Annotated in this window: 409 protein-coding genes, 38 tRNA genes, 3 rRNA genes, 111 pseudogenes, 3 riboswitches and 2 other annotated features (2 of these 566 only partly in view); of the genes and pseudogenes, 168 read left to right on the top strand and 393 right to left on the bottom strand. The window is 45.2% G+C overall.

Annotation, left to right across the window (positions count from 1 at the left end; genetic code table 11):
* The 19 genes and pseudogenes from ACYF68_RS07480 to brnQ all read left to right on the top strand — a co-directional run.
* On the top strand, positions 1-230 hold the 3' end of the coding sequence (locus ACYF68_RS07480; RefSeq protein WP_461046130.1) for a PTS sugar transporter subunit IIA. Its footprint begins 271 nt before the window's first position; 230 of the gene's 501 nt are visible here — the last part of the coding sequence; its start codon lies beyond the left edge, outside the window; the stop codon is at positions 228-230.
* Positions 230-451, top strand: coding sequence for a YozE family protein (locus ACYF68_RS07475; RefSeq protein ID WP_461046128.1), 222 nt, complete (start codon positions 230-232; stop codon positions 449-451). Before ACYF68_RS07480 ends, ACYF68_RS07475 begins: the two co-directional genes overlap by 1 nt.
* A gap of 30 nt (positions 452-481) precedes the next feature.
* A complete protein-coding gene (gene deoD, locus ACYF68_RS07470; RefSeq protein WP_461046127.1) occupies positions 482-1,201 on the top strand; it encodes a purine-nucleoside phosphorylase in 720 nt (239 codons plus the stop codon).
* Between the two features lie 238 nt (positions 1,202-1,439).
* Complete coding sequence (locus tag ACYF68_RS07465) at positions 1,440-1,700, top strand: hypothetical protein (RefSeq protein WP_461046125.1); 261 nt, start codon at positions 1,440-1,442, stop codon at positions 1,698-1,700.
* Between the two features lie 64 nt (positions 1,701-1,764).
* Positions 1,765-2,211, top strand: a complete 447-nt coding sequence (locus tag ACYF68_RS07460; RefSeq protein ID WP_461046123.1) for a S41 family peptidase — start codon at positions 1,765-1,767, stop codon at positions 2,209-2,211.
* Entirely contained in the window at positions 2,135-2,899 is a 765-nt protein-coding gene (locus tag ACYF68_RS07455; RefSeq protein ID WP_461046121.1) for a S41 family peptidase, read from the top strand. The genes ACYF68_RS07460 and ACYF68_RS07455 overlap by 77 nt, the downstream gene beginning before the upstream one ends.
* Before the next feature lie 99 nt (positions 2,900-2,998).
* On the top strand, positions 2,999-3,145 hold the full coding sequence (locus ACYF68_RS07450; protein ID WP_461047650.1) for a hypothetical protein: 147 nt from the start codon (positions 2,999-3,001) through the stop codon (positions 3,143-3,145).
* A pseudogene (locus ACYF68_RS07445) lies at positions 3,079-3,371 on the top strand (glycosyltransferase); the annotation flags it as partial. The gene ACYF68_RS07450 and the pseudogene ACYF68_RS07445, both read left to right, overlap by 67 nt.
* A 198-nt stretch (positions 3,372-3,569) precedes the next feature.
* Positions 3,570-4,016: a glycosyltransferase gene (locus tag ACYF68_RS07440; protein ID WP_461047529.1), complete on the top strand. Its 447-nt coding sequence runs from the start codon at positions 3,570-3,572 to the stop codon at positions 4,014-4,016.
* A gap of 57 nt (positions 4,017-4,073) precedes the next feature.
* Positions 4,074-4,700, top strand: a complete 627-nt coding sequence (locus ACYF68_RS07435; RefSeq protein ID WP_461046119.1) for a phosphatase PAP2 family protein — start codon at positions 4,074-4,076, stop codon at positions 4,698-4,700.
* Positions 4,701-4,884: 184 nt separating this feature from the next.
* Positions 4,885-5,559, top strand: coding sequence for a response regulator transcription factor (locus ACYF68_RS07430; RefSeq protein WP_461046117.1), 675 nt, complete (start codon positions 4,885-4,887; stop codon positions 5,557-5,559).
* Complete coding sequence (locus ACYF68_RS07425) at positions 5,556-6,893, top strand: HAMP domain-containing sensor histidine kinase (protein ID WP_461046115.1); 1,338 nt, start codon at positions 5,556-5,558, stop codon at positions 6,891-6,893. The genes ACYF68_RS07430 and ACYF68_RS07425 overlap by 4 nt, the downstream gene beginning before the upstream one ends.
* A gap of 138 nt (positions 6,894-7,031) precedes the next feature.
* Positions 7,032-9,803: pseudogene (locus tag ACYF68_RS07420) on the top strand (2-oxoglutarate dehydrogenase E1 component).
* 14 nt (positions 9,804-9,817) lie between these two features.
* Positions 9,818-10,316: pseudogene (locus tag ACYF68_RS07415) on the top strand (biotin/lipoyl-containing protein); the annotation flags it as partial.
* Positions 10,292-11,097, top strand: a pseudogene (sucB, locus tag ACYF68_RS07410) (dihydrolipoyllysine-residue succinyltransferase). The pseudogenes ACYF68_RS07415 and sucB, both read left to right, overlap by 25 nt.
* A gap of 85 nt (positions 11,098-11,182) precedes the next feature.
* Positions 11,183-11,389: a DUF6501 family protein gene (locus tag ACYF68_RS07405; protein WP_344703057.1), complete on the top strand. Its 207-nt coding sequence runs from the start codon at positions 11,183-11,185 to the stop codon at positions 11,387-11,389.
* A pseudogene (locus ACYF68_RS07400) lies at positions 11,386-12,179 on the top strand (ATP-binding protein). Before ACYF68_RS07405 ends, ACYF68_RS07400 begins: the two are co-directional and overlap by 4 nt.
* 56 nt (positions 12,180-12,235) lie before the next feature.
* On the top strand, positions 12,236-13,927 hold the full coding sequence (locus tag ACYF68_RS07395) for a vWA domain-containing protein (RefSeq protein ID WP_461046112.1): 1,692 nt from the start codon (positions 12,236-12,238) through the stop codon (positions 13,925-13,927).
* Between the two features lie 108 nt (positions 13,928-14,035).
* A complete protein-coding gene (gene brnQ / locus ACYF68_RS07390; RefSeq protein WP_380569455.1) occupies positions 14,036-15,349 on the top strand; it encodes a branched-chain amino acid transport system II carrier protein in 1,314 nt (437 codons plus the stop codon).
* A 52-nt stretch (positions 15,350-15,401) separates the two neighbouring features.
* On the opposite strand, the gene ACYF68_RS07385 is transcribed toward brnQ, so the two are convergent.
* The 3 genes from ACYF68_RS07385 to ACYF68_RS07375 all read right to left on the bottom strand — a co-directional run bounded on the left by ACYF68_RS07385 (position 15,402) and on the right by ACYF68_RS07375 (position 17,581).
* A complete protein-coding gene (locus ACYF68_RS07385) occupies positions 15,402-16,586 on the bottom strand; it encodes a toxic anion resistance protein (protein ID WP_461047527.1) in 1,185 nt (394 codons plus the stop codon).
* Positions 16,570-17,112 (bottom strand): 5-bromo-4-chloroindolyl phosphate hydrolysis family protein, encoded by a 543-nt coding sequence (locus ACYF68_RS07380; RefSeq protein ID WP_461046109.1) that lies wholly within the window; start codon positions 17,110-17,112, stop codon positions 16,570-16,572. The genes ACYF68_RS07385 and ACYF68_RS07380 overlap by 17 nt, the downstream gene beginning before the upstream one ends.
* A gap of 211 nt (positions 17,113-17,323) precedes the next feature.
* Positions 17,324-17,581 (bottom strand): acylphosphatase, encoded by a 258-nt coding sequence (locus ACYF68_RS07375; protein WP_461046108.1) that lies wholly within the window; start codon positions 17,579-17,581, stop codon positions 17,324-17,326.
* A 117-nt stretch (positions 17,582-17,698) separates the two neighbouring features.
* Between ACYF68_RS07375 and ACYF68_RS07370 the strand changes: the two genes are divergently transcribed.
* Positions 17,699-17,989, top strand: coding sequence for a DUF1033 family protein (locus tag ACYF68_RS07370; protein ID WP_461046106.1), 291 nt, complete (start codon positions 17,699-17,701; stop codon positions 17,987-17,989).
* 136 nt (positions 17,990-18,125) lie between these two features.
* Positions 18,126-18,326 (top strand): cold-shock protein, encoded by a 201-nt coding sequence (locus ACYF68_RS07365; protein WP_020008284.1) that lies wholly within the window; start codon positions 18,126-18,128, stop codon positions 18,324-18,326.
* 81 nt (positions 18,327-18,407) lie between these two features.
* Here ACYF68_RS07365 and lysA read toward each other — a convergent pair.
* From lysA to ACYF68_RS07320, 9 genes and pseudogenes are all read right to left on the bottom strand, one after another.
* Positions 18,408-19,669, bottom strand: a pseudogene (gene lysA / locus ACYF68_RS07360) (diaminopimelate decarboxylase).
* Positions 19,647-20,735: an alanine racemase gene (locus ACYF68_RS07355; RefSeq protein ID WP_461046103.1), complete on the bottom strand. Its 1,089-nt coding sequence runs from the start codon at positions 20,733-20,735 to the stop codon at positions 19,647-19,649. Before ACYF68_RS07355 ends, lysA begins: the two are co-directional and overlap by 23 nt.
* Before the next feature lie 12 nt (positions 20,736-20,747).
* A pseudogene (locus tag ACYF68_RS07350) lies at positions 20,748-21,883 on the bottom strand (M20 metallopeptidase family protein).
* Positions 21,876-22,591, bottom strand: a pseudogene (gene dapD / locus ACYF68_RS07345) (2,3,4,5-tetrahydropyridine-2,6-dicarboxylate N-acetyltransferase). Before dapD ends, ACYF68_RS07350 begins: the two co-directional pseudogenes overlap by 8 nt.
* 1 nt (position 22,592) lies before the next feature.
* Positions 22,593-23,320: pseudogene (dapB, locus tag ACYF68_RS07340) on the bottom strand (4-hydroxy-tetrahydrodipicolinate reductase).
* Positions 23,317-24,212: pseudogene (dapA, locus tag ACYF68_RS07335) on the bottom strand (4-hydroxy-tetrahydrodipicolinate synthase). Before dapA ends, dapB begins: the two co-directional pseudogenes overlap by 4 nt.
* A gap of 1 nt (position 24,213) precedes the next feature.
* Positions 24,214-25,199: pseudogene (locus tag ACYF68_RS07330) on the bottom strand (aspartate-semialdehyde dehydrogenase).
* Positions 25,200-25,215: 16 nt separating this feature from the next.
* Positions 25,216-26,418: an aspartate kinase gene (locus ACYF68_RS07325; protein WP_461046101.1), complete on the bottom strand. Its 1,203-nt coding sequence runs from the start codon at positions 26,416-26,418 to the stop codon at positions 25,216-25,218.
* 79 nt (positions 26,419-26,497) lie between these two features.
* A riboswitch (Lysine riboswitch) is annotated at positions 26,498-26,674 on the bottom strand.
* Positions 26,675-26,755: 81 nt separating this feature from the next.
* Positions 26,756-28,358: pseudogene (locus tag ACYF68_RS07320) on the bottom strand (ABC-F family ATP-binding cassette domain-containing protein).
* A gap of 84 nt (positions 28,359-28,442) precedes the next feature.
* On the opposite strand from ACYF68_RS07320, the gene ACYF68_RS07315 reads away from it, so the two are divergent.
* Together ACYF68_RS07315 and ACYF68_RS07310 are read left to right on the top strand one after the other, a co-directional pair.
* Complete coding sequence (locus tag ACYF68_RS07315) at positions 28,443-29,171, top strand: NAD-dependent protein deacylase (RefSeq protein WP_461046099.1); 729 nt, start codon at positions 28,443-28,445, stop codon at positions 29,169-29,171.
* A gap of 12 nt (positions 29,172-29,183) precedes the next feature.
* Positions 29,184-30,056 carry a CvfB family protein gene (locus tag ACYF68_RS07310; RefSeq protein ID WP_461046096.1) on the top strand — a complete coding sequence of 291 codons (873 nt, stop codon included), beginning with the start codon at positions 29,184-29,186 and terminating at the stop codon, positions 30,054-30,056.
* Positions 30,057-30,088: 32 nt separating this feature from the next.
* On the opposite strand, the gene pepF is transcribed toward ACYF68_RS07310, so the two are convergent.
* Entirely contained in the window at positions 30,089-31,894 is a 1,806-nt protein-coding gene (pepF, locus tag ACYF68_RS07305; protein WP_461046095.1) for an oligoendopeptidase F, read from the bottom strand.
* Between the two features lie 223 nt (positions 31,895-32,117).
* Between pepF and ACYF68_RS07300 the strand changes: the two genes are divergently transcribed.
* Positions 32,118-32,366: a hypothetical protein gene (locus ACYF68_RS07300; RefSeq protein WP_461046093.1), complete on the top strand. Its 249-nt coding sequence runs from the start codon at positions 32,118-32,120 to the stop codon at positions 32,364-32,366.
* A 457-nt stretch (positions 32,367-32,823) separates the two neighbouring features.
* Here ACYF68_RS07300 and ACYF68_RS07295 read toward each other — a convergent pair whose 3' ends face one another.
* Positions 32,824-33,390, bottom strand: coding sequence for a recombinase family protein (locus ACYF68_RS07295; RefSeq protein ID WP_461046091.1), 567 nt, complete (start codon positions 33,388-33,390; stop codon positions 32,824-32,826).
* A 252-nt stretch (positions 33,391-33,642) separates the two neighbouring features.
* On the opposite strand from ACYF68_RS07295, the gene ACYF68_RS07290 reads away from it, so the two are divergent.
* Positions 33,643-34,710: a solute:sodium symporter family transporter gene (locus ACYF68_RS07290; RefSeq protein WP_461046090.1), complete on the top strand. Its 1,068-nt coding sequence runs from the start codon at positions 33,643-33,645 to the stop codon at positions 34,708-34,710.
* Positions 34,595-35,278, top strand: coding sequence for a sodium:solute symporter family transporter (locus ACYF68_RS07285; RefSeq protein WP_461047525.1), 684 nt, complete (start codon positions 34,595-34,597; stop codon positions 35,276-35,278). Before ACYF68_RS07290 ends, ACYF68_RS07285 begins: the two co-directional genes overlap by 116 nt.
* Before the next feature lie 129 nt (positions 35,279-35,407).
* Here the strand turns inward: ACYF68_RS07285 and ACYF68_RS07280 are convergent.
* From ACYF68_RS07280 to ACYF68_RS07265, 4 genes and pseudogenes are all read right to left on the bottom strand, one after another.
* Positions 35,408-36,609 (bottom strand): annotated as a pseudogene (locus ACYF68_RS07280) (peptidoglycan bridge formation glycyltransferase FemA/FemB family protein).
* A 63-nt stretch (positions 36,610-36,672) separates the two neighbouring features.
* The gene (locus ACYF68_RS07275; protein ID WP_461046088.1) at positions 36,673-37,947 is read right to left on the bottom strand and encodes an aminoacyltransferase; all 1,275 of its coding nucleotides are present in this window, start codon (positions 37,945-37,947) and stop codon (positions 36,673-36,675) included.
* Positions 37,948-37,954: 7 nt separating this feature from the next.
* A complete protein-coding gene (locus ACYF68_RS07270; RefSeq protein WP_461046086.1) occupies positions 37,955-39,214 on the bottom strand; it encodes an aminoacyltransferase in 1,260 nt (419 codons plus the stop codon).
* Positions 39,215-39,412: 198 nt separating this feature from the next.
* Positions 39,413-40,671 (bottom strand): annotated as a pseudogene (locus tag ACYF68_RS07265) (Y-family DNA polymerase).
* 133 nt (positions 40,672-40,804) lie between these two features.
* Here ACYF68_RS07265 and ACYF68_RS07260 point away from each other — a divergent pair.
* On the top strand, positions 40,805-41,683 hold the full coding sequence (locus ACYF68_RS07260; RefSeq protein ID WP_461046084.1) for a cation diffusion facilitator family transporter: 879 nt from the start codon (positions 40,805-40,807) through the stop codon (positions 41,681-41,683).
* Positions 41,684-41,859: 176 nt separating this feature from the next.
* On the opposite strand, the gene ACYF68_RS07255 is transcribed toward ACYF68_RS07260, so the two are convergent.
* Positions 41,860-42,852, bottom strand: a complete 993-nt coding sequence (locus tag ACYF68_RS07255) for an LCP family protein (RefSeq protein WP_461046082.1) — start codon at positions 42,850-42,852, stop codon at positions 41,860-41,862.
* Positions 42,853-42,999: 147 nt separating this feature from the next.
* Between ACYF68_RS07255 and ACYF68_RS07250 the strand changes: the two genes are divergently transcribed.
* Positions 43,000-43,956 carry a DUF1002 domain-containing protein gene (locus ACYF68_RS07250; RefSeq protein ID WP_461046081.1) on the top strand — a complete coding sequence of 319 codons (957 nt, stop codon included), beginning with the start codon at positions 43,000-43,002 and terminating at the stop codon, positions 43,954-43,956.
* 27 nt (positions 43,957-43,983) lie between these two features.
* Here ACYF68_RS07250 and ACYF68_RS07245 read toward each other — a convergent pair whose 3' ends face one another.
* The 4 genes and pseudogenes from ACYF68_RS07245 to parE all read right to left on the bottom strand — a co-directional run bounded on the left by ACYF68_RS07245 (position 43,984) and on the right by parE (position 49,906).
* On the bottom strand, positions 43,984-45,456 hold the full coding sequence (locus ACYF68_RS07245; protein WP_461046079.1) for an alanine/glycine:cation symporter family protein: 1,473 nt from the start codon (positions 45,454-45,456) through the stop codon (positions 43,984-43,986).
* 71 nt (positions 45,457-45,527) lie between these two features.
* Positions 45,528-46,262, bottom strand: a complete 735-nt coding sequence (locus tag ACYF68_RS07240; RefSeq protein ID WP_461047524.1) for a DNA gyrase C-terminal beta-propeller domain-containing protein — start codon at positions 46,260-46,262, stop codon at positions 45,528-45,530.
* Between the two features lie 330 nt (positions 46,263-46,592).
* Positions 46,593-47,792 (bottom strand): annotated as a pseudogene (locus ACYF68_RS07235) (DNA gyrase subunit A); the annotation flags it as partial.
* A gap of 144 nt (positions 47,793-47,936) precedes the next feature.
* A pseudogene (gene parE, locus ACYF68_RS07230) lies at positions 47,937-49,906 on the bottom strand (DNA topoisomerase IV subunit B).
* 214 nt (positions 49,907-50,120) lie between these two features.
* Between parE and plsY the strand changes: the two are divergent.
* A complete protein-coding gene (gene plsY, locus ACYF68_RS07225) occupies positions 50,121-50,705 on the top strand; it encodes a glycerol-3-phosphate 1-O-acyltransferase PlsY (RefSeq protein WP_461046078.1) in 585 nt (194 codons plus the stop codon).
* Between the two features lie 14 nt (positions 50,706-50,719).
* Positions 50,720-50,938, top strand: coding sequence for a hypothetical protein (locus ACYF68_RS07220; protein WP_461046077.1), 219 nt, complete (start codon positions 50,720-50,722; stop codon positions 50,936-50,938).
* Positions 50,939-51,042: 104 nt separating this feature from the next.
* Here ACYF68_RS07220 and acnA read toward each other — a convergent pair whose 3' ends face one another.
* Together acnA and ACYF68_RS07210 are read right to left on the bottom strand one after the other, a co-directional pair.
* Complete coding sequence (gene acnA / locus ACYF68_RS07215) at positions 51,043-53,748, bottom strand: aconitate hydratase AcnA (protein WP_461046076.1); 2,706 nt, start codon at positions 53,746-53,748, stop codon at positions 51,043-51,045.
* 173 nt (positions 53,749-53,921) lie between these two features.
* Positions 53,922-55,500 (bottom strand): annotated as a pseudogene (locus tag ACYF68_RS07210) (glycine betaine uptake BCCT transporter).
* 221 nt (positions 55,501-55,721) lie between these two features.
* On the opposite strand from ACYF68_RS07210, the gene mscL reads away from it, so the two are divergent.
* Positions 55,722-56,090 carry a large conductance mechanosensitive channel protein MscL gene (gene mscL, locus ACYF68_RS07205; RefSeq protein ID WP_461046074.1) on the top strand — a complete coding sequence of 123 codons (369 nt, stop codon included), beginning with the start codon at positions 55,722-55,724 and terminating at the stop codon, positions 56,088-56,090.
* Positions 56,091-56,126: 36 nt separating this feature from the next.
* Here the strand turns inward: mscL and ACYF68_RS07200 are convergent, their stop codons facing one another.
* Positions 56,127-57,542 (bottom strand): YfcC family protein, encoded by a 1,416-nt coding sequence (locus tag ACYF68_RS07200; protein ID WP_461046072.1) that lies wholly within the window; start codon positions 57,540-57,542, stop codon positions 56,127-56,129.
* Positions 57,543-57,699: 157 nt separating this feature from the next.
* Here ACYF68_RS07200 and ACYF68_RS07195 point away from each other — a divergent pair.
* Both ACYF68_RS07195 and ACYF68_RS07190 read left to right on the top strand, forming a co-directional pair.
* Positions 57,700-58,745: pseudogene (locus ACYF68_RS07195) on the top strand (YfcC family protein); the annotation flags it as partial.
* Between the two features lie 91 nt (positions 58,746-58,836).
* Entirely contained in the window at positions 58,837-59,079 is a 243-nt protein-coding gene (locus ACYF68_RS07190) for a hypothetical protein (RefSeq protein ID WP_461046070.1), read from the top strand.
* A 16-nt stretch (positions 59,080-59,095) separates the two neighbouring features.
* Here the strand turns inward: ACYF68_RS07190 and ACYF68_RS07185 are convergent, their stop codons facing one another.
* The 33 genes and pseudogenes from ACYF68_RS07185 to zapA form a co-directional block, all read right to left on the bottom strand.
* Complete coding sequence (locus tag ACYF68_RS07185) at positions 59,096-60,373, bottom strand: bifunctional folylpolyglutamate synthase/dihydrofolate synthase (protein WP_461046068.1); 1,278 nt, start codon at positions 60,371-60,373, stop codon at positions 59,096-59,098.
* Between the two features lie 3 nt (positions 60,374-60,376).
* Positions 60,377-63,002: pseudogene (locus ACYF68_RS07180) on the bottom strand (valine--tRNA ligase).
* Between the two features lie 40 nt (positions 63,003-63,042).
* Positions 63,043-63,246, bottom strand: a binding site (T-box leader).
* Positions 63,247-63,292: 46 nt separating this feature from the next.
* Positions 63,293-64,351 carry an AbrB family transcriptional regulator gene (locus tag ACYF68_RS07175; RefSeq protein WP_461046066.1) on the bottom strand — a complete coding sequence of 353 codons (1,059 nt, stop codon included), beginning with the start codon at positions 64,349-64,351 and terminating at the stop codon, positions 63,293-63,295.
* A gap of 83 nt (positions 64,352-64,434) precedes the next feature.
* Complete coding sequence (locus ACYF68_RS07170; RefSeq protein ID WP_461046064.1) at positions 64,435-64,839, bottom strand: hypothetical protein; 405 nt, start codon at positions 64,837-64,839, stop codon at positions 64,435-64,437.
* Between the two features lie 64 nt (positions 64,840-64,903).
* A pseudogene (hemL, locus tag ACYF68_RS07165) lies at positions 64,904-66,195 on the bottom strand (glutamate-1-semialdehyde 2,1-aminomutase).
* A pseudogene (gene hemB / locus ACYF68_RS07160) lies at positions 66,192-67,171 on the bottom strand (porphobilinogen synthase). Before hemB ends, hemL begins: the two co-directional pseudogenes overlap by 4 nt.
* A complete protein-coding gene (locus tag ACYF68_RS07155) occupies positions 67,161-67,874 on the bottom strand; it encodes a uroporphyrinogen-III synthase (protein WP_461046062.1) in 714 nt (237 codons plus the stop codon). Before ACYF68_RS07155 ends, hemB begins: the two are co-directional and overlap by 11 nt.
* Positions 67,861-68,783, bottom strand: a pseudogene (gene hemC, locus ACYF68_RS07150) (hydroxymethylbilane synthase). The gene ACYF68_RS07155 and the pseudogene hemC overlap by 14 nt, the downstream one beginning before the upstream one ends.
* A 12-nt stretch (positions 68,784-68,795) precedes the next feature.
* A complete protein-coding gene (gene ccsA, locus ACYF68_RS07145) occupies positions 68,796-69,620 on the bottom strand; it encodes a cytochrome c biogenesis protein CcsA (RefSeq protein ID WP_461046060.1) in 825 nt (274 codons plus the stop codon).
* Positions 69,621-69,631: 11 nt separating this feature from the next.
* Entirely contained in the window at positions 69,632-70,981 is a 1,350-nt protein-coding gene (gene hemA, locus ACYF68_RS07140) for a glutamyl-tRNA reductase (RefSeq protein WP_461046058.1), read from the bottom strand.
* A 135-nt stretch (positions 70,982-71,116) separates the two neighbouring features.
* Entirely contained in the window at positions 71,117-71,704 is a 588-nt protein-coding gene (gene yihA / locus ACYF68_RS07135) for a ribosome biogenesis GTP-binding protein YihA/YsxC (protein ID WP_461046057.1), read from the bottom strand.
* 56 nt (positions 71,705-71,760) lie between these two features.
* Positions 71,761-73,017 carry an ATP-dependent Clp protease ATP-binding subunit ClpX gene (gene clpX / locus ACYF68_RS07130; RefSeq protein ID WP_461046055.1) on the bottom strand — a complete coding sequence of 419 codons (1,257 nt, stop codon included), beginning with the start codon at positions 73,015-73,017 and terminating at the stop codon, positions 71,761-71,763.
* Positions 73,018-73,153: 136 nt separating this feature from the next.
* A pseudogene (gene tig, locus ACYF68_RS07125) lies at positions 73,154-74,436 on the bottom strand (trigger factor).
* Positions 74,437-74,520: 84 nt separating this feature from the next.
* The gene (locus ACYF68_RS07120; RefSeq protein ID WP_461046053.1) at positions 74,521-74,781 is read right to left on the bottom strand and encodes a hypothetical protein; all 261 of its coding nucleotides are present in this window, start codon (positions 74,779-74,781) and stop codon (positions 74,521-74,523) included.
* Complete coding sequence (locus ACYF68_RS07115) at positions 74,742-75,479, bottom strand: hypothetical protein (protein ID WP_461046051.1); 738 nt, start codon at positions 75,477-75,479, stop codon at positions 74,742-74,744. Before ACYF68_RS07115 ends, ACYF68_RS07120 begins: the two co-directional genes overlap by 40 nt.
* Positions 75,469-76,082: pseudogene (locus ACYF68_RS07110) on the bottom strand (NUDIX domain-containing protein). Before ACYF68_RS07110 ends, ACYF68_RS07115 begins: the two are co-directional and overlap by 11 nt.
* A 93-nt stretch (positions 76,083-76,175) precedes the next feature.
* Positions 76,176-76,249, bottom strand: a tRNA-Arg gene (locus ACYF68_RS07105).
* A 43-nt stretch (positions 76,250-76,292) separates the two neighbouring features.
* A tRNA-Arg gene (locus tag ACYF68_RS07100) sits at positions 76,293-76,365 on the bottom strand.
* Between the two features lie 83 nt (positions 76,366-76,448).
* Positions 76,449-77,003, bottom strand: coding sequence for a GNAT family N-acetyltransferase (locus ACYF68_RS07095; RefSeq protein ID WP_461046049.1), 555 nt, complete (start codon positions 77,001-77,003; stop codon positions 76,449-76,451).
* Positions 77,000-77,395 (bottom strand): thiol-disulfide oxidoreductase DCC family protein, encoded by a 396-nt coding sequence (locus ACYF68_RS07090; RefSeq protein ID WP_461046047.1) that lies wholly within the window; start codon positions 77,393-77,395, stop codon positions 77,000-77,002. The genes ACYF68_RS07095 and ACYF68_RS07090 overlap by 4 nt, the downstream gene beginning before the upstream one ends.
* 85 nt (positions 77,396-77,480) lie before the next feature.
* A complete protein-coding gene (locus ACYF68_RS07085) occupies positions 77,481-77,768 on the bottom strand; it encodes a metallophosphoesterase family protein (protein WP_461047523.1) in 288 nt (95 codons plus the stop codon).
* Between the two features lie 194 nt (positions 77,769-77,962).
* Positions 77,963-78,571 carry an XTP/dITP diphosphatase gene (locus ACYF68_RS07080; protein WP_461046045.1) on the bottom strand — a complete coding sequence of 203 codons (609 nt, stop codon included), beginning with the start codon at positions 78,569-78,571 and terminating at the stop codon, positions 77,963-77,965.
* Positions 78,568-79,379: pseudogene (gene racE / locus ACYF68_RS07075) on the bottom strand (glutamate racemase). The gene ACYF68_RS07080 and the pseudogene racE overlap by 4 nt, the downstream one beginning before the upstream one ends.
* Complete coding sequence (locus ACYF68_RS07070) at positions 79,372-79,815, bottom strand: MarR family winged helix-turn-helix transcriptional regulator (protein WP_380569401.1); 444 nt, start codon at positions 79,813-79,815, stop codon at positions 79,372-79,374. Before ACYF68_RS07070 ends, racE begins: the two are co-directional and overlap by 8 nt.
* Positions 79,816-79,903: 88 nt before the next feature.
* On the bottom strand, positions 79,904-80,668 hold the full coding sequence (gene sdhB, locus ACYF68_RS07065; RefSeq protein WP_380569400.1) for a succinate dehydrogenase iron-sulfur subunit: 765 nt from the start codon (positions 80,666-80,668) through the stop codon (positions 79,904-79,906).
* Between the two features lie 18 nt (positions 80,669-80,686).
* Positions 80,687-82,437, bottom strand: a pseudogene (gene sdhA, locus ACYF68_RS07060) (succinate dehydrogenase flavoprotein subunit).
* A 16-nt stretch (positions 82,438-82,453) separates the two neighbouring features.
* Positions 82,454-83,080 (bottom strand): succinate dehydrogenase cytochrome b558 subunit, encoded by a 627-nt coding sequence (locus ACYF68_RS07055; RefSeq protein ID WP_461046042.1) that lies wholly within the window; start codon positions 83,078-83,080, stop codon positions 82,454-82,456.
* A 128-nt stretch (positions 83,081-83,208) separates the two neighbouring features.
* A pseudogene (gene uvrC, locus ACYF68_RS07050) lies at positions 83,209-84,977 on the bottom strand (excinuclease ABC subunit UvrC).
* Between the two features lie 59 nt (positions 84,978-85,036).
* A complete protein-coding gene (gene trxA, locus ACYF68_RS07045; RefSeq protein ID WP_344702731.1) occupies positions 85,037-85,351 on the bottom strand; it encodes a thioredoxin in 315 nt (104 codons plus the stop codon).
* Positions 85,352-85,530: 179 nt separating this feature from the next.
* On the bottom strand, positions 85,531-87,861 hold the full coding sequence (locus ACYF68_RS07040) for an endonuclease MutS2 (RefSeq protein WP_461046040.1): 2,331 nt from the start codon (positions 87,859-87,861) through the stop codon (positions 85,531-85,533).
* 1 nt (position 87,862) lies between these two features.
* Positions 87,863-89,566 carry a DNA polymerase/3'-5' exonuclease PolX gene (gene polX / locus ACYF68_RS07035; RefSeq protein ID WP_461046038.1) on the bottom strand — a complete coding sequence of 568 codons (1,704 nt, stop codon included), beginning with the start codon at positions 89,564-89,566 and terminating at the stop codon, positions 87,863-87,865.
* A 28-nt stretch (positions 89,567-89,594) separates the two neighbouring features.
* Positions 89,595-90,128 carry a CvpA family protein gene (locus ACYF68_RS07030; RefSeq protein ID WP_461046036.1) on the bottom strand — a complete coding sequence of 178 codons (534 nt, stop codon included), beginning with the start codon at positions 90,126-90,128 and terminating at the stop codon, positions 89,595-89,597.
* Positions 90,129-90,132: 4 nt separating this feature from the next.
* Positions 90,133-90,390, bottom strand: coding sequence for a cell division protein ZapA (zapA, locus tag ACYF68_RS07025; protein WP_344702723.1), 258 nt, complete (start codon positions 90,388-90,390; stop codon positions 90,133-90,135).
* A 118-nt stretch (positions 90,391-90,508) separates the two neighbouring features.
* Between zapA and ACYF68_RS07020 the strand changes: the two genes are divergently transcribed.
* Together ACYF68_RS07020 and ACYF68_RS07015 are read left to right on the top strand one after the other, a co-directional pair.
* Positions 90,509-90,928 (top strand): hypothetical protein, encoded by a 420-nt coding sequence (locus ACYF68_RS07020; protein ID WP_461046033.1) that lies wholly within the window; start codon positions 90,509-90,511, stop codon positions 90,926-90,928.
* Complete coding sequence (locus tag ACYF68_RS07015; RefSeq protein WP_461046031.1) at positions 90,925-91,194, top strand: ribonuclease H family protein; 270 nt, start codon at positions 90,925-90,927, stop codon at positions 91,192-91,194. The genes ACYF68_RS07020 and ACYF68_RS07015 overlap by 4 nt, the downstream gene beginning before the upstream one ends.
* A gap of 78 nt (positions 91,195-91,272) precedes the next feature.
* Here ACYF68_RS07015 and pheT read toward each other — a convergent pair.
* From pheT to ACYF68_RS06995, 4 genes and pseudogenes are all read right to left on the bottom strand, one after another.
* Positions 91,273-93,676, bottom strand: a pseudogene (gene pheT / locus ACYF68_RS07010) (phenylalanine--tRNA ligase subunit beta).
* Positions 93,663-94,732: pseudogene (gene pheS, locus ACYF68_RS07005) on the bottom strand (phenylalanine--tRNA ligase subunit alpha). The pseudogenes pheT and pheS overlap by 14 nt, the downstream one beginning before the upstream one ends.
* A gap of 278 nt (positions 94,733-95,010) precedes the next feature.
* A complete protein-coding gene (locus tag ACYF68_RS07000; RefSeq protein ID WP_461046030.1) occupies positions 95,011-95,757 on the bottom strand; it encodes a TrmH family RNA methyltransferase in 747 nt (248 codons plus the stop codon).
* Positions 95,751-96,823: pseudogene (locus tag ACYF68_RS06995) on the bottom strand (M42 family metallopeptidase). The gene ACYF68_RS07000 and the pseudogene ACYF68_RS06995 overlap by 7 nt, the downstream one beginning before the upstream one ends.
* A 155-nt stretch (positions 96,824-96,978) precedes the next feature.
* On the opposite strand from ACYF68_RS06995, the gene ACYF68_RS06990 reads away from it, so the two are divergent.
* Complete coding sequence (locus tag ACYF68_RS06990) at positions 96,979-97,254, top strand: hypothetical protein (protein WP_461046028.1); 276 nt, start codon at positions 96,979-96,981, stop codon at positions 97,252-97,254.
* Between the two features lie 51 nt (positions 97,255-97,305).
* Here the strand turns inward: ACYF68_RS06990 and rplT are convergent, their stop codons facing one another.
* The 31 genes and pseudogenes from rplT to ACYF68_RS06835 form a co-directional block, all read right to left on the bottom strand.
* Entirely contained in the window at positions 97,306-97,665 is a 360-nt protein-coding gene (rplT, locus tag ACYF68_RS06985) for a 50S ribosomal protein L20 (protein ID WP_461046026.1), read from the bottom strand.
* 25 nt (positions 97,666-97,690) lie between these two features.
* Positions 97,691-97,891, bottom strand: a complete 201-nt coding sequence (gene rpmI, locus ACYF68_RS06980; protein ID WP_344702704.1) for a 50S ribosomal protein L35 — start codon at positions 97,889-97,891, stop codon at positions 97,691-97,693.
* 19 nt (positions 97,892-97,910) lie between these two features.
* A complete protein-coding gene (gene infC, locus ACYF68_RS06975) occupies positions 97,911-98,441 on the bottom strand; it encodes a translation initiation factor IF-3 (protein ID WP_461046023.1) in 531 nt (176 codons plus the stop codon).
* A gap of 16 nt (positions 98,442-98,457) precedes the next feature.
* Positions 98,458-98,613, bottom strand: a sequence feature (ribosomal protein L20 leader region).
* A 50-nt stretch (positions 98,614-98,663) separates the two neighbouring features.
* Positions 98,664-100,590, bottom strand: a pseudogene (gene thrS / locus ACYF68_RS06970) (threonine--tRNA ligase).
* Between the two features lie 305 nt (positions 100,591-100,895).
* Positions 100,896-101,387, bottom strand: coding sequence for an ATP-binding protein (locus tag ACYF68_RS06965; protein ID WP_461047521.1), 492 nt, complete (start codon positions 101,385-101,387; stop codon positions 100,896-100,898).
* Entirely contained in the window at positions 101,366-101,824 is a 459-nt protein-coding gene (locus tag ACYF68_RS06960; protein ID WP_461046021.1) for a hypothetical protein, read from the bottom strand. Before ACYF68_RS06960 ends, ACYF68_RS06965 begins: the two co-directional genes overlap by 22 nt.
* A gap of 5 nt (positions 101,825-101,829) precedes the next feature.
* Positions 101,830-103,035: a replication initiation and membrane attachment family protein gene (locus ACYF68_RS06955; RefSeq protein ID WP_461046019.1), complete on the bottom strand. Its 1,206-nt coding sequence runs from the start codon at positions 103,033-103,035 to the stop codon at positions 101,830-101,832.
* Between the two features lie 111 nt (positions 103,036-103,146).
* Entirely contained in the window at positions 103,147-103,620 is a 474-nt protein-coding gene (gene nrdR, locus ACYF68_RS06950) for a transcriptional regulator NrdR (RefSeq protein ID WP_461046017.1), read from the bottom strand.
* Positions 103,621-103,707: 87 nt separating this feature from the next.
* Positions 103,708-104,711, bottom strand: a pseudogene (locus ACYF68_RS06945) (glyceraldehyde-3-phosphate dehydrogenase).
* A 92-nt stretch (positions 104,712-104,803) separates the two neighbouring features.
* Positions 104,804-105,387, bottom strand: a pseudogene (gene coaE, locus ACYF68_RS06940) (dephospho-CoA kinase).
* Positions 105,388-105,391: 4 nt separating this feature from the next.
* On the bottom strand, positions 105,392-106,261 hold the full coding sequence (gene mutM, locus ACYF68_RS06935) for a bifunctional DNA-formamidopyrimidine glycosylase/DNA-(apurinic or apyrimidinic site) lyase (RefSeq protein ID WP_461046015.1): 870 nt from the start codon (positions 106,259-106,261) through the stop codon (positions 105,392-105,394).
* Between the two features lie 8 nt (positions 106,262-106,269).
* Positions 106,270-108,869, bottom strand: a pseudogene (gene polA, locus ACYF68_RS06930) (DNA polymerase I).
* Between the two features lie 113 nt (positions 108,870-108,982).
* Positions 108,983-110,559, bottom strand: a pseudogene (locus tag ACYF68_RS06925) (AbgT family transporter).
* Positions 110,560-110,650: 91 nt separating this feature from the next.
* On the bottom strand, positions 110,651-111,583 hold the full coding sequence (gene mdh / locus ACYF68_RS06920) for a malate dehydrogenase (RefSeq protein WP_461046013.1): 933 nt from the start codon (positions 111,581-111,583) through the stop codon (positions 110,651-110,653).
* A 28-nt stretch (positions 111,584-111,611) separates the two neighbouring features.
* Entirely contained in the window at positions 111,612-112,877 is a 1,266-nt protein-coding gene (icd, locus tag ACYF68_RS06915) for an NADP-dependent isocitrate dehydrogenase (RefSeq protein WP_461046011.1), read from the bottom strand.
* Positions 112,878-112,917: 40 nt separating this feature from the next.
* Positions 112,918-114,033, bottom strand: a complete 1,116-nt coding sequence (locus ACYF68_RS06910; RefSeq protein WP_461046009.1) for a citrate synthase — start codon at positions 114,031-114,033, stop codon at positions 112,918-112,920.
* Between the two features lie 233 nt (positions 114,034-114,266).
* Positions 114,267-115,813, bottom strand: a pseudogene (locus ACYF68_RS06905) (solute symporter family protein).
* Between the two features lie 97 nt (positions 115,814-115,910).
* Entirely contained in the window at positions 115,911-116,120 is a 210-nt protein-coding gene (locus ACYF68_RS06900) for a DUF485 domain-containing protein (RefSeq protein ID WP_461046007.1), read from the bottom strand.
* 187 nt (positions 116,121-116,307) lie between these two features.
* Positions 116,308-117,054 (bottom strand): hypothetical protein, encoded by a 747-nt coding sequence (locus ACYF68_RS06895; protein WP_461046005.1) that lies wholly within the window; start codon positions 117,052-117,054, stop codon positions 116,308-116,310.
* 85 nt (positions 117,055-117,139) lie between these two features.
* Positions 117,140-118,899: pseudogene (gene pyk / locus ACYF68_RS06890) on the bottom strand (pyruvate kinase).
* A gap of 13 nt (positions 118,900-118,912) precedes the next feature.
* Positions 118,913-119,871, bottom strand: a pseudogene (pfkA, locus tag ACYF68_RS06885) (6-phosphofructokinase).
* Between the two features lie 116 nt (positions 119,872-119,987).
* Positions 119,988-120,943, bottom strand: a pseudogene (locus ACYF68_RS06880) (acetyl-CoA carboxylase carboxyltransferase subunit alpha).
* Positions 120,944-121,795, bottom strand: coding sequence for an acetyl-CoA carboxylase, carboxyltransferase subunit beta (gene accD, locus ACYF68_RS06875; RefSeq protein WP_461046003.1), 852 nt, complete (start codon positions 121,793-121,795; stop codon positions 120,944-120,946). It lies immediately after the preceding pseudogene.
* Positions 121,796-121,817: 22 nt separating this feature from the next.
* Positions 121,818-122,234: a FadR/GntR family transcriptional regulator gene (locus ACYF68_RS06870; protein WP_380569368.1), complete on the bottom strand. Its 417-nt coding sequence runs from the start codon at positions 122,232-122,234 to the stop codon at positions 121,818-121,820.
* A 9-nt stretch (positions 122,235-122,243) separates the two neighbouring features.
* Positions 122,244-123,466 (bottom strand): annotated as a pseudogene (gene ystJ / locus ACYF68_RS06865) (NADP-dependent malic enzyme).
* Between the two features lie 76 nt (positions 123,467-123,542).
* Positions 123,543-124,685: a helix-hairpin-helix domain-containing protein gene (locus ACYF68_RS06860; protein WP_461046001.1), complete on the bottom strand. Its 1,143-nt coding sequence runs from the start codon at positions 124,683-124,685 to the stop codon at positions 123,543-123,545.
* Positions 124,661-125,392 (bottom strand): annotated as a pseudogene (locus tag ACYF68_RS06855) (DNA polymerase III subunit alpha); the annotation flags it as partial. The gene ACYF68_RS06860 and the pseudogene ACYF68_RS06855, both read right to left, overlap by 25 nt.
* Positions 125,275-125,940, bottom strand: a complete 666-nt coding sequence (locus tag ACYF68_RS06850) for a hypothetical protein (protein WP_461045999.1) — start codon at positions 125,938-125,940, stop codon at positions 125,275-125,277. The gene ACYF68_RS06850 and the pseudogene ACYF68_RS06855, both read right to left, overlap by 118 nt.
* A pseudogene (locus tag ACYF68_RS06845) lies at positions 125,898-126,536 on the bottom strand (PHP domain-containing protein); the annotation flags it as partial. The pseudogene ACYF68_RS06845 and the gene ACYF68_RS06850, both read right to left, overlap by 43 nt.
* A 158-nt stretch (positions 126,537-126,694) precedes the next feature.
* Positions 126,695-126,757: a hypothetical protein gene (locus ACYF68_RS06840; RefSeq protein ID WP_461047519.1), complete on the bottom strand. Its 63-nt coding sequence runs from the start codon at positions 126,755-126,757 to the stop codon at positions 126,695-126,697.
* A complete protein-coding gene (locus tag ACYF68_RS06835) occupies positions 126,748-127,656 on the bottom strand; it encodes a DHH family phosphoesterase (protein ID WP_461045997.1) in 909 nt (302 codons plus the stop codon). Before ACYF68_RS06835 ends, ACYF68_RS06840 begins: the two co-directional genes overlap by 10 nt.
* 75 nt (positions 127,657-127,731) lie before the next feature.
* On the opposite strand from ACYF68_RS06835, the gene ACYF68_RS06830 reads away from it, so the two are divergent.
* Positions 127,732-128,121 carry a YtpI family protein gene (locus ACYF68_RS06830; protein ID WP_461045995.1) on the top strand — a complete coding sequence of 130 codons (390 nt, stop codon included), beginning with the start codon at positions 127,732-127,734 and terminating at the stop codon, positions 128,119-128,121.
* Here ACYF68_RS06830 and ACYF68_RS06825 read toward each other — a convergent pair.
* Both ACYF68_RS06825 and ACYF68_RS06820 read right to left on the bottom strand, forming a co-directional pair.
* Positions 128,106-129,371 carry a DRTGG domain-containing protein gene (locus ACYF68_RS06825; RefSeq protein WP_461045994.1) on the bottom strand — a complete coding sequence of 422 codons (1,266 nt, stop codon included), beginning with the start codon at positions 129,369-129,371 and terminating at the stop codon, positions 128,106-128,108. The two genes, ACYF68_RS06830 and ACYF68_RS06825, sit on opposite strands and share 16 nt — an antisense overlap.
* 72 nt (positions 129,372-129,443) lie before the next feature.
* Positions 129,444-130,133 carry a metal-dependent hydrolase gene (locus tag ACYF68_RS06820; protein WP_461045993.1) on the bottom strand — a complete coding sequence of 230 codons (690 nt, stop codon included), beginning with the start codon at positions 130,131-130,133 and terminating at the stop codon, positions 129,444-129,446.
* A gap of 99 nt (positions 130,134-130,232) precedes the next feature.
* Here ACYF68_RS06820 and ACYF68_RS06815 point away from each other — a divergent pair, with 99 nt between their 5' ends.
* Positions 130,233-130,811, top strand: a complete 579-nt coding sequence (locus ACYF68_RS06815; RefSeq protein WP_461045991.1) for a hypothetical protein — start codon at positions 130,233-130,235, stop codon at positions 130,809-130,811.
* 91 nt (positions 130,812-130,902) lie between these two features.
* Here ACYF68_RS06815 and ald read toward each other — a convergent pair whose 3' ends face one another.
* Positions 130,903-132,015, bottom strand: coding sequence for an alanine dehydrogenase (gene ald / locus ACYF68_RS06810; protein ID WP_461045990.1), 1,113 nt, complete (start codon positions 132,013-132,015; stop codon positions 130,903-130,905).
* A 167-nt stretch (positions 132,016-132,182) separates the two neighbouring features.
* Between ald and ACYF68_RS06805 the strand changes: the two genes are divergently transcribed.
* Complete coding sequence (locus ACYF68_RS06805) at positions 132,183-132,680, top strand: universal stress protein (protein ID WP_344702639.1); 498 nt, start codon at positions 132,183-132,185, stop codon at positions 132,678-132,680.
* Positions 132,681-132,732: 52 nt separating this feature from the next.
* On the opposite strand, the gene ACYF68_RS06800 is transcribed toward ACYF68_RS06805, so the two are convergent.
* From ACYF68_RS06800 to sppA, 5 genes are read right to left on the bottom strand one after another with little or no spacing between them, the layout of a single operon-like run.
* Entirely contained in the window at positions 132,733-133,923 is a 1,191-nt protein-coding gene (locus ACYF68_RS06800) for an acetate kinase (protein WP_461045988.1), read from the bottom strand.
* Positions 133,924-133,940: 17 nt separating this feature from the next.
* The gene (locus ACYF68_RS06795) at positions 133,941-134,837 is read right to left on the bottom strand and encodes a class I SAM-dependent methyltransferase (RefSeq protein WP_461045986.1); all 897 of its coding nucleotides are present in this window, start codon (positions 134,835-134,837) and stop codon (positions 133,941-133,943) included.
* Positions 134,838-134,895: 58 nt separating this feature from the next.
* Positions 134,896-135,393, bottom strand: coding sequence for a thiol peroxidase (gene tpx, locus ACYF68_RS06790; RefSeq protein WP_461045984.1), 498 nt, complete (start codon positions 135,391-135,393; stop codon positions 134,896-134,898).
* A 36-nt stretch (positions 135,394-135,429) separates the two neighbouring features.
* Positions 135,430-135,960, bottom strand: coding sequence for an RDD family protein (locus tag ACYF68_RS06785; protein WP_461045982.1), 531 nt, complete (start codon positions 135,958-135,960; stop codon positions 135,430-135,432).
* Between the two features lie 11 nt (positions 135,961-135,971).
* Positions 135,972-136,970, bottom strand: a complete 999-nt coding sequence (gene sppA / locus ACYF68_RS06780) for a signal peptide peptidase SppA (RefSeq protein ID WP_461045980.1) — start codon at positions 136,968-136,970, stop codon at positions 135,972-135,974.
* Positions 136,971-137,053: 83 nt separating this feature from the next.
* On the opposite strand from sppA, the gene ACYF68_RS06775 reads away from it, so the two are divergent.
* Entirely contained in the window at positions 137,054-137,854 is an 801-nt protein-coding gene (locus ACYF68_RS06775; RefSeq protein WP_461045978.1) for an NAD kinase, read from the top strand.
* Positions 137,855-137,875: 21 nt separating this feature from the next.
* Here ACYF68_RS06775 and ACYF68_RS06770 read toward each other — a convergent pair whose 3' ends face one another.
* The 4 genes and pseudogenes from ACYF68_RS06770 to ACYF68_RS06755 form a co-directional block, all read right to left on the bottom strand.
* Complete coding sequence (locus ACYF68_RS06770; protein ID WP_461045976.1) at positions 137,876-138,643, bottom strand: TSUP family transporter; 768 nt, start codon at positions 138,641-138,643, stop codon at positions 137,876-137,878.
* Between the two features lie 5 nt (positions 138,644-138,648).
* Positions 138,649-139,844 (bottom strand): annotated as a pseudogene (gene thiI, locus ACYF68_RS06765) (tRNA uracil 4-sulfurtransferase ThiI).
* Positions 139,841-140,919, bottom strand: a pseudogene (locus ACYF68_RS06760) (cysteine desulfurase family protein). Before ACYF68_RS06760 ends, thiI begins: the two co-directional pseudogenes overlap by 4 nt.
* 105 nt (positions 140,920-141,024) lie before the next feature.
* Positions 141,025-142,719, bottom strand: coding sequence for a septation ring formation regulator EzrA (locus tag ACYF68_RS06755; protein WP_461045974.1), 1,695 nt, complete (start codon positions 142,717-142,719; stop codon positions 141,025-141,027).
* 150 nt (positions 142,720-142,869) lie between these two features.
* Between ACYF68_RS06755 and ACYF68_RS06750 the strand changes: the two genes are divergently transcribed.
* From ACYF68_RS06750 to ACYF68_RS06740, 3 genes and pseudogenes are all read left to right on the top strand, one after another.
* The gene (locus ACYF68_RS06750; protein WP_461047517.1) at positions 142,870-143,295 is read left to right on the top strand and encodes a GAF domain-containing protein; all 426 of its coding nucleotides are present in this window, start codon (positions 142,870-142,872) and stop codon (positions 143,293-143,295) included.
* A 226-nt stretch (positions 143,296-143,521) separates the two neighbouring features.
* Positions 143,522-144,123 (top strand): annotated as a pseudogene (gene rpsD, locus ACYF68_RS06745) (30S ribosomal protein S4).
* A 198-nt stretch (positions 144,124-144,321) separates the two neighbouring features.
* Positions 144,322-144,978, top strand: a complete 657-nt coding sequence (locus tag ACYF68_RS06740; RefSeq protein ID WP_461045972.1) for a potassium channel family protein — start codon at positions 144,322-144,324, stop codon at positions 144,976-144,978.
* Between the two features lie 116 nt (positions 144,979-145,094).
* Here ACYF68_RS06740 and ACYF68_RS06735 read toward each other — a convergent pair whose 3' ends face one another.
* On the bottom strand, positions 145,095-145,658 hold the full coding sequence (locus ACYF68_RS06735) for a GNAT family N-acetyltransferase (protein WP_461045970.1): 564 nt from the start codon (positions 145,656-145,658) through the stop codon (positions 145,095-145,097).
* A gap of 91 nt (positions 145,659-145,749) precedes the next feature.
* On the opposite strand from ACYF68_RS06735, the gene ACYF68_RS06730 reads away from it, so the two are divergent.
* Complete coding sequence (locus tag ACYF68_RS06730; RefSeq protein ID WP_344702612.1) at positions 145,750-145,959, top strand: hypothetical protein; 210 nt, start codon at positions 145,750-145,752, stop codon at positions 145,957-145,959.
* Positions 145,960-145,973: 14 nt separating this feature from the next.
* On the opposite strand, the gene ACYF68_RS06725 is transcribed toward ACYF68_RS06730, so the two are convergent.
* From ACYF68_RS06725 to ACYF68_RS06705, 5 genes are read right to left on the bottom strand one after another with little or no spacing between them, the layout of a single operon-like run.
* On the bottom strand, positions 145,974-146,429 hold the full coding sequence (locus ACYF68_RS06725) for an alpha/beta hydrolase (RefSeq protein WP_461045968.1): 456 nt from the start codon (positions 146,427-146,429) through the stop codon (positions 145,974-145,976).
* Positions 146,426-146,893 carry an alpha/beta hydrolase gene (locus ACYF68_RS06720; protein WP_461045966.1) on the bottom strand — a complete coding sequence of 156 codons (468 nt, stop codon included), beginning with the start codon at positions 146,891-146,893 and terminating at the stop codon, positions 146,426-146,428. The genes ACYF68_RS06725 and ACYF68_RS06720 overlap by 4 nt, the downstream gene beginning before the upstream one ends.
* A 15-nt stretch (positions 146,894-146,908) precedes the next feature.
* A complete protein-coding gene (locus tag ACYF68_RS06715; protein ID WP_461045964.1) occupies positions 146,909-147,403 on the bottom strand; it encodes a GNAT family N-acetyltransferase in 495 nt (164 codons plus the stop codon).
* Positions 147,404-147,411: 8 nt separating this feature from the next.
* Positions 147,412-147,783 (bottom strand): metallophosphoesterase family protein, encoded by a 372-nt coding sequence (locus ACYF68_RS06710; RefSeq protein WP_461047516.1) that lies wholly within the window; start codon positions 147,781-147,783, stop codon positions 147,412-147,414.
* Between the two features lie 14 nt (positions 147,784-147,797).
* Complete coding sequence (locus ACYF68_RS06705) at positions 147,798-148,124, bottom strand: metallophosphoesterase family protein (protein ID WP_461045962.1); 327 nt, start codon at positions 148,122-148,124, stop codon at positions 147,798-147,800.
* A gap of 113 nt (positions 148,125-148,237) precedes the next feature.
* Here ACYF68_RS06705 and ACYF68_RS06700 point away from each other — a divergent pair, with 113 nt between their 5' ends.
* The 3 genes from ACYF68_RS06700 (at position 148,238) to ACYF68_RS06690 (ending at position 150,484) form a co-directional block, all read left to right on the top strand.
* A complete protein-coding gene (locus ACYF68_RS06700) occupies positions 148,238-148,819 on the top strand; it encodes a histidine phosphatase family protein (RefSeq protein WP_461045960.1) in 582 nt (193 codons plus the stop codon).
* A gap of 62 nt (positions 148,820-148,881) precedes the next feature.
* Positions 148,882-149,931 (top strand): C45 family autoproteolytic acyltransferase/hydolase, encoded by a 1,050-nt coding sequence (locus ACYF68_RS06695; RefSeq protein ID WP_461045958.1) that lies wholly within the window; start codon positions 148,882-148,884, stop codon positions 149,929-149,931.
* Positions 149,932-149,947: 16 nt separating this feature from the next.
* Entirely contained in the window at positions 149,948-150,484 is a 537-nt protein-coding gene (locus ACYF68_RS06690; RefSeq protein WP_461045956.1) for a DUF421 domain-containing protein, read from the top strand.
* 12 nt (positions 150,485-150,496) lie between these two features.
* Here ACYF68_RS06690 and ACYF68_RS06685 read toward each other — a convergent pair whose 3' ends face one another.
* From ACYF68_RS06685 to ACYF68_RS06670, 4 genes are all read right to left on the bottom strand, one after another.
* Positions 150,497-151,057, bottom strand: a complete 561-nt coding sequence (locus ACYF68_RS06685; RefSeq protein WP_461045954.1) for a DUF418 domain-containing protein — start codon at positions 151,055-151,057, stop codon at positions 150,497-150,499.
* Positions 151,058-151,307: 250 nt separating this feature from the next.
* Positions 151,308-151,685, bottom strand: a complete 378-nt coding sequence (locus ACYF68_RS06680; protein ID WP_461045952.1) for a DUF418 domain-containing protein — start codon at positions 151,683-151,685, stop codon at positions 151,308-151,310.
* An 88-nt stretch (positions 151,686-151,773) separates the two neighbouring features.
* Positions 151,774-152,100, bottom strand: a complete 327-nt coding sequence (locus tag ACYF68_RS06675; protein ID WP_461045950.1) for a hypothetical protein — start codon at positions 152,098-152,100, stop codon at positions 151,774-151,776.
* Between the two features lie 24 nt (positions 152,101-152,124).
* Entirely contained in the window at positions 152,125-153,267 is a 1,143-nt protein-coding gene (locus tag ACYF68_RS06670) for an MFS transporter (protein WP_461045948.1), read from the bottom strand.
* A gap of 95 nt (positions 153,268-153,362) precedes the next feature.
* Here ACYF68_RS06670 and ACYF68_RS06665 point away from each other — a divergent pair, with 95 nt between their 5' ends.
* On the top strand, positions 153,363-153,848 hold the full coding sequence (locus tag ACYF68_RS06665) for a hypothetical protein (protein WP_461045946.1): 486 nt from the start codon (positions 153,363-153,365) through the stop codon (positions 153,846-153,848).
* A 10-nt stretch (positions 153,849-153,858) separates the two neighbouring features.
* On the opposite strand, the pseudogene ACYF68_RS06660 reads toward ACYF68_RS06665, so the two are convergent.
* Both ACYF68_RS06660 and ACYF68_RS06655 read right to left on the bottom strand, forming a co-directional pair.
* Positions 153,859-154,670: pseudogene (locus ACYF68_RS06660) on the bottom strand (dipeptidase).
* A complete protein-coding gene (locus ACYF68_RS06655; protein WP_461045945.1) occupies positions 154,667-154,813 on the bottom strand; it encodes a hypothetical protein in 147 nt (48 codons plus the stop codon). Before ACYF68_RS06655 ends, ACYF68_RS06660 begins: the two are co-directional and overlap by 4 nt.
* Positions 154,814-154,986: 173 nt before the next feature.
* Here ACYF68_RS06655 and ACYF68_RS06650 point away from each other — a divergent pair.
* A pseudogene (locus ACYF68_RS06650) lies at positions 154,987-156,313 on the top strand (YjiH family protein).
* A gap of 46 nt (positions 156,314-156,359) precedes the next feature.
* Here the strand turns inward: ACYF68_RS06650 and ACYF68_RS06645 are convergent.
* From ACYF68_RS06645 to tyrS, 3 genes are all read right to left on the bottom strand, one after another.
* Positions 156,360-157,214, bottom strand: coding sequence for a TPM domain-containing protein (locus ACYF68_RS06645; RefSeq protein ID WP_461045943.1), 855 nt, complete (start codon positions 157,212-157,214; stop codon positions 156,360-156,362).
* Positions 157,214-157,798 (bottom strand): LemA family protein, encoded by a 585-nt coding sequence (locus ACYF68_RS06640; RefSeq protein WP_461045941.1) that lies wholly within the window; start codon positions 157,796-157,798, stop codon positions 157,214-157,216. The genes ACYF68_RS06645 and ACYF68_RS06640 overlap by 1 nt, the downstream gene beginning before the upstream one ends.
* Positions 157,799-157,916: 118 nt before the next feature.
* On the bottom strand, positions 157,917-159,176 hold the full coding sequence (tyrS, locus tag ACYF68_RS06635) for a tyrosine--tRNA ligase (RefSeq protein ID WP_461045940.1): 1,260 nt from the start codon (positions 159,174-159,176) through the stop codon (positions 157,917-157,919).
* A gap of 370 nt (positions 159,177-159,546) precedes the next feature.
* On the opposite strand from tyrS, the gene ACYF68_RS06630 reads away from it, so the two are divergent.
* A complete protein-coding gene (locus tag ACYF68_RS06630; protein ID WP_461045938.1) occupies positions 159,547-162,072 on the top strand; it encodes a transglycosylase domain-containing protein in 2,526 nt (841 codons plus the stop codon).
* Positions 162,073-162,280: 208 nt separating this feature from the next.
* On the opposite strand, the pseudogene ACYF68_RS06625 reads toward ACYF68_RS06630, so the two are convergent.
* Both ACYF68_RS06625 and acsA read right to left on the bottom strand, forming a co-directional pair.
* A pseudogene (locus ACYF68_RS06625) lies at positions 162,281-163,945 on the bottom strand (formate--tetrahydrofolate ligase).
* A gap of 115 nt (positions 163,946-164,060) precedes the next feature.
* Positions 164,061-165,771 (bottom strand): annotated as a pseudogene (acsA, locus tag ACYF68_RS06620) (acetate--CoA ligase).
* 105 nt (positions 165,772-165,876) lie between these two features.
* On the opposite strand from acsA, the gene ACYF68_RS06615 reads away from it, so the two are divergent.
* The 3 genes and pseudogenes from ACYF68_RS06615 to ACYF68_RS06605 all read left to right on the top strand — a co-directional run bounded on the left by ACYF68_RS06615 (position 165,877) and on the right by ACYF68_RS06605 (position 168,307).
* Positions 165,877-166,509, top strand: coding sequence for a GNAT family N-acetyltransferase (locus tag ACYF68_RS06615; RefSeq protein WP_461045936.1), 633 nt, complete (start codon positions 165,877-165,879; stop codon positions 166,507-166,509).
* 10 nt (positions 166,510-166,519) lie between these two features.
* A complete protein-coding gene (locus ACYF68_RS06610) occupies positions 166,520-167,161 on the top strand; it encodes a CBS and ACT domain-containing protein (protein ID WP_461045935.1) in 642 nt (213 codons plus the stop codon).
* Positions 167,158-168,307, top strand: a pseudogene (locus ACYF68_RS06605) (acetoin utilization protein AcuC). The gene ACYF68_RS06610 and the pseudogene ACYF68_RS06605 overlap by 4 nt, the downstream one beginning before the upstream one ends.
* 200 nt (positions 168,308-168,507) lie before the next feature.
* On the opposite strand, the gene ccpA reads toward ACYF68_RS06605, so the two are convergent.
* The 11 genes and pseudogenes from ccpA to ACYF68_RS06550 form a co-directional block, all read right to left on the bottom strand.
* Positions 168,508-169,497 carry a catabolite control protein A gene (ccpA, locus tag ACYF68_RS06600; protein WP_461045933.1) on the bottom strand — a complete coding sequence of 330 codons (990 nt, stop codon included), beginning with the start codon at positions 169,495-169,497 and terminating at the stop codon, positions 168,508-168,510.
* 72 nt (positions 169,498-169,569) lie between these two features.
* Positions 169,570-170,366, bottom strand: a pseudogene (locus ACYF68_RS06595) (bifunctional 3-deoxy-7-phosphoheptulonate synthase/chorismate mutase); the annotation flags it as partial.
* Complete coding sequence (locus ACYF68_RS06590; protein WP_461045931.1) at positions 170,282-170,566, bottom strand: hypothetical protein; 285 nt, start codon at positions 170,564-170,566, stop codon at positions 170,282-170,284. The pseudogene ACYF68_RS06595 and the gene ACYF68_RS06590, both read right to left, overlap by 85 nt.
* A gap of 69 nt (positions 170,567-170,635) precedes the next feature.
* The gene (locus tag ACYF68_RS06585) at positions 170,636-171,115 is read right to left on the bottom strand and encodes a YtxH domain-containing protein (protein ID WP_461045929.1); all 480 of its coding nucleotides are present in this window, start codon (positions 171,113-171,115) and stop codon (positions 170,636-170,638) included.
* Between the two features lie 14 nt (positions 171,116-171,129).
* Complete coding sequence (locus ACYF68_RS06580; protein ID WP_344702563.1) at positions 171,130-171,693, bottom strand: DUF948 domain-containing protein; 564 nt, start codon at positions 171,691-171,693, stop codon at positions 171,130-171,132.
* 86 nt (positions 171,694-171,779) lie between these two features.
* Positions 171,780-173,077 (bottom strand): annotated as a pseudogene (murC, locus tag ACYF68_RS06575) (UDP-N-acetylmuramate--L-alanine ligase).
* Positions 173,078-173,105: 28 nt separating this feature from the next.
* A complete protein-coding gene (locus ACYF68_RS06570; protein ID WP_461045926.1) occupies positions 173,106-174,824 on the bottom strand; it encodes a DNA translocase FtsK in 1,719 nt (572 codons plus the stop codon).
* Positions 174,825-174,835: 11 nt separating this feature from the next.
* The gene (gene ytpR, locus ACYF68_RS06565; RefSeq protein WP_461045924.1) at positions 174,836-175,426 is read right to left on the bottom strand and encodes a YtpR family tRNA-binding protein; all 591 of its coding nucleotides are present in this window, start codon (positions 175,424-175,426) and stop codon (positions 174,836-174,838) included.
* Positions 175,423-176,235: a DUF1444 domain-containing protein gene (locus tag ACYF68_RS06560; protein WP_461045922.1), complete on the bottom strand. Its 813-nt coding sequence runs from the start codon at positions 176,233-176,235 to the stop codon at positions 175,423-175,425. Before ACYF68_RS06560 ends, ytpR begins: the two co-directional genes overlap by 4 nt.
* A gap of 28 nt (positions 176,236-176,263) precedes the next feature.
* Positions 176,264-177,252: pseudogene (locus tag ACYF68_RS06555) on the bottom strand (PTS transporter subunit IIC).
* Positions 177,252-178,334, bottom strand: a complete 1,083-nt coding sequence (locus ACYF68_RS06550) for a M42 family metallopeptidase (protein WP_461045920.1) — start codon at positions 178,332-178,334, stop codon at positions 177,252-177,254. The pseudogene ACYF68_RS06555 and the gene ACYF68_RS06550 overlap by 1 nt, the downstream one beginning before the upstream one ends.
* A gap of 69 nt (positions 178,335-178,403) precedes the next feature.
* Between ACYF68_RS06550 and ACYF68_RS06545 the strand changes: the two genes are divergently transcribed.
* Positions 178,404-178,703: a hypothetical protein gene (locus ACYF68_RS06545; protein ID WP_461045918.1), complete on the top strand. Its 300-nt coding sequence runs from the start codon at positions 178,404-178,406 to the stop codon at positions 178,701-178,703.
* 99 nt (positions 178,704-178,802) lie between these two features.
* Here ACYF68_RS06545 and trmB read toward each other — a convergent pair.
* The 7 genes and pseudogenes from trmB to ACYF68_RS06510 all read right to left on the bottom strand — a co-directional run bounded on the left by trmB (position 178,803) and on the right by ACYF68_RS06510 (position 185,986).
* Positions 178,803-179,434: pseudogene (gene trmB / locus ACYF68_RS06540) on the bottom strand (tRNA (guanosine(46)-N7)-methyltransferase TrmB).
* A 40-nt stretch (positions 179,435-179,474) separates the two neighbouring features.
* Positions 179,475-180,266, bottom strand: a complete 792-nt coding sequence (locus ACYF68_RS06535) for a phosphotransferase (RefSeq protein WP_461045916.1) — start codon at positions 180,264-180,266, stop codon at positions 179,475-179,477.
* Between the two features lie 221 nt (positions 180,267-180,487).
* Positions 180,488-181,336, bottom strand: coding sequence for a D-amino-acid transaminase (dat, locus tag ACYF68_RS06530; protein ID WP_461045914.1), 849 nt, complete (start codon positions 181,334-181,336; stop codon positions 180,488-180,490).
* A pseudogene (gene pepV / locus ACYF68_RS06525) lies at positions 181,326-182,746 on the bottom strand (dipeptidase PepV). Before pepV ends, dat begins: the two are co-directional and overlap by 11 nt.
* A gap of 107 nt (positions 182,747-182,853) precedes the next feature.
* Entirely contained in the window at positions 182,854-183,591 is a 738-nt protein-coding gene (locus tag ACYF68_RS06520) for a hypothetical protein (protein ID WP_461045912.1), read from the bottom strand.
* Positions 183,592-183,659: 68 nt separating this feature from the next.
* Positions 183,660-184,352: a pseudouridine synthase gene (locus tag ACYF68_RS06515; protein WP_461045910.1), complete on the bottom strand. Its 693-nt coding sequence runs from the start codon at positions 184,350-184,352 to the stop codon at positions 183,660-183,662.
* A gap of 92 nt (positions 184,353-184,444) precedes the next feature.
* On the bottom strand, positions 184,445-185,986 hold the full coding sequence (locus ACYF68_RS06510; RefSeq protein WP_461045908.1) for a putative polysaccharide biosynthesis protein: 1,542 nt from the start codon (positions 185,984-185,986) through the stop codon (positions 184,445-184,447).
* 96 nt (positions 185,987-186,082) lie between these two features.
* On the opposite strand from ACYF68_RS06510, the gene ACYF68_RS06505 reads away from it, so the two are divergent.
* Entirely contained in the window at positions 186,083-187,315 is a 1,233-nt protein-coding gene (locus ACYF68_RS06505; RefSeq protein WP_461047514.1) for a BaiN/RdsA family NAD(P)/FAD-dependent oxidoreductase, read from the top strand.
* 36 nt (positions 187,316-187,351) lie between these two features.
* Here ACYF68_RS06505 and leuS read toward each other — a convergent pair.
* From leuS to ACYF68_RS06485, 4 genes and pseudogenes are all read right to left on the bottom strand, one after another.
* Positions 187,352-189,762, bottom strand: a pseudogene (leuS, locus tag ACYF68_RS06500) (leucine--tRNA ligase).
* Positions 189,763-190,073: 311 nt separating this feature from the next.
* Positions 190,074-190,502, bottom strand: a complete 429-nt coding sequence (locus ACYF68_RS06495) for a methylated-DNA--[protein]-cysteine S-methyltransferase (RefSeq protein ID WP_461045906.1) — start codon at positions 190,500-190,502, stop codon at positions 190,074-190,076.
* A 5-nt stretch (positions 190,503-190,507) separates the two neighbouring features.
* The gene (locus ACYF68_RS06490; protein ID WP_461045904.1) at positions 190,508-192,052 is read right to left on the bottom strand and encodes a hypothetical protein; all 1,545 of its coding nucleotides are present in this window, start codon (positions 192,050-192,052) and stop codon (positions 190,508-190,510) included.
* Positions 192,049-192,777: an ABC transporter ATP-binding protein gene (locus ACYF68_RS06485; protein ID WP_461045902.1), complete on the bottom strand. Its 729-nt coding sequence runs from the start codon at positions 192,775-192,777 to the stop codon at positions 192,049-192,051. The genes ACYF68_RS06490 and ACYF68_RS06485 overlap by 4 nt, the downstream gene beginning before the upstream one ends.
* Before the next feature lie 160 nt (positions 192,778-192,937).
* Here ACYF68_RS06485 and mnmL point away from each other — a divergent pair, with 160 nt between their 5' ends.
* The 3 genes from mnmL to ACYF68_RS06470 all read left to right on the top strand — a co-directional run bounded on the left by mnmL (position 192,938) and on the right by ACYF68_RS06470 (position 195,150).
* Positions 192,938-193,894: a tRNA modification radical SAM protein MnmL/YtqA gene (gene mnmL / locus ACYF68_RS06480; RefSeq protein ID WP_461045900.1), complete on the top strand. Its 957-nt coding sequence runs from the start codon at positions 192,938-192,940 to the stop codon at positions 193,892-193,894.
* On the top strand, positions 193,887-194,450 hold the full coding sequence (mnmM, locus tag ACYF68_RS06475; protein ID WP_461045898.1) for a tRNA 5-(aminomethyl)-2-thiouridylate-methyltransferase MnmM: 564 nt from the start codon (positions 193,887-193,889) through the stop codon (positions 194,448-194,450). The genes mnmL and mnmM overlap by 8 nt, the downstream gene beginning before the upstream one ends.
* A gap of 259 nt (positions 194,451-194,709) precedes the next feature.
* A complete protein-coding gene (locus ACYF68_RS06470) occupies positions 194,710-195,150 on the top strand; it encodes a cysteine hydrolase family protein (RefSeq protein WP_461045896.1) in 441 nt (146 codons plus the stop codon).
* Between the two features lie 185 nt (positions 195,151-195,335).
* Here the strand turns inward: ACYF68_RS06470 and ACYF68_RS06465 are convergent, their stop codons facing one another.
* The 4 genes from ACYF68_RS06465 to ACYF68_RS06450 all read right to left on the bottom strand — a co-directional run bounded on the left by ACYF68_RS06465 (position 195,336) and on the right by ACYF68_RS06450 (position 197,588).
* Positions 195,336-196,388 carry a cytochrome P450 gene (locus ACYF68_RS06465; RefSeq protein ID WP_461045894.1) on the bottom strand — a complete coding sequence of 351 codons (1,053 nt, stop codon included), beginning with the start codon at positions 196,386-196,388 and terminating at the stop codon, positions 195,336-195,338.
* Complete coding sequence (locus ACYF68_RS06460) at positions 196,370-196,594, bottom strand: hypothetical protein (RefSeq protein WP_461045892.1); 225 nt, start codon at positions 196,592-196,594, stop codon at positions 196,370-196,372. Before ACYF68_RS06460 ends, ACYF68_RS06465 begins: the two co-directional genes overlap by 19 nt.
* Positions 196,595-196,788: 194 nt before the next feature.
* Positions 196,789-197,088, bottom strand: a complete 300-nt coding sequence (locus ACYF68_RS06455; protein ID WP_461045890.1) for a hypothetical protein — start codon at positions 197,086-197,088, stop codon at positions 196,789-196,791.
* The gene (locus tag ACYF68_RS06450) at positions 197,073-197,588 is read right to left on the bottom strand and encodes an alpha/beta hydrolase (protein ID WP_461045888.1); all 516 of its coding nucleotides are present in this window, start codon (positions 197,586-197,588) and stop codon (positions 197,073-197,075) included. Before ACYF68_RS06450 ends, ACYF68_RS06455 begins: the two co-directional genes overlap by 16 nt.
* An 80-nt stretch (positions 197,589-197,668) precedes the next feature.
* Between ACYF68_RS06450 and ACYF68_RS06445 the strand changes: the two genes are divergently transcribed.
* The gene (locus ACYF68_RS06445) at positions 197,669-198,169 is read left to right on the top strand and encodes a gamma carbonic anhydrase (RefSeq protein ID WP_461045886.1); all 501 of its coding nucleotides are present in this window, start codon (positions 197,669-197,671) and stop codon (positions 198,167-198,169) included.
* A gap of 68 nt (positions 198,170-198,237) precedes the next feature.
* Positions 198,238-199,137 carry a proline dehydrogenase family protein gene (locus tag ACYF68_RS06440; protein WP_461045885.1) on the top strand — a complete coding sequence of 300 codons (900 nt, stop codon included), beginning with the start codon at positions 198,238-198,240 and terminating at the stop codon, positions 199,135-199,137.
* 133 nt (positions 199,138-199,270) lie between these two features.
* On the opposite strand, the gene ACYF68_RS06435 is transcribed toward ACYF68_RS06440, so the two are convergent.
* The 3 genes from ACYF68_RS06435 to ACYF68_RS06425 are packed head-to-tail and all read right to left on the bottom strand — an operon-like array spanning position 199,271 to position 200,687.
* Positions 199,271-199,654, bottom strand: coding sequence for a hypothetical protein (locus ACYF68_RS06435; RefSeq protein ID WP_461045883.1), 384 nt, complete (start codon positions 199,652-199,654; stop codon positions 199,271-199,273).
* Positions 199,624-200,433, bottom strand: coding sequence for an FAD/NAD(P)-binding protein (locus ACYF68_RS06430; protein ID WP_461045881.1), 810 nt, complete (start codon positions 200,431-200,433; stop codon positions 199,624-199,626). The genes ACYF68_RS06435 and ACYF68_RS06430 overlap by 31 nt, the downstream gene beginning before the upstream one ends.
* Positions 200,349-200,687 (bottom strand): FAD/NAD(P)-binding protein, encoded by a 339-nt coding sequence (locus ACYF68_RS06425; RefSeq protein WP_461045879.1) that lies wholly within the window; start codon positions 200,685-200,687, stop codon positions 200,349-200,351. The genes ACYF68_RS06430 and ACYF68_RS06425 overlap by 85 nt, the downstream gene beginning before the upstream one ends.
* 117 nt (positions 200,688-200,804) lie before the next feature.
* Between ACYF68_RS06425 and ACYF68_RS06420 the strand changes: the two genes are divergently transcribed.
* Genes ACYF68_RS06420 through ACYF68_RS06410 form a run of 3 tightly spaced genes read left to right on the top strand, consistent with a single transcriptional unit; the run spans position 200,805 to position 201,498 of the window.
* Positions 200,805-200,975 carry a hypothetical protein gene (locus ACYF68_RS06420; RefSeq protein ID WP_461045877.1) on the top strand — a complete coding sequence of 57 codons (171 nt, stop codon included), beginning with the start codon at positions 200,805-200,807 and terminating at the stop codon, positions 200,973-200,975.
* Positions 200,957-201,142 (top strand): fluoride efflux transporter FluC, encoded by a 186-nt coding sequence (locus tag ACYF68_RS06415; RefSeq protein ID WP_461045875.1) that lies wholly within the window; start codon positions 200,957-200,959, stop codon positions 201,140-201,142. The genes ACYF68_RS06420 and ACYF68_RS06415 overlap by 19 nt, the downstream gene beginning before the upstream one ends.
* Positions 201,139-201,498: a fluoride efflux transporter FluC gene (locus tag ACYF68_RS06410; protein ID WP_461045873.1), complete on the top strand. Its 360-nt coding sequence runs from the start codon at positions 201,139-201,141 to the stop codon at positions 201,496-201,498. The genes ACYF68_RS06415 and ACYF68_RS06410 overlap by 4 nt, the downstream gene beginning before the upstream one ends.
* Positions 201,499-201,531: 33 nt before the next feature.
* Here ACYF68_RS06410 and ACYF68_RS06405 read toward each other — a convergent pair whose 3' ends face one another.
* From ACYF68_RS06405 to ACYF68_RS06340, 14 genes are all read right to left on the bottom strand, one after another.
* Positions 201,532-202,911 (bottom strand): NAD-dependent succinate-semialdehyde dehydrogenase, encoded by a 1,380-nt coding sequence (locus ACYF68_RS06405; RefSeq protein ID WP_461045871.1) that lies wholly within the window; start codon positions 202,909-202,911, stop codon positions 201,532-201,534.
* A gap of 82 nt (positions 202,912-202,993) precedes the next feature.
* The gene (locus tag ACYF68_RS06400) at positions 202,994-203,902 is read right to left on the bottom strand and encodes a nuclease-related domain-containing protein (RefSeq protein ID WP_461045868.1); all 909 of its coding nucleotides are present in this window, start codon (positions 203,900-203,902) and stop codon (positions 202,994-202,996) included.
* Between the two features lie 189 nt (positions 203,903-204,091).
* Entirely contained in the window at positions 204,092-205,285 is a 1,194-nt protein-coding gene (gene metK / locus ACYF68_RS06395) for a methionine adenosyltransferase (RefSeq protein WP_461045866.1), read from the bottom strand.
* Positions 205,286-205,384: 99 nt separating this feature from the next.
* Positions 205,385-205,488, bottom strand: a riboswitch (SAM riboswitch).
* A gap of 195 nt (positions 205,489-205,683) precedes the next feature.
* Complete coding sequence (locus tag ACYF68_RS06390; protein ID WP_461045864.1) at positions 205,684-206,565, bottom strand: hypothetical protein; 882 nt, start codon at positions 206,563-206,565, stop codon at positions 205,684-205,686.
* 153 nt (positions 206,566-206,718) lie between these two features.
* Positions 206,719-207,309, bottom strand: a complete 591-nt coding sequence (locus ACYF68_RS06385; RefSeq protein WP_461045862.1) for an SH3 domain-containing protein — start codon at positions 207,307-207,309, stop codon at positions 206,719-206,721.
* An 83-nt stretch (positions 207,310-207,392) separates the two neighbouring features.
* On the bottom strand, positions 207,393-208,685 hold the full coding sequence (locus tag ACYF68_RS06380) for a hypothetical protein (protein ID WP_461045860.1): 1,293 nt from the start codon (positions 208,683-208,685) through the stop codon (positions 207,393-207,395).
* Between the two features lie 683 nt (positions 208,686-209,368).
* Entirely contained in the window at positions 209,369-209,545 is a 177-nt protein-coding gene (locus tag ACYF68_RS06375; RefSeq protein WP_461045858.1) for a hypothetical protein, read from the bottom strand.
* 121 nt (positions 209,546-209,666) lie between these two features.
* Positions 209,667-209,930, bottom strand: coding sequence for a hypothetical protein (locus ACYF68_RS06370; RefSeq protein ID WP_461045856.1), 264 nt, complete (start codon positions 209,928-209,930; stop codon positions 209,667-209,669).
* Between the two features lie 1,043 nt (positions 209,931-210,973).
* Positions 210,974-211,210, bottom strand: coding sequence for a hypothetical protein (locus tag ACYF68_RS06365; protein ID WP_461045854.1), 237 nt, complete (start codon positions 211,208-211,210; stop codon positions 210,974-210,976).
* A gap of 215 nt (positions 211,211-211,425) precedes the next feature.
* Complete coding sequence (locus tag ACYF68_RS06360; RefSeq protein WP_461045852.1) at positions 211,426-212,139, bottom strand: bZIP transcription factor; 714 nt, start codon at positions 212,137-212,139, stop codon at positions 211,426-211,428.
* Positions 212,139-212,345 carry a helix-turn-helix domain-containing protein gene (locus ACYF68_RS06355; RefSeq protein ID WP_461045850.1) on the bottom strand — a complete coding sequence of 69 codons (207 nt, stop codon included), beginning with the start codon at positions 212,343-212,345 and terminating at the stop codon, positions 212,139-212,141. The genes ACYF68_RS06360 and ACYF68_RS06355 overlap by 1 nt, the downstream gene beginning before the upstream one ends.
* Complete coding sequence (locus ACYF68_RS06350; protein ID WP_461045848.1) at positions 212,342-212,566, bottom strand: hypothetical protein; 225 nt, start codon at positions 212,564-212,566, stop codon at positions 212,342-212,344. The genes ACYF68_RS06355 and ACYF68_RS06350 overlap by 4 nt, the downstream gene beginning before the upstream one ends.
* A gap of 240 nt (positions 212,567-212,806) precedes the next feature.
* The gene (locus tag ACYF68_RS06345) at positions 212,807-213,604 is read right to left on the bottom strand and encodes a helix-turn-helix domain-containing protein (RefSeq protein WP_461045846.1); all 798 of its coding nucleotides are present in this window, start codon (positions 213,602-213,604) and stop codon (positions 212,807-212,809) included.
* Between the two features lie 125 nt (positions 213,605-213,729).
* A complete protein-coding gene (locus tag ACYF68_RS06340; protein ID WP_461045844.1) occupies positions 213,730-214,641 on the bottom strand; it encodes a tyrosine-type recombinase/integrase in 912 nt (303 codons plus the stop codon).
* Positions 214,642-214,978: 337 nt separating this feature from the next.
* Between ACYF68_RS06340 and pckA the strand changes: the two genes are divergently transcribed.
* Positions 214,979-216,559 carry a phosphoenolpyruvate carboxykinase (ATP) gene (gene pckA, locus ACYF68_RS06335; RefSeq protein ID WP_461045842.1) on the top strand — a complete coding sequence of 527 codons (1,581 nt, stop codon included), beginning with the start codon at positions 214,979-214,981 and terminating at the stop codon, positions 216,557-216,559.
* Positions 216,560-216,631: 72 nt separating this feature from the next.
* Here pckA and ACYF68_RS06330 read toward each other — a convergent pair whose 3' ends face one another.
* On the bottom strand, positions 216,632-217,090 hold the full coding sequence (locus tag ACYF68_RS06330; protein ID WP_461045840.1) for an NUDIX domain-containing protein: 459 nt from the start codon (positions 217,088-217,090) through the stop codon (positions 216,632-216,634).
* Between the two features lie 94 nt (positions 217,091-217,184).
* On the opposite strand from ACYF68_RS06330, the gene yidD reads away from it, so the two are divergent.
* A complete protein-coding gene (gene yidD / locus ACYF68_RS06325; RefSeq protein WP_461045838.1) occupies positions 217,185-217,424 on the top strand; it encodes a membrane protein insertion efficiency factor YidD in 240 nt (79 codons plus the stop codon).
* Between the two features lie 44 nt (positions 217,425-217,468).
* Here the strand turns inward: yidD and menE are convergent, their stop codons facing one another.
* The 5 genes from menE to ACYF68_RS06300 are packed head-to-tail and all read right to left on the bottom strand — an operon-like array spanning position 217,469 to position 223,557.
* On the bottom strand, positions 217,469-218,872 hold the full coding sequence (gene menE, locus ACYF68_RS06320) for an o-succinylbenzoate--CoA ligase (RefSeq protein WP_461045837.1): 1,404 nt from the start codon (positions 218,870-218,872) through the stop codon (positions 217,469-217,471).
* A 52-nt stretch (positions 218,873-218,924) separates the two neighbouring features.
* Entirely contained in the window at positions 218,925-219,746 is an 822-nt protein-coding gene (gene menB / locus ACYF68_RS06315; RefSeq protein WP_461045835.1) for a 1,4-dihydroxy-2-naphthoyl-CoA synthase, read from the bottom strand.
* The gene (gene menH / locus ACYF68_RS06310) at positions 219,709-220,533 is read right to left on the bottom strand and encodes a 2-succinyl-6-hydroxy-2,4-cyclohexadiene-1-carboxylate synthase (RefSeq protein ID WP_461045833.1); all 825 of its coding nucleotides are present in this window, start codon (positions 220,531-220,533) and stop codon (positions 219,709-219,711) included. Before menH ends, menB begins: the two co-directional genes overlap by 38 nt.
* Positions 220,523-222,193, bottom strand: coding sequence for a 2-succinyl-5-enolpyruvyl-6-hydroxy-3-cyclohexene-1-carboxylic-acid synthase (gene menD / locus ACYF68_RS06305; protein WP_461047512.1), 1,671 nt, complete (start codon positions 222,191-222,193; stop codon positions 220,523-220,525). The genes menH and menD overlap by 11 nt, the downstream gene beginning before the upstream one ends.
* On the bottom strand, positions 222,193-223,557 hold the full coding sequence (locus ACYF68_RS06300) for an isochorismate synthase (RefSeq protein WP_461045831.1): 1,365 nt from the start codon (positions 223,555-223,557) through the stop codon (positions 222,193-222,195). Before ACYF68_RS06300 ends, menD begins: the two co-directional genes overlap by 1 nt.
* Positions 223,558-223,677: 120 nt before the next feature.
* Between ACYF68_RS06300 and ACYF68_RS06295 the strand changes: the two genes are divergently transcribed.
* The 9 genes from ACYF68_RS06295 to ACYF68_RS06255 all read left to right on the top strand — a co-directional run bounded on the left by ACYF68_RS06295 (position 223,678) and on the right by ACYF68_RS06255 (position 228,399).
* Entirely contained in the window at positions 223,678-224,595 is a 918-nt protein-coding gene (locus tag ACYF68_RS06295) for a 1,4-dihydroxy-2-naphthoate polyprenyltransferase (RefSeq protein WP_461045829.1), read from the top strand.
* A gap of 102 nt (positions 224,596-224,697) precedes the next feature.
* A complete protein-coding gene (locus ACYF68_RS06290; RefSeq protein ID WP_344703118.1) occupies positions 224,698-225,015 on the top strand; it encodes a helix-turn-helix domain-containing protein in 318 nt (105 codons plus the stop codon).
* Positions 225,012-225,677 carry an IS3 family transposase gene (locus ACYF68_RS06285; protein ID WP_461047465.1) on the top strand — a complete coding sequence of 222 codons (666 nt, stop codon included), beginning with the start codon at positions 225,012-225,014 and terminating at the stop codon, positions 225,675-225,677. Before ACYF68_RS06290 ends, ACYF68_RS06285 begins: the two co-directional genes overlap by 4 nt.
* Before the next feature lie 7 nt (positions 225,678-225,684).
* Positions 225,685-225,858 carry an IS3 family transposase gene (locus ACYF68_RS06280; RefSeq protein WP_461047445.1) on the top strand — a complete coding sequence of 58 codons (174 nt, stop codon included), beginning with the start codon at positions 225,685-225,687 and terminating at the stop codon, positions 225,856-225,858.
* Positions 225,859-226,084: 226 nt separating this feature from the next.
* On the top strand, positions 226,085-226,300 hold the full coding sequence (locus ACYF68_RS06275) for a hypothetical protein (RefSeq protein ID WP_461045827.1): 216 nt from the start codon (positions 226,085-226,087) through the stop codon (positions 226,298-226,300).
* Between the two features lie 172 nt (positions 226,301-226,472).
* Complete coding sequence (locus ACYF68_RS06270; protein ID WP_461045825.1) at positions 226,473-226,718, top strand: hypothetical protein; 246 nt, start codon at positions 226,473-226,475, stop codon at positions 226,716-226,718.
* A gap of 101 nt (positions 226,719-226,819) precedes the next feature.
* Positions 226,820-227,605 (top strand): class I SAM-dependent methyltransferase, encoded by a 786-nt coding sequence (locus tag ACYF68_RS06265; RefSeq protein ID WP_461045823.1) that lies wholly within the window; start codon positions 226,820-226,822, stop codon positions 227,603-227,605.
* A gap of 82 nt (positions 227,606-227,687) precedes the next feature.
* Positions 227,688-228,011, top strand: coding sequence for a four-helix bundle copper-binding protein (locus tag ACYF68_RS06260; protein WP_461045821.1), 324 nt, complete (start codon positions 227,688-227,690; stop codon positions 228,009-228,011).
* On the top strand, positions 227,944-228,399 hold the full coding sequence (locus ACYF68_RS06255) for a hypothetical protein (protein WP_461045819.1): 456 nt from the start codon (positions 227,944-227,946) through the stop codon (positions 228,397-228,399). Before ACYF68_RS06260 ends, ACYF68_RS06255 begins: the two co-directional genes overlap by 68 nt.
* Before the next feature lie 59 nt (positions 228,400-228,458).
* Here ACYF68_RS06255 and ACYF68_RS06250 read toward each other — a convergent pair.
* The 5 genes and pseudogenes from ACYF68_RS06250 to fadX all read right to left on the bottom strand — a co-directional run bounded on the left by ACYF68_RS06250 (position 228,459) and on the right by fadX (position 236,340).
* Positions 228,459-229,642: pseudogene (locus ACYF68_RS06250) on the bottom strand (thiolase family protein).
* Between the two features lie 31 nt (positions 229,643-229,673).
* Positions 229,674-231,932, bottom strand: a complete 2,259-nt coding sequence (gene fadB, locus ACYF68_RS06245) for a 3-hydroxyacyl-CoA dehydrogenase/crotonase FadB (RefSeq protein ID WP_461045817.1) — start codon at positions 231,930-231,932, stop codon at positions 229,674-229,676.
* Positions 231,933-231,984: 52 nt separating this feature from the next.
* Positions 231,985-233,188, bottom strand: a pseudogene (gene fadE / locus ACYF68_RS06240) (acyl-CoA dehydrogenase FadE).
* Between the two features lie 52 nt (positions 233,189-233,240).
* Positions 233,241-234,754: pseudogene (fadD, locus tag ACYF68_RS06235) on the bottom strand (long-chain-fatty-acid--CoA ligase FadD).
* A gap of 35 nt (positions 234,755-234,789) precedes the next feature.
* Complete coding sequence (gene fadX / locus ACYF68_RS06230) at positions 234,790-236,340, bottom strand: fatty acid degradation protein FadX (protein ID WP_461045815.1); 1,551 nt, start codon at positions 236,338-236,340, stop codon at positions 234,790-234,792.
* A gap of 458 nt (positions 236,341-236,798) precedes the next feature.
* On the opposite strand from fadX, the gene ACYF68_RS06225 reads away from it, so the two are divergent.
* On the top strand, positions 236,799-237,920 hold the full coding sequence (locus ACYF68_RS06225; protein WP_461045813.1) for an amidohydrolase: 1,122 nt from the start codon (positions 236,799-236,801) through the stop codon (positions 237,918-237,920).
* Between the two features lie 210 nt (positions 237,921-238,130).
* Here ACYF68_RS06225 and ACYF68_RS06220 read toward each other — a convergent pair whose 3' ends face one another.
* The 7 genes from ACYF68_RS06220 to ACYF68_RS06190 all read right to left on the bottom strand — a co-directional run bounded on the left by ACYF68_RS06220 (position 238,131) and on the right by ACYF68_RS06190 (position 241,563).
* Positions 238,131-238,253 carry a hypothetical protein gene (locus ACYF68_RS06220; protein WP_461045811.1) on the bottom strand — a complete coding sequence of 41 codons (123 nt, stop codon included), beginning with the start codon at positions 238,251-238,253 and terminating at the stop codon, positions 238,131-238,133.
* Positions 238,250-239,041, bottom strand: a complete 792-nt coding sequence (locus tag ACYF68_RS06215) for an N-acetylmuramoyl-L-alanine amidase family protein (RefSeq protein ID WP_461045809.1) — start codon at positions 239,039-239,041, stop codon at positions 238,250-238,252. The genes ACYF68_RS06220 and ACYF68_RS06215 overlap by 4 nt, the downstream gene beginning before the upstream one ends.
* 46 nt (positions 239,042-239,087) lie before the next feature.
* Entirely contained in the window at positions 239,088-239,372 is a 285-nt protein-coding gene (locus tag ACYF68_RS06210) for a holin (protein WP_461045808.1), read from the bottom strand.
* Positions 239,373-239,387: 15 nt separating this feature from the next.
* A complete protein-coding gene (locus tag ACYF68_RS06205; protein ID WP_461045806.1) occupies positions 239,388-239,645 on the bottom strand; it encodes a hypothetical protein in 258 nt (85 codons plus the stop codon).
* Positions 239,646-240,029: 384 nt separating this feature from the next.
* On the bottom strand, positions 240,030-240,122 hold the full coding sequence (locus ACYF68_RS06200) for a sigma factor-like helix-turn-helix DNA-binding protein (RefSeq protein ID WP_461045804.1): 93 nt from the start codon (positions 240,120-240,122) through the stop codon (positions 240,030-240,032).
* Between the two features lie 11 nt (positions 240,123-240,133).
* On the bottom strand, positions 240,134-240,448 hold the full coding sequence (locus tag ACYF68_RS06195; RefSeq protein ID WP_461045802.1) for a hypothetical protein: 315 nt from the start codon (positions 240,446-240,448) through the stop codon (positions 240,134-240,136).
* Between the two features lie 185 nt (positions 240,449-240,633).
* On the bottom strand, positions 240,634-241,563 hold the full coding sequence (locus ACYF68_RS06190) for a DnaD domain-containing protein (RefSeq protein ID WP_461045800.1): 930 nt from the start codon (positions 241,561-241,563) through the stop codon (positions 240,634-240,636).
* Between the two features lie 358 nt (positions 241,564-241,921).
* Between ACYF68_RS06190 and ACYF68_RS06185 the strand changes: the two genes are divergently transcribed.
* Both ACYF68_RS06185 and ACYF68_RS06180 read left to right on the top strand, forming a co-directional pair.
* Positions 241,922-242,272, top strand: coding sequence for a helix-turn-helix domain-containing protein (locus tag ACYF68_RS06185; RefSeq protein ID WP_461045798.1), 351 nt, complete (start codon positions 241,922-241,924; stop codon positions 242,270-242,272).
* A gap of 182 nt (positions 242,273-242,454) precedes the next feature.
* Positions 242,455-242,901 (top strand): ImmA/IrrE family metallo-endopeptidase, encoded by a 447-nt coding sequence (locus tag ACYF68_RS06180; protein WP_461045796.1) that lies wholly within the window; start codon positions 242,455-242,457, stop codon positions 242,899-242,901.
* 40 nt (positions 242,902-242,941) lie between these two features.
* Here ACYF68_RS06180 and ACYF68_RS06175 read toward each other — a convergent pair whose 3' ends face one another.
* Complete coding sequence (locus tag ACYF68_RS06175) at positions 242,942-243,547, bottom strand: DedA family protein (RefSeq protein WP_461045794.1); 606 nt, start codon at positions 243,545-243,547, stop codon at positions 242,942-242,944.
* A 153-nt stretch (positions 243,548-243,700) separates the two neighbouring features.
* Between ACYF68_RS06175 and ACYF68_RS06170 the strand changes: the two genes are divergently transcribed.
* Positions 243,701-243,940: a hypothetical protein gene (locus tag ACYF68_RS06170; protein WP_344702378.1), complete on the top strand. Its 240-nt coding sequence runs from the start codon at positions 243,701-243,703 to the stop codon at positions 243,938-243,940.
* 229 nt (positions 243,941-244,169) lie between these two features.
* Here the strand turns inward: ACYF68_RS06170 and ACYF68_RS06165 are convergent.
* From ACYF68_RS06165 to ACYF68_RS06130, 8 genes are all read right to left on the bottom strand, one after another.
* A tRNA-Ser gene (locus tag ACYF68_RS06165) sits at positions 244,170-244,257 on the bottom strand.
* A gap of 36 nt (positions 244,258-244,293) precedes the next feature.
* Positions 244,294-244,365, bottom strand: a tRNA-Glu gene (locus ACYF68_RS06160).
* Position 244,366: 1 nt separating this feature from the next.
* Positions 244,367-244,441, bottom strand: a tRNA-Asn gene (locus ACYF68_RS06155).
* A gap of 6 nt (positions 244,442-244,447) precedes the next feature.
* Positions 244,448-244,521, bottom strand: a tRNA-Gly gene (locus ACYF68_RS06150).
* 9 nt (positions 244,522-244,530) lie between these two features.
* A tRNA-His gene (locus ACYF68_RS06145) sits at positions 244,531-244,606 on the bottom strand.
* 13 nt (positions 244,607-244,619) lie between these two features.
* Positions 244,620-244,692 (bottom strand) — tRNA-Phe (locus ACYF68_RS06140).
* Between the two features lie 32 nt (positions 244,693-244,724).
* Positions 244,725-244,800, bottom strand: a tRNA-Asp gene (locus tag ACYF68_RS06135).
* A 23-nt stretch (positions 244,801-244,823) separates the two neighbouring features.
* A tRNA-Met gene (locus ACYF68_RS06130) sits at positions 244,824-244,897 on the bottom strand.
* Between the two features lie 477 nt (positions 244,898-245,374).
* Between ACYF68_RS06130 and ACYF68_RS06125 the strand changes: the two genes are divergently transcribed.
* Positions 245,375-246,853 (top strand): purine-cytosine permease family protein, encoded by a 1,479-nt coding sequence (locus ACYF68_RS06125; RefSeq protein WP_461045792.1) that lies wholly within the window; start codon positions 245,375-245,377, stop codon positions 246,851-246,853.
* A 143-nt stretch (positions 246,854-246,996) separates the two neighbouring features.
* Positions 246,997-247,488, top strand: a complete 492-nt coding sequence (locus tag ACYF68_RS06120; protein WP_461045790.1) for a hypothetical protein — start codon at positions 246,997-246,999, stop codon at positions 247,486-247,488.
* Between the two features lie 146 nt (positions 247,489-247,634).
* Here the strand turns inward: ACYF68_RS06120 and ACYF68_RS06115 are convergent.
* A protein-coding gene (locus tag ACYF68_RS06115; protein WP_461045788.1) for an IS3 family transposase occupies positions 247,635-248,980 on the bottom strand; the annotation gives its coding sequence in 2 pieces (ribosomal slippage) (positions 247,635-248,527 and positions 248,527-248,980; 1,347 coding nt in all).
* 334 nt (positions 248,981-249,314) lie between these two features.
* Here ACYF68_RS06115 and ACYF68_RS06110 point away from each other — a divergent pair.
* Positions 249,315-250,120, top strand: a pseudogene (locus tag ACYF68_RS06110) (IS3 family transposase); the annotation flags it as partial.
* 261 nt (positions 250,121-250,381) lie between these two features.
* On the opposite strand, the gene ACYF68_RS06105 reads toward ACYF68_RS06110, so the two are convergent.
* Both ACYF68_RS06105 and ACYF68_RS06100 read right to left on the bottom strand, forming a co-directional pair.
* Positions 250,382-250,930, bottom strand: coding sequence for a hypothetical protein (locus tag ACYF68_RS06105; protein WP_461045786.1), 549 nt, complete (start codon positions 250,928-250,930; stop codon positions 250,382-250,384).
* Positions 250,924-251,862, bottom strand: coding sequence for a Kiwa anti-phage protein KwaB-like domain-containing protein (locus ACYF68_RS06100; RefSeq protein WP_461045784.1), 939 nt, complete (start codon positions 251,860-251,862; stop codon positions 250,924-250,926). The genes ACYF68_RS06105 and ACYF68_RS06100 overlap by 7 nt, the downstream gene beginning before the upstream one ends.
* Before the next feature lie 315 nt (positions 251,863-252,177).
* On the opposite strand from ACYF68_RS06100, the pseudogene ACYF68_RS06095 reads away from it, so the two are divergent.
* Positions 252,178-253,278: pseudogene (locus ACYF68_RS06095) on the top strand (IS3 family transposase).
* Positions 253,279-253,350: 72 nt separating this feature from the next.
* Positions 253,351-254,306 (top strand): annotated as a pseudogene (locus ACYF68_RS06090) (IS30 family transposase).
* A 204-nt stretch (positions 254,307-254,510) separates the two neighbouring features.
* Here ACYF68_RS06090 and ACYF68_RS06085 read toward each other — a convergent pair.
* The 6 genes from ACYF68_RS06085 to ACYF68_RS06060 all read right to left on the bottom strand — a co-directional run bounded on the left by ACYF68_RS06085 (position 254,511) and on the right by ACYF68_RS06060 (position 257,167).
* Entirely contained in the window at positions 254,511-254,768 is a 258-nt protein-coding gene (locus ACYF68_RS06085) for a hypothetical protein (protein ID WP_461045782.1), read from the bottom strand.
* 399 nt (positions 254,769-255,167) lie between these two features.
* Entirely contained in the window at positions 255,168-255,353 is a 186-nt protein-coding gene (locus ACYF68_RS06080; RefSeq protein WP_461045780.1) for a hypothetical protein, read from the bottom strand.
* A gap of 58 nt (positions 255,354-255,411) precedes the next feature.
* Entirely contained in the window at positions 255,412-255,774 is a 363-nt protein-coding gene (locus ACYF68_RS06075) for a RusA family crossover junction endodeoxyribonuclease (RefSeq protein WP_461047511.1), read from the bottom strand.
* A 55-nt stretch (positions 255,775-255,829) separates the two neighbouring features.
* Positions 255,830-256,111, bottom strand: coding sequence for a hypothetical protein (locus tag ACYF68_RS06070; RefSeq protein ID WP_461045778.1), 282 nt, complete (start codon positions 256,109-256,111; stop codon positions 255,830-255,832).
* Between the two features lie 132 nt (positions 256,112-256,243).
* The gene (locus tag ACYF68_RS06065; protein ID WP_461045776.1) at positions 256,244-256,390 is read right to left on the bottom strand and encodes a hypothetical protein; all 147 of its coding nucleotides are present in this window, start codon (positions 256,388-256,390) and stop codon (positions 256,244-256,246) included.
* On the bottom strand, positions 256,391-257,167 hold the full coding sequence (locus tag ACYF68_RS06060) for a BRO family protein (protein WP_461045774.1): 777 nt from the start codon (positions 257,165-257,167) through the stop codon (positions 256,391-256,393).
* Between the two features lie 54 nt (positions 257,168-257,221).
* Between ACYF68_RS06060 and ACYF68_RS06055 the strand changes: the two genes are divergently transcribed.
* Together ACYF68_RS06055 and ACYF68_RS06050 are read left to right on the top strand one after the other, a co-directional pair.
* Complete coding sequence (locus ACYF68_RS06055) at positions 257,222-257,452, top strand: hypothetical protein (protein ID WP_461045772.1); 231 nt, start codon at positions 257,222-257,224, stop codon at positions 257,450-257,452.
* A gap of 69 nt (positions 257,453-257,521) precedes the next feature.
* A complete protein-coding gene (locus ACYF68_RS06050; protein ID WP_461045770.1) occupies positions 257,522-257,728 on the top strand; it encodes a KTSC domain-containing protein in 207 nt (68 codons plus the stop codon).
* Between the two features lie 160 nt (positions 257,729-257,888).
* On the opposite strand, the gene ACYF68_RS06045 is transcribed toward ACYF68_RS06050, so the two are convergent.
* A complete protein-coding gene (locus ACYF68_RS06045) occupies positions 257,889-258,110 on the bottom strand; it encodes a helix-turn-helix transcriptional regulator (RefSeq protein WP_461045769.1) in 222 nt (73 codons plus the stop codon).
* A gap of 160 nt (positions 258,111-258,270) precedes the next feature.
* Here ACYF68_RS06045 and ACYF68_RS06040 point away from each other — a divergent pair, with 160 nt between their 5' ends.
* The 4 genes from ACYF68_RS06040 to ACYF68_RS06025 all read left to right on the top strand — a co-directional run bounded on the left by ACYF68_RS06040 (position 258,271) and on the right by ACYF68_RS06025 (position 261,234).
* Complete coding sequence (locus ACYF68_RS06040) at positions 258,271-258,498, top strand: helix-turn-helix domain-containing protein (protein WP_461045767.1); 228 nt, start codon at positions 258,271-258,273, stop codon at positions 258,496-258,498.
* Between the two features lie 116 nt (positions 258,499-258,614).
* On the top strand, positions 258,615-259,622 hold the full coding sequence (locus tag ACYF68_RS06035) for an SAP domain-containing protein (protein WP_461045766.1): 1,008 nt from the start codon (positions 258,615-258,617) through the stop codon (positions 259,620-259,622).
* 538 nt (positions 259,623-260,160) lie between these two features.
* Positions 260,161-260,367, top strand: a complete 207-nt coding sequence (locus ACYF68_RS06030) for a hypothetical protein (RefSeq protein WP_461045764.1) — start codon at positions 260,161-260,163, stop codon at positions 260,365-260,367.
* Positions 260,368-260,592: 225 nt separating this feature from the next.
* Positions 260,593-261,234, top strand: a complete 642-nt coding sequence (locus tag ACYF68_RS06025) for a site-specific integrase (RefSeq protein WP_461045762.1) — start codon at positions 260,593-260,595, stop codon at positions 261,232-261,234.
* A 71-nt stretch (positions 261,235-261,305) separates the two neighbouring features.
* On the opposite strand, the gene ACYF68_RS06020 is transcribed toward ACYF68_RS06025, so the two are convergent.
* The 3 genes from ACYF68_RS06020 to ACYF68_RS06010 form a co-directional block, all read right to left on the bottom strand.
* A tRNA-Ser gene (locus ACYF68_RS06020) sits at positions 261,306-261,394 on the bottom strand.
* Position 261,395: 1 nt separating this feature from the next.
* Positions 261,396-261,470, bottom strand: a tRNA-Asn gene (locus ACYF68_RS06015).
* Positions 261,471-261,555: 85 nt separating this feature from the next.
* Complete coding sequence (locus ACYF68_RS06010; protein ID WP_461045760.1) at positions 261,556-262,152, bottom strand: competence protein ComK; 597 nt, start codon at positions 262,150-262,152, stop codon at positions 261,556-261,558.
* A 203-nt stretch (positions 262,153-262,355) separates the two neighbouring features.
* On the opposite strand from ACYF68_RS06010, the gene ACYF68_RS06005 reads away from it, so the two are divergent.
* Positions 262,356-262,574, top strand: coding sequence for an IDEAL domain-containing protein (locus ACYF68_RS06005; protein ID WP_461045758.1), 219 nt, complete (start codon positions 262,356-262,358; stop codon positions 262,572-262,574).
* A gap of 75 nt (positions 262,575-262,649) precedes the next feature.
* Here the strand turns inward: ACYF68_RS06005 and ACYF68_RS06000 are convergent, their stop codons facing one another.
* The 4 genes and pseudogenes from ACYF68_RS06000 to hemE form a co-directional block, all read right to left on the bottom strand.
* Positions 262,650-263,630, bottom strand: a complete 981-nt coding sequence (locus ACYF68_RS06000) for a lipoate--protein ligase (protein ID WP_461045755.1) — start codon at positions 263,628-263,630, stop codon at positions 262,650-262,652.
* Between the two features lie 69 nt (positions 263,631-263,699).
* A pseudogene (gene hemY / locus ACYF68_RS05995) lies at positions 263,700-265,078 on the bottom strand (protoporphyrinogen oxidase).
* A 12-nt stretch (positions 265,079-265,090) separates the two neighbouring features.
* A complete protein-coding gene (gene hemH, locus ACYF68_RS05990) occupies positions 265,091-266,011 on the bottom strand; it encodes a ferrochelatase (protein ID WP_461045754.1) in 921 nt (306 codons plus the stop codon).
* Between the two features lie 5 nt (positions 266,012-266,016).
* On the bottom strand, positions 266,017-267,081 hold the full coding sequence (hemE, locus tag ACYF68_RS05985) for a uroporphyrinogen decarboxylase (RefSeq protein ID WP_461047509.1): 1,065 nt from the start codon (positions 267,079-267,081) through the stop codon (positions 266,017-266,019).
* 128 nt (positions 267,082-267,209) lie between these two features.
* On the opposite strand from hemE, the gene ACYF68_RS05980 reads away from it, so the two are divergent.
* Complete coding sequence (locus ACYF68_RS05980) at positions 267,210-267,737, top strand: hypothetical protein (protein WP_461045752.1); 528 nt, start codon at positions 267,210-267,212, stop codon at positions 267,735-267,737.
* A gap of 13 nt (positions 267,738-267,750) precedes the next feature.
* On the opposite strand, the pseudogene ACYF68_RS05975 reads toward ACYF68_RS05980, so the two are convergent.
* Positions 267,751-268,932 (bottom strand): annotated as a pseudogene (locus tag ACYF68_RS05975) (ABC transporter permease); the annotation flags it as partial.
* Positions 268,933-268,968: 36 nt separating this feature from the next.
* Positions 268,969-269,685, bottom strand: a pseudogene (locus tag ACYF68_RS05970) (ABC transporter ATP-binding protein); the annotation flags it as partial.
* Between the two features lie 85 nt (positions 269,686-269,770).
* On the opposite strand from ACYF68_RS05970, the pseudogene ACYF68_RS05965 reads away from it, so the two are divergent.
* The 3 genes and pseudogenes from ACYF68_RS05965 (at position 269,771) to ACYF68_RS05955 (ending at position 271,703) form a co-directional block, all read left to right on the top strand.
* A pseudogene (locus ACYF68_RS05965) lies at positions 269,771-270,245 on the top strand (HIT family protein).
* A gap of 6 nt (positions 270,246-270,251) precedes the next feature.
* Complete coding sequence (locus ACYF68_RS05960; RefSeq protein ID WP_461045751.1) at positions 270,252-270,611, top strand: YtxH domain-containing protein; 360 nt, start codon at positions 270,252-270,254, stop codon at positions 270,609-270,611.
* A gap of 96 nt (positions 270,612-270,707) precedes the next feature.
* Complete coding sequence (locus tag ACYF68_RS05955) at positions 270,708-271,703, top strand: peptidylprolyl isomerase (protein WP_461045749.1); 996 nt, start codon at positions 270,708-270,710, stop codon at positions 271,701-271,703.
* Between the two features lie 34 nt (positions 271,704-271,737).
* On the opposite strand, the pseudogene yhaM reads toward ACYF68_RS05955, so the two are convergent.
* The 10 genes and pseudogenes from yhaM to ACYF68_RS05905 form a co-directional block, all read right to left on the bottom strand.
* Positions 271,738-272,678: pseudogene (yhaM, locus tag ACYF68_RS05950) on the bottom strand (3'-5' exoribonuclease YhaM).
* 11 nt (positions 272,679-272,689) lie between these two features.
* Positions 272,690-272,983, bottom strand: a complete 294-nt coding sequence (locus ACYF68_RS05945) for an ATP-binding protein (RefSeq protein ID WP_461045747.1) — start codon at positions 272,981-272,983, stop codon at positions 272,690-272,692.
* A 41-nt stretch (positions 272,984-273,024) separates the two neighbouring features.
* Positions 273,025-275,616: an ATP-binding protein gene (locus ACYF68_RS05940; RefSeq protein ID WP_461045745.1), complete on the bottom strand. Its 2,592-nt coding sequence runs from the start codon at positions 275,614-275,616 to the stop codon at positions 273,025-273,027.
* A 7-nt stretch (positions 275,617-275,623) separates the two neighbouring features.
* Positions 275,624-276,808, bottom strand: a complete 1,185-nt coding sequence (locus ACYF68_RS05935; RefSeq protein ID WP_461045744.1) for a metallophosphoesterase family protein — start codon at positions 276,806-276,808, stop codon at positions 275,624-275,626.
* A gap of 86 nt (positions 276,809-276,894) precedes the next feature.
* A pseudogene (locus tag ACYF68_RS05930) lies at positions 276,895-277,252 on the bottom strand (YlbF/YmcA family competence regulator).
* Positions 277,253-277,306: 54 nt separating this feature from the next.
* Positions 277,307-278,355: pseudogene (locus ACYF68_RS05925) on the bottom strand (DUF445 family protein).
* A gap of 140 nt (positions 278,356-278,495) precedes the next feature.
* Complete coding sequence (xdrA, locus tag ACYF68_RS05920) at positions 278,496-278,951, bottom strand: XRE family transcriptional regulator XdrA (protein ID WP_344702208.1); 456 nt, start codon at positions 278,949-278,951, stop codon at positions 278,496-278,498.
* A gap of 157 nt (positions 278,952-279,108) precedes the next feature.
* Positions 279,109-280,400: pseudogene (locus ACYF68_RS05915) on the bottom strand (dicarboxylate/amino acid:cation symporter).
* Positions 280,401-280,492: 92 nt separating this feature from the next.
* On the bottom strand, positions 280,493-281,122 hold the full coding sequence (locus ACYF68_RS05910) for a response regulator (RefSeq protein WP_461045741.1): 630 nt from the start codon (positions 281,120-281,122) through the stop codon (positions 280,493-280,495).
* Between the two features lie 13 nt (positions 281,123-281,135).
* Positions 281,136-282,233: a GAF domain-containing sensor histidine kinase gene (locus ACYF68_RS05905; RefSeq protein ID WP_461045739.1), complete on the bottom strand. Its 1,098-nt coding sequence runs from the start codon at positions 282,231-282,233 to the stop codon at positions 281,136-281,138.
* 119 nt (positions 282,234-282,352) lie between these two features.
* Here ACYF68_RS05905 and ACYF68_RS05900 point away from each other — a divergent pair, with 119 nt between their 5' ends.
* Genes ACYF68_RS05900 through ACYF68_RS05890 form a run of 3 tightly spaced genes read left to right on the top strand, consistent with a single transcriptional unit; the run spans position 282,353 to position 284,109 of the window.
* Complete coding sequence (locus tag ACYF68_RS05900; protein WP_461045737.1) at positions 282,353-282,760, top strand: disulfide oxidoreductase; 408 nt, start codon at positions 282,353-282,355, stop codon at positions 282,758-282,760.
* Between the two features lie 15 nt (positions 282,761-282,775).
* Positions 282,776-283,285, top strand: coding sequence for a thioredoxin family protein (locus ACYF68_RS05895; protein ID WP_461045735.1), 510 nt, complete (start codon positions 282,776-282,778; stop codon positions 283,283-283,285).
* Positions 283,282-284,109 (top strand): RluA family pseudouridine synthase, encoded by an 828-nt coding sequence (locus ACYF68_RS05890; RefSeq protein ID WP_461045734.1) that lies wholly within the window; start codon positions 283,282-283,284, stop codon positions 284,107-284,109. The genes ACYF68_RS05895 and ACYF68_RS05890 overlap by 4 nt, the downstream gene beginning before the upstream one ends.
* Positions 284,110-284,166: 57 nt before the next feature.
* Here the strand turns inward: ACYF68_RS05890 and ACYF68_RS05885 are convergent.
* The 40 genes and pseudogenes from ACYF68_RS05885 to ACYF68_RS05690 all read right to left on the bottom strand — a co-directional run bounded on the left by ACYF68_RS05885 (position 284,167) and on the right by ACYF68_RS05690 (position 303,552).
* Positions 284,167-286,286, bottom strand: a pseudogene (locus ACYF68_RS05885) (RNA degradosome polyphosphate kinase).
* A gap of 37 nt (positions 286,287-286,323) precedes the next feature.
* A pseudogene (ppx, locus tag ACYF68_RS05880) lies at positions 286,324-287,852 on the bottom strand (exopolyphosphatase).
* Positions 287,853-287,862: 10 nt separating this feature from the next.
* Entirely contained in the window at positions 287,863-289,251 is a 1,389-nt protein-coding gene (gene fumC / locus ACYF68_RS05875; protein WP_461045732.1) for a class II fumarate hydratase, read from the bottom strand.
* A 67-nt stretch (positions 289,252-289,318) separates the two neighbouring features.
* Positions 289,319-289,513, bottom strand: coding sequence for an SAS053 family DNA gyrase inhibitor (locus ACYF68_RS05870; protein ID WP_461045730.1), 195 nt, complete (start codon positions 289,511-289,513; stop codon positions 289,319-289,321).
* Between the two features lie 8 nt (positions 289,514-289,521).
* On the bottom strand, positions 289,522-290,115 hold the full coding sequence (locus ACYF68_RS05865) for a 6-phosphogluconolactonase (RefSeq protein ID WP_461045728.1): 594 nt from the start codon (positions 290,113-290,115) through the stop codon (positions 289,522-289,524).
* A 307-nt stretch (positions 290,116-290,422) separates the two neighbouring features.
* Positions 290,423-291,159, bottom strand: a pseudogene (nfsA, locus tag ACYF68_RS05860) (oxygen-insensitive NADPH nitroreductase).
* Positions 291,160-291,169: 10 nt separating this feature from the next.
* Entirely contained in the window at positions 291,170-291,640 is a 471-nt protein-coding gene (gene trmL, locus ACYF68_RS05855; RefSeq protein WP_461045726.1) for a tRNA (uridine(34)/cytosine(34)/5-carboxymethylaminomethyluridine(34)-2'-O)-methyltransferase TrmL, read from the bottom strand.
* A gap of 9 nt (positions 291,641-291,649) precedes the next feature.
* On the bottom strand, positions 291,650-292,780 hold the full coding sequence (gene queG, locus ACYF68_RS05850) for a tRNA epoxyqueuosine(34) reductase QueG (RefSeq protein ID WP_461045724.1): 1,131 nt from the start codon (positions 292,778-292,780) through the stop codon (positions 291,650-291,652).
* 84 nt (positions 292,781-292,864) lie between these two features.
* The gene (locus ACYF68_RS05845) at positions 292,865-294,121 is read right to left on the bottom strand and encodes a D-serine ammonia-lyase (RefSeq protein ID WP_461045722.1); all 1,257 of its coding nucleotides are present in this window, start codon (positions 294,119-294,121) and stop codon (positions 292,865-292,867) included.
* A gap of 82 nt (positions 294,122-294,203) precedes the next feature.
* Positions 294,204-294,857, bottom strand: coding sequence for an HD domain-containing protein (locus ACYF68_RS05840; protein ID WP_461045720.1), 654 nt, complete (start codon positions 294,855-294,857; stop codon positions 294,204-294,206).
* A 119-nt stretch (positions 294,858-294,976) separates the two neighbouring features.
* Positions 294,977-295,132, bottom strand: a complete 156-nt coding sequence (locus tag ACYF68_RS05835; protein ID WP_461045719.1) for a YceI family protein — start codon at positions 295,130-295,132, stop codon at positions 294,977-294,979.
* The gene (locus ACYF68_RS05830) at positions 295,069-295,506 is read right to left on the bottom strand and encodes a YceI family protein (RefSeq protein WP_461045717.1); all 438 of its coding nucleotides are present in this window, start codon (positions 295,504-295,506) and stop codon (positions 295,069-295,071) included. The genes ACYF68_RS05835 and ACYF68_RS05830 overlap by 64 nt, the downstream gene beginning before the upstream one ends.
* A gap of 571 nt (positions 295,507-296,077) precedes the next feature.
* Positions 296,078-296,162: transfer RNA gene (locus tag ACYF68_RS05825), tRNA-Leu, on the bottom strand.
* A 15-nt stretch (positions 296,163-296,177) separates the two neighbouring features.
* A tRNA-OTHER gene (locus ACYF68_RS05820) sits at positions 296,178-296,252 on the bottom strand.
* A 58-nt stretch (positions 296,253-296,310) separates the two neighbouring features.
* Positions 296,311-296,385: transfer RNA gene (locus ACYF68_RS05815), tRNA-OTHER, on the bottom strand.
* 11 nt (positions 296,386-296,396) lie between these two features.
* Positions 296,397-296,470 (bottom strand) — tRNA-Cys (locus ACYF68_RS05810).
* Between the two features lie 6 nt (positions 296,471-296,476).
* Positions 296,477-296,548: transfer RNA gene (locus tag ACYF68_RS05805), tRNA-Gln, on the bottom strand.
* A gap of 4 nt (positions 296,549-296,552) precedes the next feature.
* Positions 296,553-296,628: transfer RNA gene (locus tag ACYF68_RS05800), tRNA-His, on the bottom strand.
* Positions 296,629-296,630: 2 nt separating this feature from the next.
* Positions 296,631-296,704: transfer RNA gene (locus tag ACYF68_RS05795), tRNA-Trp, on the bottom strand.
* A 7-nt stretch (positions 296,705-296,711) separates the two neighbouring features.
* A tRNA-Tyr gene (locus ACYF68_RS05790) sits at positions 296,712-296,791 on the bottom strand.
* Positions 296,792-296,807: 16 nt separating this feature from the next.
* Positions 296,808-296,883 (bottom strand) — tRNA-Thr (locus ACYF68_RS05785).
* Positions 296,884-296,899: 16 nt separating this feature from the next.
* Positions 296,900-296,975 (bottom strand) — tRNA-Phe (locus ACYF68_RS05780).
* A gap of 14 nt (positions 296,976-296,989) precedes the next feature.
* Positions 296,990-297,065: transfer RNA gene (locus ACYF68_RS05775), tRNA-Asp, on the bottom strand.
* Positions 297,066-297,075: 10 nt separating this feature from the next.
* Positions 297,076-297,149: transfer RNA gene (locus ACYF68_RS05770), tRNA-Met, on the bottom strand.
* An 18-nt stretch (positions 297,150-297,167) separates the two neighbouring features.
* Positions 297,168-297,260, bottom strand: a tRNA-Ser gene (locus tag ACYF68_RS05765).
* Positions 297,261-297,284: 24 nt separating this feature from the next.
* Positions 297,285-297,361: transfer RNA gene (locus ACYF68_RS05760), tRNA-Ile, on the bottom strand.
* A 4-nt stretch (positions 297,362-297,365) separates the two neighbouring features.
* Positions 297,366-297,439 (bottom strand) — tRNA-Met (locus ACYF68_RS05755).
* A gap of 112 nt (positions 297,440-297,551) precedes the next feature.
* Positions 297,552-297,633: transfer RNA gene (locus tag ACYF68_RS05750), tRNA-Leu, on the bottom strand.
* Positions 297,634-297,645: 12 nt separating this feature from the next.
* Positions 297,646-297,719: transfer RNA gene (locus ACYF68_RS05745), tRNA-Pro, on the bottom strand.
* 11 nt (positions 297,720-297,730) lie between these two features.
* Positions 297,731-297,804, bottom strand: a tRNA-Arg gene (locus ACYF68_RS05740).
* A gap of 15 nt (positions 297,805-297,819) precedes the next feature.
* Positions 297,820-297,908 (bottom strand) — tRNA-Leu (locus tag ACYF68_RS05735).
* Positions 297,909-297,919: 11 nt separating this feature from the next.
* A tRNA-Gly gene (locus tag ACYF68_RS05730) sits at positions 297,920-297,994 on the bottom strand.
* A 6-nt stretch (positions 297,995-298,000) separates the two neighbouring features.
* Positions 298,001-298,082: transfer RNA gene (locus ACYF68_RS05725), tRNA-Leu, on the bottom strand.
* Positions 298,083-298,088: 6 nt separating this feature from the next.
* Positions 298,089-298,161: transfer RNA gene (locus ACYF68_RS05720), tRNA-Lys, on the bottom strand.
* A gap of 16 nt (positions 298,162-298,177) precedes the next feature.
* Positions 298,178-298,253: transfer RNA gene (locus tag ACYF68_RS05715), tRNA-Thr, on the bottom strand.
* Between the two features lie 9 nt (positions 298,254-298,262).
* A tRNA-Val gene (locus ACYF68_RS05710) sits at positions 298,263-298,338 on the bottom strand.
* Positions 298,339-298,372: 34 nt separating this feature from the next.
* Positions 298,373-298,487 (bottom strand): 5S ribosomal RNA (gene rrf, locus ACYF68_RS05705).
* An 88-nt stretch (positions 298,488-298,575) separates the two neighbouring features.
* Positions 298,576-301,450, bottom strand: a 23S ribosomal RNA gene (locus ACYF68_RS05700).
* A gap of 343 nt (positions 301,451-301,793) precedes the next feature.
* Positions 301,794-301,870 (bottom strand) — tRNA-Ile (locus ACYF68_RS05695).
* A 133-nt stretch (positions 301,871-302,003) separates the two neighbouring features.
* Positions 302,004-303,552 (bottom strand): 16S ribosomal RNA (locus tag ACYF68_RS05690).
* The 16S, 23S and 5S rRNA genes sit together here with 25 tRNA genes alongside, the layout of an rRNA operon.
* A 412-nt stretch (positions 303,553-303,964) precedes the next feature.
* Here ACYF68_RS05690 and ACYF68_RS05685 point away from each other — a divergent pair.
* The gene (locus tag ACYF68_RS05685; protein ID WP_461045715.1) at positions 303,965-304,372 is read left to right on the top strand and encodes a DUF2614 family zinc ribbon-containing protein; all 408 of its coding nucleotides are present in this window, start codon (positions 303,965-303,967) and stop codon (positions 304,370-304,372) included.
* 25 nt (positions 304,373-304,397) lie between these two features.
* On the opposite strand, the gene perR is transcribed toward ACYF68_RS05685, so the two are convergent.
* The 4 genes from perR to bcp all read right to left on the bottom strand — a co-directional run bounded on the left by perR (position 304,398) and on the right by bcp (position 306,314).
* On the bottom strand, positions 304,398-304,838 hold the full coding sequence (perR, locus tag ACYF68_RS05680; protein ID WP_461045714.1) for a peroxide-responsive transcriptional repressor PerR: 441 nt from the start codon (positions 304,836-304,838) through the stop codon (positions 304,398-304,400).
* An 82-nt stretch (positions 304,839-304,920) separates the two neighbouring features.
* On the bottom strand, positions 304,921-305,493 hold the full coding sequence (locus tag ACYF68_RS05675) for an NAD(P)-dependent oxidoreductase (RefSeq protein WP_461045712.1): 573 nt from the start codon (positions 305,491-305,493) through the stop codon (positions 304,921-304,923).
* Positions 305,385-305,864, bottom strand: coding sequence for a Rossmann-fold NAD(P)-binding domain-containing protein (locus tag ACYF68_RS05670; protein ID WP_461045710.1), 480 nt, complete (start codon positions 305,862-305,864; stop codon positions 305,385-305,387). Before ACYF68_RS05670 ends, ACYF68_RS05675 begins: the two co-directional genes overlap by 109 nt.
* Positions 305,865-306,314, bottom strand: coding sequence for a thioredoxin-dependent thiol peroxidase (gene bcp / locus ACYF68_RS05665; RefSeq protein WP_461045708.1), 450 nt, complete (start codon positions 306,312-306,314; stop codon positions 305,865-305,867).
* A 139-nt stretch (positions 306,315-306,453) separates the two neighbouring features.
* Between bcp and ACYF68_RS05660 the strand changes: the two genes are divergently transcribed.
* Positions 306,454-307,746, top strand: a complete 1,293-nt coding sequence (locus tag ACYF68_RS05660; RefSeq protein WP_461045706.1) for a glutamate-1-semialdehyde 2,1-aminomutase — start codon at positions 306,454-306,456, stop codon at positions 307,744-307,746.
* 11 nt (positions 307,747-307,757) lie between these two features.
* Positions 307,758-308,885, top strand: a complete 1,128-nt coding sequence (locus ACYF68_RS05655; RefSeq protein ID WP_461045705.1) for an FUSC family protein — start codon at positions 307,758-307,760, stop codon at positions 308,883-308,885.
* On the opposite strand, the gene ACYF68_RS05650 is transcribed toward ACYF68_RS05655, so the two are convergent.
* The 5 genes and pseudogenes from ACYF68_RS05650 to mutY all read right to left on the bottom strand — a co-directional run bounded on the left by ACYF68_RS05650 (position 308,812) and on the right by mutY (position 312,951).
* Entirely contained in the window at positions 308,812-309,150 is a 339-nt protein-coding gene (locus tag ACYF68_RS05650; protein WP_461045703.1) for a DNA-3-methyladenine glycosylase, read from the bottom strand. The two genes, ACYF68_RS05655 and ACYF68_RS05650, sit on opposite strands and share 74 nt — an antisense overlap.
* Positions 309,151-309,202: 52 nt before the next feature.
* Positions 309,203-309,508 (bottom strand): DNA-3-methyladenine glycosylase, encoded by a 306-nt coding sequence (locus ACYF68_RS05645; protein WP_461045701.1) that lies wholly within the window; start codon positions 309,506-309,508, stop codon positions 309,203-309,205.
* 15 nt (positions 309,509-309,523) lie between these two features.
* Positions 309,524-311,258: pseudogene (locus ACYF68_RS05640) on the bottom strand (ABC transporter ATP-binding protein).
* 56 nt (positions 311,259-311,314) lie between these two features.
* Positions 311,315-311,860, bottom strand: coding sequence for a nucleoside tri-diphosphate phosphatase (gene ntdP, locus ACYF68_RS05635; protein ID WP_380572172.1), 546 nt, complete (start codon positions 311,858-311,860; stop codon positions 311,315-311,317).
* Positions 311,861-311,922: 62 nt separating this feature from the next.
* Positions 311,923-312,951, bottom strand: a complete 1,029-nt coding sequence (gene mutY, locus ACYF68_RS05630) for an A/G-specific adenine glycosylase (RefSeq protein ID WP_461045698.1) — start codon at positions 312,949-312,951, stop codon at positions 311,923-311,925.
* A gap of 49 nt (positions 312,952-313,000) precedes the next feature.
* Here mutY and ACYF68_RS05625 point away from each other — a divergent pair, with 49 nt between their 5' ends.
* Positions 313,001-314,008, top strand: coding sequence for a metal-dependent hydrolase (locus tag ACYF68_RS05625; RefSeq protein ID WP_461045696.1), 1,008 nt, complete (start codon positions 313,001-313,003; stop codon positions 314,006-314,008).
* On the opposite strand, the gene ACYF68_RS05620 is transcribed toward ACYF68_RS05625, so the two are convergent.
* The 9 genes from ACYF68_RS05620 to ACYF68_RS05580 form a co-directional block, all read right to left on the bottom strand.
* Positions 314,002-314,760: a hypothetical protein gene (locus ACYF68_RS05620; RefSeq protein ID WP_461045694.1), complete on the bottom strand. Its 759-nt coding sequence runs from the start codon at positions 314,758-314,760 to the stop codon at positions 314,002-314,004. The two genes, ACYF68_RS05625 and ACYF68_RS05620, sit on opposite strands and share 7 nt — an antisense overlap.
* A 10-nt stretch (positions 314,761-314,770) precedes the next feature.
* Complete coding sequence (locus tag ACYF68_RS05615) at positions 314,771-315,016, bottom strand: hypothetical protein (protein WP_461045692.1); 246 nt, start codon at positions 315,014-315,016, stop codon at positions 314,771-314,773.
* Positions 315,017-315,024: 8 nt separating this feature from the next.
* Positions 315,025-316,260 carry a hypothetical protein gene (locus tag ACYF68_RS05610; RefSeq protein ID WP_461045690.1) on the bottom strand — a complete coding sequence of 412 codons (1,236 nt, stop codon included), beginning with the start codon at positions 316,258-316,260 and terminating at the stop codon, positions 315,025-315,027.
* Positions 316,261-316,264: 4 nt separating this feature from the next.
* Positions 316,265-316,585, bottom strand: coding sequence for a YfhH family protein (locus ACYF68_RS05605; RefSeq protein ID WP_380572190.1), 321 nt, complete (start codon positions 316,583-316,585; stop codon positions 316,265-316,267).
* On the bottom strand, positions 316,554-317,348 hold the full coding sequence (locus ACYF68_RS05600; protein WP_461045688.1) for a RecX family transcriptional regulator: 795 nt from the start codon (positions 317,346-317,348) through the stop codon (positions 316,554-316,556). The genes ACYF68_RS05605 and ACYF68_RS05600 overlap by 32 nt, the downstream gene beginning before the upstream one ends.
* Positions 317,349-317,358: 10 nt before the next feature.
* Entirely contained in the window at positions 317,359-317,868 is a 510-nt protein-coding gene (locus ACYF68_RS05595) for an acyl-CoA thioesterase (protein ID WP_461045686.1), read from the bottom strand.
* A 98-nt stretch (positions 317,869-317,966) separates the two neighbouring features.
* A complete protein-coding gene (locus tag ACYF68_RS05590) occupies positions 317,967-318,122 on the bottom strand; it encodes a hypothetical protein (protein WP_461045684.1) in 156 nt (51 codons plus the stop codon).
* A gap of 71 nt (positions 318,123-318,193) precedes the next feature.
* Positions 318,194-319,426: an aminopeptidase gene (locus ACYF68_RS05585; RefSeq protein WP_461045683.1), complete on the bottom strand. Its 1,233-nt coding sequence runs from the start codon at positions 319,424-319,426 to the stop codon at positions 318,194-318,196.
* 13 nt (positions 319,427-319,439) lie between these two features.
* Complete coding sequence (locus ACYF68_RS05580) at positions 319,440-319,637, bottom strand: DUF1128 family protein (protein WP_344700667.1); 198 nt, start codon at positions 319,635-319,637, stop codon at positions 319,440-319,442.
* A 153-nt stretch (positions 319,638-319,790) separates the two neighbouring features.
* Between ACYF68_RS05580 and ACYF68_RS05575 the strand changes: the two genes are divergently transcribed.
* The 5 genes and pseudogenes from ACYF68_RS05575 (at position 319,791) to ACYF68_RS05555 (ending at position 323,239) form a co-directional block, all read left to right on the top strand.
* Positions 319,791-320,111: a YtxH domain-containing protein gene (locus ACYF68_RS05575; protein WP_461045680.1), complete on the top strand. Its 321-nt coding sequence runs from the start codon at positions 319,791-319,793 to the stop codon at positions 320,109-320,111.
* A gap of 57 nt (positions 320,112-320,168) precedes the next feature.
* Positions 320,169-320,468, top strand: coding sequence for a hypothetical protein (locus ACYF68_RS05570; protein WP_461045679.1), 300 nt, complete (start codon positions 320,169-320,171; stop codon positions 320,466-320,468).
* Positions 320,447-321,211 (top strand): YihY/virulence factor BrkB family protein, encoded by a 765-nt coding sequence (locus ACYF68_RS05565; protein WP_461045677.1) that lies wholly within the window; start codon positions 320,447-320,449, stop codon positions 321,209-321,211. The genes ACYF68_RS05570 and ACYF68_RS05565 overlap by 22 nt, the downstream gene beginning before the upstream one ends.
* Positions 321,195-321,754: pseudogene (locus ACYF68_RS05560) on the top strand (beta-class carbonic anhydrase). Before ACYF68_RS05565 ends, ACYF68_RS05560 begins: the two are co-directional and overlap by 17 nt.
* Positions 321,755-321,828: 74 nt before the next feature.
* Positions 321,829-323,239, top strand: a pseudogene (locus tag ACYF68_RS05555) (IS3 family transposase).
* Positions 323,240-323,343: 104 nt separating this feature from the next.
* Here ACYF68_RS05555 and map read toward each other — a convergent pair.
* The gene (gene map / locus ACYF68_RS05550; RefSeq protein WP_461045676.1) at positions 323,344-324,099 is read right to left on the bottom strand and encodes a type I methionyl aminopeptidase; all 756 of its coding nucleotides are present in this window, start codon (positions 324,097-324,099) and stop codon (positions 323,344-323,346) included.
* A 233-nt stretch (positions 324,100-324,332) separates the two neighbouring features.
* Between map and ACYF68_RS05545 the strand changes: the two genes are divergently transcribed.
* The gene (locus ACYF68_RS05545) at positions 324,333-325,226 is read left to right on the top strand and encodes an FUSC family protein (RefSeq protein WP_461045674.1); all 894 of its coding nucleotides are present in this window, start codon (positions 324,333-324,335) and stop codon (positions 325,224-325,226) included.
* Here ACYF68_RS05545 and dinB read toward each other — a convergent pair.
* Both dinB and ACYF68_RS05535 read right to left on the bottom strand, forming a co-directional pair.
* Positions 325,223-326,286, bottom strand: a pseudogene (gene dinB, locus ACYF68_RS05540) (DNA polymerase IV). The gene ACYF68_RS05545 and the pseudogene dinB overlap by 4 nt on opposite strands.
* Before the next feature lie 23 nt (positions 326,287-326,309).
* Positions 326,310-326,915, bottom strand: a complete 606-nt coding sequence (locus tag ACYF68_RS05535) for a DUF3267 domain-containing protein (protein WP_461045673.1) — start codon at positions 326,913-326,915, stop codon at positions 326,310-326,312.
* Between the two features lie 45 nt (positions 326,916-326,960).
* Between ACYF68_RS05535 and ACYF68_RS05530 the strand changes: the two are divergent.
* The 3 genes and pseudogenes from ACYF68_RS05530 to ACYF68_RS05520 all read left to right on the top strand — a co-directional run.
* A pseudogene (locus tag ACYF68_RS05530) lies at positions 326,961-327,512 on the top strand (NAD(P)/FAD-dependent oxidoreductase); the annotation flags it as partial.
* Between the two features lie 32 nt (positions 327,513-327,544).
* Positions 327,545-328,042, top strand: a complete 498-nt coding sequence (locus ACYF68_RS05525) for an NAD(P)/FAD-dependent oxidoreductase (protein WP_461047507.1) — start codon at positions 327,545-327,547, stop codon at positions 328,040-328,042.
* A 63-nt stretch (positions 328,043-328,105) separates the two neighbouring features.
* Entirely contained in the window at positions 328,106-329,482 is a 1,377-nt protein-coding gene (locus ACYF68_RS05520) for a hypothetical protein (RefSeq protein ID WP_461045671.1), read from the top strand.
* 90 nt (positions 329,483-329,572) lie between these two features.
* On the opposite strand, the gene ACYF68_RS05515 is transcribed toward ACYF68_RS05520, so the two are convergent.
* The 3 genes and pseudogenes from ACYF68_RS05515 to ACYF68_RS05505 form a co-directional block, all read right to left on the bottom strand.
* On the bottom strand, positions 329,573-329,890 hold the full coding sequence (locus tag ACYF68_RS05515; protein WP_461045669.1) for a hypothetical protein: 318 nt from the start codon (positions 329,888-329,890) through the stop codon (positions 329,573-329,575).
* Positions 329,891-330,041: 151 nt separating this feature from the next.
* Positions 330,042-330,466, bottom strand: a pseudogene (locus tag ACYF68_RS05510) (Ohr family peroxiredoxin).
* 75 nt (positions 330,467-330,541) lie between these two features.
* Positions 330,542-331,546: a thermonuclease family protein gene (locus tag ACYF68_RS05505; protein WP_461045667.1), complete on the bottom strand. Its 1,005-nt coding sequence runs from the start codon at positions 331,544-331,546 to the stop codon at positions 330,542-330,544.
* Between the two features lie 144 nt (positions 331,547-331,690).
* On the opposite strand from ACYF68_RS05505, the gene ACYF68_RS05500 reads away from it, so the two are divergent.
* Positions 331,691-331,762, top strand: a tRNA-Val gene (locus ACYF68_RS05500).
* 81 nt (positions 331,763-331,843) lie between these two features.
* On the opposite strand, the gene ACYF68_RS05495 is transcribed toward ACYF68_RS05500, so the two are convergent.
* The 3 genes and pseudogenes from ACYF68_RS05495 to ACYF68_RS05485 all read right to left on the bottom strand — a co-directional run bounded on the left by ACYF68_RS05495 (position 331,844) and on the right by ACYF68_RS05485 (position 334,327).
* Positions 331,844-332,371, bottom strand: a complete 528-nt coding sequence (locus ACYF68_RS05495; protein WP_461045665.1) for a hypothetical protein — start codon at positions 332,369-332,371, stop codon at positions 331,844-331,846.
* A 45-nt stretch (positions 332,372-332,416) separates the two neighbouring features.
* Positions 332,417-333,759 (bottom strand): annotated as a pseudogene (gene rlmD / locus ACYF68_RS05490) (23S rRNA (uracil(1939)-C(5))-methyltransferase RlmD).
* A 118-nt stretch (positions 333,760-333,877) separates the two neighbouring features.
* A complete protein-coding gene (locus tag ACYF68_RS05485; RefSeq protein ID WP_461045663.1) occupies positions 333,878-334,327 on the bottom strand; it encodes a hypothetical protein in 450 nt (149 codons plus the stop codon).
* A 151-nt stretch (positions 334,328-334,478) separates the two neighbouring features.
* On the opposite strand from ACYF68_RS05485, the gene ACYF68_RS05480 reads away from it, so the two are divergent.
* A complete protein-coding gene (locus ACYF68_RS05480; protein WP_461045662.1) occupies positions 334,479-335,378 on the top strand; it encodes a protein-ADP-ribose hydrolase in 900 nt (299 codons plus the stop codon).
* A gap of 123 nt (positions 335,379-335,501) precedes the next feature.
* Here the strand turns inward: ACYF68_RS05480 and ACYF68_RS05475 are convergent.
* From ACYF68_RS05475 to ACYF68_RS05440, 8 genes and pseudogenes are all read right to left on the bottom strand, one after another.
* Positions 335,502-336,416, bottom strand: a pseudogene (locus ACYF68_RS05475) (IS3 family transposase); the annotation flags it as partial.
* Between the two features lie 38 nt (positions 336,417-336,454).
* Positions 336,455-337,060: a helix-turn-helix domain-containing protein gene (locus ACYF68_RS05470; protein ID WP_461045660.1), complete on the bottom strand. Its 606-nt coding sequence runs from the start codon at positions 337,058-337,060 to the stop codon at positions 336,455-336,457.
* A gap of 83 nt (positions 337,061-337,143) precedes the next feature.
* Positions 337,144-338,060 (bottom strand): annotated as a pseudogene (gene cysK, locus ACYF68_RS05465) (cysteine synthase A).
* A 187-nt stretch (positions 338,061-338,247) separates the two neighbouring features.
* Positions 338,248-339,230 (bottom strand): annotated as a pseudogene (locus ACYF68_RS05460) (tRNA dihydrouridine synthase).
* A gap of 47 nt (positions 339,231-339,277) precedes the next feature.
* Entirely contained in the window at positions 339,278-340,123 is an 846-nt protein-coding gene (locus ACYF68_RS05455; protein WP_344700648.1) for an MBL fold metallo-hydrolase, read from the bottom strand.
* Positions 340,124-340,203: 80 nt separating this feature from the next.
* A complete protein-coding gene (gene rlmD / locus ACYF68_RS05450; protein WP_461045658.1) occupies positions 340,204-341,559 on the bottom strand; it encodes a 23S rRNA (uracil(1939)-C(5))-methyltransferase RlmD in 1,356 nt (451 codons plus the stop codon).
* On the bottom strand, positions 341,537-341,737 hold the full coding sequence (locus ACYF68_RS05445; protein WP_461045656.1) for a hypothetical protein: 201 nt from the start codon (positions 341,735-341,737) through the stop codon (positions 341,537-341,539). Before ACYF68_RS05445 ends, rlmD (ACYF68_RS05450) begins: the two co-directional genes overlap by 23 nt.
* A gap of 77 nt (positions 341,738-341,814) precedes the next feature.
* Positions 341,815-343,347 carry a metallophosphoesterase gene (locus ACYF68_RS05440; RefSeq protein WP_461045654.1) on the bottom strand — a complete coding sequence of 511 codons (1,533 nt, stop codon included), beginning with the start codon at positions 343,345-343,347 and terminating at the stop codon, positions 341,815-341,817.
* A 126-nt stretch (positions 343,348-343,473) separates the two neighbouring features.
* Here ACYF68_RS05440 and ACYF68_RS05435 point away from each other — a divergent pair.
* Positions 343,474-344,267 (top strand): annotated as a pseudogene (locus ACYF68_RS05435) (glucose 1-dehydrogenase).
* Here ACYF68_RS05435 and ACYF68_RS05430 read toward each other — a convergent pair.
* The 8 genes and pseudogenes from ACYF68_RS05430 to gatC all read right to left on the bottom strand — a co-directional run bounded on the left by ACYF68_RS05430 (position 344,231) and on the right by gatC (position 349,994).
* Complete coding sequence (locus ACYF68_RS05430; protein ID WP_461045653.1) at positions 344,231-344,527, bottom strand: hypothetical protein; 297 nt, start codon at positions 344,525-344,527, stop codon at positions 344,231-344,233. The pseudogene ACYF68_RS05435 and the gene ACYF68_RS05430 overlap by 37 nt on opposite strands.
* Positions 344,524-344,925 (bottom strand): hypothetical protein, encoded by a 402-nt coding sequence (locus ACYF68_RS05425; RefSeq protein ID WP_461045652.1) that lies wholly within the window; start codon positions 344,923-344,925, stop codon positions 344,524-344,526. Before ACYF68_RS05425 ends, ACYF68_RS05430 begins: the two co-directional genes overlap by 4 nt.
* Positions 344,926-345,020: 95 nt before the next feature.
* Positions 345,021-345,936, bottom strand: a pseudogene (locus ACYF68_RS05420) (diacylglycerol kinase).
* Entirely contained in the window at positions 345,933-346,100 is a 168-nt protein-coding gene (locus ACYF68_RS05415; protein WP_461045650.1) for a hypothetical protein, read from the bottom strand. The pseudogene ACYF68_RS05420 and the gene ACYF68_RS05415 overlap by 4 nt, the downstream one beginning before the upstream one ends.
* Positions 346,093-346,596: a GrpB family protein gene (locus ACYF68_RS05410; protein ID WP_461045648.1), complete on the bottom strand. Its 504-nt coding sequence runs from the start codon at positions 346,594-346,596 to the stop codon at positions 346,093-346,095. Before ACYF68_RS05410 ends, ACYF68_RS05415 begins: the two co-directional genes overlap by 8 nt.
* 195 nt (positions 346,597-346,791) lie before the next feature.
* Positions 346,792-348,222 carry an Asp-tRNA(Asn)/Glu-tRNA(Gln) amidotransferase subunit GatB gene (gene gatB / locus ACYF68_RS05405; protein ID WP_461045645.1) on the bottom strand — a complete coding sequence of 477 codons (1,431 nt, stop codon included), beginning with the start codon at positions 348,220-348,222 and terminating at the stop codon, positions 346,792-346,794.
* Positions 348,222-349,692: pseudogene (gene gatA, locus ACYF68_RS05400) on the bottom strand (Asp-tRNA(Asn)/Glu-tRNA(Gln) amidotransferase subunit GatA). Before gatA ends, gatB begins: the two are co-directional and overlap by 1 nt.
* 11 nt (positions 349,693-349,703) lie before the next feature.
* Complete coding sequence (gene gatC, locus ACYF68_RS05395; protein WP_344700638.1) at positions 349,704-349,994, bottom strand: Asp-tRNA(Asn)/Glu-tRNA(Gln) amidotransferase subunit GatC; 291 nt, start codon at positions 349,992-349,994, stop codon at positions 349,704-349,706.
* A 296-nt stretch (positions 349,995-350,290) separates the two neighbouring features.
* Between gatC and putP the strand changes: the two are divergent.
* A pseudogene (gene putP / locus ACYF68_RS05390) lies at positions 350,291-351,849 on the top strand (sodium/proline symporter PutP).
* Positions 351,850-351,899: 50 nt separating this feature from the next.
* Here putP and ACYF68_RS05385 read toward each other — a convergent pair.
* The 12 genes and pseudogenes from ACYF68_RS05385 to ACYF68_RS05330 form a co-directional block, all read right to left on the bottom strand.
* Positions 351,900-352,238, bottom strand: coding sequence for a CamS family sex pheromone protein (locus tag ACYF68_RS05385; RefSeq protein ID WP_461045643.1), 339 nt, complete (start codon positions 352,236-352,238; stop codon positions 351,900-351,902).
* Positions 352,239-352,267: 29 nt separating this feature from the next.
* On the bottom strand, positions 352,268-352,657 hold the full coding sequence (locus tag ACYF68_RS05380; RefSeq protein ID WP_461045641.1) for a CamS family sex pheromone protein: 390 nt from the start codon (positions 352,655-352,657) through the stop codon (positions 352,268-352,270).
* A 2-nt stretch (positions 352,658-352,659) separates the two neighbouring features.
* Entirely contained in the window at positions 352,660-353,100 is a 441-nt protein-coding gene (locus ACYF68_RS05375) for a CamS family sex pheromone protein (protein WP_461045640.1), read from the bottom strand.
* Positions 353,097-355,071 (bottom strand): annotated as a pseudogene (ligA, locus tag ACYF68_RS05370) (NAD-dependent DNA ligase LigA). Before ligA ends, ACYF68_RS05375 begins: the two are co-directional and overlap by 4 nt.
* An 8-nt stretch (positions 355,072-355,079) precedes the next feature.
* Complete coding sequence (gene pcrA / locus ACYF68_RS05365) at positions 355,080-357,248, bottom strand: DNA helicase PcrA (RefSeq protein ID WP_461045639.1); 2,169 nt, start codon at positions 357,246-357,248, stop codon at positions 355,080-355,082.
* Between the two features lie 9 nt (positions 357,249-357,257).
* Entirely contained in the window at positions 357,258-357,932 is a 675-nt protein-coding gene (pcrB, locus tag ACYF68_RS05360) for a heptaprenylglyceryl phosphate synthase (protein ID WP_344700633.1), read from the bottom strand.
* Positions 357,933-358,049: 117 nt separating this feature from the next.
* Positions 358,050-358,736 (bottom strand): M15 family metallopeptidase, encoded by a 687-nt coding sequence (locus ACYF68_RS05355; RefSeq protein WP_380570515.1) that lies wholly within the window; start codon positions 358,734-358,736, stop codon positions 358,050-358,052.
* Between the two features lie 62 nt (positions 358,737-358,798).
* Positions 358,799-360,093: pseudogene (gene purB / locus ACYF68_RS05350) on the bottom strand (adenylosuccinate lyase).
* Positions 360,094-360,214: 121 nt separating this feature from the next.
* A complete protein-coding gene (locus ACYF68_RS05345; protein WP_380570517.1) occupies positions 360,215-360,400 on the bottom strand; it encodes an NETI motif-containing protein in 186 nt (61 codons plus the stop codon).
* The gene (locus tag ACYF68_RS05340) at positions 360,378-361,022 is read right to left on the bottom strand and encodes a DUF2179 domain-containing protein (protein WP_380570518.1); all 645 of its coding nucleotides are present in this window, start codon (positions 361,020-361,022) and stop codon (positions 360,378-360,380) included. Before ACYF68_RS05340 ends, ACYF68_RS05345 begins: the two co-directional genes overlap by 23 nt.
* Before the next feature lie 28 nt (positions 361,023-361,050).
* Complete coding sequence (gene nadE / locus ACYF68_RS05335; protein ID WP_461047505.1) at positions 361,051-361,893, bottom strand: ammonia-dependent NAD(+) synthetase; 843 nt, start codon at positions 361,891-361,893, stop codon at positions 361,051-361,053.
* A gap of 7 nt (positions 361,894-361,900) precedes the next feature.
* A pseudogene (locus ACYF68_RS05330) lies at positions 361,901-363,348 on the bottom strand (nicotinate phosphoribosyltransferase).
* 93 nt (positions 363,349-363,441) lie between these two features.
* On the opposite strand from ACYF68_RS05330, the gene ACYF68_RS05325 reads away from it, so the two are divergent.
* The 4 genes and pseudogenes from ACYF68_RS05325 to ACYF68_RS05310 all read left to right on the top strand — a co-directional run bounded on the left by ACYF68_RS05325 (position 363,442) and on the right by ACYF68_RS05310 (position 366,473).
* Positions 363,442-364,623, top strand: a complete 1,182-nt coding sequence (locus ACYF68_RS05325) for an MFS transporter (RefSeq protein ID WP_461045638.1) — start codon at positions 363,442-363,444, stop codon at positions 364,621-364,623.
* Between the two features lie 40 nt (positions 364,624-364,663).
* Positions 364,664-365,215, top strand: a complete 552-nt coding sequence (locus ACYF68_RS05320; RefSeq protein WP_461045637.1) for a cysteine hydrolase family protein — start codon at positions 364,664-364,666, stop codon at positions 365,213-365,215.
* 63 nt (positions 365,216-365,278) lie between these two features.
* A pseudogene (locus tag ACYF68_RS05315) lies at positions 365,279-366,200 on the top strand (manganese-dependent inorganic pyrophosphatase).
* Between the two features lie 12 nt (positions 366,201-366,212).
* On the top strand, positions 366,213-366,473 hold the full coding sequence (locus ACYF68_RS05310; RefSeq protein ID WP_461045636.1) for a GNAT family N-acetyltransferase: 261 nt from the start codon (positions 366,213-366,215) through the stop codon (positions 366,471-366,473).
* A gap of 133 nt (positions 366,474-366,606) precedes the next feature.
* Here ACYF68_RS05310 and ACYF68_RS05305 read toward each other — a convergent pair whose 3' ends face one another.
* The gene (locus ACYF68_RS05305; protein ID WP_461045635.1) at positions 366,607-366,894 is read right to left on the bottom strand and encodes an alpha-amylase; all 288 of its coding nucleotides are present in this window, start codon (positions 366,892-366,894) and stop codon (positions 366,607-366,609) included.
* Positions 366,895-367,914: a lactonase family protein gene (locus ACYF68_RS05300; protein ID WP_461045634.1), complete on the bottom strand. Its 1,020-nt coding sequence runs from the start codon at positions 367,912-367,914 to the stop codon at positions 366,895-366,897.
* Between the two features lie 139 nt (positions 367,915-368,053).
* Here ACYF68_RS05300 and ACYF68_RS05295 point away from each other — a divergent pair, with 139 nt between their 5' ends.
* Positions 368,054-368,380 (top strand): YolD-like family protein, encoded by a 327-nt coding sequence (locus ACYF68_RS05295; RefSeq protein WP_461045633.1) that lies wholly within the window; start codon positions 368,054-368,056, stop codon positions 368,378-368,380.
* An 85-nt stretch (positions 368,381-368,465) separates the two neighbouring features.
* Here ACYF68_RS05295 and ACYF68_RS05290 read toward each other — a convergent pair whose 3' ends face one another.
* Entirely contained in the window at positions 368,466-369,338 is an 873-nt protein-coding gene (locus ACYF68_RS05290) for a bifunctional 5,10-methylenetetrahydrofolate dehydrogenase/5,10-methenyltetrahydrofolate cyclohydrolase (RefSeq protein ID WP_461045632.1), read from the bottom strand.
* 115 nt (positions 369,339-369,453) lie between these two features.
* On the bottom strand, positions 369,454-369,603 hold the full coding sequence (gene rpmG, locus ACYF68_RS05285) for a 50S ribosomal protein L33 (RefSeq protein ID WP_344700620.1): 150 nt from the start codon (positions 369,601-369,603) through the stop codon (positions 369,454-369,456).
* A gap of 341 nt (positions 369,604-369,944) precedes the next feature.
* Between rpmG and ACYF68_RS05280 the strand changes: the two genes are divergently transcribed.
* Both ACYF68_RS05280 and ACYF68_RS05275 read left to right on the top strand, forming a co-directional pair.
* On the top strand, positions 369,945-370,067 hold the full coding sequence (locus ACYF68_RS05280) for a hypothetical protein (protein WP_461045631.1): 123 nt from the start codon (positions 369,945-369,947) through the stop codon (positions 370,065-370,067).
* A gap of 38 nt (positions 370,068-370,105) precedes the next feature.
* Positions 370,106-370,864, top strand: a complete 759-nt coding sequence (locus ACYF68_RS05275) for a metal ABC transporter solute-binding protein, Zn/Mn family (protein ID WP_461045630.1) — start codon at positions 370,106-370,108, stop codon at positions 370,862-370,864.
* 41 nt (positions 370,865-370,905) lie between these two features.
* Here ACYF68_RS05275 and ACYF68_RS05270 read toward each other — a convergent pair whose 3' ends face one another.
* Both ACYF68_RS05270 and ACYF68_RS05265 read right to left on the bottom strand, forming a co-directional pair.
* Positions 370,906-371,082 carry a hypothetical protein gene (locus tag ACYF68_RS05270; RefSeq protein WP_461045629.1) on the bottom strand — a complete coding sequence of 59 codons (177 nt, stop codon included), beginning with the start codon at positions 371,080-371,082 and terminating at the stop codon, positions 370,906-370,908.
* 99 nt (positions 371,083-371,181) lie between these two features.
* Positions 371,182-371,609, bottom strand: a pseudogene (locus ACYF68_RS05265) (secondary thiamine-phosphate synthase enzyme YjbQ).
* 68 nt (positions 371,610-371,677) lie between these two features.
* Here ACYF68_RS05265 and ACYF68_RS05260 point away from each other — a divergent pair.
* Positions 371,678-372,094 (top strand): DUF2188 domain-containing protein, encoded by a 417-nt coding sequence (locus tag ACYF68_RS05260; RefSeq protein WP_461045628.1) that lies wholly within the window; start codon positions 371,678-371,680, stop codon positions 372,092-372,094.
* 32 nt (positions 372,095-372,126) lie between these two features.
* On the opposite strand, the gene ACYF68_RS05255 is transcribed toward ACYF68_RS05260, so the two are convergent.
* The 5 genes from ACYF68_RS05255 to ACYF68_RS05235 all read right to left on the bottom strand — a co-directional run bounded on the left by ACYF68_RS05255 (position 372,127) and on the right by ACYF68_RS05235 (position 374,088).
* The gene (locus ACYF68_RS05255; RefSeq protein ID WP_461047504.1) at positions 372,127-372,390 is read right to left on the bottom strand and encodes an NAD/NADP octopine/nopaline dehydrogenase family protein; all 264 of its coding nucleotides are present in this window, start codon (positions 372,388-372,390) and stop codon (positions 372,127-372,129) included.
* Positions 372,387-372,539 (bottom strand): NAD/NADP octopine/nopaline dehydrogenase family protein, encoded by a 153-nt coding sequence (locus ACYF68_RS05250; protein WP_461045627.1) that lies wholly within the window; start codon positions 372,537-372,539, stop codon positions 372,387-372,389. Before ACYF68_RS05250 ends, ACYF68_RS05255 begins: the two co-directional genes overlap by 4 nt.
* Positions 372,540-372,577: 38 nt before the next feature.
* A complete protein-coding gene (locus ACYF68_RS05245) occupies positions 372,578-373,189 on the bottom strand; it encodes a 2-dehydropantoate 2-reductase N-terminal domain-containing protein (protein ID WP_461045626.1) in 612 nt (203 codons plus the stop codon).
* A 95-nt stretch (positions 373,190-373,284) separates the two neighbouring features.
* Entirely contained in the window at positions 373,285-373,686 is a 402-nt protein-coding gene (locus tag ACYF68_RS05240; protein ID WP_461045625.1) for a (deoxy)nucleoside triphosphate pyrophosphohydrolase, read from the bottom strand.
* A gap of 222 nt (positions 373,687-373,908) precedes the next feature.
* Entirely contained in the window at positions 373,909-374,088 is a 180-nt protein-coding gene (locus ACYF68_RS05235; protein ID WP_344700614.1) for a hypothetical protein, read from the bottom strand.
* A gap of 108 nt (positions 374,089-374,196) precedes the next feature.
* Here ACYF68_RS05235 and ACYF68_RS05230 point away from each other — a divergent pair, with 108 nt between their 5' ends.
* Both ACYF68_RS05230 and ACYF68_RS05225 read left to right on the top strand, forming a co-directional pair.
* Entirely contained in the window at positions 374,197-374,361 is a 165-nt protein-coding gene (locus tag ACYF68_RS05230; protein WP_461045624.1) for a helix-turn-helix domain-containing protein, read from the top strand.
* 2 nt (positions 374,362-374,363) lie between these two features.
* Complete coding sequence (locus tag ACYF68_RS05225; protein ID WP_461045623.1) at positions 374,364-375,077, top strand: helix-turn-helix domain-containing protein; 714 nt, start codon at positions 374,364-374,366, stop codon at positions 375,075-375,077.
* Positions 375,078-375,110: 33 nt separating this feature from the next.
* On the opposite strand, the gene ACYF68_RS05220 is transcribed toward ACYF68_RS05225, so the two are convergent.
* The 4 genes and pseudogenes from ACYF68_RS05220 to ACYF68_RS05205 all read right to left on the bottom strand — a co-directional run bounded on the left by ACYF68_RS05220 (position 375,111) and on the right by ACYF68_RS05205 (position 377,589).
* Positions 375,111-375,659 carry a dehydroquinate synthase/iron-containing alcohol dehydrogenase family protein gene (locus ACYF68_RS05220; RefSeq protein WP_461047501.1) on the bottom strand — a complete coding sequence of 183 codons (549 nt, stop codon included), beginning with the start codon at positions 375,657-375,659 and terminating at the stop codon, positions 375,111-375,113.
* Positions 375,613-376,224: an iron-containing alcohol dehydrogenase gene (locus ACYF68_RS05215; RefSeq protein ID WP_461045622.1), complete on the bottom strand. Its 612-nt coding sequence runs from the start codon at positions 376,222-376,224 to the stop codon at positions 375,613-375,615. Before ACYF68_RS05215 ends, ACYF68_RS05220 begins: the two co-directional genes overlap by 47 nt.
* A 91-nt stretch (positions 376,225-376,315) precedes the next feature.
* Positions 376,316-377,041, bottom strand: a complete 726-nt coding sequence (locus ACYF68_RS05210; RefSeq protein ID WP_461045621.1) for a PTS transporter subunit EIIC — start codon at positions 377,039-377,041, stop codon at positions 376,316-376,318.
* Positions 377,038-377,589 (bottom strand): annotated as a pseudogene (locus tag ACYF68_RS05205) (PTS transporter subunit EIIC). The gene ACYF68_RS05210 and the pseudogene ACYF68_RS05205 overlap by 4 nt, the downstream one beginning before the upstream one ends.
* A 95-nt stretch (positions 377,590-377,684) precedes the next feature.
* Here ACYF68_RS05205 and nagA point away from each other — a divergent pair.
* Positions 377,685-378,821 carry an N-acetylglucosamine-6-phosphate deacetylase gene (nagA, locus tag ACYF68_RS05200; protein WP_461045620.1) on the top strand — a complete coding sequence of 379 codons (1,137 nt, stop codon included), beginning with the start codon at positions 377,685-377,687 and terminating at the stop codon, positions 378,819-378,821.
* A 173-nt stretch (positions 378,822-378,994) separates the two neighbouring features.
* Here nagA and ACYF68_RS05195 read toward each other — a convergent pair.
* A pseudogene (locus ACYF68_RS05195) lies at positions 378,995-380,667 on the bottom strand (BCCT family transporter).
* Between the two features lie 268 nt (positions 380,668-380,935).
* Here ACYF68_RS05195 and exaC point away from each other — a divergent pair.
* Both exaC and ACYF68_RS05185 read left to right on the top strand, forming a co-directional pair.
* A complete protein-coding gene (exaC, locus tag ACYF68_RS05190) occupies positions 380,936-382,456 on the top strand; it encodes an acetaldehyde dehydrogenase ExaC (protein ID WP_461045619.1) in 1,521 nt (506 codons plus the stop codon).
* Positions 382,457-382,807, top strand: coding sequence for a DUF779 domain-containing protein (locus tag ACYF68_RS05185; protein WP_461045618.1), 351 nt, complete (start codon positions 382,457-382,459; stop codon positions 382,805-382,807). It begins immediately after the preceding gene.
* Positions 382,808-382,885: 78 nt separating this feature from the next.
* Here the strand turns inward: ACYF68_RS05185 and ACYF68_RS05180 are convergent, their stop codons facing one another.
* A complete protein-coding gene (locus ACYF68_RS05180; RefSeq protein WP_461045617.1) occupies positions 382,886-383,191 on the bottom strand; it encodes a thiamine-binding protein in 306 nt (101 codons plus the stop codon).
* Between the two features lie 97 nt (positions 383,192-383,288).
* On the opposite strand from ACYF68_RS05180, the gene ACYF68_RS05175 reads away from it, so the two are divergent.
* Entirely contained in the window at positions 383,289-383,462 is a 174-nt protein-coding gene (locus ACYF68_RS05175; RefSeq protein ID WP_461045616.1) for a hypothetical protein, read from the top strand.
* A 31-nt stretch (positions 383,463-383,493) separates the two neighbouring features.
* Here ACYF68_RS05175 and ACYF68_RS05170 read toward each other — a convergent pair whose 3' ends face one another.
* The 10 genes and pseudogenes from ACYF68_RS05170 to ACYF68_RS05125 all read right to left on the bottom strand — a co-directional run bounded on the left by ACYF68_RS05170 (position 383,494) and on the right by ACYF68_RS05125 (position 389,002).
* The gene (locus ACYF68_RS05170) at positions 383,494-384,366 is read right to left on the bottom strand and encodes a DNA-3-methyladenine glycosylase family protein (RefSeq protein ID WP_461045615.1); all 873 of its coding nucleotides are present in this window, start codon (positions 384,364-384,366) and stop codon (positions 383,494-383,496) included.
* The gene (locus tag ACYF68_RS05165) at positions 384,363-384,869 is read right to left on the bottom strand and encodes a peptidoglycan DD-metalloendopeptidase family protein (protein WP_461045614.1); all 507 of its coding nucleotides are present in this window, start codon (positions 384,867-384,869) and stop codon (positions 384,363-384,365) included. Before ACYF68_RS05165 ends, ACYF68_RS05170 begins: the two co-directional genes overlap by 4 nt.
* Complete coding sequence (locus ACYF68_RS05160; RefSeq protein ID WP_461045613.1) at positions 384,845-385,003, bottom strand: hypothetical protein; 159 nt, start codon at positions 385,001-385,003, stop codon at positions 384,845-384,847. The genes ACYF68_RS05165 and ACYF68_RS05160 overlap by 25 nt, the downstream gene beginning before the upstream one ends.
* 65 nt (positions 385,004-385,068) lie before the next feature.
* Positions 385,069-385,230, bottom strand: a complete 162-nt coding sequence (locus ACYF68_RS05155; protein ID WP_461045612.1) for a hypothetical protein — start codon at positions 385,228-385,230, stop codon at positions 385,069-385,071.
* 28 nt (positions 385,231-385,258) lie between these two features.
* Complete coding sequence (locus ACYF68_RS05150; protein ID WP_461045611.1) at positions 385,259-386,017, bottom strand: ABC transporter substrate-binding protein; 759 nt, start codon at positions 386,015-386,017, stop codon at positions 385,259-385,261.
* Complete coding sequence (locus tag ACYF68_RS05145; protein ID WP_461045610.1) at positions 385,950-386,180, bottom strand: hypothetical protein; 231 nt, start codon at positions 386,178-386,180, stop codon at positions 385,950-385,952. The genes ACYF68_RS05150 and ACYF68_RS05145 overlap by 68 nt, the downstream gene beginning before the upstream one ends.
* A 94-nt stretch (positions 386,181-386,274) precedes the next feature.
* The gene (locus ACYF68_RS05140; RefSeq protein WP_461045609.1) at positions 386,275-386,676 is read right to left on the bottom strand and encodes a PH domain-containing protein; all 402 of its coding nucleotides are present in this window, start codon (positions 386,674-386,676) and stop codon (positions 386,275-386,277) included.
* A 25-nt stretch (positions 386,677-386,701) separates the two neighbouring features.
* The gene (locus ACYF68_RS05135; RefSeq protein ID WP_461047499.1) at positions 386,702-386,908 is read right to left on the bottom strand and encodes a VanZ family protein; all 207 of its coding nucleotides are present in this window, start codon (positions 386,906-386,908) and stop codon (positions 386,702-386,704) included.
* A complete protein-coding gene (locus tag ACYF68_RS05130; RefSeq protein WP_461045608.1) occupies positions 386,908-387,249 on the bottom strand; it encodes a VanZ family protein in 342 nt (113 codons plus the stop codon). The genes ACYF68_RS05135 and ACYF68_RS05130 overlap by 1 nt, the downstream gene beginning before the upstream one ends.
* Positions 387,250-387,264: 15 nt before the next feature.
* Positions 387,265-389,002: pseudogene (locus tag ACYF68_RS05125) on the bottom strand (ABC transporter ATP-binding protein).
* A gap of 105 nt (positions 389,003-389,107) precedes the next feature.
* On the opposite strand from ACYF68_RS05125, the gene ACYF68_RS05120 reads away from it, so the two are divergent.
* The 3 genes from ACYF68_RS05120 to ACYF68_RS05110 are packed head-to-tail and all read left to right on the top strand — an operon-like array spanning position 389,108 to position 391,232.
* Complete coding sequence (locus tag ACYF68_RS05120) at positions 389,108-390,004, top strand: ABC transporter ATP-binding protein (protein ID WP_461045607.1); 897 nt, start codon at positions 389,108-389,110, stop codon at positions 390,002-390,004.
* A complete protein-coding gene (locus ACYF68_RS05115; RefSeq protein ID WP_461045606.1) occupies positions 390,001-390,123 on the top strand; it encodes a hypothetical protein in 123 nt (40 codons plus the stop codon). Before ACYF68_RS05120 ends, ACYF68_RS05115 begins: the two co-directional genes overlap by 4 nt.
* A 26-nt stretch (positions 390,124-390,149) precedes the next feature.
* A complete protein-coding gene (locus ACYF68_RS05110; protein ID WP_461045605.1) occupies positions 390,150-391,232 on the top strand; it encodes an ABC transporter permease in 1,083 nt (360 codons plus the stop codon).
* 43 nt (positions 391,233-391,275) lie between these two features.
* Here ACYF68_RS05110 and ACYF68_RS05105 read toward each other — a convergent pair.
* The 4 genes and pseudogenes from ACYF68_RS05105 to ACYF68_RS05090 all read right to left on the bottom strand — a co-directional run bounded on the left by ACYF68_RS05105 (position 391,276) and on the right by ACYF68_RS05090 (position 395,018).
* Positions 391,276-392,821, bottom strand: a pseudogene (locus ACYF68_RS05105) (glutamate synthase-related protein).
* Between the two features lie 219 nt (positions 392,822-393,040).
* Positions 393,041-393,601, bottom strand: a complete 561-nt coding sequence (locus tag ACYF68_RS05100) for a peptide-methionine (S)-S-oxide reductase (protein WP_461045604.1) — start codon at positions 393,599-393,601, stop codon at positions 393,041-393,043.
* Positions 393,602-393,674: 73 nt separating this feature from the next.
* Positions 393,675-394,400, bottom strand: coding sequence for a glucosamine-6-phosphate deaminase (gene nagB / locus ACYF68_RS05095; RefSeq protein ID WP_461045603.1), 726 nt, complete (start codon positions 394,398-394,400; stop codon positions 393,675-393,677).
* A gap of 18 nt (positions 394,401-394,418) precedes the next feature.
* A complete protein-coding gene (locus ACYF68_RS05090) occupies positions 394,419-395,018 on the bottom strand; it encodes a pyroglutamyl-peptidase I (protein WP_461045602.1) in 600 nt (199 codons plus the stop codon).
* A gap of 178 nt (positions 395,019-395,196) precedes the next feature.
* Here ACYF68_RS05090 and ACYF68_RS05085 point away from each other — a divergent pair, with 178 nt between their 5' ends.
* From ACYF68_RS05085 to ACYF68_RS05055, 7 genes are all read left to right on the top strand, one after another.
* Positions 395,197-395,661, top strand: coding sequence for a DUF2243 domain-containing protein (locus ACYF68_RS05085; RefSeq protein WP_461045601.1), 465 nt, complete (start codon positions 395,197-395,199; stop codon positions 395,659-395,661).
* Between the two features lie 2 nt (positions 395,662-395,663).
* The gene (locus tag ACYF68_RS05080) at positions 395,664-396,440 is read left to right on the top strand and encodes a cytochrome c oxidase assembly protein (RefSeq protein WP_461047497.1); all 777 of its coding nucleotides are present in this window, start codon (positions 395,664-395,666) and stop codon (positions 396,438-396,440) included.
* 152 nt (positions 396,441-396,592) lie between these two features.
* A complete protein-coding gene (locus ACYF68_RS05075) occupies positions 396,593-397,093 on the top strand; it encodes an AAA family ATPase (RefSeq protein WP_461045600.1) in 501 nt (166 codons plus the stop codon).
* Entirely contained in the window at positions 397,093-397,551 is a 459-nt protein-coding gene (locus tag ACYF68_RS05070; protein ID WP_461045599.1) for an AAA family ATPase, read from the top strand. The genes ACYF68_RS05075 and ACYF68_RS05070 overlap by 1 nt, the downstream gene beginning before the upstream one ends.
* Complete coding sequence (locus ACYF68_RS05065; protein ID WP_461045598.1) at positions 397,541-398,758, top strand: DUF58 domain-containing protein; 1,218 nt, start codon at positions 397,541-397,543, stop codon at positions 398,756-398,758. The genes ACYF68_RS05070 and ACYF68_RS05065 overlap by 11 nt, the downstream gene beginning before the upstream one ends.
* Positions 398,739-399,938, top strand: a complete 1,200-nt coding sequence (locus ACYF68_RS05060) for a hypothetical protein (RefSeq protein WP_461045597.1) — start codon at positions 398,739-398,741, stop codon at positions 399,936-399,938. The genes ACYF68_RS05065 and ACYF68_RS05060 overlap by 20 nt, the downstream gene beginning before the upstream one ends.
* A gap of 155 nt (positions 399,939-400,093) precedes the next feature.
* Complete coding sequence (locus ACYF68_RS05055) at positions 400,094-400,708, top strand: superoxide dismutase family protein (protein WP_461045596.1); 615 nt, start codon at positions 400,094-400,096, stop codon at positions 400,706-400,708.
* A gap of 236 nt (positions 400,709-400,944) precedes the next feature.
* Here the strand turns inward: ACYF68_RS05055 and ACYF68_RS05050 are convergent.
* Positions 400,945-402,173: pseudogene (locus tag ACYF68_RS05050) on the bottom strand (IS110 family RNA-guided transposase).
* Positions 402,174-402,542: 369 nt separating this feature from the next.
* On the opposite strand from ACYF68_RS05050, the gene ACYF68_RS05045 reads away from it, so the two are divergent.
* The 5 genes from ACYF68_RS05045 to ACYF68_RS05025 all read left to right on the top strand — a co-directional run bounded on the left by ACYF68_RS05045 (position 402,543) and on the right by ACYF68_RS05025 (position 407,993).
* Positions 402,543-403,184 carry a YkyA family protein gene (locus tag ACYF68_RS05045; RefSeq protein ID WP_461045595.1) on the top strand — a complete coding sequence of 214 codons (642 nt, stop codon included), beginning with the start codon at positions 402,543-402,545 and terminating at the stop codon, positions 403,182-403,184.
* Positions 403,172-404,041 (top strand): polysaccharide deacetylase family protein, encoded by an 870-nt coding sequence (locus tag ACYF68_RS05040; protein WP_461045594.1) that lies wholly within the window; start codon positions 403,172-403,174, stop codon positions 404,039-404,041. Before ACYF68_RS05045 ends, ACYF68_RS05040 begins: the two co-directional genes overlap by 13 nt.
* Positions 404,031-405,209, top strand: coding sequence for a putative glycoside hydrolase (locus tag ACYF68_RS05035; RefSeq protein ID WP_461045593.1), 1,179 nt, complete (start codon positions 404,031-404,033; stop codon positions 405,207-405,209). The genes ACYF68_RS05040 and ACYF68_RS05035 overlap by 11 nt, the downstream gene beginning before the upstream one ends.
* Positions 405,210-406,035: 826 nt before the next feature.
* Positions 406,036-406,887, top strand: a complete 852-nt coding sequence (locus tag ACYF68_RS05030) for a DUF6414 family protein (RefSeq protein ID WP_461045592.1) — start codon at positions 406,036-406,038, stop codon at positions 406,885-406,887.
* Positions 406,887-407,993, top strand: coding sequence for an AAA family ATPase (locus ACYF68_RS05025; RefSeq protein ID WP_461045591.1), 1,107 nt, complete (start codon positions 406,887-406,889; stop codon positions 407,991-407,993). Before ACYF68_RS05030 ends, ACYF68_RS05025 begins: the two co-directional genes overlap by 1 nt.
* 782 nt (positions 407,994-408,775) lie before the next feature.
* On the opposite strand, the gene ACYF68_RS05020 is transcribed toward ACYF68_RS05025, so the two are convergent.
* The 3 genes from ACYF68_RS05020 to ACYF68_RS05010 form a co-directional block, all read right to left on the bottom strand.
* On the bottom strand, positions 408,776-409,345 hold the full coding sequence (locus tag ACYF68_RS05020; RefSeq protein ID WP_461045590.1) for a zf-HC2 domain-containing protein: 570 nt from the start codon (positions 409,343-409,345) through the stop codon (positions 408,776-408,778).
* Positions 409,342-409,827 (bottom strand): RNA polymerase sigma factor, encoded by a 486-nt coding sequence (locus tag ACYF68_RS05015; RefSeq protein WP_271396521.1) that lies wholly within the window; start codon positions 409,825-409,827, stop codon positions 409,342-409,344. Before ACYF68_RS05015 ends, ACYF68_RS05020 begins: the two co-directional genes overlap by 4 nt.
* A gap of 148 nt (positions 409,828-409,975) precedes the next feature.
* Positions 409,976-410,128 carry a hypothetical protein gene (locus tag ACYF68_RS05010; RefSeq protein ID WP_271396522.1) on the bottom strand — a complete coding sequence of 51 codons (153 nt, stop codon included), beginning with the start codon at positions 410,126-410,128 and terminating at the stop codon, positions 409,976-409,978.
* Positions 410,129-410,339: 211 nt separating this feature from the next.
* Here ACYF68_RS05010 and ACYF68_RS05005 point away from each other — a divergent pair, with 211 nt between their 5' ends.
* The 3 genes from ACYF68_RS05005 to ACYF68_RS04995 all read left to right on the top strand — a co-directional run bounded on the left by ACYF68_RS05005 (position 410,340) and on the right by ACYF68_RS04995 (position 412,632).
* The gene (locus tag ACYF68_RS05005) at positions 410,340-411,299 is read left to right on the top strand and encodes an IS30 family transposase (RefSeq protein WP_461045589.1); all 960 of its coding nucleotides are present in this window, start codon (positions 410,340-410,342) and stop codon (positions 411,297-411,299) included.
* A 43-nt stretch (positions 411,300-411,342) separates the two neighbouring features.
* Positions 411,343-411,840 (top strand): NUDIX hydrolase, encoded by a 498-nt coding sequence (locus ACYF68_RS05000; protein WP_461045588.1) that lies wholly within the window; start codon positions 411,343-411,345, stop codon positions 411,838-411,840.
* A 144-nt stretch (positions 411,841-411,984) separates the two neighbouring features.
* Positions 411,985-412,632, top strand: a complete 648-nt coding sequence (locus ACYF68_RS04995) for an HAD hydrolase-like protein (RefSeq protein WP_461045587.1) — start codon at positions 411,985-411,987, stop codon at positions 412,630-412,632.
* Between the two features lie 177 nt (positions 412,633-412,809).
* On the opposite strand, the gene ACYF68_RS04990 is transcribed toward ACYF68_RS04995, so the two are convergent.
* The 3 genes and pseudogenes from ACYF68_RS04990 to ACYF68_RS04980 form a co-directional block, all read right to left on the bottom strand.
* Positions 412,810-413,658, bottom strand: a complete 849-nt coding sequence (locus tag ACYF68_RS04990) for a trypsin-like peptidase domain-containing protein (RefSeq protein ID WP_461045586.1) — start codon at positions 413,656-413,658, stop codon at positions 412,810-412,812.
* A gap of 186 nt (positions 413,659-413,844) precedes the next feature.
* Positions 413,845-413,974: pseudogene (locus ACYF68_RS04985) on the bottom strand (AAA family ATPase); the annotation flags it as partial.
* 88 nt (positions 413,975-414,062) lie between these two features.
* Entirely contained in the window at positions 414,063-414,944 is an 882-nt protein-coding gene (locus tag ACYF68_RS04980; protein ID WP_411843039.1) for a LysR family transcriptional regulator, read from the bottom strand.
* Positions 414,945-415,055: 111 nt separating this feature from the next.
* On the opposite strand from ACYF68_RS04980, the gene aroA reads away from it, so the two are divergent.
* Positions 415,056-416,399 carry a 3-phosphoshikimate 1-carboxyvinyltransferase gene (aroA, locus tag ACYF68_RS04975; RefSeq protein ID WP_461045585.1) on the top strand — a complete coding sequence of 448 codons (1,344 nt, stop codon included), beginning with the start codon at positions 415,056-415,058 and terminating at the stop codon, positions 416,397-416,399.
* Between the two features lie 430 nt (positions 416,400-416,829).
* On the opposite strand, the pseudogene ACYF68_RS04970 reads toward aroA, so the two are convergent.
* Together ACYF68_RS04970 and ACYF68_RS04965 are read right to left on the bottom strand one after the other, a co-directional pair.
* A pseudogene (locus ACYF68_RS04970) lies at positions 416,830-417,210 on the bottom strand (GNAT family N-acetyltransferase).
* A 137-nt stretch (positions 417,211-417,347) separates the two neighbouring features.
* Positions 417,348-418,613: an amidohydrolase family protein gene (locus ACYF68_RS04965; protein ID WP_461045584.1), complete on the bottom strand. Its 1,266-nt coding sequence runs from the start codon at positions 418,611-418,613 to the stop codon at positions 417,348-417,350.
* Between the two features lie 753 nt (positions 418,614-419,366).
* Here ACYF68_RS04965 and ACYF68_RS04960 point away from each other — a divergent pair.
* Complete coding sequence (locus ACYF68_RS04960) at positions 419,367-420,239, top strand: GNAT family N-acetyltransferase (protein WP_461045583.1); 873 nt, start codon at positions 419,367-419,369, stop codon at positions 420,237-420,239.
* Between the two features lie 547 nt (positions 420,240-420,786).
* Here ACYF68_RS04960 and ACYF68_RS04955 read toward each other — a convergent pair.
* Both ACYF68_RS04955 and ACYF68_RS04950 read right to left on the bottom strand, forming a co-directional pair.
* On the bottom strand, positions 420,787-421,407 hold the full coding sequence (locus ACYF68_RS04955; protein WP_461045582.1) for a hypothetical protein: 621 nt from the start codon (positions 421,405-421,407) through the stop codon (positions 420,787-420,789).
* A gap of 73 nt (positions 421,408-421,480) precedes the next feature.
* Positions 421,481-421,624, bottom strand: coding sequence for a hypothetical protein (locus tag ACYF68_RS04950; RefSeq protein ID WP_461045581.1), 144 nt, complete (start codon positions 421,622-421,624; stop codon positions 421,481-421,483).
* Between the two features lie 146 nt (positions 421,625-421,770).
* Here ACYF68_RS04950 and ACYF68_RS04945 point away from each other — a divergent pair.
* The 3 genes and pseudogenes from ACYF68_RS04945 to ACYF68_RS04935 all read left to right on the top strand — a co-directional run.
* Positions 421,771-421,902, top strand: a pseudogene (locus tag ACYF68_RS04945) (GNAT family N-acetyltransferase); the annotation flags it as partial.
* Between the two features lie 122 nt (positions 421,903-422,024).
* A complete protein-coding gene (locus tag ACYF68_RS04940; protein ID WP_461045580.1) occupies positions 422,025-422,867 on the top strand; it encodes a DUF2268 domain-containing putative Zn-dependent protease in 843 nt (280 codons plus the stop codon).
* A gap of 99 nt (positions 422,868-422,966) precedes the next feature.
* Positions 422,967-423,926, top strand: coding sequence for an IS30 family transposase (locus tag ACYF68_RS04935; RefSeq protein ID WP_271402077.1), 960 nt, complete (start codon positions 422,967-422,969; stop codon positions 423,924-423,926).
* Positions 423,927-424,017: 91 nt separating this feature from the next.
* Here ACYF68_RS04935 and ACYF68_RS04930 read toward each other — a convergent pair whose 3' ends face one another.
* Together ACYF68_RS04930 and ACYF68_RS04925 are read right to left on the bottom strand one after the other, a co-directional pair.
* Entirely contained in the window at positions 424,018-424,215 is a 198-nt protein-coding gene (locus ACYF68_RS04930) for a helix-turn-helix transcriptional regulator (protein WP_461045579.1), read from the bottom strand.
* A 4-nt stretch (positions 424,216-424,219) separates the two neighbouring features.
* Positions 424,220-424,513 (bottom strand): hypothetical protein, encoded by a 294-nt coding sequence (locus ACYF68_RS04925; protein ID WP_434121083.1) that lies wholly within the window; start codon positions 424,511-424,513, stop codon positions 424,220-424,222.
* 298 nt (positions 424,514-424,811) lie between these two features.
* Between ACYF68_RS04925 and ACYF68_RS04920 the strand changes: the two genes are divergently transcribed.
* Positions 424,812-424,979 carry a hypothetical protein gene (locus ACYF68_RS04920; protein ID WP_461045578.1) on the top strand — a complete coding sequence of 56 codons (168 nt, stop codon included), beginning with the start codon at positions 424,812-424,814 and terminating at the stop codon, positions 424,977-424,979.
* 169 nt (positions 424,980-425,148) lie between these two features.
* Here ACYF68_RS04920 and ACYF68_RS04915 read toward each other — a convergent pair whose 3' ends face one another.
* The 4 genes from ACYF68_RS04915 to ACYF68_RS04900 all read right to left on the bottom strand — a co-directional run bounded on the left by ACYF68_RS04915 (position 425,149) and on the right by ACYF68_RS04900 (position 427,346).
* On the bottom strand, positions 425,149-425,655 hold the full coding sequence (locus ACYF68_RS04915; RefSeq protein ID WP_461045577.1) for a GNAT family N-acetyltransferase: 507 nt from the start codon (positions 425,653-425,655) through the stop codon (positions 425,149-425,151).
* A gap of 222 nt (positions 425,656-425,877) precedes the next feature.
* Entirely contained in the window at positions 425,878-426,261 is a 384-nt protein-coding gene (locus ACYF68_RS04910; RefSeq protein ID WP_461045576.1) for a hypothetical protein, read from the bottom strand.
* Between the two features lie 563 nt (positions 426,262-426,824).
* A complete protein-coding gene (locus ACYF68_RS04905) occupies positions 426,825-427,142 on the bottom strand; it encodes a GNAT family N-acetyltransferase (protein WP_461047495.1) in 318 nt (105 codons plus the stop codon).
* A 3-nt stretch (positions 427,143-427,145) separates the two neighbouring features.
* Entirely contained in the window at positions 427,146-427,346 is a 201-nt protein-coding gene (locus ACYF68_RS04900; RefSeq protein WP_461045575.1) for a hypothetical protein, read from the bottom strand.
* A gap of 87 nt (positions 427,347-427,433) precedes the next feature.
* On the opposite strand from ACYF68_RS04900, the gene ACYF68_RS04895 reads away from it, so the two are divergent.
* From ACYF68_RS04895 to ACYF68_RS04840, 12 genes and pseudogenes are all read left to right on the top strand, one after another.
* Positions 427,434-427,916, top strand: a complete 483-nt coding sequence (locus ACYF68_RS04895; RefSeq protein WP_461045574.1) for an NUDIX hydrolase — start codon at positions 427,434-427,436, stop codon at positions 427,914-427,916.
* The gene (locus tag ACYF68_RS04890) at positions 427,913-428,134 is read left to right on the top strand and encodes a hypothetical protein (RefSeq protein ID WP_461045573.1); all 222 of its coding nucleotides are present in this window, start codon (positions 427,913-427,915) and stop codon (positions 428,132-428,134) included. The genes ACYF68_RS04895 and ACYF68_RS04890 overlap by 4 nt, the downstream gene beginning before the upstream one ends.
* Complete coding sequence (locus ACYF68_RS04885; RefSeq protein ID WP_461045572.1) at positions 428,131-428,763, top strand: uridine kinase family protein; 633 nt, start codon at positions 428,131-428,133, stop codon at positions 428,761-428,763. Before ACYF68_RS04890 ends, ACYF68_RS04885 begins: the two co-directional genes overlap by 4 nt.
* A 189-nt stretch (positions 428,764-428,952) precedes the next feature.
* Positions 428,953-429,804: an alpha/beta fold hydrolase gene (locus ACYF68_RS04880; protein ID WP_461045571.1), complete on the top strand. Its 852-nt coding sequence runs from the start codon at positions 428,953-428,955 to the stop codon at positions 429,802-429,804.
* Position 429,805: 1 nt separating this feature from the next.
* Entirely contained in the window at positions 429,806-430,372 is a 567-nt protein-coding gene (locus tag ACYF68_RS04875) for a nucleotidyltransferase domain-containing protein (protein ID WP_461045570.1), read from the top strand.
* 181 nt (positions 430,373-430,553) lie between these two features.
* Positions 430,554-431,671 (top strand): IS3 family transposase gene (locus ACYF68_RS04870; protein WP_461045569.1). Its coding sequence is split into 2 segments (ribosomal slippage): positions 430,554-431,346 and positions 431,346-431,671, totalling 1,119 coding nucleotides; the frame shifts between segments, so codons are not numbered across the junction.
* A gap of 230 nt (positions 431,672-431,901) precedes the next feature.
* A pseudogene (locus tag ACYF68_RS04865) lies at positions 431,902-432,329 on the top strand (recombinase family protein); the annotation flags it as partial.
* 86 nt (positions 432,330-432,415) lie between these two features.
* On the top strand, positions 432,416-432,529 hold the full coding sequence (locus ACYF68_RS04860) for a type I toxin-antitoxin system Fst family toxin (RefSeq protein WP_461045568.1): 114 nt from the start codon (positions 432,416-432,418) through the stop codon (positions 432,527-432,529).
* Between the two features lie 385 nt (positions 432,530-432,914).
* Positions 432,915-433,016, top strand: a riboswitch (TPP riboswitch).
* 126 nt (positions 433,017-433,142) lie between these two features.
* Positions 433,143-434,140: pseudogene (locus ACYF68_RS04855) on the top strand (ABC transporter substrate-binding protein).
* Complete coding sequence (locus tag ACYF68_RS04850) at positions 434,141-434,920, top strand: ABC transporter permease (protein ID WP_344701668.1); 780 nt, start codon at positions 434,141-434,143, stop codon at positions 434,918-434,920.
* Positions 434,910-435,665, top strand: a complete 756-nt coding sequence (locus ACYF68_RS04845; RefSeq protein WP_344701669.1) for an ABC transporter ATP-binding protein — start codon at positions 434,910-434,912, stop codon at positions 435,663-435,665. Before ACYF68_RS04850 ends, ACYF68_RS04845 begins: the two co-directional genes overlap by 11 nt.
* Positions 435,662-436,753, top strand: coding sequence for an acyl-CoA dehydrogenase family protein (locus tag ACYF68_RS04840; RefSeq protein ID WP_344701670.1), 1,092 nt, complete (start codon positions 435,662-435,664; stop codon positions 436,751-436,753). The genes ACYF68_RS04845 and ACYF68_RS04840 overlap by 4 nt, the downstream gene beginning before the upstream one ends.
* 56 nt (positions 436,754-436,809) lie before the next feature.
* Here the strand turns inward: ACYF68_RS04840 and ACYF68_RS04835 are convergent, their stop codons facing one another.
* From ACYF68_RS04835 to pxpB, 13 genes and pseudogenes are all read right to left on the bottom strand, one after another.
* Entirely contained in the window at positions 436,810-436,974 is a 165-nt protein-coding gene (locus tag ACYF68_RS04835; protein WP_461045567.1) for a hypothetical protein, read from the bottom strand.
* Positions 436,975-437,099: 125 nt separating this feature from the next.
* Positions 437,100-437,692 (bottom strand): annotated as a pseudogene (locus tag ACYF68_RS04830) (alpha/beta hydrolase).
* A gap of 21 nt (positions 437,693-437,713) precedes the next feature.
* The gene (locus ACYF68_RS04825; protein ID WP_344701673.1) at positions 437,714-437,854 is read right to left on the bottom strand and encodes a hypothetical protein; all 141 of its coding nucleotides are present in this window, start codon (positions 437,852-437,854) and stop codon (positions 437,714-437,716) included.
* 20 nt (positions 437,855-437,874) lie between these two features.
* Positions 437,875-438,769, bottom strand: a pseudogene (locus ACYF68_RS04820) (ring-cleaving dioxygenase).
* Positions 438,770-438,794: 25 nt separating this feature from the next.
* Positions 438,795-439,749 (bottom strand): annotated as a pseudogene (locus ACYF68_RS04815) (ring-cleaving dioxygenase).
* Between the two features lie 88 nt (positions 439,750-439,837).
* Positions 439,838-440,278: a MarR family winged helix-turn-helix transcriptional regulator gene (locus ACYF68_RS04810; protein WP_344701678.1), complete on the bottom strand. Its 441-nt coding sequence runs from the start codon at positions 440,276-440,278 to the stop codon at positions 439,838-439,840.
* 160 nt (positions 440,279-440,438) lie between these two features.
* Positions 440,439-441,218 carry a putative hydro-lyase gene (locus tag ACYF68_RS04805; protein ID WP_461045566.1) on the bottom strand — a complete coding sequence of 260 codons (780 nt, stop codon included), beginning with the start codon at positions 441,216-441,218 and terminating at the stop codon, positions 440,439-440,441.
* A gap of 12 nt (positions 441,219-441,230) precedes the next feature.
* Positions 441,231-442,439 (bottom strand): annotated as a pseudogene (locus ACYF68_RS04800) (NRAMP family divalent metal transporter).
* A gap of 11 nt (positions 442,440-442,450) precedes the next feature.
* Positions 442,451-443,208: pseudogene (locus ACYF68_RS04795) on the bottom strand (LamB/YcsF family protein).
* 11 nt (positions 443,209-443,219) lie between these two features.
* Positions 443,220-444,624 (bottom strand): annotated as a pseudogene (accC, locus tag ACYF68_RS04790) (acetyl-CoA carboxylase biotin carboxylase subunit).
* Positions 444,566-444,979 (bottom strand): acetyl-CoA carboxylase biotin carboxyl carrier protein, encoded by a 414-nt coding sequence (locus tag ACYF68_RS04785; RefSeq protein WP_461045565.1) that lies wholly within the window; start codon positions 444,977-444,979, stop codon positions 444,566-444,568. The pseudogene accC and the gene ACYF68_RS04785 overlap by 59 nt, the downstream one beginning before the upstream one ends.
* Before the next feature lie 4 nt (positions 444,980-444,983).
* A pseudogene (locus ACYF68_RS04780) lies at positions 444,984-445,873 on the bottom strand (5-oxoprolinase subunit C family protein).
* 121 nt (positions 445,874-445,994) lie between these two features.
* A pseudogene (pxpB, locus tag ACYF68_RS04775) lies at positions 445,995-446,686 on the bottom strand (5-oxoprolinase subunit PxpB).
* Positions 446,687-446,788: 102 nt separating this feature from the next.
* On the opposite strand from pxpB, the gene ACYF68_RS04770 reads away from it, so the two are divergent.
* Both ACYF68_RS04770 and ACYF68_RS04765 read left to right on the top strand, forming a co-directional pair.
* Positions 446,789-448,054 (top strand): M20 family metallo-hydrolase, encoded by a 1,266-nt coding sequence (locus ACYF68_RS04770; RefSeq protein WP_461045564.1) that lies wholly within the window; start codon positions 446,789-446,791, stop codon positions 448,052-448,054.
* A gap of 71 nt (positions 448,055-448,125) precedes the next feature.
* Positions 448,126-450,390: an ATP-binding cassette domain-containing protein gene (locus ACYF68_RS04765; protein WP_461045563.1), complete on the top strand. Its 2,265-nt coding sequence runs from the start codon at positions 448,126-448,128 to the stop codon at positions 450,388-450,390.
* 59 nt (positions 450,391-450,449) lie between these two features.
* On the opposite strand, the gene ACYF68_RS04760 is transcribed toward ACYF68_RS04765, so the two are convergent.
* From ACYF68_RS04760 to ACYF68_RS04710, 11 genes are all read right to left on the bottom strand, one after another.
* The gene (locus ACYF68_RS04760; protein ID WP_461045562.1) at positions 450,450-451,709 is read right to left on the bottom strand and encodes a hypothetical protein; all 1,260 of its coding nucleotides are present in this window, start codon (positions 451,707-451,709) and stop codon (positions 450,450-450,452) included.
* A 66-nt stretch (positions 451,710-451,775) separates the two neighbouring features.
* On the bottom strand, positions 451,776-452,261 hold the full coding sequence (locus ACYF68_RS04755; protein WP_461045561.1) for a pyridoxal-phosphate dependent enzyme: 486 nt from the start codon (positions 452,259-452,261) through the stop codon (positions 451,776-451,778).
* Positions 452,237-452,875: a pyridoxal-phosphate dependent enzyme gene (locus ACYF68_RS04750; protein WP_461045560.1), complete on the bottom strand. Its 639-nt coding sequence runs from the start codon at positions 452,873-452,875 to the stop codon at positions 452,237-452,239. The genes ACYF68_RS04755 and ACYF68_RS04750 overlap by 25 nt, the downstream gene beginning before the upstream one ends.
* A gap of 116 nt (positions 452,876-452,991) precedes the next feature.
* The gene (locus ACYF68_RS04745) at positions 452,992-453,189 is read right to left on the bottom strand and encodes a hypothetical protein (RefSeq protein WP_461045559.1); all 198 of its coding nucleotides are present in this window, start codon (positions 453,187-453,189) and stop codon (positions 452,992-452,994) included.
* Positions 453,182-454,168: an alpha/beta hydrolase gene (locus ACYF68_RS04740; protein WP_461045558.1), complete on the bottom strand. Its 987-nt coding sequence runs from the start codon at positions 454,166-454,168 to the stop codon at positions 453,182-453,184. The genes ACYF68_RS04745 and ACYF68_RS04740 overlap by 8 nt, the downstream gene beginning before the upstream one ends.
* A 58-nt stretch (positions 454,169-454,226) precedes the next feature.
* Positions 454,227-454,859, bottom strand: coding sequence for a DUF6320 domain-containing protein (locus ACYF68_RS04735; RefSeq protein ID WP_461045557.1), 633 nt, complete (start codon positions 454,857-454,859; stop codon positions 454,227-454,229).
* Positions 454,813-455,022 carry a hypothetical protein gene (locus ACYF68_RS04730; protein WP_461045556.1) on the bottom strand — a complete coding sequence of 70 codons (210 nt, stop codon included), beginning with the start codon at positions 455,020-455,022 and terminating at the stop codon, positions 454,813-454,815. The genes ACYF68_RS04735 and ACYF68_RS04730 overlap by 47 nt, the downstream gene beginning before the upstream one ends.
* Positions 455,019-455,489 (bottom strand): hypothetical protein, encoded by a 471-nt coding sequence (locus tag ACYF68_RS04725; protein ID WP_461045555.1) that lies wholly within the window; start codon positions 455,487-455,489, stop codon positions 455,019-455,021. The genes ACYF68_RS04730 and ACYF68_RS04725 overlap by 4 nt, the downstream gene beginning before the upstream one ends.
* A complete protein-coding gene (locus tag ACYF68_RS04720) occupies positions 455,486-456,160 on the bottom strand; it encodes a hypothetical protein (protein WP_461045554.1) in 675 nt (224 codons plus the stop codon). Before ACYF68_RS04720 ends, ACYF68_RS04725 begins: the two co-directional genes overlap by 4 nt.
* A 36-nt stretch (positions 456,161-456,196) precedes the next feature.
* Positions 456,197-456,754 (bottom strand): methyltransferase domain-containing protein, encoded by a 558-nt coding sequence (locus ACYF68_RS04715; protein ID WP_461045553.1) that lies wholly within the window; start codon positions 456,752-456,754, stop codon positions 456,197-456,199.
* Between the two features lie 2 nt (positions 456,755-456,756).
* Complete coding sequence (locus ACYF68_RS04710; RefSeq protein ID WP_461045552.1) at positions 456,757-457,056, bottom strand: putative RNA methyltransferase; 300 nt, start codon at positions 457,054-457,056, stop codon at positions 456,757-456,759.
* A 200-nt stretch (positions 457,057-457,256) separates the two neighbouring features.
* Here ACYF68_RS04710 and ACYF68_RS04705 point away from each other — a divergent pair.
* Positions 457,257-458,602, top strand: a pseudogene (locus ACYF68_RS04705) (dihydrolipoyl dehydrogenase family protein).
* Positions 458,603-458,648: 46 nt separating this feature from the next.
* Here the strand turns inward: ACYF68_RS04705 and ACYF68_RS04700 are convergent.
* Positions 458,649-459,086 (bottom strand): SRPBCC family protein, encoded by a 438-nt coding sequence (locus ACYF68_RS04700; protein ID WP_461045551.1) that lies wholly within the window; start codon positions 459,084-459,086, stop codon positions 458,649-458,651.
* A gap of 145 nt (positions 459,087-459,231) precedes the next feature.
* Here ACYF68_RS04700 and ACYF68_RS04695 point away from each other — a divergent pair, with 145 nt between their 5' ends.
* Positions 459,232-460,080 (top strand): aldo/keto reductase, encoded by an 849-nt coding sequence (locus tag ACYF68_RS04695; protein ID WP_461045550.1) that lies wholly within the window; start codon positions 459,232-459,234, stop codon positions 460,078-460,080.
* An 86-nt stretch (positions 460,081-460,166) separates the two neighbouring features.
* Here the strand turns inward: ACYF68_RS04695 and ACYF68_RS04690 are convergent, their stop codons facing one another.
* The 3 genes in view from ACYF68_RS04690 to ACYF68_RS04680 are tightly spaced (at most 34 nt apart) and all read right to left on the bottom strand, a layout consistent with a single transcriptional unit that may run on beyond the window.
* A complete protein-coding gene (locus tag ACYF68_RS04690) occupies positions 460,167-460,547 on the bottom strand; it encodes a M24 family metallopeptidase (RefSeq protein ID WP_461045549.1) in 381 nt (126 codons plus the stop codon).
* Positions 460,528-461,250, bottom strand: a complete 723-nt coding sequence (locus tag ACYF68_RS04685) for a M24 family metallopeptidase (protein ID WP_461045548.1) — start codon at positions 461,248-461,250, stop codon at positions 460,528-460,530. The genes ACYF68_RS04690 and ACYF68_RS04685 overlap by 20 nt, the downstream gene beginning before the upstream one ends.
* A gap of 34 nt (positions 461,251-461,284) precedes the next feature.
* Positions 461,285-461,373 carry the 3' portion of a DUF3899 domain-containing protein gene (locus ACYF68_RS04680; protein ID WP_461045547.1) on the bottom strand. 292 nt of this gene lie beyond the right edge of the window, so only the last 89 of its 381 coding nucleotides appear in the window; the start codon falls outside the window, past its right edge; the stop codon is at positions 461,285-461,287.

The raw sequence follows: 461,373 nt of genomic DNA, 5'->3' as shown, positions 1-461,373 counted from the left end.
CCGTAGCGATGAAAGGTGAAGGCTTCACAGGACATGTTTCAGAAGGAGATTCCGTCGAAAAAGGAGATCCACTTGTCACTTTCGATATGGAACTGGTAAAATCAGAAGCGAACAGCACCATTTCTCCTGTCATCATCACGAATAGTGATATGCTGGATGAATTCAAGGTTGAGGATGTCACCAACTTAAACAGGGCCGACACTGTAGTTGTGACTGCTACCGTCAAGTAATGAAGAATCATTCATTCTACCAGTATATGAAAATAAGAAAAGGTGAAAACTCATCAATCGGAGGTTTAGCCGAACATATCTTAAAAGATCCCATGTTCCCGAAATATTCCACGGAATATTCTGAGGTTACGGAATACCTTGAGAACAATCCATATGAAGATATGCCACTTTCGCATTTTGATACTGCTTTTGACGATTACCTCAACTGGTTGCAGCATTAAAACAACTTAAGATAAAGGAGCAATAAAACAATGAGTATTCATATCAATGCCAAAAAAGGTGATATTGCCGACACTATACTACTGCCGGGAGATCCACTGCGTGCGAAATATATCGCCGAGAACTTCTTGGATGATGTCACTTGTTATAATGAAGTCCGTAACATGCTTGGATTTACAGGTTACTATAAAGGAAAACGCATTTCCGTCCAGGGGACTGGTATGGGAGTACCTTCGATCTCCATTTACATCCACGAACTTATGGATGAGTATGGCGTTAAAAACCTGATACGTGTCGGAACTTGCGGCGCTATTCAAAAAGATGTCAAAGTAAGGGATGTTATACTTGCCCAAAGTGCATCAGGTGATTCATATCAGAACCGTAAACTTTTCAAGAACATCGATTTTGCTCCAACATCCGATTTCGAATTGCTGCTCTCAAGTTATAATGAAGCACAGAAAAAGGGCATGAATGTTAAAGTCGGAAATATATTCACAGCTGATTCCTTTTATGATGAGAATGGCAATATTGAACAGTTGGCGGAATATGGAGTATTGGCGCTTGAAATGGAATCCACTGCATTGTTTACAATCAGTAAAAAGTTCAACGCCAGGGCGCTTTCAATTCTGACGGTTTCCGATCACGTATTAACGGGTGAAGCAACCTCAAGTGAAGAAAGACAAACTTCTTTCAACGAAATGATAGAGGTTGCCTTAGAAGCAAGCCTGCCGTTCATTGGAGAAGAAAAATAATTCCAAAAGAAAGGAAAGGTGTCGACACCTTTCCTTTTTACATATATTTGTTTAATTTTCATCTTTAAACTGATAAACTGTTACTTAATTATTCAAGTAGAAATTAGGTGTAGATTTTGAAAGAAGAGCATGACTCCAATAATTCCCGCAAAGTCGGGGCAAACATATAAATATCAATTTTTTCTGGTTCCTCATCATAATACTTACTTCCATCATACTTTCTGCAGTCATTACTGCGTTGAGCCTTGAAGCAGGCAATGAAAAGGCAGTGAATGTAGGTACTGATACCAGGAGCGAGTTTTCCAAACTCTATAGTGTCTACGACACCATCACCGACAACTACTACGAGGATGTTGACAGGAACGCACTGATAGAGTCATCAATACAGGGAATGGTTGAAGGTCTCGACGATCCCTACAGCGAGTACATGAATAACGAGGAAATCGCCTCGTTCGAGGAATCCGTCAGCGGAGACTTCGAAGGTATAGGGCAGAAGTGATGCAGGAAGGCAGTCGCATCATCATCACATCTCCAATGCGGGGTTCTCCGGCTGAAGAAGCCGGGTGGAGCCGGGCGATGAAATAATCGCAGTTGACGATGAGCCAGTAGAAGGTATGAATGTGCAAGAAGCAGTTCAACTTATCCGCGGGGAGAAAGGTACGGATGTCACCCTCACTCTTGCAAGAAATGAAGGGGACCCATTTGAGATTACGATCACCCGTGATACCATCCATATCGATAGTGTTACTTATGAAGAGGTAGACGGAGTCGGTCATATCAGCATAAACAGGTTCCAAAGAGGCACCAATGACGAATTCGAAGCTAAATTGAACGAAGCTGCAGAAGCTGATATTGAAGATCTGATCATCGATTTCAGATATAACCCAGGCGGTCTCCTGGATGAGGCAGTCGGCATGATCAACCAATTCGTCGATGAAGGGGAAACTGTACTTTACCTCGAAGAGAACGGGAGAACGAAAAGAAATTACAGCCCCTGGGCCTTCAAATGACAACACGGACGACTTTAATCTATATATACTGATTAATGAAGGTTCAGCGAGTGCTTCCGAAGTCTTCACCGGAGCGATGGACGATTTGACTGATGTCACAATTGCCGGTACAGAGTCATTCGGTAAAGGCATCGTTCAACAGACAATCGAATTCGGTGATGATTCCCTTCTCAAGTACACTGATACAAAATGGCTTACGCCAGAAGGCGATTGGATTCATGAAAAAGGCATCACACCGGATATCCGACTATTGAACCCTGATTATTATAGGGTCGAGATGCTTGGGCCTGATGAAGTCTTTACAGAAGGCATATCTGATGAATCTGTTCCTTCCATCAAGGTTGCGCTCGATACTCTCGGATATGCTGTGGATGATTTTGATGAATCCTACGATAAGAAGCTGACGAAAACAGTAATGAAGTTCCAGGCGGATAATGATCTCGACCAGACAGGCAACGTCACTGGCGAGACCGCCACTGCCATAATGAGTGAGCTGCGGACCTACATCAATGAAAACGATGCGCAACTCAATTATCTTGTGGATTATATCAACGGTGAGTTTACACGTTCTGAAATCGAAGAGTATGCAAAAGAACATGCGGAAATACTTGAAATTCAGAAACCAGAAGAAGATGATTCAGAAGAAAGTTCTGAAGAGTCCCCTGACGAAGAAGATACAGAAGAATAATCCAGAAGCCGTATGAACATAATGTTTATACGGCTTCTGATTGTACAGCAAGTTAAAATAGTTTAAAGTAATTACAATAGAACAGTTATGGAGGAAAGTATGGAACTTAAAAAAAGAAAAGTCGCCCTTACCGGAGGCGGGACTGTGGGACACGTCATGCTTAACAAACTGATGATCCCATGCCTGATAAACCGGGGATACAACCTATCTACATCGGATCGAAAAAAGGGATTGAGAAAGAAATAATCGGTGCGACATCGATCAAATACTATAACATCTCGAGTGGCAAGTTGAGACGCTATTTCTCAATGGAGAACCTTAAAGATGTAACGCGCGTTGCAAAGGGCATCGGCGATGCCAGAAAATCCTTAAGAAGGAGAAGGTGGAATTTGTATTTTCAAAGGGTGGGTTTGTCAGTGTACCTGTAGTGCTGGCCGCCAGATCACTCGGCATACCTGTATATATCCATGAGTCTGACATTACACCTGGCCTGGCAAATAAAATTGCCGTTAAATTTGCCACACAGATTTTCGTCACATTCAAAAAGACCCTAGACTACCTACCACAAAATAAAACTGAATACCTAGGCCCTGTAATACGTGACGAATTGGCACGTGGATATGATGAGATTGGATATGAACTTACAGGTTTCACTCCTGAAAAACCTGTAATGATAGTGATGGGAGGGTCACTTGGCGCGAAATCAATCAACAACTTCATCAGGAAGAATCTCGACGTGCTGACCAACGAATGGCAGATTATTCATCTGTGCGGCAGAGGAAACTATATCGAAGGGCTTGATAATCCGAATTATAAACAATTTGAATTCGTCAAAAAAGAATTGCCGCATCTTATGAAAATTTCCAAGATTGCAGTTGGCCGCAGTGGCTCCAATGCAATCTACGAGTTTTTGCTGAATGAAAAACCAATGATCCTCATCCCACTTCCCAAAGGCCAAAGCCGGGGAGATCAGGTTGAGAATGCAGATTATTTTAAAGAGAAGGGATATGCAGAAGTCATTGATGAAGAAGTACTCGGCATAGATACCTTCCAAGAAGCCGTGAACCGCATCCGAGATGATGAAGATGAGATACTTGCCAGAAATGAAGCAATTTGATGCAGGTTTCCGTCCAAAGGACCTGGTGGATATGCTGGTGGATAAGGAGGCGGATTAATGAGCCGCACAAAGAAATTCTCGCTTTTTATGGTATTTGTCTTGATCTTCGGTACCATTGCACTATTTCATGAATCACGAGTCGGCCGTTGGGTGGATAAAGAAGTGTACGAACTCATATATGCTTCTGAGAGCTTCATCACTACAGCATTGATGCTTGGCTTTACCCAAGTCGGGGAAGTCCTTTCAATGATTATATTATCAGTGATGATGATTACTATATTGATGCTCTATAGATTGAAGTATGCGACTTTGTTTCTGATCATATCCATGCTCTCCAGCAGCATACTTGTCCCGGTGCTGAAAAACTCCTTTGATAGGGAAAGGCCTTCGATGCTTCGACTGATAGAAATTACAGGATTCAGTTTCCCGAGTGGCCATGCAATGGGTTCGACCATTTTTTTTGGCTCGTTGATGGTTCTGGTGAAAAACAGTTCTCTGGAACACAAGACGTTACTTTATAGCCTTGGGGCGTTTTTTATATTAATGATTTCATCATCACGGGTATATTTAGGCGTACATTATCCAACTGATGTAATCGCTGGAATAGTCGGGGGAATTGCCGTAGTGACAGGTACAAGTTTTATTATGCATAAAAAGCTTGACAGAATGCGTCTACAACGATAAAATTTTAATTGAAAATGATTCTCAATGAGAATAAGCCCCCTTATTAATCTAATCATTTTCAAAAACTATATATCCTTTCTAAGTGGTATGGCTGAAAAACAGCCATACCACTTTTTATTGCTATCCTTTCTTAGAAATGAAGATTAGTGATATGATATGTAAAAAGAATGATAGGAAGATTAGGATGAAACAAATACTTGTAGTCGAGGATGAGCTTAACCTTGCCCGTTTTATAGAACTTGAGTTGACCCACGAAGGGTACGGGGTCACGTCAGCTTCAAATGGAGAAGATGGGTTGAGGAAAGCAATGGAAAATGATTATGACTGTATTCTCCTTGATCTCATGCTGCCCGGATTAAACGGTCTTGAAGTATGTAGAAGACTGAGAAAGGAAAAGGACACTCCCATCATCATCATCACCGCAAAAGGAGAGACGTACGATAAAGTCATAGGTCTTGATTATGGTGCCGATGACTATATTGTCAAACCTTTTGAAATCGAAGAACTTCTCGCAAGAATCAGAGTGATTATGAGACGCTCACCATCTCAAGTGAATGCAAGCGAGATACTTAGTACGAATGGGATAAAGATAAATTCCGACGCCCACCATGTCTCCGTTGACGGCAATTCAATCGAGTTGACGAAGACCGAATATGATCTTCTGTATCTACTGATGAAGAATGCCGGTATCGTGCTCCAAAGGGAGACGATTCTAGACCATGTATGGGGGTATGAAAGTGAAGTTGAAACGAATGTAGTGGATGTCTACATCAGATATTTGAGGAATAAATTGAAGCCCTACAATAAGCACAAGCTGATTGAAACTGTAAGGGGAGTAGGGTATGTGATCCGAACATGAATAAGAAATCGTTGAAGTATAAATGGCTGAGGCTATCCACCCTGATTATATCAGTAACCTATCTGATCTTCAGTTCGATGCTCATATATTTCACCAGTATATATTTGAAGGATCAGGAGTACCGTTCAGTCGATAGAAGTATTGAAGAATTGGAAAGCTTATATGAAACGCAACCGATCAACACCATAAGCCAGGATGAAGTGTATTCAAGCCTATATGACAGACAGAAGATGATACTCTATACCCAAGGTGGCGAGGAGGTCTTCAGCGCCACTACCGGTATACCGATGAAGCTTGATATTGATTTTGAAGCTGTTTCTGAACGGGAAATAAAGGAGTCTGAAATCGATCAGGAAGATTTTCTTATAGGCAGCACCAAAATTGATTCACAGTATTGGGATGGTTACATTTCAGTCATCCATCCCTTGAACTCATACAATTCAGTGATCCGCATGATGATGTTCATAGCAACAGTAGTTGGTTTCATGTCGATTCTCTTCACCTCCGTCATCAGCTACTTCTTTTCCAATAGGATGGTGCGCCCAATCAGGAAGATTGCGAACCAATTGAAACGGATCGAAGAGCAAGGCTTTTCTGAACGTCTGAAGATTACAACCAATTCAGAAGAAACGGACTATATGATCGATTCATTCAACCATCTGATGGATTCACTGGAACAATCCTATAATCAGCAGAAACAATTCGTCGAGGACGCCAGTCATGAACTACGGACTCCCCTCCAGATTATCCAGGGGCATCTGAAATTAATAAGCAGATGGGGAAAGCATAAGCCTGAAGTTCTGGATGAGTCATTGGGCATATCCATCGACGAACTGAGACGGATTAATAAATTGGTCGAAGAACTCTTGATCCTTACAAAGAACGAAGGTAAACCCGATATGAATATGGAGAAGGTGGATATTAACGAAGAGGTCAGAAGCCGTGTTGAATCTATGAGGAAACTCCATTCTAATTATACTTTCACACTTGACTTGGAAGAAGAACCGATCAAATATATGATCAACCCCTACCACCTCGAACAGATACTCGTCATATTTCTTGATAACGCCATAAAATATGATAAAGATAGATGTCACATAATGATTACTACAGAAATGAAAGAAGATCATTTTGACATAGTCATCATGGATTATGGCATTGGAATACCGGAAAAGGAAATCGAGGCCATATTCGATAGGTTCTATAGAGTGGATAAATCAAGGAGCAGAGAAATGGGAGGCAATGGACTCGGCCTTTCAATTGCAAAAAGCTTATTGAAAGCTATAGGGGAAATGTCTGGCTGGAAAGCGAAGAAGGACAGTTTACGAAGGTAACAATCCGTTTTTATATGAAAAAGTGACCTAAAGTAGCTTATTCTATGTTTTGCTCTTATTATTGGCTTTAAAACCTTATTCTATAGTGCTAAAATGGAGCTGTATAAGTTAAAAAGATTCTAAAGAGGGTGTGGCAAAATGCAGGAGAAAGAACTTGAGAATGCCCCGGTACGTTTCGGCGCTAACATGGGAATGCTTCTCGAGCTTCATGAAATGTATCAGGAAGACCCAAACAGTGTAAGCGAAGAAATGCGATTCCTGTTTGAAAATCTCAGCTCGGGTGGTGCTGTTGCCGATTCTTCGGGAACTGACCATAAGAAGGTGAAGAATCTACTTCACCTCATCGACAATATAAGGCTATTTGGACATTTGAAATCGGAAATCTACCCGTGTATGACCCTGATATAAAAAATGTGCCAAGTTTGGATTTCAAAGATTACGACCTCACTGAAGAAGATCTGAAAAATATGCCTGCTACTGTTGTCAGCGAGTATCTGAGCGATGACAACGATAATGCATATGAGGCATTAATGCAGCTTCATGACCTTTACACTGGACCGATTGCATACGAATACATGCATGTCAATGACACTGAGGAACGCCAGTGGTTCAAAGAGATGATTGCAGATCAGCGTAATTTTGAAATGTCAGATGATGAAAAGAAGCACCTCTTCAAAATGCTGGCTAAAGTAGAAGGCTTTGAAAAGTACATTCATAAAAACTTCGTTGGTGCGAAAAGGTTTTCTATTGAAGGTCTTGACTCCATTGTCCCTATGCTTGATCACTTGCTTACGCTTATGGCGGGACAGGGGATACCAAACCTTCAGATCGGTATGGCTCACCGTGGGCGTCTGAATGTACTGACGCACATTCTTGAAAAACCATATGAAATGATGATCAGTGAATTCATGCATACCGATCCTATGAAATTCCTTCCTGAAGATGGTTCCTGGAAATAACACAGGGCTGGATGCGCGATGTCAAATATCACCTTGGAGGCGCTAAAACGCGTTCTGATAAAGGTCTTGAGCAACGTATCACCCTCGCCAACAACCCAAGTCACCTTGAAGTCGCGGGCCCTGTAGTCCTCGGCAGAACAAGGGCACAACAAGAGACTGCGAACCTTGCTGGTCGTCCAGAACAGGATACCAACAAAGCAATTGCAGCCATCATACATGGAGATGCTGCCTTCCCGGGACAAGGAATTGTGTACGAATCACTTAACCTAGGTAAATTGAAGGGCTATTCAGTCGGTGGTTCCCTGCACATCATTGCAAATAATAGGATTGGCTTCACCACTGAAGAAACAGATGCAAGGTCAACTGTCTATGCTTCAGACCCTGCACTTGGTTTCGACCTGCCTGTGATACATGTCAATGCGGATAAGCCAGAACATGTCTTGCGTGCAATGGAAATCGCCCTGAGATATAGGCAGCAATTCGGTAAGGATATCGTCATAGATGTAATCGGCTACAGAAGATATGGTCATAATGAGATGGACGAACCTTCCGCTACAAACCCACTGCTCTACAAGGAAGTCAAGTCGCGTGAAACTCTTGAAGAACTTTATGGTGCCAGACTCGTTGATGAAGATATTCTTTCTGAAGACGAGAAGCAGGAAATTATCCAGAGTGTCTTTGATGAAATGAGAGCAGCGCATGATGCCATCGATAAGAATGATACAAATATAGATGGTGACCTTAAAGCTCCGGACTCGGTGATGGAAGGTCAAGATAGTAACTCCGAAGACAATATTTCAAGGGAGAGACTCCAAAAGATTAATGATGCGCTCTTGGATTATCCAGAAATTTCACCGTATTCAAAAAACTTTCCAAAGTCTTAGACCGTCGAAAAAAACCTTTCGAGGATGATAAAGAGCTCGTGGACTGGGCACATGCTGAAGCACTTGCTTTCGCTACAATCAATCAGGATGGCACCCCTATCCGTCTGACAGGACAGGACTCCGAAAGGGGCACATTCGCCCAAAGACATGCGGTACTCCATGATCCAGAAAGTGGTGAAGAACTTGTACCTCTTCACAACGTAGAAGATCTGAGTGCTTCATTCGATATACACAACTCACCATTATCCGAAGCTGCTGTAGTCGGATTTGATTATGGCTATAACATTGAACATAAAGATGTTATGACGATATGGGAAGCGCAATATGGCGACTTTTCAAATATGGCTCAAGTTTTATTTGATAATTTCCTATCGTCCGGGAATGCCAAATGGGGAGAAACTTCCGGCATGACCCTCTTCTTGCCACATGGACAAGAAGGTCAAGGGGCGGAGCATTCTTCAGCACGGCTTGAGCGTTACCTTCAGCTTGCGGCAGAAAATAATATGACGGTTGCAAACCTATCCAGTGCATCCAATTATTTCCATCTATTGCGTAAGCAAGCTCAATACATGGATACCGAAAAAATGAGACCTCTGGTTCTAATGACTCCAAAAAGCCTGCTTCGCAACGCAATAGTGAGTGAACCGGTTAGTGCATTCACTGAAGGTCAATTCAGGGAAGTAATCATCCCTTCCTATAAAAAGACAAAAGTCAAAAAAGTATTGATTGCAAGCGGAAAAATGGCAGTAGACCTTCTTGCTGAACAAAAGGATAATCCTGACGATGAAATCATCGTTGTAAGGCTGGAGCAGATTTATCCATTCCCATCCGAACAGCTGAAAGATCTATTGGATGATCTAAAAAATCTCGAAGAAGTGCGATTTGTTCAGGAAGAACCGAAAAATATGGGTGCATACCATTATGCGTTGCCACTATTGCTCGAGATCCTGCCTGAAAAAGTGGAATTGAACTACGTCGGAAGGTTAAGGCGTGCATCTCCTGCTGAGGGCGATGGAGAATCCTATAAACTGATACAACAAAAAATAATCGAAACTGCTTTTAAATAATAGGAGGTTGAAAAATGGCTGAAGTAAAAGTACCGGAACTAGCTGAATCCATAACAGAAGGAACGATTGCGACTTGGTTAAAACAAAAAGGCGACTATGTTGAAAAAGGTGAAAATATCCTTGAGTTGGAAACTGATAAAGTCAACGTAGAAGTGATCAGTGAAGAAGCTGGTACCCTTACTGAACTGAAAGCTGAAGAAGGGGATACGGTTGAGGTCGGACAAGTCATTGCCATAGTTGACGAAAGCGGTAAAGCGGACTCTTCTGATGAACAAGCTTCAGAGAGTTCCTCTGATAATGAAAATGCCCAACCAAAACAAAAGAAAGAAGAAGCGCCTGCCAAAGAGGAGACAAAATCCGAAGAACCAGCGACATCAGAATCTTCCTCTGATGATGAACATGTAGTCGCTACTCCTTCTGCCCGCAAAATGGCACGTGAAAAAGGCATCTCAATCAGTGATATCAATGCTGCCGATCCACGTGGGTTGGTGAGGAGTCAAGATGTCGAGAACCATGGCAATAAACCTGCCGAAGAAAAAGCACCAAAACAATCACAGCAGCCTAAATCACAAGACTCCGGCAAACCTGAAAAGCCGGTAGTAAGGGAGAAGCTCTCACGCAGAAGGCAGACTATTGCCAAGCGTCTGCTGGAAGTTTCCCAGAACACTGCCATGTTGACGACATTCAATGAGGTTGACATGACAAATCTGATGGAACTCAGAAAACGTAAAAAGAAGAGTTCCAGGAACGTCATGATGGTACCCGCCTTGGGTTCATGTCATTCTTCACCAAAGCTTCAGTAGCAGCACTAAGAAAATATCCAGCGGTAAATGCTGAAATTGATGGAGACGATCTCGTACTCAAACAGTTCTATGACATCGGTGTTGCAGTATCGACTGAAGAAGGTCTTGTAGTGCCTGTCGTACGGGACTGTGATCGTAAGACATTCGCTGAAATAGAGAGTGGCATCGCAGATATGGCGAAAAAAGCTCAAAATAAAAAGTTGGGTCTCGATGACATGACCGGCGGCTCGTTCACAATAACAAACGGTGGCGTCTTTGGATCACTGATGTCCACGCCTATCATCAATGGTACTCAGGCAGCCATTCTTGGAATGCATACCATCCAAAAGCGACCTGTTGCAATAGATGATGAAAATATGGAAAACCGCCCAATGATGTATATCGCACTAAGCTATGACCACCGTATAATTGATGGCAGAGAAGCAGTCGGTTTCCTGAAAACGATTAAAGATCTTGTAGAAAATCCTGAAGATCTACTTCTTGAAGGCTGATAATATATTTTGTGTCAGGCGTCCATGTGACGCCTGACTTTTTTATGTTAGAATCATATTAAATAAAATGACTGGAGAGATTGATATGTTACATGAAACATGGCACGAAAATGACCTAGGTACAGTAAAGGTAGTGCATACAGATGCCGAAAAGTATAAAGTTTCTGATATGTTGACTGTTGGTAAAACATATAAAATGGTGAACGAAACTGAAGAATATATATTCGTCATAGATAATTCCGGAAAAGTCGGCGGCTATTACAAGACATATTTCGAAAAAGTGGAATCATAATGGCTATTCGTTTTCTCCATAATGATGAAACCATATATGAAGATTCGAAAATAATAATGTCTCTGAATAAAAATCTCCTGCTCAAAGGGCCGACCGGGTCGGGAAGAGCAGACTTGCTGAAAATTTAGCTGAAGATATGAATAGTTCCATGTACAGCATCAATTGTTCAGTGGATGTAGATATAGAATCTTTGCTTGGTTTCAAGACAATCGAGTATATCGATGGCAAGCAGGAAGTCGTATTCGTGTCAGGGCCCGTCATACAGGCGATGAATGAAGGGGCAATTCTCTATATAGATGAGATAAATATGGCGAAACCGGAAGTTTTGCCTATATTGAATGCCGCTTTGGACTACCGCCGAACCATTACCAACCCTTTAACAGGTGAAACAACGACGGCAAAGGATGGATTTAATGTCATTGCCGCGATAAATGTCGGATATGTCGGAACAATGCCCATGAATGAAGCGCTACTCAACCGGTTCAACGTAATCGAACTCGGTTATGTCTCGAGAGAGGCACTGACTGAAGTTCTGAAAGCACAAAGCCTACAACAAGAGGAATCAGTCATTGACGCAATCACTCTTTTCCATACTGATCTCGTTACCATGACAGAACAGGGGCAGATTTCACAGGAAGCTTCCAGTGTCAGGAGTCTGATTGACCTCGCAGACTTGTCTACTAAAATACCTATAAATCGAGCGTGTCGCCGCACAATCATTGACAAGCTCGATAGTAACCAGGAGAAGAAGGCGATTTTAAATGCAGCTGAGTTACGCTTTGGAAGGTGAGGAATATCGCTTATTCATTTATTAAATTCAACGATGAAGTTATAGATTCAAAAATTATGATGGAGTTGACGGATTTGACGCGCCTTCTGCTCAAACAGGAAAAAACTACTGTGATGGTGCGTAAGTTCAGTTACTTCAATCCAGTTGACAATATCTTCAATCTCAGTTTCTTTTGGAAACATAGACAGGATATATCCGAATTGGAAGGATTCAGGTACGATATCCTGACACGTTATCCCTCCATTTTTATATTTGATTATGCTTTATACAGCAAAATGAAAGAGGAATCCAGGTTTACCCAACAGATCTTTCTTTCGCTGGAGTATAACCGTACTAGAAGATATGCACTACAAGAACGTCCATTAATAGTAGACATGATTGGTCCAGGTGACACTATCATGATGAGGGAGTATGAAAAACCTTCCAAAAGTGATGCCGAGAAGTTTTTAAAAGGATTTAATGTAGCCATTTTAAAATCGGAAGATTCATTTTATTTCATGGATGAATATTTTAATATCATCACCCATTCCACTGCCGAAAGTATAAAGCTCGCAATAGAGATGACAGATTATTTGTCCAGGTACATCTCAGTGTCTTCCAAATTTCAGATTCATGATATGCCGTTCAGTGAAATCGAGTCAGCCATCCGAAAAGATGATTTACGGAAGGATGCACAGAAACTAGAAAGCAAATCCAATGAAGACCAACAGGATGAGATGAGGCAGATAGATACTAAAACGGATAGGGATGCGGGGCAGGCTAACATGATTGGTGAGACGGGCGACAATGCATCCCACAAAAACGATCATGGAAAGCAAAATGATTATAATGATGATGTTGATGATTACCACGAAGGTTTCGGCACAAATACTGGTGATAACCACTTCATGGACTCCTATTCTGCCAACCACAATGCCGTCCTGAATATTGTGCAACCTAAAATAAATCTCACGAATTACACGGATTACAAATCATTATATGATATCTATCACTCTACAGCCCGGAAAATCATTCTAGAGATCATGCAGATTCTTGATTACAAGATAAATTCTATACAAGATAACCGATCTTCAGGTAGGCTCATGAAAAATCCGGTAGGGCCAATGATTACAGGTAGCCATAAAGTTTTTACAAAGAAAAATACTGAATCGAGAGAAATAGATGCTGCATTTACTCTTATCATCGATCAATCTTTCTCTATGATGGAGAATCTCGAAGGGTGCCGTAATGGGGCAATCATCATCAACAATGTGTTAAAGACGCTTGAAATCCCTCATCGTATCATTTCGCACCATGAAGATACATTTGAGGTCATGAAAAATCACTATCCCAACACCATCTATGAACATATGGATTTCGAGCGCTCCAAATATTACTATCCTGTTTCTTTATTAAATATTGAAGCTTCGGGTGATAATAGAGATGGTATGATCTTGAGGCATGAGATGGAGCTTTTAAATAGGCGTAATGAAAAGAATAAGTTCATCATTATGTTTTCAGATGGATTGCCAAGCGCAGAAGAATATAATCAGAGCGGTATAATTGACACTCATGAAGCTGTGCAGGAAGCAGCTAAAAATGGTATAGGAGTAATCAATATCTTCATAAACCAAGATAATGAAGAAAATACATTAGAAGCCATAAAAAATATATATGATACTAATGCTGTCATTGTTGACGATGCTGAAGATATCGTATATGTTCTGCCGCAACTTATGCAAAGACTGCTGACACAGATGTTATTGTAACAGTCTGTGTCTTATATCTGACAATTTAGAATTTTCATAGACTAAAACAGTTTTATACTGTAAACTAAAGTCTATCATTTATATCAAATTCAATTAGGGGGTCAATAAATGAAGTTTAAAAACAGTCTTATAGTTGGATTTATGTTGTTTGCCATGTTCTTTGGAGCAGGCAACCTTATTTTCCCGCCGGGTCTAGGTTTTCAAAGTGGGGATCTGTTCTGGCTGGCGATTATCGGGTTCGTCATCACTGGGGTAGGATTACCTCTGGTTGGGGTGATTGCAGGCTCAATCTCAAGAGGAGGGTACAGGGAGTCATTGAAAGTGGTTCATCCCGTATTCGCAGTCTTATTTATGGTCGCCATATATTTGGCCATTGGACCTTTCTTTGCCATTCCGAGAACTGCAACAACTGCATATGAAATGGCAGCCGTTCCATTTATCAACGGAGCTGGTGGGGTTAGTCTTCTTATCTTTTCAATCGTCTTTTTCATTATAGTATTCGCCCTCAGCTACAATCCGACAAGTATGGTCGATAATATTGGACGGTTTTTGACGCCGGTATTACTCCTTACCATCGTTGCCCTCATCATCAAGGCTATAATGATGTATACAGGTAATGCTCCGAATCCTTCTGCAGAAGAATTTAATGCCAGTGCACCATTTTCTGTCGGTTTTACGGAAGGCTATCTGACTATGGATGCCATAGCAGCAATAGCATTTTCAGTGATCGTTTTGAACGCCATCAGAGGGCTCGGTATCAACAGCCGAAAAGAATTATTGATAGAAACCGTAAAATCCGCTTCAATCGCAGCTCTGCTGCTCGGAATAATCTATATATCACTCGGTTGGATAGGCAATAGGGTGAATATTGGAGACGAGGTTATAGGTGATCAGAACTTGGGGACATTCATCCTTACGTTCACCGCCAGTGATACTTATGGTGGTTTTGGAGCTGTATTGTTAGGGGTTATTGTACTTGTTGCCTGTTTGACAACCGCAACAGGACTCATTGTTGCGGTCAGTGAATATTTCAACAGTATTTTGCCTAAAATCTCATATGAAACTTTTGTCATCGGTTTCACATTGTTGTCACTCCTGCTTGCCAACCAAGGATTGAATCAGGTAATACAGACAAGTGTACCTGTTCTTTACATCATCTATCCAGTCGCCATGGCTTCTGTTGCGTTGTTGTTCATAACATACTTTGTTCCGTCACCGAGACTCAGTTTCCAACTGCCGGTTTATCTAATAATCATAACCAGTGTGTTGGCTGTCATTCAACGTAATGGTTGGATGGATATCGGATGGATTGAAAGCATGCCGTTATTTGCAAGTTCATTCGAATGGATTCCAGTAATGATAATCGGCTATATCGTAGGCTATCTTATAGGTCTCAAGAAAGAACGCATATCTTATTCTTAATAAAAATTAAAGAATCGGCCGATATTAGTTATCTAATATCGGCCGATTCTTTTTAATAACGATGTTCATCTTTAAGTTCAAGTAGTCTCGATTTAAGCTCATCTTCCATATTGACGAGTTCTTTTTCTGCAGCCTGCCTCTTTTGGGAGCCTTCCTGTTGTATCCTCAGTGTCTCTTCTATAGTGCTGACAAGATTATCCTGGGTGGTTTTCAGCGTTTCAATATCCACTATACCGCGTTCATTTTCTCTGGCTGTCGTAATCGAGTTCTGCTTAAGCATCTCAGAGTTCTTTGTAAGCAAGTCATTAGTGGTGTTCGAAACAGCTTGTTGAGCCTGTGAGGCTGACTGTTGACGGAGTAGGGTCAACGCAATCGCCATTTGGTTTTTCCATAATGGTATGCTCGTTAATATTGAACTTTGTATCTTTTCCGCAAGCGTCTGGTTGATGTTCTGTATCATTCTGATTTGCGGTGCTGACTGCAACGTGATTTGACGCGACAGTTTCAGATCATAAATCCTTTTTTCGAGTCGATTGATATACTGCATCATGTCATTAACTTCCTGAACGTCCATCTGGTTATCAGAGTTATGTGCCTTGCTCTTTAATTCTGGCAAGGTTTTCTCATTCAGTTCTTCCTTCTTCAATTCTGCAGCCGCAATGTAGATGTTGATCGCATCAAAATAATCCTTATTTTGATTGTATAATTGATCTAAAGATTGGATATCCTTTATCAGCACTTCTTTGGCATGTTCAAGTTGGATGCTGATCCTGTCTACTTGTGAAGCGACGCTCTGGTGCTTCGATATCAGCTCATTCACAGATTTTTTCACTCGTTTGAACAGACGGTTGAATATATTCTTTTTCTTATCAGTCAGTTCATCTGGGTTTATTTCCTTGAGCTTTTTCATCAAGTTCTCCAGTGTATCCCCTATCGGACCGACATCCTTCGACTGGACTTCCGATAACATCTGATGGGAAAACTTTGAGAGGGCTTGTTGGGCGTTTGAACCGTACTGGATCAATCCATCATTATCCAGTGGTTCTATTTTATCTTTTATTTCTTCAATTTTCTTAAGGTCTTCTTCACTGAAGCGTTCCTTATACGTTGTGAGTTGATCCTGTTCCACCGATTCGATGTCTGTAGGTTCTGGCTGAGGCATAAGTTCTGTATTCTCATCCACAGATGAGAAAGGATCGGAGAGTAGGGATTCCTTCAAATTATTTTCTTCCTTCATCATGTTCACCTCTGTCTTGATATACTGGTTCTTTCTCTTCTTTTTTCAAGTTGATCTTTTGCTCTTCCATTTGGTTATCCAACTTTAGGGTGGTCGTCTTTCTTTTCCTGTTCAACTTAATGATGTCCTTTTCCACCTCGAGATTTTGATAGCCTGTGGCATTCATCGCTGATAGGTTAGACTGGATGGTGCGCTTTAGTTCAAAGAGGGAAATCCGGGTTTCATGAAGCTTGATTTTTTCATCTTTTGTCTTTCCAGGCATCTTATATAGAAACAAATACTGCTCAATAGTGTTAACGGCAGAATCCAAGTTTGAATGGAAGAATTGCTGGATGCTGAAGAAAAGTTTCGGATCATTTTCTACAGCTTGATAGATGGTACGCGAAAGCCTGTTTATATCGTATATCAATTTTGCGTCTTTTAATGTTCTTACATTCTTGTAGCTTTGCCTCAAGCGTTTCATCTTTTCCCTGGCTTCAGACAATTGCTTCTTAACATGTTGGTACTCACTTTTCGTAATACCCATCTTTTCCAGTTGTGACCGCATACTTCTCGTCTGGACTGGTAGGTAGGATGAAAAGAACGCCCAGCCGCAATCATCATATCGAATATAAGATGAATGTCAAAGGCGATCATCGAAAGCATACCGGCAATCAACGCAACTGGTATGGATACCATCGACGCAACCAAGTGGGAAATATTTTTATTCATAAAAGCAATACACCTTCAGTCGATAACTATTTTGTCGAGAAATTACTGTAGCTGGAGTCATATGGCATTTTCTTGATTGAATGATCATCAACTTGTGAAGCAGGGGAGGCACCTTTGATTATTTCATCAGTAAACTCATCAAGATCATCTTTTTTACCGGATGCATAGATTTCCACGTAATCTCTTACATTTGCTGCATATCCGGTTACGCCAAATCGATCGGCGATTCTTTTTGCAGAATACCTGAACCCGACTCCTTGGACTTTTCCAATAACAATAATCATTCTTGTCTCCATTTTATAACACCTCTTATTAATATATTATAAGTTTTTTAGCTTGATAATGCGAATTATACGCGTATATAATACATTTATTAAGGTTACCGAATTGGGGTTTTTAAAATGTACGAAGTTGTCATACTAAAGGCGGATTACGAAGGTTGGTGGCTTTTTGAAGGCTGGCAGGAAGAAATAGTGGACCGATATACGTATGATACAGAGGAAGAAATGGGAAATGGATATACAGATATTATTCTAGGTATGAAGAAGCGCTTCAACTCATATAAGATCGGCAAGTATGATATGTATGCCTTTTTCAATGGTTGTGAATTGGAATACTGTGAAGACTGCGATGAAGACCTTCAAATCTTCTATACTCCAATCATGATCAAGGATAATGAAGTAGTCAAATAGGATACTCAGAATATTCTTATGATACAAAAAATATATTAGCATATTGGTTTGCAAAATAAGTCAAAATAGAGTATAATCAATATATCAATAGTCATATGATATTTACTATTGAATATCGTTTTTGGAGGATTTATTAATGAAACAAGGTACAGTAAAATGGTTCAATGCAGAAAAAGGTTTTGGCTTCATCGAGATTGAAGGCGAGAATGACGTATTCGTACACTTCTCTGCAATCAACCAAGAAGGCTACAAATCACTTGAAGAAGGTCAATCAGTAGAATTCGAAGTAGTTGAAGGCGACCGCGGCCCACAAGCTGCTAACGTTATTAAACTATAATATAAATCAATTTATTTTAAATGGATTTGTATCATCTAAACCCCAAGGCTTTTGCCTTGGGGTTTTTAAATATTAATATATTCAAGTAACATCATTCTCTATCAATTGGGCGAGTGTCTGCCTTTTTATGATTTCACGCATTCCCTCATCCGAAATGAACACCACTGCCGGTTTTCTCATCTGATTATAATTGGAAGCCATTGAATAATGATAGGCTCCTGTAGATTTGACTACAAGCAAATCTCCACGCGTGATATTTTCAGGCAGAGCGATGTCTTTACTGATCACATCTCCTGATTCGCAGAGTTTCCCGACGATATGTGATCTTATTTCTTTTCCTTCCCTTTTTTTGACTGGAAGTACTGTATACTCAGCGCCATATAGTGCTGTACGCAGATGGTCACTCATCCCCCATCTATGGAAACATACCGGGAGACACCTGGTATTTCTTTGACCACACCTGTTTCGTATAGAGTGGCTCCCGCTTCTGCAACAATTGAACGCCCAGGTTCTATCATGATGTGGGGCAAGGGCATACTATACTGATGGCACAGGTTTTTCAATTTGGCGAGAATGGCTTCAAACGCTTCCTCAATCGGAAATCTGTCATCTTTTTCCGTGTACCGGATGCCGTATCCGCCCCCCATATTCAGTACCTCAATTTGAATGTCAGTTTCTTTCAACCATCTCAACACCATTTCCATGGCATCGATAAACGGCTGTATTTCAGTCAATTGGGAGCCAAGATGATAATGTAGACCTTTAAATTCAAGATTGCGGCTATGCTTGATCTCTTTTATAGCCTCTAAGGCAGAGCCATTGGAAATCGATAAGCCGAACTTGCTGTCTGCCTGCCCAGTCTGTATATATGAATGGGTGTCAACGTCAACCCCTGGATTTACCCTCAACAATACTTGGACTGGGTGCTGAGCAATATCATCTATAAGTGCCACCTCGTCAAGGGCATCCACCACAAATAGCCCGACTCCTGCTGAAAGTGCATACTCAATCTCTTCTTGAGTCTTGTTGTTGCCATGAAAGTGTATATCTTCCGCTGGCATTCCACCGGCAAGGGCTGTATAAAGTTCACCTGCCGAGACGACATCCATCTTCATGTTCTCTTCCCGCAGAAGACGCACCAACTGGATAGAAGTAAATGCTTTAGAAGCATATGAAATAGAATATCCAATTTCATCCTTCTGGAGGGCATCGTGATATCTTCGGCAATTCTCCCGTATCTTATCTTCATCATAAATAAATAAGGGGGTACCATATTTATCAGCAACCTCCGATAGAGGATGACCTTTGATCTGAAGCTCATTATCTACATACTCTAACATCATTTAAAATCACCTTTTTTAGAGAATTATAGTTCAGTGCACCGAGCTGTTCTGAATTGGCACCGACGCCTAAATTGGTATATTCATCTATCCTCATACCGTTGCTGTATAGGACCACCTCATCACCGACTTCAACAATATCATCCACTTCGACTATCATATGGCTCATCATCAATGCTTTTATCGGAAATCTCCTAGTGCCTATCATACAATCAAAGTCAGCGCGTTTCCTCAGAATTCCGTCGCCGTAGCCGATATCTACAATTGCGATATGTACATCATCCTTCGCCTCATAAACACCCCCATAACCACACTTCTGTCCTTTTGTAAGCCTCCTTATCTGAATGATTGGTGCTTTCAATGAAAGGCTCTGTACATAGTCATCAGCAGACAAAAGGGAGTAGGGGCGGGATCCATAGAGTGCAATGCCTAACCTGAGATGGGTGTGGCCTGTAAAAAGGCCGTCACGTGCATAGCTGGCACTATTTTGTGCATGAATATATTTGAAATTATGGCCGGTTGAACTGACTTCTGAAAGTACGTCCATCCATAATGAACGTTCCAGTTCATAATCATCCATTTCCATTTCATCTGCATAGCCGAAATGCGTCCAGATACCTTGGATGTCGATTCCTGGTTCCTGATCACTGAAATATGCATCCCGAATCACTTCTTTTATGTCTTCTGCATTTTCAAATCCTGAACGGTTGAATAGACCGGCATATTCTAGGTGGACCTTTACCCCTGACAACCTGTCCTTGTTATCATAATAATATTGCAGGGAGGGGAGCGTGATGTGGATATCTTTCTCCATAGCTACCTCAATTTCCTGCACGGGATTCATCAGGAACACCATTGCTTCTTCAGACAACTCCCTGATGGTAAGTGCTTCATCCATCGAGGTCGTCGCAAATGCCTTTATGCCCGCTTCAAGGAAAGATTCAACTGTAAATTGAAGACCGTGGTTATAAGCATTATTCTTAACGACCGCTATCACATCATTACCGCCTGTCGCTTGCCTGGCTGTCTTTATGAACTGTTTTTGATCTATCGTAACAACACCGCCCATATGGTCACCACCTTAAAGAGTATCGTTCAGAAGGGTCATATAATAATCTGCTACTGTCGTCAATATTTTTTCATCGAAGTCAAAAAGAGAAGTATGGAGACTATTTGTAAACCCTCTATCCTTGTTTCGACAGCCGAAGAACACAAAGTAGCAGGGTGCCAACGCTCTGTAGAAACTGAAATCTTCGCCAAACAAATATGGTTTTTCATTATCGACGACATTTAAATCCAATAGAGATAATGCGCCTTCGACTTGCGGGCGTAATTTGTTTGAATTGATGACTGGTGGATACCCTTCATTGAAAATTACTTCCACTTCTGCGCCAAAAAGATCGCGTGCAGAATTAGCCAATTTCTTCATGCGTAATTTAATATTTTCAAGATCTTCTGCTTCGTAGGTTCTTATCGTCCCTTCAAGATAGCCTGTTGAAGCCACAGTATTGATTGCTTCGCCTGCTTTCAGATTCCCGATATGGATGATGTTCCGATTGAGTCCATTCAGATGGAAATGCTGAAGTTGGGTGAGCTGGCTGGAGATGCTGAGGAGTGTTTCAATGGCCGATACACCCTCATGCTTTGCAGCGACATGGGCAGAAGAACCTTTTATATAAAAACGGAATTCAGTCGCACTGGCTGTGATTTCCTCATCCCGGACCACCACCGTCCCTTCGTCTTCCTCAGGCATCATATGAATCCCAAATATCGCCTCAACGTCTCCTGGGTGCCACACATCAAGCAATTGTCTGGCTCCTGCTCCAGTCTCCTCAGAAGGTTGGAAGATACAGATTACATTATGCTTCAAGCTGCCTTTATCCGATAAGGTTTTACAGCGTTCGATAAAAAGCATCATGGCAGCAGTGTGGCCGTCATGACCACACGCATGCATCCTCCCATCGTTCCTGCTGCGGTAATCAACATCATTCTCTTCCTGGATGGGGAGACCATCTATATCCGCCCTAAACGCGAATGTCCGATCCGAATTCCCCTTACATAGGCGACCACCCCTGTCTTAAGTGGCTGTTCGAACGTGATATCCAAGCTGTTCAAAAACGCAGTTATATATTCAGTCGTCCTGTGTTCTTCAAGGGATAGTTCCGGGAATTGATGGAGCTTACGCCTATATGACCTGACTGCTTCCAATTCAGTCATTGAGTTTCCTCAGAGCTGAGACGATTTCCCTTTTTGAACCCTCCACATCTTCTGCCTGTTTAATGACTTTAGCAGGCGTGCCGGCCACAACTGCACCTTCGGGAACATCATCAGTGACGATCGCACCGGCTGCCACGATCGCACCTTTCCCAACCCTGACACCTTCTAATATGACCGCGTTGGCACCAATCAGGACTTCATCCTCTATGACGACGGGCGATGCGCTCGGTGGTTCTATGACACCTGCAAGTACGGCGCCTGCGCCTACATGTACATTTCTGCCTGTGTAGGCACGGCCTCCCAGAGTAGCATTCATATCGATCATGGTGCCTTCACCCACAACGGCACCTATATTTATGGTGGCACCCATCATCACTACTGCACCATCTTCAATTACAGCATTTTCACGAATGAAGGCGCCAGGTTCGATACGTGCATTCGTTTCGGACAAGTCCTTCAAAGGAATGGCTGAATTCCTTCTATCCATCTCAATTTCAATGTCATTGATGCTGTCTGAATGCGTTTCCTCAAACACTTTCCAATCTGCAAGGTCAGTGAATATCGTTTTTGAGGCATCACTTCCGAACACTTTGAACGAATCGGGAATTCCACACCTTCGAAATGACCATTTACATATACTTTTACAGGTGTCGTTTTATGCGCATCGCTTATATATTGTATGATTTCCTCTGCTGAAAAATTCCTCATTTTATCTCTCCTCGAATAGGTTGTTATAGTCGTAGAATCCTTTTGGACGATGTACCAATTCTGCCGCTGCTTTTAGAGCCCCATTTGAAAATATTTCTTTGGACTGTGCCTGATGGGTGATTTCTATCACTTCATCATCTTTCGCAAAGATGACATCATGTGTGCCGACGATCGAACCACCACGGATGGCGCTCACGCCAATCTCATCACTGCTCCTTTTTTCGTTAGTGTTCGACCGGTCATATACGGGATAACTGCCACAACGATGGTCGAGGGCGGTATCGAGAAGTTTGACAAGCGTACCGCTTGGGGCATCTACTTTTTTATTGTGATGCCGCTCAACCATCTCCAGATCGAATTCCTCCAGCAGTCCGAGTGCCTTTTCCAGAAGGGTGTTCATGACATGGACTCCGTAGCTCATATTTGCACTGAAGAATATTGGTGCTTCACGGCTTTTATCTTTCAGTTTTGAAATGATTGCTTCCTTTTCTCCGGTAGTCGCCACCACAAGGGGAGTGGTCACTTCATTTTCCAGGAGGCGTAATATTAGAGCGGGGTGGGAAAAATCAATCGCCACGTCTGCTTGGGCGTCATCTATATTTTGAAAACTGGGGTAGGGGGAGTGGTTATCGCCATTTACTATGACCCGGCCACTTCATGCCCTTCTTCTTCTGCCAGACGTGCCGTAATTTTGTTCATGGTGCCGTAGCCGACCAGCAGTATCCTCATAGGACGATGCCCTCCTTATAGTTCTTCAACGTCCGTAATGCACGCTCCAGTGCTGCGCCTTCCAAAGGGACCAGGGGCAACCTGAATTCATTCAATCCAAAACCGAGAGCGCTTGTCATCGCCTTGATCGGCATCGGGTTGACATCCATCTGTGCTGCTTCGATTAAAGGCATCAGCTGTTGAAACTTCGCCTCAGAGTCCGGCTTGTGCTCTTTAATCGATTCGTATATATCCTGCATTTCACCCGGGATGACATTTCCTACCACTGAAATCAGACCTTTGCCGCCAATCGAACAAAATTGATGCATGTTGTCATCATTACCGCTGTAGAGACTAAAGTTTTCGTCCCAGTCAACTCGAGTAGCTGCTTTGTATATTCCAAGTTGCCGGTTGCGTCCTTCAGGGCGATGATGTTGGGATGCTTACTGAGTGCGTAAACCGTCTCTGCTTCAATGGTCATGGCAGTACGGGACGGCACATTGTAGAGGACCACCGGAAGGCGAGTAGAATCTGCTACCTTGATAAAATGTTGGTAGAGTCCCTTCTGATTCGTCTTATTGTAGTAGGGGGTGATCAACATGATACCGTCCGCCCCTGCGTTTTCTGCGAATTTGGACATTTCCACGGTGGATTGTGTCGCGTTTGTCCCTGTGCCTGCAATGACGGGGATTCTACCAGCCACCTTGGTCACTGCCGCTTCAATCAGCAGCTTGGCCTCTTTCATGGATAGGGTCGGGGATTCCCCCGTAGTACCGTTTACTATGATCGCTTGGGCGTTATTCTTGATCAAGTATTCTATATGATCGGAAAATGCCTCAAGATCTATCTCATCACTGCTGAATGGGGTTGTAATCGCAACTCCGACTCCTTCAAAAATCAAACGACTATCCATATCATCCACGCTCCATTTCCATCATCATTTTTAAAATCTGTACCGAGTTCTGCGCGGCTCCCTTTAGAAGGTTGTCTGCTGTACACCATATATGGAATGTATTATCCAACGATTCATCTTTACGTATCCTGCCGACGAACACTTGCGATTTGCCGGTGCTTGCCAGCGGAGTAGGGTACTGGTTGCTGCTCGGATCATCAATTATGCTGATGTAGGGCAATCCTTTGAACGCTTCCCTGATATCTTCGACAGTCGCCTGAGCCTCAAGTGTGACGTTAATCTGGACGCTGTGGCTGTTTGAAACAGGGACCCTCACACATGTAGCAGTTACAGGAAGTTCAGGCTGGCCTAATATCTTACGTGTTTCTGAAATCATCTTATGTTCTTCCTTTGTATAGCCATCTTCCATAAAGACGTCGATATGGGGAGGACATTATCATGGATCGGGTGGGGATAAGTGGTTGGGGACGCACCTTTTGCACCTTCTTCCAAATCACGCAGACCACCACTTCCGGAACCGGACACTGCCTGATAGGTGGTGTAGTCGACTCTGCTTAAACCGAACTTTTCCTTCAACGGGGCGAGCACAACCACGGACTGGATTGTGGAACAGTTCGGGTTTGCTATTATCCTGCGCTTCAGTTTAGGCGAATTGATTTCCGGCACTATAAGATCAACGTCCTCACACATCCGCCAATGGCTGGAGTTGTCTATTATGATGGCGCCATTCTCTTCAAACACTGGCGCATAATGCTCACTTGTCGTCCCTCCTGCACTCATAATGACATAATCAAATTTTTCATCCGCTGATTCCTCAGTCAATGCTTGGACTGTGTACAACTTATTATGGACTTCGATTTGTCTACCTGCGGAACGCGGAGAAGAGAACAACATGAGTTCTTCCGGTTCTATTTCATACCTCTCGAACATTTCAATCATCTTATCTCCAACGACGCCTGTCGCCCCCACAATTGCAACCTTAACCATCTAAAAACCTCCAAAATTATATATTGAATTTTTCGGCGAGCACTTCGACTGCCTGAGTCTCGTTCTTCTTGTCGATCACATAGGAAATGCTGATTTCCGAAGTGGTCGTCTGATAAAAAGGTATACCCGATTGATGCAATGCGATAAATGCCTTGGAAGCAACACCTGTCATATCCCGCATGCCCGAACCGATGATTGAAACTTTAGCCCGATCCGTTCTGACCTCCGTCACGATTTCCCCATGCATCTCTTCAATCGACTCAAGTATTTCATGAAGCTGGAGGGAATCAGTCCCCTTTACCGTAAATGAAAGTTGAAAGCCTCCACTGTTGATGACTTGCGATATCATATCGATATTGACTTCATGACTATCAAATTGATTGAACAGATCGAATATAAGCGTAGAGTCCTGCTGCGGCTCGTATAGGGTGACATGCATCATGCTGCTGTCTAGGGCGATGCCTGTCACCGCCTTACGTTCAATGATCTCTGTCTCCTGCATAATCCATGTTCCTTTCTTTTCTGATGATGTCTGCCCCAGATAGAGGGGGATGGAATGGTTTTTGGCAATCTCTATGCAGCGTGTTTCAAGAACGCCTGCACCAAGTGCACTCATCTCCATCATCTCATCGTAGTTGATTTCATAGATTCTGCCTGCTGCACTGTAGAGTCGGGGGTCTGTTGCATAGAGGCCCTCTACATCCGTATATATCTCACAAGGTATATTGCATCGTGCAGCCAAGGCGACTGCTGTAGTGTCCGAACCCCCGCGTCCCAGCGTTGTTATTTCTCCATCGCCGTTAATGCCTTGGAATCCTGCTATTACAACAACATCATATAATGCCAGGCTAGATTCTATGGCCTCCTGATCGATGCTCGCAATCCGGCTCTTCATATGGCCGCCAAACGTCTTTATTCCTGCCTGATAGCCAGTCATCGCTTTAGTGCGCACCCCTAGATTTTCAAGGATGATCGACAGGTAGGAGATGGTCTGCTGCTCGCCCGTCGTCAAAAGAAGCGCGACGTGATCTTCTTTTGGAGTAGAGGAGAGGGTGTTGATGTTTGTCAACAACTCATCCGTCGTGCTTCCCATGGCACTTACCACCACTATCAGTTTTTCTCCAGATTGTACCCTTTCCTGCAATTGTTCTGCTACGCTTCTGATCTTATCGAAACCACCAACTGATGAACCACCGAACTTCAAAACTTTAGCGTCCATATGTCCTCCTGTCACTGGGAGCACACACCAGAAATAATAAAAACAAGTCTGGCAGAATGCCAGACTTGTCTTATCCATATACAAGTGATGCACTCCATTATTAAAAAATAATGACAGACCCGTAGCTCTTAACCTCCGGATCCAATAGCAGACTGCTGCAACAGTATACTATTTCGGCATCGCACCCTTTCACCAGCTTAAAGTTCGCAGACTTCAACAAGTGGCTACTCATGATTGATGCGCCTCATCCAAACATATTTGATTTGTAGATATGATTATACATAGACAGCCCATATAAGTAAACTGTTTTTTTGTATTTTTTAAAATTATCTCTCAATTAAGATTTTATGAGACCTTTATCTTTCAAGTATTCCTCATAGCTTGATTCTTTGACGATTGCACCTTTGTCCTGCAGGTCAATCACTTTATTGGTGATGGTATTAATGAATTCGAAGTCATGTGAAGTAAATATAATAGAACCTTTGAAATCTTTCAATCCATCATTCACAGCTGTAATGCTTTCAAGATCCAAGTGGTTTGTCGGTTCGTCAAGAAGGACCACGTTGGCTTTCGATAACATCATCTTAGAGAGCATGGCACGAACTTTTTCTCCCCTGAAAGGACATCGGCTTTCTTCTTAGCTTCTTCACCACTGAAAAGCATACGGCCCAAAAATCCACGGAGGAAAGTTTCTGTCTGCTCCTCTGGAGGTGCATATTGACGCAACCAGTCCACCAAGTTTGTATTCACGCCTTCAAAATAAGCTGAATTGTCTTTTGGCATATAGCTTTGACTTGTTGTAACGCCCCATCTCACTTCTCCTTCATCAGGTGTGATTTCACCAGCCAATATGCGGAGGAAAGTAGTACGGGCAATTTCGGATGAACCGATTAAAACCGCTTTATCATAAGGGTCGAGCGTCAGGTTGACGTCATCCAACACCTTGACGCCATCGATGCTGTGGCTAAGCCCTTTAATGTAGAGGAGGTCATTGCCGATTTCACGTTCTGGTGTAAACTTGACGAATGGATATTTTCTTGATGATGGCTTGATGTCATCCAATTCGATTTTTTCCAAGGTCTTCTTACGGCTTGTCGCCTGCTTGGACTTGGAGGCGTTGGCACTGAAACGTGCAACGAAATCTTTCAATTCTTTGATTTTCTCTTCTTTTTCTTATTCTGGTCCTGTGCCATTTGCTGGGCGAGTTGACTGGACTGGTACCAGAAATTATAGTTGCCCACATAAAGCTCGATCTTACCAAAGTCAAGATCCGCAATATGGGTACATACATTATTAAGGAATCGACGGTCGTGGGAAACCACGATAACAGTATTATCGAAATTGATGAGGAACTCCTCAAGCCACTGGATCGCTTCTATATCGAGGCCGTTGGTCGGCTCATCGAGAAGTAGGACATCCGGGTCGCCGAACAGGCTTTGGGCCAGCAGGACCTTCACTTTCTGATTGTTTTCGAGCTCGGACATATTCTTATCGACCAAGTCAGATTTTATACCCAGTCCATGTAGCAGGCTTTCAGCATCAGCTTCAGCTGTCCATCCGCCCATCTCACCATATTCACCTTCAAGCTCAGCTGCACGTATGCCATCTTCATCAGAAAAGTCCGGTTTCATGTAGATTTCGTTCTTTTCATTCATTATCTCCCAAAGTTTCGAGTGTCCCATCATGACGACATCTAATACACGCTGATCTTCATAACCGAAATGGTCCTGTTTCAATACAGCGAGACGCTCGTCTTTCCCCAGGCTCACATGACCAGTCTGAGCTTCTATTTCTCCTGAGAGGATCTTCAGGAATGTTGATTTGCCGGCGCCATTCGCCCCAATGAGACCATAGCAATTTCCTGGTGTGAATTTTATATTTACGTCTTCGAATAGTTTGCGGTCACCAAACCTGAGACTTACGTCTGTTACCTGTAGCATAGGCATTCTCCTTTAGTATATTCTTAAGCGATGATACCACATTTATGGTACCATTGAAATATAATTCTAGGAGGATGAGTACCCATGGAGAACGATATACGCCGGTTTCAAAGCATTATCGATACCAGTCACGATATCGTCTTTTTTACTGGTGCTGGAGTTTCAGTTGAAAGTGGCATACCAGATTTCAGGAGTATGGGTGGATTGTTCGATGAAATCAGGCAGTCGGGGAATTCGCCTGAATATCTTTTAAGCCGCGACCATCTCGATGAAGAACCTGAGCGCTTTGTGCAGTTTTACAGGAAACGCCTGCTGACCAGCGATAAGCACCCAAACATTGTCCATCGCTTCATTGCGGAAATGGAGACTGCAGGGCGTTCCCTTGGGACTGTGACCCAGAATATTGATGGTCTCCATACCGAGGCCGGCAGCAATAATGTAGATGAATTGCATGGTTCGCTCAATCGTTTCTACTGCATTTCATGCAATCAGGATTATACTAAGGATGCCTTATTGCAAAATGATGTAATGACGTGTGAATGTGGCGGGATATTGCGGCCTGACATAGTATTATATGGAGAGATGCTGGACGAGCGTGTCCTGCAGTCTGCCCAAAACAAGATATCAAAAGCGGATACACTGATTGTGTTGGGGTCGTCACTGGTTGTGAACCCGGCAGCATATCTGCTCCATTACTTCAAAGGTCACCATCTTGTCATCATCAACAGAGAAGAGACGCCTTTCGATTTTATGGCCGACCTGGTCATCAATCAAGATATGACCACAATAATAAAAAATATAGAACACAAATGAAGGAGATCATTCATGAATCAGATATCAGGTACAGTGCAATTTTTGAAAATCATTAAGAGAGAAGGTTCCACATATCACCTTAAAGGAGAAGACGCAGTCTATATCAGAATGAATGCCTCCGCCTCGGCACGGGATTATGAGATAGGGGAAGAAATCAGCGCATTCATCTATCCGAATAGAAGTGGTGAACTGTTTGCTGCTCCTATAGTGCCAACCGCAACCGTTGATAAATACGGTTATGCAGAAGTGGTTGAAGTGACACGGGAGGGAGCGTTCGTCGATGTCGGGGCCCCGCGCGAAATTCTTGTGCCTTGGGTTGACCTCCCTAAAGTGAAGTCAGTCTGGCCTAAGGAAGGGGACCAGCTTTATCTGAAGTTGAGGGCTGAGAGCGACAACCAATTATTCGGACGTCTGATCACTGAACAGGAAGCCGCCGAGCGCTTCACGCCACTTGACCAGTCGGCATTCGCAGACTACAGGAATAAATGGATGGAAGGGCGTCCTTACCGTCTGCTTAGGATAGGATCGTTCCTTTTGACGAATGAAGGACACAAAGTCTTTATCCATGAGAGTGAACGTGAAGAAGAACCACGCCTGGGTGAGTTGAAGAAGTTCAGGGTGATCGGCATCAACGATAAAGGGGAATTGAACGGTTCTTTCATCCAGCAGGCATATAAGAAGATGGATGCAGACAGCGAAAAGATACTGGATTACATCGAGCGCAATGGCGGACGCATGCCGCTTAATGATAAGAGTGCACCTGAAGATATAAAAGAAGCTTTGAATATGTCAAAAGGCGCCTTCAAAAGAGCACTTGGCCGTTTGATGAAGGAAGGTAAAATCGTCCAGACTGAAAAAGAGACTGAAATGAAGGAAACCCGGTAATCATATGATTACCGGGTTTTCCTGCTCATTTTCTATCCTTCTATCTGGTCGGTCAACTGCTCCAACTCATCGACCAGTTCTCCTATATAATCGATGGTATCGCGGAGAGGCTGATCAGTCGTGATATCGACTCCTGCCATCTTGGCCAATTCGACAGGGGTCTTTGTACCACCCGCCTTCAGAACCTTCAACCAATCATCTACAGCAGGCTGTCCCTCATTGAGTACACGCTTGCTCATGGCAGTCGCAATCGTCAGACCAGCTGAATAGGTGTATGGATATAATCCCATATAATAGTGGGGTTGCCTCATCCATGTCAGTTCGGCACCTTCAGTGATGCTTACATCATCCCCCCAGAATTCTTCAATGACATTGCGCTTTAGGGTGTTGAGGTCACCTGCGGAAATATTCTCTTTGACATCAACTTTTTTGTAGACTTCACGCTGATAGGCAGCTTCAAGCAGATGCGTCACGCAGTTATGGTAATAGGTTCTGGATATAATTGAACTGATGACCCAGCGTTTGAACTTGGGATCTTCGGAGTTCTGCAGAAGATGATTCGCCATCAGCATTTCATTCATTGTGCTCGGCGCCTCCACAAAATACATCGAACTGCGCGCGTCGAAGATATTCTGCTCACGATTGGCATTATGGAAGTGTCCAGCGTGCCCCAGTTCATGGGCGAGTACAAACACCTCAGTCATGAGGGAAGTCCAGGATATAAGTATGAATGGATGGGAACCGTACGGACTGGCGCAGAAGGCACCTGTAGACTTCCCTTTGTTCTTGACAAAATCTATCCAGCGCTCATCATAGGCACGGTTCACCATGTTGAGGTAATCATCACCCATGACTTTGAGAGCATCATTGATATACTGCCTAGAATCTTCGACACTTATTTCAGGCTCTGATGCCGGGTCGAGTGAAACCTTCAAATCCTCATATTTCATTTCATCAAGCCCATGGACGCGCTTCAACAGTCTTGCATAGCGTCGCATATGAGGGGCAAGATCACTCATTATCATATCAATTTGACGATGGTAGAGGGATTGATCCACATCCTGCTCATGGAGCAGGTAATCTATAACAGAATCGAACCCTCTAAGATCAGATGTCGTTTTTTCCTGCTTTAGCTGCAAATCGTAAGTGCCGGCAGCAGTATGTTGGTATTTTGAGAGTGTATCACTGAATGCTCTGAATGCATTGCGTCTCACCTCGACATCTTCATGGCCTTCCAATTCTCCCTCGAAAGACAAGTAGGAGAGGGGATATTCCTTTCCGTTGGCACTGAAAGTACCGAAATCGATATCCAACAATTTAGTTTTAAGATATAAGCTGTAGGGCCCGTCGAAAACCGGTGAGTAGCTTGCAAGCGCTTTTTCGACTTTCGGATCCAATTGGTATGGTTTATTTTTGAGTAGTTCATCTATGAAGTGGAGGAATTGCGGTGCTTCTGACTTCACTACTTCAAGAAATGCTTCCTCTTTTTGAATCAGTTCACTTGTGAGGAAACTGGATTCGCTGTTGAAATATGTACTGATATTACTCGCCATACCATCCAATTTCTGTGCATTCTCGTCACCTTGGTCCGAAGAAAGCTTCAAGTTGGCATAATTGCCGATAGGGACGAGTGATTCGAGGATCGATTTATATTCTTGGATGGCTTCTATTGCTGCAGTAGGGTTGTGCAGGTTCCCTGAATACTTTTCGTTGAACTCTTTAATTTTGGGGCGAACTGCTTCAATTGCTTGAGCGAAAGCTGCATCATCAGTAAATAAGTCGCTCAAGTCCCACGTGTATTGCACATCAACATCTTTTCTTAATTTCATTTCTTCCATAGCTAAAAATCGCTCCTTTAATTTCGGAATCCGAAGTATTAATGACAGTATACACGAAGATTCTAAAAATTCAAATCATATGATATGCAAATATTTAAAAATAAAAAGGGTAATATAAATATAGCAATAACGAAAATGGGGTGAAATTATGATAGAAAACTTCAATTTTTATTTGATCACGATTCTTGCCGTCATTATTTTAACAATTTTAGTCGGATGGATATTGCATAATTATATCCTCATTCCTGTGTTTTCTTTTATATTGATGACGTTGGCGGCATTCGTGATTCCTAACTTTATAGAGAACACCGACTGGAAGCCGTTGTTCGGCTACGCAGTATTCTTAGGTGTTCTATCACTGATTGTAAGCATGCTCGTGTGGATGTACGTCAGAGGACGTAAACGAAAGAAAGAATTATCCAGCCCAAAAAATGATGTAGAGCCAACAGATACCAATACTCGGGATATGTAATATGACAGACGACAGGCATGTAAAAACTTCTTTGGGGAAATGATCCAAGGAAGTTTTTTATATTCTATAGGAACATCCGAAAATATGTATATACAAAAAATACAAGTTTGCAAATATAAGATAACTTAAATCAATATATTTAATTTTGGAATCATATGGCGACATAACGAGTTTGACTCACTCAAGTTCAGTATGAAACAGAATCCAGGAACCGTTCGACCCATATTGATTTATAGACAAGTGCTATACAATGTGACACAAGATAAAAGTAGGCGTGGTACTTAGTCACATACATAACTTCCTATAATATATATTATGTAAACTTTATTGTCCAATTGAGCCAGAACTTGTAAATTAGTACTTTCAGCACCAAAATAAAGCCTGATCCGTATATGGATCAGGCTTTATTCTTTATCCACTATATTAATGTTGCTACAATCTGCTTTTATTTATTATCCTATGATTCGTTCTGTTTTGATTCATTTACAACTTTATATACAGTCGCTCTAGATACACCAACCATTTCTGCGATTTGTTTCCCTGTGTATTTCTTTGCATCATACAATGACTGTATCATTGCTTTTTTATCGTCTGTAATGCCTGGTCTTCCGCCATTTCTGCCTCTTGCCCGGGCTGATTCAAGTCCTTTTTTGGTGCGTTCACTCAACAAACTCGCTTCCAGTTCCGCGAATGCCGACATCATTGTAAAGAACATCTTTCCCATCGGATCTTTGGTAGTCACATTCATATTGATGATTTCAAGGTCTATACCGCGTTTTTCTAAGGTCGTCGCCAATTCTATAAGCTGTTTTGTAGTTCGGCCTAATCGATCTAACTTGGTGATTACCATAGTATCACCTTCCCTCATATACTCTAAACACTGATCCAAAGCTGTTCTTTGGGCTTTCTTTCCGCTTACTTTTTCCGAGAACACTTTAATGCACCCTGCTTCTTCAAGCATATCGAGCTGGCTTTCCAGGTTCTGTCCCTTAGTACTTACTCTTGCATATCCTATTTTACTCATTTTTACATCTCTTCCTTTTAATGTATTTTTAACGGTATATATATAGTATAAGTATACTAAGATAAAAATACAAGTTAAAACACAACAAAAACACCTATTTTATTAACATTTGTTGGTTTAATGTTAATGTGTGTAAAACCCTCGTTAAATAGACACACAAATTTATGCAAAATTCATTTATTAACGGTTTAATCGATGTGCAATGGGAGTATATTAATAGGGATTCTAATAATTGCTTATGGAGCTGATAAAATGGTCTATACCATCGTTACTTGTTTTCTTTTCATGGCTTTCGTAGCTTTTTATTCCTATATGAAAACACGCAATACTGTAAGCGACAGTGCCGGGTATTTTCTTGCAGGACGCGGTCTGACAGGCGGGTTCATTGCCGGTTCCCTTGTGCTCACCAACCTTTCTGCAGAGCAGCTTATCGGGTTGAATGGACAGGCCTACAATTCGAACATGTCCAATATGGCATGGGAAGTGACGGCCGGCTTTGCTGTCATTATCCTCGCACTAATTCTTCTGCCGAGATACATAGGAGGTTCTTTTACCACTTTGCCTGAATTTATAGATAGCCGTTTCGACGAGGGCACACGGATGATGGTGACTTTGCTGTTCATGCTCGGCTATACTTTCGTCACTATCCCTTCTGTGCTCTATTCCGGATCCATTGCGGTACTGCAGCTTTTCGATGTGCCTGCCCTCCTCGGGCTCTCCCTCGAGCAGTCGATGTGGATTGTCATTTGGATCGTAGGTATAATCGGCGCTATATATGCTATATTCGGCGGGTTGAAGGCAGTAGCAATATCGGACACCCTGAATGGCATCGGCTTACTCATCATCGGCCTGCTTGTGCCTGTTATCGGATTCTACTCTCTAGGGGATGGAAATGTGCTGAGTGGCATGAAGGTGATTGCCACCAACAGCCCAGAAAAATTAAACGCCATCGGATCGCAGGAAGATTCCGTCCCCTTCGGCACGATATTCACCGGTATGATATTTGCCAATTTGTTTTATTGGGGTACCAATCAATATGTCATCCAACGGACCCTTGGGGCGAAGAACCTGGCTGAAGGACAGAAAGGGACTTTGTTTGCCGGTTTCCTCAAAATACTTGTCCCCTTCATGATGATGATACCAGGTATTATAGTCTATCATCTGTATGGAGATGGACTTAAGACCATGGACCTGGCCTACCTTAATTGCCGAGTTACTTCCCCCTGTATTAAGCGGTTTCTTTCTAGCTGTCCTGCTCGGTGCTGTTTTCTCAAGCTTCAACTCACTGTTGAACAGTGCAGCGACGATGTTCGTCTATGATCTTTACAAGGTCAAAATGAACAGAAATGCTTCAGATGCTGAGATGATAAAGGTCAGTAAATGGTTTGGCACCCTACTTGCCCTTGTTTCCTTCTTCATCGCCCCACTCCTGCTCCAGGCACCAGAAGGATTATGGAATATCATCCGTGAATTTACCGGATTTTTCAATATACCTGTAATTGCCATTATCCTCACTGGAATACTTTCTAGAAAAGTGCCTCCTATCGGGGCCAAGATTGCGATTATCGTCCACGTTGTGCTCTATTATATGCTGATATGGGGGCTGCCGATGTTTTTCGGGATCAGTTTCGACATCAGCTTCATCCATATACAGGGGATACTTTTCGTATTGGCTGTAGCAATCATGATGCTATTTACGTTGATAAGGCCACTTGATGAACCCCATCACTTCAAATCTGATCCGAAAGTGGATATGACACCATGGAAATTAGCCCTTCCGGTCACTTTCCTACTCGTTGGGGCCATTGTATTCTGTTATATCCTCTTTTCCCTGTCGGCCTTGCCTATGCTGACAGCATCGTTTCACCATGGTTCTGGCCATCTATAGGTGCCCTTATATTGTCTACGATTATATTGTGGTCTCTTGCCTATAGGAAATGGAATGACAAGTACGGGGAGATGCTGAAAAAATTGCAGACTGAAAAGAAACCATAGCAAGTCTGCTATGGTTTCTTCCTTATATTCTATTCAGTTTTTGCGCCAATTTGTATGCAGGCTTATTGAATACTTTCTCAAAAGTGCCTGGTAGCTCTTCTATGAAAGTATTGTAGCCTTTTTTGAACTTGAAGACACCGTAATCCTTGGACTGTTCTGTAAAATCGCCGGTCAATCCAAAGAAATTGAAGCGTTCCACTCCGATTTCCTTTGCCTTTTTGATCATCTGCCAAGTCGTGAAATTCGTACCCATGAACATGGAATGTTCCGGATAGCTGCCACTGAACAGATAAACCATTTCATGGTTGTTGTAATAATACATGGCTGCAGAAAGTTCTATGACTGTGCCATATTCTTCTTGCACGTTCTGAATCTTTTTTATCCGTTTCTCTTTGTTTCCGAGGAGGTCCTTCACTTCATTCATCCTCCCCTTCATCCTCTTTGTACCATTTCCGGAATCGATTTTTTCCTGCATCTCTTTATACTCTGCAGAAAGTTCATCAAGTTCGCTGTTCAATTGTTCTAGATAGTCTTCCAGATTGATATAGCTCAAAGTGAGATAAGTGCGCTCCTTTAAGGCATGAAGCAGATTTTTTATCTTTTCTCCGCTTACCGGGCCGAAACCGATGCGTTCCTCGGTGTCTTTATATATCTGAATGAATTTGTCGTATTCATCCTCTTCCAGATAATGCAATTTCAGCCCCATCTGCTCACTCGCACGCGTATTATAGCGTGTTTTTGAATCCATATCTTTAATAAGCTGCTCTTCATCCTTATTCAAATCAAGTATAGCCTGATGTCTGAGCAGTTCCTCTGTAACCAGCTGTTTGGTGAAACCATTATGCGAATACCCCTGATTGATGTAGATATCTATAATTTCATGATTGTTTTCAGGGCTTTCCACGATTTCTCCATCGTTGTCTCTCATCTGATAGATCATATAGGGGAATGGATGAGTTTTACAGCATGATGTTTTTTGACGTGATCATCGATTTCCTTCAGGAAGAACTGTAGCCTCTCATTCGAGAACGGCTGGATTAATGGGCCTGTATGTGAAGTGAATAGCCGATAGCGTTTCAGGACCGATGTGGCACTGAGCATGGAAACCCCGACTAGCGCATCATCTTCATAGAGGCCAAGCAGGTGCGTCTCCTGTGTCTTTGAAATGTAATCATAATAAAGCGGATCATGGAGGTAGTGGCAATGCCCCTCGTACTCTGCCATGAACGCTTTAAACGTTTCCTCTTGGATCTGTGATATCTGCACTGTTCAACCCTTCTTCACTATTCAGTTGCTTTTTGAGGCTGTCTTCTGTTCGATTTTACGTTTCACTTTATAGAGATTATAAGGCACTTTACTGATCACCTTGACGAAATCACCGACCAGTTCCTCTATTTCAGCGTTGAAGCCACGTTTGAAGCGATAGACGCCATAATCCTCCCCATCTTCAGAGAAGTCACCACTCACCCCGTAGAAGTTATATCTGTCGATGCCATTCTCCAGACAGTACTTCATCATTTCAAAATGCATCATGTAAGGTCCGACGAAATGAGCGAACTCGCTTGAACTCGCACCTGAGTTATAGACCATCTCATAAGGGGTTTCAAAGTAGATGCCAGCACCAAGATTCAGGACATTTCCTTCCTTTTCACGGATTTCCATGGCGCTTTTGCGATCTTCAGTCATCTTGTTGATCTGTTTATCATGTTCAGCAATCTTATTCAGAGTCTTATCATTCTTGTTGTCCTTCTGCATGAGCTGGTCCCGCTTCCGCTCATTGTCTGCAATCTGCTCTGAAAGGTTCTCTACGTATTCATCCAATTCTATATATGCAAGCGGGATAAGAACCTTATCCCCATAGGCTTTCTTGAAATTGGAGAAGTATTCCTTCGGGTTCGGGTGAGTGAAGAACCCCTGCCTCTCACTTGTATCCAAGTAGAGATCCATGAATATATCAATCTCATCGACGTCGAGGAAACGCACCTTCACACCAAATTTCTGTGCTTTCTTTATATTCCGCTTCCTCTGTGAATCGAAGGACTTAAAGAGACTCTTTTCATCATGACCCGACAGATCCAGTACACTCATCCACCGCGCCTGGGAGGTTTTAGAATAGCCGCGGGTGAACCCTTGATGCACATATCCTTCATCTTCCATCAATCTGATCAGTGCATCCTGGGCCGGATATTCCTCTTTAGGCACTACATCCTTATCATACTTTCTGTATATCCAATTCGGATCAAGCTTTACATACAGCCCGTCATTCTTCTTGAGATAGGCTGTCAGTTCTTGCAGATAGAACTTAACAAGATCGTGGTCATGGTAATCAAGCACAGGGCCACGGTTGGAATAATAGAAATACTTGCCGAGAACCGTTTTCTTCAAAGTGAAGAGACATGCCGCTATCACCGTACCACTTGCATCCTTAACGCCAAGCAGGCGTACCTTCTGCTGATCCATTTCCCTATTCTTTTTATTTTCTATCATCTGGAAAAAGGCCGATTCTTCTCCTTTTTCTATATAATCCTTATATTCCTTTTCAGTCAGTTCAACGAATTTCATCCGTTTGTTACCTCCCTATTCTTTCTCTTAATTTTACGAGTGACTGATACACCCTATACGCCGGCTTGTTGATCGGCTTGATGAAATCACCGATATATTCATAGACTGTGGCGTTGAATCCCTTTTTGAACTGGATGACGCCATAGTCTTCCGCTTCTTCTGAAAAGTCTCCACTGATGCCGTAGAAGTTATACAGTCCGATATCATGGTCCAGGGCATAGTTAATCATATGCCATTGGATCAGATAACTGCCTGCAAAATGCCTGAAATCATTATCGCTGCCTCCTGCAAGATAAACGACTTCATGCGGGGTAATGAAATAATAGGCACTCGCTATGGGGAGTTCATTGCCGTGGGTTTCACGCAATGTACGGCCTTCTTGCAACTTATCTTCTATATTTTCGAGCTGAGCCGTCAGATTCGTTATTTTCTTTTCCGCTTTACTGTTGGCCGGGTCTTTTTCGAGGTCACGGTTCGCTTTACTGATATTCTTCATCAATGCATCCCGATCCTTAGTGATCGATGCGACATATTCATCCAAATTGACATACACCAATGGGATCAGAACATTGTCTCCGAAGTGCTCCTTACGACTTATATAGTAGGAATCATCGCGGTCTATGAAGGATTTCATTTCAGATGTGTCCCTCATGAATTTCCTGAAGACGTCTATCTCGTCAAGCCCGAGATAACGCACATGAAGACCATGCTTCTGTGCCTTTTTTATATTCCGCTTCCGGAGGCTATCCATATCATTCAACACGGTTTTGCCGTCTTTGCCTCTAAGGTCAAGTACCGAATGCCATCTGATCTGGACGACCGGATCGAATCCGACGGAGAATCCTTCATGTGTAAAGCCCAGCGCTTTGAAGTAATCGAAGATATAGCGGTTCCTCCGGTCTTCGAGGATATCACCTTCGTGGCTCCGTTCTTTGATTACTTCGTAGGGATCTACCCTGACATGCATCACTTTCTTTGGCTTCAAGAAGTCATTCAGCCCTTCGAAAAATGTATTGAACACCTTTTTATCGGAATAGTCCATGACCGGTCCACGATTGGTATAGGCATATTTGAATACCTTCATCACAGGGGTCAGAGTGATCAGGCAGGCTGCTTTCACCGCTTCCCCGTCCTTCACGCCTATCAGGTAGGTTTCAACCCCCTGGTCTATTTTCAGACGATAATTATCCACCGTCTGTGTAAAATGACTGAAGTGTGTTCGTGTGAACTGTTCGAACTCCTCAGTGGTCAACTCTGTAAATTGCATAATGGCACTCCTGTCAACTAATTTTGTTACTCCGAATATATTATCAGATTCCAAACTTAATGCGAATTGAAACATCATAAATATATAGTCTCATCTATTATATCATCTGCGGACGGTACTGGCAGTAATTCTGCGAAGTTCATGACTGCACGGCTACAATTCGCTGCCATTTTCATCAGAAGGATTGGCGAAAGCCATTCACCTTTTATGGCCGGCTATCAACCCTTCCCTAAGCTTAAGCGTCGAAGGTGCTGTACAGCTTAGAGCCCTCATCACGCTGAGTTGCCCAAACCGGATCTTTAACGCATCAACCGTCTTGAGAAGATCCTGCCTCTTCAATTCCCCCGGGTCTTCGAATAGGGATAACTGTCTCACGTCCCCCGGTATCAGGTTTGTCAAAGAGATGCTTAAGGTCCGGTACATCGCATAGGCATCTGCCATATTGATGATGTGTGCCCATACACCCTGCATGATGATGTTCCCGTCATTCGTCCCCCGTCTAACGTGAACTGCTTTCGGTATAGCCGGCCATCTGCCGTCCCTAAAGAAAAATGGATGGTGCGCGCCAACCGTTTTGACAGACGCAAACGATGCGTCACTTCATCAATATGCTCAAGCATTACAACATAGACTTCATCAAGGTGATAGTTGCGCATCAGGATTTGGCTTTTTGCAATGGAGGGCGCATGGGCACTGTGCTTTTCACTGATGGTGCTGAAATCGATGCCATTGGCATGCAGATGCCAATCGACACCGATGATGCCAAAGTCCCGCTTCAAATATTCGGGTGGGTAGTGTGCCAGGTCACCCACTGAAAATATCCCGCGTTCATTCAAACGGGCCTCACTATTCTTGTTGATCCCCCACAGTGTTCTAAGTGGTTTGATATGCCACATTTTTTCAGGCACATCCTCGTAGCGCCATTCCGCTATACCGGAAGCCGCACGCTTCGCTTCGATATCCAGGGATAACTTACTGAGCAGCGGGTTCTCCCCGATGCCGACGGCACAATCAATACGTGTCTCCTGATAGATCTCTTTCCTGAGGCGTAGCGCCAGTTCCCAAGGGCTTTTTTCAAACAATCGGAAACTCTTTGTAACGTCCATGAAGTACTCATCCACTGAATATTGATGAAAATCTTCCGGCGCGACGTATTTCAGGGCGATTTCCGTTATTCTGGAAGAATAATCGAGATATGTCTTCATTGAGGGATTGATGATATAAATATCTTTACGGTTCGGGATTTCAAACAAGCGGCAGCCAGTCTTTATGCCCATCCTTTTGAGCGCCGGTGTTGCAGCCAGGACAACTGCCCCCGGGTTTTTCGTGTCTGCCACCACCGCAAGGCGTGTCGTGAATGGATCTAGACCTTTTTGTATGCAGGATACACTGGCAAAGAAACTTTTTTGATCCACACAGAAAATATGCCGTTTTGGACAGATATGGTAGTTATACATGTAACCCCCTCCAAATAGAACATATGTTCGCATACCCGTAAATTCATCATATCATAAAATAGGAAGTTCAAAACATGATTATTTACAGATTTGGGTATGATGTACTGTAAAGACCAGTGAGGAGGAAAATGATTTGAAAGATATCATTGCATTACTTAAGAAAGGAAGTGCAGCATCGCTGACTGCCTCTATCGTCAATTTTTTCATCGCAGCCATAAAGGGCGGTGCTTTCCTACTGACGGGAAATGTTGCCATGTTTGCTGAGATGATGCATTCCATTGGCGATGCACTTAACCAGTTTTTTGTTTATGTAGGCTCCGGATTATCGAAGAAAGCGCCGACCAAACGCTTCCCCTTCGGGTTTGGGCGCCTTGTGAATCTTGTTTTACTATTTGCCGTCATCATCGTCGGTATATTGGCATATGAGACAGTGCGTGAGGGGCTAAAGCACATTTTAGAACCGCTTCCGGCAGAAACCGACACAACAATGCTGCTCATTAACATCGGCGTGCTTGCTGTGGCGGCTATACTTGAGACATTCGTTCTATTTAAAGCCGGGAAGGAATTGCTCAAGCAGGCAGATCAGCCTTATGATGGCTTAAAGCCGCTCACGACAAGTTTTGTCCATATGGACCGTGCAAAACCTGCGACCAAATTGGTCTTCTTGGAAGATACGGTTGCAACAGGTGGGGCACTGCTCGCCATCCTGGCCATACTAATTGCACGCTTTACAGGCTTTTCCCAAGCAGAAGGCATCGCCTCGATCATAATCGGTATCGCCATGTTCTACATCGTCTACAAAATTTTCATGGAGAATGCCGCAGGGGCACTTGGTGAGCACGACCCGCGCATGGAACAGCGTGTTTCGGAGATTGTGTTGAGGCATGATGAAATCAGGGACATACGTAAGCTCTTCGTCATGAAGGAAGGGGATCTCCTCCACGTTGAAATTGTGGCGGAACTGGACCCGACCTCTCTGTTCAAGAAGCGAACGCCATCCGCGATGACATAGAAGAGATGATCCTGAAACAAAGGCATGTCGTTGATGTAAATACAGAATTTGAGGTCGATGACGGGCACCGGGCGTGGCCGCAGACCCAGAATGAATTGGATAAAAAACCTAAAAAATAATTATGGGCAAATAAGAAGGATGGCGCGCAGTACCGCGGCCATCCTTTTTTGTATCGTCTATTCGGTTGCAGCTTCCCCTCCAGCCGATTCTTCAGCGCCATTTCTCAAAAACTCATGCATATACTGGCTGTTGGCCCCAAAATCGAGATCGATCACATTGCCGGCGTGTGATGTGTCCATAAATTGGTAGGTGCCTTCTACAGGTATTGTAAGCGTGTCTATCTCCTTATCACTTCTTAGGAGGAAGGATGCCATCATCCGATACATTTCCCCATCAGTCATGCTCGTATTGACGTGCCCCATTCCCGTCCCGGCAATTTTAGGGAGCTTCAAAACGCCGCCGATTGTCAGCACCTCATCCTTTAGGGCGCTGATGACCTGCTGCTGGCGCCTTACGCGACCAAAGTCGCCTTCTTTATCCTGGCGGAACCTTGCATATTCAAGAAGCTCCTGTCCATTAAGACGCTGTTCACCCTTTTTCAGTTCAACATCGATCTTTTCGGACATATCCTTTTCGACGTCTACCATCACCCCATTTTTATTGACCACATCCACTACGGATTCAAATGCCTTATAGTCGACCACTGCATACTCTTCGACCTCGATGCCGAAGTTCTCTTTGATGGTGCGTCTGAGGAGTTCCACGCCGCCGAGCGAATAGACGGCGTTTATCTTATAGCTTTGAAACCCGGGGATATCCACATAGATGTCCCGCATCATAGACACGAGTTTCATATCCTTATTCATATAATCATATTGGGCGAGCATGATGACGTCCGTACGCTGTGCCCCGTCAACTTCACGATCTGCCCCTAGCAGCAGTATGGTCTTCTTGCCATCATTATTGTCATCACCATCGAATTCATGTGCCGCTTGTTCGACGCCATTGTCCTTGGCTATATCGAGCCCGGATTGATAGGAGAAGAAAATGTACAAAACGATGAATATGAGCGCTATAAATATAATTAAAGGAATCAGCGTACGCTTACGCAACCGTCTTTTTTTCACGCCTTCATCAGTACGTACAGAACGTCTATAGTCGTTATCCATGATACTTGGCTCCCGTCATTAATGTATTCAATCATTCTATCGCGTTTAAAAAGAGATTAAAAGAGAAAACCGTATTTGACCGGATATAATAAATTGTAGAAAGTAATGGGCATATAGTAGAATGTAAATAATTAGATGAGGAGGGTTATGATGATCCGGAATTGGTTTTTTATCGCACTGATGGCTCTGTTCCTGATGCCCACTGAAGTGCAGGCGGCCGAATGGCAGGAAGCCGTTACCGTCTATGGTGCCGCCCTTAAGGACGATCCCCAGCTGTTGAAGGATACTGAAGGGATACTCGGCACAAAGGAAGAGGACAAAATCACATTCGTCAACTCGGAGGATGTCGCCAAATACATCGGCAAGGATTATGACGATGCCGTGCTCAAATCAAGCATCCGCATCATTCAAAGGGAAGATGGATATGGACTGGACATCACCGTAGATGAAACGATGGGGAAGATTACGCAAATTACGGAAGAGACATATAAAAATGCCCTGCTCACATCGGGTATTACAGATGCGGAAGTCACCATAGGAGCCGCTCAAGATGTCACAGGCGAAAGTGCACTCTCAGGTATATATAAAGCGTTTGAAGCACAGGGGCAGGACATTGATACCGACCGCACCCGCAATTCCCAGGATGAGTTGGAAGCCATCGCAGATATTTCAAAAGAGAATGCGCAAAAAGAAGGATTTTCACAGGAACAGCTGAATAAGGCCATTACAGACATTAAAATTGAAATCATCAATCAGGGTGGGAACCTGACTGAAGCGGATATTCGCCGCGTAGTAGAGGAGCAGTTGAATGAGAACGGTCTGGATGGCATAGTGACGGGTGATCAAATCGACCGCCTCGTCAATATCCTGATACAGATACAGAACACGAATATATTTACGGATGAAGAAGCAGAACGCCTCAAGGACAGCGCGCAGAACCTGATCGATGAAATAAGATCAAGCGATGCATTCAAGCAAGCGGCTGATAAGGCCGAAGAAATCGGTCAGGACATCCAGGATTCTGACGCATGGAGCACCTTCAAACGGGCCGTCTCTGATTTCTTCAGCAGCATCATTTCCTTCTTCAAGACATTGTTCAATTAAAAACCAGACCTTTAGAAGGTCTGGTTTTTAATGTTCGGATCTATCCTGATTGCGGTACGCGTAACGGTTTTCACCCCACTCGTCCACATCGCTAAGATCCGCTTTGATGTTATTCGTCTGGAACACCGGATTTTTATCATCCCTCAGCTGCGTCTTGTAATCGGCTGCAACCTGCCAGGTTACATTGCTCAGGCCGAATACCGCAACAAGGTTGGTCACGGCCATCAACGCCATGAATAGGTCGGCCATCGACCATGCCGTTTCAAGGTCCATTATTGCTCCAATGAAAACCATGAGAACGACAAGGAGTTTAAAGGCAAACAACAGTACTTTGTTTTCCTTGATATAGTTGAGGTTGCTTTGACCATAGAAGTAATTGCCGAGTATTGAGCTATATGCAAACAGGAGGATGACAATCGCGATGAAGGTCGCACCGAAGGCTCCCATCTGCTCTCCCATCGCCGCCTGGGTCACTTGAATGCCCTGCTGCGCCTCTTCACCGTAACTCAAGTCCGTATACATCAATATGAGGATCGCGGTTGCTGTACAGACGATCATCGTATCGAAAAATACACCGAGCGACTGGATGAGGCCCTGTTTGACAGGGTGGCTGACGGCTGCTGATGCTGCTGCGTTCGGTGCTGAACCCATCCCTGCTTCATTCGAGAACAAACCTCTTTGGAACCCATTCAATATCGCGGCACCGATTGCACCGCTGAACACTTCCCGGATGCCGAAGGCATTCTGGAATATATCTGTAAGCATCGGGATGACCCGGTCATAGTTGATGATGAGTATCACGAATATCACCGCCAGATATATAAGTGCCATAATCGGCACGATATATCCCGTGACATTGGCAATCCACCGTGCTCCTCCAAATATGACGATGGCCGCAAGCGCTGCGATGACGAGGCCAATGATCCACCGGTCTATGTTGAAGGCCTCTTCATAGGCATGTGCAATGGTATTGGCCTGCAACCCATTGAAGACAAAGCCGAATGTAATCGTAATCAATACTGCAAAGAAGACTCCGAGCCACTTTTGATTGAGCCCTTTCTCCATGTAGTATGCTGGTCCACCGCGGAAGCCACCGTCTTTATCCTCGACTTTGTAGACTTGCGCCAAAGTCGATTCGAAGAATGCTGTCGCTGCCCCAAAAAATGCAATGACCCACATCCAGAAGACTGCGCCCGGCCCGCCGAGCACGATCGCCGTGGCCACACCGGCGATGTTGCCGGTACCGACACGAGACGCTGCACTGATCGCGAATGCCTGAAAAGGCGCGATACCTTTCCGCCCGTCCGGCAATGTTTCTGCCTTCTCGGTAAGTACATTGAACATTTCTTTGAACCATCTGAATTGCACGAACTTTGAACTGATCGAGAAATATAAACCTGCAAGAATCAATAGTCCTATGAGGAAATCTCCCCATAAGAGGTCATTACCAACTTCAATGACACTTTTGAACCAACCTGGTACTACACCTTCATTTTCCATAAAGCACCTCCCAATATAAGTGATGTTATATTATTCGGGTGGCTGCTTCAAGTCTAAATTTTTCACTCCATTCAAACATTTTTGAATTTCACCCGCTTCACTTCGCCGAATGTATCTTCATCGACAACGAACGATCCATTGGCGTAGCGTCCGCTGAGTCTGATTGACTTAGCATCCAAGCCGAAGCTGTCCTTTTCGGACTCTAGGATGATTTCCACATTATCTTCGATTAGTTCGGCCGCTATAATGCGGTGGGGCTTTGATTTTATTTCCTTCAATAATGCAGTGCCGACTTGGGCTCTGGCACCATTTTCGAATGCATCGAGACTGGTCCGTTTGACCGCTCCGCGCTGGGACACACTGATTATATAGCGCTCAGTTGTAATGAGTCCGGCAAACGCCAGCTTGTCATCTGGCTTAAGTTGAATCGCTCTGACGCCTTGTGCCTTCAATCCGACAGGATTCACTTCAGATATCGGATACTTCAGCGACATGCCTTTTTCAGTCAACAGCAGAATCTCCTCTGTGTCTTTAGTAGCCACCCTCACTGATGCCACTCGATCGTCCCCTTTTAGGCTGATGCCTGAAATTGGCCGTCTTATGCGGGAAGCTTCATAAAGCTCAAGACCGGTCCGTTTTATCTGACCATTCTGCGTTACTGTTATGATGTCCAAGCCGGCATGGAATGCCTCGAAGACGAAGGCGGCCACCGGAGATTCTTCAGCCGCGAGTTTGAAGCGGTTTGAAAGGTGTTGGCCATTGTCCTTCCACCGGATATCTGACAGTTCATGCACCGGGATGATCATATAATTGCCGAGATTCGTAAAGACGACAAGGTTTTCCAGTGTGTGGGCTTGCCTTGTATACAGGACTTCATCCGTTTCCTTCATACCGAGCTCTTCTGGCGCGCTCGCCTGATAACTTCTCAAGCTCGTGCGTTTCACGTATCCCTCGCGGGTCAACGACACCATCACCTCTTCTTTGGCGACGAGCACTTCTTTTTCCAGTTCAATCGCTTCGATTTCATCTTCAATGACGGTTTTTCGCGCGGTGCCATATTGTTTACGGATGTCCCTGAGTTCTTTTTTAATGACTTTCAAAAGCTTTTTTTCATCTGCGATGATTTCGCGCAGTTGGTTGATCGTATAATCAAGCTGGCTGTGTTCCGTCTCAAGCTGGACGATGTCTGTATTCGTCAGACGATACAGTTGGAGCATGACAATCGCTTCTGCCTGAGCATCGGTAAAGCCGAAGGATTCAACCAGGTTTTCCTTAGCGTTCCGTTTATTGTTCGATTCCCTGATGACGCGGATGACATCATCGAGAATGGACAATGCCCGCATCAGGCCTTCTATGATGTGAATTCTCTTTTCCGCTTCTCCAAGTTCATAGTTGGAACGGTTCAGAATGACTTCCTTCTGGTGCGCAATGTAGCTGTTTAGAATCTCTTTTAGGCCAAGCTGTTTCGGGGCACGGTCGCTGATGGCTACCATATTGAAATTATAGGAGACTTGCAGATCGGTCTTTTTGTAGAAATAATTTATGATCCCCTCGACGTTGGCTTCTTTCCTGACTTCAATGACAATCCGCAACCCTTCCCGGTCGGTCTCATCCCGCACTTCAAGGATACCATCCACTTTGCGGTCCGCCCGCACTTCATCCATCTTTTTGACAAGGTTTGCTTTATTCACTTCATATGGAAGCTCATCGATGATGATCTGCATGCGTCCGCTTCTTAACGTCTCAGTCCTGACTTTACTTCGGACGACGATTCTTCCCCGGCCTGTTTCATATGCCTTCTTCAATTCATTTCTGCCTTGGACGATGCCGCCTGTCGGAAAATCTTGGCCCCTTGACGATATCGATCAGTTCATCTATCGAGACAGTCGGCTTATCGATGACCTTCAATGTGGCATCTATGACTTCCTCCAAATTATGTGGGGGATGTCAGTCGCATAGCCCGTCGATATGCCGGTCGAGCCATTGACAAGAAGGTTTGGGAACTTCGAAGGCAGGACTGTAGGTTCCACTTCTGTGTCATCGAAGTTATTGATGAACTGCACTGTGTTTTTATTGATGTCCCGGAGCATTTCATTGGATATTTCAGAAAGCCTCGCTTCCGTATAACGCATCGCCGCAGGCGGGTCTCCATCAACACTTCCTTTGTTGCCGTGGATGTCGATTAGTTCTTCGCGCATCTTCCATTCCTGGGACAGCCGGATCATGGCTTCATAGACACTTGAATCACCGTGCGGATGGTAATTACCAATGACATTACCGACGGTTTTGGCACTTTTCCTGAATCCTTTCTCGGACGTATTCCCTTCCTTATACATGGCATAGAGTATACGCCGCTGAACCGGCTTCAGACCATCCCGCACATCCGGGATTGCACGGTCCTGTATGACGTATTTACTGTAGCGTCCAAAACGGTCTCCGATGATATCTTCAAGCTGGAGCTGTTGAACATGATCAGTCATTCAAATCACCACTTTCACCCAGTTTAGTGCCGTCTTTTTGAGGATGCTGTCTGCATCTTCCAGCGTGAAGCTGACATTCGATTCAATCCATTTACGCCGCAATTCAACGTTATCACCCATAAGTGTCGTGACACGCTTGAGGGAGAGTGCTTCGTCCTCGACGCCGACTTGTATCAATGTTCTTGTCTCAGGATTCATAGTCGTCTCCCAGAGCTGTTCAGGCATCATTTCACCAAGCCCCTTGTAGCGCTGGAGCTCAATGCCTTTGCCCATGTCTTTTTGGGCCTCCAACAACTCATCCTCGGTCCACACGTAGCGGACGTCTTCTTTTTTCTTCGTCTTTTTCTTCAATTGGAAAAGCGGAGGCATCGCGATATAGATTTTGCCAGCATCAAACAGCGGTCGCATATAGTTGAAGAAGAATGTCAACAGCAACACTTGTATGTGTGCCCCGTCTGTATCTGCGTCCGTCATGATGATGATTTTATCGTAGTTTGTATCCTCCACTTTGAACTCGGTACCGACACCGGCTCCGATGGTATGGATGATTGTATTTATTTCTTCATTCTTGAATATATCCTCAAACTTCGCCCGTTCCGTATTGATGACCTTGCCGCGGAGCGGGAGGATTGCCTGGAACCTTCGATCTCTGCCCTGTTTGGCGGATCCACCGGCAGAGTCCCCTCCACCAGATACAACTCATTCTTTTTGGCGTTGCGGCTCTGTGCCGGTGTCAGTTTACCTGACAGCAAGGTGTCCCGCTTACGTTTCTTACCGTTACGTGCCTCTTCACGGGCTTTTCTCGCAGTTTCACGTACATTGCGTGCCTTCACGGCTTTTTTGACAAGCTGTGTGCTGAGCGTACCGTTTTCTTCAAAATAATAAGGCAGGTGTTCGCTTATCAATGACTCCATCACATTTCTCGCTTCACTTGTCCCGAGCTTACTTTTTGTCTGGCCCTCGAATTGGAGCAGGTGCTCAGGGATTTTGATGGAGATGATGGCAGTGAGCCCCTCTCTGATATCGTTTCCTTCGAGATTTTTATCTTTATCCTTCAACTCATTGATTTTTCGGGCATATTCATTGAATGCCCGCGTAAAACCGGTTTTGAAGCCAATCTCATGTGTACCTCCGTCCTTCGTGCGGACATTGTTGACGAATGAGATGAGCGTTTCTGCGTACTGGTCATTATACTGGAAGCTCACCTCAGCCAAAATGCCATCGTACTCTCCTGAAAATACGACAACATCACCTATGGAATCCTTGCCTTCATTAAGGAATTCAATGAACGCTTTCAAGCCGTCTTCATATTTGAAGACTTCTTCAATCGGTTCATCGGGCCGCTTGTCTGCAATTGTAATTTCAAGGCCTTTTTCAAGGAAGGCCGACTCACGCATCCGCTCCATGATTGTTTCGAAGTGGAACGTGGTCCCACTCTGGAATATTTGACGGTCGGGTTTGAAAGTGACTTCAGTTCCGGTTTCCTTAGTGTTGCCTGTCACTTCCAGCGCACGATCGACTTTTCCGCCCTCTTTGAATGACATTTCGTGTACTTTGCCATCGCGGAATATCCTGATCTTCACCCACTCACTCAGCGCATTCACTACAGATGCTCCGACGCCGTGGAGGCCGCCTGAAGTTTTGTAGCCGCCGGATCCGAATTTCCCACCGGCATGGAGCACCGTGAAGATGACTTCCGGTGTGGGCTTGCCAGAAGCATGCATGCCTGTTGGCATACCCCTTCCATTATCACGTACTGTAATGCTCTCATCAGGATTTATTTTAATATTTATTGCGTCGCCATAGCCATTGATGATTTCATCTACTGCATTGTCGACCACTTCATAGACCAGGTGATGCAGGCCCCTGTAGTCGGTTGAGCCGACATACATGCCGGGGCGTTTTCTTACAGCATCCAGCCCTTCAAGTATTTGAATCGACTCATCTGTATAAGTATTTCGTTTCGTCAAATCAGATTTCCTCCCACAAACATACGTTCGTTATTTTTATCTCATGTTCTATTTTTATACAAAACTTAAATGATTGCAACCCTAATCGGTGTACGACAATCATTGTAACACTATATAGGTTTACATAATAATATTATAGTAAACTATATTTTATTATACCCATTTAAATTTTTATGGTAAACTGTTAGTACCTGATAACAAAAGGGGATTTTAGATGGAAATCAATATGATACTCCTGATCTTCAGCTATCTCATAGGAGCAATTCCTTTTAGTCTTTTAATCGGCAAATGGTTTTATAAAATAAACCTAAGGGAGCATGGCAGTGGAAATATTGGAACTACAAACACTTTCAGGATCTTGGGGAAGAAGGCAGGCATCGTCGTCCTTTTATTGGATATGTTCAAAGGCGCACTTCCTGTTTTGATTGCCATAATGATCGATACGGATATGCATGTCTTCATCCCTGGGCTTGCCGCAGCACTTGGCCATGTCTATTCCATCTTCCTGAAATTCAAAGGGGGTAAAGCTGTCGCGACAAGCGCAGGCGCAGTCTTGGCCTATAACCCCGTTTTATTCATCATCCTGCTCACTGTTTTTCTCACCACTCTAAAATTGAGTAAGTATGTATCTCTTTCAAGCATCATCAGTGCCATCGTCTTCTTTATCTTGTCTATCGTCTTTCGGGATTATCTTCTTATTGCCTTTTCATTCATCATCATGGTGGTCATTGTCGTTAGACATTCGTCAAACATCAAGCGTATAATGGATGGTACAGAATCGAAGATTACATTCATGTAGCAGGAGGTGGCATCATGTTGGAAGTTACGGACCGTGCAGTTGATTGGATGAAAGATGAAATGGACCCTGATGAGGGTCAAGGTGTAAACGTTTATGTAAGGTACGGAGGCGACACGCAGTTGAAACAAGGCTTCTCGCCCGCGCTCACTGTCGATCAGATTCCTCCAACAGTAAAATATTCGAATACGAAGGGCTTAAAGTCTTCATCAAGGAAGCCGATTTCTGTATTTTGAAGACGCTGAACTCCAGATTGATTCCGAGGATGAAGAAGTCATATTCAACCTTAAATAAAAAGCATCCCATCTCTTCGAGATGGGATGCTTTTATATCTATAATCCTAGGCTTTCAGTTTATTCCTAAGTACGAGCTGTAGGATGCCGCCGTTGCGGTAATAGTCAACTTCAACATCTGAATCGAAGCGTGCTTTCACTTTGAACGCCACTTTCTCACCGGATTCTTTAGTTGCGGTGACATCAAGGACATCTCCAGGCATGACATTGTCATCTACTTGGATATCAAATGTCTCACTGCCGTCCAGTCCAAGGGCTTCTGCATCTTCACCATCAACAAATTGGAGTGGCAATACACCCATCATGACGAGGTTTGAACGGTGGATACGTTCATAGCTTGCTGCTATGACCGCTTCAACGCCGAGCAGATTCGTTCCTTTGGCAGCCCAGTCGCGGCTTGAGCCCATGCCGTAGTCGTCTCCGGCAATGACTACAAGACCAGTGTTATCTTCTTTGTATTTCATGGCTGCATCATAGATGCTCATCACTTCACCTGTTGGCCAATATGTTGTGAAGCCGCCTTCTTTACCTTGTCCGATCTGGTTGCGGATACGGATATTGGCGAATGTACCGCGCACCATCACTTCGTGGTTACCGCGTCGTGAACCGTAGGAGTTGAAGTCACGTGGTGAAACGCCTTGTTCAATCAACCATTTTCCGGCTGGCGTATCTTTACCGATTGCCCCTGCTGGTGAAATATGGTCTGTTGTGACTGAGTCTCCAAATTTACCAAGCACACGCAGTCCATTCAGTGACTTTATGCTGTCTGGCTCTGTCGAGAGATTCTGGAAGAATGAAGGGTTTTGGATGTAGGTGGAATCCGGATTGAAATCATAGAGCGGCTCGTCTGTTGTTTCAATGTTGTTCCAGATTTCGTTAGCATCAAATACTCTTTCATATTCTTTCCTGAAGAGATCAGGACTAACGTTGCTCATGACCGCATCCTTTACTTCCTGAGTGGATGGCCAGATGTCTTTCATGAAGACGTCGTTGCCTTCTTTATCTTTACCAAGCGGCTCATTGCGGAGGTCGATATCTACTGTACCCGCAAGGGCATAGGCTACGACCAACGGTGGTGAAGCAAGGTAGTTCGCTTTGACGAGCGGGTGTATACGCCCTTCGAAGTTACGGTTACCGGATAATACAGAACTTACAAGCAGATCGTTTTCTGTAATCGCTTCTGTGATTTCCGGAAGCAATGGTCCAGAGTTACCGATACATGTTGTACAGCCGTAACCGACAAGGTTGAACCCAAGTTGGTCGAGGTATTCCTGGAGGCCTGAGTCATCGAGATAGCCTGTAACGACTTTTGAACCAGGAGCCAATGATGTTTTTACGTATGAAGGGACTTCGAGTCCTTTTTCAACTGCTTTTTTGGCAACAAGACCAGCACCAAGCATTACGTATGGGTTGGAAGTGTTGGTACATGAAGTGATTGCGGCAATGACCAGATCACCTGTTTTAATGTCTACATTCCTGCCATCTTTGAAATTGATGGTCGCCTTCTTGTCGAATTCTCCTTCTTCCATACCATGACCGTGGTTGCCGCTTTCAGCGGTTACGGATTTCCTGTATGAACCTTTCATATCAGACAAGTTGATAAGGTCTTGAGGACGCTTTGGTCCGGCAAGCGCTGGTTCTACAGTAGAAAGGTCAAGTTCCACTTCTTCGGAATATACTGGATCATTCTCCGGATTGAAGAACATGTCATTTTCCTTGAGATACGCCCTTACAATCTCAATATGCTCTTCGCTGCGGCCTGTCAGCCTCATGTAGTCGAGTGTTTCTTCATCTACTGGGAAGAAACCACAAGTCGCACCATATTCAGGCGCCATGTTCGCAATTGTCGCACGGTCTGCAAGCGGCAGTGCAGGTACACCTTGACCGAAGAACTCAACGAACTTGCCGACTACGCCCTGCTCACGGAGCAGCTCAGTCACACGTAGCGCCAGATCCGTCGCAGTCGCCCCTTCTGGAAGCGCGTTCGTCAAACGGACTCCGACCACTTCAGGTACCGGGAAGTAGGATGGTTGTCCGAGCATTCCAGCTTCTGCCTCTATTCCGCCGACACCCCAACCGAGTACACCAAGACCGTTGATCATAGTGGTGTGGGAATCCGTACCGACTAGAGTATCCGGATATGTGATCATCTCTTCGCCATCTTCTTTTACATGGACGACATTCGCCAAGTATTCAAGGTTGACCTGGTGCACGATACCTGTGGCTGGTGGTACAGCTTTGTAGTTATCGAATGCTTTAGTTGCCCAGTGAAGGAACTCATAACGCTCCTGGTTCCTTTCGAACTCAAGCTCCATATTGAGTTCAAGTGCGTTTTCAGTGCCGTATGCATCAACTTGCACAGAGTGGTCGATGACGAGGTCGACAGGCACTTCTGGGTTGATCTTCTGGCCGTCGCCGCCGACATCATCCATTGCTTTTCTGAGAGATGCAAGGTCCACTACCGCAGGCACACCTGTAAAGTCCTGAAGGATGACGCGGGATGGTTTGAATGGCACTTCTTTGCCTTTGTTGCTGCCCTGATCCCATGTCGCCAATGATTTGATGTGGTCGTCTTTAATGACGCTGCCATCATATTGGCGCAGTACAGACTCAAGCAATACCCTTATTGAGTATGGCAATTTGTGAGTTTCTGACATGCCTTGTTCAGTCAAAGTCTTCAAGCTGTAGTAATTATAATCTTTGCCATCGACAGTGAATGACTTTTTTGCTGATTCACTAATGTTCTGACTCATGTTAATAGCCCCCTATTAATATTCCAGTCGTAAGACCGTTCATATCAATTGTATATCTTTACATAATGGTTGTAAACGCCAGCGCCATGTATTCATCAATAATCGTGATACAAAAAAATGACCTAGAGCAATAAGTAACACTTATCTCTCTAGGCCATAATCATAACAATATATTAATTTCTATTGTTGTTTTCTTGTTCTCTTTCGTACTCGCGCATCATTTTCTCATATTTGGTACCTTCATAATCTTCTTTGAAGTATAAGCTGAGCGCTTTTTGTTCTTTCGCCACATCTTTGTAGGTGGCTACCATCATCAATATCAGTATGATGGAGAACGGGAAGGCTGAAATGATCGCCGAGGCTTGAAGCGCACCGAGTCCGCCGCCCATCAGTAGGACGATGGCAATCAATACTTGTGCAAGCCCCCAAATTATTTTGACACGGTTCGGCGGAGTCAATGAACCATTGGTCGTCTGCATTCCCAGGACGAATGTAGCAGAGTCGGCTGAAGTGATGAAGAAAGTACCAATCAGCAGCACTGCTACAAGAGAAACGACCATGCCGAGTGGCATGTTATTGAACATTTCAAACAGCACCGATTCGGTTGCCAGTTCCGAGAAGCCTCCATTCATCCTGTCTGATTCAATTGCCGTTACCCCGAAGACACTGAACAGAAGAAGCTGAGGACAGCTGGTCCTACCATTACTGCCAATACGAATTCCCTGATTGTACGGCCTCTTGATACACGTGCAATGAATATTCCGACGAACGGGCTCCAGCTCATCCACCAGCCCCAGTAGTAGAGGGTCCAGTTGCCGAGCCAATCATTTTTTGCCTGATCCAACGGCGCAACGTCATAACTCATATTGATGAAATTACCGATCATGCCACCGAATGTATCAGTCCACATATTCAGTATAAGGACTGTCGGTCCTAAAACGAGTGTGAAGATCAGCAGAATGCCTCCAAGTATCATGTTGGCATTACTCAGGTACTGGATGCCTTTAGATAATCCGGACCATGCACTCCACATGAATAGTACAGTGATGATTGCAATGATGAGTATCTGTACATAGATATTATTCGGTATGCCGAATAAATAGGATAAGCCACCATTGATCTGCATTACTCCTAAACCAAGTGAAGTTGCGACACCTGCAATTGTTGCAAAAACTGCAAGCACATCAATGGCTGTACCGAGCGGCCCTTCGACACGTTTGCCGAGGATCGGTTTCAAGGTCCTTGAAATAAGTCCCGGCTCACCGCGTCTGAACTGGGTGAATGCCAAAGCAAGCCCCACTACTGCATAGATTGCCCAGGCATGGAAACCCCAGTGGAAGAAGGTTCGGCGTAACGATTCCTTCAATGCCATGTCTGTACCGGGTTCTGCTGTTGGAGGCGTGAAATAGTGGCTGATCGGTTCAGCCGCCCCCAGAATACAAGACCGATACCCATACCGGCACTAAACAGCATTGCAAACCACGACATCGTTCTGAATTCCGGTTTTTCTGTTGGTTTACCCAATCGGATTTGGCCCATCGGTGTAAATACAAAAATAAGGCAAAATACGATAAATATTGTCGTTAGTGATACATAGTACCAGCTGAAGTTACTTGTGATAAAACCTTGGATTGTACCCGTCACCGACTCAAAGCTATCGGAAAAGAATACTCCATACAATACGAGTACGGAAACGATAGCCAATGCAATCCAAAACACAGGGGTCAGATGGACTTTTTCCTTTTCTCTCATGTAATTCCTCCTCTGGATATTTCATCCGTGCTGATTACCTTCAGTAATACAGCCCACAAAACAATTACTCATATTACCATACACTATTGATTATAGCAAACTGCCCAATGCCCTGAATCATGCGCACCCTATAAAAAAACTCCTGAAAACATATTGCACTTTCTTGTCTGTATTGTAGTATTATCTATGGCCTTAAATAAATTGAATGGGAGAGAATCCACATGTGGCAAGAGTTTAAAGATTTCCTGCTCAGGGGCAATGTCCTCGATCTGGCTGTTGCAGTGGTGCTGGGGGCAGCGTTCGGTAAAATCGTCACAGCACTCGTCGAGAACATCATCATGCCCTCCATCGCGCTAATTTTCGGCAACACGGATTTTACCTCTGCCTGGGCATATAAAGGCATCACCTATGGTGTTTTCATCCAAGCCATCATCGACTTCATCATCATCGGCACAGCAATCTTCATCTTCGTTAAAGTGGTCAATAAACTAACCCGTAACCGCTTTGTGGAAGAAGCAGCTGAAGATGAACAGATTGTGCTTTTAAGGGAGATACGGGATGCCTTGAAGAGTGATTCAACGAAATTATAATTGTTGAAGGGGCTGATCATTTATGATCAGCCTTTTTTAGGATATTCCGATCATCGTAGCGACCACAAGTGCCAATGCGGCTATAAAGAGCCATAATGCAGTAATCTTCCAAACGAATTTCACCCATTTCAGATAAGGGATGCCGGATACTGCAAGCACACCCATCAATGAGGCAGAAGTTGGAATGATGGTGTTGGTTATTGCATCACCATATTGATATGCAAGAACCGCCACTTGCCTCGGAATCTCCTGCAGATCAGCAATAGGCGTCATGATCGGCATCGTAGTCATCGCTTGTCCGGAACCGGACGGTATGAAGAAGTTGATGATGACTTGAATGACCAGCATACCAAGGGCTGTGATGGATGGTGGAAGGAAATCCAGTACACTGCTCATGCCGTGGATGATCGTATCAATGATGACACCCGATTCCAGGACCACCACAATGGCGCGGGCAAACCCGACGATGATGGCGCCGTAGACAACCAACTTCATGCCATCTATGAATGCATCAAAAATATCATTTATCCTCATGCCACTCACGAGACCCGCCACAAGTCCTATGACAAAGAAGTTGGCAGAGAGTTCGGTCAGGAACCATCCATGCTGAAAAATCCCGTACACGTTGATGATGATACCGGCAGTAAAAGTCAGCAGTATGAAAATATGCCTCTTCTTCAGTTCTTCGAAATTCATCACATCTTCTGTGAAGTTGACCTGTCCCCTTTTGGATTCCTCATAGACTAGACTCTTTTCAGGATCCTTCTTCACTTTTTTTGCATAGTGCATGACATACAGGATGCCGGCACCAAGCACCAACAGATAGATGACTGTTCTGAACTGCCACCCGGAAAAGATGGTAAGCTCAGCAATCTCCTGGGCGATCCCTACAGTGAATGGATTCAGCATACCACCGATGAAGCCTGAAGCGGCACCTAGAGTCACTATCGCAGTCCCCACCATCGCATCATAACCTAGAGCTGTGGCAAGAACGATGCCTATCGGCACGAAGATGATTGCTTCTTCAGACATGCCAGTCGAAAAGCCCAGAACGGAAAAGACAAACATGATGACCGGAATCATCAATCGTTCATTCCCTTTAACTGCCACCATGACTTTCTGGATCGCAGCTTCTATGGCGCCGGTAGCACGGACAATACCAAAAGCACCCCCGACGAGAAATATATAGAAAATGATGCTCGCCCCATCGATGAGCCCTGTTGGAATCGCCTTGAAGAGTTCAAAGAAAGTGACAGGACTCTGTTCAACTCCTGCATAACTCCCCGGTACAACCTCAGTCCGCTCGCCAACTTCCACACGTTCGAATTCACCCGCCGGCACAACATAGCTGAGGACGGCTGCAATAATCACCACCGCAAATAAAATTGCATAAGTATGTGGGAACCTAAATCCTGGTGTCGGCGCTGATGGCTCGTTTCTGTCGTTGCTCATATAAATCTCCTCTCTCGATTTTATACATCTATTATACAGTTAATCGCAGCTTTTAAAAGATTAATTTGTAGGAATAATCCAAATAATTAATAAAATGGTTGTCATGGATTTTCCTTGCCGTATAATCATAGATGAATAAAATAGATGGGAGATAGTCATGAAATATATCAAAGTGCCCCATGCATTTGTACTTATATACTCCATTGTCATCCTAGCGATGGTCTTGAGCTATATTATCCCGGCCGGGGAATATGAACGTCATGAAAATGAAAACGGGACCCTTGTAGTCGATGGCGATTCTTTCCGTTTTACTGAACAGACACCGGTTGAATGGACTGAAATTTTCCGCGTGATTCCAGTTGGTATGATGGATGCGGGAAGCATCATTTTCCTGATTTTTCTAATAGGCGGTGCTTTCGGCATGATAAATGGGACTGGCGCGATAGAATCCGGTATCAGCAAAGTTGTCTCCTTGCTTGAAGATCGTGAAATAATACTCATCCCCCTCACCATGCTGATATTTTCTTTAGGGGGCGCCACTTTTGGTATGGCTGAATCGACACTAATCTTCATTCCGATGGGAATCCTACTTGCCCGCTCGCTCGGCATGGATGCGATGACGGGCATGGCGATAGTGGCTCTCGGAGCTGCCTCAGGATTTGCCGGGGGCTTTATGAACATCTTTACAGTCGGTGTGGCACAGGAGATTGCAGAACTCCCCTTATTCTCTGGTATGCTCTATAGGATTATCATACAGCTCATCTTTGTCGCGATTGCCTCATTCTTCGTCTACAGATACGGTAAACGTGTCCAGCACGATAAGACCAAAAGCTATGTCTATGCTCTAGAGCAATCAAATCGTCAGGAAGCATATTCGTTCAAAACATTTACAATGAGGCATGCTCTGGTGCTGGTCATCATCCTGGCTGGATTCGGTCTGATCATCTACGGAGTGGTAAAAGGATGGTCCACCGGAACCGACCTCGCAGCAATATTCCTTGCAATGGGGATACTATCCGGGCTCGTCGGGGCAATACCCCCAACATGATTGCAGAGGATTTCATTAAAGGGGCAAAAGAAGTGACCTTCGGCGCACTGATAGTCGGCCTTGCCCGGTGCATCCTGCTGATACTTGATGACGGGACCATCATCGATACAGTCATATATGCTGTAAGCTCTATATTGGACGGGCTGCCGGCTGCAATTGCTGCAGTTGGAATGTTTCTCACGCAATTCATACTCAATTTCTTTATACCTTCTGGCTTCTGGACAGGCCGCTACGACCATTCCGCTGATGGCACCGATTGGGGATATCGTAGGCATCTCCAGACAGTCGGTTGTCCTCGCTTTCCAGATGGGCGACGGACTTTCCAACTATTTGTTTCCAACGTCCGCGATTTTGATGGCCGGTTTAAGCATCGCGAACATCCCCTATGAGAAATGGCTGAGGTTCGTTTGGCCCATCATGGTCAGTTGGGTGGCGGCGAGTGCCCTGTTCATGGTCATCAGTCTATGGATTAATTACGGGCCTTTCTAAACAAAAACGGCGATAATCATTGATTATCGCCGTTTTTGTTTAATTTCTGCTTAACTTCGCTGATAAAGTACAAACTGCCGGTAACAAGCAGTACATCCCCATCAAATGTGTCCAGGAATGCTTCATAGTCATCAACCATGGCCCTTACCGGATGCCGGACTTTTTCGAATACCGTCTCTTTATCCAAGGCTTTTGGAAAATCGAATTCAGTGACGTTGAAGGAATCGGCAATCGATTCAAGTTTACCGATCATCGTATCGATCGGCTTACCTTCTATTGCAGAAAACAGGACAGTAATATCCCTGTTTGGATATTCCTTCGTCATAGTATTCACCAATGCATCGACGGCCTCATTGTTATGGGCACCATCCAAAATGATCAAAGGTTCGGTCGATACCACTTCTATCCTGCCTGGCCAAACTGTCTCTTCAATGCCTTGTATCATCAGATTGCAGTCGATATTGGCCTGCTTCCTTTCGTAGAGTTCAATGAGCGCTGCAATCGCAAGGGAGGCATTCTCCTTCTGGTGCCTGCCTGGCATGCTTAACTTTAGGTCCTGGAAGTCATATTGCCCGTACTGGAATTGGAATTCACCGTTTTCAGGAATAAGGATGATATCCTGGTTCAATTCGATTCCCTTTGAACCGTTCTCTTCAAGGATTTTATGGATATAATCCCTGGAAACATCATCTTTGACACTGAAGACTAAAGGGACCCCTGGCTTTATCACACCACTTTTATCTTTTGTGATATCAAGCAATGTGTCTCCCAGGATGGCGGTGTGATCAAGACCTATGCTTGTCAACACTGTCAGAATCGGATTGAATACGTTCGTCGAATCTTTTTTCGCGCCGAGTCCCGCTTCAACAAGTACATAATCGACTGGCTGAATGGTACCGAAATGGACGAACATCATCGTTGTGATGATTTCAAACTCAGTCGCAGTGCCAAGATCGGTTTCTCTTTCCAATTCCTCGCTTATAGGCTTCACTATTTCGATCAGTTCAACAAGCTGTTCATCGGTAATCGGATGGCCGTCGACTGATATGCGTTCATTGAATGTTTCGATGTAGGGGGAAGTGAAGGTCCCCACGGCGTACCCATTGCGGTTTAAAGCGTTCCGCATATAGGCCACAGTGGATCCTTTGCCGTTCGTTCCCACTATATGGATTCCATTGATGTTCCGTTCAGGATTATCAAGCTGTCCAAGCATCCATTCCATGCGTTTTACACCTGGTTTGATGCCGAACTTCATCCTATCATGGATCCAATTCAACCCTTCTTGGTATTCCATCACTTATCCCTTTCTTTTCAGGTTATTCAACCTTTCTTCTACCTCATCATACTGTGCCTGATAGTTCTGCTGTTTTTCCTTTTCTTTCTCGACGACTGCAGCGGGTGCATTTTGGACGAATTTCTCATTGCCAAGCTTACCTTCAACACGTTTCAGTTCGCCTTCCAGACGCTTCAACTCATTTGTAAGCCTCTCAATCTCCTCTTCCATATCAATCAATCCAGACAATGGGAGAATTACAGTGGCTCCATTGACCACATCTGTTTTGACATCATCATCTGCAGTAATATGGGATGAAATCTCCAATGTTTCCGGATTACAGAAACGCTCGATGTAATGGCGGTTAGATTCTATAATTTCAAGCCTCGATTCATCTTTCACTTCAATCAGGATGTCGATCGGCTTCGACAACGGAGTGTTTACATCATTCCGTGTATGACGGACGGATTTTATGATGTCAACCAATAGCGCCATGGCATTCTTCGATGTCGGGTTGCTCAGTGCAGGGATCGCCTCGGGCCAGTCGCTTACAACAATCGAACGATCATTGTCGATGGCTTGGTAGATTTCTTCTGTAACGAATGGCATGAATGGATGCAGCATTTTCAATACGCTGTCTAAAGTGTGCAGCAAGACGGAACGGGTCATCGCCTTTTCACTGTCTGACCCTTCAGACATTGGTACTTTCGCCATCTCAATATACCAGTCGCAGAATTCATCCCAGATGAAATTATAGAGGATACGTCCCACTTCCCCGAATTCGTATTGTTCAGAGAGACGCGTGACATCAGAAATCGTTTCATTCAAACGCGTAAGGATCCATTCATCTGCGAGTGATTTATCCCCTTCAAGATCTATATCCTGCATCTTGAAGTCCTCGCCAATGTTCATAAGTGCAAATCGTGACGCATTCCATATTTTATTGATGAAATTCCAGACGGACTCGACTTTTTCATCGGAATATCTGAGATCCTGCCCGGCGTCGATCCGGTGGAGAGGAAATAACGCAATGCATCGGCACCGTAATTTTCGATGACATCCATTGGGTCAACACCATTTCCAAGCGATTTGGACATCTTGCGGTTCTGTTCATCCCTTACAAGACCATGGAGGAGCACATCATCAAATGGCTTTTCCCCAGTGTGTTCCAGTGAAGAGAAAATCATGCGTGCTACCCAGAAGAATATAATGTCGTAACCTGTTACCAGTACGTTGGTCGGGAAGAATTTCTTCAGATCATCAGTTTCTTCCGGCCATCCCATCGTCGAAAACGGCCATAGGGCACTGGAGAACCATGTATCCAGGACGTCTTCGTCCTGTGTCCACTCCTCAATGTTTTCAGGAGGCGTCAAGCCGACGTAAATTTCTCCGGTATCATTATGATACCAGGCCGGAATCTGATGCCCCCACCACAGCTGCCTCGATATCACCCAGTCCCGGATGTCGCCCATCCATCGTCTGAACGTCGCATCGAACCGCTCCGGTACAAATTGTATGGCCTCATCGGTATCCTGGTTATCCAGGCTATTTTTTGCCAATGTGTCCATCTTTACGAACCATTGCGTCGACAAATACGGCTCTACAACTGCACCGCTTCTTTCGGAATGCCCCACAGAGTGCATATGCGGTTCCACTTTAATCAGATAACCTTCGGATTTGAGGTCTGACACCAGAGCTCTACGACATTCAAAACGATCCATGCCTTCGTATTTTCCGGCAAGTTCATTCATCGAGCCATCCTCATTCATTACATTGATGCGCTCAAGGTTATGTTTCTCCCCAAGAGTGAAATCATTTGGATCATGTGCAGGCGTCACTTTCATTACACCCGTACCAAACTCCATATCCACATAGGGGTCGCTTATAATCGGCAATTCACGACCGACAATCGGCAAAGTTACGGATTGGCCAATGTATTCTTTGTAACGCTCATCTTCTGGATGGACCACAATCGCCGTATCACCAAGCATCGTTTCTGGACGTGTTGTAGCAATTTCAGATGATTCCCGTCAGGCAGCGGGTAACGGACATGGTAGAAATTGCCTTCCACTTCCTTATGGATGACTTCGATATCACTGAGTGCTGTTTTAGTGGCCGGATCCCAGTTGATGATGTATTCTCCGCGATAGATGAGATTTTTATTGTACATATCCACAAACACTTTACGGACAGCTTTTGAAAGCCCCTCATCCATCGTAAAACGTTCTTTATCGTAATCAAGCCCGAGACCAAGCTTCTTCCACTGGCTCCGGATGAAATCTGCATATTCTTCCTTCCATCCCCAAGCATGCTCAAGGAATTTTTCCCTGCCAATCTCATGTCTTGAAATGCCCTGTTCACGTAGACGTGCATCGACCTTTGCCTGGGTTGCTATTCCGGCATGATCCATCCCAGGCAGATAAAGCACTTCATAACCTTGCATACGCTTCATACGTGTGATTATATCTTGCAGTGTAGTGTCCCAAGCATGCCCGAGATGCAGTTTGCCAGTAACATTCGGTGGCGGGATGACGATCGAAAATGGTGGTTTATCCGAATTTGCATCAGATTTAAAATATCCTGATTCCACCCATTTTTCATATTTTCCTTCTTCCACTTTTTGTGGATTATATTTCTTCGACATTTCCATATTATTCTCTCCTTAAGACATAATAAAAAGCTTCCATCCTGAATAGGACGGAAGCTCCGCGGTACCACCTAAATTCAACCTCTACGGCTGCACTTGAAATGATTAACGCTCATTACACGTCAGCACCTACTCGATTCAGAACTGATTGCAAGCAGACTACTTTCACAGCAAGTTTTGACATGTTTCCAGCACCACATGTTCTCTGGATTTCCCGCTTACCGCTACTCTTCTGCACTCTTTATATTTCATTAGTTTTATAGTATTCCAACGGTTCAGGACTGTCAAGTCCTTTAGCTGTCCTGGCTGTACCTGCTGCGTTTCAGCATCAAATTGATGAGGGGTGCAATGATGAGCAGAATGAAGAAGATGCGGAAGATATGATAGCTTGAAATCATTGCGATGTTAGCATTCATCTCAACAGCTACGATGATGATCTGGCCGATTCCACCCGGCGCAGCACTCAGGAAAAGATTTGTAAACTGATGCTCCGTAGTGATTATAAATAAAAACACCAGTATCATCGTTCCGAAGATGAGAAGAACATTTTGAATGATCATAGAAACGATCATCCGTGTGTTCAATTGATTGACCAACGTTGAAATTTGCATGCCAATCCTAAGGCCGAACAGAAGTTGAGCGGCATATAGGAATTCTATATCGACTGAAAAACTGTGGCCTGTCGTCAAATTCCACACCAATATTGCAATCATCGGCCCAATCATGACGGGTACAGGGAATTTCAACTTTCCCAGGATGTAGATCAGCAAGGGCGCAAAAACGATGATCCAGATCATTTCAGGGATGAACATTTCTGAGAGAGGCGCCGCCACATCATTTATACCGTCAGAACTACCGTGCGGTGCCAAACTTGCAATGAAGGGGACGATAATGACCACAAGGACTATTCTGGACATTTGCGTCAAAGTAACGAGCAGAAGGTCCGCTTTCTTCTCCTCCTCAGCCATGACGATCATCTGCGATAAGGCACCTGGAATTGTAGCAAGCACTGCCGTTTCGTAAGAGCACCCGGTCAATTTCATGAAGAACCGCGAAAGCACCAGGCTCAAAGCGACGATTAAAACAGAAAGCAATATGATATTCATGTAGTCATCGGCCATATCAATCAGTGTATCTTCCGTAAAAGTCGAGCCAATCTCAGCTCCTATGATTATCAGTCCGGCACTGCCCAACCATTTCGGATAGGCAAACTCTGCATTTACGAAGCGATGAAACACTATTGCAGCAATCATGGCACCAAAAAGCCAAGGCAATATCATGTCACTGAAGTGAAGTATAGAAGACACTGCTGCTGCCATTACAAAGAGCAGCACGAGGTAGAGATATTTCATCTGTCCCCTCCTTTATATCGATCAGAGACCTTTACAATAGGCGCAGACATAAGAAAACCCTGCCTCCCGGCAGGGTGCATAATTCAACTGGTCGCTGTCAATGCGCCTGGTGATGCAATTGTAGTGGCTGCCACGCCTTGGAATGACTGCACTACGTTGTTCATGGCCGCTTCTGAAGTAAGCTCTTGCTCTGAAGTCGCTTCAAAATGCACTGCTGCTACACCAGTTGCTGGCGTTTCCTGGATGATTGCAGCACTTTCTTCCTCTTCTTCTCCTTCTGAACCGCCACCGCTGAACTGATTCACAATCAATGGAATGATCAATAGGACGATGAGGATCGGGATAATCCACATAAGAGGGTTCTTTTTGTCTACCTTCTCCCTCTGGATCATTTCCCTGTTCTGACCTTCAATATAGACCAGATCTTCTTCTCTTTCACCCTTCATATTTGCATCCGTGTCAGAGATGAATTCATCATTTTTAACCACTTGTGATTCCCCCACATTATATAATTTACTCCATTATACACTTAATTGGTGCTTTGGTAAAAGCCTATTTGGTTGCCAATCGATCCAATGCTGTTGAGAAAGCATCGATCGTACGCTCAATATCTTCTGGCGTATGTTTAGTCGAGAGGAACATCCCTTCAAATTGGGAAGGTGGCAGATAGACCCCTTCTTTGAGAAGTTCCTGATAAAGTTCCCTAAACAGGTCGAGATCGCTGGTATTGGCGCTGTCGAAATCCACCACAGGCCCTTCTGTAAGGAAGAACCCAATCATGGACCCGGCGCGATTTACAGTTATAGGTAGATCATGTTTGCCGAAGACTTCCTTGAGTCCGGATTCGAGCATGTCGCCCAGTTTATTGAAATGCTCGTAACTCTCAGGCGTCAGTTGACGCAACGTTTCCAAACCTGCCGTCATAGCGAGCGGATTGCCTGAGAGCGTCCCTGCCTGATAGATGTTACCAACTGGTGCAATGTGTTCCATGATATCGCGGCGTCCACCATAGGCGCCCACCGGCAGCCCCCGCCGATCACTTTGCCGAGGCATGTGAGGTCCGGCTTGATGCCGTAATGACCCTGAGCGCTGTTATATCCGACACGAAAACCTGTCATCACTTCATCGAAGATAAGCAGTGTCCCATTCTCTTCTGTAAGCTCACGCACGAATTTCAAAAAGCCATCTTTTGGAGGCACTACCCCCATATTACCGGCTACCGGCTCCATAATGACAGCCGCAATGTCGTCACCGAACTTGTCAAAAGCCATCTTCAAGCTTTCTTCATCATTGTACGGCACCGTAACTGTATTCGCTGCGGTTCCTTCCGGCACGCCTGGGGAATCAGGCAAACCTAATGTAGCTACACCACTCCCTGCTTTGATCAGGAGAGAATCACTATGGCCGTGATAGCAACCTTCAAATTTAAGTATTTTGTTTCTGCCGGTATATCCCCGTGCCAGCCGGAGAGCAGCCAAAGTCGCTTCTGTACCTGATGACACCATGCGAAGCATTTCTACTGACGGCACCCTTTCTATGACCAGCTCGGCCAATTCGTTTTCAAGGCGGGTAGGTGCACCGAAGCTTGTGCCTTTTTGGGCTGCTGCTGTAAGTGCGTCGACGACCTTCCTATCGCTGTGGCCCAGGATAAGTGGTCCGAAACTTAAAACATAATCGATGTATTCGTTGCCGTCCACATCATATGTCCTGGCCCCTTCTGCCCGATCGATGAATAAAGGATCCATACCAACCGATTTGAATGCTCTCACTGGACTATTGACCCCTCCAGGCATGAGTTCCTTTGCAGTCTGATAAAGTTCTTGTGACTTTTTATACATTCCTATTCCATCCCTTCATCAAGCATTCTGCAAATATCTTTTGCAAAATAAGTAATTATCATATCTGCCCCGCGCGTTTCATGGAAATCATCTGTTCCATGATAACCGCTTCATCAAGAAGGCCCATATCAACTGCCGTGCGCGTCATTGCATATTCCCCACTCACATTATAGGCGACCACTGGCACATCGCTACGCTCACGTACATCCCTGATGATATCGAGGTAGGAAAGTGCAGGTTTGACAATCATCATATCGCAGCCTTCTTCGAGATCGCTTGACAGCTCACGATGGGCTTCAAGACGATTGGCAGGGTCCATCTGATATGTTCTTCGGTCACCGAATGATGGTGTGGAGTCTGCTGCGTCCCTGAACGGCCCATAAAATTTAGAAGCATATTTGATGCCATAGCTCATGATTGGAATATGGCTGAATCCATTGTCATCGAGCCCCTTACGGATTTCAGAAACAAATCCATCCATCATATTACTTGGAGCAATTATATCAGCACCTGCTCTAGCCTGAGACACTGCGGTCCTTACAAGAAGCGGTAATGTGCTGTCATTGTCGACGTCCTGAGTATTAGGGTCTATCAAACCACAATGGCCATGGTCGGTATACTCACAGAGGCAGGTATCAAGTATGACAAGAATTTCCGGGTGCAATCTTTTCGATATCCGGCATGCTTCCTGTACCACGCCATTATCGTCATAGGCACCATGGCCTTCAGCATCTTTCTCCTTCGGGATGCCAAAGAATATTACGGATTTTATCCCTGCTTTTTTGACAGCGTCAAGTTCTTCCTCAAGAAGGTTCAATGAAATCTGGAAAACACCTTTCATTGAAGGCACTTCTTCACGAACATCATCTTTTTCCACTACAAAAATAGGATAGATGAGATCCTCTTTCGTTATTTTCGTTTCGCGGACCATGTCACGCATGAATGCAGAACTTCTTAAACGCCGATGTCTATCAAAATTCATCCTTAGCTCTCCAATCGATTCTATTTTCTAGAAGGTTCATAATACTTTCCATTGTTGCTTTCTCAGGCTGCACTGGTTCTATACCAAATTCCATCAGTGCCGTTGCCGTAACGTGACCGATTGCAATGGCCAGTACGCCGTCCAGTTCAAAAGCAGAGAAATGCTTCTGAAACGCCCTGACACCTGACGGGCTTAAAAAAATGACAGCAAAAAGATCTTCTTTAAGGCGCGTCCTCATACCCTTGAGCGATTTGTCATTTTCCACTGGATGATAAAGGAAATGCCTGTCGACTTGGCAACCTGCTTTCAGGAGATGCTTATAGATCAACGGACGGGCATTTTTACTGACCGGGTACAGGAGACGTTCTCCTTTTTTTGCTTCAAATTCTGCCATGAACCCTTCTTGGGTATATTCAGTGGGCTCAAAATCAACATGATAGCCCCGCTCTTCCAGTGCTTCGCTTGTTTTTCTGCCGATTGTGGCAATTTTTTTCCAATCCACTCTGTCGATATAGGGCATGAAGAATTCGACTGCATTCGGGCTGGTTAAAAGGAGCCAGTCATATGTTTCCTCAAACACAGATTCATCCAGTGTGAAAGGTTCGACAGTAATAAGGGGCAGGTGGACAAGTTCCATCAGATCAGAATGGACTGTAGGTGTCCTGCTTTGGGTCGTGACAACGATGGGCTTATAGTGACTCATTGATCCGATCGATGATATCTTTGGCTCCCATGCGTTCCATCTCATCTGCGACGATATTTCCGAGCGTCTCCGGGTCTTCATGGGATTTTTTGACGATGTACTGTTCGCTGCCATCCTCAGGCATGATGAGGCCAGTCAAATAAAGTTCTCCATCCTCATATGAAGCATGGCCTCCGATAGGCACTTGGCAACTGCCATCCATTCTCCTCAAAAATGCCCGTTCTGCAGATGTGCAGATTGCATCTTCTTTTGAATGGACACTCTGTAGTATCTCAATCAATTCATGGTCGTCTGAGCGGCATTCGATACCCAATGCTCCTTGGGCAATCGCTGGAATGAACTCTTCTGGGTCGAAGTATTCAGCCACGATGTCATCTGACCACCCATGCGCTTCAACCCGGCTGCAGCCAGGATGATGGCATCATATTTGCCATCCTTCATCTTTTGGATACGGGTATCGATGTTGCCTCGTACCCAATCTACCTTGATGTCATCACGCATCGACAGCAGTTGTGCACCTCTTCTGAGACTGCTCGTCCCTACCACACTGCCACTCGGCAGATCCTTAAACAGTATATTATTGTTCGACAGGAAAGCATCACGCATATCTTCGCGTTTAGGGACGCATGCAATAGTGAATCCTTCAGGCATCACACTTGGCACATCCTTCAGGCTATGTATCGCCATATCGATTTCCCTGTTTATCATGGCATCTTCGATTTCTTTGACGAACAAGCCCTTCCCTCCTACTTTTGAAAGTTGGACATCAACTATCCTGTCGCCTTTTGTCACAATTTCTTTTATGTCAATTTCCATATCCGGGTAGTGTTTTTTCAGCTGTTCAATAAACTGTTTGGATTGTGTCATGGCAAGTCCGCTTCGTCTGGAGCCAACGGTAAATTTTCTCATGCTCTCTCTCCTTTAATAGTTCCAGAAATGAAAACTGGAAAGTTGTGTTATAAACAAATAATTCATCATACAGATAATAAATATTACGATATTCGCTACTGCAAACTTATAGATGTTGCGCGTCAAACTCAAATAGGAAAGAAGGCCCCCATAAAGTATGAGCACAATCAATGTACCAAGGACTTTAAGGTCCATCAGAATATCTGTACCGAATATATATAATCCCCACTGGATACCGAGGAATATACCTATCAATATAAACAAAAATCCAAGTATTGCGGTCCGGATCATCATTTTTTTGGCTGTCTCCACACTGAAGAGTGAGAAGAAGAGACGATTGAAACGCTTCTTTTTAAGATTATCATATTGGATGATATATATGCCGGCATGAAGGACCGAAATAAAGAACATGACGTAAGACAGCAATGACAAGACGACATGGATCACGAGCAGATCATTCATGATGGCAGATACTTCAGTCACTTCATCATACGTCACGGGTGCGAATGTGTACATTGAGAGCAGCAAAAAAGCAGTGAAGACATAAATTGCAAATGCGATTTCCGAATCACTGCGTTTATATTGCACGACTCCGATGATGACGAGTAGCATTGAAAGGACATATATCCCTTCAAAAACCGTCTGTATCGGGAAACGTCCTAGGGACAGGCCGATTTGCACAAAGGAAAATATATGAAAGATTGCCCCTGCCCCGACAAGATAAAACGAAACCTTTCTGGCCTGCCGATTTCTGAAAAACAAATCGTAACTCAGCACAGAAAGGCTTAAAAAGTATAGCAGAAGTATAAACTCATGACTGCGGAACATCATATCCATATGGTTTCCACCTATCTAATCACTTGCGAGTGCCTGTTTCTGGCCAGACGTTTCTCATGCTGTTTTTCTTTTTCCTGACGCGTTATCATTTCCACCTCTTCTTCGATGCCGAAGAGCTGTTTGATTTCTGCGAGTTTCTCAGTCGATTTCCTGTCACCCGAGATCTCTTTAGTATAGGTGATTGGTTCCCGCAACATCTGGTTGATGATACTCTTCATATGCTTTGAAATAACGGCACGTTCACGATCGCTCATCTCAGGTATTTTCCGCTCAACACTCTGCAATGTTTCTTCCTGTATGCCAAGTGCTTTAGTACGGAGCGCCTGTATTACTGGAACGACGCCAAGCATGTTGATCCATTCGTTGAATTGGTCCATACTCTCGGCTATCATGCCTTCAATCTTATTTGCTTCCTGTTGTCTGGTGGACAAGTTGGCATCCACCAGTCCTTGTAGATCATCAACATTATACATATATATATTGTCCATATTACCCACTGTTGGCTCGATGTCACGTGGCATGGCGATATCCATCATTATAAGCGGACTGCCTTTACGTTTGCCTGCTATAGAGGCGACCGTCTCTTCAGTGATTACATACTCCCGAGCAGCGGTACTTGAAATGACTATATCGGCATTCCTCAGTTCATCTTCAAGCATTTCGAGGGTTGTACTGCGGCCATTGAACCTTTCTGCAAGCTGTTGCGCCTTGTCAATAGAGCGGTTGACCACAGTCACATCCTTGATGCCATTGGAAGTCAGGTTCAACAGCGATTGCTCGGCCATCTCCCCTGCCCCGATGATAAGAACTTTACTGTCGCTGACACGTGAAAATATCTTTTTGGCGAGTTCTACTGCAGCATACGATGTTGAAATCGCATTTTTGGAGATATCTGTCTCATTATGTCCCCTTTTTGCCACTGTAATCGCTTCTTTAAACAGTTTATTGAATATGGTGCCAGTAGTATGCTCTTCCTGGGCAGTCATGAAGGCTTCCCTGATTTGACCAAGTATCTGCGTTTCACCCAACACCATGGAATCGAGTCCTGATGCTACCCGGTACAAGTGCTCTATCGCCTCATCACCGATTTTGACGTCGGTAATCTTCTTGATTGTATCAAGTTCCAGGTTGAACCAGTCTGCCAAAAACATCTGGGTATAATATTTACCTGTATGCACCTGATCACTGACTACATATACTTCCGTCCTGTTACATGTAGAAAGCAGCACTGCTTCCAGTACACTTTTTTGTTCCCGCAATGAGTGGAGCGCATGGATGACATCTTCATCTTCGAAGGCCACTGCCTCACGTTCTTCAACACTTGCTTTTCTATAATTTAGGCTCAATGCGATGACATGCATGTGAATTGCCTCCCTATGCTATTGTGGCTATGTCTGAGCCACTATCAATACTTATTATTTTAACAGAAAGTGTTTCCTTAATCCATCGCATGGGATTATTTATAGTAATTATAAATAAGAAACTTTTGTGAACTTCTAGATGTATTCCGAAATGGCATCCATCACTGTTGATACATTTTTTTTATCTATAGAAGAGAATGGAATCATGGCATCTTCCTCTTCCAGATCAATCGTTTCCCTCACTGATTTCAGATGCTTCTGCAGTTTGCTCTTTGGAATCTTATCCATTTTAGTGCATATCAGAATGACTGGGATTTCGAAGTGCTTCAAGTAGTCATACATCAATATGTCGTCCTCCGTCGGTTTGTGCCTGAGGTCGACAAGTTGGATGACTGCAGATAGCTCCTCACGCTCTGCAAGGTAACTCTCAATCATCTGTCCCCATTTCTCACGTGCTGTCTTGGATTGCTTCGCGTAGCCGTAGCCAGGCACATCGACAAATATGAATTGATCATCCATATTATAAAAATTCAATGTTTGGGTCTTGCCTGGTTTAGATGAAGTCCTCGCAAAATTCTTTCGTCCTGCAATTGCATTGATGAATGAAGATTTGCCGACATTCGACCGTCCGCTTAATGCGATTTCTTTCAGGCCTGTAGCTGGATATTGTGCTTTCTCAACAGCAGATATAAGGATGTCTATGTTATTCGGGTTGATTTTCACTAGAATGCTCCTTTCAGAAAAAAAAGCTGCCACATATCTGGACAGCTTTTTTTGTATTATGCACTTTTACGGTTCAATTCGATTTTCTCGCCGTTCTCATCGAAAAGTAGCGGTTCTGCTTCTTCTTCTATAGTCGCCCGTGTAATTTTCACTTTGCGGATTTCATCATTGGACGGTACATTGAACATAATGTCTACCATTCGCTCTTCTATGATTGAACGGAGTCCGCGGGCCCCTGTTTTTCTTTCGATGGCAAGTTCACTGATCGCATTCAATGCATCTTCTTCGAATTCAAGCTCGACATCATCAATCTGGAGCATTTTCTCATACTGTTTGACCAGCGCGTTCTTAGGCTCCGTCAGAATTGATTTAAGTGCTTCGACATCAAGTTCTTCAAGGTGGCTGATGATCGGAACGCGACCGATGAATTCTGGAATCAGGCCGTAGCTCTGAAGATCATCAGGGCGCACTTTGGACATCAACTCATCTTTGTCATTCATTTTGTCTGATGCACCGCCGAACCCAATGACTTTTTCACCGATACGACGTTTGATGATTTCATCCATACCATCAAATGCACCACCGAGCACGAACAGGATGTTCTTAGTATCAATCTGGATCGATTCTTGATTTGGATGTTTACGTCCACCTTGTGGCGGTACGCTTGCAGTCGTTCCTTCAAGGATTTTGAGCAGGGCTTGCTGGACACCTTCACCTGAAACATCACGGGTAATGGAGGTGTTTTCACCTTTGCGTGCTATCTTGTCAATTTCATCTACATAGATGATGCCTTGTTCTGCCCGCTCGACATCGAAATCCGCCGCTTGGATAAGGCGCAGCAGAATGTTTTCAACGTCGTCACCGACATAACCTGCTTCAGTCAGGCTTGTGGCATCGGCAATGGCGAAAGGCACATTCAGTGTGCGTGCCAATGTTTGGGCCAACAGTGTTTTACCACTGCCTGTTGGGCCAATCAGAGCGATATTACTTTTAGAGATTTCTACACCATCTTCTTGGTTCTGGTTGATTCTCTTATAGTGGTTATATACAGCTACACTCAAAGCACGTTTAGCATTGTCCTGTCCAATGACATAATCATTCAACGCTTCCAATATTTCCTGTGGTTTTGGTACTTCTGTAATAACTTCGGTCTTTTCGGACTTCAGTTCTTCTTCGATGATTTCATGGCAGAGTTCTATACATTCATTACAGATATAGACGCCGCTGCCTGCAATGAGTTTCTTGACCTGTTCCTGATCTTTTCCACAGAAGGAACAAGTCAGATTCGTATCGTCCTCATTAAATTTGAACATATTCAACACCTCTTTTTTCATTCTTGTAAAATATACTAGAAAACTTCAGCGAAATCAAATATCCGGTTTTAGGCCCCATAATACAGCGAGCCCCACAACTTTATGTTGCAGAGCTCACCCTTATAATCTTTTGATTCTATTTCTGTTTACGGTTATCTACGAGTACATCGATTGCTTTTTGTATTTTAAGGTCATCTTTAAGCATTGATAGATCACCAAGAGTGGACTTGATGTCTTCTACGCTGATGCCGAACTGTTCACTCATTTTTTCGAGCTCCTTGTCCATGTCTGCTTCTTCAACCTCGATGTTTTCATCGATGGAGATCTGCTTTAGGACAAGATTCGTGCGTACACGTTTCTCTGCATCATCTTTCATCTGCTCGCGCAATGCATCTTCATCCTGACCAGAAAGCTGCTGGTACATTTCCATGTTGATGCCTTGCTGAGAAAGGCGTTGTTCGAATTCTTGGAGCATGCGGTCTGTTTCTGTCTTGACCATTGCTTCAGGTACATCGATTTCAGCATTTTCAGATGCTTGTTCGATGAGCTGTTCCTTCATAGTTACATCCGCTTCGTTCTCTTTGGCTTCTTTGAGGTCTTTTTCAAGTTTCTCCTTCAAAGCGTCGACCGTTTCTACATCTTGGTCAAGTTCTTTGACGAGTTCATCATCAAGTTCTGGGATTTCTTTAGATTTGATGCTGTTTACTTTAACTTTGAAGACCGCTTCTTTACCAGCAAGTTCCTCTGCGTGGTACTCTTCAGGGAAAGTGACGTTGACATCTTTCTCCTCTTCTAGGGACATGCCCACTACCTGTTCTTCAAAGCCAGGGATGAAGCTGCCTGAACCGACTTCCAGTTCGTAGCCGTCTGCTTTGCCGCCTTCGAACTGCTCACCATCAACGTAGCCATCGAAATCAAGGTTTACGACATCTCCGTTTTCAACTGAACCTTCTTCTTTAACGACCATGTCAGCATGTGCTTCCAACATATTATCAATTTCTTTTTGGACATCTTCGTCAGTAACTTCAGTATCAAGTTCTTCCGCTTCCAGTCCTTTATATTCACCGAGCTTGACTTCTGGTTCAACAGTGACCTTCGCGCTGAAGATGAGGTCCTGTCCTTTTCCATCTGCTCTACATCGACTTCCGGCTGATCGACCGGATTGATGTCCGCTTCCTGAACTGCCTCTGTATATGCTTTAGGAAGCAGTATATCCAATGCATCCTGATAAAGGGATTCTACACCAAAACGTTTCTCGAACATTTGACGCGGTACTTTACCTTTCCTGAATCCAGGCATGCTCACTTCTTTGGATACTTTTTTAAATGCTTCATCGAGAGCACCGTCTACTTCTTTTGCTGGTACAGTAACTGTAAGAATGCCTTCGTTACCCTCTTGTTTTTCCCACTTCTGAGTCATAATCATATTCCTCCGTTAGTCCATAATTTCAATTAACCAGTATAGTATAACATATCACTTTTTTATATCCAACATTTGATTTGTTCAATCGGATGGTGACATGAGGCGTTCGATTGAACGCACCCACTCAAGGACCTCAGGTGTGGGTTCGGTCCCACTGTCCACGTTGACCATCCTGAGTAGTTCATGCAGATAAGCGTCCGCCAGACTTTTATAGTCATAGGGCGGATCGAGTGGATAGACGCCTATTATATGTGCAATCAACATCGAATCGGCTGCTTCAGCGAACTCAGGCATCCTGTCTTCTAAGTGTTCCAGCACATCGTTGCGTACTTTGACATACATTTCCGTCTCTTCGATATCTGGAAGCAACGTTGGTATGGCCTCTTCTTCTGACCCCATCTTGTGGAACCGCACTGCCTGGTCCTCCCGCACATCTTCAAGTACAGTAACATGAACGTAATCGTCTCAAGGTTCTGCTCCGAATCAATCACACTTTTGATGAGCATCCTGTAACTCCCGTTCCCGGTGTCCATAAGATGCTTCAAAAAGTCTAGCCTAGCATGCAATGGCATCTCACGGAAGCTTCCTTCATCCATATCCTGGTATGTTTCATCATATGATTCGTTGGGACGCACTTCTTTATCATCCAATGCTTTTTTGGCCCTATGACGCAATGCGGCAACTTCTATGCGGAATTCCTGTGGAAGCTCTTCCTGCATGAGCTGATCTGAGAATTCTATGACTTCATAGTATCTGCCCTGGCTGAGCAGTGCCTCCAGAAGGTTCTTCATATGCAGATCGTAGTTTCCAAACCCTTCATTCATCTGGATCAAGGAATAATCGATGATATCATCATATCGACCTTCATCACCGAGTGATTTGTAGAAATACTCGGTAAGAGTTGTGCTTGCTGGGTGATGACGCTCGTATTCCTTAAAGCGCATAATGAAGCCCCGGGCGTTCCCTTGTTCATATAGAGCATGTAGATCCTGCTCCATCTTTTTTTGGAAACGTCTGTGCGACAGGATATTATTGTCCATAAGCATCCCTGATGATCAGTTCACTCCACGATTCGTATGGATTCATTTTTGGGAGGAGATTCCTGTCCTTCCATACCAGTTCCAAAGTATCCTCTTCCTTGGCATGTACTTTGTCCTTATCCACTTCAACTTTGAAGACGATACCAATATGCACTTTGCCGACTTCGTCCTCGTCGTCATTGATCAGGCCCATGATTTCAATGCCTTCAAGTGCGTCTTCTTGGAGTCCAACTTCTTCCTCCAGTTCCCTTGCTGCGTTGATGAATAATTTTTCATTGATCGCCTCGGCCTCTGGCACATCATTCATATGGCCACCCACTCCAATGGACAGGAGGCCATGCAGACGGTCTTCGCCCCGCCTTCAAGGCGCTTATAAACCAATGTCTCCTCCCCTGCAGTGATGACTGCGTAGCTAATCAGTTGCTTATAGGTGGGATCTTCTTCCATATCACCGCGTCGCTTCACTTTATAGCCATTGAATGCAGATAATATACGGCCGTATCTCGGATCCTCTTTGCTGATGAACCCATTGAATGCATCGGCTTCACCTTTGAAGATCTGTTGCCTTGGTACGACGAGGATCTGTTCATCGAATTTACTCATCATGAACCTTCCTTTCCTTATTCACATTTATTTTATATTTCGTCTGTTAATTTGTAAAATAAAAATACCCTTCAATAATATGAAGGGTATGGACGTCCCAGGAGGGATTCGAACCCCCGACCTACAGCTTAGGAGGCTGTCGCTCTATCCTGCTGAGCTACTGGGACAAGATATGATAAAAAGAAAAACCCCAGAAGCGGGGTTTTTTAGCATCCTGGGAGGGATTCGAACCCCGACCGATGGCTTAGAAGGCCATTGCTCTATCCGACTGAGCTACCAGGACTTAATCAGACAAGTACCATTATAATCAATCGTGCCGATAAAAGTCAAACTTATTTTTAAAACTATTGATGTTTTATTACACAATCAAAGCAGACTTTTCCAATCCTCATATTCCGCTTTCAACTGGCGGTACATTATACAGTCGTGAAAATGGTCATATAGGTATTCATACTCTTTCATGACACCCTCTTTGACGAATCCGAGTGATTCCGGCAACGCCCGGCTACGGTAATTGAAGACGCCACATATGATCTCTATCCGATTCAAATCGACCACTTCAAACCCATATTGGATGAGGGGCTCGACAGCACGGCTCACTATTCCTCTACCTTCCGCTTCCTTCACTATCCAATAGCCTATTTGTCCCCTATGGCTCATGGAAAAAATTTCATTATATCCGCACATCCCTACGAAACTGCCGCGATAGAAAATTCCAAGCTGCATACCGCTTCCTTCATCTATCGCATTTTGCCACATCTGGATGATTTCTATGTAATCGGCTGCGCTTGTCATATAATCAACCCACGCGAGCCACTTTCTCAAGTGTCCTCTGTTCTCATCTATTGCTTTATAGACCACTTCATTCTCTTTTGGAGTTAGGGCCCTCAATTCTATTTCAGAATCTACGGTGATGATCATCTCTCTGCACTCCTTTGCATAACGACTTCATTTCGTGGATTTAACAATCTTGCTGCGCACCTCCGGATCGATTGTACATGATTTCCCCTGTTTACGCGATGGCGGTTGGCGGCAACCAATTTGTACAATGCATTTCTCCAGCATATGGGGATGGCCTTCATTAATTTGACCGGTTTAAAACCAGTCGTGTCAGCGAGCACTTCAATCACTGCATCCGAATATATATAGATGTCATCGGAATAATAAATAAGCGAATCGACTTCTTCCGGCATGACGGTATCCAATGTTTTGATGGATTGGAACCGCACTTTATCTTGCCGGTCCAGAGTGGTGATGAATTTTGCAAATCGGTTGCAGATGATGCAATCATCATCAAAATAAAGAATGTTCATGGTCTATCCTCCCAGCCAGCGATTCTTCTATTTAAAACTTCGATATTCAGCACTATGATACTCAATACGCTCGAGCACCAGATCCCTATAGATTGCTAAGATCTGTTTCCTTCAACACTTTATGGTCACGTCCAAGGAATGTCACGACATTATTATCTGTGTCTAAAACGGCATAGGATTCAGGCATCTCCCCTTTTGAAAGTGATATGCTGCCCGGGTTGATGCAATAGACACCATTTATTTTTTCAGCTTTTGCAATATGGGAATGTCCATATAAAGCATAACTGGCGTCATATTCACGTGCTCGTGATGCAAGCTTGCCTCGATCCTTCTTTATACCGTAATAATGCCCATGGGTATAGAAATCCCGGATGCTTCATCGTACCCTTCCACAGGATAACGTGAATCCGTATCGACATTCCCCCGACACGTTCGAAGTGGCGCATCTCAGTATCATCATATTCAAACTCGCTGTCCCCAGATGAATGTTCAAACTGCCGCTGTTCCTGCCGAATGCATCATATACGATATTTTTTTCTCCGTGATTATCACTTACAATCAATATCTTCATCTATCTGCACCCCCGTCATGATTTAACAAAATCTCGAATGCTGAAGCATCATGCTTCAATTTCTCCAACGCCTTTCTCCTATGACTTATTTCCCCTTTTTGTTCTGTGTTAATCATCCCCAAGTATTCACCCTGCAGTGTCTTAAATAGCGGATCATAGCCGAAGCCCCCCTCTCCAGCCGGGGATTCCAATATCTCCCCGTGCAGTTGTCCAATATAGCTCCTCGTATCTCTGCCAGGAATCGCCAGTGCAATGACACAGACGAATCTTGCCGATCGATCTTCAACATCCGTCAGGGCTGCCAGCAATTTACGGTTGTTATCTTCATCGCTCGCCCCTAAGCCTGCATATCTGGCAGAATATACGCCGGGGGCTCCATCAAGGGCATCGACGCATAGACCCGAGTCATCACTGATGACTGGCAGACCAAGTGCCTTGGAGGCTGATTCAGCCTTCAGTACAGCATTCCCCTCGAATGTATCTTCTGTCTCCTCCACCTCGAAGTCGGGGAGCAGTTCCTTGATGCCGATTACTTCCACATCTGAAAATATTGTCTTAAAGTCCCTGATTTTCCCTTTGTTGCCTGTAGCAATAACGATCTTCATTGAGTCTCCTCCTCAAGTGTAATCTGTTCAATTTCATAATCGAGGAAAGGCATCCAATCCTTCAAAATATATTCGAATCGTTCCGTCTTGCCATTGACGATCATGGTATAGGTCGGTTCAGATTGCGATGGCGCATGTGCCTTAAGCGCAGTAAGTATTGAACTCGCTTCGCGCGCTGTTTCGTGCCCCGAGTCGATGACTTTTTTTCTACCGGAAAAATAATCATATATCTCATCCGCCAGCAGTGGATAATGTGTACAGCCAAGGATGATTGTGTCTGCCTTGGAGCTGTGTAGATGCTTCAATGTCTGATGAAGGACGACCCGTACCACAACCTTATCTTTATAGCGCAGTTCCTCGACTAGAGGCACCAGCTTCGGACAAGCTGTACTTTCCACATTGAATTTACGGTTGATGCGCTGGATGGCTTCAGGGTAGGCGCCGGAGTCGACTGTACCATTCGTTGCAAGAACAATGACATTCTGATTATTGCTGCTTTGGATTGCACTGCGCGCCCCGGGCCCGATCACACCGACTACCGGAATCGTGTATCTCTCCCTCAGTATGTCGAGAGCAGCTGCAGTAGCTGTGTTACACGCCACTATAAGCATTTTTATACCACGCGCCACAAGGACATCTGCGACTTCCATCGTGTATCTTCTGACCTGGTCCATTGGCCTATCACCGTAGGGGCACCTGTTCAAGTCCCAAGATATATAATGGATTCATTCGGCAGCTGCCTGATGACCTCCCTTACTACTGTAAGGCCCCCAACACCAGAATCCATGACTCCAATCGGCCTATCCATCACTTCTTCGTTCACTTTCATCGAGTATTGATTCAAGGACATCCGGCAGCATACTTTTCTCTTCCTCCGTCAGATGTGAAGTGATATCAGAGATATAGGATATCCGCTTATTGATGACTTCTTTTATGACTTCTCGTCCTTTGTCCTGCATGAGCACCAGAACGATACGTTTGTCCTTTTCATATTTCTGTCTCTTGACGAATGCGCCATTTTCAAGCTTATCCACGATATCAGTTGTAGTTGAATGCGCCAAATACAATCTGTTCGACAACTCACCTATCGTAATGCCGACCTTATCATCCACCCATTGAAGCGCCACGAACTGCAGTGGCGAAATCTCATACTCTTTAAGTATTTCCCTGCCATGGCTTTTCACATGAACAGATATGTATCTGATTGACTTTTCTATGGAGATGATTGCTTCCTTATCACTCATTATCCACAGTCCTTCCCGCTGATTTATTTCATTATATCGTAATTGAAAATAAAAAAATAGGAAGAGCACTGCTCCTCCTATTTCAATATTATTCTACTTCATGGTCGCTTCCGAAGAAGGATTTGAACATATGGAAGTTTGTTTCCCGCTGCATTGCCGCGATTGATGTAGTCAATGGAATACCTTTCGGGCATGCTTTGACACAGTTCTGCGCCATACCGCACTCGGCAACTCCACCTACGCCCATCAATGCATCCAGCCGCTCATTCTTGTTCATGCTCCCTGTCGGGTGGAGGTTGAACAGTCTGACTTGGCTGATTGGGGCAGCACCCATGAATTGGGAGCTGTCATTGACGTTAGGACATACTTCCAGGCATACGCCGCATGTCATACATTTTGACAGTTCATACGCAGTCTGACGTTTCTTTTCAGGCATGCGTGGTCCAGGACCAAGATCATATGTTCCATCGATTGGAACCCACGCCTTGACACGTTTCAGACTATCGAACATGAATGATCGATCGACCTGCAAGTCTTTGACAACCGGGAATGTGGACATTGGTTCAAGCTTGATCGGCTGATCCAACTGATCGACCAATGCAGTACAAGATTGGCGTGCACCACCATTGATGACCATTGAACAGGCGCCACATACTTCCTCAAGACAGTTCATATCCCAAGTGACAGGAGTGGTACGCTCACCTTTAACATTAACAGGGTTCCGCTGGATTTCCATCAGAGCACTTATGACGTTCATATTCTCACGGTAAGGTACTTCAAACTCTTCCCAATACGATTGGGATTCTTTGTTTTCCTGACGTTTTATTGAAAATTTTATCTTTTTCTCACTCATCTATCTCCGCACTCCTTTCTAGCTTTTTTTAGTATAATCCCTCTTACGCGGTGGGATCAGACTGACATCCACTTCTTCATACTCGAATCGAGGTGCTTCTTTCGGGCCTTCGAAGTATGCCTTAGTCGTCTTCAACCATTCTTCATCATTACGTTCTGGGAATTCAGGTTTGTAATGCGCACCGCGTGATTCGTTTCTGTTGTATGCACCGATCGTGATGACACGTGCAAGTACCAACATGTTCCATAATTGGCGCGTGAAGAAGGCAGCTTGGTTGCTCCATTTCTTCGTATCATTGATGTTTATGCGCTGATAGCGTTCCATAAGCTCAACGATCTTTTTATCCGTTTCGAGGAGTTTATCGTTGTGGCGGACAACTGTTACATTATCCGTCATGAGTTCACCGAGTTCCTTATGGATGACATAAGCGTTTTCATCGCCGTCCATGCTCATGATGGCGTCAAAATTCTCTTGTGCCATATTGACATATTTCTCATAGAGGGAATCATCAAGATCTTCATATGTGGTGTCAAGACCTCTGACGTATTCTATCGCATTAGGTCCGGCTACTGTTCCGCCGTATATTGCCGACAGAAGGGAATTCGCTCCGAGCCTATTGCCGCCATGCTGGGAATAATCACATTCTCCTGCAGCGAAGAGTCCAGGGATATTCGTCATCTGGTCGTAGTCAACATACAGGCCACCCATTGAGTAGTGGACTGCCGGGAATATTTTCATCGGCACTTTACGCGGGTCATCACCCGTGAATTTCTCATAAATTTCTATGATTCCGCCCAATTTAACATCGAGCTCGTGTGGATCTTTATGTGATAAGTCGAGGTACACCATGTTTTCGCCATTGATGCCGAGCTTCTGGTTGACGCACACATCGAAGATTTCACGTGTGGCGACATCCCTTGGCACAAGGTTTCCGTAATCTGGATACTTCTCTTCCAAGAAGTACCAAGGTTTGCCATCTTTATAAGTCCAGATGCGTCCCCCTTCTCCCCTGGCCGACTCACTCATCAACCTGAGCTTATCATCTCCAGGTATTGCGGTCGGGTGGATCTGGATGAACTCGCCATTTGCATATACTGCACCTTGCTGATAAACGACTGAAGCTGCAGAACCAGTGTTGATCATGGAGTTCGTCGATTTTCCAAAGATGATTCCAGGGCCACCTGTCGCCATTATGACTGCATCAGACTTGAATGTCTGAATTTCTGCACTCGTTATCTGCTGTGCAGTAATGCCACGCGCACGTCCTTCATCGTCAAGGACGACTCCAAGAAATTCCCAGCCTTCGTATTTATTGACGAGGCCATCTACTTCAAACTTCCTGACCTGCTCATCCAGGGCGTACAGCAACTGTTGTCCAGTCGTTGCACCGGCATAAGCCGTCCTGTGGTGAAGTGTACCACCGAAGCGTCGGAAATCAAGTAATCCTTCGTTTGTCCTGTTGAACATGACCCCCATGCGGTCCAGCAGATGGATTATATCCGGCGCTGCATCAGTCATCGCCTTGACTGGTGGTTGGTTGGCCAGGAAGTCTCCACCGTACACTGTGTCATCAAAGTGGATCGCTGGAGAGTCGCCTTCACCCTTGGTGTTGACTGCCCCATTGATGCCACCTTGGGCACATACGGAGTGAGAACGTTTCACTGGCACTATAGAAAACAGGTCTACTTCAGCTCCTGTTTCAGCCGCTTTGATCGTTGCCATAAGACCGGCGAGCCCGCCCCGACAACGATAATTTTGTCATTAGCCATTCTGTCCACTCCTTAATTAGATAAATGCCAATATTGCTTGAATGCCGATGAAGCTGACCACTACAAAGATGACCGCTGATACATAGCTCATCATGCGCTGTGATCTATCAGATTGTGTGAAGCCCCATGTAATCATGAATGCCCACAGGCCATTGGCGAAGTGATATACAGTCGCAATGATTCCGACGATATAGAACACCAACCATGCTGGGTTGTTTACAATCTGATGTACCAGGTCAAAATTGACCTCCGCTCCAAAGAACACCTGCACCCTTGTCTGGAACACGTGGATTGCGATGAAGATGAATGCAATCACACCACTGATTCTCTGAAGTGCAAACAGCCAGTTTCTGTATGTACTGTGGAAACCATAGCCTTTTCCGCCTATATTATACTTCGCAGTGAACGCGATGTAGATGCCGTAGACGCCATGAAACAGAATCGGAAGATAGATTACGAAAATCTCCAAAAACAGAACAAAAGGCAGACTTGCCATGAATCCGGCTGCAGTATTGAACGCTTCTTCACTACGTGTTGCAAAGTGGTTGACGACCAAGTGCTGAATAAGAAATACACCCAGCGGAATTACACCCAGCAACGAATGAAGCCGCCTGATCGCAAAACTTGAATCTTGTTTTGACACTCGAATTCCCCCCTAACTCTCCAATGAAATAAGTTTATACACACACCATTTTACTCCCAAGAATTATATAAATCAAGGCGACTTGACGTGTTGCATAAAAAAGATCATGCCCATTCGAGTGCTGCTGTTCAGTCTTTCAATGTTTCCAAAATGCGTTTTGCGATCGGCGCAGGTATGCCTATCTCGGTAAAGTCTGCCACTTCCTTCTCACTCATGCGTTTGATTGAACCGAAGTGGCTCAGTAATTTCTGTTTGCGTTTTGGCCCCACACCTTCAATACCATCCAATCGGGAGGTCACGGATGTCTTCCTTCTTGTATTGCGGTGGAAGCTGATTGCGAACCTGTGCACCTCGTCTTGTATCCTTTGCAGAAGGTAGAATTCCTGTGAATTCTTTTTAAGCGGTATGATTGATGCATCATCGCCGTAGAGGAGTTCAGCCGTCTTATGTTTGTCATTTTTGGCCAACCCCGCTACAGGGATATCCAAAGACAATTCATCGAGGAGTACGGATTTGACGGTATTCATGTGACCCACGCCGCCATCTACAATAAGTAGATCAGGCAATGGTAACCCTTCTCTAAGAACACGTGTGTAGCGTCTTCTGACTGCTTCAGCCATGGAAGCATAGTCATCCGGCTGGGTGACGGTCCTTATTTTATATTTCCGGTAATCCTTCTTGCTCGGCTTCCCATCGACAAAGGCCACCATGACGCTGACCGGGTCGACACCTTGTATATTCGAGTTGTCGAAGGCTTCTATGCGCACAGGCGTTTCGATATTGAGCGCTTCCCAAGTTTCTCTATCGCCTTTACGGTTCTGGCCTCATCTTTTTCAATCATCTCGAATTTATTGCTGAGCGCTATCTCGGCATTCTTCGTTGCAAGATCGACCATTTCGCGCTTTTGACCCCGTTTGGGCTGTATGACACTGACAGGCAGATACTCTGCAATGACTTCATGCTCCAGATGACTCGGTATATGGACTTCTTTTGGCAACAGATTGGATTTCACATCATAGAATTGGGCAATGTACCTGAAAAATTCTTCCTGCGGCTCATCATTTATTGCGAACATATCTGCCTTCTTCTCAATGAGGTTGCCATTTCTTATCAATAATACTGATACTGCCATCCACCCTTTGGATATGCTGTAACCGAAGCAGTCGCGTGCAGTCATGTCCTTGGTCATCATCTTCTGCTTGTTCATTGTAGCCTCTATATGACCAAGCAGATCCCTGTATTCCTTGGCCTGTTCAAACTCCAGGTCTTCGGAAGCTTTCTGCATCTTATCCTTCAATTCGTCCGTTATCTGTTTGGTGTCTCCATTAAGGAAGCGGGTTATGCCATCAATCATCTCTTTATATTGGTCCTGACTGACCTCATATACACAAGGCCCGAGGCATTGGTCGATGTGATAATAAAGGCACAGTCGATCCGGCATCGTATTGCATTTCCTGAGCGGGTATATCCTGTCGAGCAGTTTTTTTGTCTCGTGTGCACTGTAGGCATTGGGATATGGCCCGAAATAGGTGCCGGAAGATGGCTTGACTGTACGGGTGACGATAAGTTTAGGGTGTCTCTCCTTTGTGATTTTGATAAAGGGATAACTCTTATCATCTTTCAGGAGTATGTTGAACCTTGGGTAATGCTTCTTGATGAGGTTGAGTTCAAGCAGCAGTGATTCGACTTCGGAATTGGTTACTATGAAATCGAAGTCTTCGATTTCTTTTACAAGACGCATCGTTTTCTCATCATGGGCCCCGGAAAAATAGGATTTGACCCTATTGCGGAGATTTTTCGCCTTACCGACGTAGATCACGATGCCATGACGGTCTTTCATCAAATAGCAGCCTGGTTCAGTCGGCAGGACGGATAATTTCAATTTAAGTTCTTCCATAATCATCCCTCATATTGAATTAAATGATAAAAAAGCCGCCTCAGAGGGCGGCTCATTCATTATGCGTGTTTTTCAATAAGTGCTACAAGCTGTTCTTTTGGTTGGAAGCCAACGACTTTATCTACAGGCTCCCCATCTTTGAACAGGATGAGCGTCGGAATGCTCATAACTTCATATTCACTTGCTGTAGCCTGGTTATCATCAACATTAAGTTTGGCGATGTCTGCTTTACCATCCACTTCTTGGGCTACTTCTTCGAGTACAGGTGCAATCATTTTACAAGGTCCGCACCATGGTGCCCAGAAATCCACCAATTTGACGCCGCTGTTTACTTCTTGTTTGAAATTCTGGTCATTCACTTCGATTATTGCCATTTGAAATTCCTCCAATAAGTTGAATTATGAGTTGATTATATCATGCACGTTAAGCATGCTCAATTTTACTGCCTATGCCAAAAAAGCTAAGTAGACGATGCCACCCAAAAACATGATGACACCAATTACAATCAGCACTTTGGCGAGTTTATACATATCAAAATTATCCATCAGACCACCTACTTCATCTCAACGATCGTTACACCGAAGCCACCCTCACCAGGCATGCCGCCTCTAAAGGATTTCACTTTAGAATGGGATTTCAGGAACTGCTGTACGCCTTTTTGGAGCGCACCGGTCCCCTTCCCATGAATGATTTCAACTTCATTGTAATTGGAGAGCAGGACCTGGTCAAGATAACGATCAAGTTTCTGGAGTGCTTCTTCATAGCGCTCTCCCCTCAGGTCAAGCTCCCTCTTCACTGGTGTTTTCCCTACCCGGCGTGATACGGTCCGCTGCTGTTGCTTTTCTTTCTTCCTCTTCTTGACCTCGTCGAGGCCTACCTTCATTTTGATGATGCCCATCTGTACAGTGACGGAGTCGTCATCCACTTCAAGCACTTCACCCTTTTGGCCATAGGACAAGACATCCACTTCATCTCCGCGTTCAATGCGCTCTTTTTCCTTAGCGCGCTCTTTTTTACGGATATCTTCTTGATGATAACTATCAGATAACTGTTTTTTCTGCTCTATCATTTCATGTTCCTGTATATCCGCGCCGCGTTGCTTCATGTTCTCAAGAGTTTGGATGACAGTCTCTGCGCGCGCTTCTGCCTGCTTGATGATGCGGTTGGCTGATTCGCGCGCCTCTTTTCTGATTTTTTCTTTATACTCTTCATGACTTTCCATATACGCATCCAGTTCAGCATGGAGCTGTTCTGTTTCCTTCAGAAGACGCGCTGTCTCTTCTTCATTTGCCCTGGCGGTCTTCGTGTGCCTCTCAAGTGCTGTAATCATTTCATTGACATCTTCCGAGTCACGTCCAGCAAGGGAACGTGCCCGCTCAATGACACTCTCTTCCAATCCGAGTTTATTGGATATTTCAAAAGCATTGGACTTGCCGGGGATTCCCATAAGAAGGCGATATGTCGGGGAGAGCGTCTCCACATCGAACTCGACACTCGCATTAATGGTGTCTTCCCGTGTATAGCTGAATGATTTCAATTGAGGATAGTGCGTTGTCGCTACTATGGTCGACTGCTTTGAAAGCAGATATTCTAAGATGCTGATGGCCAGGGCTGCCCCTTCTTCAGGATCTGTGCCCGCCCCCAATTCATCAAGGACTACAAGACTCTCCTCATCCGCTTCTTCGAGTATCCCGGTGATATTCGTCATATGACTTGAAAACGTCGAAAGAGACTGTTCGATGGATTGCTCATCCCCGATATCACTGAATACCTTACGGAACAGCTTTAGACGGCTGCCGTCCCTCGCTGGTATGGGTATGCCGGACTGGGCCATAAGCACGCTCAGACCAAGCGTCTTCAGTGTGACTGTCTTACCGCCGGTATTCGGTCCCGTTATGATCACAGCACGCGTTTCATCATCCATTATGATATCATTCTTCACCACTTCATCTGCCGGGATGGACGGATGGAATGCTGCGGGCAGATAAATACCACCCTCAGTCATGATATCAGGTTTTGTACCATTGATGCTTTTACCGTAACGCGCTTTGGCGAATACCAGATCAATATGGTGGAGTGCATCATCGGTCATGGATAATTCACTGCTGACTGTTGCGACTTCAGCAGACAATGCATAGAGGATACGTTCCACTTCAGATTGCTCCTCATCCTTCAAGTGCTGGATCTGGTTTGTCATCTGAACGACAAGCATGGGCTCCATATAGACAGTTTGGCCACTCGCTGATATATCATGCACGATGCCATTGAAATCACCTTGATGTTCAACCTTTACGGGTACGACATACCGGTTGTTGCGCATTGTGATGAGGTTATCCGATAACTTCTTCTGATTGTTGCCGCGAACGATATCATTTAGGCGTTCTCTTATTTTGCCTTCTTCTGCCTTGATTTTGCGGCGGATTCTAAGAAGGGCTTCCGACGCATGATCCAAAACCTGGTGGGCATCACAGGTCTCAGAAATTCTACGGTATAGGAAATGGATATCGGGAAGGCCGTTGATATAAAGGGGCAGATGCATAAGATTGATTTCATCCGCTTCAAACTCATCGAACACGCCTTCAAGCGTATGTTTACGGTTCAGCATCATCCGGATTTCATTCAATTCTGCGACGCCGAGCATGCTGCCTATCTCCGCACGCTTCAGATGACGTTTGATATCAGTGATGCCTGAAAGTTCTACTGCCCGATACCTCAGCATCGTGGACGCATCATCAACCTCATCGATCATCTGACGGACGACTTCTATATCGGTGGATATGATATCCTCACTGATGGCCTGCTTTGTCTTCTCACTCTCGGCCAGATTCCCCAACTCAGCGAGTATTTTATCGAACTCTAAAGTTTTTATTGTTCTTTCATTCATTTTAAAACCTCTGTTTTCCATTTTTGATCCATTCCCTGAATTTTTCCCTTGTGAACGTATTGATCACCTGGTCTTTTTTCACCAGACCTTTTTGCAGTGTAGCGACCCCGTATTCCATAAAATCCAAGTGATCTGTATGGTGGGCGTCTGTGTTGACCGTCAACATCAGGCTGGAATGGCGTATCACATCGGAAGATAGGTCCAAGCGTCTTGGGTTCGCGTTCACTTCGAGCACTGTCCCCGTTTCTTTTGCCTTTTTGATCAACCGTTCCATATTAACGGCATAACCGTCTCTTTTTCCAATGAGTCGTCCAGTGGGATGGGCGATATGTCTGACGTATGGGTTATCACACGCTGCTTCCAGACGCTTCATGATTTGTTCTTCAGTCTGTTGGAAACTGGAATGGATGGCAGCGATGACATAATCCAATTCACCGAGTATATCATCATCAAAGTCCAGGCTGCCATCTTTTAATATATCCATCTCGGTGCCGGTGTAAATATCTATTTCCGGATATTTCGGCCGCAAGCTTTTCACTTCCTCAATCTGCTGCCTAAGTCTTTTCTCATCCAGCCCATTTGCAACTTTAAGGCTCTTCGAATGATCTGTGATGACCATGTATTCGTATCCCTTTTCAATGCACGCTTCGATCATTTCAGAAATCGAATGGGCGCCATCACTGTAGACGGTGTGCATATGCAAGTCACTTCGAATGTCTTCTGGAGCTACAATTTCACTCACATCCATATCCACCTCTTCTCCTGACTCGCGCATCGCAGGAGGGATATAGGGCAGATTGAAATGATCGAAAAGGTCTTCTTCGGAAGAGAATGTAAGCATCTCACCGTCCTTTTCAATGCCGTACTCACTGATTTTCTCACCCCGTGATTTGGCGTTCTGCCTCATTCTTACGTTGTGTGCCTTGGAACCGGTGAAATGGTGAAGTGTAGTATGGTACGCACCAGGTGTTGTGAAACGGATATCGACATTGATCTGATCGAAGTTGTATTCGGCAACTACGGACAGCTTACGCTCACCCCTGGCAACCACCTCTTTTATGAGCGGCAGTTCCAAAAACGTTTCCGTAACCTGCTGCAAGTCGTCTGCTTCCACGATAAAATCCAAGTCCTTGCTCATTTCCTTATAACGGCGCGCACTGCCGGCGACATCAAACCGCTTGACCCCTTCCAATTCCTTTAATGCATCCGTAATCATCGCTTTAAATTTCTGAATCGTTTCGATTGGATGGCGTTCAGGACGCGTAAGCAAGTCATCGATTCCTTTGATGATGTTTTCTTCAGTCTTTTTCCCAAAACCGCTCAACGCGCTAACGTTGCCAGCCTCGCATTCCGCCCTCAACCCTTCCAAAGTAGTGACGCCAAGCTCCTTATGCAGTTTCGCCACTTTCTTAGCGCCGAGTGTCGGGAGATGCAGCAGCTGGATCAGTGACGCCGGGACAGTCGCCTTCAGATCTTCGAGCGTAGTGGAACGGCCGGTATTCACATACTCTTCAATAACTTCATTGACCCCTTTACCTATACCTTTCAGCTCTGAGAAGTCTTCGATTTCAGAAAGTGTCCTTGGATCTCGCTCTATAGTACTTGCAGCCTTGCGGTAAGCAGAGACCTTAAATGGGTTTTCCAGTGCTAATTCCATGTAGGTCCCTATGGTCTCAAGCAGATTGATTATGTCCTTCTTAGTCATGTCTACCTCCTAAAAAAGAGCCATATTCCTATGACTCACTCTGTAACCATTCTATGAATTTTTCGGAAAGGATGAATGTGTTGTCCAGCAGGAATTGAGCCAAACCGGATTCCCCTACCATCGTTTCGATGAAATCGAGCGGCACTAAGGCGATCATCGTCAAGAAAACCGCCAGTATATAGACCATTTCTATAAGGCCGAGCAAAGTGCCCACTATATCACCAACTATACCGAATACACTAATCTGTTGCAGGTAATCGAATGCGCTGACGATAAGTTGGATGATGATTTTGGAGATGATGAAGATGATGAAAAAAGCGGTCATATTATAAAACGCATGTTCAGCATTCGCCAATTCCGGCATGAGGGGATTGGTAAGCGTGTCGGAAGTTGAAGGATAGGGCATCACCATATCGAAGCGTGCAGCCAGCCTCTCATAGTTTTTAGCGGAGATGATGATGGCAGAGAGCGTTCCAATCAAGTGGAGCAGTTGGAGGACCATTCCTCTTCTGTATCCTATCACCATTCCTGCAATCAGAAGTATCAGCAGTATGAGTGTCATGATATCATTTACCCTGCTCTTCCATCTCTTCTATTAACGCCTGGTGCTTCTCAAGCAATTTGACATACTCATCCATGACATTCACTGCTGTGAGCACTGCCTTTCGCGTTGTATCCAAACCTGCATTCTTCGCTCCAATTTCCTGGATCTTCTCATCGACGAGCCTCGCTACATAACGAATATGCTGAGGGTCCTCTTCCCCAACTAAAGTATATTGTTGATCATTGATTTCGACAGCAATGCGGTTTTTATATTCTGCCATCTGACATTGCCTCCCCGTAAAAATTTCGGTTCCCATATGTTATCATTAATTTATTATACTTATGTAATCAATCTTATACAAGTATATGCATAAGAAAAAACATAAAGGTAGGATAGCCATGAACTATGACACTATGAATACGATCGGCAGCGATGAAGCAGGGGTCGGCGACTACTTTGGACCGATGACAGTCTGCGCAGCCTATGTTCCGAAGGATAAAGTCGCACTCCTCAAAGAACTTGGCGTAAGGGACTCCAAGAACTTAAGCAACAGCACAGTCAGGAAAATCGCAGGCGACATCATACATATCGTCCCGTACTCCCTTGTAATACTCGATAACCCTTCCTACAATGAAAAGATTGATCAGGGATGGAACATAGTCAAACTCAAGGCAGTGCTCCACGACCACTGCATCAGAAATGTCCATGAAAAAATGACGGATGACTGGAAGGAGGCATTGGAAGCCATTGTAATCGACCAGTTCACATCTGAAAATGCATATCGGAAATACGTCCCCACCCTTTCCATGAAGATTTGATATACCAGGAAACAAAAGCGGAATCCAAATCCATCGCGGTAGCCTGTGCAAGCATACTGGCACGCAGCAAATACTTGGAACAGATGGAGAACCTGAACCGTAACCTAAAAGCAGAGGTGCCGCGCGGTGCAAGCAACAAAACCGATGTCTTCGCTGCCAAGCTTGCAAAGAAGCATGGCTTGGAGTACCTTGATGCCATCACTAAAAAACACTTCAAATCACGTCAAAAAGTCATCGGCCTGATGAACAGCAGAAATCATGGCTGACGGTATTATTTGTATGGTGCACTTCAAAAGAGTAAAGATGCCTATGGCGACATCGTCCGCCATAGGCATCTTCATTTATCATCTGATATGTGCACCTTGTGCTTCCAGTGCCTGTACAACCGGGTTGTAGGATGCTTCCACTTCCGCATCGGTCAGTGTTTCCTCTTTATTCAGGTAAACGAGTCTCAAGGCGATTGATTTATTCCCCGCCTCCAGGCGCTCACCTTCATACACGTCAAAGACAAAGACATCATTAAGGTATTTTCCAGCTGTTTTCCGGACTGTCTCAACCAAGTCTCCAGCATGTGTCTCAGAAGGGACCACCAGCGCGATGTCCCGTGTAATGGACGGATACTTCGACAACTGCTGATAGATGATCTCCCCTTGTGCCTTCTCAAGCAATTCACCCATGCTGATTTCAAATACTGCAGCACCATCCAAATCATTCTCATTTGCATACGCAGGGTGGACTTCACCTACGAATCCGATGACAGTATCATTCTCGAGAATGATGTCTGCTGTTCTGCCGGGATGCATCTCGCTCAATCGGGAAGACGGTCGATAGGTGATATGTGCAGACATGCCGAGTTTCTCAAACACCGTCTCCACGATGCCTTTGGCTGCATAGAAATCTGCAGGCACTTTGACACCGAGCCAATCTGTACGGTGCATATCACCCGTCACTATACCAGCAAGCATTTCTTTTTCCAACGGGAGTTCCGCTTCTCCGCGCGGGATGAATATTCTGCCCATTTCATACAGTTGGACGTCTTTTTGTTGGCGGTTGCTGTTATATACCGCATTATCAATGAGATGAGGCACCAGACTGGTGCGCAGCACCGCGTGGTCTTCACTCATCGGCATCAGAAGATCCAATGTTTCGTTGACTTCCGTAAATTGTCCGGCTTGACTACGGCTTGTCAACGCATAGTTGACCGCCTGCGATAAGCCAAGCGATTCCAGTTGGTGTCTTATGATCCGGACCTTTTCTGGACATCCGTCAATTGCCCTGGAGTAATCTTCGAATACTGGGGAGCGAGCTCGGCAAAGCATCATAACCGTATATTCTTGCAATTTCCTCTGTGATGTCTGCTTTAATCTTCAAGTCATCGCGCCTTGACGGTATCGACACCGTCAACACCCCTTCTTTTTCCGAAGCAACAAGCCCCAGCTTACCTAGGACATCGGTAATCTCTTTGACGGTCAGATCCATGCCTAACCGATTATTGATGTAGTCCCCTGTAATTTCTATCGTGGAATCTTCTACATCCAGTTCACCTGCCGAGATGACTTGTGACGTCACTTTACCGCCTGCATATTTCTGCAGGAGATAAGCTGCGCGGTCGAGTGCCTTCAGTACAAATTCATGGGAAACACTCTTTTCGAAACGCGATGATGCTTCACTGCGCAAGTTCAGACGATTACTTGTCTTGCGCACGGAAAATGCATCAAAGACTGCCGATTCGATGACGACGTCGGTCGTGTTCTCTGTGACTTCAGAAAATGCGCCACCCATGACACCGGCCAGGGCAATCGGCTCATTGCCGTTGGTTACAACGATATCACTCTGCTTGAGGGTCTGTTCCTTACCATCCAGTGTCGTCATCTTTTCGTTTTCCTTGGCGTAGCGCGTCACAATCTTATCCGAGCCAATCTGCTGACGATCGAACATATGCAATGGCTGTCCGAATTCAAGCAGCACATAGTTGGATATGTCGACGATATTGTTGATCGGACGGAAACCTGCCTTGATCAGACGTATCTGCATCCAGACGGGTGAGGGATAAACTTTGACGCCTTCAACCACCCGGGCTGCATAGTAAGGGACTGCCTGAACATCTTCATTATCGACGCTCAATTCGTCATCACCAAGATGCGCTTCATCAATATTGTATTCAGGGAGCGAAACATCCCCACCGAATAGAGCACGCGCTTCATAGGCAACACCTATCATGCTGAGGGCGTCTTTGCGGTTTGGGGTCAAGTCGAATTCCATGACCTGATCATCGAGACACAATGCCCGAAGCGCATCTTCGCCGGCAGTTTTCGCCTCTTTAAAAATGAAGATTCCATCACGATATTCCGACGGGACCTGATCTTCATTGATGCCAAGCTCCTCAAGCGAACATATCATTCCTTCCGAGACTTCACCGCGTAGTTTTGCCCGTTTGATCTTCACACCACCAGGGAGCCTGCCGCCGACTTTACAGACGATGACATAGGAATCGGCAACTACATTAGGCGCCCCGCATATTATCTGGTGGATCCCATCCCCTGTATCGACTTGACATACCTTAAGGCGATCTGCCTCAGGATGCTGCTCGACTGATTGGACATGGCCGACCACCAGATTTTTGATTTCTGCCGTATAATCCTTCAGTTCGTCGACTTCGATACCGCCGCGTGTAATCTTTTCAGCCAATTCTTCTGCAGGAACATCAAGTTGTATGAACTCCTGCAACCATTCCTTAGATACTTTCATTCTTTGCACCACCATCTTCTGTCACTTTGAACTGATTGATGAACCTCAAATCATTTGTATAGAAGTGTCTGATATCTTCTATACCGTGCTTCAGCATAGCTATCCTATCAGGCCCCATGCCAAAAGCGAAGCCCGAGTATTCATTGGAGTCAAAGCCAGCCATTTCAAGGACATTAGGATGAACCATCCCTGCCCCGAGTATTTCTATCCAACCAGTATACTTGCACACATTGCATCCGTCACCCTTGCATTTGAAGCAGGAGATATCGACTTCTACACTCGGTTCTGTAAATGGAAAATAACTTGGGCGAAGGCGTATTTCACGCTCTTCCCCAAAGATTTCCTTGGCAAAAAGCTCCAAAGTGCCCTTCAAATCACTCATATGAATATTCTTATCGACCACCAGGCCTTCAATCTGAGTAAATTGGTGACTATGCGTCGCGTCGTCACTATCCCGACGATAAACTTTCCCGGGACAGATTATCTTGACCGGGCCCTTTCCTGCCGGGATTCCATCGTGCGCGCCTGGACAGGTGAAGTATGTGTTCTGAGCAACATCTCCTCAGAAATATAGAAGCTATCCTGCATGTCGCGTGCAGGGTGTGATTTCGGCAAGTTGAGCGCTTCAAAATTATAATAGTCGGTTTCCACTTCATACCCTTCTGCAATTTCATAGCCGAGGCCTATGAAAAAATCCTCAATATTTTCTATGATCAAGCTGAGGGGGTGGGGGCTGCCCAAACTAAAATCGCGCCCCGGCAGTGTAACATCAATCGTCTCTCCCGCTAGTTTAGCTTCAAGCGCTTCAGCTTCAAGCGCTTGGGTCTTCTGTTCGATGATTTCTGTTATGTGGTTGCGTGTTTCATTCACTGCCGCTCCAAATTGAGGTCGCTCATCTTTGGACAAGTTCTTCATTTCCTTCATGAGTCCTGTCACTTTGCCTTTTTTACCTAAGTATTCCACTTTTAACTGCTGTAGACTCTTTAGATCTTCTATATGGGCCACAGCCTGATCAAATGATTCCTGGACTCGTCCTATTTCTGATGTATCCATCATTTCACTCCTAAAATATAATAAAAAACCCCGCCCTTCATCAAAGGACGGAGTTTCCGCGGTACCACCTGATTTTCTGCATGACAATACAGACGCTTATGGAAAGATAAGGGATTGACCCATTGCTCCATCTGCCAGGTGAACCCTGATCCCATCCGTACCCAGCATTCCAGTCCATGTGCTGCGCTCCCTGTTTCGGAATTATAGATCATTTATGTCCGGCTTCATCTGAAGCATCGTATTCATCTTATAAAATCATTATAAATCAAACTACCAAAAAATCAAGCTTTGAAATGATGCATAATAATGCTTCCGGCAACCGCCACGTTCAGACTTTCACTATCACCGGGCATATCTATCTTCAGTTTCTGGTCGACCAATGAAAGCACTTCTTCTGAAACGCCACGCCCTTCATTCCCAAGCACTACCATGATGGGCCCCTTAGGTGAGGCTGTCCCATCAAGCAGTACTGCACCGTCGATGGCAGTTCCCATCACAAAACCCTGGAATGCATTGACTGCAGCTGTGGGTTCTGCTGTCTCGAGACGGATATGGAAGAGGCTGCCTTGCGTACTCCTTAATACCTTATCGCTGAATGGATCCACCGTATCATAGGATAAAATGATGCGATTGAACCCAAAAGCATCCGCTGAACGAATCAACGTCCCCAAGTTGCCGGGGTCTTGTACACCATCAAGGAGCAGCGTATTACCCTCTCCCACTTCAGGGGCCACATAGGAGACAGCCGCCATGACCCCTGGCGGCGTATCCAGGGTGGATAAGGCTTTCATAACAGTCCGGCTGACAGTGAGCATCTCCGTGTCCTCAAGTATCGACAAAGCAAAATCGTATCCCTCCAGAAGTATCACAGTATGGAGTGTCTGGTGATATCTGACGGCTTCTTCAACCAGATGCTCCCCTTCAATCAGAAAACGCCCTTCCTTTTTGCGATATTTTTTCATCTGCAGTTTCTTGAGGTCCTTGATGCGCTTATTATCTTTTGAGCCGATGAATGTTGGTGCTACCAAATGATTTCCTCCACAGCGTCATCATTTAGCGACCGAACGATTTCGGTCACGAGACGGACCGCATTATTGTAGTCATTCCTGTTCAGAATCGAAACATTCGAATGCATATAGCGGAGCGGTACACCGATGGAGATTGACGGCACGCCTTCGTTGGATACATGGAATGCGCCTGAATCTGTGCCTCCGCCAGTAATCGCCGACCACTGAACTGGTATATCTTTTTCTTTGGCCAATTTCTCTACGTGGCGCCTGAAGCCGACATGGCCGATATTTGAACCGTCAAGCAGCAGAACAAGCGGGCCATCACCCATCTTTCCGGTGCCATCCTTTTCGCTCATACCTGGTGTATCCCAGGAAATGCCGACATCGACTGCGATCGCAAGGTCCGGCTTCACTTTGTTCGCTGCCACTTTGGCACCCCTCAGGCCAACTTCTTCCTGTACTGTGGCTCCGCTGACAACATTGATGTCCAGATCTTCATCCTTCAATGATTCCAGCACTTCAATGGCTACACCACAGCCGAACCGGTTATCCCATGCTTTTGCCAGCAGATAATCCTTGTTCGCCATTTCTGTGAATTCACAATGAGGTGTAATCATGTCCCCGACTTTGACTCCTGCTGATTCTGCTTCTTCCTTTGAAGCAACGCCGATGTCTATGAACATCTCTTTCATATCAACGGGTTTCTTTCTTGCTTCTGGAGATAATACATGAGGTGGTTTGGAACCGATGACCCCTGTCAGTACTCCCGTTTCAGTCACCACATTCATCCTTTGAGAAAGCATGACCTGGTTCCACCAGCCACCGATCGGTGTGAATTTGATGAAGCCACTATCATCTATCTGCGTCACCATGAAGCCGATTTCGTCGAGATGCCCACCAATAAGCAGTGTGCGTGAACCATTTTTGGCATTTCGTTTACCGAACAGTCCCCGAGGTTGTCTTGGATCAGCTCGTCACTGACTGGCTCCAAATATTTTTTCATGACGTTTTTAACATCATATTCAAAACCGGAGATGCCGTTTGCATCCGTTAGACTTTTCATCATTTCAAGTTGTTTATCCATAATCGGTCATCAATCTCCTTATAATTAATTGGTCGATTTCATTCTATCATAAATTATTTCACTTTTCGTAATATAAAACTTATTAATACACATTTAGCCTTTTAATTGTTATCATCAATAGGAGAAGCATAAAGCTTGTAGAAGGAGGCGTTATAGTGATCGATATAAAACTATCCAGAATTGAACGTACAGGAAAAGAATTGGACGTCCTAAAGAAGACATACGAAAGTGAAGAAGAAGCCATTGAAATCTATAATAAACTCACTGATGAATATGCAGAACAGACTTTGCCGTTCTTCGATGAAGATGAACCCCTCATCCGATTGGACATCATGCCGCAATCTGATGGGGATCGAGGGAATAAGGAACAGAAGGAATGCTATTTCGAGTACTCGGATGATCTGATGGATATACTCTATAAAAGAATATAGGCAACATATGTAAAATGGCCGCTCCTATTCGGAGCGGCCATTTTTTAAGCATTATTTATTCAAAGCATTTTTAGCTTGTGTAACGATTTCACCGAATGCTTTTTCATCTGAAATTGCGATTTCGGAAAGCATTTTACGGTTGATGTCGATACCTGCTGTCTTAAGTCCGTTCATCAGACGGCTGTAGCTCATTCCATGCTGACGTGCAGCTGCATTGATACGTGTAATCCACAATTTGCGGAAATCACGTTTAGTCTGACGGCGGTCGCGGTACGCATACTGGCCGGATTTGATTACCTGCTGTTTCGCTGTTCTATAAAGTGTGCTTTTCGCACCAAAATATCCTTTTGCCTGCTTCAGTACTTTTTTACGTCTTTTACGGGACGTTAAACCATTCTTGACACGTGCCATGTGTGCTCCTCCTTAATTCGATCGATTATTTTATATATGAAAGTAGCTTTTTGATGCGTTTTTGGTCTGCCTTAGCAACTAGCGTCGCCTTTCTCAAGTGACGTTTCTGCTTTGTAGTCTTGTTGGCGAACAGGTGTGATGTGAACGCACGATGACGTTTGAATTTACCTGTTCCAGTACGCTTGACGCGTTTAGCATAACCTTTGTGAGTTTTCATTTTCGGCATGAGACTAACCTCCGGATTATTATTTTTTGTCAGTGATCGGTGCGACCACCAGGAACATTGAACGACCTTCCATCTTAGGTCTTTGTTCAACTGTAGCAACTTCAGACAATTCATCTGCAAAGCGCTGGAGCACTTTACGGCCGATATCTTTATGCGTGATTGCGCGGCCGCGGAAGCGGATGGAAACTTTGACTTTATCTTCCTTCGCGAGGAATTTCTTCGCCTGTTTCAATTTAGTGTTGAAATCATGGTCCTCGATTGTTGGAGAAAGCCTGATCTCTTTAACATTGATCACTTTCTGCTTTTTACGCGCTTCTTTTTCTTTAATCTGCTGCTCATACTTGAATTTACCGTAATCCATGATGCGTGCAACAGGCGGTTTGGCATTAGGCGCGACCAATACTAAATCAAGTTCTACACGTTCAGCCATCTCTTGTGCTTCGCGGGTTGGTTTTACCCCAAGCTGTGAACCATCTTGTCCGATGAGACGAACTTCTCTGGCGCGAATCTTGTCATTGATTAATGTTTGATCTTTTGCTATCTTTGACACCTCCATATAGTTTGAAGACGAACAAAAAGGGCGGGCACATATATGCGCCCGCCAACCAGTAATGAGAAATTCTGGAGTGGTATTATACCAATCCGTCGTTATCTCACTGCATGACCCGGTCACTACCTCATAGGTGTTTGCGGGTGAGAAGCGGGAGCTTCTTCTTGTCCGTTCTTATCAACTCTTATAATTCTACAGTCTTTCCCAGACTTTGTCAAGCAGTTATTTTTTCAGCCTGATTTCATCAACAAGTTCCCAGATGAAGTCTTCCCTGTCGTAAGTGTTCTGGTCCTTCTCGCCATACTTTCTGACGTTCACCTGGTTCTCTTCGATTTCCTTATCCCCGATGACCACCTGGTAAGGCACCTTCCTCATCTGGGCTTCTCTGATTTTATACCCAAGCTTTTCATTCCTATCGTCGATGCTGACCCGCATGCCGTGGCTCTTCATTTCATCTTTGAGTGCACGGGCGTAATCATAGTGCAGATCAAGGTTGACCGGAATGATTTCCACTTGCTGTGGGGCGAGCCAGAAGTGGGAATGCCCCTTATACTCTTCGGTCAGGAAGGCAACGAAGCGTTCCATAGTAGAAACTACTCCGCGATGTATCACCACAGGACGGTGCAGTTCGCCGTCGCTCCCCGTATAGGTCAATTCGAACCGTTCCGGCAACAGGAAGTCCAACTGCACTGTCGATAAGGTTTCTTCTTTGCCGAGGGCAGTCTGTACTTGAACATCAAGCTTTGGCCCGTAGAAGGCCGCTTCCCCATCAGCCTCAGTGTACTCGAGTGCCATTTCATCCACTGCCTCTTTCAGCATCAGTTCAGCCTTATTCCACATTTCATCGTCATCGAAGTACTTTTCAGTATCTTCAGGGTCACGATAGCTCAGGCGGAATGAATAGTTCTCGAATCCAAAATCGTCATAGACATCGATTATCAGTTGGACGACACGTTTAAACTCTTCTTTTATCTGATCTGGCCTGACGAACACATGGGCATCATTCAATGTCATTCCCCTGACGCGTTGAAGTCCGCTCACAGCACCACTTGCTTCGTATCTGTGCATCGTGCCGAGCTCTGCAATCCGTATCGGCAGTTCCCTGTATGAGTGCTTGCTCGATTTGTAGATCATCATATGGTGCGGACAGTTCATCGGGCGCAACACCAACTCTTCCCCATTCATGTCCATCGTCGGGAACATGTCGTCCTGATAGTGTTCCCAGTGCCCACTTGTTTTATACAGGTCGACATTTGCCAGTACAGGTGTATAGACATGGTCGTAACCTAAAGCAACTTCTTTATCGACGATGTACCGTTCGATTTCACGTCTGATTGTTGCACCGTTGGGCAGCCACAATGGCAAGCCTGCACCCACCAGCTGGTTGTTTTGGAATAATTCCATGTCCTTGCCAATTTTTCTGTGGTCACGTTCCTTACGTTCTTCCAATAGGTTCAAGTAGGATTTCAGATCCTTCTTATCAAAGAATGCAGTGCCGTATATGCGCTGCAGCATCTTGTTATCGCTGTCCCCGCCAATAGGCACCAGCTGTAGATAGGAGTTTGAAGGTTTTTATTTTTGATGTGGACGGAACATGCACACCACGGCACAGGTCTGTAAACTCCCCTTGGGAATAGACTGTTACGGTTTCATCGTCAGGAATCGCCTCGATGAGCTCCTGCTTATAGGGATCATCCTTGAATAATTCCTGCGCTTCACCCCTTGTCAGTTCCTTCCGCTCTATTTCCACATTTTCATCTACAATGCGCTGCATCTCTTTCTCTATTTTGTCAAAGTCATCCGAGGAAATATTCTCTTCGGTATCAAAGTCATAATAGAAGCCTTCTTCGATTACAGGGCCAACACCGAACTTCACATCGCCGTAAAGGCGTTTCAGCGCTTGCGCCATAAGATGCGCTGTAGAGTGGCGCAGCACTTCAAGGCCCTCTTCGTCCTTATTGGTGATGAGCTGGAGGTCAGCATCCCCATTAATCGGTCTTCGTAGATCATACATTTCCCCATTCACCTTTGCGGCAACGGCCGCTTTCTTCAGGCCTGGGCTTATGGATTGTGCAATTTCTTCCGGGGTTACACCCGACTGTAAATTTTGGACATTGCCATCTGGAAATTTTATTTCTATCTGCGTCATGTTTTCCATCCTTTCATCATCATAGTCTCACCAAAAAAATCGTCCCTCTACTAAATAGAGGGACGATTGACACCGCGGTACCACCCTGATTCACGAGATATAACCCGCCTTCAGCCGGAGATAACGGTCCGTGCCGTCCGGGTTTTAGCCCGGCATATATCAAGGGAGTATCTCAATCGTTTCATTATGCATGTTTCAGCACTTCATGCACTCTCTTTGAATGAATACGAAAAAGCATTGTCCTTGGCGTTTAACTGATGGAATTATATATTGATTATACTGAAGGCCGATTCAATTATCAAGCATCAACCGTTTCTGTAGTTTCTGCCTTCGAGCTGTACTTCCTCACATAATGAGCGCAACCGCTCCGTCATCCTTCGGGCTTTAGTCTCCTCCACACCGTTTTCCTTCGTCCGACTATAACGGTACTCCAGTTCTTCTATCGAATAATTTGAGCTGATGAACGTCGGGAGACCTTCGACCATGCGATAGTGGAGCAGGCTCGTAATGACTTCATCCCTCACCCAAGGGGTTACATCTTCGGCTCCAAGGTCATCAAGCATCAGCACTTGAGCCGTTTTCAGCGTCTTAAACTTGATATCTGTCGTCCCATCTTTGAAACCTGATTTGAGATCCCGGATGATTTCAGGTACATAGGCGATTATCGAAGAGACCGACTGTTCCTTCAATTCATTGGCGATGCACCCTAGCATATAGGATTTGCCGATGCCGAAACTACCATGTATATAAAGTCCTTTCGTCTTTTCTCCATCGATTATCTTCTTGCTTGCTGAAATTGCCTTTTTAATGATTTCCTGCCTGTTGGAGTTCCCATCAGAAAAACCGTATCGAATGTCGCATCTTTAACATCTTTAGGGATATGATAGGATTCGATCATCTTCTCCTTTTCCCGGAAGCGGTCTTCTTTGATTTTTGTAGGACAAGGGGAATAGATTACATGTATCCGCCCATCCCTTACATCTATCGAAGGCACATAACCTTGTGGATGATTCACACACCCACTCAGCGAGTCACATTTCTCACAGGCTAAAGATTGTTCGGCGTAGCGTTTCAATTGAAGCAGATCATTTTTAATCATTGAACGCGTAATCTCATGCTCGCTGTTTTCGATCAATTCTATAATGCGCGGATGCTTGATGAGCGATTCATAAAGGCGTTCATTATTCTCCTGCAGTTTCTTTGAGTTTTTTAAAAATTGGTTTATGGGTTCCATTAAGATCACCTAGATTTTCTGAATTCATCTATCATTCTTTGTAGCTCGGGATCATCTTTTGCTGTCTTTTGGACAGATGACGCTTTTTTCCCGTTATCGTTTTGCACGTCGCTCTTCTGTTTAGCGGATGATTTATCCATCCATGCAGGTTTCTTTTCACCTTGGCGTTCTTTGCGCCCGCCTTTTTTCGAGTTGCGTTGCTTTCTGTATTCCATTATCGATTCATAAGCTTCCTTAGCCGAACGTATCCCCTTCTCCTCCCAGTCCCTTGCAATTTTCATTGTATACGGGTAGTTCAGGTCCCCGCCCTTCTGCTGATAAACATACTCAAGAAGTAGGTTTATGACACCGCCTGGCAGACTTGTACGGGCGATTATGTCGGTGACGAGCTTCACATCATTGTCGCTTGGCCGCTGGCCGCGTATATCATTCAGCCGGTCTAAGGGGTTAATGGTTTCGAGCTGTTCTATATATGATTCCTTACCGGTGTTATCTTCAACCGCCTGTTGCGCCGGACCATCAAATTTAGGAACCTTGCCCTTGTTCTCTTTCTGATAGTATTTCCTCGCTTCATACTTCAACTGTTCTTTATCTATTCCTGCATATTGTGTTGTAGATGATAACAGTATCTGTTTTATGTCATAGGCATTAAAATTGAAAAGGATACTCAATTTGACTATAAGCATGCGTATTTCCTTCGTGAAGAACGCACGGTCGATGCGTGTCCCTTTCAGATGTGTAAATAGCACATCAAAGTCAAAATCCTCGAGGTCGACTTTTGGCCCGAGAGATTCGTTTTCCTTCCTGAATGTTTCAGTAGGTACTTTAAAGCCCTCACCACTACCTGTGTGGAACACTTCAGTGAATTTGCGCGTTACTTCAGTGAAGTTTTCTGGCATCGGTGGATATTGGAGTCGATCCTTCTTTTTATTGAAGGCCACAGCGCCCACTTGGCCATAGAGATAGAGGCTAAGCATTGGATCTTTGAAGAAGGCATCTGGTGTAAGCGGCAGCAACAGCTCGTATATGAAGCGATCTTCATGGGCGTTGTTGGACACATATGTGCGGATAAGCCCCATCGCTTCAAGCTTCTCGAGTATGCTTGAGAAGCTTGAAAGCGGCATGTTCAATTCATCCATTATCTCTCTGTGGAGCCTGGTTTCAAGTTTGCTGTAATGGTTTGAAGATTCCTGAAGGTAGATATATGACATGGTCGCTTCCTGTCCAATCAGGGGAGATACAGTTCATTTATGATATTCAGATGGGACTTTTCGAACGGTGACGGCATATAAACGATGAACTCGGTATTTGGTTTCAGCCTTTCATTGAAGTTCATTATCGTCACTGCCTTTAGCCAGATGCTTCAAGGTCTCCATGAGCTGGTCGATGTCCTTGAACTCCTTATAGACCGAAGCGAACCTTACATATGCCACTTGATCCAAGGTGATCAACGCTTTCATGACATGTTCTCCGATATCATTGCTCGAAACTTCCGATTTGTTCAAATTCCTGAGGTCCGACTCTATCTGGGCTGCTGTCTTCTCCAACGTCTCATAAGGGATTGGACGCTTTTCACATGCGCGGAGCAATCCATCCATCAGTTTCTCCCGGCTGAAGACTTCCCTGTTTCCATCTTTTTTGACTACGACCAGCGGTGATAATTCCATACGTTCAAACGTCGTGAACCTAAAACCGCACTCTTCGCATTCCCTACGCCGGCGTATCGCAGACAGTTCATCGGTATGCCTGGAATCGACCACTCTCGAACTTGTATGATGACAATTCGGGCATTTCACTATGACCACCTCTTCCTACCCAGTTTGGTATACCATTATAATACATTGAACATAAAAAGAAAGAAACTCTCGTTTCTTCTTTTCTTTCTATAGATTTTCAGCAATTTTTTCAGCGAATTCCACCACTCGGGTCGAATAACCCCATTCGTTGTCATACCATGCCAGGACTTTGACTTTATTGTCGTCCATGACCATCGTCAACGAACCGTCTATAATCGAACTTCTGCTGTCAGTGTTGAAATCACTGGACACCAGCGGTTCATAAGTGACACCCATGATACCGGCTAGCGCACCATCAGCGTGCTTCTCGAATGTTTCATTGAGTGCGTCCTTCGTCACAGGTTTTTTCAGGTCAACCACCAGATCGACAAGCGAAACGTTCGAGACAGGCACTCTCAATGCCAAGCCATGGAGTTTGCCGTTCAATTGGGGAGAACCTCACCCAAGGCTTTTGCTGCGCCAGTCGAAGTCGGTATGATGTTGTCTGCACAAGAACGTGCCCGTCTAAGGTCTTTATGCGGGTTATCGATGTTCTTCTGGTCGTTTGTGTAGGCATGGACAGTCGTCATCAAACCATTTTCGATGCCATACTCCTCATCCAGCACTTTGGCGACTGGCGCCAGGCAGTTTGTCGTACACGATGCATTTGAGAATACATCATATTTATCTATATCGAATTCTTCATCATTTACCCCAAGAACTACCGTTTGCACATCTCCGCCTTTGGCCGGTGCAGTCAGCAATACTTTTTTGGCCCCTGCTTTAACATGGGCTACTGCTTTGTCACCATGGTTGAAGGCGCCTGTCGCTTCGATGACAATATCCACACCCAAGTCTCCCCATGGCAGTTTTTCCGGATTTCTTTCAGTCGTGATCAGAATCTCTTTACCATCCATGACCAGCTTGTCTCCATTGCCTTCTATCTGCTTTTCGAATTTCCCATGTGTGGTGTCGTAGTTGAGGAGATGAGCCAGTGTTTCAGCAGGATAGCTGGCGTTCACCGCTACGAGCTCCAATTCATCTGAAGCGGCAACGATGCGAAATACCATTCTTCCAATTCTTCCCAAACCATTGATTGCTACTTTTTTCATGACGATTGCCCCTTTATGCTATACTTTTCACTGATTAGTATAACATATTGAAAGCGTGTTTAAAGGTGTAATCTGCATAAAATGTTCACTTTTCAATCTTGTCTAGAAAGTTTTGAATCTTGGCCCCTCAATTCCTGAATAGAGCCACTATTCTGAAACACGATATCGCTTCTATCGCGCTTATCCGATAGCGGCATTTGACTTCTGATTCTTGACACCGCCTCTTCTTCTGTAAAGCCATCTCTGTCCATCAACCGCTTTTTTTGCGTTTCCTCATCGACATAGACTGTTGCAGTCAAGTCGCATTGTTCATCCAACCCATTTTCGAATAATAGCGGGATATCCAAAAATACATGGCTCTCCCGGCTCAATCGTTCTTTATCCTCATTCATCATGCGTCTCACTTCAGGATGGACCAGACCATTCAATATTTGCCGCTCTTCTGGATCATTGAAAATGATCGCCCCCAACTTCCTTCTGTCTATTTCGCCGTCCGGCCCTGCAATGTCCTCCCGAAGTGATCGAGTATCCCTTTATAGGCAGGGCCATCTTGTGCAGTCGCCTTTTTGGCATAAATATCCGCATCAAGTACCGGATAGCCTTTTGATTGAATATATTCTGAAGCGGTCGACTTGCCACTGGCAATGCCTCCGGTCAGACCGATAATGTAGTTCATTGGATCACCTCTGACAATTTGTACAATAAAATGTATTTCTTCCTGCTATCGTTTTTGTTTTGAGAGGCGCCTCACAGTCCGGGCATACCTTCTTCTGGTAGACTTTGAACCGGTCCTGCATGCTGCCCCTCTCCCCCGATATCCCTCTATAATCCGAGATTGTGGAACCACCACGGCTCAGTGACAGCTCAAATACTTCAACAATCGCCTGGTGCAACTTGGTTAATCGTTCAACTGAAATATTCCCCGCCTTCCGGACGGGGGAAATCCCTGACATGAACAATGCTTCTGAAGCATAGATGTTGCCGACACCTGGTATGACCGTGCTATCCATTATCAACGCTTTGATCGCTTTATTGCTTCTGCTGGGATCTTTGATCTTCTCAATGAATTCAGCAAGACTATCCGGATGCGTATACTCCAGGGCCATCCTTTTAAAGGGAGGGAAGTCACTCATCCTGTCGACGGTCGACATTTCCCCAAAGCGTCTGATGTCACTGTAGACAAGAGACTGTCCATCTGATAGTGGCATGGACACTTGCCAATGCCTACGGTAATTCAAGTCTTTGATCTGTTCTATCGAGTCGGCCACAAAGAAAGCACCCGACATGCCGAGATGCGAAATCAGATGGAATATGCCCCCATCTTTTTCCATGATGAAGTACAGATATTTCCCGCGCCTTCCTATCTTTTTGATATGGGCACCATCGACTTTCTTTTTAAATGATTCAAGATTTTCTTTAATTATGGTTCTTCGGCCAACCTCATGCCCTTTATATATATAGTCAGAGAAAGATATGGCACCGATCCCCTTCTCTTCCACCGTCCGTTCTAGAGAACGCTTGACCAATTCCACTTCTGGTAATTCCGGCATTCTTCCACCTACTTCACTTGATACCAATCACTGCCATAACCATAATCCACATTGAGCGGTACACTGAGTTCAATCGCATTCTCCATAATGCGTCGAATAACTGGGATGAAATCCTCCACTTCATCTTTTGGCACATCGAAAATCAGTTCATCGTGGATTTGCAGCAGCAGTTTTGCATCATATTTTTTTGCCTCTTCAGATTTGTCATATTCCACCATTGCCAATTTTATTATATCGGCTGCTGTACCCTGGATTGGGGAGTTCATTGCAGTGCGTTCTGCAAAGCTTCGTGCATTGAAGTTCTTGCTATGGATATCAGGTATATACCTTCTGCGATTGAGCATTGTCTTCACATAACCATCACGTTTGGCATCCTGTATGATCGACTTCATGAACGCCTTGACCTGTGGGAATGAATTCAAGTAATTATCAATGAAGGTTTTGGCTTCTTTACGGGTGATGCCAAGGTTCTGGCTCAATCCATAGTCACTTATGCCATAGACGATGCCAAAATTCACCGCCTTCGCATTCCGCCTCATGTTCTGCGTGACATCCTCTTTATCGACTTTAAATACTTCCATCGCAGTTTTAGTATGGATGTCGGTATCACTTGTAAAGGCATTGATCATCGTCTCATCTTGAGTAATGTGTGCAAGCACCCTCAATTCAATCTGTGAATAATCAAGAGCCAACAGAACATGATTTTCATCTTTTGGCACGAACGCTTTACGGATCTTTCGTCCTTCGTCTATCCGTATCGGGATGTTTTGAAGGTTCGGTTCAACCGACGACAACCTGCCTGTTTGGGCCAATGTCTGATTGAATCGAGTGTGGATCTTCGAATCTCCTTTAATTTCCCCCTGGAGTCCAATCACGTATGTGGACTGGAGTTTGGCTAAGGTACGGTAATGCAGTAGATGCTCAATGATTTCATGTTTATCCTGTAGCTGTTCCAGAACGTCCACTGCAGTGGAATAGCCCGTTTTAGTTTTTTTGATGACAGGCAGATTCAACTTTTCAAACAGAATATGCCCCAACTGTTTAGGCGAATTGATATTGAACGACTCTCCGGCCATCTCGTATATGGTACTTTCGATTTCATCCAGCCGTTTCTGTATGTCCTTCTCCATTTCCTCAAGCCGTGAAGCATCTACTTTGATGCCCCTGTATTCCATATCAGCAAGAACCTTAGCCAATGGTATTTCAAGTGTTTCCCAGAGTTCATGCATCTCATCTCTTCTTAAATATTCCTCCATCGGTTCTCTTACCTTATGGATGGCCATTACCTTGTCATTAAGAAACTTTTCATGTTCTGCACCGGTCGGGGTTACAGCTTTCTTGCCTTTGCCGTAATGATAATCATCACTTTCTATATTGACCGCGAAGTCAGCAGCGGTCTCCGCCACATCAATGATCTTCTTGGAAGGATCCAGAAGGAAACTGCCGAGCATGATGTCGGAATCAAACCCTTTGAAATGAATGTCCAAATGCCTAAGCAGCCCCATTTGCCGCTTGATGTCATAGACATTGATGGACTTCCTGGATGTCAGGAAATCTTCGATTGATGACGATTCCAGTTCATCGAGCGGCTTTATGAATGTGAGCGCTCCATCTGTTGCAGCAAGATACACAGGTGCATTGACGAGATAATTTTCTGCCCTTACTTCCAGATGGAAAGAAACATCACCGCCCAACTCTTCCAAGGAGTCTACTCGCTCATCTTCGAATTCGACTTTGTCTTCTGTTTCGGTTGCCTGCATATTTTTAAGCAGGGATTCGAATTCCAACTCTTTGAACAGTTCATATTTATCTTCTTCCTGGCCCTGTTCAAACTTCAGGCTGGCAATATCGAAATCGATGGGAACTTCTTTGTAGATCGTTGCCAGATCCTTGCTCATGAGGGCATCTTCGCGATACTCCGTTAAGTTTTCTTTGAGCTTCTTGCCTTTCACTTCATCAAGGTGCTCAAGCACACCTTCCACACTCTGATATTCTTTTAGTAATTTAAGCGCGGTCTTTTCTCCAATACCAGGTACCCCAGGGATATTATCCGATTTGTCGCCCATCAAGCCTTTAAGATCGATGATCTGTTCTGGCTTGAGACCATAGAGTTCTTCGATGAATGCCGGGGTATAACGATCTATATCGGAAATCCCCTTTTTAGTGTAGTAGATTGTTGTATGGTCACTGGCAAGCTGTGTAAGGTCACGGTCCCCTGTAATGATGATTGTCTCCAGGCCTTCCTTATCCGCTTTAGTGCTTAGGGTACCAATGATGTCGTCAGCTTCATATTCATCAAGTTCGTAACGTTTGATGCCATAGACATCAATCAATCTCCTGATGGGTGCCAGTTGTTCACCCAACTCGGGAGGCGTCTTCTGCCTTCCCCTTTATACTCTTCATATTGTTTATGCCTGAAAGTGGATTTGCCGGCGTCAAAGGCTACCAGAAAATGGGTAGGCTTTTCATCCGCAATGATTTTTTCAAGCAGTCTTGCATAACCAAATATCGCATTCGTATGCAGGCCGCTCTGGTTACTGAGGAGCGGCAGACCATAGAACGCCCTGAAGGCAACACTATTGCCATCTATCAGAATCAACTTATCCATTCCATTACCCCTCTCTTCCAATGGTCTTATTAAACCATTGCTTCATTAAGAATTATACATTCCAATGCAAACTTAATCCATGAAAAAGGCACAGCTTATGCTGTACCTTTATTTTACGGTGTATATTCAATTGGTGCGTTTGGTCCAAGTGGCAACCCAAGGAGCATCCAAACGATCAGCATCAGTGCCCAAGTAACAAAGAAGAAGATGGAATAAGGCAACATGACAGAAATCAATGTCCCGATTCCTACGTTTTTGTTATATTGTTGCGCAAAGGCAATGATGATCGCAAAGTATGTCATGAGAGGTGTGATGATGTTTGTCGATGAATCCGCAACACGGTACGCCATAGTCGTCAACTCTGGTGAATAGCCGAGCTGCATCATGATCGGTACAAATATCGGAGCCATCATCGCCCATTTTGCACTCGCACTACCTATGAACAGGTTGACGATTGCTGTGACCAGCATAAAGCCTATGATCAGTGGAATACCGGTCAATTTGAGGGTTTCAAGCAACTCAGCTCCATACACACCGATAACAAGGCCCATATTGGATTCTGCGAAATAAGAGACGAACTGGCCGGCGGTGAATGCCAACACGATGAACATGCCCATCGAAGCCATCGTTTCAGTCATCTGATTCGCTACATCCTTATCACTCTTGATTGAACGTGTGATCAAGCCGTAGACAAGCCCCGGTATAAAGAAGAGGATTGCAATGATCGGTACAAGTCCGTCACTCATGAATGGCGATTGGACGATTGTATCCATGTAGTTTCCGATTGAATCGTCTCCACGCATCGGTGAATTTGGCAGGACGACAAGAAGCAATGCAAGCAACGCCCCTACTACCATCGAAATGATTGCCCATGCCAATCCTTTTTTCTCGATTGGTTTCAATGGATCCATTGCATCCGTATCAGTAACGGCAGTTGAATCCTCATCTTCAGCATTGTAAGTCCCAGGCGAGGTTCTACAATCTTGTCTGAAACGAACCAGCCTACAAGAGTCAACAGGAAAACACTTGCTGCAATGAAGAAGTAGTTCATCGCAACATTCATGCCATCGGCATACTGCGAATCGATGATAGAAGCCGCCTGAATGGAAAGTTCAGCCAGCATGGCGTCTGTACCACTCAGAAGCAGGTTGGCCGAGAATCCAGCAGAGACACCGGCAAAAGCAGTCGCAAGACCAGCCAGTGGATGCCTGCCGAGGGCAAGATACAACACTGCACCAAGCGGCGGCAACACTACATATCCTGCATCAGATGCAAGTGAAGACATGATACCTGCAAAGACAAGGCCTGCTGTAATCAGGGTCTTAGGTATCGACAATACAAATCCACGTAAAGCTGCACTTATCAGACCTGACCGTTCAGCAACACCAATACCAAGCATCGTTATGAGAACGACCCCAAGCGGCGCAAAGTTGATGAAGTTATCAGTCATGCTGGAGAATATGTAACTTATCCCTTCACCATCCAGCAGGTTATTGATGGTGACGGTTTCTTGGTCCTCTCCCGGATGTTCCACTGAAATTTCAAACGCAGACAAGATTGCAGATGCAACGAGCGTAAGAAGTGCGAGAATCGCAAACAGGGTGACAGGATGAGGGAGTTTGTTACCGAGCCATTCTACAAAGTCAAGAAATTTCTGAAAAAAACCTTTATTCTTTTTACCATTTTCCATTCCCAAAATTTCCTCCCAAAATACACTAAACTGAAAAGGTCGCCTAGTCAGGTGATCTTTTCAGTTTAGTGCCATTACAGAATCATAAATCTCATTTCAATAATTTCATTACATTCACAACTGAATCCCTGGACTTATCCAGCTGTTTCTTTTCATCTTCTGATAAATCCAGCTCGATGATCTTCTCAACACCATTTGTCCCTATCACTGCCGGTACACCAAGATAGATGTCACTGTAACCGTACTCTCCGTCCAGATACGCAATGGATGGAAGTACACGTTTTTTATCATGGAGGATGGCTTCAGCCATTTCCACTAAAGAGGCAGCGGGTGCGTAATAGGCAGAACCATTGCCCAACAGGTTTACAATCTCAGCTCCGCCTTTTCTTGTACGTTCGATGATTTCGTCTATCTTGGCTTTGTCCATCAGACTTTCCAATGGCACACCTCCAACCGAAGAATAGCGAATCAGAGGCACCATGTCGTCTCCGTGCCCCCCAAGGACAAATCCACGCACATCATTGACGGAAAGGTTCAGCTCTTCAGCTATAAACGTTCGGAAACGGGCAGTATCAAGTACTCCTGACTGTCCGATAACCCGGTTTTTTGGAAAACCGGACTCTTTATAGACAGCGTACGTCATGGCATCTACAGGATTGGTCAGCACAATGATTGTGCAGTCCGGTGAATGCTCGACTATTTCCCGTGTCACTGCTGTCATGACTTTCTGGTTAGTCTTGATGAGGTCGTCCCGGCTCATACCTGGCTTCCGTGCAATGCCTGCTGTAATAATGACTATGTCGGAATCTTTAGTGTCTGCATAATCACTTGTACCGGTAATATTTACATCGACTCCAAGAACTGGTGTCGCTTCCTGCATATCAAGTGCCTTGCCGCGTGTTGGATCTTCCGCTTGCGGAATATCGACAAGGACCACATCTGCAAGTGCTTTAGAAGCTGCGATAAAGGCAGTCGTAGCGCCGGTGAATCCGGCGCCTATGACTGATATTTTTTTTCTGTTCATGCTACTCCCCCTCTAAAGGTGGCTTCAACTACATATTTTTGACAAGTTCGTCTGCGAACTCGGAACATTTAACTTCTTTGGCGCCATCCATCAGGCGGGCGAAGTCATAAGTCACGACTTTAGATGCAATCGTCTTCTCGACAGCTTTTGTAACAAGGTCCGCAGCTTCCTGCCAGCCTATATGTTCAAGCATAAGAACGCCTGAGAGTATGACGGATGATGGGTTGACTTTGTCCATGCCGGCATACTTAGGTGCTGTTCCGTGCGTTGCTTCGAAGATTGCATGGCCTGTTTCATAGTTGATGTTTGCACCAGGAGCGATACCGATTCCACCAACTTGTGCCGCCAATGCATCAGAGATATAGTCTCCGTTTAGGTTCATTGTCGCTACAACACCGAAATCTTTTGGACGGAGAAGGATCTGCTGCAGGAAGATGTCGGCAATTGCATCTTTGATGATGATTTTGCCTTCTGCTTCCGCCTCTGATTGTGCTTTGTCGGCTGCTTCTCTTCCTTCTTCTTCAACAATCTTGTCGTACGCATTCCATGTGAAGACCTTATCTCCGAACTCACGTTCAGCAAGCGCATAGCCCCAAGCTTTGAATGCACCTTCAGTGAACTTCATGATATTACCTTTATGGACAAGAGTTACAGAAGGTCTATTGTTTTCAATTGCATAGTTGATGGCAGAACGCACCAATCTTTCAGTACCTTCTTTGGATACTGGTTTGATTCCGATTCCTGAAGTTTCTGGGAAGCGGATGTTTTTAGCGCCCATCTCATCTTGAAGGAAGTCGATTACCTTCTTCGCTTCATCAGTGCCTTCCTGGAATTCGATTCCTGCATAGATATCCTCTGTGTTTTCACGGAAGATAACCATGTCCGTCTCTTCAGGACGCTTCAATGGAGATGGTACACCTTCAAAATACCTTACCGGTCTGAGGCATGTAAACAGATCCAGCTCCTGTCTCAGCGCCACGTTCAGTGAGCGGATACCGCCACCGATTGGTGTAGTGAGCGGGCCTTTGATTGCAAGCAGGTATTCATTGATTGTATCCAAAGTTTCCTGTGGCAGCCATTCGCCGGTCTTGTCATACGCTTTTTGGCCTGCCAACACTTCTTTCCATTCAATCGCTTTTTCGCCGTCATATGCTTTTTCAACCGCTGCATCAAGTACTTTGTTTGCAGCTTTCCAGATATCAGGTCCGATGCCGTCACCTTCTATGAATGGGATGATTGGCTTATCGGGTACGTTCAGAATTCCGTTGTTTGTTGTGATTTTTTGACTCGACATAAATAAAATTCCTCCTGATTAATATTTTTGAAATTTTGTTTTAGCGCTTTTCGATTGCTTCATATTTCTTGCCGGTTTGTCCAACATATTCAGCTCTTGGTCTGATCAGACGGTTGTCTTCATACTGTTCCAGAATATGTGCAATCCATCCAGAAACGCGGCTGACGGCAAAGATTGGCGTGAATAGATCATGGTCAATCCCCATCGCATGATAGACCGAGGCGCTGAAAAAGTCAACGTTTGGCAGAAGTCCCTTTTCACGTTCTACAACTTCTGCGATCTTTATGGATTTTTCGTAGAGCTCAGGCTCTCCGATTTCCTCAGTCAACTGTCTGGACATCTCTTTCAAATATTTTGCACGTGGATCGCCGTCTTTATAGACACGGTGTCCCATCCCCATGATTTTCTCTTTATTTTCGAATTTCTCTTTCAAGTAGTCTTCTACAGCTTCAGGAGATTCTATCTCACCAAGCATCTTCATTACGCGTTCATTCGCTCCGCCATGAAGAGGTCCTTTGAGTGCACCAGCTGCAGCTGTTACGCCTGAATACATATCGGAAAGTGTCGCGACACATACGCGTGCCGTGAATGTTGACGCATTCAGTTCGTGGTCTGCATGAAGCACAAGGGCTTTATTCATTGCTTCGACTTCTGTACTGTTAGGCTCTTCGTCTTTCATCATATACAGAAGGTTTGCAGCGTAATTGAGTCCTTTTTTAGGTTTGACGACTTCTTTACCACTTCTTATCCTTGAGAATGCTGCAACGAGTGAGGCCACTTTAGCTTGGATACGGATGGCTTTTTCCTGATTCGCTTCATCACTCATGTCTTCAGCATTCTCATCGAAGTGTGACAGATATGACAATGCTGTACGCAAACCTGCCATTGGATGGATCTTATCCGCTGCATATTCCTCGAAATGAGTGTAGATTCTAGGATTGAGCGTCATATGATCAAATAATTTCGCCTGGAAATCATCAAGTTCAGTCTGGTTCGGCAATCTGTCGTTCCATAATAGGAATACGACTTCTTCAAATAGTGCATTTTCTGCAAGGTCATCGATTTCATAACCGCAATAAGTGAGCTGCGAACCAATGATGGAACTGATGCGTGATTCGGTTGCAACTATACCTTCTAAACCTTTTTTCTCAGACATATATCGATTCTCCTTCTAGTTAATTCTTAGTATAGCCAGTCGGCCTTATTGCCATTATATCAAATTAAAGAACTTTGTGAATAATACAGCATCATTTATCCCTTTGTGAAATTAATACCATTAACCTTCCAGAAGACGCCTATACTCACAATAAAAGCCTCAATTCAGCTGAATTGAGGCTTTTATAAGGGTCAGTTAATTATCTTATTGATGTACATAAGTTTATCTTATGATTAGTGTGTTGTCTCAGATGTATCAATACCTGTCACCGATTTAACCTTCACTTCGCGATACTTTTCATGTGATTCGGCTTTACCGAGGAAGGTTCCTAAGAAAGCACCTAAAAATCCGACTGGTACTGAGATTATTGCTGGATTCGTCAGAGGGAACAGGGGTTCCAATGCAATAAATGCATTGCCTGAAGGATCCATTACATTCGGGCTCATTATAACAAGTATAAGAGATACCGCAAGTCCCGTTATAATTCCAGTAATCGCCCCTTGCGTATTAAACCGCTTCCAAAAAATCGTATAGATGATGACTGGTAAGTTGGCGCTTGCTGCTACACAGAATGCCAAAGAAACCAGAAATGCGACATTTTGGTTTTGGGCGAAGATTGCCAGTATTATGGACAGGACACTTACACTGAAGGCCGCAATTTTAGCTGCGAGCATCTGCTGTTTATCTGTTATATTGCCCTTTTTGATCACTTGACCATAGATATCATGCGCAAATGCACTTGCCCCCGATAGCACAAGACCAGCTACTACTGCGAGGATTGTTGCGAATGCCACTGCCGACACGAATGACATGAGTAGATCGCCACCAAGCTTTTCTGCTAGCAATGGCGCAGCCATATTGCCTGCCGGGTTCGCTGCGATGATTTCCTCCCTCGTCAGCATCGCTGCAGCTCCAAATCCAAGGAATATCGTCAAGATGTAGAATATGCCGATGATCCAAGTTGCCCACATGACTGAGCTACGGGCTGTCTTAGCATCTTTAACTGTAAAAAATCTCATGAGGATATGCGGAAGGCCGGCCGTACCGAACAATAATGCGATAATGAGCGACACGTTATTCAGGGGAGATCCGCCTTGAGAGCCAGGATTCAAGAATGGGCCTTTAAGCTCCGGTGCCGTTATATTCTTCATTTCGCCGAACATGGTAAAAATATTGAAATTGAATTGCAGCAGTACGAGTACAGAGATGATGACTGTGCCAACCATCAACAAGATCGCCTTTACCATCTGTACCCAGCTTGTTGCAGTCATGCCACCGAACAATACATAAATGGTCATCATTATGCCGACTATGATGACAGCCACACTGTATGGTATATCAAACAGCAGTTGAATCAAGGCTCCCGCCCCTACAAGTTGAGCGAGCATATAGAAGATGACAATCGTAATGGAAGATAGCGCTGCGAAGGCGCGCACCTTCTTAAGCTCAAACCGTGCAGCAATCATATCAGCGACTGTGTACTTCCCGAGGTTTCTAAGCGGTTCTGCCACAACGTACAGTACAACGAGATAAGCTGTAAGATAACCCACACTGTAGAAAAATCCGTCAAACCCCCATAATGCAATCGCCCCTGCGATACCAAGGAATGAAGCAGCTGAAAGGTAATCTCCGGATATTGCGAGACCGTTTTGCCAACCGGTCAGCCCCCACCTGCTGTGTAGAAATCTTTAGTGGATTGAGTCCTTTTCGAAGCAAAATATGTAATCACTAACGTCAAACCAACAAATACAATGAACATGATGATTACGGTCAGATTCATTTATAGTTCCCCTCCCGATACTTTCTGATTATCTCATCCGCTTCCCTGTCGAATTCCTTGGCCTTCTTCATGTAGATCGTAACCAGCGTCCAGACCATTATGAAGAGAAAAATGCGTAGATCCAAGCCCATGAAATATTTCCGAATGCTTCGTTGCTAAGCAAATTGGTATAGCCTGTCAGTATCGGAAAGAGCAGTGTTGCGATGATGAAAAAGATGCTGATCGGTAAAATGAATCTGTTCCGCTTCTTGAGCAGTTCTTCAAATTCAGGTTGTGAAGCAATTAATGCGTAATCAATCTTTGCCATTTCTATTCCCCCTTATAGTCTACATTGTATTTATTTGACAGAAATATGTCAATTTTTCGACAACTATAATTGTTGTAATTATTCATCTTCTGGACTATTGGTGGTATAACAAATAAAAAAGTCAGCCGTGCATCCTTTAAATGATGCCCGGCTGACTTTCCCGTTTGAAATCCATTCGATTATTTCGCTACATTCCCTTTGGTTTTTCTATCACACTGATCTCTCCGATTTTATCCATTGTGATATTTGATGAAACATTAATGGTTTCATCATCCATTTCCATAGTAAGTGTCAATTCCGCACTTTCATATTGAAAATCGTCATTGAACTTCAGTAGGACAAGACCATTGATGTTATCCACCGCTTCAAGTGACGACTCCAGATCGTCGTTTATAAAGGGTTTTACGCCGGCTTCGCCTTCTACTTCATAGCGAATTTCATAACCTGATTCGAGCTGTTTGGCTGTGCCTTCTTTGAATGGTTCGAGCTGACTGATTAAATCTCCATAGCTGCTGCCTTCAATATTGCGCCCGTCATCCTGTCTTTCCACGTCGCCATTTTGATAGATGAAGTGTTCTCCTTCAAAGATGTAATGCGTCTTGATGTCCGTCCCATCATCAACTTCGATTTTAATTTCATCTTGCTTGCTCCTGGTGGTGATTGTACGGATCACATGCTGGCTTTCTTCTGTGGAAATTGTAGTCGTCTGCCGCTCTTCATAGCTGACGTCCTTACTTTCTTCAGATTGTGCATTTTTAATGATATCTGCTGCTGACATTTCTTCTTCCGACTCTTCAGACGTCTGTTGCTCTTCTGGAGCGGCCTCTGTCGATTCTTCACTCTGATCTGTATTTTCATCAGATGAGTCGTCCGCAGGCTCGCCGTTAGTGCACGCTGTTAAAAACAGGAGCATGATAAGTAACATTTTTTTCATATGTGCCACCTCATCTAATATTATACTGTGCAGCATCTGTGACTACAACATAAAAAGGCACTTTCAAAAAGTGCCTTTTGCTGGGTTATAGTACATTAGCATGTCCATCGAATATACAATTCTGTTCTGAGTCAACTGTGACGACTGCGCCCTCTTCCAATACTTCATAGGCGGCTGACGCCCCGACTATTGTCGGCAGATCAAGATTCAGGCCAACGATCGCCCCATGCGAGGTGAGTCCCCCTCGACTGTAACTAGACCTGCAGCCTCTTCAAGGTAAGGCGTCATATCTGCATCTACAGATTGGGTTACGATGATTTTCCCTTCCAGATCTTTATCTTTTAAGGCTTCCGCAGAGTCAACGAACATCACTTCACCAACGCTGCTTCTCCTGCCTATACCCTGAGCTCGGATCAACTTATCTCCGACGATGTGGAGCTTCATCAGATTCGTGGTGCCTGCTTCTCCTGCAGGAACCCCTGCTGTGATGATCAACAAATCTCCCTGTTCTGCAAACCCTTTTTCCATTGCTGCTGATACAGAGATGTTCAGAAGTTCATCAGTGTCCCGCTTCCCTTCCTTGATCACAGGGTGGACGCCCCATACAAGCTGTAGTTGTCTGGCTACATGATGGTGCGGAGTAACTGCCACGATTTCTGCATGGGGACGATATTTTGATATCATCCTTGCTGTATGCCCTGATTCTGTGGCAGCTACTATCGCACGGCAATTTAGGTTCAGTGCTGTGTGTGCGACCGACACCCCAATTGCCGTCACCAAGTTCGTCTGCAGCGACTTAGTCCGTGTAGAAAGTAATTTTTTGTAATCCTGTGCGTCTTCAGCCGAAACAGCGATGCTTGCCATTGTCTCGACAGCTTCCAGGGGATAATCCCCAGCAGCTGTTTCGCCGCTCAGCATTACAGCATCTGTACCATCATATATGGCATTCGCCACATCGCTGGCTTCTGCACGTGTGCAGCGTGGGTTATGCTGCATGGAATCAAGCATCTGGGTAGCGGTGATGACCGGTTTACCAAGGTAATTACATCTTCTGATCAGATCTTTTTGAACCATAGGTACTGATTCAGGTGGGATTTCAACACCCAAGTCTCCGCGCGCCACCATGAGTCCATCAGACACTTCGAGTATATCATCTATATTGTCGATACCTTCCTGGTTTTCGATCTTCGGGATGATTTCAATGTGCTCACTTGATTTTTCTTCAAGCAGCTTGCGTATTTCCAGAACATCGCTGTTCGTACGGATAAAGCTTGCTGCAATCAGATCGACACCTTCATCAATGCCAAAGATGATATCTTCCCGATCCTTCTCAGTGATGCCAGGCATTTTGACAGAGACGCCTGGCACATTGACACCCTTTTTATTTTTAAGGACGCCATCATTCAGGACGTGGCAATGGATTTCACCATTCTCCCGGTCGATGCTTTCAATTTTAAGTTCCATCAGACCGTCATCAAGAAGGATGCGATCTTTTTCATCCACGTCTTCAATGAGGCCAGAGTATGTGATGGAAATCTTTTCTGGCGTGCCCACTACTTCTTCCATCGACACTATGATACTCTGCCCTTTTGTCAGCTCAATTTCACCATTTTCCATGCTGTGGGTACGAATCTCAGGCCCTTTTGTATCGAGCAGAATACCTACTGTACGATCTAATTTGTCGGCAACTTTCCTGATGTTGTCTATTCTGGCACGATGTTCATCATGATCACCATGTGAAAAGTTCAATCGTGCAATATTCATGCCAGCTTCCATCAACTTTTCAAGCATTTCCGGTGATTCTGATGCAGGACCGATTGTACATACTATTTTAGTGTTACGCATAACTAGATTCCTCCTAAATGGATAGCTCTCTCGAAAGTCTGTACAGACCCTCATCTATCATATGACTTTCTTCGAACACTTTATCGAAACGGGTTGTGGAGAGTTTATTGTTCTCAGTGCCTACCGCCCTTCCATGTACACCATCCAAAAGAAGGTCAACAGCGAAAGCACCAAGTCGTGAAGCCAGCACCCGATCTTGACCGGTCGGTTTCCCTCCACGCTGCATATGGCCAAGCACACTCTCACGGGTGTCTACGTTTATATACTTATGCAATTCATCTGCGCATTGTGACGCACTCATGACACCCTCAGCTACAACAATGATCGAGTGTTTCTTACCACGGCTCATACCCGATTCGATTCGTTCTGCAACTTCTTTCATGTCAGAAGGTGATTCAGGAATGAGTATGGTCTCTGCGCCCCCGGCGACACCGGCCCAAAGCGCCAAGTCTCCAGCATCCCTGCCCATCACTTCTATAATGAAAGTGCGCTCATGGCTGGTTGCTGTATCTCTGATCCTGTCTACGGCATCGATTATGGTGTTTAAGGCAGTATCAAACCCTATGGTGTAGTCTGTGCCATTGATGTCATTATCGATGGTGCCTGGCACCCCTATGGTCTTGATGCCTTCTTCATCGAGTCGTTGTGCACCTCTGTAGGAACCATCTCCCCCTATGACCACAAGTGAGTCTATCCCTTTAGCTTTAAGGTTCTCGATGGCTTTTTGGCGGACAGCGGGTTCAATGAATTCCGGGCACCGGGCAGAGTAGAGCTTCGTCCCCCTCTTTGGATGATGTCACCGACATCCCCAAGCTCCAGCTTATGGATATTATCAGTGACGAGGCCCTGATAGCCCTGGAAAACACCATAGACTTCAACGCCTTCATATATACTCTTTCTGACGACGGCCCTTATGGCAGCATTCATGCCGGGCGCATCGCCTCCACTTGTAAGTACTCCAATTTTCCTCATGGGTTCCCTCCGTTAAAACAATCTCTTATTTTTAAAATAGCATAACTTATATCCCTTATCCATCATTAAGGTTGATGAAACCGTTTTATGAAACCAAAAAAATGAACAGCTTGAAATTAAAGCTGTTCATCATATATCCCGATATTCACATATTTATCGTAGCGGTCGGCTACCATCTCTTCGCGATCAAGTACAAGGAGCCCTTCGAGATGTTCTCTCAAGATTCCATCAAGATTCTCAAATACCTGATCCCTGTCGTTATGGGCACCACCTTGAGGTTCTTCTATCACCGCATCCGCTATGCCGAACGATTTCAGGTCGGCTGCTGTTATCTTCAATGATTCTGCAGCAATCTCCTTCAATGACGCATCTTTGAACAGGATGCTCGCAGCGCCTTCTGGTGAGATTACAGAATATGTCGCATTCTCCAGCATGATCAGGCGGTTGCATACCCCAAGTCCCAGCGCTCCACCTGAACCCCCTTCTCCGATGACGACGCTTATGACCGGTACATGGAGTCCTGCCATTTCGACAAGATTGCGTGCGATCGATTCACTCTGTCCCCGTTCTTCAGCGGCTTTACCTGGGTATGCACCTTTAGTATCGATAAAACAGATGATTGGGCGGTTGAATTTGTCGGCCTGCTTCATCAGGCGAAGCGCCTTACGGTATCCATCGGGGTGGGCCATGCCGAAGTTACGGTGGATGTTCCCTTTGTATCCCGGCCGCGTTGATGTCCGATGACCGTCACAGGGCGCCCTTTGTAGGAAGCAATACCTCCTACAATGGCAGGGTCATCATTATGTACGCGGTCACCATAGAACTCCGTAAATTCTTCAAACAAAGCTTCGATATAGTCGTAGGTGGTTGGACGTTTTATATATCTTGCAATCTCCACACGCTGCCAGGGAGTGAGGTTATCGTAAATTTCATTTTTTTTATCGTTGACCTTTTTCTCCAAAAAACTGACTTCCTTTGTGAGGTCCACTTTATTTTTTGCTGCATATTTTTCCAATTCTTCAATCTTCTCTTCCAATTCATAGATTGGTTTTTCAAAATCGAACATTCCCATCTACACCCCACTATGCAATTTCAGGATTCGTCCGAGATAATCTTTCATATCCCGTCTGTCTAAAACTTCGTCCAGCTGTCCATGTTTTAAAAGGAATTCAGCAGTCTGGAAATCATCCGGCAGTTTCTCCTTGATCGTTTCCTGGATGACGCGCCTGCCGGCAAACCCGATCAGTGCACCTTTTTCTGCCAAGTTTATGTCGCCGACTGAGGCGAAACTTGCAGATACCCCTCCTGTTGTAGGGTTGGTCATATAGGAGATGTAGAGCAGACCTGCATTATTGTGGCGCTCTATCGCCACACTGACTTTAGCCATCTGCATCAGCGAAATGATGCCCTCCTGCATACGTGCGCCTCCACTGGCTGTGAAGATGATGACAGGTAACCTGTGTTCTGTTGCATACCCGAAAGCACGGGCGAGTATTTCGCCGACTGCAGAACCCATGCTGCCCATCCTGAAGCGAGCATCCATGACGGCTACAACGGCGCGCTCTCCTTCGATGTTTCCATCTGCACATAACACCGCTTCATTCAGTCCCGTCTTTTCCTTATCCTTCGAAATCTTAGCTTCATAATTAGGGAAGTTTAATGGATTGGCAGATGTGATGTCCTGGAACAACAGATCGACTTCCCCTTCATCCATCAACGCTTCCAGACGGTCCTGTGCTGAAATAGGCAGATGATGGCTACAGTTGGCACATACATTAAGACGTTTATATAAGTCTTTTGAATATAATATCTTCTTGCAGCTTGGACATTTTGTCATGATGGATTCATTTTTTTCAAAAGTGCCATCATTACGGTCTGTTTCATTGACTTTTTTATTCAGTTTAGAGAACAAGTCTTTCAGCATATTAAACTCCCTGTTTTCTTTATTATTTGAATGCCTGTGAATATTTATCGAGCAGCACATAGATTTTCTTCATTATAATGTTGTCGTCTTCTAGTACATCAGCATTTCCATTCTTTTCACTGACATATCCTTCTATCATTTCTTTAATCTCTATGATTTCGTTCTGTTGACGTTCTGATTTGATGAGATATTTGCCGATTAGCTGAAACAGCTGATGGTTATCAATATCAGCAAGAAAGGTGCCCTCGCCCCGCTTCACATAAATGATGCCAAGCAGTTCAAGCGCTCTGAGTGCTTCTCTTACGCTTTGCCTGCTGACATTCAATTCATCTCTCAGATACCTCTCGCTGGGCAGCTTTCCACCTACTTGTATCTCTTCCTTTTCGATGACATTGTGGATCTCTTCAATAATGTTTTCCAAACCTTTTTTCTCAGTCATCTTATAGGATCACAGCGTCAAACTGCGTGCTTTCTGATAGATGTCTTCAGGATCGACTTTAATGCGGCTGACACCCGTCTGCATGGCCGCTTTCGCCACAGCCCTCGCTACACTTGGTGCAACTTCCTTATTGAAAGGTTCCGGGATGACGTTTTCGGCATGCAACTTATCTTCTTCGATCAGTTCCGCAATAGCAAGGACGGCAGCCTTTTTCATCTCGTCATTTATATGTGTCGCCCGAACATCAAGCGCACCCCTGAAGATGCCTGGGAAAGCAAGCACATTGTTGATTTGATTCGGAAAATCACTTCGTCCTGTACCGACTACAAGAGCTCCGGCAGCTTTCGCCTCATCAGGCATAATTTCAGGATTTGGATTGGCCATGGCAAAAATGATCGGATCTTCTGCCATTGTCTTGACCATCTCGGCAGTCAGGGCACCTTCCACAGAAACACCGATGAAGACATCCGCTCCTTCAATCACATCAGCCAGTTCGCCTTTTTTATGGTGGTGGTTGCTGAACTTGCTCACTTCGTGCTTGATGTCGTTCATCCCTGCTTCACGACCTTCAAAGATGGCGCCGCGGGAATCACACATGATCATTTCCTTTACACCAAAGCTGTGCAGAAGTTTTATGATCGCCACACCTGCTGCACCTGCTCCATTCAAGACAACTTTAATCTGGTTCAAAGATTTCCCGAGAGTTTAAGGGCGTTCATCAGACCGCTCAAGGTGACGATTGCCGTACCGTGTTGATCATCATGGAAAACAGGTATATCGGTCTCGCGTCCCAGACGTTCTTCAATTTCAAAACATCTAGGCGCTGAAATATCTTCTAGGTTGATACCGCCAAAAACCGGTGTCATCAGTTTGACCGTGTTCACGATTTCATCGACGTCATTGGTATTGAGTGCAATCGGAAAGGAGTCCACTCCAGCAAAGTTCTTAAAGAGTGCGCTCTTACCTTCCATTACAGGTAAACTTGCCATAGCGCCTATGTTCCCCAAGCCTAACACGGCGGAACCATCCGTAACGACGCCGACAGTATTACTCTTAATCGTATAATCGAATACTGTGCGTTCGTCTTCATATATTTCTTTACATGGTTCAGCCACGCCTGGTGAATATGCCAGGCTCAAGGCTTCCCTGTCTTTAATCTCCACTTTTGAATTTACTGCTAACTTTCCTTGGTTTTCCCTGTGCATCTCTAGTGCATCATCTCTCAAGGACATATAATCTCCCTTTCTTAGTGGTCATACCACCGCAATATAAATATAGTAACATTATCAGTTTTACATGACAACTTCTTTAATTCAATATACGTATATCGGCTACCTTAACCGCTTCCAATATACCATCAATACTCTCTTTTCCCATTTTGCCAATTATCTTCTTCTTGTCAAAATCTTTAATCGGTATGCCCGATTCACCCATGAAACCAGTCAGATTGTAAGCATGGGCATTGCGGATGACAATCTGTTTTGCCCGCTCATAGTATATCTTTTTGAAAGCCTCTACGGTTTCCAGTGAGTCGACGATGAGTTGTTGACGTGATCTGCGCGTTTCTACCCTTCCCTCCACGACAGCAATCTGTCTCGTCAAATTCCGATGGACATTGAAATAGACCTTCGGGAAAACGACTCCCTCCATTTCATGAAGCCCATCGGTGAGTTTGACGAACGCCATATTCTGTCCATTTTTCGTCCGGATTACTTTAATGTCGTCCAAAAAGACGAGATAGATCCCCTTACTTTGATTGAGAAGGTTGAACGGGATGAATTGGAGTGATTTCCTCAGTGCTATGACGGGATGATCGGAGAGGTAGAATCCGAACACATCCTTCTCTCCCTCCACCTTCTCCATGTCATTCATTTCAGCAGCGTGGTGGTACTCTTTCTTTATATTGAAGCCCAGTGTACTGAGGAACGAATCATGAGCATATTCTTCGGCATTCAATTCATCAAGCATGGGGAGCGTATTGAGGAGCGTTTTTCTATTCTCCTCAAAGACATCCAAAGCACCCGACTGGACGAGCCGCGTGAGCACTTTCCTATCCAGGTTGACATCCTGCACTCTAGTCTTCAAATCATATATATCACTGAATGGGCCGTTTTCACGCTCTTTTATAATTGCCTCGGCATGACGGTAAGTGACGCCTTTAATCATCGAGAAACCGAGTTCTATGCCTTCATCGCTTCTGTTATTCCATAGGGAACTGTTGATGTTCGGAAGGTATAACGGAATTCTACGCCGCTTGATCTCACTTACGGTCTGGTTGACCTTATGTTCATTGCCGAAATGATGGGTGAGTATAACTGAATAGAACACTTCGGGATAGTGGGTTTTGATGTAGGCAAGGATGTAGGATATCCGACTGTAGGCCACCGCGTGGCTTTTCGGGAATCCGTAGTCGGCGAACTCCAAGATCAGGTTGAAGATATGATGGCCCACCTGACTCGCGTACCCCTTACTTTCTGCCCCTTCTCAAAGCGACCCCTTTCATGTTCAAGCGTCTCCCTATCCTTTTTACTCATTGCGCGCCTCAATATATCCGCCTCCGCATAGCTGTAGCCTGCAATCCTTGAAGCGATCTGCATGATCTGTTCCTGATAGACGATGACGCCATATGTCTCTTTGAGTATATCTTCAATGTCTTCATGCGGATATCTGACTGCGTCTGGTTTCTGCTTCCCGGCGATGAAATTCGGAATTTCCTTCATCGGCCCCGGCCGGTACAAAGCGATTACTGCGACAAGGTCAAGAAAGCCCTCAGGCTGCATTTCCCTGATTACTTTGCTTATGCCATCCGATTCCAGCTGGAAGATGCCGATGGTCATCCCCTTACCAAGCAGCCGATAGACTGCCGGATCATCATCCGGAATTTCATCCAAGTTGAATGATATTCCGGATTTTTGTATTTTATTGACCATAAACTTCAGCAACGTCAGATTTCTCAACCCCAGAACATCTATCTTCAGCAGTCCTGAAGGCTCCACCTCATTCATCGTCCACTGACTCAAAGTGTGTCCGTCACTGAAGGTCACCGGGATATTTTCGGTAAGGCGTTCTGCACTGAGCAGTATGCCGGCAGCATGGGTGGATGTATGCCGCGGCAATCCTTCAATCCTTTTACACAGGCTCGCATATGTATCATACTTGGAATCCGCTTCTGAAAGCGACCGGAACGCATCTTTCTGAAAAGCCTCCTGGAGTTTCGCCCAGGGGTTTCTGGAATAAGTCCTGAAATCATTTTCAGTTCATCCTCTTTAAAACCGAGCACCCTGCCCACATCACGCGCTGCCATCTTGGCGCTCAACGTTCCATACGTGACTATATGCGCCACATTCATCGTACCGTACTTCTCAATCAGATAATCGACTACCTCGTCACGTCTGGCATCCTCAAAATCAATATCGATATCAGGCATCGTCACACGTGCAGGGTTGAGGAAGCGTTCGAATAGCAGATTATACTGAAGCGGGTCGACTTCAGTAATGTTCAGCAGGTAGGATACAAGGCTTGCACTTGAGGAACCCCGTCCTGGTCCTACATAAATCCCATTCCGTTTTGCATGGTTGATTGCATCCTGCACAATCAAAAAATAGTCTTCATATCCCATATCCACGATGACACCATATTCATACTCGAGCCGTTTTCTATAGGCTATTCCACCATCCGTCTTGGATTCAAGCTGTTTTTGCAGCATGTGCCATAGAAAGGATTTTGAATCTTCATTCTGGGGATGGGGAAATGTGGCAAAGTCCGTTCCGTCCTTGGTATTTCGACATTGCACTTCTCTACGAGGCGTTGATTGTTTTCAAGGTGGGAAGCTTCAATCTCAGTGAGATCCGAAAACACCTTGATATGATCGGGCCCCGTGGCGTTATGCATGGAGGCCGTATCCAACTTCTCATTATCCCGTATTGCGTTCAATGTAACCCGTACCGGCAGGTCTTCAGGCTTCATGTAGTGGGCCGGATTGATGAAGACCGTCCTATACTCCGGATGTGACAGGTGGTGGGATATGTATTTATCCTCAGGTTTTATGGCCATGCCATCCAAAAGTGGGATGCCTTGCCCATTCTTTGCGATTGCTACACACGATTGGATATTGTTATTGAGGTATTGGACCGGTGTGAATTCCAGGTTCTTATAGGAAAGCATGGCGGAAAGGCGGATCAGTTCCTTATAGCCTCTAATATCTTTAGCGATGAGTACCAACGGGATGCCCGACATCTGATCATCCGCAGAAATCTCCATCCCGATCAAGGGTTTAATGCCAGACTTCGACGCATGGGTATAGAACTCATATACACCATGTAGACGATTGAAATCAGTAAGTGCAACTGCCTTTTGGCCGTCTCTGAAATTTTATCAAGAAGCGGGCCGATCTTGATATTGCTGTCCAGAAATTCGTAGCAGCTATGCACATTTAAATTGATCATTCGGCAAAACCCTTTCTACAGTTTACTCTCCAACGCTTTGATCAGTTCCTGGACTTCTTCCTTCTCCTTCAATGTGATTCCACTTGCGAGAGGGTGCCCGCCTCCCCGAACCGTTCTGCCACGTCGTTGATGACGGTGTCCTTGGCACGTAATCTTACGCGGATCTCATCATTTTCCTCGATGGCCATAAACCATATTTTGGCTTCATCGATTTCACGGTAGATGTTGACATGCATACTCGCCTCGTTACTTGATAAACCGTACTTTTCCAATGTAGGTTCGTCTATGTAAATAGACAGTACACCTTTATCGGTGATTTTGAATGCCTCGATAAGATGACCTTTGAACTTGAATTGTTCCAGGCTCTGCTTATTCATTTCATTCATGTCCTTGGCGGCTTCAAAATTGAACCGTTTAAGTTCGGCTGCGACCTTATGGGTCAATTCTGTAGTGTTATTGAAAAGAAATCTGCCGGTATCACCAACGATTCCGGCAAACAGGAGACGTGCCGACTCATCATTGATATAGTCGTTGTCGAATCCCCATGCCGAGGCCAGCAGAAAAATGAGTTCGGAAGTGGATGACACACCCGTTTCAACGATATTGATCGTGCCATAAGGATTGTGGTTTGGATGATGGTCTATCTTGATCACTTCAGCACCCATGGATACATCCCCATCAATCCGATCAGTGTTGGCCGTATCCACTACAATGACAAGTGGCTGATCCACGGCCACGGCAGTGTCCATTTCCCCGAGAAAAGAAAGGGAAGGTTCAGTCTCGCCGAGAGCCGCCACTTTCTTATTGGGGAACATATGCTGGATGATGGATTTCAACCCAAGTTGGGCGCCTATCGCATCAGGATCCGGTCTCACATGCCTCAATATGATGATTTCGTCATAGGTGTTGATCTTGTTTATCAACGCCTTATAGTTGTCCTTTAGAGTCGGGTATCCATTTATATATTCTGTGAACAATTCTCATTCTCCCTTATTTGGATTTACTTGTTTCGTATAATAAATTATACTACATATTGGAATGGAGTTGTAACGATGGAAACATCCTATCAGATTGCAGTATCCTTTCTGGTCACGCTGCTGCTCCTGAGCTTTTTTATGTTCCTGCTCTATAAGGTCAGGAAGATCAGGACGGAACGGGACGTCAGAAAGGCGTATTTCAACAGCATATCGAGAATCTGGCTCGGGTTGTTGATCGCTGTCTTCGGCCTTAATACAATCATACAATTTTCGTCGGCAGTATCATATATAGTCGGTAGCCTGTTCATCATCATCGGCCTCTACAATGTATGGCACTTCAATGCTGCACGAAAATACTTCAAAGGAAATCTCCCCATAGAGGAGAAGGCTTGGCGGAGTTCAATCGTAAATCTGGGCATAATGGAAAATAGACAAGTGAGTTCACTTGTCTATTTTTCTTTATAATGCTGAATCAGCAGCACGGCTTTCATGTGAATCTCTCCATTTGCCCTAGCGATGACTTCCATCCTAAGGAACTGCTCCCCAGCATCAAGGACTTCTCCTTCTATCACAAGTTCCTGGTTCAATTGCATCAGCTTCATATTCATGATGTTCATCGTATCTATGTGATAGCTTTCTATATTCCTCTCCTTGAGCATCGCATCTATCAGACGCTCCATAAGTCTGATGAACTCGGACTGTACCATACTGCCATGTTCATCAGTCAAGAACGGCATGACTTTAATATGGAGTCTATTGTCATCTATATGCACATTTCTGCCGATGTCTGGTTCTGCTGAGGACAGACCTTCAGGTTTCTGCAGCTCCCTTTGCTTGAATACATCCCTCCTATCTACAACCCCGAGCCATCTGCCATCCTCGTCAATAATCGGGATGATGTTGAGGTGGTGCCAACTCATAGCTTGACGTAGGCGCTGGATTGTACTCTGTGGTCTTGCTGAGGCATCGAATACTAGGCCTTCCGGTCCATCCTCCCTCAATTTCATGAGGTCTTTAGAACGGATGAGGCCCAGATAAAATCCTTCCTCTAAAATAATCGTTACCTTATCTGCCGGATAAAAGTCCTTCCCAAAATCATTTTTAATATCATACACATATTCCTCCTGACGCACCAGAAGGTCGGCAGCAGTAATGACATTGGTCGTCATGAACCTGTTGTACAATTCACGCTGTATGGCCGACGCAACAGTAAATGTGTCAGAAGTCGTCGACAGGACAGGGAGCTTGAATGCGTCCGCCCGCTCCAATATTTTCGGATCGGCACCAAACCCCCCAGTAATCAGAATACCCGAATGGTTTTCCAATGCTTTCCGCTGGGCATCTTCACGATTTCCCACGATGAGGAGCGCACCTTCCTCGAGGTATGTCTCGAGGGCTTCGGTACGCATCGCACCTATGATGAATCTGCTGATTTCTCCATCAAGCCCTTCCGAACCAGCCAGGACGGTACCTTCAATCACCCGATTCACCTGTTCAAAACTCAGTTTCCCTTCTATGTATTCCTCTTTCGGCGCAACCCTTATCGTGCCCACGCGCTCTATGGTCTTTACAAGACCTTCTTTTTCAGCATCTTTAATTGCCCTATAACTGGTGCCGTCTGAAACACCCAAATAGGCAGATACTCGCCGCACGGAAATTTTGGCACCTTCCGGCAGGCGATATATATAATCTATGATTTCATCATGTTTTGACATTCTTTACCTCCACTGCCTGCTTTATAAAAAAGGGGCAGAAGCCTGCCCCTGACGCGCCATTACATCTAAAATTTATGACTTGAACGCTACAGCTTGACCTGCTGCCAGTGTCTGGCAATCTCCTTCCACTTTATCTGCAAATGCCTGCGCGTCCTGCTTGATTGGCGGGAATGTATTGTAGTGAACGGGAACTGTGACGTCTGGTTTGATGAATTCATTTACTGCATGGGAAGCATCATCGATGCCCATTGTAAAATGGTCGCCGATTGGAACAAAGGCAACATCGAACGGGCCATTGAGTTCCGTGATGAGTTTCATGTCGCCGAATATCCCGGTATCCCCAAGATGATAGATTTTTTTGCCGCCTGCTTCAATAATGATGCCTGTCGGCATGCCTGTATATATTGCATTTCCATTTTCCTCTGTAAAGCTGGAGCTGTGGAATGCATGGACATATTTGACTGTTCCAAATTCAAATGATTTTTTACCGCCAATATTCATCCCAATAGCTTCCACACCTTGCCCTGACAGATAATCCGCCAACTCTACAGGGGCAACCACGGTCGCGTTATTGGCTTTGGCAATCTCCACAGTATCACCGACGTGGTCATTATGCCCATGGGTCAATACGATGTAGTCAACTTTTACATCCTCAACTTTCAGATCCGTCAATTCATTGCCGTTAATGAATGGATCGACAATCATTTTAGAACCTTCATTTTCAAGTTGGATGATTGAATGTCCATGATAACTGAGTTCCATAATCCTATTCCTCCTAAATGAATATCATATGATTTCACTATACCCTAAAACCGCGGCAACCATTCATATTTATGATACAATTTTCATGAGGTGAATCAAATGAAGACAATTAGGCGCAACCATACATTATCTGAAAATCATCTCTCTGAAATCATTGCCAGAGATGATTTCGACATACCCAATCTCGCATTGCTTCCGATGAAGAGGGCCCTTCATCCCGAAACGGAATATTTCGTTTCCCTGAACCATATGGAGGAACATGATCCTTTCCTTCTACAGAACCTCGTCATAGAAAGCATCCGCATGATAGAAGGAGCTGATGGTTTCGTTACTGATCAGATCTTCACAAATGATCATCATCACATCAATCATAGATTTCTTGATGAAATATCCATACAGACGGGTGAGCGGCACCTTATAATAGGGCCGAGTTTCAGCCGTGTGCCATCTTTTCTGCAAAGTCGCCTATTGGATGAGCTGGTAGACGCTGATGTTTCAGGAATCATGTTCGATGTGAGAGGCATAGACATCGATGACTTTGCTGCATTGCAGCCACTTGCGAAACTTAAGATCCATGCAAAGAAACGGATCGCCATCATTCCTGTGGTGAAGGATGAACACCAGCGGAATGCTTTAGTCGACACCATCCCTTTTGATGTCGTCTGCATTGCAGGCTGAAACCATAAGAAGATAAAGGTTGCCCGGACACGGTAAAAAAATCCTCCGCCATTTTTTATGGCGGAGGATTTTTGATTTTAATATTTGGTTGCTACAGCAATTCTGTTACATCTTTATATTCTAGTTCCTGTGCTTCTGCAACGGCTTTATAAGTCACATGGCCAGCGTATGTGTTGAATCCGCCAATCAATGTCGGGTTATCTTCAACTGCTTTACTGCAGCCCTTATTCGCTATTTGCAGACCATAAGCCATAGTCGCATTCGTCAAAGCGATTGTAGATGTACGCGGCACCGCACCAGGCATGTTCGCAACTGCATAGTGGACGACTTCGTGCTTGAAGTAGATCGGATCATCATGCGTCGTCACTTTATCTGTAGTTTCGAAGATACCACCCTGATCGATTGCGATGTCCACGATGACAGAACCGGCATTCATCGATTTGATCATGTCTTCACTTACAAGACGAGGTGCGCGTGCTCCAGGGATCAGTACTGCGCCGATGACAAGGTCACTTTCTTTCACTGCCTGTGCAATATTTAAAGGGGAAGACATAAGTGTCTGGACATCCCGTCCAAACAGATCGTCGAGTTCCCTCAAACGCTTAGGGTTAAGGTCTAGAATCGTCACTTCTGCACCCAGGCCAATTGCCATCTTAGCTGCATTGGTTCCAGCCATTCCGCCACCGATGATGGTGACCTTGCCGCGGGAGACGCCTGGCACTCCGCTTAAGAGTACACCTTTACCGCCCTTAATCTTCTGCAAGTACTCTGCACCGACTTGAGCCGCCATGCGTCCAGCCACTTCACTCATAGGGGAAAGCAACGGCAGTGAACCATCCGGCAGTTGTATCGTCTCATAGGCGATTGCCGTTACTTTTTTATCTAAAAGCGCTTTTGTAAGTTTTGTCTCAGGTGCCAAGTGGAGGTATGTGAATAGGATCAGATTCTCTTTGAAATAATCGAATTCCTCTGCCAAAGGTTCTTTGACTTTAACCACCATATCAACATCCCAAGCCGCTGCCGCAGAATCGACTATTTCAGCTCCTGCATTGCTGTAGTCGGCATCCTCGAAATAAGAACCGCCTCCTGCATTCGTCTCCACCTTGACTGTATGTCCTGCTTTGACGAAGGCATGAACACCGCCGGGTGTCAGGCCGACTCTGCTTTCGTTGTTTTTAATCTCTTTAGGAACACCAATAATCATTCTAGAAACCCCTTTCATTTTTGAATGTTTCAACCCATTAATTGTATCATAAAGATATCGAAAAGTTATGACGTAAATATGACTTTATTAATGTAGGAATATATAAAATATTCAAAATGTGATATAATTGATGTGAAGAAGATACCACATCGAAAGGGGTTCTCAAAATGCTTAAATATCAAAACATCCTTATCGCGGTTGATGGATCAAGAGAGGCTGAATGGGCATTCCATAAAGCAATCGACATCGCAAAACGGAATGATTCAAAACTATCAATCATCAACGTCATCGATACCCGTTCTTTCGCTTCAGTAGAAGCTTATGACCGCACGATTTCCCAACGCGCCAATGACTTTGCCCAAAAATTGCTGGATGGTTACGAAGATCTCGCATTGAAGAATGGTGTACTTGAAGTCGATAAGATAATCGACTATGGCTCACCAAAATCAATCATCCCTAAAAAAGCCGTTAAAAAGACCGGCGCAGATTTGATTGCGTGTGGTGCTACAGGTCTCAACGCTGTTGAGCGCTTCATCATCGGTTCCGTATCTGAAGCAATTGTCCGTCACGCGCCGTGTGATGTACTCGTCGTAAGAACTGAGACGTTGCCTGATGATTTCGAACCAGTTGTTGCCACTGAAGAGTTCATGAATGAAAACAAGTAATCCAATCAAGTAAAAAGACTCCTGAAACCGATTGGTTTCAGGAGTCTTTTATCTAGACGCCCGTAATTCTGGCTACATCCCGTGCAATCATCACTTCTTCATCTGTTGGAATGACGATTATTTTTACAGGAGAATATGGGTGGTTGAGAAACTTCTCTTCCCCACGGACGTCGTTCATGGTCGGGTCAAAATAGACACCCATGAATTCAAGGTTCTCCAATACTTTTGCACGCACAATATCGGAATTTTCTCCAACCCCCGCTGTGAATATTATCGCGTCGAGACCACCCATGCGTGTGGCATAGGATCCCATATATTTGTGGATTCTCTCGCCGAACACTTCGAGTGCCAAGACTGCCCTCTCATTGCCTTTTTGAGCTTCATTCTCGATATCACGTAGGTCGCTTGAGAACCCACTTACACCGAGTAGACCTGATTCCTTATTCAAGACATTGAGTACTTCTGCTGCGGACTTACCCGTCTTTTCCATTATATAAGGAATGAGTGCCGGGTCTATATTACCTGAGCGTGTACCCATGGTGACGCCTGCCAATGGCGTGAATCCCATTGACGTATCGATCGACTCGCCGCCTTTCACAGCCGCTATGCTGGCACCATTTCCCAAGTGGCAGCTGATTAGCCTCAACTCATCAAGCGGTCTATCCAAGAGTTCACTTGCCCGCTTGGTTACATATTTGTGGCTTGTACCATGAAAGCCATATTTACGGATACCGTAATCTTTATAATAGTGGTAAGGCAAGCTGTATAAATAGGAACTCTCTGCCATGGTCTGATGGAAAGACGTATCGAAGACAGCAACGTGTGGCACGTTTGGCAGAAGTTCCCTGAACGCGTTGATTCCCATCAAATTCGCTGGGTTATGCAACGGCGCCAACTCACTCAGATCCTGGATCTCTTGAACGACTTTATCATCTATCAGAACCGAGTCATCAAAAACTTCGCCTCCATGGACGACACGGTGCCCACTGGCATCTATATCATTTATATCCTTAATCACATTATATTCAACCAATTTCTTCAACATGAGGTGAACGGCTTCTTCATGATCTCTGAAATTTTGGTTCAATGTGTCTTTGTGGCCATCCACTGTGATGGAAAAAATACCATTGTCCATGCCGATTCTCTCGACAAGGCCTTTGGCTATCTCTTTTTCTTCAGGCATTTCAAACAATTGGAATTTAAATGATGAGCTGCCTGCATTAATAGCTATAATCTTTGACATAACGCCCTCCTGATTCTTTAATTCCCAACATAGCTATCATACCATGACTCGGTCTGCTGCAAAAAGTTTTTAAACTGTGTGGCATTCTTAAAGTCCGGCACTTCGCCGATCAGCACTTCATTGTTTTTGAGTGGAGAGAATTTCTTTTTGATGACCATGATGGATTTCCGCTGCTTCTCAGTCTTGAAAATTGTTTTCGGTAAATGCAGGAACATCAACAATGTCGCTTCTTCTGATAGATACTTCTTGATGGTTTCATTATCCTTCTCAAGCATGTCTGAAGGAACGATGAATGCTCCAATTCCATCATCTTTCACATAGGCCATGGCACTTTCAAGCATCAATAGGTGCGCGTAGCTCCGACCTTCATCAAAAGCTGTTGTAAAGCCCTCTACATTAAGAGGATAATGTCCTACTGGAAGGTCACCGACCGCTGCATCCACTGCCCCTGCCCTAGAAGGTTCTATGATGTCTTGAGGATAGATATTCATTGGCACCTTCAGGAATTCACATAGATTTGCATTGAGCTGGGCCAGGACTGGATCAACTTCTATCCCGTTCAACTCAATTTCGGGCATGCGTTCTTTCATCGTCATTGATAAATGACCGGTTCCACTACCGGCGTCCAGAATCCGGATGGAATCGTCATTGAACAGCTGTATCAGATGAGATATCAAATAGCCGAGACTGTCTGGTGTCATCTGATGATTCGGTTGAACCGGTTCTTTCTGTGCCTGTTGCAGATAAGCGAATTGGAACGCTTTCCTCATCTCGTCCATACTGCCTTCCGCTTCAACCGTCAACAGCGCTTCGCTCAATGCTTCAAGCCTTGAGAGCGCTTCGTCCTTCTCTATCAGGCGGTCTGTCTCCTGAATCAATCTATGGTATGTTTTTTCCATTTTTGTCTGCTCCATATTATCCCCCAATAAAATATGGACTGCCAACGGCAGTCCAAATGCTTTCTACATTATATTACAATGCTTTTAATGCTTCAATCGCTTTGTCGTAATCAGGGTGGTCGGTTCCTTCAGGAACGTACTCGACGTACTGGATCTTGTCGTTTTCATCAAGCACGAAGACGCTCCGCGCAAGAAGTCTCAGTTCCTCCATCACTACGCCGTAATTTTCACCGAATGATAAATCTCTATGGTCACTCAATGTAACTGCATTTTCCAATCCCTCATCAGCTGTCCATCTTTTCTGTGCAAAAGGCAGATCATTCGAAATGGTTATGACGGCAGCGTTGTCGACGCTTGTTGCCTGTTCGTTGAATGTCTTGGTCTGGGTGCTGCATACCCCAGTGTCTATTGATGGTATTACACTGATCAATTTTTTCTTGCCTTTAAAATCATTGAGACTGACTTGTTCAAGATCTGTGTTCAATACGGTAAAGTCAGGGGCTTGGTCTCCAACCTTTACCTGCTCACCGCGCAATGTCATTGGATTGCCTTTAAAAGTAACGTTAGCCATTGATGAATCATCCTCCTAAGTAGATTGCTCTTGATATTAGACTTCCCTGAAATAGCGTGCTTTAATCATATTTTTATAATCTTGGTAGCTGTTCTTGACTACATGCGTGTTTGCGAAGTAGTCGTGCAGTCCGATTCTATCCTTTGTGAACAGCACAATCAAGTATGGGAGATAGAACAACTGGTTGCTGATATAGCGGCCGATCAGTTCCCTGAATATGACTTGGCCAAATGAAAGGCGTTCCCCGAATTCCGAGACCACGCTGATGCCTGTAACCATTTTGCCTAGGGTCTGCCTGAAGTAATACGTCATAAGGATGAAGTAGGCGAAGTAGATCATCGCATTTAAAATGTTTTCTGCGCTGAAAAGCGGAATCCATATTTGGAAGTTTCTGATGTCGAACACGTTCAGAATTGGGTATATGATGATCTGGGAAACCGACCACAGCACTATGATATCAATCAGGTAGCTGATGAATCTTGTGAAAAAATGCGCTGTGGCCATATAGTCCAGTTTGTTGTTCAATGTGTCCGTCTCTCTGAAGTCATCCCTGGCAGTCTGTTCCACGTCCATACCCCCTATTTCTCATACAGGTACATAGGTTCTATGCCCTGTCTGTTTTTTAATAGAGATTCAATCTGAGCGATTTCAGTTTTCCCCATCAGGCGATCCATCAGGCTGGCAGCCCCATAATTAAGGGAGAGTCGATTGCCCTGACCTTGACCGTACTCGATGATCTGAGGGTTCCCTCCAATGCTCTCCTTCATTGATGCCATCGCATCTTCAAGATAACCCATCTCATCTACGAGACCATTCTCCATTGCATCTTCGCCAAGATAAATCCGGCCATCGGCCAATTCCTCAACTTTTTTCTGGTCCATGCCCCGTCCTTCAGCCACTACATCAACGAAATCCTGGTACATGGTGTCGACCATGTTTTGTACATATTCCTGCTCTTCTTTGCTTGGGTCTTTATGGCCGCTGAGCATTTCCTTCATATCTCCGCTGGCATACGTTTCAAACTCTACTCCGTAATCCTCTGCAAGCTGACTGTAATTGATGCTCTGCATGATTACACCGATGGAACCGGTGAGCGTCTCATCGGAAGCAAAAATCTTATCGGCGGGGGCCGAGACGTAATAGCCGCCGGAAGCTGCCATGCCGCCCATTGAACTGTAGATTGTTTTGCCGGCTTCTTTAGCTTCCATCAGATACTTATGTATCTCTGCACTCTCATAGACTCCTCCACCTGGTGAATTGACATTGAGGAGTATGCCTTTTATATCGTCACTGCTGATGATTTCCTTCAAAGCTTCTATCGTTAATTCATGGTTATATGCTTCTGAGCTGAATACGCCTTGTGGACCCGTATCCATAATAGTGCCTTCTATATTCAATATGGCAATCTTATTGCTGGTGTTGCCTTCTTCGACGACGAAGGACGGCGGGAATTCACTGTTGGTGTATTCATTGATGGTGTCCTGCCAGTCACTGGCCCATAAAACATTGAATAATGAAGCCATTACGCCAAAGAAAAACAAGGCCAATGCCACTACAACCGCAACTATACGTTTCATTTTAACATTCCTTTCCGAATATGCTGTATACTTCTATTATGATACCATATAGTCATAATAAACAACCAATGGGAGTGAAACCTTTGATCAACTATAAGACGATATATTTCTTTGCCCCGCATGGAGATGAGACTAAGAAGATAAAGCAAGATCTGTCAAAGCTGTTCGATCGCCTCGATATCCGTACCGTGGAATCTGACAAAGAAGCGGATATCATTGCTTCCATCGGCGGTGACGGCGCCTTCTTACAAGCTGTCCGCCGGAGTAATTTCCGGGATGATTGCGTCTATCTCGGAATCGCCGCAGACAGCAACAGACATTTCTATGTCGATTTTCATTACCAAGACATCCAGGCGCTTGAAGAAGCGTTCCAAAAAGATGATATGGATGTCAGAAGATATCCCACAATAGAAGTTAAGGTGAACGACAATAACCCGAGCTATTGCCTGAACGAATTCACATTGCGTTCGAGCATTGTAAAGACGTTGAAGATGGATATCTATATCAGTGACTTCTTTTTTGAACACTTTAATGGTGATGGCATATTGGTCTCCACTCCTACTGGATCGACAGGCTACAACAAATCAGTGGGAGGGGCTGTGGTGGATCCACTCATAGAATCGATGCAGGTCACCGAACTCGGCAGCGTGAACAATAATACGTATCGAACTCTGGGAATGAGCTTCCTGCTCAACAGACAACGGCCACTCACTCTACTGATAGACAAAAACACCGACTACTACCCTGTCATGTCGCTTGATAATGAAGCGATAAGTGTTCAAAACACTGAAAAGGTTGAATTGAGGCTCAGTAAAAAACATATTCAGACGTTGAAGCTGAAAGATAACACTTTCTGGCATAAAACGCAAAGAAACTTCCTCTGATCAGAGGAAGTTTCTTTGCGTCTAGGCTTGGAGAAAATCATACAAGTTTTTGATTATCAGCACAGCAGTCACTATGATGAACAACCCCTTTACGTACCCAGAGCCTTTAGTGATGGCCATATGGGCACCGGCATACGAACCGAGGATCATGCTTGCCCCCATGATCAGACCATAAGTATAATTGACCTCCCCCATTACGATGAAAAGGATGAGGGCCCCGATGTTACTTGCGAAGTTCAACACTTTTGCATTGCCGGCCGACCTTAAAAAGTCAAACCCTGTAAACAGCATCAAAAACATCAGGAACGACCCTGTGCCGCCTCCCATGAAGCCGTCATAGAAACCAATCAAGACTACAAAAATGATGAGCAGAATTATTTTTCTGGTCGTAAAGACCGCACGACGTTCAACTTCTCCCCAATCCTTTTTCAACAGGGTATAGATGAGGACGATGAATAGCATGGCTAACACAAGTGGTTTCAGCACCTCTCCGGGTGTGTAAACAGCCGTAAGTGCCCCTAAGATTGAGAATATGAAACTGATCGGAAATAGTTTCATGACCATTTTAAGGTCCACATGGCGTGCCCTCAAGAATCTTAGGGAGCTGGTCAGGGATCCAAAGGAGGAAGCCAATTTATTGGTGCCAAGAGCTGTGGCTGGACTGATGCCTGTAGCAAGTAATGCGGGAATGGCGATAAGCCCACCTCCGCCCACTACTGCATCGATGAATGCCGCCAGAAAACCAAGGACAATGATGAGCAGTATGACTGTTACATCGATTTCTGTCATATCTTCTACAAGAGCCCAGCAAACGCTTCTTTTTCTTCCGCTTCATCAGCAGAAAAGCACTCGACATTTTCAAGCGCTTCTGCAATAAGCGGTCGGAAATCGACTTTTGATTCGAACTTTTCAACCTTCTCAAGTGATGGTCTTGTCTTTGGCGCTTTTGGTTTGAATATCGTACAGCAATCTTCATAAGGTAGGATGGAAGTCTCATAAGTGCCGTATGCACGTGCCTTCTCAACGATTTCGTTCTTATCCAGAGTCAGAAGCGGACGCAGAACGGGAAAACTGGTGACGGCATTGATGGCATGCATACTCTGGAGTGTCTGCGAAGCGACCTGCCCAGATTCTCTCCGTTGATAACCGCCTGGGCGTTGACTGTACGTGCCAGCTCCTCAGCAATCGTAAGCATGATGCGCCGTGTGGTCGTCATACTGAAATTGTCGGGAATCCACTCATATATCGTAGTCTGCAACTTTGTAAAAGGCACTATATGGAGTTTTATATCAGTGCCGGTGCGCCGGGACATGATCTCCACGAGTTTTTTCACCTTATTTGTTGCTTCAGGGCTTGTATAAGGTGGGGAGTGGAAATGGATTGCTTCAATTTCCACTCCTTTTTCATGACTTCCAAGCCAGCAACGGGGGAATCGATGCCCCAGATAACATGAGAAGGCTTTTCCCTCCAGTACCGGCCGGAAGTCCCCCATGCCTTGCCTTGCTTCATAGTACATATATATGGCCTCGGGCCGCACTTCCACATTAAGTTGATGATCTGGGTGCCTGACGTCAACACTTATCCCCTCGACATTTTCCAAGATATATCCGCCGAGCAGGAGCTGTATATCGTAAGTGTTCAAATGATATGTCTTATCCACGCGTTTTACTTCAACTTTAAATGTTTCTCCGTGCTTGAACTCCTTCCCAAGAGCGACTGCAGTGTTGAGCATGCTCTCTTCATCCGTTTCAATTTTGACGACCGGGGAAAAACTCAATATACCATTTATGTTCTCCAGAGCGTCCATGATCTTTTCATGTGGCTCATCCTTTATTTGGATATATGCGCGGTCTCTTTGCACATCTATTGCCACATCATATCCTTCCATGGCCCGTTCAATACTTCTTTGAAGTGCATTCAAGAACATTTTCCTGTTCTTTGTCTTTAGCGTGATTTCTCCGTAGCGCACCAAAATATAATCATAGTTCATTCCAGTACCTCCTTTATTTCTTCATAAACAGCCCCTAAAGCATCGCATAGCTGATCGACTTCAGCCTGAGTCGTCATATTGCCAAAGGAGATTCGGATGCTGCCTTCTATCTTCTCTTTGCTGGATCCGATTGCTGACAAGGTTTCATTTAATTTTCTCAACTTAGACGCACATGCACTTGTTGTCGACACCATAACACCGCGCCTTCCAAGCGCATTGACGACAACTTCCCCCTGCGCTCCGATAAAGGAAATATTCATGATATGCGGCACTCCCCCAGGATGGATGTGAATCGACTTAAAATCTCCAAGCGTATTCTGGACCTGTTCATTGTAGCGTATTATCCGTGCCGTATTTTCTTTTATGCCTTCTGTGGATATACGCATGGCTCTGGCCATCGCAACCGCTCCAGGAAGGTTCACGGTACCACTCCTTTTGCCGTACTCGTGACCCCCACCATGAATAATTGGAAATGTTGCCTTACCATCTCTGGAGAGCAAGGCTCCGACTCCTTTTACACCGTGGAATTTATGGCTGCTGAAGCTGAGTGAGCCCACGCCCCGGTAGTCCATTTGTATTTTCCCTACTGCTTGTGTGGCGTCTACATGGAGATGTACTTTAGGGTGATCCTCAAGCAGCCTGACTATTTCCTGTACGGGTTGCACGCTCCCTATTATATTATTGACGGCCATGACGGTTATGAAAATAACATCCTCATCAATAAGCGCCTCAAGATGCGAGAGGTCTATCATGCCTTCTGGGTGGTACGGATATATTTGACTCTGAAACCCTTCTCTTTCATCGCCTCTAGGGTGTTCATGATGCTTGGATGCTCAATCTCACTGGCAAGTATCGTCTTGCCAGACCGTTTCTTTTTTTCGACGATGCCCTGTATGGCAAGATTATTGCTTTCAGTCGCTCCCGAGGTGAATATGCAGTCATACTCATCAAGGCCCATCAGTCCTTTCACTTGGGTGCGTGCAGCTTCCAACAGCCGCGCCGCTTCACGACCTTTCATATGGATGCTGGCAGTATTGAAGTAATAGTCATCACCAGTATTCAAATAAGTCTCCATCACGGACTTGTATGGTTTCGTCGTTGCAGCATTATCCATATAGACCACAAATTTCTCCCCTTACATAAAAGAGACTCGGGAAATGAATCCCAAGTCGTCTGTATTCTACTGCTCATCAAATTCTTTTTCGATACGTTGTGCTGCACCAGGTTCCACTTTCTCGAGTGCGTTTCGTGCGATATCCAGTGCACGCTTATATCTATTTTCCCGGAATAGGCGTTCCGCTTCACTCAGCATTTGGCTGAAATCGGGATCGTCTTTCCTGTAGCGGTTGCCGTATTGTACCATGACTTCCGTCAAACGGGCATTTTGAAGCACTTCATAGGATTCATGCTCATATTTATTCATCAGTATGACTGCGCCATTGACCTTATCTTTAATGTACTGGACATTCAAAGGACGGCGTTTGAAATATTTATGGATTTCCTGTACTTCAATATCCAACTCGTTTTTCATTACAAGGAATTTTTCCGGCACACTCGTCAGATTGGAACCGAAGAGTTCCCGATGGATTTCCTCTTTGCGATCCTGGATCAGCAGGGCGTTCTCCCGCGCTTCCGTCTCATCCTCCCTGAGGTTTATGAGATATTGCTGGATTTGATTCTGTTCTTCATTGATAGAACCGATATTTTGTTTGATATATTCGAGGTTATCTAGCACCTCGCTGTAACGCGCCATGGATTTTGATGTCTCCGATATGATGTCGTCGTATACATCTATCATATTCTCAATTTCATGCTCGAACTTCTGGACTCTATGCATATCCGTTTCATTTATATGGAAGTACTCTTTCAGATAATCGATTTCAGTCCTTAATGTGTAGTTCAAGTCTTTTGCATGGAACAGGTCATCTGTGATGATATCTTTTTCATGATCGACTTTGGTTTTTGATTTGACTTCATGTTCAACTAGCTCAAGCATATCGTCCAGTTCAGCATTGATGCCATCCAATATATCCTTCGCCTCATCCAGATCCAAGCGGGAAATCAGGGGTTCGACGAGATTGAGTTTGCCTTTGAGCGTCGACAACTTCCCTTCCACCTTTATATGTTCCAGGTCGTAGCCTTCCGCTTTAAGGTCCCTACAGCCGAATCGGATTTCTTGGAACTGTTGGGGTAGGTCCTTCTGAACTTCCTTGATCATCACCGGAATTTCATCCATGCTCTTTTTCAGGATGCTGAGCTCTTCGTGCACCTCGTCAATTTCCTTATTGGCTGTGACGTAATTCCCGTCATTGACATGGTTCTCATAGGATTTCAGCTCAGGTTCATAAGTTTCGATCAACTTTTCAAGTGAGGGCTGACTGTCTCCAAACTGATGTCCGTTCGCCAGCACATCACGTTTTGCCTCACGATAGATCTTCTCGGCTTCCTCAAACTTCCTCTCACCCGTTTCATTTGAGTCAAGGAAATCTCCGATTTCTGAAGCCAGTGCAGTATATTTCGATTCTGCTTCTTCAATCTTCTGTTTTGCAGCTTCGTTCTTTTCACGACTGTCACTGAAGCGGAATTTTTCTGCATCCTGCTCTGCCTCAGAAAGTTGAGTGTCTACAAACGCCAAGTCGGTCTTCAGCACATCCTGCCATCCAGCCTGCCATTTTTTGTAGAGGGTCTGTGCTTCGCCGTGAAGGTTGTAGTCTTTAACTTTAACAAGCTCATCCTGAAATGGCAGGTTGCGCACGCCTTCAAGCTTCGCTCGCTGTGCTTTGATATCTTCTTTTCTGACATTGCGCATGTATAACAGCGCACCGATCGCGATGACCACGGCCAGAATAACAATAATTAAAACATAGACCCACATACATTTACCTCCTAAGTATATAATTAGATTATAGCTTAAAAAATTGAAAGAAAAAACATTAAAATGTATAATTCACTAATATTGATATAAGATAGGGTGATTTCATTGTTCACTAAAACACAGATTAAAGATTACACTCAGCTCAATCAGATGCTGAAAAGCCTCATTGAAGATGAAAGCGATAGAATCGCCAATCTATCAAATGCTGCCAGTCTCCTCAATGTATTTCTCGAAGACATCAATTGGGTTGGCTTCTACCTCTATGACGAGGTAGCGGATGAACTGGTCCTCGGGCCGTTCCAAGGGCTTCCTGCATGCGTCCGGATCGGAAACGGCAAAGGGGTATGCGGTCTTGCACTCCGCGGTAACGATATCTTCATAGTCGATGACGTAACACAGTTCCCTGGGCACATTGCCTGCGATTCGGCAAGCCGTTCAGAAATTGTAGTCCCGATATATATCGATGAAAGGCCAATCGGTGTGCTCGATGTCGACTCGCCTTCCTTCGACCGCTTCACAGAAGAAGACAGGACCGGCCTCAGCAATTTTGTGGAAGTACTGAAACAGTATATATAATTACGCCTATGTTGACAAACCTTAACTCCACATGTATAATCAGTCATTGTGTAAATGAACGGATTAAGTAGCGGATGATCATTACATGTCAGCATGTGGTTCCCTTGTTGGTGTGCTGCGTAACTGATGCTATAAGGCGAAGGTACTTAAAACCGCATGCCCATGTAAGTGGTCGTCACCCTTATGATGTTTTTTGCATATACAAACACAATAAGGAGGAGTCATTATGGCTCGATTTACAGGTTCAATCTGGAAAAGTCCCGCCGTCTTGGAATTTCCCTGACAGGCACAGGCAAAGAATTGGAACGCCGTCCATACGCCCCTGGTGATCATGGACCTACACAAAGGGTAAAACTTTCCGAATACGGAATGCAGCTTCAGGAAAAGCAGAAGCTCCGTTTCATGTACGGCATCAACGAACGCCAGTTCCGCAAGATCTTCGATCGCTCTGCAAACATGAAAGGCGTTCATGGTGAAAACTTCATGATTCTCCTGGCTTCCCGCTTGGATGCAGTCGTATACCAACTCGGCCTTGCAAGAACGCGCCGCCAAGCACGTCAACTTGTCAACCACGGTCACGTGACTGTTGATGGCAAGCGTGTGGATATCCCATCCTACACACTTAAAGCAGGCCAAACGATTGGACTTCGTGAGAAATCACAGAATCTCGATATCGTTAAAGAAGCCATCGAGTACAACAACTTCGTGCCGGAATATCTTTCTTTCGACGAAGAAAAACTTGAAGGTACTTTCGTGCGTCAGCCGGAACGTTCTGAACTTTCCGCTGATATCAATGAACAGCTTATCGTAGAGTTCTACTCCAGATAATAGGCTATCATCAAAACTCCCCAATTTCTCAAGCAGAATATGGGGAGTTTTATTTTTACCCTTTGTTCCAAAACCGTAAATAACGTGGCACTCCCTGCATTTATTGCCGTGCGCTGAATCCGCACTTTACATCCTGCGGTTTAAGGCGTAGTATAACGATGGATATAAGAGATAACTGTGTGGATTGGAGGGATAAGCATGAATAAGTCATTTGCTGTATTCGGTCTCGGCCATTTCGGAGGTACCCTCGTGCAGGAATTTCATGAACAGGGTATCGAAGTGATTGCAGTAGATAAGGATGAGGACAAAGTGAAGGAGTTCTCTGAACTTGCGACTTACGCAGTATGCACTAGAAATATGGATGAGAGTCTGTTGAATGACCTGGGTGTCAGGAACGTTGATCACGCTTTCGTATCATTCGGTGATGATCTTGAAGCAAGTATACTCACTTCCCTGCTTCTGAAGGATATCGGTGTACCGAAAGTATGGACAAAATCTCAGAACTCCCATCATACGAAAGTCTTAAAAAGGATTGGGGTCGATCGCGTCATCCAGCCATCACACGACATGGCTAAGAAGATCGCCAGGCATATCAACTCTGATAAAATGATCGATTTCATCGAGCTGTCCGACAAATACAGCATGGCTGAAATTGTCGCCACATCAAAAATCGATGGTGAAACGGTCTCATCCATGGACCTTCGCGCCAAATATGGCTGTATAATCGTCGGCATACACAGGGATGATGGATTCAATATTTCTCCGCCCATCGATGCGAAAATCTTTGAAGGGGATATACTGATCATAATCGGCCGGAATGATGATATAGCCCGTTTTGAAAAAACCGGATTATAATCCGACCACAATACCACGAAAAGGAGCACTCTCAAGAGCGCTCCTTTTTTAAACTTACTTTCTATAATATTTTATATATTCCCCATCAAAATCGCACCCTGCATAATCCGCCCCATTTAAAAGCATCCATTCTGTGTCCTCATAATGGATGAAGCGTGGTTCCCCGATGGTTCATATCCTTCAGAGAGATCCAACTGCATAACATGCCTTTTCTTCCCGTTGTATTTATACGCCGTATCCACGATTCTGAAGCCCAGTTTGAACTTATCTTTCAGGCTTGGAATATTATTTGGCATGACAGTCGTCAATACGTATTCAAAACGACCATCAGACCGCACTTTTTCAAGCAGACGCTCCCCCATCCTAGTCTGGAGGCCCTGGCCCCTTACGGCGGGTTTAATAAAACTGATTTCGGAATAGATGACCGAATCTCTGTCGTCTATCCCCGCGTTCTCTGCCAGATGCTCTTCTTCGTCAGGGGACGGGATGTACATTGACCTAGTGCCGGCCAGCTCCCCTTCATCATATGCACCTATGATGAAACCTTGTTGGATGATTGCTTTGAATTCAGCACGCGTCAACGTTTGAAGCACTTCTTTGTTTTCGAGCCCCCTGTACACTTCTTTCTGCAGTTCAAGTAATGCCGGTAATTCTCCGAGATGTATCGTCCTCAAATCCATCCAACCATCCTTTACGATTTATGTTGTGCGCTAAATATTTAGGTTTAACCCTAGCGACAGTGGGTTATATAGTGATGAGGAGTTGGTGCATATGGCAATCTTAGTTAAGGTTAAGGACAGCACGAACAACAGGACGGATTTTGATTATGTAGGACAAGACAGCATGAATCAGTTTGATAAGACTGAATATATACTGAAGGAAATGACTTCTGAAGACGATCATAAGTATATCCAGTTCATTTACCCAAATCATACTGAAGTGTTTACACAATTCAAAATCGATTATGTTAAAAGACGCTGAAAATTTCAGCGTCTTTATTTTTCTTTCAGCGTCTCCTGAAGCCAGCTGAACATCAACCCTGTCCAGTTTGCAGCCCTTACGTCCTCAATGCCGGTCATTTCTGTGGCCAAGCTTAAACCATGTCCACCCGATTTGAACGTATGGAGTTCCCATGGTATTTGATGCGCTTCAAGTCCTTTAGCAAAATCAAGGCTATTCTGTACGAATACCAATTGATCCGCAACAGTATGCCAGATGAAAGTCGGGGGCACATCCTTAGAGATGTTTTTTGCTAACGTTGCCCTATCCAGGAGCTCATCTGTCACATGCGGTCCGAAAATCATCCTGGATGCCGTCGTCATATATTTCGGATCGCCTATACCACGCTCTTCGGCTATAGATTTATTCATCATGAAATCCAGTATCGGATAGGATAGAATTTGGAAATTCGGCTTGTACCATCGTGGTTCAGTGCCCGTCAATTCTTTCAACCACGAAGTGTTCCAGTGCACACCCAGGCTCGCAGCCAGATGTCCCCGGCTGAGAAGCCTATGACCCCTATCTTATCGGGATTCACATTGAATTCATGACAATTTTCCCGGATGAAAGTCATCGTTTCCGCCAATTCAACCAGTGGGCCTGGAAACTCGGAACCGAGGGTTTCGTCTGCTTCGACCATTGAAGCAATCTGATAAAGTTCATCCCTGTTTACGGCATTGCCCTCTTTACGCATCGCCGAACCGAGCGTCGAATACCTCAATATGAATACATGATAGCCTTTCGCAAGGAATTCATAGCCTACGGGTTCCGCTTCCCGATCCGACACATACATATAACTGCCGCCCGGACATATGACGACTGCCGGACGACCTTCCTTTTCATAGACACCGCTCTCTCCAAGCATCATCGTCACTTCTGCATGCTTATCCCCTATATAAAAACTTTGAAGATTCATTGTTCGTCCTCCCTATCAGTTGATCAGTCTATATAGATATTTCTCATTTCTATAGACGCCGTCTACATTGACGGCATCCACACGCTCGCCTTCCTCAAGGAACCCGAGCATCTTGTACAATTCGATCATTTCCTCATGGTCATCACGAATTGCCGTTTCCAACCTATGGACCTGGTTATCTTCCGCCCATCTGATGACTGCATTCAATAAATTCCTGCCTATGCTGTTCTTTTGTTCCGACTTAAGGACACCCATAGAAACGACTGCACGATGCCTCGTCGTCTCGCTGTGGTTCCCCCTCATACTGATGTACCCTTGCATCTCCTGGTTTTCCAGTGTCAGGAAAATTTGACTTCTGCCATCTTGAAGCATATCAGATAATATATCTTCAGTGTTACTGAGATTTATTTTCTTTTCGGCATATAGATCATCCTGAGTATTGTACTCGAGGGACATCATCAAGTTTAGGAAATTTTCACTGTCCCTCATTTCAACTGGTCTTATCTCCATCTTCATCCTCATTCCTTTAGCAAGAATTTCATAATGAAATCCAAAGCCGGGGGATTTTCATTCTTAAGTCCTTCAATGAACTTCCGGCGATCATAGGGGACGTTCCTGAACATTGTGTTTATTGCACCGTCGTCCTTCAATTCGAGTATCGCATAAGGGGCAAAGGGAGTCTCTGTTACACCGAGTGCCCCCGGGTTGACCATTACAGGGCCTGAGGTCTTGAAGTGCTGGGTGATGTGGTCATGTCCATACAGCACTACGCTATATGCTTCCTGTCCGTAGATTTCTTCAAGTAGATCAAGTGAAGGGGATTCTTCGATTGATCGGTACCTGCAACCATCCAGATGATAGTGGGTCAACAACATTCTGTGGCCGTCTATCCTCTTTTCAATAGTCAGGGGAGGTTTTTCAGCATATGGGTATACCTAGGGTCGATGTGTCGCGAAACCCATAGATGATGTTCATGCTCAGGTCCACTCACCTGGGATTTCATGCCTTTTAGTGCTTTTATCACTTCGGCATCGTGGTTCCCCGTAATCAGAGTCAAATTCTCCATTTCAGACAATACACTGAGCACTTCATTAGTCTGATGGCCAAGGGAAATCACGTCACCCAGGCAATAGACCTCATCTACCTTAAACTGTTCCATATCCCCAATTACTTTTCCGAGCGCTTCGTAGTTCCCGTGTATATCGGAAATGACGGCGATTTTCTTGGTCATGCGTCCACCCCCCCTTTATGCTCCTTCTGGTCCTTATGTTACCAAAAATCCTTTATGCCACCTACCACTCCCTCTCATGTTATCATATATGTATTATGACTAAGAGGTGTAATATGACTAAAATCTCACTTGTCAGACATGGTTTGACTGATTTCAACAGATCAAGGAAACTACAAGGGTTTTCTGACATCCCCCTCAATGAGGAAGGTGAGGGACAGGCTATCGATGCTTCGCTCTACCTTAAAGACGAGCCTTTTGACATCATCGTTTCGAGTCCGTTGAGTCGGGCATTCCGTACCGCGGAAATAATCAACCAGCATCATGGGCTGCCGATTACCACAATGGACGAACTTAAGGAACAATATTTCGGCAAACTTGAAGGATTGCACATCGATAATATAATGGAGAAGTACCCAGACGGTAACCTACCTGGCATTGAAACGTTCGAATCCCTTTCCGCACGTGTCGAAAAGGCAATGAACATAATTTCGGAAGAATATGATGGACAATACGTATTGCTTACAGCCCATTCCCGCACGATAAAATCAATTCTCTCCCTCTATAGCGATGAAATTGATATGGCACAAACCAAATTGGATAACTGCAGCTTAAGCATCATCCAAGAAGTGAATGGCAAATGGCATGTGATCGACTATAACATTTCCACAGCGGTGTCCGGATCCACCCAGGAATAGATATCCTCTTTACGCTAAAATATTGCGGCCCTTCCAGCGGGCCATTATAGGAGCTGTAAACTATGCAGAACATCGAATCCACCATCCTTGCTTATAGAGGCGATCATTACAGCTACGGTATAATGCAGGGTGAATCTTTGAAACAGACCCACTATATGCAGAACAGAAATTACGAATGGATCAAAAGACGTCCAAAATTCAATTTGGACTATAGGGAAACAAAAGCGCTGTACCAGCATTTTGCACCGCATATCTGGGAGGAATTGATGGGTTTACAGGAATCACTCGAAATCACCGACCATGAAGTTCTACTAAATCTAGCCCATTACCGTATCTCCCCTAAAGACAGTGGGTGCAGCGTCTACTTGGATCATGATACATTCATCAGGAACTATGATTATCATCCGAACACCTATGACGGCATCTACAAGCTTTTCCAGCCAGATTATGGCTATTCCCACATCGGCCCTGCATCAAGGATAACCGGAAGAATGGACGGCATGAATGAGCATGGCCTTATCATGGCCTATAATTTTATGAACAGAAAACAACCATTCGATGGATTTACATGTTTCATCATCGGACGGTTCATACTTGAACTCTGCAGGACAGCGCAAGATGCAAAAGATCTATTGGAGGCGCTCCCCCACAGAGGCGGCTTCAGCTATATCATCCAGGATAAGCAAAATGATTCATTCATAGCGGAAACATCCGCACGCGGATTGACGTTCCGTGAAGCGAATATCTGCACGAATCATTATGAAACATTGACAGATGAAAACAGAAGATATCTGGTTGATTCGAATGAGCGTCTGGATATCCTGAAACAGTTGCACTCCCCCTCTGAAGATAAAGTGCTCGATTATTTTACGCAACCTGGCGTCGGCCTATTCGTCGACAACTACAAAAGCTGGGCGGGGACGATCCACACCAGCCGATACGACAAAAAGAATCTGACGGCTGGAATCCAGCTTGGCTCTGGTGCAATGCACGATTTCGATTTTTCCGGCTGGCTCGGAGGCGAAGCAGTCAATCAGCGGAAAATCTCAGGACAGCTCGCTACAGACTTGTCATTCACCACTGCCGATTGGCAGCTGAAATCAACAAGATAGAAGGGAGGGAGATCAGATGCTTGAATTCGACAACCTTATCTTCAGCGGTTTCGATGTCATCCTGAGGACTGTGATCGTCGGCATTATGGCTTATCTCTCACTCGTCGTCATCCTTCGGGTCAGTGGCAAGCGCACCTTAACTAAAATGAACGCTTTTGACTTTGTAGTCACCGTAGCCCTCGGTTCAATCCTCGCAAGCATCATCACCACCAAGGACATAACATTGATGCAGGGTATGACCGCTTTCCTTGTCCTAGTCGTCATGCAGTATATATTTACGAAGTTATCCGTCAAAAGCCTCTTTTTCAGTAACCTGGTCAAATCCCAGCCTATCCTGCTCTACTTCAAAGATGAGTTTCTGGAACGTAATATGGCTAAAGAACGTATTCTGGAGCGGGAAATCAGGCAAGCTGTCCGTGCAGAAGGAAAAGAGGATATGTCTGATGTACTGGCCGTCATCCTCGAGACGGATGGCAGCATCTCGGTCATGGGACGGAGCCATGATGAAAGAGAGTCTGATATGACGGTCCTTTTCGAGGACGTAAAAAAATAAGACCTTAAGGTCTTATTTTTTTATGGATAAAATTTTCCCATAGGTTGATATGCGCCATATCCATTCGAGTGGACCATATTTAAAGTGCCGCATCCAAAGATGGCTTACCACAATCTGGAATCCGAAGGTTGCCGCAACAATTAAAGGGAACCATAGTGCCCCAATCTGATTGAACAGGTTAAAACCAAAAAACAATACAATCATCAGCACGCTTTGCATGATGTAGTTGGTCAATGCAAGCTGTCCGACAGGCTGCAGCATTTTTGTAAAGGATTGAAACCTTAAAAATATCAGAGTCAACAATGCAGTATACCCAAGTGACATCAAAGGACCACCCAGTGTATAGGCAAGCATAGATAAGATCGATAGTGCTGGAGATTCCATGCCATAAGTCATAGCATATCCCGTGATCACTTTAACCGGCAATCCAACCCCGATACCGATTATTACAATTTTCCACAACATCTTTTTTAGTGACCCTAGCCTTGTATGATAGCCTTTTTGTCCGACAAACAGACCGATAAGAAACACGGCCAAGACAAGTGGTACCATCGCTATATTATTGACCGACATGAGTCCCAATATGGAAAGGTTCAGGGAAACAATGTCCCAGTAGGACCCATTTGAAGCTTCGATTATGTTGATACCGTAAACGGGACTGGATGCAGTTTCTGCACTGATGTTGGCAGGGATAGAGCAAGCATCGTCATCAATATTACAAACACTGACCCCAGCAACAGTATCATAAGTGAAATAAATAGATTCAAGCGAGGATTCAACCGGTAAAAAAGAAGCAGTATGATGCCGGTCACAGCGTAGACGGTCAGGATATCGCCATACCAGCAAATATGGCGTGGACCAGACCGATGACCAGCAGTATTGACATCCGTCTGATAAACAACCTATTTACCCGCTGCGTCCTATTTTTTGCCCTTGATAGGAAAATGTAGAAGCCAAGACCGAATAAAAAGGAGAACATCGTATAAAAATTGGCCGTGACGAATATGTTTATCAGCAATATGATAACTGAATTGGAACCTGTGTATATATCACTTGTATCAAATGTCAGTTGATTCTCCATTTGGGGACCAGCAAAGCTCATAATGTTCATCATCAGAATCCCAAACAATGCAAATCCACGTACCGCATCAATCTCGTGGACTCTATCAGCTGATCCAACCGGAAGATATTCCCGCTTCATGATATTCCTCCAAAACTATAATGGTTTATTCAATCATATCACAGTCCATTTCCAAACTAATCAAAATCACGGCATATAAAAAGTGGACTCAAAGATTTTGAGTCCACTTTTGCAGCCAATCCAAGTCTATAAAATTCTGCAGCCAGTCCAGATCCATAAACTCCACCGGGGCACCTGTCAAATAAGAATATATATAATTGATGAAGAGTGCCAATAATGGTAGAAATACGAATATGAACAGGAATATTTTTAAAAACTTGGTGAATATATAATAGAGTACCCTCAATAGAATCAGAGCGATGGAAGTTACAGCCACCGTCTTAAAATTATAATCAAGGTCGGCTATATCAAAATAGTTGATGCCATAAATGACAAAAAATGAGAGTGCTATAGTAAGTAGCAGTCTTATGAACATTTTTTCACACCCTTTAACTTACTGTCACTTCGTTTCTTTGACTTCAGTTACAAAAGCAGTGCAGAGTATGCCGAGTGCAATGATGAAGACACTGAGCCATGGTGCATAGCTGATATCAAAGTTGCTGATATAGATGCCGCCGATTACAGCTCCGATGCCGATACCCAAGTTCAGCCCGGACATGTTCCAGCTGAATACCAATGCTGCAGACCCCTGCACGTTCTCCACCAGACCACTTTGCACTGCTGGACTCGTGCTCCACTGGAACAGACTCCATATGAATAGAGTGATATAGAAAAGAACTGGTTTGCCATAAACGAGCGGCATTATTGCCATCGCTACCATAAATAAAGTCAACATTATGAGAAGTGTGCGCTTCGTCCCGATCCAATCCACCATGTTGCCCCCAAGATATGTACCAAGCATGCCGCCGACCCCTGCTATCAATAAAGCAGCCGAGACATTTTCGATACTGAATCCATTTGTGGTCATCAACGGAGAGATATAGCCGAGGACGATATAGTTGCCGATAAGGACGGACATTGTCACTCCAATATAAAGCAGTATATTTTTCCTGTCCAGGATTTTATCTGGTTTGGTATCCCCAAGTTCCTCAGCATTCTTGTTAGGCACCAGAGCGAGTATGCCGATACCTACCAGAACAGCTAACGCAATGACGATCCAAAATATGATACGCCAGCCAAATTGCTGGCCGATGATGGTGCCGAGTGGAATCCCGAATACATTCGCGGCACTGAATCCCATATAGACCAAGGCAATCATCCGTCCCCGGATTGCCGGTGCGGAAAGCAGCACTGTCATATCCATGATTTTAACGATAAACACTGCAGCAGCAAGTGCGGTCACAACTCGCCCGATTGCAAGCATGAAAAATGTAGTTGATAGTCCAAATATTATATTTCCGATTATGAATACGAGTAATGAAGCCATTATGACCGGTTTTGGCCTGATTTTCTCAGTCACCTTTACAAGCAAGGGGCCAAATACGGCAAAGCTGACGGCATAGACCGTTATCAACTGCCCGGTCAATGCATTCGAAATGTTTAGATCCGCACTCATCAGTTCCAATATGCCTGATATGATAAGCTCCATCATTCCAAGAAGGAACACACCGACAGTAAAAGTTATTAATAATTTCCTGTTCATGATAACCACCCATTCAAAAAGTCAACTTGACTATTATACAACATAAAGGCCTCCAATCAAACATAAACATGTTAATATTAAATAGAGGTGGTATTGTGAAAAAATTATTTCCCGTTTTGATTCTATTATTGCTGACAGCATGCAGTCAGCCTGACCAGGGATCCCTAGATGCACTCTATGAAGCTTTTGATAGGAATCATGACAAACTTAAAACAGAATTTGAAGAAATGTATAAAGAGAGTTCAGAAACGTCGGATCGAGAAGAACAGCTTAAAATCATATACGATGAAATGCTGCCTAAAATCGAAGATTTTAGAAGGACCATCCATAATCATACTGTAACAGGGCATGAACATGAAAAATTCAAGGAAGATATATTGACATACATCGATTCTCTGGAAACCCTCGTTAAACTTCATGGTGAATTCAACCGTACCTTCATAAACTATAACCCTCTTGGTGAGGATGAATTCAAAAGTGAAATCGAGGATATCATGTCAGAAATAGAAGCTCAGGAAAAACAGCTTGATGAACGATATGAAAATATCAATGAAAAATATGAGACGCTATCGTCATCCTAAAGTGATCTGTCTAAGGCAGATCACTTTTACAATATTTTTCAACAAAATTTCTATAGGCAATCTTTTCAGTGAACGTTTCCCCGTATCTTTCCTTTAATGCATCGATTAGATTGCCATATTCACCGGCATTTCCAAGGCGTTCAACATGGGTCACAATCCCATCGAAGTCAGAACCGAGTCCAATGGCATCCTCACCGCCGAGATTGATGATTCTATCTATATGGGGAAAAACGTCCTCTACCTTTATTTTCCCCTCTCCAATAAATGGTGGGTTGAATACAATATTGATCATCCCCCTTTCTCAATCACCCTTCTTATCTGATCATCCGTAAGATTCCGCCTGTGGTCACACACACTCCGGGCATTCGAATGCGTCGCGATGACCCTATCCCCCTGCTCGATAACCTCTGCAACCCCTTTAGGGCTCAGGTGACTGATATCAATAAGCACATCATGAGCGTTGCAAGAGGCCACAAACCTTTCTCCATACTCACTCAACCCAGCATCACGGTTTTCTCCAACGCCGTCAGCAACCAGATTGGCATTATTCCATGTCAACCCTACAGAAAGTACTCCCAGTCGGAATAATGTGCGGAGTTTCATCAGACCATTGCCTACTGCATCCGCCCCTTCCAGTGTAAGAACCGCCCCAATTTCTTCTGGTTTCAGCCTCTCAATTTCTTTAAAATCCTTTATATGGATAAAACCCTCCTGACTCAGAACTTCATTATAGAAGCAATCCACCTGTTCCAACGCATGCTGCCATTTTTCATTGTCAGGGACTTCCGGTGGAATGAAGATCGCAAAAAATTGTACCTTCACTCCCCCTCTCTTAATCTCAATACATTCGTTTCAATTTCTGGAGAATCGTAGAAATTAAGAGTTTTCTCCCCATCATCATATGTTCTCCTGAGATCCTGCTGTAATTTCAAAAGTGCATCGCAGTGTGTATCTATTATATCCATGTTTTCTTCCTCTCCTTTATATATAATGCGTATAAGTTAATAGGACCCAGTTATATTTGCATAATTATTAATAACAGTATAAACTAAATGCTGTATTGAAAGCGTTTTCTTATAAAAACTAGATTTACAAACCCCTTTCAACATGTATAATTATATTATTAGGAGGTTAATTTATGCAAAAAAATGCAAGTTTATTAAAATTCATCATTCCATCCATCATCGGAGTAATAATGTTTCTTTTCCCCTCCAAGTCGACGGAGGGACTACTATACCCGTAGCTTATCTCGCAAATCTTATGAATGAAATGATTGGATTGGATAATGTTGTTTTAATTGTTGTCATACTGATCAATATCTCCAGTCTGTTGACGATTGTTTTCAGCTGGTTCATCACGCCAAGTTCTGAATTTGTAGGCAGCCTATTCAAGACCAATAATATTTGGATCGTTTTACGTTTTCTTGGCGCACTATTCTCATTGATGGCCTATTTCGTTTCGGGCCAGAAGTAATCAATTCAGATGTGACAGGCGGTTTGATGCTCTATGACCTATTGCCGACGCTGTTTTCAATATTCCTGTTTGCCGGCATACTTCTTCCCCTGCTATTGAATTATGGTCTGTTGGAGTTTGTCGGAACCTTGTTCGCTAAAGTAATGCGTCCCCTGTTTACATTGCCGGGCCGTTCAACCGTGGATAATCTTGCTTCTTGGGTCGGCGACGGCACGGTCGGCGTACTCTTGACAAGCAAACAGTATGAGCAGGGATTCTATTCAGAGAGGGAAGCGGCTGTCATTGCCACGACATTCTCCGTAGTATCCATCACCTTCTCGATTGTCATACTTGATTTGATTGGGCTTATGGACTATTTTGGTCTATTCTACATGACCATTATCATAGCAGGTGTGATAGCCGCACTGATTATGCCAAGGATTCCCCCTCTTTCCAGAATACAAGATAATTACCACGTAGAAGGCAAGGAACTCGATGAAAGTATCCCGTCAGGCCACAATATGTTTTCATGGGGATACAACAAGGCACTTCAAAGAGCGTCGAAAGCCAAAGGGTTCGCCGATTTCGCCAAAGACGGCATAAAGACTGTTGGAGACATGTGGTTTGCAGTCTTGCCGATAGTCATGGCAATCGGAACGATCGGCACCATATTTGCAGAGTACACGCCTCTTTTCTCCTGGATTGGGGCCCCGTTTGTCCCTATTTTGGAAATGATGGGTATACCCGAAGCAAAAGCTGCATCTGAATCCTTATTTATAGGATTTACTGATATGTTCCTGCCATCCATACTGATAGAAGATGTCTCGTCCGATATGACCAGATTCATAATTGGTACACTCAGCATCACTCAGCTCATTTATCTTTCTGAAGTGGGAGGCGTCATCCTTGGGTCAAAGATTCCCGTCGGTCTAGGCCGTCTCTTTGTAATCTTCCTGCTCAGGACGATTATCACGCTTCCAATCATTACAGTAATTGCACATATGATTTTCTAAAAAAAACTTCTGTTCATATTGAACAGAAGTTTTTTATGCTGTGTCATTAGAATCCGCGTCCGGCGCCACCGCCGCCGCCTGAACCGCCGCCAAAGCCACCGAAGCCACCACCGCCGAAGCCGCCACCTGAGCTTCCACCTCCTGATGGTGGGAAGAAGATGGTCGATCCGCCTCTTTCGTGTCTTCTGGAACCGCCTTTAGGGGGTCCTCCGCCTCCCATAATCTTAAAGAGGACATAGATGACAATCATGGCAAATATCAATTTGAAAATACTTTCACCAATGCCGGCAGATTGTCCGTCGTTTGATGTCTCCTCTTTAGGGGTATCTCTTGTGAATTCGCCATCTTTATATTCGAAAGCTTCAAGGGATTCTTCGTATAATGCGTTATAAAGGTTGGTCAATCCCTCTTCATACTCGGCATAGGCGGCTTTTGAGCCCTCTTCTTCCTTTGTCGCTGCAGTGAAGTATTCCATCGCGACATCGTCTATGATGCGGCCTATTTTGGCATCGTTGAGATACCCTTCCACACCGTAGCCGACTTGGACTTCAACACCCCGGTTATCAAACTCATCTCCATTGTCAAGATTGAGCAGTATGACGATACCATTGTCACTTTCGGATTTACCGACGCCATATTCCCTCAAGGCTTCCAAAGCAAAGTCCTGGCGATGTACCTGGCCTGTTGAAGGCATGGTTAACAGCATCATTTCGACACCTGTCCCCTCCTCCAGGTGTGTGCCTTTATCATTGAGCTCAGTAATCGTTGAATCACTGAGAACCCCTGCATTGTCCTGTACAAAATGATGATCGGTGTTGAGTTCCGGAACTTCAACGCGCGCCTGTACGGGACCAGCTGTAAAAAAGAACGCGGCCAGCAGAAGCATGACCAAACGTTTCATTACTCTTCATCCTGTTCAGTATTGAATTCAATCTCCGGAACTTCTTTACTGCTCTCTTCTGCTTCAAAGTAAGGTTTCTCATTAAAGCCCAATATACCTGCAACCATGTTGCCCGGGAATGTCCGTGTATTCTTATTGTACTCCTGGACCGCTTCATTGTAATCCTTTCTTGCCACTGCAATGCGGTTTTCCGCACCCGCCAATTCATCTCTCAGTCCCGTAAACTGTGAATCTGCTTTCAGGTCGGGATAATTTTCAGAAATCGCCAATAGTCTGGATAACGCAGAGGTCATGTCATTGTTGGCTTCTGCCATTTCTTCTACGTTTTCCGAACCGGACAATTTACTCCTTGCGTCAGCAATATCTGTGAATATCTCCTCTTCGTGGGAAGCATATCCTTGGACGGTGCTCACCAGGTTCGGAATCAGATCGCCACGCCTCTGGAGTTGCGTTTCAATCTGGGATTTCTGTTGGTTGACTTCTTCCTCCAAGTTGACGAATTGATTGTATTTAGGGGCGAATATGAGGGCCAAGATAACGAATAGGCCGATGATGATGCTTAAGGGTATAAGAAGTTTTTTCATGATTCCTCTCCTGTCTCAAATGAACTGTCTTCCATTAATATTTTACCATCTTTCCATGTTTATGAAAGCAGCAGATGCAGATATGAAAAAAAGCCGGTTTGGCCGGCTTTTTTCATAATCATTTATAACGGATCATGTGATATTTTTTCTTGCCTCGTCTGATTATCGTGAATTCATCATCAAGCATATCCTCATCTTGGAGGGTGTACTCAATGTCCTGCTTGCGCGCTCCATTGATGTAGATCGCACCGTTTTTAATGTCTTCCCTTGCCTGTCGACGTGATGGTGAGACACCTGTTTCAACCAATACTTTAACAAGATTTTTGTCATCGTCCTGGTAGACTGCTGACGGCACATCTTTGAAGGCGTCTTTAAGTTGGTCAGCAGACAACGCTTTAATGTCCCCACTGAATAACGCTTCTGTTATATTTTGCGCTTCTTTCAATGCCTCATCCCCATGGAGGAAAGCTGTGATTTCCTCAGCAAGCCTTTTTTGCGCTTTTCTGAGATGTGGTTCCGACACCAATGATTCTTCAAGTGCTTCGATTTCTTCCTTCTCCATGAATGTGAAGAGTTTAATGAAGCGGATGACATCTGCATCACTTTGGTTTATCCAAAATTGGTAGAATTCATAAGGTGAAGTACGGGCTGGATCGAGCCAGATGTTACCGGATTCCGTTTTACCGAATTTTTTTCCGTCGGCCTTGGTGATGAGAGGGATGGTCATTCCCTCTGCTTCTGTCTCCCCATACATTCTTCTCATCAGGTCCAAGCCACTTGTAATGTTGCCCCACTGATCTGAACCGCCAATTTGTAATTTACAGCCGTATTCTTTATTAAGGTGTCCAAAGTCGATTGCTTGAAGAATTGTATATGTGAACTCCGTATATGAGATGCCTGTTTCCAACCTTGTCTGGATGGAGTCTTTCGCAAGCATATAGTTTAAGCTGACATGTTTTCCGTAATCCCTAAGAAAGCTGATCAGGCTGATATTTTTAAGCCAGTCCCTGTTGTTTACAAGTATGGCCCCATTCTCATCGGAAAAATCAAAAACACGCTCCATCTGCTTTTTGATCCCTTGAACATTCTGTTCAATCTGTTCTTCCGTTTGAAGCTTTCTTTCTTCACTTTTGAATGAAGGGTCTCCAATCATGCCTGTGCCCCCGCCTATCAAGACAATTGGACGATGCCCATGATTCTGGAAGCGCCTCATCGTCAAAAATGGGACAAGGTGTCCAATATGGAGGCTGTCGGCTGTTGGATCCGCTCCACAGTAAAGGGTCACCTGTTCCCTATCCAATAATTCACTTATTTTTTCTTTGTCGGTCATCTGATAGATGATGCCTCTGTACTCCAGATCTTCAAGCAACGCGTTCATTTTACTTCCTCCTAATTTGATATAAAATAAAAACACCCTTACATAACGTAAGGGTGCTGGATACACGGTACCACCAAACTTTTTTACTTGAGGGACAGGGACGTCTGCCCAGACGTTCGAATGTTTATGCGCAGTGTATTCATCGGGAATGTGCACTGATTTCCACCAACCATCAGCTCTCTGGATTCCACCGATCCGACTACTTCTCTGCCAATCGAATAATATCAATTTATAGAAATGATATATTTCCCATTGCGAAAAGTCAAGGGCAAAATCTATTTTCTGTATCGATATTACTGCAACTACAGCCTTTTAACATTAACTCACTTTGTTTTTTATGTGTTATAATGACCGATGATAGGAGGTAAAAATGAATAAGATTAACGACTTTTTAGATTATATTAAGCATCTCTTTTCAAGTGGAGGAAAGACTCCCAACAAGGAAAAGGCTGAAAGTACTACATTCAAAGAAAAATTGAGCCATACCAAAACCCGCTTCAAAAAAGCGGGTTCCCCAATAAGAATATCATTCTTCACCGCCTACGATACCATCTGGAACATTATTCTGTTTACCGTATTGGCAGTAAGCCTGATAGCCATCTTTGCCTTCAGTATCGGAGTAGGCTACTTCGCTTCTTTGGTCAACGATGAAGAGATCCAGCCGGTAGATGAGATGAAGACTGCGCTCACTGAAATGACTGAAAGTACTACCGTGGCTTTCGGCTCCGGCGAATCGCTCGGTACACTACGGGCAGACCTCATCCGCGAGCGAGTCGACTATGAAGATATCAGTCCAAATGTCATTGAAGCTCTTGTGGCGACTGAAGATGAATACTTCTACGAACATAATGGCGTGGTCCCGAAAGCATTTCTGAGGGCCACGCTTCAGGAATTGGGAGGCTCTGAATCAGGTACAGGAGGCAGTACACTCACCCAGCAGCTTGTAAAGAACCAACTGCTGACGAATGAGTCGACTTTCGACCGTAAGGCAACTGAATTGCTTCTCGCTTTCCGTGTCGAGAAAGTGCTCTCAAAAGAAGAGATCCTCGAATCCTACTTGAATGCAGTTTCTTTCGGCCGCAATGCAAACGGTCAGAATATTGCAGGGGTCCAGGCCGCTGCTGAAGGGATTTTCGGCAAAAATGCAGATGAATTGAACCTTGCTGAAGGAGCCTTCATAGCGGGGCTTCCTAAAAACCCCTATGCCTACACTCCTTTCATGCAAGGCGGTAAGGTAAAAGATGAGGAGTATCTGCAACCAGGTAAAAACAGGCAACTCTTTGTTTTGAAGCGCATGCTTCTGGAAGATAAGATCACTCAGGAGGAGCATGATGAGGCAGTCGAATATGACATCTATGGTTCCTTGACGGACAGTGTGACGGTACCGAACCAGAACTATCCTTTCCTGGCAGATGAAATCGAAAGGCGCAGCGTGGACATCCTCAAGTATTACCTTGCAGAAGAAGATGGTTTGACTCGGGATGATGTCGACAGCACACCCCTGATCAACCAGGAATATACCACTAAGGCAGATTCTGCGCTCCGCAACAAGGGGTATCATATCGACACCACCATCGATAAGTCAATCTATGACAAGATGCAGGAAGTCAAAGATAACGCCCAATTTTATGGTTCCCGCAGCAGCCTTGATTCGACGGATGCCACAGAAGAGACAAAAGAAGAAACTCTGGAGCATGAACTTGGTGCAATATTAAAAGATAATCAGACGGGGCGCATACTCGGATTCATTGGTGGGCGCGACCACGACCGTTCATCCATCAATCATGCAACCCAGACTTCAAGAAGTGCCGGATCGACGATGAAGCCATTGATCAACTACGGCCCGGCGCTGGATAAAGGCTTGATCACTCCTGATACTGTATTGTTGGATAAATTCTTTACTATAGAGAGTCTGAATTATAGCCCAAAAAACTATGACGCAGACAAGGAATTCGGTCTCGTTTCAGCGAAACATGCTTTAAGCAACTCCTATAACTTGAGTACATTACGGTTGTGGGCCGAAGTCAAAAAGCACAATCCTGAAGAATACTTTGAGAAGATGAACATCCCTCTACCGGACGGGGCGACCAATAATCCTTCACTTCCACTTGGCACCAACGACATTTCCGTTGAGAATAATACTAACGCTTTTTCAACGTTCGCCAACAATGGAGAGCTTGTTGAAAGTTATATGATCGAATCCATTACAGATCCTTCAGGCGAAAAGATTTATGAAAATGAAAGCACATCAGAACAAGTGTTCAAAGATTCTACCGCTTATCTTATGACGGATATATTGAAGGAGACCCTCCAAACAGGTTCCGCATATTATATAAAAGATTATTATAATAGTGTTAAGGGCACCTATGATTGGGCAGCTAAAACCGGAACATCGAACAATTTCGTCGACTCCTGGTTTATGGGCTATAACCCGAAAGTAACCCTTGGCGTGTGGATGGGTTATGACCGTAATATCCCACAAGTTGCAAACCAGGATGCCGAACAGCATCTCCACATCTATAATTGGAGGAATCTTGCACAGGCACTCACAGAAATAGCGCCTGATAAGATGGGCGCCTACGAACGCTTTGAACGTCCTGATTCGGTCAGGGAAGAAACGTTCTGTGCCCTTACCATGGAACTTGAAGATGATTGTGAGAAGAAACTCGATAAGCCAATTAAAGGGCTTATAGCTGAAGACACCCGTTTTGAAGATAAAAGCAGCCTGAATGACCCAGCAATCATGGACCGCATGGGAGATGACTTTGACTCCGGCCTTAGTGCATCGGATCTGATGGGTACTGTGACACGCTCCTATGACGACATATATCGGGTCGGTGGAAGCGAATCAAAAAGTAAAAGCGACGATGAAGATGAAGATAATGAAGATGATTAAAAGTTCATAGCGTAAAACTGCCTCCGGGCCCTCCAGATGAAGTGAAGTATCTGGAAGGCCCGGAGGCTCTTTTTATAATATATGGACGAATAATATTAAAGGAGGCCGTAAAGAAGGAGGGCTGGTCCCCAACCCTCCAAAAGCGGTTAATTCATTCACGAGCATCATTTAAGAATTTTACTTCCTAATGCTTTCATACTCCCAGGCGTTAGAAGAGTCCTTTTGAATTCCCTTCAGAATCAACGTCCATATGGACTGCAGACGGTACTTTAGGAAGCCCTGGCATCGTCATGATGTCACCTGTCAGAGCGACCACGAAGCCCGCTCCTGTTTTGGCAATCACTTCTCTGACAGTGACCTTGAAACCGGTCGGACGACCAAGGAGTGATGGATTATCGCTTAGCGAATATTGTGATTTGGCCATGCATACAGGGAAATCGCCCCAGCCATGACGATCAATTTCAGCCAACTGCTTCTTAGCCTTGTCCGTGAAGATTACACCGTCTCCCCGTAGACTTCAGTGACGATCTTCTCTATCTTCTGGTCGATCGGCAGTTCGTTTTCATATAATTGATTAAAGTTCTGAGGCTCTTCAAGTACTTCCATCACCTGTTCTGCAAGCTCGACGCCCCCTTCTCCACCAAGTTCCCAGACTTTCGTCAAGGAAACCCTTACATCCTTAGATTTGCACCAGGATAGCACAAATTCCCTCTCCTCATCCGTGTCGGTTACAAAATCATTCAATGCCACAATTGGCTCCACTCCAAATTTGCGTGCATTTTCTATATGCTTCTCGAGGTTTACGATACCCTCTTTCAATGCATCGACATTCGGTTCCCCAAGGTCACTCTTGGCCACCCCGCCATTCATCTTCAATGCACGGATAGTCGCTACTAGAACAATGGCATCCGGAGCGAATTCGCCCTTCCTGGCTTTTATGTTCATGAATTTCTCCCCACCGAGATCAGAACCGAATCCGCATTCAGTCACTACTATATCTGCAAGTTTTCTAGCAGTGTTCGTTGCTATGAGCGAGTTGCACCCATGAGCGATATTTGCGAACGGTCCGCCATGAATCAATGCCGGCGTACCTTCCATCGTCTGCACCAGATTCGGCTTGATTGCTTCTTTCAGCAGCAGTGCCAAAGCACCTTCCACTTCAAGCTGTCCTACTGTCACCGGTTCCCTGTCATAAGTATAGCCGAAAACAATTTTGGATAATTTATCTTTCAAATCGGTCAGGTCACTTGCAAGACAGAGTACCGCCATAATTTCACTCGCCACAGTAATGTCGAAGCCATCTTCCCTCGGCACACCTCTTGAAGGTCCCCGAGGCCTACGACCACTTCACGCAATGCACGGTCATTCATATCAAGCACGCGTTTCCACGTTACACGTCTCGGATCGATATTAAGCTTGTTTCCATGGTGTATATGGTTGTCTATAAATGCCGAAAGCGCATTGTTTGCAGTGGTTATTGCGTGAAGATCTCCGTTAAAATGAAGGTTGATTTCTTCCATCGGCAGTACCTGCGCGCGTCCGCCTCCAGTAGCTCCACCTTTAATTCCCATAACAGGTCCGAGTGACGGTTCGCGTAACGCAACCATCACATTTTTTTGAGCTTATTGAATGCATCCGCCAAACCTACAGTACAAGTCGATTTCCCTTCCCCTGCCGGGGTTGGGTTCATTGCTGAAACAAGTACGACTTTTGAATCCTTTTCATTCCCTTCTATTTTATGTATATCAATTTTAGCTTTATATTTTCCATACATCTCGAGAGCATCGTGGGGTATCTTTGCGTTTTCAGCTATCTCTTCGATACCTTTGATATCCACTTGTGCAGCAATTTGCTGATCAGTCAATTGTGCCATATTTACATCTCCCTCTTAATTATCATCGTATCCTCATTACATATCCATTATGACATATCCATTATGCCATAATTCACAGAAAATTGCCTCTGAAATCATCAGAGGCAATCAATGATCAATCATCATCCATTGAAGATAGATCACCTGTAGGCAAATCAAGTTCCCAAGCCTTCAGTACACGTCTCATAATCTTACCGCTGCGTGTCTTCGGCAATTTATCTTTGAATTCTATCTCTCTTGGTGCAGCGTGCGCTGCTAAACCTTCTTTGACATATTTGCGAACTTCTTCCTTCAGTTCTTCTGTCGGCTCGTATCCTTCACGTACTGCAATGAACGCTTTGACGATTTCTCCCCTTACAGGATCTGGCTTGCCGATGACCCCCGCTTCCTGTACCGCCGGGTGCTCCACCAGCTTGGATTCGATTTCGAATGGTCCGACCCGTTCACCAGCGGTCATGATGACATCATCCACACGCCCTTGGAACCAATAATAACCATCTTCATCCTTATATGCAGAATCTCCTGAAACATACCAGTCACCAATGAAGTAGGATTCATATTTTGCATCGTTTTTCCATATTTTGCGCATCATTGCCGGCCAGCCACTCTTCATCGCCAAGTTACCCATGCGGTTTGCTGGCAGTTCATTGCCTTCATCATCAATGATCGAAGCTTCGATTCCAGGTAGTGGTTTACCCATCGAGCCGCCTTTGATGTCCATGGCCGGGAAATTGACAATCATATGGGCGCCCGTCTCGGTCATCCACCATGTGTCATGTATCCTTAAGTTGAATACTTTCATGCCCCATTTGACGACTTCCGGGTTTAGTGGCTCACCTACAGATAGCACATGGCGTAGAGAGGATAGGTCAAAATCATTGATGATTTCATCCCCTGCCCCATCAGCATGCGAAATGCTGTAGGTGCACTGTACCAGATGGTGATTTTGAGATCTTCTATGGCTCCATACCATGCTTCCGGAGAGAATCTCCCCCTACTACAACGTTTGTAGCCCCATTCAACCATGGCGCAAAAATTCCATAAGAAGTACCTGTTACCCAGCCTGGATCCGCTGTGCACCAATATACATCGTCTTCTTTAAGATCGAGTACATACTTGCCGGAAATATAGTGCTGGACCATTGCATACTGTACGTGCAATACACCTTTTGGCTGGCCAGTCGAACCACTTGTATAATGGAGGATCATACCGTCTTCCTTATCGAGCCATTCAATTTCAAAGTCTTCCGAGGCATTATTGTAACTTTTATTGAAATCGATATATTTATCTTCTACATCGTCTCCTACGACGATGACTTGTTCCAGAGAAGGCAAATCATCCACCGGAATTCTTGGAAGCAACTCAGGTGTTGTTACAATGACTTTTGCATCACTGTTTTCAAGTCTATCCCTTACCGCCTTCTCCATGAAAGCTTCGAACAATGGACCAACGATTGCACCGAGTTTAAGTGTGCCCAACAGTGTGAAGTATAGCTCAGGGCTTCTTGCCATGAAGATGAACACCCTATCCCCTTTTTCAACTCCAGCTTCATCCTTTAGGATATTCGCCGCTTTGTTCGAAGCCTTCTTCATATCTTCGAACGTAAATGATGATTTATCATCTCCATTTTTATAATGGAGCGCTACTTTATCTCCACGGCCATTCTCCACATGTTTATCGATTGCTTCATAGGCCATATTGAATTTACCTGTTTCATACCAGGAGAAGTTCTTCTCGACTTCTTTCCAATCATGATTTTTTACCGCTTCCTCATAATCCTTCAAGTTAGGATTTTGATCTGTTGCTTCATAAAGTTCCACTTCCATAATCTTAACTCCCCTTTTGTGTTTTCTCTTTTACAATTCTTATTATATAATAGAATAGTAGCATATTTCAAAATAATTAAAATAACTTTCCAGGAGGTCTTCTTTTTGCGTCACATAAAGGCATATAATAAAGAGGAATATGACACGCAAAACCAATCATTTATCATAGAAGGACCGCTGACCGAAAAACAACTCGAGCAGTTCACATATGATGATGGTCTTGATGCATTCCGCCGTCCTGCTGAACAGTTCGATGCGTTAAAAGAGATTGCAGATCTTGAAGAAGGCAGGATTATAATTGCACGCCTCAAGGATCATATCTTAGGCTATGTGACTTTCCACCATCCGGATCCCATGGAACGTTGGTCTGATGGCAACCTGCCTTATATCATGGAACTTGGGGCTGTTGAAGTCACCCTTCGCTACCGCGGTTTCGGCCTCGGCAAACAGATGCTTAAACATGCCATGAAAGACAGTTTCATGGAAAATTACATCATATTGACTACAGAGTACTATTGGCATTGGGACCTCAAAAATAGTGGTCTCGATGTATATGAATATAAAAAACTCATGATTGATTTTATGGCAAGTTCCGGTTTCGAAGTCTTTCAGACGAATGACCCCGAAATAACAGGACACCCGGCCAATACCTTGATGGCACGCATCGGTAAAAATATAACCAATGATCAGATGATGGAGTTTGATAAGCTCAGATTCAAAAATAGATTTTTTTTCTAGGAGGTTGCACATGCTAGTAGAAAGAATTATGACCAGCCCGGTTAAAACGCTTTCACCGGAGCATACTATAGAAGATGCCTTGAATATGATGAGCACATATTCATTCAGACATATTCCGATTGTCGATGGCAATGGAGGGCTTCAAGGTATAGTGTCCGACCGCGATGTGAAGCTGACATTGCCTTCAGTACTGTCCGATGATGACCCTGACTTTACGTTGAAAGTCCCGATATCGAGGATCATGCGAAAAAGGGTAACCTACTGCCATCCTTTAGACTTTGTTGAAGAGATAGCCCTCGATTTCTATCATTACTCCATCGGGGCGATACCAGTACTCAGGAATGAACAGGTTGTCGGCATCATCACGCAAAAGGACATGCTGAACACTTACTTGGAACTTACGGGTATAACAGAACCCGGTTCAATCATAGAAGTGGAGATTGAAGACCGGACCGGCGTCATCTACGATATCGGTAAAGTTTTCAAGGATCTCAACATAAAGATAATCAGTATTTCCGTCTATGGAAATAAGGAAAAGAAAGGGTATAAGACAATTGTTCTCAGGGTGCAGGCGATGAATCCGCAAAAAGCCATAGATACTCTTAAAGCCAAAGGGTTTTCAGTGCTTGAACCTTCTGAGATGGGCCAATGACGAAACCAATCTATATCTATGATGATTCATTGCTGAAATATCGCTTTAGTTCCACCCACCCTTTCAATCAAATGCGGATCAAGATGACAACCGACCTGCTCACCATGTCCTCACAACTCAATGAAACTGACATTATCAAACCTCGAGATGCCACTGATGCAGAACTTGGACTGGTTCATAAGCAGGATTACATGGATGCGGTCAAACAGGCGGGGGAAGGCAGTTTGTCTCCTGAAAAAATGGAAAGTTATGGCCTGAACACAGATGACACACCAAGTTTTGAAGGAATGCATGAAAAGAGCCGTATGCTGGTCGGTGCCACATTGACTGCTGTTGATGCAGTGATGGAGGGACGAGCCAAAAAGGCCGTGAGCCTTGCCGGGGGCCTCCATCATGGGTTCAGCGGTAGAGCAAGCGGCTTTTGCATCTACAATGATTCGGCTGTCGCTATAGAGTATATGCGCCGAAATACAATCAGCGTGTGATGTATATTGATACGGATGCCCACCACGGTGATGGTGTCCAATGGATATTCTATGACAGCAATGAAGTCATGACTTATTCCATCCACGAAACGGGACGGTACCTATTCCCAGGTACTGGCAGCCTCACAGAACGAGGCACAGAAGAAGGTTTTGGATTTGCCGTCAACCTTCCAATTGATGCATTTACAGAAGATGAATCTTTCCTTGAAATCTTTAAGGAAACTTTGGAGGCTGCCATCATTAAATTTAAACCGGATATATTATTCAGCCAGAATGGTGTGGATGCACATTACAGGGATCCGATGACGCATCTTTCAGTCACTTCAAACACATTTGAGGAGATTCCGAGATTCGTCAACGAAATGGCAGATAAGTATACGGATGGAAAATGGATTGCGGTTGGTGGTGGCGGCTATAACCTATGGCAGGTCGTACCTAGGATGTGGGCGCAGATATGGCTTGCCATGAATGGTGTGCCGCCTTTACGGGGACGGTTGCCTGAAGCATTCATCGCCAAGTATGAAGGCAAATGTCCAATTGACTTCCCGGTTCTCTGGAGGACGATCTCAGTGATTATGATGATATACCTAGGCGGGAAGATATCAATGAAAAAAACAGGAGCATGCTCTCACGTGCCATGCTCCATATAGAAGAGCAGTAGGGATACTGATGTATATGTAATTTTTACGTAAATTTTTCAGCTGAAATATGGTTATTCCAAATATCCATACCCATCACGACCCGATGGGCATAAGAAAAATTTAGAACTTTATTTTGTCATCCACCATCAAAAAAACGGCCTGGAAATCCTAAGTTAAGATTTCCAGGCCGTTTTTCGCTTCAGAGCTTGTCTGAGTCCTTCTACTTTGTAGTGGATCGATATTCAATTTTGTATGGAAGGATGACATTCGCCTCTTCAATCGGTTCATCCTTCATGTATTTCGTCAACAACCTCATCCCGACAGCTCCGATATCGTAAAGCGGTAAAGCTATGCTTGATAGGGATGGACGCGCCATATTGACCAGTCTGGTATTGCTGCAGCTTATGATTTGTACATCAGCAGGCACTTTAAACCCTTCATCCATATAAGCATGAAGAATGCCTATTGCAGTCTCATCACTCATGGTAATGATGACATCAGATTCAACAGCACGCAATTTCTCGAATATTTCTTTTCCTGACTGATAGTCTTCACCAGTCGAAAATATCGATTCATCCCTGAAATTTTTCCCTTTTTCTTTGTACGCAGCTTTAAGCCCTTCCTCAATATGTTGTTCAAGCTGCTCGGAATAGGAAGCTTTGACAAAACTGATCTGGGCGGCTCCTTCTTCAAGAAACTTCAAGGATGCTTCTTTAATTGCTTTGTGATAGTCAATATTGACTGAAGGCAGATTTTCATCCTTCTCACTTGTTCCGCAGATGACTACAGGAAGATGCGAGCGCTTGATATCATCCAAGGTTTCGTCATTCAATGCACCACCCAAAAAGACGATGCCATCCACCTGTTTACTGATGAGGCTCAAAAAGGCATCGCGTTCCTTTTCCGGATCATTATCTGTATTAGTGATGATGACCTGATAATTATACATTTCCGCTATATCATCCAATCCCCTTGCCAAAGAGGAATAGTATAGATTGGAGATATCAGGAATGATGACGCCGACTGTTGTCGTTTTCTTGCTTGCCAGACCGCGTGCTACAGCATTCGGCCGATAATCAAGACGCTCGATGACGTCTTTTACTTTCTTTCTGGTATCTGGTTTAACGTTGGGATTTCCATTTAATACCCTGGAAACAGTCGCCATCGAGACTTTGGCCTCCCGGGCAACATCATATATTGTAACCGTCATATTGCACCCCCGCGCGCTTTCTGAAAGCGCTTTTTGTATTATAATAACACGAACAACAGCAATTAGTCACTGTTATGAGATGTTTTGATGAAATTCGTCAAACTCCTCAAGTGTCATCTGCTGAGCCTGATCGCTAAGGGCATTTGCAGGATCTGGATGCACTTCAGCCATTATGCCATCCGCACCTGCTGCGAGGGCAGCATTGGCACAGTCTGCCATGATTTCCTTGACTCCTGTTGAATGCGTAACATCAACCATGACAGGAAGATGAGTCTTTTGCTTAAGCAGTGGTACAGCAGAGATATCAAGGGTATTTCGTGTCATCTTTTCGTAAGTCCTTATGCCTCGCTCACATAATATGACATTGCTGTTGCCTTCTGCAAGTATATACTCGGCAGCCATCATAAATTCTTCTATTGTCGCACTCAGACCCCTTTTCAGAAAAACTGGCTTGTTGGATTTTCCGACAGCTTTCAATAATTCGAAGTTCTGCATATTGCGTGCACCAATCTGGAACATATCCAAGTAAGGCTCAGCCAGTTTGACATGTTCAGGCGCTACAATCTCACTGACCACTTTCAGATCATAGGTCTTCTTAATCTGCAGTAATATTTCGAGACCCTCTTTACCAAGACCTTGGAATTCATAGGGAGATGTACGCGGTTTGAACGCCCCTCCCCTTAAAATTTCGAAACCTTTACTTTTCATGTGTTCGGCTACTGTCGCCACCTGATCGAACGATTCTACTGCGCACGGCCCAAAATATGTACAGGAGAACCTTCACCTATCGATACGTTGCCCATTCCCACAACAGTGTCCGTGGCTTTGGTAGACCTTGACACCAACAAAGGGGTTTCCCTTTGGCCTCGGCTGTAAGATTCAGGAGTGCCTCCATCCCTTCTCGTGAACCGAGATCGCCAGCCACCTGCTCCAACCTTTTGAAATGATCAGTCATGTTGAAGGATGCTGGTTTATCTAGCATTAATTCATGCCGTTTTTGAAAAAGTTCAAGCAATTCAATATCCGTATCCAAAATGGCTTTTTCAATATCCTTGCTTTGTTCAGTCATGTTTTCACCTCATAAAATTAACCACATGCATGTACATGTGGTTAGTGGAAGAATGCCATCATATTATTACTATTTCTTATCTCCGTCAAGTGTTTCTTCAAATTTAGATACATCAACCGTTCTTACGTCGTCACGGCCAGGTTCTTGAACTTCTTCCTGAATTGCATCCTTTTGAGCTTTGACAGCAGATTCGTCAAGGGATTTAACCCTCTGCTTTTCCTCTTGCTCACCTTTTTTTGCTTTCATCTCATCTTTGGTTTCATTGACTTTATTGCTGAGCTCTTCTTTCTTCTCTTGAGCTTTTTCCTTCAGGCTCCCCTGCTCCTCACTGTTTTCAGAGTTCAGGCCTTCTGAGAACTTCTGGGTCTGCTCGGAGATATCATCTCTAAGCGCATCACCAGATTTTGGTGCAAGTAATAAACCGCCGACTGTGCCTACAATCAGGCCGACAGCCAAGCCGACAGTGAAATCCCTGCCGGTCGATTGATGGACTTGTTCTTCATACTCTTCAACACCATGAAGGTGGCGGTCACGGTTATAGGTTTCCATATATAAACCTCCTGTTATTTACGATCTTGTTCAAGACCTGCATTAATGCGGTCTTCATCTACATTATCGCTCTCTGTTACCGCTCGATTTACAGCGACCGGAAGATTATCCGGATCTGTTTCTGCTGTTGCAGAATATTTCGTATTAAAAGCACTGTTGCGCTTTTGTCTCATCTGCCATTTGTCAGCAACTTCCATTGCTACGTTTGACCACTGGACGACTTGCGAAATCTTATCTTCATTTTGGGAAATGTTATGCGTAATGGAGTTTGTCACTCTATCTACAGATTCATTAAGATTTCCCATGGAATTACCGATGCCCTGAACTGCATCCACTACAGAATTGAGTTTTGCAGATTTACCCTGAACATCTTCAGCGAGACGGTTCGTCTTGTGAAGCAGATCTGTCGATTCCCTAGTGATGCCTTGTATCTGACCTTCTACACCATCAAGTGTTTTTGCAACATGGTCCAGATTCTTCTTCACTGAAAACAGTACTACTGCCAGTGCGATACAAAGAATCAGAAAAGCAATTGCAGCAATGCCTGCAGCAATATATAAAACTATTTGCCAATCCATTTCAACGCCTCCATATTCATTTATATTTGATTAGTCATACTTAAGATTAACCCAAAACATACGAGTGTAAACATGATTCATCTCTATTATGATAATAACTCTGTAAATCTCTTCTCATATTTCTGTATATCTCCTGCACCCATAAATATTATTACGGCTTCCTCGTGCATATTCAACTTCCCGATATCTTCTTCATCAAGGAGTTCAGCCCCTGGTATGAGCGCCACAAGATCCCGACTTGATAGACTGCCCGCGTCTTCACGTGCGGAACCAAAGATATCCACTATATAGGATTTGTCGGCACTGGATAATACTTCTGCAAATTCATCAAGGAATTTTTCAGTTCTTGTAAATGTATGCGGTTGGAACACCGTGACGATTTCCCTGCCGCTATACTTTTTTCTGGCCGTTTCCAAAGTGGCCCTGATTTCACGGGGGTGATGTGCATAATCATCCACTATCACCATCCCATCTTGGTAGGTTTCGCTGAAGCGTCTCTTAACCCCCCAAAAGTGGTGAATGCTTCTTTAATATTGTCCATATTCAAGTCTTCTAAGTAACTGACGGCTATGACAGCCAAAGCGTTTAAAACATTATGGTCTCCGTGGAGGGGAATAAGGAAGTTGTTCAGGAATTCTCCTTTAAAATAGACATCAAAAACTGTCCCATGGTTGTTCGACTCTATATTATCTGCATAGAAGTCATACTCTTCCCCTACTCCATAGAAATAGACCGGCACCTGGTAGTCGATCTGCTGTGCGTAATGGTCACCACCATAAGCAATGACTGCTTTTTTCACTTGGGAAGCCATATCGGAAAATGCATCTATAACATCATCCAAGTCTTTGAAGTAGTCGGGATGATCGAAATCGATATTGGTTATAATTGCGTAATCTGGATGGTAGCTTAGGAAGTGGCGTTTATATTCGCACGATTCAAAAGCGAAATATTCACTGCTCTCAAGCCCGAAACCTGTCCCGTCACCTATCAGGAATGTAGTGTCCACATCCCCATTCATAACATGGCTGAGGAGTCCCGTCGTTGATGTTTTACCGTGGGCCCCGGTCACTGCTATCGATGTAAACTGATTCATGAATTTGGATAGGAATTTATGGTATCTGATGACCGGATACCCGAGTTCAAGAGCTTTTTTTATTTCTTCATGCTCGTCATTGAATGCATTGCCGGCAATATACGTCACACCTTCAACAATATTATCGGCACTGAAAGGCAGTATTAGGATGCCTTTGTCTCTAAGTTGATATTCTGTAAACACTTCTTTTTCTATATCGGATCCTTGGACCTGGTGCCCAATATCATGCAGAACTTGTGCCAAGGCACTCATTCCCGCTCCTTTGATTCCTATAAAATGATATTTTTCCATGAGACCACCACACTTTCATAAAATCGATTCATTTTCTCATTCCCTTGATGTGGGAAAATATCCTCTGCTTGATTTCCGGGGTCAGAATACCTGCGTTGACTCGTACAGGCTGATTGGAAATTGGGATTTGAACCAGCATATCGTTTCCTTCTGCAAGTTCATTGCTGCCATCGATCACCTTCGACTTTTCATCCTTAAACGACAGACGCGTCTGCATCTGTTGAAGCAGCTCGAATCGGATTCCGACGTCGCTTCTCGAATGGTTCAAGATCAAGTGCATGCCAAGCGGCTTGCCTTTTTTAAGCAGTTGGACGATTGCCCGTATCGCTTCAGGATTATTGTACTCGAACAAATCAGATAAATCATCAATTACCACTGCTATGACACTTTTTTTAGCATCATTGCTGACCCTTTGGTTATAGCTGCTCAAGTTCCGCACATTCGCTCTTCTGAATTGGTTATGCCTGTTGTTCAGTTCATTGAGGACATCTTCCAGTACCGTCTTGTCCCCAATTGACTTAGGTGTGCTGAACATGTGAGGCAAATCTTTATAGGCGTCATAATGCGCCTTATCAGAAGCCACATGAATCCGAAGTTCATCGGGGCTGTGGTTCATCAGTAGGGAAACGAGTATATTATCGATGACTGATGAGGTCTCTGTGTCATTTCCACCGTAGAGCAGGATATGCCCGGCTTTTGGCAGAAGGAAGCTGAAAATTTGATCGTCGACAGTTTTGCCCATGACAAACTTGTAATCATTTTTACGAAGCTTAAGGCTGCTGGATGTAAAGAGGGTGGCAAAGGAAATGGGATAAGGTTCAGGAAGCATGAACTCTATCCCGATATTCGATGTGCCTGTAATCGGTGCTATAATCTTCATATCATCAAATGGTAAATATGGCAGTAGATGTTCTTTTAGCTTACCGACTACATTAAGCCTGAAATTCCGGTCCAACGATAGTTCATAGCGGGCGGTTACACCATTTGTCTTGACATCACGCAGACGGGTCGGCACACCGATGGCTTGGAACGCTGAAACGATGACATCCCCAAGGCCTTCATCCCTCAACTCATACTGGGCATCCTGCTGCTGTCCCAGAATTTCGAGCGGCGGCAAGGTGTTTTTTGGTCCACTGCGTTTTACAGAGCGGTTAGGCGCGCTTTGAGATTTCTTTTTGTCATAGGGCGTCATGATGACATTAAAAGGAGTTGATGCTTTGCCCGAGTTTTGCTCATCAGGCCCTTTTCCATCGTTTTCTCCAGCTGAGCTGTAGGTCAGCTTTCCAGGGGCAGTTCGCATTCCCTTCTTTTGCAGCGGACCCTGATATTGGTTATGCTGATTCTTTGCCTTCTTTTTTTGGCGTCGCGCACGTTCTTCGCGCTGGCGTTTCAATTCCTCGACAAGCGGAGACACATAGCCTCCATCTTTTTTTTCTTTTGCCTCGGATTCTTCTTTCTGATCTTTCGCGACATCTTTTTTTGTTCCATGTATCGCAGAAGGCACTTCACGGGCTTTACTTATCGTGAACTTCGATGGCCGGCGTTTCCTGGAACTATGCTCATCCAACAGAATCTTCTGTTGCTGTTGTCTGATCAGATCTTTTGAAGGTTCGTCAAAATCATCTGACCTGCTTTCGTTACCCTTTGCCTCGTCACCTAGGTCCAGCGGAAACCTGAATTTTTCGCTGCTTGGATTCCTATCTTCGAAATCACGACTGAATCGTCTTCTCCTTCTTCCTCTATCCACTCTCATCACCCTTATTTAACTTCAAATGGTTGTGATACTTCATAGCTGCCGTCCAACACATAAATCCCTTTGACACCATCATCCTCGAGGTTGAGTTCTTTCTTCGAACAGATCATCCCCGACGATTCTACGCCCCTTAATTTAGAAGGCTTGATATACATCCCGTCAGGCATCACTGCGCCGACTTTAGCGACCACTACAAGTTGGTCTTCATCTACGTTAGGTGCCCCGCACACTATCTGCAGCGTTTCATCACCAACGTCCACTTGACATACATTCAATTTATCAGCATCCGGATGAGCTGATTTCTGCATCACTTTTCCGACTACGAATTTTGGTGATAGATCTGGTTGGATTGTTTCCAGTCCGTTCTTCTCAAGCAGGCTATTGATTTCCTGAACAATTTTTTCATCGGGCTCTATGTTGACCTCATCGGGCATAGTGATATGTTTTGAAGCATTGAATATATTCAACCCTATGATTCTGTTCCCATTTTTAATGATTGTAACATCATCATGATACTCATAGATTGGATCATCTGTTTTTTCAAAGGTAACGAGCAGTACATCACCGACGTGTTTTCTGTTATATGTCAATTTCATTCTTCTCTACCTCTTTTATTGTTCTGTTGTTTCCCAAGTATAAATACCGGCTGCAGTTTGTCGCCATCATAAGAGAACGACAGCGACGTGATCGGTGTCAACCCTTCGGCGAAATACTGCATCATCATTTGTGCCATCACATCATAGCCTACATTATTTTTGACATCCGCGATTATAAGGACGTCCTGATGCGGTAGGCCAACCATCATTTCACCTTCCATGCTACGGTACATTTCTCCGAGGAAGGCTTCATTCAGGATTCTGGTCGCATCATAGCCATCATTGTGGTTGATGAAATAGAAATCATTTTCCTGGATTGTATCCTTATTGTAACTGATGGGTAGTTTCTCAAGGTTTTTCCAGGCGAGTTTCTTTAAAGCTGCTTTATCGATACCCAAGGAGTTAAGCAGTTCTTCATCAATCAGACGGTAGCTTTTCTCAAAGTCGAGGGCATAATAGATGTTCGTTTCATTTGTGTGGTCATCCGTTATGAAAGGTACCCCACTTTTAGTTTCTTTATGGAAGCTCGTTGACCTTACAACAGGATAGATGGCATTCTCATCGAGTGTCAATTCGCCTTCTTTCATGCGCTCGAGCGTTTCATCGATATAATACACCACTTCATCGACGAATTTATCATCTTTCTTTGCTTTGTCCACGGCTTTTGATAATGCGATATCCAATCCTTTGCCATTATCAATGCGCTCCACCCTCAGCATTTCCTCTTCACGATCAAATGCTGTCTGAAAATCATCACGCTTTTCCTTCAATTTCTCGATGATTCTGTCTCTAAGCTGAAAAATATTCATAAAATAACCTCCGCATTTGATTCTAATCTCATGTTCCCAGTTTAAGTGTCTGATCCCCTTCTTTTATCAATCCTATACGTTTAAGCAGGATATAGAATACCAGAGTTACAACGGCCGGTAAAATAATTTGGAAGATCAGGATAAGTAACAGTACTTCCATCGTCGGCCCCATGGTTTCTATGGTCATGATCTGTCCAACAAGCCCGCTTGTGCCCATCCCGGCACCTGCAGCATTATTTTCCATCGGAAAGAATACGGTCATGATAGGGGCGATGATTGCACTCGCAAGGATTGGAGGCAAAAGGATGAACGGATTCAACAATACATTGGGCACTTGGAGCATTGATGTACCAAGGCCAATGGACAATACACCTGAAAAGCCATTATCCCGATACCCTGTCACAGCAAGTCCCACCATGTGACAGCAGCAGCCGATTACTGCAGCTCCTGCAGCAAGCCCACTTATATCAAGCATCAAGGCAAGGGCTGCACTCGATAATGGGGCTGTCAATGTAATGCCGAATATGACTGCTACCAGCATACCCATCACGAATGGGCGCTGTTCTGTAGCAAAGACGATTACATCGCCCATGCCAGTCATGAAATCACCGATTACAGGTCCGATAAAACGCGCCACCCCATATCCGATGATAAGAGTGAACAGCGGTGTCAATATAATATCGATTCTGGTCCTCCCAGCATATAATTTGGCTATTTCTATGGAGGCGATGCTCGCAATGTAACTGCCTGCAGCCCCGCCCATATCGTAGGCAGCATAACTAATCGCCACTACAGTAAAGATGACGAGAGGGGTGCTTTCAAGCCATATCCGATTGCGGCGCCTATGGCAGCTCCTGCCATACCCATCGCTACAGCCCCTATCTCCCTAAAACCTGAAAGGTAAGGGATATATGTGCCTATGGTATCGATGATAAGGCCGATGATAAGGGATGAGAACAGACCAAGCGCCATAAAACTCATGCCATCTATGAACCATCTTCTAAGGAGCGTTCTCATTAGCGTCCTCTCAACTGTTCAACCCTTTGGGAATCAATACCCTTGACAAGCTCAATCAGCATCTTCCTCGCTTCAAGATAGTCATTCTTATTGATGATTGAATGGCTCGTGTGTATGTAGCGTGCCACAATCCCAACCACTGCACTGACCACTCCATCATTGGCAACATGGATACTACCTGCGTCCGTACCGCCTGGGGACTGATAGTATTGATATTTAATATCGTTCTCTTCTGCTGTGCTGATCATATAGTCGCGCATCGGTTTGGACAGGATCATTGTGCGGTCCATTATTCTGAGGAGGGTTCCCTCACCCAATTTTCCAATGTCATCATTTTTACCCATCATGTCATTCGCCGGAGAACAATCCACTACAAATGCGATATCTGGCTGTATCATGTTGGCGCTTGCTTTTGCCCCTCTGAGCCCTACTTCTTCCTGGACATTGGCGCCGACGTATAAGTCACAATTAAGCTCAACATCCGCCAGTGCCTCGAGCGTCTCTATCGCAATCAGGCAACCGTAGCGGTTATCCCAGGCTTTAGCGAGAAGTTTATCCTCATTTTCCATCACTTGGAAATCCACATCCGGTACAACAGAATCTCCTGGATAGATGCCCATTTTCTCTAGTTCTTCCCGGCTATCTGCTCCGACGTCAAGCAACATATCTTCGATCTTCACCATATTGCCCTTATCGTCCCCTTTTCTGAAGTGGACGGGCACGCTGCCTATAACCCCAGGGATCTCTCTGTCCTCAGAAGTTCTCACTTTAAACTTATGGCTAAGCAGTACATCATTCGACCATCCCCCAAGCGGAGTAATCTTCAATAGACCATTGTCGGTCGTTTGGGTAATCATGAACCCCACTTCATCCATATGGCCTGCTATCATCACTTTAGGCGCGTCTTTCACTTTTGATTTTTTAAGTGCAAAAATGCCCCCTAGGCCATCTTGGATGATGTCATCCGCCAAGGGCGCCATTTCTTGTTTCATGTAAGCACGCACCTGATCTTCAAACCCAGGTGCGCCGTGAAGTTCTGTCAATGTTTTCATTCTTTCGAGAGTGTTGTCTGTGACTTTCATTACAATTCCCCTTTTCATGATCATTTGACACATAAATATGATAAAATTATTGCGATAGGAGGTCATACCATGCCATCTAGAAATGTAAAGATTTCCATAGCTATTCTTCTTGCGCTGCTTCCTGCCCTTGTATGGATCAGGATGAACAAAAATGTCCACCCCCGTGCCATCCTAGCAGAATTACGTGCTCAATATGATGACATTACATTCATCTCACTTGACTATAGCCCTTCAAAGAAGAAGTTTCTCGGTCTTGAACGCGATGTCTACACTGGCCGTTTCCATACAGGAGAAGGCGATTCGACAAGGCGTTATCAATTTACTGCCGATGCTTATACAGGTGAAATGATGGAAGCTGTGGAACTGTAGTTCCCCGGCTTTTTTTATTTTTCCATACCTTGAGAAACGAAGGCGCCATTTACATTTTATCATTATTCATTAAGGAAATACACGACATAAAAAAGCATCCTAGAAAGATGCTTTTAACCGGTATATTTTATTTCCTTGAGCCGAGAACTTATTCTCATATTCAGTACGTATGTTCTCAGGAGGTTCATCAGCATGAAGATCCAAGATGACTTCTTCAAATGCCATTCCATAATTGTTCATGCTTCTCAGGCTGAACTCGAACAGACCCCTGTTATCAGTCTTGAATTCAACGCGGCCTTCCTTGTACATAATTTTTCTATATCCTTCAAGGAACCCTTCATGGGTAAGCCTTCTCTTTTCATGGCGATTTTTTGGCCACGGGTCGGAGAAATTGAGATATATCCTTTCCACTTCCTCTTCCCCAAATATTCTTCCAGCCTACGGGCATCCAGGAGGACAAGCTTGATATTACCAAGTCCCTCCTCCTTCACCTTCTCGACTACACGGATCAGAACATTTTTATCAAGCTCGATGCCGACGTAGTTTATTCCAGGGTTTCTTTTGGCCATTTCAATTATGAAGGTACCCATTCCAGTACCAATTTCCACATGAATCGGTTGCTTTGAAGGGAAAAACCCTTGAATATTTCCTGCATAGGACGAATCCGTATCCACGATATGCCCGTGTTCGTTCAGAAAATCCATAGCCCATGGCTTATTACGCATCCTCATTATATTTACCACCTGTTACCGATTCTTATAAAACATGACTCTATATGAAGCGGTCCCTCTCTATCACTTTATTCAAAAAGATAATCCAGTCGTTCATGTCCTTAAACCGCTTATGGTCCTCATACCACTGAATCATAGTGATCGCCTGGACCAGAGTATACCACTTCATACGTTTCTTTAAATCTCTATTGAGCGGTTTACCATAACCCTCAAGCCATTTTTCCCAATCCTCCGGCTCCACATAAGTATATAGCAGCATCCCGAGATCGATGGCCGGATCGGCTATCATCGCGCCTTCCCAGTCCACCAGATAAAGTTCATCCTGTTCAGATAGCAACCAATTATTATGGTTGACATCCCCGTGACATACTGTGCAGAAGGATTCATCGATCTTCGGCATTTCATTCTCCAGATATTGAATGGCCGTCCGTACAGTATGATGGGCATTCACCTTAGGTGAAAGCGACGTTTGAATCTTATTGAGGAGGAGATCCGGCAACATGGGTTTCATGCCCAATTTTTTCAGCATGGTGCGGAGAGGATTGGACGAGTGTATCTTACTCATCAATAAAGCGACCCTCTCCGAGCACATTTCATCACGAGTCAGCTCCCGGCCATTCTTCCAATGCTGTGCCGTCACTACTTCGCCGGTCTCTATTCTTTTTGTCCAGACCAGCTTCGGAACGATGCCTTCAGCAGACAACGCAGCAAGGAAAGGGCTGGCATTTCGTTTCAGGAAGAGTTTCCTGCCATCCTGTTCCGCCTTATAGGCTTCACCGGAGGCACCACCGACGGGGTCTAGTGTCCAGCCGAGCTGATAGAAATGCTCCAAATTCCACACCTCTTTTCATCATCAAAGAAAAAAGCGCTAAATATTCAAGAATAAGATAGCGCAGATTTCTGTTCGTGTTATAAATTTTATAGTGTTTCTTCGCTTATTTCAAGAACTATCGTTGAACCGATTTTGATAACTGGATGTCCGACACCTTCAAATCCATACAGTGCAAGCGTTGAAGGAATAAAAAATAATTAGAGTAATTTTTCAGTTTAACATTATTTGGACATGTTTAATTTTTGGGTCTTTTTTTGAAAGGCTTCTTGGATTCGCATCGTCATCGGACCTTTAAGTCCTTCACCGACCGCTTGTTCATCAACGCTGCCTACCGCCAGCACTTCCAAAGTTGTGCTTGTAATGAATACTTCATCAGCTGCAGTAAGGTCAGCCAACGTAAAACTTTCTTCTTTTACTGGAATCTCCAATTCATCAGCTATTTCGAGTACTGAAAGTCTGGTGATGCCATTCAGTATTAGGTTGTCCGCCGGATGAGTATACAAGGTACCCTCCTTGACGATGAATACATTTGTTGAGGTTCCTTCCGTAACGGTGCCATTGCGGTGCAATACCGCTTCTTTGGCCCCCTGTTCTACAGCACGCTGCTTTTCCAGTACATTCGGCAGCAGATTGAGGCTTTTAATATCGCATTTCAACCAGCGGTAGTCTTCAGATGTGATGATGGCCACCCCTTCTTCACTATGTGCGGCAGGGCCTTCAATTGTATTCATATATGCCATAACCACAGGAGGCGTGTTAACCGGGAAAGAATGGTTTCTGCCATCTATACCTCTTGATACTTGAAGATAGATATAGCCATTGCTTATTTGGTTCTGTTGTTGCAATCCAGCTATAATCTCCATGATTTCATTGCGTTCCACCCCTTTAATCCCTATCTTTTCAATGCTTCTGAAAAGCCTATCGATATGCGCTTCAAGTGTATAGAAAACACCATCGTAAAGCCGGATGACTTCGTAGACTCCATCTCCGAAATAAAACGCCCTATCATTATAGTCAATCGAGATATCTGCGTCTTGCTTAAATTCACCGTTATAATAACTAATTTTCATTCAATTCACCCTTTATGCATATTCTATGCAATGCTTCCAGATAGATTTCGGTGGCCAACAGCAGTTCTTCTATTTTCATCCGTTCATTCTTCTGATGCATAGTATCTTCCGTATCATTGAACATGGCACCATATGCAACACCCTTCTCGAGGACCCTCGCATATGTACCCCCACCTATCGTAAATGGTTCGGACTCATCTTCGACATGGTTGCGATATGTCTCTGTAAGTATTTTAACTAGAGGATCATTTTTATCCACGTAGTGGGGAGGCTGGAAGTCGACATCTTCGACAGTAAAGCCTTGTTCCATGATCGCTGCATCCAACTTTTCCACACCTGCCTCAAAATCGAGGCCTTCGGGATATCTCAGATTGACACCAAAGATGCCGCCATCGACTTCCGTGTAGTTGATCATTCCGACATTGACGCTCGTCTCCCCCAGTTCCGGATGGGAGCCATCCATGCCGAGTAATGAACCATCGGTGCTGCCGGCCAGTCTTTCAGTGGCAAAATTTACGAAGCTCTCCGCATTATCATCCATATTCAATCTCGAGAGGAAATCAATCAGTATAAGTCCGGCGTTAATTCCTGCCTCTGGTGTAGACCCATGCGCACTTTTTCCTTGGACGCCGAGTTTCAGGAATCCGTTATCCACTTCATAATTCCCTTCTGCCTCAGTTTCGCGTAAAAAGTCTTCAAACGACTGGATTACTTCGCTCATGTTCTGGAGGACTTTGAGCTTGGCTTCTGCATCTTCTGGCACCATATTATATCTCTCACCTGAAATCAGCACCTTCAATTCGATATTCGGCTCAGTTTCATCAACTTGGAGGTTCTTTTGCACAAGGTTGAATGTAGAGATGCCTTTTTCCCATATATAAGCGGAAATGCAGCATCCGGCGCAAATCCGGCCTTAGGCATTTCCTCTGACTTGAAATAGGCTTCTGTACATTTCCAATCGGATTCCTCATCAGTACCGATGATTAGACGTGTCCGGTATTTGAAGGGCAATTCCTGTTCATTGAGTATCTTCATTGCGTAATAGGCAGCCATAGTCGGCCCTTTGTCATCCTGCACGCCACGTGCCACAATTGTGCCATCCACGACTTTTGGCGTAAACGGATCGGAATCCCAACCACTACCCGGCGGAACTACATCGACATGCCCCAATATTCCAAACAGCGGTCCTTCCTTCCCCGCTTCGATATGTCCCGCTATCGAGTCGACGGTCTTGGTCAGGAAACCATCCCTTTCGCCAAGCTCCATCATGTAGTCCAATGCTTGTTTCGGTCCAGTACCGACTGGTGCGCCTTCTACGGCTTCTCCCTTTACACTCTCTATCTCAAGCAGCCCTTTAAGGTCATTGATCAGTGCTTCACTATGTGATTCTACTAATGATTTATAATCCATTGATGACAACCCCCATAAAATATGACGCAATCTTTAGCTTAATGATAAAGAAAAGGAATCATAAAACAAGGGGACACGTGTATCTCACGTGTCCCCTTCCTCATTACTTATTTTTCTTTTTTTGACTGTAGGCCTTCATCTGTGACGACGTGGATATTATGGTTGCCGTCCATTTCACCTTCGTCTTGTACCACATCAACATTTTCTTCGCCTTCTAGCCCTTCAATCACTTTCGCTTCATCTTTATTCAACTCACCATGGCTGACATCATCCTGCAAGTGTTCCTGTGGGTGGATGCCACCTTCGGAAATCCACTCATTGTTCATCTGTTCGTCTGTCAGCTGACCTTCTGCATCCATCCTGTCAGGTTTTGTGGAGTGTTCGCCGGACACACTACTTTTGCCCTGGCTTGCAGAAACTTTGTCATTGCCGTCCGAACCATCGTCTGAACCTGTTGATTCATCTTTATTCATTCTTGATTTGGCTTTCTCCTGTGCTGACTGGGCATACCCTTTGGGATCTTCTTTCGCTTTCTCGATTTCAGATTTTGCCCGCTCTTGATATTCTGCAGCCTGTTTATTTACTTTTTCCTGTACATTTTGAGCGTAGCCCTTCGGATCTTGTTTCACCCGGTCATATTCACTCTTCGCTCTTTCCTGGTATTCTCCAGCCTGTTTTGAAAGTTTGTCCTGTACATCTTGGGCATAGCTTTTAGGATCTTCTTTCACTTTGTTGTATTCATTCTTCACTGCATCACGGTTTTCCTTTTTGGAAAGTTGCTTAGCAGCCACGGCAAGGCCGAGCATAGCTGCAACTTTCAGCAATCCACCTGTTTTTCTAGCCATTTAAAACACCTCTTGTCATATTATTTTGTAGTCGTCTACTGATTGATATTTACCCATTGGCATATTTGTTAAACGTTTCTCAACAAAGCAATTTCATTTTCTTTGAGCCGCCTGTATTCCCCAGGTTCTAAAGTCCCATCCAGCTCCAAGCCGGCAAATGAAATGCGCTCAAGGGCAATGACTTCATTTTCCAGGTACCCGAACATCCTTTTCACCTGATGGAACTTGCCTTCGGTGATCGTCAATTCAACGACCTTCTCAGACAACCTGTGTGCTTGAGCCGGAGCGCTCGTAAAATCTTTCAGGGGGATTCCTTCCCTGAGCAGTTCCAAATCTTTTTCCTCCGGCGCTTTTGCCAACGTCGCGATATATGTCTTCGGCTGTTTTTTCCTTGGACTCAAAAGAGTGTGGGCGAGTTTGCCATCATTGGAGATCAGCAGCAGTCCGGTTGTATCTTTATCGAGTCTTCCGACTGGAAAGAGTTCGCCTTTTTGCGGGTGATCGATCAGGTCTATTACAGTTGACGTGGCGCCTTCTTCAGTGGAAGAAATGACACCTGAAGGTTTATTCAGCATAAAATAGATGTACTGTTCGAGCTGGATTGCTTCTCCATCAATCTCGACTGTATCTTCGGCTGAAACGGATGATTTCGGATCCGTGACCACTTTACCGTTGACTGCGACATGTTTTTTCCTGATGAACCTTTTAACATCATTCCGACTGCCCACGCCGGCATTCGACAAATACTTGTCGAGTCTCATTTATAGCACCTTCAATCTTTTGCGTATCTTATCTGCCCTGCTTCCGAGTATCTCATCAGCCAGCCCGGTTTTGAAGGAGAGTATCATATAGACTATGCCCCCACCGGGACTGCGACGGCCATGATGATGATGGAGTTGAGTTTCTGCTCAACCTCGGCATTCAGGATGAAAATATAGTATACAATTTCGACTGCCAAAAGCATCACGAGGCTGTAGACCATGATCTCCACCAGTGGTCTGAACAATGTCCTCAAGCTGAACCCACCGTGCTTCCTGATAATGTAGAAGTTGATTGCGACACCAATGCTAAGTGCTGTGCCGGTGCCCATGACGGCCCCGACCGTGCCGAATTGCATTATAAGCGGAATATTGATTGCCGCTTTTATGGCGAGCATAGTCAGAACGACATAGAGCGTCAGATTCTGCCTATCGATGCCCTGAAGGATGGAGCATGTGATTGTGAATAGTGAAATGACGATGCTGACCGGTGCATAGAACATCAGAATCTTAATGCCCATTTCATTATAGCTATAGAACGAAGTATACAATGGTGCTGCCAGGATCATCATACCGATTGCTGCAGGTACGGCAAAGAACAACAGCATTAAAACCATCATCTTGATCTGGTGGTGTACGTCTTTCATATTGCTCTGATGGTAGTTTTTCGTGATGAACGGCAAGATTGTAATAGCAAATGCAGAGGCGAAGGCCGTCGGAATCATGACGAGTTTGTGCGTCGTCAGGTTCAGCATGCCAAACCATGCATCATGAAACTCTTCAGGTACCCCACCAAGGGCAAGGCCATTATTATGGGTCAATTGGTCTATGAACAGCGTGAGTGGAATACTGATGCCGACTATGATGAATGGAATACCGTATCTGATGATTTCAGAATACATTTCCTTATATGAGAAATCATAATCCGTCTCATCCGACTCGACCATTTTTTGGATGTGGGGTTTTCTTCTGCGCCAAAAGAACCACAACGTCGCCAGTGAACCAAGACCCCCGATGAATGCTGCAAACACTGCAAGCTCATTGGCCGTCTGTACAGAGCCACTCCATACATAGAGCACAAGGGAAGAGCCGATGAGCAGGAAGACGATCCTTAAGATCTGTTCGACGACTGCAGAAGCACTTGTCGGACCGAATGACTCGAATCCTTGGAATATCCCGCGCCAAGTCGCCATGAACGGGATGATGATCACCGCAACGCCTACGACCCTGATGATGCGGGTGATATCTTCGGTGGACCAACGATGCTCACCGTCACCGGCAGCAAGGGTCTGCAGTTCTGCAATATAGGGTGCCGCCAAGAATAGAATTAAAAAAGCGATAAACCCTGATGCCATCATGACGAGCAGACTTGACCGGTATAACTTCTGACTTGTGGCATACGCCCCGAGTGCATTGTATTTGGAGACGTATTTGGACACTGCCCCCGGGACTCCGGCTGCAGCAATAGACAGCATGATTGTGTAGGGCGTATATGCATACCCATAGAGAGCGAGATTTTCCTCGCCGCCCATAATGCTGTAGAATGGTATCAGGTATAGCATACCAAGTACTTTCGTGATGACTGTCGCGATAGTGAGCAGAAATGTTCCGCGCACCAGCTTATTTGAATCAGACATTTTATAACCCTCTTATTTTAAGAATAATATTCATTATAATCGAAAGCATAACAGTTTTAAACAAAAAGGAGAACAACAGATGTACCAACAGTTGTAATAGGCGGTGGTGTGAGTGGGCTCATGGCGGCATTTGCCACTTCCCAGACCCAAAACAAAGTGCTGCTGATCGAGAAAAATAAAACCCTCGGGAAAAAGCTGCTCATTTCAGGGGGCGGCAGATGTAATGTCACCAACCGCCTCCCCTATGAGGAGATCATCAAGCATATCCCCGGCAACGGCAAATTTCTCTACGGCCCCTTCTCTACATTCGATAATGAAAGCATCATCGAATTTGTCGAATCCAGAGGGGTGGCCTTAAAAGAAGAAGACCACGGACGCATGTTTCCGAAAACGGATAAGGCAAAAGACATACTGCAAGTATTTCTGGACGCCCTTGAGCGAAACGGGGTGGAAATCATGACTGAAACGATCGTGGATAAAATCATATCCGACAACAAAACGGTGCAGGGCGTCAGACTCGCTGACGGCCGTACCATGAAAGCCAAGTCAGTCATTGTAACCACAGGCGGCAAAAGTGTACCGCACACTGGCTCCACCGGCGATGGACATCGCTTTGCAGAACAGGAAGGCCATAAAATCACTGAGCTCTTTCCGACGGAAGTCCCCATCACTTCTTCTGAGTCTTTCATTAAATCAGGTGCATTAAAAGGGTTAAGCTTGTCCGACGTCGCCCTTTCTGTGCTTAAAAAGAACGGTAAGCCGCGGGTGACCCATCGCATGGATATGATCTTCACCCACTTCGGCATCAGTGGTCCGGCAAGTCTAAGATGCAGCCAGTTCGTCCATAAAGAGCTGCAGAGTCAGAAGTCGGAGACCATAAAAATGTCGATCGATTTCCATCCCGACGCCACTGCCGGCCAGTTGAAGGAACAAGTGGAGCGCGCCATCAGGGAGAATCGGGACCGCTCCCTGAAAAACATCCTGAAGCCGCTCATGCAGGAGCGTATGGTGATCTTCATGCTCGACTCTTTGGATATTGATGCAGCGCTCAGCGGCCATCATGTGTCCAAGGAGAATATCAATGCCATCATCCGGTTCCTGAAGCGCTTTGAATTCGAGGTAGATGGTACCCAGTCCATTGAAAAAGCCTTTGTAACCGGCGGGGGCGTAAGCCTTAAGGAAATCGTACCTCAGACCATGGAAAGTCGTCTGGTGAAAGGATTGTATTTCGCTGGGGAAGTGCTTGACGTCCATGGCTACACGGGCGGTTACAACATTACAAGTGCACTTGTCACGGGCTACGTCGCCGGCAACAGTGCAGCACAATAAAAAGCCGCTTCCAAAATATTTTGGAAGCGGCTTTTTTTAGTTGGCTACTATATTTACAAGTTTATCCGGAACCACGATTACTTTGCGTACCGTCTTATCCCTGATTGCCTGTTGGACGTTATCAGATTCTATTGCAATGCGTTCCAGGTCATCTTTTGAAGCCCCTGTTGGCACATTCATCTTATGCTTCACTTTGCCATTGACCTGAATGACGATTTCGATCTCTTCTTCAACAAGTTTTGATTCATCATAGACCGGCCAATCTTCGTAGGCGATTGTGGTCGTGTATCCCATCCTTTCCCACAGTTCTTCTGCTATATGCGGTGCAACTGGAGACAGGAGTTTAATGAAGCCTTCGACGAAAGCCCTGTTTATCTTGTCTTTTTTATAGCCTTCGTTGACGAATACCATAAGTTGGGATATTGCCGTATTGAAGTTGAGCGTCTCGTAGTCCTCAGTCACCTTCTTGACTGTTTCGTGGTAGACCTTAGCCATATCAACGGTTTCTTCATCGACGACGAGTGCCCTTACGCTGCCATCCTCGTCTATGAATAATCTCCATACCCGGTCCAGGAAGCGACGGGCACCATCCAGTCCTTTATCACTCCAGGCAATCGACGCTTCGAGCGGCCCCATGAACATTTCATAGAGTCTCAGCGTGTCTGCCCCGTGGGAGGCGACGATATCATCCGGATTGATTACGTTCCCTTTGGATTTACTCATCTTTTCATTACCTTCCCCAAGTATCATCCCTTGGTTGAAGAGTTTCTGGAAAGGTTCCTTAGTATTAACGACACCGATGTCGTACAGCACCTTATGCCAAAACCTCGCATACAACAGATGAAGGACGGCATGCTCTGCCCCGCCGATATACAAGTCGACCGGCAGCCAGTGCTCGATCTTCTCCTTGGAAGCAAGGGCATCCGGGTTATGGGGATCGATGAACCTCAGATAGTACCAGCAGCTGCCGGCCCATTGTGGCATCGTATTCGTTTCCCGTCGCCCTTTGACACCATCTTCACGGGTGACGGAAATCCATTCTTCGTTGTTTGCCAACGGCGATTCGCCTGTACCGGACGGTTTGATCTTATCCATCTGCGGAAGGGTGAGCGGCAATTCATCCTCTTCCAGGACACTCATTGTGCCGTCCTCCCAGTGGATGACTGGAATCGGTTCGCCCCAATACCTTTGGCGGGAGAAGAGCCAATCGTGCAGCTTGTAGGTCGTCTTCTGTTCCCCTACTCCCTTTTGCTCGAGGAGGCTGATTGCTTTTTTGATTCCTTCCTCTTTATCGAGGCCATCCAGCTCTCCAGAATTGATATGCACGCCGTCACCCGTATAGGCTTCTTTTGAGATGTCCCCACCTTCAAGAACTGCTTTTATAGGCAGGTCAAAAGCATGGGCAAATTCGTAATCCCTCTCGTCATGGGCTGGTACAGCCATGATGGCACCCGTGCCGTAGCTCGCCAATACGTAGTCTGCAATCCATATTGGCATTTCCTCTCCGGAAAGCGGGTTTATGGCGTATGCACCCGTAAACACTCCTGTTTTTTCTTTTGCCAGATCAGTCCGTTCAAGCTCGCTTTTCATTGCTGCCTGTTCCTGATATGATTTGACCGCTTCAATCTGTCCGTCCGAGCATATCTTTTCAATCAGTGCATGTTCAGGGAAAGGACGGCATAAGTCGCGCCATAGATGGTGTCCGGACGGGTCGTGAATGCCTCGAAAGATTCTTCAGTGCCGGCGATGTCAAAGCGTACGTTAGCGCCTTCCGATTTGCCGATCCAGTTGCGCTGCATGTCCTTTAATGATTCCGGCCAATCCAATTCCTCCAGATCTTCAAGCAGCCGGTCGGCATATTCGGTGATCCTGAGCATCCACTGTTTCATCGGTTTTCTGACGACCGGGTGGCCACCGCGCTCCGACAATCCATCGATGACTTCTTCGTTCGCCAGTACCGTACCGAGCGCCTCACACCAGTTCACCGGCACTTCGTCGATATATGCGAGATCCTTTTTGTAGAGCTGGATGAAAATCCACTGTGTCCATTTATAGTATTCCGGATCCGTCGTATTGATTTCGCGGTCCCAGTCATAGCTGAAGCCGAGCTCTTTTATCTGGCGCCTGAAATTATCGATGTTCGTTTCATTAAAGCTGCGGATATCATTTCCCGTATCGATGGCATACTGTTCAGCGGGTAGACCAAAGGCATCCCAGCCCATCGGGTGCAGCACATTATACCCTTGCATGCGTTTCATCCTTGAGATTATGTCGGTCGCTGTATACCCTTCCGGATGCCCGACGTGCAGTCCGGCCCCTGAAGGATATGGGAACATATCCAACGCGTAGAATTTTTCCTTTCCGATTTTATCCTCAGTTTTAAAAGTCTTCTGCTCTTCCCAATACTGCTGCCATTTCTTTTCAATTTCTTTATGGTTGAACGTCATGATAATCCTCCTTGAATATAAATAATCCCATGCCAATATAAGGCATGGGACGATCATATATGTATACGACCGCGGTACCACCCGCATTCACTTGATAGTGCAGCTCTTTTTTATACTACATGGAATTGATTCGTACCGGATGAGTTCCTGTGCACGCATTGCCGGTTTGCAGCATCCACCGGCTCTCTGGATATGGTTATGCACAATACTACTTCCTATACTTATAAATATAGATTATAAACCGCCAATACGCAAGACGCAACCTCGCTATAGTCCGGTCTCTTCGATCTTTAGGAGTTTTGTTTTTTTGTCTACTCCGCCGGTATACCCCCAAGCGAACCATCTGAGGCAATGACCCGATGACACGGGATGATGATTGATACCGGATTTTTACCGTTCGCATTTGCCACTGCGCGTGAATAGGTTGGCCCACCGCAGTCGACCGCCAATTCCTTGTAGCTTATCGTTTCGCCGTAAGGTATCTCACTGAGCCGGCGCCACACTTTTCTCTGGAAGGCCGTGCCGGAGTGGGTGATATCTATTGGCACTTCAAAAGTGCGGCGTTCTCCTGAAAAATACTCTTCAAGCTCCATCACACATTGGCGGATGACTCCTGATACTTCCGTTAAATCTTGATCATCCTTTGGTCTGTCAGCATGATCGAGTTCCACGATCACCCCATCTTCGGAACGTATTTTCAACCATCCTACCGGTGCATCCATAAAATAGATGTTTTGCATTTCTTTCACTCCTTATAGGTGATTTTAAACCCTTTATCATAACGTTTTGCCACTTTGCGTAGCAGCCATATTGAAACCACTGCTGGTAATACAAGGGAACCCACTATCAGCACTTGCCGGTCCACTCCAGTTGATCCGTCCATCAGCCCTGTAGCCACCCCTGTCAGCATAAGTACGACTACGAGGGAGAAACTGATCATTACATTGCTTAGGGTATCAAGCCTTTTCCTCGGATTCCTATAGCTGACCACAGGGTTTTTGCTGCCTATCATCATGCCGATCGGCACTGCTGTCAGGGCTGACAGCAATATCATGATGATAAGGAGGACGAGGTCTCCTGGCGCCGCTTGGGATAAATACCAGACTACGGTGAAGGCCACCATCATCACAGGTACAGTGGTCAGCAGAGTGAAAAGGTACTTCGATACCGCAATGCTTGACCCTTTGAGCGGCAGAGCTTTCAGCATCGCGAAATGTTCAGCATCACGTGCAGTATTATATGCACCGACAAATAAAGACATCACCAATGTTCCTCCAACCGCCGATATGAGGATGTCGGTCATATCAAGAGTGCCGGTCCCGGTCTGCCCTGAGAATCCAGAGACGTATATTAGAAATAGTGGCAATAGATAATATGGCAATAACACAGCCAGCTCCTTAAAGTCACGCACTGTCATTTTCAAGTCTTTGCGCATCAGCGTCACAATCGGATGCACGACCCGCTCGAGTTTCGTCCCTGACTTCATTCTTTTGCCGGAGTGGCCGTAAAAATTCCAGCCCCGGACCATCGCCCGTCTTGTCACATGGCTGGCTGACTTGGCCATTACGACCGCAAGCCCAACCACAGACGATATGAATATGATGCTTATTGATACATCAAACCCGTACAGGAACCCGTCGAATGACACAGGGCTCTCAGGCAGCCTCTTTGTCCACCCCTTTATCGAATCTCCGAGAGCAAAGAAAGCGAGATAGACCAGTATGAAAGACGCAGCCCCTACAAATGAGAGTACCCCGCTGACCTTTTTGGCTGGCAGTATGTGGGCTGTCAGAAAGGTGCATAAATAAGCCAAAGATGTAATCACCACACCCACTCCCAGAAAGTATACCGCGCTATTTATGAGCAGGATCCATTCCTCAAACCGAATGGCTAGGGCCACCCCCACTATCATGCTTATCGGCATAAGGATGATGGCCGCATGCAGAAATGCATGTTTGATGAACTTAGCCCAGAACAAGTCCCCAGCCGAGATGGGAAAAGAGAGGTACATTGGTACATTCGCACTTAGAATCATGTCCTTGATGATGAAATGTATCGACAGTAGAGTCAATATGACTATGGCGGCCAGCGACAGGATCATGATGTAGCTGCTCAAATGATCCGTTTTCAATGATAGCGTCAACGTAAAAAGTAGCGATCCGAGCAACGGCAATGGCAAGAGCATGAATAGAAGTGCCATGATGATGTATAAAATCACCTTTGTTTCTCCCATTGACTTCCAATAATTGAAGGCAGAACGCATTTCAGTTTTAAGTATCAGACGAATCATCGTATGCCCGCTCCATCAGTCAATTCCAAAAAGATGTCTTCCAAAGTTGCGCCAACCGCCTCCTGCTTCAAGGCTTCGAGCGAACCATGGGCACGTTTCTTCCCGTTATATATAATCAATATATCCGTGGCAATCTCTTCAGCAAGGGAGAGGTTGTGGGTCGTCAAAAACACCGTCTTGCCGCTCTTGACGTACTCTATCAAGTATTGCTTGAAGTTTCTGTTGCTCTTAGGATCGAGGCCCACGGTTGGTTCGTCCAGAAATAGGACGTCGGGCTGATGGATTAAGGCACCGACGAGAGCCAGCTTCTGTTTCATGCCATGGGAATATTCTTCTATCAAGCTCCCGAGAGCGCCTTCTAGGTCAAACAGTTCCAACAGCTCCTGCTTTCTTTCCATAAATGCAGATTGCTCCATACGGTAGGCACTCGCTATAAAATTCAGATATTCATGGCCATTGAGCCTGCCTATCAAGTCTGGAGTATCCGGCACATAGCTGATACGCTGCTTAAGCGCCACCTTGTCGAGACGCATTTCTTCACCAAATAGCTCAACTGAACCCGATGAAGGCTCGAGCAGTCCAGTCATCATGCGGATGGTTGTGGATTTGCCGGAACCATTCGGGCCTATGAATGCAAACAGTTCACCATCCCCCACTTCAAAATCGAGGTCTGTCACTGCATTATGTGCGCTATAGTTCTTATTCAACCGGTTTACTTTAATCATATGATCTCCTCGTCGTCCACAATCTGGATTAATGATTCCATCATACCTCATCTACGTCCCATGATAAACTTTACATTCCCCCATTCTCTCAAGACCCGATAAAAGCACCCATAACATATGGTACACTTCTCAATATGTAAGGATGAAAGGTGGATGAACGATGGATTTTAAGTACAGTTTTGATGATAAACGCTACCACACTTTGAATTATCATCTTAAAAATAAATTCAATGAAAAAATATTCAAGGTCGCACTAGATGCTGGTTTTGACTGTCCAAACAGGGACGGCACCGTAGCCTACGGTGGATGTACCTTCTGTTCCGTCGCCGGCAGCGGTGACTTCGCCGGGGACCGGGTGGATCCGATACCGGTTCAATTTGAAAAGATCAGATCCAAAATGCAGTCCCGAAAATGGAAGCATGGTAAATACATCGCCTATTTCCAGTCTTTCACCAACACCCATGCACCACTCGAAGTGCTGCGTGAGAAATTTGAAGCGGCACTTGAAATTGAAGGTGTCGTCGGATTGTCGATCGGCACACGCCCCGACTGTCTTCCTGAGGATGTCGTGCAATACTTAGCTGAACTCAACGAGCGGACTTATCTTTGGGTCGAGCTCGGTCTCCAGACAATTCATGAAAGTACTTCAAAACTGATTAATCGTGCCCATGATATGAAGTGCTATCGTGAAGGGGTCGATAAGCTCAGGCGTCACAACATCAATGTCTGCAGCCATATCATAAATGGCCTCCCTGGCGAAGATTATCAAATGATGATGGAAACCACCAGAGCAGTGGCCGACATGGATGTGCAAGGCATCAAAATCCACCTGCTCCACCTGCTGCATGGCACGCCGATGGTCAAACAATATCAAAAAGGGTTGCTCGAATTCATGACCCAAGAGGATTATGTCAATCTGGTATGCGATCAGATTGAGGTGCTTCCTGAAGAAATGATCATCCATCGCATCACCGGGGATGGACCGATCGACCAGATGATCGGACCGATGTGGAGTACAGATAAATGGAATGTGCTCAACAGTATAGACGAGGAGTTGAAGGTGAGGGATACTCATCAGGGACTGAAATATGAAAAGAAGGAGAGAGTCGATGTTTAGACGAATATTGCCCCAAGCGAAGCATTTATCAGAAGAAGTCATAGAGCCTGGCGATATTGTCATCGACGCCACGTGCGGTAATGGTCATGACACGAAATTTCTGGCAGATGCCGTCGGATCAGAAGGCACAGTGTTCAGTTTCGATATCCAAGCCCAGGCGATCGCAAACGCCAAAGACTTATGCCGACCTCACAACAATATAGAATTCATATTGGACTCGCATGCAAACCTTGGGCGCTATATACCAAAGGATGCGCCAATCCGTGCCGCAATGTTCAATCTCGGCTACTTGCCGAAAGGGGATAAAGAAATCACTACCGTCTATGAATCCACCTCCATCGCCTTAAGTGAAATATTCGACCGTCTCACTGTCGGAGGGAGGATCATCATAGTGGTCTACCATGGACACCCGTCCGGGAAAATAGAGCGCGATAAACTGCTCGGCTCCCTATCACACTGGTCCCAAAAGGAAGCCCAGGTCCTCAAGTACCAATTCATCAACCAGAAGAATGATGCCCCTTTCCTGCTATGTGTGGAAAAGATAAGCATGCCTTGACGGTGAATTTTTCACTTTATCGATGGAGGATACCCAACAAGTAGAAACCGCCAATGTTGATGTTATCTTCAATCCCATCCGGGTATATATATTCAGATTAAATATTCTTTCATCACTTTGGAAGACTCAACTCGGAAAGGAAGATGGATATGGAAGGCAAAACAGCTCTAATTATGATAGACATCATAAATAAGATGGATTTTGAAGGCAGCGAGGACTTGCTTGAGAACGCCCGGGAATTGTAGAACCGCTGCGTGAATTGAAACGTCAGGCCAAGGAAAATGACATTCCCGTCATATATGCAAACGACAACTTCGGCTTGTGGCATGAGGACATGAACAGTTTGATAGAGGAATGCAAAAAAGGCATCGGCAAGGAAGTCATTGAACAGCTCCTTCCAGAAGAGAAGGATTACTTCCTCATCAAACCGAAACACTCTGCTTTTTTTGGCACACAGTTGGATATACTCCTTAGAAAATTGGAAGTCGAGAACCTCATTCTGACAGGCCTTTCCGGAGATATGTGTGTACTGTTCACTTCTTCTGAGGCATACATGCGGGAATTCAATTTGTGGGTGCCGGGTGATTGTGTGGCGTCGGAAGTGGATGAAGATCATGAAGCTTCCTTAAGGATCATCAACCGCTCAATGTTTGCGAATGTCACACCGGCTACTGAAACTGATATTACTGAAGCGTTTTGACGGTTCAAATGAAAGTACAATCGAATGTTGAACTAAAAAATCCTTCGTCTATTAGTATGGACTGAAGGATTTCTTTCATTGATCAGGCGCTATCGATCAGTATATTCACATGCCTCATGTTTTCAAAACCGTTGATACCTTGGATATAATCCAAATGAAAAAAGTCTCCGAAGAGACTTTTTTCATCAATCTTTGAACAGTAATGCACGGCTGTTCGGGTAGGTCGGAAATTGATTGATGGGAATGGTCCAGTCCTGTTCTGGTATAGAAAATTCATATCTATTGACCAGGTGGTCGGAGAATACCCTCATGCTGTGGAGGGTGATCCACTCCCCGGCGCAGCGGTGCATCTCCCTGAACTTCCCGCCGCCTTGGGCGATCATTTCATATTCCTCTTCGTATGAGAGTGAAGTTGCCTTATCTTTATATCGGGTGATATCGAATGCTTCCGGGTGGGCAACCGTTCTCGCATCGTGGTTGCTGCCGTAGAGGTCGAGCACTACCCAACTGCCTTCAGGTATTTCATAGCCGTCGATCTCCACATCACGCACTGCAATCGCTGGCAGCATCGGGAAAAATGGATAGTAGCGGCGCATTTCCTGGATGAATGGATCTTGCAAGGCATCAAAATCTTCCTTTAATGCCGTGCGGACGTCATCGTCTGAAAACAACGCATGGCCCATCAGTGCCATCCAGACTGTCAAAGCGACTGTCGGCCTGATGATATTCAATAATTCAACAGCAGCCACTTCCACAGGCAGTAGATTGCCATCCAAATCGGTTGCCTGAGCAAATGTGTACAATGCAAGATGTTCCTTGCCTTCCACCGGATGGGCGCGGGCTTCTTCTATCAATTCGCGGGCCCATTTTTCCGATTCATTACGGTCGGAGACTCCCTTTATATGGTCTTTAGGCGAGGTTACTGCACCACTGATCATGGAGATCTGGTTCTTTGCCAGTTCTTCAAGTGTCTTATCATCATACCGCTCCAGATTAATACCTGACCACTCGGCAATGGAGTTGAACAGCACTCTGTTGGCCAAGTCGAACAACTCGAATTCGCCATGCTGCTTGTCGAGTTCCGCCGTCAGGTTCCTATCCAATATCTTCCGGTAGTCCTCCATGCGCTCAGGTGCCATCAGATCCATGAAGTAATTTTTACGATGATGATGCGCTTCACCGTCAAGGGTCTGGACACCATCTTCCCCAAACAATGTTTTCAGGATGGGAGTTGGCATTGCGCCGCCCCTTTTGAAGTTTTCCGGGTCGTAGAATTTGCGTGCCGCTTCTTCCCGTATGTGATTATCATTTCTTCATTCAAAAGTTCTGCTTTTACTACCGGGGCCCCTGCATCCTGTCGAAGTTCCTCTAAAAGACCATATCCTTTATCCATCATCTCTTTGACTTCGGTTAATTTGATTTTTGTTTCTGGTACCTGTTTCAATGTTCATTCTCCTATTACTTTTTTTAAATCCTATACCATAATGATAACGATTGATGTAATCGCAATCAAATGAAATGCATGCAGGCACCATTGATTATCCCCGGTGAGTGACAGCAAACTCCTTGATGCGTCAGCCTTTCGGATAGTCATTTTATGGAATTACAATAATGGAGAAGATGAAGGTGTCCGAAAAGTCACAGTATACCGATTCGGAACAGTTGGTCATCTAAGAAACGGGCCAAGTAATGGTAGGGTTCTGTAATATCGTCTCTCTGGAACACGCTATGCTGGATATTGTCCAGTGCCAGCAGGGTCAGCTCGCTTGTATTTATGTCTTTTAGAATTTTAACCGTCAACGATTTTTCAATAATGTCATTTTCCTTGCTTGTAATCGCCAGTATGGGAACATCCGGCATATCATCAATATACTCAGAGGTATCCTTCATCTGATTGACGACAGTGCGGTACCAGTGATGGCTCACTTTACGTACCAATAGCTCATCATTCTCATACAGCTCCAGATATTTTTGTCTGTCGTAAAATACCCAGGTTCGAGGCCGGGATCGAAGCGGTGGGCGTCACTTCCCATTCTGATGCTCGAACGGATGGTGTTTTTGCGGTTGATGAATGATTGCTTGAATGCAAGCAGCGGATTCAGCACTATCAACCCATCCGCCCTGACCATATTGCGTCTCAGGGTTTCAATTGCAATCAGCCCTCCGAGGCCTTGACCAAGTATGAATGTTGGCAGTCGATAGGCCCGTGCCACCTCATGCCATTCCTTCACCCTATCCAGATATTGGGCGAAGTCGGATATGTGCCCTTTATTCATCCGTGTCGTCTGGCCATGGCCCGGCAGATCACCTGTGACCACATGGTAGCCGTCTTTTCTGAGCTGCGCGATCAGGCCGGTATAATAATCATGATGCTCCATCATATCGTGTATGACGAGGACGACCCCTTTCGGCCGTTTATCAGTTTCCCACTTCCACATTACAAAGCTCCTAACATACTTAAATTCATTCTTATATGATAAACTTATTATAACAATACTTAGAAGAAAGGAAATATGAAATGATATTGGACTATAAGGGATATACGCCTGAAATTGATGAAAGCGCTTTTATCGCCCCTGATGCCACCGTCATCGGTGACGTGGTGCTGGGCGCACATTCTTCTGTGTGGTTTGGTGCCATACTGCGGGGAGACGTCGCCCCGATCAGGATAGGCAGCCACACCAACATCCAGGATCTCTCGATCCTCCATGAGACACCAGATATGCCCTTGACGATAGAAGATCACGTCACTGTAGGCCACAAAACTACGTTGCACAGCTGTACAATCAAAAAACATGCTTTGATTGGAATGGACTCCACAATACTGGACGGAGCTGTCATCGGTGAAGGGGCTTTCATCGGTGCCGGGAGCCTCGTCACTCCCGGGACGGAAATCCCGCCAGGTACATTGGCGTTTGGACGGCCGGCAAAAGTGGTAAGGAAACTGACGGAAGAAGATAAAGAAGAAATGCAAAGAATAAACGAAACATATGTAAATCATATCCCACATTACAAATGACACTATATGTTTCTTCTAACTCGAGATTCACTTATGATAATATAAAGATAAAATTCAGGAGGTACACTATGCCACTACTTAGGGATGTCTTCATAAAACTATCAGAGAATCAGGTTTTGAATGATGCAACAAAAAAGATGGGACTGAGATTCGGTGCAAACAAAGTTGTAGGCGGCATCACCGTCGATGACACGATCGAACGCATCAAAGATCTTAATTCACAAGGTATGAGCGTGTCGTTCGATAACCTTGGAGAGTTCGTAACGAGACGTTCTGATGCGATACATGAAAAGGATATCATCCTAAACATGATCAACGCCATCGGCGAGAACGGTGTGGATGCGTCAGCTTCCATCAAACTCAGCCAGATTGGGCTCAATATAGACTATGATTTCTGTATAGAGAATATTACGGAGATAATGGATACCGCAAAAAAACACAATATGTTCGTCAATATCGATATGGAGAACTATGCATCATATGAAGATACCGTACGTGTCATCGATCATCTGATGGAACGTTATGATAATATCGGTACTGTTTTGCAGTCCTACCTCTTCGATGCAAAGAATGACGTCTACAAATATAAGGATAGAAGAATCCGTCTTGTCAAAGGGGCCTATAAGGAAGCGCCTGCGGTCGCCCTCCAGGAAAAAGAAGACATCGATAAAGCATTCGAATTGCTCATCAGACTCCACCTGACTAAGGGAGATGGTTTTACATCCATCGCCACCCATGACCATAACATCATCGAGAAATCAATCGACTTCATTAAGGAGAATGATATTCCGAACGACCGCTTCGAATTCCAGATGCTGTTCGGTTTCAGGAAGAACTCCAGAAAGAGCTTGTTGAGCGCGGATACAACGTCTGCATCTACATTCCGTTCGGCACTGACTGGTACGCCTACTTCATCAGACGTCTGGCCGAGCGTCCACAGAACATCAACCTCATCGTCAAATCCGTAACAAAAGACCCAATGTTCCAGACTGGAGTAAAAGCAGTCGGTGCGGTGGCACTTGGTGCGGTGGCACTGAAACTCTTCAACAGAAAATAGTTTGTGAAACGCAATCAAAAAAGGGGTGCAGCCGCACCCCTTTTTTAATACATATCTTCATAAAACCTATTAATCAGCTTTTGCGCATTTTTTTGAAGCAACTGTACAGAGTTCGAAAGGTAATCCGATCCTATCGTCAAAGCACCGAGCGCATACATGCCTTGAACCGTGCCGACCTTTGGACTGATGACATGCCTATCTGCATCCACCATGATGCCACCGAACTCACTTGGTGCTATAATCATATGGTTCATCAACGATTGGATGATTTTCGAATCCCCTCTGCGCACATCTTTGACAGGCCCTGTGGCATTGATCAATGTGTCGACCTGATATGCCCCACCCTCTTTAGTCAGGATGGTGAATCCATTTTCTTTTTTTATGTGTTCTGTACCGTCTATGATATGCAGCCGGCCTTCATCCCCCATTGCACCAGCAAGCGTGCCACCTCAGCAGGCATGGGTGAATGGTTCTCTTCAATCAAGTGATGATATTTTTCAAGAAAGGCTTTTTTGTCGTTGCGGGAGAGGTACTGATAGACATCACTGAAGATCGGATTGACTTTGATGATGAGGTACTGTAGCCGTCCCACTGTCTCTTGATGTTCAAGATCATAATTCAAGTCCTGAAGTGTGTTGCCTGTACGGCGGAAGAACAGCGATTCATCGATGTTCTGATGCGCCAATTCCTTTTTGAACAGTGTAATGATATCTGTGAGCGCTATTTCATCATTCCGGATTCTATCCCTCAAGATTTCTTCAGTAAAATGACGCAGTGTAATTTCTGTCCGCTCTCCCCTGACAGAAGGCATTTCACCACTGCGGGAAAATAGGGATACTTTTTCCACTTGCTTATCTATAATCAGATAACGCACACAGTCAATCGCCGAAAGACCTGCACCGAGGATTCCGATGTTGTCATCTTCAATGTCTGCGAGTTTCCTTGAGAGGGGGTACGGATCATAAAGGAAGCCCTGACTCCCCTTAAGGTTATAGGGGTCACCGTACCTGAGCTGTCCGATGGTCAGAAAGACGCGGTCATATAACACTTCCTCCTCTTCTATGGAAAGTGTGAATTTCCCGTTGCTGGAATCATATTCGATGCCGTCGACTTTAGCGTATCTCAAGTGGACCCCTTCGTGTATAGACGCAATCGCCTCCAACTGGTCCTTAACATAATCCCCAAATTGTTGACGGCTGGTATACACCTCTTTCCCATTTTCTGATTTAAGCCAAGTTCCATAATCCGGGTGGCTCTCCCAAGAGACATTTCGTCAGCAGGGACATTGATGAGCAGATGCTCATTATCTTCCTGATAAGCTTGCCCTCTACCCATCGTATACGCGTTATCATATACATCAACGGTAATCTCACTAGTGAATCGTTCATCGTGCACAAGATGGCTTAATATGGATACCCCTGTCACGCCACCGCCTATAATCGCCACTTTAGTCTGCTTCATACACCCACACTCTCTTCCTTCTTTACTTATGGTACATTATATAGGTATATGAAAGATTTTGCATTTTCATTCTTGTTTTAAGGAGGTCGGGCGGATGAAAAAGTATATTATCATTTCATGTGGCGCCATGATGGGGCCCTTTCAAGGTATGCGATTGCGTTGTCTTTGGCCACGCTGACGCCCTTTTTCTTTACTGCCACATTGGTCGTCAACCTTCTTGGCGCCTTCGGCATAGGCTTCATCTTCAGAAATTGGCGGCGCGCAATCGATTGTGGCATGACTTTTTGATTACGGGCCTCCTTGGCAGCTTTACAACATTTTCCCTGCTCACCTATGAAAATTATATACTGGTGGAGGCCGGAGATCTCCTGGCACTTTCCATTTATCTGGCGATCAACTTGTTTGGTGGATTCATGCTTGCATTTCTCGGCATGAAATCAGGAGGTGCTTCATGATTAAAATAATATTCCTCGGCGTTGGTGCCGCTCTTGGGGCTTCATTGAGAAGTTACATATCAACACGCCCGAAACTGAAGAGTCTCGCCTTTCCCCTCGGGACCCTCATCATCAATTCAGTCGGCTCTTTTCTGATGGGACTCGTCATCATGTTCCTGAGTACAGGCGGGACACTCTATTTAATCATGGTTACAGGATTCCTAGGTGGGTTCACCACGTATTCATCGTTCACCCTCGATCAATTGAAGTTATATGAACAAAGCCGCTATAAAGCGTTCATCGCATATTCGCTTTTGATGTTTACCGTGCCCTTCCTGGCCCTTCTACTTGGCCTTTACGTTTCCTCTCCATTATAAAAAGTCCGCCCGGCATGGGACGGACTTTTTGTTTTAAACGCGCATGGATGTGATTTTCGTTTCGAGATACGGTTCGATGCCTTCAGGGCCGCCTTCACGCCCCATTCCGCTTTCCTTAAGTCCGCCGAACGGAATCTGTGCTGCACTTGGTTTACCATTGTTCCAGCCCAACACACCGAAATCAAGACCTTCCTGGAGCTTGATGCCATCGCGGTAACTTTCTGTGAAGAAATAAGCTGCCAGACCATACTCGGTATCATTCGCTTTTTCAATTGCTTCATCCAAAGTGGAAAAGGTCTGGATTGGAGCTACCGGTCCGAACGTCTCTTCATTCATGATGACCATCTCATCAGTGGCGCCGGTGATTACTGTCGGCTCGATGAAGTATCCTTCCTCCTTTGAGCCTTTACCGCCCGTCAGGATCTTACCACCTTTCTCCTCTGCATCATTGATGTGTCGCATTACCTTGTCGTAACCATCTTCGTTGATCATCGGTCCTATTGCGACGTCTTCATCAAGACCATTGCCCATCTTCAGCTTCTTCGAAGCATCTGCAAATTTTTCGCTGAAAGTTTCGGCAATGTCTTCATGGACATAGAAGCGGTTGGCACATACGCATGTCTGTCCGGAGTTTCTGAATTTGGAGGCGATCGCCTGCTCGACGGCCATATCGATGTCCGCATCCTTGTGGACGACTAGAGGTGCATGTCCGCCCAACTCCATGGTGATGTTCTTGACTGTTGAGGCAGCACCTTCCATCAATGACTTTCCGACAGCCGTGGAGCCTGTGAATGTTATTTTCATTACTTTATCAGACTCTGTGAAAGCCTCACCGGCATCTTTACCAGAAGCGGTAACGTATTGGACGACACCTTCATCGAATCCTGCTTCCAATGCCAGATCAAGGAATTTCATTGCAGATAGTGGGGTTGCACTTGCAGGTTTGACCAGGAAAGTACAGCCAGCCGCAACTGCCGGCGCCACTTTGCGGGCCATCATCGCAATCGGGAAGTTCCATGGTGTAATAGCCGCGACTACGCCAATAGGCTGTTTGGTCACTACCATGCGCACATCATCTTCGTGCGGTGGTATGGTGCGGCCATATACACGTTTTGCCTCTTCAGCATAATAATCGACATAGCTGCGTGCATAGTCGACCTCACCGCGTGATTCCTGTAGCGGCTTACCATTCTCTTTCGTTATCAATTCAGCGATTTCCTCTTTGTGTTCACTTATCAGCTTGGACCACTCTGTAAGTAGCGCACTGCGGTCATGAGGATTCTTTTTCTTGAACTTTTTGAACGTTTCATGTGCTTTTTCAATTTTCCTGTCAATATCCGCTTTATTCTCTTTTTTCACCCTGTCGATTTCCTGACCTGTTGCAGGGTTCAGTACAATGATTTCTTCAGACATAAATGATTGCCTCCCATTAAATAGAATAAAAGCCTTATAAGAAAATTATAAGGCTTTCAGTCCATCAAAACAAAAGTTTCGCTTATGGATTCAGTTGGAATATCGCTTCTGCTATTTCATCCAGGTCTTTAACCGTATACTGGAACCGGCCGTGGAAGACATATTTCATGAAGAAATTCTCAAGTTCCTCCTCGCCCACCAATACTTTTATGGAAGGGTCACTGGAGTAGTTCGCGATGGAATAGTTGCCGTTGTCTTTAGGGTTGAAGTAGATGATCGGCACAACATCGTACTGGAGCTTGAAGATATTCTTGAGTTTTTCAGCAGAAATTTTAGTTTCTTCAATCGTTTCATTATAATGGTTGACTGCCACATTCTGCTCATTTCCCTTTTCGAATATCAACGTCTGCTCTTTTGCCTTGTCAATATCCAGAAGATCAAAGAAATGTTCTACATAAGGCAACTGATCAAAATTCTCTTCATTGACGCCATGCAGTATATGCCCACTCCAATATTTGGAGTCGATCAAATAGATGCCCGTCCGCGTAAGTACCAGATGATCGATTTTACGGGTGTTCGTGTAATTGCGTGAAGGCAGATACACATTGGATAGTATGTACATATCCGTCTCCCTGATCTTTTCATCTGCCACAAGGCGGTCCTTCAGCTGTAGGAGTGACAAATCGGTCAAGTACTCTCCCTTGTCCACGGTAAACTGGCGCAGGCTTGAAAGTTTATTGTTGAGCAATGTCGTCTCTTCATGGTATTTCTCATTGATTGACGACAATTTCTCTTCATGTTCCTGGCGCTCGGCTGCATTATCGGCCTCATATTGTTCGACCAGTGCGTCCTTCTCTTTATCATACTCCTCCTGGAGCGTTTTCACTTTGCCTCTATTCCTGAAATAATAGACCAGGAACGCAATTGCAACGATAAGAAGCAGAATTGCCACCACGATGAATATCGGATTGGTAAAAATATCTGTATTCATGGACTTTCCTCAATTCCTTTCCTGTTTGACTTTCCCGTCTTAATTAAGACTCCGTTCATTATACCGGAAATGATATATCTTTACATGGGAAAAGCGCGCTTTTCAGGGAAAATAATGTACCTGCATATAAATATACCGGATTAGCGCACTTATGTAATATAGCCCCCTGTTTCGAAGGGGGCTATCCATTTATTTCATCGCGACGCTCTCAAGTTCCGTCTTTATGGCAGTGGCTTTATCAATCTTCTCCCATGGGAATTCCGTGTCGTTACGGCCGAAATGGCCATAGCTTGCCGTCGCTTTATATATCGGGCGCTTTAGGTCGAGCATATCTATGATGCCATCAGGCGACAAGTTGAATTGCTTCCTTATAACCGCTACGATATCCGATTCACTATATTCAGACGTTCCAAATGTATCGACTGAGATCGAGACCGGCTCGCTGACCCCTATCGCATAAGCCAGCTGAATTTCACATTTTGCAGCAACTTTCGCTGCCACGATGTTTTTTGCGATATAGCGCGCAACATAGGCTGCAGAACGGTCGACTTTAGTCGGGTCTTTACCGCTGAATGCGCCTCCACCATGGCGGGCATATCCTCCATATGTGTCGACGATGATCTTGCGTCCAGTCAATCCTGCATCACCTTGGGGGCCTCCGATGACGAAACGCCCCGTCGGGTTGATGATATAACGCGTGTCCGCGTCAAGCAGTTCTTCAGGCACCACCTCACGGATGACGTGGTTGATGAGATCTTCGCGGATCTTTTCCGTCTCCACTTCTTCATGGTGTTGTGAGGAAATGACGATGGTATCTATTCTCTTTACATTATTCTCTTCGTCGTACTCCACAGTCACCTGAGTCTTGCCATCCGGCCGCAGATAATTGATGATTTCTTCTTTACGTACATCTGTCAACCGCTTGGCAAGCTGGTGTGCCAAGGCGATCGGCAGCGGCATGAACTCCTCTGTCTCATCGCACGCAAAACCAAACATCAGACCCTGATCGCCTGCCCCTGTTGAAATGGTTGCCGAATCGCGCGTTTCAAAAGCGTCATCAACACCTTGGGCGATATCTTCAGACTGTTCATCAACCCCCGTCAGTACTGACATCGTCTTATAGTCATAACCATATTTAGCGCGGATATAGCCAATATCTTTGACCGTCTCCCTGACAATTTTAGGGATATCTACATAAGTATTTGTACTTATCTCTCCAACAATCAGTGCCATACCGGTATTGACCACCGTCTCGCAGGCCACCCGGGCATCTTTATCCCCTTTCAGTATCTCATCAAGTATCGCATCGGAAATCTGGTCTGCAATCTTGTCGGGATGACCTTCAGTAACAGATTCCGAAGTGAAAAGTCTACGCTCTGCCATTAACTTTATCTCCTTTAAGTATATTAGCTATCTCCCACTGCAAAAATGCAAAAAAATAGAGCCTTTTTCTCCATAAGACGAGAAAAGGCTCCGCTCTTCCCCTTATCGATCAGAATCACTTCTGCATCCTTTAGCACCTTTCTTCAGTAAAGAGGTTGCTGGGCTTCATCGGGTATGTTCCCTCCACCGGCTCTTGATAAGAGATAACTTAACCTATAATATACTAGATGAGAGGTTTCAAATCAAGGTAATAATATTTGTTAAGTAGCATATGAGATTGTTAACATCGAGTATAAAGTAGTATTTAACCACTTCTCATTAATTAATCTTTATTTTATACATAAAGTGGTTGTTCGTCAAATTATAAATTAAATATATTAAACCCATCCACTTTATTTCTACTGTTTTATTTTTTCCTCCAATGTACGAATCTCCATAAGGAATATCAAGATGAAGTAGAGCTTATAAAAATGGTTTTCATTAGCATCATCCAAATCTATAGCAGTATGAAAGACTTGATTTCTATTTATGATACCCATCTCATTGATGCTTTTCACTTTGTGGTTATCAGGTTTTTCTTGGTCGTAATATCCAAATGTGTTCTCAATTATTTTTACATTGTTCTTGAAAGCTTCGGTGTAGGTGTCGATGAGCTTCTGTTTATCTTCATCATCTATTTCTTCATTAGCAAGTTTCTCTATATGAGCTTCTAAAAGACCACTTATTTCACTGACCCGAACAATTTCCCCATCTTTATCGGCCAGTTTCTTAATGGTCTTTTCAATCAAAATGATTAATACAGGGATGGAGTTCAACCTGTAGCCCAATCTCATCAATGTGAACTGCTTATTAATGAAGGTCGTATTGCTCTCACCTAGAAATCTACACAGGTTGGCTTCCAAATCTGCCTCAGTGTCTTCAAATACTCCATACAAAATCTTCAATAATTGTTGCTCATCCACAGCATCTTCATCTTCGTCCTCATATTCCATTATTCCATACATATCCAAAAACGCAATCTCTACAATTACTGCCCAACCATTATTACTCAGTTGTTTGTGAAATCTATCATTCAATTCATCAACATCTATTGAACTTAACACTTCAAAAGCTTCATAGATATTTACAAGATACTTATTTAGTATCTCTTGGTGCTCATTCAAAGTTTGGACTGCTTTAGCTGCCCTATCTTGTATCGGCTTAAAAGCTTGGCTCATTTTTTCCATTCTTTTTTGATTATCTTCCAACATCTTATTTATTTTTCTACCAAAATCGTCCATTCTGTCCACTCCTTTCCTTTAGTTTAACACCTCTTTCTTAAAAAATAACACAAAAAAAGGACTGAACACTCATAAGAGTATCCAGTCCAATTCTCATCTTGAATCATCATCATCTTGCTAAGTATTTAAACTCTTATATGTAAAGGAACAGTTCTATTTCCAAGTACCCCAATCTCTACCGACTTTACCAGACCTAGCATTCCAAGTCTTAACTGGAACCCACTGGTCAGACTTCAAATCGAGCAGCCAAATGTGTCCATCGGCTCTAGCTTGCTCTCTGTAATCCAGTCTTTGACCTGGCTTCATCCAACCAGAAGATGGAGCGCTAAGCTTTGGTGAGCCCTTACGCTTCTTGATAGGTTTGCTTCCATTAATCCAAACACCTCTAACTGTTCTCCACTGAGTGCCATGCCTGTTAGTTTTCCACTTAGAAGAGGTATTCTTTTTCTTTGCTTTCTTTGGTTTGGCAGGTTTCTTCTTGCCTGACTTAATTCTATTAAGCTCTGCCTGAACTCGCTTCTTAAATTCGTACCACTCTTTGTTATAAAGAATGACTGCTGGACACCATTTCCCTGTATTGAATCTATCAGCTTTCTTTTTAGTAGAAGGGTGAGCATTTCTTGCGTAGTTCATATCAGTTATTAGATGACTGTAGCTTACCTCCTCTACCTTAAACTTGTTTTCTTCTGCCATTTTTACAAACTCATCATAATCTATCTTCTTAGTTTTTGTTGTTGTTGTCATAATATGAGACTCCTTTATAATTTAAGTTGTCTCTCCATTTGTTTATAGTCTGCCTCTCACTTCAGACTGTGTTACTTATATAATTATTTACTCAACGCTTTCTTAATTTTCTCTTCATCAATGATGAATTTATCTCCGAATATCTTATCCAGTTTTTCAATAGCTTTCATGAAATCTTCCTTAAACTTCAAGGCTGATTTAGTGCTACTGTCCACATCTTTTCCGAATGCTTTATTGTTGTTGTACTGCTCGTCTTTCAATATTTCATGACTCACATATTTCTTCTTGCTCTTCTCTGCTTTATTCAACCTCTCTTCTGTCCTATCGCTTCTATAGTTGGAAGCCCTAAGAGAAAGAAATCTTTCATATTTATGTATTTGATACTCAACTAGAATTTCTGAGTGGTATTTATGTAGGTAGTCCATAGTTTTTTTCTTAGAAGCCTTAACAACAATAGCCAACTCTTCCCAGAGATTTGAAATAGACACATTGATTTTTGTTCCATATGAGTCAGTGATGACAATCTCTTCAGCTAGGAACTTTCTTAAGTCTCGTTTGTATTTCTTCACATTTTCTAATGTCTCTTCAGAAGGCTTAAAGGTGCGGTAATTTATATCATTTTCTGAAAGGTTGTACTTATCTTTGATTTTTCTTTTAGCATCTACATATTGCTGGTAGGTTTTAGCATCAATGGAAATTACATGAGTATCTTTTCCTTGTGTATTCTTAATAGGCTCATTCAAGTAAGCTTTGTGCCTTATGAAAGTCTCAATGATTTCTTCTTTTTCCATTCTAGCTAGAGAATTCATCATGACTTTTCTCAGGCTCCTTATATCTTCTATGAAAAATCTATAAGAGTGGTCTAGCACACGATAATCCGCTGTCCCCACTGTGCTTTCAAGAAGTTCATTAGTATCTTTTCTCACCGTCTTATTGTATCTAGACTTATAGAGTTTTAACTGTGCTTCATTAATCATTTTGAATTCTGCAAGCCAATTTATAAATGATTTTTGAATCTCTTGTCCGTTTGCCAAATTGTGCTCAAGATGAGCTAGCATCAGTGCATCTAGATGCTTTGTAGAGTGATTATATTTTCCGTTGGTAGCATTCTTTGTATTTCTCTCAGCAACCTGATTTCTAGCTGTACCTAGCTTATATCCTTTTCCTCGCCCTACTTTTACTGTGTCATCCACTGTCTCAAAATATTGCTCTAAGGTAGTTTTAAAAGTTTTAGCGGTGTTACCCGTAAATTCTTTTTTTCTCCCCTTAAAGTAATTCCTTATCTCACCTTCATTCCCGAAGTACCAAAGTGCTTCTGGCTTACTCAATACTTGTCCTTCTAGCTCTATTGCATGTTCTACTTTAGTTTTAATCATATTTAATATCTCCTTTAATTTTAATTGTTGTTAGCCACACTAAGTCAGGTCTATATAAATAATACCCTCTCTAATTATATAGGCTTGAGTTAGTGTGGCTTAATTCTCAACTCCCCCCAACTCACCCTATTAATATATTATTACTATTAGGATGAGTTGTGGGGGGGGTTGGTATTCCTTTAATATTGTCTATAACATGTATCGAATTTTACTTCGTAAAATCCTCTTTCAACTCGTAAGCCTCTGACTCACCTTCGGTTCGTTGCTCAGAGTTTACTCGTTGTCGTGCTTCGCAGGTAAGGCAGAGTGGAAGAGCAACACACGCCTTTTGAGCGATTTGAAAGTGCCACTGCAACTTTCAGCGATACTTGGCGTGTGAAAGAGCGCAAACTGTAAGTTTGTGCGATACTTATTAGCAAATATAAGGGGTAATTTCCAATTGCCCCCCCAAATCAATTCCTAATGTATATATATATAATAGGCTAGACATTGAATAGGGGGGGCAATTCAAAAACAGGAGGAATGATGACAAATGGAACAAGAATTATTGCAAGTTTGTGCGATACTATCTTGTTGACATTCTACTTATCATACTTTATTATTGTAATATAAGATATAATTGCTATATTTATGTATAATTTATAATAGCAACTCTTCTATATTAACATAGTCATCTCCATTTGTCAATAGTTTTCTGAATACTTAGCTTTCTCTTTGATAGCTCTAATCTCTTCTAGTGAGTCACTCATCATCTTCATCTGCTTAATGAGCTCTAAATTGATGTTGTTTGCAATAGCAACTGTTTCATTTGTTTTACTTCTTAATGCTAAATCTCTAGTTTCAACTTGTTCTCTCTTCATTCAAATCATCCTTTTTCTTTAGTGCTCTTGTAGCCCATTTAAACTGGGCTGTGAGAGCCGTTTCTATTTTATGAACAAATACTCTATCTTCTATGTAACGCCTCGTCATCTAAGTGTATGGCTACTCTATAAGATTTTTCATCAATTCTAAATTCTTTTCTTGTCTGTCTACTAGTTTCTTAAAGTACTTCTCGATTCTAACTAAGCTACCATATCCAAATTCTCTATTACCTTTCCTCCAGGAGATTAAAGAGGTGTAAGCAATCCCCATGTCTTTGGCAATCAACTTAAGGTTTGGACGATTGTTAAACTCATACCACTCTTCAAATTGCTTCCTTGCTAAATTGTTTGTTACTGCATCTTCCAAACTACTTCTTGTCGTCATACTAATCTATCCTTTCAAAATGTATAATATTGTTTACATATCTCTCCATTAAAAAACAGCAGTCAAATTAATGACTGCTGCAAAAGGAGTTTGATTAAAAATAATAGAGGAAAATAAAAAGGAGTCTCTTATTATGGAGTAAGCTCTTTTTGGAGCTCAATTATATAGTAGTAGCTGTTTATCCTTTTTTTCGATATAAAGACCCTCTCATATACTAATACCTGGCTAGACCCAGTTTCATTCGATAAATTGATGGTATTTAAGGCTCAAAGTGTAAAAGTAAACTAAGATGTCTACTTTATATATACAGGTTGTCCACTATACCCTCTCATATACTAATAGGTGGCTACACTCATAATTTGTCAGTGGTTTCTAAAACACCTCTCACTATATATGTACATGAAAGTCCTTTTTTTCCAACTGGTTGCGTGGTTTGTATTTTTACATTTTTTTATATTTCCTCTATTTACTCAAGGGTATGCTCTTATCTAACACCTGCTTTACAAATTGTGTCTAAATTGTGAATGAAAATATTTATCGACTCTAGAGGAATAAAAATGAGATTTAATTCTCCATCTTTTTTAAACTTCTTCTGATTAGTACCAGACTAAATACTGGTAAGATTAACATGATTACTAGAAATAGAATTGATAATGACCATTTCTCGAAACTTTGTAAAGTTTGTGTAATTATTTGGGTTAGTATAATCATATGAATTATGTCTATTATGAACCTTATTAACTCCAAGTCCGATTTGTCTCGCTCATGATTATGATTGTCATTAAGATATGACAAGTTTTCATATATAATCTCAAAGAAGTTTTTAAACATCAAAGGAAACAGAGCTAAGATTGTACTAACAATAAATTCATCTACTCTAGTAATGATAATAAATACTAAAATTGCGTATATAATCGAATATAATATAAGGGCTAAAATGGTCTGGTTATACGCTTTGTTCATAACGACCTCCTTTAAAACATTCACAAATAACGATTTGAAACTCTTTAATCTTGCTATACTCACCCTCAATTGAGTATGTATTACATATTCTTCAAGTAGTTTTCTATTTCCTCAATCACTGCTTTTTGAGTTTTATAGACTACGCCATTTTCAATTACTTGATTATCATAGGTTGTTACAGTTAATTTATGACTGTTAGGATTATATTTTTCTACAGTGAAATTTGTACCTTTGTGTTCAAGCGTTACCTTTTTATGATTAACTGAAGGTATAATTTGCATTTTATTTTTTACTCCAAATCTTTCAATGCTCCACATTAATATCTCTCCTAAACTCCTGTATATTTAATTCAATTGTACATTTTCATACTAGGATAATCTATAAGAGTTTCCATAAATAATTAAACCTAGCAACTGTGATAGCTGCTAGGTTATGTGTGTTTTACTTGTTTCTTGTGTTCTTGAAAGATTTCTAGCCTATTATTTTCGAGCCTGTGGGCGTTAGCCGACTTTCCAATTAACCATATTCTATATTATTCTACTTCATAAAAAGCTTGTGCATCTATATAATCATCATATTTGATTATAAATGGCTCACCTTCAGGAACTGGCCTTGCTACTTTACCTGAAGCCGTACCACCTTCGTATAATTCCCCTATCGGAAACTCATCATCTATGACAGCTGTAACAAGAGGGGCTTGTGAGCCGTCTTCGTTAATAATAGAAACATCTTCTCCTAAGGATATAGGAGTATCTGCATCTACAAATTCAACAAGCTCAAAAGTTAAATCAAACACTGCCCATTCGTAACCCTCTTCATCAGGCGCATCATAAGACATTCCATCTGAACTCATCATATCTAGTGCTTCTTGTCCTCTTACAACATTATCAATTGTTACATTGGCAACCCCATTCAATTCTTCTGCTTCATCATCATAAGTTGTAATCTTAACTTCAGCTGTCTCTCCAAGAGCAAGTGGATTTGTTCTAGTGCTATCATTACCAACCTCACCTTCAGAATCTGAAGAATCATCACTTGTTGACTCTTCTTCAGCTGCCATACTTGTGTTATCTAATTGCTCCTGCAAGTCTTCAATTTGAGTTCTCAGCTCTTCATTTTCTGCTTCTAGCTGCTCTACTTTCTCAGCATCGTTATTTTCATTTGTAGAAGCTGATTCTTCTTCTCCTCCACATGCTCCTAGCATCAGTGTTGTAGCTAAACCGCCCATTAGTAGATATTTCTTCATTATTCATTCCCCTTTTCTCTAATCATTTTATATTCAAATAACTTTTCAACACTCTCGAAGTAAGTCTTATCAATAGTCTGCCTACCTGATTTTAGCTTCTTGATGACAGACTCACCGACTCCCGTAGCTTCACTTAGTTCTCGGATAGTAATGCTCTTATCATTCAATAGCTCTTCTACTTCTACACGCATCTGTGATTTCGTCATGACTCAATCATACCTAGTGTTTCTGCAAGATTCAGAAGAGTTTCATGTCTTGTTTTTGCAGTATTGTACGCTACTTTAGCATCCATTAAACTGCCCACTGAGCCATCAATTTTGACTAGCTCCAAAGTTTTTTCGTAATCCATCCTCGCTTGCTCTTTATCTTCTCTCGCATCTTCTAACCTCTTAGCAATCACTTTGTATTCCCTGCTGTTTTTATCCATTCTTCTCACCCTCCACTATTTATGTTCTTTTAAGAACTAAATAAAGTATAACTGTTCTTTTAAGAACTGTCAAGTGTCCCCTGTAAAATATTTGGAATATTGTATATTGTCAGTGTAAACTACTTCGGCATACATTTCTACTGTCCGTAAGCTTCGATACAGAGACATGAGTAAATAGATAGACCAATCCCTCCACTTTGCTCATATGAAGCTCACAGCTTAGTTTACAGCTTAAATAAGCTACATGAATGAGAACTCTTCGCTGATTGCGATGTTCATCGTAGCGTGATATACATATCCAAATTTATTTTCTACGGGAGAACCTATGCCGTTACGGTGTTTTTTTATAGCTGAAATAAGAGCATCAGAGCCTTGTAGCATTAAGTCTAGTAATCTATCCTCATCATACTCTACTCGCCCCTCATACGGCTCTACAGCCTTTTTACATGCACGGTAGATACGGGTAAGAGTTGCTGAGTCGAAGAATTTAATTAGATGCTCTCCAAATTTTCTAGGTATGAATGAAGGGATAACTTCTTTATAGCTCAAGTTATACTCTCGCTGCTTATCTGAACTGTGTAGTACTACTGAATTATTGAACTTGGCTTGAGAAGAGGTAGTTTCTTCTTGCTCAATTCTCTCTAGAAGTCGCTTTCCTGCTGATTTTTCAGAGTCCTCACGAGATGACACATCCGAAGTGACATTAGTAGTTTCTGCATAGTGATTGATGATGTATATAGAAGCTCCGTAACCTCCGCTCAGGGATCTGAATTGATATTTCTTAGTGATGATACCCTTTTCTACTAAAGCCTTGAGGTTGCGTTGTACAGTCCTTTTAGATACATCTAATAAACCAGCTAAAGTTTTGAGTTTCAGATAGCTTGCACCGAGATATTTAACTGAGTACTGAGAGAGGATAGTAAGGAGTTTGTATTGAGTATCGTTGAGTTGATTGTTCTTCACATGCAGTTTGACATGATGATTCATTTCTTCGAGAGATTCAAAATTGATATACTGCTCCAATTTAAATGTGGTCATAATAGTAGTCTCCTTGAGCTACACGACTAACCACTTGATTATTAAGCAATTAAATAGTAAACTTAAACTTGTCTAGGGCTTGTGTTTACTGCTTTTATTAGTGGTGAGCATGAGCTTTTTTATTTTTATATATTAAGTCGATTCAAAGGATTATATTCATTGTTCATTTCTCTGAGCTCTTCGCTCCAAATATTTACATATCTATTTGTCACAGTTATATTTTTATGTCTCATGAATCGCATCACAACAAATGGGTTTGCACCAGCTGTCACGAGTCTATTGCAATAAGTATGTCTAAATGTATGACAGGATACTCTTACATCTTTGAAATTCATCTTCTTACTTAGAGCTTTGAATATAAGATGTATCGCATTAGTAGTAAGCTGTTCGCCATAACGGTTAGGAAACACATACTCTACTTCTTTATCAAAGTATCTCTTTAGGAATAGATAATAGGATGCTAACTCTTTAGCTAACACATCGCTTATCACTACATGCTGAAGCGTTCTATTCTTCCCAAAGACTTTGATACTCTTCTTCTCTAAATCCACATCTGACCATTTTAAGTTGCATGTCTCTGTTCTTCTAAATCCTGTGCCTAACAGGAACACAATCAACATATAATCTCTCGAAGCATATAATCTCTTATCTCTTTGCTTCAGTCTTCTATAATAAGCCAACATCTGCTCTATCTGTTCATCAGTAAATACAGTTACTTTGTCATCATCTATTATTCTTTTGACCTTGGAGGCAGGAGACTTTCTGATATATTCAGATTCAACACAATAATTGAATAGAGACCTGATTCTGAGTAGTCTTGTATTCAATGTGTTTGGCTTATCCCCCAACTTTCTTCTTCTATTTAAGTAGTCTTTAACATGTTCATGTTTAATCTCTTCGAGATTCACTATGTCATTCTCAACACAATAGTCATAGAAAGCGTTCAAGTTGTAATGGATATTCCTAATGTTAGCTGCACTGCTATTGTTATATCTTCTATCATCAATGAAATCTTGTATCGCAAACTTCAACAACATAAAAAAACCACCTCTCATTGTTTAATGAAAAGTGGTTATGGTTTTACTTTATATTTGAATGTTAGACTACATCTCAATTTACCTGTGAAAATTTTATCAATATACACCTCTAAGTACTGATATGAAAGCATTGTAAAGAGGTTGCTGGGCTTCATCGGGTATGTTCCCTCCACCGGCTCTTGATAAGAGATAACTTAACCTATAATATACTAGATGAGAGGTTTCAAATCAAGCCATTCTTGTTTGATATTTATTATGTCACCTCAATTATGAATGTGTTATACTAATTCATGAAAAGCATCATCTATGCATAATCTATAAAACGGGGGCATAAACCATGGTAAACCATTCCGAGTTAATTCAGAATCTCGTGTCGAAGGACGCGGCACACATCCAACTCTCCACTTCCCAACTTGTTGAAAAATCTTTGGAGAGAGGAGAAGGGAAACTGACCAATACGGGTGCTTTGCGTGCAGAAACCGGAAAGTATACCGGCAGAAGTCCTAAGGACCGCTTCATCGTCGAAGATGACACTTCCAGGGACAAGGTTGATTGGGGAGAAGTCAACCAGCCAATTTCCGAAGAGGTCTTCAACAACCTTTTTGCGAAAGTCGTCGACTATCTCGATGACAAGGAAGAACTCTTTATCTTCAACGGGCACGCAGGCGCCGATGAGGCAACCAGCCTTGACCTTAGAGTAATAAATGAATACAGCTGGCACAATATGTTTGCCCGCACCATGTTCATCAGACCGGAAACGAAGGAAGAAGCTCTTAACATCAACCCTGACTTCACCATCGTATCCGCCCCGACATTCAAGGCCGACCCTGAAGTCGATGGTACCAAATCGGAAACGTTCATCATCGTTTCCCTTGAGAAAGGCATCGTCCTCATCGGCGGTACGGAGTATGCCGGTGAAATGAAGAAATCCATCTTCTCCGTCATGAACTATCTGCTTCCAGAACAAGGGATCATGAGCATGCACTGCTCTGCCAACGTCGGTGAGAATAAGGATGTCGCACTGTTCTTCGGTCTCTCGGGCACTGGGAAGACGACCTTGTCTGCAGATGCGCAACGCGAACTGATTGGTGACGATGAGCACGGATGGAATGAAAATGGCGTGTTCAATATCGAAGGTGGCTGCTATGCCAAAACGATCAACCTGTCCGCTGAAAAGGAACCGGAAATCTACCAGGCAATCCGTTTCGGGACAGTTCTGGAAAACGTGGCTGTCGACGAAGAAGGCACGCCTGACTATGACGATAACTCGTTGACTGAAAATACGCGTGCAGCCTACCCGCTCGATTACATCGACAATGCACGCATTCCTTCAGTGGCTGGGCACCCGAATACGATCATTTTCCTGACCGCTGATGCATTCGGCGTGTTGCCTCCCATCTCGAAATTGACCAAATCACAAGCCATGTATCATTTCCTGAGTGGTTTCACTTCCAAGCTTGCAGGGACAGAGCGCGGCGTCACTTCTCCGCAGCCTGTCTTCTCTACATGCTTCGGTTCTCCATTCCTGCCGCTTCATGCGACGACTTACGCGAATATGTTGGGTGATCTCATCGATAAGCACAACGTCGATGTCTACCTCGTAAACACCGGTTGGTCTGGAGGGGAATACGGCGTCGGCAAGCGTATGGACCTCAAATATACGCGCTCCATGGTGAGACGTGCCATCAGCGGGGAACTTGTCCTCAATGATTTCGAGGAAGATTCCGTCTTTGGCCTGAGCATACCCGTTTCAGTGCCAGGTGTGCCGAATGAAATATTGAACCCACGCAATACTTGGGTATCCGAAGAAGCATATGATGAAAAAGCAAAGCAGCTGAAGGAATCATTCATCGAGAACTTCAAAAAGTTCGGTAAAGACTCCGAACATATCGCACAAAAAGGTGGCTTCACAGTGTGATGAAGCTGCTTGTGCCATAATAAAAGCTCAGGTCGCATTGCGATCTGAGCTTTTATTTATAATCTGGGATGCTCAACTGAAAAAGCCATCAGTTCTGCTCAATTCATATATGTAGTGGATGCACGGGTCATCAAGCAAGAAACTCCGCTTTTCTTCAGGCACTGCCTCTATCGAAGGATAGACGACGGGGCCATAAGTCTCCATGTATTCACATTTGAAGAAGAGGTCATCGACGATTCCGAAATAGACCCCTTTTTTGAATGGGCGGGTGCCATGTACAGTGTATGCACCCATATACTTGAGCTCAGAGAGGCTCGCGCCTGTCTCTTCAAACACTTCCCGCTGCAATGCTTCCCGGAGCGTCTCGCCCTCTTCTAGCTTGCCGCCGGGGAATTCGATGCCACGGACCTTATGTTCTGTGAACAGATATTTTCCATCCATCTTGCAGATTGCCAGCACATGGTCTGCATCCTCTGCACTTTTTGGGTCAAAAGTGACTTTGCGCTCTTGATGATCTATAAATTCCGGCATTGCATCCTCTCCAAATCGATTTGAGTCTTAAATTTGATTAAATCCAGTGTACCTTATATTATGGAAGTTATAAATAAAAGAGCGGTGATCCCTAATGAAATCAATCCTTCTATCCATGATTCGTTTTTACCAGAAGGCCATCTCCCCGATGTTTCCACCAAGTTGCAGATTCTATCCGACCTGTTCGAACTACAGCATCGATGCTGTGCAGGAACACGGTGCTTTAAAAGGCGGGTATCTGGCTGTCAGGCGGATACTTAAATGCCATCCATTCCATGAAGGCGGTTTTGATCCGGTGCCTGTAAAAAATAAGAAAAATGACAAGTCGGCATGACCTTGACACCCTACCTATGAGGCAGGATTTCAGGCCATGCCTTTTTATTGCTTGCGGGTTTCACTTCGATCGTAAAATCGCTGGTTTTGTCCTCTCGAAACTTTGCCCGTCGAGGTCATTATAATATTTTCAACCACTTTTATTTCTTTCGGTAACTTGTAGCGGGCTAATCTTGCCCTGAGGTGATGCATCAGATTGCTCTTTTGTATCCTCTCACCTGACGCCGCCTCTACGAGCAGAACGGGCACTTCGCCCCATTCATCATCCTGACGTTTCACTACGGCGGAGTTCGCAACTTTTTCATATGCGTTTGCGGAGTCCTCTATTTCTTTCGGATAGATGTTCTCCCCACCGCTGATGATCAGATCTTTACGCCGATCAAGGATATAGAGGTAGCCTTCTTCATCCAAATACCCCATATCACCTGTCCTGAAGAACGCTTCAGTGATTTCGATATCTGCGTTCAGATAATGTTCTATGACAGGCCCGCCCTTGACCAGTATTTCTCCATCATTGGCGTGGTCGATTGTCACTTCCACATTATCCAACGCCCGCCCTACAGTGCCTTCTAGGATTTTCGGGTCATCAGGTCCAATCGAGACGATTTGAGAACATGTCTCGGTCATGCCAAAAGAGTTGTAGACCGGCAGCCCTTTTGATAATGCCTCTTTCAGTACTTCCCTGGTCACGCCTGCGCCACCGAGCAGCATGCCTTCAAGCTTGTGGTCAGGGATAGGATGTGCCATCAATCTCTTAAGCATTATCGGAACCATGCTCGTGTGTGTTACGCCATATTCGACAACCTTCTGCCAGATGCGTACTTCGTCAAACTTGCCGACCAGCACCATTGGACAGCCGGCGATGACAGATCGCATCAGAATTGAAAAACCCGATATATGATAGATCGGATTGACGTTCATCCAAATGCTCTCATGCCCATAGCCGAACCGCTGCTCACACCCCTTGGCAGAAGTGAAATGGTTCCTGTAGCTTTGGGGTACAGCTTTCGCCCGGCCTGTGGTGCCCGAGGTGAACATGATGGATAATGTCGTTCCACCGGTTGGGGCCTCGACCCTGTAACTGAGTGGCTCCAGTTCATATAAATCAGTGAGATCATATAGACGGTACCCTTCCAACTCCAAAGGCTTTGTTTTTATGACCGTGTCCACGTCAATGTCGTCAAGCTGAACTGTAATTTCGCGTGCTGTCAGCCGAGTATTGATCAGGACGATTTCGATCCCTGCAAGCATCGAAGCATGCACCAGAACGACCGCTTCCAGTGTGTTACCGATATAAAGCCCCACTCGATTACGATCGAGCCCTTTCAGGTGTCTGCTCAGTTCTAAAGCCTCTTTGTAGAGATTTTTGAAGCTTAAATGCTGATCTTCGTAGACTACTGCAGTCTTGTCAGGTTGCTGCTCTGCTTGTACTTTCAGCCATTCATACATAAACGTCTCACCTCTCAAAAGAAAGCCCATCATATGATGGGCTTCACGATTCTTATGGGAACCTCGGGAATTGTCCGAAATCAGGTTTTCTTTTCTCTTTGAATGCTTCGCGTCCTTCTTTTGCTTCATCAGTAGTGTAATAAAGTAACGTCGCATCCCCAGCCATCTGTTGAATGCCTGCCAGACCGTCTGTGTCAGCATTCATTCCAGCTTTCAGCAGGCGCAGTGCCGTTGGAGAGTGCTCGAGCATTTCCTGACACCACTGCACTGTTTCATCTTCCAGCTGTTCAAGCGGTACTACAGTATTGACGAGTCCCATGTCGAGGGCTTCCTGGGCATCGTACTGACGGCACAAGTACCAGATTTCTCTCGCTTTCTTATGGCCGACGATGCGTGCAAGGTAACCGGAACCGTAACCTGCATCAAATGAACCGACTTTCGGTCCAGTCTGGCCAAAGCGTGCATTATCTGCTGCGATTGTCAGGTCGCACACCACGTGCAGAACATGTCCGCCACCGATTGCGTAGCCTGAAACCATCGCTACTACCGGCTTCGGAATGACCCGGATAAGCCGCTGCAGATCGAGTACGTTGAGTCTTGGAACGTTATCTTCTCCTACATAACCGCCATGTCCGCGTACTTTCTGGTCGCCGCCTGAGCAGAATGCCATATCGCCTTCCCCTGCCAGCACGATGACGCCGACTTTTTCGTCGTCCCGCGCTCTAGTGAATGCATCAATCATTTCATTTACTGTCAGTGGTGTAAAAGCATTGCGTACTTCAGGACGATTGATTGTCACTTTAGCGATGCCATTATAATATTCATATTTAATTTCTTCATATTCGCGAATCGTTTGCCATTCTCTTGCCATCATTCATTCCTCCTGATAAATAGTCTAATAGTAGTATACCAAACTTCGGGCCTGCTTCCATATGAATATTATGCCCCGCCCCCTCTATGATCTCCAGTCGGGCGTCAGGCATATGCAGAGCCATGCGGGTATTGATGTCGATGAATTTCTGGTCTTCACTGCCCACCGCCAAGAGAATCGGCATGTGGAGCTGGGATAATTTTGTCCAATAGGAAGGTTGCGCGCCGGTGCCATATTTCAACAGGCTGTCAGCCACTTCCTCCGGGTTTTGGGCCAACCGGTTTTCACGCTGTCTGGCTTGCTCATCACGAGTCATTGCTGCTTGAGTCGAAAAGAGCGGCAGCGTTTCCCATTGTGAGATAAAGGCAGGATAATCACGGATTATTTCATCTGCACGGGTTCGATCCACCTGTCGGCGCATAGCCCGGTCTTCCTTGGAAGCTATGCCTGGTGAACTGCTTTCCAATATCAGTCGCTTCACATAACCCGGGTGGTTGATTGCGAATGACAGCGCCACACGCCCACCCATCGAATAGCCGTAGACATCCGCCCGGGTAATTGTAAGTGACTCAAGCATCGCAGCCAAAGCATCTGCGATTGTTTCTATACCGTAGTCTTGCCCCGTGCTCTTTGATTGTCCGAAACCTGGCAAGTCTACAGTGATGACGTTGCGGATGCCATCGAGCTCGGCCGCTGTTGTTGCCATGCTCGACTTATCCGATAGGAAACCGTGCAGGATCACTATAGTTTCTGTTTTACCATTATCTTCAAAATGATAATTAAGTTCCATAAGATTGGATCATCTCCCGCACCTTGAACCGCAGTTGTTGATGGCTCTCCACGTTAGCATCTCTATCCGTCCTGATTTCCATGATATTCCGGCCAGCTGCTGACATATCATCTTTAGTGATTGCATCTGCTGTCTCCACCAATCGGTAGTTAAAACCGTACATGGCAGCAGCATGTGAGAAATCGATGTCGATCGGCGTACCGAAGAGTCGTTCATAGTGGGTGGCTTCCTGCTTTTGGGGCAAGAAGCCGAAGATGCCTCCACCGTTATTGTTGAAGACGATGATGTTGATGTCGATTGATTCAAGTTTTGATATGAGCAATCCGTTCATATCATGGTAAAGGGCGATATCGCCGATGATTAGAGTGACCGGTGTCTTTGTAGCCACACCTAAAGCAGTCGAGACGACTCCATCTATGCCGTTGGCACCCCTGTTGGACAAGATCTTGTGGCGGTTGCCTACATCATACCGTTCAACATCCCGTATCGGCATGCTGCTTGAAACGAAGAGTGTGCGGGCCTCCGGCAATTGTTCAAGTATCTCGTACATGAATCTGCCTTCATCCTTATAATCCGGCACCTGTGCTTTGATGTAATCGCGTATTGCAGCATCGATTCCGGCGAACCATTTCTGGACGGTGGGGTTCCCCCCTTCAAAATCCATAGACCGGAGTATGTGTCCGATCGAACCGACAAACACCTTTTCCGGCGCTTTCGGATAAGTCTTCAGCTGTTGGTGCTCACTGATCAGATATTGCGGGATGGATGTCTCGGACAAGAAGGTGTTGAGGGCTTTTGAAGTGAATGGATCGCCGATTCTGATAATGAAGTCGACTTCGTTATCAAGCCACGCCTTCTGCGCTTCAGAAAGGCTGCCGAACAGAAGATCATGGTGTGTGACTGTCGCCGCCTTCATTCTTATATGTTGCCTCGGATCAGTGATGACCGTCAGCCCCTTATTCTCCATCAACGGTACAAGATCCTCGAGCGCTTCGATGGTCTCCCCTATGAAGACGATGCCACTTCCTTTGAACGCGAAGCTGGGCACTGCTTCTGTAATCTGGGCAAAAGGCTCCAACCTACTCCTGAAAAAGAGGCCTGTTCGCGTCAAATCAGGCATCAATGGCTCGCGGATGGGCACATTGATATGAACAGGCCCCCGATTGGCACCATAAAAGTATTGGGCCCCTTGGAGCACTTTGGCTTCCAATAAGTTCTGACTGCTCAAATGCCCATCAGCAATCGGCAACTCCGTATAATATTTCGTATAGTTGCGATACATATCTTCCTGATTGATTGACTGCGGTGCTCCGACATCCCTCAGCTCATGTGGCCGATCTGCCGTCAAGGCAATGAGCGGCACATGGCTGAGGCCCGCTTCTGCAATCGCCGGTGTATAGTTCGCAGCCGCTGTACCCGACGTACAGATCAAGGCCACAGGTTCACTTGAATATTTGGCGATTCCAAGCGCAAAAAAAGCTGCGCTCCGTTCATCCGGGTGGACATGCGTCTTCACGCCCGGATGCATTTCTGCTGCGATGGCAAGTGGTGTCGAGCGCGAGCCTGGACTGATGACGCATTCGCTGACGCCATGGGCATACAGCAGGTCAATCAGAGTAAAGACTTGATATGTCATATTGTCTTTATGATCTTTAGCCATCACTCCGGTTCCACCCCCAACACATTCAGCATCGGGGTGAATTTAACCCGGGTCTCCTCATGCTCCTTCTCACTCGAAGACCCTCTGACTATGCCACAGCCTGCAAAAAGGGTGGCGCTCTTCGAATTAAGGAGCATCGATCTTATGGAAACGACAAATTCGCTGTCGTCATTTTCATGGATCATACCAAGTGGTGCCGCATATAACCCCCGCGTACCGTATTCATTTTCCATGATGTAATCCCGCGCCTTATCTTTTGGCATCCCTCCAACAGCAGGAGTCGGATGAATTGCATCAAGCAGTGCAAATAAACTCGCATCTTCAGCGAGTTTTGCACTGATCGGTGTATAGAGGTGATAGATGTATCTATTTGACAGGATGTCCGGCCCTTCAGCAAATTCGATATCCTCTGTATATGGCTGCAGATTCTGAACAATCGATTCCCGGACCAGTTCATGCTCGTAACGGTTCTTCTCATCATTCAGAAGGAACGCCTTCTGCTGTTCATCAGTCGCTTCTACACCCGTACGCTCTGCCGAACCGGCAATCGCATTAGTACGGAGCACGCCATCCTTGATGTCAAAAAGCTTCTCCGGGGATTTGGAGATGAAAATCGACTGGCCCTTTTCGTAATATATCGTATAAGTGCCCGATTCATCATTCAACCTATCCAAGAGGTAAAGTGGATCAGCCTGCGCCTTGAATGTCAGCAACCTCTGCCTGGCGAGTACAATTTTCCTGAAGTCCGTGTCGTCCAGGACCCCGAGCGCCTCATCCACTAACGCTTTCCACTCCTCCGGGAAGATATCTTTCATCATATGGACTTCGGGCGCCTGAGCTGGTTCTGGAGTGATGGCTCCAATCTCCTTCAGCTTGTCGCTGATATCTATAAGGATCTCATCAAGATCCGCTTCGTCTGTCCTTACCGTATAGAACAACTCACTATTCGCCAAGTCAAACTGCCACTTCGGCAGATGGAATTCCACCATGCCGAAATCGTTCCATTCGTCCGTCGTGTCCTTATCATCAAAGCGTGTACCTCCGAACAGACCTAAAGAAGAAGCCATCCCATCCTTCACAGCCACTTGCTGGATTTTTTCAAATAGAGATGTCTTCTGCTCCTCAAGGACTTCCGCCGAATACTTATCCCGCTTTATGCTTTCCTGGAATTCGATGCCTATGGAATCATAGCGGCCATCTTTCGAACGGAACCAGTATCTGGACCCTTGTGCATCATGGAAATGCGAAAATATCTTCCGCTCATTTAAATCAAATCCGTCAATTGGCATTTGCAGACTCAAGTACTTTTTATCAGTATCAAGTTTGAGGTCATCCAGAATACGCTGGTAAGCTTCCAAATTCATTGCTACACACTTCTTTCTGCATAATTAATACCATTTTATCATTTATTTATTTCCCTGTGTATGATAACAGGTTAATTGTGATAAAATTGTTATCATCATAGATACAAAGGAAGATAAAAAATGCAGGGAACAGATACACATACCGGGATGAAGAAATATATAAGCCTGACGCGCCCACATACGCTGACGGCCGGCTTCATTCCCGTGCTTGTAGGTACTGCAAGCGTATTGCTATTCTCGTCGATCAGATGGGATATGTTTTTCGCCATGCTGATTGCAACACTCCTCATACAGTCTGCAACCAATATGTTCAACGAGTACTTCGACTTCAAGAAAGGTCTGGACAGTGAAGATTCGGTGGGCATTGCAGGTGCCATCGTCAGGAACGGCATGTCCCCGCGCATCGTCATGACCATTGCAGTCGTATTTTATGCCCTCGCTGCAGTGATCGGCATATACATCACCGTCAACAGCTCGGTATGGGTGCTCATAGCCGGCATCATATCGATGGCCGTCGGCTACCTTTACACCGGCGGCCCGTTCCCCATATCATGGACACCGTTCGGTGAAGTGTTTGCGGGATTCTTTATGGGTACCGTCATCATCATGATCACCTTCTACATCCATACGGGCATATTGCACATCTTCCCGTTCCTCATCTCGATACCGGTAGCCATCACAATCGGACTTCTGAACATGGCGAACAACATAAGGGATCGCAAAAAGGATAAGGAAAGTGGCCGTAAGACCTTCGTCATATTGGTTGGCAAACCGTTGGCCGTCATGACTACCGGAGCGCTGTTGGTATTCGCCTACCTGTTCATCGCATGGATAGCGCTATTCAAGCCTTACGGCTCCCTGTTCATGCTGCTCACCTTCCTCTCCATACCTCAGTTCATCAAGACCGTGAAGTTGATGTGGCAGGGAGACACGCCGCAGGAATTGATTCCGGCGATGGCTGCCATGGGCAAATTGAATTCGATCTTCGGCATCTTATTGACATTGGGCCTTGTCCTCTATGGATTCACGGGCATCTAAAAACTCCGGCTTAAATTAGACTAACCTAATTATTTGAGACAATATAAAACACCTTCGAAATGGTACAATGTTCATCAAGTACTGAATCGGAGGTGTTTTTGCATGGGCAAAAACGTATATTCAAGTGAGACCAAGTGGGCAGTGGTCAAAGCGAAAATGGCGGGTGAATTGACTACAAATGAAATTATGGAGAAATACGGCATCAAGAATAAATCTCAAATTTCCACATGGGTCAGATGGTATAAGCAAGGGGAACTTTATCGATTTGATCAACCGATTGGAAAGCAGTATACCTATGGACATGGTCCTGAAGAGCGCTCAGCTGATGAACGAAAAGATCGTCAGATTGAACATTTGAAGATGGAGAACGATATTTTAAAAAAGTATATGGCGATCGAAAAGGAGTTGAAAAAGAAATAGTTCTGACACTTGTTGAAAGAATGCAGACCAAATACACGATTACTGCCATTTTAAGTGCATTGCTTGTGCCGCGTTCAACCTACTACCGATGGCGATCGGAAGCCACTGATTCATCGTTGACCGATGTCGAGCGGACAATCATTGATATATGTGAGTCGACGAAGTATCGATACGGCCATCGCAAGGTGAGAGCGTTGTTGCAGCGAGACTACAATATCAAAAGGAATCGGAACACTGTGCAGCGCATCATGCAGAAATATCATCTACAATGCCGGATTAAGCCGAAAAAGAAATGGCAGTCACAAGGGGAAACCATTATTATCGCACCCGATCGAATCAAGCGTGACTTTCAGGCTGCCGCGCCCAACCAAAAATGGGTCACGGACATTACTTACATCCAATACGGGCGCACTGTGCAGTACCTGTCAACGATTATAGATCTTTACAACAATGAGATTGTCGCAGCCAAATTGTATAATCATCAGCAGACGCCATTAGTGCTGGATACACTGAAAGAAGCTTTGGAGAAACGGGCACATCCTAAAGGCGTGATCATTCATTCGGACCAAGGGAGTGTGTATACATCATATGCCTATCAGTCATATGTAATGGAAAATAATCTGGTGAGCAGCATGTCCAGAACGCGGGAACTGTTGGGATAATGCGGTCATCGAATCGTTCCATTCTAACCTGAAGTCTGAAGCGTTTATATACACCAGATTCAATTCACTCAGTAATGTTGAGACGATTTCACGTGTGAATCAATACTTAAAGTACTATAACGAAGAAAGAATACAAGAAAAATTAGGCTACCTTCCTCCAATTCATTTTGGAGGAAGGTAGCCTAATGAAGGTGTTTTATATGTGTCTCATACTGCTAGGTCAGTCTAAATGCCGGAGTTTTTATTTTATCGATACATTTCCATCTTTAGAGATGTACTTTTAGAATTCTCGATATATGCGGATACATTCATTTGCACATTTATTTATTTCAATTTCCGAAATATTATTGATTATTCTGTATAGTGTACTATAATTAATCTGTATCTAACTAATAGGGGGAAATGAAATGAGTCTAAGAAAGTACCTGCTTACGGGCGGCCTTTCTGCTGTACTGCTCCTTGGAGCCTGCAGCGATGATGGCAGTTCTGACGAGGGGCAAGCAGAAGACGAAGCAACGGGGAAGAATCAAGCGGAGAGGCTTCTGATGAATCAAATGAAAACGGATCATCTGAAGAGGGCACAGTTTCATATTCCGGAGAATATGGGACTATACCTTCAATGAATTCAGCCAATCCACCATCGAACCAGAAGAGAGCGAAGAAGAGTCGACTGAAGAAGGTGCCGAAGAACCCCAACCTTCAGAAGTTGTAGTCATAGAATTCGAATTCACGAATAACTCCGAAGTACCGACTGCGCCACAAGAAGCGTTTGGTCTGGATCTTGCTGTAAGGCAAGTGGCGGAAGGCAGTGAATCGACACTTGAAAACATGACCACAAGCCTTCCGGAAGATTTCGAAATGAGTGAAGAGGCAACAGCCGCCACCGAAACAGTCGAACCCGGAGAGAGTGCTACAGCCGTACTGGCTTATGGACCGGTCGACCCGGAACTTGAAACAGTTCTTCAAAGCCGTGAGAATCCGATGGCAGATGAGCAGTCGGAACCACTTGACCATAAGATAGAACTTGAAAAATCCGAATGATAAGTAAAATAACATAAAATGCCTAAGACATTTAACCCGGCCCCCAGAATCTACAATTTTGGGGGCCGGTGATTTATCCATTCTTACTAAAGGAGTCCGTAATGATTATAACTACAGGCGGCAGAGCAGATGAAGAGACCGTTTTGTACGCATATTCCCTTGCCGATAAATATAATGCCCTCTACGTTGACCGTTCGAAAAGATCGATTGAAACTCTGAAGAGGCATTACAATCAGGATGTTGTGGTCGCCAGTAGGAGCGGAACCATCATCCATCCATTTTCTCAGAATGAGCCGATTCATTTCCATCCCAATATGGCAATGGTAAGGGCCAAGAGAATACTCGGAGGAAAATCCGATCCCTTCATTGAAACAGCTGGCCTGCAATCTGGCATGCATGTACTCGACTGTACAATGGGACTCGCTTCCGACAGTTTGATTGCCAGCCTTGCTGTAGGTGATGGTGGTCGGGTCACCGCGCTTGAAAGCAACCCCCTCCTCCACTTGGCTGTATCAGAAGGCCTCAAACGGTTTCACACGCAACACGCAGAAATCAGAAAAGCGATGACGCGAATAGAAGCACTGCACACCCCACACCATGAGTTTCTGCAGATGCAGAAAGATAATTCTTTTGACATCATCTATTTCGATCCGATGTTCACCGAAACCGTCGAAACTTCAGATGCAATGCAGATCATTCACGCACAGACAGATAAATCAGATTTATCACTTGATACCATCACTGAAGCCAGACGCGTGGCCAGAGAACGCATCGTCATGAAAGACCATTGGCAGAGCAGCCGGTTTCATGACTTGGGTTTTGTTCAAGAAAGAAGGCCTTCGAGCCTTTTCCATTATGGCTATATCAATATAGATCTTAGCAAATGATATATCTTATGTATGCGTTTCATCATGCATCATGGAGGGAAGAATGGAACGTATTAAATTATTTGTCAGGAGGAGATTTCCAATGGAAAAGCAATACCAGCATCTGCTTGAAACGCTGCATCAATGCATGACCGAGTGCAATCGCTGCTTCGATGCCTGCCTTAAGGAAGACGATGTCAAAATGATGGCGGAATGCATACGACTCGACAGGGAATGCGCCGACATGTGTGGCTACCTGGAACAGGCCATCTCCAGAAACTCTCCATTCATCAAGGAACTTGCTGGAGTATGCGCCGCAATATGTGATGCGTGTGGCGAAGAATGCGGAAAACATGATCATGAACATTGCCAAAGATGTGCAAAAGCATGTGCTGAATGTGCAGAAGCCTGCAGAGCAGTCGCATAATCCGGACCTCCGTCCAATGAGCCTCATCATTCGGGATGGGGCTTATTTCATTGTTTATCATCCTGGATCCTGCAGTTTGATGCAAAAATATTTTGTAGCCCGGTGGGAGGCGTGTCCCGCTGGAAAAATATATCGCGAGAAGCTGGCATTGTTATTGGTATCCGTCCCCTTCTTTTTGATCCCCTGCATTTCCCCACCTTCATCAGATCTGTTGGAAGACCCTTCACCCAGACAGAATCTATCCGACACTTCAAATAATGTTTCTCTTTCCCTTGATAAAACTACATATGACCTACCCATGCAGACAATGGCGTTTCACATCCATAATGCTGGTGATGCCGTGTATACGCATGGTGAGTTCTTCTATATAGAAAAGCAATTCGACTGATTGGTTTCAAAAGCATAAAAATCCCTCCCGCAGAAGTTTTATCTGCGGGAGGGGTTTTATTATCTTACATATTCGAAAATGCCTGCTGCGCCCATGCCGACCCCGATGCACATGGTGACCATGCCATATTTCGAATCGGGTCTACGTTTCATTTCCGACAACAGGCGCGCTGTCAGCATCGCACCAGAAGCGCCCAGAGGGTGTCCGAGCGATATCGCCCCGCCGTTTACATTCGTCTTATCGATGTCCAAGCCAGTTTTACGGATTGAGGCGACGGTCTGAGAAGCAAATGCTTCATTCAATTCCACCAGATCCATATCCTCAACTGATAGGTTGGCCTGCTCCAGCACTTCAGGGATAGCATATGCCGGCCCAATTCCCATTATTTTAGGATCGACGCCTACAGCTTTGAACCCGACGAACCTCGCAATTGGTGTCACCCCAAGCTCCTTCACCTTATCACCTGACATCAGAACGACGAAGCCGGTGCCATCGGTCAATGGGGCTGATGTACCTGCAGTCACTGTACCATCTGCCTTGAATACTGTACGCAGTTTCGACAGTCCCTCCATTGTAGTGTCCGGCCGTATATGTTCATCCGTTTTAAATTCCTCCTTGGTGACGACGGGACCACTCTGGTCATAAGAGACTCGTGTCACATCAATCGGGATAATTTCATCTTCAAAACGGCCCGCATCTAGTGCGGCCTTGGCACGCTGGTGGCTCTGCACTGCGTAAGCATCCTGATCTTCCCGGAGACTTCGAACTCTTCAGCCACCATCTCTGCGGTCAACCCCATCGGATAGGAGACACCTGAGTCCGCATCTTGAAGGATTGGACTGTTCGTAGGCTCATTCCCACCCATCGGTACAGCGCTCATCAGTTCAATTCCACCTGCCGCCAGAACATCTGCCTGACCTGCCTGAATCTGATTTGCTGCAATCGCAATCGTTTGAAGTCCCGATGAGCAGTAACGGTTTACAGTCTGTCCCGGTACACTGTTTGGCATTCCCGCAAGCAATGCAATGGATCGGGCTATATTTTGCCCCTGTAGTCCTTCTGGAAAAGCATTGCCCACTATGACATCTTCAACCATGGAAGATTCAAATCCCCCATCCACACGTTCCAGCACGCCTTTAAGTACTTGTGCCGCTATTTCATCTGGCCTATCGTGGAACATCGCGCCGTTTTTAGCTCTGCCTGCAGCAGAACGGCCATAAGCCACTATATATGCTTCCTGCATTAAGACTCATCCTTTCTTTTTAGCCGATCCATTAATTGCGTAGTGGTTTCCCTGTTTCAAGCATATGACTGATTCTTGCATGCGTCTTTTCATTCTGGAGTAGGCTCAAGAAACGCTCGCGCTCCAGCTTCTGGATATACCTTTGGTTCACATAGGTGTTTCGCGGTAGATTTCCACCCGCCAATGCTTCTCCAATTCTCAAAGTGATCTCATAATCATAGTCGCTGATGAAATGGCCGAGACGCTGTGCATCAAGTTGACCTTTGACAAGTGCAATGAAATCCTGGCCCAAAGCGATGTATTGCCCTTTTGTTTTAGGTATATAATTGGTTTTGGCTTCAAATCGTGCTTTTTCAAGCGCCACTTCAATACGCTTTTCTGAATTAAGCAGTATGGAATCTGTATCTCTCAAGTAGCCATACCTTTTCGCTTCATAAGCATTTGTCGAAACTTTAGCCAGACCGATGTTCATCAGTACTTCCGTCATCGATTCCTGCTTGTCATTATGCTTGTGGGAGGTGCTTAATATGCGATCCGCCATTTCAGCGAGTCCACCACCACTCGGCAGCAGGCCAACCCCGGTTTCCACCATTCCCATATAAGTTTCGCTTGCAGCTACGACAAACGGTGAATGCAACACCAGTTCACATCCTCCACCAAGTGCCTTACCTTGGACAGCAGTTACAACCGGCTTCAATGCATATTTCAAGCGGTTGAAGCTTTTATGGAGCTGATCAATGGCTGGGCCGACCAGTTCATCCACCTGTTTCATTTCATGCGCTTTCTTCATCATGTATAGATTTGCACCTACGCTGAAGTTCCGGCCATCAGCGTAGATGACCATACTTGAGAAATCTTCAGTTTCGAGCAAGTCTATGGCTTCGATCAGATCGCTTGAGAAGCCGTCCGAAATGATATTGTTGGCACTTTGCAGCTTCAACAGCAACTGATCGGAATGGACCACCGAAAGATTGGAATCTTCCCGGTCCCATATTTGACTATCTATGAACGATGCCACTGGAGCTGTCCGCTCAATGGTCTCGCCTACTTCATAAAACCCTGAAGTACGTTCCTCAATCCAGTCCGGTAACTCACCGAGTTCTTCCTTCATGCGGTTTTTAACACGTTCGAACCCCATAAGATCCCAGAGCTGGAACGGCCCCTTCTTCCAGTTGAATCCCCATACAAGCGCACGGTCTATATCTTTATAGTCAGAAGCAGCTTTCGGTACATTCAAAGCAGAATAATAGAAGTTGTTTCTGAGCGTCTCCCACATGAACAGTCCCGCTTCATCTTGAGCATTGAATATTACATCCATGTTCGCTTCCAGGTCTTTGCTGAACTGCCCCAGGATTTCAAACTGCGGCTGCTGTTGGGAGACATACTCATTCTGCTCCGGATCGAAGACGAGTATCTCCTTCTTATCCTTCTTGTAGAAGCCCTGCTTGGTCTTCCTGCCGAGTGCACCCTGTCCGACCAGTTTTTCAGCTATTTTGGTATCATGGAAGAATTCCTTTTCTTCGGGAATCTGCTGCAGTCCTTTTGTGACAGTGACAGCAATGTCCAATCCGACCAGGTCACTCAACCCGTAGGTCCCTGTACTTGGCCTGCCGATGCTGCGCCCTGTCAGAGCGTCCGTTTCCGTAATCGACATTCCTTGGTTTTCCGCGCGGTACATGATGTCATTCATCGTCGGGTCTGCAACCCGGTTGGCGACGAATCCTGGAACATCATTTGCAATCACCACGCCCTTACCGAGCTTGTCTTCAGCGAAAGCTTGCGCTTCATCGACCGACTGTTCAGATGTATCTTCAAGCGGAATGATTTCCACAAGCTTCATTATCCTTGGCGGGTTAAAGAAATGCATTCCAAAGAATCTTCTGCGTTCCTCTTCACCCAATACTTTCGCGATATAAGCAATCGGTATGCCGGAAGTGTTCGTTGCAAACAGAGCGTTATCTTTGGCAACACCCTTTACCTTATTCCACACATCATGTTTAATTTCCAACTCTTCCTTAACGGCTTCAATGAAGATATCCGAATCATCCTGCCCCTTCAAGTCATCCTCAAAGTTGCCGTAGGACAAGTTTGATGCAAAATCCAGGTCGAACAGCTGCGGACGTTTTTTATCCGTTATCGCTTCGTATGCTTTTTTTGAAACCTTGTTACGATCTTTGTCATCTGCCACTATATCCAATAATTTCACTTTCAAGCCGGCATTGACGAGCAGTGCAGCAATCTGACTGCCCATTACCCCAGCACCTAGAACAGTTGCTTTTCTTATCGTCATGGAAATACCCTCCAAATTATTTGATCTCCGATGTACTTTTGCCTTGTGGGCTTTAGATGAATGCAGAGTCGCCGGTCAATGCACGGCCTATCACCAATGCATTTATTTCATGGGTGCCTTCGTACGTGTAGACCGCTTCAGCATCCGAGAAGAACCTGGCGATATCATACTCGGCAAGAATACCATTGCCACCTGTGATGCCTCTGCCCATCGCCACAGATTCCCTTAGGCGTAATGCGTTCATCATCTTCGCAGTAGAGGTCGCCACTTCATCGTATTCACCCTTCTCCTGCATACGTGCAAGTTGTGCAGATAAAGTGATTGCCTGCGATAGGTTACCTTGCATCATGGCCAATTTTTCCTGGATCAATTGATACTTGCTGATTTCCTTGCCGAACTGTTTGCGTTTAGTCACATAATCAAGTGTGGCACGCAGCGCCCCTGCCATTGCGCCTGTCGCCATATATGCCACGCCAGCACGTGTCGAATAAAGGATTTTGGCGATATCTTTGAAGCTATTGATATTCTGCAGTCGATCCGCCTCTTCCACTACGACATCCTTTAAATGGATGTTGGCATTGGGTACGATTCTGAGTGCAATTTTATTCTCTATAATATCGATATCGACACCCTCCTGCTCGGCCGGATGATGAAACCTTTCGGCTTGCCGGTTTCAACATCAACCGCAAACAGAGGAATGACATCTGCTACATTCGCTCCCCGATCCATTTCTTCGCACCATTTATGATCCATTTGTCGCCCTCACGTTTTGCCGTCGTCTCCAGTCCTCCCGCTACATCGGATCCGTGCTCCGGTTCAGTCAATGCAAAACACGTTCTGAGTTCGTGGGACTGAAGTTTTGGAATATAGTGCGCAACCTGCTCTTTACTTCCTCCGAACAAGAAGGCGTTGTGACCAAGCCCCTGATGGACACCAAGCAAAGTCACCAGTGATACATCAAACCTGGCTACTGTGTAGGATAGGAAGAACTGGAACATCTGACTTGCCATCCTGGCGCCTTCCCGTCCTTCAAACAACAAAGGATTATTGAAATAATCAAGTTTGCCCATCTCTTCAAAGAAGCCTTCCGGAATGGTTGCATTTATCCAATGATCATTGATCGAACCCCGGTATTTACTCTCAAGTAAGTCGTTCAGTTGTTTTAAAAATTTCACTTCTCCTTCAGTGAGTTCCTTAGACACATTCAACAGATCTTCTGGATATAATTCCTTCAATAGTTCATCTTTAGTTGCCATTATATTTCCCCCATCATTTTATGATACCGCTTTCAAAATTGCTGTTTATTGCCTAGTGCACAAGCCCATTCTCCTGCGCTTTTTCGTTCATGAGTTTCTGGATGGCCATCCTATCCGGTTTTGCAGTCGAGTTCAACGGGATATCTGTCAGTTTCAGATACATCCTCGGAACTTTATAACCTGCCAACCTTTCCCTCATATGTGCGTTCAAGGCCTCTTCAAAACCTTCTTCATCCTCAGTCAGGACGACTGCTGCAGAGACCGATTCACCATATTTCGGGTGATCGAAGCCGACTACTATTGATTGCTTCACTAGCGGATGCTCTGACAATACCGATTCCACTTCAGATGGCAGAACATTTTCACCACCGGTGATGATCAGTTCTTTCTTACGGTTGACGATGAATATGTCGCCATCCTCATCTTTCCGGGCGAGGTCCCCTGTCAGGAAATAGCCATTGTGGAATGATTTTTCAGTCAGGTCCGGCTTATTCCAATAGCCTGGAGTTACGTTTTTCCCTTTGATTGCCAGTTCACCTATTTCATTCGTTCCAACTTCATTGCAATCATCATCGAGCAGCTTCATGTCGACATACATGATCGGCTTACCGATGCTCATGGGTTTCTTTTTGGCATTCTGCGGCGTATTGACCATCGTCAGAGGTGCCTCAGTCAGACCATAGCCATTGATCAGCGTGTGACCCATGCTTTCAAAGTGCCTCTGGACAGCTGGCAGCGGAGAGGACCCTCCCTGGATCAGGAACCTTATATTTTCAAAGTTTTTAATATCAAAGTTGTCCGCAAAAATCATACCATAGTACATCGTCGGTATTAATGTGAGGTAATCTGGTTTATGCTCCGCCATGAGATTATTCAACTGTGCCCCATCGTAATAGCGGTGCAACACGAGTGTGCCCCTACCATGATTGCCGGTAGCGCAGTATCGTTCAATCCGAGTACATGGAATAGCGGTGTCGTTAGGATTGTCTTATATGACGCATTGATCTTATAGGTCAGTGCTGTGTTCACAATATTGCTGATGAATGAATCATATGTGAACATCACTCCTTTGGGGAGTCCTGTCGTACCACTTGTATAGATTAGTGCTGCAAGCTCATCACTTTCAACATCGACGGTTTTGAAGGGCCTATGATTATCAGGGTGGCATATGTCATCATATTCTTTCGAATCGATATTCATATGAAGCAGACCTTCAGGAGTACCGGTCAGGCTTTCTTTATGTTTTTCTGCATATAAGATTAACTTGACGCCGGAATCTGAAATGACACTCTGAATCTCTTTTGGACTCAAACGCCAGTTCATCGGTAGAAATACAGCCCCCATCTTGAATGTCGCGAATAGCAGATCGAATATTGCTACATCATTAGGCGCAAATATCCCGACTACATCACCATGGCCAATACCTTGTTCCTTCAGGTGATTCGCCAAGTTTTCAGCACGCTTGTCCATATCCTGGTAAGACCACTCTGTCCCCTTCAGAGGATCTATTATTGCCGGCTTCACTTCATCATAGTCCGCTCGTGTCTTAATCCAATCGTAATTCATGTCTATCTTCCCCTTTGTTTGTGATTATTCTCCCTTTATGGAATATTGCAGTTTCCCCATGTTTCCTGATAGATTTCCGGATCCATTACTTTTATATCTTCTGCAATGATCGGTTTGAAATCCATCTGAGAAAGTACATCCTTTTCCAGTTGAAGCCCTGGTGCGATTTCAATGACTTTCAACCCTGCATCAGTCAACTCAAAGACTGCACGTTCTGTAACGTAGTAGACCTGCTGTCCGAGCTGTCTTGAATAAGCCGCATTGAAGTCCATGCTTTTGACGCTGTCTACGAACTTCCTGGTATGTCCCTCCTCTTTTATTTCAAGCGTCTTCTCACGGCACTCTGTCTTACTGCCTACGACCATGGTGCCTGAAAAGATCAATGTCCGGACAGTTTGGCTGATGTCTATAAAGCCGCCGCTGCCGTTCAGCCTCTCCCCAAAGGCCGAGACATTGACATTGCCATGACGGTCGATTTCCGCAAAACTCAAGTATGCGATGTCGAGACCATCATTGAATATGAAATCCCAAGTCATGTCATGGCGTATTCTGGCATCCAAGTTGTAGTTCATGCCGAAGCGATTACCGCTGCCGAACATGCCGCCGAAAATACCAGTATCGATGTTCAGATTCACAAGCTCACCCACCTTCTCTTCACGCAACAGGTTGGAGAGCTCGTTATTGATCCCATAACCGATGCTTACACCATCTCCCGGTGAAAGGAATTGGGCTGAGCGCCTAAGAATTATTTTACGAGCGTCAAACTTCGGGAAACCTTGTCTAGGCTCTGCAATCCTATAATGACCCGCCAAGGCCGGATCATAATAGTCCTGTATCACCTGCTTGTGGTATTTAGGGTCTTCGTTGACGACCACGTAATCTACAAGTTCGGCAGGTATAAATACGTCTTTTGGATTATAGCTGCCATTCTTGATGATTTCTTTCACCTGGACGATTATCTTGCCGTTATTACTGCGCGCTGCCGCAGCTGCAGCATACCCTTCTCCGAGGTGGGATTCATGGGTCATGTAGATGTTGCCCTTCTCATCCGCATAAGTTCCCCTCAATAACGCAACATCAATTTTGGGGAATTTATAATGCAGATATTCCTCACCATCGATATCAATGACTGACACTATATCTTCCCTAGTCACATCATTTGCTCTGCCACCCGAATACCTTGGATCAACAACTGTGTTCAACCCAATCTTAGAAATCATGCCCGGTGAAGCCGATGACTGATGGCGATACTGGGTGGCGATAATGCCTTGGGGCAGGAAATACATTTCTATTTCATTATTTTTAACCGCCTTAACTGTAAACGGCGATGCTATCACCAAACTTGTGATGATGCGTTTGACCATCCCCCGTGTCACAAAGGAATCCAAATCGAATCCATCATCAAAATCACTGATGTCGTTCGAAACGACAAACGTAAGATCATTTACTTTCTTATTCTCATCATGCTGTTCTGCCAAGTTTTTAAGAATTTCGACTGGCATATTACCCACTGATAGAGCAGCTATCGAAATGACATCCCCTGTTTTAACGACATGCTCTAAATCATTGTATGAAATAATCTTCATATCCCATTCTCCCGACATTTTTTATTCCAACAACACTTTTAACATATAACATCCCCCTGTTTATGTTGACCTTACAATTTTAAATGTATCATCATGATTATAAATTGTAAACGTTTTCATTTCAGAAATATCAAAATTTTCCCATCACAAAGTTTTATATCTGATTATATAACCTAGTACTAATTAGGCTCTAAACCCTGATTTTACAAGCATTTCAGATCGGCATGAGCGATAAGAGTATGTAATATCCAAGGACAAAAATAAAAGTGTAAATATGAAATAATCGAGTATTGACTTTTGTGTTGAAAAATGGCCAAGAGAATGTTTTGTTGAAGTTTAAGCACTACCTTCCCTACCACCGCAAACTATTAAAGCATTTTTTTAAACTATGCTAACGATTTCCTTTTAGGCATTTGAATGCTAAAATTTACACCAATAGATTTTAGGGGGTATTAATAGTGGAGTTAAAGGATAAACTTTTTAGGAAACTGGAAGATAAAAAGCAGGATATGATTGAAACCAGAAGATTTCTGCATGAAAATCCCGAGTTGTCATTTGAGGAGCATAACACTGCGAAGTTCATTGAAGACTTCTATCACGATAAGGACGTCAAAGTTACAAATAATGTGGGTAATGGATACGGTATCATCGTTGAAATCAGTGGTAAGGGGCCGGGCCGGGTAATCGGGTTGCGCGCTGATTTCGATGCGCTTCCCATAGAGGAAGAAGCGGATGTTCCCTTCAAGTCTAAAAATGAAGGCGTGATGCATGCTTGCGGCCACGATGTACATACTGCCTATATGCTCCACTTGGGTGAAGCACTCATTGAACTCAAGGAGGAATGGTCAGGCACCATAAAACTGATTCATCAACATGCTGAAGAAGTCCCTCCCGGTGGTGCAAAAAGCATTGTTGAATCAGGCATGCTCGATGACTTGGATGAAATTTACGGCATTCATATCTTCCCAGCATTCGATACTGGTACCATCGCCCTCGTTCCCGGCAACGCAATGGCCGGCAGATCGAATTTCACTTTGACCATCCAAGGCTCTGGTGGTCATGGCGCCATGCCGCATACTACCCATGATGCCCTGGTTGCCGGTTCGTACTTCGTCACAGAAGCCCAGACCATCGTGTCGCGACGCATGGACCCAAACGATTCAGTAGTCGTATCCGTCACAGCATTCGATGCGCCTGGCGGATTTAATGTCATACAGGATAAAGTCGTGCTGCGCGGAACTGTCCGTTACTTGGATGAAGATAATAAAGTGCCTGCATACGAGGCAATGAAGAAGATCACCACAGGCATCGAAACCTCTTTCGATGTCGAGTGCACGCTTGATTACCTATATGACTATCCCGTCACATACAACCATCCGAGGGAAACCCAGTATGTAGAAGATATACTCAAAAAGAGCATCGGGTCTTATATTGATGAGATAACCCATCCCAAACCTTTCAGTGGCTCAGAAGATTTCTCCTACTACCTTGAAAAGATTCCAGGCACTTTCATAAACGTCGGCGCCAACCTGAAGGCATGGAAGACCCATACCCCAACCATCACCCTAAATTTTTGGTAAACGAAGACTCTTTATTGATCAGTGCAAAAACGCTCGGTGAAATTGTTCTGGAAAGACTTAAGGGATGATGAGAATTGTGCTCGATATATATGTAATGAGATAAGGAAGCACAGAGAGTTATATAACTGCTTAAAGGAGTAATATCCAAGGGAGTAAGCACCTCCCTTGAAAATCTATGTATCCTCCCTCAACCGAGGGAGGCATTTTTTATTAACTAAACGTACCCCAATCTGGTCCGACCTCACCAGTAATACTATTCCAAGTTTTAACAGGCAGATATTTTGTCTGACCATTTACATAGTATTCAATCCAGATGTGATTATCTTGCCTCAATAGATAACTGTACTCTGTCGACCAACCTGGATTTGCGTAGCCCCCTTTGGGGCAGAGAGGAATGGACTGCCAATGCGGGACATGATCCGTGTGCCTCCAACTTTAAAGGTTCCACTTGTTTTAAGATATTGCGTGCCATATTGATTAGTCTGCCATTCTTCTTCAGGTGCAGGCGCGCCTACATTTGAGAGTGTCTTGAATTTCACGCCAAAGTAGTCACATACCGCTTTGACATCACAGTCCGCCATATCTGTAATGTACCGTTCTTGTTTATTTCCGAAGATAAGTGGAAAATCTAAGCTGTTTGTCATGAACCCATGCTCCACCAGGACCATCGGAAAAGTAGTGGATTCCCTGATGATGTGAAGGTTTGTCCAAGAATTATATTGGGCCGCATGCAGTCCATTGCCATGGACGCTGAACCCCTTCTCTTTCATATTGCTGATGATGTTCGTTGCGAACTGTTTACCTTGTCTACTGGTATACCAGTAGAATGCACAACGCCCATTTGCACTTTCTGTCCCAGCATTCGCGTGTAGGGAGATTCCAAGATCTGGACGCTTGCTGTCATAGTAGTTGGTGCGATTCACCAGATATACATCTTTGCTGTCGAATGGCTGTGCCATGATGACCTTAAAACCGTTATATTCAAGCAGACGTTTCACACGCTTCCCCAGCTTATTGTTAAAATCAAATTCGGCATATCCCTTTCCATCTCTGTAGACGCCTTTACCTGGCGGGAATGTGTTGTTCCCATGTCCAATATCCAATGCAATTACTTTACTCATATTCAACACTCCTTGATTTTTTTAAATTCGGCATAAAAAAGACACCCTATTTCAGAGTGCCTGTCGTAAATCCTTCTCTATTGTTCGCAACTTCCCACGCACCTGTTGCCATCAGACCACTGATCAACCCTGCGGCTACCCTGCCGCCCATTGATAAATCAGCGCCCAGTTCGGGCACGAATGTAGTCAAGGCGCCAAAGCCTGCACCGATTGTTACGCTTATCAACGGCAGAAAGTTCTTCTTTATCTTTTGGGTACGTTTCAACACTTCTACGAGGCCGAGTGTGACACTTGCTATGACTCCACTGAACAGCAGTATTCCTTCCATCATTTTCACCTCCTTTCATTATATGAAGATGAACCCAAGTACAAATATAATGAATGGCACCAATACCCCCGCTGAAAAACCGGCTGCCCATTTCAATGTCAGTTTGAGCTCTTTCACCTTTTTCTCGTTTTGTCGGCACATATCAAATGCCTTATTGGACTTGTCATACGCCTCATCTGCCCGCTCCCATATCTGCTCCAATCCGCTCAGTTTGCCATCTATCTGTCCCAAGCGGTCAAATAGCTTAATGGCAATATCTTTCTCATCCACTGGCATCAAATCACCCCTTCATGTATATTCAAGCGCATATTGACCACCCCCTTTTTTCATAAAAAGAGGCCGCTTCTCAGCAGACCCATATCTTTAGTATGCCTTTCCGGTAATGCAGATAGATCATCAGAGATAACTTGGCCGACAGATTCTCCCCTCACCGCTTCACCCCCTACTTTTTGTGTATTGTTCTATTCAATATCGTTAATGTTTGCCAACAAACAAAAAAGACACTCACATGAGTGTCTTCGCAGTATTTGAATTTAAAACGAGATCAATGTAGGAAAATTATGCGGCCAAGCATTTCATCTTCTCTATCCACCTTTAATTCTACAGCAGGTCCCCCATATCCTCATCATTTTTATAACAATTTCATCATTTTCAACTTTTTCAGTCCTTCATCAACAAGCATGCATCCTTCATGATCTGGTAGACGCGTGTCGTTGACACCCCAACTTCTTCCGCGATGCTTTGGTACGTCATGCCATCGAGCCTTAGGTTGAAGACCAGCGCCATACGTTCATCTGTAATACGGCTCCATCTATTCTGATATATCGTGCTTTCGCTTCAAGACGGGATAGTTCAGCCCCCATCTTCAGCCGCCTTTCAACTTCATTGTGTACCGGGTCACTGGTTGTGCCCTGTGCTTTTGGCATGACGGATTCGATGCCATATTGAGCAGTCGCTCCACCACCTACATCTGACTTATATTGCACGCGTAATTCTTTTATTTTCGAGATATAATACGGATAACTATTGATCATATCCATAATCTTTTCTGTCGAGTATGTTTCAGTTGCATATTTCATAATTCAACTACACCCCATTTTAAAGTTTGATTGTGGCTGGGAGCACAAGAGCTTCTCCACGAATCATCTTGCGTACTCTTCTATATATCGTTTCATTCTCAAATACGAGCAAGCTTTGTAATGGCTCAACGCCTCTCTTATGAACAGTTCTGCTTATTGTATATACGTTCTTTTTGTCATGTCTTCTATCCGCCGCTTCTGAACGCCTTAATCATCTTTTGAATCTCAGGGTCTTCATCCGCTGTCTTGATTGATTCTGGTGCCCCACTAGGTTTCGATCTGTTCTCATCATTCAACCACGAGGGTGCCACTTCACCCGGTTGCTCACGTTGTTTCTGTTGGTAAGAGTGCTGCATGCGCTTTAGATTGTCACGTTCAAACCGCCGTTTGTCCGCTTTGACTTTTTCTATAGTATCTAAGCCGTCAGCCTGCCAACGGTATAAAATCCTGTTGATATAGCTGTGATGCTTTTTGCCTGCATCATAAGTTTCTTTCATGGCCTCAATGATAATTTCTGGGGAATGCCTCTTTAACCAATCCTCCACTTGTGCATTTAAAGCACCAGCTACTGCACCGAAGCCAAAATACTCGTATGCTTGAAATATCTTCCCGACACGTGCGCCATAAGTCATGGATGCATCTGGTTTATCATCATTATTGTTCATTATTAATGCGTTATTAGCCTTATCGTCATTATTGTTTGTGCGTCCTTGTGTCACTTGCGTGTACTCGGCGCGTCCTTCTTGTATCTTTTCAGATGCTTTCCGGTGTCTTTTCTGTATATCTCCATTTTGATAAACATCATAATTAACGACGGTCAGGAGCGTCTTTTTGGTGTCTTTTTCTGTAAGTATCATCCCATCGCTCTCCAATAATTTAAGAAAACCATCAACCTTCGTTCTCGACCAGCCCCAACGTTCTCCAAGCTGGCGTATACTGGTTATCCTTTGTCCTCTTTCGACTCGAATCAATTCATTATCACACATCACTTTGTTGTCTTTATGATTGACCATCAACAGTAAATTGGCCCAGGCCTCGAACTTAGAGAATTTTCGTTTTTCCTGAAAAAGCCAATGATCTTCTATACACCGGTGTAGACTGATCCAACCAGTCATGCAATCATCCCCATTCTTCTTGCTTCATTTCTTCAGTTATTCATTCAGTAGCCAGTTCATCGTTGATTTCTTTTCTGGATCACTGCATATTCCACTTCGATTTGATTTAATTCAGGCCGCTAATAAGTTACTCTTAAAGAGTAACTTTAAGGCAAAAATTTTTATTTGATTGCTGTGACTTATAATACAATCAATGTACTTTTAAACCTTAAAATATGCATCCTGATACCTTTTATTATAATACTCTTAGTGAGTAAGTCAATAAATATATTACTCTTTATGTATAAATAACTTTCTCTATTAGAGTAAATGACATATACTTATCATGTGAGCAACATCTAGGAAAGCGGGGAGCGCCATGAATAGAGACCGTCTGATACATCTGAGGGAAAAGAAGGGATGGACCAAGGCTGAAAGTGCGCGTAGATTAAGCATAGCTACCAGCACTTATTCAAGCTACGAATATGGCCATCGAAAGCCTGACAGTGAAATGCTTGTAAAGATAGCTAAACTGCACGATGTGTCCACCGACTATCTGCTTGGAAATGATCGGGAAGAGAAAGCGAACTCGCTGCAAGAAGCTGACGTTCTAATGTTTTCTAATAAAGAGGGATTTGATAATCTTTCAGAAGCAGACAAGCAGGAGTTAAGGGAATTATTGAATGATCAGTTGGAGTTCTGGATTGAGAAGAAGAACAAGGGGAAATAACGTGCTGTCGTAGATAATCGTGAATATGGGTTTCTACACGAAATACAATGGTTAGTCCTCACTAGAAAGTGCTTTAGAACTACTTCAGTATTCAAAGACAATAATAAGCTGACCACATAGGCTTCAGGTGGTCAGATATTTTTTAAAATAAAACCGAACATACGTTCCTTAAGGGGGATTTTATGAGAATTGAGAAAGTCGTCAACGAAGTGGTTGATACTTGCGTTACAGATAACTTGGATTTGAACATCCCTCACCTATCTTACATGTTTTCCGCACACATCATGTATAACGATCATACAAGTTTTTATTATAATAAGCAGGGGGTGGACATCATCGCCATTAAGGTTGGCGACCCTTTTGAAATGTGGCAATCGTTTTGCCATGAAGTTGGGCATATGTTCCTCCATTGCACCAATCAACAGCTAATGCCTCATGCGTTCAACTATAAGCAGGAAGCTGAGGCCGAGAAATTTGCATTGCTGCTGATGATGCCGGAAAAACTGATCATGCGCCATAAATTATATGAAGCACAGGATATTGCGAATTATTTTGAAGTTCCAATCGACTTGGCTATGCAACGTATGGAGATGCTGATTGAATATACGCGTGCAAATACCTTTGACTAACATACTTAAGGTTTCTATCGATAATCAATCAATGAAATCATCATTTCCTTTTCTTTCCTATCAGTATGAGGATGAAGAAGAGTACCACTGCAATCAGGATGCCATACATGATCTTTGAGTAGATATCCATATACCCGACAATCGTCTGCCAGGAGCCACTGACCGAAGCGCCGAGATACACAAGGACAGTATTCCAAATTAGAGTCCCTAAAGTGGTCAACGCAAGAAACAGCATGATATTCATTCGTGCCATCCCTGCAGGAATCGATATGATGCTGCGCATCACAGGGATGAAGCGGCTTACGAGAACTGCCCCTATTTCATATTTACTAAACCAGTCATTGTATTTACGGAGATCTTCCTGATCGAGGCGGAAGATATGCCCCCACTTGCCGACAGCCTTTTCCATCCGCTTCTGGCCTTGAGACATGCCGAAGTAATATAATGCAGTGGCACCTGCGACGGAACCGATGGTCGATGAAACGACAACACCAGTCATGCTCAAGTTTGATTCAGTTGTTGTGAACCCGCTGAAACTCAGCACGACTTCAGAAGGTATCGGTGGAAAAATATTTTCCAAAGCCATCAAAAACGCGATGCCGATATAGCCAAAATTATTTATGATATAGGTAAGCAGGCTTTCCATTTATCCTCCTTAACCACACCCAGATTATGGATGAAGTATACTTCACATGTCCTTTTCAATTACCCGTATTTGATCTCATTATGCTGTAATTGTTTAACACCATGGATAATATGGTAATAATAAATAAATGAACAGACAAAGGAGTGTTTGATCATGTCAGAAGAAAATAAGAATCAACAGGAACAGATGAAAGAAGTAGCAGAGCAGAAGGCAGAAGAAGGTAAAAGACAGAAAGAGCAGATGAAGGAAAAAGCTCAGGCTAAACAAAGTGATTATAGAGATGAAAAATCAAAAGACCTCGCTAAACATGTCGAAACACAAGGAAGAGCCCCTGATGTAGAAGATCAGGCAGAGCTGGAAAAAGGCGAAAATCCGTCCAATCAATACAGATAAACACACTACAAAATACAGGTGCACCATCTAGGGTGTACCTGTATTTTTAATTGCATGTACACTATTTAATTGCATGTACACTATTTAGTTGAATATATAGGATTTCGAATGCGATGTCTGAGTTGCATTGCAACGGATTGAGTCAGTGATATCTGAAATGAAGGTAACATTACTAAAATTTCAAGAAACATAAAAAAACCCCGAAACCAAAAGGTTTCAGAGTTGAGTACGGACAGTGAGGGATTCGAACCCTCGATACGGGGTTACCGTATACACGCGTTCCAGGCGTGCGCCTTAAGCCACTCGGCCAACTGTCCAAGATTTAAAAAGAAGTGAGAGTTCTCACTTCAGTATGACCCGTACGGGACTCGAACCCGTGTTACCGCCGTGAAAGGGCGGTGTCTTAACCGCTTGACCAACGGGCCATGGCTCCACAGGTAGGATTCGAACCTACGACCGATCGGTTAACAGCCGATAGCTCTACCACTGAGCTACTGTGGAATAAATTGGAGCGGGTGATCGGAATCGAACCGACAACATCAGCTTGGAAGGCTGAGGTTATACCATTTAACTACACCCGCTTTAAAAAATGGGGCGGCTGATGGGTTTCGAACCCACGCATGCCGGAACCACAATCCGGTGTGTTAACCACTTCACCACAACCGCCATTATTTAAAGATGGTTCAGGACGGAATCGAACCGCCGACACTGTGAGCTTCAATCACATGCTCTACCGACTGAGCTACTGAACCTTACTGTATTTAAGTTTTATATAATCAAAATATGGCGGTCCCGACGGGAATCGAACCCGCGATCTCCTGCGTGACAGGCAGGCATGTTAACCGCTACACCACGGGACCTTTTATATGTAAACAGAAAAAAATTGCGGGAGGTGGATTTGAACCACCGACCTCCGGGTTATGAGCCCGACGAGCTACCGAACTGCTCCATCCCGCGATAATATTATTACGTTTTTAACGTCTGATACATATACTAAAGGTTTTCTATTTTGTTTTCAAGTAATTTCATGAATTTACTTGAGTAAAATTTACACTTTATCCCCTACTCTAACACACTATCGAGTTTTTCCATCACTCCCCCTCTACTTTAGAGTCTTAAAATGAAAAAACTTAGATATACATTCACTTTATATCATCGCCTTAATATTATCGTTCAACAGATCTTAATATTAAATCTTTTGACCCTCTGCTATCCAACTCTCATCAACGCTTTCATGACGTTTTCATTGCGGCTTCTGAAACTAATTTTTCAATCATTATACTATTAATATTTCACTTTATATACTGTATAAATATGAAATAAATCACATTGAGTCCTTTGAAAGCCGTGTACGCGTTTGAAATACTAATCAATCTTCTATATAGTATAAATGTCGGTTAATTATAAAATTTCAAAAGAATGGAGATGATATTTATGGGATCTGTGCAAGTGACAGATCAGCAGAACACTCATAATGTCGAAGAAAGTGATTACTCACTGAACAAAGTTCCCTATAAAGAACGGAACATGGACTGGTTAAGCATAACCAACATTACCTTCGGGATTGCTACTGCTATCTTCTATTTCCAACTTGGCAGTGTGATGGCATTGCAATTTGGTGCAATCAACGCCCTCATTTCAGCAGGATATGCGATTGTAGTCGCAGGTATCATGGCGACCATCATCTCTTATCTATCTGCACGATCGGGCATGAACGTGAACTTGATGTCCAGAGGTGGCGGATTCGGCTACATAGGCGCCTCGTTGACCTCTTTGATATATGCTTCAAACTTTATTATGTATTGTGCTTTTGAAGGGATGATACTGGTCTACGCGGTGCACGAATTTTTCCCGGTCATACCGAAGTGGGTGCTGATTGTGGTATTCGGTTCCCTCGTCATTCCTTTGAACTGGTTTGGCATCAAACAATTGGATAAGTTGCAGAAATGGTCTCTGCCTATATTTTTCGCCTTTTTGATTGGCGCAATTACAGTCGCTCTCTTTACAACATCACTTTATGATGGGGCATTCTGGACATACATGCCTGAAGGCGTCCAAGTAGGCGGCACAGCACTCTTGATGTGCATTGGTATGCAGCACGGTATCATGGGGCTCACTGCCCTACTTGCATCTGATTATGCACGGTTCTTGAAGCCTGAACACATCAAGCTTGGATCGGTCGCTATCGGATTCATCCCGCAGATCTTCTGCTACGGAGTAATGGGCGGTTTAGGTATCTGGTTCGGAGTAAGACTTGCTGAACCAAACCCTGGAGTCTATATAGTACAGCTCCTCGGTATTGGCGGGGCATTGTTTACAATGCTTACACAAGTTCGCATCAATGTGACGAACATATACAGCAGCTCATTGTCCCTATCCAATTTCTTTGAGAACGTATTCCGCTTCACACCAGGACGCAGGTTCTGGATCGTTGTAGCTGGGATGACTGCCATGGCGCTGATGCTTGGCGGCATCGTCGATCACCTTGATGCAGCCCTTACATTCCAAGGGGTATTCCTCCTTGCCTGGGCTTCAGTCCTGATTACGGATGCACTCATCGTTAAGATGCTGCTCAAGATTGGGCCTGCATTCTACGAAGCCCGCCAGGACAACCTGTATAAATGGAACCCTGTCGGTGTGGTATCATTGATTATCGCGAGCGTACTCGGCACTGTAGCAGCATTAGGCTATATGGGGCCGTTCCTGGCCAACACCGCAGCCTTCTTCGCTTCTCTTCTGGCTGCCCTGTTGACGGTTCTCATCGCTGTTGTTACAAAAGGTGGATATTATCTTAAAACAGATGTAGATGATGTCAATGAAGAAGATTATCTATTCAAGCCGAAATCGTATAAGAGAAAAACTTACAGCGTGAAGCGCCCTGTATTCCTGAATGCCGAGCGCATCCAAAAATAAGCTGACAAGAAGCAGAGGGATATCCCCCTGCTTTTTATAATGTCTACAGATCATAATACTCTTTACAACATACAAGGCACCCTATTTTAGTTTGAATGCTGTTCCAAAGGGAATAACTATATAAAACTTAGGAGGCATTGTATATGTATAAGAACCAATATAAACCTTTTGAAACTGAGGAAGATGCAGCACTTTACCTTGATAATTACATCGAACTGAAACAGTATGCAGTCTTTTCAAACCAGAATCTATCTAAACTAAGAGAACAATTCCCTGAATTGGATATCGTCGATAACGAATCACATGATCTTGAAGACAGGGTCTCACAACTGGATTTCAATGAAGGAAACAAAGAAGATTTCATGGAACACTATGATGCTGGTGAAGTCATCATTTTTGAACGACTCGAGGACACAGATCCACTGAAGACCGAGCAGGACGAATCCAGTGAGAAGCAGACCAACGTCAAACCGCGTGATGAGTACGATACTGAAATTGTAGATACAAACACAGGATCACGTTCCATGATGGAAGTGAAGAATAACGACCCATCAAACACAGATAGACGCGATGGCGAAGCTGCCTACTTCAGAAAAAGTGATCAAGAAGAAGAAGAGTTTCTAAAGGATAAATAAAAAAACACATGACCGCGGTAGACTAACCTAATTATTTGAGACAATATAAAACCCCGCAACCTTATGGTGAGGTGCACCCCTAAAGTTGAACTCCCAAATTTGAAGTGACCCCCAAAAGTTAGACATGTTTTCTTTGTTTAAGCGGTTTAGATAAAATGAGTTCGGTATTGTACCGGACTCGTTTTTAATTTTGTCTTTATACGATGTGTATTGTAGTACGCTATATAATTTTCAAGTTCCAGTTTAAAATGTGCGATACTATCAAATGTCTTCATGTAAAGAAATTCAGACTTCATAATCCCAAAAAAATTCTCGACTACCGCATTGTCATAACAGTTTCCCTTACGGGACATACTTTGCGTGATGCCTCTTGCTTCCAGAGTTTGGCGATACTGTTTCATTTGATAATGCCACCCTTGATCCGAATGCATCAGTAGTCCGTGTTTCTCTGGTAAATATTTTAGGGCGTTTTCCAACATCTCTGCAACAAGAGAATATGTGGGACGATTGCTTATTGTGTACGTAATAATCTCTCCATTAAATAGATCCAGGACAGATGAGAGATAGAGTTTCTTACCAAACAGTTTAAATTCGGTCATGTCGGTGACCCATTTCTTGTTCGGGGCATCTGCGGTGAAATTACGATTTAAAATATTGGGGGCGATTCTACCCACGCTCCCTTTATATGACCGATATTTTTTGATGCGCACCAGACATTTTAACCCCAATGTTTTCATGATGCGTTGCACCTTCTTATGATTCACTTTCACACCATGATTCATCAGCTCATTATGAATGCGACGGTAACCATAACGCCCCTCGTGGGTGTCATAGATCGCTTTGATTTCCACTTTTAAGTCACTATCTGGATCGGGCTGGTTCATGCGTCTGACTCTATCGTAGTACGTGCTGCGTGGAATGTCAGCGAATCTCACGAGTGTTGTCACCGGATATTTATGCCTTAATTCATACACTACTTGCGCTTTGTCCTGTTGCGTGATTTTTCCTTTTTCTGAACTAAGGCATTCAACTTTTTTAAATATTCATTTTCCATTTCAAGGTGCTTAATCCGCGCTTCAAGTGATGCCAATGATTTCTCGGTCGTTGATTGTTTTGGTGGTCGCTGTGATTCTTTTTTCATGGACGGCCGCCCCTTTTGTTTTGGCTGTAAAGCATCGATGCCTTGCATTTCAAACCGTCGCTTCCAATTACGAATCAAGGAAAGAGAACTGATGTTGAAAATCGCTGCAGTCTCATTCAAGGAGGTATCGTGTTCAGCCATATAGTTGAGTACGTCCAGTTTAAACTTTAGTGTGTAAGTTGTATATCGTTTTATAAATGCTTCAGCTCCATTGTATTCATATTGTTTCACCCATGTCAGAACCAGTTTATGATCTGTACCCAGAGCGCTAGCGATTTGGTAAGAGTTCTTTCTTCCATATAAATATTGTTCGACTGCGTTTAGTTTATCCTCGGCGTTAAACTTAGTCATAAAAGAGTGCACCTCCAATTGTTAGAATGTGTCTAACAATTGGGGTGCACTTCAATTCAACTTTAGGGGTGCTTTTGTATGCATAGAAAACATTCGATAGATTTTCAAGATTAAAGTGGTACAGAAATATTTGAATGGCGCTTCAGGTTACCGGCCATTATCTGTAAAGTATAAAATAGATTCGAAACTATTGTGAACATAGGTGACGCAGTTTAATCAAAATGGGGTGCAGGGGCTCACAGCGGGGAGGAGGAAATCAAAGTATACTCAAGCGTTCAAATTAACAGTGTTACAGCACCGGTTGAAACATCAACTGTCCTACCGGGAGACAGCGATTGTCGTTGACATTCCTAAAAGTAGTTATTGTTACCATAAGAAACAAGCTACTTCACCGAATAAATACAGCCATGTCCGGAGGCAAATCATCGATATTTTCAACGCAGAAAAGCGGCGTTACGGCTATCGACGGATACATACGGCATTAAAAAATATAGGGGTTATCCTGCCGGAAAAAAATAGTGCGACGTATCATGCGGGAAGAAAATCTCGTTGCGAAGTCCATTAAAATGAGAAAATATAGTTCATATGATGGAGAGATATCACTTGCCGTCCCTAGTGTTTTAAAACGGGATTTTAAAGCAGATAAAGTAAGTGATAAATGGGTTACGGATATTACGGACTTTCGTATATTCAGTGGTAAAGTATATCTATCTCCAATGATTGACTGTTTTGACGGTGCTATCGTGAGTTGGACAATGAGTACCACCCCGAATGCAGAGTTAATGAATACCATGCTGAATCAGGCGATGCAAACGTTACAGGAGGACCAGAGACCAGTTGTTCATACGGATCGGGGGCGCATTATCGTTGGTATGGATGGATTGAGCGAATGGACAGTCATCACTTGATACGATCAATGTCCAAAAAAGGGCATTCCCCGACAACGCTGCCTGTGAGGGCTTCTTTGGGCGGTTAAAGAACGAGTTCTTTTATGGCGAATCCTGGGCGGGTGTCTCTCTTGAACACTTTATTGAACAATTAGATGACTATCTTGTGTGGTATAACCATGAAAGAATTAAACTATCATTAGGTGGAATGTGTATTATAAAACAACGTAAAATATTAGGTGGTGTGGCATAGGTGTCAAAATAATACAATTCAAACATTGAAGCGACAGGAGTAACAGTTAGATTTACCCTGTTATATGAAATACATGGTCCAAGAAAATATCCATACCCCCTTTCCTACATTCTATAACTGTCGTTTACATCGCGTACCGCGCCATTAATATAACGCGTTATTCAAGTAAAAGAATAAGTTTATGAGTGAATTCTCATATATGGGAAGTTGTTTGTAAATCTAACGCAAATAAAAAACCACCTCACAGTAGGTGGTTTGGATTTATTTATTCTCATCATAATTTCCATGAACAATATTAAAAGGTGATACTCCATTAGACTTTATATTCAAATGTATATAATCTTCAGTTAGTGGCACTTTTGATATTAATATATAATCATCATCACTCTGATATATTGAATAACCTAAAATTATTAATAATGTATTTAAATGATATAAATTAGAACGTACATGAATAAGTCCTATTATAAAAAATAGAATAGCATTTAAAATTATACTATATATATTTGTAACATCTAATGAAAGTAAAGGTATTAAATAAGTTATGAAGTAGTTAAGTACTTCTGTATTGATTGGCTTAATATTACTGTATTCTCTAGTAGTATTGGGTTTCCCCCATAGCCAATTAAAGAAAATAATTAGCCCTAATACTGACAAGGTAATACAAATTGTCCAAAAGCATATATTTAAACTCCAGACAGACAATAACGAGATATCATGTAATTCTGCTTGTTTTAAATAAATCAAAATAAAGAGAGGTACATAAGAGGATATATACATGCTCCATTTAAATATAATGCTTTTTAACAATTTAAACACCCTCTTTCAGTATTAAATCCAATCGTTTTCCCCTTACGGTTACCTATTACAGTTCTGAAATAAGCATCTAATATTAAATTTGTAAAGATCCTTCTATTTTCCTTACTAGAAGAATCATAAACAAAAATTAAGTTTTCATTAGAATCTTCCGTCGTCACTTTTTTGATTTCTATGTTTAATTCAAATTCCTCAATGGTTTTAAGTGTATTTTTTTGTTCGGATAAAAATAACTTTGCTCTACTTGAGTTATCGTGTAATTTAGCAATCCTTTTATATAAACCTGCATCGCTTAAAATATCTTGCTTTAATTGTTCGAAATTTTCTATTTTATTTGCGCTATTTAATTCATCTAATACTGACTCTGTTCTTTTCCGGAATTCTTCTTTTGTGAAGAAAATAGATTCAACAATTGAATGACTAAAAATATAAGATTTATTATCATGTATCATTAAATCTATTATTTCATCGAACGCAATATAGTTTTTCGAATCTACTTTTTTATATACTCCTTGTTCAGGAAGTGTAAATAAACCATTTAATATACGGTTGGCTGAAGGATGTCTCCGAAATATAATTACTTCATCCTCACCATTCATGTATCTAAATACTAAAAATTTAATCGATGATACATCTAAGTTATGAGTTACATCTGGTTTTGTGAACTTTTCAATTATCTTATCAAGTCCATTTAATTCACTCGTTTTTTCAATCTCTACAACACCATCTAATTTAGCTATAGGATTATATTCCGCTTCTTCTAATTCATTGTTATTTAAAAACTTTAAATGCTCTTCTTTACACCAATCTAATATCTTATCATGCATGGTTGGTTCATATAGTTTATAATCTTGAATAGTTCTTTTCTTAAGGAAATATATTTTCAAATCTCCGTTTTCAATTACTTCTTCAATTTCACTGTACATATCCCCATTACCTCTTTCATGTGAGTAGTTAACCAAATCTTACAGATATTTACTGGTTACTTCAATATGTAAATAAAAAATAGCTGTTAGCGGGGAGGCCAACAGCTTAACTACACAAGTACATTATATCATGAAAAGATAGAAAAAGCGAACTTACGTTCCCATTTTATAGGGTGAATTTTTATATGTAAACACCCCTCAGACACACCATTCCAGTATGTAGTGAACCCATAAATTTGAACTTTTTGATCAAGTAATATCTTGGACTTGGTATAATAAAGTAGACACTAAGTTAAGAGAAAATGGGAATTTATTATGCTGAGAAGATCCTATGATAAGCAATTTAAAATTCAAGCCGTTAAGTTAGTTACGGAAGATGCATTTTCAGTAAAAGAAGCATCAGAATAATTGGAGGTTCATCATAACAGTTTATATAGATGGGTCAGCGAGTACGAAAAGTATGGAGATAGTGCGTTTCCTGGCAAAGGGAGCGCACTTTTTGATTTACAGTATGAAAATAAGAAGTTAGCGAAAGAAAATGAACAGTTAAGAGGAGAAGTAGAACTTTTAAAAAAGTTCCAGGTCTTCTTGAGGCGAAACAAGAAATAAGATTTAAGTACCTTAAAACGCATCGAGCTGAACTAAATATTCAACGGGCCTGCAAGATACTGAACGTATCTCGCTCGGGGTTCTATGAGTATCTTCATAGACAAAAATCCAAAAGGCAAATTGAAAATGAAGTTTTAAAAGAAAAAATCAGTAAAATATTTCATAAACATCATGGACGCTACGGCACGATTAGAATCACAAAAGTTTTAAATAAAGAAGACATATACATGAAGCGAAAACGCGTCGGTCGCCTGCTACATGAAATGGGCTTGTATGCTAAGAGAAGCAGGTACAAATACAGGAATCATAAAAGACCCTCCCTGACGCATCCTAATCTAGTCAACCAAACATTTTTAGCGACACGAAAGAACGTCATATGGTTAGGCGATATCACGTATATTAGGGTCTCAGAAAGATTTCTATTCTTAGCTGTTTATATAGATGTATTTATGCGTAAAATTGTGGGTTGGTCCATGGATACACGCATGAATGATCAGTTAGTCATTGATGCTTTAAATCAAGCTGTCAGGAAGGAACATCCACAACCAGGTTCGGTCATCCACACAGACCAAGGATCACAATATACAGGCAGTCGATTTCAATATTTACTTCGGCAACATAACTTTAAAGGAAGTATCAGTCGAAAAAGGGAATCCTTATGATAATGCATTGATGGAATCCTTTTATAAAACGATAAAAAGAGCGCTTATCCATGATGCTGATTTCACATCGATTGAACAAGCTCAGTTAGAAATATTTAAATATATCGAAACATATTATAACACGCCGATTGTAAAATTAAGCTAGACACATAAAACGGTCACACATGATACACTCAAAATGGTTTTCCGACAAAAGAAATCATCGGAGTGATCATGCATGACCTATACCCATATTACCACGGATGAATTAGTATTCATAGAAGCCTATTTCCACCACGGAACTGCCGTGGCTCAGATTGCGAAACGGCTCGGGCGTGACTATCCACAATGTCGTCACGCATTTCAAAGCCGGACACACTGCCATCGACTACTATCAGCGCTATAAAGAAAATAAGAAGCGATGTGGTAGAAAACAGAGTGTCTTGCCGACCAGTCAACAGAAGTACATCGAAGAGAAGGTCGCTCAAGGCTGGACACCGGATGTTATTGTCGGCCGGCAGGAGACGCCAATTGACTGCTCGGGTCGCACGCTGTATCGGATGTTCAAGCGCGCTACCTTTGATGTTGCCAAGCTGCCAATGCAGGGCAAGCGAAAATCAAATGGCCACCAGGAACGCCGGGGCCGTCAGGTGTTCAAGCGCAATATTTCCGAACGGACAAATAATGAGTACCCGACGTTCAGTGATGAATTTGGTCATCTGGAGGGGGACACCATCGTCGGTGTCCGTCATAAGAGCGCCGTTATCACGCTGGTCGAGCGCCTGTCAAAAGCCATTGTCACCTTGAAGCCTGAAGGACGGACAGCGCAGGATATCGAGACTGCCATTAATACATGGTGTCAAAAGATGCCGAGAAACTTGTTCAAGTCCATCACTTTTGACTGCGGCAAAGGATTCTCCAACCGGCAGTCAATAAGCAACCGAAATGATCTATCCATCTACTTTGCCGATCCGGGCACACCGTCACAGCGGAGGGCTGAATGAACATTCCAATGGTCTGCTCAGAAAGGATGGGCTACCTAAGCACATGGATTTCAACACAGTGGATCAGACCTTTGTCTCGTCGGTCGCTGCCAGAAGAAACCATATCCCGAGAAAGTCATTAAACTATCGAGCACCATTGGAAGTCTTTTTGAGTTACATGGGTGATAAGGAACTGTCTAGCTTATTTTGACAAATGAAAACACTAAAAGATTATACTCTTCTCTTGGATTTCTATCACCCAAAGAATTTGAAACTCTAAATAGTCAGGATTGACTTACAAAATCCGCTTAACCTTGTGTCTAGTTTTTCTTGACAAGTCCAAACCAATTCTTTTTTCACTATCTACTTGACTGGGTTCAGCCCATAACAGAGATGCCTCAATAACACTTATGTTTTACGCTTTACTCATATAAATTATAGTGTGCTCTTCCTCTTCCACATCAATAGGCTCTGCCCAGTGCATAACAGCTTCTACCCTATAAAAGCGATCGTTGTAGGTAATAAAATCGTTAGCTCTCGGCAAAAATTCCACTTTCATCTCAACTTCATCACCAACAGGCCTTAGATAACGCCCGTCCAACGTTTGGAAATAAAAAGCTAAATCTTCTCTATCGTTCGCCATTTCAACTTCCTGTTTGAGCACTACATACATGGTATCCACTCCTTTGGTTAGTACCTAAATCATACCAAAAAGCCGCCACAATTGGCAGCTTTTAACTTAGGAGATCTATCACGGAAACCAAATCATTAGGGACGTTGTGGCCGACGAATATTTTTGCATCGCCTGTCTCCCTTCCAGTGTATAGTTGTTTGACTTTACTTGTCGATTTTTTTCTTTAATTTCTCACATTTCCCATTAATCCCGCAATGCTTCACATACTTCATTCATAATTGAGTGAGCACGCTGAGGAGATATTCCAACTTCTTTGGCAATGCTCTGATAAGTCATCCCATTCAACCGAAGATTGAATACCAGTGCTGTCCATTCATCTGTGATATGACCCAGCGGTTCTGAATGTAACGAACTTTGGCTTGTAATCGATTGAGCTCTTTATTCATCTTCAGACGCCTGATGGTGTTCATTGTGTACGAGATCGCTGTTACCACCTTGCGCTTTTGGCATGGCAGCGTCTATGCCATATTGTGATGTAGAGCCACCACCAACTTCACTTTTATACTGTGCATCCAATTCTTTCAATCTGGATATATAATATGAATAGTTATTAATCAGATTCATAATTTTTTCTGTTTTATAAGTCTTAGTCGCATAATTCATAATTCAGCCACACCCTGTTTTATAGTTTGTCTATCGCTATGAGCACATGGTCAGTGTCCCCATATCGTTTCTTCACGTTAAGCTCTACAATCTGTGAGTCATCCTTATATATTGTTTCATTCAGTGCATTTAGGATACTCTTAGCCAAGTTATCCAGATCGGGCTTCTTCTGATACACTAGAGAGCCGTCTTCTATGGGCTTTAACTTTTTCTTGGTGTAAGAATTAGGTGACGTAAAAACGAATGTCAGGTGAATGGATATGGGACACTCAGCAATGTTCAGTCGCTGCTTGTTCATGTAACTTTTCGCTATCAGCTTCACCAACCGTTTATATGTCTTGCTTTGTCTGAAATTAACCGCTTTTGATTTACTTGTAGCAATCTGTATACACGTGGTCTAGGTTGCGGCACTGCTTTGCCTTCTACTTTGAATTCAATCAATCATTATCACGCTCCAATATCTCTTTCACTTGCTGCAGTATGTCTTTAGTCTCCTTCTTCGAGTTGCTCAAAGTTAATAGGTTCTTTCGTTTGTATTGTTCGATGAAGTTTTGTTCGGTGAAGCCGTAATAATCGAAGACTTTCAGTAGAATCATCAACTTCATGTTAAGGTCATCGTGCTTCTGTAGTTGTTCCAGTGCAACATCATCGACAGGAAAATCAGCAAAGCCCTTGGCATATACTCTGTGTGTATTCCAGAAGCGCATCACCTTTACCATTCAGTTTGTTCCAGTGGAGCATGATGAAGTGAAGTACCTCAATGGCTTCGTCAAGAATGCGCTCCTTATTCACTGGCTTGCTTTTCCAATACTTTCAGAGATCATGACATTCATTGATGAACTCCTACACCTCTATATTGATTGCAGAGAATGTTTCGAAGTAAATTCTTCTTCCCATTCTTTATTAGTGATGTCCTTCTTCTTTTTGATTTCCATGTCCAGTTTCTTCTGCATTTTCAACAACCAATTCACGGCCGGTCTACTTAGTGTTAATGTCATCTATTTAGTCTCCTTCAATACATGTATTTCGTTCACTTGAATATCAGTTACAGACTGCCCGTAATTTATCATGATGCATAGTTGCTTATGATTTAGGTAAAAGAATGATTCATACAACCCTTTTGGTGCTGAGACATTGACTGCAAATACAGCAAGTGTGCTCCCTTCTGCGGCAAATGTTCCCCTGTATTCCAAGAAGTCATTTTCATTCAGACCACTATTAATATCCTTGAACAGTGCTTGTTTTACTTCTTGCGTATTTGCAAAGTCAAATCGTTGTATAATCTCCATTACATTTCTTCTGACATGTTTGGCGATGAAGTTATACTCGCCAGCATCCAACTTCACTTCATCTTTCAAATAGGTGACATCCTTCTCTATCGTGTCCACCTTCTTGTTGGTCTGATCCAGTGCTTCGAATTGAAGCCTCATGATTTCCATTGAATCTTTGGGAGTCTCGTAGTTGCCTGTTTTCCGAATGGCGGGAAGGACTTCTGATGTGACCCATTTTCTAAATCGCTTCGCTTCATCTTTACGACTTGAAAATATTAAAGCGTATAAACCACTCTTGTTAATTACATGCATTAACTTATCTCCGTAGTGTGTCGGTACTACCGACGTAGCTTTTTCATCGTCCTCTAGCCTATTCACTGCATCTCTAGAATTTTTAATTTCCAATACTGTGCATACATCAGCTGCTACAAAGTAAGGTTGATTGTTAATAATAATCGTTCTTACATCATTTTCTTCAAAACTAAATATTTGTAATTCTTCCATGTTATTCCTTCTTTCTTTGGTATAATCTTCCTTAAGGAAGGGAGGTGATACTGAATGAGTGATATTGAAAAAGTTGTTCGAGAAGCCGTTGACGAAGTCTCAAGTAAGCACTATTCGCAAGAGCTGGTTAACGAAAAGATGAATGATTTAACTGACGCTCAAGGAGATGTCGACATCAATGGGTTGCTCGAGTTTTTAGTTGAATTTTCAACTGGCTACTCCAACACAGTTCTCACGGAAACATTGGAACGTCTTCAAGACAAAGGCTATCTAAAAGCTGATTGAGAAATACACTTCTCGATTTTCAGTAACATGATTCTTTGAAATTAGTTGATGCTTAAAGGAGGTGGATCAATGATTAGAAAGCCAGTTAATTCTTCTAGAATTTCAAGTGTCGGTTGGGAAAACAATACACTTGAGATAGGCTTTCCTGATGGAGCAGTGTACCAGTATCATGGAGTTTCTTATGACGCTTATACGAACTTCATGAATTCTCCTTCTCTTGGTTCAGAGTTATCTAGACTAGATAAGGCTTATTCTTACACCCGCGTTAGTGGTTAAGAATTGTTAGTTGGTTCTGACGGAGTGAATTCATCCACGACGATAAGTTTTACTCCGTCAGAATCGATTTCCATTCGGGTATATGGGTTTTTCTCTTCAGCTAAGTACTTAGAAATTTGTAAAGCTGCCTCTCTGATTTCTTCCTTCGTGTTATGCCTCCTTAAATAACTCTCTCTTTGTCGTACGTTTCGCTTACCTTACCTTCAAAAAAAATACTCCATTCAACATTGAAGACTGTTGACATCTTCATAGCCATAGGAACTGTTATGTTGCGGTTCCCTTGCTCGTAGATTGATATTGTACCAGTAGACACGCCCATTCTTCTTGCTAGCTGCTCTTGAGTATAACCGTGTTTTGTTCGAAACTTTTTAAGTTTATTCATTTTCAATACTTCCTAAATACAACGATTTGTTGTATTTATAATCCACTACATAACGTTATAGTTTTAAATGGAAAAGTACAACAGTTTGTTATATTTTTTAATTTACTATAAAACAGGTATTACAATTTGTTATACTTTTTTTATGAAAGGGTGCGATTCTATGATTGGAGATAAGTTGGTTGAACTCAGAAAATCCAAGAGGAAAACGCAACAAGAGATGGCGAACATATTGGGCATTGTTAAGGGTACATACTCTTCTTATGAGCAGAACAGGCGCACTCCAGATAGTGAGATGCAGATAAAAATCGCCGATTACTTTGACATCACCTTAGATGAATTGAATGGCAGGAAGCACAACAAAGATCCCTCGACGATGTCGACGCTTTAATGTTCTCTGATAAGGAAGGCTTCGATAATCTTTCTGAAGAGGATAAACAGGAGTTAAGGGAGTTGCTGAACGATCAACTAGAGTATTGGATTGATAAGAAGAACAAGGGGAAGTAGGTGCGATATATCGAAAGACTAAATGCTGTAGAAGTATTATATTTACATTATGCAGTAGGTAGAACGCCTACAGATGCTGTTAAGCATGATTTTTGGCATGATAAATATTTAATGACTGCCCACGAACTCTTAGATGCTTTGTTAGAAAAACGAGTTTTATATAAAAGTGATGATTACTCTATACGCTTAAAAAAGAAAACTATCCCGGAATTGAAGAATATATTAAAAGATTCTAATTTAAAATTAGGCGGTAACAAAGATGTCTTAATCAAACGTATAGTTGATAGCGAAATAGATTTAGATATTTATAACCTAGAGAAAATACTGTGTTTAACTGATAACTATACTCAATTCTTCGAAGATACGAAATTTATAAAATTTGGCGACTTTGATAAATCCATTGACATTTATGAGCTTTATAAATTCTATACCAGCTCTCCCGGTAAAACGGATGACGAAATAATCATTGGCGCGTTGATTGAAAAATATAAACTGAGAATAAATGAACCGAACAAAAACGAAGCTAAAATATTACTTGAGCGAATCTGCAAATATTATTTATTCGAACTAAAAGATTACACTAACGGGTATTATTATTTAAACAATTACGCCATGTTAACCGTTCTTCAAAATATCGAACGATATCGCGGAATGTTAGCCGCCCATAGAAAAAGTTTCCTTGAATCAATGGATTTGAGTTACTTGTTTAGAATAGAAAACACTACTTATCATAGATACAACTCGATTTACCACTCTAAAAAAATTAGTATATCGAATATGGTGGATGATTTGTATGCTGATTCAAAACACTTGCCATATGGTAACTCCGATAAGAATTTAGCCTCTAAATTTATAGCGCATTATCTATTTGATGATGAGGAAGCGCACCACATTCTTAAAAACGAGATAGAAAAAGAAGGTGGCATCTTTAATGCGCCGGATGAATTGGTGGCCATAGGTTCAGTAGAAACAGGATTCAGGAGATTTATGAAGAAAATATTTAAGTAACCAACTGACCACTGGCGCCTTTAGTGGTCAGTAATTTTTTAAATTTATAATCGAACGTACGTTCTTAACATAGGGATTTTATGAGAATTGAAGAGAGAGTTAATGAAATTGTAAATGCATGTATCGTGGATCAACTGGATCTGAACATTCCGCATCTATCCTATATGTTTTCTGCGCACATACTCTATAACCACGTTGATTACGCTTACATGACTAAATGAGACATAGATGTCATCGCGATTAAAATCGGAGACCCGTTTGATATGTGGCATGCATTCTGCCATGAAGCTGGACACATGTTTCTCCATTGCACGGATCAGCGCCACATGCCACGCGCGTTTAATCAGATGTAGGAGACTGAGGCTGAGAAATTCGCTATATTGTTGATGATGCTGGAGAAGTTAATCATGAAGCATGAATTATATACGGCGCAGGGAGTGGCAAGCTACTTTAACGTACCATTCAACCTGGCTTTGAAGCGCATTGAAATGTTGATTGAACAGACGCGGATGGCAACCTATAACTAGGAGGAATAAACATGCCGATATACAAGAATAAAAGCAGAAAGACATACTATGTCAGTTTGTCTTATATAGATAAGTTTGGAGAGCGGAGATATCACAAAAAAGAGGGTTCCGATGCCGCAAGGACGCTCGGAAATATGAAGATAACTTCTTTATCAACTTGGATGAAGGAACAATCAAGGATGCGCTCCCCTTCTCTCACTTATCCAATGACTACCTAGAATGGTATGCCAATCGCAGAAAGCCCCAGCATTAAAACCATGAAGAATTACATCAATAATCATCTGGATCTGTATTTTAGGAGTATGGATGTATACAACATGAATACAAAAGATATATTGAGCCTTCATAAAAATATGTAGGAAAAAGAGTTTAGAGGGAAGAAGTTATCGAAGGGGCACGTTTAGGATATCCATATTGCGCTCAGTAGCATATTGTCGTATGAGATGAAGTTCTATGACTTAAAATCCAATGTCGCTGCGTTGGCAGGCAATATCGAGAACGATGAGGACTATACGTGGCATTATTGGACTGTAGCGGAGTTTGAGTGCTTCTATGGTGTAATAGAAGACATACGATATAGAGCGTATTTCAGATTGCTGTATTTCAGTGGTATGCGACACGGAGAGCAGCGGGCGCTAACTTGGCGGGATATAAACTTTCATGAAGGGTACATTAATATAGATAAGACAAACTACAATGGCCAGGTGCACAAGCTGAAAACCAAGACTTCCAAACGGAAAGTGTACATTCCTGAACATGTAATTGAGGTGCTACAGGAGGATAAAGCATGGTACCAGGAGAATCAACCTTATAAAGAGGATTATGTTGTGTTCGGTTCCTTCTATCAATCAATAGGAGAAACAATGGTGGGCAAAAAGTACGATGCACTGGTGAAGCAGACAGATCTTAAGAGAATCAAGATACATGAATTCAGACATTCCCATGCGTCCGACTGCATTAATCGGTTGGGCATGGACCGGGAGACATTGGCCAAAAGATTTGGACATGATACGTCGGTCACGACCGAAAAGGTGTACGATCATCTTTATCCAAGTACAGAAAAAAACGGCATCTCCGGCCGATAAATACACTCTGGTGTCCAATCCGTGGCCACACAAATATAAAACCCCGCAACCTTATGGTTGCGGGGTTGGTACGGAGATGGAGGGATTTGAACCCTCGCGCCGGGAATACCGACCTACACCCTTAGCAGGGGCGCCTCTTCAGCCACTTGAGTACATCTCCATGGCTCCACAGGTAGGATTCGAACCTACGACCGATCGGTTAACAGCCGATAGCTCTACCACTGAGCTACTGTGGAATGCTGTCAATTTCAATCGAACATTTACAATTATAACAACTTCACACAGTATTTCAACCGTTTGAGCACATGTTTTATATTCTTATTACACTTCCCGCTTAACTTCCAACCCATTTATGTAACTTATATAGGAATGATAGATTGTTTCGTTTACTCGTGCCGCTTCTCCCCGCCCCATCGTAGGATATTGGAACTGCATACTCATTTCTTTCTTCTGATACTTCTCTTTCTGCTGATTGAACTTATAATGCAGCTTCAAGGCGTTCAAGTATTGGTTGTTGAAGGATGTATATGAGATGTCTATTATCCGCTCTTCATTATTTGAGAACAGTACCCGTGTCATGCCCTCATCATTCATATAGGATTGGATATGATTGATATTGAACAAGTTATTTTCACTGATCCGATCGGAATGGGTGCAGAAATATATGTAGGATCCGAATAGATCAATGATGACCGGTACTTTGCTGGAAATGCCGGTCAATGTCCTGCTCAAATCTTTTCTCGCATGATAGTTCTGCGAATGGCTACGGCAATTCCTCTCTATCACTTTATTTGGGTTGAGTCTGCATTCGATCCCTTCTCCGTAAGCTTCCCCAATCCGACTTTCAATCATCCCATCATTGTCGACCGGCACGATATACATCGTTTCCTCGTGTATCTGATAATGAAGTCTCTTCATCGCATGCTCCCCTTTGCTTTCTGTTAATTAGATGATAGCACATACGTTTATTTTTGTTAACTACAATATAACATAATGTTAAAAAAGTTTTCTTAATGTAATTTTACATCATTAAATTAACGGAATATTCGAAATGTTGTTTGACCTATGGCATTTCGTGTTATATAATTTGTAACAACCAAATGATGAAGGGGGATGTAGAGATGAATAAGCAAGTATACCCGGCGAACCAGTTGAGAGTCTTCATCAACACCATAAACGACCTTTCTGCCGAACTTCTTCTCCAAGAAGCGATTGACGACTACAATCGCAAACTATACCTTGAAAAGATTGAAGCATCGCTTATAGAAAAGGACGAAGAGAAGTTCATGACATACACATCAAAGTTAAAGGAAATGGATAATGAAGATGCTGCTGAATAGTAAACAATATAAAAAGAGCTGACTGCTAACCAGTGGATTATACATATGGTTAACAGTCAGCTTATTTTTATGCAATCAGATCGAGAAATTCTTCTCGGTGATTCTGCCGAGGTAAAAACTAATGTCGACATCGGCCAACGCTTTGTCGATGGCCTGACGGTTATGCTCAGTGCCGACGAGTCGCTCTTCAATGACACTCACTTCCCCTACGCCGAAAAAGTCACCGAATATTTTTGCCTGCGTTATCCTGCCCTTTTTGACATTAAGCCTGACGTCCAACAAACCTGCGTCGAACTTATGGGACACATCAAAATTATATTTAGGGTTTTTACCAAAATTCCAATCCCAAGTCTGATACTTCTCTTCAGATAATTTATAGATTTTGTCCCAATCCTCTTCAGTCAGCACATATTCCTCGATATTTTCGCTGCCACCGAATATGGATTCCAGTATCTTCTGTTTAAATGTTTCTATATCGAGATGCTCTTCCATAAAATCGTTGATGTTGCCGACACGACCTCTTACCGATTTGACCCCTTTGGATTCAATCTTCTTCTTATTCACCCTGAGTGCATTCTGAACTTCAGAGATATCACTATCCAGCATCAGTGTGCCATGCGAGAACATCCGGCCTTTTTGCGTAAACATTGCATTTCCGGATACCTTTTTACCGTCAATTTCAAGGTCATTGCGTCCAGACAACTTTGCATTGACGCCCATATCCTGCAGTACATCAACAATCGGCTGGGTGAACTTTCTGAAATTGTGGAAACTCTCACCATCGTCTTCTGTTATGAAGCTGAAGTTCAAGTTGCCCTCATCATGATAGACGGCTCCCCCACCTGAAACACGCCGTACGACCTTTATGCCATTTTCACGTATATAGGGTTCGTTTATCTCCTCGATAGTGTTCTGGTTTTTGCCGATGATGATGGAAGGCTGGTTTACATAGAATAGGAAGTAGGAATCATCTGTAGGGATTTCACGCAATACGTATTCTTCCATAGCGAGATTGATCATTGGATCTTTGATGTCATTATTCGAAATGAATTTCATTCAAATGGTGCCTCCTTTTTAAAAATGCCCTGATATTATTATAATAACATCCAGGGCATTTTTTTACATTTATTCTGTAATTGATTCCACTGCTTCTATGGCCTGATCCACACAATCCGGCAGGCCCACTCCATTATGCGAAGCGCCTGTCAGGATGATGCCTGGGTATTGTTGTGCCATATAATCCTTGATTCCGGCGATCATCTCCTTATGGCCGACTTTATACTGCGGCATGGAGTTTTTCAGACGGGTTACGATGGATAGTTCAGGCTCACCGTTGATCGTCATGATGTCGTCAAGGTCCTTCCTTGCCAGGCGGATGATTTCATCATCATCCTTCTCTTTGCGATCGGGTCGCCCGGACGGCCGACATAAGCGCGTAGAAGTGCTTTTCCTTCCGGTGCGGAATGTGTCCACTTCTTGCTGGTCCATGTACATGCTGTAATGGTCGTATCCATCTTGCGGCTGACGACGAAACCTGTACCATCTATATCGTTCTTGACCTGATCTTCGTCAAAGGCCATGACCACTGTGGCAACGCTTGTGGCTTCCATATGCTTGAAATATTCAAGCGGGAGGTCGTTGAACCATCTTTTGTATTGGAAGTGTGGCGTCGTCACGATGATGTTGTCATACTCCTTGGTACGTTCGTTTGCAGTCAGACGATAGCGTTTGCCATGCCTTTTGATGGCACTGACATCGTATCCGAAATGCATCGAGGCCCCTTGTTGCTCAGCGGTCTCTTTCAGTCGGTCGATGAAGGACTGGAGACCATGCTTGAACTGCAGGAACTGCCCCTGTTTTTTACCGGTAGGGGTTTTGGCATCTCCGGCTTTTTGATTCTTTTGATGATAGACCCCTTTAATGAGACTGCCGTGCTGCTCTTCGAGTTCCTTGAAGTGCGGGAAGGTCGACAGCAGGCTGAGTTCATCGATTTTTGTACTGTAGATGCCAGATAGCAACGGTTCAATGATGTTTTCCAAAACTTCATCGCCTAGCCGTCCTCTGAAGAAGCGTCCGACAGAGATGTCTGTATATATAGGGGTTGGCTTCTTGAGGAAATCAACGCCGGCACGCAGCTTGGCACTAGCAGAGATGAGATCCGTAGTCATGAACGGTACAAGCTCGGTCGGCATCCCGAGGACTGAACCTTTTGGTAGGGATGACAGCTTGTTGTTCACGTAGATATAGGATGTCCCTGTCGAATTTCGCACAAGGTCGTCTCCGAGACCGATCTCCTGAGCCAAATCCGTCATGCTCTGCTTTCTGGCAAGGTAGGATTCGGGACCAAGTTCAATTGCATACCCATCTTTTCGGTATGTGTTGATCTTGCCGCCTGCGCGGTCGCTTTTTTCGTACACGTCCACTTCGACATCTTCCAGTTTCGAGAGGTAGTACGCTGCTGATAAACCTGTTATCCCAGCGCCGATAACTGCAATTTTCTTCAAGTTAATCCGCCTTTACTGCAATCTGTTTATTTCGTTGATCATCGCCTGGATATAGCGCTCGTCAGTGTTCGGCATCGTTGGCCTATGATAGCCTGCCCCGACTTCGTCACATACCACTTTGCATTCTACGTCATTGTCAAACAGTACTTCGAGGTGTTCACAGACGAAGCCGACCGGCAGATAGACAAAATGCTTGTACCCATATTCCCCATGCAAGTCACGCGTCAAATCCTGGACGTCTGGACCAAGCCATGGATCCGGAGTATTTCCTTCTGACTGCCAGCCTATATGCACGTTCTTCAGATTGGCCCTATCCTGGATCAATTGTGCTGTTTCAGCAAGCTGATCCGGATACGGATCGTTATGCTCTTTAATCTTCTCAGGCAGACTGTGTGCGCTGACGATGACTGCCGTATCATCGAGTTCAGATTCAGGAATTTCGGCAAGTGATGACTTCACTGCTGCTGTCCAGAAATCAATGAACGGTTCCTGTTCATAATAGGATTTCACCGATTTGATCGAAATGCCATACTTCTCTGCCTCTTCATGTGCACGCTTATTGTAGGAGCCCACTGAAAAGTTCGAGTAATGAGGGGCCAGGACGACTGACACGGCTTCTTTGATGCCATGGTCATGCATCGCTTCAACCGCATCCTCAATGAATGGATCGATGTGCTTGAGTCCAATGAACAATTCATATTCCACTGCATCCTGGGAAGCATTGAGTTTAGCTGCCAATGCTTCTGCCTGCCTTTTTGTCGTATCGGCGAGCGGCGAAATGCCGCCGATCGCTTCGTAGCGGTCTTTCAGGTCCTGAAGTGCTTCTTCAGAAGGTTTCCTGCCACGCCTTATATGCGTGTAATAGGGTTCAATATCTTCTTCTTTATAGGGCGTTCCATACGCCATGACAAGCAATCCTTTTTTCTCTTTCATCACTATCACTTTCCTTTACTGTATTCATGTACGAAAGCCGTAAGACGTTTTAATGTATCCGGCTCAATTGCTGGGAACACCCCGTGTCCGAGGTTGAATATATGACCTTCATTGTTTCCTTGGTCCAGGATGTCTTTCGCCCGCGCTTCGATGACGCTCCAATCTGCAAGCAACAGTGCCGGGTCAAGGTTCCCCTGGAGTGCCTTTTTGACACCCATTTCCCTCGCCTCATTGATGGACGTCCTCCAGTCGAGACCCATCACATCCATGCTGAGTTTATTCCATTCCGGAATAAGATGGGACGCTCCGATTCCAAAGACGATTACAGGTACACCCTTTTCCTGGACGGCTCTGATGATCCTGTCCATCGAAGGGGATAGATAATATGCATAATCTTCTTTGCTCAACGCGCCGCCCCATGAGTCGAAGATCTGTATAAGCTTCGCTCCGGAATCGACTTGGGCACCAAGATAGCGGATGCTCATTTCAGTCAACTTGTCCATCAGCTTAAACCAGGTTTCTGGCTGATTATACATCATCGTCTTCGTCTTGTGGTAATTTTTGGTCGGTCCTCCCTCAATCATATAGCTTGCCACAGTGAACGGTGCACCACAGAAGCCGATAAGCGGTACCTGGAGTTTTTCTTCAGTCAATATTTTAATTGTCTTGTAGATGTAGTCAAGGTCTTTATAAGGATCCAGCTCTCCAAGTTTTTCTACATCTTTTATATCTCTGATTGGATTCGAAATGACTGGGCCGACACCAGGTTTGATGTCGACATCGATGCCCATCGGGGCCAATGGTGATACGATGTCCTTATACAGTACTGCCGCATCGACATTATAGTTTTCTACTGGTGTGCCTGTCAGATAAGCTGTCAGCTCAGGTTGTCTTGTGATTTCAAGCAATGAGTACTTTTCTTTCACCTTGTTGTACTCAGGCTGGCTCCTGCCCACCTGACGCATAAACCATACAGGGGTATGATTTGTCTTCTCTCCCCTTGCTGCTTTCAATATTGTATCGTTGAACACATCATTTTCCTCCAATTTATATATATATCCACCCAACATTTTAACATATTGGAGCAGACGAATTGAATTAAGTGGCACAATGTCAAAAATTCGATTCATTTGAACCAGGTTTAAGACATTAGTGTTTAAGGTATAACTGTAGTAAGACTAACGACGAGGTGAAATAGATGAACTTACATCTGACGACAGGAACAATATCCTATATGAACGATTTGAAAAAAAATAATGAAGGGCTCAACATTGCAGCAATCGGCAAAGATGCCCTCCTATATTATGAATCCGAAGAGAAGGAAAGCATGTTCAGTTCAAGGCATTCATATGATTTGAGCCATTCGACCAACGAACTTGATGAACATTCTCCGGTTTCAATACATTTCATTCCTGTGCCCGGAGACAGCAAAGGACCAGTATACGGCCACTTATCAAGACTTTCGGAAGTGCTTGACAGTACACGTGGCGTACAGTTCTATCGCATCGGGGAAGCACTTGGCGAAGATGAATTCATAGTGATGATCGGCTGGGCCCAGTCATCAACCTATTACGACTTCAAAGACACAGATGGCTACTCAGAATACTTGAGCACCGATGCCCTGGCAAAATTCAGAACGGAGGAATCCCTTTTCCATAAATCGATTTCTTCCAAATTCTATCTCCCATTGAAGGACAATGAAGAAGATGAAGAGGACGACTTCTAAGCGACTGAGTGACTCAGTCGCTTAGTTCTTTTTCTTTTCTGTAGACCGCCCGGCTCAGGCTGCGGTTAATGATGAACCCCCACAGCGGGAACAGGATTCCCAAATAGAAATATCCCGGGTGAATCGATATGAAAAGGATGCTGAAGACGAGCGCTATTACAAACACCAGTTTATGCGAATAGGCTACATAACTCTCTTGTATATAAGACCGGTCTACCGGCCATACTTTCGGCCAAAGCAGGTAGGCCTGTGCCGTATAGATCTGAGACATCTGCAGAACAATGATATATATACCGAAAAGCGCGATGACTACAGATAGATACAAGTTGGCGATCCAAACCATAACGACACCAAACAGAACCAGTAATCTCAAGACGATCATTGGCAAGTCATGGTCTCGGGCGAACGTCCGGTAGAAAAGGTATTCATACATCTTTTTCTTGTTGAAGGCAGCTTCTTTTGGTTTCCAAAGTAGTGGATCCAAGTATCGTCTACGCTTGAACTGCTTATCTATATGGCTGACATTCGTAAACAGCGAGACAGTCTGGTAATACTTGTTCAGCTGTTCCTCTTCGTAACCGATCAGTTTTCGCCAATCCATACTTGTATGGCTGTGCTTTTTGGCAAAAAACAGTAGGGCCGCGTAGACGATGAGCGGCAACACGATCAGGATGGGCTCTGTAAGAATCAGGATAATCGATAGGACGGTCAAGGCGATCAACCCGAATGATACGGGGAGCACCGGCCACTCTGAATTGATGATTTCTTTTCTGATCATGAAATTCATCACGTAGAAAAAAATTGAGGCGAGCAGTGCAATGATCATTTCAATGGTCTCATGCCCTACCGTCATCAGAATCAGCGCAACAACGCCCCCTGCAACCGGCTTCCAAAGCCCGAGCGTCAAGGAGTAGCGGTCCACCGCTCTGAGGTAGTCTTTTAGCCGCGCTTCGTATGCCAACAGGAATACGCCATCCGCCTGCTTGAATAAAGTGCGGTAGGACGGCAGCAATGTGATGCCAAGTACAAGGGAGATGATGACATCCAGCCAGAAGGATGGGGTTAATGTCTGGACGAGCGATAATAAGGAATACAGGAAGAATCCGATTGCTATCGACAGGAATATGAGGAAATGACTGTTGAATATGAACTTACCGTAATGGCTCCGCCTTGCAACATCCTCATTCATCCGCGTTCTGAACAGTTGATCAGGCATCGTAGACTTCTCCCCCGTTATTCTGAGGTAGACCTCATCAAGGGTCGCCCCTGGCATATGCCATTCCTCCCGCAGCTCCGGCAGTGTACCGATTGCAGTCAAACGTCCCTCGTCGATGATAGCAAATCGATCGCAGTAGCGTTCTGCAGTGGCAAGGATATGGGTGCTCATCAGTATCGACCGCCCCCGCTCCTTTTCCTCCACCATCAATTGTATGAGTGATTCTATCCCAAGTGGATCGAGTCCAAGGAACGGTTCGTCGATGATGAACAGTTCAGGATGGGATAAGAAGGCACAGATCAGCATGACTTTTTGTTTCATGCCTTTGGAGAAATGGGTCGGGAACATATCTATTTTTGTTTCCAGCCTGAAGATCTTAAGCAGCTTATCTGCACGCTGCATCGCAGTTGTTTCATCTATCCCGTAAGCCATGGCCGTCATATTGATGTGTTCTTTCAAGGTGAGCTCTTCGTAGAGGACCGGTGACTCCGGAATGTAGGCCAGTTGTCTGCGGTACGCCTCGATATCTTCATCAGCAGTCACACCCCCTACCCTGATCTCTCCGGAGTGTGGTCTTAGCAGACCCAATATATGCTTGATAGTCGTACTTTTCCCTGCACCATTCAATCCGATGAGACCTATTATTTCACCCTTATCGATATTAAACGAAATATCATGTATAACCGGGACTTTGGAGTAGCCGCCGGTCAATCGATCGATTTGAAGTACCATATTCAACTTCCTTTTAAATGTAGGTTATTATTTGTATACTGATACTAAGTAAATATATCACAAGAGAACAATGGAGGTACAATGAATGAGTAAAACCATTTTTGAACAGATTGCAGACGGTGAAATCCCAGCAAACATCCTATATGAAGATGAAACATGCATCGCCTTCATGGATGCCTTCCCCCTATCAAAGGGGCACACGCTGGTCATACCCCGCAAACCGATTGAAAACATTTATGATCTCGACGAAGAGACCGGGGCGCACATCATGAAAGTCGTCACGAAGATGGCGAATGCATTGAAGCACACCTTCAATCCCGATGGCCTGAATGTCATCCAGAAATAACGGTTCCTACGCTTCCCAATCCGTCTTCCATCTACACTTCCACCTCATCCCACGCTACAAGGCAGAATATGATGGTTTCGGATATGAATGGCAATCTGATGAGAACTTGCATTCTGATGAAGAGAAAAAGAAATCGCCCGCTCAATCCGTGAACAATTGGATGCATGAACCTGAGAACATGAGGGTAATGTTATATAAACGAAAAAGGACGTGACACTGTATGAAATTCAGAAATCTAGCGGCAGGCTTCGCTGTCGGTGTAGCGGGCGGTACACTCATCGCTGTTTTGAATGCCCCGAAGTCGGGAGCTGAATTGCAATCTTCCCTTAAATCCGGATCTGGAAATATGAAGACACAGATGAATCAGCTTAAAATGGAAGCGAATGAAGTGAAATCTTCTTTCCTCCAGACTAAACGCGAATCACAGGAAGTGTTTGAAACCCTTGGAGACGAAGTCAAAACAATGATCAGCAACTTCCAGGCGGACATCAACCCAAATATTGAACACATCAAAAAAGATGTGGATAATATACAGAATCGTGTCGGAGAAATCCAGGATACCTTTAACAGCAACAAATAAAATCAATCTAGTGGAGCGGCGGGGACTACAATTGTGCCCCGTCGCTTTATTGTGATATATTAGCACCTGTATCCACTATCAAAGGAGATTTGTGCAATGAAGAAAATAATAGCGCCCATGGTGCTCGGACTTGGTCTCATCGGCCTGGCCGGATGCTCAGACGACAGCAGCGAAAACAGCTCATCCAATGAAACAGAATATGGTGACGTCCTTGCCACAAGTGATGCAGGTGACGTAACCACGGACGACATACTTAACCAGTTGGGAACAGACAGTATAGCCAACCAGACATTCCAACTGACGTTGGATACAATACTTAAAGAGAAATATGCTGATGAGATCGACACGGAGGAAATTGAGTCACAGATCAATGAAGAGATAGAAGGCATGGGCGGGGAAGATCAATTTGCCATGCTGCTTCAGCAGCAGCAACCGGGCATGACCGTCGAGAAATACAAAAAACAGCGGATCAACAACGCCTTCCACGATAAGTTCTTCAGCGAAAAATTTGATATCACTGATGAAGAAGCAAAAAAATCCGTCCGCAAAGCCTCTCACATATTGATAGAGACTGGAGATGGAGAGGACGCCCTAAGTGACGAAGAAGGCAAAGAAAAAGCCGAAAAGCTTCTTAAGGAAATCAAAGACGGCAAAGACTTCGGTGAAGTGGCCAAAGAAGAATCATCTGATACCGGCAGTGCCCAAAACAGCGGCGAACTCGGCTACGTCCAACGTGGACAGATGGTTGAAGGTTTTGAAGATGCCCTGTTCGAACTCGACAAAGGTGAGATTTCGGATGTCGTCGAATCTGAATACGGGTACCACATCATCAAACGTCACGAGGAAAAAGATATAGATGGAGAACTCGATTCTATAAAAGGTCAGCTGATCAATGCGAAGATTCAAGAAAACCCGGACAAAGTCCTTGAGTACTACAAAGAACTGCTCAAAGAATATAATGTAGAGTTCAAAAATGAAGAGATCAAAACATATATCGAGGATACTTACCTGAACCCGGAATCAGAAGAACCAGTTGAAAAACCAGGTGATGACACTTCTGTAGAAGAACCGACTGAGGAATCCGAAGAATAAAAAATACCTGGACGCTTGGCGTCCAGGTATTTTTCTATTCCAGATTTTCCGAGCGGTAGAAGAAGCGGCTTTCAAGGGGAAGATCCGATCTGTGAACTGGCCTTTCTCCGCCTTGCCTATATGCTTGTCCATCATCATCATACGCGCATCTATGTTGTCGATGAAATGGAGGATTTCCGCTTCTTTCAGCATTGGCTGTTTAGGTGAACCGTATTCGAGTTTACCGTGATGACTCAAAATCATATGTTTAAGCAGCAGGACTTCTTCTCCCTCTATATTGAGTTCAGCTGCCACTTTGGAGATTTCTTCACTTGCTATCACGATATGCCCTATAAGATTTCCTTCAGTCGTATAGGTTGTCCCGACAGGGCCTGACAGCTCCTTGACCTTTCCTATATCATGAAGGATGATGCTGCTGTACAACAGACTTCTGTTCAGCGAAGGATAGATGTCACACAATGCTTCCGCTGTCCTCAGCATATAGTGGACATGGTAGGCAAGCCCCGAGACGAAATCATGGTGGTTGCTCATTGCAGCCGGATAACTCAAAAATTCCTTGCCGTATTTCTTCAGCATCTGTCTGACAATCCTTTGCAGACTGCCATTTTCAATCTTGATGACATAATCCATGATGCTTTCGTACAGGGTGTTTTCATCGATCGGCGCTTTCTCGACGAAGTCTTTAGGATTCAACCCATCTTCTTCTGTAGCCAATCGGAAGGCAGCGATCTTCATCTGCTTCTTGTTGCGGTAATCAATGACATCCCCTTTCACCTTGATCAGTGTCTCCGGCTTCAGGACTTCCATATCTTCTTTTGAAACGGTCCATAGCTTGGCTTCGATATCTCCCGTACGATCCTGCAGGAACAGGGTCATATAAGGTTTACCTTGTGATGTGACGCCTTGCTGGCTCCTTTTTATAAGATAAAAAGTGTCGACCGAATCTCCAGCCTTCAGTTTCGATATATTATTCATGTGCACTCACCTCATTTGATTTTCTCTTTAAGTTTAATGGTTTGGGACGCAGGAATTGAGTTATCGAGGTTACATGTAAAGTACAGCACCTGATCTTGCACTTCATTCCTCAAATAATCCATGATGATCTTTTTCCTCTCCTTGTCAAAATGCACAAAGGCATCATCGATGATGAGAGGCAACCTATAATACCCTTTCAACGCCTTGATCAGACTCAACCTCAAACTGATATAGAGCATTTCTTTGGTAGACTGTGACAGTTCAAGTGGATGGAAGAGCTGACCGTTATCATGCTTGACCTTCACTCCGTCATCATCATAGATGATGTTGATATAACGTCCGTTTGTTATCTTCTGAAAATAGTCCGTGCCTCTTCGATGACGACAGGCAGACGTTCATCTTTAATCTTTCGGATGTGCGCTTCAATCAGAATGCGGATGTAGTTCAATGACATGTAGTCTCTCGATATATTCTGGATATATGATTTTTTCATCTCATATAGGTGATGAAGTTCACTTAACTTGCCGTCGCTCTCCATCATCGCGATCTCCGAGTTCAGTTCAGCTAATGTCTTTTGTTCCACATGAACCTTATCATTGAGTGCTTCGATCTGTTCGACGATGTCTTCTTCTTCCTCACGCAGTTCAGACATCAGGATATCGGCCAGGGCATTCCGTGCATCATAATCGAAATGCTCTTCACCCAACTTCTCATCCAATTCATTGTAACGGCGGACGTTCCGTCTATGTTCGTCGTCTTTTCTCGCATAGTAATAATAGGTCTCTTCATCTTCTGCCAAAACCTGGTCAAGGAGAGAGTTGATCTCATGCTGCGCTTCTTTCACGCTATCCTGAAGTACCTTATTTTCATTCTGCAAAAGGGTGATCTGCTCATTCAATCGAGTATAGTCAGCTTCATCCTTATGCATGCCGGATACCGCATTCTTTACATCATGGAATACACTCGCGTCGTCATAGTGGATACCGTAATGCATCAGATCCTCCTTGACGCTGCTTTTGAATTCCTGAAGTTCGCGCGTGAGATTATCCATCTCGACTTGATACCTGTTGATCTGGTTCCGTTTTTGTTTTATCTCCCTGATCGTGTGGATGGCATCAGGCATTGATTTGTTTTCCATGTCCATATCTATCTTCAGATCTGTTTTCATCTTCGACAAATCGGTATTCAATGAATCATGCAGTGCTTCTTTGTTCGATAAGGTTTCTTTCAGTTCTTCAAGACGGACATGGGTCGAAATACGTTTCGCCTTAAGTTCTTTAAGGTCCATTTTGAGTTCTCTTGCCGTACTGAGCTCAAACTCCATGTCGTGGTTCCTGTTGATGGTTTCAATCGCTTCCTGAAGTTCCGCGACCTCTTTTTGATAATCTTCCTTCAGCGATTCATCCGGTTTTTCCCTGTTCAAGGTAAGAAGCAGCAATATGAGTGCGCCGGCCACGGCCGATGCACTTCCTATCACCCATTCTGAGCCGGCTAGATAAAAGATGCCAACCAACAAGGCAATGATACCGACCCCAATGATGAGCATCTGCTGCATCCTGCTGGATTTGTTGCGTTTACGTTTTTCCCGTTCATAGTCTTTTTCGATCAGACTGAACATTTTTTCTTTTTCCTTCAGTTCAAATTCCTTATCCATCAGTTCCTGCTTTTTTCTGATGCGCGTTTCACTGATCTGTTCCGCTTCCAACTGTGCCAATTCCTTATCGTAATGACTGACATCAGACTTCACCTGATCGAATTCACGCACCAGAAATTGTTCCTCTAGCGCCACTTCATCCAATTTTGAAAGGAGTGACTGGACAGAGTCCTTCACGATGTTGGAGTCATCAACCTCATGATGCTCCTCACTCCATCCTATGTCCCTCATAAGCAGACCGATGGCTTCCTCGTTGCTTGCTATTTCTGAAGCGAGACGCTTATGCTCCATCCGCTTTTGTTTGATTTCAGGTTCTTTCTTCAATATGCCTTCCAAATGGGTGATTGTCTCCCCATCGGGTTTTTCGATGCCTGCCAATTCTGCTTCCAACGCTTTTAGTTTTTCTGTACGCAAGGCTATGTCCTGCTCAGACTGTTGGAGTTGATGCTTCATCTTCTCGTATCGCTCGATCCCTTTTTCGGGAAAATTGATTGGTTCGATGTTCACTTGACTCTCAAGATTTTTCCATTCCTTGATGTCTTTATGATAAACGACTTCTTTCATTTTCTGCTTTCTTATCGACTCTAGCTGATGCAGACCATCTTTGGTGAAGTTTAGAGCTTCTTCACTCTTCAACCTTTCGTGGGTCAGAGTATCGTAACGTTCCTCCACCTGCTCAAGCGCCCTGATTTTATCATTGAGTTCTGACATTTCAGCCATTTCCTTATTTAATTCCGGCTTTGAACCATTTCTCTTATAGATCGTGCCAAGCTCGGTGTCGATTGCACTAAGCATCTCATCATATTCATGGGAGCCAAGCGCACCTGCACGAAGCAGATACTCCTGCAGCTTATCTTCAGTCATATTCTTGTGGATATCCTGCAGTCCGAGCACATCGAAGGAAAAGATTGAACGATATGTCCTTTTATCGATGAAATTCAATTTTTTGATGAGCCATTCTTCACCACGCACAGTCCCGTCTTCAAAATAAACTTTGACGTCCCCCTGCACTTTACCTTTTATGCGTTCAATCTCTACGGTGCCCGACTCATCAGGAAATTCCACTGTGATCTTTCCCCCATATAGATTGTGCATGCGCGGCTCTCTTCTCGGCTCCTGTTCCTTACGGGTGGGGAATCCGAATAGGATGGAATGGATGAACGACTGCATCGTTGACTTGCCGGCCTCGTTCTCGCCAAAGAGTTGAACAAATTGCTTATTGGTATCAAATTTTGTTTCTGTTATTTTTCCATAGCCATATATATCGAGTCCAATAATTTTCATATATTCACTACTTCCTCATCAGCATTCTAAGCCGTTCTTCGCCCTCTTCAAGCAACGCTTCCGGATCGATATCCTGCACAGGGTCCAGATACCTGTTCACCCTCGGATCCATGTAGAGCGCGTTGACTGCCTCTTTGAACAGTTCTTCATCTGAAGAATGACTTGCTTTAATGTCGTTGATCAATGCGATGTTGTCTTGGTGCAGATACCTCACCTTAAGGTCATCAATCCAGACAAATTCCTTTAAATCCCTCTCGTCTTCCTTCAGCAATTCGATTACTTCGGTCAGATCGGCACCCGTCAATTCCTCATCTCCGTCATAGATGATGGTCAGCTGGATGATATGCTTCCCCTTATCCCTTAAGCGATTTTTGAATTCTGCAATGGCCTGGTATATGGACTGCTTACTAAGGTTTTCCACCTCGAGTTCGTACTCGGCAAAAATGATTTCCTGTACAGGGATGAAGCGTGTCGAAAGGTATACATCATCCCCCTCCACCACAAGGAAGCCTTTTTCGCCATGTTCGTTCTTATGGCGCCCTTGTATGTTGCCCGGGTAATGCACAGGCGGCAGATCACTCAATTCTTCACGCTGGTGGATATGGCCTAGCGCCCAATAGTGATACAGCTTTTCATTCAACATCTGAAGATTGAATTCCGTATATCGCTTTTGGATGGATTGGCTGTGGGAATAGGTGCCATGGAGCAGACCGATATGTATGCCTTCATTCATTGTATTGACTGGATATTCCTCCAGCCTGTTTTCATATGTATCATCCATGAAGTAACTGAAACCGTGAAGGAAGATGCGTTCCCCGTTTGAACTCACCATCTCATACGTTTCTACGTTATCGCCGAACACCGTGACATTGTCCGGCCATTCCGCTTTGAAGCCATCTGTCAATGGATCATGGTTGCCGTGGATGATATAGACGAAGATGCCGGCTTCTTTCAACCGTTCAAATTGGCGTTTCATGAATACTTCGGATTTCAGTGTACGGTTCGCTGCGTCGAACATGTCGCCTGCGATGACAAGGAAGTCGACTTTTTCCTGAATTGCGTAGTCGATCATCCTTTTGACACTGATATATGTACTTTCTGTAAGCACGTCAAAAATTCCTGGAATCATTTTCGAGCGGGACTTGAAAGGGCTGTCCAGATGTAGGTCTGCACAATGTATAAATTTAACCAATATTCCTCACCTGACTTTTCTGCTCATTATATCTACAGTATACCAAAAACCAAAAGAAAAGAGGCCCTCAACAGACCTCTCAACAATTAGTTTTCGTTATTTACACCGTATAGTTCTTCAATCGGCTTCATGATGACACGGTTCAGATCTTGGATGAGTTCACTCATCTTCTGTTCTGATTCCATAAGTGCTTTGATGTTTTCATCCTTTTCGATGTCTTCAGCGGATTTCTGTGCTTTTTGGACATCTTCTTCCTGGATTTCTTCACCTTGCATCTGTTTTTGCTGCAAGTTCATCTGTACTTCCCTGAATTCATCGAAGAGTGATTTCGATTTCTGGATTAGCATTTACTTTTTCATAGTACTCTTTCATGTTCTTGAATTCATCTGATTTGCGCAATGCATCTTCCAATGCATTTGCCTGATCGTATACGTTGACTGACATTGATAAAAAACTCCCTTTAATAAAGATAACTATACTGTAACATAAAATACGCACTTATAAAAATACAACAATCAGCCCTTGTATGATTCCGATCATGCCACCAAGGAAAAACCCGAGCAATGTGATCATACGGAACTCTTTATCAGAAATTTCCATGACAAGCTTTTCGATATGGCTCAATTCGAAGCTGTCAATCTGATTTTTTATGACGTGGGCCAAGTGGAGCTTCTCGACGATTCTGCCGGTATTCGCTTTCAGATATTCAATGATGTTGCCACCCAATTTGTATTTGCCGGTTTCCTTGAAGGTATTGAACATCTCGGGATTGAAGTCCTTAATCGGATAATCCAGTATGCCGTCTATATCAATCCGTCTTTTCAAGGTCTCCCCAATACTGTCAATCAGAGCATCCCGATCACCTTCTGTGACGATTTCATCCAACCGCATCTTTTTAAGGCGTTCATATTCTTCATTGATGATTCTCAACTCTATATCAGTCAATTTCGGGTCGTATATCAGCTTGTTCAATTCCTTTTGGATATTGCGTACGATGGATTCCGTCGTCATTATATATTTCAGGGAGCGTGCGAGCCTCCCTCTGTTCTGGACGAACTCGTCAGCCATCGTATACAGATCGTCATACCCTTTCTGCGAATTGATGTAGGCTGATATTTTCCTCGTCAATTGGGGCTGCAGCCTGTCGACCTTCCCGTCGAGTGTCGCGAGCGCGTCTTTAGGAATCAATGACTCGATACTCCGGCCATATAACTTGCCGCCTTCTTCAGCCACCTTTTCATCAAGGGCATCGTTGAAGCTCCTCATCACCTTCTCTGACAACCCTTCATGGATCCGTTCCAAGAAATAGCGAAGGCTTAAATTCTCCGATTCTATCGTCTCTATCTGCCGATCTATGAACAGCATGATGAAGCGTCTCGTTTCATCGCTGTCGATTTTGTTGATGAAAGCGTCCGGCGTCAGCAGATGTTGGGTGATGATCTCCCCATCTTGACTGATGCTTCCTCCCTACGGCGCGGGATTACACCTGGTGTAAATGGCAGTTGTTTACCAAGGATGTATTTGGGTTCATAGGGCCTGAACAGCATCTTTATGGCAAGCATATTGGTCAATCCGCCTATCAGAGCCCCGATGATCATCATCAGGATGATCTGGATCCCTTCATTCATGAAAAACACCCCTTCCTGTTACCGTCATCTATAAATGAGAAAAGGCACCCTGAGGTGCCTTAGACAGGTTGCAGATCAGACTGTCTGTTAAAGTACGTTCTGATCTCCCTTTCGATATATGATGCATGGAGCGGACGGTTCATCGGGCTCAGCACCCTATAGATTTTATTGCTTTTATTATATTGCAGGCGATAGCCATTCTTTCTTTCCAGGTCATCCCAATAGACCGCTTCCCCTTCATAGTTCGGGTAGACACAATGGCCGCGTGATATGAGCTGTGCCAACTCCAGAGGGTCACCGCCGAAACTGTTGGTCAGGACGTCACTATCCCTAAACAGGGCACATAGCGAAATGCATGTCGTCCAGTTAGGAAGGATCCGTTCTTTTTCTATCTGTACAAGCGTCTTTTTGGATAGGCCGATCGTCTGACTCATGGAGTCCTGAGTATAGCCCGCTTCGGTCCTTACCATTTTGAACTTGGACTGGAGTAACTCCGTAAAAGTCTGTTTATCCATTCTTTTCTTCCTTTCACTCGTTTCAGTTATTATAAAAACCACTTACTATAATAATACACTTTTAATATAATAGTATATTTTCATGTAAATTAAAAGGGCATATATTGAATTTCACCAAGAGTTCAATATATGCCCGTCATTTAATTGTCACTAATCATCATGTTTCCTGTCCGGTTTCCCCTTCTTTACGGTTCTCCTGTTCGTTGATGATCAGAGATATTGCCGCATCACCTGTAACGTTGACCATCGTCCGCGTCATATCAAGCAATCTGTCTATACCGATGATGATTCCGATCGCTGCAGGATCGAGTCCGATTGCAGTCAGCACCATTGCCAACATGACAAGGCCGACGCCCGGTACCCCTGCCGTTCCGATGCTTGCCACTGTTGCAATCAAGACGACTGTGACCATCTGCATGATCGTCAGGTCAATGCCTGAAAGCTGTGCGATGAATACCGTTGCGACACCTTGCATGATTGCCGTCCCATCCATATTGATCGTGGCACCGAGTGGCTGCACAAAACTGGATATGCTTTTACGGATCTTGAGGTTCTCCTGGGCAGACTTCAGTGAAATCGGCAGCACTGCGCTGGACGAAGATGTACTGAACGCCACACCCATTGCGGGAGCAAACCCTTTAATGAACCAGATGAAACTCTTTTTCGCCAAGAATTTCACTGCAGCACCATAAACCAAGATCATATGGATGAAGAGCGCCAGCAGTACACAGACGAAATACATGCCAAGTTGCTGTATTGCTCCGAATCCCGCCTGGACGAAAGCTGTTGCAACCAGGCCGAACGCACCAATTGCTGCAAAGTATTTCATTATAGCGAGGACTATCCACATCACTACCTCATTCGCTTCCTCGAATAATTTGACGATGCCGGCCGTCTTGTCCCGCTTGGCAATCATCGCAATACCGATGAAGATCGCAAATGCGATGATCTGGAGCATGTTCTGCGTACCCATCGCCTCGACGACGTTTGTCGGGATCAGGTTGATGACTGTCTGATCAAAACCTTGCTGCAGCGCTTCCCCGTGCTTCCACCTTCGAGCTCGGTCTCGCGATACTCAGCGACTTCGTCAGAACCAAGTAGAGCAGACTGCCCTTCGCCCGGATCCAGTATGTTCGCAACGATCATTGCGATGGTGATCGCAATGGCGGTGGTCGCCAAATAGAACAGCAGTGTCTTCAGGCCATAGCCTCCAAGCAGTTTAGGGTCGCCTACACTTACGACGCCAAGCACGATGGAGATGAAGACTATCGGCACCACCATCATGAAGATCATATTAAGGAAAAGCTGGCCGAGAATATTGAATATGTACTGATCGACCCATTGCACCCATTGCTGGCTGTCATACATCGGGCTCAGTATCGAGCCGACGATGATACCAAGGATCAGTGCAACTACAATCTGTATAGTAAGTTTATTTCCTATTTTCATATTATGCCTCCAAACTTTGAAATGTCTGTGTTAATTATACTGTTTGGTGCAAACGTTTGTAAACAATAATTGAAAACGATTTCCAAAACACTCTATAGTTTGATTATATTGTACTTGATGGCGTATATCACAGCCTGGGTACGGTCTGTCACTTCAAGCTTGTTGAGGATATGACTGACATGCGTCTTGACTGTCTTTTCACTGACATACAGGGCTTCACCAATCTCACGGTTTGATTTTCCACGGACGATTTCTTTCAACACTTCAATTTCACGTGCGGACAACGCATTTTTTTCATGCGGCATATGTCCTTCCCTATCTATTACTTCAAGTATATCGGGATGGATGACCTTCTCCCCTTCGATCACACTTTTGATTGAGGCAATGAGTTCCTCTGCTTCCATTTCTTTTATGATGTACCCATCAGCATGCGCCGAAAAGACCGGCCGCACATACTCTTCGGTAGTATAGCTGGAGAGCACCAGCACTTTGATTTCAGGATAATATGCCTTGATTGCGCGTGTGACTTCTATGCCATCCATCTCGGGCATGACAAGATCTAAAAGGATCAGGTCTATATCTTTGGCGCTCTTCAGATATTCAAGCAGTTCCCTGCCTGTACCGAAATCTTCGACCACCCGAATATCTTCTGTAGTCGACAGCAGGAATTTCATACCTTCCCTTACTATATGGTGGTCATCGACCAATATGATATTGTACATATGCTTCACTCCTTCATGGGGATGGTGACCATGATGCGGGTCCCCTCCCCTTCCCGGTATCGATATTTATATTTCCATTGAGCTTATGGATCCGTTCGGTCATGTTCGACAAGCCATAGCTGGACCGATGATTTTCCTCAAATTCAAACCCACTGCCTTGGTCTTCGATGATTACGGAGAAGATATCATCTTTCGCCGCCATCCTGATTATCGCATGTTCAGCACCGGAATGCTTGCGTATATTATTCAAGCTTTCCTGGATGACCCTATAGAGGGCGACTTCCACATGGTCCGGCACATCATAGAAGCCTTCCATACCAATCTCAACTTCAAGGCCAAGCAGCCCTGCGTACTTTTCGACAGCATCGATGACGCCATTCTCGAGTCCTATTGGCTTCAGTTGCCAAATCAGGGCTTTCATTTCCTTCATCGCATGTTTCGAAGTCCGTTCTATGGAATCGAAAGCCACATTCGCCTTATCCGCATCACTCAATGATTTTGCAGCATGCGAAGTGATGCCGATCGAAAACAACATCTGGTTGACGGAATCATGCAGATCTCTGGCGAGTCGCTGCCGTTCCTTTATGAGCATATTCTCCTGCTCACGCGTCGTCAGCTCTATGCGCTTTAAAGTGGAACCTATCTGAAACGCCACCGACTCCAGAAGGTCGAGCTCGTCCTTGGCGAACCTTTCACGGTAAGGGCTTGCCACGTTCAACAGGCCAAAGGATTCGTCTCCCGAAATGAGCGGGACGGTGGCATGGTGGGTGATGCCATTATTTTCATTCGGGTACTCATTGCGGGCTTGTTCCAGCCTCGAACATACAAAAATATTCGTTGCCGTCTTGAGTTCCTTCCTGTTATATTTATTGACACACCAACATTTTCCTTCACATAAATAATGATGGTCATTATTTTTAAGGGAGGACGGGAGACGGTAGTGTGTGGTGAGTTCATGCTGTCCTGCTTCATTTATGAAGAATATCCACCCCGTATCAAACTCCGAATGGTCGATCAGCATCTTCAATGCGCCCTCGATCATTGCCGGCCTATCTGTTTCTTCGTTCAGGAACTCCGCGATGTCTTTCAACAATTGAAGTTTACTTTTCATAAGAATCACCCCACCTTAAAAATTAACAGCTTTGTAACCTTAACTTCCACATCCAGCAGCCGTTTTCACTTATAATGATACAGTATGGATTCGAATCACTCATCTATTGGAGGGCAGCCATGTCAAAAAACAAGCTCTATATGCAATCCATCTTCCTCATCGCATTAATCGCAACGCTCGGTTCACTTTATTTCAGCGAAATCAGACAATATGAACCATGTGAGTTCTGCTGGTATCAGCGCATACTCATGTATCCGCTCGTACTGATCTCCATCATTTCAATCATCCGCAATGACCATGGCGCCGTGTACTATATCCGGTTCATGAGTCTGCTTGGCCTCCTTATGGCATCTTACCATTACGCCCTGCAGAAGATCAGTTTTCTCGGTGATGGATTTACAGCCTGTACCGGGGTTTCCTGTACCGTCCAGTATATCGACTGGCTGGGCTTCATTACAATTCCATTCTTGTCGCTTATTGCATTTGCGCTCATCTTTATACTATCATTTATTTCAAAAAGAAAATAAGAAGGAGACTGAACCATGGGGAATAAAATATTCTACGGCATTATAGCACTTATCATCGTGGCGTTTGCCGGCATCTTCATATTTATGAACAGTGCTTCAAATGATCCCGATAAAATCAGCGATTCCGGCTACTACCCCTATACGGACCTGGAGCCAGAGGAGCTTGAAGGCGCAACCATCGACAAGTTGGATGATGAGAATTACCACTTCAATAAAACTTTCGATGAAACGAAGAAGATTATAGAAGAAGAGGATAGCGCGTTCGTCTATCTATGGAGCCCGACATGTGTCCACTGCATCGCAGCCACGCCATTTTTGGCGGATGCATTTGAACAGACGGATGCAGAAGTCACGCAACTGAATGTCTCGGAATATGATGCAGCCTGGTCGGAATTTGAAATTGAAGGCACACCGACCCTCATCTATTTTGAAGATGGCAAAGAAGTCGATCGCCTCTATGGTAATCCAGGAAACTCTGATGACTATAAATCATTCATTGAAGAAATGACAGGGACAATTAGATGAAATTCACAATACATGAGAATTTTGACGGGTCTACACTTGAAGAAATGCTGAAGACCCTTCATGTACCTAAAAAAGAACTTCATTTGCTGCGCATGTCGAAAGATATAACGCTAAATGGCGAACCAGCCCGACTCAATTCACCTATCCACTCAAAAGATGTAGTCGTCCTTCCGGATGACGGTTCCAAAAGCCAGTACAAGCCAAGCTATCGGACATGTGATGTTTTATATGAAGACCGTTATCTTGCTGTACTCTTCAAGCCTCGCGGCGTCAAGACACATCCGAATGAGATGTCTGAGACCAATACACTGATGAACCATGCCATCTATACTCTGGATGCCGACTACCTCGAACCGGTCCATCGTCTTGACCAGGAAACCAAGGGCGTCCTCCTTGTCGCCAAGCACCCTTTAGTCAAGAAGATGCTTGACCATATGTTGAGTGAACGTGAAATCAAAAGGACTTATATTGCACGCATTGATACAAAAAGGTTGATTGAAAGACAGACCATCAGTGCCCCGATAGCCAAAAATCCGAAAGAGCGCAATAAATACCATGTTACTGATAAAGGGAAAGAAGCGGTGACCCATATCACCAAGTCGCATGTTACACCGGATTATTGCGAACTTGAAATTGAATTGGAGACGGGCCGTACCCACCAGATCAGAGTACATCTGGCACATATCGGCTCCCCAGTCATCGGTGACCCCCTGTACGGGAACTCGACGCTTAGAGACCTGCAGCTCTTCAGCTACAGAATCGAATTCACCCACCCCCTGCTTCAAAAAACCGTGCGCGTGGAACTCGATAGAAAGACATTGTAAAAAAGACCTTCACCCCGTAATTTCTTGGGGTGAAGGTCTTTTTTTGCCTGTTCCATTTCATTTCCGTCTTCTGAAACGATCCTTTACCTTGAGCAACAACTGATTTTCATGTTGGATGATCTGTTCGCGACCGCTTCTTTCAGCGCGGCGCATCAATTCCACTTGGGCACTGATGGGAGGATGTTCGTTTTCAACATATACATAAGTGCCATCAGGACGTTGGCTGCGCGCTTTGATGTTATCCATCAGATACAGCCTGGCAATCGCTTTGATCTCTTCGATGATTGCTGGATCTTTGACTGGGAACAATATTTCCACGCGCTTGATCATATTCCGCGTCATCATATCAGCAGAAGATAAAAACATCTTACCTTCCCCATTATGGTTGAAATAATAGATTCTGGAATGCTCGAGGAACCTGCCGACGATGCTCACCACTCTGATGTTGTCGCTGACATCTTTTATCCCCGGTTTGAGGCAACATATGCCCCGCACCACCAGATCTACTTTCACACCCTCTTGGGAAGCCTGAAGGAGCTTGTTGATGATCTTCTTATCTGTAAGAGAGTTCATTTTGGCGAATATATAGCCTTTACCGTGTGTCCGATGCAGTTCGATCTCTTTATCGATATGATCCGCGAATAGATCCCGGATTTCAAATGGAGCGACATGGAGCGATTGGTAATCGGGCTTTAGGGAGTAGCCGCTGAGATAGTTGAAGAAGTTGATCGCATCATTCCCTATATCCTCGTCCGTTGTGATCAACCCCATATCAGTGTAGAGTCTCGCAGTGGAATCATTATAGTTCCCTGTGCCAAGGTGGACATAGCGAATCAACCTGCCTTTGACTCTTTTGACCACTAAAGTTATTTTACTGTGGGTCTTCAGGAAATTCATGCCGTAGATGACGTGGCATCCGGCATCTTCAAGTTCTTTTGCCCACTGGACATTATTCTCTTCATCGAATCGCGCCTTCAACTCTACAAGCACTGTCACCTGCTTACCGTTTTCAGCCGCATGCTTCAATGCTTCAATCACCGGAGAATCGCTCGAGACCCGATAGAGTGTCTGTTTAATCGCAAGGACATCCGGGTTCTCTGCCGCCTCACGCATGAAATCTACAATCGTTGGAAGCTTTCAAAAGGATGATGTAGGAAGACATCTTTTTTCAGGGCACGCTTGTAGATGTTCTCCCCTGCAAGGAATTTCGGTTCCTGCGGCACGAATGGCGGGTATGCAAGATTGGGATGGCGCTCCTTAAATTTTGCTGTCAGTTCAAACAAGAAAGTCAGATCCAACGGCCCATTGAACCTATATACATCCTGCTCCTCGAGATTCAATTCATTTTTCAGAAAAGAGCCATTGATGGAATCGTCCTTGCTTGTGTCTATCTCTAGCCTGACAGCTGCTCCTTTTGTCCGTTCCTTCAGGAAACGCTCAATCTCTATCAGGAGATCGGCAGCCCCTTCTTCATGGATGGTCAGGTCCGCATTGCGCGTAATCCTAAACGGGAAGGTCCGTTCAATCCTATAACCTCTGAACAATTCACTGATGTGCTGTTCAATGATATCTTCAGTCAGGACAATATAGGTTCTGTCCCCTTCCTTAAGTTCATAAAACCTGCGGATAACAGTCGGCAGTTGGACGATGGCGGTCTGATCACCCAATTCATTCGAAAGGTTGACGAAGATATTGATTTTCTTATTCATCAATTTGGGGAAGGGCCGATAGGCATCCATTCCGAGAGGAGTAAGGGAAGGGAATATTTCATTTCTGAATATCGTTCCGAGTTCTTCCTGCAGATGATGCGGGAGTTCATCCGGACGCTTCAGGATGATGTCATAGCCTTCCAGTTCCTTCATCAGACGATGAAAGATGGCATACTGGGCATCGCAGTTCCGCCTGTTCATATCACTGATGCCCTTGAGCTGTTCGCCAGGCGTCATCTGCGTCTTGGTATCCGGTTCATGATAATCCATCTTTACCTGGTCTTTCAGCCCTGCAACACGTACCATGAAGAATTCATCCAGATTTGAACTTGTAATTGCCAGGAACTTCAGCTTTTCAAGTAGCGGGTTCGTATCGTCCTCTGCCTCTTCAATCACCCGGTAGTTGAAGCTGAGCCAACTGAGCTCTCGATTGTTGTAGTATTCTTTATTGTTCAATCGATATGTCATTACTATTCTCCTACTTCCTCTAAGATGAAACTGGTTATCATGCTTCTATGAATTTGATTTCCAGATGCCCATCCATAATCTTTTCGATATGCTTCTTCTGTCTCGCTGCCTGGTACTCTTCTGCAATCGGATCCCCTTTATATTTGATTGTGAGAGTCATATCATCTTCTTCATCATCCAGATAAAGATCCTCTACAATGCTTGTGTTCGAGATGTTCAGGGCATTCGCAAACTTCAATATGCTGCCGAGCTTCATGAGAATGCTCATTTCCTCGCTATTGAACCATCCGGATTCATCCGCAAAGAACTTCAGGAGCGTCTTGTTCTTGAAGCTTGCAAGCAGAGCCAGCTTCACCCGGTCTCTATGGACAATGCCGTTGATGTTGCTGTTTGAGATCAGATAGTAGGTGTGCTGACTTGTCGCATCCCGGTCGATGAACGACCCGAGATAGAAAATATATGCAGCATTCTTCATCAGGTATTTCTCATGTCTGCTGATGGAGATGAAATCATACCGCTCCAATTCATGATAAAGGCGTTCAGTGATCTCCTGGCGTTTCTTCCCTTCCTCGAAATCGATCTGGAAATCACTGGCAAGTTCCTTCAATGAATCCCTGAAAATATGGTATTTATTAAAGGCCGCCGGGTAGTCTCTGGTAATCATGGACATCGCCAGACCTTCCCGTATCCCCTGCCTGCTGAACTTGAATTCCTGGGCTCTTGAGATATCATAAAGTGATTTGAAGACGATGGTACTCGGCAGGATGATGTCGCTACGATCCTTACTCAACCCATCGATGTCATCTAGATCATCTTCCTTTGTGTTCTCAAGAAGATCGTATACATCCTGTAGATCATTCCGGTCCATGGAGTAGCCGTGGACGCCCGCAATGGGGTAATTGGTTGAAGACTGGTGGATACGTGCTATATTACGTGCACTTCCTCCGATCGCAAGTATTGGTACTTTACGCTTTGAAAGCCACTTGATCGATTTAAGCTGCTTTTTTACATACTTTTCCGTCTCTTCCAACGCCTCTTCATCGTTGTGCTTCTTATCATCAAAAAACATGCTTTTCAATGTTACGACACCGAATGGGAGGCTGACCGAATGGATAAGCTCCTTATTCTCAAAATATGTCAGCTCAGTACTCCCCCACCGATGTCGATGATGAGGCCGTCCATGTTGCTAATGGTATGGACCACTGCATGATAGCCGTAGAATGCCTCTTCCTTGCCAGTGATGACTTTGATTTCCATACCGACTTCTGATTTTACCCGTTCGAGTATGTCGTCCACGTTGACGGACTGTCTGATGGCCGCCGTTGCGACCGGATGGATTTCCTTGACGCTGTATTTTTCACTGATCAGCTGGAAACTCTTCAGGATGGAAATGAGGTTATCGATCCCTTCTTCTGCCATGACTTTGTCCTCATCGAGGTACCACGCCAACCGGGCAGGTGTCTTGATATTCTGGAGCTCTTTAAGACCGGTCTCCTCATCATATTCAAACAATACAAGGCGTACAGTATTAGATCCGATATCCACAAGTCCAATTCTCTTCATCATATACAGTCTCCTAATCTTTGGATTGGGTCATCTCTTCTGGCTTGATCCATTCGTCGAATTGAGCTTCGGTCAGATGTCCGGATTCAATTGCGGACTCTTTGAGGGTCAAGCCTTTTTCATGGGCATTTTTGGCGATTTTCGCAGCATTTTCGTACCCGATATGTGGGTTCAGCGCCGTGACCAGCATAAGAGAATTGTTTAGGAATTTATTGATGTTCTCTTCGATCGGTTCTATTCCGACAGCACAATTATCGTTGAATGTCTGCATGCCGTCTGCAAGCAGATAGATGGACTGCAGTGTATTATAAAGGATGACCGGCTTGAATACGTTCAGCTCGAAGTTACCTTGGGAGGCTGCAAACCCGACTGCCGAATCATTGCCGAAGACTTGTACTGCCACCATCGTCAGCATCTCGGACTGTGTCGGATTGACTTTACCCGGCATGATTGATGAACCCGGTTCATTCGCAGGGATTTCGATTTCGGCTATTCCAGCGCGTGGGCCGGAGGCAAGCCATCTGACATCATTCGCTATCTTCATGAGGTCTGCCGCCAATGCCTTCAATGCACCATGGAGATAGACTACTTCGTCATGCGCCGTCAAAGCATGGAATTTATTTGGGGAGGAGACGAACTCATAACCAGTCTGCTTGGAGATTTCCTTTGCTACACGGTCGCCGAATTCAGGGTGGGCGTTGATGCCTGTACCTACAGCCGTACCACCGATTGCAAGGTTTCTGATTTGATTTTTGGATTCACCGATCAGTGCCTCACACTTTTCGAGCATGTATCTCCAGCCACTGATTTCCTGGCCCAATGTCAATGGAGTGGCATCCTGCAGATGCGTACGTCCGATTTTGATTATGTCTTCAAATTGCTCTTCTTTTTCCTTGAATGTCTTTTTAAGACCCTCGAGGGCAGGTATGAGCTGTTCCTCTACAGATTGATAGAGGGCGACATGCATTGCCGTTGGATATGTGTCGTTGGAGCTTTGGGATTTGTTGACATCATCGTTCGGGTGGACCTTTTCGTCCACACCCTTTTCAGATAGATATTCATTCGCGACATAGCTGACGACTTCATTGACGTTCATGTTACTCTGGGTGCCGCTTCCAGTCTGCCATACTACAAGAGGGAAATGGTCATCCAGTTCACGATTGATTACTTTATCGCACGCGTGGATGATCGCTTCTTTTTTATTTTCGGAAAGTTTGCCGAGTGCATGGTTGGAAACTGCCGCAGCTTTTTTGAGGTGTGCAAATGCTGTAATGACCTCAATAGGCATTTTTTCTTTTCCTACCGGGAAATTCTGCTTGCTTCTTTCTGTCTGTGCACCCCAATATTTGTCACTTTGAACTTTAATTTCGCCGATTGTATCTTTTTCTATTCTGTATGACAATTAAAAAACCTCCTGAAAATTAGTATTCATAGAATATTTTATACTAATTTACAGAAGGATTCATCAGTTATCCATTATTTTCATCATCTAAGTCTTCTTCGTGTGTTTCATCGTTCGAGGAATCGATCGGATAATCTTCATTTTGGGAAATCTGTTCCATTTCTTTTCCCAGTGCTTTCACATCTTCCATATCCTCTGTCATCTCATTGCTTTCGGGTTCGATATCTTTCCTATAATCCACTTCTTCATCTCTTTTCATCATACCCCACCTTATGCAAATTCTGATGTGTAGTAGTCGACGATATCACGGTCAAGCTGGGACGCCGCTTCCGAATCCATGACTACCGTCACCATGCGGTGCTTCTTCACCTTGGCGAAATCTTCCTGGCCGTTCTCTGCCGCGTCGTATAAATCTCTCACAGCCTTGGCCTTATCGTTTCCTGTTGCGACAAGCACCATCTCCCTCGATTCGAACAGCTGATCGTTCCCTTCGGAACCGCTATACCCTACCTTTTTATTGGCGCCGATGGATAATACTGTAAGGTTTGCCTGCTTCTTATCGTCAAGGACTGCCTTCATCGAATCTTTGGTGCCTTCCATCTTCAGTTGATTCTCAGGAATATCCAAGTCATTGAATACTTCTGCATTGCCATCCTTATTGATGGTGACGATATACACTTGAGCATAGTTTGCTGGATGTATTTTGGATTCTTCAACCAGTTTTTCATAGCTTTCGTCCAGTTCTTCGTTCATCTCAAGTCCAAGGACGCTTGTCGGGTTGTTATGGATCTGCTTTCTTACGATGTCTGCAATATAGTCGCTTACCAATGTCTTGTCCTTGAATATCTTAAAATTCATTGCCATATAAATTCCTCCCGGTTTTCTCCGTTTTTTTAAACATCTATATTATTCTACCCTGGTGGGCGGGGATTCTAACAAAAATTATCCCTTTTCAGCTTTTTTCTTTCTTCTGGATGGTTTATAATGTTATCATGTATGGAAATATAGGAGGCGCTAATTATGAAAGCATTTCTGATATTGATGGTCAGTATGTCCTTTATCACTGCCATTCTTTCTTCAAGCCGTGAATCCGAATATGGATATAAGGATGACGGTGAAGAAAAACTAAGTTAAGTTCAAAGCAGGTCATGCATAGCATGGCCTGCTTTTTTTATTGACCGAGAAAGCCTTGTCTCTTGACGACAGCATCCACATCAAGCCGTTGCTTTTTGCCGAGCATGCCGATCACCTGGTCACTCCAGCTGTCTCGACGTTCTCCCCGGTACGGGCTTCATAATAACTGCTTATCCTCTCATCGTAAGCATCGATCTCCGGCTTCACTTTTGCCGTCGGCGTATAGGTATTTTCATGATAGACCGCTTCAAAAGGCAGACGTTCTTTCTGACTGCCCTCATGATCCGGGTAACCGACTACCATGCCGAAAACTGGAAATACGCCTTCAGGCAGTTCAAGTATTTCTATGACCTCCGCCATATCATTTCGCAGTGAACCGATATAACACATGCCAAGTCCCATGCTTTCCGCCGCCACAGCAAGATTCTGGGCTGCAAGGGAGGCATCGACGACACCTACAACAAATTGTTCCGTCTTATCGTGCGAAATCGGCGTCCCTTTGTCTTTTGACAGTTCGACATGACGGTGATAATCGACTAGAAATACAAATAGATGGCCATTATCCTCCACGTACGGTTGGGTGCTGATCGCCCGTAAAGCCGCTTTCTTCTCCTTATCGGTGACACCCAGGATGCTGTAGGCCTGCACATAGCTGGATGTACTCGCCGCCTGCGCAGATTTCACCAACTCCCGTATCGTCTCTTGATCCAGGGGCGCCTCCTTAAATTTCCTGATCGATCTGTGCGCCTGCAGTAGCTCGGTAACTGAATTCATTCTTCTCCTCCTAGTTTATATGCGGAAAACCTTGTTGCCTCAATGCTTCATATATAAGGATTGCCGCTGTATTTGCCAAATTTAAAGACCTCACCTTATCTGTTATCGGGACTCTCAGGGCACTATCGCCATACTGCTCTTTGAGCCAATCGGGCAGACCTGTCGTCTCCCGGCCGAAAATGAAATAGTGGGCCTCGTCATCATTCGAAAAGTCCACATCCGTATAAGGTTTTGTCGCAAATTTCGTAAGCAGGTAATAGTTCCCCTCGGTCGCTTCAAAAAATGCTTCTGCCGAATCATGGTGGACGACATTAATATGCGGCCAATAGTCGAGGCCGGCCCGCTTCAGCATTTTATCGTCCGTTGAAAAGCCGAGTGGATGGATCAGATGCAGTGTCGAACCCGTTGCTGCACAAGTCCTTCCTATGTTGCCCGTATTGTTCGGGATCTGGGGTTGATATAATACGATATGGTTTGCCATATGTTCCTCCTAAGCGCTTTCTTGGATGCCTTTTAGCATCTCTTCCTTTACTGTCTCGTCCGTCTCTATTTTAAACCTTTCCCCAATGTAGCCAAGTGCATCGTTTTCCAGTATGCGGCCTATCGCCCAGTAGGCAGTCCCTTTGATTACAGGGCGTGGGTCATTTTCCGCTACACGCTTCAATACATCTACAGCCGACACTTCCTTGAAATGTGCCAGTGCTATGATCGCATTGCGTTGTATGGGTTTCTTGCCGCGCCAGGTTCCCGCAAGGTGACCGTATGTCTCCTTGAAATCCCTGTTTGATATTTCAAGGAGTCCAGTAAGTTCAGGTTTCAATATTTCAGGTTCCAGTACAATATCATCATGATGGTCCGTATTGATGCCTTTATTACGGGGACATACCTGCTGACATGTATCGCAGCCATACAGCCTGTTGCCGATCTTACCGCGGTATTCATCAGGCAGGAAGCCTTTCGTCTGTGTCAGGAAAGAAATGCACTTTTTTGAATTCAGCTGCCCATTTCCGACAAGGGCACCTGTAGGGCATCTATCCACGCAGATATTGCAGTCTCCACAAGAATCGATCAATTCTTCATCTGGTGGAAAAGGAAAACTGGTGATCATCTCGCCAAGATAAGTATACGTTCCGAGTGTGGGATTTATGACGAAGCCATTCTTCCCTATGAAACCAAGACCACTTCGCCGTGCCACTTCGCGGTCACTTAACACTCCGGTATCGACCATCGAGTTGCATTCGATTGAAGCGTCGATGGATTTTATATAGGCTTCCAGCTTTTCAAGCCTTGAATTGAGCAAAGTATGGTAGTCCATCCCCCATGATGCGCGGGCGAACATACCCCGCCGCTCCCCCTTTTTACTTTTGGGTGCATTCGGAAGTCTGTTCGGGTACCCCACGGCGATGGAGATTATGCTGCGCCCTGAACGCAATGTGCGATCAGGATTCGTCCGCTCCTCTATGGAGCCTTTTTCAAACCCTGATTCGAAACCTTTCTCGTGATAATCAATCAACTTCTCCCTATATTCCACAAACGGCTCGGTATGGGTGAATCCGATATCATCAATGCCGATGGAATGGGCATACTCAATGACTTTTTCCTTAAATTCAACACGGTCCATCTCGTCACCTGCTTTCTTCGACCACGTTATTATACCGATTGACATTATACTATCAGACGGACGTTGGCCACAACCCTGGACTATCTATATTTTTCCTTGTTGATAATCGGATTGCCACACTTCTTCAGGCACCATGCTTCCTCCGGTACACCACAAAACATGCGTTGCGCCCTCTTCTTCGACAGCCGTTCTGAGAGGGCCCATAAAGCTTGCTGCCGCAGATGGCTCAGCCTTGACCCCTTCAGTATCGTAGGCCATTGCTAGCAGCCGGTACAACTGCTCGTCTGCAACGGTATAGAAGGAATGGATCTGATTCTCCATGAGCTTGCCGATGAATTTCGATGGCCTGCCCACAGCAAGCCCATCCGCTATCGTGATATTATCCAATCCGATGTCTCTTACCGACAATGCATCGTGCCGTCCCGTCATCACTCCTAAAAGCATGCTGGGGGCCGCTACAGGCTCAGCGAACACCGGATGGACATGTTGGCCATAGACTTGTTTGAGACCGAAGCTGATGCCGCCTGGTGCACTCCCGACACCACACGGCAGATAAACATATAAAGGATGCTTTTCATCTACAGTAATGCCCGCCTCATCCAGTTGCTTCTGCAGGCGCAGTGCAGCCACTGCATAGCCCGTAAAGAGTGGTTTTGAATTTTCGTCATCTACGAAATAGCTATTCTTATCGGAAATTGCCGCCTGACGCCCCACATCCACAGCTTTGCTGTAGTCATCCTCATGTTCGACGACTTCAGCGCCATGTTCCCTTAAAAGATCTTTCTTCCACTGTTTTGCATCACTCGACATATGGATCGTCACTTTGAAGCCAAGTGCCGCACTGATGATGCCGATGCTCAGTCCAAGATTTCCAGTCGAACCACAGATGATTGTGTAGTCTGAAAAGAATTTCTTGAATGTCTCAGAAGAGAAGAGGCTGTAATCTCCATCCAATCCAATCAACCCTTCATTTACCGCCAATTCCTCTGCATACTTCAATACTTCATAGATGCCGCCACGTGCTTTAACAGAACCAGATACCGTCAGAGCATTATCCGCTTTAATGAAACACGATCCCCTGATCGTCTTCTGAAACTCTTCCTCCAGGTGGGCTTTGAACCGATCAACCCGCACCAATGGTGATTCGATGATTCCATTATCCTTCACAGTCTCGTCAAAGGCTTTTTGTATAAACGGTGCAAATCGTCGCAGCCGTGCATCTGCTTCCCTGATGTCTTCAAGGGTCAGATTAAAATCTTGAGGTGCTTCAACGGTTTTCCCATACAGTGGATTTTCCCAGAAGACTTCTTTTTCCGTGATATTTCTGTTATAAGCGGCCATTGCTCTGCTAATGTATACTTGGTCTCCAATTCATCCTCTCCCTTCTTTTGACTCTTCTCCCTGTTCAAACTATGACACGAATTCAGAGCTTTCCATCCCATTCATTATAGAATTGTTCAAGATATCTTTCCATGAATTGATGTCTTTTTTCAGCTTGCAGCTTGGCTAATCTGGTATGCATCAAACCTTTTAATTTTAGCAGTTTTTCATAGAAATGATTGATTATAGTATTATCTTCTTTACTGTACTGTTCGAAAGTCAAATTTTCTCTGGCATGCATTTTTGGATCATGGAGCTTGTGGTTTTTACTGCCTCCAAAAACCATCGTACGTGCAATGCCGATTGCGCCCAATGCATCGAGGCGGTCTGCATCCTGAACGATGGCATCTTCAATGCTCTCAACCTCTACAGGGTTGCTTCCTCCCTTGAAAGATACAGCCTGCATAGCATGGATGATTTTATCAATCGTGCCTTGCGCAACACCATGCTCCCTTAGGAAAGTTTTTATGCGTTTCAACTCTCGGCCTTCATCATCTGTCATTTTATAGTCGATCATATCATGGAACAATGCTGCAATCTGGATTGTAAAAAGGTCTCCACCCTCTTTCGACTGCAGCATACATGCATTATTGTAGACGCGCATCACATGCCAGTAATCATGTCCCGTCACATCATCTCCATGAAATTCACCCACCATAGCCTTTGCTTCTTCAATAATCCTCTCGTTATCCATCATCGAGCCTCCATATGTATACATCGTAAACCAGATGCCCCAATTATAGCACTTGAGCTGCTGGTTATAAAAAGCATTAATAAAAGCCTCTATGAATTCATAGAGGCTTTTATAGAATAATACTATTCTGTCTTTTCCGTAAACTCGAGTTCAACCATCGCTTTAACTTCCTTACCTACCATGACGCCGCCTGTTTCCAATTTCTGGTTCCAGCTCAGACCGAACTCTTCACGGTTGATGACGAACTCACTTTGGATACCGTGCACTTCGTTGCCCAAGGGTCCATCGCCTTGCCATTATACTCAAGTTCTATCGTCTTCTCTTTTGTAACACCATTCAGCGTAACATCCCCAGTAACTGAAACGGTATCACCAGATTTACTTATACTTTTGGACTGGAACGTGATCTTCGGATTCTTTTCAGCGTTGAAGAAATCTTCGGACCTTAGGTGTTCATCACGTGAAGTATTTTTAGTATTGATGCTTTCTGTTTGAATTTCAGCATATAGGCTCGCATCCTTAAAAGTTTCCAGATTTTCAGTTTCGATTTCGAAATGGAAGTTCTCGAAGCCTCCCCTTACTTTTGATACCATCATATGCTTAACTTGAAATGCAACTTCTGAATGCGTTTGGTCAGATACATAAACTGTCATTGTCAATTACCTCCATGTAGTAAAAATTATCTTTAATTCGAGATAATATGAATATACTTCATACTCCATATAAATGCAACCCTAAAATATAAAGAAGAGGAAGAACCTCATATTACAACTCCTATTAATTTCAGTGTTGCTAAGTTCTTCCCTATATTCCCCACATCAAACACTTTCAAGAATGGAATTAATGAATGGATGGATTCTGAAGTGTTAGTGTAGCCACAACTTGTTGAGTCTTGAACAGCTTCACTATCAAGAGGATATCGACCCAAATTTTATATGATGATATAAAAAGATCTCCTGTCTTACGGCACAAGCCGTTAAACAAAAGATCTTATAAATGGTGTTGTGAATGTAGGACTTCTCTAGCCCTTTACTGTTGGCTGACAACTTACTTTATCGTCTTGCCAGTACTTCTTTTACTGTTGTTGCAATGTTCTTTGGTTTATTCTTGCTAATCGTAATACCTTCTCCTTTAATTTCAACCATAAAAATAGCGGTCGAATGAAATGTTTCATCCGGCCGCTCGCAGCGCGTACTAAAATCACATTATTTGATTAATCGATTATACCACCGGCCGGGATCGAACCGGCACTCCCGCAATGGGAACTGGATTTTGAGTCCAGCGCGTCTGCCAATTCCGCCACGGTGGCCCAGTATTATTTTAATGGAGCGGAAGATAGGATTTGAACCTATGTCTTGCTTCAGGAAGAAGCATGTTCTGAGCACTGAACTACTTCCGCAAATATTGAATTGTTTTTTGATGCAATATCCCGATCGATACGGAATCAGAATACAAAATGGAGCGGAAGATAGGATTTGAACCTATGTCTTGCTTCAGGAAGAAGCATGTTCTAAGCACTGAACTACTTCCGCTTAGTAAATTATGGAGGCACCAACCGGATTTGAACCGGTGATAGAGGATTTGCAGTCCTCGGCCTTACCACTTGGCTATGGTGCCCTAAAGCTGGGCTGACAGGATTCGAACCTGTGCATGACGGTACCAAAAACCGTTGCCTTACCGCTTGGCGACAGCCCAATAATGGGGCGGCTGATGGGGATCGAACCCACGAATGCCGGAACCACAATCCGGTGTGTTAACCACTTCACCACAACCGCCATGGCAGGGGTAGTAGGAATTGAACCCACATCTAAGGTTTTGGAGACCTTCATTCTACCATTGAACTATACCCCTAAATATATGGAGGGGGCAGATTCGAACTGCCGAACCCGAAGGAGCGGATTTACAGTCCGCCGCGTTTAGCCACTTCGCTACCCCTCCACGCTTATATATATGATGGTGCCGCCCAGAGGAATCGAACCCCCAACCTACTGATTACAAGTCAGTTGCTCTGCCAATTGAGCTAGAGCGGCGCCACAACATAACAAATGGTGGTTCAGGACGGAATCGAACCGCCGACACTGTGAGCTTCAATCACATGCTCTACCGACTGAGCTACTGAACCACTTAAATTTAAAATGGCGGTCCCGACGGGAATCGAACCCGCGATCTCCTGCGTGACAGGCAGGCATGTTAACCGCTACACCACGGGACCACTTAAATAATTGCGGGAGGTGGATTTGAACCACCGACCTCCGGGTTATGAGCCCGACGAGCTACCGAACTGCTCCATCCCGCGATAATAGAATAATAAAAATGGCGGAGGAAGAGGGATTCGAACCCCCGCGGGCGATGAAGCCCCTGTCGGTTTTCAAGACCGATCCCTTCAGCCAGACTTGGGTATTCCTCCGTATGAAACTATGCAATTAAAACATGGTGGACCTTGCAGGACTCGAACCTGCGACCCAACGGTTATGAGCCGTTTGCTCTGACCAACTGAGCTAAAGGTCCAATATAGCGGCGGAGGGGATCGAACCCCCGACCTCACGGGTATGAACCGTACGCTCTAGCCAGCTGAGCTACACCGCCATAATAACATATTAGAATAAATGGTGGAGACTAGCGGGATCGAACCGCTGACCTCCTGCGTGCAAAGCAGGCGCTCTCCCAGCTGAGCTAAGCCCCATATAATCTGTGTAAGTGCGGGTGAAGGGAGTCGAACCCCCACGCCCGAAGGCGCTAGACCCTGATTCTAGTGCGTCTGCCAGTTCCGCCACACCCGCATTTAATAAGAGTCGGGAAGACAGGATTCGAACCTGCGACCCCTTGGTCCCAAACCAAGTGCTCTACCAAGCTGAGCTACTTCCCGTTTTTTTAAAGCGCGCCCGAGAGGATTCGAACCCCTAGCCTCCTGATCCGTAGTCAAGCGCTCTATCCAATTGAGCTACGGGCGCATATGATATTTATACTGGTGCCGAGGACCGGAATCGAACCGGTACGGTAATTACTTACCGCAGGATTTTAAGTCCTGTGCGTCTGCCAGTTCCGCCACCCCGGCGAACTAAACAATGGAGCGGAAGACGGGATTCGAACCCGCGACCCCCACCTTGGCAAGGTGGTGTTCTACCACTGAACTACTTCCGCTGATGATGCGGGTGAAGGGAGTCGAACCCCCACGCCCGAAGGCGCTAGATCCTAAATCTAGTGCGTCTGCCAGTTCCGCCACACCCGCAAGTCATGAGCCATAGAGGATTCGAACCTCTGACCCTCTGATTAAAAGTCAGATGCTCTACCAACTGAGCTAATGGCTCAAGATATTTCAAAAAATGGTGCCGCCCAGAGGAATCGAACCCCCAACCTACTGATTACAAGTCAGTTGCTCTGCCAATTGAGCTAGAGCGGCTTATTAAAATGGTGGAGAATGACGGGTTCGAACCGCCGACCCTCTGCTTGTAAGGCAGATGCTCTCCCAGCTGAGCTAATTCTCCTCAAATCATTTTTCATTCTGCATTTCCAAATACTGCCCGGCGGCGTCCTACTCTCACGGGACGTCAGTCCAACTACCATCGGCGCTGGAGAGCTTAACTGCTGTGTTCGGCATGGGAACAGGTGGAACCTCTCCGCGATTGCCACCGGACAATATGGAATGCTTGAATGCCCCTTGGACATTCAAAACCGGATAGAAGCAATGCGTTGCGTAGAAGACCATACACGGTTTTCTTCATTTGAATAAGTCATCGATCGATTAGTATTCGTCCGCTCAATGTGTCGCCACACTTACACGCCGAACCTATCTACCTCATCATCTCTGAGGGATCTAATGGGGAAATCTCATCTTGAGGGGGGCTTCATGCTTAGATGCTTTCAGCACTTATCCCGACCATACATAGCTACCCAGCGATGCCGTTGGCACGACAACTGGTACACCAGTGGTATGTCCATCCCGGTCCTCTCGTACTAAGGACAGCGCCTCTCAAATTTCCTACGCCCACGACGGATAGGGACCGAACTGTCTCACGACGTTCTGAACCCAGCTCGCGTACCGCTTTAATGGGCGAACAGCCCAACCCTTGGGACCGACTACAGCCCCAGGATGCGATGAGCCGACATCGAGGTGCCAAACCTCCCCGTCGATGTGAACTCTTGGGGGAGATAAGCCTGTTATCCCCGGGGTAGCTTTTATCCGTTGAGCGATGGCCCTTCCATGCGGAACCACCGGATCACTAAGTCCGTCTTTCGACCCTGCTCGACGTGTCTGTCTCGCAGTCAAGCTCCCTTATACCTTTACACTCTATGAATGATTTCCAACCATTCTGAGGGAACCTTTGAGCGCCTCCGTTACTCTTTAGGAGGCGACCGCCCCAGTCAAACTGTCCACCTGACACTGTCTCCACCCGGATTACGGGTGCGGGTTAGAATCTCAACATCACCAGGGTGGTATCCCACCAGTGCCTCCACGTAGACTGGCGTCCACGCATCAACGGCTCCCACCTATCCTGTACAAGTGAGGTCGAGGTTCAATATCAGGCTACAGTAAAGCTCCACGGGGTCTTTCCGTCCTGTCGCGGGTAACCTGCATCTTCACAGGTACTATGATTTCACCGAGCCTCTCGTTGAGACAGTGCCCAAATCGTTACGCCTTTCGTGCGGGTCAGAACTTACCTGACAAGGAATTTCGCTACCTTAGGACCGTTATAGTTACGGCCGCCGTTTACTGGGGCTTCGATTCGCACCTTCGCTTACGCTGAGCGCTCCTCTTAACCTTCCAGCACCGGGCAGGCGTCAGCCCCTATACGTCACCTTTCGGTTTGGCAGAGACCTGTGTTTTTGATAAACAGTCGCTTGGGCCTATTCACTGCGGCTCATTTTCATGAGCACCCCTTCTCCCGAAGTTACGGGGTCATTTTGCCGAGTTCCTTAACGAGAGTTCGCTCGCTCACCTTAGAATTCTCTTCCCAACTACCTGTGTCGGTTTGCGGTACGGGCGGTAATGTATTCACTAGCGGGTTTTCTTGGCAGTGTGAACCCACAGCTTCGCCTACTATTTTCGGCTCCCCATCACATCTCGTCGTTACACAGGGCGGATTTGCCTACCCTGACGACTCGATGCTTGGACGTGCTCTTCCTTCCGCACGCTCTGCTTCTCCTCCTGCGTCACCACATCGCTCAAACACACATCACCGGTACAGGAATTTCTACCTGTTATCCATCGCCTACGCAGTTTCGCCTGGCTTAGGTCCCGACTAACCCAGAGCGGACGAGCCTTCCTCTGGAAACCTTAGTCGTTCGGTGGACGGGATTCTCACCCGTCTTTCGCTACTCACACCGGCATTCTCACTTCCGATCGCTCCACATGTCCTCACGATCATGCTTCGCTGCAATCGGAACGCTCTCCTACCATCAATATAATTGATCCACAGTTTCGGTAATATGTTTAGCCCCGGTACATTTTCGGCGCAGCGTCACTTGACTAGTGAGCTATTACGCACTCTTTAAATGATGGCTGCTTCTAAGCCAACATGCTAGTTGTCTGTGCAACGCCACATCCTTTTCCACTCAACATATATTTTGGGACCTTAACTGGTGGTCTGGGCTGTTTCCCTCTCGACAACGGACCTTATCACCCGCTGTCTGACTCCCGTGCATCACATAGGTGGCATTCGGAGTTTGTCTGAATTCGGTAACCCGGGATGGGCCCCTCGTCCAAACAGTGCTCTACCTCCACGATGCTAACACGAGGCTATACCTAAATATATTTCGGAGAGAACCAGCTATCTCCAGGTTCGATTGGAATTTCTCCGCTACCCACACCTCATCCGGTCACTTTTCAACGTAAGTCGGTTCGGCCCTCCATCCAGTGTTACCTGGACTTCAGCCTGGACATGGGTAGATCACCTGGTTTCGGGTCTGCAACCCCATACTAGACGCCCTATTCAGACTCGCTTTCGCTACGGCTCCACATTCGCTGCTTAACCTCGCATGCAATCACAACTCGCCGGTTCATTCTACAAAAGGCACGCCATCACCCATTAACGGGCTCTGACTACTTGTAAGCACACGGTTTCAGGTTCTATTTCACTCCCCTTCCGGGGTGCTTTTCACCTTTCCCTCACGGTACTGGTTCACTATCGGTCACCAAGAAGTATTTAGCCTTGGGAGATGGTCCTCCCAGTTTCCGACGGAATTTCTCGTGTTCCGCCGTACTCAGGATACACCGCCACAGATCAAAACTTCGCATACGGGACTGTTACCCCCTATGGTGCGACTTTCCAGTCGCTTCTGCTCGCTTCTCTCTGCTTTTTCGGTGTCCTACAACCCCAGTCAAAGACTGGTTTGGGCTCTTCCCGTTTCGCTCGCCGCTACTCAGGGAATCGATTTTTCTTTCTCTTCCTCCGGGTACTAAGATGTTTCAGTTCCCCGGGTCTACCTCTCTCAGGCTATGTATTCACCTGAAAGTCGCACTAATGTGCGGGGTTCCCCCATTCGGAAATCTTTGGTTCAACGCTTACTTACAGCTCCCCAAAGCATATCGGTGTTGGTTCCGTCCTTCATCGGCTCTTGGTGCCAAGGCATCCACCGTGCGCCCTTCATTACTTAATCGCAATGAATTTGTGAGTGTGTCCCAGTCCAGCTGCAGTGTATATCCTCTCGTGATTTTCTGTGCGTCTTGCAGGATCAGGATCCTGCAGCCACCCATCAAAAATCATACGAGGATGAACATCCACTTTCGCTTTCTTGCGACACAACGCGTGTTTTTATGAACTCTTCAGTTCTCGGTTTCTACGCTTGATTTCGGTTAAAATCATTTTTCGCATTGCTTCTATACGGTTTTCAATGTGCAAAGTTTTAAATAAATGGTGGAGACTAGCGGGATCGAACCGCTGACCTCCTGCGTGCAAAGCAGGCGCTCTCCCAGCTGAGCTAAGCCCCGTAAAAAACTGAATGGTGGGCCTAAGTGGACTCGAACCACCGACCTCACGCTTATCAGGCGTGCGCTCTAACCAGCTGAGCTATAGGCCCATTCATTACTTACGGTATATATATGAATGTAACTTCCAATTCAATGAAAAGCTTGAAAACATTCAAAACTGAATACAATATGTCAAACGCCAATTCCGCCGTCCCATAAGGGACGTTCCGTAATATTCCTTAGAAAGGAGGTGATCCAGCCGCACCTTCCGATACGGCTACCTTGTTACGACTTCACCCCAGTCATCGGTCCCACCTTCGACGGCTGCCTCCATAAAGGTTGGCCCACCGGCTTCAGGTGTTACCGACTTCCGTGGTGTGACGGGCGGTGTGTACAAGACCCGGGAACGTATTCACCGTGGCATTCTGATCCACGATTACTAGCGATTCCAGCTTCATGGAGTCGAGTTGCAGACTCCAATCCGAACTGAGAACAGTTTTATGGGATTCGCTTGGCCTCGCGGCGTAGCTGCCCTTTGTAACCTGTCCATTGTAGCACGTGTGTAGCCCAAATCATAAGGGGCATGATGATTTGACGTCATCCCCACCTTCCTCCGGTTTGTCACCGGCAGTCTCACTAGAGTGCCCAACTGAATGCTGGCAACTAATGATAAGGGTTGCGCTCGTTGCGGGACTTAACCCAACATCTCACGACACGAGCTGACGACAACCATGCACCACCTGTCACTCTGCCCGAAGGGAAGCCATGTCTCCATGGCGGTCAGAGGATGTCAAGATTTGGTAAGGTTCTTCGCGTTGCTTCGAATTAAACCACATGCTCCACCGCTTGTGCGGGTCCCGTCAATTCCTTTGAGTTTCAGCCTTGCGGCCGTACTCCCCAGGCGGAGTGCTTAATGCGTTTGCTGCAGCACTAAGGGGCGGAAACCCCCTAACACTTAGCACTCATCGTTTACGGCGTGGACTACCAGGGTATCTAATCCTGTTTGATCCCCACGCTTTCGCACATCAGCGTCAGTTGCAGGCCAGAGAGCCGCCTTCGCCACTGGTGTTCCTCCATATCTCTGCGCATTTCACCGCTACACATGGAATTCCACTCTCCTCTTCTGCACTCAAGTTCGCCAGTTTCCAATGACCCTCCCGGTTGAGCCGGGGGCTTTCACATCAGACTTAACGAACCGCCTACGCGCGCTTTACGCCCAATAATTCCGGATAACGCTTGCCACCTACGTATTACCGCGGCTGCTGGCACGTAGTTAGCCGTGGCTTTCTGGTCAGGTACCGTCACCCGATGGACAGTTACTCCCACCGGCGTTCTTCCCTGACAACAGAGTTTTACGAGCCGAAACCCTTCTTCACTCACGCGGCGTTGCTCCGTCAGACTTGCGTCCATTGCGGAAGATTCCCTACTGCTGCCTCCCGTAGAGTCTGGGCCGTGTCTCAGTCCCAGTGTGGCCGATCACCCTCTCAGGTCGGCTACGCATCGTCGCCTTGGTGGGCCCTTACCCCACCAACTAGCTAATGCGCCGCAGGCCCATCCATCAGTGGCAGTCAAAGACCGCCTTTCAACTCATCCCCCTGCGGGGATCAGGATCATCCGGTATTAGCCACGGTTTCCCGCGGTTATCCCAGTCTGATGGGTAGGTTGCCTACGTGTTACTCACCCGTCCGCCACTCGCAGAACCCGGAGCAAGCTCCGGGGCTGCGCGTTCGACTTGCATGTATTAGGCACGCCGCCAGCGTTCATCCTGAGCCAGGATCAAACTCTCCATAATTGGAGTGCTCTGACTCGTTGCGGTTTTACTTGTCGCCCAAGTTGAATGGTTATACCATCCGGTTTTATTGGAATTAACGTTGACATATTGTCATTCAGTTTTCAATGTTCTCTTTGTTAGTTGTTTCGAACTGACTTTTACAATGTTACATCATATCTTTGAAATAATCAACGGTAAGTTTTACACTTTCGATTATTTTTTTGAAATTAATGTTTTATTGCTTTAGCGCTCTGTTCAGCGCCGTTCAAATCAGCGACTTTTATATCATAGCAATATACGCAATTGGTGTCAACGATTTTCAAAAACTTTTTTAAATCTTTTTTTACTCACAACTTGTTCACCAAATGCTAAATATTAGATTATCATAAAAGGCTCAAGTTGTATATAATGAATTTCAGAGGTGAATAAGTATATGAAAAAACAAGGCAATAAAATCTTAAGGATAAGAGGCTATGCATTGGCCTTGATATTCATAGGTATGATTATCATGTACGCTGGGGTGTTCTTCAGAACCATACCTTGGCTCTTTGGCATATTCCTCTTTGTAGGACTGCTGCCTATACTCTTAAGTTTTGCGATCTACTTCTGGGTCGGTATGATCAGTACACGTGCGCTCACAGTTCAATGTCCGAATTGCGAAAAGCATACGAAGATACTTGGGCATGTGGACTTCTGCCAGCACTGCAAAGAACCGCTCACAGTAGATAAGGAACTTGAAGGCGAGGATTTCAGCCTCGACTACAACGTCCCCCACCGTAGAGAAAAGGCAATTGAAGAGAAAAAGCAAGGCGGAGACATACAAAAAGACGAGCAGGCATAAGCCAGCTCGTCTTTTTGCATTTCATCTATGCTTTCCTACATTCCGGGCAAGTGCCGTATATTTCGAGTCTATGGTGGCTTACATCATAAGATGTGACCGACCCTGCCAAGTGTTCGACCTCTTCGAGCCCCGGATAATGGAAATCGGTGATCTTTCCGCATTCACTGCAGATGATGTGATAATGCGTATCTGTGATGAAATCAAATCTGCTCGAGGAATCTCCGTAAGTAAGTTCTTTGACAAGCCCCGTTTCCTTGAACAACTTCAAATTGTTATATATGGTTGCAACGCTCATATTGGGATATTCATTCGACAGCGCTTTGAAAATATCATCAGCAGTCGGGTGATCTTCAGTTTCAATCATATACTTGAGCACTGATTTTCTTTGAGGCGTTATTCTGACGCCAGTCTCTTTCAGCGCGTTGATCGACTCGGTAAATCGATCATGGGCATCCATCATTTTCATATTGATACCTTCCTTCTATTAACTGACTACTATAATAAGATTATTGTACTCGGTGGGGAAATTGTTTGTCAAATCACGTAGATCAATATCCCCTACTCGGGTCTATTATGTTTTCCATGGCATTAAAGTCATCCATATGTTGGAGGTTGTGCATGAATATTTCAAATCCGCGCTTCAAATACCCTGATGTCTTGGAAGAAGCGTGGGGTGTAATTGTGAGATTGTCGAACGCATAGAATTCATGGTTTTCCGGTAACGGTTCTTCATTGAAGACATCAAGTATCATATGCCTGATCATGCCTTCTTCGAGGACTACCGTTATCGTTTCGTCAGTCATGATGTCGCCACGTCCGATATTGACGAATACCGCAGACTCTTTCATCTCTTTGAAAAAATCCAAATCAAGCATATATTTCGTATCAGGTGTGCTTGGTAGAATATTCACTACGATATCAGCAGTGCCTATTTCGGCATTCAAGTCACTGATTGCATGCACAGCCTGAAATCCTTCCGCCTCATGACCCGTCGTGTTATAGCCTGTCGTCTTCAGGCCGAACGCCTCCAATACGGAAGCAAGATGGCTCCCGATGCTGCCCGTACCCAGAATATGAACAGATTTATCGTATATCTCTTCGGTTTTGGCATTCTTCTCCAATGACGCTGCGCCTGGTCTTCTTTCAATTGATGGAATCCTTTGTAGAAGTCAAGCAGCAGGCCAATCGTATATTCAGTCATTTGGATTTTGTGGATGCCTCTTGCGTTCGTGATATGAACATGTTCCAATTCCTCAAGCGGAAGGTCATCGAGACCAGCACTCATGACCATCATCCACTTTAAATTTTTGAAGGATTCAACATCTTCTGAGGTGAAGTCCGAGCCATAGGTGACGAAAATATCACACCACGCTTTATCTTCCTCAGTCATCTCTTCAGATTTCCGGTAGATATATGTCATATCAGGATGCGCTTCCTCCATGGCTTCGACCATATGTGGTTTCAGGTGCACTGTGGATAGGATATGTTTCATCTACTGCACCCCTTCCATATATGCTTTAAGTTCATCCATATGCGATTTCGCATTGACATCATCCCACCGCTTCAGGATATTGCCTTCCTTATCAACAATGAACGTCGTACGCACAATCCCCATAAATTCCTTGCCGAAGGCCTTCTTCTTTCTGTACACCCCAAGAGTCTCAGACAATTTGAATCCCTCATCGACCAGCAGATCGAAGTTCAAGCTGTTTTTCTCGATGAAATTCTGGTGTTTCCTCTTTGAATCCCCGCTTACACCGTATACTTTGACTCCCAATTCATTCAGGCGCGCCATATTGTCCCTAAGATCACATGCCTGCGTCGTACACCCAGGTGTATTATCTTTTGGATAGAAATAGATGACCGCCTTTTCTCCAAAGTCTTCATTGGTGATGCGCTCGCCATCCTGATTCTCAAGTTCGAACTGAGGAAATTTTTCCATCTGTAGTCCTCCTAAAGGTTTCTTACTCCTGATGATACCTAAATTTCCCTTTACGCTCAATAGATGTTACTTCTTAAATAAGCACCCGGTATATGGTAGAATACTGATTGTAAAAAAAGATGCTAAAGGATGAAGTAATATGTACTCTCACAAGAAATCAGAAGCACTCCGTGCTGAAGCGGAAAATGTAATTTTGGGTGGCGTCAACTCCCCTTCCCGTTCGTACAAAGCTGTGGGCGACAGAGCACCGATCGTTATGGATCGAGGCGAAGGCGCCTACTTCTATGACATTGACGGCAACCGTTACATCGACTACCTCGGCGCCTACGGCCCAATCATTACCGGACATGCCCATCCGAGGATACATGAAGCGATAGCCGAACAGAGCAGCAAAGGAATATTGTATGGTGCCCCGACGACCCTTGAAGTGGACTTCGGTAAAAAGATTAAAGAAGCCATCCCTTCATTAGAGCGTGTACGTTTCGTGAACTCAGGTACAGAAGCTGTCATGACGACGATCCGTATTGCACGGGCATATACAGGACGCAATAAAATACTTAAATTCGAAGGATGCTACCACGGCCACTCCGACCTCGTACTCGTCGCTGCCGGAAGCGGACCGGCGCAGCTTGGCACACCAGACTCTGCCGGAGTGCCTAAAGGGGTTGCAGAGGATGTCATCACCGTACCATTCAACAATCTCGATGACTTCAAGACGGCCATCTCCCATTTCAAGGATGAAATCGCAGCCGTGCTGGTTGAACCTATTGTAGGCAACTTCGGCATCGTCGAACCAGAGGATGGGTTCCTTGAGGCGATAAATGAGATTTCCCATGATAATGGTTCACTCGTCATATATGACGAAGTCATCACTGCTTTCAGGTTCATGTTCGGTGGGGCCCAAAATCTGCTTGATGTCGAGCCGGATCTTACTGCTCTAGGCAAAATCATCGGCGGTGGCACTCCCATTGGAGCGTACGGTGGCCGCAAGGATATAATGGAAAGCGTGGCGCCTCTTGGCCCTGCCTACCAGGCTGGTACCATGGCCGGTAATCCACTGAGTATGGCAGCCGGTTTAGCCTGCCTTGAAATCCTTGAGCAGCCTGGGGTGTACGAGACGCTCGACACCCTCGGCAGAAGACTTGAAGATGGCTTGCTTGACCTGATAGATAAGTATGACATTAAAGCGACGATCAATCGCCTCAAGGGTGCTCTGACCATTTACTTTACAGAAGAGTCGGTGACTGATTACACTATGGCTGAGGCCAGTGACGGTGAAGCATTCGCCAAGTTCTTCAACGGCCTGATAGATCGCGGAATCAATATTGCACCTTCCAAGTATGAAGCGTGGTTCCTGACTACTGAACATACTGAAGCAGATATTGAAGAAACCCTTGCGATTGTAGAGGATGTTTTCAAAAATGACTTTTAGGAGATGCTGCCATGCGGTTTGGCGCTAGAGTCTTCAAGACAGGCATTACCGTTGTTCTAACCTTGATGGTTACGAATTTCTTCAATTTACAACCTTCATTGATTGCTGCAATCGCCGCCGTTTTCGCCCTGCAACCGAACGTCCACAGATCTGTGATGCGGACATGGGACCAATTCCAGGGCAACCTGCTCGGCGCAATCGCCGCAATCATCATGGTGCTCCTGTTCGGCAACAACATCATCGTAATCGGACTTACTGTGATTCTCGTTCTCGCAGTGTTGCTGTTCTTCAACTTACAGAGTGTCTCGGCGCTCGCCGTGGTCACGATGATTGCCATCATGGATGCACCGACTGTCATGGAGTCATCCACTTCCCTCGATTTCCTTGAAGCAGCGGGTACTCGGTTTTCGCTGGTGATGATTGGTGTCCTATCATCACTTCTGGTCAACCTGCTGTTCATACCGCCAAAATACGAGACGAAAATGTACCATAACTGTTTCAATATAACGAGCGATATCTTTAAATGGCTCCGTCTCGAACTCAATGCGGTAAGTGAATATCAAATCGTCAAAAGGGACATCGAATCTCTACGTACGAGAGTCGTTACACTCGAAACGATGTATTTGTGGTACCGCGAGGAAAAAAGTTATCTCAAGCGTAACCGTTTCGCATCCGCCAGACGCAAAATCCTGTTCAGGCATCTCATTTCATCGACCCGCAGAGCTTTTGAACTACTGCGTAAGCTCAACCGTTATGAAAATGACTATAATCATCTGGATGAGGATTTCAGATTTCGGATCAGGCATGAAATGGACCAACTTATGGCCTATCATGAGCAGATATTCATGAAATTCACTGAAAAGATCCGTCCGGAAGCCGAGTTTGAAATATATGACATAGAAGACCGTTCCGAGAACACCATGATGGATGATTTCGTCAAGCTGTATCAGGAAGCACAAACAGAGGATGAGAAAGTCCAGTATGAGAATATTCTAGAATTCATCTCATCACTGCATGAGTATTCCAACTCTCTTGACCGCCTTGACCGACTCACATCCAGCTTCTTCAAATTCCATTCTGATAAAAATAAAATAAACATCCAAGATGAAACCTGGATATATAAAAGCTCAGGTGCTTAAGCACCTGAGCTTTTTCATTTCCATCCGTTGTTGTCCAAGGTTTACCGCGGAATCTGCTGACATGAGGATTTCCTTTAACTATGAAGCGGTAAAGATAATCTGTCGCTTCAGCCTTATTGTCGATACCGATGCGTTTGGTCGCCTCTATCTCCCTGGGCGTCCTACCTTCCCTCAAAGTCAATATGCCGTTGTTCAGTTCCATGCCATTGTGAAGCTCCCGTCTGATGCCGAGGGATTTGGTCAATTTACCCGGACCATCAGTCAATCCTTTCTCGCGCCCCGCCTGTCGATCATCGTCTCGATGCCATGATTCGGTTCTATCCCCGGATCAGGACACCTTCTGGGTGTTCGCGCTCCTTCGTCAGGATATTCATGCAGTGGTGCCCGTGCATGGTGTAGACATAGATATGGCCGAAATCATTGAACATCATTTCATTCTTTTTTGTCATCTTGCCCCCGAATGTATGGGCCGCGCGATCGTTGAGCCCGAGGTAGGCTTCGGTTTCAGTGATGAAACCACTTGTCTCCACCCCATCTATATGAGTGATCACTTCTACACCAAGAAGCTGCTTTGCTGCATTTAATGTATCTTCTCCAAGAAAGCTGATATCAATTACAGCCATTAAACTTCGCCCCTTTTATAGGTTTTGGATGCTGTAGAGATTGTAATAATCCCCCTGCTTTTTCATCAGTTCTGCATGGGAACCTGATTCCCTTATCTGGCCATCCGCCATCACGAATATACGGTCAGCGTGCGTAATCGTTGAAAGTCTGTGTGCAACGATGATCGTCGTTCGATTTTGTGACAGTTCCAGCAATGTATCCTGGATGATACTTTCGCTTTCGAGGTCCAGGGCACTGGTGGCTTCATCAAGGATCAGAATAGGCGGGTTTTTAGGAATACCCTCGCAATGGCAATGCGTTGCTTCTGCCCCCGGATAATTTGACGCCCCGTTCCCCGACTTCGGTATCATAGCCTTCCGGCAGTTCCATAATGAACTCATGGGCGTTCGCCTTTGCTGTTGCTTCCAGCATCTCTTCCTCAGTTGCATCAGGTTTAGCAAGCATTATATTTTCCCGTATGCTGTCGGAGAACAGGATGTTGTCCTGCATGACGAGCCCCACGTTGTTACGTAGGGATTCAATCGTGTAGTCCCTGATGTCGGTGTTGTCGATCGTCACTTTACCGGCGGTCACATCATAGAACCTCGGGATCAGTGTGACCAGGGTGGATTTACCTCCCCCGCTCATACCGACAAACGCCACAGTTTCACCGCTTCCGACATGGAAATTGATATGCTTCAACGTATCCGTATCTTCTCCGTTGTAGTCGAAACCGACATCCCTGAATTCGATGTTGCCATCAGTATGTTCAAGCTGTTTGGCACCTGGACGATCCTTAACATCATATTTTTCATCAAAGAGCTGGAAGACACGGTCCATCGATGCGATGCTCTGCGTCAATGTAGTAGATGACGAAACGAGCCTTCTGAGCGGACCGTACAGACGGTCCAAGTATGCAATGAATGCAGCCAGCGTCCCGACGGTAAGGTTCCCCTGTATGACTTGGTAGGCGCCGTACCCCACTACAAGAAGCGGTCCGATATCCGTGACTGTATTGACAACAGAGAAGCTTCTCGCCGTCCACTTTGCATGGTTTGTGGCCTTGCTCAGAAAGTTGTTGTTGTGCTTATTGAAATGTCCGGCTTCATTCTTTTCAACCGCAAAACTCTTTATTACATTGATTCCCTGTATGCGCTCGTGAAGAAACCCCTGCACTTCAGCTAGCGCCTGGGAACGTTCGCGTGTAAGATTCCTCAGTTTACCGAAGAAATACCACACCCCGAATATATAGAGCGGGAAGATGATTATCGACACCAACGTCAATTCACCATTCATCGAAAACATGATTCCAAGGGCAATCAAAATCGTCACCAGATCGAGCCAGATGTTCATCAACCCTGTCATTATGAAGCTTTTAGTCTGCTCCACATCATTGATGACCCGGGAGATGATTTCCCCAACCTTACTGTTGGAATAGAATTTGGCACTCAACATCTGGAGGTGCCCATACATTTTCTTTCTGATGTCATAGAGGACCTTATTGCTTGTCCACTGGGCAAGGTATTGCCTGAAATATTCTACAGGCGGCCTGACGATGATGAAGATGAATGAAAAGAGCAGAAGGACTTGAATCAGCATATCGATTCTTTCGTCTGTGCCTAAGCCCTCCGGCATGATGATATCATCGATGGTATATTTGATGAGCAGCGGCAACAGAAGCGGAATCCCGAATTTGAGGACGCCAATGAGGATCGTCAATATGATCAGCCATTTATACGGTTTGACAAATTGCATGTAGCGTCTTATCACAGAAAAACTTCCTTTTCCTACATAAAAAACAACCAACTTTTTAAGTTGATTGATTTTTAGTATGATTTAAAATCATTATTGAACCTGCCCTGCCATACTTTTATAAAATCTGGTGCAAACGGGCCTTTCTTCTTTTCGATCCAGTGTTGGAGCACATCGACGTTGTGCCTTAATATCCTATCGATATCTTCCGGATAATTCATCCTGTTCTTGTGCAGACGGTATTCGTCCTCATCAAGCAGATGGTACTTGCCGTCCGGGTACACTTTAATATCCAAATCATAATCGATATATTTCAGTGCCTCTCCATCATAAAGGTAGGGGGATGAAATATTGCAGTAATAGTAGACCCCATCTTCCCTGAACATGCAGATTACATTGAACCAGTATTCTGCATGAAAGTAGACGATCGCAGGTTCCCGAGTCACCCAGGTGCGGCCGTCACTCTCTGTGACGAGCGTCCGGTTATTGCCGCCGATCACTACATGATCGCTTCCCTTTAGGATGGTCGTTTCAGACCATACCCGGTGGATGTTACCGTCATGCTTATAGCTCTGAATCTTTACCTTGCTGCCTTCCTCCGGTATCGATTCCAGAGTCATATTCCACACCACCTTTAAAATTATACTATTGTATTATAACATACGTAGAGTCAGGTATATAGTCATCCGCCCATGGCCTCAAACAAGTGGTATAGCTTCTGCATCGCCCTGCTCATCGGCAGGGTACCGACATCTTCAAGTTTTATGAATTCCGGGTGGATATCGCGTGTATACAGTATATACCCTTCCATGAACCACTTTTTATGGGTGAAGACATGCGAGACGCTTCCTATATGCTCTCCCTTGTGATGAACCTCTATGCCCAAACTCTCCTCGATCGTTTCAAGTGACGTGTCCACATCAAAACGCGGCAATTCATACATACCCTGCAGCAATGTGCCTTCTTGCTTCTGTAGCAGGATCTCATTTTTACCATTCAGGATGAAATATACGTTATAATAGTACTCACTCTTCTTCTTCGCCTTTTTCTTGACCGGCAGTTCTGAAACCCTATTCTCCTGATAGGCTTCGCAATGCTGCCTGACAGGACATATGATGCATTTCGGTGCTCTCGGCGTACATATGGTGGCACCGAGTTCCATCAAGGCCTGGTTGAAGTCACCAGCTTCAAGAGGAATCAATGTCTCAACCCTCTCCTTGACCGTCTTTTGAACGGAAGGTTTGGTCATTTCACGATCATCTGCATCCAGCCGTGACATTACGCGGAGGACATTGCCGTCCACTGCTGCTATGAGATGATTGAACGCAATGCTTTGGACTGCGCCTCCTATATAAGGCCCTACGCCCTTCAGCTTGAAAAACGCTTCGGGATCATCTGGTACGACCGATCCGTAATGTTCTTTCACTTCCTTGACTGCCGCCTGGAAGTTTCTGATTCGATTGTAGTAGCCGAGACCCTCCCAGTCCTTTAGGAGTGCCTCTTCATCAGCTGCAGCCAAGCTGTCTATATCAGGATATTTTGTTATAAATTTCTCAAAGTAGGGTATAGCAGTAATGACTTGCGTCTGTTGCAGCATAACCTCACTTAGCCATATTTTATATGGATCCCGGGTCTTCCTCCACGGGAGCGACCTTTGATTCAAGTGATACCAGGCAAGCAGATTATGGCTGAATTCTGAAGTTTTTAGCATAGATACATTCCTCCAACTTAATTACATTATTCGAATGGGGAGATTTCACATGGATACTTTGACGCATACATTGATGGGCGGTACTATCGTCGGGCTCGCCGCAATCGATCCGACAATAGACCCTCTCTCGGTCGGGTTCGCCTCTGTAATAGTAGGTGCTTCCCTGATACCGGATATAGATACTGTGATGAAGATGAAGAATAATGCGGTATACATCACCCACCATCGTGGCATTACCCACTCCCTCCCCTTCACTTTTTTCATATGGCCTGTCCTCCTGACGGCCTTAAGCGTATTGCTGTTCGATCTGCCTGCGCTCAACATGTACCTCTGGATACAGTTCGCCGTGTTCCTTCATGTTTTCGTTGATATATTCAACTCCTACGGCACACAGGCTCTACGACCCATCACCCATACTTGGATTCAACTGAGCGTCATCAATACAATCGATATCCCGATTATCATCATGCATGTGCTCTTTTTCATATTATGGTATTTTGGAATGTCACCTGTGACGCTGTTCATTGTTCTTTACCTAGTTATGTTCATCTATTATGTCACCCGCTTCTTCATACAGTCATACTTGAAAAAGCAGGTGGAGCATCTGTTGCCGAATGAATACATCAAACGCGTATTCTGTATGCCGACCATCCGCTTCTTTGAATGGCGTATAGTTACTGTAGCACAATCCTCCTATTATGTCGGACGGAGTTTCCGCGGTCAGATACTCTTCTACGACCGCTTCACCAAAAGTCCACCTATCGAAGAGGAACGGTTCAACAGCATCAAACAGGATAAGAATTTCAAAGCTTTCACCTTCTTCTCATCGATCTACACTTACGAAGTGACAGACATTTCGGAAGACATCGTCGAGATACGCTATATTGATTTGAGATACTTGAAGGAGGGGCATTACCCGTTCGTCTGCATCATGCATGTCAACCGTCATACGAACAAGGTTGAACATAGCTACACAGGATGGGTATTTTCAGAAAGCAAGCTCAGAAGAAACTCGCAGAAAACTGATGCTTCAACCAATAAAGCGACCGGTCATTGACCTGGTCGCTTTATTTTGAATTGATACATGTTGATTTTAATTTTACTGTAGTATTCGAACATCCACAGGTACAGGAATATCAATTGCACAATGAACAAGATGTCATGCGGCAACCTATTGATGTTCCAGGGAATCTGCACTGCGTTCGTCTGCAATCCGTTGATGACATAGTAGAACGGATTCAAACTCAACAGGCTTGAAATCCATGGTTCAAGCTGTTCAGGCCTGTAGAGTATGGGAACTGATATCACAAGGACGATGAAGACGAATACATCGACAGTGCGTCGTTTTTTGATTTTAGCTGATAGGTAGAGCATTGTAAAAGGCAGGGTCAACAGCACGCCCAAAATCAGATAATACAGGAGTGTGAAAATGTTGATGAGCCAGTCCTCTATGACAAGTGCGGTAAATGCGCTATAAAGGACTATAAACATCAGAAAGACGAAAGTCTGGAATATGATCGATGGCACTATCCTCATATACATCGGAATGTAGCTCATCTTGACGACTGAGTCCTTGTAGTAGAACGCATTCTCGTTAAGGACCACCATCCCGAACAGCCATACCGCACTCATTATACCGACAAGTGTGTAGAGGTATTCCACAACTGCATTTTTTTCCATGATTGCCATGGCAATCAGTAGAAATCCGAGTCCTCCGGCATATATGAACAATGGGGAGAGTGTATGGGTCGAAAAAATGGAGGTCTGTCTGTATATCTGACGGATGAGATATTTTGTTTTGTGGTTCATGGCAACCCTCCTAGCGGTTGATGTATAACCATGTTTCGTTCGATGCATCCAAGATCATATAACCTTCCGGCAAGCGGAATATCGCATCTTCTTCCGTAACACCGAATTCCTTGTACATCTCTTCGATGTTTTCGGCTGGGAAAGATACCGAGAATACTACGTCATCCTTTATATGATAAGTGATGGGGACGCCGAGGCGCGCATACCTATCTGTCTGCTCGGTAATCGTATCTACTTCATCATTAAGTAGCGACACGCCTCCATTCAGGAACTTTTTATAAAAAAGATAACTCCCCCGAATGTGTCGGCTGTATATGGAAGGAGTTCTACCAAGGTTGTTTCAGGGTAGAGGCTTGCCGGGTTGAAATACAGAATGGATGAGGCGTCCACTTTGACATCCAGTCCATCCTCCACGATTCTATAATCGCCTTCCTTATCGCTCGATATTTCCAGTAGATACATGTAGGGGATGGACTCCCCTTCAAGTTCCAAATCCGGATCGGTATTGATGCCGTAGGCGAACCGCTCTGACTCTTCATCCTCTGGCAATGCAACGGGCTCTTCAGTTGCAGCCCGACTGTCTGTAAATGAAATATCCATGAAAATGATTATGCTGGACATGAACATGACGAAGAGCAGGACCACGGAGATGATGATTTTCTGCACGTTGAACTGGTCGATCAGACCGCTCTGGTTCCGGCTCATCCTCTTGAAGCCGTGTTCATACCGCCCATAATCCTCAATATTGCGTTTCCACTCTATATCAAACTGGGCTTCTTCATCCATATTCTTTATCTGGCTCTTCTTCTTCTCATAAGCACCATATTCAAGGACACCTTCGCGCACACTGCCGTCATACCTGATCTGGCCATAGCTGAGCCATAGGAAATAGTTCGCAAGCGTCTGAATCGGTTCAATGTCACTCTCAAGTAGCAGCACACCTTTTTCGGCCGCTTCAAGGGCATTGATCGTCTCTTTGAACACTTCTTTATCTTGCTTATCTAGATGGTGGTACATATTGCAGTAGATTACAATGTCGGTGTTGGCCTGCTTTGAGATTTCAAGAAGCACAAGCGCCAGTTCCCGCCTTGGGAGATCGTTCATTGCAGTATATTGATGCTTCCTGAAGAGTGGGAGTTCCAAAAGGCTTTCCTGTGCGTGTCGGACGTCTTCTACATCCATGAACTCCTCAAGCAGCTCCCGCGTGAAGATCTCCAAAGGATGTGGATTATCCACATGATCCAGCACATCGAGGCTCAGCATTGAGCTTGCGGTTTTGACCTTGCCCTTTTTCAGGTCAAGTGTACCATTGACCACTTCCTTCAGATAATGGAGTGTCCTGTAGTCGGACAGTATCCCCAAAACCTCTCCTTTATACAGATGGAAGGTGACATCCTTCAAGATGAGGCCTTCAGATCTGCCAAGCATGCGGTCTATGAACTTTGATGCTTCCTTGGCATATGTAAGCTCAAGGGCCCTGAGCAGAATGATGTTTTCCATCAGATCATCCTTTCTTCGGCAATTGCAGCATACTTACCGGAATACCCGTCTCTTTTTCATCGCCTCCGATAAAGAATCCCCATGCGAAGATTCCCTTGATGTACTCCACTTTAAAGTAATGGTCCTCATTACTGATGATTTTGTATATCTTCCCATTTTCTATCAAGGATAGGTCGACGAAATAGCTCTCTGCTATAAGGACTTGCCGCTCGTTGACGCGGTATTCATTTTCAATCCCCATCATTTCCGCTTTCCTCATCGCTTCACGCTTTTCCGCGATATAGGTCTCCAGTTCACGTCTCGTCATTGTGTTCAAAGGTTTCATCATCCAGCCCTCCCAACTTTTCCTGAATCGAATCATATGTGTAGCCTTTTCTCATCATTGCCTGTATAAGCTTCTGCTTCAGGGCGTATCCTGTCTCTTTCTTTTGATAACGCCTCAGGTATTTTTCAAAGTCCCGATTAAAATGTACATCTTCATCGTAGTCATCATCGAAATCGATCATGGCCAGATGCTCGCCGGTATAGCCCTTCTGATACAGTTTTTCGGTGAGTTTCATCTTAAATTGCTGATAGGACCCCTTATGCCGCTTCAACTGTTTATCCTTCAGCCTATTCATCCGCTCCGGATCGATCTGCTCACTGAACTTTTCGACATTCTCACGGATGATGTCCGGGTGGACTTTATGTTTCTTCAATTCACGTTCCAGAGCATATGGTCCTTTATCAGTGGTGGCAAGCATTGTATTCTTCAAGGCTTCTGCATAATGGGCATCGTTTAAGTATCCTTCTTCTTCAAGCCGTTTGATGGTCTCATCGATCATGACAGGTGCATAGTCTTCGGCCAGATACCTTCTCATTTCATGGATTGTCCTCAATTTATAGCTGATGTATCCAAGGGCCCGGACATAGGCTGCATCGAACTGGATGGCGGACAATACTTCGTTATACTCTTCCTCGTCAAGCATCCGCTCGGGTATGAGCCGATACTTCACTACCGACTCCTCATGCGCCTTAAAGGAAGAGCCATCATCCATCTGTATATCATACATCCCTTTCTTGCCGCGGGCCACTTTTTTTATCTGCATCTAATCCCTCCTAACCGAGAAGATCTGTTGCAAAGAATTCCCGTAGCGCCTTTGAACGATCGCGTCTTCTGCGTCTATGTTCAGCACGTTCTTCCCCTGTTTCATCCAGCCACTTCAACCGCTCGTTATCTGCGATGAGGTCTGGAACATTGATGGACGAACCCGTCTCGTCCAAGGCGACGAAAGTGAGGAAGCTGAATGCTGCAAGCTTCCTCTCCGTACCATTCTCAAGCGTGTCCTTCGATACTTTGACAAGTATCTCCATGGAAGATTTCCCGGTATGGGTAACCATTGCCTCCAGCATCACGACATCCCCCAGATTGATGGGTTCCAGAAAATCGACCGAATCTATTGAAGCGGTCACCACTTTCGATCTCGAGTGCCGTCTTGCTGCAATCGCCGCCACATCATCTATGTATTCCATAAGCCTTCCTCCGTAGAGCGTCTGATGATTGTTCGTGTCCGGCGGCATTACATTCGAAGTCATTACTGTATAGGATTCCGACATTTTTCTTTCCATTATGATTCCCTCCATCCCAAATACTACTACAATAGCATATCCCCTACATTAAAAAAGAAGGGATACAATCATCCCTTCCCGTTCTTATAATGCTGAACCTAAAGATCTCTTTCCAAAGCTTCTTCCGGTGTATCAATCACAAGTCCATCTTTAGCGGTAAGTGCTTTTGACAGGAAGTGATAAAGGGTCGCAGCAAATCCGAATATGGCGAACATAAAAGCCATAGTTATTAGGAACATCATTCCAAAGCTCATGTGAATCCTCCTCTAATACTTATCCTATTATTTATATTCTACCATATTTTTTCTTCTTTGCATCTACAATTTTAGAAGGCCCAGTTCCCTTTTTCAAATACTTTTTCTTCCTTGCCGTCCTCAGTGATACCGTAGATGTTGAGTTCGTCAGAACCTATCATGAAGTCGACGTGGCTGATCGAATCGTTCAGCCCAGCAGCCTCAAGCTCCTCCCGGGACATGTTCTTGCCGCCTTCGATGCAGAAGGCATAAGCGCTTCCCAGGGCGATATGGCATGACGCATTTTCATCGAAGAGAGTATTATAGAACAGACGTCCCGTGTTTGATATCGGCGAGTCGTCCGGTACCAGCGCCACTTCTCCGAGGTACCTCGAACCTTCGTCGGTATCAAGCAGATTTTTCAGGACTTCATATCCTTTACCTGCTTCGAAATCAACGACTTTACCATCTTTGAAGGTCAGCTTGAAGTCGTCTATCAGATTTCCGCCATAACTGAGCGGCAGTGTATTGGATACATATCCATCCACACGCGTTTTCTCAGGTACGCTGAACACTTCCTCGGTCGGCATATTGGCCATGAAGGTTTCGCCGTCTTCATTTTCACTCGAGGCGCCAGCCCACAAGTGCCCTTTCGGTAGGCCGATCGTCAAGTCGGTGCCGGGTGCTTCGTACCGGAGTGCATTATATTTTTTATTGTTGAGGTAGTCGACTTTCTCGTGCAGGAGTGCGTCATGCTGCTGCCATGCTGCGACAGGGTCGTCCTGATCTGCGCGTACAGTGTAGAGGATCAGGTCAAGCAACGCTTCTACCGCATCATCGTCACTTTCATCCGGGAATACAAGCTTTGCCCAGTCACGTGATGGATACCCAGCGACGCACCAGCTGTGGTAATCGGATTGGATGCGGTTTGAAAAGTCCTTAAATGCTTTACCTGAAGCAATCTGCATCGCTTTCAACTTCTCTGGATCTATATCTTTCAAAAGTTCCGGCGAAGAAGATGTGATGCTCAGGAAGCCTGCTTTTTCATCAGAGTAATGCATACGCTCATCAATCATCCACTGGTGGATGGTTGCAAGCTCTTCTTTCTCCTGGTGTTTGGCATGGAGTTTGGTAAGTGCGTCGTCCGTCAGGCTTACTTTGACTTCTTTCGCCCCTTTTTCATATGCTTTCTCGGTAACCAGGCGAATCAACGGCAAAGCGTCTTGTGCAGACCTTATGAACACTCGCCCATCTTCTTGGACATTCAGGCCTACATCGACAAGCAGATCGGCATACTTTTCAAGCTTTGAAATTTTTTCGGTCATTGAAGTTTCTCCTTTATTTCCTGAGTTTTGATAATTCTTCGATTATGGCTGTCTGTTCGATGGCTGTAATCTGATTTCTTGATGTCACCATTTCGTGAATCTCATTGAGCTGTTCGACATTATCATCACTGAAATCTTCTGCATTGAACACCCCTTTGTTCACCACATTCAGTGAACTTTCTATATCCTTCAACATTTTTTCCTTATCCATTGGTCATTCCCCCATCTCATAGATTCAATTCATTACAATAATAACAAAGTTGAATTAATAATAAAATTTTTATTCAACTAAGGGATGAATAAAGTTTGAAGGTTGTTTAAAATGGATATAAGCAACTATAAATCAACCAAAAGGAGAATTTACATGAAGAATAAGATGTTGCCAGCAATACTGATCGGTGCTGCCGTAGGTGCAGGACTCAGCCTTATCGACAAGAACACGAGGAACTCGGTAATGAGTAGCACAAAAGATCTCAAATATTATGCCCAAAACCCAGAAGAGGCAAAGCAGAAGATGAACTCCGGCTCCGGCCAATCTTCTAAAATCGATTCACTTAAGGACGAAGTGATGTTCTGGAAGGAGACTGTCGAAGAGATTCGTCGCAACAACCCTGAACTCGAGGAGTCCTTGAAGGATGCCAAAGATACATTCATGAAAAAACGTGATCAGAAGAAGTTGAATTAAAAACGTTGGGCTGACGCCAGTCGGCCCTTTTATTTTAAAAGATAAGGAGTTGAGCATGTGTCTAAACAATCCAATTCTGATTATCTGAATCAAGCGAAACAAGAAGAGAAAGAACAGATAGTAGATAAAAACAAGCATTCCGAAGGTGAGACTTTTGTCGAAGAAGTCGAATTCAAATCAAAATTAAGCAAGAAGCCGGATGAACGCCTATACGTCTCTAAAATCAATAAGCCGGCCAAATACAAGGAAGACGGGAATTTCTTCCAAAACCTGCTGTTTCAATTTTCAAAAGACAATACATCCGGTATGGGGCGCAGCTCGCCTACTACTTCCTGTTGGCGATCTTCCCTTTACTGATCTTCCTGTTGACCCTGGTTCCATTATTCCAGATAGATCAGGAAATGATCACGCAGTTCATCCGGGATTACGCACCGGCAGACATCTCAAGCATGTTGGAGGGCATCATTTCCGATGTCATGGAAAACTCCAATGGTGGTTTGCTCTCAGTCGGTCTGATTGTGACGTTATGGTCAGCCTCTAACGGCATGACTGCCCTGATGAATGCCTTCAACGTCGCGTATGATGTGGAAGATAACAGAAACTTCTTTATCGCCAAATCATTGTCGATCGTCTTTACAATCATTCTTGCGATTTCCGTCCTTCTTACATTCGTATTGATTGTATTCGGCGAGCAGATCGGTAATCTGATGTTCGGCATCATAGGACTGGATGATCAGTTCCAGACCATATGGAGCCTTGTCAGAAGCTTGCTGCCTGTTCTCTTGGTATTCATCGTGTTCGTCGTCATCTACACGACAGCGCCGAATATCAAGCTGCAGATTAAAGCGGTCATTCCAGGCGCAATCTTTACAACCATCGCATTCCTAGTGGCGTCATGGGGATTCAGTTTCTACATCTCCAACTTCGGTAACTATTCTGCCACTTACGGCAGTATCGCTGGTGTAATCGTGCTGATATTATGGCTATACATCACGGGGGTCATCATCATCCTTGGGGCCCAAATCAATGCCATACTGCATAAACGTTCAATGAAAAAGAAACGACAAAAGGAGAATGCGAACAATGAGTCTACTGTATGATCTACTCGACTTCAACAAAGAATTTATAGACAATAAAGAATATAAAGAGTATCTCACAGACAAAACCCCGCAGAAGAAGCTTGTACTCATATCATGTATGGATACGCGCCTGACGGAGCTGTCGACGAAAGCATTGGGATTGAAGAATGGTGACATCAAGCATATCCAGAATGCCGGTGCCGTCATCTCCCATTCCTATGGCAGTACCATGCGGAGCATACTTGTGGCAGTCTATATGCTCGGCGCGGAAGAAGTGATGGTCATGGGCCATCATGATTGCGGATTCGGCTCATTGGAACCGGAACCTATGATTGCAAATATGAAGGCACGTGGCATTCAGACAATACATTCGACATACTCGAGCACTCGGGTATAGATATCAAAAACTGGCTCAAAGGTTTCGACAGCGTAGAAGAAAGCATCACTGAAAGCATTGAAAAGATCAAGAGCCACCCCCTTATGCCTGCTGACGTGCCGGTCCATGGCACAGTAATCAGCCCGGATAACGGCAAGGTAGACCTTGTGCACGATGGCTATCAATGAAAAAAGGACCGTATTGGATAATTGAGCCGACCCCGAAAGTTAGACCTAAAATCTAACTTTCGGGGGTTACTTTTATGGCCAAATACAATTTCGAGTTGAAAATGAGAGTGGTGAATGATTACCTGACGGGCAGATACAGCCTGGCGGATATGAGCAGAAAATACAATATCCCGGATCCTAAAACAGTCCTGAAATGGGTCAATGCCTACACCCACCAGGGGAGGCTGGACTATACAGATCCCGCAAGCGCACGCATTACCCTGTTCAATTTAAAATGAATGCGGTAGAGTTGTACCTGAATACGGAGATGTTCTACGCCGATGTTGCCGCCCGACTGGAGATGAACAATCCGGCATTGATTGCCGGATGGGTCGGGCGGTACCGGGAGGCGGGTGTATCGGGACTCTCCATACGGAGGGGGCGGCGATCGCAAATGTCTGATGAACAAAAGCAGCCACGGGAGGGACAGCCGGAGGATGACCGGATCCGGGCACTCGAGGACAAGGTGAAACGACTGGAGATAGAGAACGATTTTTTAAAGGAACTGCGGAGGTTGCGGGAACAGAAAAGCCGGCGACAAACGAAGAGATCTCACGACTCATCCACGACCTCCGGGAAACATACAGACTGAAGGATATTCTTTCAGCCACCGGCTTTCCCAAGGCGACCTACATGTACTGGCAGAAGCGTTTCGACCGTCCGGATCCGGATGCCGAACTCAAGCCAGCACTCACCACACTGCGGGAGACGCACAAGGATTATGGCTACCGCCGGATGACAGCGGCACTCAGGAAAGCAGGCCATGGCATCAATAAGAAGAAGGTGCAGCGGCTGATGGCCGACATGCACCTGCAGGTCGAGAGCTACACCCGGCGGACACGCAAGTACAATTCATACAGGGGCACTGTCGGAAAGACCGCTCCGAATCGGATCAACCGCCGATTTGACACACCAATTGCACATCAGAAAATCACCACCGACACCTCTGAATTCAAATACTATGAACGGGATGCTTCCGACAGGCTGGTGGAGCAGAAATTGTATCTGGATCCCTTCATGGATCTGTATAATCGTGAAACCATCAGTTTCAACATCTCAAGGCGGCCGAGTGCTGCAGGTATCCTGTCTGCATTGGCGACTGCCATCGAAGCATCCACAGACTGTCCCTACCGGCAGACCTTCCACTCCGACCAGGGATGGGCCTACCAGATGCAGGCGTATCGGGGGACACTTGAAGCCCAGGGCATATTTCAGAGCATGTCCCGGAAGGGAAACTGCCTGGATAATGCACCGATGGAAAACTTCTTCAGTATCATCAAGCAGGAAATCTACCATGGCAACACCTACCATAGTTTTGAGTCATTGAAACGGGCAATCATCCACTTCATCACATACTACAATACAAAACGGATCAAAGAGAAGCTGGGCTGGCTGAGCCCGATACAGTACCGGGAGCAGCAGGAGCACCAGTTGAAAAGTGCATAAAAAAATAGAGCAGATTTCTCTGCTCTAAAAGTCTAACTTTCTGGGTCACTACAAATCTCCAATACGGTCCTTTTCATTACATAAACACAATATTTTAGTGTAGCCTATTCTTCGATCAACGTCAGAAGTTTTGGCCCTTCTTTAGTGACGACGATAGTGTGTTCCTTTTGGGCCACATAACTTCCATCTTTCGTTTCAAATGCCCAATCATCCTTCCCTTCCGAGACGAATGATGCCTTCGAAGATATGAATGGCTCGACTGCAATGACCATACCTTCCGTCAACAGTTCACTGTTGCCCGGTTCATAGTAGTTCATGATGTGTTTTGGTGCATCGTGCAGGCTTCTACCTACTCCGTGCCCAGTCAGGTTTTTGATGACTGACATGCCATTCTGTCTTGCTACTTTGTGTACCGCCCTGCCGATCTGACTGACTTTCGTGCCGGGTTTGATTTTCTTCAAAGCTTCTTCAAAAGCCATCTCACAGACATCCACTACCTTCTGTTTAAGTGGATCGTCCGACTCGCCTGCTACAAAAGAGATGCCAGTATCTGCAAAATAACCATTCTTCTTTGCCGAAACGTCGATGTTGACGATGTCCCCTTCATTTATGATGCGCTTACCCGGTATGCCGTGCGCCACTTCTTCATTGATGCTGATGCATGTATGGCCGGGGAAATCGTATTCGCTGATCGGCGCGCTTTCTGCACCCATTTCCTTAAGGAGTTCGCCGCCCTTGTCGTCAATCTCCTTCGTTGTCATGCCCGGTGCTGTATAGTCCACAAGCTGCTTCAGCACAGTGCCGCAAATACGGCCTATCTCCTCAAGATGCTGCATTTCTTCTTCTGTTTTAATGATCATTTATCAACCCTACTTACTTTAAAAATATTGTATCCACCAATTATTATAACAAACTCTTCATGCTATACTAGAATTGAAAGACTTAAAATTTTAGAAGGAAGCATGAATATGAGATTTGATATAAGAAAAATAATCGGTCCCCGTATCATCAAGACTGGCCTGTCGACATTTTTGACAGCGCTCATCTGTCTCTGGGTGGGCTGCCCCCCATATTTGCCGTAATCACTGCCATAGTGACAATAGAACCGACGGCGTATGCTTCATTAAAAAAAGCATATGTCAGATTTCCGGCATCCATCATCGGCGCTTTTATCGCCGTAGCTTCACTCTATGTGCTTGGGGATGGTGCATTCACCTACTCAATAGCAGCCACACTCACCATATTCATCACATACCACCTCAATCTACAGGCCGGGGTGCTTGTAGCTGCAATCACTGCTGTGGCGATGGTGCCTTCAGTTGGTGATGCCTACGTTTATAACTTCACTTCGAGGCTCGCTACAACGACTATAGGATTGGCAACAAGTACACTCATCAACTTTCTGGTACTTCCTCCAAAATATGGTGAGCAGATCGAGGCGCTTTCCGCCACCTCAACGAAAGAAATCCATAAACTTCTTATCCATCGGCTTGGGGAACTCATCGAAGGAAAATATGAATCCGATAAGAGTGAGCGTGCCTATGCTAAAATTCAAAGCTCCATCCTCAACTCAGAAAAGCTTCTGAAGTATCAGCAAGATGAATACCGCTACCATAAATCCAATCGTGAAGAGATGCGGCTGTTGAACAGCCTGGAGCGTGAACTCCAGTTCAAGAAGCTATACTTCACCCATCTCGGCAACTTGATCTACCTACCCGACAAATTATCCATGGATTTCACACCAGAAGAAAAAAGGGCCATACAGGAAATTACCGCCTATCTCCATCTGGACCTCAGCTCCCTATCGATGACCAATCCTGCAATCCGCTTCCTCAGGAAGGATATCCGAAAACTGGATGATGAAGAGGATTCTTTTAAGATCCATATACTATATGAAATCATCGTCATCTATCAGATGATTGTACAACATCAAAAGGTTGGTCCCAATCCTCGGAAAGTCCAGACCGGGAGCAGGGAGAAAGACTAGAGGAGATCATATATCGTCAGATTGCGGTATGTACGGTCGGATAAGTGTGAAACTGTCACCCCGATGAGCCTTATGGCTTCATCGGGGATTTCAATTCGTGGTAGAGATTGTAGGCGTAATGGTAAAGTTCTTCTTCAGTGAAGACTGGATTCGTCGTCATCATCTGTCTCGTATGGGTGGCATAGTCCGCCGTCTTCATCTTGACGGTGACCACCCCTCCGGCATACTGCTGAAGCTCGAGCCGGCTGCTTACCTGACTGCATAATGAACCGATCACTTTGAGGATCTCATCATCATCATTTATATCGTAGTTGAAGGTCGTCTCCTTACCGATGGACTTCCGTATCCGCTCGATCTTCAGTTCCGACGTACCGATGCCCCGCGCCTTCTGATGGAGGCTAATGCCTTTTTTCCCGAACTGATTGACGAGATCGGCCTCACTCCATTCATGGAGTTCTTTGCCGTTTCGTATTCCCAGCTCATGCATTTTTGCTTCAGTCACCCGGCCCACTCCCGGAAATTCGCCGATATCCATATTGAACAATACTTCCTGTACATTATCGTAATGGATGACGGTCGTCCCGGCCGGCTTGTTCATACCTGATGCAATCTTCGCGAGATACTTGTTGTAGGATATGCCGCTTGATGACGTCAGTCTGGTCTTTCGAATATCTTCCGTTGGATTTCAAGTGCTATTGCACGCGCCGGCCGTTGCCGGCCTACGAGGTGTGTAATATCAGATAAGCCTCATCCAATGAAAGTGGCTCCACAACTTCGGTATATTCGAGAAATATATCCATGATCATTTTAGATACAGCTTTGTAATGATCGAATCTCGGCCGCACATAGATGCCATCCGGACACAGTTTATATGCTTGTTTAGTCGGCATCGCGGAATGCACACCGAACTTCCTCGCCTCATAGCTCGCAGTCGCGACCACACCACGGCTCACCGATTTACCACCGACAATAATCGGCTTTCCCGGTATGCCGGGTTATCCCTTTGCTCCACCTGTGCATAGAAGGCATCCATATCGATGTGAATGATTCTTCTCTCCATGACATCCACCCATCCAGAAATATTTAAGCCAGTATAACATAAAACGAACAGATGTTCCTAGTTCCTGCCCCCGGATGACTTCTATACATCGTCATACCGACCTCGGTATCTTCAACAAACTTCATATGATTTTTGCGCATGAGTAGATACACGTAGTAGAAATCACCTGCACATGCTCCGGTGTGGAGGGCAAGAAGGTATTTGAAGGCACCGTGTGAAGTGGTCATCATCAGAATCAGCATCAATGTGGTAATGATGATGAAGGGCATCAGGATGATTATGATGAACCGTCCCTTGCTGAAGATCTCCCCTGGTGCCGCAGCATAGAACATCCCGGACTTATAGCCGAAACGCACTCGGCCGGATGGTGCAAATATCTTGAAGAACAGACCATGGATGGCTTCGTGGAAAGTGATGATGGCAAAAAGAAGTGCCATGACAAAAAATACAGCTCCGAACACACCAAGCTGGTCAAAGCCGGCTAAAGCGGAACTCCCTCCACCGGCTGCGAATAGCTCCAGGAGATAAAATACCGCAAACGACAGAATCGTAATCGAGATGGTCATTATATTCAGTACCTTAAGCACCGAGTGATCTTTAAACACATCCAATACATATTTATCTTCCATTGTAGACCTCCTTTCAGATGCACTGTATCATAATACAATCAAATAATGTTAGACTACTATAAAGCATTAGAGACAGGAGTGTATAGAGTGATAGATTTCACCATCATAGGCGGCGGTATCGCCGGCGCCTCCACCGCATACCATCTTGCGAAGAAAGGGTATGCCGTCAGATTGTACGACCGTAACGATACCGGCAAGGCTACAGAGGCCTCTGCCGGCATCATCTGTCCCTGGGTCAGCCAGAGAAGGAACAAAAAATGGTACGCCCTGGTAAGAGAGAGCGCAAAATACTATCCGGAGTTCATCGAAGCACTTAAAGCCGAAACTGGCCTCGACAGTGGTTATAGGCGGGAGGGGTCAATCAGCCTATTCAAGGACGACCATGTACAGGAACTTGCCTTCAAGCGTATTTCGGCCAAACAGGCAGATGCGCCTGAAATGGGGACGGTCCGGAAAGTCTCAAGGGAAGAAGTCGCACAGATGCATCCAGATTTGACCGCCCTCTATCCGGGGGTCCTGGTTGAAGGCGGCGGCCAGGTCAAGGGGTCTGAACTATTGAAAGCCTTGAAAGCCGGCTTCCTTAAATATGGCGGGGAATGGATTAATGCGGATTTTGACCCCTCCCATGCATCAGGCACCCTCATCTATGCAACTGGTGCCTGGGCATTGAACAGCAGCACGAACCCCATATACGCCACCAGCGCTCTGAAGTACTGCATTTCCGCCTCAAGGATTCGAGCAACAAACAGCCTCGTCCTGTCGTCATGGCACTCGGTCCGATCTATATCGTCGAAATGGGAATCAATCAATATGCGATTGGTACCACCCATGAAGACACTGATAGTTTTTCTGCGGAACCATCAGAAGAAAATCATCGATATCTAAGGGATCTCGCTGAGCGATACTTCCCCGAGTCCACTATAGAAGACATCAAGATGATGGTCGGTCTAAAGCCATATGCGCGTGACTTCCTCCCTTTCATCGGTGCCGTAGATGATAGGACGATAGTGATAAACGGCATGGGCGCAACAGGTCTTACCGCAAGCCCCCTTGTCGGCCGTGAAGTGGCGAATCACCTCACAGGGCAAGACACAGTGCTTGATCTGAACGATTTTTCATACCTATAGGGCTTCACCTGTCCTATAGGTCACTCAGATCGCCTCATATATAATACGAAGGAAGGTGTTGCATTGAATATCCTGCGGAATCCAGGTGTATTGAACAGTTTCTTTTACATATATGGGTCCTTATTCCTTCTGTTCCTGCTTCAATTCTTTACAGGAAGCGAGTTCCTCTCATATACTACGACTGTCTACACGATTGTGGTACTGCTCATCTCATGGGTTTTCGGTTCCAGGCTGTTTAAGATCATCGGCATTCTGTTCATCACTGCCGGTATAGTGCTTTCGTTATCAGCAGGCAACAGCATTGCAGCTGTTGCCTCCCATATCACGGACAACCTGCCCTTATTGTTCTTCTTCAGCATCCTGCCATGGATCGGCACTGTCGTTAAAGTCGGGGGTATGGATTCGAGCATCACGGACATGATCCAGGACAAGGCAGACAGGGTTGAAAAGATCTATGGCAAAAGTATGTTCACTTCATACTTCCTGGCCATCTTCCTCAACATCTCAGCACTCTACATCATCCAAAATGTCTTATGGCGCCTGTTCGAGAATGAAGATGATTCACTCAGGAATACATTCATCATCAAGTCTACATTGCGCGCCTTCGCCCTGGCTGTAATCTGGAGCCCCCTTGAAGTGATTGTAGGCCTCACTGTCGACTCGACAGGCACTTCCTACTTTACACTTTTGCCATGGCTCATCACCGTCTCCCTGCTCGTAGGCCTGATTGAAATGTTCATTGCCACAAAAGAATTTCAAGGCATGACACTTGACGTCCAGTCCCCGGAAATCGACAGCGGGCGACTTATCAGGACACTCTTAAAGATGCTCTTATTGCTCGTCAGCTTCCTCGGGGCAGTGATGATCCTCAACACTTGGGCCGCCCTCGACTTCATCATGACCATTGCTCTAATCATACTGCCGTTCTCCGTTACGGCCGCGTTCATCATGCGCCGGTTCAAGCTGTTCCTGAAAACGGGGTGGTTGACTTGGAAGGAGCATAATAATCATCTTCAAAATTTTGCCATCCTATTTTTGTCGCTAGGCATATTCGCAGGCGGTTTCAACAGCAGTGCCGCCCCCTCCATGATGCAACAGGTCTTCGGCTACGTCGATCACCTGCTTGTTCTGATCCTTGTGCTCATCATGATCGTCATCTATGGCCTTGCGATGGTCGGCGTCCACCCAGTGGCGACACTTGCCATTTTAGCAGAGGTACTGGTGCCGGTGTTGACGCCTGAAAATGCATTGAGCATCTCTTTGGTCATGATCGTCTGCGGCATGGGCATATCCCCTGCTGCGCCTTATGGGATCAATGCCACCATGACCGCACAGAGCATGGGGCTCAACCCCTATAAGATCACTAGAATGAACATTGGATTCTCCATCAGGATGGCATCAATCGGCATTCTGATAGCGATGCTCGCACTCATCTTCTGACCCCCTTCACAGTAATGCCGTAACTAAAGAAAGCCCGGACACCTCTTGATGGGATAAGAGGAGGTCCGGGCTTTTCAATTAGGCTCGCACCTAGATCATATAGTAGAACAGCCATGTGAATATGAACAGCAGTATATATCCGAATACCAGCAAGTTCAAAAGGCCGGCGAAACCAAGCGCAAGACGCTGTGCCTGACTATATCCTTTGATGTAACCTAATATTTTGTAGCCGATGAGCATCAGGAGTGGAATGACGAATAGATATGAGAATATGAGAATGAAGCGAGGATTTCCGCCGCCGACATCAAAAAGGGTAAACAAGACCACACTTATAAGGAACAATGCAGTGACTACCGCAAAATATCCCCGGACGCCGATCTTTGTCTGCCTTTCTTCTTTTCGGGTCATAAGATAGACCGCCAATAAGATGATTCCTATGTAGAGTGCACAAATAAGATAAACAGAGTATTCTCCTCCATTTGATGGGTTTTATCAATGTATTATACCATTCATGACATGAAAAAGGGATGGGAGACGAGCTCCCATCCCTTTTGAGTTATTACTTGGTGGTGGCATTAATCTTGACGTCTATACCATTTTGAGCCATTTTGGAGTACGGGCAGAGTTTGTGCGCATCCTCTACATACCTGTCTGCATCACTTTGTTCTACCCCTTCAAATTCCACCTCGATTTCAGCTCCAAGTTTGAAGCCTCCATCCGTCTCGTCCTTCAAGAGTTTTGCTGTTGCCTTGACCGCACGCTTGACGTCATCCGCCTTCGCTTTTTTTAAGACACCGTCGAGCGCACTGTTGAAGCATGCACTATATGCTGCTGCAAATAGCTGCTCGGGGTTCGTTTCTTTCGTGTCTTCCCCGACATCTGCTTCGGCTGCTTGACATTCATCGAAAATGATTTATCTTCGCTATGGACCTCGCCGTCGCGGCCACCCGTGTTGATCATCGTAACTTGATACAATGGTTCCATTAAAAGCTCAACTCCTTTTTAGTCTATACTTGGTATATTGACGTTTCCAGGGAGCATTAAACATGACGGCCTGACTCAGTCACACGCATACCCGTCTCGATCGCCATCCATTTTAAGGCTATACGCAGGATGTCCCTCCTTCACCCCGTCGGGGTGGACCTGCCTCAATTCTGTACAGTTCTTGAACTGGCTTTTTGTACCTGAATCGCCATTTCCACGATCCTCATCTTTTTGGTGGGCCTCGGAATCAAAGGGCTGGTCAAGTGACCAGATGCCAAGCGATTCCTCCTTGGCCTTCTCCTGCGCTTTCTCCAACCGGTCCAGATGCGTCGTGTTGGGGGGATTTATATAACGGACTTGTGCAAGCCCCTCCCTGACAAGGGTTTCATTGACCATCTTGCCATCTGCGTAGATATAGGCAAGGTAGCGCTCGTAATGATCCTGCTTCGGTCCGACATCGAATTCGACCTCTATTGTGTCCGCCCCACTCAAAATTTCCTTCGTCCGTGCCGATGCTTCTTTACCGTAGGGCTGCTCCCCAATCCGTGGATGATTCGTCTCCGGCGTATCTATCAGCAGATAACGGAACGAAACTTCATTGCCTTCAAAGTTAAAACGCGTGGTGTCACCATCTATGAACGAAGCAACGGTGACCACAGTCCGTTCCTCATCCGCCCCCGATGCCCCAGGCGCTTCCCGCTCAGGGCTTTCCGTATCATCAACTACGAATATCGACACTGCCAACATTGCAATGGCACAGAAAAGTGCAATGGCAGCATACCTCAAATAACCTTTTGATGACTCTCCACGAGCCTTCTTCACTGCATAGACGACACCGAACGCAATGGCTGTAGAAACGGCGTACAGTGCTGTAATGAGGAGGCCGGTTCCAAGCGTCGAACTGCTGTCCATAAGCGCAGTCAGTATAGCCAGCACACCGGCGACCGTAATCAGCATCAAAGCTGTCTGCCAACTTTTTTTATACCCTTTGTCCGATATGTATAGGGACACACCTTTAATGAACATCACCAATGATATGAGAGCTGCGATAAACGATAATATAAGAAATACAAAATCCATGCGAAACCTCCAGTACTTTCAGTTCTCAACGCTATAAATTATGGCCAAAGGCAAAAGAATGTGCAAAATGTACACATTCCATTATAATGCCATTGACAAATCCATGTCTCCGTTGTAAATTTGAACATGTAGAAATTATATCAAGACCCCGTAGCTCAGCGGGAGAGCACTTGCTTGACAGGCAAGGGGTCGGTGGTTCGAACCCACTCGGGGTCATATTAAATCACCCAGTCCACGGACTGGGTGATTTTTTTGTCCATTCAATGTGCAACGCTTGATCCAACCTTCTCCAAATAATCAGGATAGCATATCCGCCATCTGCCAAGGTTCCCTTTTATAGAGCTTAAACATGAAGTACATGAGGACAACGATTGAGAATTGCAGAGACTCCCCACCAAATTGCGGATCAGAAAGGATCAGTGTCTCCCTGGCGGCCACATCTTCCTTGACGGTGGCAACATGGCGTCCATGGTAGTAGACTTCCATATCACCTGCCCAATCCTCTTCTATGCTCAGGAAACGCCCATCAATCTTGCCATCCACACGAAAGTGGAGCAGATTGCTGCCGGGCCTTTCCTTGAAGACCATTTCTCCCTGGTCTGTCTGCAGGATGTACTTGGATATATTCATATCCCGAAACTTCCGCTTTTTGAGACCGAGCTTTACTATTCTGCCTTGCGCAGAAGTATAGGAGTAAGTATTACGCCTCTCACAGTTCCTCAGCACCGTGCGGTCGATCTGTGCAATCTCATCCCCGGATTCATCTTCTATAAGAACCTTATGTTTCCTCGAACCTGGAGAAAGTGAATAGCGATATTGTTTCATAACTGCCTCCTTGAAGTTTAGGCTAATTACATTCTGGAACGGACATTATGCCTTCTCGAGCAATGCGACAAGTTCTATATGCACAGTATGTGGGAACAGATCAACCGGTTGAACCCTCTTGAGTTCATAGCCAAACTCGCGTAGCCAAGTGATATCTTCAGCAAAACTTTCCGGGTTGCACGACACATAGACGACGCGGTCGGTGCCGAGGCGTCCAATCCTGCGCATCACCTTGCCGCCGGCACCGGAACGTGGTGGGTCCAGCATCAAAAGATCAGGGATCCCCCATGTCTGTAAAATCTCATCCATTCCGCGGCGGGCATCTTTTGCCAGGAAATAAGTGTTATCGATGCCATTGTCTTTGGCGTTCCTCTTTGCCGATTCAATGGAGGTCTCCACTATCTCTATGCCTGCAAGTGCCTTAACCCGCTTCGCGAAAGGCAAGGAGAAGGTGCCGACGCCGCAGAAAAGATCGATCATGCGATCTTCGCTTTCCACTTCTGCCATCTCAATCGCCAATTCAACAAGTTTCTCGGCCTGTTCAGGATTCGTCTGGAAGAAGGTATCAAACCATATCCGATATTTATAGCCATACATCTCATCATGGATGTAATCACGTCCATAAAGGAGGTGTGTATGCTCTGCCTGCGCCACATCCGCCCAATCTGTATTCTCCATCCACATGAAGCTGACCAGTCCACTGAATTTGCTGCTCAACCGCGATATCAGGTCATCCACTGCCTTTTGATGCGCCTTTGGGGAGTCGGTAGCGAAAATCGCAAGCATGAGTTCTCCGGTTTTCTGTGAATATCGGGTCATGAGATTGCGCAGCAGTCCAGCGTGCGCATCCTTATCATAACCTGAGAGGTCATGGTCTTTCTGCCACCGCGAAACTTCAAGCATCGCCTGCACCATCGGACCACCTGCTATCAGACATGTGTCCAGGTCGATGACATTCCGGAAATTGCCGAGCTCATGCAGCCCCAGTCCGCCTTCAGGACCGAAAGTGAATTCCATCTTATTGCGGTATTCCCAAGGCGTCTCCATACCGATCGCATCTGCTGCAACATCGGGGTCGAACCCATTCCCCGCGAGAAAACGGCGCACTTCGGCCACCTTATAGGCCAATTGCCCCTGGTAATCCCAATGCTGCCAGACGCACCCTCCACATTTGTCAAAATGGGGACAGGGCGCTACAGTGCGCTCCACACTTGGCTTGATGATTTCATCCGGCAGTGCCCTGGCGCGTTTTCGGTCGGGATTCGCTACTGTCACCTGTACTTCTTCTCCAATCAATGTCTGGGGTACGGTGAGCTTCAATTTCCTCGGATTGATGCCACCCCCGTCTCGCCAGACGTGCCCCTACCGGAGCCCTTCTTATCAAGCATGTCTATTTTCACTTCATATGTTTCAGCTTTATTGTTCGACACTCAAGCACCCTCCATCTGTTCTCTTTATCATCATTCTACAATATCCATCGATACTACCACAATTGTATGTTGAATTTTATATGGGCCAATTGCCAAGTGACCTTATTTTATATAAAGATTGCGATGAGCCCCCTACTGCAAAACCGAATATCGCATGACCGAGAGTCCAGTAGAACCATGCAGCCGCATCATCCTTTGAAGGGGGTGTTTCAGTCAATGCACTCAGAAAATAAAGCACGCCTCCTCCCGCAGTGAAGACAACCATATAGGGCCACACCAAAGACTCAAGGCCGAGCGGCAACAAGATATAGTAGAGCACCACAGCACTCGATATGCACGTTGCATAATGGAACAGGATACCCGTTATACTCTTATCGCTCCATTGTTTAAGCACTGGTATATAATCCATATTGTAGAGTAGTATATCCGCTTTATTTCCCGTCGCCTTCCTCACAATCTTCATGATTGCCGCAAGCAACACTCCTGAAATGAAGCCGATCAGAACAAGTTTCAAAAATGTAATCATCCCATTCCTCCCAGTTAAATTGTGTTCTTTCACTATACCCTTTCTCTATGAATTTTACTTCCTGAATCGTTGTAATCGAACAAATCCTTCTGAAACGGATACATGGCATTATTCAAATATTCATGACAAAATATACGGTGAGGTGATTGAAATGGCAAATATCAATATGGATAACTACAAGAAAGCGATCAGGTTGGAAGAACCGTTCGCTCCAACTATGAGTGACATCGATGATAAAGCGGTGCTCGCTGAACGTGTGCTTCTTATGCTACGCAATGAAAAGGCCGGCACGCAAGATATAGATATACCAGAAGATTATACCGCCCAGCGTAAACTTATCCGGGCACTGCTCAATATCAGGCAACCGCTCCCCCTCGATAAGGAAATGATGCAGCTGCTTGACAAACTCCTCCATATTGAAAAAGAGGAGAAAGAAAAGACGTCGCCTGAATCAATCAGAAACATTCAATCCGATTTTCCTAAAACGCGCTTCAAGGAAGCGGATAAGATGGCCCTATGGCAGGGCGACATTACAAATATAGAAGCGGATGCCATCGTCAACGCCGCCAATGAAAAATTGCTCGGATGCATGCAGCCGCTCCATGGGTGCATCGACAACGTCATCCACTCAGCAGCAGGTCCAATGCTCAGGGATGACGGAGCCGAAATCACCCATCGACAGAAAACGGATGAGGAGGCTGGGAATGCCAAAATCACGAGAGGCTACCATCTCCCTGCAAAGTACGTCATCCACACCGTTGGACCGGCGCTCTCCGATGGAGAGGAAGTATCGGCCAGGCATGAAACGACACTAGTATCCAGCTATAGGTCATGCCTTGATATTGCACAAGAAAAGGGAGATGTCAAAACGCTCGTCTTCCCGGCCATTTCCACCGGTGAGTTCAATTTCCCGGAAGAGCGTGCAGCAGAAATTGCTGTATGGACGGTCGATGAATGGCTCAAAACACATGAGCATCATTTCACCAAGGTCATCTTCAATGTATTCACGGAAGCGGACAGGGCAATCTACGAAGCGGTATTAAATGCTTGAATCCGGATTTCCGGCACATTTGTTCATACAAAAAAGCGGCAGAATCTGACCTGGTATCACTAAAGTTTACAGTGAAATAAAATAATTTTTCCTGCGATTCGCATGCATGCGAATCGCAGTTTTTTATGCGGCCACACCCCGTAATTCGATGGGGGTCAAACCAGACAGTACGTCTTGTGGGCGGTCATGATTATAAAAATGGATGTAGGCACTCAGGTTGTCAACGAGTTGATCGTACGTCTCATACCCCTCAGCTTTTCTCACTAAGTGATACCGTTCTGCTTTAAGCTTACCAAAAAAGGATTCCATCGGACCATTATCGATGCACTTACCGACACGGGACATACTTTGTGTCATCCCATGGGCGTTCAAAATTTTTCTGAAACCGTATGAAGTGAACTGGAAACCGCGATCGCTGTGTACCATAGGGGCAGCGCCAGGGTTGGCTGCCAGTGCGGCTTCGATTGTTTCAAATACCAGTTGATTATTATTACTGAAACTAAAATGATGCGCCACAATACTGTTATCAAACAAATCCAAGATGGCACACATGAAGACCCGCCGACCGTTCTCCAGTTTGTATTCGGTCACGTCCGTCAACCATTTCTCATTCTTAAATTCTGATATGAACTGTCTGCCCAAACTGTTATCCACTGTGAAGTCGCCGGATTTCGGAGCGCGTGTGACCTTCTTTTTACGTGTGACGGATTGGACCCCCATGATGCGCATGATCCGTAGAATCCGCCTGGCGCCATAGGCGGTTTTCAAGCGGCGATTGACCATATGACGCATCATTCGATAGCCGGGTACACCATCGTACTTAATGTATAGCTCAGCGATGCCTTTTGCGATGATTTCGTTCTCAACCTCATATTGGGGTTTCTGCCGTTTCTGATATTGATAATAAGCCTGACGGCTGATGTTAGCGACTGCGCACAGATCAGAGATGGAATAGCCTTCCCTGTGCAGTTCTGTGATTGCTTCATGAATCCGTTGCCCCCGAACCCGGCTTACTTGCGTTTCCTCTCGAGTTCTTCCAACTTTTTTAAGAACGCATTCTCAACCTCCACTTTCTTTCATTTCCAGCGTTCTATCTCCAGCTCCCTTTTCAGCTTGTCCGTTTCGGTCAGTTCACTATCTGATTTACGATGGCCGCGGCGATCTTCCAAGCCGTATTTACCAGACGCCTCATATTTCTTCACATATTGATAGGCTTGTTGATAGCTGACCTCAAACAATTCTGATAGTTCACGGATACTGATTTCATGAGTTTCATGATATTGTACGATCTGTAATCGTTCTTCATATGTGGTCTTTCTGGATTTCATCATGGATTGCGCCCCTCCAAAGGTAGACTTGAGTTTCTTGCCTTCAGTATACGCGATAACCCACTTTCTGACTGTCTCATGGGAACGAATATTGTATTTTCTGGCGAGTGCACTATAATCGATGTCTGTGCTCAGATATTCCGCAACGACCATTGCTTTGAACGCGGAAGCATACGTATCGTGACGCCTTCGGACCTTTAATGCTTCAGGTCCTTTTTCTTGGTACATCAACACCCATTGATTGAGAGTCGTGATGCTAATATCAAAGTGCTGAACTGTTGCGTTTGGGTTCCCATTTTCTAAATAATATTCAACAATCTGTATCTTCTCTTCAAAACTTCTATGTCGAGCCACGAAAAAACCTCCTAAGTTTTTCAGATTTTTTATTTCATCTGTAAACTTAGGAGGTAGCAGGTCAATCACTTCTGCCGCTCTTTCTATTCTATTAAGTCCATGCTCATATAGCGTTCCCCTGTGTCCGGTGCAATTGCTGCCACACGTTTGCCAGGGCCCAGTTTCTTCGCGACCTCAATCGCTGCAAATACAGAAGCACCCGCAGAAGGCCCGACAAAAATGCCTTCTTCCTTAGCCAACCTCCTGAACATATCGACTGCATCATCATCCTTTATTTGAATGATCTCATCCCATATATCGGTATTCAATATATTCGGGATGAAGCCGGGGCTCGTCCCGACGAGCTTATGCTTACCAGGCTTGCCACCCGACAATACAGGCGAACCTTCAGGCTCCACCACAGCAATGTGCAAGTCTTTAAGGTGCTCCCTTAAAGTTTCACCGGTACCTGTGATTGTACCGCCTGTGCCAGCTGTTGCGACAAATGCATCGAGATTATAATCGAAATCATCCAGGATTTCAATCGCCGTCGTCGTCCGGTGGATATCCGGATTGGCACTGTTTTCGAATTGTTGGGGGATGAAACTGTTAGGCCTTTCAGCATGCAGTTCCTTAGCCTTCCGGATGGACCCGGCATCTTCTCTTCAGCCGGTGTCAGCACCACTTCAGCGCCATACGCCTTCAGAAGGTTGATGCGCTCACTCGTTGAGCTGTCAGGCAGGACGAATATTGCGTCATAGCCTTTTGCCGCCGCATTCATCGCCAACCCTATACCGGTATTGCCGCTTGTTGGCTCGATGATCGTTCCGCCCGGCTCAATCAACCCCTCTGCTTCAGCACGGTCCAGCATGCTGAATGCTGCACGGTCCTTTACACTTTTGCTCGGGTTGAACATTTCAAGTTTTACATAGACATCAGCAGCGCCTTCCGGCACGACTCTGTTGAGCTTCACCATCGGCGTATGTCCGATCAAATCAACAATGCTGTCGACTCTATTCATATGATGATCCCTCGTTTCTTTTAATCCCTACTTCATTGCTATACTATAACATTCTTCACCCGGCTGTTAAAGCAGCCTGCCTATTGGAGTCAGGATGCGGCTCCCCTCCTCCCATGACTCTTGAAATGCTTCCCATCTAAAAAAACTCCTGATGTTCAATCAGGAGTGCATGCTAAAATTGAGGGCTTCATGCCTTCAGTTCTTCTGCTTCTTCGAGCTCAAACGCATTAAGCAGAGCCCGCGCTTCTTCGGTCGATTTTGTGCCCATCAGACTGTTTCTAAGCGCGCCTGCGCCTCTGAACCCTTTTACATAAATTTTGAAAAAGCGGTGCAGGGCAGTATATTTACGGGGCACTTCTTTACTGTATTGATCATACAGGTTGAGATGTGTCCGCAGTAGCTCAAGCAGTTCTTTACTGCTATGCATTTTCTGTTCCTTCTCAAATGCGAACGGATTTTTGAAGATTCCCCGTCCGATCATGACGCCATCCACTCCATATTTTTCGGCGAGCATCATGCCTGTTTCGCGGTCCGGAATATCGCCGTTGATGGTCAGTAGCGTATCCGGGGCGATTGCATCGCGCATTTCGCGGATTTCTGGAATCAGCTCCCAATGGGCATCATATTTGCTCATCTCTTTACGCGTACGCAAGTGGATGGAAAGGTTCGCGATGTCTTGTTCGAATAGATGTTTGAGCCATTCCTTCCACTCATCGGTCTCATCATACCCAAGGCGTGTCTTGACGCTGACCGGCAACCCACCGGCCTTCGCCGCCTGTATGAGCTCTGCTGCGATTTCCGGCCGCTTTATCAATCCGCTTCCTTTACCGTCTCCAGCCACGTTCGGAACAGGGCATCCCATATTCAAGTCGATGCCTCTGAAGCCCTCCTCCGCCATACCGATGCTCATCCGGCGGAAGTGTTCTGGGCGATCCCCCAGATGTGGGCGACAATGGGCTGTTCATCTTCAGTGAACATCAGTCGACCCCGGACACTGTCGATGCCTTCTGGATGACAGTAGCTGTCTGAATTTGTAAATTCCGTAAAATAGACATCCGGAGCAGCCGCTTCTGCAACGACATGCCGGAATACAACGTCCGTCACTTCTTCCATCGGTGCCAGCACGAAGAACGGACGCGGCAGTTCATGCCAAAAATTATCCTTTTTCATATGTTTCCTTCCTTCTTACAACAATCATCTTTTATCTGCCAATGTGGCTAGTCCACATACTTGCCATGCTTGGGCTTAGCCATCTCATCAAAGTTCTCGGCCAGTTCCTTCAGGCCATCAGCCAACAGTTCCCCGGAGAGGGGTTTCCCATGCCCGGTCACTGCTACGGATGGTTTCAGTGCTTCAAGAGTGACCACGGATTCTTTGGCGGATTGCCAATCTGTGGTCAGATATCTCGGTGGCCCGCTGATCACCAGTTCTTGCGTCAATACTTCATATAGATTTTCCTGTCTGACAGCGACAAATGCATCGCCTGCAATCAATGTCCTGTCACGCTCCCTGAATAGAGCGACATGACCCGGGGTGTGCCCTGGTGTATGGAGCCATTTGAATTCCGGCATATGCGGTACACTGCCGTCCTCGGGAAGCGGTTCTACATTATCTCCCAAATCAATCGGTTCTATCGGGAAAATCGGCGATGTCTTAGCGACCATTCCTCCCTCAACGGTAGCGTCCGGTTTCGGGTAGGGCGCCTTGCCGGTCAGAAACGGCATTTCCAGCTTGTGGGCGTAGACCGGCACATCCCAATACTTCACCAGCTCGATGATGGCCCCTACATGATCAAAGTGGCCGTGGGTCAAAATGATCGCCTGTGGCCGGCGCCCTTCCCCGAAACGATCTTCAACGGCTGAAATGATTTTTTCGTGCGAGTTTGGCATGCCTGCATCCACCAGCACAAAGTCACCTGTTTTCGGATTGCCGACAAGATGTATATTGACTATTTGTACCGTGTAGGTGTAAAGGTCCGGCAATACTTCAAAGCCTGTGCCACTTTTGATGGATGTAGCCGGCACCGTTTTATAATCTTCTCCGTAATTCATTTTATTGCCCATAGATGGCACCTCCTTGAAATCATATTACCTTTTACCCTTTGCTCAGAAATTCATGTCTCATAGGAGGTGGGGGGGCAAATCTATTTCAATTCCAGGCGCACTACCGCTTCCACATGATTCGTCTGAGGGAACATATCGACCGGTGTAACCCGCCCGGCTCTATAGCCATGCTCCGTCAAGTAGTTCAAATCTCGCTGGAGTGTGCTTGGATTGCATGATACATATACGATCTTTTCCGGCGCCACTTCTGCCAAGGCTTCCAAAAATTCTGGATGGCAGCCCTTTCTTGGTGGATCGACAAAGACGACGTCAGGTTCGACGCCTTGGTCGACAAGCTGCTTCATGACATCTTCTGATTTGCCCAAGTGGTATTCTGCATTATCCACACCATTCAATACTGCGTTTTCCCTTGCATCAAGCACAGCCGACTCCACACTTTCGATGCCGATTATCTTTTTGGCGCTGTCTGTTGCACACAAACCGATTGTTCCGATGCCGCAATATGTGTCGATAATCGTTTCGTCGCCTTTTAGGTCAGCCAGCTCGATTGCTTTTTGATAAAGCCTCTCCGTCTGTGCGTGGTTCACCTGATAGAAGGATTTCGCTTTGATGCGGAACTGTTTACCAAGCAGGGTGTCAGTGATATATGCATTGCCGTACAACGTGATGGTTTCCTCTCCAAAAATGACATTCGTCTTCTCATCATTGATGTTCTGGACGATGCTTGCCACCATCGGGAATTGTTTTGTGATTGCTTCAATGACCGGCTCGAAGAGGTTTTTCTTGCCGTTCGTGACGAAGGCTACCTGCACTTCGCTGTCGTCGTGGTTTGAGCGGATGATGACATGCCGGACCAGGCCTTGGTGCAATGCCTCATCATAGACTGATATCCTTGCTTTGTTGAATTCATCCCTGATGGATACCATCAGTTCATTATGGATGTCCTTTTGGATGAGGCAGTCATCTATATCAATGATGTCATGGCTCCGCGGACGGTAGAACCCCATTTCAACTTTGCCGTCATTGAACTGCACGGGTATCTGTGACTTGTTGCGGTAATTGAATGGGGTCTCGGCCCCTATGATGGATTCTATATCGAGGTTCAGTTTTCCCATGCGGTTGATTGTCTTGTCGACGGTACTTGTCTTGAAACGCTGCTGCTCGAGATAATCGAGTGTCTGTATCTGGCATCCGCCACATTGGAAGTAATAGGGACATGGCGGGGTGATACGGTTGTTTGACGCCTCTTTGACCTCAAGTGTCTTGCCGAAACCGAATTTACGGTTGGCCTTCACCACTTTAAAATCTATCTCCTCACCTTTCAGCACATCCGGGATGAAGATTGGATATCCTTCTACCTTCACCACACCCATGCCTTCGTGTGTATAGTCTTCGACCGTTCCGGTGAATCGTTCATTCTTTGTCACTTGTGCCATGCTTATCCTCCTTTAAGTCAATTTCATACCAACTGAACCCGTTGCCAAGTTCTTCGACATGCCTGACTGCTTGTTCATCTATATATGCTTTTGCACGTGTGGCGGTCTTGAACATATATGTGCCACCCGGGATGATGGTCATTGGTTTCTTATGATCAAAATATGGATTTGTCATCATATATTCGATGACGATATCCCGTACAGTCCTTTGTGATTCATGGAGTACTTCAGCATCTCTTAGGAAGGGGGTATAGGCTACCCTGTAGTTGTTTGCCGGAACAATGAAAGAATCCCCGGTTGGATGTCCTTGCCTTGGTATTTCATTTCAGTGACACGTTCGCTGTCACTGATTTTTTTCGCCGTTCCACTGTAGCGCGCCGGGCGCGAGATGTCGAATGTATACTCCAGATCGAAGAATGTATCGAAGTTATAGCTTGGAAAACCGTTTTTGGAACTATTGGCTTTCAGTAGATCTTCATTTTCATCTACCTGATTGAACTGGGAGGCGCTCCATTCCAGCCATTCTTTGAGAATTCCCCCATCTATCTTGATGATGACCATCGAGTTTGTGTGTTTATAAAGGTCAATCGCTGCACTGAGGGTAAGTTCCCCTTCCGCCAAGACTGTGAAGTCATGCGGTCCATCCCTGCCGGCTTTCGTGACAGCATTGAAGCCAAGCACCGGTAATCGTTCCAGGTCGCTGCGACTGATGAGCGTTTCGGCGTATGCCTTGCTGGCTTCCGCTACGGCTTGGACTGCTTTGGAAGGAATGATGCGGGAGAAATAGGTATGCCACGTTTCATCTATATGGCCAATCGGTTCAGAAAGATAATCCAGTACCTTCCTATGGGAAACTTCATATTTTGATAACGTCTCCCTAGTTGGAGTGAGGCTTTCGGATTCAATCAGATGTGCCCTCGAATTCTTGACTTCCCACGCCCCATCATCATCTACCCCCAGGTCGAACTCAATGCATCCCAGGTGGCTCGCTGAAACACCCGGCTGCACCATCGGTTTCCCGTTGACGGCACCACGCTTGAAATCAATCGCATCAATCCGCGCTTCGAAGTTTCGGTCTGGAAAGAATTCGTGGGTGTGCCCGAAGATGATGCCGTCCACATCTTTCACCATAGTCATGAGGAATGTCTGGTTCTCACCATAGAGCCTGATATGGTCAGGATCCTTGCTCATGCCGGAGTGGGACATCAGAATGACGATATCGGCGCCCGCCTCCTTCATCTCTCTGGCAGTATGCTTTACCGTCCGGTTCATATCCTCGACTTCCACCTTACCTTCAAGGTGGAATGCATCCCATTTCATGATCTGAGTGGGCACCACATTCAAAAAGCCGATCCTGAGCAATCCTTCTGGCGTCTGTTTGTCTACGATGACATATCTTTTTATAATATCACCGAGTGCGTGCTGATGGAAGTCGACATTTGCATTGACGATCTCAGCTTCGACCTGGCGATATGCTTTAAGAAGGTAATCGAGGCCGAAATTGAATTCATGGTTGCCAAGGCCAATTACATCATATATGTCATTCATCACTTCAATCGCGAGGAGCGGGTCATCACTATGCCGGTAGTCATAATCATTCCATACATCTCCTTGGAGGAAGTCCCCATTATCGACAGTCATTACGATATCATCCGGATGCTTCAAACGGTGCGCATCCATGAAAGATTTCAGATGCAGCAGACTCTTTGACTTATATGTGTCATTAAAGTAATCGTGCGGATATATCGCGCCATGCACATCACTCGTTGCAAAAATTGTTAGTTTCATCGGACACCTCTTTAAATCTTATTGCTGTCATTATATCAAATCATCTGCGCTTAGGCTTGGGGGGCGCAAAATTGGGTATACATAATTAAGTAAACGATAAAGTAAATGATCAGGAGGAATGCATGCATGTATAAAGATTTGGCAGGAAAGACTGCAGTTGTGACAGGCGGTTCGAGCGGCATCGGCAAATCGATCGTAAAAAGGTACCACGAAGAAGGAATGAATGTCATGTTCAGCTACCATAGTGGCAGCGAAGCATCCCAAAAGTTGGTGGAATCACTGAACGGCAATGACGGAGCACGCGTTGCAACAATGCAATGCGATGTCACAGAAGAACAGGATATCATCGATCTGATCGATGAAAGCATCAAAAAATTCGGCGGCATTGATGTACTTGTCAATAACGCCGGCATCCAAAAGATGTTAAAAGCCATGAATTGTCGGTCGATGAATTCGATAAGGTCATCAACACCAATCTGCGCGGCACATTCATCGGTTCGCGTGAGGTATTGAAACATTTCCTCGACACAGGAAAAAAAGGGACGATCATCAATATATCAAGCGTACACGAAATTATTCCGTGGCCCCATTTTGCGCATTATACAGCGAGTAAAGGTGGTGTCAAGTTGCTTACGCAGTCGTTGGCGCTTGAATATTCACGGCTCGGCATCAGAATCAATAATATCGCCCCGGGCAGCATCAACACACCTATAAATGAAGAGTTCTTCTCGACGCCTGAAGAAAAGGAGGGTGCCGATGACTTTGTGCCGATGGGCTATGTCGGTGAACCTGAACACATTTCCAACATCGCCGCCTTCATGGCGTCCGAGCAATCTGTATATATCACCGGCCAGACGATAGTGGCAGATGGCGGCCTAAGCCTCTATCCTTCCCACAGGGATCCCGAATACGATGAGTAAGGCAAATAAAGAAAGCTGAGTGCCAAGCACTCAGCTTTCTTCTTCTCTTCCTTCCGTTTTTCCTCTTCTGCCTGTTCTTGCATTTCTTCTGCCTGTTCTTGCATTTCTTCTTCCAACTGCTGCATCTCTTCCTGGTATTCATTTTCGACTATGGATGTCGAAGGGATGAATGGTTCTTTATTGTGATCCGTCCGTTTACCGAACCTGAGCATCTCATATATCAGCATACCGTTGTTTGGCATGCCGTTGATTGTCTTCATGGGCACTGTATCGAACAGGATGAAATAGAATATATAGAAGATGAACCGGTTCCAGAAGTTGCCTGTTCTGCCAAATAGCCATTTGCAAGTAATGCGTTGATCGTCAGCCCGATTACGACATTGACAAGAATTGGACTGGCGTAAACCATTACATAGGCTATACGGCTCTCATTCTTCAATTCGTCGTAGGAGAACCAGCTGTAGAGATGATAGTGTTTCCGTACGTCCAGTATTCCAACCTTAAAGAGCCGGGGGCCGGACCCCAAGGTCAATCTGCTGTTTTTTGCCCCAAACATAAAACCGGCAAGAACGTATCCCGTCTCCCTTAGGGCCACCACTACCGGAAGTATGATGAAACCCGATATTATGAGGGCTATAAGATCTGTTAAGCCGAACATAGGGCAAGCCCCCTTTTTTGATGGATGCACATATCGATTATGCACTTAAGCTATCCATTACCTTTTACTAGCCTTTAAAACCATAGAGCAGAGACTTATTCGGTTTCTGCAATATTCTCCAGATAAAATGCTTCAGACACCCTGATCTCAAGATGCTGCTTCAGATTGGTGAAATGCGCAGGCAGGATCCCTCCGAATTCACCGTCCAAGTTGAGCTGCACTTCCTCAAATGAGGAAATGTCGATTTCTTCAGCTTTGAACAGGTGGACTTTAGGATGTTTGAGGTGTTCCCCCTTGTTGCAAGTGTCATGATATGTCCGATCTCAGTCAAACTTGCTTCTTCGACTATAATGAGGGTGAATTTCCCATCATTCAATTTTGCATCAGCCACAAGTTTATCGAAACCACCGATCGAATTCGTCAATCCTAAAAGAAACAGCATGACCTTGCCTTCGAATACATTATCGTCGTATTCGATCCTGACGTTACTGCTTCTGATCTGGGCAGCATCTCAATCCCTTTTACATAGTAGGCAAGCGGCCCGATGATGGCCTTCAATTTACTCGGCGCCTCGTAGGACACTTCAGTGATTTTGCCGCCGCCTGCAATATTGATGAAGTATTTGCTGTTCATCAGTCCTATATCAATGCGTGCCCCCTGCCCATGGATGATGGTATCGACAGCTTCCATCAGATCTGCGGGGATATGGAGCGCGTTGGCAAAGTCATTGACTGTACCCATGGGAATGATGCCAAGTGCCGGACGCTGATCGAATTCGGCCATCCCGTTCACCACTTCATTGACAGTCCCATCGCCTCCCGCTGCAATAATGAGATCAAAATTCATTTCACATGCTTTCCGCGCTGCGAGAGTCGCATCTCCAGCCTGTGTTGTGGCATGCGTACTTGTTATGTAGCCGTTGACTTCGAACCGTTCCAAGACTTCAGACAATGATTTTTTGAATATTTCCCTGCCTGAGGTCGGGTTATATATGATTCTGGCTGTTTTCATTTTCTCCTCCCATTGCTACTTTTAGTGTAGCCATAAAATAGATAGACGCTGAGTATGAAAACGATGACCTGCAGCACCCGTGTGAGCCCAATATTACCGGTCGTGGATACAAGGATCATCAGTAGGATCAGGATGCAGTTGCCGATGAATAGCGTTTTATACATTATCCAATTCCTCTTGCCCATTCAGTATGTCATTAAATAGCAACGCTTTCTCCCGTTCATATTCTGTGTCAGTGATTTCGTGGTTGTTCAATGCTTTCTTTAATTGCTTGAATCGTCTTCTATGCATCTTGTCCTCTCCGATCATCTTTTTGCAACGAAGGATCGCATCTTTCTTCTCGGATGCGTGATGCATTAGGATAAACTTCACCTTACGATCACCATTGTCATGTTCAAGTACGACTTCTTCAGAAAAAATCTCAGGAAGGTTGCGTACGGGCGTGAAGCCTTCTTCAGCAATCGCCTCAGCCAACGCGTACCCTTTCCCATTTTTCAGCAGAACGAGCACATCAATGTCGCCAGTCATGTCCATAAACACGTCGCTCGTCGAACCGATGTGATGGATCTCTTTGACACTCGACCTCAAATAGTTGAGTATCCGGAGCGAAGCCTCCACATAATGCTCTGTTATTTTAATATAATCATTGTTTTTCTCCATTTATGATCATTCCTAAATATGTCATTCATAATATCATTCATCACTCATCAATCTAATGACTAAATTTTTAATATATATAACAGAATACCATATATGAGTCCTACAATGCATAGACGAATCAAAGGCATCCATTTTGTAGGGTGCCACAGTCAAAAAAACGCCCGAGTGGATCGGCCACTCGAGCGCTGTCGACTTTTATCTCTTATTGATTTCTTCAAGAAGTATATCATTGACCTTTTGCGGATTCGCCTGTCCTTTTGACTGCTTCATGATCTGTCCGATGAGGAAACCGGTTGCCCGATCCTTGCCGTTCTTATAATCTTCTATCGATTGTGGATTCTGATCGAGTACAGCGGTTACCATATCACCAAGTATTTCAGGGTCTGAAATCTGTTCCATGCCAAGGTCTTTAACGACTTTTCTGGCATCTCCACCCTTTTCGACAAGCACATTGAATACTTTTTTAGCCTGTTTACTTGAAATGGTGCCTTCTTCAATCAATTTGATCATACCTGATAGGTTCTCAGGAGTCAGTTTGGTTTCGGACAATTCCATCTGCTGTTTGTTGAGGTATTCGTTGACGCCTCCCATCAGCCAATTGGATGCCTGTTTGACATCCGACCCATGGGTTTCCACCATTGCATTAAAGAAATCCGATGTTTCTTTTTTCAGGGTGAGTACATGCGCATCGTATGCCGGCAGGCCATATTCTTCAACGTACTTCTCTTTAAGCGCGTCCGGCAGAAGTGGAATCTGCGCCTTGATTTCATCCTTCCACTCCTGGTCGATGCGAATCTGCACCAGATCGGGTTCAGGGAAGTATCTATAATCATCTGATCCCTCTTTTACGCGCATAAGTAGGGTCTCTCCTGTCTTCTCATCAAAACGGCGCGTCTCCTGAGCGATTTCTCCGCCTTTCATCAAAACCTTTTCTTGACGTTTCTCTTCAAATTCCAGCCCTTTTCTGACAAAGCTGAAAGAGTTCAAGTTCTTGAGCTCTGTCTTGGTACCGAACGCTTCCTGTCCGTATGGGCGAAGCGAGAGGTTGGCATCACATCTGAGCGATCCTTCCTCCATTTTGCAGTCGGAAACCCCTGTATATTGGATGATGGCCTTCAGTTTTTCAAGGTAGGCATAAGCTTCCTCTGGGGTCCTGATGTCCGGTTCGGAAACGATTTCAACGAGCGGTGTTCCTTGACGGTTGAGGTCTACCAGGGAATGATCGTCCTTATGGGTCGACTTGCCGGCATCTTCCTCCAGGTGGAGACGCGTGATGCCGATACGCCGGGTTTCCCCGCCGACTTCTATGTCTATCCACCCATTTTCACCAATTGGCTTGTCGAACTGGGAAATCTGATAAGCCTTCGGGTTATCCGGATAAAAATAGTTCTTCCGGTCGAATTTTGTGACATCCGCAATATCCATGTTGAGTGCCATCGCTGCTTTCATGCCGAAATCAACAGCCTGCTTGTTCGGCACAGGCAGCGTGCCCGGGTAGGCCAGGTCGATGACGCTCAAGTTGGTGTTGGGTTCAGCGCCGAAATGCGCTGGTGCATCTGAGAACATCTTCGTATTCGTTTTGAGCTCTACGTGGACTTCAAGTCCGATGACTGTTTCAAAATGCATTATTGCACCTCCATCTGCAGCTGTTTCAATTCTTCATGGAGATTGTACTGCGTCTCGAATTTATATGCTGCATTATATATTTTCTTTTCATCAAAATGATCCCCGATGAGCTGGAGGCCGATAGGACGGCCGGAGCTGGCGAGACCAGACGGAATCGACAGGGCAGGCATTCCTGTAAGATTGGCGGGAACAGTCAAGATGTCATCTTTATACATCTTCAGCTGATTATCCGCCTTCTCCCCGAGGTCATACGCTGCAGTCGGTGTTGTAGGTCCAATGATCAGATCATATTCTTTGAATATGCCCTTCATTTCATCTTCTATGATGCTCCTTAGTTTCTGGGCACGGATATAATGCTGATCATAATGCCCGGAGCTCAATACGAATGTACCGAGCAGGATACGTCTTTTGACTTCATCTCCGAAGCCTTCTGCACGGGTTTTCTTATAGTGCTCTTCCAACGTTTCGGCACCTTCAGCCTTGTAGCCATATCGGATACCATCAAAACGCGCCAAGTTTGAACTCGCTTCACTTGAAGCAATAAGATAGTATGCACTGACTACATATTTCGTATGCGGAATGGACACTTCTTCAACAGTCGCGCCCATGGATTTGAACGTTTCCACCGCTTTCTTCACAGAATCTGAAACCTCGGAATCGACACTCTCCATGAATTCCTTCGGCACTGCAATCTTCATGCCGCTGATATCCTTGTCTATACCTTCCAGGAAATCATTATCCATACTCGGCGCACTCGTCGCATCTTTTGTATGGGAACCTGAAATGTGCCCAGTATCTTTGCATTGTCGCGCACATTTCTTGTGATGGGTCCAATCTGATCGAGTGAAGAGGCGAACGCTACCAAGCCGTAACGGGACACCCGTCCGTAAGTTGGCTTCATGCCGACGACACCACAGAATGCGGCTGGCTGCCTGACGGAACCACCCGTATCAGACCCTAGGGAGAACGGTACGAAACCTGCTGCCACAGCAGCGGCCGAACCGCCTGATGAGCCACCAGGCACTGCCTTTTGGTCCCATGGATTGCGTGTAATTTTGAAGTAGGAATTCTCAGTGGACCCCCCATCGCGAACTCATCCATATTCTGTTTTCCCATGAGTACCGCATTATCTTCATTCAACTTTTCCATGACTGTCGCATCATAGACCGGGTTGAAGTCTTCAAGCATACGGCTTGCACATGTGGTCAATATATCTTTTGTACAGATATTGTCTTTAATGCCCATCGGCACCCCGAAAAGTGCCCCTGTCATCTTATCTTCCTGCTGCAGCTGATCCAGTTTTTCAGCTTGCTGCATTGCCGCTTCTTTGTTTACAAATAAAAAAGAGCCGATTGTGTCATCGGAAGCTTCGATTCTGTCGAACAATGCCTTCACAACTTCAGAAGGTTTGATTTCCTTGGCTTGGATTTTTTCATACAGTTCTTCAACCGTCAATTCATGTATATTCACTTTAGCCCTCCTTACAACATTTTTGGCACTTTAAATTGGCCATCTTCAACTGATTTTGCGTTGCGCATCGCTTCTTCCTGGGACAAAGGCTCTCCTGCAACGTCTTCGCGCAATATATTCGTCAAGTCCAAAGCGTGGAACATCGGTTCCGCCGAACTCAGATCCACTTCATCAAGGAGATGGGCGTAGTCGACGATTTTACTCAATTCCTCCGTGAGGGCTTCTGCAGCTTTTTCATCCTGCATTTCGATACGTGCGAGATTCGCAACGTGTTTTACTGTATCCACATTTATTTCGGACATTATGTTCCCTCCATTTCTTTATAAACAACATTTAAATTTTAACAAAAATCATTGTAGAAATCCATTCAATCAACATTTATGGTGATTTGACCCTAAAAGTGTAAAATAGTTTTCTTTATTTTCTAAATTTTCCTTTTAATGAATCTTCTTTGTAGTATAATAAAACTGTGTAATTTTATACTTGCTACAGGCCTATAGCGTCAAGGTTTTTGCTTTGTTTTGGATTGGAAATCCATGAAAACGGTTTGCAATGGCGTTTTAGGTTTTGTATCGTATCAAAGGGGAGGAGATAAAATATGATACTGAATTCAGCACAATTCACGTTTACAGCTGGATTGCAGGAGTACATAATGATGGGTCTCTACTTCTTGATCCTCATCATTATCGGATTCTATGCATACAAGCAATCGACATCCGATCTTAGCGGTTACATGCTTGGTGGCCGTAATATCGGCCCTTGGGTAACTGCATTGTCGGCAGGGGCATCCGATATGAGCGGATGGATGCTGATGGGGCTGCCTGGCAGCATGTACAGCGTCGGGCTTTCCAGTCTTTGGATCGCCATCGGTCTGACCATAGGGGCCTATATCAACTATTGGGTGGTCGCACCACGGCTCCGCGTCTATTCTGAGGTATCCAATGATTCCATTACACTTCCGGACTTTTTTGAAAACCGTTTTAAGGACGACCAACACATACTGAAAATCGTTTCAGGCGTCGTCATTGTAATATTCTTTGCAGTCTATACAGCAAGTGGAATGGTATCCGGAGGTAAACTCTTCGAGAGCGCCTTCAACGTTCCTTACCACTGGGGGCTGTTCGTTACAGCCGGCGTTGTCGTCATCTACACATTCTTCGGTGGCTACCTGGCAGTCAGTCTGACCGACTTCTTCCAGGGGACGATCATGTTTATCGCAATATTCCTGATTCCGATCGTCGCTTGGCTGAATTTGACGGGTCAGGGCGTCGAACCATTTGTCAAAATCGAGGAGCTTGGCAACGCAGCTGACATCAACTACTTGTCATTTGTCGGTGGCGTCTCACTCATAACCATTCTGAGTAACCTCGCTTGGGGCTTTGGATACTTCGGCCAACCGCACATCATTGTGCGCTTCATGTCCATCAAGTCACACAAGATAGTGCCTAGGGCACGTCGCATCGGCATCATCTGGATGGGCATCTCGCTACTTGGGCAACTATAACAGGTCTGCTCGGTATTGCGTTCACCGACGCTACAGCAAACTCTGTATCCGATCCCGAGACCATTCTGATACTGATGAGCCAAGTGCTGTTCCACCCTCTTATCGGTGGTTTCTTCCTGGCAGCCATATTGGCGGCGATCATGAGCACCATTTCGTCGCAACTGCTGGTCACTTCGAGCTCGCTTGTCCAAGACTTCTATAAGATAATGAGAAGAAAGACGCTATCGAACGAATCTAAGACGAAAGAAGAGCTGGATCAGCACTTCGTCCTACTGGGACGTCTATCTGTCATCCTCGTTGCAGTCGTAGCGATCATCATCGCATGGGATGACGAATCCGTAATCCTCAACATCGTAGCTAACGCATGGGCCGGATTCGGTGCTGCATTTGGACCACTAGTCGTCCTATCCCTCCATTGGAAAGGTCTCACGCGTTCCGGCGCTGTATCTTCCATCATTGCAGGGGCTGCGACCGTCATCATCTGGATTGCAGCAGACACCTTCGGTACAGGCCTTTATGAAATCATACCTGGCGTCATCGTATCTACACTTGCCGCCGTCATAGTAAGTAAAATGACTAGAGGCACTGGTATAACGAAGGAAATGGAAGCCGAATTCGACGAAACAACCGATATCCTGAAAAACAACAGATAAACAGGATATATCATTAAAGATCCTCAGTCCTTTCTGGACTGAGGATCTTTTTATTCATATATATGGACTTCTACGGTGTTTTCTGCATTTTTTGTAATCAGTGCATATGCCTTACTCTTGTCTTTAATCGAAATCTCCACTTCTATATCCCTGAAATGCTCTTCTACGAGTGCACTTACATATTGGGTCAGTCCGATCACTTCTCCCCGGCTGCTGTAGTCGAGTGGAATTTCAATGGAAATATGTTCAACCTTCCCATCTTTGAAATACCCTTCGCCGATAGAAGTTGTGAAACTGTCAAAATAAGACTCGAGTTTGCGGTTGAAGTTTTTATAGTCACTGTTGACCTCTTCGCTGATGGCACTGGCTTCACCGGAAGGCAACAGCATATATTTTTCATCGACTTCCTTGAAGTCCCCTATTTATCTTCCCCTGGTGCCGCCGTGCCTGTGGATACGAAGTTTCCAGGGGTGATTGAATCTTCCTTTGATTGTATGAAGATCGCAAAGACAATTTCCAGCTCCTTGTAGTCCTCATTCGCCCGGATTCTCTCAAGGATTTCTGCAGCCATCTTTTCGCCCTGCTGCTGGACGGTCGCCTTATCCAACTCTTCAGTGAACACCTGCCCATGTGTTTCTTTCTGGTAATGGTATTCGCTGTTCATTGCAAGCCCGATGGTCATGCCGTTTAGAGCCAGTTCATCGCCTTCCCCACTCATATAATTCTGTTCCAATATGTGTGACAGGTAGATTGGTGCTTTTTGTGCAATGGTTTCCGGGTCTGTCTCGCCTTCTGCAGAGGGATTCAACCCTAGGTTGCTGAATGCATTATTCTGGATTTTTCCTCTTCGCTCATCGCCGCTATCTCGTCTTGCGTATAGCGCCGGCCGAGATAACCCTTCACCATTTCTTCTGTAAATATCTGGCCTTCCCGGAATGCATATTCTTCCGTCGGGAAAACATCCTTGCTCAGCTCGAACAATCCTTTTTCAAATGTTTCGACGTCATAGGAAGATGGCATATTGGAACTCGTCAGTCCTCTTGTCGGGGATATCTCATAGGGAATTACAGTCCGGTAATGGGCCGTGTCCGAAGCCCCTTCAGTCACGGTTTCTTCCTGTTTTTCGACAGGCGCGGTATTGACTTCTTCTGATTTACGTTCCTTTTCATTCTCTGAAACCTCTTCTTCGCTCCCACATGCCGTGAGTATAAGCGACAAGGCCAAAATGGCAAAAAGATTCTTCTTCATCATGACTGCCGCCCCGTTTTCTCTAAAAATTCCGTTTCGTCCCAGACGCTTACACCAAGCGATTGTGCTGTTTCAAGTTTGCTCCCGCTTCTTCTCCGGCGACAACCACATCCGTTTTTTGGGAGACGCTGCCTGTCACCTTGCCTCCAGCATCCTCAATGAGTGCTTTGGCTTCATTTCGGGTCAACTGCTCGAGTTTACCGGTCAGGACGAAGGTCATGCCTTCAAATGCATTGCTCGCTGCTTCCTGCACTTCTTCCGTCATATTCACGGAGTAGTGCTTCAGTTTATCGACCAGTGCCTGAAAATCCGGATGATGGGTATAGGTCACTATCGAATCTGCAATCTTTTCACCGATTTCTGGAACCTCGACAAGGCGCTCTTTCGGCTGCGCCATGATTTCATCCATCGTACCGAATTCCTGTGCGATGAGCTCTGAAGCCTTTGCCCCAACAAACCGTATGCCAAGCCCGACGAGTAGCTTTCTGAGCGGATTGGATTTGGATGCTTCAATCGCATCCAGCAAATTCGTAGTCTTTTTCTCCCCATGCGCTCTAGAGGAAGCAGGTCTTCACGGGTGAGGGCATAGATATCTCCAACATCATTGATCAAACCGGCATCAAACAGCTGTTTGACGACCTTCTCTCCAAGTCCGTCGATATTCATGGCAGTACGGGAGACAAAATGGATCATTCCTTCAACAAGCTGTGCCGGACACCCAGGGTTGATGCAGCGGATCGCCACCTCATCTTCCAGCTTGACTGTTTCATGGCCACACCCCGGACATTCTGTCGGTGCTTTATAGACTTCCTGGTCTGTACGTTCCTCCAGTATCGGCCGCACGACTTCCGGGATGATGTCCCCTGCCTTTCTTATGATCACTTTATCGTTGATCCGGATGTCCTTCTCTTCGATGAGTTCATGGTTATGGAGTGAGGCACGGGCGACGGTCGTCCCCGCCACTTTCACCGGCTTCAAGATCGCAGTCGGTGTGATCGCACCGGTACGGCCGACGGTCAGCTCGATGTCGAGTAGATCTGTCACGACCTCTTCAGCAGGAAATTTATAGGCGATTGCCCAGCGCGGTGATTTCGCGGTGAACCCAAGCTGTTCCTGTGCATTTAGTGCGTTGACCTTAATCACTATGCCGTCTATATCATAGTCAAGATCATTGCGCCGGTTCGACCAGTACGCCACATAATCGAGGACCCCTTCGATATCATCGACAAGGCGACGTTCGCGGTTTGTTTTGAACCCTTCCTCATCGAGCCGCTTCAGCGCCTCATCCTGGGTCTTTGCCGAAAGCCCACTCAAATCATTTACACTATAGAGGAAAATCGACAAATTCCGTTTGCCTGCAAGTTTCGGGTCGAGCTGCCGCAATGAACCGGCCGCCGCATTCCTTGGATTCTGGAAAAGGGCTTCTCCTTTCGCTTCACGTGCTTCATTCAATTTTTCAAAAGCTGGCTTGGGCATATAGGCTTCGCCGCGCACTTCAAAGGATAACGGTGACGTCAGTTCCAGGGGGATCGCACGAATCGTTTTGAGGTTGGCCGTGATATCCTCACCGACCGTCCCGTCTCCGCGCGTTGCGCCCTGGACGAACCTGCCATTTTCATACTTCAGGGATACGGCCAGGCCGTCGATCTTCAGTTCGCACATATATTCGACTCCCCCTACAGCCTCCTTGACCCTTTTATCGAAAGCGCGCAGGCTATCTTCATCGAAAGCATTGCCCAAGCTTAGCATTGGCGTATCATGCTGGACTTTCCTGAAACGGTCGAGTACGGCGCCGCCGACCCTTACCGTCGGTGAGGTATCCGTTTTGAATTCAGGATGCGCCGTCTCAAGTTCAATGAGCTCATGCAGCAGTTTGTCATATTCACTGTCCGGAACAGAAGGGGCATCCAGAACGTGGTATTCATAGTTATAGCGGTTGAGCTTATCCTGCAGTGCTTTAATTTTTTCTTCCATGAATCAACCTACTCCTTCTTCTCTATCGGTGCAAAGTTGGCGAGCAGACGTTTGACTCCCGCTTTCGTAAACACGATGTCAAGCTCCTGGCTATCCCCTTCACCTTTGATGCCGGAGATGATGCCGTCACCGAATTTTTTATGTTCCACTTTATCCCCAATCGAAAAAGTGACGCCGCTGTTGTTTGTGAGCACGCGGCTCCTTTTAGGCTTCCCGCTTCTTTTCTTCATGCCACCAGAAGCAGAACCCCCAACAGCTTCATTTCCCTCCACAAGCGTCTCCGGTATTTCAGAGAGGAAACGGCTCTGGATATTCGACTCCGTCTTGCCGAAGATCATCCGGCTGTTGGCGCGTGAGAGGAACAGCCGGTCTTCGGCCCGGGTCAATGCCACATACATAAGCCTCCGCTCCTCTTCGAGTTCCCTATCATCATAGGCCACCCGCCTTGATGGGAATATGCCTTCTTCCAGCCCGACTACGAAGACGACTTTGAATTCCAGACCTTTTGAGGCGTGCATCGTCATAAGCGTCACACCCGAGTCATCCTCCACGCTGTCCTGATCCGATACAAGCGCCATATCACTCAGGAAAGTAAAGAGCAATTCGTCGGATATTTCATTGTCCCGATCGAACTCCATGGTGACCGTCTTGAACTCTTCAAGATTCTCAAGCCGGCTTGTCGCCTCAATTGACTTCTCCCCTTCGAGCATCTTCCTGTAGCCACTATGCTTTAAGACTTCGTCCACAAGCTCCGTAATCGTCAGGAACCGTGATTTGTGCTTCAGGCTTTCCAGCAGATCGACAAGACCCATGAGTTTGACGACCGCTGTCTTCGGTATGCCGATGAAATCGGATTCCTTGATCGCTTCAAATATACTGATGCCCGTGTTCTGGCCATGGGCCTTCAACTTATCGATCGTCTTCGGACCAAGACCACGCTTTGGCGTATTGACGATACGCTCGAAGCTGATATCATCATTCGGATTCAATATTACCTTCAGATAACTCATAAGATCTTTGATTTCCTTACGATCGTAGAACTTCATCCCGCCCACCATCTTGTAGGGGATGTTCGATTTGACCAAGGCATCCTCTATGGCGCGTGATTGTGCGTTGGTCCGGTACAGCACGGCCATATCGCTGTAGGAATGCTCCCCGGAGAGTGATTGGATGTTGCCGATGATCGTTTCCGCCTCACCACGCTCCGAATCCGACACCATGAGCTGCAGTTTCGGCCCGCCGTCCCTGGCGGTACGCAGTGCCTTTGGTTTTCGTTCTGTATTGTTTTCTATGACCGCGTTCGCGGCATCCAGTATGTTCTTGCTTGAGCGGTAGTTCTGCTCGAGCGTTATGACGGTCGCTTCCGGGTAATCATCCTCAAAGTTGAGGATGTTTGAAATATCTGCCCCGCGGAATTTATAGATCGACTGATCGGAATCGCCGACGACGCATATATTGCGGTATTTTTCCGCCAGTTGGCTGATGAGCCGGTATTGTGCGTGGTTTGTATCCTGATACTCATCCACGTGTATATATTGGAAACGATTCTGGTAATGTTCAAGCACTTTCGGTTCCTTATCGAATAGTTCTATCGTCAGCATTATCAGGTCATCAAAATCAAGTGCACTGTTGCGGTAGAGGATGCGCTGATAGTCGCTGTACATTTCACTGTAGAGGGTATCCGGATAGGATGCCGCTTCACTGATTGCCTGGTCCGGTTTGATGAGTTGGTTCTTCTTGTCTGATATGTAGCCGATGATGTTTCTCGGGTTGTGCTGCTTGACATCCAGATTGCGCCGCTTCAGGATATCTTTAATCACCGATTTCTGATCTGTCGGATCCAGGATCGAGAAGCTGTTTTCATATCCGATGTAGTTGATGTTGCTCCTTAGTATGCGGACACACATGGAGTGGAAGGTTGATATCCACATGCTCGCCGCCCCACCGCCGACAAGGGCTGCCACCCGCTCCTTCATTTCGCGCGCTGCCTTATTCGTAAAAGTGATCGCAAGGATGTTGCGTGACGGCACTTCCTTCTCGCCGAGCAGATAGGCGATGCGGTGCGTCAGGACGCGCGTCTTGCCGCTTCCTGCCCCGGCCATGATCAGAAGCGGGCCCTCTGTAGTCTTTATTGCTTTTTTCTGTTCCTTGTTCATCAAGCTGAGATCCATATCCAAAACTCCAATTTATTTTATGATTGTCTTTAATGCTTTCTTCACACTATCGTATATGACGTTGCCGACGACGATTGTATCGGCATGCTCCGCCATTTCCTCTGCCTGTCCCCTAGTCGATATCCCGCCGCCATATATTATGTGGGAACGGGTTGTATGTTCACGCACGCGCTTCATCAGTTCAGGGTCTCCGTACATGCCGCTGTACTCGATATATATGTAGGGTACTTGATATAGTTTATCCAGCATGTTGATGTAATGGGGCAACATCTCATCCGTAATTTCCCTGCCCTGTGCTTTCTTGAACGCTTTGCTGTCGGGGTTCATGATGAGGTACGGCAGCAGGGAGACTTCATCATAATCGAGCAGATGCCCATAGTCCGCCAATGCATCCAGCATGATGCCATGCTGCCACTTGATGTCCCAAGTATTGAATACCGCTGGAATGAAATAGTGGTCAAATCCCGGTATGACTGCCTCAGGTGAGGTGACTTCAAGCGCCAGTGGCACTGCAAACCGCCTGACACGTGCCATAAGATTGAGTACGTTGTCTTCAGTGATGTTATCTGTCCCGCCGATGATTATCGCGTCTGTATTGGATTCACAGATGCGGGCCAGTGCCTCATCCCCGATTTCTTCAGCCGGATCCAGTTTAAATACATGCCTGCACTCTTCCATCATATACAAAACCCCCATCAAAATTCATATACATATTATAGCATTTTTACGGGCCTCCTGGCCTGCTATATGGACGATTTCAGAAGCTGCGAATAAAAAGGCCTGGGCCTAAGGGCCCAGGTCATTCTAGTCGATGCCAAGATATTCTTCAAGGGACAGCCCGCTTTCGTATATCGCTTCCGCTTCATCTCCGACATAGCGCAGATGCCATGGTTCGTACATATACCCTGTAATATCTTCCTTCCCTTCAGGGTAGCGGACGATGAAGCCGTACTCGTGGGCTACATCTTTCATCCATTTATATTCGGGCGTTTCCCCAAATTCCGTCTTCAGGTTCGCAGTGCTCTCCGCCGAACCCACATCTATCGTCAGGCCGGTCTGATGTTCCGAGTGCCCCGGCCGGGCACTGTAGCGGTCGGCCGCTTCCTTGCCTTCCCTTGCCACATATCTATTGTATAGGCCGACTTGATAATCGTAGGATCTGAATCCGCTGACCATGATGAAATCAAGCCCTTCCTCAGCCCCGTCGCGGAACATCTGCTTATAGGATTCGATCACTTCCGGCTGCAGTCCAGGATTGTAGTCTTCAGGCAGGGCATATTCTTTGTTGGCAATAAGTATGCCGTCCACATAGGTCAGGCCGTCCACCACTGCTATATCCGGCACTGCTTGAAGCTTACCGATTTCAGCCGGATCGTAGGCGCGCTCGAAAGTCTCGTGCGGTCGAGTCTCAGCCTCTTCCAATCCTCTGCCGCAGGCGGCTGCCTGTAGAACCAGCAGAAACAGCACCATAAACTTCAATAATCTACCCATCGAAAAGCTCCCTTGTTCCCTTTTGGTTTCAGATTATCATATTTCAGGCATCCAATGCACGCTTATTCCAAACCTGCCCTCTTGAAGATGATGTCAACGCGTTTTAAGTGATGTGTTTCATCGAAGCAGTCCTCGATTTCTTCTGGTGACAACAATTCCTGGATGCGTTCGTCCTTTTCGACAAGTTCACGGAACGGCACTTTCGTCTCCCATGATTCCATTGCTTTCGGCTGCACCAGATCATACGCTTCTTCACGTACAAGCCCTTTATCGATCAGCGTAAGCATGACGCGCTGGGAGTAGACCAGGCCGAAGGTCTTGTCGATGTTCGCTTTCATGTTATCTTCAAACACAGTCAGGTTGCGGACGATGTTCGTGAAACGCCCGAGCATGTAGTCGAGTGCGATGGTGACGTCCGGCATCATGATGCGCTCAGCAGATGAATGGGAGATGTCACGTTCATGCCAGAGCGGTACGTTTTCATAGGCGGTGGTGATGTAGCCGCGGAGCACCCTGGACAATCCAGTCACGTTCTCGCTGCCGATCGGATTACGCTTATGCGGCATGGCGCTTGACCCCTTTTGGCCTTTGGCGAATGCTTCTTCGACTTCGCGTGTTTCCGTCTTCTGCAAGCCGCGGATCTCTACCGCAAACTTCTCGATGGACGTCGCAATCAATCCAAGCGTCGCAATATAGTAGGCATGACGATCGCGCTGCAGCGTCTGGGTAGAGACTTCAGCTGTCCCGAGCCCGAGGTGTTCACATACATAGCTCTCTACTTCAGGCGGTATGTTGGCGAACGTGCCCACCGCCCCGCTCATCTTGCCGACTTCCACTTCTTTGCGGACATTTTTGAAGCGCTCGAGATTACGCTTCATTTCCATATACCATAGGGCCATTTTGATGCCGAATGTCGTCGGTTCTGCATGGACCCATGTGTACGTCCCATCATCAAGGTCGTCTTATGCGCTTTTGCCTTTTCCCCAAGCACTTCGATGAAAGCTTCAAGATCTTTTTCTATAATCTCGTTCGCCTGCTTGATGAGGTAACTCTGTGCCGTGTCGACCACATCCGTCGAAGTCAGGCCATAGTGTACCCACTTGCGTTCTTCTCCAAGCGTTTCCGATACTTGACGTGTAAATGCGACGACATCATGGCGTGTTTCCATCTCTATTTCTTTGATGCGCTCCACATCGATCTTTGCATTCTTTCTGATTTCCTGTACTTCCGACTTTGGTATGTAACCGAGCTCCGCCCATGCCTCTGAAGCCAGTATCTCAACTTCAAGCCATGCCTCAAAACGGTTTTCTTCTGTCCAGATATTTGACATCTCTTCTCGCGAATAACGGGAGATCATATATAAACACTCCTTAGATTTATTTCTATCTCATTATAACAAAACATCTCATAAAACGAACGTTTTATATATATAATTTAAAAACGTTCGAAAAAATAGACGGGTAAATCATTTTACCCGTCTATTCTTCAATCCTTTTACCTTCAAATACAATCTCCTGATGGTCGACCACACGTCGGCCTCCCCGCTCGATGAAGACTGGCTGTTCCATGCGGCGGACAGGAGTATAGCCCGCCTCCCGCATGCGCGCCAGGCAATCAGCCGGTGATTCATCGCGCTCTACTCTAAATTTCTTCTTTTTTGGCATCCCTGTCATCTTCCAGTTCCTTTTCTTCGTAGATTTCTTCCAACACTTCTTCTACATTTTCAGGTTCGTAGTTCTTCAGACGTTTACGTCTGACCCCTTTGGTCCAGAAACCACCATTGATGTTCTTCGGTTCATAGGCGATGATGAACGCCTTTTCATCGAGTTCCTTTATGGTCGCAATCAGTTTCCGTTCGTATTTGCGCGGTGTCAATATCTGCATCGTCGTACGTTGGCCGTCGCGGCCGTATTGATAGCCGTGGGTCACCCCGTAACCCAGGTCCCGTATGTTGGTCGGCAGATCCTTGTCTTTTTCAGCTGTAATGACATTTACGACCAAATAGCCAAGTGCCAGTTTTTCCTCTATCTTGAGTCCGACAAGGATCCCTGCCCCGAAACCGAGGGCATAGGCGATGACATTCTGGAATTGGTCAAGATTCTCAAGTACGAGGCCGAGACCGATGACATAGACCAATGTCTCCATGATGCTGAAGCTTGCTGCGGTATAGCGGTAGCCTTTCAAGGTCGCAATCGTCCGCATCGTCAGGAAGCTGACATAGATGATGTTGATGACGAATATGACCAGCACCATCAGCCAGGGGTTTTCAGATATCGTTGCAATCATTCCATTCTACCTTTCTGATCTGAGTTTTTTAATTGGTGTCCGCCTGGTCATAGGCAGGTCGGCTATATCTATGATACGGGAGATCGCGTTTATGTTGCGTCCGTTTATACCACCCGGTGATGGTCCTGTAGTCCTCTGGGGAGACCTCGCGTCCTTCGAGGAAATCATCAATCGCATCATAGGTGACGCCGAGCGCCTCTTCATCCCCGATCATCGGCTGGTCATCCTCCAAGTCTGCTGTCGGCACTTTATTGACAAGGTGGTCCGGGGCACCCAGGTATTTCATGATCTGCTTGCCCTGGCGTTTGTTCAGGCCATAGAGTGGCATCAGATCCGCTGCCCCGTCACCATACTTTGTATAGAAGCCGGTTATGGCTTCAGCCGCATGGTCGGCGCCAAGTACCACACCGCCTGTTTTAGCGGCGACAGCGTACTGGACCTTCATGCGTTCCCTCGCCTTTTCGTTGCCTTCGACGAAATCACTCAACTCGTAACCTGCCTCATACAGGGCGGCGATGCTCGCATCAACGGCAGGTTTTATATCGATTGTCGCCCTGTAGGTTGGCTGGATGAAATTTAGTGCATCGATGGCATCCTGTTCATCGTTCTGCTTTCCATAGGGCAGGCGCAATGCGTGGAAGGCATACTTCCCTTCACGTTCCGTATTCAGCTCATCTGTGGCCATCTGAGCCAACCTGCCGAGCAAGGTGGAGTCCTGGCCGCCTGAGATGCCGAGCACGAACGACTTGATGAACGGGTGCTTCAGCGCATACTCCTTAATGAAATCAATGATCTCACGCGCTTCACTTTCAGGTTCTATTTGGGGTTTGGCATGAAGTTTCTCCATTATTTCCTGCTGCAACACTTGCATCACTTCCTTATTCCAATTTTTTATTGCTTGCTTCTTCTATAAGATCCTGTTTTATCTGCCACAATTCCTTCGACAAGTCGACCGGATACTCCTCCGGATTCAAGAAGCGTTGATATTCCTCCCACAACACTTCGAGGCTTGCGGCGTGCCGGGCTTTGATCTCATCGATCGTTTCCTGCTCGTACACGCATTCCCCGTCGACAAATATATCCCTCATCAGTTCCACCGCCTCATATGACCGGATCAGCTTGCGCTTCATCGTATGGATCGGGTGGAACATCAGCAGCGGATCTTCTTTCATCTCTTCCCCGAAATGGGTGATGTATTCACCTTCTGACATGCCGGTATTGCGGTTGATGATCCTGTAGACGTTCTTCTTGCCGGGCGTCGTCACTTTTTCGGGGTTCCCTGAAATTTTTATCCTGTTTTCGAGTTCGCCTGCCTCATTTTCAACCGCCACAAGCTTATAGACTGCTCCGAGTGCCGGCTGGTCGAAGGCTGTTATCAGTTTGGTGCCTATGCCCCAACCATCTACTTTTGCGCCTTGGGATAACAGTGACAGGATCGTCATTTCATCCAGGTCGTTCGAAACGATGATCTTGGCTTCCGTCAAACCTGCTTCATCCAGCATCTTACGGGCTTCTTTTGATAAATAGGCGATATCCCCGGAATCCAGTCGGATGCCGATGAAATTGATCTTATCGCCGTACTCCTTCGCCACACGGATGGCATTTGGCACGCCGGACTTCAACGTATCAAACGTGTCCACGAGGAAGACGCAGTTTTTATGGGTTTCTGCATATGCCTTGAACGCTTCATAATCGTCGCCATAGGCCTGTATCATGGAATGCGCATGCGTGCCGCTCGCCTCCAGTCCAAACAGCTTCGCTGCGCGGACATTACTCGTGGCATCAAAGCCGCCTATGACGGCCGCCCGCGCCCCCCATAGGGCCGCATCGAACTCATGGGCTCGGCGTGTACCGAATTCCATCAGCGTGTCATTCGGCACGACTTGGCGCATGCGGCTCGCCTTTGTGGCGATGAGCGTCTGGAAATTGACGATATTGAGCAATGCGGTTTCGACAAGCTGAGCCTCTATGATGGGCGCTTCAACCTGCACGAGCGGCATGTTGCTGAAGACGACCTCCCCTCCTCGACAGCACGCACCTTGCCGGTGAACCTCAGATCTTTGAGGTAGTCGAGGAAAGTCTCCTCATAGCCGATGGTGCGCAGATAATCGATGTCACTTTCTGTAAATTTCAGGTTGCTCAGGAAATTGATGATGCGCTGCAGTCCGGCAAAGACCGCATAGCCATTGTCAAATGGCATATTCCGGAAATACAGGTCGAACACCGCTGTACGGTCCTCAAGCCCTTGCTCCAAATAGGTCTTGCCCATGTTGATTTGATATAGATCGGTGTGCAGCATGAAACTGTCATCTTCGTGTTGATACATTTTGTCTCGTCCCCCCATGAAGTGCTGAAAATCAGTTATACTCATTTTAGCACATCTGACTTCCATACAAACAGAAATGACTGGAGGGATCACATGAAATTGGATAGTTTCAAGATGCGCTTCATCGTACTTTCATTCATCGTTGCAATATCGGGGTTTTCGCAAGGCATGCTGCTGCCGCTTATTTCTTTCATATTCGAACAGCAGGAAGTGAATGCCACGCTCAATGGCCTCCACGCTTCAGGACTTTACATAGGTGTCCTGATCTCATCCCTTTTCATCGAAGCACCTCTTAGGAAATATGGGTTCAAACCGATGATCATCACCGGTGGCATCACAGTCGGGCTCTCCCTTCTGCTGTTTCCGGTGCTTGAAACCATCTGGCTGTGGTTCCTGCTGCGTCTTCTCGTCGGGATCGGGGATAATGTGCTGCACTTCAGCACCCAGACGTGGCTTACCCAGACGACGCCGCAACATAAACTCGGCCGCATCGTCGCATTCTACGGCCTGTTCTTTTCTTTTGGTTTCATGATCGGGCCTAAAATCAGTGAGCTTGTTACGGTATGGGAGCCACTCCCGTTCATCGTCTCGGGTCTGTTGACCATGATCGGCTGGCCACTCATTTTTCTGCTGAGGGACGCATCAGGTGCAAAACCGATCGACTCCGGGGTCCCAATCACTGTCTTCAATACATTCCGCAATTTCAAAAATGTGCTCGCCACAAGTTGGATCGCCTTTTTGTTCCCGATGCTGTTTGGAGTGTTCGAAGCATCCTTGAACAGCAACTTCCCGGTATTCGCCATCCGCAATGGCTTCAGCCTGTCGGCCATCACCTGGATACTCCCGGCCTTCAGCTTCGGTGCCATACTGCTCCAGGTGCCGATCGGCATACTTGGCGACCGCATCGGCCGCCGGCGTCTGATGCCCATTCTGCTCGCCACGGGCATCCTGCTCTTTTTGGCTATGGAAGCGTTCAATACTTCCTTTGTCATGCTGCTTATACTGTTCATCCTGGCGGGCGTCGCCGTAGGTTCCATGTATTCGCTCGGCATCAGCTACATGACTGACATCACACCCAAGTACAACTTGCCGGCAGGCAACCTGATGGCCGGCATCATGTTCAGCCTCGGCAGCATCATCGGACCGGTCATTGGAGGCGCGGTCATCAGTGCCAGTGGAGGATCCTTCTACTTCATCTTCTTTGCAGCAGCAATCACCCTGGTCCTGATGATGGATATATTATTTAGATACAAACGCCCTAATGTGGCACAATAAAGACAGCACTACACACGACAAAATAAAGGAGGAAATGAAATTGAAAAATGCATTATTGGTCATCGACTACTCTTATGATTTCGCCGCGCCCGACGGTAAATTGACAGCAGGGGAAGCGGGAGGCGCCATCCAAGGGGCCATCGCCGAAAAAATCAGGGAAGCACACGGCGAAGGAACCTCCATCTTCTTTATGATGGACCTCCACTATGAAGAAGATGTGCACCATCCAGAATCCCAGCTGTTCCCGCCGCACAATATAGAAGGCACGCCGGGACGCGACCTCTACGGCGCTGTCCTCGAGGTATATGAGGACATCAAGGGAGATGCCAACGTATTCTTCCTCGATAAACGCCGCTACAGTGCATTTGCCGGCACACCTCTGGATCAGCTGCTTCAGGAAAGGGGCATCTCCACTGTGACGCTGACCGGCCTGGTCACAGACATCTGCATCATGCACACGGCAGTTGATGCCTACAACCATGGCTATGGCATCATTGTGCCGGAATCATGTGTGGCCTCCTTCAATCCGGAAGGTCACCGCTACGCACTCGACCACTTCAAAAATACACTCGGTGCCACAATAGAACGCTAGCTGAATGCATGGTCCGGTGATAAAATGGGAATAGTAGAACATAATCTAAAGGAGAATGTAATCATGACTCAAACGAAGATATTCGGTCATCAAAATCCAGACACAGATACGATCACTTCTGCCATCGTCGCAGCGGATATTGAATCCAGGCTCGGCAATGATGCGAAAAGCTACCGGCTTGGCGAAGTGAATCCTGAAACACAATACGCACTCGACGAATTCGGCGTATCGACCCAGAGTATCTGGAGGCACTTGAAGCAGGTAGCCCTGTTATATTGGTCGACCACAATGAATTCCAGCAATCTGCAGAAAACATCGAGTCAGCTGAAATAGTAAAGGTTTTCGATCACCACAGAATTTCGAACTTCCACACGGAAGGGCCGCTCTACTACCGCGCAGAACCGGTTGGGTGCACTGCAACGATATTGAAGAAAGTATATGAGGAAAACGGTCTGGAGATCTCCAGGGAAATGGCCGGGCTCATGTTGTCGGCCATCATCTCCGATACGTTGCTATTCAAATCTCCTACAACGACGAAAGAAGATGAAGCGGCAGCGGAAGCACTCCAGAAGATTGCCGATGTCGATATCGAATCCTTCGGCCTGGCAATGCTGAAAGCGGGTGCTTCAACAAGCGATAAGTCAGCTGAGGAATTGATTACCGGAGACGCAAAATCCTTCGATATGGGAGGAAGCACGACGCGTATCGCCCAAGTGAACGTCGTCGATGTCGATGAAGTGTTCGAGAGAAAAGCAGAACTTGAAGACGCGATAGAGCTCAGATCGAGTCAGAGGGCTATGGTCTGTTCGTCCTCGTCGTCACTGACATCATCAACTCCAACTCGAAGATACTTGCCCTTGGGGAGAATTCAAGTTCCATCGAAAAAGCATTCGATGTTGCATTGGATGAAAACTCGGCCGTTCTGGAAGGCGTAGTATCCCGCAAGAAGCAAGTGGTGCCACAAATCACAAAAGCATTATCCTAGGAGGATGATAAAATGATGAAAAAAGAACCGGGTAAACTCTATATTGAAGAAGACGGCCAGTCCATCGCAGAACTGATCTATACAGATGAAGAAGACTATTACGATGTAACCGGTACCTATACAGTACCGGAGCAACGCAACAGAGGCCTTGCAAAAGACCTCGTCGATGAAATTGTCGCAATGGCCCGTGAAAACAATAAGAAAATCAAGCCGACATGTCCGTATGTACCGCACGCCATACGCGGTTCAGAGTATGATGACATAAGGATGTAGATAAACAAAGGACCCGCCACAAAAGTGGCGGGTCCTTTGTTTTGAAAGGTAATTTCAAAATCAAATAGTTGAAAAGAATGGAAAAAATGGTATGAACAAATAATATCACAAATATTCTGAATAGTAAATATGGTCATTCATTTAATATTTTACTTATTACACTCTCTCTGCCCTTCTCGAGCCGTTCCATCGAGCACTCGTCCTTGATCTTGTAGCCAAGGTCCTCTGTCGCCCTGGAATAGGAAACTTCATCGATGTAATTCGTCAGATCTGCCTGATCGAAACAGGCCGGATGCACCAGCTGTCTTTTATTATGGTCGATGATGACGCGTTCTGAGCCACTGGTCCGATCAGCAAGCGGCAAGAACAGCAGCAGAATCAAAAGCAGAAGCAGAAAAGGCCATAAAAATTTTTTATTCATCTATAAAAATCCTACAAAAACGCCTTCCGGAGCCTCTAATTCACCCTCTTGACGCACGATTGTGCCTGCTTCAGTTATCTTGAATAATACTACATTATGAGAGCGTTCATGGGCGCACACAAGGAAATTGCCGTCAGGGGTAATATTGAAGTCCCGCGGCCAGTCTCCGTTGGTCGATTCGATCTGGATGCGTTTCAGTTCCTCACCATCAGATATGATCTCAAACACAGCGATACTGTCATGTCCTCTATTTGAAACATAAATGAACTTTCCGTTTGGATGTTTCCGTATTGCCGCCCCCTGTGAATGTCCGCTGAAAGATTCCGGGAGTGCCGAATATGTCTTTAGTGGGGAAAATTTCCCGTCTTCATAGGCAGCTACAATCACTTCATTCGATAGTTCGGTAAAGATATAGGCATAGCGGCCATTGTTGTCGAACACCAAGTGTCTCGGGCCACTGGCTGCTGCCACATTTGATTCTGCCACTTTAACAAGTCGGTCGTCTCTGATTTCAAGCGTAACAATCTTATCTGCACCAAGATCGACTGCTGCAATATATTTTCGGTCGGGAGTCTCGACGACAAAGTGGGAGTGCGGACTATCCTGACGTTCATGGGGGCCGTCTCCCTCAATCTGGAAAACATCCAGTCGTTCTGTCACCACGCCACGCTCATCGACGCGGTACAGACGGATTTCTCCAGATAGATATACCGCATCGACAAGATAATTCTGGTCTGATGTCAATGTCAGATGACACCCGGAAGCCCCTTCTCTGAGACAGTCCTCTACTAGGTTGAGGTCACCGGTATTCGGATCGCTGATATCGTAAGTTGCGATGCCCGATTTCGTCTTGCCCTTTTTAACTGCATACAGACGGTCTTTGTGAATATCAAGATATGTTGCATTCGGTGTTTCCGCCGCCTCCCTGATCTTCCCGAACACACCTTTTTTCAGGTCAAGGTCAAATTGATAGATCCCCTTGCCATGCTCTTTTGTATACGTGCCAATGTATCCAATCATGCATATTCCCCTAAGGTTCAGTTTGCCTTTATATTAGCACACCTGCTGATTTTCGCTAAACGAAAATATCCGCAGTTGCAAAACAGAACATATGTTCGTATAATAGCATATATAACTCTACTGGAAAGAGGGGATCGCTATGGATTACCGGCAAATGCCCATCGACCAGCTAGACAGCAATATTCCAAAAGGGCGCGGCATGATCAAGTGGGCACCGTTCGCCACCATGCCGGAACAGTTTGAACGGGTAGATGCCATGATCGAGGCGCAATCAAAGATAAGCCGCCCGGAACTATCTGACGACCGCCTGGCGGAGATGGACCGCGCCATGAAAAAGGCAATCCATGAAAAGCGCAACGTGCGCATCGAATATTATTATGATGGGCTGCGCTTTCATGTCGATCTGCAGATTCTCCGGGTGGATAGATGGAGTCTGATGCTGATCGGCCAACGTCTTGGCCCCTGAAGACGAGATGGTCTTCATCTCTTTCATCGACATCCTCGACATCACCATGCTCGAACGTTAAAAGGCCGCACCTAGGTGCGGCCTTTTAACGTTCCAAAAATAGAACAGGCTCTTTTTGGTAATCGGTCGCCATCATCAGGTGATAAGCGAGTACAGTTGTCGTAATGGCCCCTACTCCGCCTGGTACCGGCGTGATGTAGGACGTCTTATCGCGCACTGCGTCATAATCCACGTCCCCAACCATTTTACCGGCATCGTTGAAATTGATGCCAACATCGACCACCACTGCCCCTTCTTTTACGTGATCTGCTCCGATCAGGTTGATGACACCGGCAGCACTGACAATAATATCCGCCTGGCGGCACTTTCCAGCCAGGTCATTGGTATAGGCGTTACATGTCGTCACTGTCGCATCACGGTTCATAAACAGCAACGATAATGGTTTTCCAACCACTTCACTTGCCCCCACCACGACTACATCCTTCCCTTTCAGAGGAATGTCATAGAACTCGAGCATCTCCATTACCCCAGCAGGGGTACAAGGTTCCAGACGATTCTCTTCATCGGTCACTACTTGCCCGAGATTAAATGGCGTCATGCCGTCGATATCCTTTATTGGATTCATCAATTCCTCGACCCGCTTCATGTCGATATGTTCCGGCAGCGGTTGGAGCAGCAATATGCCGTTGATGGAATAATCTTCATTTATTTCCCTGAACTTGCTGAGGAAGGAACGGGCCGAGACATCATCTGGGAAATGGTATTGTTCTGTCTCAATAGAAAATTTTTCAAACCTTTTAAGCGCCGCCCGCTCATAGGAAATCGAATCAGACCGCTCCCCCACCCTGACGAAAGCCACTTTCGGACTGATGCCATGCTTATCAGACTCACTAAGCGCCTTTTTTATCTTTTCGGAAAGATGTGCAGCAACTGCCTTGCCCTCCATAATCGTTGTCATAGAAAATGCTCCTTTGCAGCCTTTTTATCAAATATACCATACTTCACCCCGCTCCACGTAACGGACACTGTCGATCAGCGAAAATAAAAAAACCGCCCAACAGGGCGGCTTAATATTACTTCGTTTCACGGTGAAGTGTATAGTTGTTTGTTCTTGGACAGAATTTTTTCATTTCAATACGCTCAGGATTGTTTTTCTTGTTCTTTGTCGTAATGTAGTTGCGGTCTCCGCAGTCTGTACAAGCCAAAGTTACATTTACTCTCATTCGTTACGCCTCCTTTACTCATTACCTGTTCCATTTCACACTCGAGGTGAGGAACATCCGAATTTCATTGATATTGCAGTCATACCATGCCCGGTTCCTTTTTGAAAGACATCACGGACTCCATTTCAACTGGCCAGTTGATCATCCATTCGGGATGAAACGATGGTATTCGGACAGTATTGTCCTTTTTTGAACCGCCTTAACCATTTTAAAGGTTTATTCAATTTTTTTCAACACCTTTATGGATGAACATAAAAAAACGGACAAATGCGCTTGCCCGTCCCGCATCATACGCTATAATTATAAATCGTAATCATTCCGTTATATTGAGGGGCTATGCCATGAAAACTTATAAGATGACAGCTTTATCCATCCTCCTCCTGCTGCTCGGTGCATGTGGGACGGATTCGGCAAATGAAGAAAAAACAGAGGAATTGACTGTGTACACGACAGTCTTTCCCTAAAAAGTTTCACTGAATCGATAGGGGGCGATACAGTAGAGGTGGAATCTATCTACCCCACCGGTGCTGACGTCCATACTTATGAACCCACGCAGAAGGATATCCTGAACTATGCTGAAGGGGATCTCTTCATCTACACTTCCAAAGCGCTCGATCCCGTCTCAAAGAAGATCGAAGGCTCAATCGGTGACCACACTGAATTCTTCTCAGCCGCAGACAGCATTCCGGAGTCCGCATATCTCCATACAGAACATGACCATGATGAGCATGCACATGAAGAAGCGGGCGACCCGCATATCTGGCTCGATCCGAAGCTTTCGATCGAGATGGCAAAATCCATCCAGGATCAGCTGATCGAGATGAATCCGGATCAGGAAGAATTGTACAGGGACAACTATGAAGCGTTGGCAGACGATCTTGAATCCATACATGATGCGTTCACCAAGGTTACAGAAGAGACTGAGCGCGATACGGTATACATTTCCCACGCATCCCTCGGGTATCTCGCCAACAGGTACCACTTCAATCAGGTGGGCATCTCCGGCTTGAATAACGAGGAACTTTCCCAACAGGAATTGACCCAGATCGTCGAAGAAATCAAAGCGCATGATGTGCCTTATATCCTCTATGAACAGAACATCACATCCAAGGTTGCCGATACTGTAAAAAATGAGACGGGCATAGAACCGTTAGAGTTCCATAACCTTTCAGTCCTGTATGATAGCGATGAAAAAGACGCCACCTATCAATCCGTCATGCAGAAAAATATAGAAGTCATCGATAAGGCGTTGAATGATTGATGACTTGCACCAAATGAAAAAGCTGGCCCAAGGGCCAGCTTTTATACTTGATTCGGTTCTGCATCAATTTCTTTTTTCAATCTCTCAGTGAACTCCCTTATTTCTTTGACATCCTGCTTCAGGAAAAATGCCAATACTGCTACACCAATCACTCCTACTATAATCAATACAGCAATAAGCTTGAAGAGGAATGAGAATAATGATTTAATCGCTTCCATGATGAACCTCCATAAAATGATTTACTGGACTGTACCCGTTCCACTATATTTTAAGCAATACATATGAAAAGCATCGATCGGTCACCTGAAGACTTCGCATTATCGCTTTTCGCCAGAACGCTTCGTGCCTCGGTCACCAATCACTTTGATATGGACCCGTCGTGCCCTCGGACCATCGAACTCTGCAAAATACAGGCTCTGCCATGTTCCGAAAATGACTTCCCCTTTTCGATTATGAGCGTTTCGCTCGCGCCGGTCAGCGACGATTTCATATGGGAATCCGAATTCCCCTCAAAGTGCTGATACGCCGGCTTGTTGTCGAAGGTAAGATCCATCCCGTATACAAGATCCTTCACAACATCCGGATCCGCATTCTCATTGATTGTGATCCCTGCTGTCGTATGGGGAGTGAAGACCGTCATGATCCCTGAGCGCACGCCACTCTTTTCCAAAGCTTCAAAGACGAAGGCATCAATATTAACAAATGCCGTACGTTCATGTGTATCGACTTCAAATGTAAAAAGCATATTATCACCTTTAACCTTCCTATTTCCGGGTATAATCTTACTAGAACACGATGAAAGGGGATATTCAAATGCCTTATACCATGAATGACTACCCGGATTCCTTAAAGAACTTGAAAGAACTCGAAAGAAAAAAGGCGATCGACATCATCAACGCCATGCTGAAGGACGGATATGATGAGGAACGTGCCATCCCGATCGGAACCGAGCAGGCGGAACAGTGGTATAAAGACGCTTCACAAAAAGACCTTGATGAACTAAAGGATAAAAAAATTACGCAACACAAACCTGACCCCAACTCACAGGGTGGCAAGATTGCAGATAATGACGTTTCGGTCTTTTATGAAGACGACGAATGGAAAGTTCAGACCAAAGGGGCAAAACAACCCAGCAACACTTATGATAATAAGGATGACGCTGTGCAGCGCGCTAAAGAAATTGCCGAAAACCGTGGGACCCGCACACATATCCACAATAAAGATGAGTAAATGAAGCTCCGGTCAACTGACCGGGGTCATTTTTATACTTGATGGTTCAAGTCACGCGAGGCATCAAGGCCAATCTTTTCAAGCGTCGTCCCCTCACGCATGAAGTCGACTTCCAACATAAGTGAAGTCAGATGGATAACTGCATCAATCGTCGGTGTGTGGACATCAAGCGCTTCCGCAATGCTTTTCCAAAGCACGAGCCCATGTCCGACATCCTCCACGATATACCGGTTGTCGAGTGCAGTAGGGCCTACAAGATCTCTAAGGACCGGACTTTCGTTATATTGCGTCTTCAGCGCTTTCCCAGGTTCGAATATGTGCTCCGTTCGGAACGCCTCGCTTTATCTAGCACTTCAAAACCGAGCACTTTGCATATTTCCTGGCGCTCTTCATCAATCGCTTCTATAACCTTCACGGTGTGTTCCGTCACGCCGTCACGGTACAAGTAGAAATTTTCGCCATCATTGTCGATGACGCCGGCATTCAGGATGGAAGGGGCCGGATGACTTCTGGATTGCCATTATTGAGTGTCGTCTCAAGTATATTCTCAGCTGGGACGAGCGAGTCGTAAAGCATATGCAGCTTCGAGAGCATTGCCTCCGTATTGCTCGAAGGGTAGGCACTGAACAAATTATGGCGGCTCCTCAATATGATGTCTGCGTCGTTCGCCACGTAGTCGTACCGCGCAGCATAGGTCAATGACATCGATTCCCCTACCATGACAGACGCCTCCGGATACGCTCGCGCAAGCTGTCTGGATAACTTCATGCTGCTCATTGCGCTTGCACCATTGATGAAGACCATCATGCCATCTTCAAGATATGGCATGATCTCTTCGAACATGCGAGAAAGTATGTGGGTCGGCAGACAAGTCATGATGACCTCTGCGCCTGACACCGCTTCCTCTGGGTCCCTTGTGAATGCATTAATCCTGATTGGTTTTCCCTTAAAATGTACTTTGCCTTCTGTAATGTCGGTGTGCGAATCTTTTATGGCTGATGGTGAGTGGTACAGTGTGACGGCGTGTCCACGTGACGTCAAGTCAGCCGCGGCTACGATGCCACCATTCCCCGCACCGATTATGGAAACTTTCATTGCAGATGAAACACTCCTTAGAGAATTATAATTCACATTATACTGAATATTCCATCATTTAGCCACCCAAAAAAGCCCGGAAGTGTACCCGGGTGTCATTTCGGCTGATCATTCTTTATTTTTTCTATAGCTGGTATATCGGCAGGTGCCCAATCAAGTGAGTCGATTGCCGTCCTCGGCAGCCATTTCATATCAATGTGTTCAAGAAGTCGGATGTCTCCCGAGAGCTGCTCCGCATAATATGTAGTCAATTCCACAACACCGAAATCATATTCATGGACCGTCGTCACAATTTTATCCCGAACAAGGATGTCACACTGCATCTCTTCCATCAATTCACGTTTTAATGCCGCATCGGGCGTTTCACCCTCTTCGATTTTACCTCCTGGAAATTCCCACTTCAACGCCAGATTTTTACCTTCCGGACGCTGTGCGCACAATATCTCATCCTTGTCGTTGACTATTACTGCACCGACTACCCTGATATATTTTTTCATCTGTATCCTCCAAGATATGTTCTGCGATCATTATAACAGATCCATCGCATGGAAAATCAAGATTTACGGAATGGTTTATGGTATTCTTATGCCTATCATCATTACGCGAGAGCAAAAAGCCAAAAAAAAGACCTTCTGCCCTGAAAAGGTTAAGAGGTCGGGTGCATTTGAGGGCAGAAGTATCCAATTAAGGGTAAGGAAAAATGAACTTACTGGGAGTACCTAATAAACATCGATAGGGGCTGGCCGTCCATCAGGAAGGTAACCAGATCCTCTTCCCAAAGTACTGATCACTTCACGGTCGTGCTTGACGACGCTCGCTTCCGCCGTTGGTTCATCGACCACTGCTGTTGAGCCTAGTAGCATAGTGCTCAATATTAAAGCACTGAGTATCTTTTTCATGCCCTCACCACCTATCTGTTTATAACTACATTATGGACGATTGCAAATATTCAATCAATATCCACATCCGGGAAAATTGTGAACAATTCATCAGGAAGGGGTCTCAACATGGAATACTACACCCGTTTTAAGGAAATGCGTCAGCAGAAGGGCCTCACCCATCTGGAAGCAGCTGAAGGCATATGCGGCAAGACCACCATCTACCGTTTTGAGCGGGGGACGCAGCACTCTCCGCCCCCATACTCCATAGATTGTGCCGGCGTCTTGGCATAAGCATGCAGGACCTTTTCATCGACGAAGCTTCTGAATACGCCCTGATTGACCACTATCTTGATATGATGCGTGAATACGTCTATTTCAGGCATGCCGATCTACTCAAGGTGACGCTTGAAGATGCACGGGAGACGATCAATAGCAAATCGGAATTCGATCTTCAATACCGCAATTACAAACGACTCTTCCATACATATAAAGCAATCATGCTGAGGAATGAAGGGCGTCTTGAAGATTCCGAACGCATTCTCACAACTTTGATCGAAGAAACGAAGGCCACCAATATGCTGGAGCTTGAAATCATCAACACGCTCGGCGATCTGTACATCATCACGGATCGCTCCGAAGATGCCCTTATGCTCTACCATAAGCACCGCAACCGCATCCTCGAATCAAGGCATATGAATGAAATGGACCGCTATATGATCATTCAGCTCTACTACGGCTATGCCATCAGCCTCTACAACAATTTCTTCTACGCAGAAGCGGTCGACATCTGCTATAAACTGCTGATCCGGATAGAAGAGAACAATTCACTCTACTATCAGGGCAAGGCAAACCATCTGATGGCGCTCATCCACGTGGCACTGGACGAGCCGAAATCCGCGCGCCATTACTTGGCGAAGGCAGAAGCTGCTTTCTTCCTTGAAAATCTACAGGATAAGATGGCCGAACCCATCGAAATCGCAAAGAACGCAATAGAAGCGCTGGAATGACCATTCCAACGCTTCTTTATATGAATCCAAAGGCTATGCCTGCTTTTGTTCAAGCATTTCAATGATTTCATGTCGGGAGAGCTGCGCGATATTATTCTTCATGTTCGCCTGCCGCATACTTTCGTCAGCAATTGCAGGGATATCTGCATGATCGATGCCAAAGTCCGAAAGCGTCATTCCAAGCCCCAGATTCTGCTTCAACCCATTGAAGGCACGCGCGAGGTCTTCTGCATCCTCAAAGCCGATATCTTTTGCATGGTCGTGAAGCTGTGGGTTGGCTTTAGCATTGACCTTGAACCATTCATCCAGGGAAAAGGCGCATGCTTCCCCGTGGGGGACATCGTAGTGGGAGGTCAGGTAGTAACTCATCGCATGGGACCCCGAAGTCCCCGTCTGGCTGAATGCCATCCCTGCCATCATGCTCGCAAGGGACATGTTGGTCCGCGCCTCCCTGTCCGAAGGCTCGTTATAGGCTGCAAGCAGATTTTTAAATGCCAGATTCGCTGCACGTATCGCCAACGTGTCGGAGACCGGGTTATGTTTCGTGGATCCGAGGCGATCCAGAAGCGTGACAGATGACATCAATCCCTGAAATTGCTGTCACCTTCGGTGGACATGTCAGCGTCAGTTCCGGATCGACCAGCGCGACTTTCGGATAAAGTCCAGGCCCGATCAGCGGTACCTTCAGTCCTTGTGACTTATCGCTGATGATGCTTGAAGCCGTGACTTCAGAAGCTGAACCGCTTGTTGAAGGGATCGCGATGACTGGTAATGCCCGGGTAAAATCTGTGTGCTCGATGATGGTCTCGGGTTCCACGCCTTGCATATATGCAGCTGCTGCAGCTTTGGAAGCATCCATTGCTGAACCGCCACCGACAGCGATGACAGCGTGGGCATCATGCGCATAGAGTGCTGCTGCAATCTCTGAAACATTTTCAATGGTCGGGTTGGCCTCAATATCGGAAATGACCGTTTTAATCTTCTCACCGAGTTCGGTCTCGATGAACTCCGCTACCCCATTCTTCACTTTGGACCGCGTCGCCACCACAACGAGCCTGCTGTACTCAAGATCCGAGACGATCTCACCAAGCTGTGAGATGATGCCTTCGCCGAAACGGATATCAACCGGATGTCTGAAAGTGAACATGAATATCCTCCTTTATTTTATCTGACTGCCTCCATTGTACCTCAATAGACTGAAAAAACGAAAAACAGGACACCATGTGGTGTCCTGCATTCTATACGAGACGCTTCATTTCTTCTGCAACATGTTCGACTTCGGTGCCGACAACGACATGGACGTTGTTGCGTCCCGGCCTGATGACGCCGTGGGCGCCTGCTGATTTGATGATTGCATCATCTATCTTCGCTTCGTCCATAACATTGATGCGCAGACGCGTCGTACAATAGTCAATTGTATCGATATTCTCTTTGCCACCGAGTCCGATGAGGATCTGGTCTGCTTTTTTAGAGTACTTATCGTCGAAGGAAGATGACTTCTCATCCACTCCCTCAACTCCTTCCACTCCTGCTCCAGTCGGAGCTTCCGCAGCCAACACCGAATCATCGCGGCCTGGCGTCTTAAGATCGAGCGCTTTGATGATCACCCTGAAGATGACATAGTACAGGACAAAGAATACGAGCCCCTGCAGGATCAGCATATAAGGCTGGTTGGCGATGGGTACCTGGGCGCTGAGCACAAAGTCGATCAGCCCGGCACTGAAACCAAATCCTGCTGTCCATTCAAACGATGCTGCAATGAACAGGGACAGTCCTGTAAGTGCTGCATGCACGACGTATAGCAAAGGCGCCAGGAACATGAAGGAAAATTCAAGTGGTTCCGTTACACCTGTAAGGAATGCCGTCAATGTAGACGCAAGCAAAATGGAGCCCGCAGCTTTTTTGAACTGTGTCTTAGCCGTATGGTACATCGCAAGTGCAGCCCCCGGCAGCCCGAACATCATGATCGGGAAGTAGCCGACCTGGTAGCGGCCTGTGATGCCCCGCTCACCTTCATTATCCAGAAGTTGCCGATATCGTTGATGCCGACTGTATCAAACCAGAACACCGAGTTCAATGCGTGGTGCAGGCCGGTCGGAATCAGCAATCTGTTGAAGAAGCCGTAGAGGCCGGCGCCGACGGCACCCAGCCCACTGATCCATTCCCCGAATGAGAAGAGACCGTTATAGAGCAGCGGTCATACATAGTACAGCACACCACTGAGCACTATCATGACGAATACGGCAATGATCGGCACCGAACGGCGCCCACTGAAGAATGCAAGGTAATCAGGCAGTTTCGTGCCGCTGAAGTGGTTGTATAGAGCCGCACTGATCAAGCCTGTAATGATACCTAGAAATACGTTGTTTTCAATGACTCCGAATGCGGTCCCCACTTCTTCCAATTCGATACCGCGCAATAACGCAATCGAATCTGCCTTCAGCAGGTTGGTCACGACAAGGAAAGACACGAGGCCGACAAGTGCCGCCGCCCCGTTTTTATCTTTCGACATGCCAAAGGCAAGCCCCACTGCAAACAGGATCGCCAAGTGATCAAGTTCAATACACTATAATAATAATATAAAATATCTTTTGAAAGGATGATACTATGCAGCGCCTCATAAAAAATGCACGCCTCGTCACCCATGATGACACGTTCGGCGATCATTGGCTGCTTATCGAAAATGATAAAATAAAATCGTTCGGCCCGATGGAGAAGTGCCCGGATGCAGAAACGGTTTTTGATGCACAAGGGGACAATGTCCTGCCCGGCGGCATCGAGATGCATATACATGGTGCCGATGGCGTGGATGCGATGGATGCGGACGAGGCTTATTTGGAGAAGATTTCAGCCCATCTGCCGAGCACCGGTTCCACATCGTTCCTGGCCACCACCATGACCGCCCCGATCAAAGACATTGAACGGGCTCTTGAGAACTTATCTGGCTACACGTACGCGGGAGGGGCAAAAATGCTCGGCATCCACTTGGAGGGGCCGTTCATCTCAAAAGCCCACCCAGGCGCACAAGATCCAGCCCATATCCTGAAACCCGATCACGCGTTGGCACGTCGCCTCCAATCCCTCTCAGGCAATCAGATCCGCCTGATGACATATGCCCCTGAAGAAGACCCTGGCGATTTCATAGAGACACTGAAAGATTTGTCGATCATCCCTTCAGCCGGTCATACGGATGGTTTGTTCGACACATTGAAAGATGCTGAAACGAAAGGGCTCAGCCACATCACCCATCTGTATAATGGCATGCGCGGCCTTCACCACAGGGAACCCGGTACCGTCGGCTTCGCCTATATGGGGGATGCCTTTACTGAACTGATTGCAGATGGCATCCACTGCAGAAAGGAAATGATGAAACTGGCCTATGACATCATCACACCAGACAGGCTCGTCATAATTACAGATGCCATGCGCGCCCAAGGCCTGCCGGATGGCGAATATGACCTCGGCGGCCAGAACGTCCACGTCAAGGATGGCGAAGCGCGCCTCGCCGACGGAACGCTCGCCGGCAGCGTATTGACGATGAAACAGGCCATCAGGAATATGAGGGAAGTCACTGGATGTACATGGCAGGATATCGTTAAGATGACCGCCTATAACCCGGCTGTTGAACTCGGCTTGACCAAATCAAAAGGCGTCATAAAAGAAGGCGCCGACGCCGATCTGGTGATCTACGATGATGCTTCAAATCTGAAGCACACCATTATAGACGGTGAAATATACTGCTAGAGTCTCAATTCGCGCTCGTCACGCGGACCAACGAGAGTTAGACGCCCAATTCTCGTTCGTTGCCCGGACCAACGGGAGTTAGACATCCAATTCGCGCTCGTCGCCCAAACCAACGGGAGTTAGACATCCAATTCGCGCTCGTCGCCCAAACCAACGAGAGTTAGACGAGACATTCATCTCAGTGCACACTTCTCCACACAAAAAAGCTCCGGATATTTCCGGAGCTTTTCTGATTCCCACCAATTGTCGCGTTTTGCGTACGTGATGGACAATGTTTTTCTTTCTCTTTCTTTATGTGCGCTACGCCTTGCTTCAAGTTTGATGCGATCCTCGCCTAACGTCCTGAGGAAGGAGACCATCAGCATGATGAAGATTATGATGAGTGGCGCACCTGCAACGATGGAGGCGGTCTGCAACAGACTCAATGAATCATCTCCGCCTATCAGCAATAATGTAAATGGCAGGAAGGATAACGCAAATGCCCAGAACAGGCGGTTCCATCTGTATGGTTCACCATCAACCTTTGTTGGGTGGATGATGCAAGAATATAGGAACCTGAGTCGAATGTCGTCGCCAAGTAGAGCAGTGCAGTAATGATGAAGATCAAAGTCATCAGTTTGCCGAAAGGCAGCTGGCCGATGATTGCCATGATTGCCGCTTCCCCACTTTGGTTGTTGAGGACATCCGTCACAGAGAATGTACCGGAAATTTCAAGCCATAGCCCGAAGTTCCCCAGTATTCCGAAGAAGAGTACACACCCAAGCGTTCCGTAAAGGATTGTACCAAGCACAACTTCCTTCAATCGGCGACCTTTGGAGATCCTTGCGATGAAGAGCCCGATGAATGGTCCATAGACCAGCCACCATGCCCAATAGAATACCGTCCAGCTTTGAGGGAAATCGGTCGTTTCTATGCCCTTAAAGCCACCAAATGGTTCAAGCCAAGTTGCCATCCGGAAGAAGTCTTTCATCATCAGACCGATACTTGAGACGGTTGTTTCCATGATGAAGATCGTTGGTCCGACAACGAAAATGAAGGCAAGCAGGATGAACGTCAACCATAAGTTCATGTCGCTCAGTACCCTGATCCCCCTCTTTAGACCGGAATAGGAACTGATTGCAAAGATGACAGTTGCGATGATAAGTATGCTGAGTCTCAGCACCAGGCCACCGCCGTCTATTCCAAACAGGGATTCCACGCCGGCTGCAATCATTGGCGTCCCAAGCCCCAATGTCGTCCCGGCCCCGCCGAGCAGACCGAATATGAAGAGTACATCGATCAGTTTGCCGGGCCATCGTGTTGTATACTTCCCAAGAATAGGCTCACACGTGAGACTGATTTTGAGTATAGGATTCTTTTTAACGTAAAGACTGTAGGCAATTGGAAGTGCGGGCAGCACATAGATCGCCCACGCAATCGGTCCCCAGTGGAAGATACCGTATGCGGCTGCATAGTTGATCGCTTCTTCACTTTCCGGGGCAATATGAAACGGTGGAGCCTGATAATAGTAGACCCATTCAATTGCACCCCAGTAGAGGATACTGGATCCGATACCAGCTGAGAAAAGCATGGCCGCCCAGCTGAATGTTCCAAATTCAGGTTTTTCATCTGCTTCGCCAAGCGTAACCTGTCCGTATTTGCCGAATGCTATGTAAAGCACGAAAAGAAGCGCTGCGACTCCGATTCCAAGGTAGACTGCGCCCAACCCGCCAGTCACTAGATCGTTAAGCTGCAGGATGATTGCTTCACTCGCTTTTGGAAAAGCAATCAGCGGGACTATGACAGATAAGAGAATAATAATTGAAGCTATAAACGTTGGCCAATCCATCAAACGAAATTTTTTCATTTCCTCACCTCGTGTAATTTTATAATTACTCTTTATAAGTACTTTCCGCCAACTTTCTTATAGTAACATAAGCACAGGGATAAGCAAGCGCTTGCAGCAGCCTCAAATAAGCGTTGAACGGCGCTGCCGCAGGCAGTGCCAGGACATTTTACGTCTTCCCATTACCATCCAAGCCTATAGGAGCGTAACGTCCGCCAATAATGTAAGCGATTGCAATATACTGAATATTAAAATATAATGGCAATATATCAAACTAGGAGGTATGGCAATGGCATTCGATTTTCCACATAAAAAAGATGCTCAATACAAAATCAAGACGCAGTATGAAAACTTCATCGGCGGCGAATGGGTACCGCCTGTAAAAGGGGATTACTTCGAAAATGAATCACCGGTCATTGGTGAGAAGGTATCCAAAGTACCACGCTCGACGAAAGAAGATGTCGATAAAGCTGTAGAAGCTGCACATAAGGCGCATGCAGAATGGGGATTGACCTCCCCTACGGAACGGAGCAATATCCTGCTACGGATAGCAGATCGTGTAGAACAGAACCTGGAGGAACTGGCGGTACTTGAAACTTTCGAGAATGGTAAGGCAGTGCGCGAAACATTGAATGCCGACCTGCCTCTCGTGGTCGATCACTTCAGATATTTTGCAGGTGCGATACGCGCACAAGAAGGCGGCATATCCCAAATCGACAATGATACGGTAGCCTATCATTTCCATGAACCACTGGGTGTAGTCGGTCAGATCATCCCGTGGAACTTCCCGCTTCTGATGGCATCCTGGAAACTTGCACCGGCTCTTGCCGCTGGTAACTGTGTCGTGTTGAAGCCGGCAGAACAGACACCTTCCACCATTCTGCACCTGATGGAATTGATCAGTGACATCGTACCAAAAGGTGTCATCAACGTAGTCAATGGCTTTGGTTCAGAAGCCGGTCAGGCGCTTGCGACACACGATAAGGTCAACAAACTCGCGTTTACAGGGGAAACGACGACTGGCCGCATCATCATGCAGAATGCCAGTCAGAACATCATCCCGGTTACACTGGAACTCGGCGGTAAATCACCTAACATATTCGCCAAAGACCTTATGGACGAAGACGATGACTTCCTCGACAAGGCGATTGAAGGCCTCGTCATGTTCGCCCTGAATCAGGGTGAAGTCTGTACCTGCCCTTCACGCGCAATCGTCCATGAAGATATATACGATGCCTTCATGGAGCGGGTCATCAGCCGTGTCGAGCAGATAAAGGTCGGCAACCCGCTTGATGAGAATACGATGATGGGCGCACAGACTTCCAAGGAACAGAAGGAAAAAATCAGTTCCTACCTCGACATCGGCAAGAAGGAAGGGGCAGAAGTATTGACTGGCGGCAACATCAAGGAAGTTGACGGGGACATTGCCGGCGGTTATTATTTCGAACCTACCATATTCAAAGGTGACAATAAGATGCGCATCTTCCAGGAAGAAATATTCGGTCCCGTGCTCGCCGTGACGACTTATAAAGATGATGACGAAGCACTCGCCATTGCGAACGACACGCTCTACGGCCTTGGCGCCGGTGTATGGACACGTTCGCAGAACAAAGCCTACAGGTTCGGCCGGGGCATCCAGGCGGGACGCGTATGGGTGAATACGTATCATGATTATCCTGCGCACGCTGCGTTCGGCGGCTATAAGATGAGCGGTATCGGCCGCGAGAACCACCTTATGATGCTCAGTCATTATCAGCAGACGAAGAATATGCTCGTCAGCTACGATGAGTCACCAAAAGGATTTTTCTAGATGCCTGAACTGAAGGCAATAGATGCCACCGAAGCGGCAAAAGAACTGATCAGAGATTTGAAGAAAGAGCACGGAGATCTCATATTCCACCAATCCGGTGGATGCTGCGACGGTTCCAGCCCCATGTGCCTTAGGGAAGGCACCATGATCATCGGCGACGCGGATGTCAAACTCGGTGAAGTGGAAGGCGTCCCCTTCTATATGCATCATAGGCAGTATGAGTATTGGAAACATACCCGACTTACGCTTGACGTCGTAGAAGGCATCGGCGGCATGTTCAGTGTCGAAGGGCCGCGCGGTGTACGCTTCCACATCCGGAGTGAACCAATTGACAGTACAGAATCATCCTGATCGACACGAAGCAAATCTGTCGATCCAATAAAGAAGGACGAAGGCTTATAAGCCTTCGTCCTTCTTTATCATCGAATATTACTCTTCATCATCAAATTCATAGTAATCGGAAAGAACGTTCTTGATTTCAATCTTCTCTTCCGACTGGACCAGTTTAATGTTCGATACGACCGTATCGCAGCCTTCTTGAGCGAGATGGCCATTAAGTTTTTTGACCAGATTCAGCAATTCATCGATGCCACCTTCAACTGTGGTTTCCATCGGCCCGATAAAATGGGTCAATCCACTGTTTTCGATCAATTCGATTGCACCTGTGATATGACTGAACGCATCACTGTTTTGTGGGTGGTGGGGAAGCAACTGTATGCTCATGATATAATTCATCCTGTAATCTCCTTTTCAATATTTAGTTCCGATTTTATGATACCATTATAGAAAAGGGTTTCAAAGAAACCCGCGTTTATATCGAAGGAGCTTTCATATGAGCAAAAACACATTCAAATGGTTGAACTTCACTTTGACTATCATCGCCCTCTTCGCCATCTATGTGTTCTTGGATGGCATCATCGATCCATCGCTGCATGGCTTCATGCTGATCGGTCTGATAATAGCCGCTCTGGTTTCACTTGTGCTTGTACTGCGCAATGAATCCTGAAAAACCCCGCCTTAAAAAGGCGGGGTTTTGTCTAGAATAGTATATGCCACATGTAGAGCGTCGCATAGGCGCCATAACCGCCCCAGCCTTCAATGACCGATATGATATACGCTTTATCCGGCCGCTCTTCCAATCCATCGGTCAGTCTGATTGCGTTGCGTAATCCCGCATCCCCGATTGGCACGGCGTTCCTGTACTTAAGGGTACGCATCAGAACGGTGTTGGCACTCCACGGACCGATTCCCTTGAAACTGGTCATATATTTCAACACTGCATCATAATCACCCATGGCAAGGAGCTTCCCTTTTGACAGCTCGCCATTCTTCACCCCTGCCGCGCACAATCCCAGGTACTCCGCCTTCCTATAGGAGACCTGCATGTCTCGTAACGTCTCCGGATCAAGCGACGACAATTCCTCCGAGGTCGGCATCAGCCAATACTTCCGTCCTTCATATTCGACGTGGTGTCCAAAATGTTCCACTATCCGACGCTTTAGTATATACGCAAATGCCATGTTGATCTGCTGGCCAAGGACTGCCCACATGAGTGCTTCCATGATGTCTGGTTTACAGGTCATACGATAGCCTGTGCGTTCCCCTATAATCTGTGATAATCGCGGATCTGCTGCTGCAAATCGATAAAATGCCTCCAAGTCGTAATCAAGATCGAGCCAGTCAACTACATACTTCCTGATATGTCCTTCCTTCGCACCCTCATTGTAGAGTATATCCACAGCAACCGCGTCCTTGCTGTGGGATGTGACCTCAAATAGCACTGCTTTTCCATCAATGTGGACTGCCCGCCTCAGCTTACCTTCATGCGCTTCATAGAGGCAATCATCCTGTTTGGCCATGAAATCATAGGTCATCGTATAGTTGAAGGGTCCATTCGCTTCTATCCTCATCGTCTGACCCGTCCTTTCACCGTATCTCCCTGCCTCGGTTCCTGACCATCAGCGAATTGGATACGGATGGCGTTTGCCCTGTTGGGATCGGCATGATCCATCACATGGAAATGGAGGTGCGGAGTATCGGAAGCCCCACTATTGCCGCATTGAGCAAGGGGCTCACCCGTTTCCACATGGTCGCCTTCCCTTACTGAGATGGAGTGTTTTCTGAGATGGGCAAGCATCGTGTATTCGTCATGTTCATGGGAGAGAATGATGTAATTCCCTTCAGGCTTTGACATATCTGGGCGACCTGGCAGATTGTCTGCTACGTCATCCGTCACATGTATGACCGTGCCACTGCGCGGCGCCGTCACTGACGAACCGAATGCGTAGTATGCCGTATTATCACCTTCCTCACCACTGTGGGATCGCCCCTCTTTTTTTCTGATGAAATCGTAGGCATAGCGTTGGTGGGCGTATGGATAATGGTAGTTCAGGAACAGATCACTCCGCCCCATAGCACGAACCATTCCGATTCGAACGGCAGATGATAGGCGTTGAGCGACAGTTCGCGGTCTGTTGCATATTTCTCGTACACATCGAATTGGATGCCGATGATTGTTTCCTCCTCGTCAAAAGCGACTGTAATCATGCGCTCTTCGGCTTCATCCAGCCATTGGTACCTGCGTATGCCGGGTTCAAGGGAGTTTTGTAGATTCAGTGTGAATTGCCTGCCGTCCTGGAAATCATTGGCTGCAGCGACGAAAGTGTCCAGATACTCATCTGGTTTTGGAATGCTGCCGCAGTCTGGTTGTATATGGCCTCAAAATTGCCTTCTGAAAAATGATCGCCGAATATTTTGGGTGATAGGTTTGCCATGATGCATCTCCTTTCAATACTGCACTGCTCATTTGACCTTTTTGATGATCTCTTCAGCCTGGTGCTTGACTGAGGAAAGGTCGTTGAGCCTGTAGGTGTCGTAGTCCTGCATGATGACCTGTGATTCGCTGACGCCCGCCTGTTCTGCGATGTCTGCACGCAATTCGTCATCCGTGTCTTTGACGTTGACGAATATATAGTCAGTATCATATGCCCCGATCGCATCCAATTCAATCGGCAACGGCCCCTCCTCGAGCGTCTCTTTAAGCGTTTCGTCCATGCCGAAATCGAGCACATCATACACCGCTTCGGTGCCGAAGGCGGAAAACTCATCACGGATGATGTACCCATCCGCCTCTTTAGTCAGGACGATCGCCTTTTTACCGCTCGCCATATCGCCTGCCCTCCGCTGGATGCGCGTCATTTCTTCGAGCCATCCATCACCGATGTTTTGTGCTTCTTCCTGTTTATCCAGGATGACGCCAAGGTTATATAACTGGGTCAGATAAAGGCGCTCCCTGAAAGGGCTGAATATGGATGTGCTGTAGCTGATCTGCACAGTGGGCGCAATCGCCTGATAGTCTTCTATGTACGTATCGGGCGCATAGGTGATGATCAGATCCGGTTCCACGGCCTTCATCCCTTCAATATCACCGTGTTCCAAAAGAATGATTTCAGGATCTATTTTCTCTTCAGCAAGCCATGTATCTTCAACCATATCACCCACACCCACAACATCGGCCTCCAACAGTGCCGCGTTGCCGACATCTACGCCACGCAGCAGCACGACGCGCTTCTGGGTTTGCTGGCACTTCAATCTCTTCGGTGTGCTCAGTCACAATCTGCCTCGTCGCGCCATCTTCCGAGACGCCTGTCTCCCTGAAGCCGCTGCATGCCGAGACCAGGAGCATCGTAACGATGAGCAATAGTCTGGTTTTCATCTTATGCATCTTCCATCCTTCCTCTGATCCCTTTCATTATACATGAATGGATTTTACAGGGGAAACCAAAAGGACAGGCATAAGGGATCAGTCCCTTTGCCTGTCACACTGCGTTTTCTTCCTGGTTCACGGAAATCTCTTCATCCAGTTTCAGCCTTTTCGCCCTATATCTGTAGATGAAGTCGAGAAATTTATCCAGCTTGCCATCTGATACACTTTTCATGCTGATGACGATTTCGCTGCCGATCCATATATGGATGATGTTGCCGACCAGCAACAGGTTTTCGGTCGTGATGCCGGTGATGTCCTTATATTCGACAGCATGGGTCTCAATTTCTTCTCCCTGCCTCAGTTTGATGAACAGCCTATGCGTCGTAGGGATGATGCCGCCGTGGAAGGAGTGGTGACCATCCTTCTCGTATTCTACAGTACCGATCAGTTCCGGGCCGACGACCTCATCTTCGTAGAGTGCCATATCATCGAGATCTTTTAGTCTGTTATGCATAAACATACCCCCAGATTGTTTATAATCATCTACCCTTCCTGACTCTATTATAAACTATTCCGAATTTTAAGACAATGACACCGACCAACATTCCTATGATTCCACCCAATGTATTCAATATGACATCATCCACATTGGAGATGCGGCCGATCGGTAAGGCATACTGCAGAAATTCTATAGTGGCCGAGAACAGGAATGCAAAGAGTACAGTGATGATCTCCTGGCGTATCATCAAAAAAGAAAGAAGCCAAACGGCACGAACAATAGGATGTTCATGCCGATCGAGTTGATGATGGCATAGTCGGCCGCATATTCGAATGTATCCAGAATACTGTAGAACGGCACGAGCTGCGTCACCTTCTCAGGATTCGAACTGGGCAGCAGGGTCAGCAGCAGGGTGCCGATTATCGACAGCATCAGACCGATGAAAATCAAGTAGTGGACTTGCTTATCAAGGGTATCAAGCTTGCGTCCAGCCCTTCTGTTGATCGAGAGCGTTATGAATACAATCAGGAACGAGAGCAGTATAAATATCGGAATGATCGATTGGAACGCTTCAAACAGCTTTGACATATATTCCCTACCCTCTCATCCAAATTGTTGTTCTGTAAAAATTTTATACATATCATGCGATGCCATCAATTCCTGGTGGGTACCGCTGCCGGTGATGCGCCCCGCTTCAAGGAAAAATATTCTATCTGAGTTGACGACGGTCGACAACCTGTGTGCAATGACCAGCACAGTCCGGCCCCGCATCAAGTCATCCAGTGCTTCCTGTACATACTTCTCGGAACGGGAATCCAGACTGGCTGTCGCCTCATCCAACATCAATAGTTCGGGATCCTTCAAAAATGCCCGCGCGATGCCGATGCGCTGACGCTGACCGCCCGATAGGCAGATGCCGCGCTCCCCGACCTCGGTATCCAGGCCAGCTTCAAGCTGGTCGATGAACTCATCCGAGTAGGAACGGGTTACCGCAAGTGCCACTTCCTCCTCAGTATACTCATTCGCCTCAAGGCCGTAGGTGATATTATCCCGGATCGTCCCGGAGATGATGGCACTTTCCTGTGCCACATAGCCAATGTTGCGTCGTAGGACAGAAAGCGGGATATTGCGGATGTCCACCCCGTCTATACTGATGCTGCCGCCTTTGACATCATAATACCGTTCGATCAGTGCAAATATGGTTGATTTGCCGCTTCCGCTCGGCCCCACGAATGCCACCTTCTGGTTCGGTTCGGCCCTCAAGTTGACATCCTCAAGCACCGGTGTCGATTCGTCATATCCAAATCTGACGTTGTCAAATATCAGTGTCCCGAATTCAGGCGTCTCACCAGCAGGCTCATTTTTCTCCTCTTCCATTCCGAGTATCGTAATGATGCGGTCCGTTGCCCCAAGCGCCTTATTATATTCGGTAAAAAACATCGCAAACATCGTCATCGGCATGATGATCTGGAACAGATACAGCAAAAACGCAACAAGTGTGCCGATTGAAAGCGTCCCTTCCGACACCCTCAACCCACCATATGCAATGATCAGGATGATGACGAACATCATGACAGTGCTCATGACCGGTGACAAGAAAGCGTTTATCTTCGCTTCCTTCATGCCGAAGCCGAACAATCTATTGATGCCCGCCTTTCCCCTTTCACGTTCGTAATGTTCCCCGTTGAAGGCTTTCACAAGGCGCATCTCACCCAAAGTCTCCTGGATCAGTCCTGTAAACGACGCCGTCTCATCCTGCAGCGCCCTTGATATCCGGCCATCCGCCGGCCGAGTGGCAGTATGATCACGATGGATATCGGGACCGCGATGAACATGATGAGTGACATGCGCCAATCCAGTATGAGGAGGATGACCACTGCCCCGATGATCGAGATGATGCCGCTGATCAGCTGGGGAAATGGCGGGTGATCAAGTCTTTTATGATTGCGGTGTCATTGACGACCCTGCTGACGGACTCACCGCTTTTTGTGCGGTCGAAATAGGGAATCGGCAGTTTAAGGAACTTATGCCACACCCGTTCCCTGAGCCCCTTGATGATCGTCTGCCCGATGTATGCCAATATGTAGTAGGACACACCATCGAGTATCGCACTCATCAAGAAGACCCCGATGATGATGCCGATCAGCATGCCCGAGATGCTTGTCGGGCTGTAGCCATCGATGAATTGCTGCGTCAGTAGCGGCACGATCAGCGACCCGATTGTACCGAACAAAGTCAGCACCATGCCAACGATGAAAAGCCGCCTGTTCAGATCAGTCTGCCTGAGGAGTGCCGTGAAATCACGGAATGTGGCCCGATCTTCCTGATTTTCCTTTGCCATCCTTTAATCATCCTTCCAAATTGTTTCCAACTGTTACAGTATATATTACTAAATCATTTTGCTCTATGATAAACTATTTTTATATTATGCAAAGGGGGAACGTCAATGACTTTGGAACTTTCGGGACTCTCGAAAAGCTTCAATGGGCAAACAGCAGTAGACCACATAGATCTCAATGTGCCAACAGGCAGCATGTATGGATTTCTAGGTGGAAACGGGGCCGGTAAAACAACCACTTTCCGCATGATCCTCGGCCTGCTGCAGCCAAGTGAAGGACATATCACCTACAACGGTGAAAAGATCGACTACAATGTAACCAATCAGATCGGCTACCTGCCTGAGGAACGTGGCCTGCATCCAAAATTGAAGGTGGACGAGCAGATCCGCTACCTAGGCCAGCTCAAGGGGATGTCGAAGCAGGAGGTCGATAAACGGCTCGACGAATGGCTTGAACGCTTTGAAGTGCCGGAGAACCGGACGAAGCGCATTGAAAAGCTGTCAAAAGGCAACCAGCAGAAAATCCAGCTCATCGCCTCGATCATCCATGACCCGAAACTCATCATACTCGATGAACCTTTCAGCGGCCTCGATCCAGTCAACGTTGAAATATTGAAGAATGCAGTCAAAGAACTCAACAGCCGCGGTGCCACCATCATCTTCAGCACACACCGCATGGAACATGTTGAAGAATTGTGCGAATCCATGTGCATCCTGAACAAGGGGCGTCAGGTCGTCAGCGGCAGGATCGACGAAATACGCAAAGACTTCGGCCAAAAGGAAATCATCATCGAAGGTGAACATGACATCTCCTTCCTAAAGGACATGCCTGGAGTCATCGACATGAAACAGATACGCAACAGATACATATTGAAGATTGAAGATGAGAGCTATGCGGAGCCGATTTTCAATGAAATCGTCAAACTTGGCTACTTCAAGCGTTTCCAGGTCAACGAACCATCGATCAACGACATTTTCATTTCAAAGGTGGGTTATGGAATATGAGTAAATTTCTGGCGACTTTCCTACAGACCTATTCCTCCAAAATACGTGCAAAATCCTTCATCATCAGCACGTTGATCATAGTGCTTGTGATTTTCGTCGGGCGAACTTCGATAAGATAATCGACTTCTTCGATTCATCTGAAGAAGTGACCGCCGTCAAAGTAGAAGGCGATGAAGCATTCTATAGCCAATTCAAAGGCACGATGGATGCGCTCGATTCAGGTATACCGGTGGAACCTTATGAAGGCGATGTGGGTAGTGCGGAAGTGCACCTTTCAATCGAAGAGACGGCACCTTTAGCCGTCACCCTCCACAGCGATAATGAAATTCCATCCGAACAGGTCAATAAAATCGAAACCGCACTCGGTCAGGTTCAGCGCAGCAATACGATCATGGCACTCAACTTGTCCGAGGAAGAAGCACAGCGCCTGAACGCAACCCCTGACATCAGTTATGATATCGCTTCAGAAAGCGGTTCGGCGGATGACGGGGGCTCAGCACCAGGCGACACGCCTGAGGTTAATCCATTGAACGCTGTAGTCTTCTACGTCACAGTCATCGTCATGTTCTTCATCATCATCAACTATGCCAGTCAGATCGGCACCGAGGTTGCGATGGAGAAGACATCGCGCGTCATCGAAATGATTGTATCTAGCGTACCGCCGGTCACCCACCTGTTGGCAAAGATCAGTGCAATGATCCTGGTCAGCCTGACCCAGCTGTTCATATTCCTCATGGCCATCGTTGCTGCAGTCTGGATTTTCGACTTCGGCAGCATCATTGGTGACCTTGGATTGGAAGCCAATGAGCAAACGGCGACGTTGATTGTATATTCCGGCATCTATCTCGTGCTTGGCCTTGTGCTCTACTTATCGCTCTCTGCGATGCTTGGTTCATTCATCAGCCGCATGGAAGACTTGCAGCAGGCGTTGCTGCCGGTGACGATGCTTGCCCTCGGTGGCTTCTATATCGCCATCTTCAACATCTGGGGTGAAGCGGACAACATGCTCGTCAAAGTTTCGAGTTTCTTCCCGCTGTTCACGCCATTTGTCATGCCGCTCCGCGCCATGAATGCTGAGACGAGCCAGATGACACTGCTCATCGGTGTCGTTATCCTGATTGTTTCGATTGCGCTCGCAGTCATATTGGCTGCAAGCATATACCGCAACAGTGTCCTGTCGACTTCCGGCGGGATATTCAAGAACTTGAAACGCATACGCAAAGAATAAAAGACAGCTCAAAATTGAGCTGTCTTTTCATATGCCTTCAGTGTCATCCCCCGTGCACTTTGAACTGTTCTTTATAGATGAGGTGTTCTTTGGTGAATTTGGTCGGGGAATCGATACCCACTATCGCCGCCAAGTCGAACAGTCCTTCCCTCATCGAAATCAGGTAGTTGCAGACGCGGTACTTCTTTTCATCGATATCGAGTGCCCGCTCTAATTTCGGATCGGTGGTTGCCACTCCAACCGGACATGTATTTGTATGGCACCTATGGGATCTGATGCACCCTGTACTCATCATGAATCCCCGTGCGATGTTCACCAGATCTGCACCCATGGCAAGGGCCATCGCAACTTTATCCGGTGTGACGAGTTGGCCGGAGGCGATGATCAGCGTGCGCTCCCGGAGGCCGTATTTTTCAAGCAGCTGGTCTACATAAGGCAGTGCTGCAAATGTCGGCAGACCGACAGAAGCGGCCATTTCATAGTAGGTTGCCCCTGAACCGCCGTTGCCGCCGTCGACGGTTATGAAGTCAGGAATGATATCTTTCTCCTTCATCACCTTCACCATATCCTCCACTTCCGCTTCGTTGCCGACAGTCATTTTGATTCCTACGGGCTTGCCGCCGACTTCACGCAACTGGTTCAGGAAGTCAAGCAGTTCTCCGGTATCATTGATGTTTTCGAAGCGGTTGGGACTGTCGACTTCCTCCCATGGTGTCAACGTACGGATTTCTGCTATTTCTTCAGTGACTTTGTTCGCTGCAAGATGGCCACCCGGGGTTTGGCGCCTTGGGCGAGCTTCAGCTCGAATGCCTTCACATTCTTTTTTGCACTTTTCTCCTTGAATGCCTCCCAGGAGAATGCCCCTTCTTTAGTACGGACGCCGAAGAGCCCTGAGCTGATCTGCATGATCAGGTCCACATCCCCTTTTTCGTGGTAGGGGACACACTGCCCTCACCCGTGTTCATCCAAGTGCCGCCTGCCATGCCGAGTCCTTCCGACAGTGCTGTTATGGCATGGCTGCCGAGCGATCCGAAGCTCATTGCAGACTGGCCGATGAGTCCTTTTACCCGAAATGGCTCGGCTGCCGTGTGCCGGCCGATCACGATGGCATCTTCATCGCTCAACAGATACGGATCGATCACTTTATCTTCCCGGTGTTCGTCCCGGCTGATGAACCCTTCCTGGGTAATCTGATATAACTTCGTATTGACCTTTCTACTCTGATCTATCTTAAGCTCACTGTGCTGCAGCGGAAACATTTTATTGACGAGGTAGAGCCCCGGCTTCTCGAAATCCCTCTCCGAACCAAAGCCCAGCATCCTGTCTTTATATTTTGCCGCCTTATTGACGAAGATGAATTCGTTCCGATTGAAAGGGCTGCCCTCATTGTCATTATGATATAGGTATTGGCGCATCTCCGGACCTATCTTCTCAAGCATATACCGCATTTTCCCGAGCACCGGATAATTCCTTAATACGGAGTGCTGGGCCTGGTGTTTATCTATAAAATAAAGATAACCAAAGATTAACAGTGGCGTAAAAAATATGATGGCAAGTAACGTGACGATGATAATAAGTAATGTGTTCATGGATATCTCCCCCTTGCTTTATATTCTTCCATTATAATACTGGAAATTCAAATATGATTTATGGAGCGGTTTGGTCTCATGGTCAGGTTTCCGTAAAGTTTTATCAGGTCGATATGTACAAAAAATCCTTCACCATGGAACTATGATGAAGGATTGGATGGAGCAGTTATGCACATAAGTCGCCGGACACTTACCACTTAAGGCCGGACAATATTGCTTTCAGTTCCTTTCGTGCATGGAGCGGAAGGGGCCAACGGCTGATCTCGGCGAGGAGTTCCACCCGGCCGATATGTCCCCGACCAGCCCATTCAGCCTTGCTGCGAATGTCGAATCCATCAGTTCGGATTCATCACCAATCAGAAAACCGATCTGCGACAATGCGCCCGGATGGCGCTTCAGGAGATATTTCTGATGCCGTGTTTCGGCAGGGGTGAAACCTGTAAATGGCACGATTTCCGTTTTGATGGACACGCCGGTTGCTGCCTCCACTTCGGCTTTTACCGACTCAGCAGAAGATGCCTGGTCATCATCCCGGACAGACAACAGGGAAATATACTGCCGTCCTTTGTAGGCGGGAAGATCACTTTTATGGTTGCGCCAGAAGTGGCGCAGAATGTCTGCATGGGAAATGATGCTTGGGTCATAATCCACTTCAATCGTTTCTGTGTGGTCACCCATATTACGGTAGGTCGGATCTGGCGTGGTGCCACCGGCATATCCTGTACGCGTCCTCAACACACCGTGAAGCGCCCCGAACCGGGCATCCGGGCCCAGAAGCACCCCATGCCGAGGGTTACAGTATCGTATCCGGAGCCGGACCACCCACTTTCAAGTTCATGCAATGTAAGTGGCGTCACAATTTACCCATAGCCGCTTCATCTGCCAGCACAGTGACATCATCGTGGCGCTGCAGCACTGTTGCAGGCATATCCTCAGATTCCGCTCCATTGATCATGCCGTCGATTGCTGCCGCTTTACCTTCTCCAGACGCGATCAGCAGGATCGACTTCGCATCCATGATGGTATCGAGCCCCATGCTGATGGCGCGCGTCGGTACTTCTTCAATCGTATTGAAGAAGCGGGCGTTGTCCTTGATCGTCGTTTCTGCCAGGTCGACCACATGGGTTCTGGAATCGAACGCAGTGCCAGGCTCATTGAACGCGATATGTCCATTGCGCCCGATGCCGAGCAGTTGAAGGTCGACCCCTCCAATTTCTCCGAGCATACGGTCGTAGCGTTTCACTTCCGCATCAAAATCTGTGGCCGCGCCATCCGGGATGAATGTATTTTCGGGTGGAATCGGCACATGGTCAAAGAAGATGTTCTTCATATAATGGTGATAGCTTTGCGGGTGGTCGCTTGCCAGACCGACATATTCATCGAGGTTGACGGTATAGACATGAGAAAGGTCTACACTGTTCTCGTTCAGCATCCCTGCCAAAATCTCATACATCTTCTCTGGCGTGGAGCCCGTCGCCAGACCTAGCACCACACGGTCGGAATTGACGATTTTATCATATATGGCTTCTGCCGCCTTTTGGCTCATTTCATTGTAATCTTCTACGCGTTCCAGTTTCATTGTTGATCCTCCTGATTTTCATTTAATATTTTTTATAATATGTTCAACCGCATCGTTGATATCCTGCTGTGACCAGCTTGGTATATTGAGCTCACTGCCGATTTCATGATGGGCAGGCACATGAATGAACCCTGCTTTGACGTCCTTCTGCTGCCTCTTCAATAGGTAGAGCGTCGTATACATGAGCATATTGCACAGATAGGTGCCTGCCGAATTCGAAATGCGTGCCGGCACTGCGGCGGATTTAAGGGCGGATTCAATCTTCTTGATCGGCAATGTTGAAAAAAGGCCGTCAGGACCCCCCTCCTCTATCTTCTCTCCGTCAGGCTCGAACCCTGTGTTGTCCGGCCGGCCATCCATGCAGTTGATGGCGATGCGTTCAATATCGATGGTATGCCGCCCGCCGGCAAGCCCGAGGTTAATTACCGCATCTGGTGCATATTCCTCGATGTCTGCTTTGGCCTGGGCACCGAGCGTCCTGAACTCCACCGGATAGACCCGTCCCACTATATGGAACCCTCCGATCTCCTTCCCATCAAAATATTCGACGGCTGAGCCTGTTGGATTTTCCTTGAATTTCAAAAATGGTTCAAAACCGGTAAGGAGCAGTGTCTGCATTCATACCATCCTTTCAATTTCCTTTTTCGCTTCTACTATACCAAAGATGAAAGTAAACGCCTACAAAATAAATGTCCCCTCTTAAGACAGTCGCCATCTTTTTAATCCATTCTTTAAGGTTACTTAATGAAGAATACGGGTATTTTAATTGAAACGCTTTTCGGATATCGGGGGATTTATGATGAACCACAAAAAGCAATCCAGTTTCAAGAGCCAAACTGCATGGTCGGGCCTGTTATTTGGCATCGGTCTGATGGCGCTTGTCGATGAAATCATTTTTCACCAGTTGCTGCAATGGCACCATTTCTATGATTGGGACACCCCATTCATCGGCATCATGTCTGATGGATTACTCAACGCATTCGGACTTTTCGCACTGGTCGCGGGACTTTTCATGTTCGCGGACCTAAGACGCAAACAAGCCATCTCCCCCAGGCAATGGGCGAGCCCCGTCTTCATCGGGCTCGCTGGTTTCCAGCTGTTCGATGGCATCATCAACCATAAGCTTCTGCGGATTCATCAGGTCCGTTACAATGTCGATGTCCTGCCATATGACCTTGCCTGGAACATTTTCGGCGTCATTCTGCTGATCATCGGTCTCCTGCTGCTTTATACAGAGAAACGTGGTAGGAGGTCGAATTGAGTATGCACGACATGGATAATATGACATCGTTCCTTATGTATGAAGCCGCTGCAGCTTGCCTGGCGCTGGGCGCACTCGTCCTTTACCCTGTGTTGGCCCATTTTGCCAATAGACGACATAGAAGATGGCCCGTGTACCGCCACGTCTTCTGGGCGCTTGGTGTTTTATCTGCAGCTGCGGCACTGGTGGGCCCGCTCGCCCAAATGGCCCATAGCGACTTCACCATCCATATGCTCGGGCACCTTCTGCTTGGCATGCTCGCCCCGCTCCTTATGCTGACGGCTAAGCCGATGACTCTCCTGATGCGGGCACTTGATGTCCGGCATGCACGCAGGCTGAGCAGGCTCTTGAATTATAAGTATGTCCACTTCATCAGTAATCCGGCAGTGGCTTCAGTACTTAATATCGGCGGCCTTTTCCTCATCTACAAGACCGGGCTGTTTACAGCAATGCATACATCCGTCTGGCTGTTTGCACTGATTCATGTGCATGTCTTCCTGGCCGGCTATCTATTCACGATGTCCATCGTCTACATCGACATCACCACACGCCGCTACAGCTTCCTATACCGGGCAGTCGTGCTGATCATTGCGCTTGGTTTCCATAAGATCTTGTCGAAGCTGATCTACGCCGCCCCACCTGAAGGCGTGCCTCAAACTGATGGTCAGACCGGTGCCATGCTGATGTATTACGGCGGCGATGTTATAGACCTCGCTTTGATCATCATCCTATGCAGCCAGTGGTATCAGTCACGGGCACCGAAACCGGCAGTACGATAAAGCTGCGGCAAGGATAGCCCGCCTCAAAAGAGACATGTCCCCTATTGCCGACCTTTGATCCTTAAAACATTCCTTCTCATAAAAAATTTCAAAATATTGTATATTTTTAACCCAACCTTTAAAATGACAGTAATGAGACGAGGGGGAATATTATGAATATAAAGGAAAAGCTTGAGGCATTTAAGAAAGAAGTCGGTAAAGTGATGGTCGGACAGGAGGAGATAGCGGAACTCATCTTCGTAAGTCTGCTGCAGAGGGGGCACATCCTATTTGAGAGCGTGCCCGGAACGGGCAAGACCATGCTGTCGAAAACAGTGGCCCGGGCGGTCGGCGGGACATTCAAGCGCATACAGTTCACACCCGATATACTGCCGTCCGACATTACAGGGCTCAATATCTATAATCCAAAAACGCAGGAATTCGATTTGCGCATCGGGCCAGTCGATACCAACATACTGCTCGCTGATGAAATCAACCGGGCAACACCAAGGACCCAGTCCGCCCTACTTGAAGTGATGGGCGAAAAACAAGTCACAATCGATGGTGAGCGCATCAGTATCGAGGAACCATTCATCGTTCTGGCCACCCAGAACCCGATTGAATCCAGCCAGGGAACTTCGATCTGCCTGAGGCACAACTTGACCGCTTCCTGATGAAGATAGACCTCGGCTACCCTTCCAGGGAAGAAGAGAAGATGATGCTTGGCCTCCATGGCCGCACCCATCCGTTGGATGCCGTTACACCCATATTTACAAAAGATGAAATCGTCGCGCTGCAGGATGAATTATCGGGGGTTGAGGTGAATGGCACCATACAGGATTACATCCTTGACTTGATACATAGCACCCGGGAACACGAATACGTCGAAATCGGCGTCTCACCGCGCGGCACACTGGCATTGGTCCAAGCGGCCAAAGGCGTTGCGCTCTTAAGGGGACGGGACTACGTCATCCCTGAAGACATCAAGTATATAGCACCATTCGTCATCAGCCATCGCCTCGTTTTGAACATCGAAGGCAGCACCCTCACCACTCCGGCCATCATCGCCCAGGAGATTATCGAGACGTTGGAAGTGCCGGTCGAGTATGGAGTGGCAAGAAATGAAGTTTAAGGCAGATTTCAAGGATTCCAAGGCAATGAGCTTTTTTATCGGGGCCGCCATCATCCTGTTCTTGCTGAATGTATTCTATACCATTGACTTGAACGCCATGCTCATCGCATCACTCGGCCTCTTCCTATCATTTGCACTGCTGAACCATCTGTACGAAACGCACATGCCAAAAAAGCTCAAGATTGAAATAATGGATAAAGAAATGCGCATGTACAAAGGGCAGGAGGGAAAGATGCGCATCAAAATTGTGCAGGAAGGACTGCTCCCGATCCTTGAGGGCCGGCTAACCATTACAGCCCGCGATAACATCCGGTTCGATGAAGAACACAATAACGGTACCCGGCACCATACCATGACTTCAGTCCGCTTCACGGTGATGCCAAGAAGTTCAACCGTCATTGAAATCCCGTTTGGCGGGCATGCCAGAGGGGTCAGTAAGATCATAGGCGCCAGAATGGAGATCCCCAGGATCTTTGGCTTCAGCACCTTGGAACTCAAGCAGAGCAGCACCGTAAATCATGAAATCATCGTCTATCCGGACCGCTACGCCACCCACAACGACCAGATGGCGACACCGCCTGTCCAAGGCAGTTTCCAGCAAAAAAATGCCTTGTTCAATGACCCGCTGCTGACGACGGGGACGCGGGAATACTTGCCGCAGGATAGTATGCGTGACATCCATTGGAAAGCGTCTGCCCGGACGGGAGGCTTGCAGACGAAGCGCTATGAAAAGACGACGAAAGTCACTTGGATGATTCTGATCAATCTGCAATCCGATGTCTCATATATGCCGCCCGAGAACATTGAAACCATCTTCGAGAAGATTGCGTTCATCACCAGTCAGGCTGCCGAAAACGGCATCCCCTATAAGATCATCTCGAACATGGTCACTTTCGACAACCGCTCTTTCTTCAGTCTTGAAGAGGGCAGCGGCGCCCGCCACTATAAAAGAACTCTAGAAGCGCTATCACGCATCAATACAGTCACCTATACCGTGCCTTTCGAGCGGTTTTTGAAGCATGTGCGCCTGCATGAAGAGATTCCTGCCCATGTCATTTTTACAGGAAAGGCAGATGCAGCCATCGAGGCTGAATTATCGATGTTCAGAGCAAAGGGCGCACACATATTCCAATTGGATACCCACGGCGTCGCCCCTTTTGATGCCCACAGCATCAGGGGGTGTCGGTATGAGCCGGATGAAATATAATCTTGGACTCGCCCACACCTACTTCACCGATATGTTCCCGCTGCTGTTCGTTATAGTGCTGATCAATGTCCACAACAACAAGGCGCCCCTTGTGCTGCCGTTTGTGGCTTTAGTCGCAGCCGCTTTAATCGTAAGCTTCCTTATTGTCGGGCGAGTGGATATGAACCGCCTGTATTTCATGTTGCCTGTGTTGCTTGCGGCCGCATTCCTATTTGGTTTCAACTGGTTGGCCGCACTCCTCACCGCCTACATCCCGATACTCCGGCTCGAATATCTACACGATGATTCTAAAGGGATGCCGTCGCCTGCTGCACTCATCACGACCTTCCTTCTGCTGATCGGCACAAACCTTATCGGTACCTCAGAAGCAATCGCCCACACCCAGCTCTTCCATGGCATATTCCTTGGTCTGCCGCTGTTCTTCTTCATCGGCAGGCTGATGGTCCACCTTATCGGCAATGGGTATGCCGCCACAAGGAACATCTCGATACTCCTTATGGCAGCAGGCACATTTATAGTGCTCGGAGGTATCTTCAGCCTCATCTACAATTATGCAGCCTTCGCCATGAAATATTTGGTGGTACTGCTTTTAAACGGTATGATATTCCTCCTCCGCCCCCTCTTTAACGCACTTGAAGATGTCGAATTGGAGATGCCGAAGATGGAGTCTGAAGAACAATCTGCTGAAGAGGGAGAACCGGTACAGGAACAGCTTGAGCAGGGCACCACATTCAACCATGTGCCATTCGACACGATCATGATGGTTCTACTTGCGGTGGCCATCATTGTCGGGCTCTATATCTACTACAGGAAAAGGGAGCAGCCTACTGCTGAGGAGTCATCTGCACACACTTCCGCCAATGCATCGGTTTCACATTCTGCATTGCCGGAACAGAAAAAGATGAAAGCACCGGATGACCGCGTCAGAAAGGTATACTTCAATTTCGAGAAATGGTTGGCTTCAAAGGGCATGGGACGATACCGCAATGAAACGATAGAAGAATGGATCGATCGCCTAGAGCTCTACACGCTCATCGACCAGGATCGGCTCGACACCTATATGGAAACGCGCTACAGGAGCCAGGATGCAACCCATAAGGACTATATGGCATATAAAGATAATATACGAGTCATGAAAAAAGCCATCAGCACTCATGTGAAAGTCCGGAAAGTTGATTGATCATTCTGAAATCATAAGGCTTTCGATAGATGTCACCCAACCAACTATGTTAAGGTGAACGTGTAATATGCAAAATGCATCATCATTGTTCCCCGCCAGTTGGTTTAGAGCTTCAATTTCAACGTCTAAAAACACTATCGAAAGGAGCATGTATCATGATGAAGCGCTGGCCGATACTACTACTTATTGCAGGACTGCTGCTGGTGATCAGCGCGTGCAGCGGAAATGAGGAAGGCAGTTCAGATGACACCAGTCAGGAGACTGATGAGGCGACAACAGAAAGTACTGAAGAAAGCACCGAAGAGAGCGCCAGTTCAAATGGCGAAGAGATGACCGTTCCCCTAAAGGATGCTGACGGTGAGGAAGTTGCTGAAGCAACATTGACCCCTGCCGAAGCTGGCGTCACAGTCAAATTGACCGGTGACGGAGTGGCAGACGGAGAAGGAGAACATGGCTTCCACGTCCATGAAAAAGGCGTATGTGAAGCACCCGATTTCAAATCAGCCGGTGGCCACTACAACCCTAATGACGCCAATCACGGTAAAGAAGATCCGGATGGCCCCCACGCAGGCGATTTCGATAACGTAAAGACCGACTCCAATGGAAACTTGGAAGAAACAGAGTTTACGACAGATCAGATCAGCCTGGATGAAGAGGCAGCTAATACCGTGATGAATAAAGACGGTACTGCCCTTGTTATCCATGAAAAGGCGGATGATTATTCAACGCAGCCTTCTGTGATGCAGGAGATCGTATCGCATGTGGTGTAATCGCCGAGCCTAAATAGCCCACAGCTCAAATAAGCACGCAATGGAACCATATGTCGCCATCCCCTTCAGCGTTAGGCTGAAGGGGTTTTTCTTACGATTAGTCAATAGATTTCAAGCATATATTCCATGTTTTTCATCCCTATCCAGCGGGGCGCCCCGCTGGATAGGGGTGTTGGCATGCCAAATAGGCCCTGCTTTTTCAGTTTTTTCGGAGCAGGGGCTGTGATATACTTGAGTTACGAATTGACGCAGTGGTGGGTGGCCACAGCGTAATCATATCGCTGTCCAACGGTGACAAGATGGAAGAGGCACTTCAAAAACTTGTTCACACAGGCGATGCAGGCAACCTTATGGTGTTTACCATGGGGTTGCTTTTTTAGTTTCCGATAGTAGTCCACCAGATGGTTATCCGCGTGCCTCTGGTTCCGGATCATATTCTCGATCATGTAGTACAGGATTTTCCTTAGATGCTTATTGCCGCGCCGATTGATCTTATCCTTGTACAGAAGGGTGCCGGACTGATGGCGGCGGATGTCGATGCCGGTATAGGCATTCAGCTGATTGGCCGTGTCGAACCGGCGGATGTCTCCGGCTTCAGCGATGATACGGACCGCTGTAATGTCTGCGATCCCTGGAAAGCTCTTCAGGATATGGTATTCCGCCTGTTCCTGAGACATGGCGACCATTTGCTGGATGAGCCGGTGCTTCAGCTCCAGCAGGGTCTGACAGCGTGCAGCATAGTTTCTGAGCTGTTCAATCCGGACGTCATCCGCAGACAGTGCCGGATAGGCATCTGCGGCCGCCGACATCAGCTGATCGGTTTTCTCTTCTGCGCGTTTTCGGGACTGGCGCTTTCCGGTGCTGCCGAGGATCATATTCTTCACTTTCGTTCTGGACAGCACAGTCACCCGATCGGGATGCGGAAACAGTTGGAGTATGGAAAGATACAGGTCGGAAGTTCGGGTAAAGAGCTGCTCCAGTTCCGGGAAGGTCATCTGGACCAGGGCATGCATCCGGGTTCTCAGCCGGACAACCTCCTGCTCCAGTTCAGCATAGTGGCGGGAGAGGCTGCGCATTTCTTCGTAATACCCTTCTTGAACCTGTTTGTTGCGAGGCGGATGGGTAAAACAGGCCTGGGCGAGTTTATGTGCATCACTCCGGTCCGTCTTGTGCATCCGCATGGACAGGCTCTGCATCTTGGCCGCCAGTGGATTGAGCAGCGCATACTCGAACCCGCATGCCTGCATGAAGCGTTCCAATGCCTTTGAGTAGACCCCGTGGCTTCAAATACAATAGCGGGCAGGACGCCATCCTGTTTCCGTTGCGCCTCAATCCGGATCCGTACATCTTCAAAAGCCGACCTGGCATGCGTGATGTCCCCTTCGAATATACAGTGCTGCCAAGCATCATAGACGACCATGTAGCTGTGTCCCATACTGACATCAAATGCGATGACACTTTTCATTTGGTTCTCCTCCTTTTTTTACGCAGAAGTGACCACGTATCCCCATCGATTCCCTTTTCTCATACTCGATCTCGAAGATCCCACATACTGAATCTGATTCAGATAAGGATAGTGGAGCTGGCCCGTTTTTATTCCGGATTCTAAATCCTAAAACCCCGTCGACCTGATCTCCACTCCTACTATATGAAAATAGTACCACAGGACCTGGCCGGGTCCTGTGGTACTAATCTTAGTATGTTTCTATTGAACGGTTGAATCGCCCCCTTCCCCTACTTCTTCAAAAAATTTCCTGGGAATATATATAGGTAATATATGAAAAATGAATGTAGAGTGTTATCCTAAGAGATAATAATAGAAAGGAGCTGCCTTATGACACGTTACATACGCTATACAACAGGGGCACTGTTGTTTTTTCTTCTGGCTGGCTGCAGCAGCCCGGAAGACCAGTTGAAGTCCACTATCGAGCAGACTGATGAAGTGAAGACTGAAATTACCGAGAGCCTTCAGACATTGAATGATCTCGATGCGAAAATGCAATCCGTATTTACTGAAAGCCTCGAAGAGGACACATTCAATGCTGAGGGTTCAGCGCTCGCGGACAACCGCAGTAAACGTGCCGATGCGCTGCAGGCGCTTGAAGAGCACACCGAAGCATTCATCTCCAAACAAGAAAATCTGGAATCGATTGAATTACCATCTGACGAGCCAAAGCTCCATGATGATTATAAGACAGTCCAGGAGGCATATGGTACCCTCCGTTCCCACCTGGAATCTTTCACTGAAAATTATCAAGGTGCACTGGACACTCAAAAATCCGTCTTCGAGACATTAGCATCGGAAGATGCAGACTTCAAGGCACTGGAAAATGGAATCGAGGACATCAATGAGGCTTACGACCCTGTACAAAAGGAATATTCTGCGCTCGACGAGGCACTTATCAATCTGGAAGATGCGCATCAGGCCGCTCTGGCCACTTTCGAAGAAAGCGGGAGAATTGATTGGAACATGTAAAATATACATTCATAACTTTACTGCTTGTTTTTCTCGTCGGCTGCGGCAATGAAGACACTTCAAATGATGATGCACAATCTGAGGCAAAAGATACAGAGGAGATGAGCGAATCTAAAGAGGAGGCAACTTCATCGTCTAATGCTTCAGAAGATGCCAACGAAGAAGAGAGTGAAGAGCAGGCTGATGCGTCATCCACGGCAAAGCAGGCCTATTATGTGGACCCGGCTTCCTACCGCATCTTGCCGCTCGAAGATGACGCATCCCGTGTGGCGCTATTGACTATAGATGACGCGCCGGATCAGCACGCACTCGAGATGGCCGAAACATTGAAGAAACATGACGCGCCGGCCATATTCTTCGTCAATGGCATGTACCTCAATACGGAGGAAGGCAAAGATACGCTCCAAAAGATTTATGATATGGGGTTCGAAATCGGTAACCATACGATGACACACGCGAACTTAAGCAATCTGGACCCACAAGCAACGGTTGATGAAATCATCCCGGTCAACGATATGGTCGAAGAGATCACCGGAGAACGCCCACGCTTCTTCAGAGCACCGTTTGGCGTCAACACCGATGCTTCGATCCAGGTGACTGAAGATGAAGATATGACATTGATGAACTGGACATACGGTTATGACTGGGAAGCCGAGTACCAGGACGCAGATGCCCTCGCTGATATCATGGTCAATACCGAACTGCTCGATGACGGGGCCAACCTGTTGATGCATGACCGAACGTGGACAAAGGATGCCCTTTCAGAAATCGTCTCCGGATTAAGGGCGAAAGAATACGAACTGATCGATCCGGCTAACATCCAAAGTGCAAGGGAGGAAGACGCAGATGAAGAGTAAAGTGATGCTTTTATGTTTGATCCTTGGTCTGATGATGCCAATTACGGCTAAAGCGGAAGGCTTGAACCTGAATGAAGGGCCTCTGCTTAAAATGCCGGAAACCATACCTGATAAATTTTCATACGATAGCGGCGTCGATATTCCCTACCCAGAAGACGGCGTTAAAGGTATTTTCGTCACAGGCTATTCCGCCGGAGGTGAACGCATGTCGAATCTTGTATCGCTCCTCAACGATACAGACTTGAATGCAATGGTCGTCGATGTCAAGGAAGACGCCGGAAACATCATGATGCCACTGGAAGGCGCAAGTGAGATGGCCCAGAAGAACATGCAGAATTATGTCGATCCAGATCAGCTGATGGAGACGATGGAGTCCGAATCCATCTACCCCATTGCACGCATCGTCGCATTCAAGGATTCTCAACTGGCCGAAGCCCGTCCAGATCTATCATTCACCCACGATGATGGGACCGTCTGGAAAAATGGCCGCGGCGAGAGCTTTGTCAATCCATTCCTGAAAGAAGTATGGGATTATAATGTGGACATTGCGATTGAAGCCGCCAAGCTCGGTTTTAAAGATATCCAGTTCGACTATGTGCGTTTCCCGGAAGGGTTTGAAAACCGTGCGGACACTTTAAACTATGATGCTGCAGAGTATGACGATGGGAATGCTGATGATGTCCAGCAGCGCGTCAATGCCGTCACCGACTTTGTCGAATATGCCCGCGAAAAGCTCAAACCCTACAATGTTGATGTTTCAGTCGACATTTTCGGCTATGCTGCTACAGTACCGGAAGCACCTGGAATCGGACAGAACTTTTCGAAGATATCCAATAATGTCGATGTCATCTCATCCATGATCTATCCAAGCCACTGGGGTCCCGGGGATTTTGGCTTCCAGACACCTGACCTTGAACCATATGGCGTCATCGACTCCTATATGGAAGTCGAAAATGAGGTTTTGAATTCTCTAGATTCCCCACCACTCTCCAGACCATGGATCCAGGACTTCACTGCCTCCTACTTGGGTGCCGGAAACTATCTGAATTACGGCGTCGATGAATTGGAAGCCCAGATCCAGGCACTCCATGACAACGGTGTCGATGAATTCCTCCTGTGGGATGCAACCAATAACTATACAAGAGGCGTGGATTACACCCCTGAATGATGATCGAGTTCAGTCCGAATAGATGTTAAAGAATAAAAATATCTCTCCAGTCTTTTTAGATCAGAGAGATATTTTTATATCGTCAACCTTCATTATTATTTAAGTCCTCCCGATACAGAAGTTGTTTTTTATGTGCTTGTGGGGCATCGATTACTTCATTAGTCTTCGAAAGAGATTCTTAGGCACCCAGAAGTGTTTCTAATTCATCCAATATCCAATTCGGTTCTGTTATATCTGTGTCCACTGACCTTTTCCGAAAAGTTGCGCTAACACCTGACTATTTCCAATTCACTAAACAGACCTTCTAGGTTTCATCTTCTTCTAAAAACTCATGTATTTTCAATTAATATAGACAATGATTAGTACACTGGTTTTTGGACTCAATTTATATGAATAAAGGACGATCTCATGCATACATAAAATCGTCCAATTAACGGTCGTTTATTGGAACATTGGAGGAAGGGCGTCTAGGGAGAATCATCATAATTTTATACGCTTGTTTGCCTTGAAAAATCAATCCATTTCATCCATCAGTGATTGACAGATTCCACCCATCCAACGATGGATGAATGACTACCCACATTAAATTCTTGGATACCAGATATCATCTGAGTATTTAGTCAAGATAATGAATTAGACAAAGTAGGTACGAAGTGCCTAGGGTATAATGTTTCTTTCTTTTTCGCAAGATGAAAACTGGCTATCAAAGTGCTTTCAAAAACTTTGCATTAAGGGGATATACAATTGTCTAACTTAAACTTGAAATTCGTGATGTATAAAAAAACTTCTTTCTAATATATAATTAATAGTAATTGGAGTGATATTTTTGAGAAAATCTATATTTAAATACAATAAAATCGTACTGTTTGATGAAGATGCTGCCTTAGATATACTTGATCAAAATGATGGAGGAAGACTACAATACTTTGAAAAAGTCACTAGAGATGCTAAATTTGATTTGGTATCAAAGATGACTGGATCTTCAAAACCGATTGATAATATAGAAGTAGCTTTAGGCTTCTTTTCTAGACTTAACTTTGAAAAAAAGATTGAGCAACAAATGACAAATACTATAAAAAATGATTTCCTAGCCAAAATCGAAGATAAAATAACAGATTTTGATTTAGAATACATTCAGGGGTATAAGTTGAATATATTGGAAAAAACAACTACTTATTTAAAAACCCTTTCTCCGATTATAGGAATGATAAAAGATATAGAGAAGTTCTCAAATACAACGGAAATGAAAGACATAAACTTCGAAAAATTCGAAGAAACTTTAGATGACATGAAAGCCTACCACGAATTTTTAGCTAATAAAGGTAATTCATATAAAATAATAAGAGTGAATCCTAAACACATGGTAAATGATTATAAATTAACGGACCTTAGAAGTATGAGCTTAAATATGGTAGGTGTAAAAATTGGGCAAGCTACAATTAAAGAAATTTCTTTTGAATCTCTAGTTAACACAGATGATAGTAGAGTTTTTGTTAATGAAGGTAATGATACAGATAGTAGAATTGACAAGATATCAGAAGCCACTAAGGAAAACCCATCGAAAGATGATAATCCTCCCTCGCCAGAGAAAATAACGAACTCACAAGTATTGGTAGAGAGAATAGGCGAGGATAGAAAATTAGATGTGATAGATTTAATAGTAGCGGGTGTTAAGTAATGGAGAACAGTATCTACCTTGTAAAAGGGGTCGTTGATCAATTTTATTCAGCTAATAAAGATATAAACTTTTATAACTTAATTGATTTACTGAATTTGAAAAGTAGCACTGAAGATATTGATGTGGAATATCAACCGACAGTTGGGGTAGGAGATTATATATTAAATGAAGGTAGCGTAAAAAGGCTAAGTAATAGTTTTAGTAATGAGGTATCTTTATTTATAAAAAACTTGATGGAGAAAAGTATTATAGAGAACTTATATGTGATTCTTCCTACAAAACAATTAGAAGATTCTTTATATAAAATATTAGGTGATATAATTCAAGAGTGTAACTATAGTTTTCCGAATTATAGTAACGATGACGTAATTAATACTTTTCAATTGGTCAATAGTGAGATTATAGGACAAGACGCTGCATTAAAATCCATACATTCAAATATAATGAAGAACTTCGTTAATGAGGATACTAAGGTCATCATGATATATGGCCCCTCCGGAGTTGGGAAAACAGATGCAATACTTCAGATACATGAGAGCATATTTGGTCATAAAGATATAAGAAGAATACAAATGTCTATGCTTAACGACATAAAAGGTCATGATTATTTATTTGGAAATGATATTAACGAGAGATCCTTGTCAGAAGACTTATTAAAGAGAAAAAGTAAATTTATTTTATTAGACGAATTCGATAAATGTAACCCTCATCTTTACAATGCTTTTTATCAAATGTTTGATGAAAGTAAGTATAAAGATAATCACTTTGAAGTTGATTTAAGAGATAATGTTATATTTTGTACTTCCAATTTTCAATCCATAGAAGAAATTATTGCTCATGTAGGTAGACCTATATTCAGTCGATTTGATAAAGTAGTAAAATTTGAACATATTGCTAATGACGTAAAACAAAAAATTCTTTATAAACATGTGGAGGAGGTTTATAAGAATTTACTAGATCCATATAAGAAACAAGTCAAAATAGAAGATATAATGAATATTTTAGAGCATGAATCGCTAGAAAATAGGAATATAAGAGAGATTAAAAATTTGGTTGTTTATATTTTCAACCGGTATATATTTAATATCTTCTTACAGAGTAAGTGAAGAACTTTTTATATTACCCTTGACACTAAATAAACATTAATAGGATATTGATTTTACTAATTACCACTTTCATCTTTATTTTGCATGTAAATGAGGAAACTCCAACACCTTTGCTAAGAAAGGATATTGGAGCTTTTTCTGTACTTACATTAACTACCGATCAGTGAGGTTATGTTAACCTCTGCAAAGATGTACTGTATAGAAAGAACGAATAGGTTCTGAATCAACAGTGGGTCTAGATATGCTTTGGAAAGCTTGTATATAATTTTCTCTAAAGTATTGGCTAGATGAAAAGAATGTGATACTTTGAAGATCTCGAACCGCCCTTACAGCGGTGGTTGAACGAGCACTCTAATAGTCTAATTGACATATAGTATAGGGGGATTCACCACTCTTTTAAGAGAAAATATTTTTATTAATTCACAGCTATCCTGCTGACAAATTATAATTATTTTATCTAATCGAATGTCTTTTTAGTCGTTTCGATCCTATCCAAAGTAAACTATATAATAAGACGGTAACCAACAAAATCGCTGCGAAATCTCTTGTCGCTGAATATGTTGTGGTATTCCATCCGGTTACGATGAGCTGAGCGAGTAAATACGATAATGGAAACAAAGTAATAGCGATTACACGTTTAAGATGTTTTTTGTTGGAGCGAACAGCAAACATGATTCCAATACAAATCAAGAACGTGATCATTGCCAATCCAGAGAGATAAGCCAGAGACAATCTTGGCAAGGTAACCACACCCCCATTAGGATGCTGTTCCTCTCCGTAAATCAGCAAATCTTGAGTTCCGTCAGCTTGATAGTAGTAAACAGCCCCACCTTTTCACCGCTGGGATTCAATACAATTGGGTCAATCTCCTTTGTATTAGTTAAATCGTGCCAACTCGTTCCCCAAACAGTTATATGATAAATCGAACCCGATCCATTTTCGCTCGGGTAACTCTCGATGTCGTACCCTGCTACTTCATCATTAAAAGCAGAAAGCACTAATCCATTCGTTGTTTCACTTACTGATACTGTCTTCTCTGAATAAGGCAGATATTCAGGAGCTGTCATAAAAAATATTGTCAATATACCAATAAGCAAAGTGATTAATACAGAACACACGATGGTCTGCCATTTTTTCTTCCGTAAAGTGGTTTGAATTTTTCTCAATGGATGAATATCTGTCTCAACCGGAAAAGGACTCGTTTCTGCTATTTGGAGTTCATTCAAGTATTTCCGACACTCTTCACATTCATCCAGATGCGTTTCAACCAATATTTTAGAATCTTCACTGAGCATGTCTTCTAAGTACAGGGGAATAAAGTCTTGAATTACATAGCAAGATACTATTTTCATTTAATTTCCCTCATTTCCTCATTAATTTTCTTCCTGGCACGATAAAAAGTGACACAAGCCCAATTATCTGTTTTTCCAAAAATCTCGCCAATTTCTTTATAGCTTAATTCTCCGAACATTCTCAACGTAAATACTTCTTTATAGGGATCTGATAATGAATGAAGGATTTTATGAACAGACATTGATTCTTCTTTGTCTATAATTTTTTTCTCTATATTTTTATCATCTGTTTCTTTAGGGAGTTCTTCTGTTTGTTCTATATGCTTATTTTTGCGCAAATAAGAGTAATAACTATTCTTAGCAATTTGAAAAAGCCAGACTTTGATATCGCTCTTTCCTTTAAATGAATCTAATGAATCGATAGCCTTCAAAAATGTTTCAGAAGTGATATCTTCAGCAATGTGTTGATTTTTTGATAAGCTATAAACAAATAAGTATACATCTTTGAAGTACCGTTTATAAATCCCCTCTATCTCGGTCACTTTTTCACCTCCTATACATTAGACGCACAGTCTCAAAAATTCTTACATAGTTTTTGCAAATTTAATCTTTATTTTCCTCGAATGAAATGTAGATATTTTATGTAAGAAAGCAAAAGAAAGACTCCAATTGCTATTGTTAAGGAAAAATTCAATGGACTGATGAATCTGCCTTCATTTGAGCAATTGCCTTACGTTGCTCTTCCACATTCATTTGTCTTTCTCCCGGGTCATATAGCATGTATCCTGTGTCATCAAGCTGTTTGTTCAATTCTAGGAACTGCACTGCATCTTCCTCTTTCAACTGTCTGATCTCCAGTGCGTTTGATTCCTCCGGTATATTCATTACGTTTATGGTTCATTTCAGTATATGTAATTATTTGGTATAGTATGAGTATAACAAATGAATTTTAATTTTTCGCCGATTGTAAAATTAAGCTAGACACATAAAGAAAGCCACTCGTGATACACTCAAAATGTATTTCCGACCAAAGAAATCATAGGAGTGATCACGAATGACCTACACCCATCTTAGCACGGATGAACTTGTAATTATAGAATCTTATTTCCATCAGAATGCCTCTGTATCAAAGATTTCAGAACAGATTGGCCGAGCACGTCAGACCGTCCACAATGTGGTCACTTTCCTGAAAGACGGTCACACCGCATTGGATTTCTATAAGCGCTACAAGGCAAACAAGCAGCGTTGCGGTCGAAAACAGACGGTGCTGTCGAATGATCAACGCGCATATGTGGCAGAAAAGGTCGCGCAAGGATGGACGCCGGATGTGATTGTCGGTCGCCGTGAACAGCCGATCAACTGCTCCAGCCGCACATTGTACCGCATGTTCAAGCGCAAAGACTTTGATGTTTCCACCTTGCCGATGAAAGGAAAGCGAAAACCCAACGGCCATAAGGAACGCCGTGGGCGACAGGCTTTCAGACGGAAACTCTCTGACAGAAAGACGGACTACCCAGCATTCAAAGAAGAATTTGGACATCTGGAAGGCGATACCATTGTCGGCATCCATCATAAAAGTGCCGTTGTGACACTTGTAGAACGGCTGTCGAAAGTGATCATTACCCTCAAGCCCGAGGGCCGGACTGCAAAGGGTATTGAAACAGTCATCAACGCATGGTTCCATCAGATTCCCAGAAATGTGTTCAAATCCATTACTTTCGACTGTGGTAAGGAATTCTCAAATTGGCAGTCAATGAGCAACCGAAATGATATTGATATTTACTTTGCTGACCCGGGCACGCCTTCCCAAAGAGGATTGAATGAACATTCCAATGGACTGCTTCGGAAAGACGGCCTGCCCAAGCATATGGATTTCAACACAGTGGATCAGAGGATGGTTGCTTCAGTAGCCTCCAAGAGAAACCACATACCCAGAAAGTCTTTGAACTACCAGACACCGCTGGAAGCATTTATGAGTTACATGGATGTAGGCAGGCTGTCTAGCTTATTTTGACAAACGAAGTTTAGAAATTTCATCGAAGAAACGAGTTATTACTATGGAGAAATGGGATGCTTACGACAGTAAGTTAAACAAGTTGAATTTTGATTTAATTAGAGGAGAGAACATTCCTGACAATGTATTTCATTTAGTTTCAGAAGTTATATTAATCAATCTAGATGGGAGCTTTTTAGCCATGAAGAGAGATTATAATAAAGCGTCGTATCCCGGTTTTTATGAAGTATCAGCAGGTGGGAGTGTTTTAAAAGATGAAGACCCAACTGATGCTGCTAAAAGAGAGACACTGGAGGAAACAGGTGTTAGAATAACGAGCCTAGAAAAACGGAACATTTATATTTCTGAAGAATACAATACCATTTTCGTCTCTTTTATTGCTCATGTAGACATTCCAAAGGACAGCATTGTTTTACAAGAAGACGAAACAATTAATTACAAGTGGATTTCCAATGAAGAAATATATTCTTTTTTGACTTCTGATGCTTGTGTGCCTGGTCGAAATCAAAGAACTATACATGACCTTTTTGGGTATATATAAATTGAATTTTAAAATGAATATAGAGGAAAAAAAGTCACAAAGGGCTATTTAAAACTTGTGGCTTCTTTATTTCAAGAAAGCATTATTGTTCAGTATTATGAGGATATATTTAAAGATTAAGTAGAACGACTAGGAGGAATAAATATGAAGGAAGCAATAGTTTTTGATATGGATGGTACTTTATTTCAAACCCATCTCATTCTGGAAGAATCGCTGAGCCAGGCACTTAATAAAATCGATGAATATGGAATCAATTACATAAACAATCCAGTTGAAAAGTACAATGAAATCATGGGTGTCCCATTAGAGGAAGTTTGGAAAATCCTGTTAAAAAAACCTACCGATGAAAATATAAAGGTGGCTAATCAAACATTTCAAGAGTCTCTTGTAGGATGTATTCGTTCAGGCAAAGGTAAGCTATACGACGATGTGGAAGAGACATTAGAATCTATCCAGAATAAAGGGTATACCATATTTGTAGCAAGTAATGGAGACGTCACATACTTGGAAGCGATATATAAATATTATGGATTACAGAAGTATATCGAAAAGATCTATAGCATCAATATAGTGGAAACCTCGAGTAAGTCAGATTTAATCAGACATATGATAAAAGAAGAAGCAATCGTACCAAAATATATAGTAGGTGACAGATTATCTGATTTTACCGCCGGTAAAGAAAACAATATTGAAGTGATTGGGTGTAAATTCAATTTTTCGAAAGATGAAGAATTAGCTGAAGCAAATTATATAGTAGAATCATTGAAAGATTTAAATCATATCATTAAGTGATTATTGAATGAGCAATCTTTAAATAACAGTTATTAAAATTCACATGAGTAATCCATATTGTTTGATTTAGGTAGACTTTAAATGAACAACTATGTAGTAGTGATAACATTTAGTTGTCATTTTAAAAGACCAGTTACCTTTTTATTTCGGGTTACTGGTCTTTCAAATAAAGACACCCTATTGAGTGCCTTGATCGTAAATTTGTTCCATTATTCTGGCCATGCTCTTGGGGTCAGCAAAATCTCTCTTCCATTGTGTATCAATTTTAGGTTCTAATTCTTGAAGGTACTTCACTTTAACAGCATTTGTTAAACTGACATGTTGTCTAAATTCCCCTGTTTCATGATAGCCTGTGACAGGATTATAAATTGAACATTGAATGCCTATAAGTTTAATTTCATAGCCTTGACGAACAGAAGGTTGAATGGCGAAAATTGGAGACCCGCTATTCCCTGAGTAACCATCCATATTTAGAACATAGTTATCGTCATAGGCAAATTTCATATCTGGAGGGAACGCCAACTTTCCTCTATAAATGACGCCTTTAAATGAAACTTCACTCTGTAAGGACATAGGAAAACCAACCATAAAAATATCAGAATTTAAAATATCTAATTCATTTTCATGTGCAGTAAGATCGTTATCTATAAATTTAAAAGTATGTTGAGTATCGTTTGCAATCCACTTCATCATTAAATCAGATATATTGATAACAGCTAAATCTTGATTTTCATGAATAATGATTCTGTCTTTAACATCTTGGACTGTATACTTTTGATTGTCAGGCACTTCCTCTTTATTGAAAGAGTTTAAGTTATCATAAATGCTAATGCTTGTCACTTTTTCTAAAACGTGTTTATTACTTACTAAACAAATATGAACGTGTTTACCATAATCTTTTCCTGTTCCTAATTTAATTTTATAGAAGAAACCAGTTCCAGTATGTGTGATGGTTCCTTGTTCGTTGTACGCTTCTATATTTACTGCAGTACGTAAAAATTCTTTCATTACTGTATTATTGTTCATAATATCCCACTCCCCCGTTTAATACTTCAATTATACTAAAATTTTAAAAGGTTGTAGAGAGGACACTATAGGTATGGTGTGTCACTTTTGAAGTTATTTTGCACTTATTTTAGGAGATATTTTGCGCCATATATTTGAAAAGAGATCAGAACAAAACCACTTTTATATGTTTCAACCTCTTTAAGTTTATTTAATCTCAATTACCAAACTGTCCCGTACAACTTCTGTTGTAACGGTTTCAAGATGATTAATCTCAAGTATTCTTTCAATCTGCGTGAAAAATCTTTTGTATCAACCTAAAGTTCCCGTCAGCTATAAACCATTTTTTATCAAATCCTGGAGGATTGATGCTACCTTGTGACATGGTTTAAAATGCATGGGATTTCTCCTTAAATTAAAATTTATCAATTCAAATCAACTAAATGTTCATAAAACTTATTCGCTGCTAATGACAAAGGAATATCACTTTTTGTTATTACACCAACCTTTCTTTCATCTATTCTTTCGTTTAAAAGTACTTCGAATAACTCTGCATTTTCCAATTCTTCTCTTATCAGTTCTTTAGTGACGAAGGCCATACCCATTCCTATTTTTGCACATTCAATCATCAGTTCAACACTTCCAACTTCAATATCGGGCTTAACATTCAAATCCTGTTTCTGAAATAGTTGATTAAGAAATCTTCTTGAACTGCTGGTTTTCGAGAAAGTGATCAGAGGATAGTCTGCTATTTGTTCAAGTGATATAGTTTTTTCAGCTAGTTCTTTATATTTTTGTCCGACGACAAATGTACTGTGAATGTTTAAAAACTCAGTGACTTGAATTTGTTTTTCATTGATGGGTAAGTGGACAAGTCCAATATCAATCGTCCCATTTTTTAATTTATCCAAAATATGAGGTGTTGATCCATGCTGAAGTTTTACCTGTACTTCCGGAAATATCTTCTGAAAAGTTTGTATATGAGGTAACAGATAATGTTTGCATGTAGAGTCGCTGCCTCCAATTGTTACATGACCTGTTTGGAAATTTTTCAGTTTTGAGAGTTTTTGTTCAGCATCATCTACTAATTCAAAAATAGGTCTCATATGTCTAAAGAAAGCCTCACCCTCTGGAGTTAAAATAACGCCCCTTGAAGTTCTTATGAATAACTTCACTCCAAGTTTTTCTTCCAATTGTTTGATAGCGTGACTGACACTTGGTTGAGTAATATATAATCTGTTGGCTGCTTTACTAAAATTTTTTTCCAGAGCTGTTATATAAAAAATATGATAAAGATTCAAATCCATGCTATAGACACCACCTATGACAGTTCTATAATATATGTATTTCAGTTATGACTTAAACCCAATTATACTTAAAATAGATAGATAAATCATATAAATAAGGTGGTAATATCATTGGCTGATAAAAGAGTGGATGTAAAAGCACGCAGTCCGTGGAGTACGCTTAAAAATACGAATACAGTCAATGTCTCACCAGGTGAAAAGGTTCTAGACAGTACTATAACGATTCCTGGAAGCAAAAGTCTAACTAACCGAGCACTTATTCTGAGTGCAATGGCTGATGGAAGTTCAAAAATATCAGGTATATTAAAAAGTGATGATTCCTACTGGTGTATTGAAACCCTGAAAGATTTGGGAATCGACATAGAGGTTCAAAATGAAATAGCATGGGTCAGAGGGAATGGAGGTGAATGGCATTCCAATGATTTATATATAGGTGCTGCAGGAACGATTGCCAGGTTTTTACCTGGAGCATTGGTTGTATCTGGGGAAGGGTCATGGAAAATTGAAGCAAGTCGAAGCATGAGTAAAAGACCAGTTTCTCCTTTAGTAAATGCTTTAAGAGAAATTGGTGCTGATGTAAATTATCTAAATAATGAAGATTACTACCCCTTGAAAATAAAAGGGAGGAAGTTGGCAGGTGGTGAAGTAAACCTTTCCGGAAATATATCCAGTCAGTATATAAGTGGTCTATTGATTGCGGCTCCTTATTTTACAGAACCAGTAACTATAAATATTGAAGATTATATCGTCCAGAATGCTTATGTATTGCTGACAATAGATTTAATGAAGAAATATGGTGCAATTATACAATACGATTATAACCTTAGTAAAATAGCAGTGTCACCATCAAAATATAAAGCTCAAGATGTAAACTTAGAAGCAGATGCTTCAACAGCTTGTTATTTTCTTGCCCTTGCAGCGATGACAAATGGCAGAATTCGAATCGCCAATTTAACTTATGAAACAAAGCAGCCAGATATTAAAATGATGGATATCCTTGAACAGATGGGGTGCAAAGTAACCAGAGGGGATACTTTTATCGAACTGGAAGGGACGCATCAGTTAAGAGGTGGATTTGAAATTTCGATGAGGGAAATGTCTGATCAAGCGTTGACATTAGCAATATTAGCCGTTTTCGCAAATGGTCCGATAACTATAAAAGATGTTGAGCATATACGATATCATGAATCAGATAGAATCAGTGTGATATGTGATTCACTCTCAAAATTGGGTATTAGAGTGGAGCAATTTAAAGATGGATTAAAAGTGTATCCAGGCACCCCGAAACCAACATTACTTGATACCCATGATGACCACAGAGTGGCTATGTCACTGTCACTTTTAGGTTCAAAAATTGAAGGCATACAATTAAATGACCCAGGATGTGTTTCAAAAACTTGTCCTCAATATTTTGAGATATTGGAAAGATTAGGGTTGAGCATCCGTTACATTTAGTATTTGGTTAATATGAGGAGTAGAGTTAGTGTTTCAAATTTCACTTTCGAAAAATTATTTTGTTCCATTATAACTTATTTCTCAACTATTATCGTGTTTTCATAACAAGTTTTATTCAGTTTTAAAACCACAACTGTAAATTCAGGAGTAATTTTGCGTATATTATAATCGCTATTTTGCACTATATAAGTATTTATAAAGCCTAATTTCCTGTCTTTTGAACAAGGAATTAGGCTTATAACTTTTATACAATCTCGTTCCTATTGTGGAATATTACTTAAGACATTTTTCTCTAGTATGCCATAAAATAGTTTTTTCCAAAAATGGACTATTTGCTGAAAGCTCAAAAGTATAAAACTTTTTACTTGGCGCCTCTATTTGATTAAAAAACATTTTTTTATAAATCATGAGCAAGACGAATCATATCCCTTCACTGGATGCCATTCTCAAAAATTTCTTCCCGTTAGTGTTTAATGAAAAAGTTTGAATCTATACCGACTATTCTAAAACCATATTTTTGATAAAGGGCAAGTTATCCTATACTTGAATTGCCAGTACCGACCTCAATTGTTTTATACTCTTTTTCTTTAGCTGTTTTAATTGCATTCATAACTAGAAGTTTCCCCATACCTCCACCCTGATGGTTTTCTGCCACTGCGATGTTCACCAACTCTACAGTTTCAGGTCTTGTAGGAAGTAAAGCATAAACACCTACCACTTGATCATCCACTTCCGCAATATAACAATCTCCTTTTTTTAGATACTCCTCAATAATTTTTCTAGAAGGATCCGCTAATAATAACAAATCCATAGGCGGGTTTTGATGTTCGTTTAATATTCATAATCCGCTCTCCTCTAAAAAGTAGAATTTTTTTCATTTTTTGTTTCACTAACCCGTCTCCTATATTTCAATAGAGTGCGAACTACTTCTTGAAGTAACTCAACTGTTCAAGAAGATTGGGTTTTTAAATAGCTAACAAAACCTTCTGCAATATGATTATATATACTTTCTATTTTTCCTTCGTCAATAGTAAGCAGTTCTCTATCTTTCATAATCCATTTACCATCAACCATCACATGTTGAACTGAATCCTCATTACTATGAAACAATAAATTGTGAAGGTAATTAGAAAAAGCTTCATTGTTTAGTAGTGGCTCTAAATCCTGACTCTTTTTAATAAAAACTAAGTCAGCTTTATAACCATCTTTTATTTTACCTATGCCCTCCTGTAAACCATAAGCTTTTGCACCATTTAAAGTTGCCATTTTAAAAATATCCTCAGCAGTGTATTTATTAACAGGGTTATTTATTTTTAATAAATAGTAAGTTAACTTCATTAATTCCCACATGTCTGTATGACTGTAATCAGTGCCTAAACAAACATTCACACCCGTTTCAAGCATGTAACTAACATCTGCAACTCCTGCTCCTGTATCTAAGTTTGAAATTGGACAATGGACAACAGAACTTTTATGTTTGGCGACTAAATCTATATCATTTTTCGACATATAAACACCATGAAACAGAACTGTCTTATCATCGAGTAACCCTAATTCATTGTAAATATCAATACTAGATCTACCAAAATCAGATTTTACTATGTTGGATCGCCACTCATTCTCTAAACAATGCGTCATCATTATAGGGTTATATTTATCCTTAGTATCTTTCAAGTTGTTTAATTCAGTATTAGTAAAGTCTTCTTCTTCTAATAAATGAGTGCCAAATAAAACATTGCCATCAGATCTACTATAATAATCCCCAATTTCTTCATATGCATCAACTATTCCTCGTATTCCAATTTCGTTTATTGCATCACTTAGTAATTTTGGCGATTGGGGATCTGAGTCACTTACAAAAGTCACCCCATTTTTAACCATATCTATATAGCTTTTTTGAGCAACACACAAAAAAGCTTCTTCAGAGACTTCATTGTCGATATACTCAAAGAACAATTGCTGTACTTTTCCTTGTTCTGTGTCATTGCTCCAGTCTTGGAGTGGCATTTCCTTCATCAATCCTTTAGTTAAAGGGGAATAACTATGGAAATGGGCGTTAACCAAGCCAGGAATGACAAAATAATCCGAGCAATCTATAGCCTCCTCATCATTTGCATCATTAATATTTAGACGAATTTCACCATTTTGAATTTCAATACTTTGTGTTTCAAATTTCATATTACTATTTAGGTATGTTACATTTTTTAACTTCATTTATTTACCCCTTTAATCATTTCTATTCTATCAATTATTTTTCATAGTTAGTCACAACGAATCTCCTCTTAAAATCAATTTCAATTTATATAAAAGTACATGGCTGAATTTACATATAATGCTTCGAAACTGTAGTTATTATTATAGGTAGCTACCAAGATGATATTCCTCTATTTTATCATATATGTTTTTTGTTCTTAAAATTATACTTTTAAGAACAGTATGAATATTCTAAATATATTAAAATAAACGTTCTTAACATATAAAAATAGTTTATGAACGTTCAATATTTTTGCATATACTTTTACGCGCATTTTTCATTTTATACTTAGAAATTAATTTTCTGGTTAAACAATATGTAAATGTGTTTTTCCCTCTTAGATTTATGATTGATTAAAGTAGACCCTAAATAAATAGTGTGATGGTAGTGATACTACTGAATTAAAGTGTAAACAAGCCCAAAGCAATAAGCTAGTTACAAACAAAGCAATCTATAAAGACCGATTGTTATATGCTAATATCTTCAAACACAGCTAACATATCATCGGTTGGAAATTCAATTGAACGCAAGTACCGAGGTATCACCCACATTAAAAAATCTGCTGACTATTGTGAACTGAATAATGATATTGAGGATATCTGAGCGATATTAAGGGAACATGACAGTGTCATACTGGATGAAAGCACCCATTAATCATTCGTGATTTCGAAACAAAAAGCCTTGTTTGGCTATTACTAGAAAGGGATTATATTATGAATATTAAAATCACTCCACCGAAAGACATAAAACAACTTTCTGTTTATCTTGAAAAAATGAATACACAAAGCACAAGCCATATTGGGTTTTGTGGAGAAAAAAATGGAGAAATACACGATTCTTTAATGAATGATTTTTCTGACCTAGGAATTGATGATTCATTTTTAGTTGCTTATAATGAAACTGAAATAATTGGGGCAATTGGATTAGATTTAGATTTAGAAGATCAGTATGCTGATGTATGGGGGCCTTTTGCTACGAACAATGATATAGAATTAGCCCAAGCCTTATGGAATGAAGTTCTAACTAAAGTGCCAGAAGCTGTAAAATCATTTTCATTTTTCATAAATAAAAATAACTTGTTTGTAAAAGAGTTTTTAAAGAAAAACAATGCTAGGTTTTTAGGTACAGATTTTGTATTCAGTATAACTAGAGAAACAATTCCTGATATAGATGTGATTGAGTCAAAAAAATTTGAAGAGCCTTACAAAAAGTCCTTTGAGGAGTTGCATAGTACGGCATTTCCCGATACTTATTTTAATGCCTCTGAAATTTTAAATAGAATAAATGAATACAATACTTTACTACTGAATGAAAATAGCGATAAAGAAATTAAAGGCTATGTATATACCGAAACTAAGCCGAAATATAAAGAAGCTAATATTGAGTATATTGCTGTTTATCCTAATCTAAGGGGTGAAGGAGTAGGAAAAAAACTTATTAACGACGCGTTACATCAAATTTTCTCTTATCCGACTATTGATGAAGTAGATATTTGTGTGTCGAGTAATAATGAAGAAGCAATAAAATTATATAAATCTGCTGGTTTTAGAGATAAATATATTTTAGATAGCTATGAAATTGATTAATTGCACTTTGTCAAAGTGGGTATACCCTAAATAGATATTAGTAGGATGTCCATTTTATTTACTATCACTTTCGTCTTTATTTCGCGCTTTTTACATGTGAATGAGGAAGCTCCAATACCCTATTTTATGAGAAGGATGTTAGAGCTTTTTTGTACTTATAACACCTCTCGGGTAGTGATGATATATGGGCTGCCAGCTTTAATTTTAAAGACTAACAGAATAGCAATTTGAACGTATTTTTCTTTCTAGAAAATTGACCTACTCTTGTGATGCTTCTAAACTTCTTTAAAATAAGGATTCTGAATGTAACTTAATTAGATAAGGATTCTGAATGTAACTTAATTAGATAAGGATTCTGAATGTAACTTAATTAGACTAATATTACATTCAATTCCTACAATCTTGCTTATTAACTTGTTCTATATCGATACTTTGTCTAATCCGAAATATTCCGTTAGAGAGAGCATACGTCCCTCTCTATCCCACCTATAATATTCTTCAAAAACTGCCTTAATGTCATGTTTATAACGGTCTTCTACAAGATACTTTATGTAAAGAAAACTTCTCCAGTAATCAAACATGATGCTGGACAAACTGGCTGTATACGAGTTGTTTCCAAAATCATCAGAGACTGTCCGCCATATACTTCAGTAAATACGTCTACTAATTCTTTTTCGATTGCTGATATTGTCTTAAACTCGTTTTTAGTTAAAAGGAGCTTTCTCGGTAAGTACTCACACATGCCCTCCTCAAACCAGATACCATCTTCTCGTTCATCCTCAAATTCATCTAAAAACAAATCTGAGTGATGGGTCAATTCATGCCCTAATATTGTAAGTATGTGATTCTCAGAAAGCTGTTCGTAAAATCGTTGGATATGAGGAAGGTCTTTCCCATCCAGTTGTTGGATAAATAGCTTTCTCCAAGCTTTTACATCTGGTGTTATGTAGATGGTGTCTTTATTCGTAAATGCAGGAATCGGCAGATCAGAAAAAATAGATGTTGCTATTTCTGCTGAGGTCCAAATTACACCTTCTGGTTTATCCACTAAGTCATATTCTTCTTCTAAGACTGTTTGGTAATCATTTAATCGTTCACTAAAACACTGAATAATATCCTGGTACTTTTTATATTCCTCTATGTCTTCAAAAGCATAAATATGCTTCATTCACTAACCCCCATCTTTTCAAATTATTTCTTTAGACATGAATCGTCTACACTTGGTTTAACAGTAGCCTCCCTCATAGGAGTTGTCCAATCAAGTGTATACGATCCACTCCAGGGTCATATAGCATGTATCTTGTGTCATCGAGCTGTTTATTTAATTCTAGGAACTGCGCTGCGTCTTCCTCTTCCTCTTCCTCTTTCAACTGTCTGATATTCATTGCGTTTTAATCCCCTCCGTTATATTCATTACGTTTATGTCTCATTTCAGTATATGTAATTATTTGGTATAGTATGAGTATAACAAATAAATCTTAATTTTCAGATACTTATCTTGCTGAAGCTCTTGGTAAATATGTTCCTATCTGATCTATTCAATACTCTACCATTAGTATGTGTCGGCTTTACGACATCGTTTGGCAATCAAAAGATGATTCGAGTAAGTGAAAAACTAGTTATGACAATGGAAGCAAGAATCGGGAAAGTTCGTTACTATTAAGAAAATTATTATGACCCCTTCAAGATGGGGCTGTTTCGTGAAGAATGGGAGGAAGAAATTGCTGATTTTCGTTATTCAACAAGCGGATTATTATAAGAAATAACCAAATAAGGAGAAAAGTCATGGAAGTTTTAAATTTAGCGGAAAAACAAATAAAATCTAAAAGTCTAAATCCGATTGAAAGTGCATTTTTTAAGGAATACTTTCGATTATTCAATTCAAATGTAAGTTTTGAAAAAGATACGAAACAATTGATGCAAGCATATTCTACACAAGAAGTTTCTAAATCTGTTTCTTTTTTAAAGACTCTTAGCGAGGAAATACTTTATCAAATTAACGATATACTTAATAGGGACGTTGTCCTCGATATCATAACTTTTTTTGGGGATTGCAGTTATGATGGTCACGCAATATTGATTGATGGAAAGCCTTATATATTTTTTGACCTTAATGCAGTCCTACCACGACTCGACTTTTATAATTTTAAAGCTTTCATTACTCATGAAATGATACATGGGGTTCATTATATTCTGAATCCTGCTTTCTATCGTGGCAATTATCATACAGTAGAGGAAAAATATCTAAAATTGTTATTTGCTGAAGGTATAGCTACCTATCTCAGTTCTGTGATTTCAAAAGAAAAGATAGAAGATGCATATTGGTTTGGTTACCTCAAAACGAACCAAGTTTCGAAATGGGTAAGAAACTGTGAAAAAATGAAAAATGATATTGGAAATAACCTACAACAAGCAATTAATTTAGGAAAATTGGATAAGCCTTTTTATAATCGTTTGTTTGGAATTGATGATTTTGAAATGGTGACATCATATCGGACTGGATACTACTATGGCTCGGAAATTGTAAAATATTTTTTGGAAGAAAAAAATATTAATGATGCTTTACTACTTGACTACAAAGGTGCCAAAAAGTTAATAAGTGGTTATTTTTATGGAATTAGTTTTTAATAACGTCGATTGTAAAATTAAGCTAGACACATAGAAAGAGCCACTCGTGATACACTCAAAATGTATTTCCAACCAAAGAAAACATAGGAGTGATCACGAATGACCTACACCCATCTTAGCACGGATGAACTGGTAATCATAGAATCCTACTTTCATCAGAACACCCCTGTTTCAAAAATCTCGAAACGGGTCTGCCGGGCCCGACAGACGGTCCATAATGTTGTGGCTTTTTTCAGAGCCGGCCACAGCGCATTGGACTACTACCAGCGCTACAAGGCAAACAAGCAGCGCTGCGGCCGGAAACGGACAAGACTGCCAGCGGACCAACACGCATATGTGACAGGAAAAGTGGCTCAGGGCTGGACACCGGATGTGATTGCCGGCCGGCGTGACCGTAAGATACAGTGTTCCAGCCGCACATTGTACCGCATGTTCAAGCGTAAGGACTTTGATGTGTCCACATTGCCAATGAAAGGCAAAAGAAAACCCAACGGTCATAAGGAACGCCGGGGGCGACAGACGTTCCGGCGCAACATTTCCGAAAGGTTGGACGACTATCCAGCGTTCAATAAAGAATTCGGCCATCTGGAGGGCGACACTATTGTCGGTGTGCGACATAAAAGCGCCGTCATCACGCTGGTTGAACGGCTATCGAAAGTCATCATCACATTGAAACCTGAAGGTCGGACGGCCAAAGATATCGAAACTGCCATCAATACGTGGTGTCACTGGGTGCCGAGAAACCTGTTCAAGTCCATCACTTTTGACTGCGGTAAAGAATTCTCCAACTGGCAGTCGATGAGCAATCGAAATGACCTGGCCATCTACTTCGCCGATCCGGGCACACCGTCACAACGCGGGCTGAATGAACATTCCAATGGTCTGCTCAGAAGGGATGGACTGCGTAAAGATATGGATTTCAACACAGTCGACCAAGCTTTTATCTCATCGGTCGCTGCAAGAAGAAACCATATACCGAGAAAATCATTGAACTATCGTACGCCGTTGGAAGTGTTTTTGAGTTACATGGGTGATAAGGAACTGTCTAGCTTATTTTGACAAACGAAATAACAAATTTCAGTGGTCAGTATAGTCATATACAATCAAAGTGATATAGCTATTACTACGAATCAAAAGGATTCAAATCCACTCATTCTTTGTCGTAATAGAATATATCATCTACTTTTTTACCTAGTACTTTTGCAATATTAAAAGCCAAATTTAGAGAAGGATCATATTTATTATTCTCTATTGCATTTATGGTTTGCCTAGTGACATTACACCTTTGTGCCAATACATCTTGAGATATTTTTTTAGTTCTTCTGAGTTCTTTTATACTATTTTTCATTCGTTTATAACCCTGTTAGAAAGAATAATGTAACCATAAGTAAAATGATTACGGCTATTACTGTAATGATAAATTTTTTAAAGGACTTATCTTCATTAGTCTGCGCTAAATAATACTGTTCTGTAACAATTAAAGAGATGGCTGATATTATGGCTATTACAAGGAATAAATTCATTTCTTGATTATGTTTTAAAAACTCATAGCCACCGGCTAAGAACAGGCATACGATAGTGATAGTCCATGATATTTTTAACGCTTTGTTAGTGATTGTTTTTTCCATCTCGTCTTTGAAACGCATAATACTCTCCATCCTTTATGTAAAAAGTTTTTGACATTATCAAATTATCACACTGGCGTTTTTAATGTCAAACATTTTTTACATAAAATATGCAAGATTTATTTAAATTATCACTATTCTCTTACATATATTATTTCAAATAACGGTCGTTATTTGGAAGGTTGGAAGAGTTTAACTTAGTGGGCTTTCATACTAGATAGTATAAAAAGTGAAAAAGAGAGAATAATAAAAGCGCTTGCAAAATAATAATATAATTGTTAGAATTTTCTTCATACTTTGATTGAAAGGAGAATGTCTAATGGCAAACATTAAATACATTGGTAGTGATACTCGAAAATCTGAAAACGGAAAGGTACATGTTAAGGAAGGAAATTACACAGCATGTGGGGCACAAATCAATGATAACCCTGAGGATTGGGAAATAACGGCGCAATCTGTTACTTGCAACAAAAGAGGATGTAAGTAAGCACATGCACGCAATAAGTATTGTTTAACAAAAGACTGTGTAAACTCTAAAGATTATATTGTTCAACTAATACTATAAGCATATCCATTACTTTTTATTTAGTAATGGTTTTTTTATTCACTATTCCTTCTGATGCCTTATTAAATAAGATCCATTTGACGGGGATCATTCAACTGCCTTCTACTAATATTAATTCATACTTGATTATTGGATTATAGGTTTCAAGATGTTCTTCAATTTCTTTAAAGCCTATCTTCTCCAACATTCTCCTTGAGCGTATATTTTTCTCGTTTGTTTCAGCAATAAAAATCGTGATGCCTAGTCCTCTTGAAGTATTTTCTATTGTATGACAGATTGCTTCCGTGCCAATACCTTTTCCCCACAATTCACTCTCACCTATGGCAATTCCTAATTCAACTGTGTCTTTCCCTATAAATGCAACATCCACATATCCCACTAATCTTTTTTCAAATTCTATTCCCTGTCTAATATACACTGTAGAATCATTATTTACTTGAAGCGTCCACCACTTACGTATTTCTACTTCACTCCTGTTTAACTTCCATCCATTTGCCCGACAAAATTTTTGATCATCACTCCAGTCCAACACATACGTGATGTCAGACTGTCGTATTGGTCTAATTGAAATATTTCCTGAAGATATTTTATGTTCCATTGGTTCAACTCCTTCAACATCTTCTCAAATAAGAAGATGTTTACTGATTCATCTGATCATTCCAAGATATAACTTCAGCATTTTCAATTGAAACTTGTCCCATACTCAATATGTGGGGAACAAGATGGAACATCCCGAACCTATTTCTCTTCTTGCTTTCCTTTTTAAAGTAGTCAAATGTCTCTTTGGGTATCTTATCCAGTTCTTCGTAATCATCAATTTTTAGCAAATCAATATTGTCGGGGATATGGGAGCGGATGGCCCTCCATAATATTTCTGGTTGTAATAATATATTGCGTTTTCATTCTCCTGGAGATTCTCTATAGGAATCTTATAGAATTTGACCTCATCAGGTACATTTACGTTCAACTCTTTCATTGCTTGGTAGATGTGATTCGGGTGTAATGGAGAAAAATGGACTACATCATTCCATAGGCAATTCAATTTGGGCACTTTTCTCTCCAATAATAACTTGCGATCAGCAGAATCGTTATACTTGTCCGTGTATGTTTCATAGAGTTGAACATCGATTTCCTTTATTTGATTTAAAGGAACCAACTTTTCTCCGAGCATATTATTAGGTACCAGATGGTATACATATTTCAAAGTGAAATCTCCTTTAGTGCTGTGATTTTTATAAGTAACATCACAAATACATATCTTTCCATAAGATATTTTCTTTTTCTTCTTTGAGAATAATATTTAGCTACTTAAATAAGGATTGGATCTTTAGAGCAACTTCTTTTGGTATAACATTAATCAATGATAGCTTCTCTATATCTATCCATATTGGTCGATATACTCCTCTACCTCTCTTCTCATCTGTGTACTCTTCTCCTTGTCCAGAACCAAATATTCCACTGATGATTTCAGCTAAGAAAAAGTATTGTGTTCCATTGAATTCAATTTCTGATATACAGTTATTGATCTTTACTACTACTCCTAACTCTTCATATGCTTCTCTTTCGCCCCTTCTTCTGGAGTTTCTTCATTTTCTATTCCCCACCAGGAAAAACATAATAAACAGACTCATTTCTGATTCTTTTAATTAATCCAACCTTACTACCTTCTTTTACTATTACTACTGAACTTCTATCTCTCATGCCTTTAGAATTACATACCATTTACTAAAACACCTCGTCACTGCTGATAGTTGTATAATAAAAAACTCATAATTTCTCAATAACACTATCTATACTATTCCATACATAAATCAGTTCATTTAATGTTTTTCCACCAATTTTGATTTGAACCGTCTTAATCAGGTTTGCACCATAATACTCGTAAAAGAAACGTGTGTTGTTCTCCTCGAGTACTTCTACAAAAACTTTGTCGTAGCCCTCTTGATTAAAATGCTCGAATAACGTCTTCAAAAGCTGTTTTCCGACACCCATCCCCTGGTAAGTTTCCAAGAGATAAATCGAGGTTAAGTCAATCGAATTCTCTTTATCGTTATCGTCTCTTTTCCAAGCATGAGTAAAACCTATGATTTACTCTTCAGTGTTCTCGGCAACCAAAACATAGTTGCCTTTCTTTCCTATATTATTCTTCCATAATTCTGTTCTTTGTTCATAAGATAAGCCATTTAGATAATCGTCGGGTATGATCCCTCCGTAAGTTGTGCGCCAACTATCAACATGAACTCTCGCAACACCTTCCGCATCCTTTAAATGTGCTTTTCTAATGTTCAATACGCCACCCCATAAATTTCTGAAAATTTAATAATATTTTGTTATGATTATACCATATCAAATACTTACAAAAAGAATGGTGAAGAGATGTTTCCAACTCATGTATTGGCGACGGGTGCTTTCGTAAGAAATTCAAATGATGAAATATTATTGGTTAAAACCTATAACAGATCGTGGCAGATACCAGGGGGACAAGTCGAAAATGGAGAAGATCTTGTAGAAGCAGTAATACGAGAAGTAAAAGAAGAAAGTGGAATAGATATTTCAGTTAATACCATCGTAGGAATGTATTCCAATACCGGAACATATACTTGGGATGATGGTAAAACTAGTGTCCCTACTAAGTTAATGGTAGATTTTGATTGTCTGGCAATAGGGGGAGAAATACGAACCTCTGAAGAAACTTCAGAAGTGAAATGGGTGGATGCATCCTATATTAATAACTTCATTGAATCTCTATCATTAAGGAAAAGATACGAAAACTTTTGTAAAAAAGATAAAGAATTGGAATATCTTAATTATGAAACCAGACCACATTTTAAAATCAAAAAGGAGTACCGGTTTGAATGAATTCTTTATCAAAAAACATAACAGTATCAGCTTTTAAATACGATGGGACACTCCATTACTCATGGGATACTCAACTTATAGAGAAAACGGAGAACTATGTATTAGTTAAAGGTGAAGCTGGCAGACAATTGTTTCATCAGGCAAAGAATAAAATATTTTTTTGCCCTACACCATCTTTAGTTGCGTTGATTTTTTATAAAGAAAAGGAGAAATTATGAATAATATTATAACTCTGAATGAAATACTGAATGATATTAAAAAAAATCAAAAAAAAGATTCATGTATTGTTGTTGGAATTGATGGAGGGGGAGGAGCTGGAAAGAGTACTTTTTCTAAGGCTTTAAAATCTAATCATCCAGATAATATAGACATTGTTGAAATGGATGACTTATATAAAGAAAGTAAGTTCAGAAATGAAAAAGACACTTCAATTGGATCAAACTGGGATTTAGATAGAGTTGTTGCTCAAGTTTTAGCTCCATTAAAAAATAATAACGAAACACAATATCAAAGATATGATTGGGATAAAGATATGCTTGATAATTGGATAGATATTGAGAAAAATAAAATAGTTTTAGTGGAAGGTTGTTATTCCTTAAGTGAAAAATTGAACTCATATTATGATTATAAAATTTGGGTGGAAAGTCCAGAGCATTTGCGGTTAAATCGAGGTGTTGAACGTGATGGCGAAGAAAATAGATATATGTGGGAAGATATATGGATGCCAGATGAGGTTAGGTATATACAATTAGAAAATCCTAGAGATACCGTAGATTTAATACTAGATGGTAGTGGAGAAACTGTTTCTTACAACCAAAATAAATATAATGGCAGATTTATAAAATGAATATTTTAATACTTGCTTCAGGGTTAGGAAAAATGCTTCCTTTAGAGCAAAAAACTTAGATAATATATCGGTACTAGCTACCATGCAAAATAGCGATTAAAACATACGCAAAATAACTTCCAAATTTACAAGTAGGAGTATAACAAATAAATCCTAATTTTTAGAAATTTGATCAGATGGAGGGATTTGATGTTTGAACGGGAAGTAGTAGAAACTGAACGAGGCACATTCGAAGTATTCAAGAAAGGGAATGGAAAGCCTTTGGCATTCACTCATCTCTATAGTGAATTCAACACACTTGGAAATACCATGTCGCAAATGTTGGCTGAACACTATTCAGTCCATATCATCAACTTGCGCGGTGCAGGAGGATCGGATGGACCCACTGAAGAATATACATACAGCATGGATGATGCCATTCATGATATGGAAGCGATAAGGACAGCGCTCAATATTGATTCGTGGACATTTTCAGGGCATTCCACGGGTGGATTTTTGGCACTGAAATATGCTGTCATGTATCCGGAGAGCCTGAACCAATTAATAGCAGGTGGGCTGTGCGCGTCCTATGAGTATATGGAGCACCCCGACAGCATCTACTGCCCGGAGAACCCAAACAACCCGAGGATGAAGGAGATATTTTCTGAACTCCGCAATCCCGACACACCGAGAGAAAAAAGAATCAAGCTGTCTAAAGAATGGCTGATGATGTCGCTTTACAAGGAAGAATCATATTATAAAGTAATCAACAAAAAAGAAAGTGGACGGACACTGATGGATAAAATCGACTACTTCACTTCCGAGCTCAGAAACTATGATATAAGAGAGCAGTTGAAATCCTCACCTGTCAAAGCCTTTATATACTGTGGGAGGCATGATGCACAATGTCCTCACATATTCAGTGAAGAAGCCGCTGAATTGATGCTTAATGCTTCTCTCACAACGTTTGAATACAGCAATCACATTCCTGATATAGAGGAAGAGGAGAAGTTCAAGGATTTTTTGAAATCGACAGTGAACCCATCTGAAAAGGAGAAATAATATGTCTTTTAGAATATGCCACTCTGTTAATAATTTGATGACCGGGTTCGAAGGAAAATGGTGTGTCGCAGGAGGATGGGCAATTGATCTTTACTTGGGCAAAGAAACTAGAACACATGGAGATATAGAAATTTTAGTGTTTCGGGAAGACCAAGAGATACTTAAAAACTATTTGAAGGAATGGGAGATTGGCAAAGTAGCAGAAGGAAAATCATCAGTATGGAAACATGAGCATTTGGAACTTCCTGTTCATGAATTACACGCTATCCATAGAGTGACTGGTCGGAAGCTTGAAATACTTCTAAACGAGAAAGACGAAGGGAATTGGTTATTTAGAAGAAATACCCGAATTAAAAAGTCTTTAAGTGGAATCATTAATTTTTCTAAAAATGGCATTCCTTATTTAAGACCAGAGATTGTCCTCTTGTACAAAGCTAAATTAATAGGATCAAAAGATACCCATGATTTCAATAAAGCTATCATTGTTATGGAGGACAAACAAAAGAAGTGGCTAAAAGATGCGTTAAATATTCATCTGCCAAACCATAACTGGTTAAACAGTTTGTAGATGTATTTTTCTTCTTAAATTTTTGTTTTATTAGAGTAGACCCTAAATAGACAGTTTGATGGTGTTGATAATACTGGATTCAGAGTGTGTGATTAGGGTGTATTTTAATTACATTCAGAAAAGAGGTCTATAATGGACCCAGGATTTTAGACGCGAAAGAAGGAGATGTTAAGGTAGGTATATGAAACGTAAAAGATATACACCCGAATTCAAATCCCAAGTTGTGTTGGAAGTCTTGAAGGAAGAAAAAACAATGAACCAGATCGCTTCGGAACGTGGCGTCCATGTGAACCAGCTGCATAATTGGAAAAAGCAGTTCCTACAGGAGATGCCACAGATTTTTGACAGCCAATCCAAAGATCTGGACAGAATGAAAGCCGACTATGAAGAGAAGCTAGAAAGCCTCTATGCGGAAGTCGGAAAACTCACCACGCAATTGTCGTGGGTCAAAAAAAATCTGGCATCTACCACGACTAGACAGGAACGCATGGAAATGGTGGACTGGGCAGCCACTGATTTTCCCATTTCGGAACAAGCCAGACTACTGAGTCTCAATCGATCCAGTCTCTACTACAAACCGGTGACGCCCTCACCGGAAGAGGTAGCCATCAAACACCGGATTGATGAGCTCTATACCCGATTTCCATTCTATGGATCACGCCGGATTACCGAAAAACTGAAACATGAAGGCATCGCCATCAACCGTAAGCGGGTCCAGCGGCATATGCGGGAAATGGGCATACAGGCCATCTATCCAGGGCCCAACCTGAGCAAGCGCAATCTGCAGCACCGTATCTATCCCTATCTGTTGAAAGGTCTGCCCATCACCCGTCCCAATCAGGTGTGGAGTATTGATATTACATATATCCGACTTCAGAATCACTGGGTGTATCTCACCGCCGTCATCGACTGGTATTCCCGCTATATCATCAGCTGGGAACTGGACCAAACACTGGAAATGGACTTTGTTCTGATACTGTGCAACGGGCACTGGCAAGTGGGACGCCCGAAATATTCAACAGCGACCAGGGCAGTCATTTCACCAGTCCTAGATACATCGAGCTCTTGAAATCACAGCCGGGCATCCAGATCAGTATGGACAGCAGAGGGCGTGCATTGGATAACATCATGATTGAGCGTTTCTGGCGGAGTCTCAAGTATGAAGAGGTATATTTGAAGGACTATGGGACGCCAAGGGAGGCACGGCAGCATATCCGTGACTATATGGCATTCTACAACCACGAGCGCCTGCATCAGTCATTGGACTATCAGACACCAGGCACCATTCATATTCATTAGATGCGCCCCGCTCCTCCTTGAACAATTATCTTTCCGATGTCAGAACCTATCAAGGGCAGTACGCCTTGACAGAACCTGATCTCGGAAAAGCGGGGAAGGAACAGAACTGAGGCCCCACCTTATTTTCATAAAATCCGTGTCTTGACAATGGGGTCCACTTTAGTCTGGCGCCACTGTAAATGAGCGAAGTATTTTAAAGAAGTCTTAGTATTTGGCGTTTAGGAAATCTACTCATCGTAGAATCCATTGATGGTCTGGGGAGAAATTATGATGAAGTGATAGATACCATATTTTTTTGAAACAGAAGGATGTCCAGCTGATCATCACAAGTTTGCCTATAATGAGTGAAGCAATCGGTAACCCTTTGTTGGATAAATTTATTAAAGATCAAATTATCCAAATCCTGGCCATGATTGCAGAACAGGAGCGTTCGGAGTCAAAGCGCAGGCAAACTCAGGGCATTAAATTAGCAAAAAGCAAGGGAATCTATAAAGGACGACCAACACTTTATCCCCCAAATGCCAAAAGTCCTCAAAAGCGATTTGTTTAACATCGTGTCGTTTCTCAGTTGAATGAAAATATTGCCATATCTCAAATTGCCAAAGAGGTCGGGATTACACGACAGACGATCTATAGAATTAAGAACAATCTAGATTAGTCTTCACTATATAAAAGCGATGTATTCAAAAACGTTTTATATGATAAAATTGATGCGGTCATCTAGTTCACTTCTGTGCGGATAGCATGGAAGGAGGTAACACCATGTTTGCAACAATGTTTGAGTCCCTTATTGCACCAATTTTAGTCGGTGCAGTAATCACATTATTATCGTATTGGTTGGATAATCGTGAAGACTAACTAGATGGCTATACCAATAACACCAAAAAACCCCAATCTACTGCCATAGATTGGGGGTTTGGTGTGTCATGTTAAGCAACAATGTTTGATTACTTATATTATAGCATTTTCACGTTGCCCCGTAAATAAAACAGAATCTACAAAGCATTTAAAGGTAAGTGATGTCCCGCTCCTTCTGTTGATTCCACCGAATAAAATGATCGCTTTCCGAACTGTCTTCCCATTGGTAACTTCGAGTGATTCCCAGCCCTTTTATACCGGAGAGATATTTTTTATGCCGTTAGCCTCCATTTTCGATTGACCATTTCCTCTCCAAATTACTCCACACTCCCCTTCCAGCTTTAACCCCTGTCCGCATCATGTTATACTGTGTTAAGAAAATAATAGTAATACATGGGGGAGCCATAACAATGGCTGAGAAGGATGCTTCCTGACCCTTTGACCTGATCTGGATAATACCAGCGTAGGGAATGTGTGGCGGTTTCGGTCTTTGCTGAATAGTAAGCACCACGCCTCCATTACTCTTTAACGCCTCCAGATACGGAAGGTGTTTTTTTATGCCCATTTCTACAATGGTCACGGAACACCACCAATTTTGAGAGGAGCATACATTATGAAAAGAATGTTATACGCCATGATTGCCATCCTGTTCCTATCCGCCTGCGGCGGAGGGGAAGATAAGGCATCGACAGGTGAGGACGGATTGAAGGATGTCACCTTCGTCCTTGACTGGACGCCGAATACAAACCACACCGGCATCTATGCCGCGAAAGCGGAAGGCTATTACGAAGAACAGGGGCTCGACGTCGAAATTGTGTTGCCTGGTGAAGCGGGAGCCGAACAGACGGTTGCTACTGGTAATGGAGATTTCGGCATCAGTGCCCAGGAGAACGTCACCCAATCGAGGTTGCAGGGCGTGTCCATCGTGTCGCTTGCTGCCATCATCCAGGACAACACGTCCTATCTTGCCTCCCCGAAAGAATATGATCTTGAGACCCGGCCGACCTTGAAGGACAGACCTATGGCGGCTATGGCTCTCCAATCGAAGAGGAGACCATCGCGTCCATCATGAAAGCTGATGGTGCAGATATCAGTGAAGTGGATATCCTGAATATCGGAGAGACGGACTTCTTCACTGCTGTACAGCGTGATGTCGATTTCGCCTGGATCTATTACGGTTGGACGGGGGTTGAAGCAGAACTTCGGGACTTTCCGCTCAATACGATTTCCTTCACCGAGTATTCGGATGCGCTGAACTTCTATACGCCTGTCATGATCACCAATGAAAAACTGATTGAAGAAGACCCGGAGATGGTTGAAGCCTTTACAAAGGCGACTGCCAAAGGGTACCAACTGGCAATGGATGAACCTGAACAGGCAGCCCAACACCTGATTGATGCAGAACCAGACCTTGATGAGGAACTCGTCATAGCAAGCCAGAAATGGCTGACCGATGTCTATCAGGGGGATGCGCCATACTGGGGCCACCAGGAGCGTGATGTATGGCAGAACTATATGGCTTGGATGTATGAAAATGAGCTGATCGATTCTGAGCTGGACGTCGACGCAGCCTATACCAATGATTTCCTGCCGGGAAGCTCGGATGATTAGATGATGAAACGCCTACTCTCATGGAATGTTGTGGCGCCTGTTTCCGTCATTATTCTCATCCTCGCCATCTGGCAGTTGGCGGCTTCGCTGTTTGACATTCCAAGCTGGATGCTGCCAAGCCCAGTTCAAATATTCGAAGAAGGCATGCAGATCTATCCACGTATATTGGACCATAGCCTCTCCACCGTGCTGATCGCACTCGGCGGATTCGCCATCGGCGCCTCGGTTGGAATCGTTCTGGCACTTGGACTTCACCTTGTGCCCCAAGTGCGGCAGGCTGTATATCCATTGATGGTATTGTCGCAGAACATTCCGATCATTGCGCTGGCTCCGCTGCTCGTACTGTGGTTCGGCTTCGGTGCCTTGCCGAAGATACTGATCATCACACTCGTCTGCTTCTTCCCGATCGCCGTTTCCCTGATCGATGGATTCAGGCAGACCAATCCAGCGCTCCTCAACTATATGCGCATGATCGGCGCGAGCCGCAGGCAGATATTCTTCAAGCTGGAATGGCCAAGCGCCCTGCCCTACTTCTTCTCGGGTCTGAAGATTTCTGCCACATACAGCGTAATGGGTGCAGTTATCGCCGAATGGCTCGGGGCTCAAAAAGGGCTTGGTGTCTTCATGACAGTTGCCTCTTCTGCCTTTAGGACAGATCAGGTATTTGTATCGATTTTTGCGATCATGCTGATCAGCATGATTCTGTTTGGCTTCATCCTGTTGCTTGAAAAATGGATGATCCCGTGGAATACGGAAGGAGATGATCGAGATGACGGCTAAACTCCACATTGAAAATTTGACCCACACATTCAGGGGCACATCGGATATCGAAGTGTTGGCTGACCTCTCCATCACCATCGGAGACGGCGAGTTCGTCACCCTTCTCGGTCCGTCGGGAAGCGGGAAGAGTACCCTATTCAACCTGGTCGGTGGACTGATCGAGCCGGATGAAGGCGATATCTTCATAGATGGCAAGCGGGTCAACGGCACCCGAGGCAACATCAGTTATCTGCCGCAGCAGGATTCATTGCTGCCCTGGCGCACGATTGAGGACAACCTTGTTCTGGTCCAGGAGATAAACGGCAGCATCGACCGCCAGACGGCGCGTAAATGGCTGACACGGGCAGGGCTTGGCGGATACGAAAAATCCTATCCCAATACACTGTCCGGTGGGATGCGGCAGAGAGTCGCCTTCATCCGCTCCCTGCTCAGCCCTCAGCAGCTGATGCTGCTCGACGAACCGTTTGGCGCGCTCGATGAACTCACCCGCCTAGACATGCAGGACTGGCTGCTCAAGATGTGGGAGACCGACCGCCGCTCCGTGTTGTTCATCACGCACAGTATAGAAGAAGCAATCTATATGTCGGACCGCATATTGATACTATCCGACAAGCCAGCAAAAATAATAAAAGAAATTGAGGTGCCCTTCGCACGCCCAAGACACCATGACATCACATTGGAAGATACATTCACCAAGCTGAGAAGGGAAATCTACCTGTTACTGAAAGAAGGCGATACAGAATGATCGATCTGGACATGGTGTCTGAAGTCAGAAAGCATTCCGCTGCGATGGAAGAAAATGGTCGCCCCACCGATGAGATGCTTGAATATATGTATGATGAGGGGTTATTCAAACTATTTCTGCCAAAGGCACTCGGTGGCAGCATGACCCCTTTGCCTGAAGCCTTACAGACGTTTGAAACCGCGGCCTATGCCGACGGCAGTTTCGGCTGGCTCGTACAGCTTGGCTCTGGCGCGGGATTTTTTGCGGCCACATTATCACCGATAGCCGTCGAAGAATTCTTCACCGCCCGCAACTTCTTTATAGCAGGCAGCGACCGGCCACTCGGCACGGCGAGAAAGACGGACGCCGGCTACATCATCAGCGGAAGCTGGCCCTACGCAAGCGGCGCCCTGATTGCGAACTTGTTCACCGCAACGTGCAGGATAGTCTCAGATGATGAAGACGATGGGGCGTTATATGCCTTCGCCTTTACACCGGAACAGGTGACCATAGAAGAAGACTGGAATGCTTTTGGCATGAAGGCCACCGGTAGCCATACCATTCATGTTACAGAAGCCATCGTCCCAGCCTATCGGCGTTTTGATGTCGCTGCGCCGCATTTTTACTATGACCATCCCGCCTACCATTATCCGTTCTTGCCATTTGCTTCTGCCAATATCGCCGCTACCGTCATCGGAGTCGCGCGCCACTTCTATGAAGCGGCCCGCAGGCAGATCGAGTCGAAGCTCTCGACCGACAAAGAAGTAGATGAAATGCGCCACCGCCATACCCTCGATATTCTAAATGCCAACGAAACATCATTCATGCAGGCTCGCCAGTCATACTATGATGCCGTCAGGACGTCATGGCAGACCCATATGGATGGGGAAGTTCTGGACGATGAAATTCTGGACGCCGTATCTGACCACAGTAAAATGGTCGCACATGCTGCAGTCAGCGGCGCCCAGCAGCTCTATCGCCACCTCGGCATGGATATGATCATGGAAGACAATCCATTGAATCGCATATACCGTGACTTGCTCACCGCTTCCCAGCATGGCCTGCTCATCGATGCCGAAGGACGTATTGAGGAAATCAGCACCATATAATAAAAGGCACCCCCTGTAATCTGACCGCCAGATTGCAGGGAGTGCCTTTTCTTGTCTCATCGCTTTTGGTTTTTGTCCATCTTGAGCTCAACGAAGCAATGTTGTGTATTTTCCCATTCCAGATGATCGAATGATTTCCTGCATGAAGCTTCCAGGAAACTTAGCACTGGAGCCGCATCCGCCTGCTCTACGTCCCCCTTCATTTCATAGACGAATGTCATTTCGCTGATGGGTGGTCCGGGTTATCCCCTACGTAAAACTTCGTGCTGCTTTTCTTGATATCCACTCTGATCACCTCTAATTCCGTTTTTTTAGGCTCTTATCGTAAAATGGCGGATTGTCCGTATTATCTATTGAGCCAGTTCTTCGCTTCCATCGCGGCATCCTGGGTCAGGCTGTGGCCATTCACCCATGTCACCTCAACGTCTGCACCGCGTTCTTCAAACAGGTTGATCACGCGTTCACTTTCCGCTTCCGGCACAATCGGGTCACCCTTGCCGAGGACAGGAATACATCCACATCATTGAAGTCCTGTTTTTCTTCTACATCTGCCGGATAGAGCGGAGCGAACAAGGCCGCCCGCTTGAATGTCTCAGGCTGCCGCAGCATCATCTGGATGGCGATGTTCGAACCGTTGGAGAAGCCGACAAAGACGACATCTTCCAGTTTGAATTCATGTTCCTTCGACTTTTCAACGATGAACTCATAAAGCTCATTGCCGCGGAATTCAAGGTCTTCCCAATCATACTGGCCTTCACCGTGGCGTTTGAAGTAGCGGTTCATGCCATTCTCCTGCACATTGCCGCGGACTGATAAAACATTATATTCAGGATTCAACAGCTCAGCAAGCGGCAGCAGATCCCTTTCTGTGCCGCCTGTACCATGAAGTAATACGAATACTGGTGCGCCCTTTTTCTTTTCATTGTATAAGTGTTCCATTATGGGTCATCTCCTCTGTCATTATGGTCTTTCTGCTGTAAACATGCGTCCTATTTCTGCATGGCCATCATCTGCAAGCCTACCTACGGCGCCTGATCCTAGGGGACCGATATAGCCGTCTCGATAGATGTCCTCACCTATATGATAGTGCTGCACCTTCAAAAGCAGGACATCTGCTATGATTATACACCCAGCTTCGGCAGCAGACTTTCATACTCTTCACGTCTATGCTCGTATTGCGGCGGCAACTTCAGGGTGGTGCCTAAAGCATCTTTATCCTCGTCCCTGTCGAACCCGGGACCATCGGTCGCAAATTCAAATACGACATGGCCCTTCTCGGAGACATAGATGGAATTGAAGTAATGCCTGTCCTTGACTTCAGTAACGCCGAAGCCTTCATCCTTCAGCGCAGCCTGCCATTCATCGAGCACGTCCATGTCGGGTACGGACCATGCGATATGATGCACTGTACCGATGCCGAACCTGCCTGGGCAAGCGGCGGGATTGCTGTGATGATATGATGCTTTTCCTCACCAGCCGTCTCGAAATGGAGGTTCTGGCCGTCGTGGTCGAGCTCCGTCAATCCCATCATGTCGGTCAACAGTTCCTTTGTGCCGCCCGGGTCACCGGACAGGAGCACAGCACCATGGAATCCAAGGATTGCGTCATCTTCAGCAGACGCTTCCCCTTCAACAAGGGCGAGCTCGAGCCCGTGTATGTCGTCGAATTCCAGGGTCTCCTTGCCGAACAGTTGAGTCACTTCGACATCAATGTCCTGGCTGCTGAGGTGGTCCTGCCATGCACTGAGGCTGCCTTTGGCACCCTGAAGGCGATCCTGCCCACTTGACCGCTGCCTTTTCTGCCCTCTCGGCGTTCATTCGTCCATGGGAAGAATGTGATGACTGTTCCCGGGGTCGCATCGTGGTCTGAAAAGTAGAGATGGTAGACGCCCGGGTCGTCGAAATTGACTGTCTGCTTGATGAGGCGCAGGCCCAGGACATCCCTATAGAATTTCAAATTCTCATTTGGATCGCCGACGATTGCACTGATGTGATGGATGCGTTTTATTGCTTCCATTTGATCAATTCCTCCTATATGCGCATTAAGACCGCTTCGTATCGAAAGGACGTATCTGCGCTTCGATTTCTTCGCGTTGTGATTCAAGGAATGGTGGCAGGGCCAAGACTCTCGCCGAGCGTTTCATATGGTTCATCGCCCATGAATCCCGGACCGTCTGTTGAAATCTCGACCAAGATGTCACCGATCCGTGTGTACAGTGCCTCGAAGTAGAAGCGGTTTACGTTACCGGAGTGTCCCATACGGTTCTGATTGTATTTCTCTTCCCATTTTTTGATCGTCTCGTGATCTTTCACCCTGAATGACACGTGGTGAACCTGTCCATAACCTTGACGGCCAGGAGTCGATTCGTCTTTCCTCAAGATCACTTGACCACCATTACCGCCCTCGCCGACTTCAAACAGCGTTACATCCTGTTCTTCCAGGCTCGGTTTCATGTCATAGATTCCTGTAAGGATCTGCTTGAACTCATCGAAGTAGCTTACCGTGATTTCAATCGGACCCAGACCATAGATCGCTTTATCTTCCGGTACCGGACCGTTCTTCCATGGAATGCCGGGAGCCACCCCTGTATCCCCTTCGTCGGAGAACAGCTGATACCTCTGGCCATCCGCCTCTTCGAACGGCAGTACTTTTTTCCCAAACACCTCTTTGATGCCATCATGTTTTACATCAAATTCTTCGAATCGCTCCAAATAATATTCCAGTGCCGCGTCATCCGGTACCCTGAGTCCTATGCGTGAAATCGAGTTCGTGCCCGGCGCGCCTTTCGGGATATTCGGGAAGTCAAAAAATGTCACGTCTGTACCTGGAGAACCGACATCGTCCGCAAAGAATGTGTGGTAGGTGTGGATATCATCCTGATTCACCGTCTTCTTGACCAATCTCATGCCGAGTACTTCAGTGAAGAATTTATAGTTCCGCTTTGCGTCGTCCGTCATCGCTGTAACGTGGTGGATTCCGAGTAGTCCTTCAGTCATTTCAAAAACTCCTTTTAAATGATTCATCCAATAATTATCTTCAATTAGAGATAATTGGCTGTTTTAAAGCCTGTGCCCGGCACAAGCTTCATTTCAGTAATCCTTCTGCATGCAGACCGACACGTTTCAACAGGTCGATCGCTTCGTCAACTTCATCATCCGTCCATTCATCGAAAATGGTGTGGATCAGCGCTTCCTGTTCTGCTACGCGTCTGTTCATATATTGCTTACCCGCTTCAGTGATGCAGGCAAACATTTTCCGCCTGTCTTCTTCACAAGGTTTCCTGTACAGGAAACCCTTCTCTTCCAGTTTATCGATGACATATGTGATGCTTCCGCCCCCCATCAGAATCTTTTTCCCGATGGATTGGATCGGCTGATCCCCCTTATGGTAGAGCAGTTCCATCACCGCATACTCATTCAGATTGATTTCCTTCTTCAGGAAATCCTGCTTGATCAGTTTCTGGATGGACTGGGATGACTTGATGAAAACAGTGAAGGCCTTGATGCGCGGATCGATATCTTTCATCTCTGCACATCCTTAAAATTAGTTTAAATTAAATTAGATTAAATTTAATATATCTGTACTATAAGCCATGAAAAATCATAATGCAACCCCTCAGCTCAAAAAATATTAAATTTAATCTAAATGGACGGACTCCAAACTTTTCAAACATGGTGCGCTCCCTTTATTCAGGCTGCCGGACTTTAAATGCTTCATTATATAGATCCGTGACGAACATATGGCCCGGCGCATGGGTGATCATCACTTCCGGCCTGGCATTCAGGGCCGCATTCTGCAGTGTTACACCGCACGCCCAGAATACAGGTACTTCATCCTCGTCAAGCTCGACACTGTCACCATAGTCCGGCTGGCCGAGGTCGGTGATTCCGATCGCATCCGGGTCGCCATGATGGATGGGACGGCCATGCATATCCGGAAACATGCCTGTAATCTCGGCTATACGTTCGACACTTTCCTTCCTGAACGGCCGCATCGAGACCACGAGATCGCCGCTGAAGATGCCTGCCGGCACGGTTTTGATGCTGGTCCGGTACATTGCGACATTCCTGTTCTGCATGATGTGCTTCATCTCAAATCCGGCATCGGTGATGGCCTGTTCGAAAGTAAAGCTGCAGCCGATCAGGAACGTCACAAAGTCGTCCTGCCACCAGTCGCTTATATCATCGACGGTTTCTGACAATTTCCCGTCCCGATAGACATTGTACCGTGGGACATCCGTGCGGATATCCGACCCTTCTGCATACACACTCTCCGTCCGGCCATCCTCGAGCACCTCGATGATGGGAACGGCCTGGTGGTTGCGCATTGCATACAGCAGGAAATCAAATGCGTAACGCTTCGGCAGTATGACGACGTTGGCCTGCACATGATTGCCCGCTGCACCAGACGTCGTCCTGTCGAATGTGCCATTTCTGATCTGGTTTCTAAGTTCCTTCGCTTCCATGATATCTCTCCCCTACTTCACCCATAAGTCCTGCAATCCCTGCAGCGACATGCCACCTGCAATGATCGTGATGATGATGGCGATGATGCCGAAGACGATCATCCAGGTTGGGTGGCGATACTCTCCAACCACTTTCTTTTTACGCGAAGCAATCAGCACCGCCCCCAACGTCAAAGGCAGGATCAGGCCGTTGAAGGCACCTGCAAGGATGAGCAGCGTGACCGGTCGGCCGACGAACGTAAAAATGATGGTCGAGATGACGATGAAGGAAATGATTACAATATTGTTGTATTTATCGAATATGCGGTGCAGCGACTTCAGGAATGAGGCACTCGTGTAGGCGGAACCGATGACTGAAGATAATGCCGCTGCCACAAGCACGATGCCGAACACCTGCATGCCGATGTCGCCAAGCGCGATCTGGAACACCGACGCCGGTGGATTGTCGGGATCGAGGGACACCCCGCCGGAGACGACGCCGAGGACTGCCAGGAACAGCAAGATCCGCATGACGCCGGTCGTCAAGATGCCGTAATTGGCGGCACGGCTGACGAACCCTAGATTCTCACGCCCAGTCATGCCCGCTTCTATCAGCCTGTGGGCACCGGCAAATGTGATGTAGCCGCCGACAGTCCCCCGACCAGCGTCACCACCGGCAGGAACAGAGTCAACGGCTCTTCAGGCATGACGGCGCGGTAGGCCGCCTCCCCATAAGGTGGATCGGATTTGATCATGACGAACGCCGTGATGCCGATCATGAGGACACCGAGTATCTGGATGATGATATCCATGACCGCCCGGCCGTTCCTGAGCAGGAATACGATGATGGCGATGACCCCGGCGAGTGCTGCCCAACCCTTGGGTCCCACCCGAAGATCGCATTGAAGCCAAGGCCCGCCCCGGCGACGTTGCCGATATTGAACGCGAAGCCACCGAGTACGATGAAGAACGCGATTACGTAGCCAAGTCCGGGCAGGACATCATTGGCGACGTCCTGCCCCGTTTGCCGGAGACGCTGAGGACCCGCCAGATGTTAAGCTGCGCCCCGATATCGATGACGATGGAGGCAAGTATCGCAAACGCAAAACTGGCAAGGAACTGTTCGGTGAAGACGCTGGTCTGGGTCAGGAACGCCGGACCGATGGAAGAAGTCGCCATCAGGAAAACTGCTCCGAACAGCAGCCTGCGCTGCGTCGTTGTCATTTTGGGCTTGTTATCCATTATTCCACTCCCTACATCGTTGTGACTTCAATATCATTTTCTTTCAGGCGCCGGCGGATCTCCCGGACGAATTCAAGCGCCTTCTCCCCATCCCCATGTACACAGATGCTGTCGGCCTGTATGTCGATGTCGGAACCGTCGATCGCCTCCACCCGGCCTTCAGTAACCATCCGGATGACACGCGCTGCCGCCTCGTCTGTATCGGTCACCATCGCCCCTGCCTTACGGCGGCTGACCAGCGTGCCGTCGGCTTCATATGCACGGTCGGCAAAGACTTCGTGACGCACTGCCAAGCCGGCTGCCTCACCCGCCTTCACCAGGTTCTGGTTGGACAGACCCATAAGCTTGAGGTCGGGGTTATATGCCTTTACCGCCTCTGCAATGGTCCGGGCGAGATCCGGGTCGTTAAATGTGGCATTGTAGAGGGCCCCATGCGGCTTGACATGATTCATCCTCTGACCTTGAGCGCGGCAGAAGCCGTCCAGGGCGCCAAGCTGATAGATGATGAGCGTACTGATCTCATCTGCCGTCATATCCATATAGCGCCGCCCGAAGCCCATCAGATCTGGGAATCCCGGATGCGCTCCGATGCCCGTCACGCCACCGTCCTTTATCAACCGCACCGTCTCCTGCATGACGGAAGGGTCCCTGCATGGAAACCACATGCCACATTCGCTGATGAGATGAGCGGGATGATGTCTTGATCATTGCCGATCGTATAGTTGCCATAGCTCTCTCCGAGATCCGCATTCAAATCCACTTTAAGCATTCATATCTCCCCTAATTGATTATCGCATTGCGCTCAAGAAATTTTATATCTACGTCATTCTTCTCATAGTTCGGGTGGTTCATCAGAAAGTGCTGGAAATCGAGATTTGTCGAGATGCTTCCGATTACCGTCTCATCGAGCACATGACGCATCCTGAGAATCGCTTGCTCGCGGGTCGGGGCATGCACGATGATCTTTGCGATCATGGAGTCGTAATGCGGCGGGATCACATAGCCCGGATAGACATGGGAATCGATGCGTACCCCACGCCCCATGCCGAAGTGGAGCATGTCGATCTCACCGGGCGCAGGCATGAAATTGTTTGCCGCGTCTTCGGCATTGATGCGGCACTCTATGGCAAAGCCTGAGATGCCCACATCTTCCTGGCTGATCGATAGTGGATCGCCAGAGGCCACCTCCATTTGGGCACGTACGATGTCGACACCTGTGATCGCTTCGGATATCGTATGCTCCACCTGGATGCGGGTATTCATTTCAATGAAATAGAAGGCCGCTTCTTCCTCAACATACAAATATTCGACTGTGCCGGCACCGCGATAATGCAGTTCTGCGACGGCATCAGCCGTCCGCTTCGTTATCTCTTCCCGTAACGCGTCATCCAGGATCGCAGCAGGCGCCTCTTCTACAAGCTTCTGGCTGTTGCGCTGTATCGAGCAGTCACGCTCATAGAGGTGGACCGCATTCCCTTTCCGTCCCCGATGACCTGAACCTCGATATGACGGGCTTTTTCGATGAACTTCTCGACATAGATGCGATCATCGTTGAAGGCATTCTTCGCCTCCTTCTTCGCTGCCTTGAAGTACTTTTCGAGCTCTGAGGGGTCATGCACAAAGCGCATGCCTTTACCGCCTCCGCCAGATGCCGCTTTTATGACGAGGGGAAGCCGATCTCCTTGGCGATCTTCTCCACTTCTTCGAACGTTTCAACTACACCTTCGCTGCCTGGAATGACGGGCACCCCCGCCTGCTTCATCGTCTGCCTTGCCTCTGATTTGTCCCCCATCCGGGAAATGGTCTCCGCAGTAGGTCCGATGAATGTCACATCGATGTCTTCAAGCCGCCGTACAAACTCGGCCGATTCCGACAGGAAGCCATAGCCCGGATGCACTGCGTCCGCCCCTGTAACCTCAATCGCCGAGACGATGGCGTCGATGTTCAGATAGCTGTCTGCACTCTGGGCAGGACCGATGCACACTGCCTCGTCCGCCAGTGCGACATGGGCACTCCCTGCGTCCGCCACCGAGTAGACCGCCACACTCCTGATGCCCATTTCCTTTAGTGTCCGGATGATCCTGACGGCAATCTCTCCACGGTTCGCAACCAATACTTTCTCCACGTCATTCCCCCTCCTGCCGGATGGAGAAGAGCGGCTGGCCGTATTCGACCCCTTCCCCATTACCGACGAGTATTTCTTCTACCGTCCCGTCAACATCCGACACGACATCGTTGAATACTTTCATCGCCTCGATGACGCCGAGGACATCCCCTTTTTTGACGGTTTCCCCTTCAGCTGTATACGCTTCTTTGCCTTCTTCATCCTTATCTATATAGAAAGTGCCCACTTGGCCCGCCTCTATAGTGTGCGCCCCACTGTCTCCCGCATCATGTTCCATGGCGGGCTGCGATAGCTGGCCAGTTGTTTTTTCGTGTGCTTCGAGATGGATCTTGAAGTCCCCTTCTTCCACCGTCAGCACCTTCAACTGCTGCTCCTGCATGAGTGTTGCATAGGCTTTCACTTTTTCGACATCCATTTATTCAACCTCCCATTATTCTTTCGATCTTTCTCGACACAGGACGAATATGCGCTCGGAAATCATTGTTGGTTTCCATATAGGTGCCACTCTCGATCCGTTCCATTTCCGCTTTGTACATCTCCGTCGCCTCTTCCACCGTGACGACTTTAAACCTGACCATCTCCCCCGGTTGCATCTGGACGAATTTCGGGATATCCGCCCGGACGACCGTTGCGATCTTTGCATATCCGCCGGCAGTCTGCCGGTCATTCAACAGCACGATCGGCTGACCGCCCTTCGGCACTTGTATACTGCCCAATTGTGTCGGTTCCGACAATACATCATGGGCGTCCGCTTCAAGTTTAGGTCCCTTCAGGCGGGCCCCATCCGGTCTGCGTCCTTCGTCAATTCATACTCGCCTTCAAAAAATGTGCGCTGCATGGCTTCATCGAAACGCTCGAACTGCTGACCCGGCACCACATGGACGACATCATCGCCTCTAGGTATCTGAACACGTTGCTGAGCGATTTTGTGCACCTGTCCGCCGTATGCAGCAAGCCTGTCGAAAGCCTTGAGCGGTCGTCCTTTATACCCGCCGATGCCACTCCTCGCATGGGTTGAGGCGCTGCCGAGCACCCGATTGACCTTGAAGCCACCGGCTACTGAAAGATACGTGCGGGCACCACTGGCAGCGGCTCCAATGGTGATTGTACTGCCTCTTAGGACAGGGAGGGCCATGCCTGAAGGATAGCTGCTGCCGTCTATATCAATCGGCATGTCTGCACCCGCCGTTGCGATGAAAGTGTCAGAGAGCACCTCGAATGTGCCGCCCTGGAGCGTCATTTCAAGTGCGGCGGCAGTTTCCGTGTTGCCAAGCAACTGGTTCGCCAAGCTGAACGCACGGTAGTCCATCGCCCCGGCCGGCGAAAAGCCCTCTGACTGATGGCCGTAGCGGCCGAGGTCCTGGACGGTCGTGTAGACCCCTGGCTTCAGTACTTTCAGAATCCCCGTCATTTGTTCCTCACCTCGCTGTTCACTTCATAGTCCCCTTGGGCGACACGCTTTTCGATATCCTTGTACTCGTCTTCCCCGATCGACCGGTAGACGATGCGGTCCCCGCCCCGTAGAGGATCGCCGGGTTTCTATCCGCATCAAAAAGTGGGACGGGCATGCGGCCGAGCAGGTGCCAGCCGCCTGGTGACTCGAACGGGTACATGCCCGTCTGTCGTCCCCGATCCCGACAGAACCTGCTGGAATGCTGACCCGGGGCGTTTCCAGCCGATCTTTATGCAATCGTTCGTCGAGACCGCCAAGGAATGGAAACCCCGGCATGAACCCAAGCATATAGACGAGATACTCGGTATCCGCGTGCAGGCGCACGACGTCTTCCTCGGACAAGCCCGATGTTTCAAAATGACCGATGTCCGGCCCATACTCCCCGCCGTAGCACACGGGTATTTCGATGACCCGGTACTGGAACGGCTCCTGCACAAGTGCATCGATATCTATTTTCTCAAGAGCTGCCTTAAGTTTTTCCAAGTCTACAGAAAATACTTCGAAATGGATGATGAGACTTGTATACGACGGTATGACCTCCACCACGCCTTCAAAGGACTGTGCTTCTATATGATGGCGCAGGGCGACGATCTGTCGATTCACCGCTTCATCGATTTCGTCGCCCAAATATATCGTCAGTGCATCTTCTGCAAACTGTCTGATTTTCATGCCTTTGCCCCCCAAACTGAATTTTCACACTTTTCTCATCTAATATCGTATACTATTATGGACAAAGGTGAAAGACCATTACTTAAATGAAGGAGCATAAAAATGACACGATACTTCTTGGATAGGATGAAGGCAGAACAGCTGGAGGATGCCTCCGGCCATAGACTCCACGAACGGTTCATGACCATCGCCGAAATCGGCATGACGAAAAATCAAGGGTCGCGGCGCATGGGGTATTCGAAGGAAGAGGAGGCAGCTAAGCAGCAGGTCATCAAATGGATGGAGGAGATCGGCATGACGGTGCGCCGCGACGGCGCCGGTAATGTCTTCGGCAGATACCCAGGACAAAACGATTCGAAAGTCTTCATGGCCGGTTCGCATCTCGACACCGTGCCGGACGGGGGACATTTTGATGGTGTCGCCGGCGTGCTTACCGCGCTCGAGATCGCAACACTGTGGCATGAGGCGGGATACAAACCGAAGTACTCCTATGAAGTAGCCGTCTTCAGCGATGAAGAAGGCAGCCGCTTCAACAGCGGATTGACCGGCAGCCGGGCTTTTATGGGGATGTTGACGGAAGGGGAAGTGGATAAATATAAGGACCCTTCCGGTCAGGACTTTGACGCCGTCATGGACGCAGCCGGGTTGGACCGCACACATTTCCTGGACGCGGAGGGACCTGATTATCCGATTGAAATGTATGCGGAGGTCCATATTGAACAGGCCAGACAGCTCGAAGAGAAGAATCTGCCGCTTGGCATCGTCAGCGGCATTGCCGGGGCGACGCGCACCAGTGTCGTATTCCATGGAAAAGCGGGCCATGCCGGCAGCACCCCGATGCCGGGACGTCAGGATGCGCTGGTCAAGGCATCCGAATTCATCTCGACTCTACCCCAGGTCGCCCAGGGCATCAGTGAGACGGCAGTCGCCACAGTGGGCAAGATCAATGTCGAACCGGGCGGCGTCAATGTCATCCCGGGCGAAGTGTCGCTTGTCGTCGATGCCCGGGATATAGACGTCGAGCTGCAATCTGCGCTCATCGATGCCGTTCGCAACCATGCCGAACGGACGGTTGAAGGCAGCAGCGTCACGGTCGATGTCGATTTGACGACCCGCATCATGCCGATCCCCATCCAACCGGAAGTCATCGAAAAGATGGAGCAGTCCTTCGAGCGCAAGGGGTTGAGCCCCGTCCATCTGCCGAGCGGCGCGGGGCATGACGCCATGGCCATCGGCACAAGGCACCCGATTACCATGCTGTTCGTGAGGAGCATTGCAGGCATCAGCCATAATCCGGCAGAATTCACCCATATTGCGGATATCCAGCAGGGCGTCCGTGTGCTGCAGGATTTCTTCGAAAATTACTAAAACCGGAAAGAAATGATTTCTTCCCTATTAAACGCCTGTTTTTCGGGTAGACTGACAGGGAGGTGAACCGAATGTCATATATACGCATTAAAGGCGCCAACCAGAATAACTTGAAGAATGTGAGCGTCGATATACCAAAACATACCCTGACTGTCTTTACTGGACGCTCCGGCTCAGGCAAGTCATCGCTTGTGTTCAATACACTTGCGGCCGAATCGGAACGCCTGTTGAACGAAACGTATTCAAGCTATCTGCAGAATCAGATGACGCAGTACGAGAAGCCGGACGTCGATCAGATCGAGAACCTGCCGGTGGCGATGATCATCAACCAGAAGCGCCTCGGCGGCAATTCCCGTTCCACGGTCGGCACGATTTCCGACATATACTCGTCCGTGCGTCTATTGTGGTCGAGGATCGGGGAACCGTTCGTCGGCTACTCCAACGTCTTCTCGTTCAACAATCCAAGCGGCATGTGCCAACGCTGCCAGGGATTGGGGTATGTCGAAGATATTGACCTCGATGAACTGCTCGACTACGACAAGTCGCTGAATGAAGATGCAATCAAGTTCCCATCCTTCCGCCCGGACAGCTGGCGCGGCAAACGCTATCTCTACAGCGGTCTGTTCGACAACGATAAGAAGCTGCGCGACTATACGGATGAGGAAATGGAGACCTTCTTGTATACGAAGCCGACACGTCTTAAGGATCCCCCTTCGAACTGGCCGCGTACGGCACAGTTCGAAGGGCTGATCCACCGCTTCAGACGGTCGTTCCTGCTCAATGACAACTTCGAGAAGAAGCGCTTCATCAACGATGTCAACCGCGTCGTCACAAGCCGCGACTGCCCCGACTGCAACGGCAAGCGCCTGAACGACACGGTGCTGTCATGCAAGATCGATGGCATGGATATCGCGGATTTCACAAATCTGTCCATCGAGGAGGCAATCCCGTTTCTCAAACAGCTCGATGATCCGAAATCCGAATACATCATCCGGCCGCTGCTCGCGCAGATGGAGTCCCTGTCGTATGTCGGACTCAACTATTTGACGCTTGCCCGTGAGACACCTTCCCTCTCAGGCGGGGAATCCCAGCGCATCAAACTCATCCGCCACTTGAACAGTCCGCTGGCCGATCTGGTCTACATCATCGATGAGCCGAGTGTCGGCCTGCATCCGGAAGATATCGAAAAGATCAATACGATCATGCGCTCCATCCGGGATAAGGGCAACACCGTCCTTGTCGTCGAACATGATCCCGACGTCGTCCAGATCGCCGATCATGTCATCGACATCGGTCCCGGTGCCGGCCAGCACGGTGGCGAAATCATCTTTACGGGGTCGTATGAGGAACTGATGAAGACCGATACGCCGACAGCCAGGGCACTCAACCGTCCGCATCAGCTGAAAGCACAGCCGAGACGCCCGTCAGACTTCATCAGCCTCAAGCACATCACCAGAAACAACTTGAAGGATGTCTCCGTCGACATCCCGAAAAATGTGCTGTCCGTCGTGACCGGGGTGGCCGGTTCCGGTAAGAGTACACTGATCAAGACTGGCTTCCGCAATGATCCGGATGCGATATTCATCGACCAGAAGCCGGTCCATGCTTCGAACCGTTCGAACCTGCTGACCTACATGGACCTCTTCGATGACATCCGGACCTTCTTCAGCAAGCAGACGGGACTGCGTAAGGGCATGTTCAGCTACAATTCTGAAGGCGCCTGCCCGGAATGCAACGGCAAAGGCGTATTAAAGACGGAGCTCGCCTTCATGCCGGACTTCTCCCAGACTTGTGAAGTGTGCGGCGGCACCCGCTATAAGCCAGAAGCATTGGCGGCCACAGTCGATGGCTATTCCATCGCTGATATACTGGCGCTTACCGTCGAGGAGGCATTGAGCGTCTTCAGAACCAACGCCCATGTCATCGAACGCCTGAGAACCGTGCAGGATACAGGGCTCCACTATATGACCCTCGGCCAGTCGCTCGATACATTGTCTGGCGGTGAGATACAGCGGGTCAAGCTCAGCCGCTACCTCGATGGCGAGGCGACAGGCCAGGTCTTCATATTTGATGAACCGACGACCGGGCTGCATGAAGATGACATTCCGACTCTACTCGAATGCTTCCAGGAGCTGATCGACCAGGGCAACACCGTCATCCTGATCGAACATAACCTCACCATGATGACCCATGCCGATTGGATCATCGATGTCGGTCCAGGCCCCGGTCTAAAGGGCGGCACGATACTCTACAGCGGTGCGCCCTCCGGCCTGCTTGATGTCGAGTCATCGGTGACGGCCAAACACATCAGACGCTATATCAGCAATCCAGAATGACACATAAAGAAAGCCTCTACCCTTTTGGTGGAGGCTTTCTCTGTATAATCTGAGCATCTTCACTTTCTTCTGTGTCGCACCGTCCTTCTGTAGAGCAAGGCAAACACCAGCAGTACACCTGTACAACCGAGCAGCCATACGGAAAGCATCATCATTCCGATTGTTCTCCATGGGTCATCGAGCCCGAAAAACATCGTGATGATAACCAGCACAGTCAACAAGGCGCTGGCTGCAACAGGAATGAGTGCCCGGCCATGGAGTTCCGCATAGACGATGGCCAGCCCAAATGTCAGCAGATAGAGGAGCGTCAAGGTTGCGGTGTTGATCGATTTATCCAACATCGCCCCAAAATCCACTCCACCCGAAGTTTCCGGCATCTCGACTTCAAGCGGCGCCATGTCATCCCCTTCATAGGAAATCGTCTGTATCTCGTAGACAGCCGGCTCGGACGGCCAGTCCTCCTGCACCAAAAATGCGAGGCGCTCTTCACCGTTGAAGAATGCCGGGGACGTCACCGAAGCATCTTGGTTGGTCAATTGCTCCATCTCTCCCGTTTCAGTGTCCGTCAGAAACAGCTCATAGATGTAGGTGCCTTTATCCGACTCGCCTGCCTGGGCTGTATAGGCAAGTGAAGCGCCGTCAGACGACAGGGTCGGGACGCCGATGTAGCCAGGTCTTTCGATTCCCACATAGGGGTGTTCTTCTTTGGTCTTAAGGTCATATGAACGCATCTCCTCTTCCATGAAATGGAGCATCTCCCCGTCCGCGGAAACATTCAATCCCCGCATATCGAATGCATCCTTATCCGTCAGTTTTTCATGGGCATCGCCTTCTCTACTGACGCGGTGGAGATCCCGTCCGTTTTCCGTCGATTCAGGAGCCGCGAGCAGATCTTCTGAAGGCATTGCGATATAGTAGACTGTTTCTCCATCCGGTGACATGGCAGCCTCAAAGACATGAGTGTCAGTGCTTGTCAGCTGGATGGGTTCGCCACCTATCTCTGGCAGGAGATGAAGTGTCTGTACCCCCTCTTCCGAGCGGCTCAAGTACATCAACCCTTGACCATCCGGAGTGAACTGGGGTTGGGTATGATTCGCCTCTTCTGTCAGCGCGATTTCTTCCGTACCCTCGCCGATATTTCCTATATAGATGGATTCCCTACCGTCATCATAGTAGGAGAAGGCCACCTGATCATCGTCCGGAGAAATATCGATCGATTCACCCAACCCCGTATGGTGTCTGTACGGGCTATCGTCTGTGGTCATACTGTACGTGACTGCTGCAGCAAACAGGATGAAGCCGATGATGATGGCCGTCATCAAACTCCTTTCTTTATTGATGCTACCCCTCCTTTAGATGTGACACTGGTTCAATCACTGTGACTGTCACTCCCGCATCACTTGCCTATAGTGATCGGGATCCGTATCCCCTTCTGTATTGATAAGGAGGATATTGGATGACCCGTCCAGGCCGAGGGCCTGCCGTGCTTGTGAATATCCGTCTTCTGTCATCAGCGCGTGCAGCGCGCCGAGTGTGACGGCTCCGGAGGCACCCGAAACGACAGGTTCATCTGAACCGGTCGGCCTGCCATAGAGGCGCATGCCACGCTCACTCGTTCCGTCCGGACAGCGGATGAAGGCGTCCGCTGACGCTTTCAGCATCTCAAAGCCCTGGGTACTCGGCGCCCCACATGCCAGGCCGGCCATCACAGTATTTAAGCTTCCTGTGACTTGTTGCGGTTTACCGGAAGTATCCTTCATCGATTGATGGAAGCAATCCGCCGCCCCGGCCTCAACCACGATGATCCGCGGGCGGTTACCGTCCATTTTGCTGAGTACCGCGGCTGTCATCGCAGCAGCGAACGATCCCACTCCAGCCTGCAGAAATACATGCGTGATGTCGTTGAAGGAAGTATGCCCAATTGTGCATGGACTTCGGACATGAGCGTCGTGTATCCTTCCATGATCATCAGCGGAATCTCGTCATACCCTGGCCAAGCTGTATCCTGCAGCAGCACCCACCCATGCTCTTTTGCCAAGTTGGCTGTCTCTTTGACGGTGTCATCATAGTTGAGTGTGGTGGCGGTCGCTTCCGCCCCGAGTTGCCGTACTGCTTCAAGACGGTGTTCGGCCGCCCCTTCAGGCATGAACACTTTGGCCTTCTGCCCGAGCAGACTGGCCGCCCACGCCACCCCTTTGCCGTGGTTGCCATCTGTCGCAGTCGCGAATGTCACGCCGGGATGCGTTTTAAGCATTTTCAGCAATTCATTGTAATCATTGAAATCCAAGCCTTCGTACCGCCTGAAATATTCCGCCATGACATAGATTCCGCCCAGCCCCTTGAACGCATTCAACCCGAAGCGTTCCGATTCATCCTTGGCATAGATTTTCGCGACGCCGAGCTGTTGTGACAAACCATCCAGGTGAACCAGCGGTGTAGCGGCATACTCCGGCACACTCTGGTGGAATTTTGCCGACCGCTCCATCACCCCCTGTGTGAAGTGCGCGAGCAGATCAGTTTGCCCCCTTCCTCCTTAAACCGATTTAAGACCATATCCATAGATGCTTCCCCTTACAATCATCGTCAATCGATCTAGATTTCTTACTTCGACTCTTCCATCTTCGCCTCTTTACGCTTCTTCTTTTTCTCTTTTATGCTGACAAGGAAATAGAGCGGCAGCATGCCGACGACGAATGCCACAATGACGATGGACCGGTTTTTCGGTCCCACCCAATCGAAGACGTAGAGGCCGAGGAACACTAGGATTACAACCGCAATCAAAAATAACTTTTTATACATTGTGCGCCACCTGCCCCCAGTCTTTTAATATCTCCTGCATCTGCCGGCGTGCCTGTGCCCCTTCACGGATCGGATACTGCGGGAAGACATGGTTCATCTTCGGATATTCATAGTACCTATATGGTGCACCGGCCGCTTCAAGCATGCCGGCAAATTTCCGGGCGTCCGGCAGGCACACTTCATGCTCGCCGACGAACAGATGGATCTTCGGCAGACCGTCGATACTGCCGTATATCGGTGACACTTTGTAGTAGGTCGGATCCGCGTCACCCGCCCAGATGCGGCCGATGACTTTCAGGTTGGCGGGTTTCAGCATCGGGTCCAGTGCCGCATATTTCTTCATTTCGGGATGGGTCATCGTGACGTCGAGCCAGGGTGATATGAGGATCAACCCGTATGGCTTGGGCAACTGCATCGACGCAAGCCACTGGGTGAATCCTAAAGCCAGTCCGCCGCCGGCCGAATCCCCCATGAGCACGGGCACTTCCGGGTCCTCATCCAGCAGTTCACGGTACAGCCGGTCCACCGCGTCATACGCATCATCATAAGTGAATTCCGGGGTTTTCGGGTAGATCGGCACGATGAATTCAAGTCCCGTATCCTCCACCATCCCATCTAAAAACATCCAATGGAAGAGCGATGGCTGATGGATGTAGCCGCCGCCGTGGAGATAAAGTACCCGTCTGTCACCCTGCTTCTGGCGCGGCTGGAGCCGATAGACTTTCATATCGGCCTGTTGAGAGATGCCGATTTCCGACCGCAGTATGCCTTCCGGTATCTTATGTTCCTTCTGGTTCTCCCTGAAGTTATCGGCAAGCATCTTTTCATCCACATCTTCGAGATCGAAGTTGACGAAGCGGATGATATCTTCAGCAAGCTTGCTGCCGATGCTCCGCTCTTCTACCAGACGCGCCCGCACCGAATACGATAAAACCCCGACGCCCGCCAGTATGGCTGAAGCTTTGAGGACATCTTTCATGCAATCATCCCTTTCGTTTTGAAGTGCCCTCTGAAGAGGAGCGGCTCTCTGAGTGCCATTACAGATGGAAACGCCGACCGAGCTGGGTCATGAAGGCGCGGGTCGCGAATGCAAAGATCAGCGTGAACGTCGTGACGCCAAAGAGCAGTGCGACGACGCTCGGCCACATGACGGTCGCCATGCCGACCAAATGGAGCAGACCCGGAACGAAGCTGAGCGCAATCATCAGCAGCAGAAAGCTGACATAGCCGCTCCATTTCAGGCGCACACGCAACATGAAGATCGACATCAGCAGGATGCCGCCGATGATCAGGAACGGTACGACGTAATCGACGGACCACTGGACGGAGCCGGACATCGCGTCGATCACCAACAGCAGGATGGTCAGGCTGACCACCTGCGCGGTGATCTTGCCGCCGATATGGGAAGCTGAGAGTATTGTATGGCTGAGTGATACCAGCACATAGAATACGGCCACGGCGACGTAGAATACCCATAGGAACTGGGGCATGACGATGATGTTGACCGCCAATGAAGCAATCACCGCCAGCACCCCGAGGAAAATGGCGATTCTGGTGATGCGGGCTTTTATGCGCTGTTCCTCCCGGTTGTAGGCCGGATACCAGGTTTCGCCGTCTTGTTTGTCAATGCCGGTGGGTGCGTCGCACAGCGGACATTCTACCTGCCCCACCCAGACACCACAATTCGGGCATTCCGTCATATCCCATCCCCCAGTCGTTGGAGTAGACGGTGATATCCTGTCCAGTCTTCTCCTTAAGCAGCATAAAGAATGTGCGGATGATTTCCTGCTCCATGATCGAGCGTGAAAATGTGATCGTGAGCCGGTCGTTCAACGTGCCGATGCCACAGTTGATCGGACTCTTCCGGTCGGATACAGCACCACTTCCATACGGTCGACGTATGGTTTCATCGCTTCCGGCAGCTTGATGTTGCCGAGGTTCGACAACGTCATCGTCTTGAGCCGTTCGCCGAGCTGGTTGAAGCCAAAGCGCATGACCGGATATTTGAGCATGACCGGCACAGCACGGGTCAGGGGGTTGGTCTGCAGTGAGACGAAGCGGTTGATGCCGGCCTGCAGGTTCTCCTTATCCGTCTTATCGGCAAGCTGGGCCGACACATCTTTGATGAGGTCATCAAACGTCACATAGCCGTCCATCGAGACGTCGATGTTCGCGACATAGAAGAAATTGCGCAATGTTGTGGATGGAAAATGCCGTCTCAGACTGACGGGCACCGCTATCGCAATCCGCTCCTCCCGCCTGTCGCCTGCCTTCTTCTCATCATGGATCGCCTGGATCAATATGCTGAGCAGAAATCCTGTAAGTGAAGTTCCCGGGCCTTGGCGAAGGTGTTGACCTTACCGGCATCCATCACCCCGTGGATGACATTGATGCCCGGCGGGTCGAGCGACACGCCTTTAATCTGATAACTTGGCTTCAGCCGCGGGCCCGTACGCTTGATGTTGCGGGTCGTCGCAAAGCGCTCGAAGCTGTCTTCCATCTCCTCCGGCCGTGGCGGATCTTCCGGCAGCAGGACATCATTCCCAACCGGATCCTCCATGCCGCGCAGCATCAGATATTGGTAGACGAGCGTCTTCAGAAACTCCACCGCGCCGCCGCCATCGGTCACCGAGTGGAAGATTTCCACCGAGATGCGCCGGTCGAAATAAAGCACCCGGATGAGGTAGGCGTTATTTTCCTTCGCATCAATCGGGGCACATGGATGTGCGCCCTCCCGCTTGACGCTGAGCAGTTCATCATTATGCTCCATAAAGTCCCAGAACAGCCCTTTACGCACACGTACCTTGAGCGTCGGGAAACGCACTGCGACGATATCGAGCGCTTCCTGCAGTGTTTGTCCATCGACCTTCTCACCCAGGATCATCGCCACCCGGAATACCGCAGAGTTCGTCGCATCCGATACCGCATGGAATATCTTTCCGGTATTATCTATCTTGTACCACTCATCCATGCGACCGCCTCCTTCCTGTATGCCTTCCGGCTGCTCTTATTTATGTCCAATCAAAATTTCAAGGTCGAGCGTCACCGTCTGCGCCTGTGTGATGAAATCATCGAGTTCGCCCGGCGCCTGGTTCCAGGCCAATGGGGACATCCCACAAAGATGCCGAAGTGCTGGTTCTTCGAGTGGTACGTTTTTGGTGATGTGCATGCGTTCAGAAGGCCCGTACTGCGCCTCGAACAGTGCCACCGTATCCGCATTGTCATACTGCGCCTTATCCGTCCCCTTATAGAGCGCCTCCCGCAGTTCCTTCAAATAACCCGCACCCGGCACGACTTTGATGATCCGTCCGCCTGGTGATAACACCCGGTTGAAGGTCTCATAGCTTGCCGGCGATAGTATATTCAAGATGACATCACTCTGTGCATCGGCTATCGGCAGTTCTGCCAGGTCACCGACCAGCCACAGCTGTTCAGGATAGTGCTTTGCCGCCATCATGATGCCTTCTTTGGCAATGTCGACACCGATCCCCACTGCATCCGCTCTATCGATGTGTGCCATAACCTTGGCGAGATGGGAGCCTTCACCACTTCCGGCATCCAGCACCTTCAGGGCTGATTCACCGTCATCTGCCCCACTGCATCCGCAATCGTCGTATGCAGTGCGTCATAGAAGCCACTTTCCGTGATGAAGGCATGCCGGTGTTCAAACAACGTCTTGTCATACTGGGTTTTGACCGGCTTGTTCAGCATGTTGACATAGCCCTGTTTGGCGAAATCGAATGAATGCCCGTTACCGCACACGAGTGAAGCCTGTTCCCTGACATGCATATCTCCTCCGCACACCGGGCAGCGGAATATATCCGCATACCTCCCCGCGAGCTGCGCGCTCTTTTCCTTCTTCTTCATACTACGGCCTCCCGCTTCATTCTGTTAGTTTTATAGTAGACGAGCCGCCCGCCTTGTGCAAATGAATGTGACTTCAAGTCACATCATTTGTAATCATGCGGGCGCTTATTTAATGTTTAGGTTGATCGACCATGACGGATAACGGCACACTGCGCGCACCACAGACAGACCAGATCCAAACCTATGGAGGTAATGATACTATGACACGATATGATTATGACGTCGCATTCATCGGCAGCGGACACGCCGCATGGCACGCTGCAATGGCGCTCATCCAGGCGGACATGAAAGTCGCCATCATCGAAGCGGACACCATCGCCGGCACGTGCACTAATTTCGGCTGCAACCCGAAGATCCTGCTCGAGGGACCGTTTGAAGTACTTGAAGAGCTCGGACACTATAAAGGCATCCTCAGCCAGGACACTACAGTCGACTGGCCCTCATTGATGGACTACAAGAAAAGGTCATCCCACCGATGTCGGAAGGCTTAAAGCAGATGTTCGAGCAACAAGGCATCGACATCCACATGGGCCGCGGTACCCTGCAGGATGCCCATACCATCGCAGTCGGTGACAAGACATTCACTTCGGATAAAATCATCATCGCGACCGGCCAGCACAGCAACGCACTCGACATCCCGGGCAAAGAATATGCCAGCAACAGCCGCGACTTCATGGATATGGCATCCATGCCGGAACACATTACATTCATAGGCGGTGGCTTCATCACAGCAGAATTTGCCTCCATCGCCATCAAGACGGGCGCGGAAGTCCATGTCATCACCCATTCTGATGAAATGCTCCGTGGCTTCAACCGCAAGCATGTCGGCATGCTGACAGAAAAACTCGAGTCGGAGGGCGTCCATTTCCACTACAATGAAGACACTTCCGAAATCTCGAAGGATGGCGAGCGTTATACCCTCCGCACCGAATCCGGCATGACACTATCCACCGACTGCATCATCGATGCCACCGGACGTGTACCGAATGTCGCCGGGCTCGGGCTTGAGAACGCCGGTGTCAGATATACGAAAAAAGGCATCCAGACAGACGGCTATCTGCGTACGGCACAGCCCAACATCTACGCAAGCGGCGACGTGTTGGACAAAGCGATTCCGAAGCTCACGCCGACCGCCACATTCGAGTCGGAATACATTGCCGCGCATATCACCGGCATGAATACGGAACCGCTCAAATATCCGGCCATCCCGAATGTGCTCTATACACTGCCGCGTCTCGCCACAATCGGCGCCACGGTTGCCGATGCTGATGAAGATGACAGCCTCACCGTCAAAACAATCGAGTTCGGCAAACGGCTGTTGTTCGAGTATAAAAATGAAACCGATGCCCAGATGGACATCGTCATCGATCAGGACAAGCGGCTGGTCGGCGCTGAAATATACGGCAATGATGCGGCGGACCTGGTCAACGTCCTCACTTTCGCAGTCAATCAGAAAGTGACGGCCCAGGACCTCTCTACCATGATCTTCGCATTCCCAAGCCCTTCAAGCGGCGTCATCGATATGCTCAAATTCGAATTGTTGTAGCACAGCACAGAAGCGGATAATTTTATCCGCTTCTTTTTTTATGCCTTCATCGCTCTGCCATTCCACCGAGTTTCTTCATCTGACGGTCCAGCACCTGTTTGATGACCGGCTTCGCCCCTTTAAGCATAAGTGCGTACTTGCGTTTCTCCGGGTCGAACGTGCTCGTCACCTGCACCTTCGTCGTCGGCTCAGCAGCTGGTTCCAGTTTGAAAGTTGAAACGATCACACCCTGCTTGAGTACCGTCTTAACTTCAACATGCTGGTTCGTTTCATATTCCGTAATCTCAGAACGGAAGCGGTATGTGCGGTTCAGCACCTTCAACTTTGTGATGAAGCGGGCGCCGATCCCCCGCTCCGCTTCAGTCAGATAGTCGTTCCCTTCAAAGATCGGACTCCACGACTTCAGCTTCTCGTCATCGTTGACGATGGCGAACAGTTCCTCCGGTGTGCCCGCCATCTCTTTTTCAAAATGATACAGTTCCATATGATCCTACCTCCCTATTGTCCCTAATCATACCATTTTTAAAGTCATGATCCGCCACAGTGTGCACATCATTAACGCTCGATTTCCATGAATGATAAAATGGACCCTGTACTAAATAAACAGAGGAAATGCGAGGGATAGACAGATGAAGACATTGACAGATACATTCAAACTGCATAACGGCACCGAGATTCCGGGCGTCGGCTTCGGCACATGGCAGACACCAGACGGGGAAACTGCGGTCAACGCCGTCAAGAAAGCGATCGAATCCGGCTACCGTCACGTCGATACGGCAGCTGCGTATAAAAATGAAGGCAGCGTCGGCCAGGCAATCAGGGAATCCGGGGTGGACCGTAAAGATCTGTTCATCACCAGCAAGCTATGGAATTCCGAACGGGGCTACGAGACGACGAAAGCCGCTTTCGACAACACTCTGAAAGCACTCGGCACGGATTACCTTGACCTCTACCTCATCCACTGGCCAGCAAATAAGAAACAGTTTGACGACTGGGAAAAAATCAACCTGGATACGTGGAAAGCGATGACCGAACTCTATCAAGAAGGCAAAATCAAAGCCATCGGCGTCTCCAACTTCATGCCACACCACTTGGAAGCACTCGTCGACACGGAAATCAAACCGATGGTCAACCAGATCGAATATCATCCGGGGTACACACAGGATGAGACCGTCGCCTACTGCAAGCAGCACGACATTCTCGTTGAAGCATGGAGCCCAATCGGGTCCGGCCGCCTGCTCGAAAATGAAGACCTCAAGAAAATTGCCGAGAAATATGATAAATCAGTAGCACAGCTGTGCATCAGATATGTCATGCAGAATGGCATCCTGCCATTGCCGAAATCCGTGACCCCTTCACGCATCGAAGAAAACACACACCTCTTCGACTTTGAAATAAGTGAAGCCGACATGAAGCAGATGGACGCGATGGACAACGTCGGATTCTCCGGCATGACACCGGATGAAATGGACCTCTAGATTTCTGAAGCATTATGATGCAGGGTGTCTAGCACCTTGCAGATAACATAATGAACCCCAATTCCATGTGGAATTGGGGTTCATTTTTATACTTCAATAACCACTAATTCTTTTGTTGACGGGGTCAATACTTCGCATCCCTGATCGTTGATGAGCAAGACATCCTCCACCCTTGCACCGCCGACACGAGGCAGGTAGATGCCGGGTTCCACACAGACCGTCATGCCTTTTTCCAGTACTTTATCCTTTTGGACAGAAAACAGGGGCTTCTCGTGTACTTCCAACCTAATGCCATGACCCGTCCCTGTCCCTGACTGCTCATTGTAGCCCGTCTTAATGAGATGCTCCCGCATCAGATGGTCGACCTCGGTGTCCTGCATGCCGGGTTTGATGTTATCCACGCAATTATTGAACGCAGTCAGCACGACATCATGTATCTCCTTCATTTTATCTGACGGTTCGCCCATGGATACGACTTCTGGAAATATCTGCCCAATACCCGTCGTAACATGCCCCGAAATCTATAGTGATCATTTCACCTTTCTCAATCTTTTTGCCGGTCGCCCTCCCATGCGGCAGGGAAGACCTTGAACCAGAGGCGACAATGGGTGGAAATCCAGCTGCATAGCCGTTTTCTTTCTTCATGAAATCTTCCAGTTCACCAGCCACTTCCAGTTCAGTCATGCCTACTTTGATGAAGTTTGTAATGTGTAGATAGGCTTCATCCGTAATCCGGCAAGCCTCTCTGATTTTATCCAATTCATCGGGTGATTTGATCATTCTGATGTTTTCTACAATGTCATAGGATGGCACCAACTCACCATCGAACATTTCATCGAGCCACTTATGCAGACCAAAACTGATATGCCGCTCTTCAAAACCCATTTTTTTTATATTTCTTTCGTTGAGTTGACGAGCCACCGCTTCATAGATTTTCCCTTTGTGGCCCGTATGGCCTGCATGGAGGATTACTTCGAAATCAGTCTGTTGTTTTGCCTGCTCGAAATACCTGTAGTCTGTAACCAATAATTTTTCATTGCGGGTTATTATAAGCACGCCATTACTGCCCGTAAACCCGGAGAGATAACGTATATTCCAAAGCCCCGAAATCATCACTGCCTCTATTCCGAAATTATCGAATTCCTCGATCAGTTTATCTATTCTACTCAAATCGACCTCTCCTTTTAATGAAATTCATTTTTTCTCAATACATGGAAACAATAGTGGAAAATACTATAAGTAAGATGCCCATGGACAACACCCATAACCCTGAGCCAGTTCTTCGAAAGTTCC

It is taken from the genome of Salinicoccus sp. CNSTN-B1, assembly GCF_054792835.1.
This window is presented reverse-complemented; position numbering and strand designations above follow the sequence as displayed.

Coding starts and splice junctions, on each gene's coding strand:
- ACYF68_RS07475 (WP_461046128.1), top strand. CDS start 230: ATGAAGAATCATTCATTCTACCAGTATATGAAAATAAGAAAAGGTGAA.
- deoD (WP_461046127.1), top strand. CDS start 482: ATGAGTATTCATATCAATGCCAAAAAAGGTGATATTGCCGACACTATA.
- ACYF68_RS07455 (WP_461046121.1), top strand. CDS start 2,135: ATGAAGGGGAAACTGTACTTTACCTCGAAGAGAACGGGAGAACGAAAA.
- ACYF68_RS07450 (WP_461047650.1), top strand. CDS start 2,999: ATGGAACTTAAAAAAAGAAAAGTCGCCCTTACCGGAGGCGGGACTGTG.
- ACYF68_RS07440 (WP_461047529.1), top strand. CDS start 3,570: ATGATAGTGATGGGAGGGTCACTTGGCGCGAAATCAATCAACAACTTC.
- ACYF68_RS07435 (WP_461046119.1), top strand. CDS start 4,074: ATGAGCCGCACAAAGAAATTCTCGCTTTTTATGGTATTTGTCTTGATC.
- ACYF68_RS07430 (WP_461046117.1), top strand. CDS start 4,885: ATGAAACAAATACTTGTAGTCGAGGATGAGCTTAACCTTGCCCGTTTT.
- ACYF68_RS07425 (WP_461046115.1), top strand. CDS start 5,556: ATGAATAAGAAATCGTTGAAGTATAAATGGCTGAGGCTATCCACCCTG.
- ACYF68_RS07405 (WP_344703057.1), top strand. CDS start 11,183: ATGTTACATGAAACATGGCACGAAAATGACCTAGGTACAGTAAAGGTA.
- ACYF68_RS07395 (WP_461046112.1), top strand. CDS start 12,236: ATGATGGAGTTGACGGATTTGACGCGCCTTCTGCTCAAACAGGAAAAA.
- brnQ (WP_380569455.1), top strand. CDS start 14,036: ATGAAGTTTAAAAACAGTCTTATAGTTGGATTTATGTTGTTTGCCATG.
- ACYF68_RS07385 (WP_461047527.1), bottom strand. CDS start 16,586: ATGAAGGAAGAAAATAATTTGAAGGAATCCCTACTCTCCGATCCTTTC.
- ACYF68_RS07380 (WP_461046109.1), bottom strand. CDS start 17,112: ATGGGTATTACGAAAAGTGAGTACCAACATGTTAAGAAGCAATTGTCT.
- ACYF68_RS07375 (WP_461046108.1), bottom strand. CDS start 17,581: ATGATTATTGTTATTGGAAAAGTCCAAGGAGTCGGGTTCAGGTATTCT.
- ACYF68_RS07370 (WP_461046106.1), top strand. CDS start 17,699: ATGTACGAAGTTGTCATACTAAAGGCGGATTACGAAGGTTGGTGGCTT.
- ACYF68_RS07365 (WP_020008284.1), top strand. CDS start 18,126: ATGAAACAAGGTACAGTAAAATGGTTCAATGCAGAAAAAGGTTTTGGC.
- ACYF68_RS07355 (WP_461046103.1), bottom strand. CDS start 20,735: ATGGGCGGTGTTGTTACGATAGATCAAAAACAGTTCATAAAGACAGCC.
- ACYF68_RS07325 (WP_461046101.1), bottom strand. CDS start 26,418: ATGGACGCTAAAGTTTTGAAGTTCGGTGGTTCATCAGTTGGTGGTTTC.
- ACYF68_RS07315 (WP_461046099.1), top strand. CDS start 28,443: ATGGAGAACGATATACGCCGGTTTCAAAGCATTATCGATACCAGTCAC.
- ACYF68_RS07310 (WP_461046096.1), top strand. CDS start 29,184: ATGAATCAGATATCAGGTACAGTGCAATTTTTGAAAATCATTAAGAGA.
- pepF (WP_461046095.1), bottom strand. CDS start 31,894: ATGGAAGAAATGAAATTAAGAAAAGATGTTGATGTGCAATACACGTGG.
- ACYF68_RS07295 (WP_461046091.1), bottom strand. CDS start 33,390: ATGAGTAAAATAGGATATGCAAGAGTAAGTACTAAGGGACAGAACCTG.
- ACYF68_RS07290 (WP_461046090.1), top strand. CDS start 33,643: ATGGTCTATACCATCGTTACTTGTTTTCTTTTCATGGCTTTCGTAGCT.
- ACYF68_RS07275 (WP_461046088.1), bottom strand. CDS start 37,947: ATGAAATTCGTTGAACTGACTGAAAAGGAATATAAGGATTATATAGAA.
- ACYF68_RS07270 (WP_461046086.1), bottom strand. CDS start 39,214: ATGCAATTTACAGAGTTGACCACTGAGGAGTTCGAACAGTTCACACGA.
- ACYF68_RS07255 (WP_461046082.1), bottom strand. CDS start 42,852: ATGGATAACGACTATAGACGTTCTGTACGTACTGATGAAGGCGTGAAA.
- ACYF68_RS07250 (WP_461046081.1), top strand. CDS start 43,000: ATGATGATCCGGAATTGGTTTTTTATCGCACTGATGGCTCTGTTCCTG.
- ACYF68_RS07245 (WP_461046079.1), bottom strand. CDS start 45,456: ATGGAAAATGAAGGTGTAGTACCAGGTTGGTTCAAAAGTGTCATTGAA.
- ACYF68_RS07240 (WP_461047524.1), bottom strand. CDS start 46,262: ATGATCATCCCGGTGCATGAACTGTCAGATATCCGGTGGAAGGACAAT.
- plsY (WP_461046078.1), top strand. CDS start 50,121: ATGGAAATCAATATGATACTCCTGATCTTCAGCTATCTCATAGGAGCA.
- ACYF68_RS07220 (WP_461046077.1), top strand. CDS start 50,720: ATGTTGGAAGTTACGGACCGTGCAGTTGATTGGATGAAAGATGAAATG.
- acnA (WP_461046076.1), bottom strand. CDS start 53,748: ATGAGTCAGAACATTAGTGAATCAGCAAAAAAGTCATTCACTGTCGAT.
- mscL (WP_461046074.1), top strand. CDS start 55,722: ATGTGGCAAGAGTTTAAAGATTTCCTGCTCAGGGGCAATGTCCTCGAT.
- ACYF68_RS07200 (WP_461046072.1), bottom strand. CDS start 57,542: ATGAGCAACGACAGAAACGAGCCATCAGCGCCGACACCAGGATTTAGG.
- ACYF68_RS07190 (WP_461046070.1), top strand. CDS start 58,837: ATGGCACCGATTGGGGATATCGTAGGCATCTCCAGACAGTCGGTTGTC.
- ACYF68_RS07185 (WP_461046068.1), bottom strand. CDS start 60,373: ATGGAATACCAAGAAGGGTTGAATTGGATCCATGATAGGATGAAGTTC.
- ACYF68_RS07175 (WP_461046066.1), bottom strand. CDS start 64,351: ATGAAATATCTCTACCTCGTGCTGCTCTTTGTAATGGCAGCAGCAGTG.
- ACYF68_RS07155 (WP_461046062.1), bottom strand. CDS start 67,874: ATGAGTCACTATAAGCCCATCGTTGTCACGACCCAAAGCAGGACACCT.
- ccsA (WP_461046060.1), bottom strand. CDS start 69,620: ATGGATATGATGTTCCGCAGTCATGAGTTTATACTTCTGCTATACTTT.
- hemA (WP_461046058.1), bottom strand. CDS start 70,981: ATGCATGTCATCGCATTGAGCCTAAATTATAGAAAAGCAAGTGTTGAA.
- clpX (WP_461046055.1), bottom strand. CDS start 73,017: ATGTTCAAATTTAATGAGGACGATACGAATCTGACTTGTTCCTTCTGT.
- ACYF68_RS07120 (WP_461046053.1), bottom strand. CDS start 74,781: ATGTATGTCAAAGTACGCAACGATGTGCTGGAACACTTAGAAGACAGG.
- ACYF68_RS07115 (WP_461046051.1), bottom strand. CDS start 75,479: ATGGACAATAATATCCTGTCGCACAGACGTTTCCAAAAAAAGATGGAG.
- ACYF68_RS07095 (WP_461046049.1), bottom strand. CDS start 77,003: ATGATCATCACCGTAGATTCTGAAATAGAATTGAGGGCCCTAACTCCA.
- ACYF68_RS07090 (WP_461046047.1), bottom strand. CDS start 77,395: ATGAACATTCTTTATTTTGATGATGATTGCATCATCTGCAACCGATTT.
- ACYF68_RS07080 (WP_461046045.1), bottom strand. CDS start 78,571: ATGAAGATCGTTATTGCTACAGGCAACAAAGGGAAAATCAGGGACTTT.
- ACYF68_RS07070 (WP_380569401.1), bottom strand. CDS start 79,815: ATGAGTGATAAGGAAGCAATCATCTCCATAGAAAAGTCAATCAGATAC.
- sdhB (WP_380569400.1), bottom strand. CDS start 80,668: ATGAGTGAGAAAAAGATAAAATTTTCAATAAAACGTCAGGAAAACAAA.
- trxA (WP_344702731.1), bottom strand. CDS start 85,351: ATGGCAATAATCGAAGTGAATGACCAGAATTTCAAACAAGAAGTAAAC.
- ACYF68_RS07040 (WP_461046040.1), bottom strand. CDS start 87,861: ATGAATGAAAGAACAATAAAAACTTTAGAGTTCGATAAAATACTCGCT.
- polX (WP_461046038.1), bottom strand. CDS start 89,566: ATGACTAAGAAGGACATAATCAATCTGCTTGAGACCATAGGGACCTAC.
- ACYF68_RS07030 (WP_461046036.1), bottom strand. CDS start 90,128: ATGACACTCATACTGCTGATACTTCTGATTGCAGGAATGGTGATAGGA.
- zapA (WP_344702723.1), bottom strand. CDS start 90,390: ATGGCAGAATATAAAAACCGCATTGCTGTCGAAATCAATGATCAACAA.
- ACYF68_RS07020 (WP_461046033.1), top strand. CDS start 90,509: ATGAACTATGACACTATGAATACGATCGGCAGCGATGAAGCAGGGGTC.
- rplT (WP_461046026.1), bottom strand. CDS start 97,665: ATGGCACGTGTCAAGAATGGTTTAACGTCCCGTAAAAGACGTAAAAAA.
- rpmI (WP_344702704.1), bottom strand. CDS start 97,891: ATGCCGAAAATGAAAACTCACAAAGGTTATGCTAAACGCGTCAAGCGT.
- ACYF68_RS06960 (WP_461046021.1), bottom strand. CDS start 101,824: ATGGAACCCATAAACCAATTTTTAAAAAACTCAAAGAAACTGCAGGAG.
- ACYF68_RS06955 (WP_461046019.1), bottom strand. CDS start 103,035: ATGTCATATATCTACCTTCAGGAATCTTCAAACCATTACAGCAAACTT.
- mutM (WP_461046015.1), bottom strand. CDS start 106,261: ATGCCGGAATTACCAGAAGTGGAATTGGTCAAGCGTTCTCTAGAACGG.
- mdh (WP_461046013.1), bottom strand. CDS start 111,583: ATGAACAGAAAAAAAATATCAGTCATAGGCGCCGGATTCACCGGCGCT.
- icd (WP_461046011.1), bottom strand. CDS start 112,877: ATGTCGAGTCAAAAAATCACAACAAACAACGGAATTCTGAACGTACCC.
- ACYF68_RS06910 (WP_461046009.1), bottom strand. CDS start 114,033: ATGTCTGAGAAAAAAGGTTTAGAAGGTATAGTTGCAACCGAATCACGC.
- ACYF68_RS06900 (WP_461046007.1), bottom strand. CDS start 116,120: ATGGCAAAGATTGATTACGCATTAATTGCTTCACAACCTGAATTTGAA.
- ACYF68_RS06895 (WP_461046005.1), bottom strand. CDS start 117,054: ATGAAAAAAATGTTACTTATCATGCTCCTGTTTTTAACAGCGTGCACT.
- accD (WP_461046003.1), bottom strand. CDS start 121,795: ATGCTGAAAGACTTGTTCTCTAAACTGAATAAAAAAGTCAATGAAACA.
- ACYF68_RS06870 (WP_380569368.1), bottom strand. CDS start 122,234: ATGACTGAGAAAAAAGGTTTGGAAAACATTATTGAAGAGATCCACAAT.
- ACYF68_RS06850 (WP_461045999.1), bottom strand. CDS start 125,940: ATGCTGCAAAAACAGCTTGAATCCAAGACGGATGGTGGAATAGCCTAT.
- ACYF68_RS06830 (WP_461045995.1), top strand. CDS start 127,732: ATGGAAACATCCTATCAGATTGCAGTATCCTTTCTGGTCACGCTGCTG.
- ACYF68_RS06825 (WP_461045994.1), bottom strand. CDS start 129,371: ATGTCAAAACATGATGAAATCATAGATTATATATATCGCCTGCCGGAA.
- ACYF68_RS06820 (WP_461045993.1), bottom strand. CDS start 130,133: ATGGAACTCAGTTATCATGGACATTCAATCATCCAACTTGAAAATGAA.
- ACYF68_RS06815 (WP_461045991.1), top strand. CDS start 130,233: ATGAAGACAATTAGGCGCAACCATACATTATCTGAAAATCATCTCTCT.
- ald (WP_461045990.1), bottom strand. CDS start 132,015: ATGATTATTGGTGTTCCTAAAGAGATTAAAAACAACGAAAGCAGAGTC.
- ACYF68_RS06805 (WP_344702639.1), top strand. CDS start 132,183: ATGCTTAAATATCAAAACATCCTTATCGCGGTTGATGGATCAAGAGAG.
- ACYF68_RS06800 (WP_461045988.1), bottom strand. CDS start 133,923: ATGTCAAAGATTATAGCTATTAATGCAGGCAGCTCATCATTTAAATTC.
- ACYF68_RS06795 (WP_461045986.1), bottom strand. CDS start 134,837: ATGGAGCAGACAAAAATGGAAAAAACATACCATAGATTGATTCAGGAG.
- tpx (WP_461045984.1), bottom strand. CDS start 135,393: ATGGCTAACGTTACTTTTAAAGGCAATCCAATGACATTGCGCGGTGAG.
- sppA (WP_461045980.1), bottom strand. CDS start 136,970: ATGAAACGTATAGTTGCGGTTGTAGTGGCATTGGCCTTGTTTTTCTTT.
- ACYF68_RS06770 (WP_461045976.1), bottom strand. CDS start 138,643: ATGACAGAAATCGATGTAACAGTCATACTGCTCATCATTGTCCTTGGT.
- ACYF68_RS06755 (WP_461045974.1), bottom strand. CDS start 142,719: ATGTGGGTCTATGTTTTAATTATTGTTATTCTGGCCGTGGTCATCGCG.
- ACYF68_RS06750 (WP_461047517.1), top strand. CDS start 142,870: ATGCTGAAAAGCCTCATTGAAGATGAAAGCGATAGAATCGCCAATCTA.
- ACYF68_RS06740 (WP_461045972.1), top strand. CDS start 144,322: ATGAATAAGTCATTTGCTGTATTCGGTCTCGGCCATTTCGGAGGTACC.
- ACYF68_RS06735 (WP_461045970.1), bottom strand. CDS start 145,658: ATGGATTTGAGGACGATACATCTCGGAGAATTACCGGCATTACTTGAA.
- ACYF68_RS06730 (WP_344702612.1), top strand. CDS start 145,750: ATGGCAATCTTAGTTAAGGTTAAGGACAGCACGAACAACAGGACGGAT.
- ACYF68_RS06720 (WP_461045966.1), bottom strand. CDS start 146,893: ATGAATCTTCAAAGTTTTTATATAGGGGATAAGCATGCAGAAGTGACG.
- ACYF68_RS06715 (WP_461045964.1), bottom strand. CDS start 147,403: ATGGAGATAAGACCAGTTGAAATGAGGGACAGTGAAAATTTCCTAAAC.
- ACYF68_RS06705 (WP_461045962.1), bottom strand. CDS start 148,124: ATGACCAAGAAAATCGCCGTCATTTCCGATATACACGGGAACTACGAA.
- ACYF68_RS06700 (WP_461045960.1), top strand. CDS start 148,238: ATGACTAAAATCTCACTTGTCAGACATGGTTTGACTGATTTCAACAGA.
- ACYF68_RS06695 (WP_461045958.1), top strand. CDS start 148,882: ATGCAGAACATCGAATCCACCATCCTTGCTTATAGAGGCGATCATTAC.
- ACYF68_RS06690 (WP_461045956.1), top strand. CDS start 149,948: ATGCTTGAATTCGACAACCTTATCTTCAGCGGTTTCGATGTCATCCTG.
- ACYF68_RS06685 (WP_461045954.1), bottom strand. CDS start 151,057: ATGTCGGTCAATAATATAGCGATGGTACCACTTGTCTTGGCCGTGTTT.
- ACYF68_RS06680 (WP_461045952.1), bottom strand. CDS start 151,685: ATGAAGCGGGAATATCTTCCGGTTGGATCAGCTGATAGAGTCCACGAG.
- ACYF68_RS06675 (WP_461045950.1), bottom strand. CDS start 152,100: ATGTTCATAAGACTGCTACTTACTATAGCACTCTCATTTTTTGTCATT.
- ACYF68_RS06670 (WP_461045948.1), bottom strand. CDS start 153,267: ATGAACAGGAAATTATTAATAACTTTTACTGTCGGTGTGTTCCTTCTT.
- ACYF68_RS06655 (WP_461045945.1), bottom strand. CDS start 154,813: ATGGATATAATAGATACACACTGCGATGCACTTTTGAAATTACAGCAG.
- ACYF68_RS06645 (WP_461045943.1), bottom strand. CDS start 157,214: ATGAAACGTTTGGTCATGCTTCTGCTGGCCGCGTTCTTTTTTACAGCT.
- ACYF68_RS06640 (WP_461045941.1), bottom strand. CDS start 157,798: ATGAAAAAACTTCTTATACCCTTAAGCATCATCATCGGCCTATTCGTT.
- tyrS (WP_461045940.1), bottom strand. CDS start 159,176: ATGAACGCGTTGCTTGAAGATCTGGAGTACAGAGGCATCATCTATCAG.
- ACYF68_RS06630 (WP_461045938.1), top strand. CDS start 159,547: ATGAATAAGATTAACGACTTTTTAGATTATATTAAGCATCTCTTTTCA.
- ACYF68_RS06610 (WP_461045935.1), top strand. CDS start 166,520: ATGCTAGTAGAAAGAATTATGACCAGCCCGGTTAAAACGCTTTCACCG.
- ccpA (WP_461045933.1), bottom strand. CDS start 169,497: ATGACGGTTACAATATATGATGTTGCCCGGGAGGCCAAAGTCTCGATG.
- ACYF68_RS06590 (WP_461045931.1), bottom strand. CDS start 170,566: ATGACTGAACAAAGCAAGGATATTGAAAAAGCCATTTTGGATACGGAT.
- ACYF68_RS06585 (WP_461045929.1), bottom strand. CDS start 171,115: ATGGAAACCTATAACCGTGACCGCCACCTTCATGGTGTTGAAGAGTAT.
- ACYF68_RS06580 (WP_344702563.1), bottom strand. CDS start 171,693: ATGGATTGGCAAATAGTTTTATATATTGCTGCAGGCATTGCTGCAATT.
- ytpR (WP_461045924.1), bottom strand. CDS start 175,426: ATGAAATTGACATATAACAGAAAACACGTCGGTGATGTACTGCTCGTT.
- ACYF68_RS06560 (WP_461045922.1), bottom strand. CDS start 176,235: ATGAATATTTTTCAGCTTAGAGACAGAATCATCGAGAAATTGAAGGAA.
- ACYF68_RS06550 (WP_461045920.1), bottom strand. CDS start 178,334: ATGAAAGTCACAGACAACACTCTCGAAAGAATGAAAACATTGACAGAA.
- ACYF68_RS06545 (WP_461045918.1), top strand. CDS start 178,404: ATGCCATCTAGAAATGTAAAGATTTCCATAGCTATTCTTCTTGCGCTG.
- dat (WP_461045914.1), bottom strand. CDS start 181,336: ATGAAAATTAGTTATTATAACGGTGAATTTAAGCAAGACGCAGATATC.
- ACYF68_RS06520 (WP_461045912.1), bottom strand. CDS start 183,591: ATGGCTAGAAAAACAGGTGGATTGCTGAAAGTTGCAGCTATGCTCGGC.
- ACYF68_RS06515 (WP_461045910.1), bottom strand. CDS start 184,352: ATGAGACTCGACAAGTATTTGTCGAATGCCGGCGTGGGCAGTCGGAAT.
- ACYF68_RS06510 (WP_461045908.1), bottom strand. CDS start 185,986: ATGTCTGATTCAAATAAGCTGGTGCGCGGAACATTTCTGCTCACTATC.
- ACYF68_RS06495 (WP_461045906.1), bottom strand. CDS start 190,502: ATGCAAAACATCTATTTTATGGATGCACCGGTAGGATGGTTGAAAATA.
- ACYF68_RS06490 (WP_461045904.1), bottom strand. CDS start 192,052: ATGATTCGTCTGATACTTAAAACTGAAATGCGTTCTGCCTTCAATTAT.
- ACYF68_RS06485 (WP_461045902.1), bottom strand. CDS start 192,777: ATGATTAAAGTAAACCGGTTGAATAAGAACTATAGCGCACATAATGCA.
- mnmL (WP_461045900.1), top strand. CDS start 192,938: ATGGATTTTAAGTACAGTTTTGATGATAAACGCTACCACACTTTGAAT.
- mnmM (WP_461045898.1), top strand. CDS start 193,887: ATGTTTAGACGAATATTGCCCCAAGCGAAGCATTTATCAGAAGAAGTC.
- ACYF68_RS06465 (WP_461045894.1), bottom strand. CDS start 196,388: ATGCCAACTCCCATCCTGAAAACATTGTTTGGGGAAGATGGTGTCCAG.
- ACYF68_RS06450 (WP_461045888.1), bottom strand. CDS start 197,588: ATGTGGAAGTGGGAAACTGATAAACGGCCGAAAGGGGTCGTCCTCGTC.
- ACYF68_RS06445 (WP_461045886.1), top strand. CDS start 197,669: ATGATATTGGACTATAAGGGATATACGCCTGAAATTGATGAAAGCGCT.
- ACYF68_RS06440 (WP_461045885.1), top strand. CDS start 198,238: ATGCCACTACTTAGGGATGTCTTCATAAAACTATCAGAGAATCAGGTT.
- ACYF68_RS06435 (WP_461045883.1), bottom strand. CDS start 199,654: ATGGGGGATGAAGGCCGGCTGCATATCATAGACGGTACAGAACACATA.
- ACYF68_RS06425 (WP_461045879.1), bottom strand. CDS start 200,687: ATGAAGCAGACTAAAGTGGCGATTATAGGCGGTGGCGTGACAGGGGTA.
- ACYF68_RS06420 (WP_461045877.1), top strand. CDS start 200,805: ATGTGGCGCCATGATGGGGCCCTTTCAAGGTATGCGATTGCGTTGTCT.
- ACYF68_RS06410 (WP_461045873.1), top strand. CDS start 201,139: ATGATTAAAATAATATTCCTCGGCGTTGGTGCCGCTCTTGGGGCTTCA.
- ACYF68_RS06405 (WP_461045871.1), bottom strand. CDS start 202,911: ATGTCTGAAGAAATCATTGTACTGAACCCTGCAACAGGTCAGGAAATC.
- ACYF68_RS06400 (WP_461045868.1), bottom strand. CDS start 203,902: ATGAATACAGATATTTTTACCAATCCGATATTCATCGTGGTGGCAATT.
- metK (WP_461045866.1), bottom strand. CDS start 205,285: ATGGCAGAGCGTAGACTTTTCACTTCGGAATCTGTTACTGAAGGTCAT.
- ACYF68_RS06390 (WP_461045864.1), bottom strand. CDS start 206,565: ATGGACGATTTTGGTAGAAAAATAAATAAGATGTTGGAAGATAATCAA.
- ACYF68_RS06385 (WP_461045862.1), bottom strand. CDS start 207,309: ATGACAACAACAACAAAAACTAAGAAGATAGATTATGATGAGTTTGTA.
- ACYF68_RS06380 (WP_461045860.1), bottom strand. CDS start 208,685: ATGATTAAAACTAAAGTAGAACATGCAATAGAGCTAGAAGGACAAGTA.
- ACYF68_RS06375 (WP_461045858.1), bottom strand. CDS start 209,545: ATGAAGAGAGAACAAGTTGAAACTAGAGATTTAGCATTAAGAAGTAAA.
- ACYF68_RS06370 (WP_461045856.1), bottom strand. CDS start 209,930: ATGACGACAAGAAGTAGTTTGGAAGATGCAGTAACAAACAATTTAGCA.
- ACYF68_RS06365 (WP_461045854.1), bottom strand. CDS start 211,210: ATGTGGAGCATTGAAAGATTTGGAGTAAAAAATAAAATGCAAATTATA.
- ACYF68_RS06360 (WP_461045852.1), bottom strand. CDS start 212,139: ATGAAGAAATATCTACTAATGGGCGGTTTAGCTACAACACTGATGCTA.
- ACYF68_RS06355 (WP_461045850.1), bottom strand. CDS start 212,345: ATGACGAAATCACAGATGCGTGTAGAAGTAGAAGAGCTATTGAATGAT.
- ACYF68_RS06350 (WP_461045848.1), bottom strand. CDS start 212,566: ATGGATAAAAACAGCAGGGAATACAAAGTGATTGCTAAGAGGTTAGAA.
- ACYF68_RS06345 (WP_461045846.1), bottom strand. CDS start 213,604: ATGACCACATTTAAATTGGAGCAGTATATCAATTTTGAATCTCTCGAA.
- ACYF68_RS06340 (WP_461045844.1), bottom strand. CDS start 214,641: ATGTTGTTGAAGTTTGCGATACAAGATTTCATTGATGATAGAAGATAT.
- pckA (WP_461045842.1), top strand. CDS start 214,979: ATGGTAAACCATTCCGAGTTAATTCAGAATCTCGTGTCGAAGGACGCG.
- ACYF68_RS06330 (WP_461045840.1), bottom strand. CDS start 217,090: ATGCCGGAATTTATAGATCATCAAGAGCGCAAAGTCACTTTTGACCCA.
- yidD (WP_461045838.1), top strand. CDS start 217,185: ATGAAATCAATCCTTCTATCCATGATTCGTTTTTACCAGAAGGCCATC.
- menE (WP_461045837.1), bottom strand. CDS start 218,872: ATGTATGAATGGCTGAAAGTACAAGCAGAGCAGCAACCTGACAAGACT.
- menB (WP_461045835.1), bottom strand. CDS start 219,746: ATGATGGCAAGAGAATGGCAAACGATTCGCGAATATGAAGAAATTAAA.
- menH (WP_461045833.1), bottom strand. CDS start 220,533: ATGGAACTTAATTATCATTTTGAAGATAATGGTAAAACAGAAACTATA.
- menD (WP_461047512.1), bottom strand. CDS start 222,193: ATGGCTAAAGATCATAAAGACAATATGACATATCAAGTCTTTACTCTG.
- ACYF68_RS06300 (WP_461045831.1), bottom strand. CDS start 223,557: ATGAATTTGGAAGCTTACCAGCGTATTCTGGATGACCTCAAACTTGAT.
- ACYF68_RS06295 (WP_461045829.1), top strand. CDS start 223,678: ATGCAGGGAACAGATACACATACCGGGATGAAGAAATATATAAGCCTG.
- ACYF68_RS06290 (WP_344703118.1), top strand. CDS start 224,698: ATGGGCAAAAACGTATATTCAAGTGAGACCAAGTGGGCAGTGGTCAAA.
- ACYF68_RS06275 (WP_461045827.1), top strand. CDS start 226,085: ATGAGTCTAAGAAAGTACCTGCTTACGGGCGGCCTTTCTGCTGTACTG.
- ACYF68_RS06265 (WP_461045823.1), top strand. CDS start 226,820: ATGATTATAACTACAGGCGGCAGAGCAGATGAAGAGACCGTTTTGTAC.
- ACYF68_RS06260 (WP_461045821.1), top strand. CDS start 227,688: ATGGAAAAGCAATACCAGCATCTGCTTGAAACGCTGCATCAATGCATG.
- ACYF68_RS06255 (WP_461045819.1), top strand. CDS start 227,944: ATGAACATTGCCAAAGATGTGCAAAAGCATGTGCTGAATGTGCAGAAG.
- fadB (WP_461045817.1), bottom strand. CDS start 231,932: ATGACGATAAGAAAAGCAACTGTTCTAGGTGCTGGGGTAATGGGCAGT.
- fadX (WP_461045815.1), bottom strand. CDS start 236,340: ATGAAGATTATTTCATACAATGATTTAGAGCATGTCGTTAAAACAGGG.
- ACYF68_RS06215 (WP_461045809.1), bottom strand. CDS start 239,041: ATGAGTAAAGTAATTGCATTGGATATTGGACATGGGAACAACACATTC.
- ACYF68_RS06210 (WP_461045808.1), bottom strand. CDS start 239,372: ATGATGGAAGGAATACTGCTGTTCAGTGGAGTCATAGCAAGTGTCACA.
- ACYF68_RS06205 (WP_461045806.1), bottom strand. CDS start 239,645: ATGCCAGTGGATGAGAAAGATATTGCCATTAAGCTATTTGACCGCTTG.
- ACYF68_RS06200 (WP_461045804.1), bottom strand. CDS start 240,122: ATGACGTACCAAAGCATCGCGGAAGAAGTTGGGGTGTCAACGACACGC.
- ACYF68_RS06195 (WP_461045802.1), bottom strand. CDS start 240,448: ATGAAATATGCAACTGAAACATACTCGACAGAAAAGATTATGGATATG.
- ACYF68_RS06190 (WP_461045800.1), bottom strand. CDS start 241,563: ATGACTGGTTGGATCAGTCTACACCGGTGTATAGAAGATCATTGGCTT.
- ACYF68_RS06185 (WP_461045798.1), top strand. CDS start 241,922: ATGAATAGAGACCGTCTGATACATCTGAGGGAAAAGAAGGGATGGACC.
- ACYF68_RS06180 (WP_461045796.1), top strand. CDS start 242,455: ATGAGAATTGAGAAAGTCGTCAACGAAGTGGTTGATACTTGCGTTACA.
- ACYF68_RS06175 (WP_461045794.1), bottom strand. CDS start 243,547: ATGGAAAGCCTGCTTACCTATATCATAAATAATTTTGGCTATATCGGC.
- ACYF68_RS06170 (WP_344702378.1), top strand. CDS start 243,701: ATGTCAGAAGAAAATAAGAATCAACAGGAACAGATGAAAGAAGTAGCA.
- ACYF68_RS06125 (WP_461045792.1), top strand. CDS start 245,375: ATGGGATCTGTGCAAGTGACAGATCAGCAGAACACTCATAATGTCGAA.
- ACYF68_RS06120 (WP_461045790.1), top strand. CDS start 246,997: ATGTATAAGAACCAATATAAACCTTTTGAAACTGAGGAAGATGCAGCA.
- ACYF68_RS06100 (WP_461045784.1), bottom strand. CDS start 251,862: ATGTACAGTGAAATTGAAGAAGTAATTGAAAACGGAGATTTGAAAATA.
- ACYF68_RS06085 (WP_461045782.1), bottom strand. CDS start 254,768: ATGTATGTAGTGCTCAAACAGGAAGTTGAAATGGCGAACGATAGAGAA.
- ACYF68_RS06080 (WP_461045780.1), bottom strand. CDS start 255,353: ATGAATCTGATTAATAACTATTCATATTATATATCCAGATTGAAAGAA.
- ACYF68_RS06070 (WP_461045778.1), bottom strand. CDS start 256,111: ATGGTAAAGGTGATGCGCTTCTGGAATACACACAGAGTATATGCCAAG.
- ACYF68_RS06065 (WP_461045776.1), bottom strand. CDS start 256,390: ATGACATTAACACTAAGTAGACCGGCCGTGAATTGGTTGTTGAAAATG.
- ACYF68_RS06060 (WP_461045774.1), bottom strand. CDS start 257,167: ATGGAAGAATTACAAATATTTAGTTTTGAAGAAAATGATGTAAGAACG.
- ACYF68_RS06055 (WP_461045772.1), top strand. CDS start 257,222: ATGAGTGATATTGAAAAAGTTGTTCGAGAAGCCGTTGACGAAGTCTCA.
- ACYF68_RS06050 (WP_461045770.1), top strand. CDS start 257,522: ATGATTAGAAAGCCAGTTAATTCTTCTAGAATTTCAAGTGTCGGTTGG.
- ACYF68_RS06045 (WP_461045769.1), bottom strand. CDS start 258,110: ATGAATAAACTTAAAAAGTTTCGAACAAAACACGGTTATACTCAAGAG.
- ACYF68_RS06040 (WP_461045767.1), top strand. CDS start 258,271: ATGATTGGAGATAAGTTGGTTGAACTCAGAAAATCCAAGAGGAAAACG.
- ACYF68_RS06030 (WP_461045764.1), top strand. CDS start 260,161: ATGCCGATATACAAGAATAAAAGCAGAAAGACATACTATGTCAGTTTG.
- ACYF68_RS06025 (WP_461045762.1), top strand. CDS start 260,593: ATGAAGTTCTATGACTTAAAATCCAATGTCGCTGCGTTGGCAGGCAAT.
- ACYF68_RS06010 (WP_461045760.1), bottom strand. CDS start 262,152: ATGAAGAGACTTCATTATCAGATACACGAGGAAACGATGTATATCGTG.
- ACYF68_RS06005 (WP_461045758.1), top strand. CDS start 262,356: ATGAATAAGCAAGTATACCCGGCGAACCAGTTGAGAGTCTTCATCAAC.
- ACYF68_RS06000 (WP_461045755.1), bottom strand. CDS start 263,630: ATGAAATTCATTTCGAATAATGACATCAAAGATCCAATGATCAATCTC.
- hemH (WP_461045754.1), bottom strand. CDS start 266,011: ATGAAAGAGAAAAAAGGATTGCTTGTCATGGCGTATGGAACGCCCTAT.
- hemE (WP_461047509.1), bottom strand. CDS start 267,081: ATGTTGGGTGGATATATATATAAATTGGAGGAAAATGATGTGTTCAAC.
- ACYF68_RS05980 (WP_461045752.1), top strand. CDS start 267,210: ATGAACTTACATCTGACGACAGGAACAATATCCTATATGAACGATTTG.
- ACYF68_RS05960 (WP_461045751.1), top strand. CDS start 270,252: ATGAAATTCAGAAATCTAGCGGCAGGCTTCGCTGTCGGTGTAGCGGGC.
- ACYF68_RS05955 (WP_461045749.1), top strand. CDS start 270,708: ATGAAGAAAATAATAGCGCCCATGGTGCTCGGACTTGGTCTCATCGGC.
- ACYF68_RS05940 (WP_461045745.1), bottom strand. CDS start 275,616: ATGAAAATTATTGGACTCGATATATATGGCTATGGAAAAATAACAGAA.
- xdrA (WP_344702208.1), bottom strand. CDS start 278,951: ATGGATAAACAGACTTTTACGGAGTTACTCCAGTCCAAGTTCAAAATG.
- ACYF68_RS05910 (WP_461045741.1), bottom strand. CDS start 281,122: ATGTACAATATCATATTGGTCGATGACCACCATATAGTAAGGGAAGGT.
- ACYF68_RS05905 (WP_461045739.1), bottom strand. CDS start 282,233: ATGAAAAGTAAACTTCAATTGTTGAAAGACATCGCGGAGTTCCTGAAC.
- ACYF68_RS05900 (WP_461045737.1), top strand. CDS start 282,353: ATGTCAAAAAACAAGCTCTATATGCAATCCATCTTCCTCATCGCATTA.
- ACYF68_RS05895 (WP_461045735.1), top strand. CDS start 282,776: ATGGGGAATAAAATATTCTACGGCATTATAGCACTTATCATCGTGGCG.
- ACYF68_RS05890 (WP_461045734.1), top strand. CDS start 283,282: ATGAAATTCACAATACATGAGAATTTTGACGGGTCTACACTTGAAGAA.
- ACYF68_RS05870 (WP_461045730.1), bottom strand. CDS start 289,513: ATGATGAAAAGAGATGAAGAAGTGGATTATAGGAAAGATATCGAACCC.
- ACYF68_RS05865 (WP_461045728.1), bottom strand. CDS start 290,115: ATGGCAATGAATTTTAAGATATTCAAGGACAAGACATTGGTAAGCGAC.
- trmL (WP_461045726.1), bottom strand. CDS start 291,640: ATGGCAAACCATATCGTATTATATCAACCCCAGATCCCGAACAATACG.
- queG (WP_461045724.1), bottom strand. CDS start 292,780: ATGGACCGTGTTGAATTTAAGGAAAAAGTCATTGAGTATGCCCATTCC.
- ACYF68_RS05845 (WP_461045722.1), bottom strand. CDS start 294,121: ATGGCCGCTTATAACAGAAATATCACGGAAAAAGAAGTCTTCTGGGAA.
- ACYF68_RS05840 (WP_461045720.1), bottom strand. CDS start 294,857: ATGATGGATAACGAGAGGATTATTGAAGAAGCAAAGGCTATGGTGGGT.
- ACYF68_RS05830 (WP_461045717.1), bottom strand. CDS start 295,506: ATGACAGTTTATGTATCTGACCAAACGCATTCAGAAGTTGCATTTCAA.
- ACYF68_RS05685 (WP_461045715.1), top strand. CDS start 303,965: ATGAAAAAACAAGGCAATAAAATCTTAAGGATAAGAGGCTATGCATTG.
- perR (WP_461045714.1), bottom strand. CDS start 304,838: ATGAAAATGATGGATGCCCATGATCGATTTACCGAGTCGATCAACGCG.
- ACYF68_RS05670 (WP_461045710.1), bottom strand. CDS start 305,864: ATGAAACATATCCTATCCACAGTGCACCTGAAACCACATATGGTCGAA.
- bcp (WP_461045708.1), bottom strand. CDS start 306,314: ATGGAAAAATTTCCTCAGTTCGAACTTGAGAATCAGGATGGCGAGCGC.
- ACYF68_RS05660 (WP_461045706.1), top strand. CDS start 306,454: ATGTACTCTCACAAGAAATCAGAAGCACTCCGTGCTGAAGCGGAAAAT.
- ACYF68_RS05655 (WP_461045705.1), top strand. CDS start 307,758: ATGCGGTTTGGCGCTAGAGTCTTCAAGACAGGCATTACCGTTGTTCTA.
- ACYF68_RS05645 (WP_461045701.1), bottom strand. CDS start 309,508: ATGGCTGTAATTGATATCAGCTTTCTTGGAGAAGATACATTAAATGCA.
- ntdP (WP_380572172.1), bottom strand. CDS start 311,860: ATGACTCTGGAATCGATACCGGAGGAAGGCAGCAAGGTAAAGATTCAG.
- mutY (WP_461045698.1), bottom strand. CDS start 312,951: ATGCTAAAAACTTCAGAATTCAGCCATAATCTGCTTGCCTGGTATCAC.
- ACYF68_RS05625 (WP_461045696.1), top strand. CDS start 313,001: ATGGATACTTTGACGCATACATTGATGGGCGGTACTATCGTCGGGCTC.
- ACYF68_RS05620 (WP_461045694.1), bottom strand. CDS start 314,760: ATGAACCACAAAACAAAATATCTCATCCGTCAGATATACAGACAGACC.
- ACYF68_RS05610 (WP_461045690.1), bottom strand. CDS start 316,260: ATGGAAAACATCATTCTGCTCAGGGCCCTTGAGCTTACATATGCCAAG.
- ACYF68_RS05605 (WP_380572190.1), bottom strand. CDS start 316,585: ATGAAACCTTTGAACACAATGACGAGACGTGAACTGGAGACCTATATC.
- ACYF68_RS05600 (WP_461045688.1), bottom strand. CDS start 317,348: ATGCAGATAAAAAAAGTGGCCCGCGGCAAGAAAGGGATGTATGATATA.
- ACYF68_RS05595 (WP_461045686.1), bottom strand. CDS start 317,868: ATGGAAAGAAAAATGTCGGAATCCTATACAGTAATGACTTCGAATGTA.
- ACYF68_RS05590 (WP_461045684.1), bottom strand. CDS start 318,122: ATGAGCTTTGGAATGATGTTCCTAATAACTATGGCTTTTATGTTCGCC.
- ACYF68_RS05585 (WP_461045683.1), bottom strand. CDS start 319,426: ATGACCGAAAAAATTTCAAAGCTTGAAAAGTATGCCGATCTGCTTGTC.
- ACYF68_RS05580 (WP_344700667.1), bottom strand. CDS start 319,637: ATGGATAAGGAAAAAATGTTGAAGGATATAGAAAGTTCACTGAATGTG.
- ACYF68_RS05575 (WP_461045680.1), top strand. CDS start 319,791: ATGAAGAATAAGATGTTGCCAGCAATACTGATCGGTGCTGCCGTAGGT.
- map (WP_461045676.1), bottom strand. CDS start 324,099: ATGATCATTAAAACAGAAGAAGAAATGCAGCATCTTGAGGAGATAGGC.
- ACYF68_RS05535 (WP_461045673.1), bottom strand. CDS start 326,915: ATGGAAGATAAATATGTATTGGATGTGTTTAAAGATCACTCGGTGCTT.
- ACYF68_RS05515 (WP_461045669.1), bottom strand. CDS start 329,890: ATGACCCGAAAAGAAGAAAGGCAGACAAAGATCGGCGTCCGGGGATAT.
- ACYF68_RS05505 (WP_461045667.1), bottom strand. CDS start 331,546: ATGGATTTTGTATTTCTTATATTATCGTTTATCGCAGCTCTCATATCA.
- ACYF68_RS05495 (WP_461045665.1), bottom strand. CDS start 332,371: ATGAAACAATATCGCTATTCACTTTCTCCAGGTTCGAGGAAACATAAG.
- ACYF68_RS05485 (WP_461045663.1), bottom strand. CDS start 334,327: ATGATTACATTTTTGAAACTTGTTCTGATCGGCTTCATTTCAGGAGTG.
- ACYF68_RS05480 (WP_461045662.1), top strand. CDS start 334,479: ATGGCAAATATCAATATGGATAACTACAAGAAAGCGATCAGGTTGGAA.
- ACYF68_RS05455 (WP_344700648.1), bottom strand. CDS start 340,123: ATGGGCAATAAAATGAATTACGGAGAAGATTATAAAACGGTGCCGGCT.
- rlmD (WP_461045658.1), bottom strand. CDS start 341,559: ATGGCACAAGTGACAAAGAATGAACGATTCACCGGAACGGTCGAAGAC.
- ACYF68_RS05445 (WP_461045656.1), bottom strand. CDS start 341,737: ATGATGACAAATCCATATTTTGATCATAAGAAACCAATGACCATCATC.
- ACYF68_RS05440 (WP_461045654.1), bottom strand. CDS start 343,347: ATGAAACTAACAATTTTTGCAACGAGTGATGTGCATGGCGCGATATAT.
- ACYF68_RS05430 (WP_461045653.1), bottom strand. CDS start 344,527: ATGAAGACAATCAACGGCATGCCAAACAACGGTATGCTGATATATGAG.
- ACYF68_RS05425 (WP_461045652.1), bottom strand. CDS start 344,925: ATGTTCGGCTTAACAGATCTTATAGCCCTCATAATATCGGGTTTCATC.
- ACYF68_RS05415 (WP_461045650.1), bottom strand. CDS start 346,100: ATGTATAAAACGCTATTCATCGGCAACTGCATCCTGATCCTACTGATG.
- ACYF68_RS05410 (WP_461045648.1), bottom strand. CDS start 346,596: ATGGAGAAAAACAATGATTATATTAAAATAACAGAGCATTATGTGGAG.
- gatB (WP_461045645.1), bottom strand. CDS start 348,222: ATGCATTTTGAAACAGTCATCGGACTTGAAGTCCACGTAGAGCTCAAA.
- gatC (WP_344700638.1), bottom strand. CDS start 349,994: ATGTCCGAAATAAATGTGGATACAGTAAAACACGTTGCGAATCTCGCA.
- ACYF68_RS05385 (WP_461045643.1), bottom strand. CDS start 352,238: ATGCTGTTGCCTTCCGGTGAAGCCAGTGCCATCAGCGAAGAGGTCAAC.
- ACYF68_RS05375 (WP_461045640.1), bottom strand. CDS start 353,100: ATGATGAAGAAGAATCTTTTTGCCATTTTGGCCTTGTCGCTTATACTC.
- ACYF68_RS05355 (WP_380570515.1), bottom strand. CDS start 358,736: ATGGGTAGATTATTGAAGTTTATGGTGCTGTTTCTGCTGGTTCTACAG.
- ACYF68_RS05345 (WP_380570517.1), bottom strand. CDS start 360,400: ATGCCAAAAAAGAAGAAATTTAGAGTAGAGCGCGATGAATCACCGGCT.
- ACYF68_RS05340 (WP_380570518.1), bottom strand. CDS start 361,022: ATGATTGCAACGATATCTGAAAACCCCTGGCTGATGGTGCTGGTCATA.
- nadE (WP_461047505.1), bottom strand. CDS start 361,893: ATGCAAGTGTTGCAGCAGGAAATAATGGAGAAACTTCATGCCAAACCC.
- ACYF68_RS05325 (WP_461045638.1), top strand. CDS start 363,442: ATGAAATTGGATAGTTTCAAGATGCGCTTCATCGTACTTTCATTCATC.
- ACYF68_RS05310 (WP_461045636.1), top strand. CDS start 366,213: ATGATGAAAAAAGAACCGGGTAAACTCTATATTGAAGAAGACGGCCAG.
- ACYF68_RS05305 (WP_461045635.1), bottom strand. CDS start 366,894: ATGAATAAAAAATTTTTATGGCCTTTTCTGCTTCTGCTTTTGATTCTG.
- ACYF68_RS05300 (WP_461045634.1), bottom strand. CDS start 367,914: ATGATTGGATACATTGGCACGTATACAAAAGAGCATGGCAAGGGGATC.
- ACYF68_RS05295 (WP_461045633.1), top strand. CDS start 368,054: ATGGATTACCGGCAAATGCCCATCGACCAGCTAGACAGCAATATTCCA.
- ACYF68_RS05290 (WP_461045632.1), bottom strand. CDS start 369,338: ATGACAACGATTATGGAGGGCAAGGCAGTTGCTGCACATCTTTCCGAA.
- rpmG (WP_344700620.1), bottom strand. CDS start 369,603: ATGAGAGTAAATGTAACTTTGGCTTGTACAGACTGCGGAGACCGCAAC.
- ACYF68_RS05280 (WP_461045631.1), top strand. CDS start 369,945: ATGAAAACTTATAAGATGACAGCTTTATCCATCCTCCTCCTGCTGCTC.
- ACYF68_RS05270 (WP_461045629.1), bottom strand. CDS start 371,082: ATGGAAGCGATTAAATCATTATTCTCATTCCTCTTCAAGCTTATTGCT.
- ACYF68_RS05260 (WP_461045628.1), top strand. CDS start 371,678: ATGCCTTATACCATGAATGACTACCCGGATTCCTTAAAGAACTTGAAA.
- ACYF68_RS05245 (WP_461045626.1), bottom strand. CDS start 373,189: ATGAAAGTTTCCATAATCGGTGCGGGGAATGGTGGCATCGTAGCCGCG.
- ACYF68_RS05240 (WP_461045625.1), bottom strand. CDS start 373,686: ATGAAAAAATATATCAGGGTAGTCGGTGCAGTAATAGTCAACGACAAG.
- ACYF68_RS05235 (WP_344700614.1), bottom strand. CDS start 374,088: ATGAAAAAGATACTCAGTGCTTTAATATTGAGCACTATGCTACTAGGC.
- ACYF68_RS05230 (WP_461045624.1), top strand. CDS start 374,197: ATGGAATACTACACCCGTTTTAAGGAAATGCGTCAGCAGAAGGGCCTC.
- ACYF68_RS05225 (WP_461045623.1), top strand. CDS start 374,364: ATGCAGGACCTTTTCATCGACGAAGCTTCTGAATACGCCCTGATTGAC.
- ACYF68_RS05220 (WP_461047501.1), bottom strand. CDS start 375,659: ATGTCATCTGTCACGCTTCTGGATCGCCTCGGATCCACGAAACATAAC.
- ACYF68_RS05215 (WP_461045622.1), bottom strand. CDS start 376,224: ATGTTCACTTTCAGACATCCGGTTGATATCCGTTTCGGCGAAGGCATC.
- ACYF68_RS05210 (WP_461045621.1), bottom strand. CDS start 377,041: ATGATGTTCGGGCTGCCGGGGGCTGCACTTGCGATGTACCATACGGCT.
- nagA (WP_461045620.1), top strand. CDS start 377,685: ATGCAGCGCCTCATAAAAAATGCACGCCTCGTCACCCATGATGACACG.
- exaC (WP_461045619.1), top strand. CDS start 380,936: ATGGCATTCGATTTTCCACATAAAAAAGATGCTCAATACAAAATCAAG.
- ACYF68_RS05185 (WP_461045618.1), top strand. CDS start 382,457: ATGCCTGAACTGAAGGCAATAGATGCCACCGAAGCGGCAAAAGAACTG.
- ACYF68_RS05180 (WP_461045617.1), bottom strand. CDS start 383,191: ATGAATTATATCATGAGCATACAGTTGCTTCCCCACCACCCACAAAAC.
- ACYF68_RS05175 (WP_461045616.1), top strand. CDS start 383,289: ATGAGCAAAAACACATTCAAATGGTTGAACTTCACTTTGACTATCATC.
- ACYF68_RS05170 (WP_461045615.1), bottom strand. CDS start 384,366: ATGAGGATAGAAGCGAATGGACCCTTCAACTATACGATGACCTATGAT.
- ACYF68_RS05165 (WP_461045614.1), bottom strand. CDS start 384,869: ATGGGGCGGAGTGATCTGTTCCTGAACTACCATTATCCATACGCCCAC.
- ACYF68_RS05160 (WP_461045613.1), bottom strand. CDS start 385,003: ATGATTACAGTCGCTTTTGACGAGGAGGAAACAATCATCGGCATCCAA.
- ACYF68_RS05155 (WP_461045612.1), bottom strand. CDS start 385,230: ATGGCAAACCTATCACCCAAAATATTCGGCGATCATTTTTCAGAAGGC.
- ACYF68_RS05145 (WP_461045610.1), bottom strand. CDS start 386,180: ATGCATAAGATGAAAACCAGACTATTGCTCATCGTTACGATGCTCCTG.
- ACYF68_RS05140 (WP_461045609.1), bottom strand. CDS start 386,676: ATGCATAACAGACTAAAAGATCTCGATGATATGGCACTCTACGAAGAT.
- ACYF68_RS05135 (WP_461047499.1), bottom strand. CDS start 386,908: ATGATACGCCAGGAGATCATCACTGTACTCTTTGCATTCCTGTTCTCG.
- ACYF68_RS05130 (WP_461045608.1), bottom strand. CDS start 387,249: ATGTCAAAGCTGTTTGAAGCGTTCCAATCGATCATTCCGATATTTATA.
- ACYF68_RS05120 (WP_461045607.1), top strand. CDS start 389,108: ATGACTTTGGAACTTTCGGGACTCTCGAAAAGCTTCAATGGGCAAACA.
- ACYF68_RS05115 (WP_461045606.1), top strand. CDS start 390,001: ATGAGTAAATTTCTGGCGACTTTCCTACAGACCTATTCCTCCAAAATA.
- nagB (WP_461045603.1), bottom strand. CDS start 394,400: ATGAAACTGGAACGCGTAGAAGATTACAATGAAATGAGCCAAAAGGCG.
- ACYF68_RS05090 (WP_461045602.1), bottom strand. CDS start 395,018: ATGCAGACACTGCTCCTTACCGGTTTTGAACCATTTTTGAAATTCAAG.
- ACYF68_RS05085 (WP_461045601.1), top strand. CDS start 395,197: ATGATGAACCACAAAAAGCAATCCAGTTTCAAGAGCCAAACTGCATGG.
- ACYF68_RS05080 (WP_461047497.1), top strand. CDS start 395,664: ATGCACGACATGGATAATATGACATCGTTCCTTATGTATGAAGCCGCT.
- ACYF68_RS05075 (WP_461045600.1), top strand. CDS start 396,593: ATGAATATAAAGGAAAAGCTTGAGGCATTTAAGAAAGAAGTCGGTAAA.
- ACYF68_RS05070 (WP_461045599.1), top strand. CDS start 397,093: ATGAAGATAGACCTCGGCTACCCTTCCAGGGAAGAAGAGAAGATGATG.
- ACYF68_RS05065 (WP_461045598.1), top strand. CDS start 397,541: ATGAAGTTTAAGGCAGATTTCAAGGATTCCAAGGCAATGAGCTTTTTT.
- ACYF68_RS05060 (WP_461045597.1), top strand. CDS start 398,739: ATGAGCCGGATGAAATATAATCTTGGACTCGCCCACACCTACTTCACC.
- ACYF68_RS05055 (WP_461045596.1), top strand. CDS start 400,094: ATGATGAAGCGCTGGCCGATACTACTACTTATTGCAGGACTGCTGCTG.
- ACYF68_RS05045 (WP_461045595.1), top strand. CDS start 402,543: ATGACACGTTACATACGCTATACAACAGGGGCACTGTTGTTTTTTCTT.
- ACYF68_RS05035 (WP_461045593.1), top strand. CDS start 404,031: ATGAAGAGTAAAGTGATGCTTTTATGTTTGATCCTTGGTCTGATGATG.
- ACYF68_RS05025 (WP_461045591.1), top strand. CDS start 406,887: ATGGAGAACAGTATCTACCTTGTAAAAGGGGTCGTTGATCAATTTTAT.
- ACYF68_RS05020 (WP_461045590.1), bottom strand. CDS start 409,345: ATGAAAATAGTATCTTGCTATGTAATTCAAGACTTTATTCCCCTGTAC.
- ACYF68_RS05005 (WP_461045589.1), top strand. CDS start 410,340: ATGACCTACACCCATCTTAGCACGGATGAACTTGTAATTATAGAATCT.
- ACYF68_RS05000 (WP_461045588.1), top strand. CDS start 411,343: ATGGAGAAATGGGATGCTTACGACAGTAAGTTAAACAAGTTGAATTTT.
- ACYF68_RS04995 (WP_461045587.1), top strand. CDS start 411,985: ATGAAGGAAGCAATAGTTTTTGATATGGATGGTACTTTATTTCAAACC.
- ACYF68_RS04990 (WP_461045586.1), bottom strand. CDS start 413,658: ATGAACAATAATACAGTAATGAAAGAATTTTTACGTACTGCAGTAAAT.
- ACYF68_RS04980 (WP_411843039.1), bottom strand. CDS start 414,944: ATGGATTTGAATCTTTATCATATTTTTTATATAACAGCTCTGGAAAAA.
- ACYF68_RS04965 (WP_461045584.1), bottom strand. CDS start 418,613: ATGAAGTTAAAAAATGTAACATACCTAAATAGTAATATGAAATTTGAA.
- ACYF68_RS04960 (WP_461045583.1), top strand. CDS start 419,367: ATGAATATTAAAATCACTCCACCGAAAGACATAAAACAACTTTCTGTT.
- ACYF68_RS04955 (WP_461045582.1), bottom strand. CDS start 421,407: ATGAAGCATATTTATGCTTTTGAAGACATAGAGGAATATAAAAAGTAC.
- ACYF68_RS04950 (WP_461045581.1), bottom strand. CDS start 421,624: ATGAATATCAGACAGTTGAAAGAGGAAGAGGAAGAGGAAGACGCAGCG.
- ACYF68_RS04940 (WP_461045580.1), top strand. CDS start 422,025: ATGGAAGTTTTAAATTTAGCGGAAAAACAAATAAAATCTAAAAGTCTA.
- ACYF68_RS04935 (WP_271402077.1), top strand. CDS start 422,967: ATGACCTACACCCATCTTAGCACGGATGAACTGGTAATCATAGAATCC.
- ACYF68_RS04930 (WP_461045579.1), bottom strand. CDS start 424,215: ATGAAAAATAGTATAAAAGAACTCAGAAGAACTAAAAAAATATCTCAA.
- ACYF68_RS04925 (WP_434121083.1), bottom strand. CDS start 424,513: ATGCGTTTCAAAGACGAGATGGAAAAAACAATCACTAACAAAGCGTTA.
- ACYF68_RS04920 (WP_461045578.1), top strand. CDS start 424,812: ATGGCAAACATTAAATACATTGGTAGTGATACTCGAAAATCTGAAAAC.
- ACYF68_RS04915 (WP_461045577.1), bottom strand. CDS start 425,655: ATGGAACATAAAATATCTTCAGGAAATATTTCAATTAGACCAATACGA.
- ACYF68_RS04895 (WP_461045574.1), top strand. CDS start 427,434: ATGTTTCCAACTCATGTATTGGCGACGGGTGCTTTCGTAAGAAATTCA.
- ACYF68_RS04890 (WP_461045573.1), top strand. CDS start 427,913: ATGAATTCTTTATCAAAAAACATAACAGTATCAGCTTTTAAATACGAT.
- ACYF68_RS04885 (WP_461045572.1), top strand. CDS start 428,131: ATGAATAATATTATAACTCTGAATGAAATACTGAATGATATTAAAAAA.
- ACYF68_RS04880 (WP_461045571.1), top strand. CDS start 428,953: ATGTTTGAACGGGAAGTAGTAGAAACTGAACGAGGCACATTCGAAGTA.
- ACYF68_RS04875 (WP_461045570.1), top strand. CDS start 429,806: ATGTCTTTTAGAATATGCCACTCTGTTAATAATTTGATGACCGGGTTC.
- ACYF68_RS04860 (WP_461045568.1), top strand. CDS start 432,416: ATGGAAGGAGGTAACACCATGTTTGCAACAATGTTTGAGTCCCTTATT.
- ACYF68_RS04850 (WP_344701668.1), top strand. CDS start 434,141: ATGATGAAACGCCTACTCTCATGGAATGTTGTGGCGCCTGTTTCCGTC.
- ACYF68_RS04845 (WP_344701669.1), top strand. CDS start 434,910: ATGACGGCTAAACTCCACATTGAAAATTTGACCCACACATTCAGGGGC.
- ACYF68_RS04840 (WP_344701670.1), top strand. CDS start 435,662: ATGATCGATCTGGACATGGTGTCTGAAGTCAGAAAGCATTCCGCTGCG.
- ACYF68_RS04835 (WP_461045567.1), bottom strand. CDS start 436,974: ATGACATTCGTCTATGAAATGAAGGGGGACGTAGAGCAGGCGGATGCG.
- ACYF68_RS04810 (WP_344701678.1), bottom strand. CDS start 440,278: ATGAAAGATATCGATCCGCGCATCAAGGCCTTCACTGTTTTCATCAAG.
- ACYF68_RS04805 (WP_461045566.1), bottom strand. CDS start 441,218: ATGGAAGCGAAGGAACTTAGAAACCAGATCAGAAATGGCACATTCGAC.
- ACYF68_RS04785 (WP_461045565.1), bottom strand. CDS start 444,979: ATGGATGTCGAAAAAGTGAAAGCCTATGCAACACTCATGCAGGAGCAG.
- ACYF68_RS04770 (WP_461045564.1), top strand. CDS start 446,789: ATGACACGATACTTCTTGGATAGGATGAAGGCAGAACAGCTGGAGGAT.
- ACYF68_RS04765 (WP_461045563.1), top strand. CDS start 448,126: ATGTCATATATACGCATTAAAGGCGCCAACCAGAATAACTTGAAGAAT.
- ACYF68_RS04760 (WP_461045562.1), bottom strand. CDS start 451,709: ATGACGGCCATCATCATCGGCTTCATCCTGTTTGCTGCAGCAGTCACG.
- ACYF68_RS04750 (WP_461045560.1), bottom strand. CDS start 452,875: ATGGAGCGGTCGGCAAAATTCCACCAGAGTGTGCCGGAGTATGCCGCT.
- ACYF68_RS04745 (WP_461045559.1), bottom strand. CDS start 453,189: ATGTATAAAAAGTTATTTTTGATTGCGGTTGTAATCCTAGTGTTCCTC.
- ACYF68_RS04740 (WP_461045558.1), bottom strand. CDS start 454,168: ATGAAAGATGTCCTCAAAGCTTCAGCCATACTGGCGGGCGTCGGGGTT.
- ACYF68_RS04720 (WP_461045554.1), bottom strand. CDS start 456,160: ATGGATGAGTGGTACAAGATAGATAATACCGGAAAGATATTCCATGCG.
- ACYF68_RS04710 (WP_461045552.1), bottom strand. CDS start 457,056: ATGAAGAAGAAGGAAAAGAGCGCGCAGCTCGCGGGGAGGTATGCGGAT.
- ACYF68_RS04700 (WP_461045551.1), bottom strand. CDS start 459,086: ATGGAACTGTATCATTTTGAAAAAGAGATGGCGGGCACACCGGAGGAA.
- ACYF68_RS04695 (WP_461045550.1), top strand. CDS start 459,232: ATGAAGACATTGACAGATACATTCAAACTGCATAACGGCACCGAGATT.
- ACYF68_RS04690 (WP_461045549.1), bottom strand. CDS start 460,547: ATGGGCGAACCGTCAGATAAAATGAAGGAGATACATGATGTCGTGCTG.